Annotated in this window: 447 protein-coding genes, 13 tRNA genes, 9 rRNA genes, 2 pseudogenes and 8 riboswitches (2 of these 479 only partly in view); of the genes and pseudogenes, 97 read left to right on the top strand and 374 right to left on the bottom strand. The window is 39.4% G+C overall.

Going from position 1 to position 461,373, the window contains the following annotated elements; all coding sequences use genetic code 11:
• Positions 1 to 47: the final stretch of a hypothetical protein gene (locus LS684_RS03580; RefSeq protein WP_233810020.1), read on the top strand. It extends 112 nt beyond the left edge of the window; only the last 47 of its 159 coding nucleotides appear in the window; its start codon lies off the left edge, out of view; its stop codon occupies positions 45 to 47.
• Between the two features lie 1,004 nt (positions 48 to 1,051).
• Here LS684_RS03580 and LS684_RS03575 read toward each other — a convergent pair.
• The 9 genes from LS684_RS03575 to LS684_RS03535 all read right to left on the bottom strand — a co-directional run bounded on the left by LS684_RS03575 (position 1,052) and on the right by LS684_RS03535 (position 11,074).
• Positions 1,052 to 2,344 carry a radical SAM protein gene (locus LS684_RS03575; RefSeq protein ID WP_233810018.1) on the bottom strand — a complete coding sequence of 431 codons (1,293 nt, stop codon included), beginning with the start codon at positions 2,342 to 2,344 and terminating at the stop codon, positions 1,052 to 1,054.
• A 134-nt stretch (positions 2,345 to 2,478) separates the two neighbouring features.
• Positions 2,479 to 2,688 carry a twin-arginine translocase TatA/TatE family subunit gene (locus LS684_RS03570; protein WP_233810016.1) on the bottom strand — a complete coding sequence of 70 codons (210 nt, stop codon included), beginning with the start codon at positions 2,686 to 2,688 and terminating at the stop codon, positions 2,479 to 2,481.
• A gap of 59 nt (positions 2,689 to 2,747) precedes the next feature.
• Entirely contained in the window at positions 2,748 to 3,662 is a 915-nt protein-coding gene (locus tag LS684_RS03565; RefSeq protein ID WP_233810014.1) for a 4Fe-4S dicluster domain-containing protein, read from the bottom strand.
• 52 nt (positions 3,663 to 3,714) lie between these two features.
• Positions 3,715 to 4,578 (bottom strand): dimethyl sulfoxide reductase anchor subunit family protein, encoded by an 864-nt coding sequence (locus LS684_RS03560; protein ID WP_233810012.1) that lies wholly within the window; start codon positions 4,576 to 4,578, stop codon positions 3,715 to 3,717.
• Positions 4,579 to 4,669: 91 nt separating this feature from the next.
• Positions 4,670 to 5,221 carry a DMSO/selenate family reductase complex B subunit gene (locus LS684_RS03555; protein WP_233810010.1) on the bottom strand — a complete coding sequence of 184 codons (552 nt, stop codon included), beginning with the start codon at positions 5,219 to 5,221 and terminating at the stop codon, positions 4,670 to 4,672.
• A 13-nt stretch (positions 5,222 to 5,234) separates the two neighbouring features.
• Positions 5,235 to 7,841 carry a molybdopterin-dependent oxidoreductase gene (locus tag LS684_RS03550; protein WP_233810008.1) on the bottom strand — a complete coding sequence of 869 codons (2,607 nt, stop codon included), beginning with the start codon at positions 7,839 to 7,841 and terminating at the stop codon, positions 5,235 to 5,237.
• 17 nt (positions 7,842 to 7,858) lie between these two features.
• A complete protein-coding gene (locus LS684_RS03545; protein WP_233810006.1) occupies positions 7,859 to 8,551 on the bottom strand; it encodes a TorD/DmsD family molecular chaperone in 693 nt (230 codons plus the stop codon).
• 398 nt (positions 8,552 to 8,949) lie between these two features.
• Entirely contained in the window at positions 8,950 to 10,515 is a 1,566-nt protein-coding gene (locus LS684_RS03540; RefSeq protein WP_233810004.1) for a PucR family transcriptional regulator, read from the bottom strand.
• Positions 10,516 to 10,522: 7 nt separating this feature from the next.
• Positions 10,523 to 11,074, bottom strand: coding sequence for a 4Fe-4S dicluster domain-containing protein (locus LS684_RS03535; RefSeq protein ID WP_233810002.1), 552 nt, complete (start codon positions 11,072 to 11,074; stop codon positions 10,523 to 10,525).
• Positions 11,075 to 11,222: 148 nt separating this feature from the next.
• On the opposite strand from LS684_RS03535, the gene LS684_RS03530 reads away from it, so the two are divergent.
• Positions 11,223 to 13,259 (top strand): molybdopterin-containing oxidoreductase family protein, encoded by a 2,037-nt coding sequence (locus tag LS684_RS03530; protein ID WP_233810000.1) that lies wholly within the window; start codon positions 11,223 to 11,225, stop codon positions 13,257 to 13,259.
• An 842-nt stretch (positions 13,260 to 14,101) separates the two neighbouring features.
• On the opposite strand, the gene LS684_RS03525 is transcribed toward LS684_RS03530, so the two are convergent.
• The 22 genes from LS684_RS03525 to LS684_RS03420 form a co-directional block, all read right to left on the bottom strand.
• On the bottom strand, positions 14,102 to 14,587 hold the full coding sequence (locus LS684_RS03525) for a YehS family protein (RefSeq protein ID WP_233809998.1): 486 nt from the start codon (positions 14,585 to 14,587) through the stop codon (positions 14,102 to 14,104).
• Between the two features lie 231 nt (positions 14,588 to 14,818).
• Positions 14,819 to 17,413: a polynucleotide kinase-phosphatase gene (locus LS684_RS03520; RefSeq protein WP_233809996.1), complete on the bottom strand. Its 2,595-nt coding sequence runs from the start codon at positions 17,411 to 17,413 to the stop codon at positions 14,819 to 14,821.
• Positions 17,414 to 17,415: 2 nt separating this feature from the next.
• Complete coding sequence (locus LS684_RS03515; RefSeq protein WP_233809994.1) at positions 17,416 to 18,777, bottom strand: 3' terminal RNA ribose 2'-O-methyltransferase Hen1; 1,362 nt, start codon at positions 18,775 to 18,777, stop codon at positions 17,416 to 17,418.
• 187 nt (positions 18,778 to 18,964) lie between these two features.
• The gene (locus LS684_RS03510) at positions 18,965 to 19,660 is read right to left on the bottom strand and encodes a hypothetical protein (RefSeq protein ID WP_233809992.1); all 696 of its coding nucleotides are present in this window, start codon (positions 19,658 to 19,660) and stop codon (positions 18,965 to 18,967) included.
• Between the two features lie 4 nt (positions 19,661 to 19,664).
• A complete protein-coding gene (locus LS684_RS03505; protein WP_233809990.1) occupies positions 19,665 to 20,027 on the bottom strand; it encodes a FixH family protein in 363 nt (120 codons plus the stop codon).
• The gene (locus LS684_RS03500; RefSeq protein ID WP_233809988.1) at positions 20,024 to 20,695 is read right to left on the bottom strand and encodes an ABC transporter ATP-binding protein; all 672 of its coding nucleotides are present in this window, start codon (positions 20,693 to 20,695) and stop codon (positions 20,024 to 20,026) included. The genes LS684_RS03505 and LS684_RS03500 overlap by 4 nt, the downstream gene beginning before the upstream one ends.
• A complete protein-coding gene (locus tag LS684_RS03495) occupies positions 20,692 to 21,489 on the bottom strand; it encodes an ABC transporter permease subunit (protein WP_233809986.1) in 798 nt (265 codons plus the stop codon). Before LS684_RS03495 ends, LS684_RS03500 begins: the two co-directional genes overlap by 4 nt.
• A gap of 2 nt (positions 21,490 to 21,491) precedes the next feature.
• Positions 21,492 to 22,802: a nitrous oxide reductase family maturation protein NosD gene (nosD, locus tag LS684_RS03490; protein WP_233809984.1), complete on the bottom strand. Its 1,311-nt coding sequence runs from the start codon at positions 22,800 to 22,802 to the stop codon at positions 21,492 to 21,494.
• Entirely contained in the window at positions 22,799 to 23,362 is a 564-nt protein-coding gene (locus tag LS684_RS03485; protein WP_233809982.1) for a hypothetical protein, read from the bottom strand. Before LS684_RS03485 ends, nosD (LS684_RS03490) begins: the two co-directional genes overlap by 4 nt.
• Before the next feature lie 81 nt (positions 23,363 to 23,443).
• Entirely contained in the window at positions 23,444 to 25,315 is a 1,872-nt protein-coding gene (nosZ, locus tag LS684_RS03480; RefSeq protein ID WP_233809980.1) for a Sec-dependent nitrous-oxide reductase, read from the bottom strand.
• A gap of 22 nt (positions 25,316 to 25,337) precedes the next feature.
• On the bottom strand, positions 25,338 to 25,796 hold the full coding sequence (locus LS684_RS03475) for a c-type cytochrome (RefSeq protein ID WP_233809978.1): 459 nt from the start codon (positions 25,794 to 25,796) through the stop codon (positions 25,338 to 25,340).
• A gap of 919 nt (positions 25,797 to 26,715) precedes the next feature.
• Positions 26,716 to 27,123, bottom strand: coding sequence for an HIT family protein (locus tag LS684_RS03470; RefSeq protein WP_233809976.1), 408 nt, complete (start codon positions 27,121 to 27,123; stop codon positions 26,716 to 26,718).
• Between the two features lie 659 nt (positions 27,124 to 27,782).
• Positions 27,783 to 28,178 carry a VOC family protein gene (locus LS684_RS03465; RefSeq protein WP_233809974.1) on the bottom strand — a complete coding sequence of 132 codons (396 nt, stop codon included), beginning with the start codon at positions 28,176 to 28,178 and terminating at the stop codon, positions 27,783 to 27,785.
• A 276-nt stretch (positions 28,179 to 28,454) separates the two neighbouring features.
• The gene (locus LS684_RS03460; protein ID WP_233809972.1) at positions 28,455 to 28,763 is read right to left on the bottom strand and encodes a hypothetical protein; all 309 of its coding nucleotides are present in this window, start codon (positions 28,761 to 28,763) and stop codon (positions 28,455 to 28,457) included.
• A gap of 14 nt (positions 28,764 to 28,777) precedes the next feature.
• Positions 28,778 to 29,176 (bottom strand): hypothetical protein, encoded by a 399-nt coding sequence (locus LS684_RS03455; protein ID WP_233809971.1) that lies wholly within the window; start codon positions 29,174 to 29,176, stop codon positions 28,778 to 28,780.
• A 4-nt stretch (positions 29,177 to 29,180) separates the two neighbouring features.
• Positions 29,181 to 30,122, bottom strand: a complete 942-nt coding sequence (locus LS684_RS03450) for a hypothetical protein (RefSeq protein ID WP_233809969.1) — start codon at positions 30,120 to 30,122, stop codon at positions 29,181 to 29,183.
• 922 nt (positions 30,123 to 31,044) lie between these two features.
• The gene (locus LS684_RS03445; RefSeq protein WP_233809967.1) at positions 31,045 to 31,455 is read right to left on the bottom strand and encodes an NUDIX hydrolase; all 411 of its coding nucleotides are present in this window, start codon (positions 31,453 to 31,455) and stop codon (positions 31,045 to 31,047) included.
• A gap of 76 nt (positions 31,456 to 31,531) precedes the next feature.
• The gene (locus LS684_RS03440; protein WP_267930408.1) at positions 31,532 to 32,425 is read right to left on the bottom strand and encodes a serine hydrolase domain-containing protein; all 894 of its coding nucleotides are present in this window, start codon (positions 32,423 to 32,425) and stop codon (positions 31,532 to 31,534) included.
• Between the two features lie 126 nt (positions 32,426 to 32,551).
• Positions 32,552 to 33,100, bottom strand: coding sequence for a nucleotidyltransferase family protein (locus LS684_RS03435; RefSeq protein ID WP_233809965.1), 549 nt, complete (start codon positions 33,098 to 33,100; stop codon positions 32,552 to 32,554).
• A gap of 1,025 nt (positions 33,101 to 34,125) precedes the next feature.
• A complete protein-coding gene (locus tag LS684_RS03430; protein WP_233809963.1) occupies positions 34,126 to 35,982 on the bottom strand; it encodes a DUF2357 domain-containing protein in 1,857 nt (618 codons plus the stop codon).
• Positions 35,966 to 37,924 (bottom strand): McrB family protein, encoded by a 1,959-nt coding sequence (locus LS684_RS03425; RefSeq protein WP_233809961.1) that lies wholly within the window; start codon positions 37,922 to 37,924, stop codon positions 35,966 to 35,968. Before LS684_RS03425 ends, LS684_RS03430 begins: the two co-directional genes overlap by 17 nt.
• Complete coding sequence (locus LS684_RS03420; RefSeq protein WP_233809959.1) at positions 37,924 to 39,057, bottom strand: hypothetical protein; 1,134 nt, start codon at positions 39,055 to 39,057, stop codon at positions 37,924 to 37,926. Before LS684_RS03420 ends, LS684_RS03425 begins: the two co-directional genes overlap by 1 nt.
• A gap of 1,400 nt (positions 39,058 to 40,457) precedes the next feature.
• Between LS684_RS03420 and istA the strand changes: the two genes are divergently transcribed.
• The 3 genes from istA to istB are packed head-to-tail and all read left to right on the top strand — an operon-like array spanning position 40,458 to position 42,733.
• Complete coding sequence (gene istA, locus LS684_RS03415; protein WP_233809957.1) at positions 40,458 to 41,480, top strand: IS21 family transposase; 1,023 nt, start codon at positions 40,458 to 40,460, stop codon at positions 41,478 to 41,480.
• A gap of 39 nt (positions 41,481 to 41,519) precedes the next feature.
• Positions 41,520 to 41,978 carry a hypothetical protein gene (locus LS684_RS03410; protein ID WP_233809955.1) on the top strand — a complete coding sequence of 153 codons (459 nt, stop codon included), beginning with the start codon at positions 41,520 to 41,522 and terminating at the stop codon, positions 41,976 to 41,978.
• Positions 41,975 to 42,733: an IS21-like element helper ATPase IstB gene (gene istB, locus LS684_RS03405; RefSeq protein WP_233809953.1), complete on the top strand. Its 759-nt coding sequence runs from the start codon at positions 41,975 to 41,977 to the stop codon at positions 42,731 to 42,733. Before LS684_RS03410 ends, istB begins: the two co-directional genes overlap by 4 nt.
• A 131-nt stretch (positions 42,734 to 42,864) precedes the next feature.
• Here the strand turns inward: istB and LS684_RS03400 are convergent, their stop codons facing one another.
• The 9 genes from LS684_RS03400 to LS684_RS03360 all read right to left on the bottom strand — a co-directional run bounded on the left by LS684_RS03400 (position 42,865) and on the right by LS684_RS03360 (position 52,881).
• Positions 42,865 to 43,170 carry a hypothetical protein gene (locus LS684_RS03400; protein WP_233809951.1) on the bottom strand — a complete coding sequence of 102 codons (306 nt, stop codon included), beginning with the start codon at positions 43,168 to 43,170 and terminating at the stop codon, positions 42,865 to 42,867.
• 383 nt (positions 43,171 to 43,553) lie between these two features.
• Positions 43,554 to 45,644, bottom strand: a complete 2,091-nt coding sequence (locus LS684_RS03395; RefSeq protein WP_233809949.1) for a hypothetical protein — start codon at positions 45,642 to 45,644, stop codon at positions 43,554 to 43,556.
• Between the two features lie 441 nt (positions 45,645 to 46,085).
• Complete coding sequence (locus tag LS684_RS03390; protein ID WP_233809947.1) at positions 46,086 to 46,385, bottom strand: hypothetical protein; 300 nt, start codon at positions 46,383 to 46,385, stop codon at positions 46,086 to 46,088.
• Positions 46,386 to 46,440: 55 nt separating this feature from the next.
• A complete protein-coding gene (locus LS684_RS03385) occupies positions 46,441 to 46,938 on the bottom strand; it encodes a PDDEXK family nuclease (protein WP_233809945.1) in 498 nt (165 codons plus the stop codon).
• A gap of 558 nt (positions 46,939 to 47,496) precedes the next feature.
• A complete protein-coding gene (gene rlmD, locus LS684_RS03380; protein WP_233809943.1) occupies positions 47,497 to 48,864 on the bottom strand; it encodes a 23S rRNA (uracil(1939)-C(5))-methyltransferase RlmD in 1,368 nt (455 codons plus the stop codon).
• Positions 48,865 to 48,879: 15 nt separating this feature from the next.
• Complete coding sequence (locus tag LS684_RS03375; protein ID WP_233809941.1) at positions 48,880 to 49,731, bottom strand: DNA-3-methyladenine glycosylase family protein; 852 nt, start codon at positions 49,729 to 49,731, stop codon at positions 48,880 to 48,882.
• A gap of 121 nt (positions 49,732 to 49,852) precedes the next feature.
• Complete coding sequence (pdaA, locus tag LS684_RS03370) at positions 49,853 to 50,653, bottom strand: delta-lactam-biosynthetic de-N-acetylase (protein WP_233809939.1); 801 nt, start codon at positions 50,651 to 50,653, stop codon at positions 49,853 to 49,855.
• 137 nt (positions 50,654 to 50,790) lie between these two features.
• Positions 50,791 to 52,338: a fumarate hydratase gene (locus LS684_RS03365; RefSeq protein WP_284701579.1), complete on the bottom strand. Its 1,548-nt coding sequence runs from the start codon at positions 52,336 to 52,338 to the stop codon at positions 50,791 to 50,793.
• Between the two features lie 354 nt (positions 52,339 to 52,692).
• Positions 52,693 to 52,881, bottom strand: a complete 189-nt coding sequence (locus tag LS684_RS03360) for an SE1561 family protein (RefSeq protein WP_233809937.1) — start codon at positions 52,879 to 52,881, stop codon at positions 52,693 to 52,695.
• Positions 52,882 to 53,063: 182 nt separating this feature from the next.
• On the opposite strand from LS684_RS03360, the gene yfkAB reads away from it, so the two are divergent.
• Positions 53,064 to 54,182: a radical SAM/CxCxxxxC motif protein YfkAB gene (gene yfkAB / locus LS684_RS03355; RefSeq protein WP_233809935.1), complete on the top strand. Its 1,119-nt coding sequence runs from the start codon at positions 53,064 to 53,066 to the stop codon at positions 54,180 to 54,182.
• 118 nt (positions 54,183 to 54,300) lie between these two features.
• On the top strand, positions 54,301 to 54,564 hold the full coding sequence (locus LS684_RS03350; RefSeq protein ID WP_233809933.1) for a DUF3949 domain-containing protein: 264 nt from the start codon (positions 54,301 to 54,303) through the stop codon (positions 54,562 to 54,564).
• Between the two features lie 43 nt (positions 54,565 to 54,607).
• Here the strand turns inward: LS684_RS03350 and LS684_RS03345 are convergent, their stop codons facing one another.
• The 3 genes from LS684_RS03345 to cax form a co-directional block, all read right to left on the bottom strand.
• Positions 54,608 to 55,462 carry a YfkD famly protein gene (locus LS684_RS03345; RefSeq protein WP_233809931.1) on the bottom strand — a complete coding sequence of 285 codons (855 nt, stop codon included), beginning with the start codon at positions 55,460 to 55,462 and terminating at the stop codon, positions 54,608 to 54,610.
• Positions 55,463 to 55,530: 68 nt separating this feature from the next.
• On the bottom strand, positions 55,531 to 56,139 hold the full coding sequence (locus tag LS684_RS03340; RefSeq protein ID WP_233809929.1) for a YczE/YyaS/YitT family protein: 609 nt from the start codon (positions 56,137 to 56,139) through the stop codon (positions 55,531 to 55,533).
• A 401-nt stretch (positions 56,140 to 56,540) separates the two neighbouring features.
• Complete coding sequence (cax, locus tag LS684_RS03335) at positions 56,541 to 57,656, bottom strand: calcium/proton exchanger (protein WP_267930361.1); 1,116 nt, start codon at positions 57,654 to 57,656, stop codon at positions 56,541 to 56,543.
• 44 nt (positions 57,657 to 57,700) lie between these two features.
• Here cax and LS684_RS03330 point away from each other — a divergent pair, with 44 nt between their 5' ends.
• A complete protein-coding gene (locus LS684_RS03330) occupies positions 57,701 to 58,120 on the top strand; it encodes a pyridoxamine 5'-phosphate oxidase family protein (protein WP_233809925.1) in 420 nt (139 codons plus the stop codon).
• A 66-nt stretch (positions 58,121 to 58,186) separates the two neighbouring features.
• Here the strand turns inward: LS684_RS03330 and LS684_RS03325 are convergent, their stop codons facing one another.
• A complete protein-coding gene (locus tag LS684_RS03325) occupies positions 58,187 to 58,567 on the bottom strand; it encodes an OsmC family protein (protein WP_233809923.1) in 381 nt (126 codons plus the stop codon).
• 164 nt (positions 58,568 to 58,731) lie between these two features.
• On the opposite strand from LS684_RS03325, the gene LS684_RS03320 reads away from it, so the two are divergent.
• Entirely contained in the window at positions 58,732 to 59,913 is a 1,182-nt protein-coding gene (locus LS684_RS03320) for an MFS transporter (RefSeq protein ID WP_233809921.1), read from the top strand.
• A gap of 405 nt (positions 59,914 to 60,318) precedes the next feature.
• Here LS684_RS03320 and LS684_RS03315 read toward each other — a convergent pair whose 3' ends face one another.
• Positions 60,319 to 61,248 (bottom strand): DMT family transporter, encoded by a 930-nt coding sequence (locus LS684_RS03315; RefSeq protein ID WP_233811531.1) that lies wholly within the window; start codon positions 61,246 to 61,248, stop codon positions 60,319 to 60,321.
• Between the two features lie 203 nt (positions 61,249 to 61,451).
• Between LS684_RS03315 and LS684_RS03310 the strand changes: the two genes are divergently transcribed.
• Positions 61,452 to 63,371: a heavy metal translocating P-type ATPase gene (locus LS684_RS03310; protein WP_233809919.1), complete on the top strand. Its 1,920-nt coding sequence runs from the start codon at positions 61,452 to 61,454 to the stop codon at positions 63,369 to 63,371.
• 240 nt (positions 63,372 to 63,611) lie between these two features.
• On the opposite strand, the gene LS684_RS03305 is transcribed toward LS684_RS03310, so the two are convergent.
• From LS684_RS03305 to LS684_RS03295, 3 genes are read right to left on the bottom strand one after another with little or no spacing between them, the layout of a single operon-like run.
• The gene (locus LS684_RS03305) at positions 63,612 to 64,436 is read right to left on the bottom strand and encodes a YihY/virulence factor BrkB family protein (protein WP_233811530.1); all 825 of its coding nucleotides are present in this window, start codon (positions 64,434 to 64,436) and stop codon (positions 63,612 to 63,614) included.
• 53 nt (positions 64,437 to 64,489) lie between these two features.
• Complete coding sequence (locus LS684_RS03300; RefSeq protein WP_233809917.1) at positions 64,490 to 64,819, bottom strand: YtxH domain-containing protein; 330 nt, start codon at positions 64,817 to 64,819, stop codon at positions 64,490 to 64,492.
• 15 nt (positions 64,820 to 64,834) lie between these two features.
• Positions 64,835 to 65,305: a low molecular weight protein-tyrosine-phosphatase gene (locus tag LS684_RS03295; protein WP_233809915.1), complete on the bottom strand. Its 471-nt coding sequence runs from the start codon at positions 65,303 to 65,305 to the stop codon at positions 64,835 to 64,837.
• Positions 65,306 to 65,501: 196 nt separating this feature from the next.
• Between LS684_RS03295 and LS684_RS03290 the strand changes: the two genes are divergently transcribed.
• Positions 65,502 to 66,854, top strand: a complete 1,353-nt coding sequence (locus LS684_RS03290) for an alanine/glycine:cation symporter family protein (protein ID WP_233809913.1) — start codon at positions 65,502 to 65,504, stop codon at positions 66,852 to 66,854.
• Between the two features lie 100 nt (positions 66,855 to 66,954).
• Entirely contained in the window at positions 66,955 to 67,179 is a 225-nt protein-coding gene (locus tag LS684_RS03285) for a DUF1128 domain-containing protein (protein WP_233809911.1), read from the top strand.
• Positions 67,180 to 67,217: 38 nt separating this feature from the next.
• Here LS684_RS03285 and LS684_RS03280 read toward each other — a convergent pair whose 3' ends face one another.
• From LS684_RS03280 to LS684_RS03265, 4 genes are all read right to left on the bottom strand, one after another.
• Entirely contained in the window at positions 67,218 to 68,195 is a 978-nt protein-coding gene (locus LS684_RS03280; RefSeq protein WP_233809909.1) for an HD-GYP domain-containing protein, read from the bottom strand.
• 573 nt (positions 68,196 to 68,768) lie between these two features.
• The gene (locus LS684_RS03275; RefSeq protein WP_233806036.1) at positions 68,769 to 69,974 is read right to left on the bottom strand and encodes an IS256 family transposase; all 1,206 of its coding nucleotides are present in this window, start codon (positions 69,972 to 69,974) and stop codon (positions 68,769 to 68,771) included.
• Positions 69,975 to 70,320: 346 nt separating this feature from the next.
• Positions 70,321 to 71,073 carry a type I methionyl aminopeptidase gene (map, locus tag LS684_RS03270; protein ID WP_233809907.1) on the bottom strand — a complete coding sequence of 251 codons (753 nt, stop codon included), beginning with the start codon at positions 71,071 to 71,073 and terminating at the stop codon, positions 70,321 to 70,323.
• A 190-nt stretch (positions 71,074 to 71,263) separates the two neighbouring features.
• On the bottom strand, positions 71,264 to 72,931 hold the full coding sequence (locus LS684_RS03265) for an acyl-CoA dehydrogenase family protein (RefSeq protein WP_233809905.1): 1,668 nt from the start codon (positions 72,929 to 72,931) through the stop codon (positions 71,264 to 71,266).
• A gap of 231 nt (positions 72,932 to 73,162) precedes the next feature.
• On the opposite strand from LS684_RS03265, the gene LS684_RS03260 reads away from it, so the two are divergent.
• Complete coding sequence (locus LS684_RS03260) at positions 73,163 to 73,486, top strand: helix-turn-helix domain-containing protein (RefSeq protein WP_233809903.1); 324 nt, start codon at positions 73,163 to 73,165, stop codon at positions 73,484 to 73,486.
• A gap of 117 nt (positions 73,487 to 73,603) precedes the next feature.
• Here LS684_RS03260 and LS684_RS03255 read toward each other — a convergent pair whose 3' ends face one another.
• From LS684_RS03255 to LS684_RS03230, 6 genes are all read right to left on the bottom strand, one after another.
• Positions 73,604 to 73,765: an anti-repressor SinI family protein gene (locus tag LS684_RS03255; RefSeq protein WP_233809901.1), complete on the bottom strand. Its 162-nt coding sequence runs from the start codon at positions 73,763 to 73,765 to the stop codon at positions 73,604 to 73,606.
• A gap of 32 nt (positions 73,766 to 73,797) precedes the next feature.
• A riboswitch (cyclic di-GMP riboswitch) is annotated at positions 73,798 to 73,886 on the bottom strand.
• A gap of 260 nt (positions 73,887 to 74,146) precedes the next feature.
• Entirely contained in the window at positions 74,147 to 74,350 is a 204-nt protein-coding gene (locus LS684_RS03250) for an endonuclease Q family protein (RefSeq protein WP_233809899.1), read from the bottom strand.
• Between the two features lie 13 nt (positions 74,351 to 74,363).
• On the bottom strand, positions 74,364 to 75,035 hold the full coding sequence (locus LS684_RS03245) for a M73 family metallopeptidase (protein WP_233809897.1): 672 nt from the start codon (positions 75,033 to 75,035) through the stop codon (positions 74,364 to 74,366).
• 75 nt (positions 75,036 to 75,110) lie between these two features.
• Positions 75,111 to 75,728 carry a CalY family protein gene (locus tag LS684_RS03240; RefSeq protein WP_233809895.1) on the bottom strand — a complete coding sequence of 206 codons (618 nt, stop codon included), beginning with the start codon at positions 75,726 to 75,728 and terminating at the stop codon, positions 75,111 to 75,113.
• 79 nt (positions 75,729 to 75,807) lie between these two features.
• Entirely contained in the window at positions 75,808 to 76,398 is a 591-nt protein-coding gene (gene sipW / locus LS684_RS03235) for a signal peptidase I SipW (RefSeq protein ID WP_233809893.1), read from the bottom strand.
• Between the two features lie 169 nt (positions 76,399 to 76,567).
• Positions 76,568 to 77,068, bottom strand: a complete 501-nt coding sequence (locus LS684_RS03230; protein ID WP_233809891.1) for an AAA family ATPase — start codon at positions 77,066 to 77,068, stop codon at positions 76,568 to 76,570.
• A 337-nt stretch (positions 77,069 to 77,405) separates the two neighbouring features.
• Between LS684_RS03230 and LS684_RS03225 the strand changes: the two genes are divergently transcribed.
• Together LS684_RS03225 and LS684_RS03220 are read left to right on the top strand one after the other, a co-directional pair.
• A complete protein-coding gene (locus tag LS684_RS03225; RefSeq protein ID WP_233809889.1) occupies positions 77,406 to 77,750 on the top strand; it encodes a helix-turn-helix domain-containing protein in 345 nt (114 codons plus the stop codon).
• Positions 77,747 to 78,352 carry a class D sortase gene (locus LS684_RS03220; RefSeq protein ID WP_233809887.1) on the top strand — a complete coding sequence of 202 codons (606 nt, stop codon included), beginning with the start codon at positions 77,747 to 77,749 and terminating at the stop codon, positions 78,350 to 78,352. The genes LS684_RS03225 and LS684_RS03220 overlap by 4 nt, the downstream gene beginning before the upstream one ends.
• Positions 78,353 to 78,364: 12 nt before the next feature.
• Here the strand turns inward: LS684_RS03220 and LS684_RS03215 are convergent, their stop codons facing one another.
• The 5 genes from LS684_RS03215 to LS684_RS03195 form a co-directional block, all read right to left on the bottom strand.
• Positions 78,365 to 79,276: a pseudouridine-5'-phosphate glycosidase gene (locus LS684_RS03215; RefSeq protein WP_233809885.1), complete on the bottom strand. Its 912-nt coding sequence runs from the start codon at positions 79,274 to 79,276 to the stop codon at positions 78,365 to 78,367.
• A 12-nt stretch (positions 79,277 to 79,288) separates the two neighbouring features.
• Positions 79,289 to 80,392, bottom strand: coding sequence for a carbohydrate kinase (locus LS684_RS03210; RefSeq protein WP_233809883.1), 1,104 nt, complete (start codon positions 80,390 to 80,392; stop codon positions 79,289 to 79,291).
• 396 nt (positions 80,393 to 80,788) lie between these two features.
• Entirely contained in the window at positions 80,789 to 81,577 is a 789-nt protein-coding gene (gene motB / locus LS684_RS03205) for a flagellar motor protein MotB (protein WP_233809881.1), read from the bottom strand.
• A complete protein-coding gene (motA, locus tag LS684_RS03200) occupies positions 81,570 to 82,364 on the bottom strand; it encodes a flagellar motor stator protein MotA (RefSeq protein ID WP_233809879.1) in 795 nt (264 codons plus the stop codon). The genes motB and motA overlap by 8 nt, the downstream gene beginning before the upstream one ends.
• A gap of 420 nt (positions 82,365 to 82,784) precedes the next feature.
• Positions 82,785 to 82,934 (bottom strand): hypothetical protein, encoded by a 150-nt coding sequence (locus LS684_RS03195; RefSeq protein ID WP_233811727.1) that lies wholly within the window; start codon positions 82,932 to 82,934, stop codon positions 82,785 to 82,787.
• 694 nt (positions 82,935 to 83,628) lie between these two features.
• On the opposite strand from LS684_RS03195, the gene LS684_RS03190 reads away from it, so the two are divergent.
• Positions 83,629 to 84,834, top strand: a complete 1,206-nt coding sequence (locus tag LS684_RS03190; protein ID WP_233806036.1) for an IS256 family transposase — start codon at positions 83,629 to 83,631, stop codon at positions 84,832 to 84,834.
• A 1,142-nt stretch (positions 84,835 to 85,976) separates the two neighbouring features.
• Here LS684_RS03190 and LS684_RS03185 read toward each other — a convergent pair.
• Together LS684_RS03185 and LS684_RS03180 are read right to left on the bottom strand one after the other, a co-directional pair.
• On the bottom strand, positions 85,977 to 86,354 hold the full coding sequence (locus LS684_RS03185) for a DnaJ family domain-containing protein (RefSeq protein ID WP_233809877.1): 378 nt from the start codon (positions 86,352 to 86,354) through the stop codon (positions 85,977 to 85,979).
• A gap of 41 nt (positions 86,355 to 86,395) precedes the next feature.
• Positions 86,396 to 87,013 carry a peroxiredoxin gene (locus tag LS684_RS03180; protein ID WP_233811529.1) on the bottom strand — a complete coding sequence of 206 codons (618 nt, stop codon included), beginning with the start codon at positions 87,011 to 87,013 and terminating at the stop codon, positions 86,396 to 86,398.
• Positions 87,014 to 87,184: 171 nt separating this feature from the next.
• Here LS684_RS03180 and LS684_RS03175 point away from each other — a divergent pair, with 171 nt between their 5' ends.
• A complete protein-coding gene (locus tag LS684_RS03175) occupies positions 87,185 to 87,349 on the top strand; it encodes a hypothetical protein (protein ID WP_233809875.1) in 165 nt (54 codons plus the stop codon).
• Between the two features lie 116 nt (positions 87,350 to 87,465).
• The gene (locus tag LS684_RS03170; RefSeq protein WP_233809873.1) at positions 87,466 to 89,556 is read left to right on the top strand and encodes a DNA topoisomerase III; all 2,091 of its coding nucleotides are present in this window, start codon (positions 87,466 to 87,468) and stop codon (positions 89,554 to 89,556) included.
• A 144-nt stretch (positions 89,557 to 89,700) separates the two neighbouring features.
• Here the strand turns inward: LS684_RS03170 and folE2 are convergent, their stop codons facing one another.
• The 4 genes from folE2 to LS684_RS03150 form a co-directional block, all read right to left on the bottom strand.
• Positions 89,701 to 90,600, bottom strand: coding sequence for a GTP cyclohydrolase FolE2 (folE2, locus tag LS684_RS03165; RefSeq protein ID WP_349293098.1), 900 nt, complete (start codon positions 90,598 to 90,600; stop codon positions 89,701 to 89,703).
• 142 nt (positions 90,601 to 90,742) lie between these two features.
• Positions 90,743 to 91,291, bottom strand: a complete 549-nt coding sequence (locus tag LS684_RS03160; RefSeq protein ID WP_233809869.1) for a hypothetical protein — start codon at positions 91,289 to 91,291, stop codon at positions 90,743 to 90,745.
• A complete protein-coding gene (locus LS684_RS03155; RefSeq protein WP_233809867.1) occupies positions 91,288 to 91,776 on the bottom strand; it encodes a hypothetical protein in 489 nt (162 codons plus the stop codon). The genes LS684_RS03160 and LS684_RS03155 overlap by 4 nt, the downstream gene beginning before the upstream one ends.
• Before the next feature lie 101 nt (positions 91,777 to 91,877).
• Positions 91,878 to 92,270, bottom strand: a complete 393-nt coding sequence (locus LS684_RS03150; RefSeq protein ID WP_233809865.1) for a hypothetical protein — start codon at positions 92,268 to 92,270, stop codon at positions 91,878 to 91,880.
• Between the two features lie 189 nt (positions 92,271 to 92,459).
• Between LS684_RS03150 and LS684_RS03145 the strand changes: the two genes are divergently transcribed.
• Positions 92,460 to 93,692 (top strand): aminopeptidase, encoded by a 1,233-nt coding sequence (locus LS684_RS03145; protein ID WP_233809863.1) that lies wholly within the window; start codon positions 92,460 to 92,462, stop codon positions 93,690 to 93,692.
• Positions 93,693 to 93,743: 51 nt separating this feature from the next.
• On the opposite strand, the gene LS684_RS03140 is transcribed toward LS684_RS03145, so the two are convergent.
• The 6 genes from LS684_RS03140 to queF form a co-directional block, all read right to left on the bottom strand.
• Complete coding sequence (locus tag LS684_RS03140; protein ID WP_233809861.1) at positions 93,744 to 94,883, bottom strand: hypothetical protein; 1,140 nt, start codon at positions 94,881 to 94,883, stop codon at positions 93,744 to 93,746.
• 480 nt (positions 94,884 to 95,363) lie between these two features.
• Positions 95,364 to 95,486, bottom strand: a complete 123-nt coding sequence (locus LS684_RS24075) for a hypothetical protein (protein WP_267930360.1) — start codon at positions 95,484 to 95,486, stop codon at positions 95,364 to 95,366.
• A gap of 28 nt (positions 95,487 to 95,514) precedes the next feature.
• The gene (panF, locus tag LS684_RS03135; RefSeq protein ID WP_233809859.1) at positions 95,515 to 96,966 is read right to left on the bottom strand and encodes a sodium/pantothenate symporter; all 1,452 of its coding nucleotides are present in this window, start codon (positions 96,964 to 96,966) and stop codon (positions 95,515 to 95,517) included.
• Between the two features lies 1 nt (position 96,967).
• On the bottom strand, positions 96,968 to 97,246 hold the full coding sequence (locus tag LS684_RS03130) for a YhdT family protein (protein ID WP_233809857.1): 279 nt from the start codon (positions 97,244 to 97,246) through the stop codon (positions 96,968 to 96,970).
• A 184-nt stretch (positions 97,247 to 97,430) separates the two neighbouring features.
• The gene (locus tag LS684_RS03125; protein ID WP_233809855.1) at positions 97,431 to 98,060 is read right to left on the bottom strand and encodes a queuosine precursor transporter; all 630 of its coding nucleotides are present in this window, start codon (positions 98,058 to 98,060) and stop codon (positions 97,431 to 97,433) included.
• Positions 98,061 to 98,074: 14 nt separating this feature from the next.
• Positions 98,075 to 98,572 (bottom strand): preQ(1) synthase, encoded by a 498-nt coding sequence (gene queF, locus LS684_RS03120; protein WP_233809853.1) that lies wholly within the window; start codon positions 98,570 to 98,572, stop codon positions 98,075 to 98,077.
• A gap of 446 nt (positions 98,573 to 99,018) precedes the next feature.
• Between queF and LS684_RS03115 the strand changes: the two genes are divergently transcribed.
• Complete coding sequence (locus tag LS684_RS03115) at positions 99,019 to 99,654, top strand: Bax inhibitor-1/YccA family protein (protein ID WP_233809851.1); 636 nt, start codon at positions 99,019 to 99,021, stop codon at positions 99,652 to 99,654.
• A 26-nt stretch (positions 99,655 to 99,680) separates the two neighbouring features.
• On the opposite strand, the gene LS684_RS03110 is transcribed toward LS684_RS03115, so the two are convergent.
• A complete protein-coding gene (locus tag LS684_RS03110; RefSeq protein WP_233809849.1) occupies positions 99,681 to 100,406 on the bottom strand; it encodes a 5-formyltetrahydrofolate cyclo-ligase in 726 nt (241 codons plus the stop codon).
• 146 nt (positions 100,407 to 100,552) lie between these two features.
• Here LS684_RS03110 and LS684_RS03105 point away from each other — a divergent pair, with 146 nt between their 5' ends.
• The 3 genes from LS684_RS03105 (at position 100,553) to LS684_RS03095 (ending at position 102,533) form a co-directional block, all read left to right on the top strand.
• Positions 100,553 to 101,125 (top strand): TetR/AcrR family transcriptional regulator, encoded by a 573-nt coding sequence (locus LS684_RS03105; RefSeq protein WP_233809847.1) that lies wholly within the window; start codon positions 100,553 to 100,555, stop codon positions 101,123 to 101,125.
• A gap of 98 nt (positions 101,126 to 101,223) precedes the next feature.
• A complete protein-coding gene (locus tag LS684_RS03100; RefSeq protein WP_233809845.1) occupies positions 101,224 to 102,156 on the top strand; it encodes an NAD-dependent epimerase/dehydratase family protein in 933 nt (310 codons plus the stop codon).
• Positions 102,157 to 102,269: 113 nt separating this feature from the next.
• On the top strand, positions 102,270 to 102,533 hold the full coding sequence (locus LS684_RS03095) for a hypothetical protein (RefSeq protein WP_233809843.1): 264 nt from the start codon (positions 102,270 to 102,272) through the stop codon (positions 102,531 to 102,533).
• A 21-nt stretch (positions 102,534 to 102,554) separates the two neighbouring features.
• On the opposite strand, the gene LS684_RS03090 is transcribed toward LS684_RS03095, so the two are convergent.
• The 9 genes from LS684_RS03090 to LS684_RS03055 form a co-directional block, all read right to left on the bottom strand.
• Positions 102,555 to 103,883 (bottom strand): polysaccharide biosynthesis protein, encoded by a 1,329-nt coding sequence (locus LS684_RS03090; protein ID WP_233809841.1) that lies wholly within the window; start codon positions 103,881 to 103,883, stop codon positions 102,555 to 102,557.
• Between the two features lie 577 nt (positions 103,884 to 104,460).
• The gene (locus tag LS684_RS03085; RefSeq protein WP_233809839.1) at positions 104,461 to 104,892 is read right to left on the bottom strand and encodes a cytidine deaminase; all 432 of its coding nucleotides are present in this window, start codon (positions 104,890 to 104,892) and stop codon (positions 104,461 to 104,463) included.
• Positions 104,893 to 104,903: 11 nt separating this feature from the next.
• A complete protein-coding gene (gene abc-f / locus LS684_RS03080) occupies positions 104,904 to 106,784 on the bottom strand; it encodes a ribosomal protection-like ABC-F family protein (RefSeq protein WP_233809837.1) in 1,881 nt (626 codons plus the stop codon).
• Positions 106,785 to 106,899: 115 nt separating this feature from the next.
• A complete protein-coding gene (locus tag LS684_RS24200; protein ID WP_284701578.1) occupies positions 106,900 to 107,034 on the bottom strand; it encodes an RAxF-45 family protein in 135 nt (44 codons plus the stop codon).
• Between the two features lie 104 nt (positions 107,035 to 107,138).
• Positions 107,139 to 107,771 (bottom strand): response regulator transcription factor, encoded by a 633-nt coding sequence (locus LS684_RS03075; RefSeq protein WP_233809835.1) that lies wholly within the window; start codon positions 107,769 to 107,771, stop codon positions 107,139 to 107,141.
• Entirely contained in the window at positions 107,764 to 108,810 is a 1,047-nt protein-coding gene (locus tag LS684_RS03070; protein WP_233809833.1) for a sensor histidine kinase, read from the bottom strand. Before LS684_RS03070 ends, LS684_RS03075 begins: the two co-directional genes overlap by 8 nt.
• Positions 108,807 to 109,541, bottom strand: coding sequence for a cell wall-active antibiotics response protein LiaF (gene liaF, locus LS684_RS03065; protein ID WP_233809831.1), 735 nt, complete (start codon positions 109,539 to 109,541; stop codon positions 108,807 to 108,809). Before liaF ends, LS684_RS03070 begins: the two co-directional genes overlap by 4 nt.
• 91 nt (positions 109,542 to 109,632) lie before the next feature.
• Positions 109,633 to 110,283: a PspA/IM30 family protein gene (locus LS684_RS03060; protein WP_233809829.1), complete on the bottom strand. Its 651-nt coding sequence runs from the start codon at positions 110,281 to 110,283 to the stop codon at positions 109,633 to 109,635.
• Positions 110,284 to 110,297: 14 nt separating this feature from the next.
• The gene (locus LS684_RS03055; RefSeq protein WP_233809827.1) at positions 110,298 to 110,645 is read right to left on the bottom strand and encodes a lmo0954 family membrane protein; all 348 of its coding nucleotides are present in this window, start codon (positions 110,643 to 110,645) and stop codon (positions 110,298 to 110,300) included.
• 199 nt (positions 110,646 to 110,844) lie between these two features.
• Here LS684_RS03055 and LS684_RS03050 point away from each other — a divergent pair, with 199 nt between their 5' ends.
• Positions 110,845 to 111,339 (top strand): hypothetical protein, encoded by a 495-nt coding sequence (locus LS684_RS03050; RefSeq protein WP_233811528.1) that lies wholly within the window; start codon positions 110,845 to 110,847, stop codon positions 111,337 to 111,339.
• A 601-nt stretch (positions 111,340 to 111,940) separates the two neighbouring features.
• Here LS684_RS03050 and safA read toward each other — a convergent pair.
• Both safA and rraA read right to left on the bottom strand, forming a co-directional pair.
• Positions 111,941 to 112,552 (bottom strand): SafA/ExsA family spore coat assembly protein, encoded by a 612-nt coding sequence (gene safA, locus LS684_RS03045; protein ID WP_233809825.1) that lies wholly within the window; start codon positions 112,550 to 112,552, stop codon positions 111,941 to 111,943.
• A 132-nt stretch (positions 112,553 to 112,684) separates the two neighbouring features.
• Positions 112,685 to 113,164, bottom strand: coding sequence for a ribonuclease E activity regulator RraA (gene rraA, locus LS684_RS03040; RefSeq protein WP_233809823.1), 480 nt, complete (start codon positions 113,162 to 113,164; stop codon positions 112,685 to 112,687).
• A 118-nt stretch (positions 113,165 to 113,282) separates the two neighbouring features.
• Between rraA and LS684_RS03035 the strand changes: the two genes are divergently transcribed.
• Complete coding sequence (locus LS684_RS03035; RefSeq protein ID WP_233809821.1) at positions 113,283 to 113,426, top strand: hypothetical protein; 144 nt, start codon at positions 113,283 to 113,285, stop codon at positions 113,424 to 113,426.
• Positions 113,427 to 113,462: 36 nt separating this feature from the next.
• Here the strand turns inward: LS684_RS03035 and LS684_RS03030 are convergent, their stop codons facing one another.
• Positions 113,463 to 114,203, bottom strand: a complete 741-nt coding sequence (locus LS684_RS03030) for a sirohydrochlorin chelatase (protein WP_233809819.1) — start codon at positions 114,201 to 114,203, stop codon at positions 113,463 to 113,465.
• Between the two features lie 194 nt (positions 114,204 to 114,397).
• On the opposite strand from LS684_RS03030, the gene LS684_RS03025 reads away from it, so the two are divergent.
• Complete coding sequence (locus tag LS684_RS03025; RefSeq protein ID WP_233809817.1) at positions 114,398 to 115,933, top strand: FAD-dependent oxidoreductase; 1,536 nt, start codon at positions 114,398 to 114,400, stop codon at positions 115,931 to 115,933.
• 534 nt (positions 115,934 to 116,467) lie between these two features.
• On the opposite strand, the gene LS684_RS24070 is transcribed toward LS684_RS03025, so the two are convergent.
• From LS684_RS24070 to LS684_RS03010, 4 genes are all read right to left on the bottom strand, one after another.
• Complete coding sequence (locus tag LS684_RS24070) at positions 116,468 to 116,602, bottom strand: hypothetical protein (RefSeq protein WP_267930359.1); 135 nt, start codon at positions 116,600 to 116,602, stop codon at positions 116,468 to 116,470.
• A 57-nt stretch (positions 116,603 to 116,659) separates the two neighbouring features.
• The gene (locus tag LS684_RS03020; RefSeq protein ID WP_233811527.1) at positions 116,660 to 118,135 is read right to left on the bottom strand and encodes an amidase family protein; all 1,476 of its coding nucleotides are present in this window, start codon (positions 118,133 to 118,135) and stop codon (positions 116,660 to 116,662) included.
• 97 nt (positions 118,136 to 118,232) lie between these two features.
• Positions 118,233 to 119,372, bottom strand: coding sequence for a DEAD/DEAH box helicase (locus LS684_RS03015; RefSeq protein ID WP_233809815.1), 1,140 nt, complete (start codon positions 119,370 to 119,372; stop codon positions 118,233 to 118,235).
• A gap of 189 nt (positions 119,373 to 119,561) precedes the next feature.
• A complete protein-coding gene (locus LS684_RS03010) occupies positions 119,562 to 121,943 on the bottom strand; it encodes an immune inhibitor A domain-containing protein (RefSeq protein WP_233809813.1) in 2,382 nt (793 codons plus the stop codon).
• A 617-nt stretch (positions 121,944 to 122,560) separates the two neighbouring features.
• Here LS684_RS03010 and LS684_RS03005 point away from each other — a divergent pair.
• A pseudogene (locus tag LS684_RS03005) lies at positions 122,561 to 122,805 on the top strand (IS110 family RNA-guided transposase); the annotation flags it as partial.
• Between the two features lie 501 nt (positions 122,806 to 123,306).
• On the opposite strand, the gene LS684_RS03000 reads toward LS684_RS03005, so the two are convergent.
• The 21 genes from LS684_RS03000 to LS684_RS02900 all read right to left on the bottom strand — a co-directional run bounded on the left by LS684_RS03000 (position 123,307) and on the right by LS684_RS02900 (position 145,859).
• Entirely contained in the window at positions 123,307 to 124,524 is a 1,218-nt protein-coding gene (locus tag LS684_RS03000) for a Ger(x)C family spore germination protein (RefSeq protein WP_233809811.1), read from the bottom strand.
• Positions 124,524 to 126,125 carry a spore germination protein gene (locus tag LS684_RS02995; RefSeq protein WP_432418791.1) on the bottom strand — a complete coding sequence of 534 codons (1,602 nt, stop codon included), beginning with the start codon at positions 126,123 to 126,125 and terminating at the stop codon, positions 124,524 to 124,526. Before LS684_RS02995 ends, LS684_RS03000 begins: the two co-directional genes overlap by 1 nt.
• Positions 126,094 to 127,227, bottom strand: coding sequence for a GerAB/ArcD/ProY family transporter (locus LS684_RS02990; protein WP_233809807.1), 1,134 nt, complete (start codon positions 127,225 to 127,227; stop codon positions 126,094 to 126,096). The genes LS684_RS02995 and LS684_RS02990 overlap by 32 nt, the downstream gene beginning before the upstream one ends.
• Complete coding sequence (locus LS684_RS02985) at positions 127,224 to 127,448, bottom strand: hypothetical protein (RefSeq protein ID WP_233809805.1); 225 nt, start codon at positions 127,446 to 127,448, stop codon at positions 127,224 to 127,226. Before LS684_RS02985 ends, LS684_RS02990 begins: the two co-directional genes overlap by 4 nt.
• Before the next feature lie 174 nt (positions 127,449 to 127,622).
• Positions 127,623 to 128,933 carry a globin-coupled sensor protein gene (locus LS684_RS02980; RefSeq protein ID WP_233809803.1) on the bottom strand — a complete coding sequence of 437 codons (1,311 nt, stop codon included), beginning with the start codon at positions 128,931 to 128,933 and terminating at the stop codon, positions 127,623 to 127,625.
• A gap of 219 nt (positions 128,934 to 129,152) precedes the next feature.
• Positions 129,153 to 130,547 (bottom strand): sigma-54-dependent transcriptional regulator, encoded by a 1,395-nt coding sequence (locus LS684_RS02975; protein ID WP_233809801.1) that lies wholly within the window; start codon positions 130,545 to 130,547, stop codon positions 129,153 to 129,155.
• The gene (locus LS684_RS02970) at positions 130,522 to 132,672 is read right to left on the bottom strand and encodes a PAS domain-containing sensor histidine kinase (RefSeq protein ID WP_233809799.1); all 2,151 of its coding nucleotides are present in this window, start codon (positions 132,670 to 132,672) and stop codon (positions 130,522 to 130,524) included. The genes LS684_RS02975 and LS684_RS02970 overlap by 26 nt, the downstream gene beginning before the upstream one ends.
• A 369-nt stretch (positions 132,673 to 133,041) precedes the next feature.
• Positions 133,042 to 133,968: a glycine betaine ABC transporter substrate-binding protein gene (locus LS684_RS02965; protein WP_233809797.1), complete on the bottom strand. Its 927-nt coding sequence runs from the start codon at positions 133,966 to 133,968 to the stop codon at positions 133,042 to 133,044.
• 24 nt (positions 133,969 to 133,992) lie between these two features.
• Positions 133,993 to 134,736, bottom strand: a complete 744-nt coding sequence (locus tag LS684_RS02960; protein WP_233809795.1) for an ABC transporter permease — start codon at positions 134,734 to 134,736, stop codon at positions 133,993 to 133,995.
• A 15-nt stretch (positions 134,737 to 134,751) separates the two neighbouring features.
• Complete coding sequence (locus tag LS684_RS02955) at positions 134,752 to 135,714, bottom strand: ABC transporter ATP-binding protein (RefSeq protein ID WP_233809793.1); 963 nt, start codon at positions 135,712 to 135,714, stop codon at positions 134,752 to 134,754.
• Positions 135,715 to 135,730: 16 nt separating this feature from the next.
• Positions 135,731 to 136,387, bottom strand: coding sequence for an ABC transporter permease (locus LS684_RS02950; RefSeq protein ID WP_233809791.1), 657 nt, complete (start codon positions 136,385 to 136,387; stop codon positions 135,731 to 135,733).
• A gap of 216 nt (positions 136,388 to 136,603) precedes the next feature.
• On the bottom strand, positions 136,604 to 137,062 hold the full coding sequence (locus tag LS684_RS02945; protein WP_233809789.1) for a threonine/serine exporter family protein: 459 nt from the start codon (positions 137,060 to 137,062) through the stop codon (positions 136,604 to 136,606).
• A gap of 6 nt (positions 137,063 to 137,068) precedes the next feature.
• Entirely contained in the window at positions 137,069 to 137,830 is a 762-nt protein-coding gene (locus LS684_RS02940) for a threonine/serine exporter family protein (protein ID WP_233809787.1), read from the bottom strand.
• A gap of 128 nt (positions 137,831 to 137,958) precedes the next feature.
• On the bottom strand, positions 137,959 to 139,032 hold the full coding sequence (locus LS684_RS02935) for an ABC transporter substrate-binding protein (protein WP_233809785.1): 1,074 nt from the start codon (positions 139,030 to 139,032) through the stop codon (positions 137,959 to 137,961).
• A complete protein-coding gene (locus tag LS684_RS02930) occupies positions 139,029 to 139,829 on the bottom strand; it encodes an ABC transporter permease (protein ID WP_233809783.1) in 801 nt (266 codons plus the stop codon). The genes LS684_RS02935 and LS684_RS02930 overlap by 4 nt, the downstream gene beginning before the upstream one ends.
• A 2-nt stretch (positions 139,830 to 139,831) precedes the next feature.
• Entirely contained in the window at positions 139,832 to 140,632 is an 801-nt protein-coding gene (locus LS684_RS02925; RefSeq protein ID WP_233811526.1) for an ABC transporter permease, read from the bottom strand.
• Positions 140,625 to 141,725 (bottom strand): ABC transporter ATP-binding protein, encoded by a 1,101-nt coding sequence (locus LS684_RS02920; protein WP_233809781.1) that lies wholly within the window; start codon positions 141,723 to 141,725, stop codon positions 140,625 to 140,627. Before LS684_RS02920 ends, LS684_RS02925 begins: the two co-directional genes overlap by 8 nt.
• 22 nt (positions 141,726 to 141,747) lie before the next feature.
• Positions 141,748 to 142,290: a helix-turn-helix domain-containing protein gene (locus LS684_RS02915; protein ID WP_233811525.1), complete on the bottom strand. Its 543-nt coding sequence runs from the start codon at positions 142,288 to 142,290 to the stop codon at positions 141,748 to 141,750.
• 813 nt (positions 142,291 to 143,103) lie between these two features.
• Positions 143,104 to 144,093, bottom strand: a complete 990-nt coding sequence (locus LS684_RS02910; RefSeq protein WP_233809779.1) for a Gfo/Idh/MocA family protein — start codon at positions 144,091 to 144,093, stop codon at positions 143,104 to 143,106.
• Positions 144,094 to 144,110: 17 nt separating this feature from the next.
• Positions 144,111 to 144,341 (bottom strand): excisionase family DNA-binding protein, encoded by a 231-nt coding sequence (locus LS684_RS02905; RefSeq protein WP_233809777.1) that lies wholly within the window; start codon positions 144,339 to 144,341, stop codon positions 144,111 to 144,113.
• A 75-nt stretch (positions 144,342 to 144,416) separates the two neighbouring features.
• Positions 144,417 to 145,859 (bottom strand): PAS domain-containing sensor histidine kinase, encoded by a 1,443-nt coding sequence (locus LS684_RS02900; RefSeq protein WP_233809775.1) that lies wholly within the window; start codon positions 145,857 to 145,859, stop codon positions 144,417 to 144,419.
• 352 nt (positions 145,860 to 146,211) lie between these two features.
• On the opposite strand from LS684_RS02900, the gene LS684_RS02895 reads away from it, so the two are divergent.
• From LS684_RS02895 to LS684_RS02880, 4 genes are read left to right on the top strand one after another with little or no spacing between them, the layout of a single operon-like run.
• The gene (locus tag LS684_RS02895) at positions 146,212 to 146,640 is read left to right on the top strand and encodes an Hsp20/alpha crystallin family protein (RefSeq protein ID WP_233809773.1); all 429 of its coding nucleotides are present in this window, start codon (positions 146,212 to 146,214) and stop codon (positions 146,638 to 146,640) included.
• A gap of 23 nt (positions 146,641 to 146,663) precedes the next feature.
• Positions 146,664 to 146,861, top strand: coding sequence for a hypothetical protein (locus tag LS684_RS02890; RefSeq protein ID WP_233809770.1), 198 nt, complete (start codon positions 146,664 to 146,666; stop codon positions 146,859 to 146,861).
• Between the two features lie 5 nt (positions 146,862 to 146,866).
• Positions 146,867 to 147,214: a hypothetical protein gene (locus LS684_RS02885; RefSeq protein WP_233809768.1), complete on the top strand. Its 348-nt coding sequence runs from the start codon at positions 146,867 to 146,869 to the stop codon at positions 147,212 to 147,214.
• A 2-nt stretch (positions 147,215 to 147,216) separates the two neighbouring features.
• The gene (locus tag LS684_RS02880; protein WP_233809766.1) at positions 147,217 to 147,513 is read left to right on the top strand and encodes a hypothetical protein; all 297 of its coding nucleotides are present in this window, start codon (positions 147,217 to 147,219) and stop codon (positions 147,511 to 147,513) included.
• Here the strand turns inward: LS684_RS02880 and LS684_RS24270 are convergent.
• Together LS684_RS24270 and LS684_RS02875 are read right to left on the bottom strand one after the other, a co-directional pair.
• The gene (locus LS684_RS24270) at positions 147,508 to 147,726 is read right to left on the bottom strand and encodes a spore germination protein (protein ID WP_432418790.1); all 219 of its coding nucleotides are present in this window, start codon (positions 147,724 to 147,726) and stop codon (positions 147,508 to 147,510) included. The genes LS684_RS02880 and LS684_RS24270 overlap by 6 nt on opposite strands.
• A 13-nt stretch (positions 147,727 to 147,739) precedes the next feature.
• Entirely contained in the window at positions 147,740 to 147,985 is a 246-nt protein-coding gene (locus LS684_RS02875) for a hypothetical protein (protein WP_233809764.1), read from the bottom strand.
• A 145-nt stretch (positions 147,986 to 148,130) separates the two neighbouring features.
• Here LS684_RS02875 and LS684_RS02870 point away from each other — a divergent pair, with 145 nt between their 5' ends.
• The 5 genes from LS684_RS02870 to qoxD all read left to right on the top strand — a co-directional run bounded on the left by LS684_RS02870 (position 148,131) and on the right by qoxD (position 152,963).
• Positions 148,131 to 148,679, top strand: a complete 549-nt coding sequence (locus LS684_RS02870; protein ID WP_233809763.1) for a DUF4240 domain-containing protein — start codon at positions 148,131 to 148,133, stop codon at positions 148,677 to 148,679.
• 411 nt (positions 148,680 to 149,090) lie between these two features.
• A complete protein-coding gene (qoxA, locus tag LS684_RS02865) occupies positions 149,091 to 150,098 on the top strand; it encodes a cytochrome aa3 quinol oxidase subunit II (RefSeq protein ID WP_432418814.1) in 1,008 nt (335 codons plus the stop codon).
• Positions 150,088 to 152,064 (top strand): cytochrome aa3 quinol oxidase subunit I, encoded by a 1,977-nt coding sequence (qoxB, locus tag LS684_RS02860; RefSeq protein WP_233809759.1) that lies wholly within the window; start codon positions 150,088 to 150,090, stop codon positions 152,062 to 152,064. Before qoxA ends, qoxB begins: the two co-directional genes overlap by 11 nt.
• A complete protein-coding gene (gene qoxC, locus LS684_RS02855; RefSeq protein ID WP_233809757.1) occupies positions 152,054 to 152,659 on the top strand; it encodes a cytochrome aa3 quinol oxidase subunit III in 606 nt (201 codons plus the stop codon). The genes qoxB and qoxC overlap by 11 nt, the downstream gene beginning before the upstream one ends.
• 1 nt (position 152,660) lies before the next feature.
• Positions 152,661 to 152,963 carry a cytochrome aa3 quinol oxidase subunit IV gene (gene qoxD, locus LS684_RS02850; protein WP_233809755.1) on the top strand — a complete coding sequence of 101 codons (303 nt, stop codon included), beginning with the start codon at positions 152,661 to 152,663 and terminating at the stop codon, positions 152,961 to 152,963.
• 97 nt (positions 152,964 to 153,060) lie between these two features.
• Here the strand turns inward: qoxD and LS684_RS02845 are convergent, their stop codons facing one another.
• On the bottom strand, positions 153,061 to 153,276 hold the full coding sequence (locus LS684_RS02845) for a hypothetical protein (RefSeq protein WP_233809753.1): 216 nt from the start codon (positions 153,274 to 153,276) through the stop codon (positions 153,061 to 153,063).
• An 831-nt stretch (positions 153,277 to 154,107) separates the two neighbouring features.
• Here LS684_RS02845 and LS684_RS02840 point away from each other — a divergent pair.
• A complete protein-coding gene (locus tag LS684_RS02840) occupies positions 154,108 to 155,040 on the top strand; it encodes a nuclease-related domain-containing protein (RefSeq protein ID WP_233809751.1) in 933 nt (310 codons plus the stop codon).
• Between the two features lie 312 nt (positions 155,041 to 155,352).
• Here LS684_RS02840 and LS684_RS02835 read toward each other — a convergent pair whose 3' ends face one another.
• From LS684_RS02835 to LS684_RS02820, 4 genes are all read right to left on the bottom strand, one after another.
• A complete protein-coding gene (locus LS684_RS02835) occupies positions 155,353 to 156,297 on the bottom strand; it encodes a TRM11 family SAM-dependent methyltransferase (protein WP_349293096.1) in 945 nt (314 codons plus the stop codon).
• A gap of 61 nt (positions 156,298 to 156,358) precedes the next feature.
• Entirely contained in the window at positions 156,359 to 157,864 is a 1,506-nt protein-coding gene (locus LS684_RS02830) for a CPBP family intramembrane glutamic endopeptidase (RefSeq protein WP_233809747.1), read from the bottom strand.
• A gap of 11 nt (positions 157,865 to 157,875) precedes the next feature.
• Positions 157,876 to 158,298, bottom strand: a complete 423-nt coding sequence (locus LS684_RS02825; protein ID WP_233809745.1) for a hypothetical protein — start codon at positions 158,296 to 158,298, stop codon at positions 157,876 to 157,878.
• Positions 158,292 to 158,501 carry a helix-turn-helix transcriptional regulator gene (locus tag LS684_RS02820; RefSeq protein WP_233809743.1) on the bottom strand — a complete coding sequence of 70 codons (210 nt, stop codon included), beginning with the start codon at positions 158,499 to 158,501 and terminating at the stop codon, positions 158,292 to 158,294. Before LS684_RS02820 ends, LS684_RS02825 begins: the two co-directional genes overlap by 7 nt.
• Positions 158,502 to 159,337: 836 nt before the next feature.
• Between LS684_RS02820 and LS684_RS02815 the strand changes: the two genes are divergently transcribed.
• The gene (locus LS684_RS02815; protein ID WP_233809741.1) at positions 159,338 to 159,550 is read left to right on the top strand and encodes a hypothetical protein; all 213 of its coding nucleotides are present in this window, start codon (positions 159,338 to 159,340) and stop codon (positions 159,548 to 159,550) included.
• Between the two features lie 222 nt (positions 159,551 to 159,772).
• Here the strand turns inward: LS684_RS02815 and LS684_RS02810 are convergent, their stop codons facing one another.
• Together LS684_RS02810 and LS684_RS02805 are read right to left on the bottom strand one after the other, a co-directional pair.
• A complete protein-coding gene (locus tag LS684_RS02810) occupies positions 159,773 to 159,967 on the bottom strand; it encodes a YwbE family protein (protein WP_233809739.1) in 195 nt (64 codons plus the stop codon).
• A gap of 14 nt (positions 159,968 to 159,981) precedes the next feature.
• The gene (locus LS684_RS02805; RefSeq protein WP_233809737.1) at positions 159,982 to 161,442 is read right to left on the bottom strand and encodes a protein adenylyltransferase SelO; all 1,461 of its coding nucleotides are present in this window, start codon (positions 161,440 to 161,442) and stop codon (positions 159,982 to 159,984) included.
• 448 nt (positions 161,443 to 161,890) lie between these two features.
• Here LS684_RS02805 and LS684_RS02800 point away from each other — a divergent pair, with 448 nt between their 5' ends.
• Together LS684_RS02800 and LS684_RS02795 are read left to right on the top strand one after the other, a co-directional pair.
• The gene (locus tag LS684_RS02800) at positions 161,891 to 162,355 is read left to right on the top strand and encodes a DinB family protein (protein ID WP_233809735.1); all 465 of its coding nucleotides are present in this window, start codon (positions 161,891 to 161,893) and stop codon (positions 162,353 to 162,355) included.
• Between the two features lie 15 nt (positions 162,356 to 162,370).
• A complete protein-coding gene (locus LS684_RS02795) occupies positions 162,371 to 162,931 on the top strand; it encodes a DUF4256 domain-containing protein (protein ID WP_233809733.1) in 561 nt (186 codons plus the stop codon).
• Between the two features lie 44 nt (positions 162,932 to 162,975).
• Here LS684_RS02795 and LS684_RS02790 read toward each other — a convergent pair whose 3' ends face one another.
• The 16 genes from LS684_RS02790 to LS684_RS02715 all read right to left on the bottom strand — a co-directional run bounded on the left by LS684_RS02790 (position 162,976) and on the right by LS684_RS02715 (position 180,297).
• Entirely contained in the window at positions 162,976 to 164,196 is a 1,221-nt protein-coding gene (locus LS684_RS02790; RefSeq protein ID WP_233811524.1) for a dicarboxylate/amino acid:cation symporter, read from the bottom strand.
• 67 nt (positions 164,197 to 164,263) lie between these two features.
• Entirely contained in the window at positions 164,264 to 165,550 is a 1,287-nt protein-coding gene (gene lysA / locus LS684_RS02785; RefSeq protein WP_233809731.1) for a diaminopimelate decarboxylase, read from the bottom strand.
• Positions 165,551 to 165,671: 121 nt separating this feature from the next.
• Positions 165,672 to 165,845: riboswitch (Lysine riboswitch) on the bottom strand.
• Between the two features lie 58 nt (positions 165,846 to 165,903).
• Positions 165,904 to 167,019, bottom strand: a complete 1,116-nt coding sequence (locus tag LS684_RS02780) for a metallophosphoesterase (RefSeq protein ID WP_233809729.1) — start codon at positions 167,017 to 167,019, stop codon at positions 165,904 to 165,906.
• A 1,224-nt stretch (positions 167,020 to 168,243) separates the two neighbouring features.
• A complete protein-coding gene (thiE, locus tag LS684_RS02775; protein WP_233809727.1) occupies positions 168,244 to 168,885 on the bottom strand; it encodes a thiamine phosphate synthase in 642 nt (213 codons plus the stop codon).
• Positions 168,882 to 169,712, bottom strand: a complete 831-nt coding sequence (gene thiD, locus LS684_RS02770; RefSeq protein ID WP_432418813.1) for a bifunctional hydroxymethylpyrimidine kinase/phosphomethylpyrimidine kinase — start codon at positions 169,710 to 169,712, stop codon at positions 168,882 to 168,884. The genes thiE and thiD overlap by 4 nt, the downstream gene beginning before the upstream one ends.
• Positions 169,713 to 169,715: 3 nt before the next feature.
• Positions 169,716 to 170,735, bottom strand: coding sequence for a thiazole biosynthesis adenylyltransferase ThiF (locus LS684_RS02765; RefSeq protein ID WP_233809723.1), 1,020 nt, complete (start codon positions 170,733 to 170,735; stop codon positions 169,716 to 169,718).
• Positions 170,736 to 170,756: 21 nt separating this feature from the next.
• Entirely contained in the window at positions 170,757 to 170,960 is a 204-nt protein-coding gene (gene thiS / locus LS684_RS02760) for a sulfur carrier protein ThiS (protein ID WP_233809721.1), read from the bottom strand.
• A 28-nt stretch (positions 170,961 to 170,988) separates the two neighbouring features.
• On the bottom strand, positions 170,989 to 171,765 hold the full coding sequence (locus tag LS684_RS02755) for a 3-oxoacyl-ACP reductase (RefSeq protein ID WP_233809719.1): 777 nt from the start codon (positions 171,763 to 171,765) through the stop codon (positions 170,989 to 170,991).
• Positions 171,766 to 171,776: 11 nt separating this feature from the next.
• Positions 171,777 to 172,787: an ABC transporter substrate-binding protein gene (locus LS684_RS02750; protein WP_233809717.1), complete on the bottom strand. Its 1,011-nt coding sequence runs from the start codon at positions 172,785 to 172,787 to the stop codon at positions 171,777 to 171,779.
• Complete coding sequence (locus tag LS684_RS02745) at positions 172,784 to 173,584, bottom strand: ABC transporter permease (RefSeq protein WP_233809715.1); 801 nt, start codon at positions 173,582 to 173,584, stop codon at positions 172,784 to 172,786. The genes LS684_RS02750 and LS684_RS02745 overlap by 4 nt, the downstream gene beginning before the upstream one ends.
• Entirely contained in the window at positions 173,565 to 174,311 is a 747-nt protein-coding gene (locus tag LS684_RS02740; RefSeq protein ID WP_233809713.1) for an ABC transporter ATP-binding protein, read from the bottom strand. The genes LS684_RS02745 and LS684_RS02740 overlap by 20 nt, the downstream gene beginning before the upstream one ends.
• Before the next feature lie 13 nt (positions 174,312 to 174,324).
• On the bottom strand, positions 174,325 to 175,779 hold the full coding sequence (locus LS684_RS02735; protein ID WP_233809711.1) for an acyl-CoA reductase: 1,455 nt from the start codon (positions 175,777 to 175,779) through the stop codon (positions 174,325 to 174,327).
• 11 nt (positions 175,780 to 175,790) lie between these two features.
• On the bottom strand, positions 175,791 to 176,861 hold the full coding sequence (locus LS684_RS02730; RefSeq protein WP_233809709.1) for a LuxE/PaaK family acyltransferase: 1,071 nt from the start codon (positions 176,859 to 176,861) through the stop codon (positions 175,791 to 175,793).
• 26 nt (positions 176,862 to 176,887) lie between these two features.
• Entirely contained in the window at positions 176,888 to 177,994 is a 1,107-nt protein-coding gene (gene thiH, locus LS684_RS02725) for a 2-iminoacetate synthase ThiH (protein WP_233809707.1), read from the bottom strand.
• A gap of 113 nt (positions 177,995 to 178,107) precedes the next feature.
• Positions 178,108 to 178,878, bottom strand: a complete 771-nt coding sequence (locus tag LS684_RS02720) for a thiazole synthase (protein WP_233809705.1) — start codon at positions 178,876 to 178,878, stop codon at positions 178,108 to 178,110.
• A gap of 176 nt (positions 178,879 to 179,054) precedes the next feature.
• A riboswitch (TPP riboswitch) is annotated at positions 179,055 to 179,152 on the bottom strand.
• 257 nt (positions 179,153 to 179,409) lie between these two features.
• On the bottom strand, positions 179,410 to 180,297 hold the full coding sequence (locus LS684_RS02715; protein ID WP_233809703.1) for an AraC family transcriptional regulator: 888 nt from the start codon (positions 180,295 to 180,297) through the stop codon (positions 179,410 to 179,412).
• Between the two features lie 250 nt (positions 180,298 to 180,547).
• On the opposite strand from LS684_RS02715, the gene LS684_RS02710 reads away from it, so the two are divergent.
• Genes LS684_RS02710 through LS684_RS02695 form a run of 4 tightly spaced genes read left to right on the top strand, consistent with a single transcriptional unit; the run spans position 180,548 to position 182,766 of the window.
• Positions 180,548 to 180,730: a hypothetical protein gene (locus LS684_RS02710; RefSeq protein WP_233809701.1), complete on the top strand. Its 183-nt coding sequence runs from the start codon at positions 180,548 to 180,550 to the stop codon at positions 180,728 to 180,730.
• A gap of 17 nt (positions 180,731 to 180,747) precedes the next feature.
• A complete protein-coding gene (locus LS684_RS02705; protein WP_233809699.1) occupies positions 180,748 to 181,017 on the top strand; it encodes a hypothetical protein in 270 nt (89 codons plus the stop codon).
• Between the two features lie 35 nt (positions 181,018 to 181,052).
• On the top strand, positions 181,053 to 182,189 hold the full coding sequence (locus LS684_RS02700) for an acyltransferase family protein (RefSeq protein ID WP_233809697.1): 1,137 nt from the start codon (positions 181,053 to 181,055) through the stop codon (positions 182,187 to 182,189).
• Between the two features lie 22 nt (positions 182,190 to 182,211).
• Positions 182,212 to 182,766: a GNAT family N-acetyltransferase gene (locus LS684_RS02695; RefSeq protein ID WP_233809695.1), complete on the top strand. Its 555-nt coding sequence runs from the start codon at positions 182,212 to 182,214 to the stop codon at positions 182,764 to 182,766.
• A 31-nt stretch (positions 182,767 to 182,797) separates the two neighbouring features.
• Here LS684_RS02695 and LS684_RS02690 read toward each other — a convergent pair whose 3' ends face one another.
• Together LS684_RS02690 and LS684_RS02685 are read right to left on the bottom strand one after the other, a co-directional pair.
• The gene (locus LS684_RS02690) at positions 182,798 to 183,889 is read right to left on the bottom strand and encodes an ABC transporter permease (RefSeq protein WP_233809693.1); all 1,092 of its coding nucleotides are present in this window, start codon (positions 183,887 to 183,889) and stop codon (positions 182,798 to 182,800) included.
• Entirely contained in the window at positions 183,886 to 184,812 is a 927-nt protein-coding gene (locus tag LS684_RS02685; protein WP_233809691.1) for an ABC transporter ATP-binding protein, read from the bottom strand. The genes LS684_RS02690 and LS684_RS02685 overlap by 4 nt, the downstream gene beginning before the upstream one ends.
• Positions 184,813 to 185,580: 768 nt before the next feature.
• Here LS684_RS02685 and LS684_RS02680 point away from each other — a divergent pair.
• Positions 185,581 to 186,222, top strand: coding sequence for a 2OG-Fe(II) oxygenase (locus LS684_RS02680; protein WP_233811523.1), 642 nt, complete (start codon positions 185,581 to 185,583; stop codon positions 186,220 to 186,222).
• A gap of 42 nt (positions 186,223 to 186,264) precedes the next feature.
• Here LS684_RS02680 and LS684_RS02675 read toward each other — a convergent pair whose 3' ends face one another.
• The 6 genes from LS684_RS02675 to LS684_RS02650 form a co-directional block, all read right to left on the bottom strand.
• Positions 186,265 to 187,311 (bottom strand): UvrB/UvrC motif-containing protein, encoded by a 1,047-nt coding sequence (locus LS684_RS02675; protein WP_233809689.1) that lies wholly within the window; start codon positions 187,309 to 187,311, stop codon positions 186,265 to 186,267.
• Positions 187,308 to 187,817 (bottom strand): hypothetical protein, encoded by a 510-nt coding sequence (locus tag LS684_RS02670; protein ID WP_233809687.1) that lies wholly within the window; start codon positions 187,815 to 187,817, stop codon positions 187,308 to 187,310. Before LS684_RS02670 ends, LS684_RS02675 begins: the two co-directional genes overlap by 4 nt.
• Positions 187,818 to 187,907: 90 nt before the next feature.
• Positions 187,908 to 188,642 (bottom strand): amino acid ABC transporter ATP-binding protein, encoded by a 735-nt coding sequence (locus tag LS684_RS02665; protein ID WP_233809685.1) that lies wholly within the window; start codon positions 188,640 to 188,642, stop codon positions 187,908 to 187,910.
• A gap of 15 nt (positions 188,643 to 188,657) precedes the next feature.
• On the bottom strand, positions 188,658 to 189,359 hold the full coding sequence (locus LS684_RS02660) for an amino acid ABC transporter permease (protein ID WP_233809683.1): 702 nt from the start codon (positions 189,357 to 189,359) through the stop codon (positions 188,658 to 188,660).
• Positions 189,346 to 190,170 (bottom strand): amino acid ABC transporter substrate-binding protein, encoded by an 825-nt coding sequence (locus LS684_RS02655; RefSeq protein WP_284701577.1) that lies wholly within the window; start codon positions 190,168 to 190,170, stop codon positions 189,346 to 189,348. The genes LS684_RS02660 and LS684_RS02655 overlap by 14 nt, the downstream gene beginning before the upstream one ends.
• Positions 190,171 to 190,379: 209 nt before the next feature.
• On the bottom strand, positions 190,380 to 190,763 hold the full coding sequence (locus LS684_RS02650; RefSeq protein ID WP_233809681.1) for a DUF1761 domain-containing protein: 384 nt from the start codon (positions 190,761 to 190,763) through the stop codon (positions 190,380 to 190,382).
• Between the two features lie 213 nt (positions 190,764 to 190,976).
• Between LS684_RS02650 and LS684_RS02645 the strand changes: the two genes are divergently transcribed.
• Positions 190,977 to 192,218 (top strand): ATP-binding protein, encoded by a 1,242-nt coding sequence (locus LS684_RS02645; RefSeq protein ID WP_233809678.1) that lies wholly within the window; start codon positions 190,977 to 190,979, stop codon positions 192,216 to 192,218.
• 466 nt (positions 192,219 to 192,684) lie between these two features.
• On the opposite strand, the gene LS684_RS02640 is transcribed toward LS684_RS02645, so the two are convergent.
• Together LS684_RS02640 and LS684_RS02635 are read right to left on the bottom strand one after the other, a co-directional pair.
• Entirely contained in the window at positions 192,685 to 193,077 is a 393-nt protein-coding gene (locus tag LS684_RS02640) for a hypothetical protein (RefSeq protein WP_233809676.1), read from the bottom strand.
• A gap of 28 nt (positions 193,078 to 193,105) precedes the next feature.
• Positions 193,106 to 193,813: a M48 family metallopeptidase gene (locus LS684_RS02635; RefSeq protein ID WP_233809674.1), complete on the bottom strand. Its 708-nt coding sequence runs from the start codon at positions 193,811 to 193,813 to the stop codon at positions 193,106 to 193,108.
• 285 nt (positions 193,814 to 194,098) lie between these two features.
• Between LS684_RS02635 and katG the strand changes: the two genes are divergently transcribed.
• From katG to LS684_RS02610, 5 genes are all read left to right on the top strand, one after another.
• Positions 194,099 to 196,279 carry a catalase/peroxidase HPI gene (gene katG / locus LS684_RS02630; RefSeq protein ID WP_233809673.1) on the top strand — a complete coding sequence of 727 codons (2,181 nt, stop codon included), beginning with the start codon at positions 194,099 to 194,101 and terminating at the stop codon, positions 196,277 to 196,279.
• Positions 196,280 to 196,819: 540 nt separating this feature from the next.
• On the top strand, positions 196,820 to 197,227 hold the full coding sequence (locus tag LS684_RS02625) for a MarR family winged helix-turn-helix transcriptional regulator (protein ID WP_233811521.1): 408 nt from the start codon (positions 196,820 to 196,822) through the stop codon (positions 197,225 to 197,227).
• A gap of 15 nt (positions 197,228 to 197,242) precedes the next feature.
• Positions 197,243 to 197,878, top strand: a complete 636-nt coding sequence (locus tag LS684_RS02620) for a nitroreductase family protein (protein ID WP_233809671.1) — start codon at positions 197,243 to 197,245, stop codon at positions 197,876 to 197,878.
• Positions 197,879 to 197,943: 65 nt separating this feature from the next.
• Positions 197,944 to 198,240: a putative quinol monooxygenase gene (locus LS684_RS02615; RefSeq protein ID WP_233809669.1), complete on the top strand. Its 297-nt coding sequence runs from the start codon at positions 197,944 to 197,946 to the stop codon at positions 198,238 to 198,240.
• Between the two features lie 187 nt (positions 198,241 to 198,427).
• Positions 198,428 to 200,599, top strand: coding sequence for an alpha/beta hydrolase family protein (locus LS684_RS02610; RefSeq protein WP_233809667.1), 2,172 nt, complete (start codon positions 198,428 to 198,430; stop codon positions 200,597 to 200,599).
• Between the two features lie 45 nt (positions 200,600 to 200,644).
• On the opposite strand, the gene LS684_RS02605 is transcribed toward LS684_RS02610, so the two are convergent.
• The 3 genes from LS684_RS02605 to add form a co-directional block, all read right to left on the bottom strand.
• The gene (locus LS684_RS02605) at positions 200,645 to 202,120 is read right to left on the bottom strand and encodes a flotillin family protein (protein WP_233809665.1); all 1,476 of its coding nucleotides are present in this window, start codon (positions 202,118 to 202,120) and stop codon (positions 200,645 to 200,647) included.
• A gap of 204 nt (positions 202,121 to 202,324) precedes the next feature.
• A complete protein-coding gene (locus tag LS684_RS02600; RefSeq protein ID WP_233809663.1) occupies positions 202,325 to 203,569 on the bottom strand; it encodes an MFS transporter in 1,245 nt (414 codons plus the stop codon).
• A 159-nt stretch (positions 203,570 to 203,728) separates the two neighbouring features.
• Positions 203,729 to 204,721, bottom strand: coding sequence for an adenosine deaminase (gene add, locus LS684_RS02595; protein WP_233809661.1), 993 nt, complete (start codon positions 204,719 to 204,721; stop codon positions 203,729 to 203,731).
• Between the two features lie 66 nt (positions 204,722 to 204,787).
• A riboswitch (purine riboswitch) is annotated at positions 204,788 to 204,886 on the bottom strand.
• A gap of 176 nt (positions 204,887 to 205,062) precedes the next feature.
• Here add and LS684_RS02590 point away from each other — a divergent pair.
• A complete protein-coding gene (locus LS684_RS02590) occupies positions 205,063 to 205,422 on the top strand; it encodes a potassium channel family protein (protein ID WP_233809659.1) in 360 nt (119 codons plus the stop codon).
• A 119-nt stretch (positions 205,423 to 205,541) separates the two neighbouring features.
• Here the strand turns inward: LS684_RS02590 and LS684_RS02585 are convergent, their stop codons facing one another.
• From LS684_RS02585 to LS684_RS02570, 4 genes are all read right to left on the bottom strand, one after another.
• Complete coding sequence (locus LS684_RS02585; RefSeq protein WP_233809657.1) at positions 205,542 to 206,438, bottom strand: manganese catalase family protein; 897 nt, start codon at positions 206,436 to 206,438, stop codon at positions 205,542 to 205,544.
• Positions 206,439 to 206,450: 12 nt separating this feature from the next.
• On the bottom strand, positions 206,451 to 206,669 hold the full coding sequence (locus LS684_RS02580) for a YuzF family protein (RefSeq protein ID WP_233809655.1): 219 nt from the start codon (positions 206,667 to 206,669) through the stop codon (positions 206,451 to 206,453).
• Between the two features lie 115 nt (positions 206,670 to 206,784).
• Positions 206,785 to 207,405: an NUDIX hydrolase gene (locus LS684_RS02575; RefSeq protein WP_233809653.1), complete on the bottom strand. Its 621-nt coding sequence runs from the start codon at positions 207,403 to 207,405 to the stop codon at positions 206,785 to 206,787.
• On the bottom strand, positions 207,399 to 207,914 hold the full coding sequence (locus tag LS684_RS02570; RefSeq protein ID WP_233809651.1) for a ribonuclease FAU-1 family protein: 516 nt from the start codon (positions 207,912 to 207,914) through the stop codon (positions 207,399 to 207,401). Before LS684_RS02570 ends, LS684_RS02575 begins: the two co-directional genes overlap by 7 nt.
• Before the next feature lie 228 nt (positions 207,915 to 208,142).
• On the opposite strand from LS684_RS02570, the gene LS684_RS02565 reads away from it, so the two are divergent.
• Positions 208,143 to 208,826: a hypothetical protein gene (locus LS684_RS02565; protein ID WP_233809649.1), complete on the top strand. Its 684-nt coding sequence runs from the start codon at positions 208,143 to 208,145 to the stop codon at positions 208,824 to 208,826.
• Between the two features lie 94 nt (positions 208,827 to 208,920).
• Here LS684_RS02565 and LS684_RS02560 read toward each other — a convergent pair whose 3' ends face one another.
• Positions 208,921 to 210,984: a molybdopterin-dependent oxidoreductase gene (locus tag LS684_RS02560; RefSeq protein ID WP_233809647.1), complete on the bottom strand. Its 2,064-nt coding sequence runs from the start codon at positions 210,982 to 210,984 to the stop codon at positions 208,921 to 208,923.
• 122 nt (positions 210,985 to 211,106) lie between these two features.
• On the opposite strand from LS684_RS02560, the gene LS684_RS02555 reads away from it, so the two are divergent.
• Together LS684_RS02555 and LS684_RS02550 are read left to right on the top strand one after the other, a co-directional pair.
• A complete protein-coding gene (locus LS684_RS02555) occupies positions 211,107 to 211,661 on the top strand; it encodes a 4Fe-4S dicluster domain-containing protein (RefSeq protein ID WP_233809645.1) in 555 nt (184 codons plus the stop codon).
• 1 nt (position 211,662) lies between these two features.
• Entirely contained in the window at positions 211,663 to 213,234 is a 1,572-nt protein-coding gene (locus LS684_RS02550) for a PucR family transcriptional regulator (protein ID WP_233809643.1), read from the top strand.
• Between the two features lie 160 nt (positions 213,235 to 213,394).
• On the opposite strand, the gene LS684_RS02545 is transcribed toward LS684_RS02550, so the two are convergent.
• From LS684_RS02545 to LS684_RS02505, 9 genes are all read right to left on the bottom strand, one after another.
• The gene (locus tag LS684_RS02545) at positions 213,395 to 214,531 is read right to left on the bottom strand and encodes a 4Fe-4S binding protein (protein ID WP_233809641.1); all 1,137 of its coding nucleotides are present in this window, start codon (positions 214,529 to 214,531) and stop codon (positions 213,395 to 213,397) included.
• 27 nt (positions 214,532 to 214,558) lie between these two features.
• Positions 214,559 to 215,359, bottom strand: coding sequence for a dimethyl sulfoxide reductase anchor subunit family protein (locus LS684_RS02540; RefSeq protein ID WP_233809639.1), 801 nt, complete (start codon positions 215,357 to 215,359; stop codon positions 214,559 to 214,561).
• Positions 215,359 to 215,931: a 4Fe-4S dicluster domain-containing protein gene (locus LS684_RS02535; protein WP_233809637.1), complete on the bottom strand. Its 573-nt coding sequence runs from the start codon at positions 215,929 to 215,931 to the stop codon at positions 215,359 to 215,361. The genes LS684_RS02540 and LS684_RS02535 overlap by 1 nt, the downstream gene beginning before the upstream one ends.
• 12 nt (positions 215,932 to 215,943) lie before the next feature.
• Entirely contained in the window at positions 215,944 to 218,139 is a 2,196-nt protein-coding gene (locus tag LS684_RS02530; RefSeq protein ID WP_233809635.1) for a molybdopterin-dependent oxidoreductase, read from the bottom strand.
• A gap of 5 nt (positions 218,140 to 218,144) precedes the next feature.
• Positions 218,145 to 218,810 (bottom strand): TorD/DmsD family molecular chaperone, encoded by a 666-nt coding sequence (locus LS684_RS02525; protein WP_233809633.1) that lies wholly within the window; start codon positions 218,808 to 218,810, stop codon positions 218,145 to 218,147.
• 4 nt (positions 218,811 to 218,814) lie between these two features.
• Positions 218,815 to 219,072, bottom strand: coding sequence for a hypothetical protein (locus tag LS684_RS02520; RefSeq protein ID WP_233809631.1), 258 nt, complete (start codon positions 219,070 to 219,072; stop codon positions 218,815 to 218,817).
• Between the two features lie 473 nt (positions 219,073 to 219,545).
• The gene (locus tag LS684_RS02515) at positions 219,546 to 220,043 is read right to left on the bottom strand and encodes a P-loop nucleotide/nucleoside kinase family protein (protein WP_233809629.1); all 498 of its coding nucleotides are present in this window, start codon (positions 220,041 to 220,043) and stop codon (positions 219,546 to 219,548) included.
• A gap of 174 nt (positions 220,044 to 220,217) precedes the next feature.
• On the bottom strand, positions 220,218 to 220,775 hold the full coding sequence (locus LS684_RS02510; protein WP_233809627.1) for a class I SAM-dependent methyltransferase: 558 nt from the start codon (positions 220,773 to 220,775) through the stop codon (positions 220,218 to 220,220).
• A gap of 31 nt (positions 220,776 to 220,806) precedes the next feature.
• The gene (locus LS684_RS02505; protein WP_233809625.1) at positions 220,807 to 221,637 is read right to left on the bottom strand and encodes a MerR family transcriptional regulator; all 831 of its coding nucleotides are present in this window, start codon (positions 221,635 to 221,637) and stop codon (positions 220,807 to 220,809) included.
• A gap of 338 nt (positions 221,638 to 221,975) precedes the next feature.
• Here LS684_RS02505 and LS684_RS02500 point away from each other — a divergent pair, with 338 nt between their 5' ends.
• Positions 221,976 to 222,749, top strand: coding sequence for a Cof-type HAD-IIB family hydrolase (locus tag LS684_RS02500; RefSeq protein ID WP_233809623.1), 774 nt, complete (start codon positions 221,976 to 221,978; stop codon positions 222,747 to 222,749).
• A 466-nt stretch (positions 222,750 to 223,215) separates the two neighbouring features.
• On the opposite strand, the gene LS684_RS02495 is transcribed toward LS684_RS02500, so the two are convergent.
• From LS684_RS02495 to LS684_RS02450, 10 genes are all read right to left on the bottom strand, one after another.
• Positions 223,216 to 223,698: a hypothetical protein gene (locus LS684_RS02495; RefSeq protein ID WP_233809621.1), complete on the bottom strand. Its 483-nt coding sequence runs from the start codon at positions 223,696 to 223,698 to the stop codon at positions 223,216 to 223,218.
• A 468-nt stretch (positions 223,699 to 224,166) separates the two neighbouring features.
• Positions 224,167 to 224,526, bottom strand: coding sequence for a hypothetical protein (locus LS684_RS02490; RefSeq protein ID WP_233809619.1), 360 nt, complete (start codon positions 224,524 to 224,526; stop codon positions 224,167 to 224,169).
• A 129-nt stretch (positions 224,527 to 224,655) separates the two neighbouring features.
• Positions 224,656 to 226,029 (bottom strand): 23S rRNA (uracil(1939)-C(5))-methyltransferase RlmD, encoded by a 1,374-nt coding sequence (gene rlmD, locus LS684_RS02485; protein WP_233809617.1) that lies wholly within the window; start codon positions 226,027 to 226,029, stop codon positions 224,656 to 224,658.
• A 191-nt stretch (positions 226,030 to 226,220) separates the two neighbouring features.
• Entirely contained in the window at positions 226,221 to 227,180 is a 960-nt protein-coding gene (locus LS684_RS02480) for a diacylglycerol kinase (protein WP_233809615.1), read from the bottom strand.
• A 249-nt stretch (positions 227,181 to 227,429) separates the two neighbouring features.
• The gene (locus LS684_RS02475) at positions 227,430 to 228,356 is read right to left on the bottom strand and encodes a hypothetical protein (RefSeq protein ID WP_233809613.1); all 927 of its coding nucleotides are present in this window, start codon (positions 228,354 to 228,356) and stop codon (positions 227,430 to 227,432) included.
• Entirely contained in the window at positions 228,357 to 229,445 is a 1,089-nt protein-coding gene (locus LS684_RS02470; RefSeq protein WP_233811520.1) for a hypothetical protein, read from the bottom strand.
• Positions 229,442 to 229,912 carry an anti-sigma factor family protein gene (locus tag LS684_RS02465; protein WP_233809611.1) on the bottom strand — a complete coding sequence of 157 codons (471 nt, stop codon included), beginning with the start codon at positions 229,910 to 229,912 and terminating at the stop codon, positions 229,442 to 229,444. Before LS684_RS02465 ends, LS684_RS02470 begins: the two co-directional genes overlap by 4 nt.
• On the bottom strand, positions 229,909 to 230,424 hold the full coding sequence (locus tag LS684_RS02460; RefSeq protein ID WP_233809609.1) for a sigma-70 family RNA polymerase sigma factor: 516 nt from the start codon (positions 230,422 to 230,424) through the stop codon (positions 229,909 to 229,911). The genes LS684_RS02465 and LS684_RS02460 overlap by 4 nt, the downstream gene beginning before the upstream one ends.
• Before the next feature lie 224 nt (positions 230,425 to 230,648).
• A complete protein-coding gene (locus LS684_RS02455) occupies positions 230,649 to 231,191 on the bottom strand; it encodes a cysteine hydrolase family protein (protein WP_233809607.1) in 543 nt (180 codons plus the stop codon).
• 16 nt (positions 231,192 to 231,207) lie between these two features.
• Complete coding sequence (locus tag LS684_RS02450) at positions 231,208 to 231,990, bottom strand: class I SAM-dependent methyltransferase (RefSeq protein ID WP_233809605.1); 783 nt, start codon at positions 231,988 to 231,990, stop codon at positions 231,208 to 231,210.
• A gap of 145 nt (positions 231,991 to 232,135) precedes the next feature.
• Between LS684_RS02450 and plsY the strand changes: the two genes are divergently transcribed.
• Entirely contained in the window at positions 232,136 to 232,747 is a 612-nt protein-coding gene (gene plsY / locus LS684_RS02445; RefSeq protein ID WP_233809603.1) for a glycerol-3-phosphate 1-O-acyltransferase PlsY, read from the top strand.
• A 29-nt stretch (positions 232,748 to 232,776) separates the two neighbouring features.
• Here plsY and LS684_RS02440 read toward each other — a convergent pair whose 3' ends face one another.
• Positions 232,777 to 233,265, bottom strand: a complete 489-nt coding sequence (locus LS684_RS02440; protein WP_233809602.1) for an AraC family transcriptional regulator — start codon at positions 233,263 to 233,265, stop codon at positions 232,777 to 232,779.
• A 368-nt stretch (positions 233,266 to 233,633) separates the two neighbouring features.
• Between LS684_RS02440 and putP (LS684_RS02435) the strand changes: the two genes are divergently transcribed.
• From putP (LS684_RS02435) to LS684_RS02415, 5 genes are all read left to right on the top strand, one after another.
• On the top strand, positions 233,634 to 235,112 hold the full coding sequence (putP, locus tag LS684_RS02435; protein WP_233809600.1) for a sodium/proline symporter PutP: 1,479 nt from the start codon (positions 233,634 to 233,636) through the stop codon (positions 235,110 to 235,112).
• Positions 235,113 to 235,530: 418 nt separating this feature from the next.
• The gene (locus tag LS684_RS02430; RefSeq protein ID WP_233809598.1) at positions 235,531 to 235,758 is read left to right on the top strand and encodes a DUF1858 domain-containing protein; all 228 of its coding nucleotides are present in this window, start codon (positions 235,531 to 235,533) and stop codon (positions 235,756 to 235,758) included.
• Positions 235,759 to 235,770: 12 nt separating this feature from the next.
• Entirely contained in the window at positions 235,771 to 237,000 is a 1,230-nt protein-coding gene (locus LS684_RS02425; protein WP_233809596.1) for a DUF438 domain-containing protein, read from the top strand.
• A 12-nt stretch (positions 237,001 to 237,012) separates the two neighbouring features.
• Positions 237,013 to 237,327: a metal-sulfur cluster assembly factor gene (locus LS684_RS02420; RefSeq protein WP_233809594.1), complete on the top strand. Its 315-nt coding sequence runs from the start codon at positions 237,013 to 237,015 to the stop codon at positions 237,325 to 237,327.
• A gap of 32 nt (positions 237,328 to 237,359) precedes the next feature.
• On the top strand, positions 237,360 to 238,073 hold the full coding sequence (locus LS684_RS02415) for a class I SAM-dependent methyltransferase (protein ID WP_233809592.1): 714 nt from the start codon (positions 237,360 to 237,362) through the stop codon (positions 238,071 to 238,073).
• 391 nt (positions 238,074 to 238,464) lie between these two features.
• On the opposite strand, the gene LS684_RS02410 is transcribed toward LS684_RS02415, so the two are convergent.
• From LS684_RS02410 to LS684_RS02330, 17 genes are all read right to left on the bottom strand, one after another.
• On the bottom strand, positions 238,465 to 238,764 hold the full coding sequence (locus tag LS684_RS02410) for a hypothetical protein (protein ID WP_233809590.1): 300 nt from the start codon (positions 238,762 to 238,764) through the stop codon (positions 238,465 to 238,467).
• A 167-nt stretch (positions 238,765 to 238,931) separates the two neighbouring features.
• On the bottom strand, positions 238,932 to 240,359 hold the full coding sequence (gatB, locus tag LS684_RS02405; RefSeq protein ID WP_233809588.1) for an Asp-tRNA(Asn)/Glu-tRNA(Gln) amidotransferase subunit GatB: 1,428 nt from the start codon (positions 240,357 to 240,359) through the stop codon (positions 238,932 to 238,934).
• A gap of 14 nt (positions 240,360 to 240,373) precedes the next feature.
• Positions 240,374 to 241,831 (bottom strand): Asp-tRNA(Asn)/Glu-tRNA(Gln) amidotransferase subunit GatA, encoded by a 1,458-nt coding sequence (gene gatA, locus LS684_RS02400; RefSeq protein ID WP_233809586.1) that lies wholly within the window; start codon positions 241,829 to 241,831, stop codon positions 240,374 to 240,376.
• A gap of 12 nt (positions 241,832 to 241,843) precedes the next feature.
• On the bottom strand, positions 241,844 to 242,134 hold the full coding sequence (gene gatC / locus LS684_RS02395) for an Asp-tRNA(Asn)/Glu-tRNA(Gln) amidotransferase subunit GatC (RefSeq protein WP_233809584.1): 291 nt from the start codon (positions 242,132 to 242,134) through the stop codon (positions 241,844 to 241,846).
• A gap of 157 nt (positions 242,135 to 242,291) precedes the next feature.
• A complete protein-coding gene (locus LS684_RS02390) occupies positions 242,292 to 242,726 on the bottom strand; it encodes a YueI family protein (RefSeq protein ID WP_233809582.1) in 435 nt (144 codons plus the stop codon).
• A gap of 145 nt (positions 242,727 to 242,871) precedes the next feature.
• On the bottom strand, positions 242,872 to 244,155 hold the full coding sequence (gene aceA / locus LS684_RS02385; RefSeq protein ID WP_233809580.1) for an isocitrate lyase: 1,284 nt from the start codon (positions 244,153 to 244,155) through the stop codon (positions 242,872 to 242,874).
• Between the two features lie 720 nt (positions 244,156 to 244,875).
• Positions 244,876 to 247,047, bottom strand: a complete 2,172-nt coding sequence (locus LS684_RS02380) for an MMPL family transporter (protein ID WP_233809578.1) — start codon at positions 247,045 to 247,047, stop codon at positions 244,876 to 244,878.
• Between the two features lie 132 nt (positions 247,048 to 247,179).
• Positions 247,180 to 248,679 (bottom strand): sodium/proline symporter PutP, encoded by a 1,500-nt coding sequence (gene putP, locus LS684_RS02375; protein WP_233809576.1) that lies wholly within the window; start codon positions 248,677 to 248,679, stop codon positions 247,180 to 247,182.
• Positions 248,680 to 249,453: 774 nt separating this feature from the next.
• Positions 249,454 to 250,911 (bottom strand): sodium/proline symporter PutP, encoded by a 1,458-nt coding sequence (gene putP, locus LS684_RS02370; RefSeq protein WP_233809574.1) that lies wholly within the window; start codon positions 250,909 to 250,911, stop codon positions 249,454 to 249,456.
• A 308-nt stretch (positions 250,912 to 251,219) separates the two neighbouring features.
• Entirely contained in the window at positions 251,220 to 252,767 is a 1,548-nt protein-coding gene (gene pruA, locus LS684_RS02365; protein ID WP_233807740.1) for an L-glutamate gamma-semialdehyde dehydrogenase, read from the bottom strand.
• A gap of 331 nt (positions 252,768 to 253,098) precedes the next feature.
• Complete coding sequence (locus LS684_RS02360; protein ID WP_233809572.1) at positions 253,099 to 254,268, bottom strand: CamS family sex pheromone protein; 1,170 nt, start codon at positions 254,266 to 254,268, stop codon at positions 253,099 to 253,101.
• Positions 254,269 to 254,280: 12 nt separating this feature from the next.
• Complete coding sequence (gene ligA, locus LS684_RS02355) at positions 254,281 to 256,287, bottom strand: NAD-dependent DNA ligase LigA (RefSeq protein ID WP_233809570.1); 2,007 nt, start codon at positions 256,285 to 256,287, stop codon at positions 254,281 to 254,283.
• Positions 256,288 to 256,316: 29 nt separating this feature from the next.
• Positions 256,317 to 258,536 (bottom strand): DNA helicase PcrA, encoded by a 2,220-nt coding sequence (pcrA, locus tag LS684_RS02350; protein WP_233809568.1) that lies wholly within the window; start codon positions 258,534 to 258,536, stop codon positions 256,317 to 256,319.
• Between the two features lie 64 nt (positions 258,537 to 258,600).
• Positions 258,601 to 259,290, bottom strand: a complete 690-nt coding sequence (pcrB, locus tag LS684_RS02345) for a heptaprenylglyceryl phosphate synthase (protein ID WP_233809566.1) — start codon at positions 259,288 to 259,290, stop codon at positions 258,601 to 258,603.
• Positions 259,291 to 259,650: 360 nt separating this feature from the next.
• Positions 259,651 to 259,959 (bottom strand): YerC/YecD family TrpR-related protein, encoded by a 309-nt coding sequence (locus LS684_RS02340; protein WP_233809564.1) that lies wholly within the window; start codon positions 259,957 to 259,959, stop codon positions 259,651 to 259,653.
• Positions 259,960 to 259,983: 24 nt separating this feature from the next.
• Entirely contained in the window at positions 259,984 to 261,021 is a 1,038-nt protein-coding gene (locus tag LS684_RS02335; protein ID WP_233809562.1) for a DUF3048 domain-containing protein, read from the bottom strand.
• Positions 261,022 to 261,075: 54 nt separating this feature from the next.
• Positions 261,076 to 262,821, bottom strand: a complete 1,746-nt coding sequence (locus LS684_RS02330; RefSeq protein ID WP_233809560.1) for an adenine deaminase C-terminal domain-containing protein — start codon at positions 262,819 to 262,821, stop codon at positions 261,076 to 261,078.
• A 135-nt stretch (positions 262,822 to 262,956) separates the two neighbouring features.
• On the opposite strand from LS684_RS02330, the gene LS684_RS02325 reads away from it, so the two are divergent.
• Together LS684_RS02325 and LS684_RS24210 are read left to right on the top strand one after the other, a co-directional pair.
• The gene (locus LS684_RS02325) at positions 262,957 to 263,229 is read left to right on the top strand and encodes a YgaP family membrane protein (protein ID WP_233809558.1); all 273 of its coding nucleotides are present in this window, start codon (positions 262,957 to 262,959) and stop codon (positions 263,227 to 263,229) included.
• A gap of 390 nt (positions 263,230 to 263,619) precedes the next feature.
• Entirely contained in the window at positions 263,620 to 263,733 is a 114-nt protein-coding gene (locus LS684_RS24210; RefSeq protein WP_349293094.1) for an EYxxD motif small membrane protein, read from the top strand.
• Here the strand turns inward: LS684_RS24210 and purD are convergent.
• The 28 genes from purD to LS684_RS02185 all read right to left on the bottom strand — a co-directional run bounded on the left by purD (position 263,711) and on the right by LS684_RS02185 (position 298,788).
• On the bottom strand, positions 263,711 to 264,982 hold the full coding sequence (purD, locus tag LS684_RS02320; RefSeq protein WP_233809556.1) for a phosphoribosylamine--glycine ligase: 1,272 nt from the start codon (positions 264,980 to 264,982) through the stop codon (positions 263,711 to 263,713). The genes LS684_RS24210 and purD overlap by 23 nt on opposite strands.
• 24 nt (positions 264,983 to 265,006) lie before the next feature.
• Positions 265,007 to 266,542, bottom strand: a complete 1,536-nt coding sequence (gene purH, locus LS684_RS02315) for a bifunctional phosphoribosylaminoimidazolecarboxamide formyltransferase/IMP cyclohydrolase (RefSeq protein WP_233809554.1) — start codon at positions 266,540 to 266,542, stop codon at positions 265,007 to 265,009.
• 5 nt (positions 266,543 to 266,547) lie between these two features.
• Positions 266,548 to 267,120 (bottom strand): phosphoribosylglycinamide formyltransferase, encoded by a 573-nt coding sequence (gene purN, locus LS684_RS02310; RefSeq protein WP_233809552.1) that lies wholly within the window; start codon positions 267,118 to 267,120, stop codon positions 266,548 to 266,550.
• A 19-nt stretch (positions 267,121 to 267,139) separates the two neighbouring features.
• Positions 267,140 to 268,168 carry a phosphoribosylformylglycinamidine cyclo-ligase gene (gene purM, locus LS684_RS02305; RefSeq protein ID WP_233809550.1) on the bottom strand — a complete coding sequence of 343 codons (1,029 nt, stop codon included), beginning with the start codon at positions 268,166 to 268,168 and terminating at the stop codon, positions 267,140 to 267,142.
• A 241-nt stretch (positions 268,169 to 268,409) separates the two neighbouring features.
• Positions 268,410 to 269,822, bottom strand: coding sequence for an amidophosphoribosyltransferase (gene purF / locus LS684_RS02300; RefSeq protein WP_233809548.1), 1,413 nt, complete (start codon positions 269,820 to 269,822; stop codon positions 268,410 to 268,412).
• Complete coding sequence (purL, locus tag LS684_RS02295) at positions 269,807 to 272,026, bottom strand: phosphoribosylformylglycinamidine synthase subunit PurL (RefSeq protein ID WP_233809546.1); 2,220 nt, start codon at positions 272,024 to 272,026, stop codon at positions 269,807 to 269,809. The genes purF and purL overlap by 16 nt, the downstream gene beginning before the upstream one ends.
• Complete coding sequence (purQ, locus tag LS684_RS02290) at positions 272,010 to 272,693, bottom strand: phosphoribosylformylglycinamidine synthase subunit PurQ (RefSeq protein WP_233809544.1); 684 nt, start codon at positions 272,691 to 272,693, stop codon at positions 272,010 to 272,012. The genes purL and purQ overlap by 17 nt, the downstream gene beginning before the upstream one ends.
• Complete coding sequence (gene purS / locus LS684_RS02285) at positions 272,690 to 272,944, bottom strand: phosphoribosylformylglycinamidine synthase subunit PurS (protein WP_233809542.1); 255 nt, start codon at positions 272,942 to 272,944, stop codon at positions 272,690 to 272,692. Before purS ends, purQ begins: the two co-directional genes overlap by 4 nt.
• Positions 272,932 to 273,657 carry a phosphoribosylaminoimidazolesuccinocarboxamide synthase gene (gene purC, locus LS684_RS02280; RefSeq protein WP_233809540.1) on the bottom strand — a complete coding sequence of 242 codons (726 nt, stop codon included), beginning with the start codon at positions 273,655 to 273,657 and terminating at the stop codon, positions 272,932 to 272,934. Before purC ends, purS begins: the two co-directional genes overlap by 13 nt.
• 117 nt (positions 273,658 to 273,774) lie before the next feature.
• Positions 273,775 to 275,067, bottom strand: a complete 1,293-nt coding sequence (purB, locus tag LS684_RS02275; protein WP_233809538.1) for an adenylosuccinate lyase — start codon at positions 275,065 to 275,067, stop codon at positions 273,775 to 273,777.
• 3 nt (positions 275,068 to 275,070) lie between these two features.
• The gene (purK, locus tag LS684_RS02270) at positions 275,071 to 276,225 is read right to left on the bottom strand and encodes a 5-(carboxyamino)imidazole ribonucleotide synthase (protein ID WP_233809536.1); all 1,155 of its coding nucleotides are present in this window, start codon (positions 276,223 to 276,225) and stop codon (positions 275,071 to 275,073) included.
• Entirely contained in the window at positions 276,212 to 276,700 is a 489-nt protein-coding gene (gene purE / locus LS684_RS02265) for a 5-(carboxyamino)imidazole ribonucleotide mutase (RefSeq protein WP_233809534.1), read from the bottom strand. Before purE ends, purK begins: the two co-directional genes overlap by 14 nt.
• Positions 276,701 to 276,890: 190 nt before the next feature.
• A riboswitch (purine riboswitch) is annotated at positions 276,891 to 276,992 on the bottom strand.
• Between the two features lie 95 nt (positions 276,993 to 277,087).
• Entirely contained in the window at positions 277,088 to 277,288 is a 201-nt protein-coding gene (locus tag LS684_RS02260) for an NETI motif-containing protein (RefSeq protein WP_233809532.1), read from the bottom strand.
• The gene (locus LS684_RS02255) at positions 277,285 to 277,827 is read right to left on the bottom strand and encodes a DUF2179 domain-containing protein (RefSeq protein ID WP_233809530.1); all 543 of its coding nucleotides are present in this window, start codon (positions 277,825 to 277,827) and stop codon (positions 277,285 to 277,287) included. The genes LS684_RS02260 and LS684_RS02255 overlap by 4 nt, the downstream gene beginning before the upstream one ends.
• A 249-nt stretch (positions 277,828 to 278,076) precedes the next feature.
• Positions 278,077 to 278,415, bottom strand: a complete 339-nt coding sequence (locus LS684_RS02250) for a YisL family protein (protein WP_233809528.1) — start codon at positions 278,413 to 278,415, stop codon at positions 278,077 to 278,079.
• 104 nt (positions 278,416 to 278,519) lie between these two features.
• A complete protein-coding gene (locus tag LS684_RS02245; protein WP_233809526.1) occupies positions 278,520 to 279,209 on the bottom strand; it encodes a response regulator transcription factor in 690 nt (229 codons plus the stop codon).
• Entirely contained in the window at positions 279,206 to 280,654 is a 1,449-nt protein-coding gene (locus LS684_RS02240) for a sensor histidine kinase (protein ID WP_233809524.1), read from the bottom strand. The genes LS684_RS02245 and LS684_RS02240 overlap by 4 nt, the downstream gene beginning before the upstream one ends.
• A gap of 758 nt (positions 280,655 to 281,412) precedes the next feature.
• A 5S ribosomal RNA gene (rrf, locus tag LS684_RS02235) occupies positions 281,413 to 281,529 on the bottom strand.
• 140 nt (positions 281,530 to 281,669) lie between these two features.
• A 23S ribosomal RNA gene (locus tag LS684_RS02230) occupies positions 281,670 to 284,602 on the bottom strand.
• A 315-nt stretch (positions 284,603 to 284,917) separates the two neighbouring features.
• Positions 284,918 to 286,468: ribosomal RNA gene (locus tag LS684_RS02225) — 16S ribosomal RNA — on the bottom strand.
• Between the two features lie 212 nt (positions 286,469 to 286,680).
• Positions 286,681 to 286,797: ribosomal RNA gene (rrf, locus tag LS684_RS02220) — 5S ribosomal RNA — on the bottom strand.
• A 140-nt stretch (positions 286,798 to 286,937) separates the two neighbouring features.
• Positions 286,938 to 289,870 (bottom strand): 23S ribosomal RNA (locus LS684_RS02215).
• A gap of 315 nt (positions 289,871 to 290,185) precedes the next feature.
• Positions 290,186 to 291,736 (bottom strand): 16S ribosomal RNA (locus tag LS684_RS02210).
• Together the 16S, 23S and 5S rRNA genes form the textbook arrangement of a ribosomal RNA operon.
• Before the next feature lie 454 nt (positions 291,737 to 292,190).
• Entirely contained in the window at positions 292,191 to 294,251 is a 2,061-nt protein-coding gene (gene ptsG, locus LS684_RS02205) for a glucose-specific PTS transporter subunit IIBC (protein ID WP_233809522.1), read from the bottom strand.
• 193 nt (positions 294,252 to 294,444) lie between these two features.
• Positions 294,445 to 295,287 carry a glucose PTS transporter transcription antiterminator GlcT gene (gene glcT, locus LS684_RS02200; protein WP_233809520.1) on the bottom strand — a complete coding sequence of 281 codons (843 nt, stop codon included), beginning with the start codon at positions 295,285 to 295,287 and terminating at the stop codon, positions 294,445 to 294,447.
• Between the two features lie 135 nt (positions 295,288 to 295,422).
• On the bottom strand, positions 295,423 to 296,751 hold the full coding sequence (locus tag LS684_RS02195) for an NCS2 family permease (protein ID WP_233809518.1): 1,329 nt from the start codon (positions 296,749 to 296,751) through the stop codon (positions 295,423 to 295,425).
• A gap of 223 nt (positions 296,752 to 296,974) precedes the next feature.
• Positions 296,975 to 297,076: riboswitch (purine riboswitch) on the bottom strand.
• A 193-nt stretch (positions 297,077 to 297,269) separates the two neighbouring features.
• The gene (locus tag LS684_RS02190) at positions 297,270 to 297,662 is read right to left on the bottom strand and encodes a hypothetical protein (RefSeq protein ID WP_233809516.1); all 393 of its coding nucleotides are present in this window, start codon (positions 297,660 to 297,662) and stop codon (positions 297,270 to 297,272) included.
• A 217-nt stretch (positions 297,663 to 297,879) separates the two neighbouring features.
• Positions 297,880 to 298,788 carry a hypothetical protein gene (locus LS684_RS02185; RefSeq protein ID WP_233809514.1) on the bottom strand — a complete coding sequence of 303 codons (909 nt, stop codon included), beginning with the start codon at positions 298,786 to 298,788 and terminating at the stop codon, positions 297,880 to 297,882.
• A gap of 441 nt (positions 298,789 to 299,229) precedes the next feature.
• Here LS684_RS02185 and LS684_RS02180 point away from each other — a divergent pair, with 441 nt between their 5' ends.
• Positions 299,230 to 300,546 (top strand): IS1380 family transposase, encoded by a 1,317-nt coding sequence (locus LS684_RS02180; RefSeq protein WP_233809512.1) that lies wholly within the window; start codon positions 299,230 to 299,232, stop codon positions 300,544 to 300,546.
• A gap of 261 nt (positions 300,547 to 300,807) precedes the next feature.
• Here LS684_RS02180 and LS684_RS02175 read toward each other — a convergent pair whose 3' ends face one another.
• The 20 genes from LS684_RS02175 to LS684_RS02080 all read right to left on the bottom strand — a co-directional run bounded on the left by LS684_RS02175 (position 300,808) and on the right by LS684_RS02080 (position 321,033).
• Positions 300,808 to 301,047, bottom strand: a complete 240-nt coding sequence (locus tag LS684_RS02175) for a hypothetical protein (RefSeq protein ID WP_233809510.1) — start codon at positions 301,045 to 301,047, stop codon at positions 300,808 to 300,810.
• A 235-nt stretch (positions 301,048 to 301,282) separates the two neighbouring features.
• Positions 301,283 to 302,836 carry a glutamine-hydrolyzing GMP synthase gene (gene guaA, locus LS684_RS02170; RefSeq protein ID WP_284701576.1) on the bottom strand — a complete coding sequence of 518 codons (1,554 nt, stop codon included), beginning with the start codon at positions 302,834 to 302,836 and terminating at the stop codon, positions 301,283 to 301,285.
• 132 nt (positions 302,837 to 302,968) lie between these two features.
• A riboswitch (purine riboswitch) is annotated at positions 302,969 to 303,070 on the bottom strand.
• 33 nt (positions 303,071 to 303,103) lie between these two features.
• Complete coding sequence (locus LS684_RS02165; protein WP_233809508.1) at positions 303,104 to 305,305, bottom strand: transglutaminase TgpA family protein; 2,202 nt, start codon at positions 305,303 to 305,305, stop codon at positions 303,104 to 303,106.
• Positions 305,305 to 306,516, bottom strand: coding sequence for a DUF58 domain-containing protein (locus LS684_RS02160; RefSeq protein WP_233809506.1), 1,212 nt, complete (start codon positions 306,514 to 306,516; stop codon positions 305,305 to 305,307). The genes LS684_RS02165 and LS684_RS02160 overlap by 1 nt, the downstream gene beginning before the upstream one ends.
• Before the next feature lies 1 nt (position 306,517).
• Positions 306,518 to 307,474, bottom strand: coding sequence for an AAA family ATPase (locus LS684_RS02155; protein ID WP_233809504.1), 957 nt, complete (start codon positions 307,472 to 307,474; stop codon positions 306,518 to 306,520).
• A gap of 659 nt (positions 307,475 to 308,133) precedes the next feature.
• A complete protein-coding gene (locus LS684_RS02150) occupies positions 308,134 to 308,829 on the bottom strand; it encodes a TadE/TadG family type IV pilus assembly protein (RefSeq protein ID WP_233809502.1) in 696 nt (231 codons plus the stop codon).
• Complete coding sequence (locus tag LS684_RS02145) at positions 308,826 to 309,218, bottom strand: pilus assembly protein (protein ID WP_233809500.1); 393 nt, start codon at positions 309,216 to 309,218, stop codon at positions 308,826 to 308,828. Before LS684_RS02145 ends, LS684_RS02150 begins: the two co-directional genes overlap by 4 nt.
• 5 nt (positions 309,219 to 309,223) lie before the next feature.
• On the bottom strand, positions 309,224 to 309,664 hold the full coding sequence (locus LS684_RS02140; RefSeq protein WP_233809499.1) for a hypothetical protein: 441 nt from the start codon (positions 309,662 to 309,664) through the stop codon (positions 309,224 to 309,226).
• Between the two features lie 14 nt (positions 309,665 to 309,678).
• Positions 309,679 to 310,320, bottom strand: a complete 642-nt coding sequence (locus LS684_RS02135) for a hypothetical protein (protein WP_233809497.1) — start codon at positions 310,318 to 310,320, stop codon at positions 309,679 to 309,681.
• Positions 310,313 to 310,678, bottom strand: a complete 366-nt coding sequence (locus LS684_RS02130) for a hypothetical protein (protein WP_233809495.1) — start codon at positions 310,676 to 310,678, stop codon at positions 310,313 to 310,315. The genes LS684_RS02135 and LS684_RS02130 overlap by 8 nt, the downstream gene beginning before the upstream one ends.
• 21 nt (positions 310,679 to 310,699) lie before the next feature.
• Positions 310,700 to 311,269: a hypothetical protein gene (locus tag LS684_RS02125; RefSeq protein WP_233809493.1), complete on the bottom strand. Its 570-nt coding sequence runs from the start codon at positions 311,267 to 311,269 to the stop codon at positions 310,700 to 310,702.
• Between the two features lie 18 nt (positions 311,270 to 311,287).
• Positions 311,288 to 312,925, bottom strand: a complete 1,638-nt coding sequence (locus LS684_RS02120; RefSeq protein ID WP_233809491.1) for a hypothetical protein — start codon at positions 312,923 to 312,925, stop codon at positions 311,288 to 311,290.
• Between the two features lie 17 nt (positions 312,926 to 312,942).
• On the bottom strand, positions 312,943 to 314,322 hold the full coding sequence (locus LS684_RS02115; protein ID WP_233809489.1) for a vWA domain-containing protein: 1,380 nt from the start codon (positions 314,320 to 314,322) through the stop codon (positions 312,943 to 312,945).
• A 40-nt stretch (positions 314,323 to 314,362) separates the two neighbouring features.
• The gene (locus tag LS684_RS02110; RefSeq protein WP_233809487.1) at positions 314,363 to 314,569 is read right to left on the bottom strand and encodes a hypothetical protein; all 207 of its coding nucleotides are present in this window, start codon (positions 314,567 to 314,569) and stop codon (positions 314,363 to 314,365) included.
• Between the two features lie 24 nt (positions 314,570 to 314,593).
• Entirely contained in the window at positions 314,594 to 315,526 is a 933-nt protein-coding gene (locus tag LS684_RS02105; RefSeq protein ID WP_233809485.1) for a type II secretion system F family protein, read from the bottom strand.
• Positions 315,527 to 315,530: 4 nt separating this feature from the next.
• On the bottom strand, positions 315,531 to 316,457 hold the full coding sequence (locus tag LS684_RS02100) for a type II secretion system F family protein (protein WP_233809483.1): 927 nt from the start codon (positions 316,455 to 316,457) through the stop codon (positions 315,531 to 315,533).
• Positions 316,454 to 317,806: a TadA family conjugal transfer-associated ATPase gene (locus LS684_RS02095; RefSeq protein WP_233809481.1), complete on the bottom strand. Its 1,353-nt coding sequence runs from the start codon at positions 317,804 to 317,806 to the stop codon at positions 316,454 to 316,456. Before LS684_RS02095 ends, LS684_RS02100 begins: the two co-directional genes overlap by 4 nt.
• Before the next feature lie 11 nt (positions 317,807 to 317,817).
• On the bottom strand, positions 317,818 to 318,969 hold the full coding sequence (locus tag LS684_RS02090) for a CpaE/TadZ family protein (RefSeq protein ID WP_233809479.1): 1,152 nt from the start codon (positions 318,967 to 318,969) through the stop codon (positions 317,818 to 317,820).
• Positions 318,970 to 319,063: 94 nt separating this feature from the next.
• Complete coding sequence (locus LS684_RS02085) at positions 319,064 to 319,786, bottom strand: SAF domain-containing protein (protein WP_233809477.1); 723 nt, start codon at positions 319,784 to 319,786, stop codon at positions 319,064 to 319,066.
• A 518-nt stretch (positions 319,787 to 320,304) separates the two neighbouring features.
• On the bottom strand, positions 320,305 to 321,033 hold the full coding sequence (locus tag LS684_RS02080; protein WP_233809475.1) for an SDR family oxidoreductase: 729 nt from the start codon (positions 321,031 to 321,033) through the stop codon (positions 320,305 to 320,307).
• Positions 321,034 to 321,451: 418 nt separating this feature from the next.
• Between LS684_RS02080 and trhA the strand changes: the two genes are divergently transcribed.
• Positions 321,452 to 322,087: a PAQR family membrane homeostasis protein TrhA gene (gene trhA / locus LS684_RS02075; protein WP_233809473.1), complete on the top strand. Its 636-nt coding sequence runs from the start codon at positions 321,452 to 321,454 to the stop codon at positions 322,085 to 322,087.
• Positions 322,088 to 322,154: 67 nt separating this feature from the next.
• On the opposite strand, the gene LS684_RS02070 is transcribed toward trhA, so the two are convergent.
• The 9 genes from LS684_RS02070 to LS684_RS02030 form a co-directional block, all read right to left on the bottom strand.
• Positions 322,155 to 322,595: an OsmC family protein gene (locus tag LS684_RS02070; RefSeq protein ID WP_233809471.1), complete on the bottom strand. Its 441-nt coding sequence runs from the start codon at positions 322,593 to 322,595 to the stop codon at positions 322,155 to 322,157.
• A gap of 33 nt (positions 322,596 to 322,628) precedes the next feature.
• Entirely contained in the window at positions 322,629 to 323,603 is a 975-nt protein-coding gene (locus LS684_RS02065; RefSeq protein ID WP_233809469.1) for an arsenic resistance protein, read from the bottom strand.
• Between the two features lie 167 nt (positions 323,604 to 323,770).
• Entirely contained in the window at positions 323,771 to 324,565 is a 795-nt protein-coding gene (locus LS684_RS02060; RefSeq protein ID WP_233809467.1) for an ABC transporter permease subunit, read from the bottom strand.
• A 35-nt stretch (positions 324,566 to 324,600) separates the two neighbouring features.
• Positions 324,601 to 325,398: an ABC transporter permease subunit gene (locus tag LS684_RS02055; protein ID WP_233809465.1), complete on the bottom strand. Its 798-nt coding sequence runs from the start codon at positions 325,396 to 325,398 to the stop codon at positions 324,601 to 324,603.
• A 5-nt stretch (positions 325,399 to 325,403) separates the two neighbouring features.
• Positions 325,404 to 326,288 carry an ABC transporter ATP-binding protein gene (locus LS684_RS02050; protein ID WP_233809463.1) on the bottom strand — a complete coding sequence of 295 codons (885 nt, stop codon included), beginning with the start codon at positions 326,286 to 326,288 and terminating at the stop codon, positions 325,404 to 325,406.
• 241 nt (positions 326,289 to 326,529) lie between these two features.
• The gene (locus LS684_RS02045) at positions 326,530 to 327,153 is read right to left on the bottom strand and encodes a TetR/AcrR family transcriptional regulator (protein WP_233809461.1); all 624 of its coding nucleotides are present in this window, start codon (positions 327,151 to 327,153) and stop codon (positions 326,530 to 326,532) included.
• A gap of 195 nt (positions 327,154 to 327,348) precedes the next feature.
• On the bottom strand, positions 327,349 to 327,768 hold the full coding sequence (gene arsC / locus LS684_RS02040) for an arsenate reductase (thioredoxin) (RefSeq protein ID WP_233809459.1): 420 nt from the start codon (positions 327,766 to 327,768) through the stop codon (positions 327,349 to 327,351).
• A 124-nt stretch (positions 327,769 to 327,892) separates the two neighbouring features.
• Positions 327,893 to 329,188, bottom strand: a complete 1,296-nt coding sequence (locus LS684_RS02035; protein WP_233809457.1) for an arsenic transporter — start codon at positions 329,186 to 329,188, stop codon at positions 327,893 to 327,895.
• A gap of 12 nt (positions 329,189 to 329,200) precedes the next feature.
• Positions 329,201 to 329,545, bottom strand: coding sequence for an ArsR/SmtB family transcription factor (locus LS684_RS02030; protein ID WP_233809455.1), 345 nt, complete (start codon positions 329,543 to 329,545; stop codon positions 329,201 to 329,203).
• Positions 329,546 to 329,689: 144 nt separating this feature from the next.
• Here LS684_RS02030 and LS684_RS02025 point away from each other — a divergent pair.
• The 4 genes and pseudogenes from LS684_RS02025 (at position 329,690) to LS684_RS02010 (ending at position 331,765) form a co-directional block, all read left to right on the top strand.
• Positions 329,690 to 330,202 (top strand): annotated as a pseudogene (locus tag LS684_RS02025) (arsinothricin resistance N-acetyltransferase ArsN1 family A).
• A 25-nt stretch (positions 330,203 to 330,227) separates the two neighbouring features.
• Positions 330,228 to 330,674: a MarR family transcriptional regulator gene (locus LS684_RS02020; protein ID WP_233809453.1), complete on the top strand. Its 447-nt coding sequence runs from the start codon at positions 330,228 to 330,230 to the stop codon at positions 330,672 to 330,674.
• Positions 330,675 to 330,745: 71 nt separating this feature from the next.
• Entirely contained in the window at positions 330,746 to 331,612 is an 867-nt protein-coding gene (locus tag LS684_RS02015; RefSeq protein ID WP_233809451.1) for a permease, read from the top strand.
• A gap of 12 nt (positions 331,613 to 331,624) precedes the next feature.
• Positions 331,625 to 331,765 (top strand): hypothetical protein, encoded by a 141-nt coding sequence (locus LS684_RS02010; protein WP_233809449.1) that lies wholly within the window; start codon positions 331,625 to 331,627, stop codon positions 331,763 to 331,765.
• 49 nt (positions 331,766 to 331,814) lie between these two features.
• On the opposite strand, the gene LS684_RS02005 is transcribed toward LS684_RS02010, so the two are convergent.
• The 6 genes from LS684_RS02005 to LS684_RS01980 all read right to left on the bottom strand — a co-directional run bounded on the left by LS684_RS02005 (position 331,815) and on the right by LS684_RS01980 (position 337,128).
• A complete protein-coding gene (locus LS684_RS02005; protein WP_233809447.1) occupies positions 331,815 to 332,213 on the bottom strand; it encodes a hypothetical protein in 399 nt (132 codons plus the stop codon).
• Positions 332,214 to 332,215: 2 nt separating this feature from the next.
• On the bottom strand, positions 332,216 to 332,428 hold the full coding sequence (locus LS684_RS02000) for a helix-turn-helix transcriptional regulator (protein WP_233809445.1): 213 nt from the start codon (positions 332,426 to 332,428) through the stop codon (positions 332,216 to 332,218).
• A 403-nt stretch (positions 332,429 to 332,831) separates the two neighbouring features.
• Positions 332,832 to 333,986 (bottom strand): acyl-CoA dehydrogenase family protein, encoded by a 1,155-nt coding sequence (locus tag LS684_RS01995; RefSeq protein ID WP_233809443.1) that lies wholly within the window; start codon positions 333,984 to 333,986, stop codon positions 332,832 to 332,834.
• A gap of 24 nt (positions 333,987 to 334,010) precedes the next feature.
• Positions 334,011 to 335,165, bottom strand: a complete 1,155-nt coding sequence (locus tag LS684_RS01990) for a thiolase family protein (protein ID WP_233809441.1) — start codon at positions 335,163 to 335,165, stop codon at positions 334,011 to 334,013.
• Positions 335,166 to 335,203: 38 nt separating this feature from the next.
• Positions 335,204 to 335,971, bottom strand: coding sequence for a 3-hydroxyacyl-CoA dehydrogenase (locus LS684_RS01985; RefSeq protein WP_233809439.1), 768 nt, complete (start codon positions 335,969 to 335,971; stop codon positions 335,204 to 335,206).
• On the bottom strand, positions 335,968 to 337,128 hold the full coding sequence (locus LS684_RS01980) for a CaiB/BaiF CoA transferase family protein (RefSeq protein WP_233809437.1): 1,161 nt from the start codon (positions 337,126 to 337,128) through the stop codon (positions 335,968 to 335,970). Before LS684_RS01980 ends, LS684_RS01985 begins: the two co-directional genes overlap by 4 nt.
• 189 nt (positions 337,129 to 337,317) lie before the next feature.
• On the opposite strand from LS684_RS01980, the gene LS684_RS01975 reads away from it, so the two are divergent.
• Positions 337,318 to 337,911, top strand: coding sequence for a TetR/AcrR family transcriptional regulator (locus LS684_RS01975; protein ID WP_233809435.1), 594 nt, complete (start codon positions 337,318 to 337,320; stop codon positions 337,909 to 337,911).
• Between the two features lie 544 nt (positions 337,912 to 338,455).
• The gene (locus LS684_RS01970; protein ID WP_233806036.1) at positions 338,456 to 339,661 is read left to right on the top strand and encodes an IS256 family transposase; all 1,206 of its coding nucleotides are present in this window, start codon (positions 338,456 to 338,458) and stop codon (positions 339,659 to 339,661) included.
• 629 nt (positions 339,662 to 340,290) lie between these two features.
• On the opposite strand, the gene LS684_RS01965 is transcribed toward LS684_RS01970, so the two are convergent.
• From LS684_RS01965 to LS684_RS01945, 5 genes are all read right to left on the bottom strand, one after another.
• Positions 340,291 to 340,725 (bottom strand): GNAT family N-acetyltransferase, encoded by a 435-nt coding sequence (locus LS684_RS01965; RefSeq protein ID WP_233809433.1) that lies wholly within the window; start codon positions 340,723 to 340,725, stop codon positions 340,291 to 340,293.
• Between the two features lie 133 nt (positions 340,726 to 340,858).
• The gene (locus LS684_RS01960; RefSeq protein WP_233809431.1) at positions 340,859 to 341,662 is read right to left on the bottom strand and encodes a DUF8832 domain-containing protein; all 804 of its coding nucleotides are present in this window, start codon (positions 341,660 to 341,662) and stop codon (positions 340,859 to 340,861) included.
• A gap of 17 nt (positions 341,663 to 341,679) precedes the next feature.
• Positions 341,680 to 344,100 (bottom strand): heavy metal translocating P-type ATPase, encoded by a 2,421-nt coding sequence (locus LS684_RS01955; RefSeq protein WP_233809429.1) that lies wholly within the window; start codon positions 344,098 to 344,100, stop codon positions 341,680 to 341,682.
• Positions 344,101 to 344,184: 84 nt separating this feature from the next.
• Positions 344,185 to 344,391 (bottom strand): copper chaperone CopZ, encoded by a 207-nt coding sequence (gene copZ / locus LS684_RS01950; RefSeq protein ID WP_233809427.1) that lies wholly within the window; start codon positions 344,389 to 344,391, stop codon positions 344,185 to 344,187.
• 80 nt (positions 344,392 to 344,471) lie between these two features.
• A complete protein-coding gene (locus tag LS684_RS01945; protein WP_233811518.1) occupies positions 344,472 to 344,780 on the bottom strand; it encodes a metal-sensitive transcriptional regulator in 309 nt (102 codons plus the stop codon).
• Positions 344,781 to 345,050: 270 nt separating this feature from the next.
• Between LS684_RS01945 and LS684_RS01940 the strand changes: the two genes are divergently transcribed.
• Positions 345,051 to 346,229, top strand: a complete 1,179-nt coding sequence (locus tag LS684_RS01940; RefSeq protein WP_233809425.1) for a DUF4317 domain-containing protein — start codon at positions 345,051 to 345,053, stop codon at positions 346,227 to 346,229.
• Positions 346,230 to 346,463: 234 nt separating this feature from the next.
• Here the strand turns inward: LS684_RS01940 and LS684_RS01935 are convergent, their stop codons facing one another.
• The 6 genes from LS684_RS01935 to nikA all read right to left on the bottom strand — a co-directional run bounded on the left by LS684_RS01935 (position 346,464) and on the right by nikA (position 352,853).
• A complete protein-coding gene (locus LS684_RS01935) occupies positions 346,464 to 347,825 on the bottom strand; it encodes an MATE family efflux transporter (protein ID WP_233809423.1) in 1,362 nt (453 codons plus the stop codon).
• 24 nt (positions 347,826 to 347,849) lie between these two features.
• Positions 347,850 to 348,617: an ABC transporter ATP-binding protein gene (locus LS684_RS01930; protein WP_233809421.1), complete on the bottom strand. Its 768-nt coding sequence runs from the start codon at positions 348,615 to 348,617 to the stop codon at positions 347,850 to 347,852.
• The gene (locus tag LS684_RS01925) at positions 348,614 to 349,426 is read right to left on the bottom strand and encodes an ABC transporter ATP-binding protein (protein WP_233809419.1); all 813 of its coding nucleotides are present in this window, start codon (positions 349,424 to 349,426) and stop codon (positions 348,614 to 348,616) included. The genes LS684_RS01930 and LS684_RS01925 overlap by 4 nt, the downstream gene beginning before the upstream one ends.
• Complete coding sequence (gene nikC, locus LS684_RS01920; protein ID WP_233809417.1) at positions 349,419 to 350,276, bottom strand: nickel transporter permease; 858 nt, start codon at positions 350,274 to 350,276, stop codon at positions 349,419 to 349,421. Before nikC ends, LS684_RS01925 begins: the two co-directional genes overlap by 8 nt.
• Positions 350,276 to 351,226 (bottom strand): nickel ABC transporter permease, encoded by a 951-nt coding sequence (gene nikB / locus LS684_RS01915; RefSeq protein ID WP_233809415.1) that lies wholly within the window; start codon positions 351,224 to 351,226, stop codon positions 350,276 to 350,278. Before nikB ends, nikC begins: the two co-directional genes overlap by 1 nt.
• 76 nt (positions 351,227 to 351,302) lie before the next feature.
• Positions 351,303 to 352,853 (bottom strand): nickel ABC transporter substrate-binding protein, encoded by a 1,551-nt coding sequence (gene nikA / locus LS684_RS01910; protein WP_233809412.1) that lies wholly within the window; start codon positions 352,851 to 352,853, stop codon positions 351,303 to 351,305.
• Between the two features lie 306 nt (positions 352,854 to 353,159).
• On the opposite strand from nikA, the gene LS684_RS01905 reads away from it, so the two are divergent.
• A complete protein-coding gene (locus LS684_RS01905) occupies positions 353,160 to 353,624 on the top strand; it encodes a hypothetical protein (RefSeq protein ID WP_233809410.1) in 465 nt (154 codons plus the stop codon).
• Positions 353,625 to 353,686: 62 nt separating this feature from the next.
• Positions 353,687 to 354,028, top strand: coding sequence for a helix-turn-helix domain-containing protein (locus LS684_RS01900; RefSeq protein ID WP_233809408.1), 342 nt, complete (start codon positions 353,687 to 353,689; stop codon positions 354,026 to 354,028).
• Between the two features lie 51 nt (positions 354,029 to 354,079).
• Here the strand turns inward: LS684_RS01900 and LS684_RS01895 are convergent, their stop codons facing one another.
• The 6 genes from LS684_RS01895 to LS684_RS01870 form a co-directional block, all read right to left on the bottom strand.
• Entirely contained in the window at positions 354,080 to 354,508 is a 429-nt protein-coding gene (locus LS684_RS01895) for a protein-tyrosine phosphatase family protein (protein WP_233809406.1), read from the bottom strand.
• A 304-nt stretch (positions 354,509 to 354,812) separates the two neighbouring features.
• Entirely contained in the window at positions 354,813 to 356,588 is a 1,776-nt protein-coding gene (gene arsA / locus LS684_RS01890) for an arsenical pump-driving ATPase (protein WP_233811517.1), read from the bottom strand.
• 12 nt (positions 356,589 to 356,600) lie between these two features.
• Positions 356,601 to 356,954 carry an arsenite efflux transporter metallochaperone ArsD gene (gene arsD / locus LS684_RS01885; protein ID WP_233809404.1) on the bottom strand — a complete coding sequence of 118 codons (354 nt, stop codon included), beginning with the start codon at positions 356,952 to 356,954 and terminating at the stop codon, positions 356,601 to 356,603.
• A gap of 308 nt (positions 356,955 to 357,262) precedes the next feature.
• Positions 357,263 to 357,592: an ArsR/SmtB family transcription factor gene (locus LS684_RS01880; RefSeq protein WP_233809402.1), complete on the bottom strand. Its 330-nt coding sequence runs from the start codon at positions 357,590 to 357,592 to the stop codon at positions 357,263 to 357,265.
• A gap of 192 nt (positions 357,593 to 357,784) precedes the next feature.
• Positions 357,785 to 359,485, bottom strand: a complete 1,701-nt coding sequence (locus LS684_RS01875; RefSeq protein ID WP_233809400.1) for a transglutaminase domain-containing protein — start codon at positions 359,483 to 359,485, stop codon at positions 357,785 to 357,787.
• Between the two features lie 280 nt (positions 359,486 to 359,765).
• Positions 359,766 to 359,972, bottom strand: a complete 207-nt coding sequence (locus tag LS684_RS01870; RefSeq protein ID WP_233809398.1) for a winged helix-turn-helix transcriptional regulator — start codon at positions 359,970 to 359,972, stop codon at positions 359,766 to 359,768.
• A 487-nt stretch (positions 359,973 to 360,459) separates the two neighbouring features.
• On the opposite strand from LS684_RS01870, the gene LS684_RS01865 reads away from it, so the two are divergent.
• Positions 360,460 to 361,434 carry an HD-GYP domain-containing protein gene (locus tag LS684_RS01865; protein WP_233809396.1) on the top strand — a complete coding sequence of 325 codons (975 nt, stop codon included), beginning with the start codon at positions 360,460 to 360,462 and terminating at the stop codon, positions 361,432 to 361,434.
• 329 nt (positions 361,435 to 361,763) lie between these two features.
• On the opposite strand, the gene LS684_RS01860 is transcribed toward LS684_RS01865, so the two are convergent.
• Entirely contained in the window at positions 361,764 to 362,741 is a 978-nt protein-coding gene (locus LS684_RS01860) for a CobW family GTP-binding protein (RefSeq protein ID WP_233809394.1), read from the bottom strand.
• A gap of 365 nt (positions 362,742 to 363,106) precedes the next feature.
• Here LS684_RS01860 and LS684_RS01855 point away from each other — a divergent pair, with 365 nt between their 5' ends.
• Entirely contained in the window at positions 363,107 to 363,619 is a 513-nt protein-coding gene (locus tag LS684_RS01855; protein WP_233809392.1) for a MogA/MoaB family molybdenum cofactor biosynthesis protein, read from the top strand.
• 111 nt (positions 363,620 to 363,730) lie between these two features.
• On the opposite strand, the gene dcd is transcribed toward LS684_RS01855, so the two are convergent.
• From dcd to LS684_RS01760, 19 genes are all read right to left on the bottom strand, one after another.
• A complete protein-coding gene (gene dcd, locus LS684_RS01850) occupies positions 363,731 to 364,270 on the bottom strand; it encodes a dCTP deaminase (RefSeq protein WP_233809390.1) in 540 nt (179 codons plus the stop codon).
• Positions 364,271 to 364,281: 11 nt separating this feature from the next.
• Positions 364,282 to 365,484: a GTP-binding protein gene (locus LS684_RS01845; protein WP_233809388.1), complete on the bottom strand. Its 1,203-nt coding sequence runs from the start codon at positions 365,482 to 365,484 to the stop codon at positions 364,282 to 364,284.
• 27 nt (positions 365,485 to 365,511) lie between these two features.
• Positions 365,512 to 365,871: a hypothetical protein gene (locus LS684_RS01840; protein WP_233809386.1), complete on the bottom strand. Its 360-nt coding sequence runs from the start codon at positions 365,869 to 365,871 to the stop codon at positions 365,512 to 365,514.
• A gap of 74 nt (positions 365,872 to 365,945) precedes the next feature.
• A complete protein-coding gene (locus tag LS684_RS01835) occupies positions 365,946 to 366,197 on the bottom strand; it encodes a type B 50S ribosomal protein L31 (protein ID WP_233809384.1) in 252 nt (83 codons plus the stop codon).
• A 40-nt stretch (positions 366,198 to 366,237) separates the two neighbouring features.
• On the bottom strand, positions 366,238 to 366,507 hold the full coding sequence (gene rpsN, locus LS684_RS01830) for a 30S ribosomal protein S14 (protein WP_233809382.1): 270 nt from the start codon (positions 366,505 to 366,507) through the stop codon (positions 366,238 to 366,240).
• A gap of 342 nt (positions 366,508 to 366,849) precedes the next feature.
• Positions 366,850 to 367,794, bottom strand: a complete 945-nt coding sequence (locus LS684_RS01825) for a CobW family GTP-binding protein (protein WP_233809380.1) — start codon at positions 367,792 to 367,794, stop codon at positions 366,850 to 366,852.
• A gap of 6 nt (positions 367,795 to 367,800) precedes the next feature.
• Complete coding sequence (sufU, locus tag LS684_RS01820; RefSeq protein ID WP_233809378.1) at positions 367,801 to 368,229, bottom strand: Fe-S cluster assembly sulfur transfer protein SufU; 429 nt, start codon at positions 368,227 to 368,229, stop codon at positions 367,801 to 367,803.
• A 621-nt stretch (positions 368,230 to 368,850) separates the two neighbouring features.
• The gene (locus LS684_RS01815) at positions 368,851 to 370,050 is read right to left on the bottom strand and encodes an HD-GYP domain-containing protein (RefSeq protein WP_233809376.1); all 1,200 of its coding nucleotides are present in this window, start codon (positions 370,048 to 370,050) and stop codon (positions 368,851 to 368,853) included.
• A gap of 929 nt (positions 370,051 to 370,979) precedes the next feature.
• Positions 370,980 to 371,348: a type II toxin-antitoxin system RnlB family antitoxin gene (locus tag LS684_RS01810; RefSeq protein WP_233809374.1), complete on the bottom strand. Its 369-nt coding sequence runs from the start codon at positions 371,346 to 371,348 to the stop codon at positions 370,980 to 370,982.
• A 64-nt stretch (positions 371,349 to 371,412) separates the two neighbouring features.
• Positions 371,413 to 372,474, bottom strand: a complete 1,062-nt coding sequence (locus LS684_RS01805; RefSeq protein WP_233809372.1) for a type II toxin-antitoxin system RnlA family toxin — start codon at positions 372,472 to 372,474, stop codon at positions 371,413 to 371,415.
• Positions 372,475 to 372,495: 21 nt separating this feature from the next.
• Positions 372,496 to 373,410, bottom strand: coding sequence for a ribonuclease H1 domain-containing protein (locus tag LS684_RS01800; protein WP_233809370.1), 915 nt, complete (start codon positions 373,408 to 373,410; stop codon positions 372,496 to 372,498).
• A 104-nt stretch (positions 373,411 to 373,514) separates the two neighbouring features.
• The gene (locus tag LS684_RS01795; RefSeq protein ID WP_233809368.1) at positions 373,515 to 375,812 is read right to left on the bottom strand and encodes a zinc-ribbon domain-containing protein; all 2,298 of its coding nucleotides are present in this window, start codon (positions 375,810 to 375,812) and stop codon (positions 373,515 to 373,517) included.
• Positions 375,813 to 376,163: 351 nt separating this feature from the next.
• Complete coding sequence (locus LS684_RS01790) at positions 376,164 to 376,415, bottom strand: hypothetical protein (RefSeq protein ID WP_233809366.1); 252 nt, start codon at positions 376,413 to 376,415, stop codon at positions 376,164 to 376,166.
• Positions 376,416 to 376,693: 278 nt separating this feature from the next.
• On the bottom strand, positions 376,694 to 377,557 hold the full coding sequence (locus LS684_RS01785) for an ATP-binding protein (RefSeq protein ID WP_233811516.1): 864 nt from the start codon (positions 377,555 to 377,557) through the stop codon (positions 376,694 to 376,696).
• Positions 377,558 to 377,579: 22 nt separating this feature from the next.
• Positions 377,580 to 378,350, bottom strand: coding sequence for a phage replication protein O (locus LS684_RS01780; protein ID WP_233809364.1), 771 nt, complete (start codon positions 378,348 to 378,350; stop codon positions 377,580 to 377,582).
• A gap of 113 nt (positions 378,351 to 378,463) precedes the next feature.
• A complete protein-coding gene (locus tag LS684_RS01775; RefSeq protein ID WP_233809362.1) occupies positions 378,464 to 378,733 on the bottom strand; it encodes an excisionase family DNA-binding protein in 270 nt (89 codons plus the stop codon).
• Complete coding sequence (locus tag LS684_RS01770) at positions 378,726 to 379,187, bottom strand: terminase small subunit (RefSeq protein WP_233809360.1); 462 nt, start codon at positions 379,185 to 379,187, stop codon at positions 378,726 to 378,728. Before LS684_RS01770 ends, LS684_RS01775 begins: the two co-directional genes overlap by 8 nt.
• Positions 379,188 to 379,202: 15 nt before the next feature.
• Positions 379,203 to 379,397, bottom strand: a complete 195-nt coding sequence (locus LS684_RS01765; protein ID WP_233809358.1) for a helix-turn-helix domain-containing protein — start codon at positions 379,395 to 379,397, stop codon at positions 379,203 to 379,205.
• 23 nt (positions 379,398 to 379,420) lie between these two features.
• Positions 379,421 to 379,603, bottom strand: a complete 183-nt coding sequence (locus tag LS684_RS01760) for a helix-turn-helix domain-containing protein (protein ID WP_233809356.1) — start codon at positions 379,601 to 379,603, stop codon at positions 379,421 to 379,423.
• 128 nt (positions 379,604 to 379,731) lie between these two features.
• Here LS684_RS01760 and LS684_RS01755 point away from each other — a divergent pair, with 128 nt between their 5' ends.
• Together LS684_RS01755 and LS684_RS01750 are read left to right on the top strand one after the other, a co-directional pair.
• On the top strand, positions 379,732 to 380,682 hold the full coding sequence (locus LS684_RS01755; RefSeq protein ID WP_233809354.1) for a hypothetical protein: 951 nt from the start codon (positions 379,732 to 379,734) through the stop codon (positions 380,680 to 380,682).
• A 46-nt stretch (positions 380,683 to 380,728) separates the two neighbouring features.
• A complete protein-coding gene (locus tag LS684_RS01750; protein WP_233809352.1) occupies positions 380,729 to 381,943 on the top strand; it encodes a tyrosine-type recombinase/integrase in 1,215 nt (404 codons plus the stop codon).
• Positions 381,944 to 382,040: 97 nt separating this feature from the next.
• Here the strand turns inward: LS684_RS01750 and groL are convergent, their stop codons facing one another.
• Both groL and groES read right to left on the bottom strand, forming a co-directional pair.
• Positions 382,041 to 383,666 carry a chaperonin GroEL gene (gene groL / locus LS684_RS01745; RefSeq protein ID WP_233809350.1) on the bottom strand — a complete coding sequence of 542 codons (1,626 nt, stop codon included), beginning with the start codon at positions 383,664 to 383,666 and terminating at the stop codon, positions 382,041 to 382,043.
• A 60-nt stretch (positions 383,667 to 383,726) separates the two neighbouring features.
• Positions 383,727 to 384,011, bottom strand: a complete 285-nt coding sequence (gene groES / locus LS684_RS01740; protein WP_233809348.1) for a co-chaperone GroES — start codon at positions 384,009 to 384,011, stop codon at positions 383,727 to 383,729.
• Positions 384,012 to 384,314: 303 nt separating this feature from the next.
• On the opposite strand from groES, the gene LS684_RS01735 reads away from it, so the two are divergent.
• Both LS684_RS01735 and LS684_RS01730 read left to right on the top strand, forming a co-directional pair.
• The gene (locus LS684_RS01735; RefSeq protein ID WP_233809346.1) at positions 384,315 to 385,046 is read left to right on the top strand and encodes a CPBP family intramembrane glutamic endopeptidase; all 732 of its coding nucleotides are present in this window, start codon (positions 384,315 to 384,317) and stop codon (positions 385,044 to 385,046) included.
• A complete protein-coding gene (locus LS684_RS01730) occupies positions 385,047 to 385,253 on the top strand; it encodes a YdiK family protein (RefSeq protein WP_233809344.1) in 207 nt (68 codons plus the stop codon).
• 26 nt (positions 385,254 to 385,279) lie between these two features.
• Here LS684_RS01730 and tatC read toward each other — a convergent pair whose 3' ends face one another.
• The 4 genes from tatC to moaC all read right to left on the bottom strand — a co-directional run bounded on the left by tatC (position 385,280) and on the right by moaC (position 387,625).
• Positions 385,280 to 386,020, bottom strand: a complete 741-nt coding sequence (gene tatC / locus LS684_RS01725; RefSeq protein ID WP_233809342.1) for a twin-arginine translocase subunit TatC — start codon at positions 386,018 to 386,020, stop codon at positions 385,280 to 385,282.
• 17 nt (positions 386,021 to 386,037) lie between these two features.
• Entirely contained in the window at positions 386,038 to 386,223 is a 186-nt protein-coding gene (locus LS684_RS01720) for a twin-arginine translocase TatA/TatE family subunit (protein WP_284701575.1), read from the bottom strand.
• A 76-nt stretch (positions 386,224 to 386,299) separates the two neighbouring features.
• Positions 386,300 to 386,953, bottom strand: coding sequence for a redox-sensing transcriptional repressor Rex (locus LS684_RS01715; protein WP_233809340.1), 654 nt, complete (start codon positions 386,951 to 386,953; stop codon positions 386,300 to 386,302).
• A gap of 183 nt (positions 386,954 to 387,136) precedes the next feature.
• Positions 387,137 to 387,625 (bottom strand): cyclic pyranopterin monophosphate synthase MoaC, encoded by a 489-nt coding sequence (gene moaC, locus LS684_RS01710; protein WP_233809338.1) that lies wholly within the window; start codon positions 387,623 to 387,625, stop codon positions 387,137 to 387,139.
• A 145-nt stretch (positions 387,626 to 387,770) separates the two neighbouring features.
• On the opposite strand from moaC, the gene LS684_RS01705 reads away from it, so the two are divergent.
• The gene (locus LS684_RS01705; protein WP_233809336.1) at positions 387,771 to 389,696 is read left to right on the top strand and encodes an ABC-F family ATP-binding cassette domain-containing protein; all 1,926 of its coding nucleotides are present in this window, start codon (positions 387,771 to 387,773) and stop codon (positions 389,694 to 389,696) included.
• 226 nt (positions 389,697 to 389,922) lie between these two features.
• Here the strand turns inward: LS684_RS01705 and tsaD are convergent, their stop codons facing one another.
• From tsaD to LS684_RS01600, 21 genes are all read right to left on the bottom strand, one after another.
• Positions 389,923 to 390,945 (bottom strand): tRNA (adenosine(37)-N6)-threonylcarbamoyltransferase complex transferase subunit TsaD, encoded by a 1,023-nt coding sequence (gene tsaD / locus LS684_RS01700; protein WP_233811514.1) that lies wholly within the window; start codon positions 390,943 to 390,945, stop codon positions 389,923 to 389,925.
• On the bottom strand, positions 390,945 to 391,394 hold the full coding sequence (gene rimI / locus LS684_RS01695; RefSeq protein ID WP_233809334.1) for a ribosomal protein S18-alanine N-acetyltransferase: 450 nt from the start codon (positions 391,392 to 391,394) through the stop codon (positions 390,945 to 390,947). Before rimI ends, tsaD begins: the two co-directional genes overlap by 1 nt.
• 24 nt (positions 391,395 to 391,418) lie before the next feature.
• Positions 391,419 to 392,114, bottom strand: coding sequence for a tRNA (adenosine(37)-N6)-threonylcarbamoyltransferase complex dimerization subunit type 1 TsaB (gene tsaB / locus LS684_RS01690; protein ID WP_233809332.1), 696 nt, complete (start codon positions 392,112 to 392,114; stop codon positions 391,419 to 391,421).
• Positions 392,111 to 392,566, bottom strand: a complete 456-nt coding sequence (gene tsaE, locus LS684_RS01685) for a tRNA (adenosine(37)-N6)-threonylcarbamoyltransferase complex ATPase subunit type 1 TsaE (protein ID WP_233809330.1) — start codon at positions 392,564 to 392,566, stop codon at positions 392,111 to 392,113. Before tsaE ends, tsaB begins: the two co-directional genes overlap by 4 nt.
• A 373-nt stretch (positions 392,567 to 392,939) precedes the next feature.
• A tRNA-Asp gene (locus LS684_RS01680) sits at positions 392,940 to 393,016 on the bottom strand.
• Between the two features lie 3 nt (positions 393,017 to 393,019).
• Positions 393,020 to 393,093: transfer RNA gene (locus tag LS684_RS01675), tRNA-Met, on the bottom strand.
• A 21-nt stretch (positions 393,094 to 393,114) separates the two neighbouring features.
• A 5S ribosomal RNA gene (gene rrf / locus LS684_RS01670) occupies positions 393,115 to 393,231 on the bottom strand.
• A 138-nt stretch (positions 393,232 to 393,369) separates the two neighbouring features.
• A 23S ribosomal RNA gene (locus LS684_RS01665) occupies positions 393,370 to 396,302 on the bottom strand.
• A 315-nt stretch (positions 396,303 to 396,617) separates the two neighbouring features.
• Positions 396,618 to 398,168: ribosomal RNA gene (locus tag LS684_RS01660) — 16S ribosomal RNA — on the bottom strand.
• Positions 398,169 to 398,252: 84 nt separating this feature from the next.
• Positions 398,253 to 398,326 (bottom strand) — tRNA-Gly (locus tag LS684_RS01655).
• Between the two features lie 25 nt (positions 398,327 to 398,351).
• Positions 398,352 to 398,428, bottom strand: a tRNA-Pro gene (locus LS684_RS01650).
• 9 nt (positions 398,429 to 398,437) lie between these two features.
• Positions 398,438 to 398,514: transfer RNA gene (locus LS684_RS01645), tRNA-Arg, on the bottom strand.
• Between the two features lie 67 nt (positions 398,515 to 398,581).
• A tRNA-Leu gene (locus LS684_RS01640) sits at positions 398,582 to 398,668 on the bottom strand.
• A gap of 59 nt (positions 398,669 to 398,727) precedes the next feature.
• Positions 398,728 to 398,812: transfer RNA gene (locus tag LS684_RS01635), tRNA-Leu, on the bottom strand.
• A gap of 14 nt (positions 398,813 to 398,826) precedes the next feature.
• Positions 398,827 to 398,902 (bottom strand) — tRNA-Lys (locus tag LS684_RS01630).
• 7 nt (positions 398,903 to 398,909) lie between these two features.
• Positions 398,910 to 398,984, bottom strand: a tRNA-Gln gene (locus LS684_RS01625).
• 11 nt (positions 398,985 to 398,995) lie between these two features.
• Positions 398,996 to 399,072: transfer RNA gene (locus LS684_RS01620), tRNA-Asp, on the bottom strand.
• Between the two features lie 78 nt (positions 399,073 to 399,150).
• Positions 399,151 to 399,222, bottom strand: a tRNA-Glu gene (locus tag LS684_RS01615).
• 9 nt (positions 399,223 to 399,231) lie between these two features.
• Positions 399,232 to 399,322: transfer RNA gene (locus LS684_RS01610), tRNA-Ser, on the bottom strand.
• A 3-nt stretch (positions 399,323 to 399,325) separates the two neighbouring features.
• A tRNA-Asn gene (locus tag LS684_RS01605) sits at positions 399,326 to 399,400 on the bottom strand.
• 132 nt (positions 399,401 to 399,532) lie between these two features.
• On the bottom strand, positions 399,533 to 400,003 hold the full coding sequence (locus LS684_RS01600; protein ID WP_233809328.1) for a SprT family protein: 471 nt from the start codon (positions 400,001 to 400,003) through the stop codon (positions 399,533 to 399,535).
• Between the two features lie 243 nt (positions 400,004 to 400,246).
• Here LS684_RS01600 and cmpA point away from each other — a divergent pair, with 243 nt between their 5' ends.
• The gene (gene cmpA, locus LS684_RS01595) at positions 400,247 to 400,360 is read left to right on the top strand and encodes a cortex morphogenetic protein CmpA (protein WP_233809326.1); all 114 of its coding nucleotides are present in this window, start codon (positions 400,247 to 400,249) and stop codon (positions 400,358 to 400,360) included.
• Between the two features lie 8 nt (positions 400,361 to 400,368).
• On the opposite strand, the gene LS684_RS01590 is transcribed toward cmpA, so the two are convergent.
• The 14 genes from LS684_RS01590 to acpS form a co-directional block, all read right to left on the bottom strand.
• Positions 400,369 to 402,507, bottom strand: coding sequence for a Tex family protein (locus LS684_RS01590; protein ID WP_233811513.1), 2,139 nt, complete (start codon positions 402,505 to 402,507; stop codon positions 400,369 to 400,371).
• Positions 402,508 to 402,611: 104 nt separating this feature from the next.
• Complete coding sequence (locus tag LS684_RS01585) at positions 402,612 to 403,217, bottom strand: PP2C family serine/threonine-protein phosphatase (RefSeq protein ID WP_233809324.1); 606 nt, start codon at positions 403,215 to 403,217, stop codon at positions 402,612 to 402,614.
• Positions 403,214 to 404,005: an RNA polymerase sigma factor SigB gene (gene sigB, locus LS684_RS01580; protein WP_233809322.1), complete on the bottom strand. Its 792-nt coding sequence runs from the start codon at positions 404,003 to 404,005 to the stop codon at positions 403,214 to 403,216. The genes LS684_RS01585 and sigB overlap by 4 nt, the downstream gene beginning before the upstream one ends.
• On the bottom strand, positions 403,983 to 404,456 hold the full coding sequence (gene rsbW / locus LS684_RS01575) for an anti-sigma B factor RsbW (RefSeq protein WP_233809320.1): 474 nt from the start codon (positions 404,454 to 404,456) through the stop codon (positions 403,983 to 403,985). Before rsbW ends, sigB begins: the two co-directional genes overlap by 23 nt.
• A complete protein-coding gene (locus LS684_RS01570) occupies positions 404,456 to 404,785 on the bottom strand; it encodes an anti-sigma factor antagonist (protein ID WP_233809318.1) in 330 nt (109 codons plus the stop codon). The genes rsbW and LS684_RS01570 overlap by 1 nt, the downstream gene beginning before the upstream one ends.
• A gap of 63 nt (positions 404,786 to 404,848) precedes the next feature.
• A complete protein-coding gene (locus tag LS684_RS01565) occupies positions 404,849 to 405,859 on the bottom strand; it encodes a PP2C family protein-serine/threonine phosphatase (protein WP_233809316.1) in 1,011 nt (336 codons plus the stop codon).
• Between the two features lie 11 nt (positions 405,860 to 405,870).
• Positions 405,871 to 406,272, bottom strand: coding sequence for an anti-sigma regulatory factor (locus LS684_RS01560; protein ID WP_233809314.1), 402 nt, complete (start codon positions 406,270 to 406,272; stop codon positions 405,871 to 405,873).
• Positions 406,273 to 406,274: 2 nt separating this feature from the next.
• Complete coding sequence (locus LS684_RS01555) at positions 406,275 to 406,631, bottom strand: STAS domain-containing protein (protein ID WP_233809312.1); 357 nt, start codon at positions 406,629 to 406,631, stop codon at positions 406,275 to 406,277.
• Positions 406,628 to 407,461, bottom strand: coding sequence for an RsbT co-antagonist protein RsbRA (locus LS684_RS01550; protein WP_233811512.1), 834 nt, complete (start codon positions 407,459 to 407,461; stop codon positions 406,628 to 406,630). Before LS684_RS01550 ends, LS684_RS01555 begins: the two co-directional genes overlap by 4 nt.
• Before the next feature lie 345 nt (positions 407,462 to 407,806).
• Positions 407,807 to 408,157: a type II toxin-antitoxin system PemK/MazF family toxin gene (locus tag LS684_RS01545; protein WP_233809310.1), complete on the bottom strand. Its 351-nt coding sequence runs from the start codon at positions 408,155 to 408,157 to the stop codon at positions 407,807 to 407,809.
• 4 nt (positions 408,158 to 408,161) lie between these two features.
• Positions 408,162 to 408,455, bottom strand: a complete 294-nt coding sequence (locus LS684_RS01540; protein WP_233809309.1) for a CopG family ribbon-helix-helix protein — start codon at positions 408,453 to 408,455, stop codon at positions 408,162 to 408,164.
• 175 nt (positions 408,456 to 408,630) lie between these two features.
• Positions 408,631 to 409,794: an alanine racemase gene (alr, locus tag LS684_RS01535; RefSeq protein WP_233809307.1), complete on the bottom strand. Its 1,164-nt coding sequence runs from the start codon at positions 409,792 to 409,794 to the stop codon at positions 408,631 to 408,633.
• Positions 409,795 to 410,106: 312 nt separating this feature from the next.
• Positions 410,107 to 411,126 (bottom strand): LolA family protein, encoded by a 1,020-nt coding sequence (locus tag LS684_RS01530; RefSeq protein ID WP_233809305.1) that lies wholly within the window; start codon positions 411,124 to 411,126, stop codon positions 410,107 to 410,109.
• Positions 411,127 to 411,321: 195 nt separating this feature from the next.
• Positions 411,322 to 411,675, bottom strand: coding sequence for a holo-ACP synthase (acpS, locus tag LS684_RS01525; protein WP_233809303.1), 354 nt, complete (start codon positions 411,673 to 411,675; stop codon positions 411,322 to 411,324).
• Positions 411,676 to 411,965: 290 nt separating this feature from the next.
• On the opposite strand from acpS, the gene LS684_RS01520 reads away from it, so the two are divergent.
• Positions 411,966 to 412,685: a rhomboid family intramembrane serine protease gene (locus LS684_RS01520; RefSeq protein WP_233809301.1), complete on the top strand. Its 720-nt coding sequence runs from the start codon at positions 411,966 to 411,968 to the stop codon at positions 412,683 to 412,685.
• Positions 412,686 to 412,707: 22 nt separating this feature from the next.
• On the opposite strand, the gene LS684_RS01515 is transcribed toward LS684_RS01520, so the two are convergent.
• From LS684_RS01515 to LS684_RS01475, 9 genes are all read right to left on the bottom strand, one after another.
• Positions 412,708 to 414,147: a PH domain-containing protein gene (locus tag LS684_RS01515; protein ID WP_233809298.1), complete on the bottom strand. Its 1,440-nt coding sequence runs from the start codon at positions 414,145 to 414,147 to the stop codon at positions 412,708 to 412,710.
• The gene (locus LS684_RS01510) at positions 414,140 to 414,619 is read right to left on the bottom strand and encodes a PH domain-containing protein (RefSeq protein WP_233809296.1); all 480 of its coding nucleotides are present in this window, start codon (positions 414,617 to 414,619) and stop codon (positions 414,140 to 414,142) included. The genes LS684_RS01515 and LS684_RS01510 overlap by 8 nt, the downstream gene beginning before the upstream one ends.
• Positions 414,620 to 414,734: 115 nt before the next feature.
• Positions 414,735 to 415,697, bottom strand: coding sequence for a UV DNA damage repair endonuclease UvsE (uvsE, locus tag LS684_RS01505; protein ID WP_233809294.1), 963 nt, complete (start codon positions 415,695 to 415,697; stop codon positions 414,735 to 414,737).
• A gap of 96 nt (positions 415,698 to 415,793) precedes the next feature.
• Entirely contained in the window at positions 415,794 to 417,275 is a 1,482-nt protein-coding gene (cshA, locus tag LS684_RS01500; RefSeq protein WP_233809292.1) for a degradosome RNA helicase CshA, read from the bottom strand.
• Between the two features lie 308 nt (positions 417,276 to 417,583).
• Positions 417,584 to 418,276: an alpha/beta hydrolase gene (locus LS684_RS01495; RefSeq protein WP_233809290.1), complete on the bottom strand. Its 693-nt coding sequence runs from the start codon at positions 418,274 to 418,276 to the stop codon at positions 417,584 to 417,586.
• Between the two features lie 131 nt (positions 418,277 to 418,407).
• The gene (locus LS684_RS01490) at positions 418,408 to 418,713 is read right to left on the bottom strand and encodes an STAS domain-containing protein (RefSeq protein WP_233809288.1); all 306 of its coding nucleotides are present in this window, start codon (positions 418,711 to 418,713) and stop codon (positions 418,408 to 418,410) included.
• Complete coding sequence (locus LS684_RS01485) at positions 418,710 to 419,126, bottom strand: ATP-binding protein (protein WP_233809286.1); 417 nt, start codon at positions 419,124 to 419,126, stop codon at positions 418,710 to 418,712. Before LS684_RS01485 ends, LS684_RS01490 begins: the two co-directional genes overlap by 4 nt.
• 3 nt (positions 419,127 to 419,129) lie before the next feature.
• Entirely contained in the window at positions 419,130 to 419,444 is a 315-nt protein-coding gene (locus LS684_RS01480; RefSeq protein WP_233809284.1) for a hypothetical protein, read from the bottom strand.
• A gap of 30 nt (positions 419,445 to 419,474) precedes the next feature.
• Positions 419,475 to 420,839, bottom strand: coding sequence for a globin-coupled sensor protein (locus LS684_RS01475; RefSeq protein ID WP_233809282.1), 1,365 nt, complete (start codon positions 420,837 to 420,839; stop codon positions 419,475 to 419,477).
• Positions 420,840 to 421,021: 182 nt separating this feature from the next.
• Between LS684_RS01475 and LS684_RS01470 the strand changes: the two genes are divergently transcribed.
• Entirely contained in the window at positions 421,022 to 422,158 is a 1,137-nt protein-coding gene (locus LS684_RS01470; RefSeq protein ID WP_233809280.1) for a PP2C family protein-serine/threonine phosphatase, read from the top strand.
• A 151-nt stretch (positions 422,159 to 422,309) separates the two neighbouring features.
• Here LS684_RS01470 and LS684_RS01465 read toward each other — a convergent pair whose 3' ends face one another.
• Together LS684_RS01465 and LS684_RS01460 are read right to left on the bottom strand one after the other, a co-directional pair.
• Positions 422,310 to 423,689: a UDP-N-acetylmuramoyl-tripeptide--D-alanyl-D-alanine ligase gene (locus LS684_RS01465; protein WP_233809278.1), complete on the bottom strand. Its 1,380-nt coding sequence runs from the start codon at positions 423,687 to 423,689 to the stop codon at positions 422,310 to 422,312.
• A gap of 75 nt (positions 423,690 to 423,764) precedes the next feature.
• Positions 423,765 to 424,841 (bottom strand): D-alanine--D-alanine ligase, encoded by a 1,077-nt coding sequence (locus tag LS684_RS01460; RefSeq protein WP_233809276.1) that lies wholly within the window; start codon positions 424,839 to 424,841, stop codon positions 423,765 to 423,767.
• A 305-nt stretch (positions 424,842 to 425,146) separates the two neighbouring features.
• Between LS684_RS01460 and LS684_RS01455 the strand changes: the two genes are divergently transcribed.
• Complete coding sequence (locus tag LS684_RS01455; protein ID WP_233809274.1) at positions 425,147 to 426,334, top strand: dicarboxylate/amino acid:cation symporter; 1,188 nt, start codon at positions 425,147 to 425,149, stop codon at positions 426,332 to 426,334.
• 46 nt (positions 426,335 to 426,380) lie between these two features.
• On the opposite strand, the gene LS684_RS01450 is transcribed toward LS684_RS01455, so the two are convergent.
• The 19 genes from LS684_RS01450 to LS684_RS01360 all read right to left on the bottom strand — a co-directional run bounded on the left by LS684_RS01450 (position 426,381) and on the right by LS684_RS01360 (position 441,791).
• On the bottom strand, positions 426,381 to 426,800 hold the full coding sequence (locus LS684_RS01450; protein ID WP_233809272.1) for a universal stress protein: 420 nt from the start codon (positions 426,798 to 426,800) through the stop codon (positions 426,381 to 426,383).
• 109 nt (positions 426,801 to 426,909) lie between these two features.
• Positions 426,910 to 428,385: a SulP family inorganic anion transporter gene (locus LS684_RS01445; RefSeq protein WP_233809270.1), complete on the bottom strand. Its 1,476-nt coding sequence runs from the start codon at positions 428,383 to 428,385 to the stop codon at positions 426,910 to 426,912.
• 535 nt (positions 428,386 to 428,920) lie between these two features.
• Positions 428,921 to 429,304, bottom strand: a complete 384-nt coding sequence (locus tag LS684_RS01440; protein ID WP_233809268.1) for a VOC family protein — start codon at positions 429,302 to 429,304, stop codon at positions 428,921 to 428,923.
• A gap of 61 nt (positions 429,305 to 429,365) precedes the next feature.
• Positions 429,366 to 429,683 (bottom strand): DMT family transporter, encoded by a 318-nt coding sequence (locus tag LS684_RS01435; protein WP_233809266.1) that lies wholly within the window; start codon positions 429,681 to 429,683, stop codon positions 429,366 to 429,368.
• 1 nt (position 429,684) lies between these two features.
• Positions 429,685 to 430,032, bottom strand: coding sequence for a DMT family transporter (locus LS684_RS01430; RefSeq protein ID WP_233809264.1), 348 nt, complete (start codon positions 430,030 to 430,032; stop codon positions 429,685 to 429,687).
• Positions 430,033 to 430,109: 77 nt separating this feature from the next.
• Entirely contained in the window at positions 430,110 to 430,805 is a 696-nt protein-coding gene (locus tag LS684_RS01425) for an ATP-binding protein (protein ID WP_233809262.1), read from the bottom strand.
• Complete coding sequence (locus tag LS684_RS01420; protein WP_233809260.1) at positions 430,802 to 431,296, bottom strand: ECF transporter S component; 495 nt, start codon at positions 431,294 to 431,296, stop codon at positions 430,802 to 430,804. Before LS684_RS01420 ends, LS684_RS01425 begins: the two co-directional genes overlap by 4 nt.
• Complete coding sequence (locus LS684_RS01415; protein WP_233809258.1) at positions 431,297 to 431,881, bottom strand: cob(I)yrinic acid a,c-diamide adenosyltransferase; 585 nt, start codon at positions 431,879 to 431,881, stop codon at positions 431,297 to 431,299.
• On the bottom strand, positions 431,865 to 432,302 hold the full coding sequence (locus LS684_RS01410; protein WP_233809256.1) for a bifunctional adenosylcobinamide kinase/adenosylcobinamide-phosphate guanylyltransferase: 438 nt from the start codon (positions 432,300 to 432,302) through the stop codon (positions 431,865 to 431,867). Before LS684_RS01410 ends, LS684_RS01415 begins: the two co-directional genes overlap by 17 nt.
• Positions 432,254 to 432,868 carry a histidine phosphatase family protein gene (locus LS684_RS01405; RefSeq protein WP_233809254.1) on the bottom strand — a complete coding sequence of 205 codons (615 nt, stop codon included), beginning with the start codon at positions 432,866 to 432,868 and terminating at the stop codon, positions 432,254 to 432,256. The genes LS684_RS01410 and LS684_RS01405 overlap by 49 nt, the downstream gene beginning before the upstream one ends.
• The gene (gene cobS / locus LS684_RS01400; RefSeq protein WP_233809252.1) at positions 432,826 to 433,617 is read right to left on the bottom strand and encodes an adenosylcobinamide-GDP ribazoletransferase; all 792 of its coding nucleotides are present in this window, start codon (positions 433,615 to 433,617) and stop codon (positions 432,826 to 432,828) included. The genes LS684_RS01405 and cobS overlap by 43 nt, the downstream gene beginning before the upstream one ends.
• A complete protein-coding gene (locus LS684_RS01395; protein ID WP_233809250.1) occupies positions 433,614 to 434,192 on the bottom strand; it encodes a bifunctional adenosylcobinamide kinase/adenosylcobinamide-phosphate guanylyltransferase in 579 nt (192 codons plus the stop codon). The genes cobS and LS684_RS01395 overlap by 4 nt, the downstream gene beginning before the upstream one ends.
• Positions 434,171 to 435,250 (bottom strand): threonine-phosphate decarboxylase CobD, encoded by a 1,080-nt coding sequence (gene cobD, locus LS684_RS01390; RefSeq protein WP_233809247.1) that lies wholly within the window; start codon positions 435,248 to 435,250, stop codon positions 434,171 to 434,173. Before cobD ends, LS684_RS01395 begins: the two co-directional genes overlap by 22 nt.
• Positions 435,207 to 436,190: an adenosylcobinamide-phosphate synthase CbiB gene (gene cbiB / locus LS684_RS01385; RefSeq protein ID WP_233809245.1), complete on the bottom strand. Its 984-nt coding sequence runs from the start codon at positions 436,188 to 436,190 to the stop codon at positions 435,207 to 435,209. Before cbiB ends, cobD begins: the two co-directional genes overlap by 44 nt.
• Complete coding sequence (locus LS684_RS01380) at positions 436,187 to 437,653, bottom strand: adenosylcobinamide amidohydrolase (RefSeq protein WP_233809243.1); 1,467 nt, start codon at positions 437,651 to 437,653, stop codon at positions 436,187 to 436,189. The genes cbiB and LS684_RS01380 overlap by 4 nt, the downstream gene beginning before the upstream one ends.
• Before the next feature lie 3 nt (positions 437,654 to 437,656).
• The gene (locus tag LS684_RS01375) at positions 437,657 to 438,718 is read right to left on the bottom strand and encodes a FecCD family ABC transporter permease (RefSeq protein WP_233809241.1); all 1,062 of its coding nucleotides are present in this window, start codon (positions 438,716 to 438,718) and stop codon (positions 437,657 to 437,659) included.
• A complete protein-coding gene (locus LS684_RS01370; RefSeq protein WP_233809239.1) occupies positions 438,681 to 439,643 on the bottom strand; it encodes an ABC transporter substrate-binding protein in 963 nt (320 codons plus the stop codon). The genes LS684_RS01375 and LS684_RS01370 overlap by 38 nt, the downstream gene beginning before the upstream one ends.
• 146 nt (positions 439,644 to 439,789) lie before the next feature.
• Positions 439,790 to 440,006, bottom strand: a riboswitch (cobalamin riboswitch).
• Between the two features lie 63 nt (positions 440,007 to 440,069).
• Positions 440,070 to 440,819: a DNA/RNA nuclease SfsA gene (sfsA, locus tag LS684_RS01365; RefSeq protein WP_233809237.1), complete on the bottom strand. Its 750-nt coding sequence runs from the start codon at positions 440,817 to 440,819 to the stop codon at positions 440,070 to 440,072.
• Positions 440,820 to 441,011: 192 nt separating this feature from the next.
• A complete protein-coding gene (locus tag LS684_RS01360) occupies positions 441,012 to 441,791 on the bottom strand; it encodes a hypothetical protein (RefSeq protein WP_233809235.1) in 780 nt (259 codons plus the stop codon).
• A gap of 449 nt (positions 441,792 to 442,240) precedes the next feature.
• Between LS684_RS01360 and rodA the strand changes: the two genes are divergently transcribed.
• Positions 442,241 to 443,458, top strand: coding sequence for a rod shape-determining protein RodA (gene rodA / locus LS684_RS01355; protein ID WP_233811511.1), 1,218 nt, complete (start codon positions 442,241 to 442,243; stop codon positions 443,456 to 443,458).
• Positions 443,459 to 443,496: 38 nt separating this feature from the next.
• Here the strand turns inward: rodA and LS684_RS01350 are convergent, their stop codons facing one another.
• A complete protein-coding gene (locus LS684_RS01350) occupies positions 443,497 to 444,369 on the bottom strand; it encodes a sulfite exporter TauE/SafE family protein (protein ID WP_233809233.1) in 873 nt (290 codons plus the stop codon).
• A gap of 133 nt (positions 444,370 to 444,502) precedes the next feature.
• Between LS684_RS01350 and LS684_RS01345 the strand changes: the two genes are divergently transcribed.
• The 6 genes from LS684_RS01345 (at position 444,503) to LS684_RS01320 (ending at position 450,388) form a co-directional block, all read left to right on the top strand.
• Complete coding sequence (locus LS684_RS01345) at positions 444,503 to 445,078, top strand: YqaA family protein (RefSeq protein WP_233809231.1); 576 nt, start codon at positions 444,503 to 444,505, stop codon at positions 445,076 to 445,078.
• Positions 445,079 to 445,605: 527 nt separating this feature from the next.
• Positions 445,606 to 446,040: a Dps family protein gene (locus tag LS684_RS01340; protein ID WP_233809229.1), complete on the top strand. Its 435-nt coding sequence runs from the start codon at positions 445,606 to 445,608 to the stop codon at positions 446,038 to 446,040.
• Positions 446,041 to 446,198: 158 nt separating this feature from the next.
• Entirely contained in the window at positions 446,199 to 447,104 is a 906-nt protein-coding gene (locus LS684_RS01335; RefSeq protein ID WP_233809227.1) for an EamA family transporter, read from the top strand.
• 42 nt (positions 447,105 to 447,146) lie between these two features.
• Entirely contained in the window at positions 447,147 to 447,839 is a 693-nt protein-coding gene (gene pssA / locus LS684_RS01330) for a CDP-diacylglycerol--serine O-phosphatidyltransferase (protein WP_233809225.1), read from the top strand.
• A gap of 151 nt (positions 447,840 to 447,990) precedes the next feature.
• Positions 447,991 to 449,679 carry a hypothetical protein gene (locus tag LS684_RS01325; RefSeq protein ID WP_233809223.1) on the top strand — a complete coding sequence of 563 codons (1,689 nt, stop codon included), beginning with the start codon at positions 447,991 to 447,993 and terminating at the stop codon, positions 449,677 to 449,679.
• A gap of 73 nt (positions 449,680 to 449,752) precedes the next feature.
• On the top strand, positions 449,753 to 450,388 hold the full coding sequence (locus tag LS684_RS01320; protein ID WP_233809221.1) for a pyridoxamine 5'-phosphate oxidase family protein: 636 nt from the start codon (positions 449,753 to 449,755) through the stop codon (positions 450,386 to 450,388).
• A 91-nt stretch (positions 450,389 to 450,479) separates the two neighbouring features.
• On the opposite strand, the gene LS684_RS01315 is transcribed toward LS684_RS01320, so the two are convergent.
• Complete coding sequence (locus LS684_RS01315; RefSeq protein WP_233809219.1) at positions 450,480 to 450,773, bottom strand: hypothetical protein; 294 nt, start codon at positions 450,771 to 450,773, stop codon at positions 450,480 to 450,482.
• Positions 450,774 to 451,148: 375 nt separating this feature from the next.
• On the opposite strand from LS684_RS01315, the gene LS684_RS01310 reads away from it, so the two are divergent.
• Positions 451,149 to 451,913, top strand: coding sequence for a MerR family transcriptional regulator (locus LS684_RS01310; protein ID WP_233809217.1), 765 nt, complete (start codon positions 451,149 to 451,151; stop codon positions 451,911 to 451,913).
• 49 nt (positions 451,914 to 451,962) lie between these two features.
• Here LS684_RS01310 and LS684_RS01305 read toward each other — a convergent pair whose 3' ends face one another.
• Positions 451,963 to 452,499: a thioredoxin family protein gene (locus LS684_RS01305; RefSeq protein ID WP_233809215.1), complete on the bottom strand. Its 537-nt coding sequence runs from the start codon at positions 452,497 to 452,499 to the stop codon at positions 451,963 to 451,965.
• Positions 452,500 to 452,849: 350 nt separating this feature from the next.
• Between LS684_RS01305 and LS684_RS01300 the strand changes: the two genes are divergently transcribed.
• On the top strand, positions 452,850 to 453,452 hold the full coding sequence (locus tag LS684_RS01300) for a hypothetical protein (protein ID WP_233809213.1): 603 nt from the start codon (positions 452,850 to 452,852) through the stop codon (positions 453,450 to 453,452).
• Positions 453,453 to 453,748: 296 nt separating this feature from the next.
• Positions 453,749 to 454,405, top strand: coding sequence for a nitrous oxide reductase accessory protein NosL (locus tag LS684_RS01295; protein WP_233809211.1), 657 nt, complete (start codon positions 453,749 to 453,751; stop codon positions 454,403 to 454,405).
• Between the two features lie 136 nt (positions 454,406 to 454,541).
• Here LS684_RS01295 and LS684_RS01290 read toward each other — a convergent pair whose 3' ends face one another.
• Genes LS684_RS01290 through nosD (LS684_RS01275) form a run of 4 tightly spaced genes read right to left on the bottom strand, consistent with a single transcriptional unit; the run spans position 454,542 to position 457,894 of the window.
• On the bottom strand, positions 454,542 to 455,261 hold the full coding sequence (locus tag LS684_RS01290; protein WP_233809209.1) for an ABC transporter ATP-binding protein: 720 nt from the start codon (positions 455,259 to 455,261) through the stop codon (positions 454,542 to 454,544).
• Positions 455,254 to 456,081, bottom strand: coding sequence for an ABC transporter permease (locus LS684_RS01285; protein ID WP_233809207.1), 828 nt, complete (start codon positions 456,079 to 456,081; stop codon positions 455,254 to 455,256). The genes LS684_RS01290 and LS684_RS01285 overlap by 8 nt, the downstream gene beginning before the upstream one ends.
• On the bottom strand, positions 456,078 to 456,542 hold the full coding sequence (locus LS684_RS01280) for a nitrous oxide reductase accessory protein NosL (RefSeq protein ID WP_233809205.1): 465 nt from the start codon (positions 456,540 to 456,542) through the stop codon (positions 456,078 to 456,080). Before LS684_RS01280 ends, LS684_RS01285 begins: the two co-directional genes overlap by 4 nt.
• On the bottom strand, positions 456,539 to 457,894 hold the full coding sequence (gene nosD, locus LS684_RS01275) for a nitrous oxide reductase family maturation protein NosD (protein ID WP_233809203.1): 1,356 nt from the start codon (positions 457,892 to 457,894) through the stop codon (positions 456,539 to 456,541). Before nosD (LS684_RS01275) ends, LS684_RS01280 begins: the two co-directional genes overlap by 4 nt.
• A 199-nt stretch (positions 457,895 to 458,093) precedes the next feature.
• Between nosD (LS684_RS01275) and LS684_RS01270 the strand changes: the two genes are divergently transcribed.
• Entirely contained in the window at positions 458,094 to 458,810 is a 717-nt protein-coding gene (locus LS684_RS01270) for a toast rack family protein (RefSeq protein ID WP_233809201.1), read from the top strand.
• Between the two features lie 47 nt (positions 458,811 to 458,857).
• Here LS684_RS01270 and LS684_RS01265 read toward each other — a convergent pair whose 3' ends face one another.
• The 3 genes from LS684_RS01265 to LS684_RS01255 form a co-directional block, all read right to left on the bottom strand.
• Positions 458,858 to 459,577, bottom strand: a complete 720-nt coding sequence (locus LS684_RS01265) for a YebC/PmpR family DNA-binding transcriptional regulator (RefSeq protein WP_233809199.1) — start codon at positions 459,575 to 459,577, stop codon at positions 458,858 to 458,860.
• Positions 459,578 to 459,658: 81 nt separating this feature from the next.
• Positions 459,659 to 459,847, bottom strand: a complete 189-nt coding sequence (locus tag LS684_RS01260) for a PIN domain-containing protein (protein ID WP_233809197.1) — start codon at positions 459,845 to 459,847, stop codon at positions 459,659 to 459,661.
• 642 nt (positions 459,848 to 460,489) lie between these two features.
• Positions 460,490 to 461,373, bottom strand: partial view of an efflux RND transporter permease subunit gene (locus LS684_RS01255; RefSeq protein ID WP_233809195.1) — the final stretch only. It continues 2,263 nt past the right edge of the window; the window shows 884 of its 3,147 coding nt (coding positions 2,264-3,147); the start codon falls outside the window, past its right edge — the gene reads right to left on this strand; the stop codon is at positions 460,490 to 460,492.

Here is a 461,373-nt window from a genome sequence, read left to right as displayed (position 1 = left end):
TTGCATTATCCATTTTTTTACTAAAGCCATATATTTTTTCAATTTAAGACAGAATGTTTAACTGGGGCACCATATCATACAACATGAAAACTAAACTCATTTTAGGGATTATGATTTTCGTTATTCTAATGATTATTAATACAGTTAATGAAATCACCCTTGCACAAATACTAAATATTCCAATTTTTTTCAGGATTTATCGTATCTTTCATTATCTCAATTATTCCAGCTATCATCATTGGCATTTCAGGTATTGAAATTTCAATATATTTCGCTAGTGTGTATTTCCGTTCATTAAATAGTTAAAATTATCAATTCCAGCTCTGTTAGTGATCATCTGTTTCTGCAAAAAATTAAGTTAGGGGGTTACTGTATATTCAAGTATAGTCAGCCCCCTTTTTTTCAACGTTTACTCTTTGTTTTAGGTCTTATAATAAAAAAAATGACAAGCATCAGGGGTTTGCTTATCTGTACATAGTTCTGTTCAAAAAAAACACCAAAGTATCGAGTACAGTGGTGTTTTGGACAGATTGTGCTTTTGGAATAAAGCCAAGATACCCTTATTTATTCATTTGAATGCTTTACCGCTCTTTATATGCAGGTAAATTGGTGCAATCTTTTCAAAGATTGTAGCAGTTTGACTATAGAAAAATCACCTATCTAATTCCCTCTTCATCTTTAACTCAAATCCCTAACATTCTTTTTAGTCACGATATTCAGGAAGGGAAGAGTTTACGATCAACAAAGTCTCTCTTTTCAACTTATGAGTGTCTACAAATCTTAGAGGTGGAATATTCAAACTGTTGGTTTCTATTCAGTCAAGATAATTTCAAATTGACTCTACCACTTCTAAGCCATAATTATTTGATTACTTCTCACTCAATGCAACCACCATCAATAATTTATGTAAATATTCATTTTCCCTCTAGTGAGGACCTCAATTATTCGCTTTAAAAAAATGCCTGACCTTAAGTTCGCTAACGCATTAGCTTACTTGAAAGTCAGGCACCATTTAAAATAAGAATGACCAATAAAGAGTCCCATTATTAATCTAATTACCATTCACCCATTCGACCTTAACTTCCCGTAATACGTCCTCATTTTGACGGATCTCAGAAACATAGGAACAGATTGCAATTTCTATATTGGTTCCTTTAAATAGATTAATGGCAGATGCGGGAAATTGTAGGCTGTCGTAAGTCGCATTCTCTTCAAAATGACGAACTCCTTTTTTGTTAAGTATCTCTTTTGCAATTTTCTTGTCTGCACCAAAGACTTTTGCTGACTTAATGAAAAAGTCCTTTTCGGAAAAAGAATAGAGTTTGGAAAGGTTGGTTTTCTTATTTTGTTGATATAGCTGTCCAGTATGCTTATTCTCTAACGAGCAATAATGTACTCCCAATCCTACCGATTGTTCTGAAGCATATTGCAGTAAATGATAAGATTCCTCTTCACTTTTATCCACAGCAAGTCCTCCAGCGTACCAATAATTATAATAGGTTTCAAACGGAGGGAATTTCAGCTCATAGCCTCGTTCTTGAAATTCCTTTGAATTATGCATTGGGAAGCAAAATTCTAACAGGTTTATTCCATTTACCCCAATTTCATCGAGCCGATGTAAAATTTTTTTCATTAGCTCTAGTGTACCAGGGATAACAGGCATTTCAACAACGATAAAAGGTATATATTCCTTAGCTAGAATCATTAGCTCATATAGATTTTCAAGCTTTTCTTCAGATTCCTCTTGTTTTATACTAAAGCGAATTTCATTCAGATTGGCGCTTTTTAAAGCTCTTAAGATATCCCTTGTTATTAAATCTCCAGCTGTATAAAGGCGCGTATAAGTGCTATTGGAATGTCTGTCGATATATTCAAAGAATTCCACAGCCTGTTTCGGATGAAGAAGGGGCTCACCACCTGTAAGTGCAATATGGTCAAACTTTTCACCTCTATTAAGCCTATGCTGAATTTCAGCAGTAACATCATGTTCTTTCATTCGAAAGTCCCCATAGTTTTCCTGATTAGGATTAAAGCAAAAGAAACATTTCTTATGACATTTAAAGGAAATAAAGGTTGTATGACTTTTCTCGCCTGTTTTACAAGCTTTACAGGCTGGAGATATCCAATTTAAATAAAGGCTTTTATTTTCATTTCTTGGGACAATTCGCTTCTTTTCTAGAATATTCTCTAACATAATCTCTTTTCGTTCATTACTAAAAGGTAGCCCAATCCCTTCAATCATTCGATTTGTTTGTTCTTCAATACTCAAGTATTGTGTTACATATGAGCGAAATGATGGGTTGTTAATTTCGTTGATATTGTCTCTTGTGATCGTTTTTATCATAGATAACACCCTTTTCAATTTTATGGTCTTTAATCGATAGCAAAACAGGATTTCTGTCTTTACAGAAATCCTTTAATAATATGTTGATCATCTAAATGATGTTTTTATCTTAATTCAGTACTTCATAGGGCGGGTTATTCACTTTTCTTGTCTTTCTCGTTAGGATTAGCCATCTCTATAACATTTTCTTTCTCATCATCTATTAATTCTTTCGTTGATTTCTTAAATTCCTTCAATGTTTGTCCAATGGCTCTTCCCATTTCTGGAAGCTTTTTAGGACCAAAAATCATTAGTGCAAGAACAAGTATCAGTATTAATCCTGGAATACCTATATTAGAAAACATAGCAATCCCTCTCTTTGATTTTATAGAAGACTTCTTCATGTTGAACTGGAAACGACAGATCACGAAAGCATGGACTGGTTCAAAAAGCTCTTTCTTTTCCTACAAGCTATACATTCTTCTTCTTTTTCACTTAGTGAATAAACTGTTTTGTTACAGGATTCACAAGTTGTTTGGAAAATAGGGAGTATTGTTTTTTCTTCATTAGAGATCTGTTCCTCGACCATTATTGCTTTTTGAGGACAAGTATCCACACAAAGATTACACATTGAACAGCCTTGTGAAGAAATGGTGAATTTTCCCTCGTTAATTTCAAAACAATCTTTTTTACAAAGTTTTTTACATGTGTTACATAATGAGCACTTTTCTATATCAATCGTAATTTTTGCAAATTGATAGTCAGGATAGTATTTCGGCAAGTTAAAATCATTTTGATTAAAACGCCATTTTGCTGGTGCAACTTGTTTAGCAACTGACTTGCTTTCCAGTGCCCAAAAAGCAAATAATTCCCTTCTCGAAAAATATTCCTCTTCCCTAACCGATTTCACACATGAAGAAACTAAGTCTTCACCCAGCTGCTCTAATAAAATATTGGCTTTGTTTATTGAGCCTTCACATAACTTTAATAAAGTTGGAGATTCACTAATAACTACCTTAACTCCTTTTTTATAAAGGATTAATAACTCTTTTGTAGTTGGGATTCTTTCGTCTTTAATAACTAATTGATTTTGTATAATTGTTCTTTGTGGATAAATGCCAGCAACTGCTTGAACTGGACAAGCAGATATGCAATGACCACATTCCAAACACTTATTATGGTTAATTGACGGGATACCCTTTTTTATTTTGACAGCATTCACTTCACAAGCAAGTACACATTGTTCACAATGAGAACGAGGACTAACTAAGCGAGTACAAGCTGGTAATATATGATAGTCGAAATCCAAACTTTCTACCCATTTGCTTAATAATCCCATCAGACTCACCTCATTATTAATCGATAGGAGAGACCTAAATCTCCCCTATTTTTCACCCGACTATTATGGATACTCCCGTTGCATAAAAAATATATCTACCTAAGAACTCACCTACTAAGACTAATGTTAATGCAACTAGATATAAAGTCATCTGCGATTTCTCTCTACGATCACGATACAAAAGAAATCCGATAGTACCTATTCCAATAAAGGATAGAGCCCATCTAATCACAGTAGAGATTGCATAAGTTCCAGTAATAAGACTTGCAGATTCAAGACCAGCTTGTCCACTACCGGATAAGCCAGATACATAAATAGGTAAATAAATTAGTTGAGCAATCATTGCTCCAAGACCTACTAACCCAATTCCCTTAATAACACTAGTTAAGGCTTCCGTCTTTTCTTCTTTACTGATAAGAATGAAAATCATAGATGTAACTGAACCGAAAAGAATAGTTGTTCCATAAAAAGCTAGATACGTATTGACATCGGTCCATGCTGGTTTGATAGAAGAAGCATAGATGCTTGCCATACAGAAAATGGCACCTAAACCAACAAAGGAGGTCACCCAACCCACTATTTGATTCCATTTTCTTTTAAGGTCTAAATAGAACGATACGCCCCAAAGAGCAAAGAATGCAGCAGTAAACACGATTTCTCTGCTCAACCAGGATGAATCTAAATTTAGAAGAGAACGATACGCCCCGAATGGATCTCCTAAATGGAATAATGAGAAAACTAAAGCAAGTGCAAGAACTGGACCTACAAGAAATAATCCACGCTTTGTTACATTAATTCCTAGATTGTTCCCAAGCTTTTTGTTATACGCACGTATAATAACAAAAAAGATGTATGCTCCCACTCCAAACTGGGTTAGAAGGGTAAATAGCAACAATGGCCATTCTTCAGCAAACATATAAATTACCTCCTACTTCAGTGTATTGAGGTAATGTTAAGAACCTAAAGAGTTCTTAACATTACCAATTTTGTTTTCTCTCGTTCAAGCTCTAATTCATCGCTTCTGGCTTCGCATTAACGGTAATTGAAGGCTTCGTAATATTAGCACCTGGTAAGACCTTAAGATTATCGTTCGCACCATATTTCTTTCTTAATTCCTCAATATCACCGAATTCGATTGCTCTCATTGGACAAGAGTCCACACAAACAGGATTCAAACCTTGGTCGACTAAATTTGCACAGCCATCACATTTTCCAACTTTCCCTTGCTCTTCTAGATATTGAGGGCGTTCATAAGGGCAAGACCACATACACATTTTACAGCCGATACATTTTTCTCGATCTTGAACAACTAAACCATCAGATTCTCGCTTATAAATAGCACCTGTCGGACAGTTATCAGCGCACTTTGGTTCTTCACAGTGGTTACAGCCTAGGGAAAGATAATATCCCCATACATTTGGGAATGTTCCACCTTCAAATTCGTATACCTTTCTAAACAACTCTCCCACCTTTAAATCATTCGTATCTTTACATGCGATCTGACAAGCTTTACATCCCGTACAAATTGTTGAGTCATAATAGAAACCCTTCTGTTTCATAATCCGTCACCTCCTAGAAAATAACTCTCTGTTCCCATTCCCAATCGGGTTTTAATGGTTCACCTTTATACTTTTGAACATTTACAATCGTTGTGTTCCATGGTTCTTCCCCTTGACCGCTTAATCGTGCTCCGCAAAGGATATTGGTTGCCCCAGCTTTATCTATGCCTGTTTTCTCATCAATCTCAACCCAAGCACCTTCTCCAAGGAACACAACTCCTGGCATACAAGTTTCAGTAAGTGCTACTGGACGAATCACTTTTCCATATTCACTCTCAATAAGAACGGTATCCCCATCTTTAAGACCTTGTGCTTCCCCATCTCTTTTATTCATAAAGAATTCTTGTGGGTATGCTTCTCTAAGTTGCGGTACGTTATCAAATACTGAGTGAGATCGTCTTCCATAATGGATGGTTACGAGCTGGAATGGATATTTCCCTTTTTTCTTATTTTCCCAGTTTTCGAATGTTGCTTCATAGCCATCTAATGGAGCTTCGTATTTTGCAATTGGTGAAATGGTTGTTAAACCATACGCTGCGATTTTGTCCACTAATGGTTGGCAGTGTATTTCAAACTTACCACTCTTAGTGGGGATTGGATTTTCTTCAGGATTTTTTACGAAAGCCTCACATTTAATTTCTCCTAACTTATCATTTGGTGAGCGAGGAACTTGATATACACCTTGTTCTACTATATCGCTTAACGTAATTTTACCTTTTTGTGGTTTACCATCTACATTCCACTCTTTAATATCTTTCTCTGTAATGGTGACGAGTGGAACATAATTTTCTCCATCTTCTGTAATGACTTCTGCTCCTGCTAAACTATTAAACAACTGCTGTTTTTCAGTAATTGGATAAATTTTATTAGGATCTAATCCAAGACGCTTAGCTAGCTCTCTGTCCATCCATTCTTCTGTTTTCGCTTCGAAAATCGGCTCAACAATTTTTTGAGAAATTACAATTGCTTCCGGATTACCACTAAGTATTTTCCCATCTTTTTCCCATTCGGTTGTGGCTGGTAACACAATATCTGCGTATTTAGAAATGGTTGAAAGTACGATATCATTTGTAAAAATCGCATCTACCTTACGGAAGGCTTTTATCCCTTTATTAATATCTGATGATTGATTTAAAAAGTTATAGCCGCTTCCATCACGTACTAACCAAAGCATGCGAATATCGCATTTCACTTTTCCACGGCCAGCAGTTGCTGTATACTCCCCATTTAGAATCGCATCGTAGGTTTCACAATAAGCCATTCCATGAGCTTCGAGGTTTGTTGGGTTTGCCCAACGGTAACCATCATAGGCACCATATGTGGCATCGGGGAATAATGGGTTAACAGCTGGTGGAAGCCCTCCACTTCCTCCACGAACAAGCGTTTTCCCTCCATAACTTTGTCTTTTCCCATAGTTCATAGCAAAAACCCCAGATCCTGGTTTACCAACATTTCCAGTCATCCAACCAACTGTGAGGAATGCCTGACAAAATTGCTGACCTCTATACGTACGAGCAGGTGCAAAGGATGATGTGAAAATCATTGGCTTTATTGTAGCTATTTCATGAGCAAATTCTCTAATTACTTTCACATCAGTACCACAAATTTCCGAAGCCCATTCAGGTGTTTTTGGAACACCGTCATAAGTTCCAAGTACATAATCCTTGAAATTTTCCTTCGGATCAGCACCTTCAGGCATATGGTCCTTGTCAAATCCTACCGTACAGCGGTTAAGGAAGTCTTGATCCTGCAAGTTATTTTCAATCATATAATAAGCCATTCCAAGCAAGAGGGCTGTATCTGTTCCTGGCCGGCACGGAATATGCTTATCTGCTAGAGTCTTAACAGATGGACTGACAGAAGGATCGACAAAGATGAATTTTGCACCAGCTTTTTTCGCTTGTAAAAGATTGTAGCTTGGGTTTCCAAGATTGGATCGAGTTGGATTTGAACCCCACATCACAATAAGCTTCGCATTACGCCAATCCAATCTGTCATTTCCGCTCCATGACATAAATCCTGCCATAGTTTCCTGTGGGATTGACCATGCCCCTGATGAAGATGAGCCCCAGCGAACCATCGCTCCACCATAGAAATTTAGAAGACGGCTAGTTCCAACAATAGATTTATTACCATAGTTCTCTTTCACTCTTTTTAACTCAGTGGCAATCAAATCAAGCGCCTCATCCCAAGATATGCGGACCCATTCGTCTTTTCCTCGTAGCTCTTTCTTTCCGCCACCAGGCTCCCAGTTTTTACGTTTCATTGGATATTTAATTCTATCTGCTCCAAATACTTGATGTCTTTGTGAACGTCCACGGTGGCACCCTCTTTGTTGTGGATAATCTGGACTATCTTCGTGCGTATCATCCGTTTTCTGTCTTACAACCACACCATCAACCACTAGTGCTTTGTTAAGGCAACGTCCTCCACAATTATGCCAGCAAGCGGCTGTCATCCATTTTCCTTCTGTTTCTAGTTTTTCTGCTGCTACTCTTGAATCAATTTTTGTCAGACCATATGATGGCACAACTGCAGCGGCTGTTAATGCTGTACTCCAACCTAGAAATGCTTTGCGGCTCATTCGATGATCCAATGCTTTCTTTAAAAAGTTTGACATAAAAACACCTCCAGTGTTTATATCCTTAACTTAGAAGACAACTCATCTAAGCAAGTCTGATCGATTATCAAAAATCCATTAAGGACGTTAACCATACCTTTATAGAAATTGGTATCAGCGTGCTCAATAACGTTACTTCTAAACATAGGAATCCAATTTAATAAATGCTCTCTCAGGAAATATCTTTGGTCAGTCAATATTTTAATTAATTGAGGGATATCATCATTGATTAATAGTTCATTAGTTAATTTGCTAAGCTGATACATGAAATCGAGTTCCAATCCTAAATGATCTTCTGCTTCTCTCCCATAATGGAATGGTTCAAAGGAATATTCTAGATAAAATCTCCTTACCCGTAATGTTTCTTCTTGAAAGAGAAGTCCGTCTTTGTTTACATAAGAAGATCCCCACATTGGAGCTGGTAATTGATATGGACCAATGAACATTTTGGTATAGTCCCAGTGAAGTCCATCAAAATTTGAATTCATATCAAATATTTCAAAATAATGGTTAACTAAATCTACACCTTCTATTAGTAATGTGTGTTCTTCTTTGAAGGGAAAAAATTTGATAACACCATCCTGAAATTTTTCAACTAGTTCCTTCGTTGGTTCTTCTAAAAAAGTTCTACGTAGAATGTCATAAGCGAACACTCTCAGCTCTAGTAGATTTTGAATCTCCTTTAAATCGGTTTGAATAACCTGATTCATCTTAGTTCCACCTCTTTCGATTGTAGTGTAGACGTGCAATGGACAATTTAATAGATATCCCCAAAATTATCTTTGAATATTATATTGTGTAATACTTCACAAATTAAAAGCTAGGGGATTGCCCTTACAGTTCTCTGTTTACTAGAACAATGACTCTATGTTTCTATTCTATCGGTCATGTCTCTCGAAAGGGAGTGTACGATTCTCCATAGTTACAGACTCACAATTGTGTAATAATCACAGTTAGATTCCACTCAAAAATTATATAATTGGACATTTTATGAAAGGCAAGATTAATTACAATTTAATTTTTCTTCTAATAGTCTGAAAAATAAATAGATCTAGCCTTTTAAAAGTAAAAGCTAGATCTATTTTATCTGTATCATATTTGAGATAGCTTACAAGTTAATAAATGAGCGAATTTTTAAAGCCACCATTAAATTCATAAATTCTTCTGGATCCTGTAAATTAATCCCTGTCTTATCTTCGATTTTTTTGATACGGTTACGTAATGTATTCGGATGGACAAACAGTGCTTCAGAAACGTCACTAATAATGCCTTGATGTTGAATATAGACCTTTAAAGTATTTATAAAATCCGTACCATGATCTCGATCACTTTCTAAAAGAACAGATAGATATTCCTGACAATAATCAAATAATATCTCTTGGTGTATATGAATTAAGAGACGCAGAACTCCCAAATCATTAATATGAAAAACACTCCTATTTTCAAGCCAAATTTTCCCGAATCTTAATGCTTGGATTGCTTCCTGATAACTTTTATTTAAAAAGGTAGCATCTCGATACCACTTTCCTATTCCTATTGATATTTGACAATAGGCAAAGTGCTCATTAATCACCTTTTCTATTTGGTTTGCCACTGCTAAAACACGGTTATTTCTTTCGCTATTCGTACAATCTTCCCCATCCTCTAATAAAACAACAATCTGGTCTTGAAATGGAAATACGATAATAGTTTCCTCCATATCAGCTTTTTTTTCTACTATTAAAAAGACCATTTCATCCAACCAATCCATGTTAGACATCAAATCATCAGACACATCAACATGGATTATAAGCAAATGATGAGGGATTTCTAAATTCCACCCCCATGTTTTTGCCTGTGTAATCATCACTTTTTGTGATTGAAATTTATGATACAGAAGATCATACACAAAATGCTCCTGCATAATCTGTTGCTGTTCACGAAACATTCCTTCCGTTTGCAAAATAAGCGCTGTTAAACCAATAAATTTATCAATCATTTTTTTCTGCCAATCAACTAAAGAATTTAAAACCAATAAACTATGTTTAAGGACTCCTGCAATATTAACCGAATATACTTTGAACCCTTCATCCTCATTCGTTGAAATGGTGATAGAATCTTCATTCATCCCCTGGATCTCTCTCAGATGTGCATTTAGCCAGCGATGTGCTACTTTTAATTCCATCTCACTTCCCGTTTGCCAAAGAAGTTGTTGATTTTCATTTAAATAAAGAAAGGGAGTTCCCAAGCCTTTTGATAATTCACTAGCCAATTTTGTTACCCCACTCTCCATCGCACCTGCCAGTTCCTTACTCAACTTTGAATAAAAATAAGCATTCTGTCCTTTATATTGAAAAACATTTAATGAAGCAAGGTCCATTATTTGAATAAGCGGTAATTTGCATTCTTCATAAAGAGTAAGTACTTCTTGTTTTAAAAGTGCTTTATCTTCAGCAAATACTACTATTGATATCAGATTAGGGTCTTGAATTAATTGATTAGCAACAGACCTTCTATTTAATCTCTCCAATTCTTCTCCAGCTGTAATTGTTACAATTGTTGGATTTTCTAGCAATTGGTTAGGAATTTGTTGAGTGATTGAATTAAAATAAAGTAGTTGCTTTGGTAAAGGAGTAAGAAACTTTAACTGAAACAGAGGGACATTTAATAACAATCCTTGTAACGAATCTTTCATGCAGACATCACCCTTCTCTTAGAAACATCAGACCCGTTAGCTTCTTTTTAATTAATACTGATGGGTTTGTGAACCCTACAAGAGGAATATTTGCTTCACGGAAGTCATATGTTTTTCGTTCCTTCATATTGACCTCTATTATTCCAATGGCATTTGTAATGCAGTTTTCGACACAGACAGGCTTTAATCCTTGATCTAGTCTTTCTACACAGAGATTACATTTATCTACTCGGTTTGTTCTAGGATTTATTTTGGGAGCGTGAAATGGACAAGCTGTGACACATCGCATACATGCCTGGCATCTATTAGAGTCAAGGATAACTACTCCATCACTACGCTTTTGATAATTATTTTGTGGGCAAATAGAGATACATACAGGGTTTAAACAATGGTTACAAGAAATGGAAAAATAGATAAGTGCATCGGAACCTTCTTTAATCGTAATGACATTCCTTCGATGTACATCCGTTAAACCATGAAAAGTATTACAAGACATTTCACAGGTTTTGCAATTTATACACTTATTAAGGTCAACGGAAAACATAAATTGATTGAGCAAGATACTTCCCTTCTTTTCAAAAAAATATTTTCTGCCCCACTTTATTAGTATAAAATATGGAAAAGGCAAAAATTATCTTTTGAACGACAATCTTGTGAAGTTTTTCACGTAATAACACCCAGTGCATCTTGAATAGGAGTGAAAAGTTTTGGAGAAAACAACAAAAAATCAATATCATCATGCATGCCCACGAAATTGTTTCAGTAATTGCAGCATGAATTCAACAGTTGAGAATGGACAATTATTTTCATTAACTGGTATGCCAAAACATCCTTATACACAAGGGAAGCTTTGTGCTAAAGGTTATTCATATTTAGAAAAAAATAGTCACTTAGAACGGCTTAGATACCCCTACTTTCAAGAAATAAAAGGTTCTGGAAAGTTTAAGCAAATCACATGGAACAAAGCTTTTGATATCATATTATGTGAACTATTGAACATAGATATGAAATATGGAGATTTTCTTCCTCTTGCTCTTTTTAAAGGAACAGGTAATGTTGGGGTACATCATTTTGTCACAGACCATTTCTTCAATAGCCTAAGTAAAACAACAAGGGTCCACGGCTCTTCTGCGCCATCTACAGGATTTGAAGCTATTCAATATGATATGGGAACTGTTAAAATGTCAGACCCTCATGCTATTAAGGATTCTGGGATGATTCTCGTATGGGGTGCAAACCCTGCAGCAACAAACATTCACCTAATACCTTTTATTATTGAAGCTAAAACGAAAGGTGCTAAGCTCGTGGTCATTGACCCAATATATACTCAAACTGCTGAGCTTGCTGACTTATATATTCAAATTTCCCCCAGTACAGATGGAGCTTTAGCAAATATTTTAATAAAAGAACTGCTTAAAACGAATCATTACGATAAGGAGTTTGTGGATAACCATTCTTATGGAAGTTATCCGTTTTTTGATACTATTAAGCAAATTGATATAGACACTTATCTACAAAAATGTGGTATTAGTGAAGAAGCTGTTCTTATTTTATTGGATTGGATAAAAGGTGCCAGTGCGGTTTCTCATATCATAGGCATTGGACTTCAAAAGCACACTAATGGTGGACAAAGTATTCGAGCTATTGAAGCTTTGGCAGCTGTTCACGGGGATATTGGGAAAAAAGGCAGCGGAATCTACTTTAGGAGGATGGACGCTAAATTTTTCAAGAATCAACAAACAGAGAAAAAAAACCGGAATATTTATTTGACCGATCGTGATCAAAGAGTACTCCCTCAACAGCTCAATAAGGCAATAGAATTGTTGTGGATATCATGTGCAAATCCTATAATACAAGAACCCAATCCACAATTCATTTTAGAGTTTTTAAAGGAGATTCCCTTTGTAGTAACAGTTGACTTATTTATGACACCTACTGCCCAAATGTCAAATTTAATATTACCGACTACTACTCATTTTGAAGAAATTGATATAGTGACAAGTTATTGGCACAAAGAAATTGCACTAAATGAAAAAGCTGTGAATCCATATTTTGAAAGCTTAAGTGAGTGGAACATTATGAAAGAAATGGCATTAAGATTAAGTGAAAAACTACCCGATAAATGCTCCTTTCCAATTCATTCAAGTGAAGAAGAGTATTTGAATTCACAATTTACTGATGAAATAAATGAGTACTATTTTGTAAAAAATGTGAGTGATCTTAAACAGAAAAGATTTTCGACAAGAGCTGCAAGAACCGTATGGGAGAAAAGAAGTTTCGCGACTAAATCTGGATTATACCAGTTTTATTCGGCTGAAGCCGAAGAGAATGGGCTTGCAACAATGCCTCTTTTTGTGAATAGTCTTTCACCAACAGCTGAACATCCTTTTTGGTTAATCACTCCTCATAATCCATATGGGTTTAATTCACAATTCCATGTCTTGAATTTATCGAATGAAGATGAGGCGTTTGTTGAAATTCATCCTATGGTAGCAAAGGGATTTGGAATTTATGATAGGGAAATTATTAAGATATTTAACGAACAAGATTGTATAGAAATTAGGGCTGTATATAGCGATAGGGTTCCGAAAGATATTCTTGTAATATATCACCGATGGTATGTAGATTCTGAAATTAATGTGAATAAATTAATTTCTGTTTTACCAACAGACATGGGACAACATGTTTCAGGTTCAAACGGAACTGCGTTTTATGATACATTTGTTCAGATTGGAAAATTATGACATACCCCTTATTCAAGTAAAAACGACAGGTTCCACAAAGTCCGATGCTTTTATACTTACTTCTTCATATTGAAAAATCTCTTTAAATGACCTTAGATTGGTAGGTCGGAAAATTCATCTTCGATTTTTAGTAATTGATTTTACCTTGCTATACACTTCATATATCTATAAAAAGCAAATCTAGCTCTATTAAGGACAAAGGAATGTCTTTCTAAATAGAGAACGGAAATTTAAGATGGAACGCTTAAACCTGAGCCTAAGGATAAATTTTACGACATTGTTATTATTCAAGACAAGGTGAGCTGAAATAGATTACCTGAAAGTCTTTTTGATTGAAGTTACAACTCTCAAAAAAGCACCTAAAATAATTGATGACTCCCGGTTCTAAAAAGCATTACAAACTGGTTCAAGATTCTGAAAGTCAAACAACTTATCTATCATTCTTTTATGCTTTTCTGGCGATTATATATATTTCTCCTTAATACTGTAGCAGTCAAACCACAGTCTAGGACTCTGCATTTCAGTAGATAACTTTATAGATTCAGATCCATTTTTTATTTTGGCTATTTTCTAAAAGAATGTTGTTTTAAACCAGGTAAGATTTCCTTCTTCATACGAAGGCTAGTAGCTTGGAACAGAAGGATGCGAGACACCTGCGGGAGCAGTGGGACAGGTGAATCTTCACAGGCGAAGCCGAGAAGGCTCACCGCCCACCCAGCGGCAAGGCAGCGGATAACTCCACATGTTTTATAAGAAACAATACAATAACAGCTTTATTATTTATACTCATTTGAAAACGCATGGTTTCTCTTAATTATGTACGTATCACCCTACATATATCACTATCCTCGATATCTCAACGTTAACCCTTTTAAGAAGTTTCTAGCGTACTTATCTCCGCACTCTTTATAATTTTTGTGACCCTTTTTTCTTAATAAGGCACTTAGCTCGCCCTTTGTGATAGTAACTCCTGCTTCATCTAATAGATCCATTATATCGTCGCTTGTTAACGATAAAGCGATTTTCACCTTCTTTAGAAGGATGTTATTAACATGTTCATTAGAAAGTGCTGGTCTTTCTGGCTCTCCAGGCTTTGGTTCTTGTCTTCCCCTTTTAAAAATAATAAACCCATTAAAAAACGACTCGACTATCGCATGACTAACTTCATTTTCAACCAGTCCATCTTCATCAGGATCCATTTTTGTAAGAATATCTAGTACTTCTTCTTTTGTTAGATCAATGCCACCAAGTTTGAAAATCTCGACCATATCCGAATTTTTTATATCTAGGGCATATCTAAATCGGATTAATATATCATTATTGATCATCTATGAACCTCCAATAAGCTTGTTTTCCTTGAGTACCAAACCGTCTATATAAATGCTGCTCCAAGTCCGCTTTATATTAAATATACTCATACGAATTGCTGTCATTGTCTCTATATTTACTCAGCCTTTATCATAACATAAAAAGGGCCAGACCCCTAGCTTGGCTACAGTATGAGCAGGCTGAGAGTCTAGCATCTTTTAATTATTCAAGAAACCATCACGATCTCTACTCTATAACCTCGGATCTACCGCATCCGCTTCCATCGCTAGTGTTCCAAGCACACATTCGTGTATTCGTTCAATCGACTCTCCTCCGACCAATCGGCGAATTCCTTCGACACCTAGAGAAAATTCCTTTAAAGCTAACTTTTGCTTTTTCGAAACATTTCTTTTCTTCAGGCGTTCCAAATTATTAGGCAACAGGTAGTCCATTCCGTAGATTATATGAAGATACTTCCGCCCTCTCACCTTCATTGCTGGTTGAATGAGCTTCCCTTTTGATTTGGTAATAAAGATGTCTGGTTTAATGACGATCCCTTCATGCCCCTCACTCGTGATTGTTTCCCACCACTCAATTACTGCTTGTTCACTTGAGGAATCATCAATAACCATATATTCCGTTTCGACAAACAGTCCATCCATCTTCGCAAACTCATGGTTCATTTCCATATGCCATGTATGTGGCTTATCGAAGAACGTTTCGTGGCTATGGGCCAGCACGTGAAATGGAGCAATCTGAATATTGCTGATATCTTCAATATCCCAACAATACTTTTGAAACACTTCTTTAAATAATTTCGCGTTATCTAGCTTTTTATCATAATCAGATAGCCAAGCTTCTAAATTATGATTCGAGTCAACAGCTTCTTCTAACTTCCTTTTAATAAATGATCTGTCTAAAATCGCATGCTCAGAAACATGCCCGTATTGATTACTTATTAATTCTCTCGCCTTTAAATTCCACGGCATAATTTCTGCATCTAACAGCACATAGTCTGTTTCATACGTTTTAAAATAATCATAACGAGTTAATGCTTGATTAAGTCTCTTTAATACATCCTTCTCGACCTCAGGAGCAAAGAACCTTCTCCCAGACCTCGTATAAATCACACCTAGTGTCTCACGACCAACGTGCTTCAACCCGGTTTCCTTATCTCGATAAATCATAAGGATGCCTCGGCTCCCCATATGCTTCTTCTCTGCAACCATTCGCTCCACACCCATGCTGCGGTAGTATTCTATAACTTCTTTTGGGTGCTCCAAATAATCCTCTAGGACAGAAGGAATTGGAGTCGGACTCATTGTAGGTGGAATATACACCAGCTCTTCAATGGGAATCGTAAAATGAGAGACATCATCTAACGCTGAAATACAATACTCTTTAGGTACGTGAATCTCTCCCACATCTTCTGTTAACACCTTATACCCATTGATAAACTTAGCAATATTAGGCGGATCTAAACGCTTTTTCTCAAGCTCTTTCAATGGATTACGACTTCCACCTGAATAATCTCGTTTCGCTTTAACAGAAACAAATTCCTTTTCAGGATATCGTAGTGCCGTTAACTCCCCACCAAACACCACACCTTGATCAATATTGACCGTATGATTCATCATGAGCGGCTTCGGCTTTGGATCATGACCCCAAACAACCAAGGTGCTCGTCTTATGATGAATCGTCCAGTCTTTTCGAATCGGCTTCCCGTTCTCATCCAGCCCTTCGTTATCTCCATAGCGACAGAAATCACTCACATCATATGACTGTTTGCCGATGAATTCATCCTTAATTCCAGCATGGGTACAAACTAAAGTTGGCACCCCATTCTTCCTCAACAGATAATGAGAAGGGGCTCCTAAAAGAAAGCTCTTCAATTCCTCTTTCAATTGTTGGGTCTGCTCTTCACCATGTTCTTCTTTAAATTTCTTCATTTCCTCTTCAACCAGTTCATCCCCATGAGCTAAGGTCACCTTCCGACCATCTAACCATCTTGCAATCTTCCAGCCATGGTTACTATCAATCATAAAGGCAAGCCCGCGATCCACATGCTCCATGAAGAATTGCATCGTTTCTATCGAACGGGGACCTCTACTCATCACATCTCCAAGGGATAAAAACCTTCTTCCTTCAGGATGGATAAAATATCCTTCTTCATGCTTCTTATATCCTAGCTTCAAGAGGAGTTCAATCAATTCATCGTAGCAACCATGAATATCTCCAATCACATCAATTCCATTATCGACATCTAACTCAATGGGATTTTCACGATGTCTCTTCAACTGAATATCTTCAGGGTTTTTGATAAAGAACGTAGCTCGATACCCCTCTTTCTTGATAAAACGCTTCTCTCGTTTAAACACTTGATACTGCTGTCTAATTCGGCGCTTTCCTCGTGGTTGATCACGCTGCTCGTCTCTTTCAAGTAAAATATTCTGCTCCACATCTAACACGATGGCTACAATTGGAACATGGTACCTCCTCGCCATCTCAATATATCTCTTCCGGTCATCTGGATGCAGATGAGTAGCATCCACAACTGTAAGCTTATTCATTCTACATCTTGTTTCAATTAACCGATCCATCAACCCAAACGCTTCTACAGATATTCTTTGATACTCTTCATAAAGCGCATCCGCTTCATCGCTAGGCCTATGCTTCCAGTCAATAAAATCCGTGTCACTAACCAATAGGCGAACTTCGTCTGAGCTCACCATCTCAGATGATAGAAGCTCCCCCTTATCGACGAATTCTTTAATTAGCGTCGACTTCCCACTATTAGACGGGCCTACTAGCAAAACAATTCCAGCGTAAGGTAACACTACATCCATGGTCACCTCTCCTTTCTCACAAACATACACATTTGGGTAGGGAAACCGAAGTGATCATGTTCCTCACCAATTCCATCAAACTGTAACTCATATCTTCCAGCGTGATTTTGCTCCTCACACCATGAAGAAAATTCATCTCTCGTCCACTCAAATCGGTGATCATGATGACGAACCCCCTCCGCCATATCATACACCTGGTTGTATTCCTGATTCGGTGTCGTCACGATTAGAACACCAGGCTGATACTCTTCTAAAATCGTTGTCATAATCTTAGGCAATCGTGCTTCATCAATATGCTCAATCACCTCACAAAGAATCATCACATCCTTGTACTTTAATCGCTCATCATAATAAAACAACGATCCCATCATCGTAGTTGGGCGGAGAAAACCTTCCTTTTCATCCGCTTTCTCAAACCTCTTCAACGCTTTAAGAGCAGCCGACTCTGATGGCTCTACTGAGAGAATTTCTTTTACACCAGGAACAAATCCAAGGCGAACCGATAACTTTCCTTCTCCAGAACCAAAATCTACGATGCTATCTTTACTCTCTAAGCGATTGATATGACTGATAATTTTCTCATAGCGAAGATCATTCAACCGTACCTTCACATCTGACTCTTCCTTTGTCATTTGTACCGAGTTCCGGTCATTTTCACTCTCAACCAAGCTATACACTTCCTTAAACCGAAGGGCCTTTTGAAAAATATATTCTCGCTCTGGATGCGCATCCAACCAGCCCTCACCGTATCGCTGAATCTTCTCAATCTCTTTCTCATCAATATAATAGTGCTTGTAATTATCCAACACAGGAATCAATACAAACAGCTGACGCAAACCAGTTTGAAGAGTCGTCATCCCATTTAAGGTCAAATACCGCGCCGTGCTCTTCGTTTTAATATCTACCGAATAATCTACCTCTCCATAATCAATCGTCACATCATACCCTATCGGCTCAAACAACTGAACAATTTTTTGATCCGATAAACTAGATGAAAGCGGCCCAAACTCAAAACGGAAAGAAAACGCATGATCCACCCAAGGCTCATACTCTTCCTTCGGCTTTCCGTTCAAAGCAGTCCCAAGCGCCGTTCTAAGCAACGTACAAAAAATGCTACTCACCGCAAACTCGCGATCATTAATATACGACGTAATATCATACCTTGCCGAACTATTTCGCGAAAGCTCAATCGGATCCGGCGTCACAAAGAATGTCACCTCTAGCTCTTCATCAACAAACTTACTGTAAAACATTCTGACGAGATGTCCATTTACACATCGTTCATATAGATTATTCGGATTCTTTGCTAATAGATAGGAAATAACCTTTACATCTGGACCAGATGCGTGAATGGTTAACTGCATAGGAAACACTTCTTTCGGTTTTATTGTTTGGATTCATTATACGGGATTGTGAGGAGATGGGGTAGAGAAGTAAGGAGTGGAAAAAAGTGTAAGACCCTGTGCGTGCTAAACGAGTAGCAGACACAGGGTCTTACACTTTCATAATAAATCCCCTAGAGGGTGTGAAAATAATCCGTAACACCCAAGATTACTTGATATGAATTTCTATGTTTTCTGATGAGATTTGAGAATGATATAGTTCTTCATACTTTTTGGAAGCCTCATAGGCGACCTCTTTTTCGGATACTCCTGATTTTTCTTTTAACACGTCCTCTTTGAGCAGGTTATAAATTTGTTCAGCCAGCAGCTTTTGGGTGAAATACCTGTTTAAGCGGCTAGTATAGGCTTCCTGGTCAAATGATTGGACAAGTTTCTTTGCAGGTTCATATTGCTCTGTTTTTTCCATGAATTCTTTTGTAGTTTTTTCCACAGCAGAATCGTCAACTTTTAACCCTTTTTCACTGGCAAGGAGGAACATAGAATACAATTCTATCATTTTTGAAAGATTGACATTGTAGTTGTCATGATAGGCAAGCTGTTCATCCCAATAGGCCATCTGATCAACGAGGTCAGCACCATCTAGATTAAGCTGATCTTGATGGCGGTTTAATTCTATTTCAACCTTACTCATCAGCTCGTAAAACATTAGATCTTCATAGCTATGAACCTTGCCGTTAACTGTCACTACTTTATCCTCACTTGATGAAGAATCACTGCTCTCTGCTTTTTCATGTGTATCTCCATGCGCTGCGTTCATGTTTGTTTGTTCAGTCTGCTGACATCCATTTAGCGTACTGGCAAAAAGAAATAGGAGGATGGATGGAAACAATAATTTGTTTATCATTTTTTTAATCAACTTCCACGTCAAAAGTAATGACCTTTTCAATTGTTTCGCCATCTATACCCGCTTCTATGTTTGCAATCCATTCACCAGCCATTGGCAGTTCTACACTGGATTCATACAATCCGCCGCCTTGGTCAGTAAGCGTTAATTCAATAGAACCGTGATCCATCTTTGCCATTTCCAAAGAAGCTATTATCTTTAATTCCGGTACCGGCTGGCCGTCTTTTGTCACTTCAAAAGCAATAGGGTAGCTGCTTCCCGCTTTATATTTCGGTTCTGTTTTGACAGAAATGTTGTAATCCGAATTTGAACTGCAGCCTGGGAGAAAAAGGATAATCAGCAAGCATAGGAAAAATAGTTTTCTCAAGATCCACTCACTCCTTGCAGATGTTTTTGTGAAAATTCATCGACTGTATATTTCGTCATTAAGCCATTTTCAAGAAATGCGACATGGGTACATATTTGCTTGATTTCATCCATATGATGTGAGGCCATAAAAATCGTTTTTCCGGATAAAGATTTGAGAATCTGGAGAATTTCCTCTCGTCCTAATGGATCCAGACCGCTTGTCGGTTCATCAAAAATGAGGATATCCGTATCATAATAAAGCATCACACAAAGACCCAACCGCTGCAGCATGCCTTTTGAATAGCCTCTAACTTGTTGATTTCTGTCGTCCCATAAACTTACAAGCTTTAATTTTTCCTCCATCTTCTTTTCGTCCACATGACTAGAAGAAAGGGAGGCAAAAAAACGCAAATTTTCCTCTCCCGTCAGATGGGGATATAAATGAAATTTTTCTGGCAGATAAGAAACAATTTCTTTCCAGTTTTCTTTCTTGTTAGAAAAACCGCCAAGTGTAATTTCTCCTTTTTTAACCGGAAGGAGGCCAAGCATAGAGTGAATCAGAGTCGATTTTCCTGCACCGTTTCTTCCAACTAAAGCACAGTACTCATTTCTTTCTATTTTGAGATTTATGTTATTTAAGACTTTCTTATTTTTATAAGACTGTGATAGCTCTTTTATTTCGATCATGTACGTTCACCTTTGCCTTTCAACAGAATGGCCAGCTCGAAGAAAGCAATCAGCCATACAGCAATGTTAATGAGCAAAAACTTCCAGGGCGCCATCCAGATCATTTTTTCCATTAGTCGGGACAAATTGTTTAAAGAGAAAAGTCCAAGGGATGTTTCTAGAAAAAATCGCATGGTATGCATGGGATCCAAGAAATATAACAAAGAAAACAGTTTAATATTTTCATAGGATACTGAAGGGATATACTGCAAGAAAACTAGGTCGACAAGAAAAACGAACAGGAACCATGTAAAAATGGCAGCGCCGATCAGCTGCATTTTTGTGTTGCAGATGCTCCCAAGAAACAGTCCGACCTGATTGAAAATCAAAAGCATGACAATTACAGTTCCCAGGAAGAAAAAAAAGCTGGAAACATTAAATGCGAGAAACAATTTCATAAAGATAGCCAAAATAAAATACCATACAGTAAATACAGAAATCACTACTGATTGGATAGCTATGCTTTTCTTGATCAATAGGGTTCTTGGAGATTCTTTCTTAGTTAAGAGAATCATCGATGTCTTCAGCTCTTTTTCCTGAAAAATAGAAAATGAACTGAGAAATAGACCGAAAATAGGGATTAAATAAACGTTCATATCATAAAGAGAAAGGAGAAAGGCGTCAAATCCAAGCTCATCAGGATATGAACGAGCTTCCATCAACAAAAAGACGGATGTGAGGATCACCATGGAAAGCCCCAGCCATAAACCTTTACCACGTGACTGTTCAAGCCACTCTTTCCAAATGTAATTCATCTTCAACTCTCCTTTCTCTTCTTGTATAAAAACCAGATGCCGGCCGTTAGAAGGGTGGCCAAAATGAAGTATATTAGTAATGCACTTCGTTCTTGTTTTTGGTGCAATGGGAACTCATCAGTAACCATTGTTTTTTGCGTACTCATCACTTCATTTATTTTTTCATGAATTCTTATAGCAGGTGATTTTAAAAACAAGTAAGCTAGTTCATTTTCTTCAATTAATTTATACAGTGATGATTTATACTCAACAGGAGTGTCGCCTACTTGATCCTGATCAAGATCGAATACCGAAAGCTCCTTGCCCCAGAAGTTTCCCTGTCCATTTTCATCCCAGTCATTTATCGAATTGCCGCCAACTGATAATACATTTGCTACATTCTGTTTAAAGTGATTTTCGGTAAATACTTGTGAAGAAGATGTAGACCAAAGCTCCACTCCTATATCGTTATGAAAGAACTTATTGCCAATAATACGATTATCAGTGGACTGTTCGAGGTAGATTCCTCGCTGGTTTAAATAAAACTCATTGTTTTCTACAATGTTATCTTTGCTTGTTTGAATGATTAATCCGAATGAACGGGATCCCTGGTTAAAAGAGAACTGGTTTTCTTTTAGAGTGATTCCCTGGGAGTGCATAATTGCCGCACCACCTGTATTCTTTATAAAACGATTTTGATAAAAGAGATTGTCATTGGAATACATATAGTGAAGACCATATCGAGTATGACTAACGTGATTGTATTTAATTTCATTCTGATCTGCATCTTCAACGTAAATACCATCCCTAGTTTGTGAAATTTTGCAATTCTCTATGGTATTCTCGTAAGCTCTGACTAGCTGAATGCCATTTCCCTGGCTGCCGAGCTTTCCAGTGCCCTGGCCAGTTACAGTAATGTTCTTTACATGGTTATGTTTAGAACTATAAAGATAGATGCCATGGTAAACATCGTGTATAACTAGATTAATGAAAGCATTGTGCTCTCCCATAGAACGAATTCCCGAGTATTCCTCGTCTGAACTTCGACTTAGTCCGCCATTTTCAATTATTAAGCTGTCCAACGTAACATGTGATGCTTTAATGGTTACGACATTGCCATTTCCGTCGCCCCGGATTACTGTGTTTTTTTTCCCATGTATAACTATAGGTTTTTCTATTATTATATTTCCTTCATATGTTTTTCCTTCAAGCTCTAATATGCCATTTGCCGGTGTCTGGTCGATCAGCTGCTGTAAAGGGGAATTTGCTGTAGCCGGCAGGCAAGCTAAAAGCCAGCATCCTATTCCAACAAATAGAGGGATCCATTTTTTCATTTTTTTCTCTCCAGCCATAAAGGCATAAGAATTAGAATGAAAGATGCGCCAAGCAAAAAGGAACCTGTTGTAAAGTAGCTGTGCGTAATGAAATTAGCTAGCGTATTTTCCCCTAGAATCGGTGGTACAAATGGATCTAATTCAATTGGTGCTTTCGGATCGAGTTCAGTACCGTATTTTGTTAGCCAGCGCTTCATATCCCAAATACCAATGATCCCGCCTGCAATGAATAGTCCGATCAATCCATAAAGAAAGTTTTTTCTTCGAATGATGGCAACTAGCAATATCAAGCAAGAAAATCCGATGATTATAGAAGGCAGGTATTGAAGTTCAGGAAAGCTCTCATTGCTGAACTCAGCCATGCCGATATAATGGTTTAACCCATTGACAATGTCTATGTTCCCTTCGAGTTTACTCGGATAGACAATGATGTCTAAGCCTTCTGGATATTGTGGAGCAAAAAATTTCATGCCCCACCAAGGGAAAAAAATAGAAGCAAACATTATTCCAGCAGCCGCAATAAGGCTAATCATGGACACCAATGATAATTTTTTGGTCATGCTGCTCATCTCCTATAACTTAGAAAAGGGTATCAATAGAAAGAATACCCTTTTCAAAATTCACTTTCTGGTAGGCTTTTATTATTTCGGCTCAACCAGTAAATAGCCGCTCATTTCCTGATGCAACGCTGAACAGAAGTTCGTACAGTAAATTGGGAATGTACCTGCACGATCAGCTGTAAATTCAATAGTGCTAGTTTGACCAGGTTGTACTTCATAGTTTAAATCATGATCCATTATGCCGAAGCCATGCGTGATATCCTGATCGAGATCAATATTGGTCAGGTGAATATAAACTTTGTCACCTTGTTTCACTTTGATTTCATCTGCACGTTCTGCTTTGGCATCGAAAATGAATTTCGAACGCATCGCTATTCCATAGACATGAACTTCATTTCCTTTACGCTCGATACGAGTATCTTCCTGATTCCAAACAGAATTTTTTCGTTTTTCATCTTTTTCATAAATTTTAAGAGTTTTAATTTTATCTCGGTGGATGGTTTGTGCGTAATGAGGTTCAGGATCTACTGGCACTGTGTAGATAACCTCCATTTTATCTCCTGAAAGATCAATTAAATCCATTGATTCAGGATGAGAAGGACCAACAGATAAGAAATTATCCTTGGCAATCTTATTTAAAGAAATCAGCCATTTTCCATCCGGTGATGCTGTATCTCCTTCAGCAGCTGTACTATGACCTGGGGAGTAATGGACAGGAACCCTATCAACAACTTCTCCTGTATCAACTTTCCATTTAACAACCTCTGAAGAAATGAACATGGTATTGTAAGCGTATCCTTGATCATCAAATTGAGTGTGGAGCGGCCCAAGCGCTCCAGGCGGGTCAACTTCTCTCTCAACAACTTTGTCGTATGGCAATACAGGGATGCCGAATTTTTCTTCTGCAAAATCTTCGTTTTTAATGCTCTCAAAAGCTTTTTCAAATGAGAAAACAGTCATTAAAGGAGCTAGCTTCCCTGAAGCAATGAAGCGTGTTCCATCAGGAGTGACATCTACACCATGAGGAGACTTCGCAACAGGAATCGCATAAATAGAACCTTTATGTTTGCGTGGGTCGATCATTTTCGCTCCATTTACTTCTTCATACTCGCCATCTGCAACCTTCTTCTCAAGTTCTTTCCAGTTAATCAGTACAATGTAGTCCCGATCATTTTGTGATGCGTTGATTTCATTGTTTGTTGTCGCAAATTCTGTATTGTATGTTGTCATAACAATCCAATCTCCGGACACTTTTTTCCCAGCATCAGACAAATCATAAGACCATGGCGGAAGCATAATTTGATAAGCTAATTCAAACTTTTTGGCATCCTGGTCGAATTTCACCATGGATGTAACACCTTTATATTTATCCTCAAATTCATCGAGCGAAGCATATTCTTTACCCATTGGAACAGAAAAGCGGGTAGGCATAACGATATACTCAGTGTTTTCAGTAACAAATGTACCTGCATGAGGTCCGCCCATATTAGGCATTTCCATAATATCTGCCGTATGGAACGTACTTAGGTCTACTGAAGCAATCCGGTTGTTGGCTACATCATTAGCAAATAGGAATTTACCATCATATTCTCCATTTGTTTCTGAAATGGCCGGATGGTGAAAATCTCCCCAAGTATAACCACCTAGCATTTCCTTGGACTTATCATCAAATCCATATCCTGTTGCAGGATCAGGTGTAAAAACAGGAACGGTACGAATTTTTCTCATGGAAGGCACACCGTATACGAATAGTTGCCCTGAGTGTCCACCTGAAGAAAGCATATAGTAGTCATCAAGTTCTCCGTACGGAACATAAACCTTCTCCGCATTGGTTTTATTTGCCGAGTCTTTTGAGGCTTCTCCAGACGGTCCGGAAGAAAAGTCGGCGAAAAATACTGTAGCTGCCATAAATCCGGCAATAAGACCGGAAGCAGCAGGAATCCATTTTTTCATTGACACTGCACCACCTTCATAATTAGTTAGATTCTGATGCCTTTTTAAGCGCCTCAGCAATTTGGTTGATTTCCTCTTCTGTCAGCGGGTTTCCACCAATGACACCTGACATGACTGCTGATGTCGGTTCTTTAAGAAATTCATCGAGCGGTTTGCCATGTTTACCTTCAACATTGTTAAAGGCTTGAGTGAGGTCAGGTCCTGTTGCACCACCTTCCAAATTTAAACCTTCAACAGCATGGCATCCCAGGCATCCTTTTGCCTGAAGAATATTTCCATCAGAGTTTGCAGAATCTGGAGTTGCTTCTGATGAAGTGTCAGTAGCTTCTTTATTGGTTTCATCAGTCTTGGAGTCTTGTTTGTCCTCTACAGCAACTTCATTCTGCGTACCGCTGCCGACGGCTAAAACATCAAAAATCAAATACCCCAGGCCAAGACCAATGACAGCAAATAGAATGAAATGAATAGCTGGTTTTTTCACTTGTTTCCCCCCTTGAAAGTCTTTACAAATTTAGTCACAACATTTTCTTGCAAATCCTGTTACAAGTACCATCTTAGCTTCTTAAAACTACTTTATTAGTGACCTAGCGCACTTAAAGCTGAAGTAATTGTGAAGTTTTTGTGATAGACTGTGCATAATAAAAATTGAATTTTTTACCTAATGGAAAAGAAAAATTAGCTTAATAGAAATGGGGAACAGATCATTATCATTGGCTTACGGCTTTGCTACATAAAAAATAGATTGAATCAAAAAGGGAATATGTATAAACAACAAAAAAACGATCCCATATTAGCTAATCAACAACGATTTGCAACCGTCGTTTGGAAAGATTGAGCTTTCCAAAGACTATCCTGCAGAATCTATCCATTGATAGCTATAAAGAATCGATAAATAAAGCGTCAATATGTATGAAAGAATCATGTCCGAATAGGGAGATAAAAGGGGAAATATTACTCACTTGAAGATTGTAAAGCTGGCGAAGGAAAAATAGCAAGGTAAGGAAAAACTGTTAATTTTAAGAAATAAGTTTTAAATTGGGGGAATATAAACACCCTATGCGATTCTGCATCAGGTACAATGGGTTGGATGTGGAGATATAGGACTCAGTGGATGACCTTGAACAGAAACGTACAATTTCACTTGAAATAGTTGTTCAGAAAACTAGCTGTTTGTAATTTCCTTCGTGATATGACTTCTATCTTGAGAGATAAAACGTTTCTATATGTGTGGATAAAAACGAGCACGATGCTTGAATGGCTGACTAAAAAGTGAGCTGCCAACCATTGTAATCAATTGAATACATATCGAGCGGCCTATTCCCAAACTGAATTATCGTTTTCGTAACAATGTCATGGTCCTTCTCTTATTCTTTTCATCTTTTCTTATACGCTCATGCGATTCATTGTTCTTTTACCCTACTATTCTTTATTTTATTGAACATATATCGAATCCCCTTGCCTGCCAGAGGTTCATCTATATATCTTGGGATCACATGAAAATGAGCATGAAAAATATGCTGTCCACCTACTTCTCCACAATTCCAGCCAAGATTATATCCCTGTGGTTGATGGATTTCATCTATGTATTTTTTCACCTCTTGAAGAAGCTCATATGTGGCACTCCACTCATCAAGAGTTAAATCGAAGGCTGTTTCCCTATGTGCCTTTGGTACAATAATCCCTGCACCTTCGAGTTGAATCCCCTTTACTTGAAACTGATTTAACTGTAAAAACATACAATGCTCATTGCTCAAGATAACATTTTGCTCGGGTTCTAAAATTGGATTACAAAACATGCAAGTTTTCACAATAAATTGCCCTCCCCATTTTTTCACTTTGGTGTGCTTAGAAAGTATAACTGGTCTTAAAAAGAATTAAATGGTGTGGTATCTGTCGTATCATCGAAGGGCGTTCATATTCGCTGTTATATAAACTCTCTGTATCTACTGACCTTTCATAAACCGCGGCTAGGCTATTAAAGGTTTCCTTCATTTTTTCTTTCATATTTCACCTCTATAAAAATAGGACATTCTCTCCTATTACCTACTTCTACATATTCACTTTCCCTAACAAAATAGGAACTATCCACCTTAACGAAGGAATTAATGTTCACGTTGAATATTACATTAATTTACAGGATGTCTTTTCTAGTTAACAATAATCCACAGCTTAAAAAAGGATATCTACTATTTACATACACTTTTAATCTAATAACCTCTACAATTTACAGAAAGTAGATTCAAGTGTTCATCATGAATAATCCTATAATCTAATTCACCCTTAAGAACCTTTGTAAGGGTTTTATTGATTCATACAAGTAAATGCTTAACTTCAAATTTTGATCTTTAAGCATAAAAGAAAACCTTCCTTCATTGAATAAAACATTGTTAGTCAATGAAGGAGGTTTTTTATTTTATGATCTATAAGAGTCGCTTTTCAGTGATCTCAATCTATCTCTTTGCCTATTTTATTTCGCATTCTCATCTGGCTGGTGAATTCCGAACACATTGCCTTCTGTATCAAGATAATACCCCTGCCAAGCCATTCCCGGCAGCGCATATTTCGGTACCGCAACCTGCCCACCGAATTCAAGAATCAGCTTCTCTTTGGCATCATAATCCTCTACACCTAATGTGCACGAATACCCATTCATCGGCTGACCTGCTACTGGGGGCGGCCCTTGCCTCTTCATCAAAGCCCCATTGATACCAGGTTGACTTTCATCCCCTGTCACAGCCCCAAAGTAAGGCATTCCCGCATACTCGCTCCAATCTTCAAACTTCCAACCAAAAATCTCTCCATAGAACTTCTTTGCGCGATCCATGTCATCTACATGAACCTCAAAATGCACTAGTCTTCCCATCAATCATCCCTCCAGATAGTCCGTCTTTACTCATACTCTATTCTCTGTCGATTGGATGAAATCCTCTATTATTTTCTCTACTTTTAATCCCATCAGTTCCCCTATCATATTTTTGAAAATTATCCTTTATAAAGTCCAAGCCGTTTGATGGGCAATTAAAAAATACCTGACTTCCAGTTAGTTAGGGCATTAACATACTGAGAGTCAGGTATATATTATCCAATTTTCTTTCTATAAAAATTCATTTATCCTACTGAATGATCTTAAGCATTGATTTTATACTTCACTCATTTTATTCAGAATCTCTTGAATAAGATGATGATTTCCTTCATTCATCGCATCTTGTAATTGCTTATTCAAGTTATCGATTTCTTTATCCTTACGTTCACTTTTTTGTTTAATTGTTTTTTCAAAACGGGTTTTCTCTTGTTCCAAAGAACCTTCTATTTGTTTCTCAATCATTAAAATATTTTCTCGCTTCACTAACTCTTCTTGATAAGTTTGCTCTACTTCCGCTGATGCTTGTTTAATCTTATCTTCTATTATTTTGATTGCCTCTTCATTTTCTGGAATTGATGATTTCATTCTAACACCACCTATCAATCTATAAGGCTACGCATAGGTTGTAACACATTCATTTGTACACCTTGTGAAACATCTTTATACCCTTCTAAAGGATTTTTATTATATACATTCAGCATGACGTTTGATGCAATTTTTATCATTTCAATATCATTAGTTTCTAACCCTTTATGTATGACTTCATCCATTCTTTGATATAATTTTTCTCTTTCTGCAAAGCTCTCTTTTACATACAGCTCGAAATTTCTTCTTTCGACTTCCATTTTTTTAGTTATAGCATTTAGACAAGCAATCACCCTTTGCCTTTCTGTTTCTTCCACTTCTTTAGCTTTTAAGTAATTTGTAGTTGAATCAATTGTTTGAGTTATTAAGTTAACTACATCCATCGATGGGGTAACATTTATTGGAACATTCATTTAATTAAACTCCCTTATGATAAATTTGATTTTCCATTTCTAGTAGTTGCTTGATTACATTTTGATACTCCTCAGTAATTAACGCACTATCTTGTAAAAATTCTGTTGTTAGTGTTTTTTCTAGAATGGCAATAATAGAAATGGCTACTTCTAATTCAGTAAGTTGTGTTTTCGTTATTAACGAAGAATTTAACAGTTGATCTGTTTGTTCCATCTTTTTCTTTAACGGGTTTAAAAGTCGTTGAATCAACCTTCGTTCCTCATTCATTGTCTCTTCAACATAGTACAAATTGCTTTTTAGTTTTTTTAGTCTTTCACATTCTACATCAATACGTGCTCGAAATTTTTTCGCTTCACTTAAATTAATCTCTGCATCCTTTACCCTTTTGCTTTGCTCGATTAAATCAAGTGCTATTAAGGTTACTGGAATAGTTCTTACAATACCTTTTGATGCTACTGTGGTTGTCAATTTGAATCCAGTTGTTTTTGTCAACTCAGATAATACCGTTCCTACGATTGAATTGAATGGGATATCAAAATCAGAAGAGGAGCGATTAGTAGAAATCTGGTATTCTTTTTTCTTTAGTTTGTATTTTTGCAAAAAATTCTCTACTGTATTGGAATATTCCTTCTTTAATTGTTCATATAAACCAACTTTATATTTATAGTGGGCTTCCACTTCTTGCTGAAGTGCATCCAATTTTAATTGAACATCACCAAATACTGCATCGTAATGATATCGAGCCTTGGAAACAATACGTTCAGCTTCTTCTATTTTCTGATATGATGATTTATAGTTATTGTTACCTTTAATGACCATTTCTTTAAAACCATCTGTCATAAGTTCTGTAAATTCTTTTCGTCCTTGAGACAAAATTCCACCTAATTCTTTTCCAGACTCAACCAAAATTTTCCCTGTTTCAAAAACATTCTTAAAGAAACTCATAGATGCATGTCCTTTCTAAAACCCCTCCTATTTAACAGGAATATTATACCATACCATTCGTTGATTATATTGGTAAATCTCAAAACCACTTGAGCCCTTTTTAGATATATTCAATGTATAATTACTATCAACTCCATTAATCCTCAAAAAAGTGCCTGACCTCCAGTTCGCTATAGAATTAGCATGCTAAGGGTCAGGCACTTTTTATTGTAGAGTATGTTTTATTTTTTGTTCTTTGCAGATTGTGAATTGTGATAATTTTTTTCAATATCCTACAAGATACTAGGTAAATTCCCTAAATGCAAAAAAAAGCTCTTCATATGAATTTGAGCTAAACAATTTTTCTGACTCTTCAATCCAGTCATCTTTATTACATTTATTTAGTGACCATTTAACTATAAAGTCTTGCTCACTTAGATAATCTATAGAAAGTTCATAGTTCTTATAATTCTTGGATTCAAACCTCCAGCCCCTTCATGCCGCACGTAAACTGTTAGTGATTCAGACATATATTTAGGTTATCCCTACTGTTTCCAATGATAGGAAAAAAACTCTACAGAATTTCGTTCAGGTGCTGTTTAAAAAAGTTAATAAGAAAAATGAAAAAGTTAACAATTGGCTGATTATTTAAATCAAGATTTTTAACTACATTTGATGAAGATACACGGGAGGAATTTATTGGTAGAGTGCAAGATAGTGGATTACTTCTATTACATGTAGTTGCAATTAAAGATAAAAAGATTGTAAAATATTTTTTTTAATCGCATTTTTATTTTGAAAAAGGGATTAACAAATTGCCACATAAACGTTATTACTCTCATCAAACTTGTATATCCATATTAAACAGAACCCTTTTATAAAGTTTCCACTTTTCTTCTTAGACTTTGTAATAGACAGATAAAACTCCACCTTCTCTTTTGCTCTATAACTGAAATATATATGAAGAATTTGAAGCAAGTAGACCTCTAATTCCATTAGGATGATAAGGCATTAGTACATTAGCAGTCTCCAAATCCACCCATTTTATTTCAGAAATTTCATTTTCATCTATAATACCAATCTCCCCATCCACAACCTTTACTTTAAATGTGAAAAATATAGGATGAACCCCCTTCTCTGCAAAAAGGACTTCATTTACAGCTACAATATGTTCAATTTCGATTGTTAAATTAGTTTCTTCTTTTACTTCACGAATTACCGCCTGTTCTAACGTTTCCCCATTTTCTACAGCTCCACCAGGAAGAGTCCACACAGAACCCATATTTTTCACCATAAGAACTTTGTCATTGGCTTGATTAAAAATAAGTCCATAGACAACATCTTCTCTAATCATTTCTGCACCCCCCCCATTAACCTGTTATACTCTGCCCATTTATTTAACCAAATAGTAGATAATTCTTCAATATGTACTATATACACCTCAAAAGTGTATCCCCAAAATCCCTGATATCCGATAAATAATCATATCCTGGAGTAGAACCAAAGCTATTAAACATGCGAACTGCAACAATTTCATGCTGAGGGATAACCAATAATGCTACATTTGTATATCCTAAGATTTGATATGACTCTTTAGGCACAAGCTCACCGATTTCCGTATTCCTTGCAGGTAACTCTTTCACAAACCATAAAAAACCATTTTGAGGTAATTCCTTATTCAATAAGCATGGACTCTGAAGGGTTGTGGTTAAATTTAATATCTCTTTCGAAACCACTTGCTTCCCATTTATAAACCCTTCCTTTAAATGGGTATATCCCCAATAAGCAAGTTCTCTTGTGGATACATACATATTCTTCCTATCTCCATCTGTCCCCTTGCAAGTTGACCAAAATTTATTATTGGGTTCTCTAATAACCTGTACTAACTTCTCATTTTCTTCATCATGCCAGCCTGTTTCTTTGAACTCTAATGGTATAATAACCTCATCTTTAAGGATTTGAGCTATAGTTTTTCCTGTTGTTAATTTGACAACTTGTGTCAATAATTCTATGTTTATATCACGATATGCCCAACTTAATCCTGGTTCAAACTCTCGGATTATCTTACTCTTTGTTGTATTTAGCCCATGGGAATGTGTAAGTAAATGACGAATAGTTATTTTTTTTAATAGTTTATTATCAAGATTGAGATAATTAATGATTTCATCATCAATAGATTCTATGTAACCATGATGTACTGCGTATGCAACAGCAAAGCCAATATAACATTTACGAACAGAAGCAACATGAAATTGAGAGTCTTCCTGTATTGATCTTGCATCTGGTGCTTTTGAGTGCTTTCCCCAATATTCTTCTGATACAATTTTATTCTAATGAATAACCATAACACTTGCACCTGAGCAATCAACTACCTGAAATGTATTCTTTACATGTGATATCACCGAATTAAACTGATAATTAAACTTTTTCTCTATTATCATAATTACTCCTTACTCTCGCATATTTTCAATAACCGATTGTTCCATAACATAATTTACTTTTACTTTATTCCAAATTGATTGCCAATTCTTTTTTCTAATTCGTTCCTCATAGATTAGCATTCGTTCTTTAGTTTCCATAAAATATGGGGGCGGTTTTACCTCCATATTGATTACATCGTGAATTCCACAAGGAGCAGTCAAAATCACATTATCATTTTCGTCTAATTTTACTCCCAATGCTGTTACTGTTTCTGGAAACTTTGATATCGCATCAACAGACGAAGTATAAGGAGGATTATTGTTAATGACATGCATTCTTGCTTGGTTTTTTACTGACCATGGGATATCAGCTCTAAGGGACTTTAAACTTTTCTCCAATTCTTTCTCATATGACTCGCTAATCTCTGAAAAATTATAATAAACGACATCAACATCAGATAGGGGGGTTCTCTGGCTAAAATCATGTAATACATCCCAAATTTTTGATCTTACAAAACCTGCACATACCCACCAATCAGGTAAATTCAATGTTTTAGTTATTCTTAATATTTCCATCATCCACTTATCCTCTTGTATAAGTGAAATAATGTCACTCTCGTTCCTTATCAATTTTACAGCCCCTTCCACAAAGTAGTATCTTACTATTTCCCCTTCTGTGAAAATAATCCTTCTTAAACTCCGTTTCTTATTCTAATCTACTAAGTCGCTGTTGCTCACGTCCTACATATTATTAAGAGTCTGGTACCTGATAATTTTGCAAATAACAATCTCCATCATCACTGAAAATGGAATTCTTTAATTCTTATTCGTCACTTATTCTCGTTCCCAAAAAGATTAATAGAAAACTTTTCACAACTCTTTCTCTCAAAAACTATCGAGATTATTAAAAGAGAATCTGCTGGAACTGCAAATATTGGAAACTGGGTTAGACTCAAAAAAAGCGAAGACCAGTTTTTAAGGAAACTACGTGATGAGCTCTCTGTTAATTTATCTTATTCAAGCCAATATGAAAATTTTGTTAATAAATTTAATAACTAAATAAAGAAATTGGAGTGTGTTTATAATCGCTCCTTTCTTATTTTATCAATTAATCTCGCTATAATTTTTGCTTATGGTTATCCTTGCAGATGTGTTCTGACTATTACAGCAAAACTAAACAATTAAAATTATGTAAACTCTCCCCCATATTCTAAAACCATATAAAAACCCTCTCTACAGAGAGGGCAATCCCACACTAACTTCTCACTCGAATTTTCCATTTAAAACTAATAGTGAACAACACTCCACATGTCTTGATAGTAGGTCGCAGACAATTTTTTTATAATAGATGTAGTGGTGTTTACCTATTAAGTTCATCAAATAACGAATTATTAATACGAGCAATTTCAACCATTGTTATTTTATCACATGACTATACTTTTCGCTTCGTAACTTAACGAACGGAAATAGAATTAGATGGTTTACAGAAAACGGGGTAGCAAAATGTGAAGCAGGACTACCGTTGCAGCAAACTAAATAAATTGTCAACAATACAAAAAACAACACATTTACCGATGAAATGGGTTGTTTTTTGTATTGTTAAATTACTCTGGCAGTAACTCTGAATATATCGCAATTATTTCCAGGATAGAATCCGTTAACTGTTGATGAAATACTTCATTATCCTCTAATGGAGTTAACTGCATGAGCCTTGTTTGAAAATGCTCATATGAATGCTTTGAGTAAGTAGGATTTCCATCATGTCTTGGATAAATCGCCCACACTTCATGGACTGGACGGACTCTTTTCCAATAACGCGGCAATATCTTATTGTAAATAAACGGTGATACAAAATCATTTCGATATGCTAACAACTGCCTCATGGTATCTGTTTTATCCGAAGTATTGATTTTTGCACTATCCCATATAGCACGGGCAGGTCTATATTTAAAGTCAAACACTAATGACCCAATGTAGTCTTCTCTTACATCATGATAGAAATCTAATCGAACATCAGGTCTGTTATGCTTATCCGCTGCATAAAGAGGTTTATATAGAGTCGACTGTTCAGGTTTATATGGAATGCTCGTATCATAAACCAAATGAACATTTATATTATCTTTTTTAAGCTTAATAACCGTTCCTGATTCTAAAAACGGTATTTCAACTGACTGACTATTGGTATCTATATCATATATCCAACCACTTATAATTTTAAAACCAGAGGATTCGTGCTGTAATGATTTGACTATCTGTAAAAATCCCCATATTTCATATAATAAGCTGGTGCGTTTCCAGTAGAAATCATAGTTTTGATTAAGGGAAACGCTTTTTTCTTCCGTTTTGATTTGGCGGTACAGCTTAATTATTTGGCGGTAAGTCATATCTAAGTGCATACAAAGTGGAATGTGCATAGGTTGCCGATTTTCCACTGTTTCCATCCATTCAACTCCTAATACCCTTAAGCAATTGCTTCTAATGCGACCCACATAGATTTCATATTGTTTCAGTTCTTTTAAAACCAATAACGTGGAACGATTTTGTATGTGTTCTAAAGCAAGGAATTTTTTCTGTGCTAGTTCTTTTTCAACTTTTAATTTATGCTTTCTTAAGTAGCTGCTTAATTCAGTTGTTTCTCTGACAAAATAAAGAAGAATATATTTTAACCATTGATTCTCAGGTAAATTATAGTTCTTTGTGTGCTGCGGGTTATAAATGTATCCGACACTTTCTGGATGTCTAGAGCGGTAGCGAACACCAACTGCATCTACGATGTTTTTCTGTCCTTCATGAACAAGTTTGTATACTTTCCCTACCCTGAAACGTGGCTCTTTTTCTATTTTATTAATGGCGATAATCCATTTAGAGAACTCATTTTTTAATATTAGCAACTTTCTAAGCTTATCATAAGGAATGGGAGAATGCATTTCAGCACCTACGCTTGCATTCTTACGGATTAAATCTTGTGCCAATCCTTTTAGAGTATCTTCCACCTCGTTACGCATGGCAATCCATTGTTCTTCATTTACTTGTTTTGGTTTAATCTTTAACCAAGAATAATAGGTCTTATTGAATGAAATAACTTTGATTCTGTAATAACCAGGAATGTATGGATAATAACTATTACCATTTTTAGTATTATAGGGATTATCTTCGAATAACAGCAACCTTTCTTTGGAGGCTGCCATGTAGACTTGGTCACTTTCATCGGTATTTAAATAGTCTAAAGGAATCGTATCAAAACCATCCATATAAAGGCGTGCGTTTGTGTCTTCGCTCGTGAATTCTAATTGAAGCCACTTATTTTCAACAGCTTCTGGAATTGTTTCATCCAACAACTTGTGCAAATCTGCTTCATCCGCAACATAGTTTGTGATGTTCATTTCCTTATATTCCGTGTTGCCTCCTAGATAATATCCAGGCTCTTTTTGACGAAAACAAACCCTAAATGGTGTGACCATACAAACGCAACTCCCTGGCTTTATCCTTAATTGCTCTTCTTGTTTTCTCCATAGAATACATAGAAGGCATAGTATCTAATAAATCAAGTAAAGCACTATGCTCCACTTCTTTAGCATCCGGGTTATAACGTCCAATTAATTCTATAAATTGTTCTTCAGACCCTCTAATCTTTGTTAATACACGTTGTATTAACTGTAAATCGAACGCCTCTTCTCTTTTCAGAAGAGAAGTTGATGGTATGTTATTTAAATAGTTATCGATTTGTCGGACAATCCGCCAGCCTATCCCAATGTTTCGGTTACATTCCTGAAGTTTTACATGCAATTCCCACAATAATTTTGATTCTGATAATGAAAGTGTAATATCCGTTCCTTTCTTTCGGAAAGATTCAAAAATTTCGGTGGTAACTGGATTTTCTTTTGCATTTTTTTCCTCATGCATTGACAAGTCCATTCTTCTGTTTTCCTCCATTCTCATCACATCTTCATAAGACTTCATATTTAAAGATATAACATTTGAACGGTCTAGGACCTTATCAGAAAATTGGTACGTTGATTCATCCAAGTTCACGGTTCCAACAAATAAAACATTATTGCCTATTAACAAGTTAGGCTTGTATTCATTTTGATTATATAACCTTGTTTCGTAGCCTGGATTATATAATTGTAACTCCCTAGTGCTACCTTCTTGCTCGAGTACCGATAGAAATTGGGAGAAATAATGTTCCACTCTCGCTAAGTTCATTTCATCGAAGCAGACAATGTAAAGATTATCCGGATTATCCTGTGCTTGAATCAGGGTATTGATTAGCCCAGAGTCACCTGGGCGGTAAACATTGTTTAACGTATCAAGATACCCGATTACATCTGTGTCATCTTGCCAAGATGGTCTAACAGGAATAAATGCAAGTTGACCTTTTTTTAAGACTAAAGCTTTAGCGTAACATTGGACAAGTTTTGATTTGCCTGTTCCACTCATCCCGGATAGTATGACTAATCCTTTCGTTTTCATAGCCGTATGAAAGTTATATAAGTCTTTTTCATCATAGTACAATCCCATGAGTTTGGCTTGTTGTTTGAACGTATCCATGAAATCTTCTTCTTTATCTTTTTTTACCTCATTGACAGAAGAATATTCAATATTGCTTTCACCAAATGTTTGAGGAGGGTGATTGTATTCAATTGGCTCTAACGTTTCTCCCTCAAGTACAATTTTCTCTTGAATATCCGTAATATTTATAGAAGAAATGAATAACACTTGGTCATGCAAATAGCTATCTAAGAACACTTCATTGTCTAAAGTAATTTTTTTGATTGGGCTATCATCTGCTTGAACATTAAACCGGAATCCTCCAAACGCATAATCATGATTGGATATTGGACCATACACCGTATACTCATCACCTGATTCTTTTGATTTGCTTTTCCAAAGAATAATAGGTGGTGAGTCATCAGTGTCTGTTGACACCTGTTTATTTACACCAATGAATTTCTTACTCCTTAATTGCTCTTCGAATATTTCTTGGGTTCTTTGAGCGTCCTCAGAAAAAATCGGAACTGGGTCTAATATAGTATCAGAACGAAAAGACTCTGTTTTTCTAACGATATGCCAGTCTTTTCCTACAAAAAACTCACCCCGTTGCTCGACATTAAAAAACAAAATGTATCTATTTAAAAAATCACGTAGCTTTCCTATTCTTGTATCCTCATTCAAGTTCGTATCATCATAAAATCCACAAGAATCAGCAAGTGCGTCCCCATATCCTGTTATTTCTCTCACATGTCTTGGAAAATTTTCAGGTGGGTTAGATATGATTTTTATATAAAATTGTAGAGTATCATTGGAATTAAGGATGATAGTTCTTCTTGCAATTTCATAATCCTCTCCTAATACACCTGCAAAATCCATTTCCCACTTTTTTTTCCCGTACGTATATGCCATCACGATGCCCCCACTATTTTTTTATCAAATATCCCCATAAATATTTGTACATCGCTAAATTGCTTACAAATGTTTATTTTCTTTTCGGGTAGTTGATTAAACGTTTCGTTTTGTCGCAGTAAATATTGTTCTTTATTTGATAGTTCATAACCTAGAACCCAATAACCATCATAAGAATTATCAAACTGAAAATCGTATACATGTTCGTTATCCAAAAACTCAAATTCAATGGTCTCATTTTCAAAAGGAACTTCTGAAGCCGGTTTCCCCACCACGAGTATATGTATACGTTTCTCTTTTTTAGGAAGTTTTTCTTCAAGTTCAATCATTTGTTTTTGTAAATCATCCACTTGTTTCTGCAAGAAAGCTATTAGCTTATCCTTTTCTTGTTCTGACTTTTTAAACTTTTGCATAGCTTGCTCACGCACTATAATTTCATCATCTTTCTCTTTAACTACACGATGAACAGCCGAAAGTCTTATATTTAAAGAGTCTATTATTTTCTTATATTTGTTTTCCATCTCTTCTATCTTTTTTGTATACTGTTTTGTTCTTTTTTCTAATTCGTTCTCAATATTCTTAAGTTTTTTCTCAAACTTTTTATGGATTTTGTCTTCGTTCTTATCTTGAATCGAAAGGTGTTCTGTTTCTGATTTCTTGGACTCAGTAACTGAATCGCTTTTTTCTAAATTTTTGTCAGACGTATTTTCCATACCATATTTATTAAATGCTTGGTTTTTCACTTCAAGCAAGTCAGAGGAATGGTCTGCAATTTCTCCAAACAATTGAACAGCCTTTCTTTCTAAATTTTGATGAAAGAGTCGAACAAAAACCGAAACAATTCCTTCTTCAGACACTAAAGCTAATAACTCATCCACTTCTTTTTCAGTTAATTTATCTGATTGATTCTGGGGGAACTCTTCTATTTTGGTAAACCATAATTTAAAATATTTATAACTGCTAGGGTTCAATAGGTTAGTTGTGAGTATTTTTCTATTGGACTTAATGTCATGAATAGAATTCACTCTAAATCCTCGACAGACTATTTTCCCTTTGCTGCTACAATAAATATCTAAAATGGTTTCATCGTCTAGTTTTGTCAACAACCACTGATAAACTTTTTTAACAGTCATGGTTCTCCTTCTTTCCAGTCTCATTCTATTAAATGTAAAGGTTTTATCTTAATAAGGCTTTATATGGAAAAATCCCCCATTTATAAAATATATTAGTTTTATTACAGCGGTAAACGGTAAAAAATAAAGAAAATTATAATAAAACCAAACATTCGCCTAGTTTTCTTTATGTAATATTATCTGTACAATAAAAATGAAAGACTTTAGAATTTCCCTTTAATTATCCAAACAACCCATAAGTCTTCAATACGCATTAACATATTTTCTATTTAATATTCTTCATTTAAATTAGCCTCCCAATCACCATTTCAACTTCTAAATCACTACTTTCAATTCCAGTACTCTAATTCTACCAATAAATGAAGAATCTATTATTTGTATTCAATTTTTTTACTTTTAATTTGTCATCATTTCTTAGGGGTAAAATCATTAATACTGAAGCGTATCTAGAAACGAATTCCTGGTATAACGCATCATCTACAAAATATTCCTAATATAGGTTTTCTTCATACAAACTTAAAGCATAGAATTCTTCCTCCAATAATTATTTCAATTTTTCATCTTGACCTATAAGGCTTTACTATAATACAGCTTCAATGGTCTGTATGTTTTTTTCTTGGATTTCCGTTCCTTTTAATCAGTAATACGAACTAAAAAAAAAATGAAGTAAAGATAATAAAGCAGTTTCAAAAAATAAAATCCGACTTGGTCTTCAATAACCTTAAAATTCTCCGAGACTTATTTTCCTAGTGAACTTAAGGAATGAATTTCAGCAGGACAGTTTTCTTTTCACCGCAAACTTCATAGATAACTCATTATCTTTACATATGCCCCCAGAATTAAAACTGGCAATAGTGCTAAAATGTGCACTCCGTATTACAATTTACCTAGTAATCTTATCATATTTTAACTATTTTGGAATTATTTCCTCCTACTAAACTTTTCTGTTAGCTAAAGAAGCTATATACTTATCAACAAATATTAAATGAACTAAATGACAAAATATGGCTCTCATACTCTCAACTCGCCCAGGTCTCACTTTACCAAGCACTCAACTATCAGGGCGGTGCGAGCGCATTCTCTCTTAAGGGGAGACACAACGATAGTAAACAGTACCCGGGACAGACTGGATAACCAACAGAAAGCTCTTATGTCATATTAAACAGTAAATTCTCAAACAATACTATTCCAACCACAAATAAGACACCACAAATAGTTGTAAGACTATTCGTGGTGTCTAGGTTTAGGCAATTAGTGTTATTGATAAATTAAATTTGAGCCACTTTTATACGATTTGATCGCATAAAAAATGAGCCACCCAATTTCCAATTCTATTAACCTCTCTTATGATAGGAAGTGACTAAACTACTACATATGAGAGGACGAACAGGATGATCGAAATGGCTCAATTTCATAATATCAAATTCTTAAATGAGGTTGAAGGCTTGTCGCAAAGGCAAATAGCGACAAAACTTGGAATTTCCCGAAACACTGTAAAGAAGTATCTACAGGAGAATACGGCACTAACTACTGTATTGCGAAAGAAGGTTTATGGAACCAAGGATTATTCGCCAGAAACAAAACGTGTCATTCCGATCATTGATCAATGGCTCGAAGATGACCAAAAGCACTGGCAAAAACAAAAACACACTGCCATCAAAATTTTCAAGAGATTAGTAGACGAATATGATTTTAAAGGATCAGCCTCCAACATTCGTAAAATCGTAGCTAAACGCAGAAAAGTGATTCAGGAAGTCTTTATTCCTCTTGATTTTCAACTCGGCCACCAATTCCAATTCGACTGGGGAGAGGCGGATATTATTCTACAGGGTCGAACACAACGCATTTTTCTCTTCTGCGTCCAACTTTCTGCAAGTCGGATGCGGTTTGTTAGAGCATATCTTCATGAAAAGCAGGAAGCATTCCTGGATGGCTTTGTCCATGCGTTTGAGTTTTTTGGAGGAGTTTCAACCGAGGGTTTACTTGATAATCTAAAAACAGCCGTGCAAAAAATCCTACAAGGAAGAGATCGGCTGGAGCAGGAGACCTTCATCGCACTTCAAGCCCATTATGTGTTTAAAGCGGAATTCTGTAATCCCGCAAGTGGCGACGAAAAAGGAAGAATTGAAGGAACAGTCGGATACGTTAGACGTAATGCATTAGTGCCTTATCCGGAAGTACAATCCATGGGTGAGCTGAATGAATACCTCCTGGATTGGTGTTTAAGGGAAGCTGAACGGACCCACGTTCCATATAAATCAGAGACTGTCTTAGAAATGTGGGAGAAGGAAAAGGAATATCTTCATCCACTTCCTCCAACAAGATTTGAGGCATGTAAACTTTTATCGTGTAAGGTTAATAAAACGTCCCTTATTACGGTTGAAACCAATCATTATTCAGTTCCTTGTAAATTTGTAGGTTAGGATGTTTGGGTAAAAATTTTTGTCGATCGAGTGATCGTAGTGGCTCAAAATCATGTGATCGCAAATCACATTCGTTCCTATGAACGTAACCAAATGATAACGGTTCTTGATCATTATTTGGAAGCACTGCTTAAGAAACCACGGGCAATAAGGGATGCACATGCATTCCAGACATCTGAAATTCCTGAAGTTTTTAAGCGATTTCATTTAAAAATGCGCGAACAGGAAGGCCCAGCAGGCGATCGGAAATATATTCGACTTCTTCTCCTCCATCGCGATATTGGCATGGAAAATCTAACAAAAGCCTTTACAGAGGCAGAGAAAACGCAAGTTTTCCGTTATGAAAAGGTCCATGAAATCATACAGGAGCTTACGGGCCAAAAGATTACGATTAATACTCTCCCGACGGATAAAACTCCTGTCAATCTTCTTGAGTATAAAGTTAATAAGTCCAATATCGAACAATACGGTCAATTGACAGGAGGAAGCAGAAAATGACAACCGAACTATTGTTAGACCACTATACTAAACACCTAAGAGTGCCGACTGTAGCCGCCCAATACCGTTCTCTTGCCAGAGAGGCAGAAGACCGAAACTTGAGTTATGAAGAATATCTTTTAGCATTATTGGAAGCCGAATCGGAGTCCAGAGAGGAAAATCAAAGGCAAAGAAGGCTCAAGCAAGCTGCTTTTCCGGTACATAAAACACTAGATAGCTATGACTTTAGTTTGATGCCAAGCTTGAATAAAAATCGTTTCCTAACTTTGGCAAAGGGAGATTTCGTGGAGAAAAAGGAAAACGTAATATTTTTAGGGAACAGTGGGACGGGAAAGTCGCACTTGGTAACGGGGCTTGGAATTGAAATGATTAAGAATGGCTATAAGGTCAAGTTTATTACAGCTGCAGAATTAGTAGAAGAACTCCTTTTGGCCAATGAGGAACACAAACTCAGTGCCTTGGAAAAGAAGTGGCTCAAATACCAAGTGATCATCGTAGATGAACTTGGGTACGTACCATTTTCAAAAACGGGATCTGAACTCTTGTTCCAATTCTTTGCGGGCCGATACGAAAGAGCCAATGTGATGATAACTACCAATCTAGAATTTACTGAATGGACATCGATTTTCGGTGATGAAAAAATGACCGCGGCACTTCTAGATCGACTCACGCATAAAGCTCATATCCTCCTTCTAAATGGAGAATCTTATCGTTTTAGACAAAGCATGAAGCAAAGGGAAGAAGGCGACCAGTAACCCGAGCGCGCGAGTAGTTTTTTTGATTTTGCCCCTAGGGGCAAAATCAAAAAAACTACCAGTTCCCTCCTAAATATGGTAATGAAACAGAATGGAGTGGCTCACTTTTGAAATGATCGCTGTGGCTCAAATTAATATTGACAAATACAATGATCTTTTATAAATTCAAATAGCATTTCTGTTTGATCTCTTAAAAAAGAATTTTTCTTTATTAATTGAGCATAACAGTCATATGAAACACTACGAAATTCATGATCTGTATTATACAAGAAAAACAAATCATCCTTTTTAAGAAAGCTAATGATTGAGCGATTAATCTGTTTATCGTAGTCATCATAAATCCTTACTAACCAGTTTTGAATATCAGGTTCATATTGGTGTAATGATTTTTTATACTTTTCAAGTCGCTCTTCATTTAATATTGTTTTTTCATCCATTTTCGAATCATCAAGGTATTGATTAAATTACTCAAAAACATAATTTACACATATCCTCATGTTATCCATTTTAGATTCAATATCACCTTTGGCATTTAATGGTAATAATTCCTTTTGTACCTTCACTAATGTCAAATAATCTTTGTCGTTTACAACATGGGCATTTAATAATAGTGTTCTGCATATTTTTCTCCACTTATTACCTCTCCTTATACAAACAAAAAAGTCCGTAACTCCCCTATGTGAATAGGGAAATTACGGACACAAACATCGTTTCATATAAAATCCTCAACATTCGCCATAGATCTTTTTTGAAGCGGGTAGCTCCATACTTCGATAGCTTTTTTGTTTGATATTTATTTTTTTTGTGTTGCCGATGTACGCTATACATACAGAATATGCAAATCTATTGCTCTTTTTACTGCCGAATTTAAAGTCTTAATAATAGCATCCGTGTATGCATTTGTATCCAACTGACCTTTGTCAAAATAAGGCATACTGTTTTTCAAAAATTTATTGAATCTAGCTCCGTAGCTAAAAGCTTGTTTTTCAGCTTCTTCTAACGCTTTATAGTAAACAATTTCAGTAACAAAATCATTTGAGTTAAAGTAATCTTGCTCAAGAATAATATTCTTCAAACGATTTGAACCTTCATTATCTTTAAAACACCCACCATCATATTCTACCGCTTCACCTATTAATCTATTTAATAGATCCTGGGTAATTAAATTTCTCACCATAGCAGTAAAATTAACTGAGAAGGAATGGCAGTTATAGAAATAACTTTCATCAATATTTGAGGTATACCCGTAACCATTTCTTAATCTTCTTCTTAATGCATTATAAGCATTTCCATGAGGTGTTTTCCCTATATTATCTGATATATCCTGAAATGCCGGCGACAAAATTTTACGGTCAATTTCTTTGAGCTGAAGTAATTGCTCAAGGGCCTTTTCCACTTTTTCATAGTTAATTTTAGGAGTGATATCTGAAGTATCAATGTCAGATAGTGTGAAGGATATTTTTTCTGAACTAGATTCAAGATGTATTGCCATTTCTTTTATAATGATCTCTATTGAATTAGTTGCGTTATATTCTTTCAACAACTCCATTGACATACTCTTGTCTTTTTTTAGATAACAAGGTAAAGAAATAATTTCAGCGTTCTTTCTGTTCTTATGTTGAACACTTTGAAGTTCCTCACGTATAGATTTCATCTTATTGCTAACTTTAATTTTCACTTCATCAAAGCTTAGTTCTTCTTCAGAAACATCTAATGAAAGAGGATCATCACTGCTTAATTCTTTGTTTAAATCAGTAATGAATAGGTCTACCTTGTTATTTAGTATAAAAATCGGTACCTGTTTGTTATACTTTTTCATAGCATTGGTATAAAGCTCTCTTAACTTTGATTCATTTGTATCACCTGAAAGAGGACAAACCAACAGTAGTGCATCGTAGTTTATGCTGTATAATAGTTCTGTAAAGTACTCTAAATTACCCTCATCAGTTGAATCTTCGTGGTATAATCCTTTCGTGTCGTACAACGCAATTGAAATACTACCGTCTTTTCCCATAAAAACTGTTTGTGCTTTTTGGTCAGTTTTTATTATTTCTAGTATCTTTTTATGGATTGGGGCATATATTACAATTTCCGAACAAAAAACTTCTATGGATAAATTTTCACCTTTTCTAAGGTTATTTGAAGAAAACATTGCCTTAATGAGTTCTCTACTCTTATCAGGGTTACTTAGATCTATCACATGATAATAGTATCCATCCAGTGACTTCGAATCTTCAGAAAAATACTGATGAAATATATCTTTTAAATAGCCATTAATTTCTTCTAATAATAACCACATCTGTTCCTTATCCATTAAGTCAATTGCTTTTTCTACTTCACTTTTTAGAGCTGCAAAAAACTTTGTTGAATTATTTTTAACTTCAAGATTTTTTAGATCATTCTTTACTTTATTATATATCTCGAATGAATTCTCACTAAAAAAATCATTTGAAAAAAAGATATCATACACTTCATTTACGAGGCGATCAATTTCAACTTCTGTTAGAAAAGTAAGTACGGCTCTTGAATTTACCTTGGTTTGAACCTCCGCACGTAAATGTGTAATAAAATCTTCCATCATTTTTTCTGACTCAACAGTAATAGACTTTCCATAATCTCTTACAATTTTTGCTACCGTTACTGAAATTAGATTATTAAAATCTTCTCGTTCGAAAATAGTCTCTTTTAACTTAACTGCTAAAACCATTTCCTCATTCATTTCATCAGTATAGACAACCCTACGTTCTTTCAATGTCGAATTTGTTTCCCCAATGCTTTGGGATAATATTTTTTTTGCCTTTGGATCAGCAAAGGTACTAGTTACTTCACTTTTACCATCACCTGTTCCCCCTGCTATTCCTATTGTCCTTACATTTGGGGCCAGAGTACTCTCATTAAGATTTCTAACCATTGGTCATTCTCCTCAGATATATTTTTTACACATTAAAAAGTCCGTAGCTTCCCTATGCGAATAGGAAAGTTACGGACACAATATATCAAACAAAATTAAACCAACTTTGTTTTCAAACCGTCTCTTAGTAACATTTTCTTAATTCAGCATAGTTCTTTTTTGAAGCGGGTAGCTTCATACTTCGATAGCTTTTTTAAGTATGTAATTAATTTATACTTTACCATGATTAACCAATAAGTCAATATCTTTACGCAAATATTTTGAATTTAATTTAATATAGGCCAAATACATTTATTCATACTAAAGTTCCTCAGCAACTTCTTTCGCCTGTTGCTCCGTATATTCTTCACTAATTTGTGCAAGTGATTTACCACTTTCTTTATGAACAGCAAAAACATAGGTTTGGACACTGGACCAGCCGTAAATCTCTTTTAACCAAGCTTACATTGATACTTCTTCATCATTTACTAATACGTTACCGTTAGCCTGAAGTACTCCTTCATTGCCTCTATCCTTAGCCACAATAATGTCCCCTTCATTGACGACCCCCCAATCAAGCATAGCATCAATTTTGGGAAGCGACCGACGAGTCACGCTTTTATTTTTCTTCATTGAAATCGGTAAAGATTTTTCCATAAGATTCACATAGTAGTCATCATAATTAGTGGCAGGTAGGATTTTTTCTGGATACAGATAAATATTCTCATTAAACTTATACGGAGTAAGCTTAAAGCAGCTCATATCGACATGATTGCTATTTAGCCAGGCAACGGCAGATAGTGTTTGTTCATCATAATCAGAAGCGACAAGAATGATCTTTTGTTTTTTTGTTAAAGCTGTTTTCCGCTTTATTCGCCCTTAGAAATTCATTGAGTTTTCTGATGCCAAGCTCATAAGAAGTAAGTTCCCCAAGTTCAAACTCACTACGGTGTTTTTCGATGTAAGGAGCATAAACTTTTTTCACAAGATCATCTGGACTTTCTATTGTGGCATAGCTGGCAGCATAGCGAATAGCCTGAAATTCAAAAGCCTCTTTTCTACCCTCTATGTCTTTCCGATCTCGTTTAATTTCGATCAACACCAAGTTCCCATTATTATCAATAGCTGTAAGATCACTACGTCCGTTCATTTCATTTTTAACTTGTTGTCCTACTATGAGCATCGATTCCTCATCGCTGCAAATGATATCAATATCGCTTCTTATTACCTCTTCTAAGTGACTTTCTTGCATACCTAGTTCAGCAAACGTAACTGCATCGATTTTTTCAGCTTTATTTCCTTTCAAAATGTACACGTTACACTTCTCATTTACAACCTAATTTATTCATGACAATTATTATATGTAATGAATATGATGTATTATCTTCATTATACTTTTCGGAGCGAAACATAAAAATATGCCAAAAAACTTAATATGATTTACCAGTTCTAATATTTATTAATAGTCTTTTACCTAGACGTTATCTTCTTAGCATCTTTAGGTATTACCCAAGCTTAACCTACATGAATTCTCTCTCGCTATTTGTTTTGGATTTTGATTTACCATAGCTACACCCCTTTTACTTTGAATAAGGGCTAAGCTTTTAAGGTCTCTGGTATTTCTGATTTAGTTTCAACTCACTTACTAGAACTACTGTAATATACTTATGTGTTATTAATGTTGTTACAGACAAATATACTATAATTTTACAAGTAAATTCATTTAAATTCGACATTTTCACAAAAAAATAGCTTTATTTCTGCGTAAAAGTATGACCCCGGGGGTCAAAAAATCCCCCGAACCATTCGTCCGAGGGAACATAAAACACACTTTGATATTCAGCTAAAGGTCGCCGAACCTATTGATACCAAGCTATTTCAACTCTATCAACGCGACGCACTCGACATGACTAGTCTGCGGAAACATATCCACAGGCTGAAGATATTTCACTTCATATTTTGAGCTTAATACAGAGATATCCTTTGCCAGTGTGGATGGGTTACATGAAACATATACGATTTTCTTTGGTTTTACTTTTAAGATGGTTTTGAGTAGCTCGTGGTCGAGTCCGGTTCTTGGGGGATCGACGACGATTGTGTCGGGTTTCCAGCCTTCTTTGGCCCATTTAGGCATTATTTCTTCGGCTTTGCCTGTGACATATTGGGTATGCTTGAAGCCGTGGCGCGCTGCATTTTTCTTGGCGTCTTCGATGGATTCTTTAATGACGTCCATGCCGCGGATTTCTCCTGCTTGGTCTGCGAGCCATAGGCCAATTGTTCCGACACCGCAGTAGGCGTCGACGACTTTTTCTTTCCCTGTTAGGTTTGCCGCTTGTTTGACTTCGTTGTAGAGCTTGATTGTTTGTTCCGGATTCAGCTGGAAGAAAGTTCGCGCTGAGAGCTCGAATGATAGGTCGCCTAGTGTTTCCTGGATAAAGTCATTTCCTGCTAGTGTGACCGTTTCTTCGCCGAAAATTAATGACGTTTTTTGCCCGTTTATATTTTGGATGATTGATTTCACATTCGGTAGCTGCTTCGTAATTCGCTCGATGATTTGATCCTTCTTCGGCAGCTCTTTTTTCGTTGTGATTAAAACTATTTGGAGCTCGTCTGTTTGTACACCTACTCTGGCTACGATCGTACGAACCAATCCTTTTCTTGATTTCTCATTATAGATAGGTATGCTTAAGTCTTGTAAAATCGCTTTAACTGTTTCGGTTGCTTTGTTTGTGTGTGGATGCTGAACGGCGCATTGCTGAATGTTAATAAGCTTATGTGAATTGATGCCGTACAGCCCTGCTAGTACCTTTCCATCCTTCTGACCAACCTGGAACTGGCTTTTGTTCCGGTAGTTCCACGGATCGTCCATTCCAATTGTTTCGCGGATATCTAGCTGATCTACAGGCAGCTTCGTGTGTCTTTCCAACGATTGAATGACGATGTCTCGCTTTTCTTTAAGCTGCTGGTCGTAGTGTAAATGCTGTAGTTGACAGCCTCCGCACTCTTCGTAGACAGGACAAGGTGCCTCTACGCGGTGTGGGGATTTCTTTCGTATGTTTTTGATTTTTCCCTCTGCAAATTTCGGGTTGACCTTTGTGGCCTCGACGACTACTTCCTCACCAGGTAAAGCACCTGGTACAAATACGACCTTCTTTTTGAAGTAGCCGACTCCTTCGCCATTAATTCCTAGCCGCTTGATTGTTAACGGGAAGGTTTGATTCGGTTTTATTTCAACTGACATGTAGTTTCACTCCAATTATTCAATGCTTCTCCACAGATAGAGAGAAGCGTAGCTTAAGTAAGGATCCCAGTCCTTTTTATATTCCTCCATCTGTTCAACAGATGGCTTTTCCTCTAATTGATATAGCTTTTTCAATGCATTTTTGATGCCAATATCGGCGGTTGGAAAAAGATTAGGTCTACCGAGACCGAACATGAGTAAATTTTGGACCGTCCACGGTCCGACTCCTCGTAGCTTAATCAACTCACTCATAATAGCTTCATCTGATTTGTCACGCATAGCCTCTAGATTAAGCCTGCCTTCGACGATTTCTTTCCCAATTCCTATAACATATTCTGCCTTTCTTCCGCTAAACTGCAATTCACGTAGCTGTTCAACTGTTAAGTTTGCGACCGTTTCTGGCTGTGGATAAAATGGTACTCCATCGATCTCAAAGCCAAACGTATCCACAAATCGCTTCGCTAACGTGTGGGCAAATGCTAAATTGAGCTGCTGATGAATGATGCACTTTAAGATGCAGGCATATGGATCAAAGTCTAACACAAGTGGTGTTCCAAAGTGCTCTGCAAAAATTCCCTTTAGATCTGTTTGTTGAAAATGCTGGTGTATATCGGTTAAAGGCTTATTCCATTGAAAAATTTCAATGATCTTTTTGGTCGCTTCTTCTTTCAATGCTCCATCTGAAAAAGCGAGTGTAAAGCTAGGTTCCTGTGTTGTGCCTGTTGCAGTTACCACGGCAATGACAGGCTTTTGATCAATCAGTAAAGGCACCTTCACCGTGCGGTTTTCTAAGTCAACAGCATGTAGTGGGTCTAGGCTTAAACGGTCGAGCACACGATCAAAATCATAAGGTCCGGCGATTTTCATATATGAATCGTCCTTTATCATTTTCCCCGTATTATAGCATTTTTTATCAGTTTTATATAATGATTAAATTGGCTCGTTCCTTCTCTTCATAGGAGAAAAACCCGAATTCAACGAATCCGGGTTAGTATAGCATTTCGTTATCTATTGGGTTTTGTCCAGTTAAGTCATCTAAGCTTTTAAAGCGATAGCCTTTTTTCTTTAAGTCTTGGATAACTTTTTCGAGAGCTTCTGCGTTATCCTTTGATACAGTATGAAGAAGCAAGATGGCTCCTGGATGGATTTGCTTCATGATATGGTTATAGGAATATTCCCAGCCTTTTTGCTGGTCAATATGCCAGTCCACAAAGGCGAGTGACCACATCACATGGGTATAGCCTTCTTTTTTTGCAAGCGCAATTGTTCGTTCACTAAGAACACCTCTTGGCGGTCTCAAATACCGCATTTCCTTAACACCCGTAAGCTCAGCCGTCTTCTCTTTGACCATTAACAATTCCTTAGCTAGTTTTTCATCGCTTACCTTTGTTAAGTCAGGATGATGCCATGAGTGATTTCCAACTATATGGCCTTCCTTCACCATCCGTTTCACCAAGTCTGGTGCGCTTTCTAAATAATGACCGGTCACAAAGAATGCAGCAGGTACTCTCTCTTTTTTTAATACGTCGAGGATTTTGGCCGTGTAGCCATTTTCATATCCGTTATCAAACGTTAAGTAGATCTCTTTTTTCGTCGTGTCACCAATATAATAGCTGTCGTATTTCTTCAGTAGCTCGTTAAGCTCTTTTCCTGCATCTGCCGGCTGTTCTTTTGCTCCTTTTTTAAATCCCCAGTGTATGGGTGAATTGGAATACTGCCCAAAGGCAACACTAGTCGTTAAAAGCAAAAGTGCACCTAGTATGACTAGTGGCTTGATGATTTTTCTCATAGTCTGACCTCCTCTAAACCACTTTTTCTATAGTGTTTGTTGGAAGTGTGAACTCATGCCTGCCATTGTTAGCCAATCCGTTTCTCCGGAAAAATAAAAAGACAGCCAATACTGCTCCATTAGCTGTCTTCTGCTATTTATTTAAATACGGGTTCCTTGAATTTCGCTAATTTTTCGAGTGAGCTTTTGTCGACTTCTTCGTGCAGGCTGTTGCCGTGGGAGTCCATTGTAACTACTGCTGTGAAGCCTTCAACCTGTAAGTGCCACATTGCTTCTGGAATTCCGAATTCCATGAGGTCGACGCCTTCGACTGATTTGATGCAGTCTGCATAGTACTGAGCAGCTCCGCCGATTGCATTTAGGTACACACCGCCATGCTCTTTTAGCGCTGCAAGGGTTTTTGGTCCCATTCCGCCTTTACCGATCACGGCACGGATCCCAAATTTCTTCATAATATCCCCTTGGTATGGCTCCTCACGAATACTTGTAGTTGGACCAGCTGCTTTTACATGCCATGTACCTTCTTCGTCCTTAAGCATAACAGGACCGCAGTGATAGATTACTTGTCCATCTAAGTCAACAGGTGCATCATTGTCCATTAAATATTTATGGATTGCATCACGGCCTGTGTACATTCTTCCATCCATGCGAACAACGTCGCCTACCTTTAATTGACGGATTTGTTCCTCTGTTATTGGTGCTTTTAATGTAATGAAATCAGTTGAAGGTTCGCTGCTTGCTGCTTCCTTTTCCCCTTGTTCCTCAGCAAAGTCGATCTTTTCGCCTTCTTGGTACATCCACTCGTTGATTTCTCCAGTCGCTGGATTGATCTCTACTCCTAAACGGCGGAATGCCCAGCAGTTATAAGCAACAGATACAAAGAAGCTTGCAGGAATACGATTCATTACGCCCACTTTACAGCCAAGTAATGTTGTTTCTCCGCCAAAGCCCATCGTTCCAATGCCAAGCTCGTTGGCGTTGTCCATGACGTAATCTTCTAGCTTACGCAGCTCTTCATTAGGGTTCACGTCTTCCACTGAACGGAATAGCTGCTCCTTCGCTAGGTCATAGCCTGATGAACGGTCCCCACCAATTCCAACGCCGATAAAGCCAGCGCTACAGCCTTGACCTTGAGCCTGGTATACTGAATGCATAATACACTTACGAATTCCATCAAGGTCACGACCCGCACGGCCAAGTCCTTCGAGCTCACAAGGTAAGCTATATTGGATATTTTTATTTTCACAGCCACCGCCTTTTAAAATTAAGCGGGCATCGATGTAGTCTTTTTCCCATTGTTCAAATTTAATAACTGGTGTACCATCTCCGAGATTGTCTCCACTATTATCCCCTGTTAGTGAATCTACTGAGTTTGGTCGAAGCTTTCCATTTTTTGTTGCGAGTGCAATCGCTTTCTTGATGGCTGCTTTCAGCTCGATTTGGTTTACGCCAACTGGTGTTTTAATTTTGAATGTCGGTAGACCGGTATCCTGACAAATGGGTGAAATGTTATCGTCGGCCATTTTGATATTGTTTGTTATGGTTGCTAAGCTCATTGCTGATCTGGTTCCAGCATTTTCACGCTCTTTTGCTGCTTTAATCGCTCGTCTCACGTCTTTTGGCAGGATCGTTGATGTTTCAACGATCAGCTTGTACATGCTTTCTTGAAATTTTTCGATATTCATGAGTGTTTCCCCTTTCCCTTTGCTCCCCTTGAACGACGAATTTTAGTATGAATTTTATAACTATTTACACCAAACATTATACTCCTATCACGAATTGAATGGAATGGATGAATTCGGATATATTTGTTTTTCGAGGATATTGGAGCTTGACTCGCGGATTTGGTTTTTGGGGTTGCGGATATCTGAGCTTGACTTGCGGATTTTCTTCTAGTTTTTGCGGATATCCGTGCTCGGTTTCATTTATTTTATTCACTGCGCTTATCAATGGCCTAGATTCCTAGTTCTATCTCCATTTCCTCTTCTTTCACATGTTACTCAACAAAAAAAGCCCAGTTCCCTGGACTTTTTTATAGATTATTCTTCATCTCTGTTATTGAATTCACGAACCTTGGATTCAAGATCATCCATAATGCCGATTAGGCGGTCAATATCTTCAACTTCGGTGCTTTCTGGATCAATGGCGTCTAATAGGTCAAGGAACATATTTAGGCGTTGCTTCAGAAAGGTCACTTGTGCATTTTTATCTTTAACTGGGCTTCCCAACAGGTATCTCTCCTTTCACTGCTCGTCTTCATCCTACAAAAAATTATTCAAATCCGCAAGAGTCACTCTTGTAAAAGTATACCCAAATTGATGATCACCGATAAATTAGATGAAAACAATTGACAGATGACGAATACAATTTGATAATGGCAAGGGACTTATAATCACGAGGAGAATTCGTCATGAACATAAACCATTTAGAGAAAATCACCCCAAGCTATGATCCTTGGGAAGCTTATATGGATGTAAAAGAGTACGGCAAGCTAACACTCTCCAATATTGAATTTACGACAACTACGTTATGTAATATGCGCTGTGAGCATTGCGCTGTAGGTTATACGCTACAGCCAAAGGACCCTCAAGCTCTTCCTATCGAGCTTCTTTTTAAAAGATTAGATGAAATTCCGACGCTCCGCTCAATTAGCATTACCGGCGGTGAGCCCATGCTATCGAAAAAGTCAGTTGAAACCTATGTTGCTCCCCTGTTTGAGTATGCTCATTCTCGCGGGGTCCGCACGCAGTTAAACTCGAATTTAACGATAGAGCTCGAGCGCTATCAACAAATCATTCCTCACCTAGATGTACTTCATATTTCACATAACTGGGGAACGATCGATGACTTTATAGATGGCGGGTTTGCAAGAATGGACCGAAAGCCTACACGTAAGCAGCGGGCCGCCCTTTTTCAACGAATGATCGACAATAGTAAAGCTCTCACTAAGGAAGGCGTTATGGTTTCCGCTGAAACGATGTTAAATAAGCGAACACTTCCGTATTTAGAGCATATTCATCATCAAATTGTGGAAGAGATGCACTGTCAAAGACATGAGGTTCACCCAATGTACCCTTCAGATTTCGCTTCCAATCTAGAGGTATTGAGCCTTGAAGAAATTCGCGAGGCCATTCATCGTATTCTAGAAATTCGTCATGAAGACACATGGATGTTGTTTGGAACTCTTCCGTTCTATCCTTGCAGTAGTCGTGAAGAAGACTTGGAGCTTCTAAAAAGGCTGCATGGAGCAAAAAATGTAACAGTCCGAAATGACCCAGATGGCCGCTCTCGTTTAAATGTAAATATTTTTTCTGGTGATGTGATTGTCACCGACTTCGGAGACACACCACCGCTTGGAAATATTCAAACGGATACACTCCAACCAATTTTTGACAAGTGGATGAACATGCCACTCGCCCAAAGTCTAAACTGCCATTGCCCTAGCGTTAGCTGCCTTGGACCAAATGTATTGGTGAAAAACAGCTACTACCCGGACGTTAACTTTTTAGAGAAAAAATCAAATCTATAGAGTCATCACTGAGTATAAAATCCTACTGATTTTGTACTCTTTTTTTGAGACTCCTAATGAAACCTTCACAACGCTTTACACGTAAAAAGAAATATAGGAATATATTGGAGGCCGTATCATGGAATTTTACATCTTTCTATCAATCATCGGCTTATATGTTCTTATTTCACTACTTATCCTACCCTTTCAATACATCTTCTTAGTATCCTTAAAAGCGGAAGAAATAAAGAATAAAACAAAGGGGAAAACACAAGGAGAAATGTACGAGGACATGAATGCGGGAGAGGCTATCCTTCATGAGAATATGCAGGGCAATCCTCTCTTCTTCCTGGCAAACCTATTGGCTTCCCTCATCTATAAACGAAAACATCCAAATGGATAAAAAAAACGAAACGAGCTCAGATCTTTCTGAGCTCGTTTTGTTTTTATCTCGGACGTTCGGTTGCGACAAATCCAAAGGACATATGATCTTGAACGGGAATCCAAGCACCGATCCCTTGTGAGGTTACATTTTTCACAACAATCATCTTTTTATTACCTTTTAGCATCACGTATACTTCTCCGTATGTCACTTTTCCTTTTTCATTTACAGCTGGTGCATAGCCGTATAAGTACCCAAGTCGCTTTGGCGGTATGTTGTAGATTTGATCCTTCTTCGTACCAGCCCCTACAACTGTTTCAAATGCTAGTGGCAAGCCTGTTTTCTCCATGGCTTTAAGGAGCATCATCTTCTGCACATCTCCTGCATTTGGGACCTTTGAAGTCAAACCACCCTTCACAATCTTCTGTGCTTCCTGAACATAATGAATCTGATAAGGTGATTTTCCGCCACGGTTATCGAAGTAGTTTGTATTGATTCGCTGATATTCCCAGTTTGGAGCTGTCTCTGATGATTCATAATTCAGTGGCCATTGGCCTAAGTAAATGACGGCACGATAGCCAATCGCAAACGGGGTACTATTGACGCTTGTCTCATTTAACATCCGAATAAGCTCAGGATTTTCAATTTTCACTTTAGAAGAGTCAATTAGCTCCTGGGTAAATTCACTCGGCTGTAACGTTGGCATATCCTGTGTTGGATTTGGATACGTATTTTCTTTTGTAATATTTAAAACGGAATTAGGAATTTGAATCTTCTCTATTTGCTTCGCCGGTTCCTTTTGCTCTTCTTGTTTCTTAGCTGGCTGCTTCTGTTCTTGTTGTTTTTCTGCATGTGCAGTAGGTAAACCTATAGTGAGGAACATGAAGCCTATTAATAAAACAGATAAGTACTTTCTCATTTCGTGGAAACTCCTTTCAACTATTCGGTTTGCTTATAGTTTTTTCGGAGTGTCCAAATATTATCCATTCAACGAACAATTCGAGAAAACAATCGTTCAAAATATGGATGAAAAAAATGAATAAACGGCCCTATACAAAAACCAATTACAAACGTCCCTATCCCAACTGGCCCGCCCACAACAAAAGCGAGAACAAGGGCCACGATTTCTGCCACAGTTTTCGCCATCATAAAACTGACATGAAATCGATATTTAATCGCAATCATAAAATTATCAATCGGATTCGGTGAAAAATCAGCTTGAAGGTAAATGGCAACTCCTAAGCCAATGGAAAACAGCCCTACTAGAAGAATGAATACCTTCATCCTAAATTGAAAATAATACCAATCCCCTAACACGGCTAATAACCAAAAATCAATTAAAAAACCCACCAGGGCAATCGTAAAGACAGCGAGAACATCTGGTCGTGCGTTCAACAGAAAAGCATTGATCACAATTAGTACGAGCCCTACAATGATGACCCAGCTTCCAATCGTTAATCCAAAGCTACTTGCAAGGCCTACATTCAATGCGTCCCAAGGACCTGCCCCTAGATCAGCTTTAATCGTTAAAGAAATTCCAAATGTTAGCATCATAATTCCCACTAGAAAAAAAATTACTCGGTACACATGCTTCATCGTTACACCCTCCGAATGATTTGTAATCATATTGTAAAAATCAGAATATTTACATAATTATAAAGAAGTATTATAATAACGGTAATACTTCTTAAAGGAGGGTAGTGAAATTCGCTTACTGAACTAAAGGAGGCTGTAGCTTATTCGAGATCAATTGATGGTTTTAGTAAAAAAACAATCAAAAAGGTTGGTGATAGCTACTCACAAAAGCGCACGATTTCATTCCCTTTCGTAAGAACATATTCGTCCAATTTCCATTCGATACTTAAAATTTAAAAAGACTCTACACGATTTTTCCGTGCAGAGTCTTTTTTTTGCTGATGGAATAGTCACTTCAGCTGCTGGGGTTAGTGATTTCTTGTAGAACTTTACGTTGGTAACTAGAACGAAAACCCGGGAGACTATAATAAATAAAATCCGATTCCCATAATGACATATGCAGCAAGGAGAGTTAGCCCTTCAAACCAGTTGGTCTCTCCATCATTTGAGATAACAATCATGAGAAGGACAGCTGTTGCCATTGTGATTAACTCTGGAAGTGTAAATACAAGGGGCATCGTCGTTGGGAAGAACAACGAAATTAACACAAGTACTGGTGCAACAAACATGGCAATTTGCAATGTGGAACCAACGGCAATCTCAACGGCAATGTCCATCTTATTTTTATAGGCCATTATAATTGCTGATGCATGCTCTGCTGCATTCCCGACAATTGCGACAATTATTACCCCGATAAATAATTCACTCCAGCCAAACGTTTCAGCAACCACATCAAACGTGTGAACTAAGTTCTCCGATACATAAGCAACCGCTATTGTTGCAAGAGCTAGAACGGTAATGGCTTTGCGTTTCCCCCACTCAGGCTCTTCCTCATCATGATGTCCCTCACCCTCATGCTGATACACCCCGCGGTGCGTAACGAGCTTGAAAAATAAGGCAGCTAAATAAAGGAGTATTAAAATAACTGAAATACCAATACTTAACGTAAGTGTTTTGCTTTCATTCATCGTCATGGAGAATACTTCCGGAATCACAAATGCTACGATGACCGCAAACATTAATAAACCGGAATTATGTCTTGCATCAAATACATTAAAGGATTGACGCTTAAATTTAATTCCTCCTACGAAGAACGATAAACCAGCGACCAATAATAGGTTTCCTAATACCGAACCTGTTAAGGATGCTAATACCACCCCAACTAGTCCAGCCTTTAAAGCAAAAATAGAGATAATGAGCTCAACAGCATTTCCAAAGGTCGCATTTAAAAGTCCACCAATTCTAGGGCCTGACACAATCGCTAAGCTTTCCGTTGCTCTCCCCATGTAGCTAGCGAGTGCAATAATCGTTAAACAGTAAATGACGAATAAAGCCGTACTCGGCCAGTGCATTAAGCTACCAACGACTGAAAGGGGTACCCCAATAAAAGTAGCTAGCATAAATATTTTATTTACCAAAAAAATCCCTCGCTTCTTTTTATAAAAATTATCATGGCAGATTGAAACATAAAATTCCATATTCGAGACAGATTATAGATAGAACATGAAAGGAGTTGGCTAACTTGAATGAGCAAGTTAAGCAAAAAGTCATTAGGTTACTGGATCAACATCAAGTTGGTACACTAGCTACCATTCGAAACGGCAAACCCTTTAGCCGGTTTATGCTGTTTTTCCATGAAGATCTAACACTCTATGCTGCAACGAATAAACACACACATAAAGTCGAGGACATAGAGGAAAATCCGAATGTGCATATTCTAGTTGGTCTCGAAGGTAATGGCTTCTCTAGTTCATACTGTGAAATTGAGGCAAAAGCAACATTGGAGGACTCAAAAGAGCTGCGTTCTAAATTTTGGAATGATCAACTAAAGGAATGGATGTCAGGACCTGAGGATCCAAACTACCTACTTCTGAAGATGACTCCATCGATAATTCGCTATTTTGACCAAGCAGGTGACGGTCCCGAGGAACTAACACTCTAGTGTGAAAGGAAGTGATGTATGATGCATCCTTCCTTTTCTTCATGCTTCAGTTGTCAGCCTCATCGGTTAAACAATCTCAAATGTTTCGATGACCTCGATGCTGCCTTCAACAGATCTCACCATCGAGCAATTTTTACGAGCCAATTCTAGCGCTTTATGAAGTTTATCTTCATTGAGGTCTGTTCCTGAAATGAAGAAGTGAATATGTACTTTTTCCAATCGATTGGCTTCTTTCTCATTCCGCTCGACGTCTGCTTTTATCCGAATATCATCGACCTGCATGCGCATCTTTTCTAAAATGGTTCTTAGTACTCCCCCTGAACAAACCGCTAGAGATGAAACCAAAAGCTGGTATGGACGAAAGCCATGCTCTTCATTTCCTGACACTTCTAGACGACCAAACCCAAGATCCGTATAAAAGCCCACTTCTTTCATATGAAACTCCACAAATCTTCACTCCCCTGGATGATTTTGGTTAACTTATTCACAATTGTGATTATACTATTTTTCCCTACGATAAAAGAAGAAAAACATTTCTTTTTCTTGCATTGAAAAAAAAGACCCTTTACCATCAGTAAAGTGGACATTATTTTGTAGGAGAATACATGTATATGAATCAGTTAACTGTACGGTTTTGGATTTTAATCAGCATTGTAGCAATTTCCGGGTTTTCACAAGGAATGCTGCTTCCCCTTATTGCCATTATTTTTGAACAAGATGGTGTTTCTTCTTCAATAAATGGGCTGCATGCAACGGGCTTGTATATTGGAATTTTATTAGCTTCTCCTCTGATGGAAGCTCCCCTTCGAAAATTAGGCTATAAGCCGATTATTTTAATTGGCGGGATTATGGTAGTTCTATCATTACTGCTATTTCCCGTTTGGAAGTCCTTTTGGTTTTGGTTTATTCTTCGTTTGCTAATTGGCGTAGGTGATCATATGCTCCATTTCGGTACACAAACTTGGATCACGTCCTTCTCGCCAGAGGACCGCAGGGGGCGCAATATTTCGTTATATGGACTGTTTTTTGGGATTGGCTTTGCAGCAGGACCACTGATGACGAGATTCCTTGCGATTAATGAAGCGATGCCGTTCCTCATTTCAGGTGCCATCAGTCTTGTCGCTTGGACGATGATCTTTTGGATTAAAAACGAATTTCCTGCTGAGGATATGGAAACAAGCAATTTTCTAGGAACATTCAAGCGATTTGGCCGTGTTTGGAAGTATGCATGGGTTGCCTTTCTCCCCCCATTTGGCTATGGATTTTTAGAGGCAAGCTTAAATGGTAATTTCCCTGTGTATGCCCTTCGAACGGGAATTGATATAAGTGCAGTATCTATTATCCTTCCCGCTTTTGCTGTTGGAAGTATTGTTTTTCAGTTGCCTTTAGGAATGCTAAGTGACAAGTATGGAAGGCGTCAAATTCTATTGCTTGTGATGCTTTCTGGGTTTATCGCATTTGCCGCTGCTGGTATGTTTCAGGATTCGGTAATTGGCTTATTGATTTGTTTCTTTATTGCAGGGATGCTTGTCGGATCGACGTTTTCATTAGGAATTAGCTATATGACCGACCTGTTGCCAAAGCAGCTCCTTCCGACAGGAAATTTAATGTGCGGGATTTTCTTTAGCCTTGGAAGCATTAGTGGGCCGTTTATCGGCGGGCTATCCATCCAATTCTTTGAAAATAGCTTTTTCTTTGTGATTAGTCTCATGCTATTCTTCATCTGGTTAGCACTACTCTCCTTTCGACCAAATGGAAAGCTGCAAAAGGATATGAGTATGGTCAAAGGGTAACTTCTGTTCAAGGGGATTCTTTTGGGAAAGGGCGTTGGTTCAGGCGGAAATCAACGGGCTCATACTATGTATCGCTGTATGAAATATTTAAAAGGCATCCGAGATGCCTTTTTCATTTTTATGGAGATTAGGTTATTTCAGCTCCTAGCGTTTGCTTTTCGGTGGCATTCTCTGAGACACTTCGGAATGCACCCTGCTTGGGTCTCGCCTAAAATGCTATTCCTCAAAGAGGCAAGCGCCCTCCGCCTCAATCTACCAACCTTCGTTTTTCTTAAGACTTTTTTCTTTTCTAAACTATAGAAATAGATAGAAGTGATGCGGGAATTTACGCCACACATTTTTTATATATAAAAAATAACTGTAGGAACACTCGAAGTTAGTGGAGTTTTCCTACAGTTTGAAAGATTAACCTTTTGCTTTTTTCCGCTGCGGCTTATTGACGATTAGAATTCCAGCAACTACAAGTGCCAGTCCAATCAACACTAAGAAATACAGCTGTTCTTTTAATAGGATGGAAGATAGCATGACCCCAAATACAGGGACCAAGAATAAGTAAAGTGAGACTTTCCCTACTTGGTTGTACTTCATAACATTGTTCCAAAGAATAAAGCCTGCAGCCGATAAGAAGGCAAGATAAAATAAGATGAGAGCAGACGCCCAATCAAAATCGAATGGCATGAGGCCAACTGAAACACCACCGATGAGAATGAGCCCAAAGGAGCCCAACAGCATTTGATAAGCTGTTATATAGATAACCTCCATATGGCGACTGCCATTACGGGATAAAATGTTCCCAAAAGCTCCCGCCATCATGGCGAACAGCAAAAGAATTTCCCCAATTCCAAATCCAACCTCATAATCTCCGCGTGGAATATTGACGAAAATGACCCCCGTAAACCCAACAATTAGCCCCATCGTTTTCAACCGATTTATCTTATCGTCTGGGTAAAGAAAATGAGCGAATACGATTTGAAAGAAAGAAGTTGTCCCAGCGATAATCGAGCCCTGAATACCCGTTGAATAGCTTAGACCAATATAAAATAAGATATATTGTAAGAACGTCTGAAAAGCACCAATTTTTACAATAGGTAGAATCGTTTCCTTACGAAGCTTCATGTTTCTGCCCAATAAAAAAAACACACTTAAGATTAATAAGCCTGCAAGAAAAAATCGGTACCCGGCAAACAGCATTTGCTCGCCTATTTCGTTCGGTTGTATATCCATCATCGAATAGCTCATCTTAATAAAGGGAAATGCACTCCCCCATAAGATCGTTGCTCCAACAGCTGATCCGATAATCCCAAGAGGATGCGTGAAAAACTTCTGTGCGTCCATCATTTTTGCCCCAATCAAATAATTTTGTAGCAAACACTTCACGTTTACATAAGATGTATGGTAAAGTAAATATATAAATATGTAAATGAAATAGCTCTAACGGCTTTACTGCTGTCATCCATTGGATGGCAGCTTTCGTCATTTTATAGGGGTATTGAAGGTGATTATTTTTCTCATTTAGAAGAGATCGGGGGAAGAGAAACATGAGTACAGAAGCGTTAGTAAAGAATCAAGCTCAACCGAAGGAAAGTCTTATTGAAAAATGGAAAGTACATGCTGAGCTCATTGCAGCCCTCCTTAGTGGTGTGTTAATTGCTACTGGCTGGATACTAGATAAAAATGATGCGGGCACACCATCCATTGTTGCTTTTATTCTAGCCTTTGTCATCGGAGGCTTCGCAAAAGCAAAAGAAGGAATTGAAGAAACGATTGAGAATAAAGAGCTGAATGTGGAAATGCTAATGATTTTCGCAGCAATTGGCTCAGCAATTATTGGATATTGGACGGAAGGCGCCATCTTAATCTTCATTTTTGCGGTTAGTGGCGCACTAGAAACCTATACAATGAATCGCAGTCATAAGGAAATTTCCTCCTTAATGGAGCTACAGCCAGAAGAAGCGCTTAGAATCTCAGATGGTATGGAGGAATTGGTTCCTGTTTCACAGCTTAAAGTAGGCGACCTGATTTTAGTAAAGCCTGGGGAACGCGTTCCTTCCGATGGAAAAATTACAAAAGGTCAGTCGACACTCGATGAAGCGACAATTACAGGGGAATCGGTTCCAGTCTCTAAAGGAATGCAAGACGAAGTATTTGCTGGAACAGTAAACTTAAATGGCTCCATTACCGTTGAAATTACTAAACCGAGTCATGAGACCCTTTTTCAAAAAATTATTGAGCTTGTACAATCGGCTCAAAGCGAAAAGTCGCCTTCCCAGCTATTCATCGAACGTTTTGAAGGCACATACGTAAAAGTGGTCTTAGCAGTTGTCGTCTTAATGATGTTCCTACCTCACTTCCTATTAGGGTGGAGCTGGACGGAAACTTTTTACCGAGCAATGATTCTATTAGTTGTTGCATCCCCATGTGCATTAGTCGCATCGATTATGCCCGCTACATTATCGGCCATATCCAATGGGGCGAAGCATGGAATCCTGTTTAAGGGCGGTGTTCACTTAGAAAATTTAAGTCACATTCAAGCAATCGCCTTTGATAAAACAGGTACATTGACAAAAGGGCGACCAGAGGTAACAGAAGTAATTGTGAAGGATGGACTTTCTAAAGAAGCTGTATTGCTATCTATTGCTTCCATTGAAAGTCATTCGAACCATCCGTTAGCTCAAGCAATCGTTAATTACACAAAGGCTACCTTAGAACAGCCGATTTTTTCACCTGATAGCCTTGAAGACGTGGCAGGCTGGGGTGTTAAAGCAACCATCAATCAAGATAATTGGAAGATTGGTAAAGCCGATTTCGTTGGGAAAGAGGCTGCCCAAGACTTTGCTAATGGAGCTGCTCTTGCGCTGGCAGAAGAAGGAAAGACAATTGTCTATGCAGAGAAAAATGGTGAAGTTGTCGGTTTGATTGCCCTCAAGGATGTCGTTCGTCAGGTGACAAAGCAAGCAATCGATGACTTGAGACAGCTTGGCATTTATACGCTTATGCTCACAGGAGATAGTGAGAAAACGGCAAAAGCCATTGCAGGAGAAAGTCATTTGAATGATTACATCGCCGAGTGTCTACCTGAACAAAAAGTGGATGAGCTAAAGAAATTAAAGAGCCGCTTTCAAACGGTCGCCATGGTGGGTGATGGCATTAACGATGCACCTGCTTTAGCAACTGCGAGTGTTGGAATCGCCATGGGTGAAGGCACCGACGTTGCTCTTGAAACAGCTGATGTCGTCTTAATGAAAAATGACTTGTCTAGGATTGCGGAGGCCATTCGCCTTTCCCAGCGAATGAATCGGATTATCAAGCAAAATGTCATCTTCTCAATCACGGTAATTATGTTCCTAATCGCATCAAATTTCCTTCAATTCCTTGATCTCCCATATGGAGTCATTGGTCATGAAGGAAGTACCATACTGGTTATTTTAAACAGCCTACGTTTATTAAAATCATCATGATTTGTAAATAGCGAAACCGCTCCAAGGTATACCCTTAGAGCGGTTTTTTTTATGCTTAGTGATATCCGTTTTGTCCGTTCGCAGAGCTAGATGTTTTATGCTTTGGTTTACTCTTTGAATTTTGCTTTGTCCCGCCGTCTTTTTTCGTGTGCTTTGTCATTTGTAGTCCTCCTTTTTTATTGGCTTCAACTATATTATGCTCGCCTCCACCTTTTTCATGAAAGGAAACTTAAGGATGGTTTAGCACTCCTTATCTTTGATTTGACTAGAAATGGCATTTATTTCTCCACCGAGAATCAGCATGATCCCTGTTAAATAAAACCAAATCATCAGAACAATTATCGCTCCAATACTTCCATACGTAGCTGAATAGTTTCCAAAGCTCCCTACATAATAGGAAAAGGCTAAGGAAACAAACGCCCATCCAACTGTAGCAAAAATCGCGCCAGGAATGACACTAACGCATGTCAATTTTTTATTAGGAGCAATCCAATATAAACTAACAAATACGATAAAGATAATGACTGAGCTGACAAGCCACCTGAGTGTATTCCAAATCGTTAAAAACTCACTAGAGAGACCAAAATTTGAAAACAGATATACACCAATCTGTTTCCCAAATACAGGTAATAATAACGCAACAATAATAACCAAAATCATCCCAAAGGTAAGCAAAATTGACATGCCTCTTGCAACTACAAACGATCTACTTTCAGTTACATTGTAGGCTTTATTAAAAGCTCGTACAATCGCATTAATCCCATTAGATGCAGACCAAATCGTCCCAATAACCCCAAAGGACAATAGCTTTCCATTTTGTTCATTTAAGATACCTGCAAGGTTTGTTTCGATTAAATCCATCGTTTCACCAGGGGCAAAATCGCGAATGACTGCAAGTAAATCTGCCTGTGTAATTGGTAAATATGGAAGCAAGGTAACAATAAAGATGAGCAAAGGAAATAAGGACAATAAGAAAAAGTATGCTAGCTGAGCGGCTAATCCTAGCACATCATCCTCTTGAAACCTCTTCCAGAGTAAAACGAAATAGGATCTCTTCTTTTTTATCACAGCACCACCTCAATTTTCCGTGCAATCTTTTTTTCAAAGCATATGTAGACTCAGCCTTCTTTATCCTTCGTAAAGACTTCTTTCGTGTCTTCGACCAAATCCTTTACCGCTGGTGTTAACCCTTTTAGTTCTTCAACTTGTCCAGAAATAAACGATACATCCTCACTCACTTGCTCAATAGTCGTTCGGATTTTTTGCGTCGTTTCTTTCACTTGTGTGACAGCCTCATTTGGGTGTTTTATATAATATGTTGCGGTTTGTGCCCCTTTTTTACAACTGCTTGTCACAGCTTGGCGCGTGTCTCGGTCGAACAAGCTGACAGCCCCTCCTGCTAACGCTCCAAATAACATCCCTTTCCAAAGCTTATTCATGTTCCCCATTTCTATTCTCCTCTCTTATATTCGATAGTTGAAACGAATTTCATTTAATAATCCTTCACATCCTTTATACACAAGCTCATATACCTCTTCAAAATTACCTGTGTAATAAGGATCTGGAACATTCTTATTTTGTGCATCTGGATGAAAATCTAATAGCATCCCAACAAAGGCTTTTGGATTTTCTGTTTTAAGACTTTTGATATTCAGCTGATTATCAGCATCCATTGCTAAAATATATTCGAATTTTTCTAGGTCGATCGCTTGAATTTGACGAGCAGTCACCCCTTCAAAACCAATTTGATGACTTGTTAATATTCTTCTCGTTCCTTCGTGGGGAGGTTTTCCAATATGCCAATCCCCTGTTCCTGCAGAATCTACTTGGATAATATGCTCCAACTTTTCCCTTTTTACAAGCTCACGAAACACGGCCTCCGCCATTGGTGAACGACAAATATTCCCTAAACAAACAAATAATACATTTATCATACATTAACCTCCTCTCCTACATTTTCCTTCATATCACTAGGTTCATGCAATAATTCCAGGAAGAATTTGTAGAAAATTAATAAATATACATTCTTTTTTAAAAATATACTTGACATTTGCACTATATTTTCAGAATATTCTTGTATGGACATTATCTTTTTTTAAAAAAATTCATCTTATTAAAGGGGGAGACAGAATGAGCATACAAGAATGGATTGATAGAATAAGTGGCTGGGTATGGGGACCACCTCTTCTAATTCTACTTGTCGGAACGGGGCTTTATTTAACTATCCGCATTGGCTTTCTTCAAATTCGCTTACTTCCTTATTCATTAAAGCTCGCGTTTACAAAAAAGCAAGATAAAACATCAGATGGGGACATCTCACATTTCCAAGCACTTATGACCGCGCTGGCTGCGACTGTTGGAACAGGAAACATTGCCGGTGTAGCAACTGCAGTCTTTACAGGGGGACCTGGTGCAGTATTTTGGATGTGGATTACCGCCCTTGTTGGAATGGCAACGAAATATGCAGAGGCGGTTCTAGCTGTTAAATACCGCGTTACGGACGAAAACGGAGAAATGTCCGGCGGTCCGATGTATTATCTAGAACGTGGTCTCGGTCAGAAATGGCTAGGAGTTATGTTTGCCCTTTTTGGCGCCATTGCCGCTTTTGGAATCGGAAATTTAGTACAATCCAATTCGGTTGCTGAAGTTGTTGAAACGACCTTTTCCGTTCCTACCTGGGTCACTGGACTTGTTTTAGCTATTTTCACTGCTTTAGTTATTCTAGGTGGAATAAAAAGCATCGGAAAGGTTACAGCTTTCTTTGTTCCAGTAATGGCATTTTTCTATCTAATCGCTGGGCTGATTGTAATGATTATGAATGTTGATTTACTCCCAGGAGCCATCGCCTTAATTTTCACAGATGCCTTTACTGGTGAAGCCGTAGCAGGTGGTGCTTTAGGTACGGTCATCCGCTGGGGGGTTGCTCGTGGAGTGTTCTCAAATGAAGCTGGTTTAGGTTCAGCACCAATTGCTGCTGCAGCAGCAAAAACGGATATGCCTGCACGCCAAGCTTTAGTGTCTATGACACAAGTATTCATCGACACAATTATCATCTGTTCAATCACTGGAATTACCCTTGTTATGGGTGACCTTTATACAGGAGATGTCACAGGTGCTGCCTTAACATCCATTACTTTTGAGAAATTCTTAGGAACGACTGGTGCCTATATTATTGCACTAGGATTATTGTTCTTTGCTTCATCTACGATCATTGGCTGGTCTTATTACGGGGAAAAATGCTTCTCCTACTTGTTCAATAACCAAACGATCATTATTTATCGCATACTGTTTGTGGTCGCTGTATTCTTCGGAGCGATCCTTCAGCTAAAAGTGGTTTGGGGGATTGCGGATATCATGAACGGCTTAATGGCCTTCCCGAACCTCGTCGGCCTTCTCGGACTTTCAGGAGTCGTCGTTCTAGAAACGAAAAACGTTCTGAATGCGATCAAACAGGAAAAACAAGAAAAGACTTTAAGTGTATAATTTTATTTAAATCCGGCTGACCAGTTCAGTCGGATTTTTCATTGACTTTTACACCTTAAAGTGGAAAGATGTTAATAACAAGTGTGAAAGGATGAACGGCGTGGATTTAACACAAAAGTCAACAGAAAACGTAGAATTCATGATTGAAAAAATAAAAGAGAAGCTAAAGGTCTTAAACCTTGGTGCGATTAAACCCTCCCATTTTGATGAAGAAATGTATGAAGAATTAAAGGATATTTATGAACTTGTAATGAAGAAAGACTCCTTTAGTCCCAATGAAATGCAAGCATTAGTTGAAGAGCTTGGAAACTTGAGGAAAATGTAAGAAAAAAAATCCATTCCAATTGGAGTGGATTTTTTTCTTTAGTGTAAGACCTTTGAAATTAATAGGGTATGATGATCCGCAAGAGAAAGTTCTTCCCCGCTATCTAAATACCGAATAAAAGGCCTTTGTATATTGCTTTTAATTTTCGTCACAATCGCATTTCGATCATTATTTAATGTTACTTTAGTACCTGGAATATACGGGGGAACTTCTTGAACAAATAACTGAACAAGTTCTGGCGAAAACATCTTTCCACTATTGACCATAATATATTCCATTGCTTCATGAGGTGGAAGATGCTCCTCTGAAATCATGTGTTCATAGACATTCGAGATGCTACAGATTTGTGCAAACTCATGGATTTGTTCCCCAGTTAGCTTCCTTGGTTTCCCTTCTCCATTAACCCATTCATGATGCTGGTAAGCTACATGTGAAGCGAGCAAACTAATTTCTCTCACCTTTCGCATATACTCAAAGCCTGCCTTCGGATGATCCACTTCCCTATCTGTAAGGACTTTCCCAATATCATGTAGTAAAGCACCTATTGCAAGATCCTTCAACTGAAGCTGATTAATATTCTTCTTCTTCGCAATTTGCATAGAAAGCAGCGCCACATTAACCGCATGAGCATAAGGAGCTAGTTCCTCCGCTTGGGAGGAAGCAGGAATCAAGATAAGTGCTTTCCGCTTGGCGACCTCTTCCACTAATTTCACCACTAGCCTTTGAAGCTCACGCATTGGGATTTCCTCCCCTTTGCGCACTGCTTCAAACGCATCTTGAACCACCTTAATGGCATCAATCCATGTAGGAACATTGACCATTTCCTCCATAGTAATCCCGCGACTCTCAGCATCTTCAACGAAGATATAACGAATATCCATCGCTTTTAATTTTTGTAAGTAGGTAGGATGAATGGTCCGACCCTCAGCAAGCAGCACGCGCCGATGACGATCATACACTGGCCTCGCTAACTGCATGAGCAACTCGTTGTATTCATCTATGCTAATCAATCTCATGTATCGCTTGTCGCCCCTCTTTCCACCACTCTTTACTCTAGTATACAAATCCATGCAATAGCTTGTCACTACCAACCGCTCAAAATTATCAGGAAAATTTAGTGAGGCGAAAGGAATGTGGCGCGATATGATAATGACGTATATGGAGCGACGGCTTAATGGTGGGTTGGAGGGGGGGCTTACGATGATGGATGCTTTCTTTGGGACGAGGTTAGCTGGATTAGGCTGGGTTGATGTAGTTTTGGGTTATCCTGTCCGAATCATACGCCTCTTCGGACTCCGATTGCACTTTTTCCGATTTCTCTGTCCGAACCAAGGGCCACTTCGGACTCCGATCTGACTTTTTCTGGGTAGTGTAAATTATTTTGTGTAAATGATTGAACATGTGCTTGATAGTCAACAATAATCTTACCTACTAGGGGGATAGGGCAATGCTGGGGAGCAACCCGAGCACCAAGTGGGGTTCTGTACAAAAGGAAGAGAGGATTTTCCTCTCTTTTTCCCTTTTGGGAGAACCTAAAGCGATAAACCCTTAAGGCATTGCCCTAATACGTAGGAATGCTAGGACAGAACTTATTTCCCAAGCCGACCAGCGAACATGATTTCAAACTGTTGCCTACATTCCATCCACCCTGGTACAGGTACAGTCCATCGGTCTGTCACCCCCATAGTGGCCAGAAAAACAATCTTACGTAAAGAATTATCTGTTGGATAAGCTGTTTTGGTTTTCGTAACTTTTCTTAACTGCCTATGGAAAGCTTCAATAGTATTCGTTGTATAAATCAGTTTTCTTATCTCTACTGGATAGGAGAAATAAGTAGTTAACTCCAACCAATTTGTTTCCCATGATTTAATAATTGCAGGATACTTCTGTCCCCACTGTTCTTTGAAATCTTGAAAAGCACTTTCAGCTTTTTCTAAAGTAACCGCTTTATAAACTAACTTTAAATCAGCCATAAGTTCTTTGCGGTATTTCATAGGGACACCTTTTACATTGTTTCGTAATTGATGAATAATACATGACTGTATATCTGTCTTTGGGAACGTAGCGCTAATCGCCTCAGAAAAGCCTGAAAGCCCGTCCTTACAAACAATAAGAATGTCTTCAACTCCTCTGCTTTTAAGATCCTGGCAGACATTCAGCCAGAAGCTAGCGCTCTCATCCTCACCAATCCAGATTCCAAGTATATCCTTAATACCATCGGTATTAATCCCTAATACCGTGTATGCGGCTTTACTAACAATTCGATTTTCATGCTTTACCTTAAAATGAATAGCGTCTAAAAACACGATAGGATAAACAGGTTCTAGTAGACGAGACTGCCACTCATAGACCAGGGGTAAAATCTTATCTGTGACTTTACTGACCAAACTTGGTGAAACATTGACTCCGTAGATATCTTTCATGTGTTGCTCGATATCTCGAGTAGACATTCCCTTAGAATAGAGAGCAATAATTTGATCTTCAAGTCCATTGATAGAAGTTTCATACTTCTTGATAATCTGTGGCTCATATTCACCTTTTCGATCCCTAGGTATACTAAGAGGAGTCTCTCCAAGCTTTGTTTTAATCGACTTTTTACTATATCCATTACGACTATTTCCTGTATTATTCCCAGAAGAATCATGCTTGGAATAACCTAGATGTTCCTCAATTTCAGCCTCAAATACCTGTTGAAGTGTTTCTCTAAACAATTCTTTCATCATCATATGAATATCATCAACAGTTTGGCATTGACTAGCTAATTCTCTTACAGTTAGATCTCGAAAACTTTGCATAAACGACCATCTCCTTTAATGGAAAGTATATCCATTTACACAAAATTTTATACGCTCTCTCTTTTTTCGCTTTCCTTGTCCGAACCCAGCACCTCTTCGGACACATTTCACTCTTTTTCCGCTTTCCCTGTCCGAACTAAGGGCCACTTCGGACTCCATTCACTCTTTTTTCGCTTTCCCTGTCCGAACCCAGCACCTCTTCGGACACATTTCACTCTTTTTACGCTTTTCCTGTCCGAACCAATGGCCACTTCGGACTCCGATCTCGCTTTTTCCGCTTTCCCTGTCCGAACCATGCACCTCTTCCTACTCGGCTAACACTTTCCCACAATATAACCCGAACTTCTTACCCCTCTTGATCCGTCAAAATAACTGGACCTTCTTTTGTTATCGCAATGGTATGTTCAAACTGGGCAGAAAGTTTTCCATCTGTTGTTCTAGCTGTCCAGCCATTGGCGTCCATCTTCGTTTGGTATACCCCAAGGTTAATCATGGGTTCAATCGTAAAAACCATGCCTTCCTTGATACGAGGGCCTTTCCCTGGGAGACCGAAATGAGGGACATCTGGCTTTTCGTGAATCGAGGCACCAATCCCATGGCCAATAAAGTCACGAACGACAGAGAAACCTTCTCCTTCTGCATACGTTTGAATTGCATGGCCGATATCGCCAATTCGCTGGCCCATTTGACTGGCTTCGATTCCTTTATACAATGCATCCTTTGTCACTTTTAACAGCTGTGATGCTTCATCTGATACTTCTCCTACTGCATAGCTCCAAGCCGAATCCGCTAAAGCTCCATTTAGGTTGACTACCATATCAATTGTGACAATATCTCCTTCTTTTAACGCCTCTTTGCGAGGGAAGCCATGGCATACCTCGTCATTTATACTAGCGCAGGTCGCATATTCATAACCCTTATACCCTTTTTGCTGTGGAGTAGCCCCATGCTTCTTTAAAAAACCCTCAACAAATTGATCGATTTCCCATGTTGATACACCTGGAGCAATCATTTTGGCAATTTCTTTATGGCAAGCAGCCAATACTTCTCCTGCTTTTTTCATCATTTCTATTTCACGCTTCGATTTTAACACAATCATAATATTCCCTACCTTTCAGTCACTTTTACATTAGAGTATGATTCATCTCCTTCATTTTATCGCTAGAATGCGACAATATCAAAAGAATGGTCAGTTGATGTGTGCCCATTTTCATTACACTCAATTTAAGCTTCGTAACACAAAGCCTCATATAAATAGCCCTCCTAAAAAGGAGAGCTCCAACGTAACTTTATACGTTTGCTGTATTCTTGCCCCCAACAATCTGTTCAAAGTATATGAGTGCAAGCATATCTTCATCGACCCATTGATTCTCTCCCCAAGTTTCGTTTAGAAAGATTTTCGCTACTGCTTCTTTCCGCTCTCCCCCGAGTGCAGCATCTTGCAATGCTACTAGACTTTCATAGATTTTTGTCATAAGCTTTGCTACTCTTTTGCAGTGATATGTTTTCGTATCTTGATTTCCTAGCGATACAAAGCTTATAAGCTCGTGTAATTGCTTCATGCCTTTTTGAATGGGAGCAGTGTGTGCTTGAAGTCTTTCAGGCAACTGAATCAACTCGTCTGTCATGACTTCTAAAAATAATGTATGAGCTTCATAATATTCAATCAATCGAAGTACTTCAAGACCTAGTATATTTGCCGTTCCTTCCCAAACTGTCAGCACCTGAGCATCTCGTAATAGTCTAGGGGTAACGAAATCCTCAATATACCCATTTCCACCAAACATCTCAATCGCCTCATGAGAAAAGTGGATCGCTTGTTCAGCTGATTCCATTTTCAACAAGGCAATCAATAATCGGGTCATTACTTCATCTTGCTTATTCCCCGCCAGTGCTGTTACTTGATCAAACAGGTTTACGAGTGAAAAGATCGCACTTGTTTCCACCTCCTGCTTAACGGCTAGCTTGACTAACGATTCTTTCACCATTGGGAAATCAGCTAAGAACCCACCAAACGTGTGTCTCGAAAACGCATAATTTCTCGCTTCTAAAAAAGCTCTTCTCATAATTCCAGCAGAAGCAATCGCATTACAAATCCGGGATAAGTTAAGTGCCTCCATCATATAATAGATTCCCTTGTTCATCTCACCAACTAAATAAGCCTCTGCTCCGTGAAAAACAACCTCTCCCGATGGAACTGCACGTACACCTAACTTGTCTTTTAACCTTCTAATTTCTAGATTATTCAATTTGCCATTGTCCGTCCTCCATGGAACAAGAAAGAGACTTAAGCCTTTTGTCCCCTTAGGACTTCCTTCACAACGAGCTAAAATCATTGCCACACCACATGCCCCTGCATTTGATGCGAAATATTTTTCCCCATAAATTCTATAATGACCATCTTCTAATCTTGCTTGAACTTCATTCGCTCCAACATCTGATCCGCCTTGACGCTCGGTTAAAAAGGTTGCTCCTTCATACAACTCCACTTCACCAGTGGATATCACATGGGGAAGATACTTTTCCTTTAACTTCTTATCTGCATAATGATCAATTAGGTACGCTGTCGCCATCGTTAATGTCACTGGACAATAAAATCCAGGTTCAGAGTGGGAAAGAAGGTACCCTTGAGCATATGAGTAAAGATAATTCCCCTTTTTATTTAATTCAGGGATTTCCTTATGTACATAGCCCACTATTCCAACTTGATACGTTTGCTCAACCGTTTTTTTGTACCCCTCATTTACCCAAACATGCGATATATCCTCACCGTACTGGTCAAACTTAATTAACCTTGGCTGTCCCTCTCGATCGGTATGTACGGCCCTTTGATCAATTTCGGTCCCGCATAGTTCACCAAAACGGGTTAATTCCTCTTCTGCCCACTTGAAAAAATTCTCTTCTAAGTACTTTTTTAATATAAATGATAAATTAGGATCCTCTTGAAAAAAATTCACATCGTACCCCCTTTTAATAATTAGAATTTTCTGTTATTAATATTATCAATCAATCCCTAATAAACATCAACAGGATAGGAGCTTTTCTAAATATTGTAAACTAGTTAATTGTTTCGGTTTACGATATGTTATACTAACTTATAGAACATTTCCCACATCAATCTATGGAACTACGTTAACAAATTTGCTAATATGAAAATAATTAGACAGATAAAGGTGAGTGACAGATCGATGATTGGAGATCGTGTAAAAAAGCTAAGACAAGAAAAAGAAATGTCTCTATCAGAATTAGCAGAGCAAGCCGGTGTCGCCAAATCGTACTTAAGCTCATTAGAAAGGAATCTACAAACGAATCCTTCCATCCAATTCCTTGAAAAGATATCCAATGTTCTAGGTGTGTCTGTTGACCAGCTCATACATGATCAGCATTCTACAGATGAGCTCGATTCTGACTGGATCAATATCATTAAAGAAGCGATGGATTCTGGAGTAACGAAGGACGAATTTCGTGAATTCCTAGAATTCCAAAAGTGGAAAACGAAGCAAAATCAATAAAGTAAGAGCCATTAGGTTGTTCCTAAGTGGCTCTTGCTTGCGAAGCCCATTAATATAAAAAAGCATTTCCCAAAAGATCAACTTCTTCCAAGAAACACTTAAGTGCTGATATGGTATTTAGTTGTTACTCTTAAGCGGTTTCTTCACGATAAACTCCTTTACATTTTCTTTTCTTAGAAACTCTCTAATTTGATCAAGTTCAATTCCCATCCGTTTTGCCTCTAACATTAACCTCACCCAGTCATTATCTAGGTTTTTGCTAAAGTTCCTATTCTTCACTAGTTTATTCCCCCTAAAATACGTAGCGTATTCCAGGCAACCCAGCCATCATAGTATGAATACATACCTTAGATCTGTGATTTTGCGCCCTTATTTTTCAATAAGTATGCCTTTTTCTAGTTAAGACCTCCATAGCTTCTAATACTATCTTACACAATATCTGCAATGAAAATTGGCACTTCTTGTAAGGTTTGAATATTTTGTGACCATGACAAAACTACACCATTCACCAAATTCTCTTAAAAAATTTATTATAATCAGTTTGGACTCCATTTTTTCTGTTATTTACCTTTACCTAAACATAGGTAATTCTGTTAGATTCCTTACACTTCTGTCGAATTCTTTTTTTATTTTTTATGATGGTAATAGGAAATAAGTCCTTTAGGATGACTGACGAAAGGGGTTCGTGTATTGGTGGAGCTTCTTCGTAAACGGCCACGGATATATTGGAATACGTTCTAATGTCACCGCATCAAAAAATGGATAGCCTGTTAAATCATTCCCACAAATGGGACAAATCCATTTACCTACTTCACTGCTGCTAAAGGATGGACGATTACATTTCGTACAATTTTTTCTGTACATGGATTCCCTCCAATTAAGAAGCATCAATCTTTGTTTTTCTATAATAGATCAAGAGTAGAGCTCCTCCTGCGCTAAGGAAGACAACACTTGTTAATAAGAAATTAAACGTATTAGTAGCTGTATTAGGGAGTTTGTCTTTCATTACTGGTGTCACTAAGATATCATCATCTGTTGGATTGGGTGGATCATCGTTTGGGGCTTCTGGAGTTGTTACACTGTCTATTTCCTCTGCATAGAACTTGAGCACAAATTCAGCCTGTGATCCCTGGTAGCTATTTCCCAGCTCATAAGGCATTGTTACTTGAAACATCAATGTTTCCTTTTGACCTTTTGCTAAATTTCTAGGAGTAACTCCTTTAAACTCTTTTACTTTCCCCTCATAGAGCACTTTTGAACCGCTAAGGACAAGAAAGTCTAACTGCTCAAATAACCCTTTAACTGACTTGCTATTCTCAATAACGGTCGTATAGGAAAAATCTTTATTCCCATCATTTACAATCGTAATCTCTCTCGGCATCCAATCTCCTGGCTTGATATTATGAATCATGTATTCAATTCCATTTGACTGGATTGTAATTTCCATCTCATCCTTAGCTTCATCAGCTAAAACAAGGATTGGAAATAATGAATAGGTTATCACTAGTAGGAAAATCAGCAATGGCTTTGCCAAAGGTCTAATATTCATGGCATTACCTCACTTATAATAATTAGTAGAAAAAGGCAGGATAGTCCATCCCACCTTTTCTCTTTTAAAAAAATCCTATTTTCTTTCTCCTGCACCTTGTTTTCCTTCGAATGTCCATTTAAGCTGCAAAGAATCGCCTTGGAAATGGTTTTGATCATTGCCATTATCAACAAACTCAAATTGAACATACAACTTATCTGATGTTCCAGCCTTCAAGCCATCATTTTCTTCAAGGAAAGGAACAAATATTTTGTTTTCTACAGCATCTGGAGTCATCGACTTTAAGTCAAATAAAGTTGTACTGTAGATCACATGACTTGCTGGAATAGAACCTGGAGGAGCTGTCTCTTTATCAGAGTTGTATAAGAAGTTTACTCGGATATGCTTTCCAAAGTCATCACCAGCATTATCTCCTGCACCTGTAACTGTATAATCGGTCTTTAACAATACTCGAGCAATATCCAATGACCCATTATTGTGGAGGTTGAAACTACGCGTCATCCAATCTCCAGGCTTTAAATTGCCGATATCAATGATGGTAGTCGGAGATGCATTTAAGTCTAATGTACCTGCAGTAAATTTGCTTGTCGTTTCTGCAGTATCATTAAAGTAAGCAAATGTTCCTCCACCAATTAAAGATAAACCTAATGCTGCTGACGCAATCCCCATACCTAATTTTGTTTTAATACTCATATTCATTTTCCTCCTCTACCCTCTTCGGGTATGTAATATATATATTGACCCTTATGTTTCCATAAGGTGACCAACCTTGTTAGACCGTTTCTTCGTTTGATGCGGACTTCTTTGTTTTTGAATCAATTTCCCTTATTGTTTGGTAAATGCTGAAGCCAGCATAGCCAATTAAGAAAATTCCAGGGATGATCAGCAGCATTGCACTACCTGCTGGTGATTTACTGAAATCAATAAAATATCCTAAATAAGGAATCGTAAAGCCCGAATACTTAGCGACAACATTATCTGATAGGACGGGAGTCAAATCCTTTGATTTGTTGTTATCCCCTCTTGTTTCATAGAGAATGTTGTTACCACTCTCAATCACTCCCACAATTCGATGGGTAGTTAATTTCTCAGGGCCATCTTGGTATGTGATAATGTCATCCACTTTTAAATTCTTTTTTTCATTTTCTACAAGTGGTTTAACACCAATTACGGACCCTGTTTTAAAGGTAGGCTCCATCGAACCAGATAAAACAGACTTTAGTTGATACCCAAAGGCTTGTGGTTCGCCTCCAGAAGCTTTCGATGATACAACTAGAAATGCCATCATCACTAAATTTATAAAAAGGATCAGTGTGATCAAGTTGCTAGTAAGCTTCAACAATCTATTTCTAGTAATCTTCAAGAGTTACACCTTCCCGCCTCATGTTACTTGTAATTTATATACAATCATCCTCCAGACTCTTCGCTGGTTCTCCATTTGCTTGGATCTGGACGATGTTGTTTATTTTCATTTTTCCCCTGTCTCACCAGCTGCACTCCGAATAGTAGAACACCCTTGTAAAGCTTCTTCCCTAAGGGCTTTCCTCTTCAGAGTCCTTTTCATCGACTTCTTCAGTTGGTGATTCCTCTTTAATTGGTTCTGTTCCTTCCCCATCTTCCTGTTGTAGCTCTTCTACTTCTTGCTCAGAATCTTCCTCATCTTCTTGGTTTGATTCTTCAGCTTCCTCTAATTGTGATCCTTCAGCATCTTGTTCGGATTCTTCTTCCTCTTCTGATTCCGTTTCCTCTTCATCAGGTGTTGTTTGTTCACCTTCTTCATCTGCTTCCTCTTCATCAGATGTTGTTTGTTCATCTTCTTCAACTGCTTCCTCTTCTACATCATCTTGCTCTTCAGAATCACCTTTCTCTACATCCTCTTCTGACTCTTCCTCATCACAGTGATCAGATTCATCTTCCTTGCATTCTTCTTCCTCTTCCCACACGCCTGCTGTAATCACAAACTGATCTAGATCAGAATCAGAAAAGGACGCATTCGTTAAGCCTGTAGAAAAAGAGGTGATCCCCACTACCAAATACCAAACTCCTGCAATTTTAATGACAAACCAAAACGCTTTGTTCTTTTCACGGAACTTCCTAATTCGTTTGTACCTTATTCGAACCCCCTCCTTACAGGCTTAGTTCTTTTTAATGTTCAATTTCGTTCTTTTTATCGAACTCACAAGTTGAGTATAGTGCATTTGTAATAGTTTGAAAAATCGCAAATTTGGTTGATTTTTCGTTTTAAAGAACATTTTTCGTTCGTTTTCTAGAAATACCTCTCGTTATCTAATGATTTTGTATTTTTTAAAGAACGTTTTTGTTCGTTATAATGTTTTTATATTTACACTACAATTTAAGGGGAAATCCAATATGGTGGGAAAACGAATAAAGCAGGCAAGATTAAAAAGAGGGTATTCTATTAATGAGTTAGCGGAGAGAGCTGGTGTGTCTAAGTCATATTTAAGCTACATAGAACGAGGTATTCAAGAAAACCCTTCATTACAGGTGTTAGCGAAATTAGCGAAAACTCTTGGAACAAGTGTTGAGGAATTATTAGGCTCCCCGAGGGAAGAGTGGAAAATGAAAGTGCAGGTTGACAATGAATGGGTGGAATTAATAGAAGAAGCAATCCATCAAGGGGTGAGTAAGGAGGAATTCGCTTATTACTTGGACTTCATTAAGTTTAAACGAGCGAACGAGGAGCACGGGAAATGAACGGTAGATCCTGGTTACTCCTTCTTGCAGGACTGTGTTTGACAGCCGGAGTTCTGCTTTTAACGTATTCCTTTTCCCAATTACTTAAGCAAGATAGAAGCTTTAACAAGGCATTAGATACCGCTCATGCAATCGTAGAGAAACAAAATGTTCTTCAAAAAGAACAAACTCCATCACAGGTGACTTATCAACAAGGAGATATCATCGGACTATTACAAATTCCAACATTAACAGCAGAGCTCCCTATCATCGAGGGAACGAATGAGGATGAGTTAGAAAAAGGGGTTGGGCACTATTCAAAGACTGCACTTCCTGGCCAAACAGACCAAATTTTATTATCCGGTCATCGTGATACCGTATTTAGAAGAATAGGTGAGCTGCAAAAGGGGGATCACCTTTCAATCAAAATGAGGTATGGAGAATTCACGTATGAGATTTACGACTTCTATATCGTGGATGCCGATGACACGTCAGTTATACGTTCAACGGCCCCAAATGAAATTTTAACACTATCCACCTGTTATCCCTTTTCCTACATTGGCAATGCCCCATATAGATATGTCCTATCAGCTAAACGAATTAAAAAAAATCAGCCCCATTAGGGACTGATTTCTTTATTTTTGAAGGGCCACTGCAATTCTAGATCCAACTTGCGCATTATGTTTGACTAATGCGATATTTGCCGTTAGGCTCTTTCCTTCTGTAAGTTCTTTCACTTTTCCAAGTAAGAAAGGAGTCACCTTTTTCCCAGCGATGTTGTTTTCTTTTGCTTCTTTTAATGCAGATTCTATTACACTAGTAATAAATGACTCTTCTAGAGCTGATTCTTCTGGGATTGGGTTTGCGATTACGACACCGCCATTTAGGCCAAGCTCCCATTTGGCACGAATCATATCAGCTGCTTCCTTCGCTTCGTCTACACGATAGTTCACTGAAAATGGGCTTGTACGTGTATAGAATGCTGGAAGTGCATCTGTTTCATATCCAATAACAGGTACGCCGTTCGTTTCAAGATACTCTAGTGTAAGGCCAATATCAAGAATTGATTTCGCACCTGCACAGACGACCGCAACATTTGTTTTCGCTAGCTCTTGAAGATCGGCTGAAATGTCCATCGTTGTTTCCGCTTCACGATGCACGCCGCCAATACCGCCTGTAACAAACACTTCAATTCCAGCAAGCTCGGCACAGATCATCGTAGCTGCCACAGTTGTTGCACCATGCTTTTTCTTAGCAATTAAATAAGGAAGGTCTCGTCTACTTGCTTTCTCAATTTCATTGCTCGTTGCTAAAAACTCTAACTCTTCATTCGAAATACCGATTTTTATTTTTCCATTCAGAATGGCAATTGTTGCAGGAACCGCACCGTTATCACGGATAATTTGTTCTACTTCTTTTGCTGTTTCCACGTTTTGTGGATATGGCATCCCATGTGAAATGATTGTAGACTCCAAAGCTACTACAGGCTTTTTCGCTGCCATTGCATCTTGTACCTCTTTAGAAAACTCTAATAGACTATTTAACATGTTGCATTCTCCTCACTTAAAGTATTGTTTGTAGGCTTCTTGTAATCGTATATGGTTTAAGGTAGTACTTACAGTATCATGTGATTGAAGAGTTAGTAAGGAACAAGTCATTCCTACTTTACATGCATCCTCTGTCTTCAATCCTTTTAAATGAGCATATATGATCCCTGCAACTAAAGAATCGCCAGCACCTGTTACATCTGACACTTCTACCTTTGGTGGAAGCAAAACGCCGGCTTCTCCTTCTTTAGTGAAGAAAATCAAACCCTTATCTCCACGAGTAATCACTACCTTTTCTACTCCTTTGTTCATAATCAGCTCTGCCGCTTTAAAGAAGTCTCCATCGTTTTTGATATCAATTCCTGATAGAGCTTCTGCTTCATCACGATTGGCAATCAGCCACGTTACACCCTTTAAGTTCTCTGGTAGTTTTTTAACCTTAGGAGAAGATACAGGCGTAATACAAAGTGGAATCTGCTCCTCCTCACAGCGATTAATCACTGATTTCAACACATCAGCTGAAAAATTTGTATCCAGTATGACCAGCTCAGCTGAAAAAATGTAGCCCCATTTCTTTTCAATCCATTCCGTAGAAACCGTATCGTAGATTGACATATCCGCTAATGCTACGTTCATTTCTCCTTCTTCATCCAGCACGGCTGTATAGGTTCCCGTTTGCATCTTGGGCAATACCTGTGAAGGCGTTAAATCGACGAACGATTTTGTGTGATCCATCAGCCACTGACCACCATGGTCATCCCCAACAACAGTCAAAAGAGAAGATTTTGTCCCAAGTCTCCCCAAGTTTTCCGCAATATTCCTTGCTACACCTCCGCAAGATTGCGTGCTTGTAGCAGGGTTTGATGTCCCGATTTCCAAATGATCAATCACTTGAATTTTCCTGTCAATATTGGCTCCACCTATGCATAGAATGTCTTTCTTTTTTGGCAGTACATAAGCACGCCCTAGGATTTTCCCTTCTTTTATAAGGGAGGAAATATAGCCTGCTACAGCTGACCTTGAAAGTCCTGTTTGCTCTGCTAATTCATTTTGTGCGATAAAAGGGTTTTCGTGAATAAGTCGAATAATGAGTGCTTCTTTATCCTTTAAGACCAAATCATCACCGCCTCTTAAACATTTGTCTTTATTATAAACATTTGTCTATGGGTTTTACAAGTAAATTTTCCAATGTAAGTGTATTCTTTTTAGAGTCAACAGATAATTTTGAACGTTTTGTGAATTTTATTTGTCTTTTTTGTGATTATTAGCATATAATGGATATAACTAACAGCATAAACAATCATTTAGGGGGGATTTCGATGGTAGCCATTCATATTTTGAATTTCACATTTCCAATTGCATGTATGATCGGGTTTGGAATCATGCTAGATCATATGTGTAAACCAAAGACACCCGTTCAACAGGAGTCGAATGAGTAGCATCAATGTAAACGCTTACGTTTATAGCTGTGCAAACAGCCTTTTTTTTTTGCAAAAAAAAAGCCAGACCCTATTAGGTTTGACTTGATGTTAAAGGTAATATAAGAATTTCTACACGGCGGTTTTGGGCTCTTCCCTCTTTCGTACCATTTGAAGCAGCGGGCTGAAATTCACCAAACCCTTTTGCACTGAACCAACGAGGGTCTAAGTCTTTATTTTGCAGAACAATTTTCATGAAATTCACCGCTCTCATTACACTCAATTCCCAGTTCGATTCATAACGAGCGTTACTAATCGGAACATTATCTGTATGTCCACTAATTATTATGTTCCTAACCGGGTCCATAACGAGCAATTCCGAAATCTCCTTGGCAATCTTTAAGTCTTCCTTTCGAACATCTGCACTTCCTGATTGGAAAAGAACATTGTCTCGAATTGTAACCAATAGCCCTTCACCCGTTAGAGATGTATCTAATTGATTCTTCAGGTTGTTTTTTTGAATATAGCTGTTTACTTTCTGCTGAATGGTCTTTAACTCTTGCTGATCAATCTTAATTTTGGCTTCCTGGTCAAGCTTTTCTTCTGTTTGTTCTTCTTGCTTCTCTTCTTCATCTTCTGCTTCTTCTACTGAATCCATTTGATTCTGCGGCATTGGGCTTGGGTAGTCAAAGATTCCCGTCCCACTAGTAAAAGCCTCATTAAATACTTCAGACATCGCTTGAAACTTCTTAGCATCAACACTACTCATGGAAAATAATACGATAAATAACGCTAGAAGAAGAGTAAGTAGATCCGCGTAAGGGATTAGCCAAGATTCATCAACATGCTCCTCATGATGCTCTTTCTTTTTCCGTCTACTCATCCTTCTTCCCACCACTTTCTTCTAGGAATTGTTTCCTTTCTCCAGCAGGTAAATAAGATGCTAGCTTTTGCTCAATGACCCTTGGAGCTTCTCCTTCAAGAATAGAAAGGACTCCTTCTATCATCATATATTTTACTTTTGATTCTTGCTTTGATTTACGTTTCAGCTTGTTTGCGAATGGGTGCCATAATACATACCCTGTAAAAATCCCCAATAAGGTAGCGATAAACGCCGCCGAAATGGCATGACCTAGCTTGTCAATATCACTCATATCTTGTAAAGCTGCAATTAATCCTACTACCGCTCCTAACACTCCTAGTGTAGGTGCATATGTGCCGGCTTGTGTAAAGATTAGCGCCCCAGATTGGTGTCTATCTTCCATTGCTTCAATCTCTTCAGATAAAACATCGCGGATATAATCAGCACTTTGTCCATCTACAGCTAACGACATTCCACTTTTTAAAAAATCGTCCTCAATCTCATTTACCTTTGCCTCTAATGCAAGCAAACCTTCTTTACGAGCAAGCTGTGCCCAGTCAGAAAACATCCGAATTAACTCTTTTGGATCCATCGACTTACGCTCTTTAAAAAGGATTCCAAATAATTTTGGTACGCGTTTGATCTCAGTTGTTGGGAAGGCAATTGTTACTGCCCCAGCCGTTCCGACAAGAATAATTAAAATCGCAGCAGGATTTATTAATGCAACTGGACTTACTCCTTTAAAGAACATACCAATTCCAACAGCCAAAAACCCTAAAATTAAGCCTATTAATGATGTTTTATCCATTCCGCTCACCTGTCTTTTCCTATCAATAAATAGTTCTATTATCCTATTATACTCAAACTCTATTGCCGAGCAAATATAACTCCCTATTTATTTCGACACAAATCGGCTATATTTTAACCTTTTTTCCCAACTTTTTATGTGATTGGTAGTGAAAAATAAACAACTCAATCCATCGACTAGTATTTTAGAACTAGAAAAATGTACCAACTAGAGTTTAAACTCCTCACCCTAGTGAGAGATGATCGAAGAGACACGAGCGATTTCTACCTATCTGGGAGCGAACGCTCACTACTTGCTCTAGTCAAGATCAACTCCCGGAAAAAAGACCTATTCACCTACTACGAAAATGAGAAAAGAATATTAGTCTTAGTAGATTTTCATTTAACAAAATAATACGGTAATTTCGAAAAGGGTTTAAATTTAGCTCTTATTTTTATTGAACCTTGGTTTACTAAAATAAGCTGCTAGAAGCATGAACGACAGTGCAAATACAATACCTACCGCTTCTTGGTTGAATAGTATAGAAACAGGGATAGTGAAAGCAGCGAGCATAAAACAGAATTTCATCAAATTTAACACCTCCAAAAATATACTTCTAAACCTGAGTTCCATAGTAGCAAGTAACATATTAGGTAAATTTGGGAAGCTCATCACTTAACTTTCTGTTCCTTATAATTTAACTCATTTCCAATTATCTCAAATCCCTATTTTCCCCACAACATTCAATGACCCATTGTTATTTTTCCTCACTGATAGACAGTGAACAAATGTGAGGTTAGCAAAGATAGAATGTTTCTTTACTTCGCATTCACTCCCCATTTCCTTTTGTTCAAATCACCTTTCTATATCCGAGCCCCTCCATAAAGTCATGTTTCCTTCAAAAACACCACAATGCTTGTTCTTTTCGGAAAAACCGTAATTGGAATGTTCTAAAAAATCCTGTTATGAGCGAAATCCAAGCCCCTGTGAGCGAATGCTTGTCGAATGCGAGCGATTTTTTGTCGAACCTGAGCGATTCTCGGAAAAAGCGAGCGATTTCCTGGGAGGTGCGAGCGAACGCTCATAAAAGGAGCGTTCGCTCACAAGTTGGTCTGGTGCAACATACGTGCCCTCACCTACTAATCTCTAGAGAGCCATTTTCTCTTCACTCTGAACCAATAGTTTGATCGTTTCGGAAAAAACCGTCACTTCAGAAGGGAATTCTCGAGAGCGTATAAAATTTTGTGTAAATGGATATACTTTCCATTAAAGGAGATGGTCGTTTATGCAAAGTTTTCGAGATCTAACTGTAAGAGAATTAGCTAGTCAATGCCAAACTGTTGATGATATTCATATGATGATGAAAGAATTGTTTAGAGAAACACTTCAACAGGTATTTGAGGCTGAAATTGAGGAACATCTAGGTTATTCCAAGCATGATTCTTCTGGGAATAATACAGGAAATAGTCGTAATGGATATAGTAAAAAGTCGATTAAAACAAAGCTTGGAGAGACTCCTCTTAGTATACCTAGGGATCGAAAAGGTGAATATGAGCCACAGATTATCAAGAAGTATGAAACTTCTATCAATGGACTTGAAGATCAAATTATTGCTCTCTATTCTAAGGGAATGTCTACTCGAGATATCGAGCAACACATGAAAGATATCTACGGAGTCAATGTTTCACCAAGTTTGGTCAGTAAAGTCACAGATAAGATTTTACCCCTGGTCTATGAGTGGCAGTCTCGTCTACTAGAACCTGTTTATCCTATCGTGTTTTTAGACGCTATTCATTTTAAGGTAAAGCATGAAAATCGAATTGTTAGTAAAGCCGCATACACGGTATTAGGGATTAATACCGATGGTATTAAGGATATACTTGGAATCTGGATTGGTGAGGATGAGAGCGCTAGCTTCTGGCTGAATGTCTGCCAGGATCTTAAAAGCAGAGGAGTTGAAGACATTCTTATTGTTTGTAAGGACGGGCTTTCAGGCTTTTCTGAGGCGATTAGCGCTACGTTCCCAAAGACAGATATACAGTCATGTATTATTCATCAATTACGAAACAATGTAAAAGGTGTCCCTATGAAATACCGCAAAGAACTTATGGCTGATTTAAAGTTAGTTTATAAAGCGGTTACTTTAGAAAAAGCTGAAAGTGCTTTTCAAGATTTCAAAGAACAGTGGGGACAGAAGTATCCTGCAATTATTAAATCATGGGAAACAAATTGGTTGGAGTTAACTACTTATTTCTCCTATCCAGTAGAGATAAGAAAACTGATTTATACAACGAATACTATTGAAGCTTTCCATAGGCAGTTAAGAAAAGTTACGAAAACCAAAACAGCTTATCCAACAGATAATTCTTTACGTAAGATTGTTTTTCTGGCCACTATGGGGGTGACAGACCGATGGACTGTACCTGTACCAGGGTGGATGGAATGTAGGCAACAGTTTGAAATCATGTTCGCTGGTCGGCTTGGGAAATAAGTTCTGTCCTAGCATTCCTACGTATTAGGGCAATGCCTTAAGGGTTTATCGCTTTAGGTTCTCCCAAAAGGGAAAAAGAGAGGAAAATCCTCTCTTCCTTTTGTACAGAACCCCACTTGGTGCTCGGGTTGCTCCCCAGCATTGCCCTATCCCCCTAGTAGGTAAGATTATTGTTGACTATCAAGCACATGTTCAATCATTTACACAAAATAATTTACACTACCGAATTCTCCTGCGGAAATCCCCATTATGAGCGAAATTCAAGCCCCTGTGAGCGAAAGCTTGTCGAATGCGAGCGATTTTTTGTCGAACCTGAGCGATTCTCGGAAAAAGCGAGCGATTTCCTGGGAGGTGCGAGCGTTCGCTCACAAGTTGGTCTGGTGCAACATACGTGCCCTCACCTACTCCTCTCTAGAGAGCCATTTTCTCTTCACTCTGAACCAATAGTTTGATCGTTTCGGAAAAAACCGTCACTTCAGAAGGGAATTCTCCTGCGGAAATCCCCATTATGAGCGAAATCCAAGCCCCTGTGAGCGAAAGCTTGTCGAATGCGAGCGATTCATTGTCGAACCTGAGCGATTCTCGGAAAAAGCGAGCGATTTCATGGGAGGTGCGAGCGAACGCTCATAAAAGGAGCGTTCGCTCACAAGTTGGTCTGGTGCAACATACGTGCCCTCACCTACTCCTCTCTAGAGAGCCATTTTCTCTTCACTCTGAAAGAATAGTTTGATCGTTTCGGAAAAAACCGTCACTTCAGAAGGGAATTCTCCTGCGGAAATCCCCATTATGAGCGAAATCCAAGCCCCTGTGAGCGAAAGCTTGTCGAATGCGAGCGATTCATTGTCGAACCTGAGCGATTCTCGGAAAAAGCGAGCGATTTCCTGGGAGGTGCGAGCGATTTCCTGGGAGGTGCGAGCGAACGCTCATAAAAGGAGCGTTCGCTCACAAGTTGGTCTGGTGCAAATGACTGCCCCATGCCTTCGTTCACAATTTTTCGCCTTCTAATCACACCTCTATACAAAAATTTCATATCATGAACACCATCTCATATCTTACCCTCATCCTAAACATCCCGGGTCAACTACCACCACAATCAAAAAAAAAAAACCAAGGTGTCTCCCCTTGGTCTAGGATGATTTTGGCTATTGATTCCATTTCCTTGTTATTTTCTCATCATAATTTTTAAAGATGGAGGCATTTGTCTGTTTTCTTCTTTTCGACATCACTTGATTGAACCGAAGGAGCTTTTCATTTAGCTTTTTTTGGAGGCGTTCTTTTTCTTCGAGGTCTTCGCATGTTTTCATTAATCCTTCTACGGTCATCATTTCTTGCTTTAAGCGGTTCTCTTCTGGAGAGAATCCTGCGTTTTTCAACATTTTATAAGCCATTCGTAAGTCCTCTGGAATACTTGACAAATCTTCAAGCTTTAGTGGCTTTCCCATGCCGGGAAGATTTTCAAATTCGCCCTCTTTATAGGACCTACGGATACGTTCTTCTGAGACAATCGTTGAAAAGTCCACTCTAAGCCCTCCTTTCTTCGATTATATCACAGAGAAATCCCCTAAATATCTCCAATCATGTGTGGATTCACATTCAACCCGGGGTCTCCAGGTACCCAATTCGCAGGAACCCCTTTGCCTGTCTGACGTCCAAACTGAATTCCCTGGAGGATCCGCACATGTTCGGGAAGATTTCGACCAACCTCCTTTGGATAGGTCAGCTTTGCTACAATCACTTGATCTGGATCAATGAACACCGACACACGAAAAGCTCCTCCTGTTCTCCCGTCTAACACTCGATACGCACGACTAATTTCTTGCGTTCGATCACTCACTAATGGGTATGTGACCTGCTGCATCGATGGAGACGTCTCTTTAAACACTTTATGTGCATACACACTATCCGTACTAATTGCAAGGACTTCACAATTTAACGCTTGTAAGTAAGGGTAAATAGCAGCGACCGCTGCTAGCTCTGTCGGTCAAACAAAAGTAAAATCACTTGTATAAAAAAACAGCAACATCCATTTTCCTTTATATTGCTCCAAACTTAGCTTTCTTATTTCTCCATTGACGAGGCTATCGGCTGTAAACAAAGGGGCAAGATCATCTCGCGTAGCACAGAACGGCTCTTTAATGGGGCATTTCCCTAATTGTTCCACATGAAGCGATTTGTCCATCCTTAACACTCCTTGTCTAATTTCATCCCATCACTAACGTATTCATGAATCAAGTGAAATATCCTCAATTTTGCCATACATCCTTACATAGCTCATGTGTTTTCGGAAAAACTAAATAAAGGTTCGATATTACTAAACAACATAGATTGGAATAAGAAAGGAGCAAGCATCATGAGTCGAGGAAAAAGCTTTAATCATAAGAAAAAAGGACACCCTGGAAATTTTCCTGAACATACATTGGTTGAAAGACACTCCAAGGATGCGATTGGAGATGAAGAGTTTTTAAACGTTCGCGAAGCATTTAAAAACAGAGTAGAAACGGAGGAAATCGAATAAACTTGTTGGAGGCTCACTTTTCGGAGCCTCCTTTTTGTGCTTCCTGTGCAAAACATGCTGAATTTCCGTTATACTGGTTAAGTGTTATGGACCTTTTAGAACGGAAAGGAGAACGTATGAAATCATTAATTCTTGCTGAAAAGCCTAGTGTGGGTCGTGAGATTGCGCGAGTCCTAGGCTGCAAGCAAATTCATAAAAGCTATATTGAAGGAAGTGACTATATTGTCACTTGGGCACTCGGCCATTTAATTGAACTAAAAATGCCTGAGCATTATGATACGAAATATAAAACTTGGCGCCTCGAAGACTTACCGATTATCCCTGAGAAAATGGGTCTTAAGGTAATGAAACAAACGAGTGGTCAATATAAAGCCATCGAAACTCTATCTAAACGAACAGATGTGAAGGAACTTATTATTGCAACCGATGCAGGGCGAGAAGGTGAGCTTGTAGCCCGATGGATTTTAGAGAAAATTCGCTGGAAAAAACCGATTAAGCGCCTTTGGATTTCTTCTCAAACGGATAAGGCCATTAAAGATGGTTTTCGCAATCTAAAACCAGGAAGTCAATTTGATAACCTCTATAGCTCAGCCGTTTGTCGTGCAGAGGCGGATTGGTTAATTGGCTTAAATGTCACAAGAGCCTTAACAACGAAGTACAATGATCCCCTTTCGGCTGGCCGAGTTCAAACGCCTACCCTTTCAATGATCATGGATAGAGAAGGTACTATCCAGAAATTTAAACCCCAAGAATACTGGACGATTACGGCATCTGTTGGGCCTTTGAAGGCAGCTTGGGTGAACAATGGGGAAAGTCGTATTTTTTCAAAAGAAAAAGCTGAAGGCATCTTGAAAAAGGCTTTGAATGGATCAGCTACTGTTTCAGCTATTCAGAAGTCAAAGAAGTCGGAGCAACAGCCCCTTCCATATGACTTAACTGAGCTGCAAAGGGATGCGAATAAACGATTTGGTTTTTCCGCGAAAAAAACGTCCTCTGTTCTTCAAGGTTTATATGAGCGACACAAGCTCGTTACGTATCCAAGAACAGACTCTCGCTATTTAACAACCGATATGAAATCAACTATGAAAGACCGATTACAGAGCATGGCTTCTGCCTACAAAGAAGAGATCAAACCGATATTAGCTAACAATGGAAACGTACAAGCAGTTCGTGTTTTTAACAATGAAAAGGTAACAGATCATCATGCGATCATTCCAACTGAAGAACGTTTGCATATGGGAGACCTGTCAACGGATGAACGAAGGCTGTATGATCTCATCGCAAGACGCTTCCTTGCTCTCTTTTATCCTCCCTATCAGTATGAAACGATTCAAGCGACCCTTGATATCAATGGTGAAGCATTTCAAGCAAAGGAAAAAACCGTATTGGATGCTGGCTTTAAAGCCGTAATTGGAAAAGGTGAGGATGAGGACACACAACAATCTCCTACAAGTATGGAAAAAGGGAAAGTTGTAAAGGTATCTAACACAAGTTTAAACGAAAAGCTCACAGAGCCCCCGCTTCGTTATTCAGAAGCGGATGTACTTGGTCAAATGGAGAAATACGGCCTAGGGACACCTGCGACTCGTGCCGAAATCATTGAAAGACTGCTCGAAACAGAGGTAGTAGAACGCCAAAATGGCAGGCTCTATCCAACGAAGAAAGGGAAGCAGTTAATTGAGCTTGTGAACGATGAGCTGAAATCTGCTGAACTTACTGCGGAATGGGAAAAACAGCTAGAGGAAATCGCCAGAGGAAAAGGAAATCCTCAGGTCTTCCTTAAGAAGATTCGTGAAAAAACAGAGAATCTTGTCTCAGAAGTCAAAACGAGTGATCAAAGCTACAGAGCTCATAACCTCACAGGTTCTAAGTGTCCTGAATGTAACTCCTTCTTAAAAGAACGCAACACGAAAGAAGGAAAAATCCTCGTTTGCTCTAACATGGAATGCCAATATCGAAAGAGAAAAGATCCAAAACTTTCGAAGAGAAGATGCCCACAATGCCGCAAGCGAATGGAAATGCACAATGGAAAAGCAGGCCTCTACTTCCAGTGCCGCCCTTGTAACGTTGTTGAAAAAGCAGAAGAAAAGAAAAAAGCAGTCAACAAACGAGAAGAAAGAAAGCTCGTCCAAAAATATGCCCAACAGGATTCCTTTGGAACCAGTCTGGGAGACTTGCTAAAAGCAGCTATTGAAGAGAAAGAATAGCCATGCAGAGTGCACGCAAAAGCGAGGAATGCCTTCCTCCTTGCGTGCACTTTTTTTCCATTCTTTCATGAAGGGTTGTAGGCTATAAATTGAAATTATTACGATTTAACCACTAGTAAATTGCATACAACTTGGAATTTCCACTTACTTGTTTATCGTTAGCTCTGCATACGCATCATGCAGATGGATAGATTCTTCATTGCGACATTTCACGCGGAACCATGACACATAATCCATTTCATATAAGTCTGCAGCAACAAGTCGAACCATATCCTCTACAAATCGAGGATTTTCGTAGGCAGATTCTGTCACCATCTTTTCATCCGGCCTTTTAAGGAGAGGATGTAACATCGCACTTGCATTTGACTCTGCAGCATGCAGTAAATCTGACTTCCAATCTTGCTCCTCTGTGTAACGCTCGTTTAACATAATTTCCATTGTTATATAGCCTCTCTGATTATGAGCGCTATATTCACTTATTTCCTTCGAACATGGGCACAGAGTGGTTACTACGCACGTCAGCACTGCTTTCTTTTTACTTACTTGTCCCTCTTTCTCAATTATAATTTCCATAGCAGCTTCAGTATGGTTTAATCCCCCTAAATGGGTAGAAGGACTATTTCTGTTATATACCCACGGAAATTCCACACGTATTTGAGCTTCTTCATGCTCAAGGCGTTTGATTAGGTTACGCCCAAGGTTTTCCAATGATGAAAAATCAGCCTTAAGCTCATTCTTCACTCTTGCATCTTCTAATACCTCTAATAAACGACTCATATTCGTTCCCTTTGCTGTATCTGAAAGGCTTGATGTAAGAGAAAAATTTGCAAGCGAATTTTGGGTTGTTGGCTCAATTAGCGATGGAATATCTATTGGGTATTTTACATTCCGTACTCCAACCGCTTGAATGGGAAACAAATACATTCCCTCTTGATTTTGTAGGTCCTTCATTTTTTCCTTGGTTTCTGGCTTCGTTTTCTTCCCTGGTGCTACAGATCCAAATAAAGATAACCGCTCTGGCTTACTTGGTAATTTCAAGTTCACTTCCTCCATTCTGGAACGTCTTATACAACCTATCAGAAGTGTCAGATTATATATCCTTGATTATAAATCGTATTAATTACGTTTTACAAGCGAGACCTTCTATATCTTTATGGTTTAACGAACAATAGCATGAGATTGGCTCTCATGCTTTTTGTTTCCGCAACTGGATAACAAATAGATGAAATTTTTGAAAGAAGAAAAGATTCAGCCACATAGTAAGCACATAAAATAAATAAGAATACCAGAGTTTCCATGTGTTATAAGAAAACAAATGAAAGTATTTCACAGAAATCCACTCGAGACAAAGCAACATGGACGCACATAAAATAATAAAAAGAACCACATTCGGCATTAATTTTTGATAGTAATATACCATGACACATACAGGAATGGGATAAACAATATTTTGCAGCAGAATATCTGCTATCTCACCGCTGTTTCGGTCGACTGTATCATAGAAATCATAAGGTGGCATTGCCAAAAAATAATCTCCCACTGTTGTAAATAAAAGATTCAACAACAGAATAAAAACGATTTCTGTTTTTAAGAGAACGTCATTTCTTCTATAAATGTATACAAAGACAAGCACCATTAGACCTGAAATGAAAAGAGTATACCATTCGTTCTCATCGAACTTCTTTGGCAGAATTGGCTGCAATACCGCATATATTCTTGCTAGCATTTCATTCAAAGGATTCCCTCCCTTTTTAGCAATTGCGCAAGTAACTGACTAAATGAAAGGGAAAGTAAAATAACGATCATTTCTAAAAAAAGGTCAACAGAGGGATACCAGCTCTTACTATCCGACTTTAACACCCCAATGATAAGAAAGCCTTTCTCCACACAAACACCAAATAGCATCCATCCAAAAGTAGCTAGTAGCTTTAGAGTAAGCGATGCCCCTGATCGATAGATAGCTAAAAGCCATATAAGCACAACTGGAAACACCAATCCATATTGAAGACGTACCGTCCAAAAAGGAAGATGTTCGGTGACCACCGATAGGCGTTCATACGCTGAGGAAATGGTATAAAACATACTCTGACAAAAATAGGAAGTGAACATAAACAGAAGTATGATTTCAATTTTAGCAAACCATGGCTTTATTCGGGGCAGAGTCAAAAGCAGTAGAATGGATACCACCCCAACTACTACAAAGGTAATTATCAACTTCATCCATCTTTTCTCCTAGAAAAAGTGCATTAGTATAGAACTAGTATGCCCAAATTTTCTTAGTAAATGTACCTATTAAAAAACTGCTGAAAAATCAGCAGCCCTTATTGTTTTTGCTTACTATATTTAAATGTCATTACGACGAAAAGAGCAAAGCTAATGAGCAGGACGCTTCCCCCGGCAATATAGAACACCATTGCAAAAGTAGGATCAATTCCAAATGGTTTCATGTTATAAAACCACATTCCCACTGTCAGTCCAAGTGAACCCAAGATCGCTGACCACACATGTAGAAATGCTAGTTTTGAATTCTTTGGAACCTGATATAATCGATAATACATGGAAAAAGCAAATAAGCTTAACCACCCAACAACTAGAATATGTGCATGTATTGGCCTAAAAGCGTACCCACCTGCACCTGCCATATGCGATCCGAGAAACGCACCAACAAAGGCATAAATTGCCGAAATCCTTAAAAGCAGTACATCATTTTTCACTACTTCCTTCCCCCTCTTTAAAACTTTCAACCTCCCATATTATAAAATTTCCACCACATTAATTCCATTAAGATTGTAATAATGTTAATAATTATTTTCTTCTATGGCTGAATCTAAACTTCCTATTTTCTTTTTCACAAAATTAACGCTACAATGTATATGAAGATTCTGATAAAAGGAGATATACATATGAACCACTTCCAAAGTAACTTAGAGAAATATGCAGAATTAGCTGTTAAAGTCGGAGTAAATGTACAAAAAGGCCAAACTCTTGTTGTGAACGCTTCTCTAGATGCAGCTGATCTTGTCCGTTTAGTTGTCAAAAAAGCGTATGAAACAGGAGCATTGAATGTAGTGGTAAACTGGAATGACGACACTGTATCACGTACGAAGTATGACTTAGCACCAGACGAGGCATTTACGGAGTACCCTGAATGGCGAGCAAAGGAAATGGAAGAACTCGCTAAAAATGGAGCAGCCTTTATGTCCATTGTTTCTTCAAGCCCCGACTTATTAAAAGGGGTAAACCCAGAAAGAATCTCGAATTTCCAAAAAGCAGCTGGAACAGCATTAAAGGAATACCGTCGCATGGCGCAATCAGATAAAGTAAGCTGGACGGTAATTGCAGCCCCATCAGAAGCATGGGCAGCAAAAGTGTTCCCTAATGAGCCAGTAGACACTCAAATCGCTTTACTATGGGAAGCAATTTTTAAAGCTACTCGTTCAGACTTACAAGACCCTGTAGATGCTTGGAAAGAACATGACGCAAACCTTCATAAGAAAGTAGATTACTTAAACAATAAACGATACCAAAAGCTACATTACAAAGCACCAGGTACAGATTTAACAATCGAGCTACCTAACGGCCACTTATGGGTCGGTGCAGGTAGTGTTAACGAGCAAGGAAATGAATTTATGGCGAATATGCCTACAGAAGAGGTATTCACCGTTCCATTAAAAACTGGTGTAAACGGAACAGTAGCAAGCACGAAGCCACTAAGCTATGGCGGAAATATTATTGATCGTTTCTCCATCACCTTTAAAGATGGGCGCATTGTCGACGTAAAGGCTGAGGAAGGCGAAGAAATCTTAAAACGCTTAGTCGAAACTGACGAAGGTTCACATTACTTAGGTGAGGTGGCATTAGTTCCATTTAATTCACCAATCTCTCAATCGAACCTTCTTTTCTATAACACATTATTCGATGAAAACGCATCAAACCACCTAGCCATCGGAAGTGCCTACGCATTCTGCTTAGAAGGCGGGAAAACCATGACGAGTGAGCAGCTTGAAGAACATGGTCTAAATGAAAGCTTAACACATGTTGACTTTATGATTGGCTCCGACAAAATGGACATCGATGGGATTAACGAAGACGGTTCAACCGAAGCGATCTTTAGAAATGGAGATTGGGCATTCTAATAATAAGCACGACAAAAAAGCCTGGGATCAGGCTTTTTTGTTTTTTCCAACTTACTTTCCTCCAGCTTTATTCAACAGCACTTGCTTTACCACTCCTGCCGAATCACTCGTAAAAATAAGTTGGTATTCTTCAGCGGGATAAACCATCGACATTTCGTTTCCTTGCTGTTCTATTAACGACGTGCTTGGCTGGCCAAGCAACCGCTTGACTTCATGCACGGTCGTCTTCAATCGTTCTCCAGGAATCATCACTCCCGTCACTTTACTTGAGTCTGGAGACAAATAATAAGTCACCTCTGGATGTTGAAGATACTCTCCTTCATCTACCAAATAGCCTACATTCTTTCGTTTAATTTCCTCCACATTCGCTCCGATTGGATATTGAGTTCCCATCAAAAGTCCTTGCCTCGCCATTTGGAGAATCTGTTCGTTAAGAGATAGATTTAAAAATGGATGATAGAGAGACTGGGTATCTTCCCACTCGTTATACAATTGTCTCCCAAGTTCTGCATCTGCATAGCTCGTTTCATCGACTAATTGGATTTCCAGTGTCTTTGGGTCAATTCGCCACGTTTGAAAAATAAGGCCTTGTTCAATGTTGGCAGTTTGAATGAGGTTAGTGCTTATTTTCTTAATTGTATGTCCCGTTACTATAACGTCCTTACTCTTTTCCCCTATTCTTTTTATTTCTCCCTTATGATAGGTTAATAGAATTGACTTGGATTTATAACGTTCTTCAGTCTCTAGAATTGTTAGGACATGGCTTTCTCCAATCGTTAAAACCCTCGGATTGTCCTTGGAGATATTAATTACCATTTTTTTATTTATATCTTGTATCGTTTGTTTGTACGCTAGCGAAGCGCCCTTTTCTGCTAAGTAAACAGCAAGCTTTCCTTCAATGATTGTATCGCCCTTGTCACCTGATACGGTTGATTTTTTTAATACCGATGTAGTTGCATTTTGTGCATACACATATACTTCAAATTCGGTGCTCCCCTGTCTTCCCTTATACTGATAGATTGATTTTTCCTTTAACCAAGCTGTATCTTTCGTTTCTTTAAGTTCATTCTGGTCAGACGTCACTACATCGTCCATAGTTTGTTCATTTCGAGCCCCTTCTGTCTCATGACTGCATGCAGATACAAATGCCATCATCGATAATAGAGCAATTATATATATATAATTTTTCATGAAAGTCTCCATTAATATTTTTCTGAAATAATGTTCCTTATAAGTGTAACAAAAATGGGAGACAATCTACAAATCTACTTTGTTAAAAAATGAACAATTGGGCCAAGCTAGGGAGATATTCTTGAGATTGTATGCGGGAGGATGAATTCGTTCATTTTTTTGAATGCACAATAGAAATCTTCTCTTCCTCTTTAGTATGATAAGCTTTTGGGAAAGTGGATTTCAGCTTTGTGAGTCTACATCCCCTTTATGATGTCCTTTTCTTAGACTCAAACAGCTTTTGGGGTCTTCATCCCCTCTATGATGACCTTTGCTTTGACTCAAACAGCTTTTGGGGTCTTCATACCCTCTATGATGACCTTTGCTTTGCAACAAACCAGCTTTTCGGGCATTCATACCCTCTATGATGTCCTTTTCTTTGCAACAAACTAGTTTTTTTGGTCTTCATCCCCTTTATGATGACCTTTGCTTTGCCTCAAACTAGCTTTCTTGGTCTTCATCCCCTTTATGATGACCTTTTTCAACCGGAATTTCCTCCATTTTGGCCTTCATCCCAATCATGGTGATCTTCCCAAAGTCAGTGCCCCAAGTTTCAATTCTCATCCACACACAGAAAAGGCCCGGAATGAAATCATTCCGAACCCTTTGCAACTAGCTGTGGTGCCACGCTTCTTCCTAAATAACTCGCGATCACATAGGCTAGTAGAGATAATCCAATTGGCATAACGACTGTATGCATCCCAAAGGCATTTGGGTAGAAGCTATGAAATAACATATAGGAGCTCACGCCGACAATCGTTGAAGATAAGGCACCGTATTTATTTCCCTTTTCCCAGTAGAGTCCAAGCACTACAGGCCATATAAAGGCTGCTTCTAGACCACCAAAGGAGAATAAATTCAACCAGATGAGGAGATCTGGTGGGCTTAATTCCATGAGAAATACAAGTACACCAAGGATGGTCGTAACCAGTAAGCTCATCTTCTTCACATGATCGTTGCTGGCAGACGGTTTCACGTAATTTACATATACATCTTTTACTACGGCTGAGCTCACTAATAAAAGCAAGGAATCGACGGTAGACATGATAGCCGCCATTGGAGCAGCAAGAACGATTCCAGCTAGCCATGGTGGCAGGACCTCCATGGCAATCATCGGCATTACCTTGTCTCCTACCTCAATTCCAGGAATAATTGGTCGCGCGAAAACACCGATTAAATGCATACCGAGCATAATAAACCCCACGACGACCGTACCAATAATTAATGCTCTGTGCATCGCCTTTGAATTTTTGTAGGACATCGCACGAACTGTTACTTGCGGAAGCCCAACTACTCCAACTCCAACTAATATCCAAAAGGATGAAACATATAATGGCGAAAGCCCCCCATCAAATCCATAAGGAGTAATTAGCTGTGGATTTTCAGCACTGAGGTCGGAAATAATATTTGCAATCCCTCCACCTGCTGAAATGGTGGCGATTAGAAGGACGAGTGTCCCAACAAACATCACTACCCCTTGGACGGCATCTGTTACGGCAACTGCTCGAAACCCTCCGATAATAACATACACCATGACTGAAGCCGCGAAAATAAAAAGTGCACTCGTGTAGGAAAGCCCCGTCAATGATTCAATTAAGCGCGCTCCTCCTACCCACTGTGCGGCCATCGCAGAGAACAGAAAGATAATAATGCTGCTTGCAGATAATAATACGACCCACTTACTTTGATATCTCTCTTTTAAAAAGTCCACTAAGGTGACTGCTTGATACTTCCTAGACATGATGGCAAATTTCTTCCCAAGAACCATGAGGACAAAGTAGCCTGTTGATACCTGAGCCATTGCAAGTAAAACCCAGCCAAGTCCTTGTGTATATGCAACTCCTGGTCCTCCAATAAAGCTACTTGCGCTACCGTACGTAGCCGTCATCGTCATGGCTAAAATAAACCCACCTAGCTGGCGATCACCTAAGAAATATTCCTGTAAAAAAGATTGGCTTGATTGAATATATTGACTCGCCCAGAAACCAATTCCAAAGATTCCTACCAAAAAAATACATAATGGTATTAAAATTTCCCAATTCATCTTATTCGCCTCCCTCATCCTTCAGATCAAAAGAGACTTCCTTAAATACAAATTTTACAACAAGCCACACAAGAATGACCATCACCACAAAGCCGACCACACAGCTGTAGAAAAACCAAGCAGGTAACCCCCATATATACTCATATTTCTCCACTGGCTGTGAGCCTAATCCGTAGGAAAAGCCAAACCACCAGAGAAAATTGAAAATGACTAGTCCTATACCAATCCACGCCTCTTTATGAGCAATTTTAAAGCGAGGATCTTTGTTGTTTTGCTCCATTTTTCCGCTCCCTTCAACAAATCAATCAACCATCCTAGTATACCCTTTGACTTTCAAACAGCAACCTATATCACTCCACCTAAGAGAATACAGAATTTTCTTATAGTTTACCATTTTTTTCACTTTGCAGGGATTTTTTTAGAAGAAAACAAAAACAGCCCAAGGAATCTTGGACTGTAGTCTACTAACTCATTTGTACGTTCGCTGTTTGCTTCTCTTTTTTACATAGCTTAACAAGGAAATATACGATTGGTGTGTCGAGGACAGCCACCAAAAACTTGAATAGATACTGTGTTACAATTAAGCCAAATAAAGCCATGATTGGCATTGTACCGTAGAAAGCAACGACGATGAAAACAGTTGTGTCCACTAACTGGCTAAAAATTGTTGAGAGGTTGTTACGAAGCCAAAGCTTTTCCGAGCCATGCTTTTCCTTCAACTTATGAAACACCGTTACATCTAAGTTTTGGCTGACGAGATAGGATAGTAAGCTAGCAATTGTAATTCGGAAGCTACCGTTTAATATCGTTTCAAATTCAGCTTGTGCTTCGAAAAACGGTGCAGCAGGTAAATGAATAGCAGCATAGATAAAGATCCCTGCTAAGATTTGGGTAACAAAGCCTGCGAGGACTGTTTTCCTTGCTGCCTCTCTCCCGTAAACTTCGCCAATAACATCCGTAATTGGATACGTAAAGACGTATACAATGACAGCTGCCGGTAGGATCGCCCATGTACCAAGGCTAAATAGCTTGACTGCTAGAATATTAGATAGAATTAATAAGCCCGTGAAGGCAGCATTTAAATATAATAACAATGCTCATAACCTCCTTAACGATTATCTATCGTTTCAGGGTATAGATCATGGTTCATTAAACGGTAGTGAGCCATTTCTTCAAATTTCGTACCAGGCTTTCCATAGTTCACATAAGGATCAATAGAAATTCCACCTCTAGGTGTGAACTTACCCCAAACTTCAATATATTTTGGATCCATTAGTTCAATTAAATCATTCATAATAATATTCATGCAATCCTCGTGAAAATCTCCTTGGTTACGGAAGCTGAATAAATAAAGCTTTAAAGATTTACTTTCCACCATTTTCTCACCAGGAATGTAGCTAATGTAAATGGTCGCAAAGTCTGGCTGCCCTGTTTTTGGGCAGAGGCTTGTAAACTCAGGACAGTTAAATTTAACGAAATAATCACGATTTGGGTGTTTGTTGTCGAATGCTTCTAATATTTGCGGAGCATATTCGAATAGATATTGTGTCCCTTGGTTTCCTAATAGAGTAATATCTTTTAACTCTTCGTCTTTTCTTCCAGTCATAAAAAATAGCCTCCTACTATATGATTCATCACATTGAACCAATCGGGAAGCCATAGCGAAAAGAGTACATACCAGCACAGTGTGCCTTACGTGAGCTTTAATTAAAAGAATTCGGCTTTCTTGTTTAAAAAAACCAAATATTAAAAACCATATCTCTAAAAAGATATGGTTGATTAGTTCTTTATAATCAAAGCCATAGTTTTTTATAGAGGGTATTCGCTATGAACCTCTCCGCTTTACACGGAAATGTGATTTAGTTTTATTTTACCTTTGTTACTATATTGAAATTTGTTGGAATTGTCAACGAAATAAATTTGGTATCGAAACCTACTGTTCTCGTTTTTTCTATATACATAGTATAATAAGAAGTATAAGTTGAATCTATGTGAAACTTATTATCAAGACGTTCGTATAATTATATACAATCTATATGAGGTGATTAACAGATGTATGCATATGCTGAAAATCAATATTTACCATCCGTTCTAAGAGCATTTGCTCTGTCATTAGCTTTTGCTTTTCTTGGGGTTATGGCCGGCGTTTTCATTCCACCAGCTCTTTTCTTACCGCTTGCAATTCTAGAAATTGCTCTATTATTCGGTGCGTTTTTCTTAAGACGTAAGAAAGCGATTGGGTACACATTTCTTTACACGTTTACGTTCATTTCAGGAATTACAACCTATCCAATTGTTGCTCATTATTTAGCAACAGCAGGTGCAAGTGTTGTCTTATTAGCTGTTGGAACGACAGCCGTTGTATTTACAGGCTTGGCAATTTACGGAACTACTACAAAGCGTGACTTTTCTTTCCTTGGCGGGATGTTAATCGCTGCCCTTTTAGCGCTCATTGTTATTTCAATTTACAACATATTTTTCCCAATAAACTCTACAGGCATGCTTGCCTTCTCGTTCATTGGCGTACTAGTATTTAGTGGCTTTGTATTATATGATTTCAACCGTATGAAGCAGTACGGAGTGACAGCAGAAGAAGTGCCACTAATGGCATTAAACCTATACCTAGACTTTATCAACTTATTTATTAGCCTTCTACGTATTTTTGGAATCCTTAGTAGTGACGATTAGAAATAAAACGAGCAAGGATGGACGAATTACCTTCGTCCATCCTTTTTCGTTAAATTCCATATGTCTTGCAATACTGGCATGGTTTCCATCTCTTCATCGGTTACAAGCTCCCATTGAATGCCGGTTGGCTTCTCATAAGGACTGTTTGTTTCCAATATCCCCTGCTCTGTTACGATAAAATCAACCGTCAAATCATAGGGACCGATTTCAAATTCATCTTCCACAACCTGTGTACTGTGGACCGTTCCGATCACAGGAATTGGGGGATTTCCAAGCTCACGAATGATTGCATATTCCCGGTCAGCATAACCCTCTCCCTTGCCAATCCTGCGACCATCTTTATGTAAAGCAACAGAGCCTACGAGCATTAAGTCGATTGGGGGCATCTCTGATAGAGGAATCTCTTTCCCATACGCTTTCATATGCTTTAAGCTTGCGGCTTTTCTTTCTTCTCCTGCTGGAACCCATTCTGGCTTCACCATTATAAATCCTGCCTTTAGCCTTGGCGTTGGTACCAATATCGTCTTTCCATCTCTTAGTGCTTGCGCTCGAATCGGCAGCTGAGGGGCATCTGGATTAACCTTGATATTTGTGGCATCTTTGTATGCAGGCAATGAAAATACATGCTGTGCTGCTATTTCCGCTCCTTTGAAATTCGGAATCCGATGGCTTAAGGGAAAAGGAAAGCGTCCTAATTTGTGTTCAGTTAAGTAATTCCATCGTTCTTGACGGATATCGTCCTTTGTCTTCATTCTGTTCCCTCCCATATCCATATCATCATCTTATTTCTAATGATGGAAAAAGTAAAATATAGTTCCAAATTTTTCTTGCATTCTTTTTTTGAATCATATATATTTCAATTGACCAGTGTTCAATAAGAAAGGTGATGTTTCTTAAATTGTCTCCAAGAAAAGCTTCCCAGCCAGACTTAACGAAAGAAACGATTATTCATGTGGCTAGAGACTTATTTGTCACAGAAGGATATAGCTCCCTCTCCATGCGAAAAATGGCAAAAGTCCTGAATTGTAGCCATGGCTCTATCTATTATCATTTTAAAAATAAGGCTGAGCTTTTTTATGAAATGATCGAAGCTGATTTTCGATTACTCGACGAAGAATTGACTGCAGCCATTTCAGATATAGGAGTAACGAATGAGGAAAAGCTTTTTCAAATCCTCTATCGCTTTATACAATTTGGACTGACCCATCCGAATCATTATGAAGTTATGTTTTTATTAACGGATGAGGATGTAAGAAACTATATCATAGAGCAGCCAAATAAAAGCTATCAGCAATTTGCCGAAGCGGTCGCATCCTTACATGAAACCCCTTTAACTACAAAGGAAATTTGGTCTGTATTCTTGAGTCTACATGGATTTGTGACTACGTATATTCGAAATCAATCCACCTTCGAAGATGTAAAAATGCTGGCGACATCACATATCCAGTTTTTATTAAAGGCTATTCGCTAAACTCTTCGCTATGTTACGAGTGTTTGTTACAGCTAGCATAGCTTTCTTTTTACCAACATTTGAACAGTGGTCAATAAAATTTAAGGAGATGAATTTTAATGAAAAAGGTGGCTGTTTTAGGTGCTACAGGAAGTATGGGTTATGCTTTAGTTGAGGCATTAGTTAATCGAAATATTATGACTGTTGCTTTTGCTCGCTCTGAAGCAAAGTTAACTGAATATAAGGAAACATGGGGCCCACTAGCAGAAATCATTCCCGGTGATGTCACAAACCCCTCCGATTTAAAACGGATCATCAGCTCAGTCGATACAGTAATTCATACATTAAATGTCCCCTATCAAGATTGGGATCCTACACTGACAACTATTTTAACGAATATCCTTCAAGAATGCCGCAACCAGAATGCTTCTCTCCTATACGTAGACAATATTTATTCTTATGGCTATCAGCATGCGAAAGCGACTGAGCAATCCCCCAAGCTGCCCCATACGAAAAAAGGAAAGATTCGCCTACAGCTTCAAACGTTAATAGAAGAATCTGGCGTCCCATATGTTATTGCTCACTTTCCAGATTTCTATGGACCCAAAGCAGGTAGCACGGTACTACAATACACATTTGAACAGCTCTCAAAGAAAAACACTGTAGGGTTTGTTGGGGATCTCACGGTTCCAAGAGAATTTATCTATACAAAAGATGGTGCTGAAGCATTTGTCGATCTTGCCCTTCACCAAGAAGCCTATGGACAAATTTGGAATATTGCCGGCGCAGGAACTATTACCGGATTAGAGATTCAAGAAATCGCTTCTTCCTATTTAAACAGAAAAGTTACATTTAAGCCGATACGAAAATGGATGATTAAAGCTTTCGGCCTGATCAACCCTTTTATGAAAGAGTATGTAGAAATGCTCTATTTAAATGAAACACCCGTTATCTTAGATGGAAGCAAATACGAGACCATCATTGGCCCTATCCCTAAAACTCCTTATTCAATTGGGTTTCAGGAAACATTCAATGATTTACTGAAAGAGTAGATTATCCAATTGCTCGCACTTACACGTGCGGGCTTTCCTCAAATAAACGCTTATGTTTAATCTAGTATCAAGGCGGGTACATATGGAATAAGCTTAGCCGAGGAGGAATCAAGATGAATAATCGTTCAATCAATTTTCTAGCTGGTGTTGGAATTGGAAGTGCTCTATTATTTGCCTACAAGCCAAGCCGTGATCGTCTAAAGGAAATCGGTTCTAAACTATCTAAAACGGTTATGAATTCTAAACCCACGAAGCAAAAATCCTTTCCAGTTGAAAAAGCGGGAAACCCTCATCCGCAAGATTTTGAGGATAATAAAATGGTAAGTGAAGGTGCGATGTATTCAGTAGATTACTATAATCAGAAAGAACAAGCCTAAGGGTTTCCCTTAGGCTTGTTCTTAGCTCCATCGTTTTTCTGGAAAAGTTAAAAGCACGGTCATCCCGATTTTTTTACAAATGGTCAAATAGTGCATCAGAGTTAAAAGGACAATTCCTGTATTCATTCCAATGATCACTCCATCCATTTGAAACTCGGGAAGCCTCCCTAGCAGATACATAAGAGCGAATGAAATAATGGTTGACCAGACGGTGTGAAAAAACGCATCCTTCATTAACCCTAGTCCAATGAGATAGGCTTGCATAGGAATCACAAAGAAATGCAAAAGGAAGTATGGCCATAATAGCTTTAAGAATCCCGCAGCCTCTGGCGAATCAAAAAAGATACTTGTTAATGGTTCGGCAAATATATAAAAGACAACTACCGACGGGACTCCATATATGAATGTAATCATTATCACTTGTTGAAGAAGCTTTTGCAGGTTCCCAAACTCTTTGTCAGCATATTCCTTTGAAACAGTCGGAATGAGCGTCACCAGCAAGGAATGTGCGATAAACGCTGGGAAAAATCCAATCGACATCGCCACACCTGCAAGCATTCCAAATTGTTCGGTGGCAACTGTCTCAGATAATCCAGTTTGAACAAGTGCTGCTTTAATTAAAAATGGTTGTACTGCATGGGTAAGGGAGTGAAAAATCCGAAGAGCTGTTGTAGGAATCGATACAGCCATTAAATTTTGCCGGATGCTTTTTTTACTCATATGCTCGGATGGACGATTTTTTATATGATGATATTGAATAATAAACATATAAAATAAATAGGCAAACACGACAAGTTCGCTTCCTACAAATGTACAGAAGGCAATTAAGATTGCCATTTCTAATTCAAATTCAAACATTTGGTATAAGAATACGAGTAAAAGAAGCTGCAACACCTTTCGAACAAAGTGAGCCATCGCAATTTTTCCCATCTGCTGCTTCCCCATAAAATAGCCTCTCGTAATCGAAGAAAAAGAGATCACCGGAATCAATAGAATCACAAGCCACCTAAACAGAGGATGATATGGATTAAATACGGTTATATGCGGAATAATCAAGATCGTTAACGCAAGTAAGCTCCCCGTTATAGCAAGCGTCAGATAAAAGGCATGCTTCAGCATACCACGATGATATTTCTCATCCTTCTCCGCAATAAATTTGGAGACTGAAATTGGAAATTCAAAGCTAGCTAGTAGGATAATTAAGAAAATTGTAGGCAAGATAGACATATACAACCCTAAGCCATGCTCTCCTAATTCCTTCGCAAGCGTCATATTAATAAAAAACTCCACACATTCCCCTAGAAACGTAGCAACAATTAACAGCAGTGTGCCTTTCATAAATGTATTCAATGTTGTCTCCCCTTACATAGCTTGTTCACCTCTTATACATATGAGACAAAGGGGAGAATTATGGTTATTTCTCACATATTTTCCTTGTTTGACGAGTTGGTTTCACGGTTCAATGAGTGAATTACAGCTTGAGGATTCTTTTTAAGTGTTAATGACCAAAATGATTAGATTACTAGGCTAAAAGAGGCTTCATTCAACTGATGATGACTTTTTTTACAAGAAAGTTAGAGAGATTAGGCCATCATCAAGTCGATGATGACCATAATATTTAGATTATTAAGCCAAAAGAGGCTTCATCAAACCGATGATGACCATAATGGCAAGAATACGTGGACAAATGAGGCATCATACAAACGATGATGACCATAATGATTAGATTACTAAGCCAAATGAGGCTTCATTCAACTGATGATGACCTTTTCCACGAAAAAATCAGATTAAAAAAGGCGCTTGCTTTCCAGGGGAACGTTGCACCAAACCGCCCAGTCATGCGCCTATGGAAACTTGACTGTAATGCTAATCCCAAGGAATTCAAGCACCTTCCATTCCATTCACCTAGTCAGACTTTGTACCTGGCTCATTCAAATTCACTTCGATATTTTTCAGGGAGCAACTCAAGGACGTGGCATTTGACAAGTTCTCCATTATAAGTAAGGATAACCTCCGTATCTTTTCCATAATCACTAATTAGCTCTCTGCACATCCCGCATGGTGCTACTACCCAGCATTTTTCTTTTTCATCATCATGATGAGGATGAGCAACCGCTACAATGGTTTCAAAATCATGTTCACCTTCCGAAATGGCCTTCCCCATCGCCATTGCTTCTCCACAAACTGTTATTCTCCCGACATTCGCTTCAACATGAACAGCTGAGTAGATTTGACCTGATTTCGTTCTTACAGCTGCTCCGATATGATGCCTACCATAACGATAGTTTCTTTCAATAACCTTTTCTGCTTCATTAATTAGTTGATAATCTTGCGCCTCTAATGGCTTTACCTTTAACATCAGCAATCTCCTCATGCTTCAAATTTTTCGAGCTCTTGATACAACTCTGCTCGCTCATCCTCTAGACGCTGTTTCTCCGAATAAATTTTCTGCAAGGTGTCTAATTCCATTTCATTCTTTAACGCTTCATCCATCTCATAAATTTTTTGTTCAATGCTCTCTAGAAGAACCTCATATTTCTCAAAAGAATGTGAAGGTTTCTTCTCTTTAATTGGAGATGGTTTCAATTCCTTCACAGCCTTTAGCGGAGCAGGCTCTTTTCTATGAATTTCTCCGCGTTTTGCTTTTGCCCAATCATAATTCCCATCAAAGACCTGGACTTTTCCACGTTCAATCCAATAAATTTTTTCGAACAGCTTGTTAAGAAAATAGCGGTCATGGGAGACAGCCAGGATCGTACCTGAAAATTCAGCTAACGCTTCTTCCAGCACCTCCCTGGAGTCGATATCTAAGTGATTGGTAGGTTCATCGAGTAGCAGGAAATTTATGTCCTGATGCATCAGCTGAGCAAGTCGAAGCCTCATACGCTCTCCACCACTTAAATGGTTGACCTTGCGAAACACCGCATGGCCGTAGAATAGAAATCTCGCTAATAAATGACGTGCCTCTCCTTCGGTCACATGGACGACATTTCGGAATGCCTCAAGGACCGTTTCCTCTTCATGCTCTCCATATACATGCTGAGAAAGATAGCCTATTTTTACTTGACTACCTATGCGAACTTCACCCGTATCAACCGTGCATTCCCTTAGAATCATCTTTAGTAATGTTGATTTCCCAGTACCATTTTCTCCAACAATTGCAACTTTTTCTTGAAATTGAATATGAATATGCACATCCTCTAAAAGCTTGCGATCTTGATAGGACTTGTCAATTCCCTTCAGCATGACTACATCTTTGCCGCTACGGTCAGCCGATTGGAGATCAAGATTCATTTTTTTGCGATTAAGGACAGGCCGGCTCAGTTTTTCCATACGCTCCAGAGCTCGCTCCATATTTCTAGCTCGTTTATGAAGCCCTTCATTTGGTGGGTTCGCATTATTTGCCCACTCTCTTAGTCTTTTGATAGCTTCCTTCATCTTCTTTATTTTCTTTTGCTGCTCTTCATATGCTTGAAATTCCTTTAATAATCTCTCTTCCTTTTCCTTCACAAAATTTGAATAGTTTGTATGATACAGCTGGATTTCGCCATCCTCTAAGTCCATGATCTTCGTTACGACCTCATCTAGGAAATAGCGATCATGGGAAATAACCGCAACCGTTCCCTCATATTCCTTTAAAAATTGGCTTAGCCACTCTACCGCTATTAAATCGAGATGATTTGTTGGTTCATCCAATAACAGAAAATCAGGTTTCTTTAATAACAATAGCGCGAGACCGACCTTTGTCCTTTCTCCGCCACTTAAGTTGGAATAAGGTTTATTCAATAGAGCTTCAATTTTTAACCCATTGGTGACACGATCAATTTGAGCTTCAATTTCGTATCCGTTTCCATGAATGAAACGTTCCTGAATCTTACCATATTGCTCAACTAATCTTCCAAGCTTCTCTTCGTTCTGTTCGGTCACCATTTGCTCTTCCATGCGCTTCATCTGACTTTGCATTTCAATCAATGAGGCAAAGGCTGTTCGTAATACACTTCTCGTTTCCATTTCATATGGAAATTCAGGAAGCTGAGCTAGATAGCCAATCATCAAGCCCTTCTTCCAGTGGATTTTACCCGAATCAGGGGTTTCCTCCCCAGCTAGCATTTTAAAAAGGGTTGTTTTCCCTCCGCCATTTCGACCTACAAATCCAATGCGATCATTTTCACTAATTTCTAATGATATATTTTCAAAAATGGTATTTCCACCGTACATTTTTCCAATTTCATTTACACTACAAGCAATCATTATGATGGCCTCCTCTTAATTAGAGCCATCTCTTTATATATTAAAAAGCCATGGAAGATACACTCCTTCCATGGCTTTTCGGTTAAACGATACCGATGTAGAAAAAGAGATGAACTCACTGTTTTATTTTGCATATGCAGTTGTTAAAAAAGGGCACACGTGTCCCGTTGATTGCTGCATCATGAAAAATTGCACGAAAAATATATAAAGAATCTAACATCTCTTCTCGTGCATAAACAGTTGTATTCATCCTTTTTCCACCTCCTCAAACATATTTTCTCTATTTTAATATTTCTAAAAATTCTTTTCAAGTACTTATTGGTTTATTCACACAAATTTGTTTCAGAAATTTGGTTATTCAACTAATGAGTGTTTAAACGCATAAATAACTGCTTGGGTTCGATCCTGTACTTCGAGCTTACTTAGTACATTGCTCACATGAGTTTTGACGGTTTTTAAAGCAATAAATAGCTCGTCGGCAATTTCTTGATTTGTTTTTCCTTCAGCCATAAGCAATAGAATCTCCATTTCTCTTGAAGTAAGTCCATCATGAAGAGGTACAGAATGCTTTTGGCGCATTTTCATCATCATTTTTCCTGTTACTTCTGGTTCAAGAACAGGTTGACCACCGTATGTAGCTCTAACTGCATCGGCAATTTCACCGGCTTTAGAGGTTTTAAGCATATAGCTAGTTGCTCCCGCTTCTAATGCGGGATAGACCTTTTCATCATCAAGAAAGCTTGTGACAATAATGATTTTGGCCTCTGGCCATTGTTCTATAATGTTTCGAGTAGCTTCAATTCCATCCATTTCATTCATGACTAAGTCCATTAAAATGATATCTGGTCGCATTTCCATTGCCATATGAATCGCAGTACGGCCATTATCAGCTTCTCCAACTACCTCAATATCTGGCTGAGCTGCTAAGTATGCCGAAACCCCTATCCGAACCATTTCATGGTCATCTACGAGTAGCACTTTAATCATGGTCCTCCCCCTTTTCTTCTAGAATTGGAATCTTTACTTCAAGGCGTGTTCCTTGATTTTTAATACTAATAATTTTCATCGTACCGCCGATTTCGACTGCCCGTTCATTCATGTTCTGCAATCCGTAAGAGCCCGCCTTTGCTCCTTCCACATCAAAGCCAACTCCGTCATCTGCAACGCGTAATATCACCCATTCATCCCGCTTAATTAACAATACTTCTAATTTATTCGCCTTTGAATGGCGTAATGTATTGGACACCGATTCTTGTAAAATTCGAAACAGATGATCCTCTATTCCTTTTTCAACAGGGAAAGATTCTACCTTCCATTCAATCTTCATCGTAACCTTTTGCGTTAGTTCAATTAGGAGCTCTTCTACCCCTTGTTGAAGAGTTTTTCCTTTAAGTGCCACTGGTCTTAAATGTAGGAGAAGGGCCCTCATTTCAAGCTGCGATTGATGGATCATCGACTCAACCATTTTAAGCTGCTTTGTACGAGGATCATCAAGCATTTCCCCTGTTTCATTAATAGCCGACATAAGCATGGATGCGGCAAATAGCTGCTGACTCACTGAATCATGAAGCTCACGTGCTAGACGATTGCGTTCTTCGGATATTATTTCTTGAATTCGATTTTCTTGATCTTCTGCTTTTTCATTAGCTAGCTTTTGTGTAATTTTTGCTTGCTCAGCTATGAGTCGCTGGACCTTTCCGACTTTATCCGCGATAGTCAATACATCCGTTGACCCTTTCAAATTTTCTTCAGCTACAGATCGCCCTTCTACAATCTCATGTAACCACCGATCTACCGAATACAGGGAATTTTTCCATGAAAGGCCTGAGCCAAAGCCAAAAATGATGCCAATTGCAATACTGACACTTGGAACAAAGAGGGCAAACGGTATATCCATTAGCTTCCGATTCCAGAGCTCCTCCCAATTCATTGGTGGAAATACAACAAAGTAAGAAGCTAGCAAAAGAACGGTTAAGATGAGAGATAATCCTACGCCCCAAACAATTTGCCGTTGAATGGTATTCATACTCTTTTCACCTCAAGGTCACCAACAAAAAACGAAGTGAAAATTTTTATTTTTTGCGTAGCTCGGTCAAACCCTGCTGTTTGTATATGAAGGTTTTGATTTATCATATTGGATTGATGATAATCAAACACCGTAGTTGTCCCAGCAATTACCGAATGATTCACACAAACTTCCAGATCATAAGGAACGTAGACTTGGACCTTCCCGACAAAATTTCGAATAAATATAACTGTTTCTCCCTTTGGCAATACCGTGTACCCTAAGTCAATGACAGTATCACCAATCCCCGCTTGGATGTTAATATCATTCCACTCGTATACATAGTCAGGTGTCTTTTTTTCTCCGAATAAAAAATTCTCAAACAGAGGCTTACTCTTAATAAACGTATCTACTAGTTCGGCTTGATTTGGTTCTTTCACAATCGGGCGGATCCGCTCTGGTTGTCCCTTGGAAGTAGCAAATTGGATAACCAAGTACCCCAGAAGAGCCAGTAGAAGAAATTTAAATGCCAGCATATCAAATACAATGATGATTAAAAAAACGACTCCACCCCAGAAAAAGATTTTCCCAGAAGTTCGAGGCAATCGTTGGCGACCAATATAGGTAAAACCGACAGCAACGAGAATAGAAAATATTAGACCTGGACTAATAAATACAATTTCAAATAATAGAATAATAACTCCAACGACCATTATCCAGCTAATATAGTCCTTTTTTATTCGGTTAAACACAATATCAATCCCCCTTTCCATCAAGTGTAAATAACAGGTTTAAGTAACGAAAGGCGTAGTTGCCTACGCCTTTAGAATACCATGTCCAAAGTTATGAAATGCTACCAATTTCCTCATTCTTCATATTTTTTTCTAATTGGGTAATGCGAGCATCAATTGTGTTACGGTAGTATGAGCTATTCACTTGGTGCTCTAACCGATCAAGATAAGATTCAATCTCTTCAAAGCGTGAAAATGCATGGTTTTGAGAATATGCATGATCATCTAATACCTTGCTCATTTGATGATGAGCTCTAGTGACATTTTCACGTCCCATAAGCTCCAATCTACGGATATTCATTTCCTTAAGCTTATGCTTCATTTGTTCATATTTCTGCTCTAGTGTATCCAATTGTTGAACAGCTGTTTGCAGGGCTGATTTCAATTGCTCTGCGCGGTTTTCATACTGTGTTTGCTCGTTTGCTGCAAATTGGGCTAATTCTACTTCACCAGCTTCTGTTGCTACCTCTTTTTGATGCTTGCGCTTAGCAGCAAGCTGCTCTGCATGACGGTATTCGCGGTTAAATTCTTCCTTTAATGTATATTGACGCTCTAAAAGCTTTCGAACTTTTTCCGTTTCTTGCTCACATTGGCGAAGGTACTGATTCAATAAAGCGATTGGGTTTTTCTTCTCCTTATGGTCAATTGCTTCATGCATATCTGCTAATACGATATTTTTTATTCTTGTAACTAAGTTACCCATGTTTTACCCTCTCCTTAAGAATAATTTTTTAAGTTCGACCATTCTTTTTCAAAGTTAACGAATGGATCTTGTGACTCTTTAACAACAACCTTTTCTTGATTCCACTTTTTATACACAACATATAGAATATAAGCAGCTGCAATTCCAAGAATTGCTGGTACATTTGAAGCCGATGCGAGTAGAGCAAATATTCCAATTATGCTCCAACCAACCTTGGCCATCCCTGACTCAGCCTTTAGAAACTGTTTAAAGACAAAGTAGAGAATTCCTAAACTAACCGCTAAAGCAACCATTGGTCCCAAGTGTGAAATCAATACAATTGCCGCGATCCCTCCGATAAGAAACAATCCAAATTTTTTCATTGTCGTTTCCTCCTTTCTTGATACCATCTTACCTAGAATTTCGCTTTGTCATAACGAGCCTGAGCTTTATTTTTGGATAAGACCTGAGGCTTAGTCGTTATGGGACTAGCTGGTTTTCATTTGATTGAGGTGTAATTGTGATTTGTTAGGGAATGACTAAAGACAACATTCGGCTAAGGGAGGACTACGCTTGTTTGGGATGGAAGACTTTATCAAGTTCTTACAAGGCTTTTTCATCGTCTTTCCGATTGTGACGTTTGTTCATCTAATGGGACACACCTTTTTTGTGTTCCTTTTCGGTGGAAAAGGCATTCGCATTTTCATTGGATGTGGGGATAAGCTGTGGGGAACTCGCGGGCTTGAGCTGAGGAAGTTTTATTTTTGGTATGGTGGCTGTGAATTTAAGAGTCTAAGGGTCAATCATCGAATCTCCCATTCGCTAATTTTCATCGGAGGGAGTTTATTTAACTTAATTAGTATTTTTGTTGTTAACAAGCTCGTTGAAGTTCAGGTGCTAGAAGATTCGATGCTATGGTATCAGTTCATTTACTTTTCATTTTATTTTATTTTCTTTGCCCTTTTTCCAATGGATTTGCCCGATGGATACCCAAGCGATGGGAAAGCGATTTACTCGATTTGGTCATCAAAAGTAAAAGAGGTCTCGTCTGAGGATTGTCATTGGAGGATTGAATAAGAGAAAAATGACACAGGATACCTAGAATATCTAGCTATAGTCTAATTTCATATTCTCGGTTGGGTATAGTTGTTTTAAAAAAAGAATTCTTGATGAGATGAGTGTAAATAGCCAGGTGCTTGTTTTCAGGGGGGCGTTCGCCAAGCCTCCTCGTCCTTAGAGCTGTGAGGTCTCGGCAGTAACGAAAATCCCCCAGGAGTCAAGCTCCTTCTGATCCAATCACCTATTTTGGCTACCTTTTTGCACTTTTTTAAATAATAAAAAAGACTCTTTTCGTAAAGGGTGTTGCTTGCAAATATACCAAGGAGCAATTTACTTTTTATGGTATTATAAAAAAAGAGGCTTTTGAAGCTAACGGAGCTGGATTGTTGAATATTAACGAAAGAGAAAAATTAGTAAATAGAGTAACCCGTTTTAAAGAGGGATTAGGCTTTATCCATTGTGGAGGTGTCAAGATAAAAAAGGTGGAATTTACTCGTTTTTAACACCTCTTATTAAGATGGTCAAAATAGCAACAATCTATGTGAAAAGAGCCAAAACAAAACAGGACAGAGAACGTGCTCTCCATCCTGTTTGTTGACAGCCTGAGGTGTTGATAAGCTTATTTTGACATAAACATTTGCGTCCAATAATGACGGTAGGAGCCGCCCTCAGCATAACCTACTCCGATATGTGTGAAGGAAGAGCTTAAAATGTTTTTGCGGTGACCTGGACTATTCATCCATTCTTGAACCACCTTTTGTGGTGTGTTTTGACCTGCTGCAATATTTTCCCCAGCACTTTTATACGCGATTCCAAAGCTCTTCATCATTTGGAATGGATCCCCGTATGTAGGACTCGTGTGGGAGAAATAATTTTTATCTCTCATATCAGCAGACTTATAACGCGCGACGCGTGACAACTGCCAATCTGCTGTAAGTGGTTTTAGGCCATATTTTGCACGCTCTTGATTGGTCAATTGAATCACTTGGTGTTCAATACTTTTAACGGCATTGTAATCAGGAATCGTCACCTTTTGACCTGGGTAAATGAGAGCTGGATTCTTGAATTGCGGATTGGCCTCAATTATTTCAGATAATCCTACTTGATATCGGACCGCAATTTTCCAAAGAGAATCCCCTGGTTGGACCGTATACACCTCTTGTGCAAAAGAAATCGAAGGTACTGCAAAAATAGAAATCGCTAGCGTTAAACTTAATAGAATTTTTTTCATTTGTTTCCACGCCTCCTCGATTATAGAATTCGATTTCTTCGACGAAAAAAACCAGGATAAATATACCAATTTATTCACTCAAAAAGACCTTCACTCCTATTGGAATGAAGGCCCTCTTCTTTCATGTTTCGCTTACAACAATTCCCGCTCTGCCACAACGACACCATCTTCATCAGCATACACAAAGTGACCTGGACGCCAGTCAATTCCTGCGAAATTTACTGGAATGTCTTTCTCTCCTTTTCCAGCTTTTTTGCTCTTTAATGGGATGCTTCCTATTGCTAGAATGCCAATGTCGGTTTTTGCTAATTCCGCTACATCACGTACACAACCATTGATAATGACTCCTGCTAGCTTTCGAGCTTCCGCAATCCCAGCTAACCGATCCCCCATTAAGGCACATGCTTTTGAAGCACCACCATCTACTACTAGGACCGCACCTGATGGGATGGTTTCTAATGATTCCTTTACGAGAACATTGTCCTCAAATACCCTCACAGTCGAGATCGGTCCATGAAACCGGCTTTGTCTTCCATAGGTCTTAAATTCTCCTTCAGCAATTTTTAATTCACTTGCAAAATCGTCACACAGGTCAGCTGTTTTAAATGTCAATTTCGCCAACTCCTTATCTGTTTTTTACAATATTCTGTAAAGTTTATCGAAATCCTCTTGTTCTCTATGAAAATTTAACCCTCGACAGCATATACATGTACAAAGGGAGGATGATCTCATGGCTGAAATGTGGGTTACGACTTTTGGGTTTGTTTTCGTTTTAGGGTTAAGTGGCGGTGTGCTTGTTTACTTTTTAAAAGGTGCGTTAGATTCAGAAGATTCCATTCGAGTTGACCCATTGCCGGAAGAAGAAGATTTATGAACGTGAATGGCAGAGGGAAACACCCCTCTGCCGTTTTTAGTGTCGAAGAACACGATCTTTATTGTGAACTCGTTCTTTTAAGATTGGTTTTAACTCGTCTACATAGCCAATACATTCACATAACGTCAAGCTCTTTTTCGGAGTATCTATCATTAAATGGGACAAACTTTCCTCTATATGGTTCTTAAAGCCTCCCATAAAAAATAAATACGGAATAATATACACCTGTTGATAATCTTGTAGGAGTCGTTTTATTTGGTCTGCATAAAGTGGGGATGAGGTTAAGTATCCTTCCATGACGGTGGTATTTATTTTTTCTTGTAGCAATAGAGAAGCTTTTTGAAGTTCTGTAGCTGCTACAGGATCCGGACTTCCGTGACTTAATAAAAGAACTGCTTCCTTGTTTGACTTCTTAAACCCACTCTCCATTAGTCGTTTTTCTAGTAGCTCAATCACTTTTTCATTAATACCAATTGGATTTGAATAGTGAATAGTCAAATTTTGATATGTTTCCTTTGCCGCTGTAAGCTCTTTCGGAATTTCTATATTCGCATGTAGCCCTGGCAAAAGCAAAACCGGCACAACTGTAATGTCTGTTGCTCCTTTTTCTACACATGCGGCTATTGCTTGTGAAATATTTGGCTCTACCCTTTCATGAAACGCAAATTCTTTAATTGGTACATCTACCTCTGACATAAACGCTTCAATATAATCGATAAATTGTTGATTTCCTACAGGAGAACGACCTCCATGTCCAACAAACAGTATTGCCTCCATCTTCCTACCTCCCATTTTTTTCATATTGTTATTGTAATGGGAATCTCTCAAGACTTTGTATGAAGGATGTCACAATTGGATGATCTCCAGTAGAAATGTCGTGATTTTGTCATATTCAAACGTCCATCATCCATATGAGCATAACTTTACTATTTATGGAAAAAATATTAATAAAAATGATAGGAGGAACACTTATGACAATAGCTAACCGCATGCCTCAGTTTCCAGAGCCATATTGGCGTGATATTAGCCTCCCCATCTATCGTAAGCTTATCGAAGACCAAACAGTTGATGTGACAATTGTTGGAGGAGGAATCACGGGGATTACTTCAGCCTATTTGTTGGCAAAAGAAGGACTGAAAGTGGCCATCATTGAAGCAGGAAGAATCCTTAATGGAACAACAGGGCATACGACTGCAAAAATTACTGCCCAACATGGTCTTATTTATGATGAGTTACTTCAGCATTTTGGCAAAGAAAAGGCAAAGCACTATTACCAAGCAAATTCAGAAGCACTCCAGTTTATTAGGAAAACAATCGAGGATTCAGGGATCGCCTGCGATTTTTCAACCGAGGATGCTTTTCTATACTCCACATCGGACGAAAATGCAAAAAAAATAGAAAAGGAATATGAAGCGTATCAAAAACTCGGGATACCAGGTGATCTTCATAAAATCATACCTATTTCCATCGAAATAAAAAATGCTTTATCGATGAAAGAACAAGCCCAATTCCATCCGCTAAAATATTTAGCTCATTTAGTCAAATGCTTTACAGATATGGGTGGTCTCATCTATGAAGATACAACTGCCGTCGACATCGAAGAAGGCAAATATCCAACCGTAGTAATGAGAAATGGAAAAAAAGTTCATAGCAAGCAAGTGATCATTGCGAGCCACTTTCCTTTTTATGATGGAATGGGCCTGTATTATACGAGAATGCACGCAGAGCGTTCCTACGTAGTTGCCGTAAAAACAAAAACTGAGTATCCAGGTGGAATGTATGTAAGTGTCGACCAGCCTACTCGTTCGTTACGGTACACTCCATATAATGGCGAAAAACTAATTCTTATCTCTGGTGATGGGCATAAGACTGGTCAGGGCGTTGATACGATCAAGCATTATGAAGCATTGGAGGCATTTGGTGAAGAGGTGTTTGGCATTCAAGAATATCCTTATCGCTGGTCTGCTCAGGATCTATTTACGCTAGATAAAATTCCGTATATCGGTCCGATTAAGAAAGATAAAGAAAATATTCTAATTGCCACTGGTTACCATAAATGGGGTATGACGAATGGAACAGCTGCCAGCCTTTTAATGAAGGATTACATATTAGGTAAAGACAACCCATATAGCAGTTTATTCTCTCCTTCTAGAGAAATCAAGGCTGACCCAAGTGTAAAGGAGTTTATTAAACAAAATGTAGATGTAGCAGGTGAATTGCTGAAAGGCAAATTTGAGTTGGTTCCTAAGGATCCAGGTGACTTAGAGACTGATGAGGGAGCAGCTGTCATGATTAATGGCAAACGAGCTGGTGCATACAAAGACCAAGACAACACTCTTCATATTGTGGACACAACCTGCACACATCTCGGCTGTGAAGTAGAATGGAACCATGGCGACCGCACTTGGGATTGTCCATGTCATGGCTCGCGCTTCTCCTATGATGGGAAAGTCATCGAAGGCCCTGCAACAAAAGCACTCAACCGAGTCCTCTGGAATGAAGAGTAAATGATATAAGGCTGCTAAGCAAATTGTGTTGATAGGGTGCATCCATAAGAATAGCTCAGGGCGTCTTGTCCAGTACCTTAAGGACCTTCGTCCCCCGAAGGAGATTAAGGAAACACGATGAATCAATGTTGACTAATCGTAAACAAGAGGACCGAAGTACATTAGGCACCAGGCCGTTTGGGCCGAACAATTTTCTAGGTTTATTTCTTTCTTTCTTTCTTTTTTATCTTTTTAAAAATCAGGCTGGGACATTACTATATGACTCCTTCTCAAGTACGAACAATGACTTTTTTAATATAGTTAGGTTGTAAAAACAAGTTCGTTCCACCTGCGCTGCAGACACTCGCTTTCCGCGGGGTCTCAGCCTTTCCTCTATTTCCCTAAGTAGTCGAGTGTCTTCCGCTCCTTTCCACTATTTTTTAAAATTCGTTTTCCGAACAAACAAAAATATCCGAACTAGTAAAAGGAGATTACTCCTTATAGTTCGGATATACCATTGACTGAATTACTTATGTCCCAGCCTCGTACACGTTATCAATCACTCGGTTGTTCCACTACTCGTTCCTGACGAGTGTTAGCAAACTCAACAAGCTCTGAGCTAGTTCTTTCACCTTTTTTTGCATTATTGTTACGTTGTGCGTTGGCATTTCCTCGCTTCGTTCTTCCCATTTGACCTCGACTCCTTTTTAAGTATGTCAGAAATAGTATGAGTTACGCTCTCTGATCTTATTCCAAAACAGGAGGCTTTCTCACTTTGGTCCCTTGTTCAAAGGAATAGGCAAATTTAAGCAATGTAGGCTCTTTATAAGCAGTGCTTGTAAAAGTGATACCGACAGGCTCTCCTTTTTCGGTATAACCAGCAGGAACGGTAATCGACGGATACCCTGCTTTAGCTGGAATTCCTGCGCCAAAGTTATTAGGCGTGACTAGCGCATCGATTTGATACTCGTTAAGAACATAATCAATTCCTTGCTCTGTTGAATAAAATTGGTCATGGGCTAATGCAGTCAAGTAAGCTTCCTCTGTCAATGTTCCACTCGTTCCTTCGGCTTCTTCTAAAACGACCTGGCCATATTTCAACATCTTCTCTTCATGCGTCTTATTAAACTCGATTAGCTCTGCTAACGAACGTACCTTAATATCTGTTGATAGCGATTTAAGATAAGCATTTAAACCCGTCTTAAACTCATAGGTCAACACATCATAGCTCCACTTCTCTTTCGAGGAAAGGATCTCAACATGTTCAATTACTTCAGCTCCAAGGCTTTTAAGCTCATCAATTGCTGCGTTTATGACAGAAAGTTGTTCCTCTGTAAGGAAGTTAAAAAAACCTTCTCTTGCAATCCCAATTCGAGCTCCCTTTAAGCCATCTATATCAAGAAAAGTAGTAAAATCGGTATGGCAAAGCTTTGTATTTGTTAGTGTGGCTGGATCGTTCTCATCTTTTCCAACTAAAACGTTTAATAGCAAGGCAGCATCCTTGACAGTCCGTGCCATTGGACCTGCTGTGTCCTGGCTATGTGCAATCGGGATAATCCCTTTTCTACTAATTAGGCCAACTGTTGGTTTAATCCCTACTAAGGAATTTTGGCTAGCTGGGCTTAAAATAGAACCTGAAGTCTCTGTTCCTACTGACACAGCTGCAAAATTAGCAGCAATAGCCGCCCCAGAACCAGAACTCGATCCACCTACATCAAATATTCCTGGTCCGTAAGGGTTTAATACTTGACCACCTCTAGAGCTGTAACCACTTGGCATCCCTTCTGCCATGAAATTCGCCCATTCAGTCATATTCGTCTTCCCGAGAATCACTGCTCCTGCCTCTCTAAGCCTTTGAGCAACAAAGGAATCCTCTATTGCATAAGAATGCGCTAATGCGAAAGAGCCTGCGCTAGTGTGCATTTTATCTTTCGTATCAATATTATCTTTTAGTAAAACAGGAATTCCATGAAGTGGTCCTCTTGGTCCCTGTTCCTCTCGCTCTGCATCCAGTCCTGCTGCAATTTGTAATGCATCTGGATTGATTTCAAGTATAGAGTTAATCTGAGCTCCCTTACAATCAAATTGGGCAATTCTATACATATACATTAGGACAAGCTCTTTTGACGTTACTTCACCTCCATTCATCTTTTCCTGCATCTCATCTATTGTTGCTTCAATTAACCATTCATTATGTAGTTTTTTCAATCGCGGATGGAACAATAGCTTCACATCTCCTTTTTCAGTGAATTATTCGAATATTATAATTTTACATAGAAAAAAGACCTTAGTCCACTAAAGGAATAAGGTCTTCGCTTTATTATCTTTCTTCTTCAGCTATCAATTCACCTTTATAGAACACGCGCTTTTCAAGAAGGAGGTCTAGCTCACGTGCGAACTTCTTCAATTCTCTTTCTTCTCTTTCCGTAACGATGGAAATAACCTGACCTTCTGCTCCTGCTCTACCTGTTCTTCCAGATCGGTGGATATATTGGGTTACATCCTTTGGGAAATCAAAATGAACCACCGTTGTTACACCTTTAATATCAAGTCCTCTCGCAGCAACATCTGTAGAAAATAATAGATTTGATTTCCCGCTACGTAATTCCTTTACCGCTTTTTGGCGATCAAATTTATTTAAATCGCTGTGTAGTAATCCTGCTTCAATTCCTTTAAAATCAAGTTTTTCCTTTGTAACTGTTAAATTCCCAATATCCTTAATAAACGCAAGTGCCTTAATACCATCTATTCTGGTGACTTTTTCTAATACTTTAATCTTATCTCGTTGCTCAGACACGATATAAAGATGCTCTACCTTACCAGATTGAATGGTTTCATCCTTTTCAACCTTTAAGATTTTCGGTTCAACTGTAAGAGCTTGTGCCATCTTCTCAGTTTCCTTTGGCAGGGTCGCTGAAAAAAGCAGAACCTGTCTATCACCTAAGGTGGACTTTACAATATTCTGTACGGTTCCCATATGCTCAGGTACTAATAGTTGATCCCCTTCATCTAAAACAACGGTTTTTACTTCATGCATCTTCAGCTTTTTTTGTTTAATTAGCTCGTAGGTTCTCCCTGGCGTTCCAATGACAACCTGTGGGTGCTTCTTTAGCTTCTCCAGCTGCCGTTTTAGATTGGCTCCCCCAATAAACGAAGCCCCTTTAAGCCCACTGCCTTCTGCCCACTTTTGCACTTCTTGAAGAATCTGCATGACAAGCTCTTGGGATGATGCCAAAATCACCGCTTGCACTGCTCTTTTCTCTGGATCGACTTTATTTAAAACCGGTAGCAAATAAGCAAGTGTTTTTCCTGTTCCTGTTGGAGATTCTGCTATAACATCTTTCCCTTCGATGATTGCTGGAATCGCATCTGTTTGAATCATGGTAGGCTGTTCAAACCCTGACTTTTTCCATGCCTCTTGGATAAATGGCTTTAACTCTGATAAAAATTGTCCTGACATTTACTTCACCTTCTGATCTATGTAAATTTAATGAGAATTCTATTTACTTCCCCTTAGCCTTCCCCGAGAAAAAACTAATATGTTTTAGATACTAGCTTAAGGATGGATGGTTGTCTATATCGCAACTAATTTTTCATAGAAAAAAGTACTGAGCCATTTGCACTCAGTACTTATTTCTTTCTCAGCATCTTATTTATGGATCCAAATGGCTCCAGCAGAATTATCCTTCGATTCCCCAATTACTTGGAACTTCAATCCTAAGTTTGGAACGATACGCCCAGCATCCGGGATTAAATGATTGATATACGTTTTAGAATCATCAAATGTTGTGATTCCAGGTAGCCCATCATAATCAAATTCCCCACGGTAGCTTGAGTCTATCTCCCAGCTTGGTGCCCGATCAAAACTGAAAGCCGCATCTGAAATTTGATAACGTGTGCTTTGGAATACAGAATCTTGCCCATCCTTCTGGCCAACAATAGCTTCAGGGTGTGAATCAACGACACCGATGAAGCCTTCACCTGGATGAACCCCTACCCAGTTGTCTGTAAAGCTATCGTCTCCATACCAAACAACTAATCCAGTATTGTATTTAACCCCACGAGAATGTTCAAGTGCAGTATCTGAGCCTGCATAGTTTCTCCATTCTAAATAATAGTAATTCTTCGCATAGTCAAATCCATTAGATACTACGAATCCCTTTAACGTAGCGGTTGACTCACCTTCCACATCGTCACTGAACACAACTTCTCCATCTACTGTTAGTTGTAAATTATCCATTGCAAATCCTTCAGGGGCTAATCCACCATCTGTTACATATTCAAAAACAAGCTTCACTTTTTCCCCGGCAAATTGGCTTAAATCGTAATGTTTATCTTCCCACTTACCTAGAGAAGTTTCATATCCTGCAGCTGTATTTTCATCACCAATTACATCAAGCTCTACTGTTTCACCCAATTCAGTTACCGCATTTACAAATACGTAATCATAGTCAAATTCAACTTCATAATAAGTCTTATAGTTAAATGAGGCTTCTGATGCTCCTGTCAGATCAAACACTGGTGTTTCTAGTGTAGTGTGAAGATCATCCCCTTTTGTACTATAATAATACTTCTCACCAAATGCAGGTTTTATTCCTTCCACCGGCTTATCTGGCAGGTTGACTTTTACAATTCCCGGATTTTTACTTTTTGTGACACTTTGGTCAATAACTACTGCTAATCCCTTTTGATCAATACTTTCATAATCTACTTCCATAATGTTAGCCCAGTTTCCACCCATAATTTTTTGGAAATATTCCTTGTTTTGTGGAGAAAAGCTAGTAGGCTCTGTTCCAGCAACTTTTCCATTCCAGCTTCCTCCACTCATAATCGACCAAGAAGCTACTGGTTCGCCTTGACCTGTATACTGAGTATCGTACTCATCTGGGAGTCCAAGATCATGACCAAACTCATGAGCAAATACCCCAACTGCCCCATCTTCTGGTTGAATGGTATAATCATATGCCGCCATATTTCCACCCCAGTAGCCCACTTTCGCTTCTGTGTTTGCTACAGGATATACTCCATCAAGAACCCATCGATGTGACCAAATTGCGTCATCTCCTAGAATTCCTCCACCTGCCTCTTGACCTGTTCCAGCATGAATGAGCATTAGGTGATCTACTAATCCATCTGGTTCATTTTGATTACCATCCCCATCTAAGTCATACAAATCAAACTGATCATATTCTGCCAAATCTATACCAGATGCTACGGCTGCATTTAACGCATCTTTAACTAAGTCTCGAGGACCCTTAGGCGCTAAATTATCATGCCCCCCATTTGGATTATCATCTCCATAATCTCTTGCATTACCAGGTACTGTCAGCCATTCAGAAACAACACCATCTACTGAATAGCTTCCTCCAGATTGTTCTTCATAATATTGCTTAAAGGTTTTTATTTTGTCTCCGTTAAATAAAGTGAATTCTTCATCACCGAACATTAATTTTTGGTAATGCTCACGGTTAAAATCATCAGCATACATATATCCTTCTTCTTGGATAACATTATTGTGTTTAAAATCAGCAAACTCTGTTAACAATACGAGTACTTTATCTACACGTGTTTCTCCCTTGTAGTTTGCTTCTTTAGCTGGGTTAACCTTTACATATCCATTTGGCTTCCCTTTTTTATAGTTATCATGACCTTTTTCTAATTGTTTAGCTAATTTATTTTTCTGCTTTGTCAGAAAATCCTTTGTTTTTTGATCAAATTCTTTTTCCTTGTGGCTTTTGGATTTATGAGTTTTTGCTTTCGTCGATTTTTCTGTAATATATTTCTTTACAGCTTTCGAAATCTGCTCTTGAGTAGCACCCTTTGAAATTACACCTCTCTCTTGTAGTGCTTTTCCTAAGCGCTCTTCATCGACAATATGTAGATCTATAGGAGAAGATTCTTGCATTGAGGCATTAACTGATTTTGGAGCAATAGTTGTTGATGTAGCAAACGCACCAGCAAATAATGTAGATGCGACAACTGTACTAGCCGCTATACTTGATACTACTTTCCAAGGCTTACTTTTTCCCATTCATTTCCCCCCTAATAATTTGTAATAATAACAAATTCAGAATATTACAGTTATAATTCTAGCAATCTGGTTTAATTGTGTTAATAGTGTAAATATACCGAAAATTTAACCTGATTAATGATTCCCCTTATGACTTACGGCCTTGTGAAAATCAAGAGCTGCTCCATTCCTAGTGTCTAAAATCCTATGTGAGATCGTATCTATACCTCCTTTTTGTTTATTTGAATTTTCAAACTTCTGTAATATTCCGTTTGAATCTTAACACCTAAGTTGCCATTGTGTAAATAATAGAATTTTCATTCTACAAAACTAGTGAATATCAGACATATAGAGCGAAGATTCTTACGATTTCACTTTGTAATTCTGACAAATTTCATCTGTGAAAATAGACATATTTAATACGATACCGTTTGAATCTATTGAAGTGCCGAAGGTAATTTTTTGATTCTTGAGGATATGAGGTATGCTAAGTGAACAAAAGTGCAGGACATCTAGGGCACAAGCATAAGAGAGTTTAGAGTAGAAGGCGCTCATTGCCTTCCATTCTAAACTCTCTTATGACCTCTATGGGCTAGGCGTTGGTTGTCGAGAAGATTATCTACAATTGAAAAATTTATACATTCTTTAGCAACAAAAAACGAGGTAATAACAAGCTACGAAAAATCTTTTTTTTATGATTCAAACGATGATTAAACTTCGTACTAAGACTAACAACCATATTGTAGAGTATTACGACAAATTAAAAACGCAACCTCAAGGAAAGCCCCATAAAGTTGCGTCAATAGCGTGCGTGAATAAATTTTTGAAAGTGGCATTTCATCTCATAACACACAACATTACCTATAATTACGAAGCAGTTTAACCTGTTCGTAAATAAGTTGTTTATACTATATCATACCTGACCTTTCGAAAAATACACCTCGTTAGGTATATTTGGCATAGATAAATGATTTTTGAGTGAGAGAACTCCCTCCTCCCCTCCAAGAATCAGTCTTCAAACATATATAAATATGATAAAAAACTCTTGACTAGAGGTAAGAAAGAGGCTGGGACATTACTAAATGACTCTTTCTCAAAGACGAACAATGACTTCATTAAAATAGTTAGGTTGTAAAAACAAGTTCGTTCCACCTGCCCTGCAGACACTCGCTTTCCACGGGGAGGAAGCTGAGCCTCCTTGCTGCGCTTTGGTGTCTCAGCCTTTCCTTTATTTCCCTTAGTAGTCGATTGTCTTCCGCTCCTTTCCACTATTTTTTAAAAATTTGTTTTTCGAACAAACAAAAATACCCGAACGAGTAAAAGGAGATGGAGATAACTCCTGTTCGTTCGGATAGTTCATTGATTGAAATACCCAGCCTCACTCCTAAGGCTTCTCATCCACATTCGATATAAAGCTTTTATTTCGAATTCCCGAACGCCGCAGGTGCATATACACTTCTACTTCTATTTCTCCTCGTGTGAATTCCTCGTTCCACTGATCTTCTACTTGTTTAAACTTGTCATAATGCTGTCTATAAAGTGCATCTCCAAACCCGAAAATATCTACACCATATTCATCTTGTACTTTTTGAATCGTTCCTTCTACATCTGTTAGAATAAAGTCGTTCACTCTTTTTTCATATTCTTGAAAAGTCTCTACCTTTGTAAGGTCCTTCGAGCACTGTGTCCCATCAATATGTGCTTCCCCATTAATTTTCACTTTTAACTTTGGCTCATCCCCCTTATAGCTCGCGTTGATGCTGGAGGTAGATGTAACAATTCGAACATCAATAAATTTTTCGTTTTCCTGTTCATCCTCTTCACCACATGGGACACTTATACTTGTACGATTTAAATCCTGTGTCCATAAATAATTTCTCGCATCCTCTAGAGTTAGAAAACCGACCACCTTTTTATTATCAAATACAGCCAACCCATCCAGTTCAACAAGTGCATCAAGGTCTACCCTCTGAATATTTTCAACTGATTTCCCTTTGGCTGGGTCCCCCTTAATCGTTACTGCTGCTAATACCGGTGTCCTGCCATTAGAAGTAATCGAGGACAACAGATCTGTCAGCCTAATGTTGGGGTCTCCTCCCCACTCCTCAAGAAAAGCTTCAATTTGCTTATTAATTTTTATAGAAGAGACCTTCTGAACAGGTGCAACTGTTGAAATGTAATCAGAAGCTTTATATTTCCTTGAAATCAATATATTGAAGTCATTTCGGAAATCTCCACTTCTTTCAAGAAAATCAAGGAATCCCGTAATTCCTTCCCTCGCCACCTGCTCGCTTATAACGAGAATCCGTGTATGTGAATAGATTAATTTCCGTGCCATTCCTACATTCATTTTATTGGAAAGTTCAGAAATTGAATTTCCTTCTAAAGAAAAAGAGATAGAAGGCGTATTGCCCTCCCCCCCTTGTTTCGACAACTGAGTGGCATTAACTGCCTCAACCGTTAGTAGATATCTTTTCTCCTCCCCTTTATCAACTGCAATCCCTGTGACAATTAAAATGTCATTTAACTCATTTTTGTCCCAGCATCCAACTAAGAGGAGACAAAACACGCATATAATTATGAAAGGTCTAGACACGTGCATCAGCTCCCACCTCCCGTGTTCGGTGGGGATGGAGCCTGATTACTTGTTTTCTTTACTGGCGCTTGTGTCATCAAATAAGAGGGCCTTCTTTTATTTTTCCAAATAGGCATACGGACAAATACGTCCTGCTGGTCCTCTATTTGCAAAGGGGCAACAGGAGTTAAGTAAGAAATCCCAAAGGACCTTAAGCTGACTAAGTGGATGACCATGACAATTAACCCAACTAATACCCCATATAACCCCATCGCTGAAGCTGCAAAAATTAATAGAAACCGTAACAATCTTGTTGAAATCGCGAAATTGTATATAGGGGAAACAAAGCTAGCAATTGCAGTGAACGCAACAATAATCACCAATACGTTTGAAACAATCCCTGCTTCTACAGCAGCTTGACCTATAACTAACGCTCCCACAATGGACACCGTTTGCCCTACTGCTCTAGGCATTCGTACTCCAGCTTCACGCAACACCTCAAAAGATAGCTCCATTAATAAGATTTCAATAACTGCTGGAAAGGGTACACCTTCTCGCTGAGCTTGAACACTGATTAATAGCTGGGTTGGCAATAATTCATGATGAAAAGAAGAAATAGCTACATATAACGACGGAAGGGTTAACGCTATCATAAATGAAATGTATCGGATAAATCGAACAAAGCTGGCCATAAAGAAGGGTTGATAATAGTCTTCTGATGACTGAAAAAAATCACTAAATACACACGGAAGTGTCAAAACAAACGGTGTACCGTCGACAAATATAGCTATTTTCCCATCTAGTAAATGACTAGCAATAGTATCAGATCTTTCGGTATTGAAAATTAATGGAAAAGGAGTATAGGTTTCATCTGTAATGAATTCTTCAATATTCCCACTGTCAAGGATTGCACCTACATCAATTTTCTCAATTCTCCGTCGAACCTCATCCAATACATCTAAGTTAGTAATGTTGTCCATATATGCAATTGCTACATCTGTGCGCGAATCTTTTCCAATCTGGTAACGTTCAAACTTTAGACTTGGATTCCTAATTCGTCGCCTAACTAGACTTATATTTGTGTTCATATTTTCGATAAAGCCTTCTTTTGGACCACGAATAATGGTCTGTGTACTTGGCTCTTCTACCGAACGCTTCTCGATGTTCCCGATTTCTAACGAAAAAGCCTTATTCAACCCCTTTATAAGAATAACCGCATAGCCATTCAATATGTGCCATACGACTTGATGTAACGTGTGTGCATAGTCATATGGAAGGCTTGGGAAATAAGACTCTCTTATTTTTTCGAATGATTTATCATCCGTAATCACCTGATGGTCGTGATTACAATTATAAATAGGTTCTAGGATCTTTTCCGTAAGCTGTCCTTTGTCCAGCATCGTGCTCAAATAACAGATGAACCCGTTTTTATTCCCTACCTGAATTTCATCCATTTCAAAATCAAACGTTCCATGAAATAACCCCTCTAACTCTTCTTTATTTTTTTCAAGGGAAGGAGAGAATTCTACCTGGATGTCTTCGGTATGGAAAAGCTGAGCATCTGTTGTTTCCTGGTTACGCTTATTCTTCTTTCGTTTAAAGAGTTGATTCCATTTTTTCAATTCCACCTCCCCCTTTCTTTTTTCTCGTTTTAAACCATAAGATGGGGAGCATAACGAAAGGAATCGTTAGCTGAAAAGGAATATGAAGAAATTTTGTTACAAACTCAAGTCCTTCTTGTATGTGCTCCGCATAATTCTCACTAATTAAAATGGTAAATAAGGCAATAAGCATTCCTATCGGAAAGAGAAAGGAACGATAGGGCCTGTGAAAGAGGTATTCTAACCCTTTAACCCCTCCGTAGAAAAAAATGCTCACCTTTACAATAATTCCAAACATAACAATAAAGACGACGAGTAAATCCACTCTTTCAATAAAGTTGAGAAGGGAAATTTCTCGTGCGGCAGATAATAACGGAAAATTAGAACGCTCTTTCATCTCATGACCTAACGAAAGGATTTGTACCATGGAGCTATAGGTCAAAAGGACTCCAGTAATCAAAATAGCGACGATACTTACCTTCATCGCTTTTTCGAATTTAGTTACATAAGGAATAATCATCATGAAAGCCACCATCTCTCCAAACGGAAAAGTCAATAATTCAGGGAAAATGGCTTGTCGAATTGGCCTAATCCCTTCAGCTAGGATGGGCTGAAGGTTGGTAAATTTAATTTCTCCAGATAAATAAACAGAGATTCCAATAATAAGGACGAAAAAGAACACATACGGAAAAAAGATTTCACTTGTTCTTCCTAATACTTCTAACCCTTGATATAACATGTAAATGATGATAAGCATCATCGTTATCGATAAAAATTCAATTGGGGTGTTTGCAAAAATAGTAGAAGCCATCAGCTCGCAAAAATCCCTTATTACTCTTGCAGAGATATAAAAGAAATATAAGATGTATAAATAGGAAATCAGCCCGCCAATCCATTTTCCAAAACAAAAGGACAAGAGCTCGAATAAGTGTTTACCAGGTAGCTTGGAAAGCAGAAATACATACCCCGCTACTAAACTAGCGCCAAAAATCGTTGTAGCCATAATGGCAATCCAAGCATCTTGCTTTGCCTCATTCCCTATTCCAACAATAGCTGCACTCCCAATTTCAAATATTATAATAAGAATTAATAGCTGCCATAAAGAAATTTTCTCTACAGAAGGCTTCATTTCGAATTGTCCACTTTCTTTATTCCCTTATAATCCAACCTGATACAGTAAACAAAACTTAACGCAACAGCTGTATACACCATCCATTCATTCGTCCCAGCCTTTACCATCATAATGTTCGTCATAGTAGCGAAAAATGCTCCCCCGTACATGAACAAATCAATGAATGTCACAGTTGTCAAAAGGCTAGATAAGGTAAGCAATAACACAAATGTAACCAAACAAAAAACCACCTAACCATTTCAGCTTCATACTCACATTATTTCCTTTTTGTTCCTAATCATGTATTAATAATCAACACAACCCATTTTCGGGGGTAGGGAGAATGGAACAATCCTTTTTTGAGAATAAAAAGAACACTAGCAAGCTACTAGTGCTCCATGATATCCCTTCAATTACTGCTGCGTTTGCTCCGCTTTTTCCAGTAATTTATTCGCTAGAACTGAAAGATTCTCTGTCGTATGATTAATCTCATTAATTGAACTCACAATTGTATCTAAATCCATCTTATTGCGGTCAAACATCTCCAAATAATGCTCCATCTCCATCTTCATAGTCAACAATCCACTCTTAACATCTTGAAGCTTTGATTGAGACTCCTTCGTCGAAAGATTCATCGTATTCATCGTATCCACTAATCGATTAATATAAGAGTCATTTTCCTCTATCGAAAACTTAATCTTGCTGCTCATAGATTTCGAGTTTTCCGCTAGCTTTCGTACTTCTGAAGCGACTACTGCAAAGCCTTTCCCACCTTCCCCCGCCCGGGCTGCCTCAATGGATGCATTTAATGCAAGTAAATTCGTTTGATCCGCAATATCCTCAATTCCCTTTGTCATCGCAATAATTTGCTCTGAGATTGATTTTAGTTTAGACATTCCTTTAATCGTCGAAGCCACTTCATCTAACACATGACTAAACGTCTTTTCCATACTCTCCATTTGATTCTGATTAACATCCGTTAAATTTAGTAGATTCCTACTACTCTTTTGCGTCATTTCTGTTTCCTTACGAATTTGCTCGGCCTTTCCGCTTGTTTCACTCGTTGTAGCTTCAGTCTCTTCTACCGTTGCAGCTACTTCTTGACTAATGGAAGTGAGCTCCCTTTGAAGCAGTTGATTTGCCTCATTTAAGTTATTTAATTCGGTCACCCTTGCCTGTAAATAATTCCCTACTACTAGTTGTGAATCTAGGTTAACTACATGTGTAATTGCTAAAATAACTTCTGAGAGCTTACTAGGGTTTGATTGTAGATACTCCACCACTTTTGGGATCAGCAACGAACTAATAGCTGAGTAAGTCGCAAGAAACCACTCAATCGGTAAATTCGCACCATTATGGGTTTTTCCAATTTGATTTCTCATCTGAAAATAAGCTTCATTCAACTCACCGCTTAACAAACTCTCAAAATACCGGACAAACACATTGTACAAGCGTTCATAACCAGAGTGGTCATTCGCAATTCTTTCTAGTAGTGGTTGTTTATATAAATGGTCTAATACATTTCTAAGAATCTCATCTAATAAGGGAAGGACAATAGGTTGAACCTCTTTTAGTGCCGTTAAATGCTGCTTTTCAAACCCCATATATTCTAATCTCATGGAAATATCGCTATTTTGTACTTGCACCACATTTTCCTTTTTCGGAAGCTCCATTATTGCCATAAATTCTGCTGCTTTCGCTTTTTTCCCTAATTGAAATAGCATATAAATTCCCCTTTAAGTTAAATTGTATAAGTTATGTCTAAATTATGTATAACTATTTTGATTTTAGCAAGCTCAAGTATGCAATCAAAACGAAAAATCATGACTACATTCCTAGTACGAATGTAGTATGGTTTGAAACAGTTTGAAATGTATCTATATCAGTAACCTCCCTCATAAAAAAGCAACACCCAAGATCTTAGTGTCTCGAGTGTTGCCTTCTTAATCGACTTGTATATTATATTTTTTAATTTTGTACAATAGACCTTGCCTTGATATTCCGAGTGCCTCGGCCGCTCTTGCTTGATTTCCATTTTCATTCTTTAAAGCTTCTTCAATAACAGACACCTCTACTTGCTCTAAATGCTCGGTTAAAGAAAAATCCTCATCCCAGTTAATAGATGGTACTTCCTCCCCCTCTTTCGTCTCTACTATGCTTTGTGAGAAGTACGTCATAACCTCTAGTGGAAAATCTTTTAACAGTAAGTTCCCATCCATTGATAATACCGTCGCGCGGGCAATTGCATTTTCTAATTCGCGAATATTCCCAGGCCATGGATATTCAACTAGCTTCACTAACAGCTCTTTACTTATCCTATATGGACGTTTCTGTTCAACGGATGCTTCTTGCATAAATTGATCGATTAAGTCTGGAACATCTTCCCTCCGCTCTCTTAGCGGAGGCATATGAATGCCAATAATGTTTAACCGATAATATAAATCCTCTCGAAAATCTCCACTTTGTACCATCTCCCATAGATTGCGGTTGGTAGCTGTAATAATTCGTACATCTGAGCTTATTTCCTTTGTACTCCCTAAAGGAGTAAACGTTTTATCCTGTGTGAACTGGAGCAGTTTCGCTTGCAGGTCCAGCGGAATTTCTCCAATTTCATCTAAAAATAATGTTCCTCCGTCTGCTGCCGCGCATTTCCCTTCCTGTGAGGAAATCGCACCTGTAAACGCACCTTTTTCGTAACCGAACAATTCACTCTCCAATAAGTTAGGGGGAATGGCAGCACAATTGACCTTTATAAAAGGGGCGTTACACCGATTGCTTTCTAGGTGAATTGCATAGGCACATCTTGACTTACCTGTTCCACTTTCTCCACCTAATAAGATCGTAACATCCTGAGGTGCCACCCTTTGAATAAGAGAGTAGACCTCTTGCATCTTCTCACTCGAACCAATCATACCGTGTAAATTAAACTTCTCTTTTACAGCTGCTTTTAGTTGTTTATTTTCCCTTTGAAGCTCTTTATACCCAAGTGCACGTTCAATGACTACCTTTAGTTCATCTGCCCGAATCGGCTTTGATAAATAGTCAAACGCCCCAATTTTCATTGCCTTTACCGCATCTTCTATATCACCATATGCCGTGCACATGATAAACGAAGTGTTTGGAAAAAGGGGCTTCCACTTCTCCAACAGCTTTAATCCTGTGGTATCAGGCAGGAGGATATCGAGCAAAACAAGGTCCACTTGTTCGCTATCCATCTTCTGCAAAGCTTCATCTCCCGTTTCTGCTTCTATTACGTCATAGCCTGCCTTCAGCAAAGTAAGCTTGGTTAATCTCCGAAATTTCTCGTTATCTTCAACGAGTAAGATTCTCTTCCCCATCTACTCTCTCCTCTTTATGTCTTGGAAGTGAAATGATAAAGGTAGTTCCTTTTCCTAACTCACTCTCAACCTCTATTTGTCCGTTGTTGGTGGTAATGATATCATGAGTAATCCACAATCCGAGCCCTGTTCCTTCCTGCTTCGTGGAGAAAAATGGATTGAAGATTCGATTTATTTTCTGTTCCGAAATTCCAATTCCATTATCAGCTATGGTTAATTCATATTTATCCTTAACTTCTTCTACGGAAACATGAATTTCTCCTTTTTCTGTTACCGCTTCAATGGCATTAAGGAAAATATTCAGTAGCGCTTGAATTAGCTGGCTCCGGTCTCCCTTTATTCGAAGCTGATCACTCGAATAGCTAGTTGAAATGTGTATCGCCTTTTTCCGAAATTGATGTGAAAGCAGATGAAGGGTTTCATTAAGTAAGCTTTTCAAATTAAAGATTGTTTCATCTTTTTTATGTTCTCGGCTAAACTGAAGAAATCTTCGAACCAGCTCGTTTAACCGTTGTATCTCATCTTGTATATCCTTCAAGGCTTCTTGAATAATATCTGATGACATATCCTTTATTGAATATTTCTCTAAAAGATCGTTAAACTCTGTTTCAATTACATCACTAGCCATTTGTACAGTTCCAAGTGGATTTTTCACCTCATGGGCAAGCCCAGCTGTCATTTGACCAATTGCTACGAGCTGCTCTGATCTTTGAATGTGCCGTTCAAGCTGTCTTACTTTTGTTACGTCCCAAAATGTGGTTAGCACACCAATAACCTCTTGTTTCTCATTCAGTAGGGGCGAGCTCGATTGCTTCATTACTTTCCGTTTCCCTTGATTATGTTGAAGGGTAAAATCATCCTCCACTCCATCAAATTTATGGGAGACATGCTTACATTTTTCAAAATGGTCCTTAAAAGGTTGGGGAAGCTCATCGATCGATTTCCCTACTAGATGTGGCTGTGAAAGAAATAGTAGCTCACTCCCTGTATCATTTATAGAGGTAATCACGCCATCCGGGTTAATGGTAACGACTCCAAACGGAAAGGACTCCAAGATTGATTGCAGGTGGCGCTCTTGAGATCGTAAGCTTTCTGCCATAAATTTCATCGTATTGGAGAGGGTCTTGATTTCGTCATTTTTCCGAAGCATCGGCACAAACCAATCTCCCCCTTTTGCATAGCTCGCTGCTTGCTCCGTTAGCCTTTTGATTGGCTGGATGACCCAGCGGATGCTAAAGAGCAGAAAAGCGAATGTAGCAAGCAAAATCACGACAAACCCATTAATTAACACATTCTTAAGGCTAGAGATAACCAAGTTAGCTTCCTTCAAAGGCAAAGATGTGGCCGCATAAAATGGCAAACGATCAATTGGACTATATGCGACAAGCGTATTGTTCTCCCATAAAGTTCCTTTAAATACACCAGTTCGATCAAGAATAGACTGATGAAAGAATGGATACCTAGCAATTGATTGACCGGCGAGATTAGTGTCCTTCGTATCAAACAAGATATCGCCTTCCTTATTAAATAGAAACGTTCTCCCAGAGTCACTCACAATATTTTTTTTATAATATTTTTCTAAATAAGTTAAGCTTACCCTTGCTAAGAACGCTCCATTCACTGGCCCATGCTCTATCGTTTGCACTGGTACCAGCATATAGATCTCTGGCGCACCGCTTTCAGCTTTACCCTGACTAACAAAGGAAGCTCTCCTCCAAATTATTTCTTTAAAAAATGTCGACTGCAATACTGTCAACGAATCCTCCTTCTTCTCAAAGGGAGCTTGATACACGATGCTTCCGTTTTCATCTAATAAGAGAATCTCTTCAAAAAAAGGATCATTCATTGCTAACTCAGTGACCATCCTTTCCGTTTTTTTTCGATGACTAAACGGATCTGAAGCAGTTATATTTTCAAGTAATTGGGTCTTAAATTGAAACAAATCCTTCGTTTTATCTGATAGAACCTTCGCTACTTGAATCGCTTGCTCCTCTGTTTGCTTTTGAATGATATCCTTTGAAGAGGACACAGCAACTGCAAATATGATAAGAAGAGGGATAAAAATAATGATGACACTAAGCAATAGAAAGCGTTGGGTAAGTCCTGCGGGGAAAAAATTTCTCATTATGGTCCACCTTTCATTGAGGTGCTAGGCTATATATTCATTATATAAAAGGCTTAGAGAATGTATCAAATAAGGGAAAAGAGGAAATCTTATTGACTTCCTCTCAGACTCTAGTCAAACTCGAAACAACTTGTATGTACCTATCCTTGTTACTTTACCCGATTATACACACATATCCAGCTAATTTCCTTTCCAAGGCAAACAATAGACATGGCGAACGCCCCCAGGAAAGAAAGCGACTGGAGCAGAAATCACCATTCTTTCACACGTACAGATCTCAAAATCAGCGAAAGGGACCAAGAACATAATCTTGATCCCTCTTTCCGCCATTCTGAGAAGAATTCTTATAGATTTCCTCTCTCAAGTCTCTTATTCTTTAATTAAGCCGTTCTCTACCAACCACGCTCTCGCTACTTCTGTTTCACTCTCTTCATCAATATCCACGCGGTAGTTCAAATCCATCATTGTATCTGTATCTAACTTCTCTGCAAGCGGCTTTAACAGCTCCTCTAGCTCAGGATATTCTTCAAAAGCTTCTTCATGAACAGTTATTCCTGCATTATAAGCAGGGAAAAAGCCCATATCATCCTCTAAATTGACTAAGTTAAATGCTTTAATACGGCTGTCAGTTGAAAAACCTGTCGCTACATCTACTTGCTCATCTCTTAATGCTTGATAGAATAAACCAACATCCATTTTCTTTAAATTAGAAGAACCAAATTTAAACCCGTATGTTTTCTCTACCCCTTTAATTCCATCAGGTCTTGTGGCAAACTCTGCATCTGTCCCAAGCTTAAGCTCACCTGGGTTGTCATTCACATACTTAGCTAAGTCGCTAATCGACGTAATGCCCAGCTCCTTCGCATGATCTTCTCTCATCATTAACGTATACGTATTATTCACATTCGATTGATCTAACCAGATAATTCCATTCTCTCGATCTACTTCTTTTACTTTTTCATACGCTTTTGTAGAATCGGAAATCGGGTCGAGCTTATTGTAGTTTACTAAGCTAGTTCCTGTGTAATCCCAATATAGATCCACCTGCTTGTTTTCTAATGCTTGGCGAACAACCTGACTCGCCATATTGCTTTTTTCTTCAATTTCATAACCGTTTTCTTTTAAATAGATTGCTAAAATTTTCGATAAAACAAATTGCTCTGTGAAATTTTTTGCGCCAACAACTAAACTCTTGTCTCCATCGTTACCTGAGGAAGCTGTGTCACTTCCACTACAGGCTGCTAAAATCGACAGCATTAAGGTTAATGCAATGACAAATGAAAATACTTTCTTCATACGGTTTAATCCCCCTAGTTAAATTTATTCTGCAGTTGTAACCGATTGACGTAAGCCGTTAGAAATCACGACTTTTTCTAGCATCCGTAAAATGAAATCGGTCAACATAGCTAATATAGTAACAGGCACTGCGCCTGATAATAGATACGAATTATCTCGCATCATGATTCCCGTGAAAATCCAGTCACCTAATCCTCCACCGCCTACAAGGTAGGCTAACGCAGCAGTTCCAATATTTATCACGACAGCTGTACGAATTCCTGCCATGATCGGATAGGCTGCATTGGGTAATTCGATTTTCAAAAGAATTTGAGCCGGCTTGTATCCAATTCCTTTCGCTGCATCAAGCAAATGTGGATCCAATGAATTGATTCCTGCTACTGTATTTCTCAATATGGGTAAAACGGAATAAACAAACAAGGCAAAAACAGCAGGCTTAAAGCCGATTCCCATCCATGTCATCGCCAGCGCCAAAATCGCTAAGCTTGGAATCGTTTGCCCTAAATTTGCAGTATTCATAAATAGCCACTGAAGCTTACGAAACCTTGGTCTAGTTACGAGAATTCCAAGTGGAATCGCAAGAACAATTGCTAATAGTGAAGAAATAAACACCATCTGTATGTGCTGTATTAATAGAAATTGAAAGCCTTCAAAGTCGTCTAGAATTAATTGATAATATCCCTTTTTAAGCGACCAAGCAAAGAAGGATAACACGAGTAACAAGAGAATAAATTTAATGATAAATGATAGGAGCTTCTTATTCTTCATCTACTCCCTCCTAACTTATTTAATATGTTGATGAAGATAGGTTTCAACATCCTCAATGCGGATAGCACCAATTGTCTTCTGATTATCTTTTACAACCAGCTGGTCTGCTTCTTGATTTAACAAAATCGAAAGGGCATCTCGTAAATTCGTATCTGTTTCGATCGCCTTGCGATTTTTTCCAACCCCTTGAATGTTTTGTAATGATTGTTCTGCCACCAGATCTTCTACTGTGTGCAGGCTTAAGCTTTTCAATGCACGGTCCTGTCCAACAAACTCTCGGACAAACTCACTTTTCGGTCTAGCTAGTAGCTCACTTGGTGAATCATATTGCATCAGCTCGCCATTTTTAAAAATAGCGATGTGATCCCCCATTTTAATTGCTTCATCGATATCATGGCTGACAAAAAGAATCGTCTTCTGCACCTCTTGTTGGATTTGAAGAAACTCATTTTGGATACGAGACCGAATGATTGGATCCAGTGCTCCAAATGGCTCATCCATTAGCATAACCGGTGGGTCAGCCGCCATTGCTCGGGCAATTCCTACACGCTGCTGTTGTCCCCCTGATAACTCATTTGGAAACCTCTTCCGGTACTCATCTGGGTTCAAGCCTACCAGGTCCATGAGGTAATTGTAACGATCTCGCTTCTTCTTCCTGTCCCAGCCTAAAAGGTTCGGAACAGCCATGACATTCTCCTCAATCGTCATATTTGGAAAAAGGCCATTATGTTGAATGACATAACCAATTTTTCTTCTGAGTTCAATTTCGATTAACGAATTTACATCCGTGCCATTTACTAGGATCGTTCCTTCCGTAATCGATTCCAATCGATTCACCATTCGGAGGGTCGTCGTTTTTCCGCATCCTGACGGTCCTAGAAAAACAACAATATTCCCCTTTGGAACCTCAAAACTCACATGATCAACTGCTTTTACACTATCTCCATAGATTTTCGTAACATTTTTGAATTCAATCATACCTTCACCCCTTGTTCTATTGCTCTAATCCTTTTGGTGTTAAACGCTTCTGTATCATTCCTAAAGCCCCATCAACAACAATGGCTAAAATTGATATAACAATTGCACCTGCTAATACCATCGTAGAGTTAGACCTCGAAATTCCTTGATTAATAAGGACTCCTAGACCTCCAGCACCAACAAATGCCGCAATGGCACCTATTCCGATATTCATGACAACCGCCTGACGAACCCCTGCCATGATCACGGGCAAGGCATTCGGAATTTCTACACGAAGCAATCGCTGCATTGTGCTCATTCCAAGTCCAATCGCTGCATCGCGAATATTCGGGTCTACATTATTAATAGCGACATACGTATTTCGAATAATCGGTAATTGTGAATATAAGATTAAGGCAATCACCGCAGGAACAAAACCAATCCCCTGGTTAATAATCGATAAAATAGGAATCATGATGCCAAATAAAGCAATACTCGGAATCGTCATAATCACATTGGCTACTTGCAGAATCGTTTCAGCCAGGTCCTCGTTTGTTGTTAAATAAATTCCAACCGGCAACCCAATTGCAATGGCAATAATGATCGCAAGTCCCACTAGTTGAAGATGCTCCCAGCTATATGTCCAAATCACTGATTGATTTTCAATAAGATAGCTCCATAAATCTTGTAACATCTTGTTTATCTGCACCTCCTTTTGATCTTCACTATTTAGTAATGCAACTTCCGTGCCAACTTTTATAAAAAAAGCAAAAAAACCGCTCAATGCCTTTATTATCAAAGGATTGAACGGTTTGATTGTATCGATTCATTTATTCTGGGTACCTGTAAAAAAAACCATCATGTAAAAATATTTTTACAGAACTGGTTAAAATTTTTTTACAATCAGCGATTAGACTCCTTTTCTCTTTGGATTTAATTTGGACTGGCGGATAATTTGGTTAATCACTTCGGAGAAAACAAGCCCAATCGCAATTGAACCAGATATCATAAAGGCCTTTGCCGCCAAATTAATCGCTAGGTTATAATCATTCTCCACAAAATTCCGCATAGCATCATAAGCAAGTCCACCAGGTACGAGAGGAATAATACCCGCCACACTAAAAATAATCACAGGCGTTTTATACATTTTGGCAAAAAATTGACTTAACACTGCGATCGCAAAGGAGGCAAGTAAGGAAGCAAGTACTGGATCTGCGTTGTTCTCTGTCATATAAACATAGATTATCCATCCAAGCATCCCAACGATTCCGCATTTTATTAATGATCTTTTCGGCGCATTGAAGATCATGCCAAAAGCGGCTGACGCAATGAAGCTTGTAACAAGCTGTTCGACTATCAACTTTCCCATCCCTCCTTATAAAATCGTGAAAACAACGGCAATCCCTGAGCCAATGGCAAACGCCGTTAGGAAGGCTTCAGCCCCCTTAGATAATCCAGAAACAAGATGGCCTGCCATAAGATCACGAACGGCATTGGTAATTAAAAGCCCAGGTACGAGAGGCATGACCGAACCAATAATGATTTTATCTAACTGCTGGCCTAAACCGAATTCTACAAAGCCGAAGGCAACAAGCCCAATAACAAAAGAAGCCATAAACTCGGCAAAAAACTTCACAGGAACTAGCTTATGAAACAGGTTTACACAGTAAAAACCAAGTCCTCCCGCTAACAATGCTGGGAGAAAGTCATACCAGCTGCCTTTGAACATTACGAGGAAACAGCCACTAGCAACCGAAGCAGCCATAATTTGAAGAGACAATGTATATTGAGGACTGGAAGCCTCGATCTCTTTCAGCTCGTGATAAGCTGTCTCCAATTCAAGCTCACCAAGACTGATTTTCCGAGAGACACTATTCACTAATGTCACCTTATCTAAGTCCGTCGTACGTTCAGAGATGCGAATAAGCTTCGTCTTTGTTGGCTCCTTCCCTTCAATTGAGAAGATAATTCCAGTTGGCGTCACGTAGCTATGGGATTGTTGAACGCCGAATGAAGCAGCAATTCGCATCATCGTATCCTCCACACGATACGTTTCTGCGCCACTTTGCAGCATAATCTTCCCGGCCAGTAGACAAACCTCCATAATGTCATAGGTTGGGTTTAAATGATTTTCCATAATATCTCTCCAAAAAAGTTATATTAGACAACATACCTAATCTATGCGGTGATTTCAATAAAGATGAATAGATTTAACAAAAAAATAACGCAAGCACCTCTACACTGGTGCTTGCGTAAATCTATTCATTACTTCTTATGCATTTTAAATTCAAGATAAAGCTCGTTGTAGTACGCCAGCATCTGATTCCCTAGGTTTTCATACACCTCTAGCTTCTCCGTTAGTTCTGGGTCTGGATAGAATCGCTTATCATTTACAATTTCTTCAGGTAAAAATTTGAGCGCTTCTTTATTCGGAGTAGAATACCCTACATACTCTGTATTTTGCGCAGCCACCTCAGGATCTAGAACAAAATTAATAAATTGATGGGCTGCTTCTACATTCTTTGCTGTTTTGGGAATGACCATATTGTCAAACCACAGATTCGAGCCTTCTTCAGGAACGACATAGTCAAGATATTCATTATCCCACATAAGCTCTGCTGCTGTCCCTGACCATACCAACCCAATCGCAGCCTCCTCATTTTCCATCAGCATCCGAATCTCATCCCCAACGATCGCTTTAATATTTGGAGTAAGCGTACTAAGCTTTGCCTTTGCTTCTAGTAAATGCTCTTTGTCTCTATCATTTAATGAATATCCTAAGCTATTTAAACCCATGCCCATAATCTCACGAGCCCCATCAATTAGTAAAATCTCATTTTTTAAGCTTGGATCCCATAGGTCATTCCATCCTGTAATGACTTTCCCCTCTAACATAGAAGGATTATACAGAATCCCTACGGTCCCCCAAAAATATGGAATAGAGAATTTGTTTTCTGGATCAAACGATAAATCCATAAACCGCGGATCGATATATGCCAAGTTCGAAAGCTTGCTATGATCAATCGGAAGGAGTAAATTCTCATCCTGCATTTTTTCAATCATATATTCAGAAGGAATGGCAATATCATAAGCTGTTCCTCCTTGCTGGATTTTCGTCAGCATGGCTTCATTTGAATCAAATGTTTCATAAACAATCTTAATCCCGGTCTCTTCTTCAAAACGAACTAGCAGCTCCGCATCAATATAGTCTCCCCAGTTATAGATCGTTAATATATTTCCGCTCGTATAGCCTTGCGCCGAGTTTAAGCGATTAATCAGATACATAAGCCCAAAGGATATCATGAGAATCACAAGTAAAGCTCTTGTTAGCTGCTTCATTTTCTCGCCCCCATTCCCGCTGGCTTATTGCGTTGTGTAATAAAGTAATAGCCGACAACTAAGATCATCGTAAACAAGAATAATAAGGTCGACAATGCGTTAATATTTAATGAAATCCCTCTTCTAGCTAATGAATAGATTTCAACAGATAATGTAGTGAACCCATTTCCAGTAACAAAGAAGGTGACGGCGAAATCATCAAGGGAATACGTTAAGGCCATGAAAAATCCAGCAAAAATCCCTGGAGTGATGTAAGGAAGTACAACCTTCGATAATACATCCCAGCGGCTAGCACCTAAATCTCTTGCTGCATCAATTAAGGTCGAGCTCATTTCTTGGATTTTTGGCAAAACCATTAATACCACAATCGGAACGCAGAACGCAATATGTGATAACAGTACTGACACAAAACCAAGCTTGATTCCAATCATCGTAAACATAATCAGAAATGACGCACCAATGATAACATCAGGGCTCACAATTAGTACATTGTTAAAAGAAAGCAATGTATTCCGCCAATGGTTTTTTCGAACATAATGGATGGCGAGAGCACCTAATACACCGATGATCGTTGAGATGACTGCCGATAGAAGCGCAATCACGACCGTATTCAGAACGATAACTAGCAATCTCGTATCTTGGAAAAGCTCCTTATACCAATCGAGAGTAAAGCCTTCCCAATCATGCATATTCCCTCCGCTATTAAATGAATAAAACATAAGATATAGAATCGGAGCATAAAGAATGACAAAGACGACCGCTAAATAGAGTTTGGATACATTGGACATTTTTTTCATCTTTATATCCCTCGCTTCCGATTACCAGTTAACACCATAATGATTACCATTGCTATGATTAAGAAAACAGCAATGGTTGAACCCATTCCCCAATCCTGCGTCACTAGAAAATGCTGTTCAATCGCTGTCCCAAGTGTAATCACTCGGTTTCCAGCAATTAATCGCGTAATCATGAACAACGACAGAGCTGGAATGAACACGGCCTGACAGCCTGCCTTTACCCCATCTAATGTTAAGGGGAAAATAACTCGTCGAAATGTAGTCCATGGAGATGCCCCTAAGTCATTAGCCGCGTAAATAAAGGAAGAGTTTAACTCATTTAGAGAGTTGAAAATAGGTAGAATCATAAATGGAATAAATATATACACCGATACAAACACAAAGCTGAAATCGGTAAATAATATTTGCTTCGAACCTACCCCTATTGTTTCTAAAAAACGATTAGCTGCTCCATATGTGCTAAAAATACCTAAAAAAGCATACGCCTTTAACAATAAATTAATCCAGGATGGCAAAATGATCAACAACAGCCATAGCTGTTTATGCTTTGTTTTCGTCAGTAAGTATGCTGTTGGATAGGCAACCAACAGAGCAAATGCTGTTATCAGAAACGCATACCAAAACGAGCTTAATGTCATCGTTAAATAAACGGGTGTGAAAAATTTCTCATAGTTGGCAAAGGTAAAGTTCCCCTCAAGGTCAAAAAATGAATTATATCCTACAAGCAAGAGTGGAGCCACGACAAACAGAATAATCCAAAAAACATAAGGGATGAGATACAAATTTCTCGTATGACTATTCATCATCTTCATCCCCATATGCTTCTAACCGGCGATCAAAGTCTTCTTCAGATTCCCCTAGACGCATCACATGAATAGCCTCTGGGTCAAAATAGAGACCAATTTGGCTATCAACCTCTGCTTTTTTAGTAGAATGAACAAGCCATTCGTTCTCCTCTTGATCGAAGCAGCAAATTTCATAATGTACTCCTCTAAACAGCTGGGAATCCACTCGCACCTGTAAATTTCCTTTTTCAGGACTTGTAATCTCTAAATCTTCCGGGCGAATGACGATTTCAACTACCTCGTTCCCGTCAAAGCCTTTATCTACACACTCAAATTTCTTGCCTGCAAACTCAACTAGGTAGTCCTCAATCATCGTTCCCCCAACGATATTGGATTCACCAATAAAATCCGCAACAAAACGGTTAATAGGCTCATCATAGATATCCGTTGGTGTCCCGCTCTGCTCAATCTTCCCTTTATTCAATACAAAGATTTCATCTGACATCGCAAGTGCTTCTTCTTGATCATGGGTAACAAATATAAACGTAATCCCCAGTCGTTGCTGAAGTTCACGAAGCTCGTATTGCATCTCTGTACGCAGCTTTAAGTCGAGAGCAGATAAAGGCTCATCTAGTAAAATCACTTCTGGTTCATTCACAATCGCACGTGCTATGGCAACACGCTGTCTTTGTCCACCAGACATTTCGCTAATTTCACGCTTCTCGTAACCTTCTAAGTTCACAAACTTTAACGCTTGCTTCACCTTTTCTTCAATAAGTGCCTGCTTCATTTTTTTAATACGCAAGCCAAAGGCCACATTTTCAAATACATTTAAATGTGGAAACAAGGCATAATCTTGAAATACCGTATTGACCTGGCGTTTATTCGCAGGGACATTGTTCATTAATTTGCCATTGATGAACACCTTTCCCTTACTCGGCTCAATAAATCCAGCAATCAAACGGAGAATCGTTGTTTTTCCACAACCTGAGGGGCCGAGCAGCGTATAGAACTTCCCTCTTTCAATCTCAAAGCTTACATCATCTAATACAAGCAACTGATCATATTGCTGACTCACATGCTCAAATGAAATAATCGTATTATTTTCCATTCCCATCTCTCCCTGAAAAAAATTATAAATAGGATTCGGTCGCTACGAGAAGTAACTCCGAAACACCTGAACAATCATTTAATATTTGATGCTCCTCAGACGCATGAAAGTAAATCGTATCTCCCTTAGTAGCACGATATGTATGGCGCCCCAGCTGCACAATCACTTTTCCTTCTAAAACATAACCAAATGTTTCTGAAAGCGATGGGGGAAATTTTTTGAACTCTCCCTTTTCATATAGCTTCAGTAATACAGGCTCCATTTCCTTCTCATTTGACTCATTGACCAACCACTGAATTTCATATTTTAGTTCTTCATCCACATAACCCATTTGCTCTTCCTGCGGATACACTACTCGTTGATCCGAAACAGCCTCATCAAAGAAATCCTTTGGACTACAACCAAGCACATTCAGTATGGAAAAAAAGGTCTCCAAAGACGGCGAGCTTAAATTTCGCTCCAGCTGAGAAATATATCCTTTACTCAAATCAGTACGCTCCCCAAGCTCCTCCTGAGTCAAATTCTTCTTTATACGTAAATTTTTAATTCGCTTCCCTATATCCATCATATTCCCTCTTTATTGTTTATAATGATTAAACTTCAAGTAAAGAAAGTTTAATATTACATTACTTTTAGTTTACAACTGGAATTAATTATAAGAAATTTGTCGGTAATTGACAATTCCCTTTTGGGAAAAAAACTGAGTATTTTTGAAGTGTGTACCTATACTTTGGAGCATGGGATTGTTTCGGTGCCCCACTCTAACTTGCCGCTCACATATTGATTTCTCTCGACTTAGAACCAATAGTTTGATCGTTTCGGATAAAACCGTCACTTCTGAACCGGATTCACCTGTGGCATTCCTCATTATGAGCGAAAACCTGGCATGTGTGAGCGAAAATGTACCGAGGGTGAGCGAAATCTTGCCGAATGCGAGCGAAAATCGCTAAAAGTGAGCGATTTCAGGGGAAGTGTGAGCGTTCGCTCATAAACGGAGCGTTCGCTCACAAGTTGGCCTAGGGCAACTCACCAACTCATCACCGGTAAACCAATTCTTATCCTTCCAGATCCAAAAATTTGATCGTTTCGGATAAAACCGTCACTTCTGAACCGGATTCACCTGTGGCATTCCTCATTACGAGCGAAAACCTGGCATGTGTGAGCGAAAATGTACCGAGGGTGAGCGAAATCTTGCCGAATGCGAGCGATAATCGCTAAAAGTGAGCGATTTCAGGGGAAGTGTGAGCGTTCGCTCATAAACGGAGCGAACGCTCACAAGTTGGCCTAATACAAAACCACAACCACTCTACTTAAACAAAAAACATGACCCTCTCTCTGCAATCGTTTTTACAAAGAAAGAATCATGTTCAGTTACTACTTACTTTTCATCGGCAGGGTAAATAACACCAATTTGCTTACGAGCTGCCTCAATAATTTTTGCCGTAATTAACGAGTTTTCAAAGCTATTCATGTCAGACATCGTTTTGCCCTCTTTAATGAGGCGAACAAATTCATCTGCTTCATAGTACATTTCTAATTTGGCATATGGCTGACTAATTTTCTCCACCGTACCATCCTTGTAACGGATTTCTATATCATCTGGAGAGGAGATATTTTCGGAAATTACTATACTTCCGTCCTCCCCTTGAATTTCAGAAGGTAAGTAAGAATCATTGATTTTTGAATACATAATTACAGCATCCATTTCGTCATATTGAGCAACAATGCTTCCAGAACCATCAGCACCCGTTTCAAGCAAAACTCCCGTTGCTTTGATGTCTTTCGGTTCTCCAAAAAGTACGACCATCGGATACACACAATAAATGCCTAAATCCATTAGCGAACCATTTGAAAGCTTTGGATTAAATGCGTTTAACACGGTTCCTTCTCTATACGCATCATATCTAGAAGAATACTTACAGTAGCTAGCAAAATAGCGGCGCACCTTACCAATTTTATGTAAATTATCCATAATAATTTTAAAATTAGGCATCAGCGTTGTTCGCATAGCTTCCATTAAAGTTACTTGATTTTGTTTAGCCGCTTCGAACATCGCTTTCGTCTCGGCAACGTTTGATGCCAATGGTTTCTCACATAACACATGCTTGCCATGATTCATAAAAACTATGCTTTGTTCACTATGTAAAAAATTCGGACTTGCGATATAGACAGCATCAATCACTTCACTTTTCGCCATCTCTTCATAGTCTGTATAAATAGTGTCGACGTTATATTTGTTCGCGAACTCTCTCGCTTTTTCTTCTGTTCGAGAATAAACAGCTGTTAGCGTAAAATCCTCTAGCTCTTTTACAGACTCTAGAAAACGTTCAGTAATCCAATTCGTTCCAATCACACCAAATCTAATCATATGTGTATCCTCCTCAGCTAGTCTTCGTCCTTGATATCACGATCTTCAGGTATCGGCTCATTCATGATTTCTTCTACGAGCGAACGATACTTCTCTAATTGCTTTACATGTGTTTCAAACTGATCTTTGTACACTAAATATTGCTCGCCATCAAACACCGCTCTAACCTTTTTCTGAACGATCAATTTCTCTAAACTCGGCTCTGAAATGGACAAATACTCTGCAGCTTCCTTTATCGTTAAATACATGTGATAACTCCTTTTTGATTCACCCGTTCGAACATTATACTAACATAACTTTCCGTAGATTCATATTTACGTGCATTATCCTTCACTCACAATTGGTAATCGCACTTCTATACAGGTCCCTAGTGAATTACTCCTAATATCGACTGTTCCTTTATACTCTTTCACAATTTGTTGACTAACCAGCATACCAAGGCCTGTCCCATTTTCCTTAGTTGTAAAAAATGGCTCTCCGATACGATGCAAAATTTCATGAGGGATGCCACTTCCCTCATCGATAAACTTAATTTGAAGCATCTCATCCACTTCTTTTGCAACAATAACGAGCTGCCCGCCACCTGACATGGCCTCTATCGCATTTTTAATATAATTAATAAAGACCTGCTTTAATTGATTTTCGTCACAATTTACTGTCGTATGACATACCTCAAAATTAGTTGTCACTTCAATATTACTTAGAACTGCTTGAGATTTCATAATTGTGACAACCTGTTCTAACAGCAGTCGGATATTCACATTCTCACATTTATGCTTAGTTGGCTTGGCAAGAACGAGAAGTTCTTTTAAAATGAATTCGATCCTCAATATTTCTGAATTAATAATATCTAAATATACCTGACTATCGCCTTTTCCATCAGAAATCAACTGAATAAACCCTTTAATCGAGGTAATAGGATTTCGAATCTCATGCGCAATCCCTGCAGCTAGCTGACCGGCTGCTGCCTGCTTTTCTGAAATGTGGGATAACTTCTTTCGCTCACTGATATCTCTGACAATGAGGTGAATGACCTGTTCATTCTTCATCACAGTTGGAAATGCTTTTACTTCTGCATCGATGACTTCTCCGTCAAGCCGGTTTAGCTTCTGTTCAAACAAATCCGTGATCTCTCCCGATTCAACAAGCGCTATTTTTTCTTGAAAAACTCCGATCGTTTCCTGCTCTATATATTGATAGATCGAGCTTTTTATAATCTCCTCTTTATCCACCGTTCCAAGGAGATAAGCTCCTACATGATTTACATTAATGATTTGGTCATTCTTTAATATAAAAACAGGGTCTGGTGATTGTTCCACAAGCTTTTCATAAAACCGTGCTTGCTCTTGTTGAAGCTTTCTATTTCGTTTGATCTGTGAAATATCCTTTATCACATAATAATAGCCAATACAATGTTCCTGGTGAAAAATCGGGATAATGGTCACGTTCACATCCACGCAGACTCCGTTCCATCCCCTTATTTCATCATCAAAATGATGTACATTTGGTTGAATATATACATGATTAAAATGGGCTAATCCATTCGAGAAAAGATCGTCTAATTTCCTCGAAGAAAATTGTGTAAATTCGAGTCCTACTAATTGCTCACAAGCATCACTCACATATGCAAAACGCTGCTCTCGGTCCAAAATAAAATAAGCCGTGCTACGATCAGTCACAATAGAATAACCTTGATCGATTTGTGTTTTTATATAATCTTCAAGCAATTTGTCACACTTATGATCCTCTACTCCCACTTTACTCATTCGATTAATATCCTTTCATGCAACATATAAAGAAAGCCAAAATAAAAGTAGGTAACTCCACTCTCATTTTGGCTGTATTCACTCATCACAATACCGTTACTAGTATATTAAATTATATGTATCTACAATAAATAGTATACATTTATCATAGTATTATCAATAATCAACATATCCTATTTTTCCTTTTTATGTCACAACAAGATCGTATCCAAAAGCAATTCTAGACTATTAGTCCTATAAAAATGCGCAACCGAATCTCACTCTGAATCAACCTAGAAAAGAAACTGCATTCTTGATTAATTTTCATATTCATCCCCTCTGTTAAATAAAATGAAATAGATGAGGTGATGAAATGGGAAAAAACCATAATCATATCGACTGGGAAAACGTCGCCGGGCAAGTTCAAGATGTATTAGGAGATCAGTTTTGGCAAGACTTACAAGGGGTCATTCCCAAAAAAGGCCCTGCAATAGATCTTTTTGAAACAAACACAGAGTGCTATATCTATGTAGAGCTTCCAGGCCTTCATTCTGTTCGTGATGTTCAGATTACTATTAGTGGCTGTCAATTGACCATAATTGGAAACATCCCTTATCCATACCCATTAAATAAAGATGACTTAATCATACATGAACGATACTTAGGAGCTTTCAAGCGTCAATTATCTCTTCCATTTAATATTTCCAGCAAAAATGTGAAAGCTCATTACCGCAATGGTGTATTGATTATTTCATTAATAAAGGAAGTTCAGGAGCAAACCATTCCAGTTAGCGAAGATTAGTCTACTTACAAGGGGGATTGTATATGGTGAAAATGAATATTCAACAGCTAAAGATCAACACTCTTTCTGAAATGTCTGGAGTTTATTCTGGGGATAATGTTCATATTGATAATAGCCACCATGGAAAAAAAAATGAAGGGTTTGGCATCATGATTGGGGACGGCAATCGAATTCTTCATGGGAAACATATTGTCATCAAAAAAAATGACAGATTTGAGTGATTCTCGTGTTCTGGCAAAAGCAGCGTAAGCTTGAAGAAAAAATAATGGAACTAGAAAAGAAAATTCAGCAGCTATCTAATGAGAAACCACCTCAACCACCAAAACGAGAATCGCAAGACCAAAGGATTGAATACCACTTTCATATCGAACATATTGATATTCATCAACCAACTATGGAGGAATTAAGCTTTCGTTTAGATGAGCTTGATATCGAAGAGCTGAGCGGATCATTGAATATTGGGAATAATTTCGCATCCCCTCCGTCGAAAAGAAAAACTAGCCGAGAGGACGAACAGACGATTAGTTCCACAAATAAAGGATACTCGGTGTCTTTTAATGAAAAGGGTGAGTAGCAATGTCCATTTTTTCACCAAATTTCATCATTGGCTCCATTCGAATTGGCACCATTGAAGGTGCATCTACCGTTAGCATGGGGAATAATCTTCAGCATGGCTTTATGAATCATCAAAAAATAAACCAGGGGTTAGGAAATATTAGCGGAGATGGCAATCATATTGAAGGCTTAAAATCTTTATTACAGGATTCTGCCATACTCGATATTCTCGGCAATCACACCTCTCCAGATGAACTCCCCTCCTGGGTACAGCAGCTTGTAAAGGAAAGACTACAAGAATCTAGCAAACCCCTATGAGGAAGAGCTGTTATTAATAGGCATATCGATTAAATCATTATCGTAAACTACGTTTTGATTTGAAACAATCCAATTATATTCCCCTACAGTATTTCCCAAACCTACATTCAATTTTGAGTTGGACCTCCAGTAAAGCTGATAATTTTGGCCAACCGCTACACTTGAATTCTCTGTAACCGTGTTAACATGTATTGATTCAATCGAAACATTCATCTTAAGATCGCTCCTAGTACTGTATATTAGGCTGCGGATTATTAATTTCAGGATTACTTACTGGAGTATCAATGACATCATTATCCGAAATGATATTCACATTATTCGTAATAAAAATCAATCCCACGTTGAGACCAGCGGCTATATTATTTTTCCCTTGCCAAGACCAATCTGCCTGATTATTTTGCCCTGTTGATATCGTTGCATTTTCACTAATATTATTAGCATTAATTTGGTTTAGAACAATTGAAAATGGCATTAGTAATCCTCCCTTTTAATTGTTTATGGTTATTGTATTCGCCTAATAAAAATGAGTGAAAGATAAAACACTCCTTTCGGCTGACTTTAAAATCAACTCCCCAGTGATAGACTAACAATAACTCTAACTCATTTAGGAGGACACTATGCATAAGCATGAATTTTGGTCATTAATAAAGGCATCTCAAAGAGAAGAAGAACAAAATGACTGGCTAACTGACCGATTAGTCACAGAGGATCTCGATACCATTCTAGAGTTTGAAGTGCATCTCCAGAGAATTATGAATGAGAGCTACCAATCAAACCTATGGGCAGCAGCTTATGTAATAATGGGTGGGTGTTCTGATGATACATTCGACTATTTCCGCGGATGGCTCATAGGCCAAGGGGAAGAAGTATATAATCGTGTTTTGCAGAATCCAGAGTATTTAGCTGAATATATCTCAGACGACAGGCTCGATGAAGAAGGTTATCCACAAAACGAAGAACTCTTGTCTGTCGGATTTGACGCGTATTCTTTGATTAAAACAGGCGATTTGGAGTGGGATGATTCATTATATGACGAATTTCTTTCTTCTCTAGATGAAAAGAGATTATCTTCTACTGAAGACATTGATCTTAATTGGGAAGAGGATGATCTGGAAGAGCTGTTTCCATTACTATGGGAACGTTTTGGTGAAGATCCACTTGGATAAATTCTTTATAAGGCTAGCAACTTATATAAGTGGCTAGCTTTTTTCAATTAATCAAACGTTTGATTAAGATATTTGCTCTAGTTATCTTCCTATATTTCTATAAATCTCCTCCTCTCACTAAGAGAATCCACCTCGGGATATGGAGACCATTTTTTACAATTAAAGGTTTCATAATTCGTTCACAATTACTCTCGTTTTCTAACATAGTTTCTGTGGTAATATCATCTTAAAGAAAGATGCTGTGACAAAAATCACACCTTAAGAGCACTTTTTCCAAAATTTATTGGACAAAATTGCACAACTTTGTGAATAAATTCACATTTCTTTGTGATACAATGAACAAAGTCTTTCTATTTGAAAGGAGATGAAAAGGTGAAAAAGTCTAAACTGCTGCTCATTTCATTTATATCAATGCTATCGCTACTTTTATTAAGTGGCTGTGAAAATAATATGGTTGTGTTCAATCCAGAGGGGCCTGTTGCAAGGCAAATTCTTGAACTCATTAACTTCTCCATTTTGTTAATGATACTTGTTACAGTTGTCGTGTTCTCCCTTTTTGCCTATATCGTCTGGAAATACAGAGAAAGAAAAGACAATATGGATTATGAACCACCTGAAGAACACGGAAGTACAGTTCTTGAAATTATCTGGACTGTTATTCCAATATTAATCATTGTAGCGTTAACGATTCCTACGGTGAAAACGATCTACGCCTTAGAAGAAATCCCTGAAGGTTACGAGGACAAAGAACCATTAATCATTCATGTAACATCTGCAGACTGGAAGTGGATTTTCAGCTATCCGGAGCAAGGAATTGAGACTGTAAACTATGTTAATATCCCAGAGGATACTCCAGTTGATTTTCGTCTAACATCTGCCGGAACCATGCAAAGCTTTTGGATTCCATCACTCGGAGGACAAAAATATACGATGGCAAAGGCTGAGACACAGCTTTACTTAGTAGCTGATAATCCTGGGTCATTCGTTGGTAGAAATACAAACTTCAATGGTCAAGGCTATGCGGGAATGGAATTTGAAGTTCTTTCTCAAACGCAAGAAGAATTTGACGAATGGATTGAAGAAGTAAAAGATACAGCTCCAAAAATGACGGAAGCTGAATATGAAAAAATGCTTGAGCCGTCCCACCTTGGACGCCAAACATTCTCTAATACGCATTTAGAATGGGTTGACCATTCAGATCCACATTCGAAGAATTACCTAAACCCAGAAATGTACGACCGAGGACATGGATGGCCTGGGAAAATTTTCGAAGATGAAAATAATTATAAAAATAAAGACGGTCAAAATGAGCACAAGGGCCATGGAGAAATGAACCATGGGGATCATGATGGCCATGAGAATATGAAGCACGAGGAAGAATCAAAGGATTCACATGGGGGTGACCATAGTGGGCATTAAATGGGATGAGTTTTTCGTCACTGGCGACCCGTTAATTTTTGCTTCACAAATTGCCATTGCTCTAACTGCTGTTGGAGCTGTGGCCGCCATTTCTTACTTTAAAAAATGGAACTATCTTTGGACAGATTGGCTTACAACTGTTGACCATAAAAGAATAGGAATTATGTACATTCTCCTCGGAGTTGTGATGTTTTTCCGAGGCGGTGTCGATGGCCTTATGATGAAAGGCCAAACAGCTGTACCTGAGAATAGCTTCTTAAATGCACAGCATTACAATGAAGTATTTACTACTCATGGTGTCATTATGATCCTATTTGTAGCGATGCCATTATTAATCGGGTTAATGAACTTCGCAGTACCTTTACAAATCGGTGCTCGCGATGTTGCCTTCCCGCAGCTAAATGCACTAAGCTTTTGGCTTACATTCAGCGGGGCAATGCTGTTTAACATCTCTTTCGTAATCGGTGGTTCACCTGATGCTGGTTGGACTTCTTATTTCCCACTTGCCGGGAAGGAGTTTAGTCCAGGGATTGGGAACAACTATTATGCTGTCGGCCTCCAAATTGCCGGCGCAGGTACGTTGATGTCAGGGATTAACTTTGTTGTAACGATTTTAAAAATGAGAACAAAAGGGATGACGCTTATGCGTATGCCAATGTTTACTTGGACATCCTTTATTGCATCCGTCATTATTGTCGCGAGTTTCCCAATTTTCACAGTCGCTCTTGCTTTAATGACTTTTGACCGGATTTTCGGAACGCATTTCTTTACGATTTCTGGTGGCGGAGTCGATATGCTTTGGGCAAACCTGTTCTGGCTTTGGGGTCATCCTGAGGTATATATCGTAGTTCTTCCAGCCTTTGGAATGCTTTCAGATATTTTTTCAACGTTTGCTCGTAAGACTCTTTACGGTTACAAATCAATGGTCATTTCCATTGTAGCGATTTCCGTATTAAGTATGCTTGTATGGGTTCACCATTTCTATACAATGGGGAATAGTCCAGCTGCAAACTCATTTTTCTCTATTACCACAATGGCAATAGCAATCCCTACAGGGGTTAAGATATTTAACTGGCTGTTTACCATGCGGAAAGGGCGAATTAAGTTCACAACCGCTATGCTTTGGTCCCTTGCCTTTATTCCGAACTTCGTTATCGGTGGAGTTACAGGAGTTATGCTTGCGATGGCAGCAGCTGATTATCAATACCATAATACGTTATTCCTAGTAGCTCACTTCCACTATGTATTAATTCCAGGGGTTGTCTTCCCAATCTTCGCTGGACTTTACTACTGGTGGCCAAAAATGTTCGGCTACATGCTGAATGAGAAAATTGGAAAATGGCATTTCTGGCTATTTACAATTGGCTTCAATGTTACGTTCATGCCAATGTTCTTCTTAGGTTTAGACGGAGCTGTTCGTCGTGCCTACACGTATTCAGAAGAAACTGGCTTTGGTCCATTAATGATGATTTCAGCATTCGGTTCTCTTATTCTAGCAGCAGGATTTGCGGCACTATGTTATAACCTATACTGGAGCGCACGCAATGCAGACCGCAACATTTCCCACGATCCATGGGATGCGAGAACACTTGAATGGGCAACTTCTTCACCAGTTCAGCATTATAACTTTGCTTCATTACCTGAAGTAAAATCACTCGATGCATTCTGGCACATGAAGAAAAACGATGAGATTCAGCCACTTAAAGATCATGATTTGGAAGAAATCCATATGCCAAGCCGGACATGGATTCCATTATATATGGGCGTTGTCTTCGGAGTAGCTGGTTTCCTTCTCGTATTCGAATGGACGATCGCAGCAGGCGTTGCGGCTATTGGAATTCTTGCAGGCTTAGCTTTCCGCTCATTCGATTATGACGATGGCTTCCATGTTCATAAAGATGAAATTATTGAAACAGAGCGTTCTTGGAGAAATGCACAGAAAGGAGCGAAGAATCATGTCAGCTAAGGTCAATACAGCCCTTCCATTAGAATATCAAACAGAGCAAAACCGCCTGAACATTCTCGGATTTTGGATTTTCCTTGGTGCTGAGATTGTTCTCTTCGCTACCCTTTTCGGGGTATATGGAGTACTTGGGAATCGTTATGCAGACGGTCCTACTCAGCAGGATTTATTCATTGTACGTGACGTTTTCATCATGACGTTTCTTCTTTTAACAAGTAGTTTTACGATGGGCATTTCAACCTTTGAAATGCGCCGAGGGAATTTAAAAGGCATGCTGATTTGGCTAGTCCTTACACTTCTTCTTGGTGCTGGCTTCCTCTTCATGGAAATCAAAGAGTTTGCTCACTACACACATATCGGTGCAACGATGCAAACAAGTGCTTTCTTATCTAGCTTCTTCGTCTTGCTAGGGACTCACGGACTGCACGTTACAATGGGGATTGGCTGGGCGATCCTTTTAATCATCCAATTTTTCCAAAGAGGGCTTACTCCAGTTACAGCACGAAAAGCCTTTATTTTCGGCTTATACTGGCACTTCCTTGATGTGGTTTGGATCTTTATCTTCACATTTGTCTATTTAGCAGGGTTGGTGAGTTAAAATGAGTAATGATACAACTAAAAGCTTTCCACTAAGCCATGTAATCGGATTTTTCATGTCACTCGTATTAACTTTCGGTGCCGCTTGGGTAGCACTACAAACCTCTCTATCTGCAAAAGCCATCATGTGGATCATCGGTTCACTAGCTATCTTGCAGGCAGGTATCCAAATCTTCATGTTCATGCATTTGCGTGAAGGCGAAGACAAAATAACGAACACCGTAAATATCTTGTACTCTGCTTTCCTAGCTATTGTCATTGTCGCTGGCTCCATCTGGGTCATGACTTCAGGACACTCCCACTAAAAAAGCAGAAGTTCCAATTGAAGCTTTTTCAGCTTCACTTTAAGGTTTTATCTCTTATAAAAAGAAAGGGCGTTCCCAATGATGTTGGGGCGCCCTCTTATCTTTTTACCGAACTGTTAATTAATCGTAGCTGTGGTTTAGCAGACATTGAAGGTTGCTCTTTCTTGAACAGAGTGAAGAAAATTAGATTCACAGCCAAAAGAAAAATCGATAGCATTGCTAGTGGATATTGGTGCATATATACAGCGTAGAAAGCGTTTACAAAACAAAACACACTAACTGATAAATAAAAGTACATTAGAAGTTTTCCCATTCTCTTTACCACCTTTACACTATTTTACCTATTATATTATCAGAAAAGACAGACAAATGTCACCGTTTGTTCACATTTTATTTTTTTGTATATGTTTGTGTCTAGGACTTTTACTAGCTTTATTCAATTAGGACCCGTTTATTCTACTCAATTTGCGCGTGTCCAACTTCCGAGCGAACGCTCCTTTTTGGAGCGTTCGCTCACACCTATCTCGATTTCGCTCACTTTTTGTGATTTTCGCTCGCATTCGGCAGGTTTTCGCTCACCTTCGACCCACTTTCGCTCACTCAGGGCTGAATTTCGCTCATAACGAAGATTCCGCAGTTATATTTCCTTCTGTAGTTACGGGTTTTTCCGAAACAATCGTACTTTTTGTTGGTTGTTTACATTTCTCGTGTTTATTCAAGTAGGTTCAGTTGTCCTCCGAATTTTGCGCGTGTCCAACTTCCGAGCAAACGCTCCTTTTTGGAGCGTTCGCTCACACCTATCTCGATTTCGCTCACTTTTTGTGATTTTCGCTCGCATTCGGCAGGTTTTCGCTCACCTTCGACCCACTTTCGCTCACTCAGGGCTGAATTTCGCTCATAACGAGGTTTCCTCAGTTATATTTCCTTCTGTAGTTACGGGTTTTTCCGAAACAATCGTACTTTTTGTTGGTTTTTTACATTTTTATGCATTTTCAATTGGGTCCGGTTGTCTTCCACACCACCTTCATAAAATCATTACCCTTTTGGCTCCCCCCCTATCTTTCCCAAAATCGTCACACATCAAATGAAGGAATCCTTTGAACGGACAGAGAATTATCTTGTTATTCTGAAAGGAGTTGGATATATGCATTCGAAAGAGCGAAAGGTTCCTGTGAGAATCTTGCAATTACAAGCTTTGCTGCGTAGGTTACCTGCTAGTCACTCAAAACGAGCAGAGATTGAGGCAAACTTAGCGAAGCAGTTGGCAGGGTTTAAAGGGGAAAAGTCTATTGACTATTATTTAACATATTTGCCTTCCCACTCCTATACAATTCTTCATGATCTTCGTTTAAAGGATAACGTCCACTTCTTCCAAATTGATACCCTCATCATTTCCTCAAAGTTCATTTTAATTATCGAAGTGAAAAACATTTCCGGTACGTTGTTTTTTGATAAGTCATTTAATCAACTTGTTCGGACTATTCACCAGAAAGAAGAAGGCTTTCCTGACCCTACTATACAGGTGAATCGTCAGCATCAGCATCTTATGAACTGGTTAGCTAAGCATAATTTCTCGAAAATTCCCGTATGCTGGTTAATTGTGATTAGTAATCCTTCCACGATTATAAAGTCAGATAGTAATATTCAATCGATCTGTCATGCAGCTGCTATTGAGGATAAAGTTGCTACACTTGAGAAAAACCACCCTAGAGATGCACTAGTAATATCGGAAATTCGGAAACTAACACGCATTTTACAAAAAAACAATCTTCCCATCTCTTATGACATTCTTCAAAAATTTGAGCTCTCCTTTTTTGATTTAATTAGAGGAGTCCAGTGTCCTACGTGTATGTATATTCCGATGAATAGAATCCATGGTTGCTGGCATTGTCCCAATTGCTCCTCTCTATCTAAATCTGCTCACATCGATGCCTTGCAAGACTATGCCTTAATAGTTAGTAAAACGATAAAAAATAAGGATGCTTCTACGTTTCTTCAGCTTACCTCCCGCCACACAGCAAAGAGATTGCTAGGTACTTACATATATAAAAAGGATGGATACAGTATTTCTCCATAGATAACAGAGGCTGGGTCATAACTAAATGACTCCTTCTCAAAGACGAACAATGACTTTTTAGGTTGTAAAAACAAGTTCGTTCCACCTGAGCTGCAGACACTCGCTTTCCGCGGGGAGGAAGCTGAGCCTCCTTGCTGCGCTTTGGTGTCTCAGCCTTTCCTCTATTTCCCGTTGGAGTCGAGTGTCTTCCGCTCCATTCTATTTAATTAGAAATTTTTTCCGAATAAACAAAAATACCCGAACTAGTAACGGAGATAACTCCTGATAGTTCGGATATACCATTAACTGAAATACGTTTGTCCCAGCCTCGTTTTACTCGCATACAATCACTTGACGAGTGAAATTTCCTTTTGTTACTTCACAGCGATCAGATATTTTGAAACCTGCTTGTTTGATCAAATGATCAATTGGTTCAATCGTGACGACGACTAACTTTTCCGTAAAGCCTCTTGCGCTCTCGAGCATCTCAAGCTGATCTTCTTTAGATAACACCGAACAAAGATTGTAAGGCATATCAATAATGGCCGCATCATATGCTCCAGTTACATTCCGAATATCTCGTACTATTACATCACCCTTGTATCCAAAGTGAGCAATGTTTTCTCGTGCCCCTTTCATTACAAGTGGATTGATGTCACTTCCTTCCATTATCATCCCCATAGAAAGAGCTTCTACAACTACGGTTCCAATCCCGCAGCATGGATCAATTGCTTTCTTCCCAATGGGATCAGGTAACGCAATATTGACGACTGCTCTAGCGACGCGTGTACTTAGTGCAGTTGAATAAGAATGAGGCTTTTTTTGGTGGAAAAGCCATACACTTTTGTTCTCCATATAACTTCCGAAATACCAACGATTATTAACCTTCAAAACTGCGAGGATCACTTCAGGCTGAACTAAATCCGGCTCTCCTTGAATGCTTAATCCCACACGCCGCTCAATCTCTCGCCTTTTGGAATACTTAATTTTCTCTTGATCCTCCTTAGACAAATTAATTACTGCAACTTTAAAGCGGTCTTTAAATGGGGGGATCTCTTTGATTTTTTCTATTAAATCTTCTATTGTTTCACTTGTAAAAATTACAGCCATTCTAAATTTAATAAAAGGGCTTCTGCTTGGATCGATTTTAAGCGGACTGCTTATCACATTTTCTTCGGTATCCACTCCAAACAAGGAACGCCTCTCTAACTGACATAATGATTGTTCTTCCTCACGACAAGCAAAGGTGTACAAATAGGTAGCAGGTTCATTCAACATTTCCATCTCCATTTCCTTTCTTATCATAACCCATAAAGGAGTATAAGCGGAAATGTTCTACCTAAATAAATTGAGGAGCTACTACGTGAATAACGATGTCAGCCATAAAGTGAGCTAACACAGCAAATTCAAATCCCCAGAAAATAAACAGCGCCCCAAAGACTACTCCCCCTATGCCGTTTATTAACAGCATCCCAGCAAATAGACCCATTGTCATTTCAAATGTGGAAGAAGCTACTCCATAATGAAGCACTCCAAAAATGAGGGCTGCTACGGTAATCGCTAACCAATTTGCTTGCGTCCTTTTCACTTTTGGTAGTTTCATAAACATCCAAAGTAGAAAGGTTACGAGAAACAATCTGAAAATCGTTTCTTCTGTTGCAGCCGCACCAAATGAACCCAATACTCCAAGCCACCATACAGGTTCATTAATGGAGGAGTTATCGATTCCAAGTGGCTTTGAAATAATGTAGCTCGTTAACAAAATCAACAGGGCTGCACCAACTCCGTACCCCACCGTTGCCAGTATCTTATTTTTATAAGAAGGTAGGTCTTTCCTTCGATTTATTGTACTTATTAATGGCAGGTCCCATCCAATCTTCTTACTTATTAACATGGCAATAATAATCAGAATAGCTGCTTCTAATAGAATTTGCCCTACAAAAATGATGGAAAATAGAATCTCTGAAACTCCCATTTGTTCATGATAGTTCCCTCTCGCGATGGCATATGGTGCAAGTGCAATCGCCCCCGTTAGATTCAATAGGATTAGAGAGAAGTATAATCGCCAATTTATCTTAAAATTTTTAAATGGTTTAGTTACTCCCTCCTCAACAAACTCATCTCCATCAACCTGCTTTTCCATTTCGTTTTTCAAAAACTCAATAAGCTCATCAGATTGATCGATATATAGAAGTGCTTTATTTACTTCTTTTCTTTGCCCGAAATAGCCTTTAGACTGGAGAGGGGTTTTAAAAATAATTTCATATTGAAGCTCATCACTCATGCCAAATATTCTCGTAAGCTCCCTCGGGAATGCCGTCACATGAAAGACACCTTTTTCATGAATCATTCCACCGCTTTTGTTGTATTGAATAGACGCCTTTCGAAAATGAGCAATATCCTTTAGGTGAAAGTGTAACTCTCTTCTGGCACCGATCCTTACGTGAACACGATTATTTTTCACTAGAACTGGCGAATTTCTCACCCAGTTATAGTCTCCCATGATATAAAAAACACTGTAGATATGTAGTGCGGTAACAATATTGGCGAGTGCTGGATCCTCTTGTTTCATATAAATATGTAAGAAAACCATTTCAATTAACTGCTCGTGCATTAATGCAAGAAACAACCAAAAATAACTAGAGTTTTGATGAAGCAAAAACCTGGAATTTGGCTTCTTCCATTTGAAGAAGGCATAGTATAGGATCTTTACTTCTTTTTTGAAAATAGTAAAAAACGGGTTCCCTTCTACCATTCCACGCTTATACTGTACGTATAGAAAGAGCATCCCTATTTCGAGTAATCCTAAAATCACAAACAATGAAATGATCGTTTGGGTGTCCAAGTTTGCTCCCCCTACTTATGTTTTTTTACCTCATACCAGAAGATGAAATACTGGGTCATGCCCATAATTGTTAGAAGAATCAAAGGGATATAGCTGATATGGTTCAAGTAGGCCGTAATTGCGATTGCAAAAGGCATAAAGACAGCGTAGAAAATATAAACTTTCCTAGTGGCTTTAAAGGTGATCCACTGTAGGCCTTCGTCTTCCTCTTTAAACTCCATCGGAATAAGAGTTGGCTTTATGCGGTCATTTGGATTGCGCCAATTATATATTGGAATAATACCAAGTAAAATAAAGATGGGAATCACTAATACATAAGGATCTACACTTAACCATTTAGGGACATGATCATAATGCTCTCCTAACAAAATCACACCAAACCCTAGAATCAGTATCATATTAAAAATAGGTGACTGAAAAATTCGCCTTAACATAAGTCCTCTCCCTCTAAGTAAAATATCTCTTCAACAGACACTTGAAAAACTTCTGCCATCTTCAAGGCTAGCGTGATAGAAGGGGCATAGTCTCCTTTTTCAATAAGCCCAATTGTCTGTCTCGATACCTTTATGTTGTCTGCGAGATCTTGTTGAGTGAATCGGAATCTAGCTCGTAGCTCACGGACTCTATTTTTCAACATTTCCACTATTCTCCTTTACAGTTATTACCTTCATTGTACATAATATTTAACTTAATGTAAATAATAGTTGTCATTTTGCAAATCATTCATTACTTTACTCCAAGTTTGACACAGCAAAAAAAGCTATTGTAACATATACACTAACCTGAGCGAATATCTGTGTTAATTCTAGTAACTATGTACAAGTAAACTCCTTCAATAACCATAAACGTGAAGCCAATTTTGTGGATAACACGGAATAGGCCGTTAATAACTCTGAATATGTGGATAAGCCTGTGAATCGTTTGCAAACTCCACTTTAGCAAATCACGGGAGAAATCCACAGTTTATCAGAAGCAACAGAGAATAACTCCGGTCACATGGCCGCAATCATCCACTCCATACTAGAAGAACTCAACAACAAATGGTGAATGCCTAAAGTTAAATAAAAAAAGCCAACTGTTTGATAATAAGTAGTTCAGTTTTTGTGGAGAAACAGTGTAAATAACAAATGAATCAGCATACCTTATACCACAGCAAATAGCAGGGATGTTTTCATTAATTCATCAATGTTTTATAAGAAATTAACAACAAAATAACATAACAAATAGCACCCGTAATAACAACTTGACAATGGCTATTGTCATTGTGCGAATTAGGGTGCTATTTTACTTGTAAATTGCAATGTAATTATTAATCTGTTGCGAGAAAAATCAAGGATTTATAACATTATATGGTAAAATAAATTTGAAGATTATGTAAATTCAGTTCTTCAACTAACAAGCAGGATTGTTTAAAAAGACAGTTAAATTATCAGTATCGAATTATATGGGTTCAGATTAAAAGGGGAGTGAAAAATGAAACTTATTGCTGGTTCAATTTTTATTTCAACATCTTTATTTATGTTTTTTATCAATGGAATTGTAAAAAATATTGCAGGATACTACTTGCAATATTATGAATATCCTTTGTTACATTCAATTGTTCCTTGGGTTCCCTGGTTAACGTTGATTATTGGTCTATATTTCTTTTTTAAATATATCTTTGAGAAGACCGAAAATAAAGAGTGAAATTAGTAATTTCACTACCGGGTGCTTTAATCAAATAAGAACAACACATTCAATAACAAAAAGCTTGGAATATCCCAAGCTTTTTATTGTTGCATTAATTGTATTGTTAATTCACTTGCTATTTACACTGCAAAAACGTATGTTTTTGAGCTGTAATTTTAGGTTTTCTCCACATTATCTGAACTACTTAGTTTGATAAGGTTGGCTTTCTTATGCTAATTCCTATTCTATTAACTCTTTCACTCGCCCCACAATACCACCTTCTAGCATGACTTTAATGCCATGCGGGTGGGTTTGGGAGTTGGTAAGGATTTTGCTGACTACACCTTCAGTTAGCTTGCCCGTTCGTTGATCTTGTTTTTGAACAACGCTTACTCGTTTGCCAATCTGAATATGACTTCTATTTTTTCCGTTCATATTTGTCTCTCCTTTTATGTGCCGCAATAGGTTTGATATGGCTCTGCAGTTGGCGAAGGAGGCAGGTAGTACTCTTCTTGCTCTTGATTGTGCGCAAACGGATTTTGCAATACAGCCAGCAATCGTTCCATTACGTGATAATCTCCATTGTCCACAGCCGCATCAAGGGCTTCTTCTACTCGGTGATTTCTCGGAATGACAGCCGGATTGCTTTTTTTCATGAGCTCGTAGACTGCCTCCTTTGATTGCCCTTGTCTCTCAAGGCGATCCTGCCAGCGCTTATACCACTGTTGGAATTCATCTAATTGAAACCACATTTCTTCCTTTATCTTGTCATGCGTTAGTGCTCGAAAGGTATTCGTGTAATCCGCAGCATGTTTTTGCATAAGCCCTAACAGATGATCGATTAGAGTCTTATCTTCTTCTTCCTCTTGGAATAATCCGAGCTTGGCTCTCATGCCCTCATACCACTGCTGTTGATATAATGTGGAAAAGTGTGAAATTTCATCTTGGGCTATTTGAATGGCTTTCTTTTCATCCATATGGAGCAGTGGAATAAGGGCTTCGGCAAAGCGAGCGAGATTCCATCCGCAAATATACGGCTGATTCATATAAGCGTATCGCCCTTGGTGATCGATCGAGCTAAATACCGTTTCAGGGTGATACGTATCCATAAACGCACAAGGTCCATAATCAATTGTTTCGCCGCTAATCGTCATATTATCAGTATTCATCACTCCGTGGATAAACCCAACTAGCTGCCACTTTGTAATCAAAGCTGTCTGTCGCTTGATTACTTCCTTTAATAGTGAATGATATGGATTTTCATCCTGTTTAATAGCTGGATAATGACGATTGATTGCATAGTCTGCGAGTTGGCGAAGGTCTTCAAGCTCACCCCATTGAGCGGCATATTGAAACGTTCCCACACGAATATGACTAGCTGCTACTCGAGTGAGAATAGCTCCTTGTAGTTTTTTTTCACGAATTATAGCGTCTCCAGTGGAGGTTACGGTTAAACTACGGGTCGTAGGGATGCCCAAGCCATGCATTGCCTCGCTCATGATGTATTCACGGAGCATCGGTCCAAGTGCAGCTCTCCCGTCCCCCCCTCTTGAATATTTCGTTCTTCCAGCTCCCTTTAATTGAATATCCACAAGTTCACCTTTTGGAGTCAAATGCTCCCCAATAAGCACCGCACGCCCATCGCCTAACATCGTAAAGTTCCCAAACTGGTGTCCTGCATATGCTTGAGCTAACGGAAAAGTCCCATCAGGAACCTCGTTTCCAGCGAATACTTTAACATCCTCCTTTAAAGCTTCAGCATCTAATCCAAGGCTCGCAGCCAGTCTATCATTAAGCACTACTATTTCAGGTGCGTTAACAGGTACTGGTTGTTGTAGGTCAAAGAACATCTTAGGCAATTGTGTATATGTATGGTCAAGATTCCATCCACTCACTCGTTCCTCTGTCATTCATATCCCTTCTTTCCAAAAAGTAGACTATATGCTTCTAAGTTCTTTCTATCATTTTCTGCATGCATATGTATATTATACCTTTCCTATCTTACTGGAAGTTACTGAAAAAGTCCTTAAAGGAACAATTTACTCATTTTCCACTACAGGATGCTTCGTTTTCCGCGGAGCGGGCGGTGAGCCTAATTCAACGACTAAAGCAAAGCACCAGCGGGGTCACACCTGCCCGCTAATCCCACAGGAGTCTCCTGCCCTTCCTTTCAATCAACCTAGTTCTACTACTAAGCCCAAGATACAAAAAGAGATAAATAACACAGCTTTTGATTGGCTTCATCTTATTGTGTTGTAGGGAGTGCTGAGTTAACAGCAAGCAAATTTTTATTCAGTTTTATACAGAATTTTTGCTAAAATAATACTAGGACGGTATTTACTTTAAGAAGGTGGACTTGTGAACCAATATAAAAAAGAAATTCTAGAACATTTTTTTCAAACGATCGAATATGTCCAATCCCTACGTACATTGACAGAAGAAGAATGGCGAAAACCGATTGGAATGGGGAAATGGACGGTCGCAGAATTAATTGGCCATTTTATCCCTTGGGATGATTTCGTCCTAGAGCAACGTATTCCTTATATACTTTTGGGAGAAGACTTACCAGTGGGATCAGATGTGAAGGAAACAAATGAACGTGGCGCACAAGTAGCTCGGCAGGAAGCGCAGCAGACGACTATAGACCGTTATACCACTACAAGAACGGCATTATATCAAGCATTAGCTGACGTAGCTGATAAGCAGTGGGAGAATAGCTTCACCATTGGAACTAGGACCCTGTCCTTCTACGAGTACTGTAAAGGATTAGCTGAGCATGACCAGCACCATTTCAAACAATTATACGACACGATTAATGGATAAAAGGAGCGAAAAAACATGGATATGAAAGAGCTTTCTCAGGAGCAACGTGAAGAGTTGCTCGAGTTATTGAAATCTCGCTTTGAACAAAATATGCATCGTCATATTGGCCTTGAATGGGGAAAAATTGTGGCTAAACTGGAAGCTCACCCTGATAAATTATGGTCACTCCAACAAATGGAGCGAACTGGTGGTGAGCCGGATGTTGTGGATTATAATAATCAAACGGACGAATACCGATTCTGCGACTGTTCCCCGGAAAGCCCTGACGGCCGTAGAAGTGTTTGTTACGACAGGAAAGCGCTAGAAGAAAGAAAAAAGAACAAACCTGGAAATAGCGCCATGGAGATGGCAGCTTCGATGGGTGTAGACATACTTACTGAAGAGCAGTATCGGGCGCTCCAACTACTCGATATATTTGACAAGAAAACATCGAGCTGGATCCAAACTCCTTCGGATATAAGAGAGCTCGGCGGTGCCCTTTTTTGCGATTATCGTTTTGGTCATGTGTTTGTCTATCACAACGGGGCAGATTCCTACTATTCTGCGAGAGGCTTTCGTAGCTCTCTAACCGTTTAAATATAATGAAAAAAGAGATGAACATACTCATCTCTTTTCATTCCTTAAGCTTCAGCAAACTCTGGGGCTGCTTCTTCCCCTTTTTTCTTTGTAAACCGTTCAACAAGGACTGCTACCGCATTATCTCCTGTTGCGTTCAGAAGTGTAGCTGGAATATCAATAATGGTAGAAATAACTGCTAGTAGAGGAAGCACCTCAGGTGACAATCCGTATGCCGCAATAATAAACATTTCCCCAATTAATCCACCGCCTGGAATTCCTCCCATTACGACAGCTGTTACAATTGCCACCATAATCGCGATTAAGTACGTATTAAGCCCTTCAAATGGAATACCTAAAACTCCGAAAGCAAATACAATTTTTAAAATGGCTCCCATTGCCGATCCATCTTTATGTATGGAGGCACCAATTGGAATAACCGTCTCCCTAACAGCGTTGGAAACACCCATTTTCTTCGTTGCATCCAAGTTAGCTGGTATTGTAGCAACCGAGCTTTGTGTCCCGATCGCCGTCGCTGATGGCAATAAGTTATGCTTCCAGAACGTCTTGATTCCTTTTGGTCCACCTGCAATAAAGCTGTATAAAGTAAACAGTACGACAAAATAAACAAGAGAAACAACTAAATAGAGTAAGAATGACCGTAAATAAGAGGACAACAGGCTTGCTCCAAATGTTCCCACTAACGTTGCGAAATAGCCTGCTAATCCGATTGGAGCATAATACATAATATAGGAAACTAGCTTCATGCTAACATCTGCTCCAGCTTGCAGTAATTTTTTCAATGGAGCCGCTTTTTCCTTCAACTGATTGGTAGCAAATCCTAGTGCCACAGAAAACAAAATAAGCGGAAGCATGTTTTCCCTTTTAAATAATTCAGTGAAATTGTTCACTGTAAAGGTCTGAACAATTTGATCTCCTAATTGAATGTCTTCGGTTTCAACAGCCTCAAGTTCAATAGTTATTCCTTCTGTAGGGGAATAAATTTTCACCCCAAAAATCATAATTACAGCTGAAACAACTGTCGTAATAAGAGACACAATTAGCATCGTTCGAATAATTCGTTTAAATTGCCCTTTTGATTCGAGGTTAGCTATTGCTGATGAAATAGAAAAGAATACGAGCGGAACAACTATGGTAAATAACAGGTTTAAAAAGATATCTCCCAGCGGTTTAAATACTTGCGCTCTCTCTCCCATCGTTAGCCCAAGAATCGAACCAATAACAATAGATAATAGCAGTGTAATGGCTAAGCCATAGGTTTTCATTATGTGTCTCATTTCTTCTGTCTCCTTTAAATCTAACAAGATCTAATGTCTTCTTGATGTTCGATGATTATCGGTCACGTCTTACCAAATCAGCATAAGTTTCACGCTCAATGACGACACGTGATTCCCCATTCTTTACAAAAACAACGGCAGGTCTAGGGATACGATTATAATTATTAGCCATTGAATACCCATAGGCACCTGTGCTAAATACAGCGAGAATATCCCCGAAGTTAGTCGGCGGCAGCTTTAAATCCCAGATCAGCATGTCTCCTGATTCACAGCATTTACCTGCAATGCTTACAAGCTCCGTGCACTCTTCATTAGGTCGGTTAGCCAGTATCGCATGGTATTTCGCTTGATATAGAGCTGGGCGAATATTATCAGTCATTCCTCCATCAATCGCTACATACGTACGAATATCAGGTATGATTTTTTTTGAACCGACCTTATACAACGTCGTACCTGCCTCTGCAACAATGCTTCTTCCAGGCTCAATCCACACTTCAGGAAGCGGATATTGATGCTCAGTAAACAAAGACTTCACACTTTCAGCAATGGCTTTTACATATGTAGCAATTGGAAGTGGCTGATCTTCCTCTGTATAGCGAACACCAAAGCCTCCGCCGATATTGAATACAGGTAGAATAACGCCATATTGAGCACGCATGTCTTGCAAGAAGTCAGCTAGCACCAGAATCGCCTTTTCAAACCCATCGAGCTCGAAAATCTGTGAGCCAATATGTGAGTGAATTCCAAGAACCGTATAGAATGGTTTTCTTAGCGCGATTTGGATTGCCTGTGCCGCCTGTCCATTCGTAATACCAAAGCCAAACTTCGAGTCATCCTGACCAGTCATAATATAATCATGGGTATGAGCTTCCACCCCAGGTGTCACTCTTAATAAAATATTGACCCGTTGCTCACGCTGCTTCGCTAGATCATGAAGCAGTTCCAACTCTAGAAAATTATCGACTACAAAGCAGCCAATCTCAGCATCAAGTGCCATGGAAAGCTCATCTTCAGATTTGTTATTCCCATGAAAATGGATTCGTTCTGCTGGGAACCCTGCTTCAAGAGCCGTGTATAACTCTCCTCCTGAAACCACATCCAATGATAAGTTCTCTTGATCAGCTAATCTCACCATTTCTTTACATAAGAATGCCTTGCTAGCATAGGCGACCTGAAAGCTCAAACCACTTTCGATAAAGGCATTTCTGAACGCCCTCGCTTTATCACGAATCATTGTTTCATCATAAACCATAAGTGGCGTTCCGTAAGCTTCCACTAAATCAGTTGTACTTTTCCCGGCTATTTCTAAATGGCCTTTTACATTCGTATCCACTCTGTACATATCTTCATTCTCCTTTTCCACACGTCTCTGAAAAACACAAAAACCCGTATGAAGCGATGCTCATACGGTAGGTCAACAAAAATAAATGGATAATCTATTCATGAAGATTATGTATCAACATCTCTTCAATAGTTCTCCACAATGTTCATTGTGACAGTCTAGCACTTATTCAGTACTAGCCCAACAAGCAATAGAATGGCTATTGGTTGTTTCGGCGATCTGCCTTTCTCTTCTTTTCACAGAATCCATTATTCTCCAAGAAGATACTTCTCATACTCGCGCCTCTATTATCAGAGAGTGTAATATTCGTTTGTTTTGCATTACTATACCATCAATTCAAAATTTTTGTCAAATCAAGATTCAAACGTTACATCCACCTGAAGGATTTCTGAACGGCTCCCAATTCGAAGTGGCGGCCCCCAGAAACCAAAGCCTGATGAAACGAATGCATGCAGTTGTTCTTTCTGCAAATAGCCCCAATCAAGCTCAAAAATTCGCTTCGTAATTAAATGATTAGGAGCCATTTGTCCACGATGGGTGTGTCCTGAAAAAGAAAGATCCACACGCGCTTCATACGCCTGCTGAATTTCTGCCGGCTGATGGTCCATGGATATGATGGGATAGCTCGGATCTAATGAAGAAGTCAATGCATGATAGGACATTCTCCCTCGGTCCGTCTTGTCTTTTCTCCCCACGAGATAAAAACGATCATCGATTAAGACACTTTCATCAAGCAAAATGCGGATACCAATTCGCCTCATTTCTTCTACAAACTCCTCCACCTGACCCCCATAATATTCGTGATTGCCGAGCACCCCAAACACTCCTAAAGGGGCATGAAGCTCCTGTAATATATCGCCCATCTTCTTTTCTTGAAAAGGAGTAAGTTCATCGTCAATAATATCCCCAGCGAGCAAAATCACATCTGGCTTGGTTTCATTTACTTCCTTTACTAGCCTTTTCGCATGAGCAATCCCTGAAAGACGACCAAAATGCATATCAGATGCCATCGTAATCCGAAGTGTTTCCTTTCCATCCATCCGTTTGGGAACATCAATTTGATACTCTCTTACAGTTGGACTATACGCATTATACATTCCATAAGCAAAGAGAAGGAGCAGAACGAAGACAGTCGCACTACCAATCCAAAACGTCGATTCAGATGCAGAGATTCCTGTAGCACGACAACTGAAATAGATCAAATTGGCAACCGGAAAAAGAACAAGCGCATATTGAAAAAAGCCAAGCATAAACGAGCCAACGATTCGAAAAAATGCAAAATGTCGAGTCAAACGATCCAGAAAATAAGAATAACAAAGCAGGAAAAATACAAACCAATAGACTCCTGCTAAATCCACAGCTAGAAAACTAGTTAAATAAGCCTTAATATTTAACCCGATATAAAAAAGAAAGCCATTAAATACGAGCATAACCAATACAATTCTGGCGAAAATCGAAAATTGTTTCATAAGAAGTTTCCTTCCTCCATTATAATAAACCCATTTTACTTTAGAAGAAAACATCTTATCAAATTTGAAGTATTGGGAGGCGGATTGAGAAAAGAAACACCACTTCAATTGTGATTTTTTCGGAAAAGACCGTAACTTTAGTAGTGATTTCAACTGGGGAAAACCTCATTTTGAGCGAAAATCCACATCGACCGAGCGAAAACGTGTCGAACGCGAGCGATTTCTTGTCGAATGCGAGCGATATTCTCAAAAAGTGAGCGATTTCCCCCCCGGTGTGAGCGAACGCTCAAAAAAGGAGCGTTCGCTCACAAGTTGGTCACGTGCAAACTCTGGATTCGAGAACCACCTCTCAGCCTCAAACAACAAATCTACAATAGTATGATTCTTTCGGAAAAAACCGTAACTTTAGTAGTGATTTTAACTGGGGAAAACCTCATTTTGAGCGAAAATCCACATCGACCGAGCGAAAACGTGTCGAACGCGAGCGATATTCTCAAAAAGTGAGCGATTTCCGCCCGGGTGCGAGCGAACGCTCAAAAAAGGAGCGTTCGCTCACAAGTTGGTCACGTGCAAACTCTGGATTCGAGAACCACCTCTCAGCCTCAAACAACAAATCTACAAAAGTATGATTCTTTCGGAAAAACCGTAACTTTAGTAGTGATTTCAACTGGGGAAAACCTCATTTTGAGCGAAAATCCACATCGACCGAGCGAAAACGTGTCGAACGCGAGCGATTTCTTGTCGAATGCGAGCGATATTCTCAAAAAGTGAGCGATTTCCGCCCCGGTGTGAGCGAACGCTCAAAAAAGGAGCGTTCGCTCACAAGTTGGTCACGTGCAAACTCTGGATTCGAGAACCACCTCTCAGCCTCAAACAACAAATCTACAATAGTATGATTCTTTCGGAAAAAACCGTAACTTTAGTAGTGATTTCAACTGGGGAAAACCTCATTTTGAGCGAAAATCCACATCGACCGAGCGAAAACGTGTCGAATGCGAGCGATTTCGTGTCGAACGCGAGCGATATTCTCAAAAAGTGAGCGATTTCCGCCCGGGTGCGAGCGAACGCTCAAAAAAGGAGCGTTCGCTCACAAGCTACGCACATAAAAAATTCAACCACATAAATGCACTCAACAAATCAAAAAGCTTGATTCTAGCATCAAACTAGAACTAGGCAAATCACACTTTTCCCCTCACTAAACCTCTAATCTTACTTTATCCAAGCTCATCGCAAAAACATCTTCCCCGCACATGCTTCAGCCACTAGCTTTGGGTTCTCGCTTTTACTTATAGCTGAGATTAGTGCGACTCCGTCTGCTCCGGCCTCAATAATTGCTGTAATGCGCTCACTTGTTATTCCGCCAATCCCAACGAGGGGAAGGGAAATGCCCGCTGCTCGAATTTCTTGTATGACGATCGGTCCACGAACTTCTTCAATATCTGCTTTTGTTACTGTATGATACATCGGACCAACTCCGATATAATCGGCTCCTTGAGCGACAGCCGCTTTTGCTTCCTCCACACTGTGTGTAGAGATTCCGAGGATTTTATCACCAATATTCTTCCGTACCTCTTCTGGGTTTCCATCGTCTTGGCCGATATGCACCCCGTCAGCATCGAGTTCAATAGCAAGCTCCACATCATCATTGACGATAAAAGGAACGCCATGCTGCTTACAAATGACTTGCAGCTGCCTAGCCAACTGCTTTCGTTCAGCACCCTTTTTAGCATGCTCTCCTTTTTCTCGAAATTGAAAAAGTGTCACGCCTCCTTCGATCGCAGCCTTTAATACATGCGCTGGCTCATCAAAAGAATTTTGACTTCCCATGACTAAATAAAGCTGCAACTGCTCTCTTTTGATCCTCATTTCGTTTGTAAGGCTCCTCTTCTTTTATAAGCCCAATGATTTGTTGGGCCATGTCCAGCTCCAATATGCAAATCATCCTCAATTGCTGCTTGAATAAATTCCTTTGCAACCCCGATTGACTTATGTACCGATTGTCCCTTCGCAAGCTCGGCCGTAATCGCAGCAGAATAAGTACAGCCTGTACCATGAGTATTAACAGTGTTTACTTTCTGACTGGTAAACTCAACAAACTGTCCTCCATCGAACAGCAGATCTATCATCTGCTCCCCTTCCCGCGCGTGTCCTCCCTTAATTAACACATAGGATGCGCCTAACCCGTGAAGAATTTTTGCTGCCTCTTTTCGATTCTCCATCGTCTCAATCTTTACTCCTGACAGCACTTCAGCCTCAGGAATATTCGGTGTCACCACGGTCGCTAGTGGCAATAAATGCTCCTTCAATGCTGCAATGGCTTCTTGTTGTAAAAGTGAAGCTCCCCCTTTGGCAATCATCACCGGATCAACAACAACATTTTGCCAATGGCATTCAGCAATATGATTCGCAACCGCAACGATGATTTCAGAGCTAAATAGCATACCTGTTTTTAGGGCATCTGGCTTTAAGTCCGCATCAATCGAACGCATCTGTTCAATAATGGCAGGTGCTTCCATCGGATAGACGCCTTGAACACCCAATGTATTTTGTGCTGTAACAGCTGTTAGTGCGGACATTCCGTATACTTCAAGCTCCTGAAATGTCTTTAAATCGGCTTGAATGCCAGCGCCACCGCCACTATCAGATCCTGCAATTGTTAATGCTTTTCGAACAGTCACTTTGTAACCTCCCATCACTTATGCAAAAAGCTTATGATAAAGGCTCTTCGCTTCTGAAATATCCTTCGTTCCATGGACAAGAACCCGTCCATCTCTAAACACGACAACCCGGTGTTCATCCTTTGTAAAGGAAAGAAGGAAAGGGTTTCGTTCTGTTTTCCCGCCTTGGGCCAACAGCATTTGTTCTAATTGCTGTAGGTCTCTTTCTACTTGTACTGCCGGCCTAATTTGAACAGTATTTCGACCACACAGTACTGCTGTTTTCATATGATTTTCTTTATCTAAAAATGGATAAAACCGACTATTCCCACATGATGGGCAATCGCTATTATGAATTTTCGCTACATTTAGGTTTGAGAACTGATTTTCCCAAAGGTCGAAGGACACAAGGGTACCACGTAGGTCTCCCTCTGCTTCTGTTAGTATCTTTAACGCCTCTGTTGTCTGATGTGCGACAACCATTCCAACAGCTGGTCCAATAATCCCGGCTGTGTCGCAGGTCATTCCGCCAAGAGGGACCTCCTCTAGTAAACAATTCAAGCACGGCGTTTTTCCTGGAATAATGGTATAACTAATTCCGTAACTCCCGACACAAGCCCCATAGATCCATGGAATCCCCCACTTTTGAGACGCATCATTTATTAATAAACGAATATCGAAATTATCTGTTGCATCTATTATAAGATCTACACCCTCAACAAGCTGCTCGATTTCCTCAACTGACACATCACTGACATGAGCAATCACTTCCACATCTCCGTTAATTTCAGCTAAACGTCTTTCCGCAGCCACTGCTTTTGGAATTCGGTGTTTCGCATCTCTTTCCACATATAATTGCTGGCGCTGTAAATTGCTCCACTCCACATAATCACGGTCAGCAATCGTTAGCTTACCTACTCCTGCTCGCACTAGCATTTCCGCATTCCCGGTTCCTAGTGCTCCCGCTCCAATTAACAGTACATGCTTGTTAGCGAGCTTCCTTTGGCCAGCTTCTCCAATTTTCGAAAAAAGTTGTTGCCGAGAATAACGGTCCTCCATTTATCTTCGCTTCCTTTCTCATCAGCCTCCACCTACAAAGTGGACAAACTCAAACTGATCTCCATCTGCAAGTAATGTTTGTGAATAATGCTTTTTCAAGACAATTTCTCCATTTCTTTCGACAATGACCACTTTCGGATTCAGGTTAAAGAAAGTTAACAATTGTTCCACTGAATGAAGTTCTGTTGATAGCTCATGCGTTTTCCCATTTACAATAACGTTCATGCGATTCGCTCCTTTCGGTTATTTCTTTTTATTTCATCGTAAATCCACCATCAACAACAACCGTTTGCCCTGTTACAAATGAGGACAATCCACTGGCAAAATAAAGAATCGTTCCGGTAATATCATGTGGAGTCGCAATGCGCCCAAGTGGAGTGGACTGAATAATGTTCTCTTTAACTTCTTCCTTTGTCAGGCGGCTTGCATCAGTTGGATATACAAGCCCTGGTGCTACACAATTAACTGTGATACCAAATGCACCGAGATCTGCTGCTAGATTTTGAGAATAGGTCAATAAGGCTCCCTTGGCTGTTGTGTAATCATGATATGGCACCACTGGACGATAGATTAGGTTGCTTACAATGTTAATAATCCGGCCAAACTGCTTGAACTTCATCCGAGGAATCACATATTTACATACGTTGTAAGTGCCTTTTAATGAGCCATCGATTTGCCGTTGATAATCTTTCCATTCCATTTCCCATGCCCACTTCCGCTGATCTGGGTCAAAGAGATAGTGATGCAGTGCATTATTGACAACAATATCTACATAGCCAAACTCATTCTCAATCTCTTCTACCATTCGCTTTACTGCCTCTTCATCTGTAACATCCGCTTGAATCGGGATCGCGTCAATACCGTATTCAGAGGATAGTCGCTCTGCTAGTTGTGTTGCAAGTTCTTCACTTGTTCGATAATTAACCACGACATGACATCCATGGGCAGCAAATGCCTCAGCTATTGCAGCTCCAATTCCACGGCTAGAGCCTGTAACCAAACAAACTCTGCCTTTTAATGCTAGATCCATTCATACTCCCCCTAGTCAAGGTTTTGAACGAATTCGTTCGTGACAAGCGCTTCGATATCCACTGACTTTTGCAAAAGACCCATTTCTAAATAGGTTTGCTCCACTTGCTTTAATAGATTGATATCTAGCATTCCTAAACCTTCTTCGTTTGCAGCTGTTACATTTCGAATTTGTATGATTTCGAGATTACGGGCTTCATCTTGTCCATCAATCGCCGCTGATTGGGCAATTTTTGCCGCCTCTTCCGGATGCTCCATCACATATTCCGTACTTTCTTTATACACTTGTAGAAATTTCTCAATGGATTCCTTTTTCTCGTTATATATCTGTTCCGTTACCACAAAAACATCTGATGGTGTATTTAACACATCCTTAACTTCAATAACATTCACTTCTCCTAATCCTTTTTGCTTTGCATCAAAAAGGCCTGTATCCGTTGCAGCTGTAGCTACTACCTGATTTTGCATCAATGGACCAAAGTTCAACACTCCGGTTGGAATTACTTTTATATCTGCTTCTGTCATGCCTGCTTTGTGTAAAAGAACTTGCAGATTTTGGTAGGTACCACTCGTTAAGCTGTATACCCCAACTTCTTTTCCTTTTAAATCCTCAATGGATTCGATACCAGATTCTTTTAACGAAACAAGGTTAAAGACATTTTCAGGATAAATATTATAAATGATCTTTAGCTTTTCACCCTGCTCGGCCGCTAGTAAAACCGCTTCCATATTTGCAAAAGCAATATCCGCATTTCCTGCAATGATATTTTTTACAGCGTCTCCTCCCCCAGCACCAGGGACATACTCAAATTGCAGACCCGCTTCTTCAAACATCCCCTTCTCTTCTGCTACATATAGGTTGCTTTGCTCAACAATTGGCTTACTCCAAGAAGCCATTCGAATGGTGTCAACTTTCGTTTCTTCTTTGATCGGTTGTGAATTCGTTTCGTTTGCAGATGAGCAAGCTGTCATTCCAAACACGACAACCGCCATCACCATAAGCTGCTTCCATCTTAATTTCATTGTTCTTTCCTCCGGTAAACAATATATGTTTTGAATAGTTTTCTTTCTAACAAGGAGATTGCTTCATATAATCCAATCCCAATTAGCGTTAGTAAAATAAATGCGGAAAATAGTAAAGGTGTATCCATCATTCCAGATGCAATCATGATGACAGCCCCTAAACCTTTGTTTGCCCCCACAAATTCACTGACAACTGCTCCTACAACACTGAGTACAACCGCCACCCTCATTCCAGATAAAATCACTGGAATGGCATTCGGAATGCGAAGCTTCCTTATTATTTGCCATTTGCTTGCACGCATAACTCGAAATAGATTTTCTTTATCTCGATCTAGCTGAGACAATCCCGAAACCGTACTTTCAAATAGTGGGAAAAAGCTAATGAGCGCAACGATGATCATTTTCGGCAAATACCCATAGCCAAACCAAAGGATAAGTAGCGGTGCTAATGCGAGCTTTGGCATTGCCTGTGATGCAATGATATATGGATGTAGAATCCGTCTAGTGATAACTGATTGGGAGACGATAAACCCAAGGCCGAGCCCAATCAAAGTTCCTATTAGAAAGCCTCCTATAACCTCGATTAAGGTGGCTCCAATATGTGGATAAAAGTATCCCGACTTCAAATTCTCTACAAGATTGCTAGCAATTAAGGTTGGTGGCGGAAGGATTAACGCGGGTATATCTTGAATACGGACAATTGCTTCCCATAGCAAAAGAAGGACCATCAAGAGTAAGCTGGAGTATACCGATGTACGCGTTTTCATATTCACCTGCTTATTTCTGAAGCTTTTCATCTAATGTCCTCACTAGACTTTGAAACTCGGCTTCATATCCTATTTCTTTTGACCGCGGTTTCTCAAACGGGATGACCATTTCATCGAGGATGCCAGTTGGTTCTTCACCAAGTAAAAAAACCCTATCCGATAAATAAACCGCCTCTTGAATATCGTGTGTAATGCATAGCACCGTTGGCTTTACCGTTTGAACTACTTTCAACAACTCTTCATGCAATTGATTTTTTGTAAACCTATCAAGAGCTGAGAAGGGTTCATCCATCAGCAGTACCTTGGGTTCATTCATAAATGCCCGAGCAATCGCTACCCTTGCTTGCATGCCTCCTGAGCATTCATATGGAAATTTAGCCCCACTATCAGCAAGTCCCATCGTTTCTAAAATCGAAAGCGCTTGTTCTCGGTCCTGCTGTGTCATTTTTCTCTTTAATCCTACAGGGAGAAGAACATTTTCTAGGACGGTTTTCCACTCCAGCAATACCGGTCGTTGGAAAAGATAGGTCAGTCCTTCAATCGGCTCAAATACCTTCTGATTATTGATACGGATCTCTCCTGAAGTAGGCTGCTGCAATCCTGCAACCAGTTGTAATAGACTTGTTTTCCCCGATCCACTTTTTCCAACTATACTTACAAACTCTGAAGCTTGAACCTCAAAGGAAATTCCCTGTAGCGTCGGCTTATCTGCATGAGCATAGGTTAAGCTTACATCGTCTAGCAATATCTCACTCATTTACTCACCGCCCTTATATTCGAAAAGGGTCAAATTCATCTATCATACTCTCAACCGTCGATTCTACATCACACCAGCTCACAAGCTCCGCCAAATGAAATCTCCCATCATGATGCCAGCCAGGCTCAGGTTTAATCATCTCACCAATTGAACAAATACGGTTTACTCCCGCTTCCCCAAGTATATGGATCAGCGTTTGAAATTCTTTTGGTGTACACGCCACTCCAACTGATTGAATCACCCGCGAAACAGGAGCTAATCTTTCAGAAAGCTCCTTCAGAGAATCAAGTGGGATCACCGTTATAAACCGATTTAATACAGAATAAGGAAAATGGTCACTCTCTTCGTACACCACTGTCCAGACCGAGCTGTCAACACTGGTGTATAAATCAGTTCCTTCACTTCGAAATGAGCTGAAATGTACTTTTGCTCGAGCAGCATGAATAGCCGAAACTTCCTCTTCCGTTAACACTGCTCTCTTCATCTTCACCTCAAGATTGTTCATTTCCTGAGCGAGCATACCTGCAAATTCTCTCGGCGTGATTTTTCCACCCTTCTCCACAAAGATGACATGTGGGGATAAACAAGCCTGTTGATCGAAGGTTGCTACGTCTCTTGCCACTCTTTTTATCACTTCTTTCACAAGAGGCCCTTGCAAGCATTCACTCCCTACAACCGAAGCACTCACCTTATGCCCATGTGTATGAAGGGGTACATGGGTAGGAACTCGTTGCTTGACCGCTTCAATTGTTTGATGACTTCCATAGGCAATTACACGAGAAGAATGAGAAAACACGATTTTCTCGATTTCCTCGTCTCCTCCCTTCCACCACACAATTGCCATACACCTAGCGATTTCCGGACGAATCTCTGCAATCGTTCGAACGAAGAGCGACGAGAATACAGGCTCTGAGGACGATACCTTCCCTAGCGTAGCCGATTTTAGTAAAAGGCCTGCAGCTAAACTCCATAACGGCAAGGCTGGTACATTTCCCGAAAAAATATGTGCCATCAAATCTGGTCCATATGCTCTTGTCAGTCCGCCTGAATGGCGCGGACGAAATTCATCTAACACGAGCGGATTTGGAAAGTCTTCCTCGATCATTCTTTGTAATTTTTCTTTTCGAAAAGAACGAAGATAATCGGTCAAAAAGGTCCGGATCATCTCATCGTCATACCCGGTAATAATCGGCAATAGCTGTTCTGCCAGCTTTCGGTTTGGTTCATTAGGGTCGAGCCAGCGGGTTACTGCTTGATCAATCACTTCAATCAGTTCATTCGTGTGACAGCTCTTCATTACACGCTCACGATTTTCTTTTAGATGCTGGATTAACCCTAGGTATTGATTGCAGCAGAGTTTTGGAACCTTCACAGTTACAAGCTGTTCATGCTTCGTGAACGTCAGTGTATGCAAGTCTATTGTTTCTTGAAACGTGTCTGGTATAAAACCAGCGATAAATTCCGTCATGTTCTCTCCTTTTAGTTAATTGAACTTGAAATAAACTGTTCTACCGCTAATGAACAGCCTCGTGCTTCCGCTCCTGTAGCCCTGCCTAACAGCTTAAACCCTCGCTCCGTTTTCATTGCTAAGTCCTCTGTCATCACTGCAACCGCTGAATGATAGTTTGCTAGATCATAGTGGACAATAATCCCTTTTTCACCTAGCTGAACAGGCTTCATCGTTTCAGGATGAATAACACTTGTATGCATCCAGTGGGGAGGAATCTTTTCATCTGTTCCAGGCATGTCGTAACACTGAGAACTCAATTCTGTCATTCCATACATATTCATACATTGTTCAATTGGGACAGAGAATTGCTGGCTAAGCTTCCCCTTCAGCGTAAATGGATCCACTTCTCTAGATCTCCCCTTCGCCCCGCCAGTGTCCATGACCACACTGCCTTCAGGCAAGGAGAAAACAAGCTGCTTCTCCTCAGCAAAATCTAAAAAGTGAACAAATGAAAATGTTGCACCAAGAAGCATAATTGGTTCATTTGACTCCTCAGCATCAAGGAGGATTTCAACCAGCCGCTCCATATCGAAATGAGCTAACGAAACCACATACTCACTGTCATCCGTACCAAACTTCTGCTTTGCATTTGCTAAATAATGTGCGAGTGAAGAGTTAGGAAGCTCCTCTTCTGTAGGAAACAGCATAACCATTTTCATTTTCCTTCGAGTGGCCATCATTTGCTTTGCGAAATTCACACTCATCGATGTTTTCCATACATCTAAATCTCGATGAAAGTTCTTTCCTTTTTGCTCAGGATTTGTTGTTCCACTTGTCGTAAAAATAGCTTCCACTTCCGAGGCTGGACTGCACGAGAGCTCCGCGTACTTAAATGCTCCGATTGGTACAGGCGGGATATCCGTAATCCTTTTGACACTGTTCTTAGCTATTCTTTTTGAACGACAATATTCTCGGTAAGCTTGGTTATGCTTATATTGATAATGAAAAATTTCAACGGCTAATGAGTTAAATTGCTCCACATCCTCTGCCCCGTTTTGGATAAAGTCCCATACCTTTGTTTTCATCATTAAGAAGTCCATCTGAAACCTCCTCTTCTTCCACTCGGCTAAGCGAGAATTTGCCAATCCTTTACAACCGGCTGGTAGCCTAGCTCTCTTAACGAGCTTTTTACTTCCTCTACAGAACGAGAATCGGAAGTCTCGAATTGACTATTATTGTTCTCTTTATTCGCATAGCCGCCTACAACTGTTGAGGATGCCGCTGACATTTTCGTAACCCCTAAAGGAATTAAATTTTGTCTCAATTCTGCATTTTCACGAGTCGACAGCGTAATGCCCGATCTCGGTAAAAATAATCGAATGGCAAGCATCGCCTGAACTAAATTTTTGTCATTCACATCAATTTTCGGTTGATATCCCCCTAAATTAGGACGAATTCGCGGGAATGAAATAGAGATATCTGTTTCAATGTATTTATGCTGAAGGTATTGAGCATGTAGTCCTGTAAAAAATACTTCTCTTCTCCATTCATCCATTCCAAGCAATGCACCAATATTAACTGAGCGCATCCCTGCCTCACAGCCACGTTCAGGTGCGTCTAGGCGGTAGCGATAATTCCGCTTTGGACCGGCCACATGGATTTCCTTATAAATATCTTCGTTATACACTTCTTGATAGACAGTCAACCCATCTACCCCATGCTCTACTAATTTCTTATAGCCCTCGGCATCTAATGGCTGAACTTCAATCGCTAAGGATGAAAAGTGCTTCTTCATAACCTCAACACTTTCACATAAATAGTCTACTGACGAGTGAATATTCGATTCACCTGTTAGGATAATACAATGCTTAATCCCCATTTCCACTAGCGCTTTAGACTCTTGATCAATTTCAAGCATCGAAAGCTTCCTTCTTGGAAAATCATTGTCAAAGCTAAAGCTGCAATACGTACATTTATTTACACAATAATCGGTTATGTACAACGGAGCATATAACCCCATCACCCTACCAAAATGCTGTACAGTTAGCTGATGCGCTTTCTGGGCCATTTCTTCTAAGCAATACTCAGCTGCTGGTGAAAGAAGTACAAGTAGATCTTGCTCAGAAAGGCTTTCTTTCGCTAACACCCTCTTCACGTCGTTTGGCGTGATATGTTGAAAAATATCTTCAAAGGGTAAATTCCTTACTGATTCATACTTTTGATAGAAGCTCATTAACTACCCCTCCATTTCTAATCAATAGGCCAGGTTCATATTCACTCCGAATGCGGCAATGACAGCCCCTTCCCCTTGCTTTCATTCCAAAAAATCAACTTAATGCAGATGAATTATCCTAAGAAGCCCGTTAAAGGAGATGAAGCCTTTGCTTGAACAGATGTAGGTCCTAACCCTGATAAATAAGCTTTTCTTCCCGCTTTTACAGCTAGATCAAATGCAATGGCCATTTCAACTGGATCATTTGCTGTAGCAATGGCCGTATTGACTAGAACAGCACTGGCACCTATCTCCATTGCCTCTGCTGCTTCTGATGGCTTCCCAATCCCTGCGTCCACTACAATTGGAACATCCATTTCATCTATCAGAATTTGGATGATTTCTTTCATTCGAATTCCCCGATTCGTTCCAATTGGTGCGCCAAGAGGCATAACTGCAGCAGCGCCTGCTTCCTGCATTTTCTTTGCCGCCATTAGGTCGGGGCTCATATAAGGAAGCACAACAAAGCCCTCTTTTGCTAAAACCTCAGTCGCTTTAATCGTTTCTTCATTATCAGGAAGCAAGTACTTCTGATCAGAGATTACTTCAATCTTAATCCAATTTCCCATTCCACATGCTCGAGCTAATCGAGCAATCCGTATCGCTTCCTCCGCAGTTCGAGCTCCTGAAGTATTTGGCAGCAGCACCATATCCTTTGGGATGTCCTCTAGAATATTCTCTTCCCCCTGTGCTTCTAAATCGACTCGACGAAGCGCTACGGTAACGACTTGTGATTGCGATTTTTCAAGTGCTTCCTTCATTTGTTTATGATCCGCAAACTTTCCAGTCCCTGTAAATAAGCGATTATGTAGATCCACTCCACCAATTGTTAATACATCCTTCATCCTTAATTCCTCCTCCAAGTTGGTAATACACAAAACGGATATTTCTACAAAATTCCGTATCATGTCCGTTCATGACAATATGTAGATGTAGATTAAAACACAAAAAAGCTTACCCAATTTAGGTAAGCTTTTACATTTAAAGTAATAGAAAAGCACACACGGAGCCTTCCATGTCTACGCTTCTATAAAAGCTTCCCTACGTTGGTACTAACCAAATCAGGTTCAAGGGTTAGACATTCGTCCTCTCAGCCATACGGCACCCCTAGCATTCACTGTATAAAATTGTCATCCATAATCCAAAGTTATGAATCTATCCCCATTTTTATCACACTATCACCTTGTTGTAAACTGTAAACGCTTAATACCATATATATCCAGGCGGTTTCACAATAGTTACTTTCCTTAAACCATAGCTAAATGAATATGAACATAACAACTTGATCGTCCGTTTATATACGCTGGCAGAACTATTGAGAACAGCTTTATTTTTAAAAAAACTGCCCCTCAATCACTTGAGAAGCAGCTCATTATTTATTGGAGTTTTTTCACAACTGGAATGTAGATATCTATTTCCTTATTGTCGTCTCCATAGCATCTTTCATCATAGAGTTCAAATTCGGCAGTGCCTGTATGTTCATAACCTGATTGAGGGAACCACTCGGTAAAGACTTTGTTCCACGTCGATTGAATAGAAGCGGTAAAGGCTGCTTCATCTGCTTTCGGAGTAGTAAATACAGCATATTCCTGTTCGGGAAAGCTTCGATACACCATTCCTTCAAGAGGCTTTGTACCAGCATCAACTTCCATCCCGATTACGTAAGTAAATTCGCCCGATTCAGGCTGAAAATCGGTACATAAACCTAACTCAACGTGTTTGTGAATTGGGCTTGGGATATTCGCCCCTAAATCATTTCGAATATATTGTTGCCAAAACTCTGGTATATCCCGGTTATTTTGTCCATCCTCATTTCTTGTCTTTAGTTCATAGCCTATGATGTGAAAAGCAGGTTTTACAGTTAATTTCGGTTCCATTCTTACTCCTCCTTGAAACTCCTTTGGTTTTAGGCAGACTTTTCCTCGAAATGGTCCAGACAGATATTCGGCTTTTCGGTACTGCTTTGGTGACATTCCAAAGTGCTTTTTAAACGCCCGATTAAATGACTCTTGATACTGAAATCCTACCTCTAACGCAATGTCAATGACTTTCTCATCGTGATAAAATAACCGCTCCGCTGCTACCGTTAACCTTCTTTTTCTCACATATTCCATCACAGAATCACCAACCATCGCTTGAAAGACGCGATGAAAATGATAAGGAGAAAAGCAAGCCTTCTCTGCTAGCGACTCAAGCGTTAACGTCTCCATCAAGTGGTCTTCTATATAATCAAGAGCTCGTTGAATACTAGCCTCATAATCCATCTGTTATCACCTACCCACTTCTCACTATATCAGAGAACAAATGTTTGTTCTTAACATTTTTTGCTAAGTATAGCATCCAATTGTCATTCTATTCATTTACTAAACTTTAACATAACCCACTATACATTTTGAGGAATTGATGTAAAAATTAACTAATGTCTATTCAATCTACTTGGCCAGCATCTTAATTTTTACTACTTGCTATAAAAAGTATACTTCCGTGCTACATCATCAAGCTAAGGAATATAATATGAACGTCTTTTTAGGAAACTACTCTGGAGAAACAGGTGGCTATCGATCAGCAGGAGGAAGCTGTGCCATTGATACGAGTGGTGAGCTTATCGGACGACTAGAAGCTCACCAGGAAGGATTGTTAGTAGTAAGCAGAGAAAGCAATCAGCATAAGTGGAAGGTTAAAAGTGTAAATATGTAGGAAAGGAGTCGATGGTCTTGAACCATGTAGACAAGCAAAAATTAGTATTGATAGTAGGGTTGCTATTGACTGTAAGTGGAATTGTCATGCTATTTAACTGTGTTTCTTTCGGCACTTCTCTTGCCAGTGGATGGTTAGCTGAACAAGGAGGGGCAGCTTCGGAAACCTACCATATTGTTATAAGTAGCTATATTGAGAGTTTCCTAGTAGCAGGTGGCATTTTCCTCGGGTTTGGATTATTATTTGGAACCATTTTCATTTATAGAGGGGGGTTACATCAAGAGTAAGGACGAATAGATGCTTATGGAAAGGAACCATTACAATGTCAAAATTAAAAAGCTCTAGAAGATATGACTTAGATTGGATTAAAGTTCTCGCTACTTTTATCGTATTTCTCTATCACTGCTCCATGTTCTTTAACCCCTTCGAGTGGCATGTGAAAAATAATGAAATAGATGCTGAAGCCATTTTGGCCTTTTCTCTTTATATTGGGGTGTGGATTATGCCGATCTTTTTTGTGATCTCAGGACTAAGTTCATACTATTCCCTTCAAAAACGAAGTGGGAGCCAGTATATTCGTGAGCGATTGGCACGGTTAGGAATCCCGCTTCTGTTTGGCATATTCATCCTTACCCCGCCACAAGTATATATTGAACGAGTCTATCTTCAGCAATTTAGTGGTTCGTTCTTAGATTTCCTTCCCCATGCTTATGAAGGAGTGTATTTAGAAATGGGTGGACCAGGAAACTTTGCCTTTGTCGGTCTTCACCTTTGGTATTTATTAGCGCTTATCCTTTTTTCTTTTCTAACTTTAGGTTTATTTTTAAAAACAAAGCCTTTCAAAAAGGTAACAGGAATCAAGCTATTTCTCCTTCATATTCCATTCATCCTTTTAACAAGCTTCGTTGAAACTGTAAAGTTAGGTGGATGGGACTTGCTTGTGTATTTGATGTATTTCCTCTTTGGCTTTTACGTATTCACAAGCGAAAGCCTTCTGAACTATCTAGAAAAAACACGATGGATTCACTATACTTTAGCGATCCTTCCAACAACCGCCTATATCATTTGGTTTTTTATTGAATATCCAGATAGAGGTACAGTTGGTTTTGTCATTTTTTCGACATTGTTAGTAATCGGAAGTATAAATATCCTCCTATCGATCTATCATTTGGGTCATACATACTTATCATTTAACAATAAACTACTGACGTATGCTAGCGAAGCAGCTATGCCATTTTACATTATTCACCAGCCTGTTATTGTGATTATTGGCTTTTTCATTAAAGATCTTTCTTGGCCAATTGGGCTCAAGCTTGTATTCTTGATTTGTATTTCTTTCATTATCATAATGGGAATTTATCATTATGTCGTGCGTAATCTATCCCCAATCCGTATCTTGTTCGGGTTAAAAGGAAAGAAGAATGGCCCTCCAATTCCAACGAACAATCAGCAAATGTGAAGTAATTACAGGAGGTACTATCATGGGAGATATAGTCTTGAAGAAATTTAAGATGGAGAATGGAGAAAGCTTGATCGTAAGAACGGCTTTGCCAGAAGATGCGGATCAAGTTTTACTTTTCACACAGACAATTATGAATGAAGCCCCTTACTTGGTAACTGCATCACATGAATTGAAGATTTCAAGCGAGCAACAATTGCATTTTTTAAAGCAGCTTTATGAACATAATGGAAAAATAGCCCTCCTAGCTGAATACGAAAATGAAATGATTGGGTTTTTAGATTTCCATAATGGAAATAGGGAACGGATCCAGCATCAAGGTTCGTTTGGCATGAGTGTTAAAAAGGAATTTAGACATCAGGGAGTGGGGAAAGCGTTACTTAACACCTTATTAGAATGGGCGGACAACAACCCTTTGATTGAAAAATTATGCCTTGAGGTTTTTGATACGAATGTGGCAGCGATTGCACTTTACAGGAATTTGGGCTTTACCGAAGAAGGGGTCAAAAAAAGGGCAATTAAGACTTCTAATGGTTCCTATCATGATTTAATTTTAATGGCATTGTTCTTAGACTAATTGATAAAGAGGTGCAAAACGCACCTCTTTTCTATTCCCACTTAAACACATAGCTCGCTAACATAAACCCACCTACAAGCCATCCAGTTAGGATAAGCAGCTCAGGAGCAAGCTCTAAAAATGGGGTTCCTAGATTCATTGTCTCACGCAGTGCCGACGATAAATGAGCGATCGGCAACACGTTTACGATCGGTTGGATAAAGTCTGGCATATTGCTAATTGGGAAGAATACCCCTCCTAAGAAAAGCATGGGAAACGTAGCGAACCCAGCAATCGGACCAGCACTTTCGGGATTTTTGGCAATACCCGCAATAATAAAACCCAATGCCATAAAGGCAAGTGTGCCGAGAACGATAAAGAAAATTAGTGCAAGCCATGAGCCCACCACTTGAATATCAAACACCAAATTTGCTATGAGAACGACAAGCAATGCTTGAGTTCCATTTAATAGAAGACGAGCAGTAATTTGAGCCGCAATAAAGGTGGAAGCTTTTAGCCTAGTTCCTTGCATTCTTCGTAAGATTCCTCGCTCGCGCCATGCGGAAATTTGCCCAGCTACCCCGTTCATATTGTTGCTCATGATCATCATCGCCACGATTCCAGGTACAAGAAAATCAACATAGCGAATATTTAGTGCTTCAATGCCAATTTTTTCGATGACAACTAGCGGCTCATAATTGACAAGTTCTTTACTGTATTGATCAATAATTCCATTTAACACAGTCAAACCTAATTCAGCTGCAGCTAAATTCTTCTCATTGTAATAGACTGGGAGAGCGAAAGCCTCTTCACCATCTGCAAGCTGATTCCCGTATCCTTTCTGAATTTCGGTTAAAAGCTGGATGTCCCCACTTTCAACAGCATCCTTTCCTTCCTCCACACTTTCATATTCTTGAACTTCTATTCCTTCATTTTTTTCCAAAAGTTCGGTTAGTTCAGTGGATTCACTGGATTGATCTTCGTCAACCACACCAACTGATAAGCTAACAGTGCTATCTCCCCCAACAAAGGAGCCTAGTGCTAACATTAAAATAACAGGGAACATTAATGTGAAAAATAATACTTGTTTATTCCGTGCAAAAATTCGAAGCTGGGCTAACGTTAATTGCCAATAAGCTCTCACGATTCTCGTAGCCTCCTTCCTGTCATATGGATAAAGACATCCTCTAATGTTGCTTGCCTTGTTTGGAGGTCCTCAATGGTTAATTTGTGCTCTGTCGCAACATGAATGAGTGAAGTGAGCGCCATCTGAAGCTCATCTGTATACAGCTGAACAAATGTATCTTTAATGGATACCTCTTTCACGCCTTCCATCTTCATAAACAGCTCTTCTTGAGGAGGATTGTTCAAATGAAACTCAACTGTGCTCGTAGACTGTAAGCTTTTCACCAAATTCGTTGGCGTATCAAGTGCAATCAGTTCTCCTTGATCCATAATGCCGATACGATCACAAAGCACATGAGCTTCATCCATGTAATGCGTCGAAAGAATGACCGTTTTCCCCCTGTCCTTCAGCCGAAGGACAATATCCCATAAAGTTCTCCGTGCCTGTGGATCTAGGCCAGTCGTCGGCTCATCTAGGAACACTATTTTCGGATCATGTATTAAAGCAAGTGCAATAGCCAAACGCTGTTTTTGCCCTCCGGAGAGCCCCTTTACACGATCATTTCGCTTTTCTGTTAACAGCATGTCTTCGATCAATTGCTCAATATCCACATGGGATGGATAGAAGCTTGCATACAGATGAAGTGTCTCTTCTACCTTCAATAATTCGAACAATGACGTGGATTGCAACTGAACCCCAATGACTTCCTTCACTTGGTTAATTTGCTTCTTCACATCAAATCCGGCTAACACAGCAGTCCCGTCATCAGGCTTACGAAGCCCAACCAGCATCTCAATCGTCGTCGTTTTTCCAGCTCCATTAGGCCCAAGTAAACCGAATATCTCACCTTTTTCTACTTGGAATTCGACGCCTTTCACTGCAAGAAATGATCCGTACTGTTTAACTAATCCCTTTACATCTACCATTACTTCACTAGGCATAACAAGCCCCCTTTGTTCTAATAATAACTTCAGTCCACGTTGCTTTCTATTATACGTGAATCACTAGGGGCAGCCAATTTTGAGAGACGCTCTTTTCTCTAACAAAGGAAGGCCTTCGTCGCTATTATGAAGATCTTTTCTGGCTAGTTTCTAGATTTTTGATGCTTTATCGACCTTTTGATGGCCAGTTTTGGCTATTTTTCTAGCCTTTTGGGGCCTTCATCGATCTTATGATGACCTGTTTCGGCTGATTTTCTAGCTGCTTTGGGCTTCAATCACCTCATGATGACCAGTTTTGGCTATTTTTCTAGCTTTTTGGGTCTTCATCGATCTTATGATGACCTTCTCTAACTATAATTCTAGCTTTTTGGACCTTCATCGATCTTATGATGACCTTCTCCAGCTATTTTTCTAGCTTTTTGGGCCTTCATCGATCTTATGATGGCCTTCTCTAACTATCATTCTAGCTTTTTGGACCTTCATCGATCTTATGATGACCTTTTTCTCCATCCTCCCTAGCCACCATCGTATCCACCCTTTTATAACCCTTATTCTCTATTATTTACTAGAAAAAATAGTTAGCCTTTCCTCCTATGTGGTGATAAAATCGACTTAACTTAATTGGCAGCTTGTCTGCTTATTGCTGGAGGTTGATGAACCGATAACATCCAGGATGGCTTGTGTTCGAAGGAACAGATCATTGGGTGAAGAATAAAATGTTTTTATTTCCCTTTCTTATATTTCTGAAATTCACTATTAAAGAGGTTGATGAACATAGAAACGTATGAATTGACGATTTTTAACCATGTTGGGAATAAAATCATTACTGAAGATCGAGAGATTAACATTATTGCTCGGTTAGCGGAGCCGCTTGTAGTTATTCTTGGGAATGTATTAAGTGATGAAGAATGTGATGCACTTATTGACATTTCGAAGGATCGTATGAACCGTTCCAAAATTGGCTCAGTTCGTGAAGAGAATGCGATTCGCACGAGCAGCAGTGTATTTTTACCAGAGGATGCTCATGAAGTGGTGACAAGAGTGGAAAAGAGAGTCTCACAAATCATGGGGATTCCCGTTGAACACGGAGAAGGATTACAAATATTAAACTATCAGATTGGGCAAGAATATAAAGCCCATTATGATTACTTTTCCGCTAGCTCAAGACCTGTTAACAACCCAAGAATCAGTACACTTGTCATGTATTTAAATGATGTTGAACATGGAGGGGAAACGTATTTCCCTCATCTAAAGCTTTCAGTTACTCCCCAAAAAGGGATGGCTGTGTATTTTGAGTATTTCTACGATAATGATGAATTAAATGAACTAACTTTACACGGTGGCGCGCCAGTTGTAATTGGAGATAAGTGGGCAGCGACTCAGTGGATGCGCAGAAAAGTTTTTAAATAAAGGGATTACACAAACGTAGAGCTTGTTGTAGCTCTGCGTTTGTTATTTCCCTTCAACCATCATCATAATTGCACGTCCCATCTCATCATCACAATCCGCTATCAACCATTCATCCTGAACTCTTATATATTGGCAAGCAAAACTATGAATATAGCTGAACACAATTTGCGCCGCATCTATCTCTTGTTTATCAATGATTACAGGGGATTCATTTTGTTGGAAATAGTCCTTTATCGCGTTCCCGAGGCACTCAATGGGATTTTCTTGCGTAGCAAGCTTATGCTGATAGAGAATACGGTTCCCTTGAATGAAGAACAATTTCAAGCTACTTTTATCTAAAACAACGAGTTGTTGATTCTCACGAAGAAACTGAATGACCTGTTGTTTTTTGTACATCCCATTTAGAGCATTAATTGTGTCCCGTAACTTAGCAGCTTGTTCAAAATCATATGAGGAAGAAGCATTCTCCATCTGCTTACTTAACTCCTTTATCAGACTTTGGTCTGTACCGTTCAGAAAGTCCATTAGCTGAAGGATACTGTTTTCATAGAAGTTCATCGCCTCTTCCTTAATACAGATGCCTCTACATAATCCTAAAGAGAAGTTCAAGCAAGGTGTGCTCCTATTATAAGGACGATGACAATCGATTTTGAGAAGTTCCTTCCACCCATTGATGGCTCGTTCTAATGTACTTTTGCTTGTAAATGGGCCAAAGTAGTAAGCTTCATCTTCTAGAATATGTGTTATCTCAATTCGATAGATTCCTTTGACCTGGTCGATTTTCAAGTAAGAGTAAGCGTCAGGCGTCTTCATTTTCCGGTTGTAAATAGGCTTTAACTCTTGAATTAGCTGGCATTCGAGCATAAGTGCTTCGAATTCTGTATCCAGTTGAATCCAATCAAAGTCCTTTAACTGCTGTGTGAGCTTTTCGAGTTTTCTTGAATCTACTCGAGAATTTTGCAGGTAAGATTGAACACGATTTTTTAAATTTTTTGACTTTCCTACATAGATGATCTCACCTGCCGCATCCTTCATCAAATAAACTCCAGGAGCTGTTGGAAGCTGTTTTACTTTCTCCTTCAGGTTCATATTCCATCTCCATCATGCTTTTTCCAATAATCATATATTGCCTCTTTCAGCATATCTGAAAGCTCACGATTCTTACGCTGTTTAAGCCACTCTACTTGATCAATTGGAAGGCTGATCTTTAAGCCGATTTTTTCATAGGGCATTTCAAATTGGCGAATTTCATCCAATGTGATCCCTTGTTCAAAATCAGGAAAGATTACATCTGTTTCTGTAAAAACCGGGAGCTCACCATATTCCTCAGCGTGAGCTAGCTGGCAAAACAAATTCAACTGCGGCAATCCCCCCGACAGACTTTTCAGATGCATATAGGAAGAAATTACTCTTCCATCTTCTAGCTCCACCTCTACAATCCATGTTTCCTCCCGGCGGTATTTCTGTACAGCTACTTCACTAACTATCATATCCAATTCCAACGTGTACCCTGTGGTTGATTGATAGACGTAGATTTGGCTTTTGAAAAAATGAATCGCTTCCCCATCAATTTTAACAGCTTTCACTTTCCCCATAGATCTCTCTCCTCTCAGACCGACCCATCTCTAAAAAAATTATAACAAAAAGACCTGACTCCCCATAGTATTACTGGGATTCAGGTCAAATCATTGAATTAAATTTAAGAACTGACGTGTGCGTTCTTGCTGGGGATTGGCAAAAAGCTGCTCTGGCGCCCCTCTTTCAATAATAATACCTCCATCCATGAATAGAACCTCATCTGCCACATCTTTTGCAAAACGCATTTCATGGGTAACGACCACCATCGTCATCCCTTCATTGGCAAGGTCCTTCATGACTATGAGCACTTCTCCCACCAGCTCTGGATCTAGTGCAGAGGTTGGCTCATCAAACAACATAACCTCTGGCTCCATTGCAAGTGCCCTGGCAATTCCAACACGTTGCTGCTGTCCTCCAGAAAGCTGGAATGGATAAAGACTCAATTTGTCACCGAGTCCCACTTTCTTTAAAAGCGCCTCCGCTTTCTCCCTGGCTATTTCCTTAGGTTGCTTTTTCACCGTGACGGGCCCCTCCATCACATTTTCAAGAGCTGTCATATGAGGAAATAAATTATAGTTTTGAAAGACCATACCCGTTAAACGGCGGAAGGGAGCGATTGATTTTTGCGGTACCATCTTCGAAAAATCAAGTGCTTGCTCCCCAATCGATACCGATCCAGAAGTCGGAGTTTCAAGTACATTTAAGCATCGTAAAAAGGTAGTTTTCCCTGAACCAGACGGTCCGATTAAGACGACTACTTTCCCTTTTTCCACCTCTAAATCAACCCCTTTTAACACTTCGAGTTGATCAAATTGTTTATATAATCCTTTTACCGTTATCATCGTCATCTTCCTCCTCTACCTTGATACATATCGGTCTAACCTTGTTTCCATTCGGTGCTGTATGATGGAGAGGATAAAACAGATCATCCAATAAATAATTGCTGCCTCTGTGTAAAGCAAAAGAAACTCATAATTAGTTGCGGCGATTTCTTGTGCTTTTCTAAACATCTCTGTTACTAAAATCATTGAAGCTAAAGAGGTATCCTTTACCAAGCTAATAAATGTATTGGATAATGGCGGAATCGATACACGTGACGCTTGTGGTAAAATTATTCTCTTTAAAGTTTGCGGATAGGACATTCCAACTGAATACCCAGCTTCCCACTGCCCTTTAGGGATAGATAAAATAGCTGCTCGGATGATTTCAGATGCATATGCACCTACATTTAAGGAGAATCCAATAACAGCGGATGGAAAAGGGTCAATGACAACACCAAGGGTTGGCAACCCATAGAAAATAATAAATAATTGTACAAGTAGTGGTGTCCCCCGAATGGCAGACACGTACACTCTAGCTATCATCTGTAGGATTTTGACACTAGAAATACGTGCAAGTGCCGTCAAAACCGCTAACACTAAACCTAGTACAAACGAAATGATTGTCAAAGGAATTGTATACATAACAGCCCCCTTCAGTATAGGCTGAAGGGAGCTTTCGGCGATTTCCACTAATCGATTAAGTCTCTCAGGATCTGCAAAAATATTACTTAAGTACATTTTCACCAAACCATTTCACAGAAATTTCTTCATACGTACCATCTTCAATGATTTCAGCTAATGCCTTGTTCACTTCTTCAACGAGTGGCTCATTTCCTTTACGGAACATAAGCCCACTTTTTGCCGCATCTTCAGACGTATCTACAATTTGAATCGCTGCATCAGGTCGTTGCTTTTTAAAATCAAGAACAGATAATTTATCATTAATCGTTACATCTACACGCTTTGAGTTAATTAATTCAACCGCTTGATTAAACCCTTCTACTCCTACGATTTCTGCTTCAAACGATCTCGCTAAGTCCGCATAGTTACTTGTTAATGATTGGCCTGCTTTCTTCCCTTTAATATCTTCAAAAGACTTTACTTCAGCATTATCAGCATGAACAACTAATACGGCTGCAGAAGTAATATAAGGATCTGAAAAGTCATACTTTTCTTGGCGATCAGGACGAATCCCCACTTGGTTCGCAATCATATCAAAACGCTTTGCATCTAATCCAGCAAACATGGCATCCCATTGTGTTTCAAGAAATTCAGCTTCTACTCCTAACCGCTTCGCAATTTCACGAGCAATCTCCACGTCAAAGCCTGTTAACTCACCTTTATCATCATGAAACGTGAATGGAGGGTATGTACCTTCCGTCCCTATTAATAACTTACCTTCTTCTTTCACTTTTGATAATAAATCTTGTTCCGTTGTTTTTGCACCGTTTCCTTCTTGATTCGTTCCTTTATCTTCAGCTGTTCCGCACCCAGCAATCACAATCATCGCGCTTAATAAAAATAAGAATAGCATTGAAAATTTCTTCACTACTTTAACCCCCTAATTCATATAAGTTTTGTCAGCATTAGCTATCATATAAGAGAAACTTCTCCATGTCAAAGTCAATTACTTGGAAATTACGTGTACTAGTAGAGTGCCCTGTGGAAGAACAGAACATTCTATTGTTCTTCTTGCCCTTAAAAAAAGCCTATCCTCTACTTTTAAACAAGCAGTGGATAGGCTGTATACTTCATCGATTATTGTAGAAAACCGTGTATTGCTCCTAAAAGAGTAAAAATGATTAGATGATCTCCAATTGCAATCACACATGCCTTTTTCGAAATCAAACCGAATAACATATTTTTGATATATACTAGTGAAATTAGCAATCCAATAATTAATCCGATGAAAATACCTTCAGTTATCTGATTTGAGCTAGTTGCTTGAACCAAAATTGCCACAAGGAACGAGCAGACAAACGCTAAGATAACAGAGTATATATATTTGAATGGGCCTTCTGTTTGCCCACTTTTCAACTCAGATTTATTCGATAGCATGATGGAATAATAAATACCTCCATATACCATATACGCAATTCCTCCCACTAAAATGGGTAAAAAATTCAAATTTTCCATCACCATAGATAGATTCCCCCTATTTTAACTATATGAAAATCATCATAATATTTCTGTTCCCTAAATGCAATGTTGTTCTTGCGAGACTTATTGTCGGAATTTTCCCAATTGTTATATAACGGAAAAAATTGATTTTATTTTCAGCATACTAATGCTATATTTTAATTATCAAACTTAGTACTATTTTCATATTTGTTTTTGTCATGCTGGAGGGATGGTATGATTTGGCTTAGCCCGTTATTAGTGAATATTCTCATCCTATTGCTTGGGATCTTTTCTTTTCAAGCATATTGGACAAGTCCTCAAAAAAAGTGGATTCATAAAAATGCGATGATGACCTTATTAGGGCTCGTCTGTATTTTCCTCATTATGTCTTTTCCTTTTAAGATGTCACCAGAAAGCATCTATGACTTACGAAAAATCCCGATTATCATCGGAACCCTATATGGAGGGTGGCCTGTTGGACTACTATTAATTATGGGGATGCTAGGTTATCGCTTCCTTCTCGGTGGTATGGGTGCCATTTATAGCATTATCATTTACGGAATCATATTTATTTCTTTATTCATTTTGAAAAAGCGGTTTGACCAATTTTCAAAGTGGCAACGCGTACTTTGGGCCACTATCATTGCTACCTTCGGATCGATTATTGGGCCGGTGCTAAATGTGTTTCATGGAAAACAACTAATTGAAGAGGGACTGCTACTATTTTATTTAGGATTTTTATTAATTAACGGAATATCAATGGCACTTTGCATCCATATCATTGAGAACATAATTGAAAACATCCGCCTGAAAGAGAGCATGGTTCGAAACGAAAAACTAACTGTCATCGGGCAACTTGCTGCTTCTTTAGCTCATGAAATTAGGAACCCACTAACGGCTAGTAAAGGCTTCCTCCAATTAGTACAGGAACAATCGACAGGTGAACTTCAAGAATACACGAAAATCTCCATTGACGAAATGGACCGTGCCCTTGCGATTATTAACGATTATCTTTCCTTTTCCAAACCAGAATCCAAAAAATTCGAACCGATTGACACGATAGAAATTGTGGAACAAGCAACGAGTGTTCTCACACCATATGCTTCCCTACATAATGTCACATTTGAACATGATAGTACGAACGCCAAGATCTATGGTGACAAAGACCACTTACTTCAATGCTTTGTGAATATAATAAAAAACGCCATTGAAGCCATGCCAAAGGGAGGAACCATCAACGTATACACTCAAATGACCGAGGACCTTGTTACTCTCACATTCCAAGATAACGGAATGGGCATGACAAAATCACAAGTAGAAAAGCTAGGTACTCCTTTCTTTTCCACTAAAGAGAAAGGTACTGGCCTTGGCATGATGCTAGTATTTAGTCTAATCAAATCCATGAACGGAACCGTTGACATACAAAGTAGTTCTGGTATAGGTACAACGATTACCATTTCATTTACGAGGATCTAACCGGTGAAGCATCGTTTATCTTTCAGTCATCGCTTGAAAAAGAACAGTCCACTTTTTTTAAGGTTTATGTAATATAGAAGATAGGTCTTGGCACATCATGTGTGAAGACCTCTTTTCTTTTATGACCTTTTTGGCCTATTTTTCTTGTTGGTTGGATCTTCATCGACTTGATGATGACCTTTCCCCTCTATTTTTCTCGGATTCTTGGTCTTCATCGGCTTGATGATGACCTTTCCCTTCTATTTTTCTCGGATTCTTGATCTTCATCGGCTTGATGATGACCTTTCCCCTCTATTTTTCTCGGATTCTTGATCTTCATCGGCTTGATGATGACCTTTCCCCTCTATTTTTCTCGGATTTTTATCCTTCATCCTCCTAATGAAGCTCACATCCCACTTCAGCAACCAAGGAACATAATAAAGGAGACGAACTCAGTGTTCCCCTCCAATTGCCAATCATATGAAGATTATTTCATCATACCATCAATTTGTTGAACCATTTTCGGATAATCTTTGCCTTCTTGACCAGTGAACGGTTGATCTAGCGGTTTCGTGTAGTAGTAAACTATGCCTCGATCCGCTTGAATAAATTTCTTCTGATTGTAAGGATCAGGCTTCCAAGTTTTACTACTAGTTGCTATGATGGTCACAATGTCCGCCTCTATTTTCGTTTTTGATTTGAACTGAAAAATGGTTTTATTTTGACCTTCTACGACTTTATACTTATTTGCCCATTCTTTCGGAATATCCAACTTGTAATAATATGAGTTATTTTCATATGTGCTTTTTTGTTCTGCATCTCCGCTTGTTGAAAATGCCATTAAAATAAGGGATAGTGCTACCAAAAACATGGCTACCATTGAGAAATATTTTCTTAAAGTCAACAACTTAAACAGTCATTTTCCAGCTTGATAAGGCAAGCCATTGTTCTTTTTCTTTATAGTCAGGCATTATTTTCCCAACAAGCCTCCAAAAGGAGCGGTCATGATTAAGGTGCACCATGTGACACATTTCATGAACAACGACATAGTCAATTACTTGCATAGGTGCCATCGCTAGTCGCCAATTGAATGTGAGCTGTCGATTCGAGTCACATGTCCCCCACGTTGTCTTGCTGTCAGAAATTTTTATCGAGCGTGGTGCTACTTTAAAGTGTGTTTGGAAATAGCGTATTCGCTTTTCAACTATCGCCTTACACTCTTGATAGTAAAAGCGTTTAATCGCTAATTTTACACGTTCATCGTTTAGTTCTCCCACGTAGACTTCAAGTAAATTCTCCTTAACAATGACATGATCCTTCGTTAGTTTCTGCTCGTGAATTATTTTTATTGCAAAGCTCGTTCCCAAGTAAAGAAACTTCTCACCTTCCTCGTATACCTTTTCCTGTTCTCCGCTTATTCTCCCGTTTATTTCCTTAATCGAATGCTGGATTTGATCCCAGTTGGACTCAAGTATTTGGCGAACTCTCTCTTCTGTTATTCCTTTCGGAGCATGAACTTCAACATTTCCACTATAGTCAATCTTCATCCCTACCGATGTTCGATTTTTATTCTTTATCTCAAAACGGATGCTATTTCCCCTATACGTATGTATCACATTATCACCTTACCAACTGTATTTCTTTACATGTATTCTAATTGGATTTGCTTATCGCAAACAACTATCTATTCTTTTCTAAAAACCATACTATATCTGCTCGTACATTCATAGACTTAAACGACCCATTTTTTATACGCAGGTCGTTAATTTAATATAATTTCTAGTTAATAATTATTATTATTGAAATCTAATTAATATTTTAGTATTATTATAAAGTAATAACGATTCTCACTATCTTTTCCATAAAAATTATATTTTTATATACAAGGAGGAAGTTCTCTTATGAATCCAAAAGACTCAGCTAACACAGGTGGATGCCCTTTCCATGGAGGTGCTACTAGCCAAAAAACGAGTGGTACAACTAATCGAGATTGGTGGCCAAATCAGCTAAACTTAACTATTTTACATCAGCATGATCGCAAATCGAATCCAATGGGAGAAGACTTTGATTACAATGAAGAATTTAAAAAACTAGATTATCAAGCTCTTAAAAAGGACCTTCATGACTTAATGACCGATAGCCAAGATTGGTGGCCAGCAGATTACGGACACTATGGACCTTTCTTTATTCGTATGGCGTGGCACGCTGCAGGTACTTATCGTACAGGTGACGGACGCGGAGGTGGTGCAACAGGAAACCAACGTTTTGCACCACTAAACAGCTGGGCTGATAACGGAAACCTTGATAAAGCGCGCCGCTTACTATGGCCGATTAAGCAAAAATACGGAAATAAAATTTCATGGGCGGACTTATTGCTTTTAACAGGAAATGTGGCCATTGAATCAATGGGCGGAAAGACTTTTGGATTCGGAGGCGGACGTGCAGATATATGGCATCCTGAAGAAGATATTTATTGGGGTACAGAGACAGAGATGCTTGGAAATAACCGATACTATGGTGATCGTGAACTTGAAAACCCCCTTGCTGCTGTTCAAATGGGCTTGATCTATGTAAACCCAGAAGGGCCAGATGGAAAGCCTGATCCACTTGCAAGCGCACGTGATATCCGTGAAACATTTGCTCGTATGGGGATGAACGATGAAGAGACAGTTGCTCTTACAGCAGGTGGACATACTTTCGGTAAATCCCATGGTGCAGGCGATGCTAGTCATGTTGGTCCAGAACCAGAGGCTGCACCGATTGAAGCACAAGGATTAGGCTGGTTAAGCAGCTATGAAAGCGGAAAAGGTAGTCACACAATAACAAGTGGCATTGAAGGAGCTTGGACAGCAAACCCAACTCAGTGGGATAACGGCTACTTTGACCTACTTTTCGGATATGAGTGGGAGCTAACTAAGAGTCCTGCAGGTGCATTTCAGTGGACAGCTGTAAACCCTGCGGAAGAACATTTGGCACCAGATGCGGAGGATTCTTCAAAGCGTGTACCAACGATGATGACAACGGCAGATATGGCGATGCGCATGGATCCGGCTTATGAAAAAATATCTCGACGATTCCATGAAAACCCTGAAGAGTTTGCGGATACGTTTGCTCGTGCATGGTTCAAACTGCTACATCGTGACATGGGTCCAATCACTCGTTACTTAGGTCCAGAAGTTCCGCAAGAAGAGTTAATTTGGCAGGATCCTATTCCAGCTGTGGATTATAAATTAACTACTGATGAAGTGGAAAAGATCAAGACATTAATCTTTGATTCAGGTCTAACTATTAGCGAGCTTGTGACAACGGCTTGGGCTTCTGCAAGCACATTCCGTGGCTCTGACAATCGTGGTGGGGCCAATGGTGGTCGCATCGCTCTTACACCTCAGAAGGATTGGGAAGTCAATGAACCTGAACAATTATCGAACGTACTATATACGTTTAAAAATATTCAAAAGCATTTAGAAAAGAAAGTGAGCTTAGCTGACTTAATCGTACTTGGCGGAAGTGTAGCAGTTGAAAAAGCAGCCCGTGATGCAGGGTTTGACGTTACAGTTCCATTTGCTCCTGGTCGAGGAGATGCGACCCAAGAGCAAACTGATGCAGAAAGCTTCGATGTATTAGAGCCAGCTGCTGATGGTTTCCGGAACTACCAGAAAAAGCAATATAGCGTAAGTCCTGAAGAACTTCTAGTAGATAAAGCCCAGCTTCTTGGATTAACAGCACCTGAGATGACTGTTCTGATTGGTGGTATGCGTGTACTAGGTGCCAACTTCAACGGGACAAAGCACGGTGTATTCACAGACCGTGTTGGTACATTAACAAACGACTTCTTCGTAAACCTACTCGATATGGGAGTGGAATGGAAGCCTGTTGACCCTAATATATACGAGGGGCGTGACCGTCAGACAGGTGAAGTTGTTCGTACGGCAACAAGAGTTGACCTTGTATTTGGTTCAAACTCTGTCCTTCGTGCCATTGCTGAAGTATATGCTCAAGATGATAACAAAGAGAAATTCGTGAATGACTTCATCGCCGCTTGGGTGAAAGTGATGAACGCTGATCGCTTTGATCTTAAATAAAAAAATTGATTGAAAAAGCGCACTGCTCCATGTGCGCTTTTTTCGCATACGCTGTTTTAATGTTTATGTTGGTTTATGGCTATTAAACTAGTCTGCCATAAAAAAAGACTAATTGTATTAAGCTGAACGCACACGTTAGTGCAATAAACACTTCATAAACTCTTTTCTACTTTCTTTATTGTGACCACCATATTTCTAAACAAGAATGCAACTATGGTGATGATCGCACCTACGAAAACTAAAAAAAATATAACTCGATTCCAAAGAGTATTATGGTTGCCATTATGACGTATTAAACCGTTTGCCCATACGGAGCCTAAACAGATTATAAAACCAATCCATTCAATAATTCTTAACATAGGTTTAACTACTCTCTGAATATCCCTACAATCATTTTTATCATAATTACCCAAAATTATAGAAGCTCAATCTTTTGACTCCTATGTTTCAATATATTATATTAATTGACGTATCAATAATTGACCTATCAACTTTTTTTAAAAAAAGGAGGATGATGCTTTGAACCAAGAGGAATTCATCATGACGCGACTAAATGATATTTATAAGCAGCTCGGTGCTAAGTTTGAGCGTTGCATTGGCATTAGTCCCTCTCGTATAGACCTCCTTCATCGGTTAATTGAAGTCGATGAAATTAGTCAAAGCGCTCTCCAGCGTGAAGTCAATATAGACAGTGCCGCTGTAACGAGACATCTAAAGCAGCTAGAAGCAAAAGGCTTGGTGTCCCGCCGGAAGAACCCCGATGATTATCGGATGACCTTTGTTCGCCTAACAAGCGAAGGTAGAGATCAAATTGAGGCATTATGCCAAGAGAAAAAACAATTCATCCATCAAGTATTGCAAGACTTTAATCAGGACGAACAACTGCTCTTAGCTGACATGCTAAAGCGAATCCAGCAAAATATTACAAACATACAAAATGAAGGTTAAAGGAGTTTTTCAACAATGAATAAGACGAATATCAATGACTTTCAAGAAATTATTAGCGGCCGCCGGTCCATTCGTAACTACGACCCTTCTGTCAAAATAAGCAAAGAAGAAATGACGGAGATTCTTCAAAAAGCTACACTTGCACCATCTTCGTTAAACCTTCAACCATGGCGTTTTCTTGTCATCGACAGTTCAGAAGGAAAAGCTACACTTGCTCCTCTTGCTAAATTCAATCAAACGCAGGTAAACACATCAGCAGCTGTTATTGCTGTGTTTGTCGATATGAATAGCGTAAACCATCTAGAAGAAATATACGATGAAGCGGTTCGCAAAGGCTACATGCCTCCGGAGGTAAGAGATCAACAAATCCCAGCTATTAAGGGCTACATTAATGATGCTCCAACAGAAAAATATAAAGAAATGAATTTAATTGATGGTGGGATTGTTTCGATGCAGCTTATGCTTGCTGCCCGGGCACATGGATATGACACAAATCCTATTGGTGGCTTTGAAAAAGATCAAATTGCAGAAGCTTTTGGGATGGATAAAGATCGCTATTATCCAGTAATGCTGATTTCTATCGGAAAAGCAGCAGATGCAGGCTATCAATCGGTTCGCCTTCCAGTTGAACAAATTACTGAGTGGAAATAATATCATGTCCTAATTAATGAAGGAATACCGATACAACAATAATTAATAGGAAAAGAGGAATTCAAATGATTATCATTCACGCACACTTTGAAGTTAAAGCTGACAAAGAACAAGCATTTCTTGAAGAGATTAAGCCACTAGTAACTGCTTCGCAAGCAGAAGACGGAAATATCTCCTACGAGCTAATGAAAAACAGCGCTAAGGGACTGGCTTATTCAATGATCGAGCTATGGAAAGACGTTGAAGCAGTAGATTTCCACAACAAGAGCGCCCACTTTATTGCTTTTGGAAAAAAAGCACCTGAATTTATGGCTGCCCCTGTTGATGTTCAAGTATTCAACGGAGAAAAGCTAGAACGATAAGGATTATGCCTGATCACATAGGATATGAAGGTCAGGCTTTTTTACCTCCCCCCCCTCTCCCTGCTATATCCTCTCGTTTAAATACCTCTCCATTTTATTTACTTTCCGATTGTTAAGTAAACTGTAAGAGCCATTCACGTGCTACTATAAGAAAGAATTCATATTTTTTTAAAGGTGGGTACAAGGTTTGAGAACTCCATTTTTAGTTAAGAAGATACCTTGGGTCAAAAGCCGCTTCGCTCTTATTCCAGAAAGAGATGGGACCTATAGTGTTTTTTTAATCCTGACCTTGCTAATTGCGACTATGGTAGCTGCTGTCGTCCAAGCACTCGGAAACCCGACAGGAGCTACCTTATTTTCACGCGCTGTTGATCTAGGATTGGCGGTTACTCTAAATGGGTGGCTTTTTGGCTTATTCACTTTTATACTAGCTTTCTTTCTTACTTGTTTACACGCACCTGTTCCGCGCTTGTTACTTGGGAGCTTCGGCTATACTACTACTGGAATTATTACAATTTTACTAATTGAAAAAGCTGGTATTATTTTCTCTATATTTATTGGGATTAGCTATAGTATAGTCACTATATGCATAGGTTTATTGCTGATTTTTTCTTACAAACTTATAAAAAAAAGGGGTGGAATGCTACTTATCGCCCTTCTTTCCTCTGCCATATGTAGTTTTGTTTTTTTTGAAAATGGAAAAGAGAAAAAGCCGCAACAAATTAGCCAGCAATCGTTCAACATAGAAGATCCCTCCAAAATGGGGGGATATGATTATTCCTTTTTAACCTATGGGTCTGGTAGTGATAGATACCGCCCTGAATTTGCAGAAAATGTTGATGTCGTCACCCCTTCTGTCGATGCATCAACATATATAACCAAATGGGGGAAGAACAGAGAAGCATTTTGGGGATTCGGCCCCGATCAACTCCCTATAAATGGAAGAGTTTGGGTACCAAAAGGGAAAGGGCCTTTTCCAATTCTCATAATCGTCCACGGAAATCACACGATGGAAGACTTCTCTACAAGCGGATATGATTATCTAGGCGAGCATTTAGCTAGTCGAGGGTTCATTACTATTTCAGTCGATGAGGATTTTCTCAATCACTCGAACATCTCAGGAACGCCAAATGATGATCATAAAATGCGTGCATGGATGCTCTTGCAACATTTAGTGCATCTAAAGAACATGAACCATACTGACGAAAGCCCCTTATATCGTAAGATGGATTTGCAACAGATCGCATTAATTGGGCATTCAAGAGGAGGACAGGCCGCGGCAATTGCGGCTGATGCTAATCGTTTTTTTAAAGATGACGATTTGCTTAGCAAGCTTGATGATATTGAGGTACAAGCAGTCATCGGCCTTGCTCCTACAGATGTTCGGATAGATGGAAAAAGACCATCCTTGCACGATATTTCTTATTTGCTGCTTCATGGCGCAAGGGATGGTGACGTGAATGACTATCCAGGTGAGCAACAATTCAATCGGGTTTATTTTCGCAATTCAAGTACAGATTTTAAAGCAGCTCTTTATATCGAGGATGCCAACCATAGCCAGTTCAATTCCACATGGGGGCGAATGGATACGAGCATACCGAAAGGCCTTTTCTTAAGCCAACGAGAGATCATGGATCCAGAAGAACAACGGCAGGTTGCAAAAGTATATATTTCTGCTTTTGTTGAAGTTATCTTTCATGGAAATACATCTTATAAAAAGCTGTTTCGTGATTATCGATATGGGGCAAATTGGCTTCCTAATACAATTTTCATAAACCAGTATCAAAATTCAACTTATTCACCTATCCTACAATTTAGACAAAATCGATCTGTTTTTTCAGAAGGGTTAAGATCGACACACCAAGGATTTGAAGAAGTAAAGGTAACCACACCGCCAGGTAAAGACGCTTCAGCTAATGCTCTCTTTCTTAACTGGAAAGCTACTGCTGAGTATTCCATTCATTTACCGAAAGGCTTCCTAATCAAGCGTAGCCAGCAAAATCTAGTCCTCACTATGGCGAATATGATTTGGACGGGAGAACAGGAAACCCACCCAAATATACAAATCGAACTAGAAACAGATGATGGCACCAAGGTTCAACTATCATTAGATTCATTTATGCCTTTTCCTCCCGTAATAATGACCAACTATACGCACTTCGGCTGGTTTGACCCTATATTTCGGGGGGACCAATACAAGCAGTCATGGGAACCTATTTATCAAACGTTCGAACTTCCCCTCAAGTCATTTAAAAAGGAGCTTCCTGAAATGGATTGGAAAAATGTGACCACCATTTCACTTCATTTTTCATCGAGTAAAGGGAAAGTGTTAGTAAAAGAAATCGGGTTTGGAAACTAAACTCAAAAAGCCTGACCCTATTTTAAGGAAAGGGTCAGGCATATTTTATAGTTCTTCTTTTATATCTTCTTCACTGCTTGGGTTTAAACGATCTGGAATTGTCACATGAACATGCTGGTCTCCCTTTGTTCGTGAAGAATAGGACTTCATCAATTCGGCAACATCAATACCAACCAATTCTTTCAATGGCTCCTGCATATCGACCATTGTTTTGGTAATGCTCTTTCCAAAGGACGGAACACCATTCCCATTTCCTGAATCAATAATTTTAACTGATTCAATATTGTTTAGTGGCTGAGCAATTTTCTCAGCGAATACTGGTAGCATTTCGATCAGTTTTTCCATAATGATGACATCTCCATGCTTTTCCATTGCTTCTGCTAGCAGTCTTCTCGCTTCTGCTTCGGCAGAGCCTCGTTCACGTATAACATCCGCTTCAGCAGAACCTTCTTCACGACGAATTTTTGCCTTTGCTTCCCCATCAATCTCTGCTTTACGAGCTTCTGCTTCGGCTCTACGAGTAGTTTCATAGTAATCCGCATCTGCCTTCGTCTTGCGGACCTTGCTTTCCTCTTCCTCTAGCTTTACTGCACGCTCGCGCTCTAAGAATTTTAGCGTTAATTCTTCTTCCTTTACTTCCTTTGCAAGCTTTGCTTTTTCTAACTCATAAGACTGCTCTGATTTTGCGCGTGCTCGTTCAGTCTCTTCTTTAAAAGCTGCATCTTTAAGATCTTTTTCTTTTTTCGATTCAGCAATCGTAATTTGACGTTTGTACTCTTCTTCCTTGGCCTCTTGATCCATTTTTGCTCTGTGAATTCTTGTTTCCCGCTCACTATCAGCTTCGGCAATTTCAGCTAGTTTACGAACCTCCGCAATCCGCGGTCGTCCTAGGTTTTCTAAGTATCCATTCTCTTCATCTGAATCTCGGATGTCCGTTAAGCCTAGTGCAGTAATTTTAAAGCCCATTAAATCTAACTGCTTTTGAGCAATTTCAGAAACGTCCTGATTAAACTTCTCTCGATCATTATTAATTTCTTCAACAGTCATTTTTGAAAGAATTGCCCGTAGATTACTTCCAAGAACTTCGATGATTTCCTCTTCAATCTCTTTCTGAGCTTTCCCTAGAAATTGCTCTGCATAGTTGGCAATCCCATTTAGCGAATCTGCAACCTTTACCATTGCAACAGCATCCGCAACAATTGGAACTCCTCCATTTGTATAGACGCGTGGAGTCGATAACTTTAACTGAAAGGATGTTAGATTAACCGGAGTAGACGTCTGAAAGCGCTTTAGCAAATACCCGCCTCCACGGATAATCTTCATCGATCTTCCCTCTGAATCTGTGAAAATGTTACTCTCTTTCTCCGGGTCCCCGAGCTTTGGCCCTGTAATAATGAGCGCTTCATTCGACTTCGCTGTTCGATAGCGGAACTTCACCCAAAAGAAATACCCAAGTCCACCAATCGCTGCAATAATTAAGATAGGAATTAAAAAGATCATAACACCTAATAGCTCAAACATATCCTCACCCCAACCTACTAATTTAAATGCCTAGTATATATACGGACATAAACCAGGAAAGTTTCCAAAATATTTCAAAATCTGAGTAGGGTGGAACGCGGGGACGGGTACCTTGTCCCTCTCCCAACTGGGACAAGGTACCCGTCCCCATGTCTCACCTAAAAAAACACAAAGCTGTATTTTCAGCTTTGTGTTTTTTTAGCGTTATTCTTCTTTTAATACCTGCTGTACCGGTACTTTTTTTAGCAATGGGAGCAGAGTCAAGATTCCTATTGCCAGCATGATGGCAGAACCTTGATAAATATATACAATGGAGAAATGTGTTTTTAGCCAGCCTGCAGCTGACATTGTGATGACCATTGCACCCATAAATAGAGGATTCAATATTCCATTTACTCTTCCGATGAAAGCTTCTTCGGTATTTTGTAGGATCATTGTATTGATCCCAATATGGATACACGGCATAAATAGACCTGCAAAGAACTGAGCCGCTAACGTGAACCATAAATATGTGGAGAAGCCCATACCAATAAATCCAATCGCACTCGCTGCCATTCCAATGGCTAATAGCATTTGTGGCTGAACTTTTTTCGCTATTGCTACCGTAATTCCTCCACCAAGAATCATTCCGACTCCAAATGCAGCCATTAACCATTGAAGGTTTTCTTTTGGAAGACCCAGTCTTTCTGTAATGAGAAATACACCAAGTGGCTGTGTAAGCCCAATCGCTAGTCCTGCTGCTGCAAAACAAGCTCCTAAAAGAGAAAGCGGTCTGCTGTTTAAAACATAGCGGAACCCTTGCTTCATCTCTTCCATTAAACTTGTTTGCGGTTTTTCTTTCGCTGGTTCTGGGTCCTTCGGCAGCATAAAAAGAACAGCAGCTGAGCATAGGAAGGCGACTCCCATCACTCCAACAGATGCCATAATTCCAAATCGTTGATATACAAAAGTTCCTAAGATGGGACCTAAAATCATAAACAACGCAAACATTGTTTGATAAATGGACATTCCCATTTGTACTAGCTCAGCTGGTACATGCAGCTTGAAAAGCTTCATTCCGGATGGCTGTGAGAACTGGGAAAGAATCGATGAGACAAGAGTTGCAAAGAAGATCACTTGCCAGCTACCTAAAAAGAGAGTGATCAAAACGACAAAAACGGAAATTGCACTTAAAAAATCGCACCAAATCATTGTCCGCTTCGGCCGCCAACGATCTGCAAACGTTCCTCCAATAAAGGAAAATAGAAAAATAGGTGCAAATTCAGCAACCGATATCAATGATACGGCAACCGGATCTTCATTTGTTTTCTCAATTACATACAATAAGATGGAATAGTTCCTAACCCAAATACCTATTTGCAAAAATAATACAGATATCAATATGGTCTTAATCACTCGGTTTTTAAATAAATCTCCAAGTCCTAAACGTTGTTGTGGAGTAGCTTCCATGAATGCCTCCTTCTTATCCTTGATGATACTTTTATAGAATGATTCTACACTAGGAATTTAAATTACGCATTAATATGTGTAAATTTTTTCTAAAAACCAAAGGGACGGGTTCCTTGTCCCACTTTGGGACAAGGAACCCGTCCCCTCGTCTACCCTCGTCTAGATTTGTGCTAGGCACCATGCTTTTGTAATTTCATCAGCAAACGATGCTTCTACACTATTTAAATAGATCCGACGATAGTCATCTTTACTTAGATGAAATTCGTTGTCGACTAAGCTGAATTCCTTTGCCATCGTAGTATCTGAAACTGTTCTGTTATCCGTATTAACTGTTACCTTTATGCCATCCGAATGGAACTTGTAGATCGGATGATCTCGGTAATGCGCGACTGCTTTTGTTTGAACATTACTCGTTGGGCACATTTCCAGTACGACTTGTTGGTTTTTCACAATTTCATATGCTTCAGTACAGTCCTTGATAAATACACCATGCCCAATTCGCTCAGCTCCTAAAAGCTCAACTGCCTCAAGAACGTTTCGACCAATTCCTGTTTCACCAGCATGGATCGTCACTCTGTACCCATATTGACGGGCTAAAGCAATGGGCTCAACGAATGTTCTACAGAATCCTTCTTCTTCGTTGGCACATAAATCAATAGCCACAACACCTTTGCCAAGGAATTTCTTCCCCTTTTCAACTACTTCAAAGGCACTCTCTGCAGACATCGTCCTCATGCAGGACAAAATAATATTTCCTTTTATTTCGTATTGGCTTTCCGCTTCCCTCATTCCATCAATGACACTTGAAATGATTTCTTCAACCTCAAGTCCTTTCTTAATGTGTAATAATGGCGCAAATCGAACCTCCATGTATTTCACATGTTCCTTTGCTGCATCCTCAAACAGTTCAAAACTAATTCTTTTTAAATTTTCCTTCGATTGCATCACTAAATTAGGAAGATCAAACCTCTTTAAATATTCATCAAGAGACTCACAATCTAATGGAGCAACGAGCTCTTTTTGAAGCTCTTCCTTGTTAAAAGTGGGAAGATCAATTCCTTCTTTTTTCGCTATATCGAGAATCGTTTCTGCTCTAAGACTCCCATCCAAATGACAATGTAGTTCAATCTTCGGTAAAGTTAAAAAATCCATAATTTCCTCCTAAATTTATATTTTTGGTAATAAAAAAAATTCCTGATTATGAAGAAAATACAATGACTGAATTTGTACCTTCTTCGTAATCAGGAATTTCGGTTCCTGGTAGAGACCTCCAAACCATATTATTGGAGTTATACGAAAAATATATTTATCTATACGATAATTTTTTATTAGGATAATAAAAAGAACTGATTTTGTCAACCGAGGGGACGGGTTCACTGTCCCACGTTATCAAAATGAAATTGATATAGGGACAAGGAACCCGTCCCCTTGTCCGCCCTTGTACGTGCTATAATTAGAAGGCTATGTGATCAAAAGTTGGCGGAGGATATTTGATGATTTCTTTTTTATTAACTTTAAAGCGGTTTTTGACTGCCTTTTTCCGTATTATGAAAGAGCCGTTATTTCGAGCATTGCTTACTACGCTCGTATTCATCATCCTTTCAGGTACTTTGTTTTATAAAGGAGTTGAAGGGTGGTCTTTACTAGATTCACTTTATTTTGCTTTTACGAGCCTAATGCCCACTAGTGTTAGCACAGGGTTAACACCACAAACTGACTTAAGTAAATGGTTTACAATGATTTACCTCGTTGTTGGGATTGGTGTCATGCTTATGGTCTTAATTCGAATAGGTCTTGCAGTGGCAGATATCGAACGATCAGAGATTAACCTCTTAGAAAAAAAGAAAAAGTAACCGTATCCAAAAGATGTTCCATTCAATAGAAATCCTAGCAAAGGAAAGGTGCTTGCCCATAGTAAACGAACTCGTTCAGTTACTTTGGGCAAGCACCTTTTTTTCAAGTAAGAATCGGTTTAGAGGTTTTCCATTAAACGTTTCGCAATTCTCTTATAATCATCTCGATCGATTCCTGGAGCGAATTCTTCTGGCAGGTCATCTAGGTTTGGAATCGGTGCGCCTTTTGGCGAACCTTCCTTCACAATGAGCCTTTCGCCATTTTCTGGATTCGTTCCCTTCCAAATTTGTTTGATGTCTACGTAATCGCCAACATCATTCCATGTATATAAGATATTGGCTAAGCCTTGGTCTTCAAATTTTCTTGCGTGATCGAACTTTGTATTCGATAAGTTCGGCAGTGGAATCATCTTTTTCATATCGACTCCTGTAGCAATCTCCAAAGCTTTTGCATAGGCTAACACATGCGTCCCTCCGCGGACCAATAAATACCCAATCATTTCACGAGCTGTCTCATTCTCTGTCATTTCATAGACTCTCATCTTATGCGTTCGAGCCCCTACCTCTAAGAAAAAGTTATGAAGCAAATCCAATATTAAGTTCCCGCTATTAAATACATTGTCTCCTGTCCATGCGCGTCCCATCGAATCTCCAGCTAAGGCTGTTTGAGCCGTAGCAATGAACTGGTACGTATTTCGACTGTCCTTTCCCTCTCGAAGTGGGGTCACATCAGGGTCTCCTGTATAAAAAGTATTTCCTCGGGATAATAGATTGATTGCGTTCGTAACCAGCTCGACATGCCCAAATTCCTCAGCCGTAATACTTGCCACTAGATCATAAAAGGGCTTTAACTTATCCTTTCTACGGAAGTTAAAGGATTGAAACATATAATTATTCAATGTGGACATTTCTCCAAATTTCCCACCTAATAGCTCTTGAACGACTGCTGCTGCATTAGGGTCTCCATGTTCTGGAATCGGAAGGTCAATTAACAATCGGTTCTCACGTTTAAACATGTTATTCCCTCCCTATCCTCTTGGAATTACCCAAACAATTTGTTGAATTCGAATAAAAAATGGAGAACCTCCAGATTCGACTACGATATGGTCCGGCATTACGGTTGTTAATTTTCCCGTTACTGTTCCTTTAGTCGTTTGGACAACAACAACTCCCCCTACTACTCCTTGAAGCGTTTGATACACATACGGATCAATATTACTCACAAAAGAAGGTGTTAGTTGGCTCATGCTGACTCCACTCCCTTGTTAGAATGTTAAACAATGGAATATATGTTTCTAGCAAAGGAGATATACATATAAAAAGGGGTCTCCCCAAAATGGTTAAGCCCCTTTTTTAACACATTTACAACCGTTCTTTAATTTTTTGGATTACTTGTTTATAAAAAGGGATTCCATGAGGAACAAAATCATTCCTGGTGACTTCCTTCGAATATATCCGCCGTTTTCCTTCTGAATCTACAATAAATCCTTCCACCACTACAGATTCCCTATCCCCTAGCCATAGCTCACAAAAATCACTAAATCCCGTTGAAACAACCCCTGAAACCTCATCCGGCTGAACCATAAAAGTATCAAGGCGATGTTTACTTTTATAAAGAAAAACATTTGCTAGTTCTTTATCAATAAACCCTTCTTGGACCACACAATACTCTAGCACACCTAATGATTCTAACTCTTGAAAGGGCAAATCCATTCCGACTTCCTCCTGGATTTCCCTAATACCATCCTCCACCTTCTCTTCTGCTGATAGATGACCCGCTACAGTAATATCTAATAGACTAGGATAATCTTTCTTTGTATCACTACGAAGCTGTAAATAAATAGAATCTCTTTCATCATGTTGGGATACAAACCAGCAATGGAACGTCTCGTGCCAATAACCGAGCTTATGTACATCCGTTCGGGACGCAACCCCAATCTCATTTCGATCCTCATCAAATATCTTAAAGTACTCCTCTACCATACTCTCCCACCTTCTTTTGTAAATAACCATTCACAATCTACTTTAGCCTGTTGAATCAATTCCTCCATATTACTAGTTAATTGGACAAGAGCCTCTATGACGAACCCATTTTCAAACTCATTCAGCGGCTCTGGTAATTCATGTTCATCTAGCATGAAGAACTCACCATTTGGAAAAACAAACATATCAATAATGAGATCCTCGAAGATTACCATATCATCTGTCACAGTCGTATTCTTAACGAGATTAAAATAAGACCCTAAATTATTTCCTTTCACATCTCTCCAAAAATATAAATTATAAGGCTGATTCTCCCAGTAGTAGGCAAATGTATAACTTCCCTTTGGAATTATAACTTCTCTCTGATTCACCATCATCGTAAATGCTCGTTCAATTTTGTGTAATAGTATTAGCTGTTTCAGATCCCTTTTGAGTAGCCTACATGTATGCTCAACAATAGAAGTATCATAGCAAATTTTTCTTTCGATAACTTTCTTTTCTTGATACATCTACATAACCTGCCCCCAATCAGTAGATATGCTACCTAACGTAACTCATCATTGATGACCGCTTGATATCATGTTATTCCGCTAATACCTAGCATTCATCTATTAGCCTAATTTACTCTATTATACAAAATCTAGCAAAAATGGTTATTTTCCTTCTATCATTTTAACTATACCGAATATATCAATTTGCATATCTTGTACTATACCAACAGAAAGGAATGATTAAGAATGGATTCAATTTTAGAAAGCTTAATTGAAATCAAGAAAAAACAAAGAACTAAGATTACAACTATTTTAGGAGATATTCAAGCACAATTACAAAAGCAGTTCCAGTTACAAAAACAACTACAGTTTCAATTACAACAGCAGCAACAAAAGCAGGCACAATCACAAAATGACACAGACACGATATCAAACGTTGGAAATCCGACTTTAAGAAATATCGGAAACCCCACTGTAAACGTGAATGTGTCTGGCGGGTTTGGCGATTTGGAAGCAGGGAAGCTTGTAGAATTCAAGTCCTTTGTCCAAAACTCCATTAACTCCACTGGGCTTTTGCCAAATACTCCTCTCGCTGCAGAAACAACAGTAGCTCAGGTTACACTTGATGATGTCGAGGCAGGAAACCAGGTTTTACTAAATGGATTATTTTTTGTAGACAATGATAACAATGCTCGAGAAGACTTAAGAGTAAGAATCTATAAAAATGCTATTGCACCTGCAAATCTAATCTATGATGCTCCATCGATCGAAATTGATGCAGAAACTCGAGATGATGAAAACCAACCCATCCCAGTCCTACACGTAGATCAAATCGGATCAGACGCAACAAACGTCCGCTATATCCTAACAGCACAAGGAAACTTATTCCTAAGAGGACCAATCACATTCACAGCATCTGAAATTCGTTAGTTGAAAAAGGCCTGACTCCTATACGGGGTTCAGGCCTTAGATATAGATGAGCGATAACCATTTTTCTTTGACTTTGTATTGATGTCCTACAAGATCAATTCGCATTAGATGATTTGTATTCACTTATTTGAACAAACGTACTATTAAATGCCATGCCGACATTTCCTGAAGAAACTTCTCCCATGTCAGTTGGTATAAAGGATATTAAGCGATTCAATAAGTAATGATCCGCTTGTATTAGTAAAATAGATGGGTGTACTTCATAGGATAGAATACATTTTAACTTGATTTCCCCGTGTTGATTATAAATAATAGCCCATGATCCATTCTTCAACCCTTTTTTGGCTGCGCTTGACGGATGAATATATACGATAAGCTCTTTCTTTTCCCTATTATTTAGATCTAGATTGTGAAACTGTGAGTTTAGCGTGAATTGACTGTGGTTAGTGAGCAAAAGAAACTGGTCATCGTCTTCCTCAATAGTCGAAAACGTATAATGTGCTATAGGTGGTTTGGCATTCTTCAAGGCTTTTTCTGAATAAAATTCGAATTTACCTGAAGGGGTCTCAAAGTTTTTGTCTTCCCATGCTATTTTCGGAAACTGAACTCTTTTTGGGCCATCTAATAATTCCCGCCAATTCTCAATTTTTAATTTTTGATAAAGATCGGTTGTAAATTCTTCCTCAATAAAGTCCTCAATCGATTTTTCATATGGAAATGTTGAAAAGCCTGGCCTTAACTCATTTAAACGTTTTGCCAAGAGCCTCATAATTTCTAAATCGCTTTTACTTTCATAATATGGTTCGATGGCTGGTTCATTGATGCCCATCCAATGGTGCCAATAGCTTGGAACAATATCCCATTCTTCAAAATTGGTTGTAGTTGGTAATACAATATCTGATAAATTGGCAGTTGGAGTTAGAAACTGATCGACAGTTACAACTAGATCTAAGTTATGGAGTAGCTTCTCCAATAATTTTTGATCAGGATTTTGGGTAAGGAGATTCCTGCATGAAACCCATAGCATTTTAATTGGAGGTTCCTTTGCTTCCATTAGACCCTTAGCGAAATCGTTCATATGAAGTGGACGTACACTACTTACTTCGTTATAACCATTTTGATAATATTTCATAATCTTATTTGTGAATTCTAAGCTTGCCTGTTGAGCGTACAAAATCCCCGAGCCTTTTTTTCCAACATTCCCTGTCATAGCCATTAACGCGTTGATGGCTCGGATATTTTGACCACCATTTTTATTCCTTTGAAACCCGAATCCTATCCAAACCATTGCATTTGTTCCGATGATGGTTTCCGCTAATTTCTCAACGATTTCCTTCTCAAGTCCACATTCTTTTAGGAGTTCATCTATTTCTAAAGAATGGAGATAAGTGAGGAAGACTTCGAAACCAACTGTATTTTGATCGATAAAATGATTATCAATCCCATTCTTCTCTACAATTGTTTTAGCAATAGCAAGAGCCATGGCCCCATCTGTACCTGGTTTAATTTGAACGTATATGTCAGATTTCTTCGCAGTAGCAGTATAAACAGGGTCAATCGTAATAATGGTAGCCCCTCTGCTTTTGGCTTTATATAAATAGGGAACTGAGTGAATCGATGTCCATACAGGATTGCTTCCCCACAAGATAATTGTTTTGGCATAGCTTAGTTGCTCTGGTTCTGACGTTTTGTAACCACCAAAATCATAGATGGAAGCATCCAATCCCGATGACCAACAAGGCGAACCAACAGCACGAGAGGTCTGGCCTAAACTATTAAAAAACCCCTCAACACTATTATGCAAGAGACCAAAATTCCCAGAATACTTATTTAAAGCAAGAGCAAGATTTGATTCATACCGGTCATAAAGCTCGACGATTTTTCTACAAATCCTATCAATTGCCTCATCCCATGTTGTTCTATTCCATTCCCCGCTCCCTCTTTTGCTTTGAATCATCGGATACTTAAGCCGCTCAGGATGGTAGACATGAGACAAATAATTGTATCCCTTAGGACACAGCTTTCCTGAAGTATAGCCATGCTTCTTATCACCCGTTACTTTTACTAACTTGCCGTTTCTTGTATATCCGAGCATCGCGCAGCTGCTGTAACAGTTTCTAGGGCAAACGTGACGAGACATTTTATAAAAGGTATCCATTCATCATTCCCCTGACTATTTTTATGGATTTTGTGAAATTCATCACATTGTCACTGAATTACTTCCCATTATAAACTAAAATAGTATTAAGAATATACCCTTTCTAAAAGAGGTGAAGCTCTATGAAACAATTAGCCTTTTTTATAGATATAGATAAATGTATTTATTGCAATTCTTGTACCTTTGCTTGTAACAATGAAAATCGTACAGGAGATTATAAAAGGCGAAAGGTTCTATCCTTTTCTGATAGCCATTCATTTGAAGAGATGCATTTCTCTATGTCTTGCAATCACTGTGAGACTCCTGCATGTATGACCGTATGTAGCCGTAATTGCATTCGGAAAATGCGCAATGGAATTGTTGTTCTAAATCCACATTCCTGTGACGGTTGTGGAAAATGTGAGTCTGTATGTCCTTTTCAAGCGATATCTATTAATACGGCAACTAAAAAAGCAGATAAATGCGACATGTGCTATAGCAGGTTACAACAGAATGAAGCACCTGTATGTGTAGAATCCTGCATTGCCGGCGCAATAAAAATTGGTGATATTCATGCACATGATGCCTCTGAATACTCGACTTCCTTTGGGGAATTTTCGATGAAAAACTTCACCAACCCCTCAACCAGATTAAAATATTCTAAGAAAGACAAAATTCGAATTTGGGGTACCAATTAAGATGAAACCAGTGAATTCATTAACTTATGAAACATTAATAACTTGCAGTCCGTTTTTTTATAGCCAAATTCTTGGTGGGTGGGTAGGAAAACAAAATCTACTCCAGCATGTTGTTTTAAATGAAATGCCTAAGGAAAAAGACAGTTTGGTCATCATACCCCTCTCGGAAGATTCGATCCTTCTTGTAGAGAGTCATCTTAGGGACAACAATTGTTCAGGAATGGTACTGATTGCTTGTCCTTCGTATGATATCCCAAGCGCCATCACAGACATAGCCAACGATATACAAAAACCTTTACTTCATCTTGAAAATTTTAGCGAGGAAGAAGTATACAAACGCATGAAAGAGGTATTCTTCCTCTATGAAAACAATCTATTGTCCATGATGAAGAATGATTTAACCACTTACTGGCTTCAATTATTTCACGAGAAAGGTTTAGAACGAGTAGTTGATCAGTTTAATCAATTCCTAGGCCATGACATTTCATTATTTACTGAGAACAAGAAGCCGGTTCCTCTTTTCCCAAACAAGTATTCAGAAAAAGACTTGGTTTCTATTGACTGGAACGAGCAAGGCTCTACGGAAAAGAGACTCACAGCTGTTCACAACAAAGAAACGTTTTTAGTATGTTATCCTATTTCTGATTCAAATCAACAACACTTTGCGTACCTTTTATATGAAAATAGTTGCTCACAAACCCCATCAACTTCCTTGCTGGTAGAGTCTATCGCACCGACAATGATTTCGTGGTTAAAACAAATGGAGCTAATTCGCCATGTCCATTCAAAATATAAGGACCAATTCCTGTTTGATATTCTTCATAATAATATTGATTCTGAAAGAGAATTGATGGAGTTAGGCTTATTAAGGGGAATGGAATTTACCCCAAATGCCTTTGCTCTTTCAATGAACATAAACAGCCACCGGACCATTCCGATCGATATCATAAAGAATATTCAAAGAATCATGTTGGAGAGCCGTTTGTCAGAGGATATTATTTATACAACCTACCTCAATCATCGGATCGTTGCCATTGTTTGTCCATCCATGCAAACTGAGCACAACAAGAGTGACTACAATCGTTGGATTGAAGATGTGCGAAATCAAATAAAATATCAATATCCTGATATTGATACAATGATTGGGATTGGGCGAAGCTATTATTCTAATTTAGCGATATACCAAAGCTTCCAAGAATCGAAAATTGCCCTCCAAATGGAGGTTTATGGCCTTGGCTCTGACGGGATTATCTTCTATGAAGATATCGGATATGTGCGGCTACTCTCCTATATTCACAATGACTTATTAAAGGATTTTTCCAAGCAATACATCGGAAATTTAATAGACCATGACAGAGAATACGGGACGGATCTAGTTCAAACTTTATCAACCTATTGCGCTCAGAACGGAGATATCGCTCGATGTGCAGAAAGCTTATATATTCATCAGAATACCTTACGACAAAGACTGAAGAAAATTGAACACATCTTAAATATTGAATTACATCAGTATACATCTCTCGTCAATTTGATTTTATCCTTAAAAATCGCTCAGGAAATGAACATTGATTGAAGGATGGAATTCAAATTCTGATAGATTGCACGGATTCCTTATATTACGCAAGGAGGCTCACCGCCCACCCAGCGGCAAGCAAGTATCCTGGGTCACCCCCCCTGTTTCAATCGCAACAATGAATACGAAAAAAGCCTAAAAAAATGACCGTAGACAAGATCTAATTAGCAGAGTTGTCTACAGTCTGAAGCAGTGCCTGCGCACTGCTTTTTTTATGTGTTAAATAAAGATATTTTTCATTAAATACGGTTCCACTTCTCTTAGTCATATGGATATGCTTTTCATAGCAAATTTCCTCACATAGACCACAGGAGACACATTTATCAGTTGATAAAATTAATGATTCTTCATCCATAATCATAGCATCTGTAGGGCATAAAATAGCACATGCGCCACAGAGCGAACAACTCTCTTCTACTTTTGGAATGAAAAAGGTCATTTTCTCAGGTAAACTCCGGTCTTTTTCAATCGCCTGTAACAACATTGCTCGTTTATCAGTATGAATAACGGAGCCATTCAACAGGCGATCCACCAGCTGATCCTTCATTTCCGTCGCAGATTTAGTTAATTCTTCAATGTCAGTCTGCTGCTTGATATGACGGTCAAATTTCTCGAAAGGAGATAAAGTCGTTTCTACTTCCATTACTTCTCTCATTGTAATCGTATTCGTTTCTTTTGCCTCTTCCATTAGAGTGCTAAAAAACCTGCGCCGATTATGGTCAATCAACGCATCATCCTCTCCCTTGTTAATTGAAGCACTTATCGACAAGGTGTGGTCCAGTACAGCTTCCGCTTTTTTCTTATGGTTTAAAAATAAGGTTGCGCCTTCATGAGTTTTACATCGGTCACAATCATTCGGCGGATAGTATATGACCATATTTGGGATACGAACAGCAGAACTAATCCAAAATTCAATTGGCAGCATACCCAGGCAAGGAACTTCCACAACGTTTGATAGAACCTGCCCTTTTATTGAAGTCGTACACCCGATATACACTTCATTTTCTCTGTCAGATAGACGTTTTAATCGGTCTAATAGTTGAATATGAGGGGGATGAATCCATTTAAGAGCATTTGTTTGACAAACAGAAGTACAAAGTCCGCACTCGATACAACAATCATTAATTTCAACAGCATCCTGAGTTATGTCAATGCTGTCTACCGGGCAAACATCCTTACAAGCAGTACAGCTACTTGTTACAGCCCGAATTTTCAAGCACTTATTTGCCTCAACCTCGATTTTATCCATTTTCTTCAAAAAGATATTGGACATTTTTTTTAGCTGATTGAAAATCAAAGGAAATCATCCTCCCCCATGCTATTTCTACAAGTGAACTCCTGAAGAATAGAACAATAATCTACCAAGGAATTCTGCCACAATGAAACAAGTAAAGGTTATACTTACAACTGAGAAGGAGCTTTTTCTCTTCACTAGCCCATAACCAGCTAGTACGAGCGCAGCCAATAATGCTATCATCTTCACCCAATATAAAGGACTAGCAATTAGTATACTTGCCGAATCAATAGCTGCAGGTAGCCCTCCTTTTAAGATGGTGAAATTGATTATATTTAGCAATATAGCAAATGCTACTACAATCGTTGTATAAAGCGAGAAATTGACAACCTTCTTGTCGGTAACATACATCATAAATTGGATAAGAACTGGACCTAATAACAAAGCTGTTGCAAAAAAGGCAGCGACTGTTGTTCCTGAGTTCCAAGCTGGAACAGCTGGAATCGTATAGATCATGCCTGTACTATATATGGTTAATGCTCCTAGAATCGTAGTGATCCAACCGAACGTTCGTTTTTGATGCTTTGTTTTTGCATAGAAACCATACAGAAAAACAAATAGCATAAAAGCTGGAAAGAAGACAATCTCCCTTGTAAGCCAGGATTCCCCAATGTTTAGGATGGCTCGATAAGCAGCGAATGGGTGTCCGAGATGGAATACAGATACGATTACCGCAATCAATGAGACAACCAATATGACAAGCAAATTCATCATGCTAGAACGACTTGATACTTTTTCCTTAAAGGCATCCAAATAAAACAGCGTAGCAAATGCTCCTATAGCCATTTGAGAAAGAAATGTAAAAACAACTAGAGTCATGCTATGCTCCATTATATTTCCCCCCTAACCACACTAGTAGCTGTCGGCAAAATAAACCGTGTCGATGAGCCAGTAATCTTTGAATCTACAAAACCAACGACATCAGAAACTACCTCTGATTCTTCTATTTCATTTAGATTTACAATGGAGATTGCTTCCATTGGACAAGATGATACACAAATTGGGTTCTCCCCAACTTCAATCCGATCAAAACACATACTGCACTTATCCATTTTCTTTTTAACTGGATCAAATTGAGGTACTCCATATGGACAAGCCGTTCCACACATTTTACACCCGATACACCGATTTTGGTCATGCTTGACGATTCCGTTCTCAAGCTTTGTATAGGCACCTGTTGGGCACGCTTTTGCACAAGCTGGCTCATCACAGTGATTGCAGGCAGTAGATAGATAGCACCTTTTGGCAGCTCCAGTCAGCTTTTCATCTGTTTCTCGAACAAACCTTCTATTTAAAGTCGGATCTAAGTCATAGAAGCTTTTACAGGAAATGGTGCATGCGTTACAGCCAATGCAACGTTCCATATTTACCTGAAAAGCTAGCCTCTTTTGTTTTGTAGACATGTTAGTACCCCCTTACATTTTTTCAATTGTGACAAACTGATCATGGAAAGCAAGACCCGCTTGACCTGTAGCACAAGAGCCCATATCTGCAGGGATTGCTTTCAACAAGTAGTTCACATTAAATTCCTTGTCCTTGTACCAAGCTTCATAAATAACGATTGCATCTTTCGGAACGGACTGGGTTAGCTTTGCTTTTATTTCTACAAAACCGATATCACTTGACACTTTTACAATCGAACCTTCTTTAATTCCTTTTTGTTTTGCCAATATCGGATGGATTTCCATGAAAGGTTCGTTATGAACGGATTGCATCCAAGCTAAGTTTTGGAATTGCGAATGAAGGCCGTATTTCCAGTGTGGTGATAATAAGCGAATCGGTCTTTCTTTCGGTACCTCCATCTCTTCCACATATACTGGAAGTGCATGATTTCCATAAGAAGCACTCTTTTTTGATAAGAATTCATATTTTGTAGATGGGGTTCTGAATTTCCCATCTGCCCAAGCAGCCTCGTAGCCAGTTACTTTAGCAGTTCCTTTTTCTAAAATATCCTTCCATGTCTTAAACCCAAATCTTTCAATAAATGCATCGGACATCTCCATGCTTACCCATTCTTCCATCGTCCGATCTGTTGGATACGTACTTGAACCAGGCTGTAATTCATTTAATTTCTTTGATATACCCATTGCAATCTCGACATCACATTTAGACTCATATAGTGGGTCTATTGCTGGTTCATTAATGTTCATCCAATAATGCCAGTAGCTCGAGTGTAATCCCCAAGTTTCAAATATTGAAGTAACTGGAAGTACGATATCTGATTGATTCACAGTTTCGTTAAACCAAAGGTCAGCAGTTACAATAAAGTCGATTGAATCAAAGGCTTTATACGAAACAGAAGTTTCTGGATCTTGAGCAATTGGATTACGGCATGCAACCCAAAGCATTTCAATTGGCACCTGATTAGGGTCATTATTGATGTCTAATACTTGTGCTGGAAAGTTATTAATATTGACCATTCGGTCGGCTTCACCGGCACTTCCTTCAGGGTAAACACCTGCCACTTGAGCTGCATAGTTAAAGCCCCAGCTATCTAATTGGGCATAGTTAGCTCCACCGCCAACCACTCCAATATTTCCAGACATGGCAGCTAAAGCATCAATCGAGCGTACAGCTGCACCTCCATTGATGTGTCGTTGCATTCCATACCCAATCCAGATTGAAGCAGGTTTCGCAGCAGCATATTCACGAGCAAGTCGTTCGATTACACCAACAGGTACTCCCGTCTTTTCGGAAGCCCATTCCAATGTAATGTTATTTCGGAGATAGTTTAAATACTCTTCATAGCCAATTGAATTTTTCTTCATCCATTCTAGATCATGTAAATGGTGATCTAAAATGTATTTAGCCATCCCAAGTGCTAACGCACCGTCCGTAGATGCCTTAATTTCGATATATTCGTCTGCTTTTGCTGCTGTATCTGTCATAATCGGGTCAATTACAACCACTTTTGTCCCGTTCTCTTTTGCTTTCTGAATGATGCTCATTGAATGAACGGAAGTCCATGCAGGATTTGCTCCCCATATGATTAGGTACTTAGCCTTCCCCATTTCTTCTGGATCCGAATTTAATATCGTTCCAAAATCGAACGTTTGTGAATCAATCCCCGCTGGCCAACATGGCGTTCCTTGAGCCCTTGTCGTATATCCCCAGCTCGCCATCATCCCTTCGACACCATAGGATAGTACATTAAAGTTTCCTGAATACTTATTCAATGCAATTGGTAACGTGCTCCCATGTTTTTGTTTAATTTCAATAATTTTTTTCGCGATGATTTCATATGCTTCATCCCATGAAATTCGCTCCCATTTGCCTGACCCTCGTTTTTTTTGCTTCATCGGGTATTTTATTCGATCAGGAGAATAAACATAGTTAGGGTATGTGAAGCCTTTCACACACAAACGCCCATTTGTGTACGTATTATGTTTATTTCCTGTAATATATTTGATTGTTCCATCTTCTACCGTTGTTACAATTGAACACGTATCATAACAATTTCGTGGGCACGAATTAAACACTTGCTTTGTTTTTCCAGCAGCATGAGCTGTAGTTGGTTGAACTTTTTTAAAACTAGAAGTTGATCCTACACCTAACATAGCACCAAGAGCCGCAGACCCTTTTAAGAAAGTTCTTCTCGTAAAATCATTCATTACTCCTACCTCCTTCTTACATTCAGTTGTTCTCGTTCTATTTCCATCAATCCTTGCAATAGATAAGAAATTCCCAGTAACAATTTATTTTTGGCTTTTTCTCTTATTAATTCACAATGCACTTCCACCCACTGAAATAAATGTTTTTTCAAAAAATACTCGTACAACACATAGTTCTCTTCATCTTCTAGGCTGTTCTCTAATAAGTAACAAATAAATTCTAATTCAATGGCCAGATGGTCATCAGGTTCAATATTTTTCTGATTCACAACCAATCCTGCACGTTCGTAAAACCTTCTCACGGCTAATGTTTCGCCTTGCATGATGGCTCTTTCCGTATTCCGATACGTAGACTCATATGGGGAAACCTCTAGCCGGTTCGGGCCAACAAACAATCGATTATAGTCAAATTCAATCTCTTCAACGTCATTTTCTTCAAGTAGGGAAAAGTTCTCTATCCCTTGTCTCATTTTTTCATTTGAGAAGTATGAAGCTTCATCATTTATTAAACCTGATAATTGCTTCCATAATGCTCCAGAAATCTTATTCAATTCCCCTGCATAGAATTTTTGTAAAAAATGATAAATGGTTAGTTTATGAGTAAGTGTTTCTACTTCTTCTTTGCCTCTAGCTAGAACATCCATTTTGCCACCACCTTTTGGTACTCTCATTCACTTAATAATGTCCTCCAAGACCATCACTTTCAAATGGTAAAGCTTCTCTCAATTTTTTTAGTACCTCAGCTTGTAGCTTAGCTTCTTGTTCGGTTTGTCTATAATTCTGTTCCAAGACGATATGCGCATCTCCAACATACTCTTCATCCAATATTCCGCTTTTAAGGGAAGGTTGATCCACCGATTGATTCTTAGAACAACCAGTTAGAAAAAGAAAAATACTGATACTGCAAATGAACAAAATACTCAATCTCTTCATATAAAGTGCCTCCTTTTTCTACTTCTACATTTAATTTAACAAACGTGAAAAGAATACGAGATTGTAAATCCAAACATAAATCATGCAAATTTAATGTAGAAAATTACACAAGCTCAAAAAAAGCCTTTTAAAACCTTGATATTACTGTGTTTCACAAAATTCTTTTAAAAGCAATAAAATCACAAATTGGAATTATCTAGAATACTTAGGGACACACTTTTGACACGAATCAAGAAAAAACCAACATCTGTACATGCAGAATGTAAGTTTTTATAAATAAACCAAAAGGTGTCATTCTCAAGTGGCTATTGCTGCTTGAGGATGGCACCTTTTAATAGAAACTATATTAAACTACGACCAACGAAGCGTGGTATCATCGATTTTGGAAGAATGAAAAAGCTTATTTAAAAAGGTTAATGATCATTTGCAAACGAATGCTAATTCTGATCCTTTAACCTTGAGTCATTCCCTTTTTATTCCTGACCACGAACTTCAACTATATTTAACTCCTCAGATGCCTCTGGAGCTTCAAAGAATTTAGATACATGCTGAAACACCGCTTCCGTGTCAAAAGCTGCTCTTTCAGGTTGCTCTTTTCGCCTTTGGGCAATTTGACGTAAGCATTGCTCATTTTTTACATTAAGGAAAATAAGTTGATGGTCTGCATTGACTTCAGACGCCATATCCAAAAACCACTTTCGAAGTTTCTGAGTGTTAGCTGGAAAATCCATCACTACATTTGTACCGACACGTAATATGCTTTGAACATGCTTTTTCACCAAAGGCTTGATCTGCCCTGAGAATTTGAGATAATCCTCGAACGTTGTGATCTGATGGGGGTACAGAGATTCAAGCCATTCATCCTCAGATAACAACACCGCATGTTTATCTATCGCCCATTGTTTTGATCTAGTTGATTTTCCTGCCCCCATTTTTCCACAAAAAAAGTACAGCGTCCCTGATTGTTTCATGTTTTTTGACCTCCTCGGTATATTTTAGTTTTGAGCCAACGTATTATTATTTTATTATTGTGGATCATCATCGTAAAATGCACAGTAAATTCTAGAATGGTTCGAATGATTCTTTAAACAAAAAACTCCTGCTCCCTGTACAGCGAAACTTAATTGTACCGGAAGGCAGGTAGCTTAGTTTGATTTCTTCTTAAGAATGTACATATGATAGGATGTATTGAACGCTGGATAATCTGTATATTGATCACGTAGAACCTCCCAATCAATCCCCATCCCTACTAGAGTATCCTTAATATGCTTTTCTCTATTTGGTCCTTTAACCATGAAATTGCACAATACTCCTCCTATTTTTAATTCAGAAGCTACACGTTTAATAAAATCAGTTTCCTTCTTTATATCGCCTTGATAGAAATGCAGCATGGAATCGAGGAGCACCAAATCATACTCAGCTAAGATTGGAAATGAATAGACATCTTCCACCTCTGATGTAACATCTAATCCTTCATCCAAGACTATCTGATTCATTTGATCTAGACCAACTTGAGAAATATCTACTCCTTTCACTTTATATCCTAATCTTCCTAATAATAATGAATCTCTTCCTTGCCCACATCCTAAGTCTAGAACGTATCCCTTTGGTTCATAATCCTTGAAAAACTCTACTAATCCTGGATAAGGCTCTCCAAAGTACTTTTTTTTTTTATAATATTTATCGTAGATTGGTTTTGTCATTTCGTTCTTTCCTCCATTTATAATGAGTCTTCTAGTGTCCCTTTCTATCAATAGGTATTTGTAGTTCATATACACTCTGGCCTTCTTCACACACAATCGAAAACTCTTGATGTTCAATTTCTAGAATGTCTGCATTCTTAATAGATATTTGGTTGTCCTTTAAAAATGTATCTATGTGTTTTCTTATATCATTGGTTTTTGACCAATTTCCTTTATTAAATAAATAATAAATACAGAGATATTCTCCTTTTGGTAACGCTATAATATGTTCATCTTCTTTAAATTGATCCTTATTTATTTCAATACAATGTTTCCAACCCAAGTTTTCGTTTTTATTAAGTTCTTCATACGGAAAGATAAGGCAGAATGGCTTTTCTGAATAAATACCTGTTTCTACTATTGGTTTAAACCGATCATAAAAAAGCTTCGGAGACTTAGCCACCTCTAAGCTATGATATGGAAAGTGATAAAAATATCTTTCATTGAACGTTCTGATTTGAAAAGTTTCAAAAACATTTTGTCTGTTTTCCATAAGAGTAATCAATTGTCCGACCTTTTCATAAATTTCTTGCATACTCTGCAATTTTTTTTGTAGATTATCGTAATGCATTTTCATTAGCTTTATGTTATCTTCACTATTTTCAGTATGATTGATAACCTTTTCAATATCTTCCAGCTGCATATCCATATTTCTTAGAAATAAGATTTTCTGCAAAATCATTAGTTCTTCGTTTCCATAATATTTATAATTATTATTAGTCACCTCGGGCTTAATTAGATTCAAATTCTCATAATGCCTCAGAGTTTCTTTTGTCGTATTAAACATTTTTGCTACTTCATTTTTTAATAGACTTTTTCTCACCAACTTCACACACCCTTAATTTTTCTCGACGAATATATTGCACTTTGGAAACATCTTATACTTAGGTCCTTCATGTTCACATCTTAGTTATATGGTATGTTGTAACCCCACAGTCAATTGATTATGCACAAAAAGTCATTAGAAATAAAAATCACTGGATAAGAACTAGAATCCAGTGGTTTTTATTCGTATACTTGGGTACCCAATCCTAGATGAACGATTACAAATTTACACATTTATGTTGCCCTTATCCAGATAAACATTTAAAGTGAATGATAGATTTTTTTATATTTTCAAACAAATCACCAATCATCTTGGTACCCATAGAAAGGAATCGTATGAGCTATAAGATCGTATTTTTTGATATGGATGGAACCATTACAAACCATGCAGATGGTACCATCTCTAAACAAACGAAACATGCTATAAAAGAATTAAAAAACAAAGGCTATAAACTCGTTGTTGCAACTGGAAGACCATTATCTATGTGTGAAGAAATGAGAGAATTGGGGATTGATACGTTCATTACGGCAAATGGAGGCTATGTAAAGCATCACAATGAAGTCATTCATAAGATCCCAATGGCCAAAAGAGTATTAGAGGAAGTTAGTATGTTTGCACAAAATGAAAACCATGCGCTTTCATTTTATTCTGAAGAGTTTTGTATGAATGGGGTTACTAATCCTGAGATTCTTAAAGCATTAAAGGAAACACTATCGTTAAATGATTATCCGCCAATCAATGAAATGATTCATCAACAAGAGGTATTCTTATTATGTTTATTTGCTGACGACGAAATAGCTGAAATGTATATTAATAGATTCCCCCATTTATCTTTTAGAAGATGGCATCCATATGTCTTAAACGTACTTCAAGAAGATGTATCAAAGTCGTTAGCGATTAAGAAAGTCTTAGAGTATTTCTCTATTAAGAGCTCGGAAGCTATCGCTTTTGGAGATGGTGAAAATGATATAGACATGTTGGAATCAGTGGGGCTCGGTATCGCGATGGGCAATGGAAGCGAAAAATTAAAAAAAGCAGCTGATTTTGTTACAAAAAAATCCAGTGAAGATGGCATTGCATTTGCATTAAAACAGTTTAAACTAATCTAATTTAAATCATTATATATTGCTGGTGTCTACCCCTGGTACAGGGATGATTTAGCGTACTTGGTGCTGGCACCTTAGGATTATATACTCTCATTTCACATATTTTGAGAAGGCCGGCAGATGTGATCGTGTAATTCTATATTTACCTAATTACATTTCTTGTGCTACCGTGCACTATAATTAATAATTATACACTGTGAAAAATTAGATAGTTGTCCCGATGCTGGTTTCGTTTACCCTAGTTGAAATCATTCTTAATTTTATTCGCCTGGTTAATAACTTCTATCTTATGTCGATGTATGTCATGGTTTTAATACGAGGCTGAATATATTGAAATTATTACGAATATCTAATGGTTTTTACCATGACTCTATAAAAGTCAATTTGTAAACAATGTACATGATTAGTTTCCATTAAATACAACTGCTTTTCACAAAAAGTATTTAAGGTTGCAGATAATCAATATATTCTATTCAACTATATCATCTGGAACCCATGTAACGATATGATCACCAGGACAAGCAATCACTTCAAAAACATCGCTAGGATTTGTATGATTATGAACTCCTACTTGCCAACTTTCATATTCTTCATGATGTCCATTGATAAAAAGAACTTCACCAGAATCAAATACTAGGTAGAGATTTGGCTGTTCTTCACCTAATTTGATATCAACTATTTTTTTCAGACGTAATTCACACAGTTTTTTCGCAGAATCAATCCAGTTAAGGTCAGGCAACTCATGGAGAAGTGGAGTGTTTTCAGGCATTGCATCAAATATTTCAAATTCACTTTCAATATTTATAGAGATTTGTCCATCTATTCTCTGTGAATTATTTTCACTTTCAGAAAGAAGAAGTCTAATGCCATAGAAATTCAAACCTTCAATTTGTGATCCATTGCATAAATAGTTTAGTGTTTTTAATGCTATATCTCTTTGCTCATTTTCCATTTGTCCCACTCCCATCAAAATTAAGTACTCTCATAATAGAGCTTTGAATTCAAAGAAGGAAGTCCGAGACTTTTAAAGATTCTCGGAATTATATCTACCTTCTTTCGAGCAACGCACAGCACTCCACAAGGCTTGAGTAGTGATCGCAGGTACATTGATGTAGTTGTGTTTTTTTGTAGTTCATTTTTTAGAAAATGGTGATAATTTTAATAATTACTGTCACTAATATCCAAATATTGTATCTATAGCTTTCAATTTGATCTTCAAATATCTCGATTTCCGATCTAAGAACAGCTTTCTGCCCATAATATATTGTAACAAACTCCCATTCTAACTCGCCCATCTTTTAAGAAGAAAATCAAATTCTTCTTTGTAGGATATTAATTCAGGAGTAAGATTAGCATTTCCCCTTTCGTTCAAACCGAAAAATTACTATTCATATTTTCAATCTTAAAGAATTTACTAAGCTCACTTTGATAGTTCATTTTCTATAAAATCCTTGGCAATGTACATAGTTCTTATAATAGGGGTTAATCGTTTAAATTGGACAGTTCCTTCAGTATATTTACTTCGTGCTTTTTCTGTTTTGTTAATAATTGAAACCACTGGCGGTAATGCTTTTTCTAAATCCAATTTAGAATATTGCCCTATATCGTAATCATTTCCTATTAAATCCTTTGAGATATACAATGCCTTAATTCTGTTCTTTAAAAGAGAATGCTGTGATGTACCCTCTTCAAATTTTAATTTCATCTTTTCGCACTTGATAATCGTAGAAGATACGTGTTGTAACGCATCATCAAGTTCTTTTTGTGAATAATATTCCATATACTGCCCCTTTCCAAATTTATTTGTCTCTTACTTCTCATCCTCAGAATATTTTTGTAATTTTAACACATCGGATTTTTTCTCACAAATCTCAAAAAGCCTAGTATTACTAGGCTTTTCACACACTCGTTAATTTACCCTCGTAATCAATACTACTGTCTCCACATGCGTCGTCTGCGGGAACATATCCACTGGTTGGACTTCTAGTGTTTGATAGCCTCCGTCTTCTAGTATCCGCAAATCTCGTGCAAGTGTGGCAGGGTTACATGATACGTACACAACTTTTTTTGGTTTCATTTCGATGATGGTATTTAGTAAAGCTTCATCACAGCCTTTTCGAGGCGGGTCGACGACTAGGACGTCAGCGCTGTTTCCTTCTTTGTACCAGGCTGGAATGACTGTTTCCGCTTCTCCCACTGCAAATTCTGCGTTTGTAATGTTATTTAAGCTAGCGTTTTTCTTCGCGTCTTCAATGGCCTCTGCTACTATTTCGACACCGAATACGTTCTTTGCTTTTTGTGCTAAAAATAAAGAGATCGTACCGATTCCGCAGTAAGCGTCTATGACCGATTCATCTCCGCTCAAATTTGCATATTCGAGTGCTTTTTCATAGAGAACCTTTGTCTGTTCAGGGTTCACTTGGTAGAAGGAGCGTGCAGAGATGGCAAACTGAACATCACCGATAAAGTCATAAATAACTTCATTGCCCCAAAGTACGTCAGTTTGATCCCCCATGATCACATTCGTTTTTTTCGAGTTTACGTTTTGAACGATGGATTTCACCTTTGGAAGCCTTGCGGTGATTTCTGCAATCAATTTTGCTTGATGGGGAATCTCTTTTGTTCGCGTTACAATGACGACCATTAGTTCTTCTGTTTGACGTCCATATCTCGCCATAATGTGGCGAAGTACTCCTTTATGTGAGTCTTCATCATATGGCTTAATTCTGAGCTCACGGGCAATTTCCTTTACCGCTTGCACCGCTTCATTGATTTCATGAATATGGAGTACATTTTCGTTGGTATCCACAATTTCGTGACTTCTCGGTTTGAAAAATCCTGAAATCAACTGTCCATCCTTTTCACCAACCGGAACCTGCGCTTTATTACGGTAATGCCAAGGATTTTCCATACCGATGATTGGATGAACCTTCACATCCTCAAGCTTCCCTATTCGCGTCAACACCTGTTTCACTTGGTTTTCCTTATATTTTAGCTGTCCTTCATAGCTAACATGTTCTAGCTGGCAGCCGCCATATTTAGGAGCATCTTCCGCTTTAATATCCACACGGAATTCACTTCTTTCGACAATCTCCATTAACCGGCCAAAGCCATAACCTTTATTCACTTTAATGACCTTGATAGTCGCTTTTTCACCAGGTAGCCCTCCTGGTACAAAAATTGGGTAGCCATCTACCTTTGCCACCCCGGCTCCATCATGGGTTAAGTCTTGAAAATCAACTTCTATATAATCGTTTTTTTGCACGGGTATTTTTTTGCTCATTATCTTCTTCCTTTACTAAAATGGCTTCTTATTCTGAATGCATTGTAACATAAAACCCTTTCACGCAGAAATTAATCAAACGTTTGATTAATTTCAAAAACCTGCTCTAACTAAGCTTTTCCACACATGATTTTATTATTAAGATTGAAACACGTTTAATAAGTATTGCCCATAGAAAAACAGCCCACCCATTACTGAGCGAGCTGTTCTTCATGTTCGTCGTTCGAAGCCTCCCAGTCCTCTGGTCGGTCTTCTTTACGAATTTGTTCAAGCGGTACATAGACTTCTAGGTGACGATAAAGGCTGACAAATTCAGCTGGCAGCAGCCCACCGAATTCTCCATCAAGGTTCAGCTGTACTTTTTCATTAGACGTCACCTTAATTCTGCTTGCTTGAGTATAGATGACATTTGAATCGTGGATGTGTTCTCCTCGAACAGCAAGCGTTGCTACTCGGATGAAATCAGCCAGGTTGGTTTTCTTCAATATTAAAAGGGAAAAGAGCCCGTCGTTAATTGAAGAATCTGGCGCTAGCTTTTCAAAGCCACCTACTGAGTTTGTAAGACCCACTAAGAATAGCATGGCTTCCCCTTCAAATAACTTTCCATCATATTCAATCGACACTTCCGTTGCTCGAATGGATGGGAGCATTTCAATCCCTTTTAAATAATAGGCGAGCTGACCTATCATTGTTTTCAGCTTGCTTGGAACTTCATATGTCAATTCTGTTAAACGACCGCCACCGGCAATGTTAATAAAATATCGATCATTAATCCGTCCAATATCTACAGGGATTCGATCCCCTTTGACAATAATGTCTACAGCCCCAGGAATATCACGTGGAATGTGTAAAGCGCGTGCGAAATCATTCGTCGTACCCACAGGAATGATTCCTAGCTTCGGTCTGTAATCTTGCTCCGCTATTCCGTTTACTACCTCATTAATCGTCCCGTCGCCTCCAGCTGCAATGACCAAGTCAAACCGACGTTCTACTGCCACTCTAGCAGCTTCCGTGGCATCACCAGCCCCTGTTGTCGCATGACATGAAGTCTCGTACCCCGCTTGCTCCAACTTTTGCAGTACTTCTGGAAGGTGCTTTTTGAAAATTTCACGCCCTGAAGTTGGATTATAAATGATTCTTGCTCGTTTCATACCCCATCATCCTAATTATAAAAAATAGATTCTCAAAAATATTCCATCATTTAACATCATATATGAAAACCATAAAGCCTTGCAATTTTTTCTAGTTTTCAAATGCCGAAAATTCCTTACTAGAACATCTATATATATTACTCGTTTTCATACAAAATAAACAAGAGGCTTCACTAGAATTTTCTAGATAAGCCTCTTTTTCCATTTATTCTCACTCATTCATGCCACTAGACCTTACATTGCTAGCCTTTATTTAATCGTATAACGAACACTTGAAGTATTTGAGATCGAAAGCTGATGAGTGCCTTTGCCGATCAGTAGGTCTCTAGGTTGACTAGAAACTTTCTGTGAATCAGAGGGGCTTCCTTCCTCATTGTCTATTGTCCCATCCATTTCTTGACCTTCAAAAAAATCAACCCCGACGGCAGCAACGTTCACATCACTATCACCGTCGAGCATTAGCGTAAGATCTGATGCTCGGTCGATATTCCAATCATTACGAATCGAACGGGGCTTTATCGTAAGCGAATTGTGGAAAGCATCCACTTCTAATGCCACATGAGTGGGTATAAGTATGGTGGCTGTTAACTCGGTTTGCTCGCTAAACATTCCATATGAATTCGATGGCATTCCTTTTAATTGAAGATAGATCGTATCGCCCTTTTTCTCTGCTACCATATAGTCTTTCCATTCTTCCAGTAGCTTCTCTTTTTTTCCTGTGACCGCTTCGTAGACCCCAAACATTGAAACCTCTTGTTCGGTTGTCCCTTCAATCGTAATCGGATACCTGTTTGTCTGTATTACAATTTTCTTTACATTTCTATCAACAGGCATCTCAAAACCTGGGAGTTCAAAGGATCTTTGCTCTCTGTTTAATACTTCTTCTACCTTGTCTGTTAGACCAATCGATTGTAAAATTGCAAATCCTATCCCGATTGTTCCAATCACACTAACGAATAGAATACTAAGAATATCGTATCTTAACAAAGGCTTTTCCGATTTAGATAAAAACAAGAAAGCTAATATTTCAATTCCTAACACGACTAATATGATGGGCCACCACGACATCATGACATGAAGTAAATCGAATTCAAAGATTTGCGATAAAAATAAATAGATTCCTAGGAATAAGAGTGATGCCCCCATTGAAAAAGTACCGACTCGCCACGTTCTCATTTACATCCCGCCTTCTTGTTCATTGGATATTTTGTTAGACTTGCTTCCAACTAATAGCTTAATTCCTCCACCAATTAGAAGAAGACAAACAACCCCAGTTTGAAAATAAAGATCAAACCAATAGGTAAGATTGATATTCAACATGTCGTTAAAAACAGGGGAAAGGGCTGGGAGAAACATATTGACTGTTAGATAATAGAGCCCAAGTGCTACAAGCCCAATACCAAGCCATTTTTGATGATTAATTAACTGAGAAATAATTGGTGCATCTTCTAATGCTTCATGATTGTATTTAGAAGCTTTTTGGAGTCCATCGAAAAAGCTATAAAACCAAATAATTGGTATAAGGAACAGAAAGATTCCTAAACGCAATACATCTAAAATATAGATAGAGAATAGAAAAGCAGCCATTAGCTGAACGCCTCGCTTTTGGAGCCCTAAATAAAGATGTCCAGCTCCCGGGAAAATGGATAGAAAGGTCGCAATGGATTTGCTCTTTTTCCCATCCTCCCTTTTGGTTTCAAAATCCTCTAGAATCGTACGATCAACTAGCAGCTCTCCTTCTTGCTTTCTCTTTAAATGCTGCATTGCATCAAAGAAGCCGTAAAACCAAATCACTGGCAAGATGGCAAGAAAAACTAAAAACTCTCCTCTTGATGTCAAAAAGGAAACGAAGAAGATCATCATCGCCACTCCTAAAAAACTAGCTAAGAGCGTCATGCCTCGGTTCATGAGCCCGAGCTGAAAATGACCGACACCTGGAATGAACGAAAGAATAATGGTAAAGAATCGCTCCGATTCCTCCGTCCCGTCTCCGTATGCTTGACTTGGAGCTTCTCCTCCTCTTTGATAGAGCTTCGAAGCTGTTATGGCCGTATCGACTATGTTAATTAAATAGAGGATAATACCAGCAATAACAAAGATCATCGCAATGTCATGGGCCCAATTTGCCACCAAAATAATGGTAAGCGCAATTAGTATCATTTCAGAAAAAAGATATGCTAATCCTCTGAGCACCTTTTTTAAATACAGAAGACCTCCACCAGGGAAAAAGGCCAATAGAAAAGCAATAATTGGATTCTTCATTATTTACTCGCCTCCTTGTTTTTTTGTTCTATCGAATTCATCCAAGAGAATGTATGATTCATCATTTCTTCTGTAAATGAGGGTCGTGTCTCTTTAGGATTTTGCACGGTATCCACATATTGTAGGACCGACTGAAAAACTCCTGTTGTCATTAAAAGCAAGGTCATCGCTGCGGCTACCGCATAATGAAAGATAGCTGATTGATAAAGGGGCTTCCTCTCTCCGCTCTGCTTCTGTTGACTCATTTCTCCATCGCTCTTCCATCCAGCAACCTGAGACATAATAAGCTCGGTAAATTCCTCATCATTGGATAGTGTAGGAAGCTGATCTTCTTGTCCTTCAATAGCTGCATAGTATAAAGATAAACACGTATCACATGAATATAGATGATCCTCAACCTCTTCTCTTTCATGTTCATTCATTTCGTCCCGTACGTATCTCAACATGTCTGCTTCTGAATAATGCGTCATGAAAAATCGTCCTCCTTCCAATGCTGTTTCATCCAATGTCTAGCTCGATAAAGCTTCGTCTCAACCGTTTTCACCTGAACCTGTTGCTCCTCTGCCATTTGCTGATAGCTTTTTTCTTCAATATAAAATCCATAGATTACATCTCGATAATTTGTTGGTAGCTCGTTCATTCGTTTTTTTATCAGATCATGCTGCTCTTTTTTGATAATAGCTGATTCCACCGTTTCTTGCTCAGCAGGAAGCTCAAAAGCCGTGATACGATCAGAAACCTCCTCACGCCTTCGTTCTCGCTTCCTTTTCACATCAATTGCATGGTTCACGGCAATTCTCGTCATCCACGTCTTTAACCCTTGATTTTCATATTGGGGGAGAGAGGTGTAGATTTTCATAAAAGCTTCTTGTGTTGCATCTTCTGCCTCTTTCTGATCTCGCAATACGGCATAAATAACACGAAATAAATCATTTCGGTACTTTTCAACCAACACACGAAACGCATGATCACTGCCTTCCATCACTTTACTAACTAGTGTATGATCTCGAATCTCTCTCCCCCCCTTTAGACCGATTCATAGAAATAGACGAAGAAACATCGGAAAACCCCTACAGTTTTACTAAAAAAAGATTTTTCATTCTATGAGTTATGTGAAGAAGTGAGTAGAATCAGAGTCGTTGCTAAGAAAGATTCGCACAATAGAAAAGCGTGCAGAACCTTAATTGGTGCTGCACGCTCCTACAATCACTTCTTTAAAAGTTCATCTGTATAAACAATAGTGGCAAATTCATTTGAAAGTATAGCAAGCTCTGTTTGATGAATTTGCTCAGCTGAATAATGTTCTCCCTTTAGTCCTTGTCGTTCGAAAGCGGCGGTTGCATCTTCAACGAGCTCAACTTGAAATCCGAAGTTTCCTGCCATTCGAACTGTGGTTGAAACACAATGAGGAGTAGTGAGCCCAAAGATGACAAGCTCTTTAATTTGAAGCTTTCCCAAATAATCCTTTAAGTCCGTTCCAATAAATGCACTATTAACATATTTTTGAAAAACAGGTTCCCCTTCAAGTGGTTCAAAGCCCTCCCTGAAAGAATGCCCTTCACTTCCTCTATAAAACAAGGACTCTTTCTTCTCAGATGTATGTTGAATATGGATGATTGGTAAACTAGATTTCCTCCACTTTTTCAACAATGCTTGGCCGTTTTCTTCAGCAAGTGGATTGTTCCGTTCACCCCAAGAAGGGTGAAGAAATGCTTGTTGAATATCGATTACAATCAATGCTTTCGTCATCTATATGAACCTCCTTCTACTTCTTTAAAATACAAACGGTACAATTATGGGCTAAATTGAATTCGTATGCCTCACCAAACTCTGTTTTCAACGTATTATAGACAGCTTCTATCGCTTGATTTCGCTCGGCCTCTCCTAAACTAGCAATATAAGAAAGCGAAGCAACTCGCTCCATCCAGCTATTTACTGTAAATTCACTTTTATAGTCAAGCTGATAAAAATCCTTTAACTTAAAGCCTGCCGAATTCCAGTCCTCGAACCATTCGACCGGAAACCCATTAATCCGCTGTTTGGAACCTGCTTTGGTTCCGACTGGTTTGATTTCCACATAGTTTTCTAGTATTCGAAAAGTGGAGGATACAATAGGATGTGGGGGTACAAATCCAGAGTCGATTACAATCAGCAATCCCTTGTCCTTTAAGATCCTCTTCATCTCATAACTAGCTTCCTTGCTATTAAACCAATGCCATGCCCTAAGCACAGTCACCATATCCAACTGGTTAGACGGAAGACCTGTGTCCTCTGCTTTCCCATGAATATAAGAAATATCATACAATCCCTTTTGGTTGAATCGAATAGCCTCTTCAATTAGTTCATGTGAGAAATCAACGCCAGTAACTTTTGCTTTCCGAAGCTTTAATTTTCTCGTTAAAACACCGGTACCACAACCAATGTCCGCCATCACTTTTCCTTCAAATGTGACCCCTCGATAATAGAGACTTTCAAATAAACTTGCAGGGATATCATTACGTGCCTTGTTATAGTGGGCGACTACTTTTCCAAAATCGACTCTTTCCATTTCCCCTCACCACCATAGTATTCAGATTATTAAAACAAATATCATTCCCATTCACATTATATGGTAAAATGAATGTATTCTCAACGAGCAGTGTCGAAATTTGTTTCACATTCTGCTCTTGTTGTTTTTTAAATGGAGGATGTCAATGGAGTGGATATTTTTTGTAAGCGCTTATTTACTTGGGTCAATACCTACCGCTCTACTAGTCGGGAAACTGTATTTTCAAATTGATATTCGAAACCACGGAAGTCATAACCCAGGTGCAACCAATACATTGCGTGTACTTGGAAAGAAAGCTGCTATTGGCGTTCTGTTGATTGATGTAGGGAAAGGTGCTTTAGCGGCAAGTCTCCCCCTTTTATTTGAACTGAACGTCGAACCTCTCTACCTTGGTCTTGTAGCTGTCATTGGTCATTGCTTTCCAGTGTTTGCTGGCTTTCGAGGAGGGAAAGCCATTGCTACAACGGCTGGAGCTCTACTCATCGCGAACCCTTGGGTGTTTTTATTTACCTACCTGACTTTCTTATTCGTTATCTATCTAACAAAGTATGTATTTCTTGGTTCGATCTCTGTCGGGGTCGCTCTACTCATCTACTCTTTATTTATCCCTGGTAGCCAGGATGAACTTATCTTTTCGTTATTTTTGTTCTTTCTAATTTTCTTACATCGCACAAACATTCGAAATTTCCTAAACGGAGAAGAACCAAAAGTGAATGATAAAAACCTTAAGAATGACCGTGTACCCCCAAAAGGGTGAAATATCGAAAGATGAACAAAGCACAGCCTTTATAGCTGTGCTTTGTTCTTTCTAACAGGGATATACAAATCGACTTTACATTTCCCCTCCGGATCCTCAGCGGGATTGTTCATATTGAATTCTAGAGGAACCCTATCCTCATCTGCAATATATAAGCTATTAGGCAGCCATTGTTCATATAGTTCTGAATAGGCGGATGATAGCTTTTCTGGTTTGTCATAGAATTTGTATAAAGCGTACGACCCTTCTTCTAACCTCTTGAACTGCCTATCTGGATGATGTTCCTTTGGAAAACCTTCTGGAATAGTCACACATGCATCGTGACGGCAATCTTTCCCTTCAACCATTTGGGGGTTGTCTAACGAAATGCCAATAAATGATTGCTGAGGAGGATACAATTGATTTTCAAATGCCCACCTCAGCAATTGATCCCAATGGCCTTGGTGCTCAAAATAACTACCCGTTCTTCTAATATAAGCAACTTCATACGCCGGCAACTCTATGACCTTAATCTCCAAACTCTTCATTCCTCCTATTGTAAAACTGATTCATATACTATTCGATTTTTCTTTCATCATTTCCTGCCACAAAACAAGTACTGTTTGTTAAATTTTAATTTACCTACAAATCAATTTAAGATATAATATTCCTCATTTTCAAAAATGCATAAATATAAATATATAGCTAAATCCCTATATATATCCTCCAAAATATGACAACCCCTATCCCCTTCGTGAAGTATTGTAGTAAAGCTTTTTATTATTATTTTTTTATAATTCACTAGTAAAAAAAATGTCGCCAAATGATGCATATTGATGATAGAATATTGCATATATAAAAAACATTTTTGCAATTAGTTTTGCACGATAGCAAAGGGGGAAAACTTATGTCGAATGAGTTTTATCAGATATTGGCGATTGGCTTGTATATGGCTGGTATGCTATTAATCGGTTGGTACTCTTATCGAAAGACACGCAATTTAACGGACTATATGCTTGGAGGTCGTTCATTAGGACCCGCTGTTACAGCCTTAAGTGCTGGTGCAGCTGATATGAGTGGTTGGTTATTAATGGGCTTACCTGGGGGAATTTATGTAAGCGGTTTAGCAGACGCTTGGATTGCTGTTGGATTAACAATTGGAGCATATGCTAACTGGTTATTTGTTGCACCACGTTTACGCTCTTACACACAAGTAGCAAATGACTCTATTACGATTCCAGGCTACTTAGAAAACCGTTTCAAGGATCAAACAAAGCTTCTACGTATTGTATCTGGTATGGTTATTTTGATCTTCTTTACATTTTATGTATCTTCCGGAATGGTTTCTGGAGCAGTCTTCTTTGAGAACTCGTTTGATCTAGATTATCATACAGGCTTACTCATCGTTTCTGGTGTTGTTGTGGCATACACATTATTCGGTGGATTCTTAGCAGTAAGTTATACTGATTTCATTCAAGGGTTAATGATGCTTCTTGCTCTCATACTTGTACCAGTTTTAGCTATTACACAAACAGGTGGTCCTGCGGAAACATTTGAAACTGTTCGCATGGTTGACCCTGCCCTGCTTGATTTCTTTAAAGGAACGACATTACTTGGAATTATTTCCGCAGCCGCATGGGGATTAGGATATTTCGGACAGCCACATATCATCGTTCGCTTTATGGCAATCACATCTGTTAAAGAAACGAAAAGCGCTCGTCGGATTGGCATGGGCTGGATGATTCTATCTTTAATCGGAACTATTTTCACGGCTTTAATCGGGATTGCTTTCTTTGAGAAGAACACACAATATACCCTGAACAATCCCGAAGCTATCTTTATTGAATTAGGGCAAATCTTATTCCACCCCGTATTCGCTGGTTTCTTATTAGCTGCAGTCTTAGCTGCTATTATGAGCACAATCTCTTCTCAGCTTATCGTTACTTCAAGTGCACTTACTGAAGACTTATACAAAGTACTTTTACGCAAAGACGGTACAGATAAAGAGTATGTGTTCTTCGGCCGTATGGCAGTACTAGTTGTTGCAATTATTGCTGGGGTATTAGCTTGGGAACAAAACAACACGATTTTAAGTCTAGTCGCATATGCATGGGCAGGATTTGGAGCATCTTTCGGTCCAGTCATCATCCTAAGCTTATATTGGAAGAAGATGACGAACTGGGGTGCTGTTATCGGGATGATTACGGGAGCACTAACAGTTATCATCTGGAAAAACGTTGGATTAGGAGACACGATGTACGAAATCGTACCAGGCTTTGTCCTAAACTTTATTATCGCAATTATTGTCAGCTTAATTACTTATCGTAAAAATGAAGAAATCGAAAAAGAATTTGATGAAAGTGTTCGTCTATTAAAAGGCGATTAAACCGAAAAGACTGTAGACAATGTCTACAGTCTTTTCTTTCCATTAAAGCGAAAGCGCTGGATTCGGAACACTTTCTTTGATGACTCCGAATTTCCCCCAAACCTGCTGCACCCTTCATTTTGTCATATCATCTTCTAGCCTTACCTTGAGAATGACATACACCCTCTCCATAACTTTATCGCAAGAACTATGCCGCTAATTATCAAGACGCCGGTCGTGCGGCCACCCCTTTGAATAGTTCTTTAATCGTACGTCCTTTCAGACTTAGTTCATTCTTTTTAAACTCATAACATCGTCACTCTAGTGGAGATTTTCCCAGGTTTCTTTTCCCTAGTGATACGCATCACAATTTCACCCTGACCTCTATGGTACATTGTGATTGAGAAATATTATCATTGTTTTTTAAGAGGTGGCCTGTATGGAAAAAATCATAGACTTAACACATTCTGTATGTGAAATCTGTACCCAGTATCCCGATATCCTCCCGCTTATGCAGAAACTCGGATTCGAGAACATCACCAAGCCCGGCATGCTACAAACAGCAGGGCGTGTGATGACCATCCCAAAAGGCTCCAGGATGAAGGGAATTCCGCTGGAAACAATCTTAGATGCTTTTCAAAAGGCAGGATATACGATAAAAGAGTGAAGGAGAGTTACCATGAGTGAAATGATCAATAACCGTGAGCGTCAGGACATTCCGGCTTCTGAACGGCAAGCCATTCTAAAAGAGATCATCAAGGACTTGCATAACGGAAAAAGCGTTGAGGAAGTCAAAGCCAGATTTGCGGAAGCAGTAGGAAGCATCACTGTTGCGGAAATCTCCCAGCTTGAGCAAGCTTTGATGGAGGAAGAGGGCATCCCGGTCGAGGAGGTCCAAAGTTTATGCTCAGTCCATGCAGCCATCTTCAAGGGTTCCATTGAAGACATCCATCGCCCCGAGAAGCCTGAACAGCAGCCGGGACACCCTGTCCATACGTTCATGCTCGAAAACAGGGAAATTGATAAGCTTGTAAACTTCAAAGTACAGCTGCATTTTGAACGGTTTGAGAGAGAAGACAGTGAAGAAAACGTATATAAGCTAATAGAGGATCTTAACCTATTGCTGGATATTGACAAGCATTACAGCAGGAAAGAGAATCTCCTCCTTCCTTACCTTGAAAAATACGGTATCCTCGGACCGACCCAGGTCATGTGGGGTGTGGACGACCGAATCCGCGACGCCATTAAGGATGCCAAAAGGAAGCTCTCAAACTATAACGGAGATAAGCAAGCAGTCAGCGAGGTGATGAATTACGTCATCAGAGAAGTCAGCGAAATGATTTTTAAAGAAGAAAATATACTATTCCCAATGGCTTTACAGACATTGACGGAGGATGAATGGGTTAAAATCGCCCACGAAAGCGATCAGATTGGTTTTTGCTTGACTGGCCCTGCAGCTGAATGGAAACCAGAGAGGAAAGAAATAGGCGAGGATGCCATGACGGATGGTTTCATTCGGATGGAAACTGGAATTTTATCACTTAAACAACTGGAGTTGCTGATGAATCACCTTCCTGTGGACATTACGTTCATTGACAAAGAGGATGTCGTTCGCTATTTTTCCCACGGCAAGGAACGTATCTTCGCACGGACCAAGGCAGTTATCGGCCGTACCGTCCAGAACTGCCACCCACCTCGCAGCGTCCATACCGTCGAACAGCTGCTGAAGGACTTCAAATCAGGGAAGAGCGACTGCGAAGATTTCTGGATTAGGTTCCAGGACAAATATGTGTTCATTCGTTACTTTGCGGTACGCGACGACAACGGCGAATACATGGGTACGCTTGAATTCACGCAAAACATTGCTCCAATCCAAGAAATTACCGGTGAGAAACGAATTTTATCATAAGAGGTGAAAAAAATGAGCAAAGATTTGGTCGATAAAATATATGAAGTGCTTGAAGAAGTAGAAGATCCAGAGCTCGGAATCGATATCGTCAATCTCGGGCTTGTATACGAAGTGAACATAGATGAAGAAAAAAACGCGGTCATCAAAATGACGATGACCTCAATGGGATGCCCGATGGTAGGCGAGATTATGACCGAATCCCAAATTAGACTGGAGTCGAGAGTCAAGGAACTGAACAGCATTAAGATTGACCTCGTCTGGAGCCCCCCCTGGTCCAAGGACCATATGTCCAGGTATGCCAAAATTGCGCTTGGTGTCCACGGCTGATCGGCTGTCAGACACGGTTTGGAGGAATCACTGTGAGCTTTTATGGATTGTTGAGCAAGTATTATGATGATATTTTTCCAGCAAACAAAGACCAAATTGATTTTTTGACTGAAGAAATGGCAGGGTGCCAAACGCTGATTGATATTGGTGCGGGAACCGGGAATGCCGCTGTGTCGTTGGTCCGCCTTGGACACAATGTGGCCGCTCTTGAATACGACAACAGCATGAGCGAACAAATTAGGGAGAAAAATCAGGATGTTTCCGTGATCACCGGGGATATGCGAAAGTTAAATGAGTTCTTCTCAGCCCCATTTGATGGCGCCTACTGTATAGGAAACACGCTAGTCCACCTATCTGATGTCTCAGAAATTAGCGAAGTCCTTGCCCAAATTGCCGGGCTTCTTCCTTCAGGTGCTCCCTTAGTTCTGCAACTCGTGAACTATGACAGGATATTAACTGACACGATTGACTCCTTGCCAACCATCAAAGTGCCGTCTAAAAAACTGAGCTTTCATCGTGGGTATGAACTGGAGGGCAATAGAATTTCTTTCACAGGAACGTTGGTTATGGACGGTCAATCTTTCTCAGAGAAAACCTTACTTTATCCATTGACCTCGGGTGAACTGACCAAGCTTCTTCAAGAAGATGGATTTACGGATATTTCCTTGTACGGTGATTTTAAGAGAAGTCCCTATTCAAAGGAAAACTCGCCGGCACTAATTGCTGTTGCAAGGAAAGGTTATTGAATGAGAGTGAGCCCTCAGCCGCAGTTCAAAGGCGAAGGGCTCTTGAGATGCTCGCATACTTACTCTGCGGATGGGAACCACGCTACTCACTCTGGATGGAAAATTGCTGAAAAATTTATCCCTTAATCAATCAACTACCATTATCCCACACGCATGGTTATAAATTATCATTCAAATGGGTGAATAAGTGTCTAACCTGAAAGAAAAACCCTTGAACAAAGACAAACTAAGTGATTAGAGCGGAAGGTGCTTGTCTCCTGGGGAATTTGCGTTACAACCAAGACCCCATAGGCAAATGAAGAGGCTTGGCGAACGCCCCTTAAAGCAAACGCTTGCAGTGGAAATCACCGTTTTCTCCATTCCATTATCTTTATTATTACAACATTAAGATTTATCGATTTTGACAGTAAACCTCTAGCACTTCTTTCACTCGCTCCGCATTTTCTCCGTTTGCATCTATATAATAATGATCTCCTTCAAGCTTACTTGAGAAATCATCAATCCCCTGTCTTTTTAGAAATTCGTCGACATCACGTAGATCATCTAGCTGATGATACAACGTCTTATACCCGATAAAATCCTCATTTACATATAGTTCATATTGATCCTCAGCTAATTTCGAAACCGCATAATCACGTCCTTCAAATGCTTCTCTCCCATAGCCAAGAGCTTGATACTTTGGATCTGTCATTCCTACTCACTCCTACCAAACAGTCTCTAGTAACATTATTTCCTTAAATAATCGCTGTATAAATGGAATATTGTAGAAATACAACGTCAAAACATATCTTTTCCTGGGAAATTATCAGGGTATATGTCGAAAAAGGGCTGATGGTAATCCCATCAACCCTTCATCCGTTATCGTTTTTTTATTTCTTCTAATAAAATCTTATTCAACACTGAAGGATTTGCTTGCCCTTTGGTTGCTTTCATAATTTGACCAACAAGGAATCCAACTGCTTTTTCTTTCCCGTTCTTATAGTCTTCTACCGATTGAGGATTCTGATCAAGAGCCTCTGTTACAAACTTTCTAAGTTCACTTTCATCAGAGATTTGCACTAGCCCTTTCTCTTTTACGATTTTCTCTGCTTCTCCACCATTTTCAATTAGTTCTTTGAAAACCTTCTTCGCTATTTTAGAAGAAATCGTTCCGTTTTCGATCAGTTTGATCATACCTGCTAATCCCTTTGGAGTTAAAGCTACTTCTTGGAGCTCTTTTTGCTCCGCATTCAAGTAAGCTGAAACTTCTCCCATGATCCAGTTGGATGCTTGCTTCGCTTCTGCTCCCGAATTTACGGTCTCTTCAAAGAAGTCAGCCATTTCTTTCGTTACCGTTAATACTGCTGCATCATAAAGTGGTAGACCAAGTACGTCCATATAGCGTTTCTTTCGTTCATCTGGAAGCTCGGGAATTTCCTGACGAATTCGTTCTTTCCACTCTGCATCAATATGAATATCCAATAGATCTGGCTCTGGGAAATAACGATAATCGTCAGATCCTTCCTTCACACGCATAAGTAAAGTAGCCCCTGTCGATTCATCATACCGGCGTGTTTCTTGTTGGATTTCTCCACCTTCTTCTAGAACTTCTTCTTGCCTCTTAATTTCGTATTCCAAACCTCTTCGCACAAAGTTAAAGGAGTTTAAGTTTTTCAGTTCCGTCTTCGTACCAAATTCCTTTTGTCCTACCGGACGAATAGACACGTTCGCGTCACAACGAAGAGAGCCTTCTTCCATTTTACAATCAGATACACCTGTGTATTGAATAATTGATTTAAGCTTTTCTAAATAGGCATAGGCCTCGTTCGGCGTACGAATATCAGGCTCAGATACAATTTCAATTAGCGGTGTCCCTTGACGATTGTAATCAACGAGAGAATAGCCTTTCTCATGGTTAAGCTTCCCTGCATCCTCTTCTAAATGAATTCGCGTAATACCTATTTTCTTTTTATAGCCATCCACTTCAATTTCTATCCAGCCATGTTCACCAATTGGCTTATCAAATTGTGAAATTTGATAAGCCTTCGGGTTATCTGGATAAAAATAGTTTTTTCGATCAAATTTTGTCACGTCAGCAATTTGGCAGTTGAGCGCCATAGATGCTTTCATGCCAAATTCAACTACTTTTTTATTGATAACAGGAAGTACTCCTGGATATCCTAAATCGATTACCGTCGTATTTGTATTAGGTTCTGCACCAAAATGGTTTGGACTATTCGAGAAAATTTTTGAGTCGGTTTTTAATTCAACATGCACTTCTAAGCCTATGACCGGTTCATATTTCATTGCTTCCTCACCCCTTACAATTGTGGTCTTTGTTTATGAAAATCGGTTGCTTGCTCGAATGCATGTGCAACACGATAAACGGTACCTTCATCAAAATGCTTTCCGATGATTTGTAATCCGAGCGGTAAACCATTAGCAAATCCGCATGGAACAGAAATCCCAGGAACACCCGCTAAGTTTACTGGAATCGTTAAGATATCATTCGCATACATCGTTAATGGATCATCCATATTTTCTCCGATTTTAAACGCAGGTGTAGGCGTAGTTGGCCCAATAATCACATCATATTTTTCAAATACATTTTCAAAATCCTGCTTAATTAACGTCCGAACTTTTTGTGCTTTTTTATAATAGGCATCATAATATCCAGAGCTTAACGCAAAAGTACCAAGCATAATTCTACGTTTTACCTCTTCCCCAAACCCCTCTGAACGCGTATTCTTGTAAAGTTCCATTAAAGTATCTGCATTCGGAGAACGATAACCATAGCGGACTCCATCAAAGCGTGCAAGGTTTGCTGATGCTTCTGAAGAAGCTAAAAGGTAATACGTAGCTAGTGCATATTTAGAATGCGGCAAGGATACTTCTTCCCACGTAGCACCTAGCTTCTCAAGTACCTTTAAGCTATCGAGTACTGATTGTCGCGCTTCTTCTCCTACCCCTTCTCCTAAATATTCCTTAGGAACGGCAATTTTCAAGCCTTTGATGTCACCAGTTAATGAATCAACAAAGCTTGGCACCTGTAAATTAGCAGATGTAGAATCCATTGGATCTTGCCCTGAAATGGCTTGTAATAAATAAGCATTATCTTCAACTGTTCTTGTAATTGGTCCAATTTGATCTAGAGATGACGCAAATGCCACAAGACCAAAGCGTGATACTCGTCCATAGGTTGGCTTTAGTCCGACCACACCACAAAATGCAGCTGGTTGACGGATCGATCCTCCTGTATCAGAACCGAGAGAAAACGGTACCTCACCAGCTGCAACTGCTGCTGCTGATCCACCCGATGAACCTCCTGGCACTCTTTCTAGATTCCATGGATTTTTCGTTTTCTTATAAGCTGAGTTTTCATTAGAAGAGCCCATTGCGAACTCATCCATGTTGAGCTTTCCAATTGTAATCGTCTCAGCATTATGTAATTTTCTCATGACGGTTGCATCATAGATTGGATCGAAGCCCTCGAGTATTTTACTCGCACAAGTCGTTTGTAAATCCTTTGTTACAATATTATCTTTGATCCCAATTGGCATCCCAAATAAAAGCCCTTTTGAATCGTCTGTACCTAAGCGTTGGTCATATTCCTTCGCTTGTTGACGGGCTCTTTCTTCATCTAATGTTAAAAACGCCTCGACCTGCCCATCTACCTCTTGAATTCTTTTATAGGCTTCATCCACAAGGTCTGTTACACGTATTTCTTTTTTATGTAATAGCTGGTGAAGATCAGCTACTTTATAATGGAATAAACTCATCTTTTCCCCTCCTTACTCGATAATGGACGGAACCTTTATTTGTCCTGCCTCTGATTCTGGTACATTTCTAAGCACTTCTTCTTGAGTCAACCCTTTGCCTGCTTGATCTTCCCGCATGACGTTCTTCATATCTAGTACATGAGAAGTGGGCTCCACTCCTTCTGTGTCCACTTCCTTCAGCTGCTCTGCTGCTGAAATAATTGCATCTAGGTTTTTCTGAAACTTTTCTGCTTCCTCTGCTGTTATCGCCAATCTTGCCAAATGGGCAACATGCTTTACTTGATCAATCGATATTCTCGACATCTCTTCACCCCCATATTTGTTCGAACAATCACATAATATTAATAATGATAATATCAAAATTTACTATATTAAAGCAACAACACCTTTCTTTTCCTACTAAAAAAGTAGCGTGCATACGCTACTTTTTTGAATACTATATACAGCCTAAGAAATCTGTTTATGAAAACAGCTTATGAAAAAGGGAAGCAATACCTTTTGGTTTTTGCTGTGGTTCGATATCTACTTTCTTTTTCACATAAATTTCTTCTTGGTCGATGGCATAGTCAAAGGCTAGTACAAGACCGATTTCGGAATTATGCTCTTGATTTGTCACAATTGTATATTCGATCTCAAATTTATTTGCTTCCTTTATATATCTTGAGAGGTACTCATAATTCATATGTCCGTTTAGGAATAAATGAGCTTGTGTATTTGCTTTAAAGGCATCGACTACCTCTGGATAAATTTTATTTTCGCGTAGCTGCCCTTGCGTAAGAGCAATCACAATTCGTTCCCGTAGTGTTCCAAGGAACTTCCTTCGTTCATCAGGCTTTGTTTCCTTTTGCCCATAGATTCCTTGCTTTATATAATCATCTACATTTGATCGATCCATCGGTTTCCTACCCCTCTCGCAATCGTCTCGCTATTATTATGTATGTATTTTTACTAAAAGAGTGTACGTTTAAACTGAATGCAAGAAAAAAAAGATCAGCCCCATTGTAACACGTTTCGTGTGAGGGCTGATCTTTTTATTGATATTATTTCGCTGAAGTAAATTGCTCTTCTTCTGTTGAGCCTTTAAGCGCAGTTGTTGAAGAGGTTCCACCTGTGATAACCATTGATACTTGATCAAAGTAACCTGTACCTACTTCGCGTTGGTGTCTAGTTGCAGAATATCCGTATTGCTCACTGCCAAACTCAGCTTCTTGAAGCTCAGAGTACGCTGCCATTCCTCGATCCTTGTAGCCACGTGCTAGCTCAAACATGCTGTAATTTAGAGCATGGAATCCTGCAAGTGTAACGAATTGGAACTTGTAACCCATTCTCCCAAGCTCCACTTGGAACTTCGCAATTGTTTCATCGTCCAGCTTCTTTTTCCAGTTGAAAGATGGTGAGCAGTTATATGCTAGTAACTTTCCTGGGAACTTCTCATGAATTGCTTCGGCAAATCGTCTAGCTTCGTCTAAATTAGGCTCAGATGTTTCACACCAGATCAAGTCAGCGTATGGAGCGTATGCTAATCCACGTGCAATTGCTTGGTCAAGACCTGCATTTGTACGGAAGAAGCCTTCTGGTGTACGTTCACCCGTAATAAATGGAGCATCACAAGGATCTACATCACTTGTAATTAAATCTGCTGCATTGGCATCCGTACGAGCAATGACAAGTGTCGGAGTCCCCATTACATCTGCAGCAAGACGTGCAGAAATTAAGTTTCGAACCGCTGTTTGTGTTGGTAGTAAAACCTTTCCGCCTAAATGCCCACATTTTTTCTCTGAAGAAAGCTGGTCCTCAAAGTGAACTCCTGCAGCTCCTGATTCGATCATGCCTTTCATCAGCTCGAATACATTCAATTGTCCTCCAAAGCCTGCTTCTGCATCAGCCACAATCGGTGCAAACCAGTCAATAGAATTATCCCCCTCCGAATGGTGGATTTGATCCGCTCGCTGAAGCGCTTGGTTAATTCGCTTAACTACATTTGGTACGCTATTTGCTGGATATAAGCTTTGGTCTGGATACATATTTCCAGATAAGTTTGCATCTGCTGCAACCTGCCAGCCACTTAAATAGATTGCTTTTAATCCTGCTTTTACTTGTTGAACCGCTTGATTCCCTGTTAATGCACCTAAAGCATTTACATAATCCTCTTCATTTACAAGCTGCCATAGCTTTTCAGCTCCACGGCGAGCCAAAGTATGCTCTATATCAATTGAACCACGTAATTTAATTACTTCTTCAGCTGTATATGGTCTCTCAATCCCACTCCAGCGCTTATCCATTTCCCAGCTTTCTTCTAACTGTCTTACTCTTTCGTTTGTCATGTATAAAATCCTCCTTTAAATATATGTCTATGAATCTTTCAAAATGGCTTCTCAAATTCTAGTCATCTCAGAGGTGTAATTTTTTTATCCAATTTATTGTCCTTTCTGATCACCTCTTGTTATAATACAAATTAATTTCTATGTTTTGTATTATATAACAGCATTTTCTAAAATGGAACCCTTTTTATAAGATTTTTCTGAAATTTCATTCGACAACTGTTCCACTGCTGTATTAGTGATAAGCGATTGTGCGACTCTCCGATACCAAATCCTGAAGTTACCCTATATCTTTTCCGATTGTACACCCTTCGTTTTATGTAGAACCGTTCATTTAAAGAGCATAATATGGATGATTAGGCTATCCCAGCGAATTGAGTGAGTGAAGCGGATGATATCTGCGATTTCTCAGTGGAAATCAGTGAAATTGAAATGATATCAGCTAAAATCCATCGATATCCGCGAAATTTGAGATTTATTAGCAATTTCCATTTATGAACTGGCTTCCTTCCGCTCTTTAATATATTCGTGGCTTAACCTAAAATATCCGTAACTATTTTGAACAAATCCGTAACTCTCAGCAACATTTCCGTGACTTTAACCCATATATACGTATTTCACCAAAAGCACCTAACCTAAAGGAGCTCAAGCCACGTCGTGCTCCCTTGCTAAGGCGAACTGCCACTGCGACACATAAAAAAGCACCCCTTAGGGTGCTTTCGTTTAAGACACTTGTTTATATTCTTTTGCCTTTTTATGTTTGAAGCCAAAGAACCACCAGTTCCAATCGCCTAGTAGCTTCATTAATGCAGGGACGAGCACCATACGGACAATGGTGGCATCGACGAAAATAGCCAGCGCGATGCCGACACCCATTTGCTTCACTGGCATAACTCCAGTAAAGGCAAAGGCTCCTGTTACAACAATCATAATAAGTGCTGCTGATGTAATGATTTTACTCGTTGATGTTAGTCCTTTCAGCGTAGCGGTTGTATTATCAAGTGTTTCGTTATACACTTCATGAATTCTCGAAATGAGGAACACTTCATAGTCCATCGATAATCCAAAAACTAGGCTAAAAACAAACACTGGGAGAACAAGGGCAATATCGGTTGCCTCTATCCCAAAGTGACCCCCTTGAAAAATCCAAACGACTATTCCGAACGTAGCGGTTAAGCTTAAAATATTCATGATGATTGCTTTAATTGGAATTAACAGCGACCGAAAGGCCACCATTAAAATCAAGAAGGTTGAGATTAAGATGAGTGCCAACCCATATGGAGCTTTTTCAAAAATCTCATCAAAGATTTCTTGCTCAAATTTGATTTGGCCACCAAGATAAATTTCTAATTCAGTGCTTTCTGTTTTCCATTCACTTACCCATTTTCGCATAGAGCTTGTCGATTCATCCTTGTTTAAATACACGTGCAAGAGCATTTTTTCACCACTAGTATAATATTCTACAGCAGGAGCAATACTTCTTGAATCACTTTGTTGAAGGATATACGAAAGTTCCTCTGCTTGTTCAACATTAAAAGCCGAATAGATAGACTCAATTGAATCCACGATTTCTTCTTTATGCAAATCATCTAAAAGTATATCTATATCCTCTAAATTGGCCGAATCAAGGATTTCTCCCTTCCCTTCCGCAACGATAACGACTCTATTTGCATCTGAACGGTTTTCCTCAATAAAAGCTTTTTCAAAGGCATCAAACGCAACTCGTGATTCATAGTTAGGCGGCAGGGCCTCTGTTCCTGGAACGGATAGATTCATATCCTTTACGGGAAGTAAGCCTCCAATTAAGATGGTTAGACCTAGAATCGCCATCATCACAGGGCGCTTCATCACTAGCTTCGCGAATGACTCCCATGCAGTTGCGCGCTTCTTGTTCATTTTTAATACACTTAATGAATTAATTTTCTTTCCAAGCATCCCGAGTATCGCAGGTAATAACGTTATTGCAGCAAGCACCGACACAAAGACAACTGACATTCCGCCAACAGCTACATTTTGAAAAATATCTATTTGAATAAATAGCAAGCCTGATAGACCGATAAACACACATAGGCCTGAGAAGATGATTGAACGCCCAGCTGTAGCAACGGTTACAGCAACAGCCTCTTGAATAGACCTATTGTTGATTTCTTCCTTAAACCGATTAATGACTAATAAAGCAAAATCAATGCTAAGTGCTAATCCAATCATCGGTACAATATTCAATATGAAGATGGATAGGTCCATTTGATAACTCATAAAGTAGGTGATTCCCATCGAAGTCAAAATAGTGACGACCCCGATTACCAGTGGAATGCCAGCTGCTATTAGGCCTCCAAAAGCTAGCAGTAGCACGACTAATGCAATTGGTAGTCCGATCATTTCTGCCTTCGCAAGGTCATCTTGACTCGCTTGGTTTAAATCCTTCACGATTACAGGCTCGCCAGTCAATTGAACCTTCATCCCCTCTTCTTGCCTTAATCCTTCTCGTAGCTCTGTAATCGCGTCTCCTACCTCTTCTGCTCCTTTGTTAAGATTCAGAACAGCATAGGCCATGTCCTTCTTTAACATATCCTCTCTATTTAATGGAGAGACCGCTTCATCTACGACCTCTAGCTCGCTCGCCATCTCTAAATGCTCCCCGATAAAAGTCTTAAACTTTTCATCTGAGATTTCAGCTTCTTTTTCAAAAAATAGGATGATCGAGGATTCTGCTTGATTGAAATCCTCTTGAAGAATTTGCTTTGTTTTTCTAAATTCTCCATCGTATTCAAAACCATTTCCACCTAATACAGAGGGAAGCTTAACAGCGTAAAAACTAAAAAAGCCAATCACTAGCACCCATATAATGATAATGATTTTTCGAAAACGGTAAACGCCATTTCCCCACTTTATCATCCCTATTCCTCCTTCATCAAAAGACACTTCTTCTATTATGTAGGGGAAAATCACATTTGTATAGTAACTTCCATCAACCTCCTAATATAAAAAATCCCGCACACATAAATCGTGAACGGGATGACACTTAGTTTACAAATCTTGCTCAATTGCTTCATTAAACTCTTCTTTAATAACCTTTTTCGGCTCGCGACCAATTAAGCTAAAGATGATAATTGCGACGAATGCTAATATGAATCCTGGAACAATTTCATACAGTTCAAATGGAATAATCCCTCTTTCTGTTAGCTGTTTCCATACGACAACGGTTACAGCTCCAGTAACCATCCCTGCTAGAGCTCCATTTCGATTCATCCTCTTCCAATAAAGGGACATAATCACCACTGGACCAAAAGCAGCTCCAAAACCGCCCCATGCGTAGCTCACAAGATCAAGTACAGAAGCTCCGCCTTTTTCTGGGTTACCATTATACGCTAATATAATTGAAACAAGTGCAATTACGATTACACCTATTCGTCCGACCCATACAAGCTCTTGATCACTTGCATTTTTTCTAAATAGAGCTTTGTAAAAATCCTCTGCTAACGCACTTGAGGAAACAAGTAATTGAGAATCAATAGTACTCATAATTGCTGATAGAATCGCTGCAAGTAAAATCCCAGATACCCATGGATTAAATAATAGATCCGCAAAGAAAATAAATACTTTCTCACTATTATCTACATCTCCAACAATAAGCGGATCGTTTGCAAAGGAAGCAATCCCTACAAGTCCGACCACAATGGCGCCGACTATGGATATTGTCATCCATGTCATTCCATAAAATCGAGCTTTCGGAACCTCCTCAACCGATTTAATAGCCATAAAGCGTGTAATAATATGTGGTTGTCCGAAATATCCTAGTCCCCATGCCATAAGAGAAATGATTCCTAATCCTGACATTGTATCTACTGCGTCTAGGTAAGACGGATCTATTTGTCTAACCTTATCCATCGTCTCTCCCCAGCCGCCAAGATCAACAATTGCGATAATAGGTACCACAATGAGTGCAAGAAACATCAATAAGCCTTGGAAGAAATCCGTCCAGCTTACCGCTAAAAAACCACCAAGGAACGTATACGAAATGATCACAATCGCTCCAATTAATAACGCGGTATTATAAGTCATCCCAAAGGTTTCTTGGAAAAGAAGGGCTCCTCCCACAAGACCTGATGACGCGTAAAATGTGAAAAAGATTAATATTACGAGAGCAGATATCACACGTAATAAACGTGATCGATCCTTAAAGCGGTTTTCAAAAAAGTCGGGGACCGTGATTGAATCGTTTGAAACCTCGGTATAGGAGCGTAATCTTGAGGCAACAAATTTCCAGTTTAAATAGGCACCAATTAGTAAACCTACACACATCCAAATTGAATCTAATCCTGTGGCATACGCTAATCCAGGTAACCCTAGTAATAACCATGAACTCATATCAGAAGCACCTGCGCTTAATGCGGTTACTCCCGGTCCTAAGCTTCTTCCTCCTAATACATAGTCAGATAGATTACTAGTTAACTTGTATGATACTAATCCAATGATCAGCATTGCTACTAAATACACAATAAAGGTTATTAACGTTGCAGTTTCCATTGATTTAAAGCATTTCTCCTTCCAATACATAAATTTTGCTATAGACGAATGCAGGTTCTTTCTATTCATTATTTATGAGAAAATATACAATTTAATCTCTTTCAGACAGATAGAATATACCATTCAACCAAAGCCCTAACTCGCCACAACGCTATAAATCGTAACATAGTTTTCACCTTATAACAAAGTGAAAATTCAGATAACCTGAAGTGAAATGAATAATAATACAAAATATTTGCATATATTTTTATGAAATCGTTTACATTTTAATATCTATTCAGAGAAATTTATAAAATTAAGTTACTAAATTGATGAATTTTCAATAAAAAACAAGGAAAGAGTGAGCTGATACAAGCAGCTCACTCTGGAATATAGAAAATAGAAGGGGGCGCTCTTTTTTTAAAAATTCTCGTCTTCAACGCGCTTATGATGGCCTTTTGGCTCTAGTTTTCTTCTACTTTTGGTCTTCATCTGCCTTATGATGGCCTTTTGCCTCTAGTTTTCTCCTACTTTTGGTCTTCATCGACCTTATGCTGGCCTCTTAGCACTTGTTTTCTCCTACTTTTGGTCTTCATCTGCCTTATGATGGCCTTTTTACTCTAGTTTTCTTCTAGTTTTGGTCTTCATCGGCCTTATGACGGCTCTTGTTTTTTGCTATTTTTGGGTCTTCATCGCCTAAGGCTCGCGCGCTCTCCAAGTCTATAGTTTCTTATCTTTCATTCAATTCCCTTAGGCGTCAATCGCCTTCCGCTTCTTTCTTGTATGCAAATTCCGTTACATCGCCGCCTTGGCCTCTTCAAATTCATCTTCAATTTCCTTAGGCGGTGCTTTTGTTGCAAGGCTAAAGATTATTATGCTTAATGTACAAATGAGAAAGCCAGGAACAATCTCGTATATTTCAAATAAGCCTCCAGATAGCTGCTTCCATACGATGACGGTGATCGCTCCACTTATAATACCTGCCAATGCTCCATTTCGGTTCATCCGCTTCCAGAAAAGAGAGAGAATAATGACCGGTCCGAAGGCAGCACCAAATCCTCCCCATGCATAGCTGACTAGACCTAGAACAGAGCTTTCTGGATTCATCGCTAGCACGATCGCAATGATGGCGATTACAACTACGGAGATTCGCCCAACCCATACTAGCTCTTTTTCACTTGCATTTCGTTTAAAGATCGCTTTATAGAAATCTTCTGCCACTGCACTTGATGAAACAAGCAACTGAGAATCTATCGTACTCATAATCGCTGATAATATAGCAGCGAGTAAAATTCCCGCTACCCATGGGTTAAATAATACTTGCGTAAAATCAATGAATACCGTTTCTGGGTCTGATAATGGCATATCAGCAAAGTAAGCAATCCCTGCAAACCCAGTAAATACAGCACCAAATAACCCTAGTACCATCCACACGACTCCAATTAAACGTGCTTTAGGAACGTCCTTTGTTGATCGTAACGCCATAAACCGCGTGATTATATGTGGTTGACCAAAATACCCTAACCCCCACGCCATAGAAGAAATGATTCCAATCGCCGTCGTCCCCGCAAAAACATCTAAGCCTTCAGACTTTAATGATCCTACTGTCTGCACGGCTTCGTTCCATCCACCTACTTCATTGATTGCTGCAATGGGCACTATGATCAAGGCAAAGAACATTAATATCCCTTGAACAAAATCTGTCCAACTTACCGCGAGGAAACCTCCTAGGAAAGTATAAGAAATAATGACGATTGCACCAATCCAAAGGGCAGTTGAGTATTCCATTTCAAAGGAACTCTCAAACAGCTTGCCGCCGGCTACCATCCCAGAAGAAGTATAGAAGGTAAAAAACAGCAAGATTACTAATGCAGAAAATACACGTAAGAGCTTTGAACGATCACGAAAGCGATTTTCCAAATAATCCGGAATTGTAATTGAATCCCTTGATACCTCTGTGTAAGCTCGGAGGCGTTTCGCTACAAATTGCCAATTGAAATACGCCCCAATAGCCAAACCTATACAGATCCAAATACTCGAAAACCCAGCGACATACGCGGCCCCTGGTAGACCTAGTAATAGCCAACCGCTCATATCAGACGCACCAGCACTTAATGCTGCTACTCCAGGTCCTAACGTTCGCCCACCTAATACATAATCTGATAAATTATTGGTCATTCGGTAAAATAAAATTCCAATTGCAAGCATCCCAGTTAAATATACAATAAATGTAACTAACGTTGGCATTGACATATAAAATTACTCCCTCCTCTCAGTGAAATACGTGATAATTGATAGCAAGATTAACAATGGCATCGGTACAAACAGCCAAAAGATTGTCGCAGCTGAAAGGTCCATCCTTTCACCTCCTTTTGTCCCCTTTATTATTGCTTATGCAGTCTGTACACTGAATATGAGGCTTTCTACAAGATTACAAGATCTGCATTCCATCTTTAGCTTTATCTGGTACTAATCATAATGCCGTTTGGTAGCGTCGGTATCTATCCTTGAAACAACAAAAACCCCCTCTCTCAAAAGAAAGGGGGGGTTCTAGTAATAGTTTAGTACATTTCAGAAGTTGTCTTCGCTTGCATATGAAGAAGTAGGTAGTCCGGGCCACCTGCTTTTGAATCGGTTCCTGACATGTTGAAGCCACCAAATGGTTGGTATCCAACAATCGCACCTGTACAGCTACGGTTAAAGTATAGGTTTCCAACATGGAAGTCTTCACGAGCTTGCTCGATGTGTGCACGGTTTCTTGTGATGACAGCACCTGTTAAGCCGTACTCTGTGTTGTTTGCGATCTCGATTGCCTCAGAGAAATCCTTCGCTTTTGTGAAACCAACAACTGGTCCGAAGATTTCTTCCTGCATTAAGCGGTCTGTTGGCTTTAGGTCAGCTACTACAGTTGGTTGAATGAAGAAGCCTTTTGAGCTGTCCCCTTCTCCTCCTGCCATTAACTTTCCTTCTTGCTTGCCCATTTCAATGTAGCTCATAATTTTATCAAATGCGCTTTGGTCGATAACTGGACCCATGAAATGGCTTTGTTCTTCAGGGTTTCCAACAGTTAATTCCTTCGTTAATTCCACTACACGGTTTAACACGTGATCGTACACATCTTCAACGATTACCGCACGTGAACAAGCTGAACATTTTTGGCCTGAGAAGCCGAATGCGCCTGCAACGATGGATTGTGCCGCTAGCTCAAGATCTGCATCGCTATCAACGACGATTGTATCTTTCCCGCCCATTTCAGCGATTACGCGCTTTAACCAGATTTGGCCATCGTTTAGCTTGGATGCACGCTCATAAATGCGTAGACCTACATCACGAGAGCCAGTGAATGAGATGAAGCGAGTGTCCTTATGGTCAACTAAGTAATCACCGACTTCTGCACCGCTACCTGGTACGAAGTTCAGAACGCCTGCTGGTAGACCTGCTTCTTCCATCACTTCTACGAATTTCGCAGCTACTACTGGAGTCGTTGAAGCTGGCTTTAATAGAACTGGGTTCCCGGCTACAATCGCAGCCACTGTTGTACCTGCCATGATCGCAAGTGGGAAGTTCCAAGGTGAAATAATGACGCCTACTCCTAAAGGAATGTAGTCATAACGGTTATATTCATTCGGACGGCTGTTCACAGGAACTCCGTCTTTGATTTTTAACATTTGACGAGCATAAAATTCGAGGAAATCGATTGCTTCTGCTGTATCCGCATCCGCTTCCTTCCAAGGCTTCCCTGCTTCTTTTGTTAGAAGGGCAGAGAACTCATGCTTGCGGCGACGGATGATCGCAGCTGCTTTGAATAGAACGTCCGCACGTGTTTCTGGCTTCACTTTTCTCCACGTTTTGAACGCTTCAACTGCCGCTTGCATTGCTTTTTCCGCAAGCTCTTTGTTTGCCTTTGATACACGGCCGATCATTTCTTCTTTATTTGCTGGATTAATAGAGACGATTTTGTCTTCTGTAGAGATACGCTCTCCACCGATTACTAAATCATAATCTTGACCTAAATAGCTTTCTACTTTCTTTAACCCTTCTAAATAAGCTTGACGATTTTCCTCTACAGAAAAATCCGTAAATGGCTCATGCTTGTAAGGTTGCACCATTTCCATACGCCTCCTATGTAATGTATTTAGCAATGACAAAAAGTCTTACTAGATAAAACGTTTTCATCCACTACACATTTTACACGATTCATATCTTATCTTCAAACATTCGAATAGTTGTTTATTTTCTAAATTCAACTTTTTCTAATGACTGGTTATTAGTTAGTGGACTCTGGAGCTTTTTTAGCATGGCTAGTGATTGTGTGGTAACCGTTGAATAGGTAGTTATTAATAGAAATTGGTCATTTTTGAAATATGCTCTCTAAAAAAGACAAAGAATACTAGGCACGTTCACATAGTGAAAGAGGCAGGTCTCCTGCCTCTTTCAACATTAATTATAGATATGAACAAATGGTTCGTCCTGATTGGCCTTCCGTACGATTAATGCTTCTTGCCCATTAACGGATGAAACTTCTACCTGAACGGTAATATACTCAGGAAAGTGCTCCATGACCAGCCCTGCTACATATTGGGTAAAGCCAACTGCTTCTGCTTTCCCGTAGAACTGAATGGGGATGGAGATATTTAGTTCTTGTAGCTGACCTTGTACATAGAACGCTTTTCCAATGACTCCGTTGAAGTTAGGGAAATACTCTTCTACATCTTGCTTAAAGTTTAGGAAAAAGGTTAGATCGTCACGATGCTTATCCTTCGCATCGTCAGATGGAAAAAGAAAATATTCTTCTTCTACCTTTTCCCATTTATTAATTGAATTGCTTCCCTTATCTACCTTTGAATAAGCAAAAAAGTTACCAGGTACTACGGATGCACGGTCTTCCTGTTCGAATAGTGCAATCGTAATCGGCACATCCTTGAGGTCGTCTTTGTTTCGAAGCCTTTTGATTACCTCTTGAGCGATTTTTTTTCCTTCTCGTTCAACTGCGTCATGATCGATTTGCTTTTCAAACGTCGCTCCATATTGGACCTTTTGATAATAATGAACGGAATTCATTGCTAGCCCAATGACAACCCCTTTTAATCGTACCGTCCCATCGTCATCCTTCTTTAAGTAATTATGCTCAAGGATATGGGCTAAATAGATCGGATTTTTTTCGTTTCGTTCCTTAATATCTCCCTTACCCTCGTCTAAGGGATTAAGTCCAATATTTTCTTCATCGCTTAAGCCGTTTTCCTTTAACTGCTCTTTCGTATACTGCCGATTCAGCCACAAACGAACCTCGTCACGCTCTAAATATTGGCCTTCTTGAAACAGATAATTTTCCGGATCAAACGCCGTTTGGGCCATCCTCATTAAACCTGTTTCAAATTCATTAATATCATAGCGTGTATTAATGTTGTTCACGACTAGACCTCTTGCCTCACTTGGTTCAAAAGGCAGCAGTGTTCGATAAAACTGATCGGATATTTGATATTTTGGAATGATCGCTTTCTTCTTCGTATCTTCATTCTCTTGTACAACCTCTTCTTCCTTTTGGAAGTTTGGTGCACAACCAGTTAATAAAAGAATCAGAGAAAGAGCGATCATCGATAATTTTCTCACGCTTCCACACCTCTATTTACTTAGTTCTTCAAGCAGCTTCTCCTCAGACCATACCTCGATTCCCAATTCCTCTGCTTTGGCTAGCTTTGATCCCGCATCTGCCCCAGCTACGACAAGATCTGTCTTCTTACTAACACTTCCTGCTACTTTTCCACCAAGCTGCTCAATCTGATCCTTCGCTTCATTTCGGCTCATTTGCTCGAGTTTGCCCGTTAAAACGACTGTCTTTCCTGCAAAAAACGAATCAGAGTCTTCAACCGAAACGGGCTTTGGTCCTTTGTATTCCATATTTACACCTGCTGAAACCAATTCTTCTAAAAGCTCTTGAACTTCTTCCATATCAAAAAATGTCACAATCGAATCGGCCATTTTGTCTCCGATTTCATTGATAGCCGTAAGCTCTTCTCTCGAAGCTTTCGCAAGCTCGCTCATTGTCCCAAACGTTTGTGAAAGTGTTTTCGCTGCTTTGGCACCTACATGACGTATACCCAAGCCAAATAACAATTTTTCAAGAGAGTTGTCCTTTGAAACCTCAATTGCTTGTAAAAGATTATTAGCCGACTTTTCTCCCATACGTTCAAGCTGAATTAATAGATCATATGTAAGCTTATACAAGTCAGCTACATCTTGAATCAGCTTTTCTGCAAACAGCTGGCTAATCACTTTCTCCCCAAGGCCATCAATGTTCATCGCATTTCTTGAGACAAAGTGAATGAGCCCTTCACGGATTTGCGCTGGACATTTCGGATTCATACAGCGTAGGGCAACTTCTTCCTCTAAACGAACGAGCTCGCTTTCACATTCCGGGCAATGTGTTGGCATGGAAAATTCCATTTCATCACCTGTGCGGCGGTCTGCTAGTACATTTACAACCTCAGGTATGATATCACCAGCTTTCTTAATAACCACTTGATCACCAATTCGAATATCCTTCTCACGAATCAAGTCCTCATTGTGTAAGGAAGCTCGCTGAACAGTTGTACCTGCCACTTGTACCGGCTCTAATATAGCAGTAGGTGTCACAACCCCCGTTCGGCCAACACTTAACTCAATATGCTTTAATGTAGTAACAACTTCCTCTGCTGGGAATTTATAAGCGATTGCCCAGCGAGGACTTTTGGCAGTTGTACCTAGCTCTTTTTGCTGATCAAGTGAATCAACCTTGATCACAATACCATCAATTTCGTACGGAAGGCTCGGCCTTTTTTCCACCCAACCATCTACATATTCAATGACCTCTTCAATCGTTGGGCATGTTTTTCTTTCTTTATTCGTTTTGAAGCCAAGCTCATCTAAATATGTGAGGCCCTGGCTATGGGAATGGATATTTAGCTCACCTATGTTGGCAATGCTATACAGATAAATATCAAGGTTACGAGATGCTGCCATCTTAGGATCAAGTTGACGTAAAGAACCTGCAGCTGCATTTCTAGGATTTGCAAATGGCTCCTCACCTTTTTCAACCTTAGCCTGATTAAGGGATTCAAAGGACTTTTTTGGCATAAATGCTTCGCCTCGTACCTCCATGGTCACTTCATCTTTTAAACGAAGGGGAATCGAGCGTATCGTCTTTAAATTAGACGTAATATCTTCCCCAATCGTGCCATCTCCTCTAGTAGCGCCTTGCATGAAAAGGCCGTTTTCATAGCGAAGCGATACGGCAAGACCATCGATTTTTAATTCACATACATAAGTGAATCGATCTCCTACAGCTTGACGAATCCGACGATCGAAATCTCTCAAGTCCTGCTCGTTAAACGCATTCCCTAAGCTCAGCATCGGAATTTCGTGCTGAACCTTTTCAAACATATCAAGAATGCTTCCGCCCACACGCTGAGAAGGCGAATCAAGTGTCTTTAATCCTGGAAAAGCTTCTTCTAATTGAATAAGCTCATGGATTAATTGATCATATTCTGCATCTGGTACGGATGGCTTGTCTAATACATGATATTCATAATTATATTGATTCAACAGCTGATGTAATTCTTGTACTCTCTGTTCTGCCATTTGAAGGTCCATAATGCCAGCCCTTTCTTCGTTCATATTGCTTATATTTTTTGAATTGGAGCAAATTTAGCAAGCAAACGTTTAATACCTACTGGACTTGGAAAAGCAATATCTAGCTCTTTTCCTTCCCCTTCACCCTTTACACTTACGACCGTTCCAATTCCCCATTTTTTATGCTCAGCTTTATCTCCAACTCCCCAGCCAATTTCGTCTCCACCAGTTGAAGTTGACATCGGCCTCATCACAGGTTTTCTCATCTGCTGGGCTTGTGGTCTTGCTCCACCAAACGGAGATGCTGCTCGAGAGGGTTGACGAGTCTGTACTCCCTCTAACAGATTCTCAGGAATTTCACTAATAAAACGAGATGGAGGATTCATATTTGTCCGGCCAAATAGAGTACGCATTTGCGCATTCGTAATAAATAATTCTTCTTCAGCACGAGTAATTCCAACATAAGCGAGACGGCGTTCTTCTTCCATCTCCATTTCCTCCATCAGAGAACGACTATGAGGGAATACCCCTTCCTCTAAACCGATTAAGAATACAACAGGAAACTCTAACCCTTTTGCTGAGTGAAGTGTCATTAGGACAACCGAGTCGACCTGCTGTCCATCATCATCTAACCGATCTATGTCAGCAACTAGAGCTAGGTCCGTTAAGAATGCAATCAAGCTTTTATCTTCACTACTGTCTTCGAAATTTTTCGTAACCGACAAGAACTCGTCTATGTTTTCAAGTCTGCTCTGCGCTTCAATTGACTTTTCTGCCTTCAGCATGTCGCGGTAGCCTGATTTCTCAAGCACCTCTTCTACTAATTCTGTAACAGATAAGTATTCCTGCATTTGAGTATAGCCTCTTATCAGATCTCGAAATTCTGCTGCGGCTTTCGTTATTTTCGGGCTTACTCCGACCAAGTCAATCGCATCCAAGGCTTGATAAAGGGACATATCATGCATTTGAGCGAAATTAGCAATCTTATCAAGGGAGGTTGAACCTATTCCACGCTTTGGAACATTAATGACCCGCTGCAAGCTGATATCGTCATCTGGATTGGATATCAGTCGAAGATAAGCTAGTATATCCTTAATTTCCTTCCGATCATAGAACTTAATTCCACCAACGATGGAGTATTCAATATTCGACTTGAGCAGTACTTCCTCCATCACACGCGACTGAGCATTGGTACGATATAAGATTGAAATATCTGAAGGCTTTCTTTTTCCGCTATCAAGCATTTCTTTAATCTTTCCTGCAACAAACTGAGCCTCTCCTTGCTCGCTGTCTGCTCGGTAATAATTGATCTTATTTCCTTCCGCATTCTCCGTCCAAAGATTCTTTGGCTTTCTGTTCGCATTGTTTTGAATGACTTCGTTCGCAGCTAACAAAATGCGCTTCGTGGAACGATAGTTTTGCTCTAGGAAAATAGATGTTGCTCTAGGATAATCCTTTTCAAAGGAAAGGATATTCGCAATGTCTGCACCGCGCCAACGGTAGATTGACTGATCCGAGTCACCGACAACACAAATATTTTGAAAGCGAGAAGCGAGCTGTTTAACTAGCATATATTGTGCACGGTTTGTATCCTGATACTCATCGACATGAATATATTGGAATTTTCTTTGATAGTACTCGAGCACTTCTGGAACGCGTTGGAACAATTGAATCGTGATCATAATTAGGTCATCGAAATCTAGTGCTTGATTTTTTCGCAAGCGTTTTTGATATTCCGTATACACATCACTAACCACTTGATCAAAATAAGCACCTGTTGTTTTTGCGAACTCTTCTGGTGTAATAAGCTCATTTTTCGCACTGCTAATAGACCCTAAAATAGCTCTTGGGTCAAACTTTTTCGGATCAATATTTTTTTCTTTTAATATTAGCTTTATGACCGATTGTTGATCAGTTGAATCGAGAATTGTAAAATTTCGATTGTAGCCGATTCGGTCAATATCTCGGCGTAAAATCCTTACACACATGGAGTGAAACGTCGAGATCCAAATATCATCCGCCGCTCCGCCTAACATACTTTGAATTCGCTCTCTCATTTCGCGGGCTGCTTTATTTGTAAACGTAATCGCTAGAATGTTATAAGGATTTACACCCTTTTCGACCATTAAATAAGCAATTCGGTGTGTCAGAACCCGCGTCTTACCACTCCCTGCTCCTGCCATAATTAATAAAGGTCCATCTGTTGCTTTTACCGCATTTTGCTGTTCTGGATTCAATCCATTTAATAATTTATCTGTTAAAAATTGCATTTCGTTTCCACCACCACACAAACATATGTTCTTGTATTGATTGTACCGATTATTAACTCATTTATCAAATCACTTTTGCTGTTTCAACTGTTTTTAGCGCTTCTTCTAAATCTTCATAAATAACATTGCCGACTACAATAACATCCGCTCTACTAGCCATTTCTTTAGCCTGTTCAATCGTACGAATGCCACCGCCGTAAAATAACTTCGTATGTTCAAGTGTATTTTTTACCTTTTCAACAAGTTCAGGGTCACCATATACGCCGCTATATTCTAAATAGAAGATTGGCAAATGGAACATTTTTTCCGCCATCATCGCATAGGCAATGACATCCTCATCCGCAATATTTGCTTCCGCACCAGTCAATTGCGCTGCCTTACAATTTTCATTTAAGATACAATAACCCTGCATAAAGATTTCTTCCCAATTCATTAAATCGCCAAATTCCTTGACCGCTTCATGATGGAGACCGGTAATCCATCTTGCCTCTTTGCTATTTAGGACCGTTGGAATGAAATATAAATCAAAGCCAGGAGTCACAGAATCCATATTTGAAATTTCTAATACACAAGGCACTGTAAAACGTCTAATTCGCGCCATCAAATCTAACACCTTTTCGAGAGTTACTCCGTCCGTTCCTCCCACAATGATCGCATCGGTACCAGATTCACAAATTTTCTCTAAATCCCCATCGGAAATTTCTTTATTGGGATCTAGCTTAAACACATGACGCCACTCATGAACATTGTACATCCAAATTGCCTCCATTCTATTATTCCATTACATCATTATAGCATTTGTTAATTTAATTAAAAAAGAATAGAAAGTAGAGTTTTCGATTATGGAGTGATAGCTCAGAAAGCAGAATAAGGTTCATTCAAGTAAGTCCCGCATTCAAATCATTTAGAACGATTGCTCTTCATCATTCTGCTACTACGCTAGAAGATTTCGCTCCACATAAAGCTCAGTCGCTTCCTTATATCACGTTTCCCCTTGGGATCGGCACAAAATTCTAATTCAACAAGCATATTTTCCACTCACTATTTCCGTTTATCGATTTTTTTCTCTCATTAAAAAAACCGAGTGAAGGGTAAATTCACTCGGTTTTTTTCTTTATTCTTCTGTTGGAACTTCTTCTTTGATTCGATCAAGCGCCATTTCGTAAGCATCGTTTCCGTAATTTAAGCTACGCTTAACACGGGAGATGGTCGCTGTACTCGCACCTGTTTCAGTTTCAATTTTATGATAGGTTTTCCCTTCACGTAACATGCGAGCTACTTCAAGACGTTGAGCCAATGATTGAATTTCATTCACAGTTGCAAGATCATCGAAAAATCGATAGCATTCTTCTAAGTCTTTTAATGATAAGATTGCATTAAACAACTGATCTAATTCTTTCCCTCTTAGTTTATCAATTTGCATGTTTCAATACTCCTTCTATTCCATCTATTCTATAGAAACCATTTGATCGATTCCTGGACTGGTAGGTACAACATTGATCCACGTTTTCCCTTGTGTGAGGCCCACTTCTTTCCCATTTGCGAATGGAATAATTTTGCCATCGACATTTTTCCAATCGACTTCGTTTCGTTTCCCTTTTTGTATTAAATAGCCTTTTCCACCTGACGTCAAGTTAATTTCTCTTCTTCCTGATGCATCGATGATTTCGTGTTCCATTTCCACAATGAAAAGGTTGTCTATTAACACAGGCTCTTCTGATTCCATATCATTGGTCAGTTCACCATTTGTATATCGTTTATACTTCTCAAGCTCTTCGTCGTATTCATAGGTGAGATGAAATAACGCATTTGAAAAATAAGAAATCATAATCGACTTCGCTTCGGTCCCTTGAAGTGCTTTCACCTCTTTCTCCGTTAAAAAGGTAAGTGAAGCAGGAGGTGATTTCATTTCATAATCATTTTCCTTTGCACCCTTTATGATGTTCTCAAAGGTAATATAGGAATTATGAGGTGCTTGGCGGAAGCTTGCACGTTCGAATAGGCTTCCATCGTATTCCATTCCATTTATGTTATCAATATAACCAGATGTAAGCATTTCTTTTGCCTCAGGGCTCCAGCCATGTGCAATATATAGGCTATTATATCCTTTGGCTAAGTCAATATAATAATCCCTTGAGCTACGAACAGGTCCTACCTTTTCTGGTTGTTCACTTTGAAAGATAGCTAAAAAACGAGTGATATTGCCTTCAGCCAACAATTCATAAATAATATCTGCTTGATGAAGTCCTGATTGAGGTCTGGCCTTAGGGTCATTATTAATCATAACCGCGACGGCTCTACCTCCAAAATCTTCGTTTGTTCCGACTCCCGTTAACGGGAAATGATTCGTATATTCGGTATCAGCTTCTACCTTTTTTACGACCTCTTCTGATGATTCTTCTTTCGGTTGGACGTCTTCTTTTCCGCTACAGCCTGACAGAAGTAGCAGGGCAACTGCTGAAACCCCTAACCATTTTTTATACATAAAACACCCCTAGTACATCTATTATCACGATTCGTTCTATATCTCTTTTATATTTTAACGCATTATCGACGGAAAGAGTACCATTTTATTCATCACATCATACATTCCTCGTTGGGTAATTCGAATATAAGGTAGATGTGTGGACGAAAAGAATAATAACGAGTAGATTGGATCGGCAAAGCGATAGCCTTTTACTTTTAAATATGTGAGAAGCTGCTTTTCTACCTCAATTAGCTCTTCTACTGATTGAGCAGACATCGCTCCTTTTAATGGCAATGGGATTTCTTGGACAATGCTACCGTTTTCAGCAGCTACAATTCCCCCACCCATTTCTTTCATACGTTTAAAAGCTGTCATCATATCCGCTTTATTCTTTCCAATTAATATGAGATCTCCCGTGTTCGAAAAGGAGCTAACGAACCCTGACAATTTGCTGGCAAACCCCTTTAATATCGTATTAATGCGCCATTTCCCATTTCGATCAATCAGCATAAAAAAGCATTCATCATGTGTATGCGGGAGTTCATCATACGATGCATCAATAGAGACAGAATATGGCTTTGTAATCACTGCATTCTCCATTTGAATACCAAAAGGCATTGAGAATTGTAGGTCATCCATCGTTAATTCCCAATTAATTTCGAGGGGATCTAGTCCGTTTTCCCTCCAATTAATTGGTTGGTACGCATCTTCAACTACTTGATGTTCACGCTTCACCCATTTCCCTTTTGCTATAACCGATACAGGCGTCGGATTTGTTTCTTCTGTAAGGAAGTTAATATTTGCTACTCTACCGGTTGCAATGTTTCCATGTAAATATTCAATATTATAGTACTTCGCCACATTAACAGTACCCATATTATAGGCGTCAATAATAGGTACTCCCTTTTCAATTGCGATTCGAATCATCTGATCAATGATTCCTTGCTCATAAAATGAGGCGGATGACCCGTCTGTTGTTAACATACATTTATCATAGGTTGTAATACCTATTTCGTGCATTTCGTCTAATAGCTTCGCTAAATCTGGACGAATCGACGAGTTTCTTAAGGATACGGTATACCCCTGCATTAAGCGGTTAAAGACATCTTCACCTGTCATGGATTCGTGATCACAATCGGCACCAAACAACATCATTTTCGCTAAAGTTTTTTCTGAAGCACCAGGAAAATGCCCTTCGATTTGCTTTCGCATTCTTTTAGCTTCTTGAATCCAATGGAGCATTAGATCATCGCCATCAAGCAACCTTGGCCAACCCGTCAATTCGCCTCCCTGAAGAACTGCATCATGTTCAAGCCAGGATTTCACTTCGCTATGTGAAAATGTAAATTCTTCATTTTGTAGTTCTGTTTGGGCATCAAAACGGCACCACCAGTACATGGTGGATGGAATATTTCTCATTTCCCTTAATAAGGAAAATGCTTTCTTTTTCTCGAGTTGAAGCATCAATGCCATATTGTCGTTAATTAATACGGTTGTTCCAAACTGGGATGCATACCGAGCAAAAGAATGGGGATTATATAACTGAAACGGATGGGCATGTGGTTCTATATAGCCTGGAACGAGCAAATAATTTGAGCAATCAATAATTTCCGTATGCTCAAGCAAATCTGGTGTCCTATCGCCTACATAGACAATTCGATCTCCGTATATCCATATATTTGCCGTCATCCATTTTCGAAAGGTCTGGTTTAGGTATTTGGCATTCTTTAGAAGTATAGTGGGTGCAAGCTTTCCATCTAAGACGGAAACCTGGTCACGCAAATGTTTGTTTTTCCAACGATAGCGCTGTTCCAGCACGAATCTCCCCTCCTTACAGATCGATAAATGAAAACCCTTTCATTGTTCGTTTACTTATACTACCATATTTCGTTATTTAACGCATTAAAGATAAACAAATTAGATTGTTAATATTATGTGAAGGAGCGAAAACATATGAACACAAAGCCGAATATCGGGATCCTAAATTCCCTCATCCGAATTACAATCGGCCTAACCATTCTTTCTTGGAGTACAGCCAAGCTTGTCAAAAGACCCTGGCGTGATTCCTACTTATTGATGGCGTGTATTGGTGCCATGAAGGTTGGAGAAGGAATCGTCCGTTACTGTCCATTAACTGCATTGTATGATATGGGTCAAGCCATGATGCAAAACCGAACTGAATCTGAACAAAATGAAGATCAAATGATTCCTTATAACCCATCTTAGAATAGCAAATGTCATGCATTGGATTTTTATTTAAGAGATGTGAAAGGGTAGAACCAGCGTGTACTCGCACTTAATGCCGCAAACCTAACTATTCATATTTATATAGGGTTATTCCCTAAAAAATGGTTGTTTCATTCCAGGTATACAAAAGCTAGCATTTTGGAGCGGAGGGATGCGAGACCCTAGCTGGAGCAGTGGGACAGGTGATCCCCCTCACAGGCGAAGCTGAGAATGCTCACCGCCCTCCCCGCTGCAAGCGAGTATTCTGGAGAAACTGCCCATGTTTCAAAAGCACAATGCATACGAAAACAGGCTTCTATATAGAAAGGTCCGATTCCACAGTACGAATCAGACCTTTCCGTTCATTTTGAAAAAGGAGTTGCTTATATCATGTTTCTAGAATACATTAGCGATATGTCTTTTGTTCTAATTACATTAATTGGGAGCATTGTGGCTATTCTGTTTGTATATTTCCGCAAGTCTAACAGAAAGCGCGCTCGATAGCCTTAAACCCTATATCTTTTCGATAAAATACATCTTCGCACTGAAGGTGCTTTAGCTCTTCGTATACTCTCTGTTGAGCTTCTTTCAGATCAGGGGCTTTGGTTCCAACTAATAACACTCTTCCACCATTAGTGACAAATTCCCCTGCTTCATTCTTTACAGTGCCGGCATGAAAAACATATTGGTCTTTTGACAGGTTTTCAATCCCTCTTAGAACGGCCCCTTTGTCATATGCTTCTGGATAGCCTTTAGCAGCTATTACTACACCTAGCATGGCTTGAGAATCCCACACTAACTCAGGTGTTTCTCCGTTTAACAAAGAAAGGATCGTTTCAACTAAATCAGACTGTAATCTTGGAAGAATAACTTGTGTTTCAGGATCACCGAATCGAGCATTGAATTCAATTACCTTTGGACCTTTTTCTGTACTAATCAGCCCTGCATATAAGATTCCACAAAAGCTTCGATCTTCTTGAAGAAGTGCCTTTGCAGCAGGTTGAAGAATCGTCTCAATTGCTGTTTGAACAATTGAGGCTTCTATATGTTGAACTGGAGAATAAGCTCCCATTCCTCCTGTATTCGGTCCTTGGTCGCCGTCAAATGCCCGCTTATGATCCTGAGCAATCTCTAGTGGAATGACCTTATCCCCGTTTACAAAAGCCATTAAAGAAAATTCCTCACCAGCTAGAAACTCTTCAATGACAACCGTTGAAGAAGCATCTCCAAATTTTTTGTGAGCGAGCATCTCTTCCACACTTGTTAAAGCTTCTTCCATTGTCATCGCAACGGTTACCCCTTTACCAGCAGCAAGTCCATCTGCCTTTATTACAATTGGAGCTCCTTTTTCCTTTATATAAGCTTTTGCCTGTTCATAATCAGAAAATACGGCGTAGTCTGCTGTTGGAATTTGATATTTTTCCATTAATTCCTTAGCAAAGGACTTGCTTCCTTCGATTTCTGCTGCACTTTGTTTCGGACCAAACACCAAAAGTCCAGCTTCAGCAAATCGGTCGGATAGCCCTTCTAATAGAGGAATTTCTGGACCAATAATCGTTAATCCGACGCCGTTTTCTTTGGCAAAAGCAAGCAGCTTTTCTTGATCATTTTCCTGAATAGCAACAAGCTCAGCCACATCTGTCATCCCGTCATTTCCAGGTGCTACAAACACCTTTTCCACTAAGGAGCTTTCACTGACTTTTCGACAAATAGCATGCTCTCTTCCGCCTCGCCCAATCACTAAAATATTCATTCCATTCACCTCTATATAGGTTAATTAATGTTTAAAGTGTCTAATTCCTGTTAAGACCATAGCCATTCCATACTCATCAGCTTTCTTAATGGAATCTTCATCACGGATGGAACCACCCGGCTGTATAATTGCTGTAATTCCCGCTTTGGCAGCAGCCTCTACCGTGTCATCCATTGGGAAAAAGGCATCCGATGCTAAAACGGCACCAGTTGACTTCTCTCCTGCTTGCTCTAATGCAATTTTGGCTGCTCCTACTCGGTTCATTTGGCCTGCGCCAATCCCTAAAGTCATATCGCTATTATTTACAACGATTGCATTCGACTTTACATGCTTAACCACTTTCCACCCTAGCTTCATTGCTTTCCATTCTTCTTCAGAAGGCTCACGCTTCGTTGCTACCTTCACTTCAGCGTGCTCTAGTGTGTAACGGTCTTGATCTTGTATCAGGAGACCTCCTTCAATTGAGGTTAGCTTGCGTTCTCCTTTTTCCTCGTGATTGAATGGAATGGTTAAGAGACGAATATTCTTTTTACTTGTTAAGATCTCTAAAGCCTCTTTTGAAAAAGCAGGTGCAATGATAATTTCAAGGAAGATTTCATGTAGTTTTTCAGCTGTTGCCTTCGTTACTTCACGGTTTAACGCAATGATTCCGCCAAATATAGACACAGGATCTGCTGCGAAAGCCTTCGCAAATGCATCATCAATCGTTTCCCCTGTTCCAACACCGCAAGGATTCATATGCTTAACAGCAACAGCTGCAGGCTCCGTGAATTCCTTTACAATTTGAAGTGCAGCATCGGCATCATTAATATTATTGTAAGATAATTCTTTTCCGTGTAATTGGTCCGCGTTCGCAATCGAGAATACAGAGCCCAGCGGTTTGCGATAAAATGCTGCTTGTTGATGAGGATTTTCCCCGTAGCGTAGCGATTGCTTTAACTCATATGTAACGGTTAGCTTTTCTGGATTTTCTTCATTAGCAAGCTCTGTCATGTATTCGGCAATCATAGCATCATAGGCAGCTGTATGACGAAATACTTTCGCTGCTAGCTTACGGCGCGTCTCTTTCTGAACGGCATTTGCTTCCTTTAGCTCTGTTAACACAGTAGCATAGTCGGCTGGATCAACAACAACTGTCACATACTCATGATTTTTGGCAGATGCACGAAGCATCGTTGGTCCGCCAATATCAATATTTTCTATGGCATCTTCTATGGTTACATCAGGCTTTGAAATCGTTTGTTGAAATGGGTAGAGATTCACACAAACAAGTTCAATTGGTTGGATTTGATGCTCATTTAACTGTTCTTGGTGAGAGACATCGTCGAATTTTGCAAGTAAGCCTCCGTGAATCAGTGGGTTTAACGTTTTTACTCGACCTTCAAGTATTTCTGGAAAACCCGTCACATCACTGACTCCCTTAACAGGAATCCCATGCTCTTGTAGCATCTTTTTTGTTCCACCTGTTGAAATAATTTCAAAATCTAATTCATGTAGCTGCTTCGCAAACTCAGCTACTCCATTTTTATCTGAAACGCTTATTAACGCACGTTTTTTCACTTTTCTTACCCCCTTGATGATAAAAGCTTTTGTAATACAGCCGGATAAAGCTCATGTTCAACCTGATGGATTTTCGCTTGAAGACTTTCTCTTGATTCATCGTCACTTATTTCAATCGCTTTCTGTGCAATAATCGGTCCTGTGTCCATTCCTGCATCTACAAAGTGAACTGTTACACCACTCACTTTCACACGTGCATCAAAGGCTTGCCCAATCGCATCCTTCCCTGGAAAAGCAGGTAAAAGGGAAGGGTGAATATTCACAATTTTACCTTCGTAGTGACGAAGGAGCGTTTCGCCAATTAAGCGCATATACCCCGCTAATACGATAAAGTCAATGTTATGCTCATGCAAATGCTCTAATATGGCTTCTTCATAAGCTGCTTTACTTTCATACTCCTTAGCTGTAAATACAAAATGAGGAATATTTGCTTTCTTCGCCCGCTCAATAGCGTATGCTTTTTTCTTATCTGAAACGAATAGTTGAATATTTGCATTGAGCTGTCCTGATTGAATGGCCTCAATGATCGCTTGAAAGTTACTTCCATTTCCAGAAGCAAAAACGGCGATATTTTTCATAGGAATCCTCCGCTTTCTGTTAGTCGTTAATTCGGACACCTTCCGTATGGCTTACCATTCCGATTGGATACGCTTGCTCACCTAAAGCTGTTAGGTGCTCAATAACTTCTGTTGCTACCGAAGGGTCAACAGCTAGAACCATCCCGGTCCCCATATTAAAGATATTGTACATTTCTTTACGATTAAGATTTCCTATTTTTTCCATAAGAAGAAATACTGGAGGTATTTTCCATTTGGATTCTTGAAGCTCTGCGCCTAATCCTTCTGGTAGCATTCGTGGAATATTTTCAATAAAGCCCCCACCTGTAATGTGAGCCATTCCTTTTACTTCAAATTTCTTCATCGTCGATAGCAGCGACTTTACGTATATTTTAGTTGGCTTTAATAGCTCTTCACCTAAAGTGGAGCCAAGCTCATCGACGTAGTCAGTTAATGAAAGCTTCGCATCCTCCAAAAATATTTTTCGAACGAGGGAATAGCCGTTGCTATGGATCCCATTTGAAGCAATTCCGATTAATACATCATCGGCTTGAATGGACTGACCAGTAATCAATTCTGATTTCTCACAAGCCCCAACCGCAAAGCCAGCAAGATCATAATCCTCTTCGCTATACATTCCTGGCATCTCCGCAGTTTCTCCACCAACTAAAGCACATCCAGCCATTTCACATCCATCAGCAATTCCTTTAACGATGGCTTCTATCTTACTTGGCTCAGCCTTGCCGCAAGCAATATAGTCTAAAAAGTAAAGCGGTTCTGCTCCTTGTACGACGATATCATTTACGCACATAGCCACCGCATCTATTCCAATCGTATCATGTTGATCCATCATAATGGCAAGCATTAGCTTTGTTCCGACACCATCTGTTCCTGAAATGAGGACAGGCTCTTTAAGGTTTAATACGGAGAGATCAAACATTCCGCCAAATCCACCGAGCCCACCTATTACTCCTGGACGCATCGTTTTCTTTACATGTTTTTTCATACGTGTAACAGCTTCGTACCCAGCTTCTATGTCTACACCTGCTTGTTTGTAAGCATTCGCCATTCGATTCTCCCCTTTTATAAGAAAAGCGACATCTGCCAATGTCGCTATTTCTTTTTATTAGACTCTATCAAAAAATGGTTAACCCTTCGTGCTTTTTCCTTAAATTGATGGCTGGGAAGCCATGGCCGTTGATTTGTAACCTAGGCACATGCTATATGCTTCCGTAGAATTCTCGAGTCTGCTATTTCAATCAACTAGAATAAGAAGCTATCTTTTATCTAACAAATAGATAAGAAGCTTCTTACACCTTCTCATAAGGATGTAGTGTAGTTGGATAGATTTCGGTTGGGTACTTTCCTGTGAAGCACGCAAGGCACTGTCCGTTGTTTTCGCCACCGACTGTTCTTCCTATTGAGTTGATCATGCCTTCTTCACTAAGAAAAGTAAGTGTGTCAGCTCCGATGATCTGCCTGATTTCTTCTACTGAATAGCTAGATGCTATGAGCTCTTCCTTAGTTGATGTGTCAATTCCGTAAAAGCATGGATGCTGGATTGGCGGGGAGCTAATGACGACATGTACTTCAGTAGCCCCTGCTTCTTTCAGCATGGTCACGATACGTTTGCTCGTTGTACCACGAACAATAGAATCATCAACCATGATGACGCGCTTTCCTTCTACAACTCCGCGAACAGGAGATAGCTTCATCTTTACACCTTGTTCTCTAAGTGACTGTGAAGGTTGAATAAAGGTTCTACCAACGTATCGGTTTTTGATTAATCCCATTTCATACGGAATTCCGCTTTCTTCTGCGAATCCGATAGCCGCTGAAATACTGGAATCAGGAACACCTGTGACTACATCGGCTTCAATCGACACTTCCCTCGCCAGCTGCTTACCCATATTTTTACGTGCTGTATGAACATTGGTGCCTTCAATATTGCTATCTGGGCGAGAGAAATAGACATACTCCATCGTACACATGGCTCGGTTGGAAGCAAGTGAAAATAAGTCTGATTGAATTCCATCATCGGTAATTGTAATAAGCTCACCTGGTTGAACATCTCTGACGAATTCAGCTCCTACGACATCAAAAGCACATGTTTCTGAAGCAACCACATAGGCATCTCCTAATCTACCAATGGATAACGGTCTCATTCCATTCGGGTCAAGCGCAATCATTAATTCTGTTTCCGTCATAATGAGGAAAGCGTATGCTCCTTTTATCATTGATAGGGCATTTTTCACTCGATCCTTTAAAGAGGAGAATCCCCCTCGTTTAATTAAATGCGCTAATACTTCCGTATCTGAGCTTGTTTGAAAGATACTCCCTTGCCCTTCTAACTGAACCTTTAGGGCATTGGCATTAACAAGGTTTCCGTTGTGCGCTAAGGCAAGGCTACCACTTTGTGAGTGAAAGAGAAGGGGCTGAACATTCTCATAACCCCCGCCACCTGCTGTCGCATATCGAACATGCCCAATGGCCGCTTTTCCTGTTAGCTCCTCCATTGCTTCTGCTGTAAAAATCTCTGCTACAAGTCCTTCACCTTTTAATCCTTTTAGCTTTTCGCCATCGGTTACAACCATTCCAGTACCTTCTTGGCCGCGGTGCTGAAGGCTGTGAAGACCATAATACGTAATTTGGGCCGCATTTGAGTGCCCCCATACGCCAAAGACCCCACATTCTTCATTTAATCCTCTTATTTCAGCAAGCATGGAATGGCTCCTTTCCAAGCCTTTGTAAGCTCAGCAACCTCCGTTACAATCAATTGCTCTCCAGCTTCGTCAGCAATTTTCAGAATAGGTAGGTCCGTTACTTCTCCGATTAATGTAGCCTCTACTAAGCGCTCAAATTCAGCTTGGTGTTCTTTCTTTACAGATAATAGGAATCGTGATTGTGACTCAGAGAATAGTGAGGCTACATGATCTCCCATTACTTTCACACTTGCCCCAAAACCATTTGAACCGATTAAGCTTTCTGCTAGGGCAACCGCTAACCCACCTTCTGCTAGATCATGAGCAGATGCTATGACACCTGATCGAATCGCTGCTAATACTTGCTTTTGGTTCTTTGCTTCAACCTCTAGTTGAATCTCTGGAGACTTGCCGAAGATTTTGCCATATGTCAGCTTTTGTAGTTCACTACCACCAAACTCAGCTTTTGTGTCTCCTAATAAATAGATAAGATCTCCTGCTTGCTTAAAGCTTTGAGTAGTTACATGATCTGTATCTTCAATTAGCCCTACCATCCCTACAACTGGTGTTGGATAAACAGCCGTGCCATTTGTTTCGTTGTAGAGTGATACATTTCCACCGATAACTGGTGAATTTAACGTACGACATGCCTCGCTCATACCATCAACTGCTTTTTCAAACTGCCAGAAGATTTCAGGCTTTTCCGGATTTCCGAAATTTAAGCAGTCAGTAATAGCAAGCGGCTCACCACCGGAACAAACAATATTTCTAGCTGCTTCTGCAACAGCAATTTTCCCGCCTGTTTCTGGATCTAAGTAGATGTAGCGAGAGTTACAATCAGTGGTCATAGCTAATGCCTTGCGTGTCCCACGGATACGTACGACAGCTGCATCAGACCCTGGAGAAACAACTGTGTTTGTGCGAACCATATGGTCATATTGGTTATAAACCCATTCTTTACTTGCAATCGTCGGTTGTTGAAGAAGCTTTATTAATGTTTCTTTATAATTATCAACAGCAGGAATGTCTTGTTCCATTGCCTGGAATTCTGTAAAATAAGCTGGAACTGCAGACGGCTTATGATATACAGGTGCATCCTCTGCAAGTGCATCTGCTGGAACATTTGCTACAATTTCTCCGTTATGAATTAAACGAAGCATTTTATCGTCTGTTACCTTTCCAATTGCAACTGCTTCAAGGTCGTACTTAGAGAACAGATCGTAAATCTCTTGTTCACGTCCTTTTGTTACAACAATTAGCATGCGCTCCTGCGACTCAGACAGCATCATTTCATAGGCTGTCATACCAAGCTCACGCTGTGGGACTAAGTCTAAATTCATTTCAATTCCAGATCCAGCTTTACTCGCCATTTCAGCTGACGAACTGGTTAAGCCCGCTGCTCCCATGTCTTGAATTCCTACTAGCGCATCGGATTGAACAAGCTCTAAACAAGCTTCAAGGAGAAGCTTTTCCATAAATGGATCACCCACTTGAACTGCTGGACGTTTCTCTTCTGATTGCTCTGTTAGCTCTTCAGAAGCAAAAGTCGCACCGTGAATTCCATCTCGGCCAGTCTTCGCTCCCACATACATGACCGTATTGCCTACACCGTGTGCCTGACCTTTTTTAATGTCTTTATGATCAATTAATCCGACACACATGGCGTTTACTAATGGGTTTCCTTCATAAGCAGAATCAAATTGAACTTCCCCGCCTACTGTTGGGATTCCGATACAGTTCCCGTAGCCTGCAATCCCTGCGACTACTTCCTTAAATAAGTACCGAACGCGAGCAGAATCCAATTCTCCAAAGCGTAAAGAGTTAAGAAGTGCGATCGGTCTTGCACCCATTGAGAATACATCACGGATAATTCCACCCACACCTGTTGCTGCACCTTGATAAGGCTCGATTGCAGATGGGTGGTTATGGCTTTCAATTTTGAATACAACTGCTTGCTCATCACCGATATCAACGATTCCCGCTCCTTCTCCAGGACCTTGAAGAACCCTCTCACCAGAGGTTGGGAACTTTCTTAGGACAGGCTTTGAATTTTTATAGCTACAATGCTCTGACCACATAACAGAAAATAAACCCGTTTCTGTATAGTTAGGCGTTCGTCCGAGAATTTTTTCAACCATCGCAAACTCTTCATCTGACAAACCCATTTCTTGATAGATCTTTTGAGTTTTTATTTGTTCTGGACTTGGTTCAAGCATTAATAACATGTGCTTCCCTCCATTGTTTTACGATTGATTGAAAAAGTTTCAGACCATCTGCTCCACCTAATAATTCGTCAACAGCTCTTTCAGGATGGGGCATCATCCCTAGTACATTTCCTTTTTCATTGACAATTCCTGCAATATTCTCTAAGCTTCCGTTCGGATTATCCTTATACGTAAAAACAATTTGATTGTTTTCTTTTAATTGCCTTAATGTTTCCTCATCACAATAGTAGTTTCCTTCGCCATGCGCGATGGGAACCGTGATGACTTCATCCTGATCATAGCAATTCGTAAACATCGTTTGGCTATTTGTTACTTTTAACTCTACTTGTTTACAAATAAATTGAAGGCTCTCATTTCTCTTCATAGCACCTGGTAGAAGCCCTGATTCAAGTAAAATTTGAAATCCGTTACAAACTCCAAGAACAGGCTTTCCAGCTTCAGCTGCTTTCACAACCTCTTTCATCACGTTGCTGAACCGGGCAATTGCCCCTGAGCGCAGGTAATCTCCATATGAAAAACCACCTGGTAACAAAATGCCATCATATTGATCTAGACTTTCTGCATCATGCCAGACATATTCAACCTCTTCACTCAGCTCATCAAGAATTGCATGGTACATATCTACGTCACAATTCGATCCTGGAAAAACAATTACCGCAAACTTCACTGAGCAACACACTCCTCTATTTCGTAGCGATAATCTTCAATTACTGGGTTAGCCAATACACGGTCACAAATTTCTTTTACGACTTCTTCAACGTTGCGATCTGTTTTCTCAAGCGTTAATTCCATATATTTACCGATGCGTACATCTGCTACATCACTGTAACTTAATGAATGTAGTGAATTCTTCACAGCTGTTCCTTGCGGATCTAATACACTTTCTCTTAACGTCACGTATACTTTTACTTTGTACATACTGATTGACCTCCCAGTCTCTCCAAAATATTTTGATAAGCATCTGTTAAATTTCCAAGGTCGCGTCTAAATACGTCCTTATCTAGCTTTTCATTTGTATCTTTATCCCATAAACGGCATGTATCCGGGGAAATTTCATCAGCCAACAGGATCTCTCCTGTCTCGTCTTTCCCAAATTCCAGCTTAAAATCTATTAAGCGAATATTTAATTCTTGGAAAAGAGCCGTTAACACTTCGTTTACTTTAAGCGCTTTCTCTTTTAATAGCTGAATTTCTTTACTTGTTGCTAGTTTGAGCTCTAGAATTTGATCATCTGTAATGATTGGATCTCCTAGGTCATCATTCTTCAAGTAGAATTCTACTAATGGTTTTGATAATCGTTTGCCTTCTTCAATTCCTAATCTTTTAGAAAAACTACCTGCTGCCACATTTCTGACAACCGTTTCTAATGGAATAATGGAAACCTTTTGAACAAGCTGCTCTGTTTCGGAAAGCTTTTGAATAAAGTGAGACGGAATTCCTTCCTGAGCAAGCTTTGAAAATAGTAAGCTCGTAATCTCATTATTCAAGCGGCCTTTGCCGATAATCTCTGCCTTCTTCTCTCCGTTGTAAGCAGTAGCAGAATCCTTATATTCAATCCAAACCACTTTTTCATCTGTTGTTTGATAAATTTTCTTTGCTTTTCCTTCATAAAGCAAGGTTCCTTTTTCCATTAGATAGCCTCCTAATATTTGAAGATTGGGAACTTTCCAAATAAATATTCTGCCCAGTTACCTATCCTGTAGGTTATCAGAAAGGAGAGCTACAACTCTCCTTTCTGTATATAACCTTTACAAGCCTAAGCGGTCAAAAATAGTATCAACATATGCTAAATGGTAGTTGTAATCGAAGCAGTCGTTGATTTCCTCTACAGATAGCCTAGAAGTAATCTTCTCTTCCACTTCAATTAAGCTGCGGAATGGAACCTGCTTTTCCCAAGCTTCCATTGCACGAGGCTGAACAGTATCATAAGCTTCCTCACGAGTTAAGCCTTTATCAATAAGCGCTAACAGTACTCGTTGAGAATAGATCAATCCCAATGTACGATCCATATTTCGCTTCATGTTTTCTGGGAACACCGTTAAATTTTTCACGATATTGCCAAAACGATTTAGCATGTAATTTAATGCAATTGTAGCATCAGGAATAATAATTCTTTCTGCTGAAGAATGAGAGATATCTCTTTCATGCCATAAGGCTACATTCTCATAAGCAGTCGTCATATAGCCACGGATGACACGAGCCATCCCTGTCATATTCTCTGACCCGATCGGATTGCGTTTATGCGGCATGGCAGATGAGCCTTTTTGCCCTTTTGCAAAAAATTCTTCTACTTCACGCGTCTCGCTCTTTTGAAGACCCCGGATTTCAACAGCAAACTTTTCAATCGAAGTAGCAATAAGTGCTAGTGCCCCCATATAGTGTGCATGACGGTCACGCTGCAGTGTCTGAGTGGAGATTGGAGCTGGCTGAATCCCAAGCTTTTCACAGACAAATTTTTCTACAAACGGATCTATATTTGCATAAGTCCCTACAGCACCAGAAATCTTCCCAAATTCTACACCAGCTGCAGCCTGCTTGAATCGGTCTAAGTTGCGTTTCATCTCTTCGTACCATAAAGCAAGCTTTAATCCAAATGTAGTTGGCTCAGCATGAACCCCATGGGTACGTCCCATCATGACTGTGTGCTTATGTTCCTTCGCTTTATTCTTTAATATTTCAATAAAGCTCTCAATATCCTTTAATAGAATATCATTCGCTTGTTTAATTAAGTAAGACAGTGCTGTATCTACAACATCTGTAGACGTTAATCCATAGTGTACCCATTTTCTTTCTTCTCCTAATGTTTCAGAAACGGCACGCGTAAAGGCAACTACATCATGTCTTGTTTCTTGTTCAATTTCAAGTATTCGGTCAATGTTAAACGATGCGTTTTCACGAATTTTTTGTACATCCTCTTTAGGAATTTCTCCTAATTCCGCCCATGCTTCACATGCTAGGATTTCGACCTCTAACCAGGCTTGAAAGCGATTTTCTTCTGTCCAAATAGCTCCCATTTCTGGGCGAGTATAACGATCAATCATATTTTATCCTCCGATCAATTCTGTTACTTCATTCCATATTCCACTTTGTTCTACTTCTTGTAGAGCCTCTTCTATTGAATCACATAATACTGTGATATGACCCATTTTTCTTTTGATTTTTGCTTCTTTTTTTCCATAAAGATGAACCTTCCAATTCCCAAGCTTAGGGATCCGTTTGATCACTTTCTCTTGATGTTCTCCTAATATATTCACCATAATTGCTGGTTTTAATAGCTCTGTTTTCCCTAATGGCCAATTGCAAACCGCTCGAATATGCTGCTCGAACTGAGAGGTCTCACATGCCTCTATCGTATAATGCCCTGAGTTATGCGGTCTTGGTGCTAGCTCATTTATGAATATCGTATCATTCTCGGTTAGAAACATTTCAACTGCAAGCGTTCCGACAAGCTCTAGTGACTCTGCAATTTGCTGTGCTTTTTGAATGGCTTGCTCTTGAGCTGTAAGGCTAATCCTTGCTGGAACAATCGTTTCATGTAGAATATTGTCAATATGGATATTCTCTCCGACCGGGAATACAGTTGTTTCCCCAAGACTGCTTCTAGCAATAATAACGGAGATCTCTTTTTGAAAAGGAATCCATTTCTCTAGAACGCAAATGCCACGATCTACAAGCTGTTTAGCCTGGTGGATATCCTTCTCTTCTCTTATTACTAGCTGACCTTTTCCGTCATATCCACCTCTCGCCGTTTTTAATACAGCTGGGTATCCAAGGCTCTCTATGTTACTAGCAATATCCTCTATTTTTTCGATGACAGCATATGGCGCAACCTCAACTCCAGCTTGTTGAATTGCTTGCTTCTCCTTCACACGGTGCTGCGTGATTTCAAGAAGCTTTGTCCCCTGCGGTACATAGGTGTTGTGGCAAAGCCAATCTAAAGCTGCTGCATCAATGTTCTCAAATTCATACGTAATCACATCGCTTACGGCAGCCAATTGCTTAATTGCTTCTAGATCATGGTATTCACCCACGACTTTGATATCAGATACTTGGCCACAAGGAGAATCTTCAGTCGGATCAAGTACAGCTATTCGAAATCCCTGTGCCTTAGCAGCAATTGCTATCATACGGCCGAGCTGTCCTCCGCCAATAATGCCTATGGTTTGTCCTGGTAATATTACTTTATTAGACAAGGTCATCACTACTTTCTAATACAGCATTTTTCGTTTCTTCTCTTAGCTGATCTAATTTATCTGCTAATGACGGTTGAAACGCTCCAAGAATCTGCCCTGCTAATAACCCCGCATTCGTTGCCCCCGCTTTCCCAATGGCTACTGTTGCTACTGGAACTCCTCCAGGCATTTGAACGATTGATAGGAGGGAATCAAGCCCATTTAATGCTTTCGATTGAACAGGAACACCAATGACTGGTAGGGTCGTCTTTGCTGCCACCATTCCAGGTAAGTGTGCCGCTCCCCCTGCTCCAGCAATAATGACTTTAAACCCTTTTTCTCTTGCCTGTTGTGCATATGTAAACATGAGATCCGGCGTACGATGAGCAGATACAACCTTTTTTTCATACCCAATTTCGAGCTTTTCAAGTACCTCACATGCATGTTTCATCGTTTCCCAGTCTGACTTACTTCCCATTATCACGGCTACTTGATTCTCCATGTTCTCCCTCCGTACCATAAGTTATATTAGAATTCTAAGCTTGTTTGCTTAGATGAAAGTGGATTTTGCCGGTTAATTGTCTATTAAACAGATAAAAGCCCAAAACAAATTGTTTCCACAACAAGGGAAAGCAATTTGTCCGGGCTTAAAAGGAAACGACCCCATAATAAAAGGACCTGTTTCGATAACGGGCATATCAGCTTTCCCTCATAGTCCAATAATTTACGGTCATTGGGTAGAAACTTATGGGCCATATTCCCATTATTATATGAGGGCTAAATTTATGTTCGTGTTTTTACTACCTATATCTTATCAACTCTGATTTGAACATGTCAACTAAAAATCGAACAATTATTAACTTGATTTATATAATGTTCGTGTTTTAACCTATTCTATTCTCTTCGCATCAAATATAATTTTTCTACCAGCAGGTTCATAATCTACCTGACCATTTTTTGTGATTTCTTTGAAAATAGGCTTTTCCGTACGGCGAACCGGGAAATACCCCTCCTCTTTTATTCGCTCTAGACAACAACTAATGGTTTCATTTTCCAAAACTTCAAACTGCTTTCTATTTGGCTGGCTCATGGAGATAACTTTCCTTTCTTAACAGATTTCACCCAGAAGCCACCATGAATGGTCTTCGGCTCATATGCAATAATAAACGCTTTAGAGTCCAATTCCTTAATGGTCTGATAGAGCTTCAATTCATATTTTCTAGGTGTCAAAATTTGCATCGCCATTCGATTTCCTTCTAAACCATTTGCTGCCCAGCTGGTTACCCCATACCCTTTTTCACGTAGAATTTTGGGAAGATCTTTATCATATTCCTTCGTAATCACATTGACAGTGATGTATCCTAGAGCAAGCTTTTCTTCAATTTTCATTCCTACCACAACACCAATTCCATAACCGATTGCATAAGCAATAAGGTTCTGAATCTCATTTAAATTATCCAATACTAGTCCTAGTCCAACGACATAAATTAGTACCTCAACTGTGCTAATAGCAGCTGCAGTGTACCTTTGTCCTTTTAACGTTAATATCATTCGTATCGTAAAAAAAGACACGTACACGATATTTATCACCAATATTATGGCTACCATTACAAAACTGTTTTCTAACACTTTACTCCTCCTTTCAAGTCACACATGGAGGAAATCTTCTACAATTTCCTACTAAGCGTTTAAAACGTAGCAATTTTCTTTCACCAAGCTGTTAATTTCCTATTTTACATAAGAAAAAGTTCTTTATGAAGTGTTTTATCTATTTTTTTAAAATTCGGTATACTACTCACTTACTTATTAAGTATGTTTTCCTGTTTCTTATTGGATGAAACAATATTTCCCCAATAAAAAAAGGACGAAATCGCCCTTTTATCCTAACACTACATATCCGAAATACAGTACAAGTACAAGTGACAAAGCAAATAAGATCAAGAAGTTTTTAACAGGCTTCCCTTTCTTGCCTCTAGATAATACTAGTTCCATTGATGCAATTACAAGTACACCGATTAACGTTTTCAGTAAAGCTAAACTAGAAAATTGATAGAGTGAGAGGAGATGACCACCTGTTGCTAAAACAAGCAAATAAAACAACCTCAAAATCATGTGTGTGATCTTTTGCCCTCTCATATTTCCTTTTCTAAGTAGACTAAAGCTCACAAAAAATAAGATAAGAGCGATAAACCAAGTTGTAACATGTGCATGAATCATTCTAATTCCTCCTATAAATAACTTCATTTGTAGAATAACAACCATCTCTAAAAAATTTCTAAAGGAACTATTAAATTTTTATTAAATAAAGATAAAAAACAAACCTACAGCTTAAAACGATAGCCTGCTCCCCATATTGTTTCAATATGTTGGGGACTTGAAGAGTTGCTCTCTACTTTTTCACGAAGCTTCCGAATATGAACCGTTACTGTCGCAACATCTCCGACTGATTCATACCCCCAAATCCGCTCAAATAGTTCTTCTTTCCTAAATACATGATTTGGATTATTCACTAAAAATAGCAATAAGTCAAATTCCTTAGAAGTTAACATCACTTCCTTACCATTTACAAATACCTTTCGATCCTCCACATCCATTTGGATATTTCCTACTATAATTTCCTTGTTTTTTGCCCCATTCTTTCCGATTAATCTCTCATACCGTGAGATGTGCCCCTTCACTCGAGCAACTAATTCACTTGGACTAAATGGCTTCACTAAGTAATCATCTGCTCCTAAACCAAAGCCCCTTATTTTATCAATATCTTCTTTTTTCGCTGATACAAAAATAATGGGGACATCCTTTTCTTTGCGGATATGCCTACAAATGTCAAAGCCATTTATATTCGGAAGCATTAAGTCTAGAATAAACAGATCATAGGTTCTTTCCATAGCAAGCTTTAGCCCCTTATCCCCTTCAGACTCAATATCGACTAGATATCCCTCGGCTTCTAAATAGTCTCTTTGCAATTCTGCAATACTTGAATCATCCTCGATAATCAGAATATTCTTCATGTTCTTACCACCCTTTTTAACGTAAAATGGATTTCTGTACCCTCTATCACATTCGGATTAACCCAAATGTCACCACCGTGCTCCTGAATAATTTGCTTAGCAATGGCTAAGCCCAAACCACTGCCTCCTCGTTGACTCGTTCGAGAAGCATCCGCTCGGTAAAAATGTTCAAATATAAACGGCATAGCCTCCTTCGCTATTCCTGGACCATTATCTTTAATTACAACCTCAACAACATCGGCTCTAACCTCACAAGATAACACCACTTGTCCATTTTCTTTATTCATATATTTGATACTATTTATTATAATATTCGAAAACACTCTCATTAACTTTTCACGATCCGCAAAAGCATAGATAGGCTTATCTCCATTATGGGCAAATGAAATGGAAACTCCTTTTTCTTCAAACTCAAGAGAAAGACCCTCTACACAATCCTCCATATATGCAATCAAATTGACATGATCAAAGTTAAAAGGAATTCGCTTAAGGTCGAGCTTAGAATATAAGAAGAGCTCATCAATCATTCCATCCATATCATTTGCTTTTTTATAAATGGTAGAAATATAACGTTCAAATTTCTCTGGGCTATTTGCAATCCCGTCCTGTATCCCTTCAACATACCCTTTGATGGAGGTAATCGGCGTTTTTAAGTCATGAGATATATTGGAAAGTAAGAGCTTCCGATTTTCCTCATACTTCAATTGAAGATCCAGTGACTTTTGCAATTGATCACGCATCTCCTCAAAGGAAGATGATAGAGCACCTATTTCATCATTTCGATTCGTCTCAATTTCAAAGTCCAAGTCTCCATCCATGATCTTCTCTGTTGCATCTTTTAATGCTGTTAATGGCCGGATAATATCCCTTGATACAAGATAAGATATCGTACCATTCGTTATCACGAGAATGAACAATAACATCACAAGTAGCCAGGGAAAATACTTTAACGTAAATTGCTCAATCAGACTCGCTTCCTTTACAAGAAAGATACTTCCTTGCTGCTGATCTGGAAAATAGAAATCGTGCTGCTCGAATTTAAACGGCTTCTGTTCGATGGTCACATAATCATGAGAATGCTTCTTAAATGCTCCAAAAGGAGTTAAGAATTCAGCAAATGAGTAGCTATTAATTTCCTTTGAACGAAAGATGATATCCTCTTCTACTCGGACAATTAAAAATAGATTTGATTCACTTAAGCGCTCACTAATTTCCTCTAGATACTCTGGATTAACTAATTGGTTCGAGCTGTATGTAGTCATCAGCTTCAAGTGCGAGAAGATTTCATGCTCTACTTCTGCTTGATTTTTATTTAATTCTGGATTAATAAAATAATCCTTTCCCGCAAATAAAAAAAACAAAGCAGTAAGAGCCATTAAAAACAGCAGTACAGGAACAATAAATATGGCAATGTACGAAGAAATTAACTTTTTTCGTATAGTCATTATTAGGTCCACTCCATTAGTAAGGATGTGTTCATAGATACATAGGTTTTTGAAACATGGTGTGACATCTTCTTCATTATCTTATCATGTTCACAGAAAACGATGCTTCACCTTGGGTAACTCCTTGTCTAGTACGAATATAAGGATAACCTAGGATTCTAAAGCTTTTCTAAACTATTTATTAATATTTTCTTAAATAAGCTTGTGAAAACGAAGTGTAGGAAATTTTGAGGGTGGGTGGTTAGGGTAGTTTAGGGTATTGGATTGGTAAAGTGAGATGGTGTTGGTGTGTGATACATTTGACTGAGCGTTCGCTCCTTTTTCATGCAATACGCTCACTATCTCACTGTTTTCGCTCACTATTATTATTTTCCGCTCGCATTCGAGCTATTTTCGCTCAGATTAGACAAATATTCGCTCACAGGGTCTCTATTTTCGCTCATAATAACATATTCATAGGTCTGTATAGATTATTAGATTTATATTCACCTTTATTTATTCTATTTTTGTTAGTTTAACAGACGTTTTCTAACATATTGTAGTAAAGGACAGCTGAATACATTTAAGAGGGGGCAGGATTTGTTTCAAAATTGATAAATAGTAAAGGCCTCATAGACTAATTTTTTGTAAAAAGAAAGCCCGCACTTTTTCTTACTTCCGCTTGAATTCTTCAATATTTAATTATAGGTGTTCTAAAATGACGTATTATTGCCCTTAAAACATAAAAAAAGTAGCTCCATATGAGCTACTTTTTTGTTGCCTGGCGACGTCCTACTCTCACAAGGGGACAGCCCCTAACTACCATCGGCGCTGAGAAACTTAACTTCCGTGTTCGGCATGGGAACGGGTGTGACCTTCTCGCCTTTATCACCAGACTATTTTAATTTGAGGTTTGTTCCCTCAAAACTAGATAATGTATAGAAGAAAGAATTACGGTAATGCCATTGAATTGACTAGTCCAGCTACACGGCTCCTACCTTCTATCGAAGTTGTACAGTCGCCTTCGCTTTCTTATTTGGTTAAGTCCTCGATCGATTAGTATCAGTCAGCTCCACATGTCACCATGCTTCCACCTCTGACCTATCAACCTGATCATCTTTCAGGGATCTTACTAGCTTGCGCTATGGGAAATCTCATCTTGAGGGGGGCTTCATGCTTAGATGCTTTCAGCACTTATCCCTTCCGCACATAGCTACCCAGCGATGCCTTTGGCAAGACAACTGGTACACCAGCGGTGCGTCCATCCCGGTCCTCTCGTACTAAGGACAGCTCCTCTCAAATTTCCTACGCCCACGACGGATAGGGACCGAACTGTCTCACGACGTTCTGAACCCAGCTCGCGTACCGCTTTAATGGGCGAACAGCCCAACCCTTGGGACCGACTACAGCCCCAGGATGCGATGAGCCGACATCGAGGTGCCAAACCTCCCCGTCGATGTGGACTCTTGGGGGAGATAAGCCTGTTATCCCCGGGGTAGCTTTTATCCGTTGAGCGATGGCCCTTCCATGCGGAACCACCGGATCACTAAGCCCGACTTTCGTCCCTGCTCGACTTGTAGGTCTCGCAGTCAAGCTCCCTTGTGCCTTTACACTCTACGAATGATTTCCAACCATTCTGAGGGAACCTTTGGGCGCCTCCGTTACTCTTTAGGAGGCGACCGCCCCAGTCAAACTGCCCACCTGACACTGTCTCCCGCCCCGATCAGGGGCGTGGGTTAGAATTTCAATACAGCCAGGGTAGTATCCCACCAATGCCTCCACCGAAGCTGGCGCTCCGGCTTCCAAGGCTCCTACCTATCCTGTACAAGCTGTACCAAAATTCAATATCAGGCTACAGTAAAGCTCCACGGGGTCTTTCCGTCCTGTCGCGGGTAACCTGCATCTTCACAGGTACTATAATTTCACCGAGTCTCTCGTTGAGACAGTGCCCAGATCGTTACGCCTTTCGTGCGGGTCGGAACTTACCCGACAAGGAATTTCGCTACCTTAGGACCGTTATAGTTACGGCCGCCGTTTACTGGGGCTTCGATTCAGAGCTTCGCTTACGCTAACCCCTCCTCTTAACCTTCCAGCACCGGGCAGGCGTCAGCCCCTATACTTCGCCTTGCGGCTTTGCAGAGACCTGTGTTTTTGCTAAACAGTCGCCTGGGCCTATTCACTGCGGCTTTTCAGGGCTATTCACCCTAAAAAGCACCCCTTCTCCCGAAGTTACGGGGTCATTTTGCCGAGTTCCTTAACGAGAGTTCTCTCGCTCACCTTAGGATTCTCTCCTCGCCTACCTGTGTCGGTTTGCGGTACGGGCACCTTTTTCCTCGCTAGAGGCTTTTCTTGGCAGTGTGGAATCAGGAACTTCGGTACTTTATTTCCCTCGCCATCACAGCTCCGCCTTATGGTAACGGGATTTGCCTCGTTACCGGCCTAACTGCTTGGACGCGCATATCCAACAGCGCGCTTACCCTATCCTCCTGCGTCCCCCCATTGCTCAAACGGAAAAGAGGTGGTACAGGAATATCAACCTGTTGTCCATCGCCTACGCTTTTCAGCCTCGGCTTAGGTCCCGACTAACCCTGAGCGGACGAGCCTTCCTCAGGAAACCTTAGGCATTCGGTGGATGGGATTCTCACCCATCTTTCGCTACTCATACCGGCATTCTCACTTCTAAGCGCTCCACCAGTCCTTGCGGTCTAGCTTCAACGCCCTTAGAACGCTCTCCTACCACTGACATCGTAGATGTCAATCCACAGCTTCGGTGATACGTTTAGCCCCGGTACATTTTCGGCGCGGAGTCACTCGACCAGTGAGCTATTACGCACTCTTTAAATGGTGGCTGCTTCTAAGCCAACATCCTGGTTGTCTAAGCAACTCCACATCCTTTTCCACTTAACGTATACTTTGGGACCTTAGCTGGTGGTCTGGGCTGTTTCCCTTTCGACTACGGATCTTATCACTCGCAGTCTGACTCCCATGGATAAGTCTTTGGCATTCGGAGTTTATCTGAATTCGGTAACCCGATGGGGGCCCCTAGTCCAAACAGTGCTCTACCTCCAAGACTCTTACTACATGAGGCTAGCCCTAAAGCTATTTCGGAGAGAACCAGCTATCTCCAAGTTCGATTGGAATTTCTCCGCTACCCACACCTCATCCCCGCACTTTTCAACGTGCGTGGGTTCGGGCCTCCATCCAGTGTTACCTGGACTTCACCCTGGACATGGGTAGATCACCTGGTTTCGGGTCTACGACCACATACTCATTCGCCCTATTCAGACTCGCTTTCGCTACGGCTCCGTCTATCCAACTTAACCTTGCATGTAATCGTAACTCGCCGGTTCATTCTACAAAAGGCACGCTATCACCCATTAACGGGCTCTAACTACTTGTAGGCACACGGTTTCAGGATCTTTTTCACTCCCCTTCCGGGGTGCTTTTCACCTTTCCCTCACGGTACTGGTTCACTATCGGTCACTAGGGAGTATTTAGCCTTGGGAGATGGTCCTCCCAGCTTCCGACGGGATTTCACGTGTCCCGCCGTACTCAGGATCCACTCAAGAGGGAACGAAGTTTCAACTACAGGGTTGTTACCTTCTCTGACCAGCCTTTCCAGGCTTGTTCGTTTACTCCGTTCCTTTGTAACTCCGTATAGAGTGTCCTACAACCCCAAGAGGCAAGCCTCTTGGTTTGGGCTAATCCCGTTTCGCTCGCCGCTACTCAGGGAATCGCATTTGCTTTCTCTTCCTCCGGGTACTTAGATGTTTCAGTTCCCCGGGTCTGCCTTCCATATCCTATGTATTCAGATAAGGATTCCATCCCATTACGGATAGAGGGTTTCCCCATTCGGAAATCTCCGGATCAAAGCTTACTTACAGCTCCCCGAAGCATATCGGTGTTAGTACCGTCCTTCATCGGCTCCTAGTGCCAAGGCATTCACCGTGCGCCCTTTCTAACTTAACCTATAAGCTTTCAATACACATCGCATCTCTTCGTCAGCTTCCTTCGCTCCGCTCCTCATGTACGTAAGTACATTCCGGTGCTCACTCAGTTGCTTCCTCGACCTGCTCGTGTCTTGAAACCTTCTAATTTCTTGTTTAGAGAAAATCTTAAGATTGGCGATTACTCGGTAATTCTTTTTTCTTCTATATTTCATTATCTAGTTTTCAAGGAACAAGTTCACTTTCTTCTATAATAAGAAGAGAGTTTGTTATAGAGAGATTGCTCTCTCAAAACTAAACGAACCATAAGCGTCAACTTTCATGTAAATATCCTTAGAAAGGAGGTGATCCAGCCGCACCTTCCGATACGGCTACCTTGTTACGACTTCACCCCAATCATCTGTCCCACCTTAGGCGGCTGGCTCCAAAAGGTTACCCCACCGACTTCGGGTGTTACAAACTCTCGTGGTGTGACGGGCGGTGTGTACAAGGCCCGGGAACGTATTCACCGCGGCATGCTGATCCGCGATTACTAGCGATTCCGGCTTCATGCAGGCGAGTTGCAGCCTGCAATCCGAACTGAGAATGGTTTTATGGGATTGGCTAAACCTCGCGGTCTTGCAGCCCTTTGTACCATCCATTGTAGCACGTGTGTAGCCCAGGTCATAAGGGGCATGATGATTTGACGTCATCCCCACCTTCCTCCGGTTTGTCACCGGCAGTCACCTTAGAGTGCCCAACTGAATGCTGGCAACTAAGATCAAGGGTTGCGCTCGTTGCGGGACTTAACCCAACATCTCACGACACGAGCTGACGACAACCATGCACCACCTGTCATCCTGTCCCCCGAAGGGGAACGCCCTATCTCTAGGGTTGTCAGGAGATGTCAAGACCTGGTAAGGTTCTTCGCGTTGCTTCGAATTAAACCACATGCTCCACCGCTTGTGCGGGCCCCCGTCAATTCCTTTGAGTTTCAGTCTTGCGACCGTACTCCCCAGGCGGAGTGCTTAATGCGTTAGCTGCAGCACTAAAGGGCGGAAACCCTCTAACACTTAGCACTCATCGTTTACGGCGTGGACTACCAGGGTATCTAATCCTGTTCGCTCCCCACGCTTTCGCGCCTCAGCGTCAGTTACAGACCAGAGAGTCGCCTTCGCCACTGGTGTTCCTCCACATCTCTACGCATTTCACCGCTACACGTGGAATTCCACTCTCCTCTTCTGCACTCAAGTTCCCCAGTTTCCAATGACCCTCCACGGTTGAGCCGTGGGCTTTCACATCAGACTTAAGGAACCGCCTGCGCGCGCTTTACGCCCAATAATTCCGGACAACGCTTGCCACCTACGTATTACCGCGGCTGCTGGCACGTAGTTAGCCGTGGCTTTCTGGTTAGGTACCGTCAAGGTACCGCCCTATTCGAACGGTACTTGTTCTTCCCTAACAACAGAGTTTTACGATCCGAAAACCTTCATCACTCACGCGGCGTTGCTCCGTCAGACTTTCGTCCATTGCGGAAGATTCCCTACTGCTGCCTCCCGTAGGAGTCTGGGCCGTGTCTCAGTCCCAGTGTGGCCGATCACCCTCTCAGGTCGGCTACGCATCGTTGCCTTGGTGAGCCGTTACCTCACCAACTAGCTAATGCGCCGCGGGCCCATCTATAAGTGATAGCCGAAGCCATCTTTCAGAATCCTAACATGTGTTAGGAGCCATTATCCGGTATTAGCCCCGGTTTCCCGGAGTTATCCCAGTCTTATAGGCAGGTTGCCCACGTGTTACTCACCCGTCCGCCGCTAATCTTTAAAAGCAAGCTTTTAAAGATTCGCTCGACTTGCATGTATTAGGCACGCCGCCAGCGTTCGTCCTGAGCCAGGATCAAACTCTCCATTAAAGAGTATTGATTAGCTCAATAGTTAAAACAAATTAAAACGTTGACGTTATGGTTCGTTTAGTTTTCAAAGAACAATCATTGTCGCCGAGAAGCGACTTTACTAATATAACACCTTAGTATTTTTTCGTCAATACCTTTTTTAAAAAACATTGACCCATTCTTAAACACCTATGGTGTTAATTATTTATCTAAAAGACAACTTTGTGTCTTTCGCCTGGCGACGTCCTACTCTCACAAGGGGACAGCCCCTAACTACCATCGGCGCTGAGAAACTTAACTTCCGTGTTCGGCATGGGAACGGGTGTGACCTTCTCGCCTTTATCACCAGACTATTTTAATTTGAGGTTTGTTCCCTCAAAACTAGATAATGTATAGAAGAAAGAATTACGGTAATGCCATTGAATTGACTAGTCCAGCTACACGGCTCCTACCTTCTATCGAAGTTGTACAGTCGCCTTCGCTTTCTTATTTGGTTAAGTCCTCGATCGATTAGTATCAGTCAGCTCCACATGTCACCATGCTTCCACCTCTGACCTATCAACCTGATCATCTTTCAGGGATCTTACTAGCTTGCGCTATGGGAAATCTCATCTTGAGGGGGGCTTCATGCTTAGATGCTTTCAGCACTTATCCCTTCCGCACATAGCTACCCAGCGATGCCTTTGGCAAGACAACTGGTACACCAGCGGTGCGTCCATCCCGGTCCTCTCGTACTAAGGACAGCTCCTCTCAAATTTCCTACGCCCACGACGGATAGGGACCGAACTGTCTCACGACGTTCTGAACCCAGCTCGCGTACCGCTTTAATGGGCGAACAGCCCAACCCTTGGGACCGACTACAGCCCCAGGATGCGATGAGCCGACATCGAGGTGCCAAACCTCCCCGTCGATGTGGACTCTTGGGGGAGATAAGCCTGTTATCCCCGGGGTAGCTTTTATCCGTTGAGCGATGGCCCTTCCATGCGGAACCACCGGATCACTAAGCCCGACTTTCGTCCCTGCTCGACTTGTAGGTCTCGCAGTCAAGCTCCCTTGTGCCTTTACACTCTACGAATGATTTCCAACCATTCTGAGGGAACCTTTGGGCGCCTCCGTTACTCTTTAGGAGGCGACCGCCCCAGTCAAACTGCCCACCTGACACTGTCTCCCGCCCCGATCAGGGGCGTGGGTTAGAATTTCAATACAGCCAGGGTAGTATCCCACCAATGCCTCCACCGAAGCTGGCGCTCCGGCTTCCAAGGCTCCTACCTATCCTGTACAAGCTGTACCAAAATTCAATATCAGGCTACAGTAAAGCTCCACGGGGTCTTTCCGTCCTGTCGCGGGTAACCTGCATCTTCACAGGTACTATAATTTCACCGAGTCTCTCGTTGAGACAGTGCCCAGATCGTTACGCCTTTCGTGCGGGTCGGAACTTACCCGACAAGGAATTTCGCTACCTTAGGACCGTTATAGTTACGGCCGCCGTTTACTGGGGCTTCGATTCAGAGCTTCGCTTACGCTAACCCCTCCTCTTAACCTTCCAGCACCGGGCAGGCGTCAGCCCCTATACTTCGCCTTGCGGCTTTGCAGAGACCTGTGTTTTTGCTAAACAGTCGCCTGGGCCTATTCACTGCGGCTTTTCAGGGCTATTCACCCTAAAAAGCACCCCTTCTCCCGAAGTTACGGGGTCATTTTGCCGAGTTCCTTAACGAGAGTTCTCTCGCTCACCTTAGGATTCTCTCCTCGCCTACCTGTGTCGGTTTGCGGTACGGGCACCTTTTTCCTCGCTAGAGGCTTTTCTTGGCAGTGTGGAATCAGGAACTTCGGTACTTTATTTCCCTCGCCATCACAGCTCCGCCTTATGGTAACGGGATTTGCCTCGTTACCGGCCTAACTGCTTGGACGCGCATATCCAACAGCGCGCTTACCCTATCCTCCTGCGTCCCCCCATTGCTCAAACGGAAAAGAGGTGGTACAGGAATATCAACCTGTTGTCCATCGCCTACGCTTTTCAGCCTCGGCTTAGGTCCCGACTAACCCTGAGCGGACGAGCCTTCCTCAGGAAACCTTAGGCATTCGGTGGATGGGATTCTCACCCATCTTTCGCTACTCATACCGGCATTCTCACTTCTAAGCGCTCCACCAGTCCTTGCGGTCTAGCTTCAACGCCCTTAGAACGCTCTCCTACCACTGACATCGTAGATGTCAATCCACAGCTTCGGTGATACGTTTAGCCCCGGTACATTTTCGGCGCGGAGTCACTCGACCAGTGAGCTATTACGCACTCTTTAAATGGTGGCTGCTTCTAAGCCAACATCCTGGTTGTCTAAGCAACTCCACATCCTTTTCCACTTAACGTATACTTTGGGACCTTAGCTGGTGGTCTGGGCTGTTTCCCTTTCGACTACGGATCTTATCACTCGCAGTCTGACTCCCATGGATAAGTCTTTGGCATTCGGAGTTTATCTGAATTCGGTAACCCGATGGGGGCCCCTAGTCCAAACAGTGCTCTACCTCCAAGACTCTTACTACATGAGGCTAGCCCTAAAGCTATTTCGGAGAGAACCAGCTATCTCCAAGTTCGATTGGAATTTCTCCGCTACCCACACCTCATCCCCGCACTTTTCAACGTGCGTGGGTTCGGGCCTCCATCCAGTGTTACCTGGACTTCACCCTGGACATGGGTAGATCACCTGGTTTCGGGTCTACGACCACATACTCATTCGCCCTATTCAGACTCGCTTTCGCTACGGCTCCGTCTATCCAACTTAACCTTGCATGTAATCGTAACTCGCCGGTTCATTCTACAAAAGGCACGCTATCACCCATTAACGGGCTCTAACTACTTGTAGGCACACGGTTTCAGGATCTTTTTCACTCCCCTTCCGGGGTGCTTTTCACCTTTCCCTCACGGTACTGGTTCACTATCGGTCACTAGGGAGTATTTAGCCTTGGGAGATGGTCCTCCCAGCTTCCGACGGGATTTCACGTGTCCCGCCGTACTCAGGATCCACTCAAGAGGGAACGAAGTTTCAACTACAGGGTTGTTACCTTCTCTGACCAGCCTTTCCAGGCTTGTTCGTTTACTCCGTTCCTTTGTAACTCCGTATAGAGTGTCCTACAACCCCAAGAGGCAAGCCTCTTGGTTTGGGCTAATCCCGTTTCGCTCGCCGCTACTCAGGGAATCGCATTTGCTTTCTCTTCCTCCGGGTACTTAGATGTTTCAGTTCCCCGGGTCTGCCTTCCATATCCTATGTATTCAGATAAGGATTCCATCCCATTACGGATAGAGGGTTTCCCCATTCGGAAATCTCCGGATCAAAGCTTACTTACAGCTCCCCGAAGCATATCGGTGTTAGTACCGTCCTTCATCGGCTCCTAGTGCCAAGGCATTCACCGTGCGCCCTTTCTAACTTAACCTATAAGCTTTCAATACACATCGCATCTCTTCGTCAGCTTCCTTCGCTCCGCTCCTCATGTACGTAAGTACATTCCGGTGCTCACTCAGTTGCTTCCTCGACCTGCTCGTGTCTTGAAACCTTCTAATTTCTTGTTTAGAGAAAATCTTAAGATTGGCGATTACTCGGTAATTCTTTTTTCTTCTATATTTCATTATCTAGTTTTCAAGGAACAAGTTCACTTTCTTCTATAATAAGAAGAGAGTTTGTTATAGAGAGATTGCTCTCTCAAAACTAAACGAACCATAAGCGTCAACTTTCATGTAAATATCCTTAGAAAGGAGGTGATCCAGCCGCACCTTCCGATACGGCTACCTTGTTACGACTTCACCCCAATCATCTGTCCCACCTTAGGCGGCTGGCTCCAAAAGGTTACCCCACCGACTTCGGGTGTTACAAACTCTCGTGGTGTGACGGGCGGTGTGTACAAGGCCCGGGAACGTATTCACCGCGGCATGCTGATCCGCGATTACTAGCGATTCCGGCTTCATGCAGGCGAGTTGCAGCCTGCAATCCGAACTGAGAATGGTTTTATGGGATTGGCTAAACCTCGCGGTCTTGCAGCCCTTTGTACCATCCATTGTAGCACGTGTGTAGCCCAGGTCATAAGGGGCATGATGATTTGACGTCATCCCCACCTTCCTCCGGTTTGTCACCGGCAGTCACCTTAGAGTGCCCAACTGAATGCTGGCAACTAAGATCAAGGGTTGCGCTCGTTGCGGGACTTAACCCAACATCTCACGACACGAGCTGACGACAACCATGCACCACCTGTCATCCTGTCCCCCGAAGGGGAACGCCCTATCTCTAGGGTTGTCAGGAGATGTCAAGACCTGGTAAGGTTCTTCGCGTTGCTTCGAATTAAACCACATGCTCCACCGCTTGTGCGGGCCCCCGTCAATTCCTTTGAGTTTCAGTCTTGCGACCGTACTCCCCAGGCGGAGTGCTTAATGCGTTAGCTGCAGCACTAAAGGGCGGAAACCCTCTAACACTTAGCACTCATCGTTTACGGCGTGGACTACCAGGGTATCTAATCCTGTTCGCTCCCCACGCTTTCGCGCCTCAGCGTCAGTTACAGACCAGAGAGTCGCCTTCGCCACTGGTGTTCCTCCACATCTCTACGCATTTCACCGCTACACGTGGAATTCCACTCTCCTCTTCTGCACTCAAGTTCCCCAGTTTCCAATGACCCTCCACGGTTGAGCCGTGGGCTTTCACATCAGACTTAAGGAACCGCCTGCGCGCGCTTTACGCCCAATAATTCCGGACAACGCTTGCCACCTACGTATTACCGCGGCTGCTGGCACGTAGTTAGCCGTGGCTTTCTGGTTAGGTACCGTCAAGGTACCGCCCTATTCGAACGGTACTTGTTCTTCCCTAACAACAGAGTTTTACGATCCGAAAACCTTCATCACTCACGCGGCGTTGCTCCGTCAGACTTTCGTCCATTGCGGAAGATTCCCTACTGCTGCCTCCCGTAGGAGTCTGGGCCGTGTCTCAGTCCCAGTGTGGCCGATCACCCTCTCAGGTCGGCTACGCATCGTTGCCTTGGTGAGCCGTTACCTCACCAACTAGCTAATGCGCCGCGGGCCCATCTATAAGTGATAGCCGAAGCCATCTTTCAGAATCCTAACATGTGTTAGGAGCCATTATCCGGTATTAGCCCCGGTTTCCCGGAGTTATCCCAGTCTTATAGGCAGGTTGCCCACGTGTTACTCACCCGTCCGCCGCTAATCTTTAAAAGCAAGCTTTTAAAGATTCGCTCGACTTGCATGTATTAGGCACGCCGCCAGCGTTCGTCCTGAGCCAGGATCAAACTCTCCATTAAAGAGTATTGATTAGCTCAATAGTTAAAACAAATTTAAAACGTTGACGTTATGGTTCGTTTAGTTTTCAAAGAACAATCATCGTCGCCGAGAAGCGACTTTATTAATATAACATTTCTTTATCGCCAAGTCAACAACTTTTTTCACTTTCAAAATGTTGTTTAACTTGTTTGTTGCGACTTTTAATATATTATCATCCTTTGAAACACTCGTCAACCACTTTTATTAAAATTATTTGTAATATAATATTTACCCTCTTATTATCTACCATAAACATATTTCTTCACACCCAATCTATTATTTGATTTGAAGGTTTCTGAGAAAAGATATACACTTCACCATTTAAGGAATGTTGATATGTATATACACAGTATTTTTTGATCAACTATATATTCTATTTAATAGAGCACAATTAAAAAACCGACTACTTATAGAAGAAAGTCGGTTTTTTGTTTGTTATTTTGTAATTGAAACAATATTTACTTCTTTTAAATCTACATTTCCTGGTTTTTCAATAGCTACTTTTTCACCTTCAGAAAGGTTGGTGAACACAATCGGAGTGATGATTGACGTTGCATTTTCCTTAATGTAGTCTAAGTCTACTTTTAATAAAGGTTGCCCAGCCTCCACACGGTCGTTTTCAGCTACCAATGTTTCAAAGCCTTCTCCTTTTAAATTAACTGTATCTATTCCTACATGGATAAGGATTTCGCGTCCAGAATCGGATAGGATTCCTATCGCATGCTTTGTCGGGAATAGATTTACAATCTTCCCATCTACAGGAGATACAACTGTTCCTTCGGTTGGTAGAATGGCAAATCCATCACCCATCATTTTTCCAGAGAACACCGCATCTGGCACTTCAGAAATTGGTTTTACTTCTCCTTTGATTGGTGAAACGAACTTATCTTCTTTCTTTTCTGTTTGTAATGCCTCGGGGTTTACCTCTTCGATTTGTTGCTCGACTCCTTTTTCCGGAGCTTTTTCTACTGGACGAGGTTTTTTACCTGACATAATGTCTTTCATTTGACCTTTAATCGTTTCAGATCTAGGACCAAAGATTGCTTGGATATTGTTCCCTACTTCTAGTACACCTGAAGCTCCAAGCTTCTTCAAACGATCTTTATCTACATTCTTAATATCATTAACAGATACACGAAGACGTGTAATACACGCATCAAGGTGAGCGATATTTTCTTGACCACCCATTGCTTGTAGAATGTTGTATGGAAGCTCTCCAGCTTCACCCGCTGTTCCTTCTTCCTCTTCTTGTACATCTTCACGACCTGGTGTTTTCAGGTTGAATTTACGAATGGCAAAACGGAATCCAAAGTAATAAATTACTGAGAATACAAGTCCAACCGGAATAACCAGCCATGCATTAGTTTGTGGATTAATTAAACCAAATAGGATGTAGTCAATTAATCCACCTGAGAACGTCATCCCTATCTTAACGTCTAAAAGATGCATCGTCATAAAGGATAGACCTGCAAAGATGGTATGAATTGCGAATAATAATGGTGCAACAAATAAGAATGAAAATTCAATCGGCTCAGTAATACCTGTTAAGAATGCTGTTAATGCAGCAGAAGCCATGATACCTGCTACGATCGTTTTTCTTTCTGGGCGAGCTTCATGATAGATAGCTAAAGCAGCTGCTGGTAATCCAAACATCATGAATGGGAATTTACCTGTCATAAACGTACCTGCAGTTAGCTCTTGAACGCCATCTTTAATTTGGTTCATAAAGATCGCTTGGTCTCCACGAACGATTTCTCCAGCTGCATTTGTGTATGAACCAAATTCGAACCAGAATGGTGAATAGAAAATATGGTGTAAACCGAATGGAATTAACGCACGTTCGATTACTCCGAAAACAAAAGCTGAAATTGTTAAGTTCGCATGAACCATGTTATGTGAGAATGCATTTAACCCATCTTGAATAGGTGGCCAAATCACAATCATTAGTAGACCTAACACTAATGAGCTAGCCGCTGTAACAATTGGAACGAAACGTTTACCAGCAAAGAAACCTAAGTATGATGGTAATTCAATTTCATAGAATTTATTGTACATGGCGGCGGCAAGTATACCTACTATAATCCCGCCAAACACACCTGTTTGAAGAGTAGGAATCCCTAGAACACTTGCATATTCCAAGCTCCCTTTAAGGTCTTCTGCACTAATTCCTAGCACAGTCCCCATTGTTACATTCATAATTAGGAAACCTACAATGGCTGCTAAACCAGCAACCCCTTCTCCTCCAGCAAGACCAATCGCAACCCCAACTGCAAATAATAGAGCGAGGTTACCAAAGATGATTCCACCTGATTGCTCCATGACAGATGCAATCATTTCAATTGCACCGTTATTTAAGAAAGGTGCTTTTTCTAGTAAAGTTGGATTTTGAAGCGCGTTACCAAACGCAAGTAATATCCCTGCCGCTGGTAGAATCGCTACTGGAAGCATAAGCGCTTTACCAACTTTTTGTAAGACACCGAAAGCCTTTTTAAACATGACAACTACCTCCTAATAATATTTTCTGCTCATTAAGCGTTTTCATTCTTTAGAAAAATAGAGCAAACAAAAAAGGCATGAGGAAAAAATAACTGAAAAAGTGTTATAGGTATAGATTACCCATAAAACTTGATATCAATTATCCTTTTCACTCATGCCTGATCGAATCAGTAACACGTAAAAATGATAGCATTTATTTGATTTTCTTTTGAAGCCTTTGCAGATGCATCGTTAAATACACTGCCTCTGCATCAAAAACTGGTTTCTTTAATGTTTGCTGCATTACCTTAATGAGCTTCCAAGAAAGATTATAACATAAAGGGTATTCTTCCTTCAATAGATCTGCGATTTTTTCTGGCTCTTCAACTTTTTCATTTCGATTGACCCGTTCAATGGTAAAACGGAGATGCCGAACTAAACGCATGTAGTCAATGCTTTCTTTATCTATCTTTATCTTGAATTGCTCCTCTACGAGATCAAGTAAATGAGTAACAAGCTGAGAGTGCTGATTTACTTCAGAGAGGTTCTTGTTCATAACGGCACTGTGAATATGTAGTGCGATAAAACCAATTTCTCCTTCTGGCAAATGAATTCCCGTCTTGGACTCAATTAATTCAACAACTTCTCGAGCTACTTCGAATTCAAGTGGATAAAGTGTCTTTGTTTCTATTAGAAAGGGATTTTTTAGTTCCATTCCTTTAGATAGTCTAGTAACAGCAAACATAAGGTGGTCCGTTAAGGCAACATGAATATGTTCATTCAATTTTGATTTTGTTCGTCTCTTTATTAGTTCAATTGCAGAGATAATCACCTCTAGAAGATCATTATCAAGAAACGGCAATAACTTTATATAGTTTTGCTGTTCTTTTTCATTGGTAAGCACAAACAGCTTCTCAACAGCTGTTTCATCAATGAGCTCACCAGTTTTTCGGCTAAAGCCAATCCCTTTTCCAATGAGCACTACTTCTCCGAGGTTTGCATGTTGACCAATGAGTACATTATTATTTAATGTTTTTTTAATTTGTACATTTGCCATAACTTATCCTCATTTCGACACTATCCGACTTTCACTCTCTCTTAATGTTATATAACAAAAAAGAAAGATGTCAATCCTAAAAAAAAAGGAACCATACATTTTGTATGATTCCCTTCACGCTTTCGCCACAGTCATTTAGTTTAAGAAGATAAAGTATAGAACAAACACAATGAATAGGAAGTACATAATTGGATGAATCTCTTTTGTACGCCCTTTAATGATCATCGTAATCGGATAGAAGATAAACCCAATCGCAATACCCGTTGCGATGCTGTAAGTTAACGGCATTGCAATAATCGTTAAGAAAGCTGGGACGGCAACTTCAAAGCGATTCCAATCAATTTTTCCTAATGCTGAAACCATTAATACACCGACAATAATTAATGCTGGTGCCGTAACTGGAGGTGTGATTACCCCTAGTAATGGTGAGAAGAATAATGCTAATAAGAAGAAACCTGCTGTTACGACTGAAGCAAATCCAGAACGCGCACCTGCCGCTACCCCTGCAGAAGACTCAATGTAAGAAGTAGTTGTCGATGTTCCTAAGATTGAACCAAGTACAGTTGCACATGAATCAGCGAATAATGCTTTCCCTGCACGTGGAAGTTTGTTGTCTTTCATTAATCCAGCTTGATTAGCTACTGCTACAAGAGTACCTGCTGTATCAAAGAAATCTACGAATAAGAATGTTAAAATAACAGCCAACATTTTCGTTGAGAAAAATGAACTATCACCGAATGCCGCAAATGCAGCTCCAAAAGTAGGCTCAAGACTTGGAATCGCTCCAACGACAGCGCTTGGCTTTCCGATTAATCCAAATATCCCACCGACAATTGCCGTAATTACCATTCCATAGAATATGCCGCCTTTAACACCTTTTGTCATCAGAATGACCGTAATGATGATTCCGAAGATTGCAAGGAGAACATTTCCATCTGTCAAATCACCTAAACCAACTAAAACGGCATCATTATTTACGATTATTCCTGCATTTTGAAATCCAATAAAAGTAATGAATAAGCCAATCCCTGCTCCAACTGCATATTTTAGTTCAGCGGGAATAGAGTTAATTATTTTTTCACGAATACCCGAAAGAGTAAGTACGATAAAGATTAATCCAGAAACAAGTACGCCTCCTAATGCTTGTTCCCAAGGAATCCCCATCGTTAATACAACTGTATATGCAAAGAATGCATTTAAACCCATACCAGGAGCTAGAGCTATTGGATATTTGGCTATAAGCCCCATTAATAGTGAACCCAGAGCCGCTGCTAGTGCCGTAGCAACAAATACCGCTCCATAATCCATTCTCATCGCTTCAGGTAAGTCTGGAATAGACTGCAGAGATAATGTTAGCGGGTTAACAACTAAAATATAAGCCATTGATAAAAAGGTTGTTAAACCCCCGATAAATTCACGACGATAGTTCGTGCCAAGCTCTTCAAAACCGAAAAACTTTTTCATTCTTTCTTCCCCCCGATATTTTTGTTCCATTTAGGTCTTTTTTCAGAACCAGTAACAGAACCATATAAATAACCATATACCTAATTTCTCTAGTTCATATGGTCGCTCTAGAACCTAGAGCAAAACAAAAAAAACGCTCCATAGCTATACCGGAGCGCTGACATTTAAAGGTATGTGTTAATATAAAGGGGATTTAATAGAAAAAAGAATAATGGCATGAATCCCTTATACTCACTTACCTCGTAGTCAAGCCATTTACGGTAGCTCGGTAGAAACTTTTGGGCCTTATTCCCAACATTATACGACGTAATACGACAAATATTTAATTCCCTTTTATTTTAGCAATCAAAATTCAATCCGTCAATACAAAAAGCGAACATTTTTATGTTCGCTTTTTGTATTGTTCGTGTTTTTATTTTACTCCCACTCGATCATATACGGTACCCAAAATCCTTTTAAAAGTCTAGATTTCTCCCCTCCATCCTATATTTTGGTGGGGTATTCGGTGGGCAAACAAATTACCTAGCGTTCAGAGAATTAATGCAAACCATATAACAGGCAAAATCACCAAACCGTTTCCGATCATTTTCTATTGTTCCTAACTCATTAATCCACTCAGAGTTCCATCCTTGGTTTTTCATATATCTTGATAGAATATTCAACGTGGCCATAAAATCATTGTGCCGGAGAGTCCTTGCTTCATCAACACTTCTTTTTTCCTCATTTGTTTGAACACTCCAGTTAGCACGGGCATTCGCATAGTTATTCGCTGCTTTAACAACATCTTCTAAAAGTTCTTGGAAATCTTCATCTTTTGTTTTAGCATATTGTAGAATCTTCGAATGGATCTCTATTGCTTCTTGAAAAGTCAAACTATCAGTTATCTCCAAATAATTATCATAAGTCAACATACTAAATCCCCCATTTCTTCATGCTATTTTAAAGAAAGTATATAGTACAAGAAGGTAAAACATTCGCTACCAATAAAAAGAAAACACTCAGTAATGTAATGAACATTCCCAGAAGATATTTTAAGGAGCTAAGGTTTTTTTGTGGAAATTTAACCTCTTTCCACTCATCGCTTAAGTAATTCAATACATTTGATGATCTAAGTATCATAATTTTTTCTTATACAATTCTCATTTTCAAAGTAGAAGCAGCTGCATCAATTCTATTGCCCCTGGACCTTATTGCTTTTGTTAAGAAATCTATACTTGTGAAAAATTCTAGCTTAGATGGCTGTAGATTTCCGTCAAAAATACCTTCCCATAGTTGTTTAGGCTTAGAATTAGGTTTATTGGGATCTTCCAGAAAATCTTGCAAATAGTATTTCTCAATAAAAGCTGAAAAGCTTGAGTATTCATCTAGCCACTTTTGTACCTCATTAACAACTTCCTCTTGAGTTGAAGACACATTGCTCCTAAATCTATTCTGACTTAAAAATTTTGATAATTCAGCACGAGGACTTAAATTCCGAGTTCCCATTTCTCGTTTTTTAAAGTAGTTGTAAATATGATAGAGAGCAACCAAAAAGTTATCTTGGGTTTTGGCGACCCTACCTATATTAAAACCAAAACATACACTACTGAAGTTAGGTAAGGTATATACTGCATTTAAAAATTCAAGTATTCTTTCATGTACTTGAATATCATTTACTTTAGAGAAATATGCCCATACTGACTGATTGTTAATCGTTTTAATAATTTCACATACGCCCTCACTAACCATTTGTTTTTTCAATCCAGCGATGTCTGGCACTATATATTTCTTGTATCTCTCGTTATACTCTAACAAGTCTGAATGATAGTACCGCATATATAGTGTTACAAAACTTTGAGGACTAATGAGTGTATCAGTATATTGAGACTCACCAAAAATATCCTTCAGCATTGCTTTTGCTTCTTTAGAACTATCACAATCAAACTTCAATTTCTCGGCATTTAATAATTTGTAATTGATAAAACTTTCCCATGAATTACTCCCTAACAAATCACATTTTCTATAAAACCCCAGAAAGTTTATATCGTTTATTGTCATTTTCATTCCTCCTAATATTATTTCATTTAACTCCTAACTTCTCTCCCGTCTCCTTAATATATATTACATAATTATATTATCATTTATATATTTTTATATCAATATTAATAATAAATAATTAATTATTTATTTCATATATAATCAATATACCAGTTATCATTATAAATACAAACAAAAATAAAGGATTGTACATATCAGCCATGACTGGTATGTACAATCCTTTATTTTTGTTCTTCAATCTTAAAGAGTTTATCTTTTTCAGATAAGCTTAGGACAATATGTTTATCCTGAATTATTCACAGTAACTTACTGATAACCTTGTAAATGCTTATTTATCAGGTAATCCAGCTAATTTAGTCATTCATCAAATAAATGAAAAAAGAATCCATTTCTGATAAGGTTAAAACATCTACGAAATAACCACCAGAAAGGATTCTTATAATGGCTACTTTACCGCAATTAACCCTAAATTTCAATCGTCAGATTAAATTATCAAATGATGGAGGCTCCCTTTCTTCTGATACGGGAGAATTCGTTTTTAGAGAATTCGATGAGAAAATCGGGTTCTCAGAAACATTAACTAAATATCTACAACTAAAAGACGAAAGGCTTTATTATTTTCACTCAAATGAAAATATGCTTCGTCAAAAGATTTATCAGATTATCGCTGGATATTCCGAAGATGATGCAGCTGATCAATTAACGAATGATCCCGTGTTCACACAAATCATTGGAACTGAAGCGTTAGCTTCTCAACCAAGTTTATCTCGTTTTTTTGCACGGTTTGATCACGAATCTATTGTGCAACTAAATCAAGCTAATCAAGAACTTCTAGACAAAGTACATCAAATTAGAGATTCAAAGGCACTTATCATCGACTTGGATTCAACGCATGCCGATACGTATGGACAACAAGAATCTGCATCTTACAATTCCCATTACGGAACAGTTGGTTTCCATCCATTGGTTGCTTTTGATGGCATAACAGGTGATTTTCTAAAAGTCCAACTAAGACCGGGAAATGTCTATACTTCCACCAATGTCGTGGAATTTGTCAAACCTCTTATCGAGCATTATAATGAAAAATTCCCAGAGACTATCCCATTCTTACGTGGGGAAAGTGGTTTTGCTGTCCCAGCTTTGTATGAGTTATGTGAAGATGAGTCGGTATCTTATGTCATTCGTTTAAAGTCAAATGCCAATTTGCAACGTCTCGCTGATGAACTACACCCTGCTTCTGCGCCATCTGATACAACACGAACAGAGTGTTATTATGAGGAAACCGAGTATCAAGCAAAATCATGGTCTAAACCTAGAAAAGTGATCATCCAATCCGTTCGCCCTGCGGGCGAATTATTCTTCACTCATTTGTTCTTTGTGACTAACTTGATAGACGCATTTTCTCCAAAGGATATTGTCAGTGCGTACAAGAAAAGAGGCACGATGGAAAACTATATTAAGGAAGCAAAGAATGGCTTTGGTTTAGATAAAATGAATAGCCACTCTTTCCAAGTGAATGAATCTAGGATGATGTTGAGTCTGTTGGCATACAACCTAACCAATTGGCTACGTACACTTTGCTTTCCGGAAGGACAACAAAGCATACAAATCGAAACCATTCGAACAAGACTGATAAAGGTTGCCAGTAAATTAGTGAGATCAGGCAGATCACTATACTATAAATTGTCCTCTAGTTTTGTGTACCAAGAATTCTTTTGGAAAGTGCTACAGCGAATTCAACAGCTAAAGCTAGAATAAATCTGCCCATTATCAAACTATTTAAAAAGCCTACTTTTAGACCAAGGGGGTAGTATGCCCAAAAACACTAAAATTTTGAGGCTGGTTAGTAAGGTTTTATCATAATTCAGGAAACACCTACAAAATTAATGTCAGCCGTACATCAAAATAGCATCTTGGTTTCATTTTCTAGTCTAATGTGCATGTATGAATAATTCAGGTTTATAAATATATTTAAAAATTCTTCAGCATTTATAAGTTCTAATAGCTACTATTCAAGAATCATTTATCAGAAAACTTAAACTCTGTTTTTTCAGCTTTTTGTTTTACAAAAAGTTTTTTCACTTCCGAAGTTTTATTTTCTATCGCACCGAACATTTCATTAACCTCTTCTTCTGAATAGTCATAATTATTTCTCACAGATAGATTTGCAATCAAATCTAATGTATCTAAGATTTTTTGAGTTCGCTTTTCAGCTAGGTTTTTAAAACGTTTGTTTCGCTCATTTTGTACTTCAGTCATTTTAATATCTCTCCTTAAAGCCATATTATCAGTAAGATCATTTATTTATGTCTATATTTTAATATTTTCGTTATAAATAAACAACAAGCACTATTTATTTCGTTATTTTCCGGAAATGAAAATGTCTTTGGGGGAAAAATGGGGGGGAACTATATAAAAACAAACCTATTTTACAGTTTTAGAATACATGAAACGCTGTAAAATAGGCTTGTTCATTTCAAATCATTTTAGTTGCTTACTCCCACTCGATCGTCGCAGGCGGCTTGCTTGTTATATCGTAAACAACTCGATTAATATGATTTACTTCATTAACAATTCTAGTTGAGATCTTTTCAAGCACATCCCAAGGGATTCTTGCCCAATCAGATGTCATCCCATCAATTGAAGTTACAGCACGAATACCTATTGTATAATCATACGTACGTGCATCTCCCATTACCCCTACACTTCGGATATCAGGAAGTACTGTGAAGTATTGCCAAATGTCGCGGTCTAAGCCAGCTTTTTTAATTTCTTCACGAAGGATAGCATCAGATTCTCTGACGATTTCAAGCTTATCTTCTGTGATAGCACCCAATACACGAATTCCTAATCCAGGACCAGGGAATGGCTGTCTCCATACAACCTCATCTGGAATTCCAAGCTCTGAACCTAGAGCACGCACCTCATCTTTAAACAACGTGTTTAACGGCTCGATTAATTGGAATTGCATATCTTCTGGTAGTCCACCTACATTGTGGTGAGACTTAATAGTTTGAGCAGTTGCTGTTCCACTCTCGATAATATCTGTATATAAAGTACCTTGCGCAAGATAATCGATTCCTTCAAGCTTTGCTGCCTCATCATCGAAAACATATATAAATTCATTTCCGATAATTTTACGTTTTTGCTCCGGATCGCTAATTCCTTCTAATTTGGATAAGAATCGCTCTTTTGCATCTACCTTTATTACATTCATATTGAATCCTTCAGAAAAAGTCTTCATAACACTGTCTGCTTCATTTTTACGAAGGAGACCATGGTCTACAAAAATACAAGTTAATTGATCACCAATTGCTTTGTGTATCAGCACGGCAACAACAGATGAATCTACTCCTCCACTAAGAGCACATAGAACCTTTTTATCACCTACTGTTTGACGAATCTTTTCCATTTCAATTTCGATGAAGTTTTCCATGGACCAGTTGCCTTTACATTGACAAACATCAAATACAAAGTTCTTAAGCATGTCATTTCCGTATACAGAGTGACGTACTTCAGGGTGGAATTGAACGGCATAAAGACTGCGGCTTTCATCACTCATAGCAGCAATTGGACATGATGGGTTTGTAGCATCTACAGTAAATCCTTCTGGAGCTTGTACTACAAGGTCTCCATGGCTCATCCACACCACTTGCTCTGCTGGGAGATCACCAAATAGCTTGGATGGGTTTTGCACCTGAATAGTTGCTTTCCCATACTCACGATGTGTTGCTCCCTCAACCTTTCCGTTAAAATGCATTGTCATTAATTGCATACCATAACAAATCCCGAATATTGGTAGCCCTAATTCAAAAATCGCTTCATCACATTTAAAAGCATTTTCCCCATACACACTATTTGGTCCACCGGAGAATATAATTCCCTTTGGGTTCATTTCTTTAATTTCCTCTGCTGTAATGGTGTGTGGGTGTAACTCGCTATAGACACCAAGCTCACGAATTCTTCTTGTAATTAATTGATTGTATTGACTGCCGAAATCTAGTACTACGATCATTTCTTGGTTTTGAAGCTCTGCTTTTCCTGTCAAACTGGCCACCTCATCCTTAAAAATATGATGTCTCTAAAACATTATGCTCAGAAAACAAAAAAACTAGAATTCCCCTTCAAATAAAAATTGAAGGCAGAATTCTAGTTTTAAAAAATAGAAAATAGCTTTTTTTAAAATTAGACCTGCCTTCATAGTCAAATCATTTATGGTGATCTGGTAGAGACTCTCGAACCGTATTATCGAGGATATATGAAGGTACTAAATGATAATATTTTAGAACATTGTAACAACATGTCGGATTTATGGTCAAGCTATTGTCCTTTTTATTAAATTTTCCCACAATTCTTTTGTGTCGTTCCAAGTCCCTTCTTGAAGCTGTCCTTTGTATAAATATCTCTCGTAGGCAGCTGTTAATTTCCCCATTTCCTTTGATGAGAAGAACTTGTCTACATATTGCGCGTAGTCTCTTAAGGTTTGATCGTCCTTTCTTCTTAACCCAAACCACTCGAGCTGTTTTAACAGATACAAATATGCTTTAACAAAATGATCGTCCTTCTGTTTATTCTTAAAGAAGAATATTAAGACGTATGGAACCCAGCTAGATCTTTTTTGATATAAGATAAAACTCGCCAAAGAAATACTTAGCAAGATAAGCACGAGCCATTTCCACGATTTAACAATAAATTGTTTAATCGATTTCCACATTGTTTGAAATGAGATAGTCTCATCAGACTGGGCTGGGATTTCTGTCTCTTCCCTTAAATCTTGCTCTGGTTTCTCTTCTGGTTGAGTCTGTTCGCTAGTAGAATCACTGGCTGTATCATAGTTAATCAGCACATTATTTGAGAAGCCTTGAGTTGGTTCAAACGCTACCCAACCAATACTAGGGAAATATACCTCTACCCAAGAGTGAGCATTATTATTAGTAATTTCATATACCTTTTTACCCGAATCAGCTAGCTGCTTATATTCTCCTTCTGTGTAACCCTTAACCCACCGAGAAGGAATCCCAACTGACCTAAGAAGGACAACCATCGAGGTGGAGAAATTATCACAATAACCGCGCTTAGAGTCGAATAAAAACTGATCTACATAATCATCTTCCTCACCTGGTACAGCTACATTCTGTTGATCGTACGAATAATCATTCCGGTTGAAATAGTTCTCAATTTCTTTTGCTTGATCATACCAATTATCCTTATCTTTCGTAATTTCAAGTGCGAGCTCACTAACTCTATCTGGAAGCTCCGCTGGCAATTGGGTATACCGTCTTATAAAATCAGCACTTAAGCTTAGGTCGCCACTCAAAGCTGATTTTAGAGCTGATACATTATATTTTGGCACATCATAAACAACTGAGTATTCATCAAGTGCAATAAGAGATGTATGATCAAGTGTGAAGGAGTAGATCTTTTCTTTCATCGGATCCAATTCAAATGAAGTTCCAATAGGTGCTTCTATTTGCTTTACACCATTCGGATACACCACATGCTGATAGTTTTTGTAAGTATAGATTTTACTGTATTCCTCTACATACTCAATTTCTTCTTGATTCCTAACCGTTTCAAGCGGAACAGGCATTCCTTCTGCGAATTGAATTTTATCAGCTCTGCCTGATTCGATCCAGCCTTTACCTGTGTAGACATCCTTTGTTTCCACCTTCCAATACTGCCTAGACTCCACCTCTGTTCGATAAACGACCTGGTCATTTCCAACGAACGGTCCTCCTAAGCTGGAATCATCCGTACCGTACCCAACCATCTGAGTCGTGCTACCTCCATCCCCTCCACTGTCTTTATTAAAAGACTTAATAAAAGGAACAGGATCTGGCCAGATGGGATCTGCCTTTGGTGCACTAACTCCCACCACAACGCTGAGGCCAATCATGACAGCTAATGGCACCATCCACTTACGGGAAGAAGCGAATTCTTGTTTCAGTCGTTCTTGTTCAATGATGCGATAGAAAGTCAGCATCCCCATAACAGCAAACCCTATAGCTACAGTCCTTATTATTGCTACATCTGCTTCATATGGGGTAAAGGTATCCAATACAGTAATATAAATTAACGTCATAAAGAAAAAGAGAAAGATCTTCCGCCTATTAATTAGCCAATATTCCATTAAGTAGGTCATAAGCCATAATAGGATAAAAAAGAGAAAACTTCGAAATAGGTTGCTAATACTTTCCCATTCTTGAGCAAAAATGAGTCCAATACTTTCTTGAAAATTAGCGACCAAAAGAGATATCCAACTCAATTGAAAAAAAGATCCTTCGAAATACAAATAATGTAGCGCGTATAAGATAAATAGACTCTTTAGAAACATCCGCAAAATTGCGTGAACCTTAAGAAAAAACAACAACAAAGATCCGCTTAAAAAAATCAGAAAGACCCCGATATAGGATGTATCTGTTAAAAGTTCTACCGGTCGCAACCATTCCCACAGCAGAAAAAAGCTAAATACATAAAGGAATAGGGTGGGCAAATCTCTTGTTCTTTTCTGTTCCATTAACTCACCTCCGAAAAGGCATCCGAAAAATGTCCTTTGTTCACCATCACCACTTTAATCCCACGGGCACTTGCTGATGATTTTAATGCAATCTCTTCAGGTGAAACAGCTTCCTTTTCATTTTTAATAAGGAATAGTATTACAGAGCCTTTACGTTGGGAGAAGTAGCTTAATTTTTCAATGAGTCCCTTCGTCATATCAGCCGATATGATGATGATGGAAGCATTTTGCTGAATAAGAAGTCTTTCTGCTTCAATCATTTTTTCCAGCTTAAATGTACCTTGATGTTTCACCTTGGCTAGGTGAAAGAAAAGCTGCAGCTGCTGTGCTTCTCCCCCTCGAATTGGGAAGGATGCTCGCTCAAGTCCAGTTGACATCAATCCCACTTGAGCCCCTTTTTTCAATATCCCTCTGACAATTGAAGCCGTAAATGAGACTACCGTCTCAAATCGTTTATTCTCAAAACCATCCATAATTATTTGTACATCATGAGATTGTCTCTGTTCAAATTCTTTCGTCATAATATCATTACGCTTCGCTGTGGCTTTCCAATTGATCCATGAGAAGCGATCCCCAGGCTGATACTCCCGTAGGCCGATTGCCATGGTTGTATCCCTCTGCACTCTCTCTCTTGATGCTGTCATTCCTTGATCATATTGATTTTGGAACGGTCGATAAATAAGCTCTTCATACGCAGGATACACGATGATTTTATTTTCAAATAGAAGAAGAGTTTCCTTCTCAATCAAACCTAGTGGATCTCCTACCTTTAACCTTACCTTTTCAAAGCTATGCTCCCCCCTTGGCAGGTCCGCTAACTGATATTGAAATGAAACAACCTTGTGAAAGGCAGGAAACAAGAATGCTTTCGGCTTTTTCACACGTTTAGATAAGGCGAGGGATTCATGCAAACAATCTTCTACTACTAAGAAAAATAAAGGGAAGGATGACGAACGTTCAATAAGGATATCAACTCCGACCCCTTCACCTGCATTAAATTCAGCTTTTCCTATAATACGAGTGGCCTTGAACCCTTTTAGAGAATAGAAAGCTAGTGCCAATGCATACAAGGCAAACGGAAGAAAGCTATAAAATAAAAACCAGCTTACAAAGCCTCCTTGAAACATTGCATAGGAGAAGGTAATCAAAATTAAGACGAACAAAACGATTAGCTTCCATACCCCTTTCATCAGTTGAAAAAAGCGTTTCATCTTATCTCACGACCTTTTGAACAGGAACAGGTACTCTCGAAAGCACACGTTTAATAATTTCCTCTGAAGTGATTCCTTCGAACTTAGCTTCTGACTTCAAAATAATTCGGTGAGCTAAAACATATGGAGCTAAATATTGAATATCATCTGGAATGACATAGTCCCTGCCATACATAAAGGCATATGCTTGAGCCGCCTTCATTAATGAAATGGATCCACGTGGGCTTGCCCCTAAGTACACACTGCTAAAAGAACGAGTACGACTAGAAATATCTACAATATAGCGCTTTATCGTATCGTCAACAGTTACTTCCTTCATTTGTTGCTGCAAATGACGTAATTCTTCTAGATCAACAACAGCCTCAAGCTCCTCAATAGGCGGTATCCTTTGAGCTCGTTTCAACACTTCCATCTCTTCTTCTATCTCCGGATAACCCATTTTCATTTTCAATAAAAAACGATCGAGCTGTGCCTCTGGCAATGGATATGTGCCTTCGTATTCGATTGGATTCTGTGTAGCCATAACAAAGAAGGGTTTCTCCAAGATGTGGGTAACTCCATCAATCGTTACACTACTTTCTTCCATTCCTTCTAATAAAGCTGATTGGGTTTTTGGTGAAGTTCGATTAATTTCATCAGCGAGAATAATATTTCCCATAATTGGTCCTGGGCGGAATTGGAACTCCATTTCCTTAGGGTTGTAGATCGACACTCCCGTTACATCCGAAGGCAAGAGATCCGGTGTAAATTGAATCCGTCTAAATTTTGCACTAACCGACTTTGCTAATGCTCTCACCATCATCGTTTTCCCAACACCTGGAACATCTTCAAGCAGAACATGTCCACCTGCTAATAACGCAACCAGACTTAACTCCGCAACATCCCTTTTCCCAATCATCACTTGCTCAATATTTAGTAAAATCCTCTCAATGGTTGGATTCATATCATCTCGTAGCATAGGTTCCTCCTAATATTATGTATTTACTTTCTATTCTGTGATTTCCACGCATTTACACTATTCGCTGTTTCTTATTAAAATCCTGTCAATTAAGAACAGCTTTATAATGCCACAGGATTTTTCACACTCCAAAAAGAGGCTGGTATATAACGAAATGACTCTTTCTCTAAGACGAACAATGACTTTATTAAAATAGTTAGGTTGTAATAACAAGTTGGATCCATTGCGCTTTGATGTCTCAACCTTTCCTCTATTTCCCTTAATAGTCGAGTGTATTCCGCTCCATTCTTTTTAACAAGTTGTTTTCCGAACAAACAAAAATACCCGAACTAGTAAAAGGAGATAACTCCTGATAGTTCGGATAGATCATTGACTGAATTACTTTTGTCCCAGCCTCTCTCCTATATTCACATTGATGAACCTATATTTGTTCGGACGTTGACACTTGTATTATTTCTTTTGGCAACCAGTAACGGTAATCGATTTAGACTCTGATTCCTCGATTTCCTGTTTTCTGTCCGAACTACACTCCTCTTCTGACTCCCATTCCTCCATTTGCCGTTTTTCTGTCCGAACTACATTTCACTTCGGACTCTGCAGTCTCCTTCTCTCACTTTCTTGTCCGCACCAATGACTATATCGTCATACATATATACTAGCTATGGTGTTGGAAGCACAATCGTCCCTGTATATACAGCCTCTAGGTAGCTGAGCTTTGGTCCATATCCTTTTTGGGGAATGTCACTAATAAATTTTGAGATGAATTTATTGTCAGTTATAGATTCAAATCTAACTGTTGACTTAACCTCTATTCGCCATTCTGAAGTGGAGAGAACCGGTTCTGTATCTTCCGTTCTCCCTTGATTGTTTGCAATCACATCTAATACAGCAGGTGAATAGATGTACTTAGCATCTGAGCTTGATAATCCAAGGTTAGATCTCATTTCTTTTTTTAAGAATGGATGAGCATGAATATGATTAGGGAGGATTTTATTGACTGCTTTTATATACGCGTCAGCTTCATCCATGCCACTATTGAGATATTCATTCTTCTTCTCTTCTATTAACTGTCCTACACTCTTTCCAAGAGAAGCGGCTCTTTGTGATGCCCGGTCTGCTATATACAAAGGATCTAACGTTTCCTTTTCATCAAAGTCCTCTACAGCTTTCTTCGTTCGCTCAATTATTGCAGCCGTTCCTGCCAAGGCAGCTTGATCAACCGACAGGCTCGCATGCTCTTTGACGATATAGACCTTCACGATATTTATACTTATAAGGAAAACCATCGTGAAGATTCCTAGTAACCATAGGAGGAAAATAGCTGCATTTCCTTTTTCATTCCTTAAATAACTCATGGTGTATTTAGCACCTTTCCATACACCTCTTGTTCAAATTCGATTGTTGAGAAATCTCTCCACTTTTCAGGAATGAACTCAATTCTATGGTTTGTGTATAATACTAACTTAAACTTTCCAGTAGCGGAGGAGTATTCAGGGATTTTCAAATCCTTATATTCTAATACAGGGCTAGATCCGATTGAATCTTTTGCTGCCTCAATCGCCTTCCACTCATCATTTGTTGTCGCGTATACCTTCGCAGCATCGTTCACAGCTGTTTTTGCAGTAAACACGGCATACCCTGTCCCTACTACCTGCCATAAAAGGAGGAAGAATAGAAAGAAAAATGGTAAGATCCCGAGGAATTCAATACTTATTGCTCCTCGTTCATTGTTTAACTTTCTCAATCAGATCACCTCGAAACTTCTAGGGGGGTTTGCTCTCTATGAAAATCTAATCGATTAATTTTGTATTGAAGATACCAAATATGAAAGAATAGAAGTAACCAAAAGTTAAACTCTTCTCCCACGCCATCTTCAATCACTTCCTTTGCTCTAAATACAGAAAAATACATGATTCCTAGCCCAAAAGAAGTAAGAATTAAATCAATGCTGTCAAAAATGGATTTACCATAATCGGTTAAGAAAGCAAAACCTAACAAGTTATAGAATAATAAAAACAAATAAACAATAAATAGAGCATTAAGTGCCGTAAAATTTATTTGATTCTGATTCCATTCATTAAAAGCTTTTTTTCGAGCAATAAACCAATAGGGAATGTATAAGCCTAAAGTTAGATTACTCAAGAGTACAACAAGAAAAACATTCGTTTTTTTAAACGAAACTACGTTCATATCATCACCTAGTTTTAAAGTTCTTGATATTTCTCAGTAAGATAAAAATAGATTAATGGAAATAAGAATAAATTAATGAGGATTCTTAAAACTGAATAAGTGATCATCGTAAGCTCAAAGACCGCCACTCCATTAATAAACACAGCCCATATTAAAACATGAACCGATACCCATAAGAGAATATCCGAATGGATTGTGATAAAGTGACTCCGATAAAATTTCAGCGCTCTCACAACCTCCTGTTTCATCGAATAGGTAGTATCCTTATAAAACGGTAAGAAAAAGGCAAATGTTAATGCCATTAAGCCTGGTAAGATAAAGAGCATTGTCCCCAAATAGGAAATAATGAAGACAAGGATTCCAGCAAATAAGATAAAACCAAATGATTTCAAAAATGCCTGAAACATCTCTAGTATGCTAAAATCCTCATTGATTTTGAGATGATGATAGAGGAGCATAAACGGCTTTTGTGTAACAATAAACATCAAAATATGAATATAGAGGATTAGAACCGTTTCAATACTTCCTAAATCGAGAGAGCTAGTATAAAATATCCATCCATAAAAAAATACTTCTAGAGGTAATACTAGGATCAATGTAAATCCAATAATTTTTAATAATCCTTGATTATAAAAATATAGAACTTCCTTAAACATGACGATTCATTCCCATTCTCGAAACCCACCGCTTGTAACCGAAAGCTCCAATTATTGAAATGCTAGCTCCACTAAGCAATGAATAAAAAACTATATCTGGATTCACAAACATATTCATTCCTATGACAAATAAAGAAAAAAACAAATTGATTACAACTAATACCAAAGATGTCATATAAGAGAGAAAGATCGGATATTCTTTACTCACTATTGCAGAAATAATTCCATTCATTGTATAAGTAACCATAAAGATGATGATTGATAGAATTAACACATCTTCTATAAATATAAGCCCAATAAAACTAACAAGGAGCATCGTAAGGATAGATATCCCAAGCGTTGTAAGCATTGCCCTCATCTTCAACATCCTTTATTCACTTTATTTAAATTTCGTAAAGACACCAATAGAACTTTGTGCAAGTACACCTAACCAGTAAGAAAACATCAATAGAAGAAATGAAAAATACGACATTGTTGCATTGTGTCCAAAGAACGAAGAGAAAATCTCCGCTGCCTTAAAATATCCACCACCACCTGCAAGAACAATGAAGACAGCAATTCCATAGTAAACAAATGTATATCTCCGTAGCTCATCACGTTTACCAAGAACAATATCTTTCATAACTATATTGAATTTCGTCGTTATTGCTAGAACAACTACGTATAAAACGAGAATTAAAATTTGAAGGATCGGATATTCTGCATATAATTTAAACCCTGGCAATCCAAAAAAGATCGATAAAAGTAGCAACGAGAAATACCCCGCGTATCCTCTTAATTTATCCGACCTATTTTTTCCTGTTAGATCCAAATAGAAAGCGAATAAAAACGCAGGGATTAGAAGAATCATTGTTAACCAAAGGTATGCAAAAGAAAAATATGGGACAGGGAGCATGAGCGCCCCAAATATAATGGGCCCTATCATCAAAGGTGTTGTTTGTCTAGTCATCTCTATATACTCCCTTCCCTATCCAAATACTCCAGTTATCCTACCTTTTACACCGTTAAATACTTTATTAACGCCTTTTTCTACCCACTTTTTAAACCGTTTCCCTCTCTTTGTCTCTAACAATAAGGAAATTCCTATTCCGGCAGCCGCCCCTACGATTGTTCCAACCCCAGGAACAACAGATCCATAAGCAGCGCCTACCCCAGCCGCAGCTGCCCAGCCAATTCCTGCACTAATTGCTGCACTTCCAGTTCCAAACATCGCATCAGTCGTTAAGCCTGCAGCAAGGTCAGTTTTTGAAAATGCTTGAGAAGGATTCTTTTGAAACTCAGCAATTCTAGTACCTGCTGAAATTAAGACATTACTAAGTCCATTCCCTTTAGCCAGTTTGCTTAATTTAAAGAACTCTTTATTCACTAACCCAGTTTTCCAGTTAGATAGTTTTAGTGGATTCTTCAACCCTGTCCAGTTCTCAGATAACTCTTTTCCTGCTTTACCAACTACATTCTTAAAGCTCAAATTTTGGTCAAAAAAAGCGTTGAATTTCTTCGCCTTAACCTCAGAACCTGAACGTAAGTTTCGGTTCCCACTTCCGTCTCCCCTGAGAATCAACTTACTTTCATTAAAACTTTCTAAATATGTCTTATACCTATTATTTAACCATAGACTTACAGGATTTGACGGATTATTAATTAACTTGTCTTTACCCATAATCTTATAAAGATTTTTATTCCCCGTTGCTGTATTTAAGTCCGTGATTTTAAAACCCGCTGCAATTGACAATACTCCATCAAGCATTTCTCCAAATTTTTTCGGGTAAGTATTCAACACCTTTTTATATTGTTTAATTGTGGACACAGCTCGCTCAAGCCCCGATTGAGAGGAATCTTGATTGCCGGTTAATGGTGTTCCCTCAGTAGTTCCTTCTCCTCCATTCATGGTTTCGCCATTACCAGTTCCTTCTCCTCCTCTAATGGTGTCGCCACCTTTCGCTCCTGATCCACCATCTATCGTTGTTCCATTTCCAGTCGCTTCTCCTTCAGTTGTTCCTTCTCCGCCGTTAAGGGCTTCTCCACTCTTCGTGCCCTCCCCTCCATTTACTGCTTCTCCTTCAGCTCCTCCTTTTCCACCATTAAGGGCTTCTCCGCCTTTCGCACCTTGCCCGCCATTCGCAGCTTCTCCTCCAGCTGCTCCTTTTCCACCGTCAAGGGCTTCTCCACCTTTCGTTCCTTGCCCTCCATTCACGGCTTCTCCGCTAGTTGTTGCCTTTCCACCTGTGAGAACCCTCCCACCTTGCATAGCAGCACCCGTATCTATTCCTTTTAGCTGCCAATAGAGTGAGCTTGGGGGTGCTGGTGGGGCATTAGGAATAATGAATGCGCCTAATACAAGCGGTGAGCCAGGAAGGAGGGGTTTCCCAGAAATAGGATTCTTTTGCCCTGGCTTATACGTTTCTCCCGGCTTATAGACCTCGCCAGGGATGATAAATGTTCCTCCAGTTATCGCTTTACCCGGTGCGAAACTATCTCCGGGCTTGATTGCTTGACCTGGCTTAATGAACTCACCGGCATAAGTTATCACCGGTAGGAAATTAATAAATAACAAAATGGCAATAAGAAAAATGGCGATTACACGCCTTAATGCTCGTTCACACAAAGACTAACTCACCTCGCTTATTGAGTGTTTTGCTCGTATTTATCTTCTAATGTTTTGATGGCTTCTTGATAGCTCTTATTATTTAAGCTTTCAAGTTCTAACTTGAATTTCTCGATTTCTGAATGAATCCAATCATGATATTCCTTGTTTTTCTGTTCTAGGTATTTAGCAGATTCTTTATCTAGCTTTCCGTTTTCCTTAAAAACAAAGATAATCGAATCTATATCTGATCTTTCGAAAGTAGCATTATAATTCTCCCCTGTGATGTAACTAAAGATGTCAATGCTATTATTTATGTGCTTGCTTTCTAGCTTAGTAGTGCTCTTTTGTTTCCAATCTTCCCATGACTCCGCGAGCTCCTGAATTTTCATTAGCTCACTCTTCAGTTCACTTTCATCATTGACCTTCTGATAAATTCCCTGTGTTGCATCAGCAATTTTTATCAATTCGTTTTGTCCTTTTGCATCCACATCAAAGCCAATTACATTGATAATCGGTGAGATATTCGAGTTATACAGCTGTTTAGCAGCCTCTACAGGTTGATCTTCACAAGTGGATACGCCATCACTAACCAGATACACTATATTTGTATGATTCTTCCCATCAAAGCTAGCTAAGTCCTTTTGGGCTTCCTTCAGGCCAAGCCCTGTTGGCGTCCAACCTACTGGTGTAATTTTACTTAGCGAACTTTTTAGATCTCCTTCAGCTTTCGTTGCGAACGGATGCATTAACTCTGTACTGCTGCATGATATCCCTTTATCACGATCGGCGTTACTTCCTTTATGGCCAAATACTCTTAGTCCTACCCTCGCTTCATCAGGCAAGCCATTCACAAAATCTAGAATGGCATTTTTAGCGGCATCCATTTTGGTTTTTCCCCCGATGGATTGAGCCATACTTCCTGATGCATCTAAGACGATTTCAACATTCAAGTTTTCCTTGAATTGATATCGTGAATCTACCATCTCTGGATCTCCTAACGATTGAAAACGCATTTCTCTTATCAAGTTTTCAGGGCCTTTAAATTCCTTTTGTACTTTTCGTAACAGCTCTCGGTAAAAGTAGTCTAGCTCCTGATTTGATGGATTTGACGACACATCTGGTAGATCTTCGAAAGCCTTTAGTGTCTCTTCATGCTCTTTATCAAACGTGTTAAATCCATCTAGTTCTCCTACTGGAAGGCTTGCGAGTTCTTGATAGCTCGTTGGAAGCGCAACCTCACCCTCTTCTTCCTCTTGCTTTTCTTCATTTGTATTTTCTCCAGGAGCATTTGTCTCTACAGCATTCTCTTCTTTTTTCTGAGTTTCTTGGTCATTTTTATTAGAGGTTTCTTGAGAGCATGCTGTAAATACGGTAAGTACCCATATGAGTAAAATCAATCTAGAGATTCGCTTCATTCATAAACCTTCCTTTTACTTAAAATAGAATTAGAGTATATTAACCTACCATTCCAGATATCTTCTGTATGATATTACCGATAATTTTCCCAATTCCATCCTTTTGACCATCTACAGCCGTCGAAATGATTCCAAGCACCAATATTAATAGCGCAGCTAACCCCAACCATTCTAACGATTGTGCTCCTCTTTCATTTCTCACAGGCTGCATTACTTTAATCCAAGCTTTGATCATTAAATTTTTCATGTGAACCTCTCCCTTATTTATGTTTTATTTAAATACATTAAATAGATCTTTATTGTCATTGAATATGTTAATAGCCATAAGCCCTCCAATTAGGATAAGTGCAGTTGGCATAACGATAAATGTAGTAATTAAGGTAACTTTAGGCGATGCTTTGGCTGCTTGTTCCTTAATTTTCTCTTTTTTGATTTTCCTCATTTCTTCCGCCTGGTTTTTAAACGTTTTGGAGATAGGGACTCCAAGCCTTTCCCCTTGAATGAGTGATTTAATAAGGAGTTGGAATTCATTACTATCGTTACGGTCTAGTAGACCTTGATAGGCATCGGCTCTAGGCACACCTACATCTGTCTCTTGAATAAAACGGCCAAATTCATCCTTTACCGGTCCTTCGAAATAAGGTACGATATCGCGTAAAGCTTGATCTAGCCCTACACCGGCCTGTAATGTGACGCTCATCGTATCTAGAAAGTCTGGAAGCTGGAACGAGAGCTCATCTTGACGCTGTTTTGCCTTCCGATTTAACCAAAGAAGTGTTCCCATATACCCTAAGACTGGATAGATGATGACAGCCACTTCGGCAAAAGGAAGTCTTACTACAAGTGATAACCCTCCAACAATCGCTCCAGTAATCAATAGGAAGATCTTCAACCCTTGGAACCTCTCTAGCGTAAGCTGATAAGGGTATCCTGCTTGCATCAATTTCCTTTTTACATCCGCATTTTCACTAAAGAAATTGATACGCTGCCCTATGGAAGAGAAATCGTCAGCATACTGGAGCATTTTCGAAACGATTTTCTCTCTTCTCGTAATCTTTTTTTCGAAAAAATTGTACACATACGTTTTTTCTTTGATTGATTCCTTCAATTTGTCCTTTGACAGAAGGTATTTATAATAACTCCTTAAAGATAGGGCAAAGAATAGCAGACAAAGACAAATGACTATCACTATTATTCCATCCATGTGTTCACACCCTAATATTAGTTACCTTTCTAACGAGAATGAACGTTAGAATAGTCCCGCCTACAAAGATTGCTCCTAATATTAGGCCAACCCCACTTGTTAGCGAATCCATAAACCCATCAATTACATTGTTCATCATCGCTACAAGGAAAATGGGAATGACGGGAACAATATAAGATACGTACCTTTGCTCCGCGGTCATCGTCTTAACCTCTTGAATTAGAATTTTTCGTTCCTCTAGCGTTTGATTCATTTCATCTAAAACAGCATATAGATTTCCACCCGCTTTCTTCTGAATGAGCAAGGTGGCGACAAACAGCTGAAATTCACGGCTATTAATCCTTTTTTCTAGAGATTTTAAAGCTGAGGAAAAGTCCATTCCTAAAGCAATTTCTTGCGCCAGACGCTGAAACTCACCCTTTGCTGGCTCGCTCACCTCTTGCGCAACTAAATTAAGCCCTTGAGTTAATGTCATTCCTGACCTAGTTGCATTGGCTAACGTGCGACAGATCTCTGGAAGCTGCTCGACAATTTTCTGCTTCATGTAATTTTTTCGAACAATAAAAAGAATGAACTTGCCAATTTCGATTGTAACAACCGCAAATAGAAGGCTTGCCAATAACTTCATATTGAACAATCGTTGAAAAAGCATGATGATACCCATATACACAACAACTTGCGCACCGATGTACTCTGATGGGGTAAATGGAATATTGGCAGCTCTCAGCTTTTCATAAATAGGAATGGCCATTTCTGTTCGGTCAAAGCGGTCGCCAATCAACACCATGACACTTTTTCGCTTCTTCCCATCTTGATAAAATTGATGAACATTCTTTCGCCATTCTCGCTTTTCCATCCGGTAATCTAAAAAGAAATAAACCGATAAAATAAGCATAAATGCTGCAAGAGTAGATACAAGAAATGGCGTCATGGCCTCACCTCCTCATAGACTGGGGAAAATGCTGATTCTGGGATGTCAACCCCAAATACCTTCAGCCTCTCTAGACACGTTGGAACATGCCCTGTCGGCGTAAAGTACCCTTCAATTGTTCCATCCTGTTTTATTCCCGTTCTTTTATAATGGAAAATTTCTATCACCTCATGTGAACCATCTGGATGTTTGACCACCTCTGAAATGGAAATCATTTTTCTCGTCCCATCCGTTAGTCGTGTTGCTTGGATAATAATGTCTAGCGCACCAACGATATACTCCCTCACGATATGACTTGGGAGCTCCATTCCGGCCATAACAACCATCGCTTCCACACGCCTTAAAGCATCATCAGGCGAGTTAGCATGAACAGTAGTTAGAGATCCTTCATGCCCTGTATTCATTGCTTGAAGCATATCAAATGCTTCACCGCTACGAACCTCCCCAACAATTATGCGGTCAGGTCTCATCCGAAGAGCATTTTTCACTAGTTGACGAATCGTTACTTCTCCATTCCCCTCTACATTGGCAGGCCTTGCCTCTAGCCCAGCAACATTCGGTCGGTTTAATCGGAGCTCAGCTGAATCTTCAATTGTGACTACTCGCTCACCAAAGGGAATGGAAGCTGCTAAAACATTTAGAATCGTTGTTTTCCCGCTACCTGTTCCTCCTGAAATAAGGGTGTTCATCTTCGCCTTAACCAAACCATCTAGGAACTCCGCCATCGCTGAGTTCAAAGCATTAAAATTTAGTAAGTCCTCCATTTTAAAAGGCTCTTTTCTAAATTTACGAATCGAAACCAGCGTTCCCGATAAGCTTATTGGAGGAATGACTGCATTCACACGACTTCCGTCGGGTAATCGAGCATCCACCATTGGGGAGCTTTCGTCAATCCTTCTCCCAATCGGGGCTACGATTCGGTCTACGATATGACGAACATGATCATCGTCACGAAACTTTACTTCAGTCAGTTGAAGCTTTCCTAGCCGTTCCACATAGACCTCTTCATACCCATTGATGAGAATTTCAGTTATGGAAGAGTCATTGATTAACGGCTCTAGAGGCCCGTAGCCAACCGATTCATCTAGTATTCTTGTAATTAAAATTTCCTTATCATGACGGGAGATAATCACTTTTTCCTCAGCCATGAACTGACTGACAAACTGCTCAATACTTAATCTCATCTCGCCTTGTGATAGCTTTGTCAGTGCTTCTAGATTCGTATCTCGAAGCAGCCTTGTTTTATAGTGTTCAACTAATTCATCCACTAGATGATTTTCATATTGATAGGATTGTAGTTTGGATGATTGAATATTTTTTTCTTTTCGCCTTTCAAATAAGGATGCCATTCGTTATCCCCCTATCCCAATACAGAAAGCCCCCATTTTCTTACATCCTTTGCAAATGGGATTAACCTTCTTTCCTTCGCTGTTTTTCTAACTGGTTCTCCTTTATTTAAGAATGGCTGAAGACCTTTATGATCCATTCGTACGGTTGCAGCAATAGGAAATCTTAGTACATTTTTCAAATCCTTCCCCTGCACCTCATTATCCTTTCCGATCTTATTGAGGATAATGGAAGTTCTAGAAGGCAATTCAATCCCAAGCCTTACCGACAGCTCCTCAAACTGCTTAAGCACCTTAAGTGCTGGAGTATCAGGTGTAAGAACATAGAAGATTTGATCGGACTCTTCAATCGCCGTTACAACCTGACTGTTAATAAATGAAGGCAGGTCAACAATGACAAAGTCAAAGCTTCTCCGGCACGTCCTTAGCAGCTTTGCTACAAATTCTTCGGTAATAGATTCTGCTGCTTCTGCATCGCAAGGACTGATCAGCACATCCAGCTTTGAACCGTCTAGCTTCTGCGATACATTTCGAATATGACTTTCATTGAGCTCATTGATAACAGGCGTTAAGTCGGCTATCGATCGGTTAGATTCAATCGATAATAGCGTTTCAATTCCCCCAAACTGCAGGTTCAAATCGATTAATATCACTTCTGCAGTTGTTTCGAGCTTAATCGTTTGTGCAAGTGTGGCTGCAAGGTTTGATTTTCCACTTCCACCTGCCCCGCTAAAAATTGAATAAATTTGTCCTCTGCCTTTTGTAAAGACTGAAAACGTCTCTTCCTTCTTTTTTTTGCTCACTTCGTAATTTTGGAAAATGGTAGGTACCCTGCTCATAAACAAGCTGAGCTCATCTGGATACACAAAAAACTCAGATGCCCCCGCTTTTGTAATATTTCGCAACTGGGTAAAATCAGAGCCCTTCGCAATATAAATCACAAGTGTACTAGGACTAACCGATTTGATGTATTGAATACTTTCGACCGCAATATCATTCTCTGGCTGAACAAAAATGACAATATCTCGATCATCTCTGTTGACTTCACGGACGACTTCCCGCGAATCAATATGCTGAACGGTATAGCTCCCTGTTAAGGCATTTAGAATTTGGTTATGAATAATCTCATCGTCACTTACTAATAACACTTTCAGATTCGACTCCATCTCGATTCCCTCTTTTTCTTAAATTCTAGGAAAAGCTCTGAACGCCTAGTTTGCGCCATATAACGTGGAGCCTTCCAGTTAGTCATTTCCATCCTTACTGACCAGAAGCCTCCGAGCTTGACTCTGCTGTTTGATCGGTTGTTGCTTCGCTCGCTTGTTCCTCCTGCTGCTCTTCTTGTTCAGATAAGTCCACCGTGTCCCCTTTTCCTACATTCGCCTTTAAGACTCTCACTTTATCCGCATAATTTTGCATATGTATTAATTTCGGGGCATCTTCCATACTCACTTCAAGGGCAACTCCTGCGAATTCAGACCCTTCTCCTTGAGCAAACGCAACTGGAACATCTCTCATAAAGATTTCCGTCTTTTCTTCTCCGTTTGTATTGGTGGAAACAATAATATCAACGCGATCTAATGTTTCAATGACTTGATCGAATTGCACTTTTTCAGATGGGTACATGGCTATTAGTCTATTATTCTCATTTCTTAGCTCCGTATAAGGCTTAAGCATATTTCGCGTAATCAATTCTCCCTCGGTCAGTGGGACGACAGACACTTTGTTTACAAGCTTATCTTTATCCTCTTCTGTAAGATGGGCTGAATTAACAAATTTATTTGGGATTTCCACTGTTGTAATCTGATTCTCCTGGATCAGTGTTCTAACGGGAATATCTCCATTCGCTACATAAACTTTTGTCATTCCCCCAAGTTCTGCATTTAGATCACGAACCTTGTTAAACACTAAATATCCCGCAGTTAACGCTAAAATAAAGGCAAGTAATAAAAAGATGGCTGCTCTTCTCTTCGACTCTAACATCCTGCTTCTTCTCTCCTACAGTTGAGTATTTTTATTCACTTTGTTATACCCAAAAAAAATTTCCCAAAGCACCTTTTTAGAAATTTTTTCAAATAAAATTGTTAATTATTTACTATCACGTGTTCACAAATTCGTCAAACTTTCAGATAGGTTTGTCGATATTTGTCTGTGATTTTCTCCCTATAAACATCTCAATTTCAAGATTTTTTATGGTTCACAATACCTATAAACAGGCAGGATAAGAGAAATGTATGCATAAAAATTTTTAAATTTTTTATTGATTATTTTTACAAATGTTAAGATTTATAGGCTATAGGTATTATTTTTTATTTCGAAGGCAGAAGTATTGAGCTCTTATGAGATGATCGAGAAATTATTTCCCAAATAAAAAAAATCGATTCCACCCTCAAAAAGAGTTAAAATCGATTTTTATTTTTTTCTATTATTGTTTTTTGTTGCTTGCCTCTATCTTATTATCAGCTAAATCATTTTTTAACCTAACTCACATACCTACTCCTTTATTCTTCGTAAACCATTTTTTTCGTCATGCCCCCGTCCACTATTACATTTTCACCGGTGATGAAATCATTTTCAGGATGGGACAAAAACAAGCATGCTCTTCCAATATCAGCTGGCTTCCCTACTCGCCTTGCAGGATGCTGATTGTGATCGTTAGTAGAAAGACTGTCGTAATTTTCATTTTGGATCCAACCAGGACTAATGCTATTCACACGAATTCCGAATTCTCCTAGGGAAATTGCTAGCGCATGGGTAAGTGCCACAATGCCACCTTTCGTTGCTGCATAGGCTTCCGAATTCGGCTCAGACATAAATGCTCTCGTTGAAGCAATATTGATAATCGCTCCGCCTTGTTCTTTCATGTAGACCGCTGCTTCCTTTGAGCATAAGAACACACTGCGAAGATTGGTATCGATGATATCATCCCATTCTTCCACTGACAGCTCAAATAAGGGTTTAAACCTTGAAACACCAGCATTATTGATGAGTATATCTATTCTTCCATATGTATGTTGTACGGTTTTCATGAGATGGTGAATTTCCTGTGGGTTTTTTAAATCGATTTTTAGAAATTGTACGCCAAGTTCTTTCGCTCCTTCATTTCCTGCCTGCTCATCTACATCGACGATAATTACTTTCGCATTTTTCTCTGCGTAGGCTAAAGCAATACCCTTTCCTATTCCTTTTGCACCACCTGTAATCACAACCACTTTTCCGCCATAGTTCATCAACAGCACCTCCTATTTTGATTGTCTATTCTATCATGTTTCAAGTTGATTTACTCTTCGTTGGACTTGCTGCCTGAGTTTATGAGCGAACGCTCCATTTTTGAGCGTTCGCTCATAGACGCGAGGATTTCGCTCACTTTTTTCGAATATCGCTCCTCTTCCACAGAATATCGCTCCAGTTTAGCAAGTTTTCGCTCCAACTCCCCTAAATATCGCTCATTACAGGTGATTCTAGCAGCTTGCTTCTTTAGAATATCGCTTGTTATTTATGTTTTTTTGAAAAGTGCTGTTAGACTGGGAGATTTTCTCGCAAACACTAACCGTTTTTTCTTCTTACCTTCCATACTTCTCACTCATCTAATCCATTCAATATCTGTTATGATAAAGAAAACTAGGGGAAGGAATGAAATGAACAGGAATGGCCAATACACATACATTTTCTAAAGGAGAGGAAATTGCAAATGCAGTTATACACGGGATTGGTTTCCTTTTAAGTATTGCTGCACTTGTGATCCTAATCGTGTTTGCTGCGATTCATGGGACTGCCTGGCACGTCGTCAGTTTTACCTTATTTGGATCCACAATGGTCCTACTCTATACATCTTCAACCCTTTTACATAGCTTTCCACCAGGTAAAGTGAAAGATGTGTTTGAAGTATTCGATCATTCTTCTATCTACTTTTTTATAGCAGGAACATACACGCCCTTTTTGTTTATTGCAGTTAAAGGTACACTTGGCTGGACTCTATTCGGTATCGTGTGGGGACTCGCAATAGCCGGTACGGTATTCAAGTCTTTTTTCGTCAAAAAGTTCTTACACACCTCTACTGCCCTTTACGTCCTATTAGGATGGCTGATTGTTTTTGCATGGGAGCCATTAGTAAAGAATGTGTCTACACAAGGAATGACTTTTCTTGTAATTGGTGGGGTGTTATATTCGGTCGGGGCCATCTTCTACATTTGGCGAGGCTTCAATTATCACCATGCCCTTTGGCACGTCTTTGTTCTAGCCGGTAGCATCATGCACTTCTTTGCTGTATTAGCATTGCTATAAAAAAATAGCGGACAGAAGTTTCTTCTCCTAGTCCGCTATTTTTCATCTATCATTAGTAAATTCTCGATTAAGCACGAGTCCACGTATCGTTCATTTCAACGTTTGCAGCTTTTAACATGGTATAAACAGGGCAGCGTGATTCTACCTTTTGTTGAAGCTCTTTGATTCTGTCATCAGTTTCCTCTGTTTTTACCTTTGCTTCTACAGTTACACGTTCAAAATATGGACGAACAGTTGCATCTCCCATAAAGCCTTTAGGGTCAAATGTTCCATTGATTTCAAATGTAATATCCTCTAAATGGAAATTCATTTCTCTTGCAATGAAGCGCGCTGTTACATTTTCACAGCCTGCCAATGCACCTAGTACGCTCTGAAGCGGGTTAGGTCCTAGATCCTGTCCTCCCATTTGCTTGCCTTCGTCAATAAAAAACTCATGTTTTCCTGTATTAGCTCTAACTGTAATTCCCTCTGTAGTTGCGTTTACTTTTAATGTCATTTTGTTTGCCATTTGTTGCTCTCTCCTTTGTTGTTCACATATAGTTTATGTGGTTTGTATTTTATTTGCTGGCTTGAACCAATATTTATTTGCCAATTTGCCATAGTAAGCAATGGTTTGTTGTTGAACGATAAATGCAATTGTCACGATAAGTGCAGCTTCCGCTCCAAAGGATGTCGCGGCTAAGCCTATAGCAATCGATAAATTTCGAAGGACCGTTCCGTTCACAAGGGCAATGCCGTCTTCTCTACTGAGGAACTTCTTAGCAAAGAACGTACTGATCACGTAATTCATTGCGTAAAAGGCAATTAAGACCATCAAAGCTAAAGCAATAAGCTCAAGATTCGACAAAATCATTGATGCCTTCATGCTAATGCTGACAAATACTACATATAGCATGGCCCAAATGCTTAACGGGGCAAAATTGGGTTTGATTTTCTTTTGAAACTGCTCCATCGAATATTTTTTCATCAGAAGCCTAAATGTAATTTGCCCTAAAATAAGGGGAACAAATACCACTAGCCCTATGGTTTGGAACGTTTCTAAAATATTTATATCTACATACTCCCCAACCATTAGAAGCAAATACCACGGAGTTAATAATGATCCCAAAATTAACCCAAAAACCGTTAGCTTCACAGCAGCATTTACATTTCCTTTTTGAATAGCTGTCCATGAAATCGTCATTCCACTCGTTGGAAGCAATGCCGATAAAGCAAGACCCGCAAACATAATCGGGTGGTTACTTAATAGTGTTTTCCCTAACAGAAAAGCGACTGCAGGTACGATTAGAAAGTTAATAAAGATGGAATATCCTAACACTTTCGACCCTTTGACAGATGTTAACTCTTTTAGCTTCAATCCGACCATCGTTGCATAAATCATGATTATTGTCGCAATAAGGATGGTAGATTTTAAAAAGCTTGTATCTATAATGGCTCCTATGATGAAGCCGAGTAATAGAGTCAACGGAACACTTAGCAATAAATAACGCTGTGGGAATGTGTATAGCTTTTTCACCTGACCCCTCCAACCTTTCGACTATACTATTTGCATTAGCATGCCTTTTCTTTATACCCCCTTAGGTATATTAGTAGTATAAAAGAATGGTCAGCTTTTGTCAAAAGTTTTTTTCTCGATGAAAAAAGCAGATGCCAATGAGCACCTGCTTCAAGTAGATATTGTGGTTAGACACGCAAATCTCTTTTGAGATAACCTACAAATGTGGCAGCGATGAATCCGGTTATCCATACGAAAGATAGTACGATAGAAGTAACCGTAATCTCACCGCTGATAAGCTGCTTTGCTTCAAAGTATTTAAACGGAGTTAGGTATTTCAAGTCTTCAAGCTTTTCGTTCATATCAATTGCAATCGACAAGATAAATGTGAACATCAGAATGCCTGTAGAAAGAGATGTAGCCATTTTCGGATTATTCATCAGCCCTGCGATGGCGGCACCTAGTCCTAAGAAAATCAACTGGACAAATAATAATCCTACCATCATAAGTGAAAGCTCTGTTACAATTGCTCCACCTTCAGAGAAGCTAGCGACCATCCCATATGAAACCGCGTATGTGACAGCATTGAAAAGCAAAACATTCACTAGCACAGCAAGTAGCTTTGCGGCAAGGGCCTTTGTACGAGTAAGAGGCTTAACGAAAAGAAACTCTGCCGTTTTATCTCTTTTCTCTTTAGCGATTACACCTGATCCAAGCATGGCAGCATGAATACTCCCCATAACCAACAAATACAAATAAAGGACACCAAAATACTCAAGGGGTATCGATAAGTCGAGTGATCCGGACCCCATTATCGCTTGAAGTGACTTTGGCATACTTTCAATTAAGTCATTCATTGTTTGACCCTCACCAGACATGCCGCCATATTTCCCCATTCCTGATGCCACTAGAAAAATGACACCAATCGACCAGATGATGATCGATTTGATATGCGCTTTTAGCTCCCTTTTAAACACATTCATTCTCAGTTCCCTCCTTTAACTAAAAACTCCCTCCATCACACAGATGGAACATCTTTTTTCACATATAGAATATAACTCCCTACTAGTGTGATCCCAATCAGAATAAGTGATGTTAACAGAAACGAAAGCTCATATCCACTGTTTTCTGCGATATAAACAGGATCAAAATAGTTAAAAGGCGACACAAATCGCATTGCCTCATCTCCCGTCATTGAACCAATCATCGCAATCATAAAGAAAGCAAATACTGTTCCTAGGGACACGCTAATTACCGATTTTATCTTCGGAAACACTACAGAGATGAATATTCCTAGTGCTAAGAAAATCAGCTGAATAAAAAATAAAGTCAATGAAATAAGAATCAAATTCTTCACACTATAATCATCGGTTTTGACAGCCGAAGCCATCACTAAGGTTGTTAGGATAAACAACAGATTGGTGATGACAATCGATGTGAAGGCAGCGAGCACTTTCGATGTAACCACTTGCGTTCGTGTGACAGGCTTTGTTAATAAGAAGTCCGCCGTTTTTTCTCTTGTTTCCTTTGAGAGGATCCCTACACCAAGATTCATTGCTTGAATAGCGCCTGCAAGCTTGATATATAGGAATGTATAAGAGAAAAAGCCAATCAAAGTTGCGATGCTGTCAATCGATAGACCAATCGCTTTTCGAAGCTCTACAGGAAAGCTTTCAAGGGCTGATTTAAAATCTTCTGCATCCTTTGCAAATGAAGGAAAAATCGATAAGAATAAGACTACAAGCGCCATCATCGAAACCGTCCAAATCATTGTCGATTTACGATTTGCTCTTAGCTCATGAAGATACATATTCATCTTGCTTATTCCTCCTTTTCATAGAAATGCATAAAGATTTCTTCTAATGTTGGCTCCTCAACCCATAGATCAACTACATCTAATCCCGATATTTTTTTCAGTAATTTATTTAAGTCCCCTTTATACATAAATGTAACAGTGTGTTCTTTAACTTCTACTTGATTCATTCCCTCGAGATCAAAATATGGAGTTGCAGCTACTTCCTTCGTTTCTAGCTTTACTTTCTTGTAATTATTTTTCTTTAACGTACTGATTTTCTCGACCTGTACAATTTTACCTTCTTTGATAATCGCTACACGATTACAAAGCCTTTGAACCTCACTTAAGATGTGTGAAGAAAACAGAATCGTAGCGCCGCGCTTGTTTTCTTTTTCCAGGAGTTCAAAGAATTTATGCTGCATGAGTGGATCTAGTCCGCTTGTTGGTTCATCAAGAATGATCAGCTTTGGCTCATGAAGCAACCCTTGCACAATCCCTACCTTCTTCTTGTTTCCAAGTGATAGATCGTCGATTTTCTTATTCAAATCCAGCTCGAGCACTTCTGCCAGTTCATGAATCCGCTTCGTACAATCCTTTTTATAAAAGCTGGCAGAGTATTTAAGTAAATCGATTACTTTCATATTGTCATAATAGAAAACCTCTGAAGGTAAATAACCGATTTCCTTTTTAATTTCAGCAGCCTCCGTCATGCAATCCTTACCGAAGATGGTTGCACTTCCGCTAGTTGGATAGATTAATGCGAGTAGTGTCCGAATAGTTGTAGATTTCCCAGCACCATTTGGACCAATAAAGCCGAAAATCTCTCCCTCTTCCACTTGGAAGCTGACATCGACGATTCCTCTAGCTTTACCGTAACTCTTTGTTAAGTTTTGAATATCAATCACATTCATCTAAAACCCTCCCCTAGTTTCTACCTCTTTTATTTTTGTCATTGAAACATGGACTGTTTTCTGCTCCAGGATACTCTAGCCGCGACGTGCAGGGTGAATCCTCCTCGGCTTGCCCTGTGGGGAATCACCTTCCCACTGCTTCCGAAGGGCTTCTCGCATCCCTCTGCTCCAAACTGCTAGCCTTTGTATGAAGAAGAAAATCTTCCCTGGTATAAAATAACAATTTTTTAGAAAATAGCCATTATTTATAGAATGTTTCTTTCAGAATGTTAATGTACACATCTGCCTCATCAAAATCCGCTGAAAAATCGTATTGTAATCCGCCTGAATACTTCACCTTTTGCATAACTTGATTACTAAACCCTTCAAGAGTCCACAAAATCGTATGAATTGCCCTTTGAATATCTACTCCATCCTTAAACTTAGACGTATCCATTTGATCGAAAATCTTTGCTGCGTTTTCTTGGAGAAACTGTGCTTTGTTATGGTCCAGATCATTTTTAACATCTGGTGAGCCTTCTAAGTAGGCTGCCATCAGAAAGTTAAATATTTCTGGGTACCGGTTCAGCATCTGACTTTTAAGAATCATAATTTTCTTTAATCGTTCAAAGATGTCACGCTCAGATAAATCGAGTTCTTGATAAAAATCGTTAATCAGTTTTTCAGTTGAATGATCGTACAAAAACAAGAATAAGTCCTTTTTATTTTTAAAATAATGAAAGAGTAAACCTTTAGAGATCTTCGCCTCCTTTACAATTCCATTTGTGGATGCATTGTCATAGCCCTTTTGTGTAAACTCCTTCATAGCTGCATTGAGGATGCGGTCCTGCTTTTCAGCTTCAAGGTTCAAAAATTTCGATATCATCTACTTTCCTACCTTCTTTAAAGTGCATTGACCACATCGGTCAACTTTAGTTTACACCTCATTGACCGATGTGGTCAATGTTTTTCCTGTGAATTTTTTCGACAATTGTAGCATGCATAAAAGTGATGAGAGAAATGCAAAAAACCTGACAGAGCAAAGACTGTCAGGTTTGTATTAATGTATTAAATGCGTAGGTTATTCTCCTGTTTTGGCAAAGCGCTCGATGCGCTCGCCAATTTCGTCACGTACACGTTGGAAGAAAGCCCATTTTTCTTCGTCTGTTCCTTCTGCTTTTGCAGGATCATCAAATCCCCAGTGTACACGTTTGATATGCGGTGGTGTCACAGGGCAGTTATCTGCCGCATGGCCGCAAAGTGTAACAATTAGATCTGCATTATTTAGAATTTCTGGATCAATGACATCCGATGTTTGGTTGGAAATATCCATTCCTGCCTCTTTCATTGCTTTCACTGCATTCGGATTTAGTCCGTGTGCTTCTAAGCCAGCGCTTTTCACTTCCCACTCATCACCTAAGTGCTTTTTAGCCCATCCTTCTGCCATTTGGCTTCTGCAAGAATTTCCTGTACATAAGAAGTAGATTATTTTTTTCGTCATATTGTTATAGCTCCTTTTATTGTGAATGTTATAGTAAAAATTATAATTTCCTTGAGAAATTTATGATTTAAGCCAAAGGAATTTATGCTCCCCCATGGAAAGAATCCTATTCAGAGTCAAGCTTTTAAAAAACCAATAACCATAAATATAATCCAACAAGTGTAATAAAGAGGGTTGGAACAGTGAGGATAATCCCTACTTTAAAATAATTTCCCCAGCTAATTTTTACCCCTTTTGTTGACAGAACATGTAACCATAATAAAGTTGCTAATGAGCCGATAGGTGTAATCTTCGGTCCTAAGTCAGAGCCGATTATATTTGCATAGATGAGTCCCTCTCGGATGATTCCGCTTGTATCCGTTTCAGCAATTGCCAGAGCATCAATCATCACTGTCGGCATATTATTCATAACCGAGGATAGAATAGCTGCGATGAATCCCATCGCGACTGTCCCAACAAATAACCCTTGGTCAGCCGCTGCTTGAATGATATTCGCTAAAATATCTGTTAAGCCAACATTACGCAACCCGTAGACAACGACATACATTCCGATGGAGAAAAACACAATCGCCCATGGCGCACCCTTTAACACCGTTTTTGTTTGAACCACAGGGCTTCTTTGCGCCATTATGAGATAAATGATCGCTACAATTCCAGCGATAAATGATACCGGTATCCCAGCAAACTCACTAATAAAATACCCAAGTAGTAAGATCCCAAGTACGAACCAAGAGAGCTTGAACATTTTAGGATCTTTTATTGCTTCACTTGGTTGTTTTAATTGATTAAGATCATACGATTTTGGAATATTTTTTCGAAAATATAAATATAGAACTAGAATGCTCGCTGCTAGCGAGAAGAAATTCGGAACAATCATCTTCGTTGCATATTCAACAAATCCAATGTCAAAATAATCTGCTGATACGATATTCACTAAGTTACTGACAACAAGTGGAAGTGAGGTTGTATCGGCAATAAACCCACTCGCCATAATAAATGGCAGGATCATTTTATCTTCGAACTTTAGATTACGCACCATTGCTAAAACGATCGGCGTTAGAATTAATGCAGCTCCGTCATTAGCAAAGAATGCCGCAACAATGGCACCTAAAATCGTTACATAAATAAACATTTTCAAACCATTGCCTTTCGCAATCCGTGCCATATGCAGTGCGGACCATTCAAAGAAACCAATTTCATCCAGGATGAGAGAAATAATAATAATCGCAATAAAAGCTAACGTAGCATTCCACACAATGCCTGTTACCGTAACTACATCTCCAAAATCCACCACTTGGGCTAGTAATGCTAATATTGCACCACCACATGCGGACCACCCAATCGACAGTCCCTTTGGCTGCCAAATAACAAACACGAGCGTAAGTAAGAAAATACTCACTGCTAAAATAACTGAAATCAAAGTAATCCCCCACTATTCACAACTTATTCTTAACCCCTTTGAGGTTAGATCATCAAGCTTTTCCTTCTGGCTTGGCAGGTGTTGTAAAAGATCTGCGATGAGGGGATAATATTCACTGCTATCGTTTAAAGAATAAATGATCCATTGACTTCTCCTCTTCTCCTTTACAAGCCCGCTCTCCCTCAACTTCTTTAAATGCTGGCTAATCGCTGGTTGGCTCATTTGAAAAATTTCTACAAATTCACAAACACAACACTCATCTTCATAAAGGAGACTGACCATCGTTAATCTTGTTTTATCTCCAAGTAATTTAAGAATCTGAGCACCTTGATCCAAATCCAAAACCGTCTTTTCCATCACACACCCCCATATAAAAAATCACTTATATAATAACTAACTTATATAATAAAACTCTTATCTATGTTTTTCAAGTAAAACATTTAATAAAAATCGCCCTGTTTTTCCTTTCATCGTAATATGGAAGAAAAAGAGGAATATACAATGAAATGCAGGTTAGCAATTGAATTAGATATACCCCAAATCTTACATATTTATAATCAAGGAATTCAGGATCGGATTGCCACTTTAGAAATGGAAGAAAAGGATATTTCCTATATGAGTAATTGGTTAAACAATCGGTCGAATAGATATCAGGTAATTGTCATTGATGAAAACGACCAGGTAATGGGATGAGGCTCGATAAGACCATACAACTCAAGATGTGCCTATACTGGAGTTGGAGAAATTTCTATTTACATCGGTCGAACTCACCAAGGAAAAGGCCTAGGTCAGCTCCTTATCAAAGAGCTTGAGGATCATGGAAAAAGAAACTCCTTTCATCAATTCGTTTTGTTTACTTTTCCATTTAATGAAGTAGGGCAAGGCTTATACAAAAAAATGGGTTATCAAGGAGGTGGAACCATTAAAGAGCAAGGAATTTTTGATGAAAAATATGTAGATGTGATGGCGATGGAAAAATTCTATAAAAACATTTGCAAAATACAAATAATGTGATATAACTAAGTCAGAGGTGAAAAATATGGAAGATACTCGAGAATTATTCCAAACCATGACGAGGCGTTTTGGATTTTTGAGCAAAAACTGCTGCTCCGTAGGTGGAATTGACCTTTCTCTAGTTCAAAGTCACATCCTATATGAAATTGATCAACACGAATCTCCTTCTGTACAAACCATTGCATCTGCTTTAGGGATGGATATTACGACATTTAGTAGACAAACGCAAACACTCGTAAAATTGGGGCTAATTAAAAAAACACCCATGCCTGAAGATCGACGCATCTATATTCTATCTCTAACAACCGAAGGAAAATTTGTTGCAACAACCATCGATGTACAAATGAAGGAATATTTAGAAGAAGTATTCTCCCATATGAGTGAATTTGAAAAAAACTCTGTCCTCCAATCGATAAAAATGTTAAATGAAGCAATGGCGAAATCGACCGTTTGCTGTAAACCTTTTCTATGAGCAAGAGAAGTCTTGCTCTTTCTATAGAACTAATACTTGCATAATGCAAATAAATTATTGAGGTGAATGCTATGTGGTTTGATATTGGAAAAAGCTTTTTGTCTATCGCATTAGAACTGACTGTCTTATTTGTAGGGATCTCATTTGTGATCAACCTTATTCAAGGCATCGTCCCTTACGAGAAATTAGAAAGACTTATGGAGAAGAGTCATCCATTAGTCAGTGCAGGCGTTGCCGTACTGTTTGCCTTTATTACTCCATTTTGTTCCTGCTCCACCATTCCAGTTGTCGTAAACTTGCTAAACCAAAAGGTACGCTTCGGAATCGTGATGATTTTTTTATTTGCTTCGCCTGTTTTAGATCCAACGATTTTAACACTTATGGCTGCTGTGTTAGGCATCAAGGTGGCAATTGCTTATACAGTGATTACTTCTATTCTCTCAGTCCTCATCGGATTTCTATTAGAAAAGCTTAAGTTTGAAACACAGGTCAAGAAGGTCATTATGAAGGGCTATCAGCCTACTACCAAACGCTTTGACTTAAAAGCAGCTCTTACTGAAACACTGGATTTAATGAAAACGGTCTATCCATATTTACTCATCGGTGCTGGGATTGGAGCAGTCATTCATGGAGCCGTTCCTACTGAATGGATTACAACCTATATGGGAGGTGATAAATGGTGGCTTGTCCCGGTTGCAGCAATTATCGGTATTCCGCTTTACATCCGCTTATCAACCATGATCCCTATCAGCCAAATCATGATCGCAAAAGGAATGGCATTAGGACCTGTTATGGCCCTAATGATAAGCTCTGCTGGCGCAAGTCTCCCTGAAGTCACGCTATTAAATAGCATTTTTAAAAAGAAGCTCGTATTCGCTTTCGTTGGCTCCGTATTCACGATGTCAACCATCTCTGGGTTCTTATTCTATATCCTTTAGGAGGTCATACACATGACATTATTAAAAAACTTATTTGGCAAAAAAGACAAAGAATGCTGCGAAATTAAAATTGAAGAAGTAACCGAAGAAAAAGACGATTGCTGCGGTGGGAACGAGAAAGAGGATTGCTGTGAGGAACAACAGAAAAAATAGGAATATTGGAGAAGGCTCCCTTGATTTGGATGGGGAGCCTTCTTGCTTGTTATAAACGCTTCACTACAAGCACACCCAAGCCGATGAGCATATAAATCACCATTAAGTATATAATTAACATGCCAGTTTCAATATATTTGACTCCATTTAAAAATAAAATGAGTAATCCTGCACCAGAACCAAAAAGAACGAGATACAGCACTGCCATAAAATATTTTTTATATAACATCATACTGCGTTCATCCACGTCAGGAATAGTTCCTCCTCGCTTCTTTCGCAACAGCATAGGAATGAACCCTAAGAGTACCCCTCCTATTATGGCTGGAATCCATTCGCTATGGAAAACTCCTGTATTCTTATAAATTAGATAAACTCCTAGAAGCCCTCCGAATATGATACTTCCAAACAACACGATAAACATGACTATTTGTAATTTATTCTTGTTCATGATTACTTCCCCTCTGATTCATCTAAGTAAAATAGCTTTTCAATCGGCACATCAAAATACTTGATTAACTTTAATGCTAACTCCAGGCTCGGATTGTACTTATTCTTCTCAATCGCATTTACGGTCTGCCGAGTAATCTGCAAATCCTGCGCCATCTGAACCTGCGTGATCCCTTTCTCCTGCCTAATTTCCTTTATATGATTAATTACCTTCATAAATTGATAGCCTCCAACACAAGGTAAAGATATCTTTACATATATAGTACACCGTTATGGGAAAGAATGTAAAGATATCTTTACACTTTGGTGAATGATGCTAAGTACAAACCATTGTTACCTAAGGAATTCGATTAGCACTATTTGTGAAGTAGGATAGACTTTGCATACCTACTTCTGACCGATTATGGCATCTCTTCGGGTTGGAAGCTCTGGGTTTCTCATTTTGCTGTCCGAACTTGACCTTACTTCGGACTCGAAACTCTTGATTTCTCCCTTTCCTGTCCGAACTTGACCTCTCACCTTCCCATTTAGCAACTTTCCCACAAAAAAACACCCCACAAGTTACTGCAGGGTGCTTTTGATTCTTATATTTTCTCCATCCAAGGAGAGTTAATTTTTTCTATAACCCTATGTTCTTAGCGATAATCGTTTTCATGATTTCATTGGTTCCAGCGTAGATGGAGGTGACTGGAATATCTCGGTATCTTCTAGCAATCTCGTATTCTTCCATATATCCATATCCACCATGAAGCTGCATGCATTCGGCTGCGACTTTTTTCGCCATGTCGGTTACCCACCATTTGGCCATTGATACTTCATTCACAATGCTTTTACCAGCCATGTGATGGATGATTAATTGATCAACAAAGGTACGGCCAATTTGAATTTCGGTTGCCATTTCCGCAATCTTAAATTGGGTATTCTGAAATTTACTTATCGGTTTCCCAAAGGCTTCACGCTGTTTTACATATTCAATAGTCAGTTCAAGCATCCGTTCTGCAGATGCCATCGCACTAATCGCTACAGTGATCCGTTCCTGTTGTAGCTTATCCATCAAATAATAGAAGCCTTTGCCTTCCTCCCCTAATAAATTCCCTGCTGGCACTCTGCAGTCCTCAAAGATTAATTCGGCTGTATCAGCTGCATGCTGCCCTACTTTCCTGAGTTTCTTCCCTTTTCGAAATCCAGGTACATCTAGATCAACCGCATCAACGACGAGAAGACTTATCCCACTATGTGCTGGCGATGCTTTTGGGTCTGTTTTACAAACGACGATGACGAAATTCGTCGTGTATCCATTAGTGATAAACGTTTTTTCCCCATTGATGATATAGTCATCTCCGTCTCGTACAGCAGTCGTTTTAATAGAAGCGAGATCCGATCCTGTCCCTGGTTCCGTCATTGCAATAGAAGAGATTAGTTCTCCTGTTGTACTTCTTGGTAGCCATTTCTGCTTCTGCTGCTCTGATCCATAGGATGCAATATATGGCATGACAATATCATTGTGTAGCCCCGGCCCATTCAAGCCAGCCCCTACTTTCTCTAGCTCCTCTGCAAATACGACAGCATAACCAAAGTCAGTATTCATTCCGCCATATTGTTCGTCTAACCAAGGGCAGAGGAATCCGAGGTCTCCAAGCTTTTTCCAAAATGACTGAGGGATTTGCCGCTCTTCTTCCCACTTTTCATAGTTTGGGATGACATCTTTTTCTAAGTATTTACGTAAGGACTTACGAAAAATTTCGTGCTCGTCAGTTAAAAATGGTCGATCCATTCATCACACCTCCGGATGAAATTTCTATTCAATAATTCTTTCAATAATTGTCGCATTTGCCATCCCGCCGCCTTCACAGATGGCTTGAAGGCCATAACGACCGCCTGTTCTTTCTAATTCATGGATCATCGTCGTCATGAGCTTTGCTCCAGTCGCTCCTAGAGGATGACCTAGAGCAATCGCTCCTCCATTTGGGTTTAGTTTCAGCGGATCTGCATTTGTTTCTTGCAGCCAATATAAAGGAACGGGCGCAAATGCTTCATTCACCTCATACATATCCATATCCTCAATTGTTAATCCTGCTTTTAAAAGCACTTGTTTTGTTGCTTCGACAGGGCCAGTCAGCATGAATGTAGGGTCAGATCCAACAACTGAACGGGCGATGATTCGAAACCTCGGCTTTAGTCCTAACTCTTCTGCCTTTTCTTTAGACATCAACAGCATAGCCGCAGCACCATCGCTCATTTGACTTGAGTTTCCAGCATGAATGACTCCATCGTCTTTAAAAGCTGGACGTAGCTTCCCAAGCTTATCAATAGAAGTATCTTCTCTTGGCCCTTCATCCTGTTTGAAGGCGGTAAGAGAGCCATCCTCTAGCTGAACTTCTATTGGAAAAACTTCTCGCTCAAATCGCCCTTCTTTTATTGCGTGAATCGCTCTCCTATGACTTTCAAGTGAATATTCATCAAGAGTCAGACGAGTGAATCCCCATTTTTCTGCCATTCGTTCAGCAGATAGTCCTTGGTGGATCATCTCATGCTTCGAAGTTAATTCTTCGCTCCAATCACTTTTTTGCCTAGACGACCCTAAAGGTACTCTTGTCATGCTTTCAACCCCGCCTGCTATGACAATATCCATATCACCACTTAAAATGGCCTGGGATGCAAAATGGATGGCTTGTTGTCCCGAACCACACTGACGATCAATTGTCGTTCCGGGGACATGTATCGGGAACCCTGCCATTAAAGCCGCTGATCGAGCAATGTTCACCCCTTGTTCTTCTACTTGAGATACACAACCGAGGATCACGTCTTGCACTGCACCTGCTGATACTCCAGATCGATTAATTAATTCTTTTAATACTTTCGCTGCTAAATCATCAGGGCGTACCTGACTTAGAGCACCTTTTCGCTTCCCTACTGGCGTTCGAACCGCTTCTACTATTACTACCTCACGCATTGAACATTCCTCCATATCTATATTTTTCTCGTATTCTATTATTTTGGAGACATACGAATAGCCCCATCTAGGCGAATCGTTTCCCCATTAAGCATGACATTTTCTATAATCGACTGGGCGAGTAGAGCAAACTCAGACGGGCGACCTAATCGGGCCGGGAAAGGGACTTGTGCTCCTAATGCTGTTCTTACTCCTTCTGGTAAGCTTCCGAGTAGAGGGGTTTCAAATAGACCTGGTGCAATAGTGACCACACGGATTCCGCTTTTCGAGAGGTCACGTGCAATCGGAAGAGTCATGCCAACAATTCCGCCCTTCGAAGCACTGTATGCTGCTTGACCAATTTGACCTTCATATGCGGCAACAGAGGCCGTATTAATGATGACGCCACGCTCTCCATCACCGTTAGCAGGGAAGCTTGTTATTCTTTCAGCAGCTAGACGAATGACATTGAACGTCCCAATTAAATTAACCTCAATGACTTTTTTAAAAGAATCATATTGGTGGGCTGTGCCACGGCTAACGGTCTTTTCACTCACACCAATCCCAGCACAGTTAATTACCGTGTTAAAGTGACCGAAGCTTTCAATGGTTTGATCCAGTGCCTTTTGAACATCTTCTTCACTCGTCACATTTGTATTGATAAAAATAACATGCTCTCCTAGTTCTTCAACTAAGCGCTTTCCCTTCTCTTCTGCTCGATCCAAAATGGCTACTTTTCCTCCACTTTGTACGATATGTCTAACCGTTCCTTCTCCAAGACCTGAAGCTCCTCCCGTGATCACAGCAACGGAATCTTGAATTCTCATCTTGAATATCCCCCTTTTACGTATCCTAATTCTTTGAGAATTTCCTTATTATGCTCACCAAGTTGCGGTGGGTGACGCCTAATGTTTGTTTTTTCCCCGAGAACCTTAATTGGATTATTGATATGTTGAATGACTCCCACATAAGGGTCATCCACTTTCTCAATCATTTTTCTATGCACCACTTGCTCGTTATCTATCATTTCTTGAGGAGTCAGGACTGGTGAGACACAGGCATCAATCCCTTCAAATAGAAAAAGCCATTCTTTCAGTGTTTTCTCTCCTATTTTTTCCTCAATTTCTTCCTTCATTTGCCGCTGAAGTTCGACCGGAGCGTCTAGCTGTCTAATGAAGGATTCCTTTCCAATGACTTCACAAAAATTTTTCCAAAACTTGAATTCCAGTGCACCTACGGAAAGGTACCGCTCATCCTTCGTTCGGTACACTTCATACGCAGCTTTGCCGCCGTTTAGCATAAGCTCCCCTCGGTTCGGAACATTTTCTGTCTTTGCCAAGAGGTCAGGGAGAATCGTCTGCATCCAAGAAATAACACCATCTAGCATAGAGATATCGATAAATTTTCCTTTTCCGGTTTTTTGCACGTCCATAATTGAAACTAATATTCCAATTGCCGCCATTAGAGCTCCCCCACCAAGGTCCCCAATTTGAACCGACGGAATCATCGGCTTTCCATTTGGTGACCCTTGCAGGTGCAATATTCCAGAATAACTAAGAAAATTCAAATCGTGCCCAGGTTCCTGTGCTAATGGGCCTGTTTGACCATAACCAGTAATTGCGCAGTAAATTAGTTTAGGCTGATGCATTTTCAACTCTTCATACCCGAGCCCAAGCCGATCCATTACCCCTGGCCGAAAAGATTCCAGCAACACATCTGCTGTTTTTACGAGCTCAAGAAAAATGGCTTGATCCTCTTGTTCCTTTAAATTAAGGGTCATGCTCCGTTTGTTTCGGTTTAAAGAAAGAAAAAGTGCACTTTGATTTCCCACTTTCGGCTCTCCCCATCTGGCATAATCCCCCACCTCAGGAGCTTCAACCTTAATGACATCTGCACCAAAATCAGCAAGCAACAACGAACAATAGGGTCCTGGTAATAATCTCGTTAGATCAAGAACACGAATTCCCTCGAGAGGCAAGGACACTTCGCAAAACTCCCTTCAAATTTTTAACAATCATCTGATGTAATAATAACAATTTTCAGTTTTTTATACAATACATTTATTTTTTAAACATTAGGTCAAAATATTACATGTTGATTTATTGGAATTTTCAACCTACCATTATTACAACTACTACTTTCGGAAAAATGAATGGATAAAGGAGCGAAAATCATGTCCTTACGAGAGAAGAAAGCAGCAAAGAAGAAAGAAGAAATTTTAAGATCTGCGGCATCAGTATTAGCTGAAAAAGGCTTTCAAGGGACGACAATGGAAGATGTTGCCGCCAATCTGCTTATGACAAAAGGCTCGATGTACTACTATTTTAAAAATAAAGAGGATCTTCTCTATCAATGTCACCAGATGATTATGCAAATGAGTATGGAAAAAATTGAGGAGGTCATTAACAGTGACCTCCCTCCTACTCAAAAGCTGAAAAAAGCCGTCAAATCCCATGTTATTCTCACCACAAGTGAAAAATCGATGTTTATGATGATGGATAAACCAAATCAGAATTTCTCAGGAGAATACCTTGAAGATGTCTTACTTCAAAGGAAAGGATATGAGCAACATTTCGATGCGCTCATTTTGGAAGGCATTGAAAAAGGGGACTTTGATCCAAGTATCGATGTCCGCACTATTCGGCTGATCATTCTCGGGTCTCTCAACTGGATCCTTCAATGGTACAAAGAGGATGGTTCACAAACGGGGGATGAAATCGCAGAGGCTTTTGCTAATCACTTAATACGGCTGGTTGAAAAAAGATAGCATCAAAAAATGGGGGGCATAGCTTACTTTTTATTTGGTTGGAGGAGCGATGATTCGAAAATATAATTGGAGGGAATTTTTGTTGAATGCGATCGAAATCCCCTACAGTTGGAGCGATTTCTTGTCGAATGTGAGCGATTTTCTATCAAATGCGAGCGAAATTCTAGAAAAGTGAGCGATTTCCCGCTTGAGACGAGCGAACGCTCATAAATGGAGCGTTCGCTCACATGTTGGCTTAGGGCAAACCCGTCCTCCTTCTACCTCGCTACCTCTTTTTCTATTAAATTTGGCTTTTTTCTAAATAAAGTACCTGCTTTCGGAAAAAACCGTACCTCCTGAAGTAGATCCACCGCACGATCATCCCAGAATGAGCGAAATCCTCTACAGTTGGAGCGATTTCTTGTCGAATGTGAGCGATTTTCTATCAAATGCGAGCGAAATTCTAGAAAAGTGAGCGATTTCCCGCTTGAGGCGAGCGAACGCTCGAGAGCGTATAAAATTTTGTGTAAATGGATATACTTTCCATTAAAGGAGATGGTCGTTTATGCAAAGTTTTCGAGATCTAACTGTAAGAGAATTAGCTAGTCAATGCCAAACTGTTGATGATATTCATATGATGATGAAAGAATTGTTTAGAGAAACACTTCAACAGGTATTTGAGGCTGAAATTGAGGAACATCTAGGTTATTCCAAGCATGATTCTTCTGGGAATAATACAGGAAATAGTCGTAATGGATATAGTAAAAAGTCGATTAAAACAAAGCTTGGAGAGACTCCTCTTAGTATACCTAGGGATCGAAAAGGTGAATATGAGCCACAGATTATCAAGAAGTATGAAACTTCTATCAATGGACTTGAAGATCAAATTATTGCTCTCTATTCTAAGGGAATGTCTACTCGAGATATCGAGCAACACATGAAAGATATCTACGGAGTCAATGTTTCACCAAGTTTGGTCAGTAAAGTCACAGATAAGATTTTACCCCTGGTCTATGAGTGGCAGTCTCGTCTACTAGAACCTGTTTATCCTATCGTGTTTTTAGACGCTATTCATTTTAAGGTAAAGCATGAAAATCGAATTGTTAGTAAAGCCGCATACACGGTATTAGGGATTAATACCGATGGTATTAAGGATATACTTGGAATCTGGATTGGTGAGGATGAGAGCGCTAGCTTCTGGCTGAATGTCTGCCAGGATCTTAAAAGCAGAGGAGTTGAAGACATTCTTATTGTTTGTAAGGACGGGCTTTCAGGCTTTTCTGAGGCGATTAGCGCTACGTTCCCAAAGACAGATATACAGTCATGTATTATTCATCAATTACGAAACAATGTAAAAGGTGTCCCTATGAAATACCGCAAAGAACTTATGGCTGATTTAAAGTTAGTTTATAAAGCGGTTACTTTAGAAAAAGCTGAAAGTGCTTTTCAAGATTTCAAAGAACAGTGGGGACAGAAGTATCCTGCAATTATTAAATCATGGGAAACAAATTGGTTGGAGTTAACTACTTATTTCTCCTATCCAGTAGAGATAAGAAAACTGATTTATACAACGAATACTATTGAAGCTTTCCATAGGCAGTTAAGAAAAGTTACGAAAACCAAAACAGCTTATCCAACAGATAATTCTTTACGTAAGATTGTTTTTCTGGCCACTATGGGGGTGACAGACCGATGGACTGTACCTGTACCAGGGTGGATGGAATGTAGGCAACAGTTTGAAATCATGTTCGCTGGTCGGCTTGGGAAATAAGTTCTGTCCTAGCATTCCTACGTATTAGGGCAATGCCTTAAGGGTTTATCGCTTTAGGTTCTCCCAAAAGGGAAAAAGAGAGGAAAATCCTCTCTTCCTTTTGTACAGAACCCCACTTGGTGCTCGGGTTGCTCCCCAGCATTGCCCTATCCCCCTAGTAGGTAAGATTATTGTTGACTATCAAGCACATGTTCAATCATTTACACAAAATAATTTACACTACCGAACGCTCATAAATGGAGCGTTCGCTCACATGTTGGCTTAGGGCAAACCCGTCCTCCTTCTACCTCGCTACCTCTTTTTCTATTAAATTTGGCTTTTTTCTAAATAAAGTACCTGCTTTCGGAAAAAACCGTACCTCCTGAAGTAAATCCACCGCACGTTCATCCCAGAATGAGCGAAATCCCCTACAGTTGGAGCGATTTCTTGTCGAATGTGAGCGATTTTCTATCAAATGCGAGCGAAATTCTAGAAAAGTGAGCGATTTCCGGCTTGAGGCGAGCGAACGCTCATAAATGGAGCGTTCGCTCACATGTTGGCTTAGGGCAAACCCATCCCCCTTCTACTTCGCTACCTCTTTTTCTATTAAATTTGGCTTTTTTCTAAATAAAGTCCGCTTAAAACAAAGATCACTGCAAGCTAAATAATAAGACCTTTTTATCATAGTTCGCTAAACACCAATTGTGCTTATTCAAAATGGCTTCATGGACGTATTCCTTGTTGCTATCCTTCTCTTTAAAGCCGAATTTCTCGTAAAAGTGTCTTAGCTCTTCAAAGGGTAAACAGTATACTTCCTTGAGCTCACACGTCTTCGCTTTCTTCACTAGATAAGCGACTAATTCTGTTGCTAACGAAAGTCCTCTATATTCTTCTAAAATGTAAATTCCACCTATTTCTGCCTCTTTTTCATTCAGAAACACGATTCTTCCGACACCTGCGTATTTATTTTGATATGTAACGATGGCAATTATTTCGTTTGTTAAATCACTAGATACGAAACCTATTTCTTGATATTGCTCATTTACCCATTGGATATCATCTTCTGTCGCTAGTTTGATCCCCATAGTTTCACCTCAGGCGCGATTTTTTTTTGCTAGTTTAACACAATCACATTTCTAGGCTCTTGATCTATTCCAATCATTACGGAACAACAAAAAAGCATGAGCATCCATTTACGAGCTCATGCTTTCTTCATCATCACTTTACTTCAACGACAAACGGGTAGACACCAACTTTTCCACCCTGTTGAAACTCGCCCCACATTTTATAAATACCAGGCTTCGCAAACTGGGTTTCAAATACGGTTTCATTATTATTGAGTGGATGCACATGTACATACTCAGTCGCCTCCTCATTTAAGATGACGACATGGCCCATTGCACCTAAATACGGTTCTACAGTAGCATCATGTACTGTGAACGTTAGTGTGACCGGTATCCCTGCCTTTAATTCCGTAGTTTCTAATGAAACCTTTTGTCCATCGATCGTCTTGGCCAGCACTTTGTCTATTTCTAGTGAATGATGGGTGTGTTCACTAGACGACACGTCCCCAACTTTAAAGGAAACTGGCCGAACGGTATATGCGAGATTTGCCGGCTTGATATCGACAAATGCTAGATAGTTTCCTTCTTCAAGTGGAGAGACAATCTCAAATACTCCTGGCGCTACTTCATCAGAGTGTAAGTGCTCATACACGGCTAAATGTTCATCTACTACGATAAGATGCAGTTTCTTTTCATGATTAGTTTCTAATTCCGTTACGGGCTGACCCGACAGGTCCTTTAATGTGATGGTAATTTTCTCGTCTGTCTCTTCTACCGTTACCTTCACATCATTATTCGAACCAACTTCCTCACCATGTTCGTGCCCGCTTCCGTGATCCTCATGTTCTGACTCCTTAACACTGGGCTCAGTCTCTGCTTGAAAAAAGCTATCATACATGTAATATCCTAGTATGACAATTGCTAGATAGGCGATGGCTGATAGAATCCACTTGTTCATTCTGATTTCTCCTTCGTTTAAAGTTTCACTCTTTGTAAGCGGAGAGCATTTAAGACAACCGATACAGAGCTAAATGCCATTGCAGCACCCGCTAACCAAGGAGCGAGGAATCCTAGAGCCGCCACAGGTATTCCGAACGAATTATAAGCAAATGCCCAAAAGAGGTTTTGCTTAATATTCTGGATGGTCTTTTTACTCATGTAGATGGCATCTGCAATACTATTTAAATCTCCACGAATCAGCGTAATATCAGAAGCTTCCATCGCCACGTCTGTTCCTGTTCCGATCGCCATGCCAATGTCTGCTGTCGCTAGCGCAGGGGCGTCGTTTATTCCGTCACCAACCATTGCCACGATTTTTCCTTGTGCTTGAAGATTCTTTACAGCATCTGCTTTTCCTTCAGGCAATACTTCTGCCACAACCTGGTCAATTCCCGCCTGCCTTGCAATTGCTATGGCTGTACGCTCGTTGTCTCCAGTAATCATGACCACTTCTAGTCCCATATCCTTTAACCGTTGAACTGCTGCCTTCGAAGTTTCTTTGATTGTATCCGCCACAGCTACAAGACCGGCATATTGATGATCGATTGCAATGAGCATCGCGGTTTTTCCACTCGCTTCTAATTCTTCCATTAGCGGAATGGCCGCATCAATTGATACATTGTATTTATTCATTAGCTTTCTTGTACCCGCCAATATTGTACGTCCATCTACCTTTGCTATAACACCAAAGCCAGGAATCGCTTCAAACTCTTCTGCCGCTTTAAATTGAATTCCCTTCTCCTTCATTCCAGCAACAATCGCTTGTGCTAACGGATGCTCAGATTGCATTTCTGCTGAACCTACTAATGTTAGAAATTCTTCTTCGTTAAAAGCTTTTTCAATAACAGTATCTGTCAAAACTGGTGTGCCATTTGTGACCGTTCCCGTCTTATCTAATAAGATTGTTGTTAGTCTGTGAGTACGTTCTAAATGCTCTCCGCCTTTAAAAAGAATACCTACTTCTGCTGCTCTTCCTGTACCTGCCATAATAGAGGTAGGGGTAGCTAGACCGAGAGCACACGGGCAAGCAATGACTAAAACAGCGATTAACTTTTCTAATGCTTCAGCAAAATCTCCGGGTGCCACTAAGAAGAACCAAATAAGAAACGTGACAGCAGCAACTCCGACGACAATCGGAACAAAGATTCCAGAGATTTGATCGGCTAGTCGTTGAATTGGCGCCTTGGAGCCCTGTGCTTCTTCTACCACTTTGATAATTTGAGAAAGGGCTGTATCTCGACCAACCTTTGTTGCTTTTACTTTTAAAAAGCCATTTTTATTAATCGTTGAACCTATGACTGCATCTCCAGCTGCTTTATCAACTGGTACACTTTCACCCGTTATCATTGATTCATCTAACGCCGAGCGACCTTCTACGATTTCTCCATCAACTGGTACTTTTTCACCTGGACGAACATACACGAGGTCACCGACTAGCACTGCTTCTAATGGAATTTCAAGCTCCTCTCCTGCTCGATAGACCGTTGCTGTTTTGGCTTGGAGGCCCATCAGCTTTTTGATTGCTTCTGATGAACGGCCTTTTGCTCGAACTTCGAATAGCTTTCCTAGAATGATTAAGGTAATTAACACCGCACTTGTTTCATAATAAAGCTCAATCATATGTGAATTGGATCCAATCGATCGAATCGATAGATACAAGCTATAGAAATAGGCAGCTGAGGTTCCAAGTGCCACTAATACATCCATGTTCGCGCTTTTGTAACGAAGTGCCTTATACGCTCCTACATAAAATTGCTTTCCGACAATAAATTGAACCGGTGTTGCTAAGGCTAGTTGAACCCATGGATTCATTAGCATGTCAGGCAAATAAATAAAGGACGTAATAAAGCGAAAATGACTGACCATCGCCCAAAGTAAAGGGATTGATAATATGAGTGAAAAAATAAATTTCCCTAGCTGCGCTTCATATTCCTTCTCCTTCAGATCCGCTACGTCTTCTTGTTTTTCACTTTTTAAGCTTGCTTGATAGCCTAGCTTTTCCACTTTCTCAATCATATCAGTTGGAGTGACCTTGGTAGAATCATATTCCACACTAGCCGTTTCGAGGGCCAAATTCACATTGGCTCTTACTACCCCTTCAAGCTTGTTTAGTCCCTTTTCAATTCTGGTAGAGCAAGCCGCACAGGTCATACCGATAAGATTCAATTCGACCTTTTCTACCACTACCTCATAGCCCAACTGTTGAATTTTCTGCGTAAATGCCTCTATGTTCGTTTTCGTGGGATCGAACGTAACTGAGGTTTTTTCAAGTGCAAAGTTTACCGTGGCCTGCTCGACGCCTTCCATTTTATTCAAGCCTTTTTCAATCCGAAGCGCACACGCTGCACAGGTCATTCCTGAGACCGAAAGTGAAGCTTCCTTCAATTGTTGTGTCATACGCTAACCTCCCTTATACCTGTGTGGGGTATATTTTTATGAAAGAAGAATACGTGCAAATCTCCTGCACGTATTCGAATGGTTCTATGCTACATCATAGCCTTGGTCATCAATTACTTCTTTAATTGCTTCTAGTGATACCTTTGAAGTATCGAATTCAACATCTACTTTTCCTTCATCTAAGCGAACTTTTACTGAGCTAACGCCCTCTACTTCACCTACTGCACCTTCAACTGCTTTCACACAGTGTCCACATGACATCCCACTTACTGTTAATGTTGTTTTTTCCATTGTTTCCAGCTCCTTTTATGTTTTTGACTGTTTATGCTACTTGGATAATTTGTGTCCAGTAGCATTTAAAAGAAAACAGCCTATTTTTTCATTAGTCGTTGGATTGTTACCAACAATTCATCTACTACTTCTAAATCGCCATCTTGTATTCTTTCGGTGACACAGCTTTTTAAGTGTGCTTCTAATAACACCTTTGAAAAGCTGTTAAGCGCGGATTGAATAGCAGAGATTTGTGTAATCACATCATCACAGTACGTATCCTTTTCAACTAAGCCTTTCACACCGCGAACTTGACCTTCAATACGGTTTAAACGACTAATTAAGGCTTTTTTTGTTTTTTCAGAGTGATGACTGACTCGATCTGAATGATCCGAACCACACAATTCCATTTCCCCATTTAGTTCTTCCACCAAATGACACCTCCCTATTCCTTCTACATGTATTAATTTACTATACCCCCCTATCCTATGTAAAGCATATTCTCCCAAAAATATGAAAAAATTTTTTGATCGTTCACATAATGGTTACAATTATTGAGTTTGTTTAATTTTGATTCGGACCTAATCAATGTTCACTCACACATACTCCTCAACAAAAGAAGTATGATAAAATAAATGAATTACTGTACGTTAGAAATTACTCTTGGAGTGGGATGAATCATGAACAAAAAAGACGTAGCACAGATTCGAAAACAATTTAAGATCAATAACGACTTGTTGAAAATTAGCGATATTTTTAACGTGTATATTACGAAGGATTCTAGTGACATTTATCATCATCAAAGTCAGCCCTTTGAATGGCTTGATCAAGAGCAGCAAGAGTTATTTTTGGCAAATTTCAAAAAGCTGCTTACCGGTCAACTAGATGAAAAGCTCTTTGAACTAAAGTTCCAACGGGATGCAGAAAATAACAGTCAGCTTATTTTACATCAAGCCTTATTAAGCCAGGATGTGGAAGGCTTTAAAGATCAAATGCTAAAAATGGTCGAGAAAATGCTCCAAAACAAGCAATATGAAAAGGATATGGTCGTCACTTTTATTCGTGCGGAATATTTAAAGCCGATGAAGCGCCGAAGTGAAGAGTCGGAGGAAAGTGAACGAGATACAGTGTATTCTCACCCATTTATTTTATGTAGCGTGAATAATACCCAGGAGCCTAAGAAGGAGCTGCTGTTTGACTTTGTAGAGAAAGAGTTTAAATATCATTTTGTGGTTGATCCTATCATTAACTTGAACGCTCCAACAGGTGGCTTCTTATTTCCTTGCTTTACTGATAACTCAGCTGATGTGAATCACATCCTCTACTCTGCTGGGAAGGTTCACGAGCCTGATTATTACTTTATTGAAGAAGTCCTAAATGGAGAAGATGTCATGACCGCACAGGATGACAAAATTGTTTTTGAAGAAATCATCAAAGACGTGACTGGAGACCAATTGAGTACTTCAACACTTTCTAACGTCTATGAAGAAATTCATCGGATGATTGTTGAAAATGAAGAAGAAGACCAACCGAAATTAGATTCAAAGGACATTGGAAATGTACTAAAAATGAGCGGCATCGAGGATGTAAATGAGGAAAAAGTAGAGACCGCCTTTAAGAAAATTATCGATGATGACAAATATGAAATCAAGGCAAGCAGTGTCCTGCCTAAATATAATTCGAAATCCATTAAAATAAGTACCAAGGTTGCGAACATTTCCATTAGTCCCCAAGATTTACGCTATGTTAAACAAGTACAGCTAAGCGGCAAGCGGTACCTCATGATTGAAATAGAAGAGGACACCGTCATTGAAGGATTTACCATGATTCCAGAAGCATTTGGCGGGTCAGGGACATAGGTTAACTCAAAAAGAGTTAGCAACTGACAGGCATGTAGGGACATAGGGTCATAGGGTCAGGTTCCTCGTCCCAGACATGCAAAAAGGCTTACGCGTAATGGCATTCATTACACGTAAGCCTTTTTGAATATCAACGGAGGAGTCTGATTGAAAACCACCTCACAAATCCTACCTCAAAGTCACTACTTTTCCAACCACTATGATTACCTAAACAAAAACCCACCTACACTAACTCTAGCTGACTACCTTGTGTAATATTTTTTCCCGTGTGAGTCTTGGAATATAGAAGGATAAAAAGAGAGAGCGGCAGAAGCTAAATACAACAAATGCTGTCCATAATCCATGATTCTGATAGAGAGGCAGAAGTAGCCATAAAGCTAGCAAAAAGACTATTAGAGCTAATGCAATCGAATTTCGAATAGATTTAGCCTCAGTAGCACCCGAGAAAATCCCCTCTAGCTGCAAGCCCCAGACGCCCACTATCGGAAACACAAGCATCCACACGAGGTATTCCTTTGTGACCACTTTTACATCTGTAATGGTGGTGAAAATCCCGATGATGCTCTCGCCAAATACCCAGACGGCAATGCTTATTGCAACTGCCGAACCTATCCCCCACTGGGCAGATAGGGTAAATGCTCGCTGATAAAGGGGCATGTCTCCTCTCCCTATGGCTCTACCGACCATAATACTTGATGCATTGGCAAACCCACCAAATAGATAAGCGATCATATAGTGAATTTGTAGGAGGATCGCATTGGCAGCTAAAGTGACTTCTCCCATACTTGCACCCACCGAAGTAAATGTAATCGTCATTGCAAGTAAACAAACCGTTCTCAAAAATAGGTCCCTATTCATTTGGATCATTTCAATCATAGGTGCTTTTTCTAGCAACATCGATAATTTTATATTTACTAACCTTTTTTTATTCGTCGCATATAGAAGCCATGCCCCAAACATAACTGCACTAACTTCAGCGATGAGACTAGCATATGCAACCCCATGAACACCCATACCTAATTTTAAAACAAATACAAAATCTAAGAGGATATTTAAAGTATTCATCCATATTTGAGTTGCCAGCGCTAATCGAACCTTTCCCATTCCAATCAGCCAGCCAATCATTACATAGCTTAGTAGGATAAAAGGGGCTCCCCATATTCGAATCGAAAAGTAAGTAGAAGCAAAAGATGAAACGGCTTCACTTCCTCCAATGAAGGATAACGCAATCGTTAAAATTGGATCTTGCAAAAGAATGAACACAAGGCCAAACAAGATCGCTAAAATCATGGGCCTTAGAAAAGAAAATAGGACTTCCTTTTCATTACCTGCCCCTTCTGCTTGGGAAGTAAACCCACTTGTGCTCACCCGAAGGAAGCCAAGTAACCAATACATTGTATTAAAGATTACGGCTCCTACGGCAACTCCACCAATAGTAGCAGGATCAGGAATTCTTCCAACTACTGCTGTATCAACCGCTCCTAATATAGGTGTTGATATTCCTGAAATAATGAGGGGGGTGGCTAAAGCCAAATATTCTCTATGACGATCGGATGCTATTCCTTTTAAAGACATTTGATTGGATGCTAATTTCATCTAATTACCTTCTTTACGTGAAACTTAATCAATCGAGGCTGCTTGAATTAGTGCTTTTGTGTATGGATGACGCTCCTCATCGTAGATATCATCTAATATAAACTCATCTACTAAATCTCCATTTTTTAATACGATCACTCGCTCACATATATACGCAACTGCCCTAATATCGTGAGAAATGAAAAGAACTGTCATATTTGTTTTCTGTTGTAGCTCTTTCAATAATTTAAGAATCTGAACTTGAACCGTTACATCTAAGCTAGCAGTGGGTTCATCGCAAACTAGCAGTGATGGTTCAAGACTGATCGCTCTAGCAATACTCACACGTTGCTTTTGTCCCCCACTTAATTCATGAGGAAAGCGATGAACCATCTGCTTTTCCAATCCAACGATTTCTAAGAGCTGCTCCGCTAATTCCATCCTTGTTAGTCCTTTTTCTACAAAAGAAGGATAGAAGTCCTTATAGTTTTCTAAAGGTTCTAGCAGGCTTCTCCAAATTGGTAGCTTAGGATTTAACGTACTTGTAGCATCTTGAAAAATCATTTGAACATTTTTACGATATTCTCGTAGGAGCTTGCGATTACGAGGAGCGATTGGATCTCCATTAAACGTAATAACTCCTTCTTTAAATGGCTCTAATCCTAGTAATATACGGGCTAGCGTACTCTTTCCACTCCCACTTTCTCCAACTATGCCTATGCATTCCCCTTTCTGTACAGAGAAGGAGATATTCTTTAATGCCCGTAGATTTTTACTATATTGTTTAGAAAGATCTTCAATCATTAAACTCATACAGAAAACACCCTATCCTTTACAAATGATTCTTCTCCAGGAAGAGCTAGCAGACAAGAGCATAGTTTCTTTGTATATGGATGTTGATGATGACATCGAATTTGTTCAGGGGATCCTTCTTCAACAATTTCCCCTTGATTCATTACATACATACGATCTGTCCTTTTATAAGCTAGCGTTAGATCATGGGTGATCATCAACACCGAGCACCCTGTCTGTTCTCTGATGTAATCAATATGTTGTAATACTTTTTCTCCACTTATCACATCTAATGCAGTTGTCATTTCATCACAAATGATGAGGTTAGGCTTTAGCGCTAATGACGTGGCAATGGCGGCACGTTGAACCTGCCCACCACTAAGCTGAAACGCATAGCTGTCAAATACTCGTTGTGCTTCCAAGCCCATTTCCCTTAGAACGGACAGAGCTAGCTGCTTCGCATCATTTTTAGATAGCTTCTTATGTGTTCGAATCGTTTCAACCATTTGTTTTCCAATCTTAATAAAGGGGGTGAAGCTCCCTCTATAATCTTGAAAGATCATGCCAACCTCACTTCCAAGCATTTGCCTGCGTTTTCTAGGGGGTAAGGCAAGCAAGTCCACATGATCGTATTCTATTTTCCCACTAACCTTCATATTAGGGGGGAGCAGGCCCATGATTGCCCTAGCCGTTAGACTTTTACCACTGCCACTTTCCCCAATCAGACCGACCATTTCACCTTTGTTTATTTCGAGATGAACATCTCGAACGAGCACTTTTTCTGACGTCGAAATGCGTAAGTCTTGGATAGATATGAATGCATTATTCATCCTTCCCCCTCCTTTTCCGAATATCGAACACATTTTTCAGACCATCACCGAGCAGATTACAGCATAAGACTGTCAGCATAATCGCTAGCCCTGGAAAAATCATTAAAGAAGGGACAACTTGAAAATACGTCCTTCCTTCATTTAACATAGCTCCCCATTCTGGAATAGGCGGCTGGGCACCGAGACCGATATAAGAAAAAGCAGAAATCAGGAGAATCACCTTTCCCACATCAATGGCAGCCATCACAATTAAATCTGGCAGAACCTGTGGTAAAATGTGCATTCGAATCGTTTTGATCGAACTTGAAAAAGACACTTTAGAAACAAGTACGTACTCCTTTTCTTTCTCCACTAAAACTAACCCACGAACAACTCTCGCATACACAATCCATCTGACTAATACAATTGCTAATATGACATTGGTCAAGTTGGGACCTAGAATTCCAGCAATGGCAATAGCAAGGATAAAATCTGGAAAAGACAAAATTCCATCTACAATTCTCATAAAGAATGCATCCACTTTTCCACCTATATAACCGGATACAAGGCCCACTGGTACACCAATTAGTACCGCCAGCAGTATGGAAAAGATACTCAGGCCAATTGTTAGCTTTGCACCGTAAACCATTCTAGAAAACACATCTCTGCCTAATTGATCCGTACCTAGCCAGTGTTCTGCGGTTGCACCTTGTAATCGATTATTCATCTCAATTTGGAAAGGATCATGTGGTACAAGGAGCCCACCAAGAATGATCACAGCAATAATAGCCACTGCTAGGATAATTCCGGCACTAAGCGTAGGATCATGAAAGAATTTAGGTGTTTTATTTTTCCATAGTACAGGCTCCATTAGTTAGACTCCTTTCTATGGTTTATCTGGGGATTAACTACTAAATACAATAAGTCTACAATTAGATTAGTCACAACTACTAAGAAACCAACAATCAGGATATACCCCTGAATAACAGGATAATCTCGTTGTTTAACAGAACTAACGATTAATTCTCCCATTCCTGGCCATGAATAGAGCATTTCAATGACCGTTATTCCTCCTAGAAGACTTCCAATACTTAACCCGAACATCGTTAATAATGGAATTAAGCTGCCCCTTAATGCATGAAAAACTAGAATTCGTTCTCTCCTTAACCCTCTTGCCATGGCGGCCTCAATATATGGGCTTTGTAATGTAGCGATTAGACGCTCGCGTAATAGTCGAATATACATCGGTGCCATCGCAATGCCTAGTGTAATGGAGGGCAATACATAATGAGCTAGCGTTCCCTTCCCCATAACCGGTAGTAGGTTTAGCTTTAGTGAGAACAGATAAATCAACAATAGCCCTAACCAAAAGCTAGGAATAGAAGCTCCCAACATGGCAAACCATCTGCTCAAATAATCAGGCCAGCGCCCTTCATAGACAGCCCCCACTGTTCCAAGTGAGATGGCAATTAAGAACAACACCACCATCCCTCCTAGAGATAAAGCGATCGTCGCAGGTAATCGTGCAAGTATCATTTCCAATACTGGCCGTTTTGTAATCATCGATTCCCCGAGGTCAAAGTGCATGACTTGTAACATCCAGCTTCCGTATTGAGAGAGAATGGGTTCATCTAACCCATATTCTTTCTTTAACTTTTCCTCATCTGCCTTTGTAGCGACTACATCATCTACCTTCAGTAGGTCCCTTATCGGATCCCCTGGTGTTACTTTCATTAATACAAACGTTACAAAAGAAAGAACTGAAACCATGATGATCAATTGTAATAGCCTTGAACCAATAATGGAAAAAAAACTTCGCATCGCTAGACAACTCCTTTCTTCTAAAAGTCTTAAACAGCAAGAAAAGTGAAAGCATCATAGACGCTTCCACCATTTCTTATTCAACATCCATTAAATTTGTAATTAAATAATATTCCTCAGAACCTGGACTCCAGTTTTTCACCCGTTCATTTACACCTACAATAATATGTGGATGTAAAATATAGGAGTGATGAAGCTGCTCCTGAACAATTTCCACTGCGTTTTTTTGTAAAGAAATCCGTTCTTGCATATCTGCTGTTTTGTTTAGTTGGATGGCTAACTCATTAATTTCCGGGATATTAATTTGACCTGGGTTTAACGAGCCATCTGGTAAATAAGCAACGTTAAAGAAATATCCGCCATCTCCTCTTGGAGCGGTTAGGTTCGAGTACGTTACGATATCCCAATCCTGTTGTTGTTCCCATAAATAGCTGTCTATATTTTCAACTGTGACCACATCGATATCGATACCAATATTCGCGGCTTCCGCTTGCAAATATTGAGCCATTAATGGTAGCTCCGGTCTTCCTTGATAGGTTGCAAGTGTGAACTGTAGCGTTTCCCCATCTTTCTCAAGCTTTCCATCCTTATTCTTCATATATCCAGCTTCTTTTAATAATTCTTCAGCTTCATCTGGATTGTAGCTATTTGGATCAAGCTCTGAAGCAAATGGAAGAGAAGGATTAAACGGTCCACTTGCGGCTGTAGCATGGCCGTTCATAATTTCATTTACCATAACAGGTCGATTAGTTAGTAAATCTAATGCTTTTCGCACCTTTATATCTTGTAGCGCTGGCTTAGCCGCATTATAAAGGAAAAAGTGAACACGTAAGCTAGGTACTGACTCAACTCGAAAGGTGTCACTACTTTCAATTGGCTCCAAAGCTTCAGGAGGTAAATGGTAAGCAATGTCCGCTTCGCCCGATTGAAGAGCTAATGCCCGTACATTTCCATCCGTATTAAACTTAATAGACACTTGATCAAGCTTAGCTGCCCCATCCCAGTATTCTTCATATCTCTCAAGCTTAATTTCTGATTCAGGGATAAAATCTACTACCTTAAATGGTCCTGTTGCAATTGGACTTTTTTCCATATTCTCTGAATCTACTTTTACAATAGAGGCATTAGTATGTACAAGCTCTGACAAGAAGGCAGGGTATACATCCTGTGTAACAAATGTGATTTCTTGTCCACTTGCTTCCATTGATTCTATTTTCAAGCTAGCTCCAATAGCTTCATTTACACTTAATAGTCGTTCAAATGAGGCTTTAACTGCTTGTCCATCCACAGGGGTTCCATCATGGAATGTCATCCCTTCCCTTAATGTAAAAGTCCAAGTTCTATCATCTTTTCGTTCCCATGACTCCGCTAACCAAGGCTGGATATCAAGGTTTTCATCTATTTTTACTAACGTCTCTGCAATCCCGGCCCTTACACCAATCCAATCTTGATGCGGGTCGATGGTTTCAGAAGCAAAGCTAAACAATAATGTGACAGATTTTTCTTCAGTAGCTGAAGATGATTTTCCCTTACTTTCCTCACTACCACTACCCTTCTGATTGCTACAAGCCGAAACTACAAGACTAGCGAGAATAACGATAAGAAGGAATATATTCTTTTTTAACATGTTTTCATCTCCTAAAGGGACTTAGGGTCAGGTTCCTTGTCCCAACAACGTGTTTTAAATCGTAAAGATTATGATTTGCACTCACTAATATATCTCCTTTACGTATGAGAGTCAATATAAATCGTAATTATTACAATTAAGGAAAGGACGAGGGACTGGGTTCCTTGTTCCGCACTTAAACCTATAATTTGGAATTTTTAGTGGTATAATCGAGTTAATATTCTGATATCATTATCTTTTTCACTTTCTTCATATTCCTAGTTTTTAAATAATGAGCAAGAACTCAAAAGAAAATGGAGGGCCCTAATGTCAAAAAAGGTAATTCAATTTGCAATTATGACTGTTGGTGTTGTACTACTAATCTTCTTTGCAGATGAATACAAGCAATACCAACAAGAAAAGCCACCCTTACCAATTATTGAAGTAAATAACAGAGTAATTCCTGTACATATCGGTGCTTATGAATGGCACGGAACGGATGTAGAATTCACTAGTCCTGAACATTTACTTGATCCGGAACCGGCTCTGAGTGTAAATGAGTTTGATCAAATACAAGTAAATTTCCAATCTGAACATTCACCAATGAAACTGACTGTAAGTGAGTGGGATATTCCAAAACAAAAAAGAAAAAAATTGCTTGAAGAGGAAGGATTTTCAGCTCCCTTTAATACTTGGGATGAGGGGTTTGTTTATTTAGTCGTTGATGCAGTGTGGAAAAAAGGGGCAGCCACTTATTTTATCAAACTAAGCGTTACACAGTATGGGACATAGGGTAAGTTTCTCGTTCGAATACGTGAAAGTATCAAAAAAGAGGACTATTTTAGGAGATCGTAATGAAAAATAATCTAACCGCATTTTCAATCTTTAGCTTAGCCGTATCAATCGTGATAGGCAGTTGGCTGATATCTAATGGGATGATTCCCCAATCAGTAGAACATACTCAAGAGGAAAATACTCTAAACGAAAATGAAAAGAAACTATTAACTCAAAAAGAGTTAGCAACTTATCTAGGAATAAGTATAGAAGAAGTCATTAAATTAGGGCCCGTCGGAGCAGGAAATGGTTTCACCACAAGTGAACTTCCCTATATAAAGATTGATAAAAAAATATACTTTTCAAAAGAGGCGATCGATAAGTGGTTAACAGAAGGTGGGGTTACTCATATAGACAAATAGTTGGGACGTAGGGACCCGACCCCTTGTCCCACTTGTCCCAGAAGTGTTTTATTATGCGTTCGGGTAGATTTTCTTTAGTATGGCTTTCATTTCTGGTTTTACGTTAATTTTTGGGCGGGTGGATGTAGCGATTCCTTCTGCTTGTTGAATGGTTTCTGCTTTGCCAAGCTCGAGCAATGCTCCAATCGCCACTGTCCCCGTACGATTGCTTCCGCCTCCACAATGGAAGTATATCTTTTTCTCGTCTTTATATGACTTTACGACTTCTTCGATTGCTTTTTTTACTGACTCCTCTTGAGCACCCTCATCATCTACTATTGGAGTATGGATTCGGTTAAATGGAAAATCCTGTGTGGAAGCTTCTGCACGTAGATCATAAATCACATCCACTTTTTCATTTTTCACTACTTCCCCTACTTGATCTGCACCACCGATGAAAATACGATCCTTAATTAAAGCTTGATACTTCGTTTCGCTCATTTGAAGTCCTCCTTTAGCAACAGTCGCTTTCGTTTCCAACTAGCACGAGCGCTGTTTGTTCTTCATTCATTCCTAATACAAGTTCTTGTATATGATTTTCAATCATCGGGTCAATTGCTACCTTGATTTCATTGATTACGACTAGTTTGTCTTCTTTTTCTGGCTCCTCCAGAGCCAGACCTACTTGTGGGCTTCCTCAGCCATAGCCAGCGAAATAGACACGAATATTATCGGAATTTCGTTCAGCTAATACTTTTTTTAACATTTCTCTTGCTTCATTCGTAATTTGCATGTGTATCTCCTTTCATTTCGTTAAGAAATTTTTGATTTGTAAATAACCTAATTTCTCCTCATTGATAATGGGAACAATAGCGCACTTCTCTGATAAACTTTCTACTTCTTGAATCCATTCCACTTCTGAAATCGCTCTACCCATCAAGACCGGATCCTTTGTCTGTGTGGCATATAAGCTTTGGTTAATAACCCACCAACTTGGATGAATATTCGCTCGCTTTAGATCATCCTGTAAGCGGCTAGCTTCTAATACAGGTGTTGCTTCTGCTAATGTAACAATGACGACACTGGTCTCGTTTGGATTTCTTAATCTAGGCAATAGCTTTTTAACACGATCAGGTACCTCTCCTGTCGAACGAGAAAGCTCTTTATGATAAGACTGTGCAGCATCTAGAAGTAATAATGTGTGTCCGGTAGGTGCTGTATCTATGACGACAATCTGATTCTCTGATTGATCGACCACATCAGCAAATGCACGGAATACTGCGATTTCCTCCGTACACGGAGAGTTTAAGTCCTCCTCTAAGTATGCTATACCGTCCTCATCAAGATCCTTTCCTGCATTCGCCAATACCTCTTCCTTATAATTCATCACTTCCTGCTTTGGATCAATCTGGCTAATCGTTAAACTTTCGGAAATGTGGTGATCCTTAAAGATGTGGGCAACGTGTGCAGCTGGATCCGTCGTCGTTAAAAGAACGTTGTGTCCTTTCTCTACTAGACCAACAGCAATCGCAGAGGCGATTGATGTTTTTCCTACACCCCCTTTCCCCATTGTGAAAATCACTCGCTTATTCTGATGAGACAGTTCATCAATCAAGTCCTTTAACTCCGGCAGACGTTCTTGTGAATTTCGAATATAAGATACCGACTCGGCAGATGGCAAGGAAACACCCTTTAATAAAGTACGTAAGCTTTCTGTTCCCGTTAACGAGTAAGATACATATGGTAAGGAGTAGATTTTCCCTTGTTTAAGCTGTGCGGGTAGCGTTCGGATCGCCAGCTGCTGTTTCGTATAAAAGAACGACGATACTTCATCATCGGGTACATAGTCTTTCATGAGACCATTCACGATTAATGTTTGATTTTCAATTCCAATCTCACGCAACTCTCCAGCCGCTCGGTTTGCTTCAATTAATGATGACTCATCTGGTCTTGCAACTAACATAAGCATCGTTTGCTTAGAATCTGATAAAGCTTCCATCGTTTTTTGATAGAGATCCTTTTTGTCGCCTAGACCTGATAACGGGCCCAGGCAAGAAGCTCCATGTGTACTCTCCTCTAAAAAATGAGTCCATGCTGTTGGAAGCTGAAGCAGGCGCAACGTATGTCCAGTTGGCGCGGTATCAAAAATGATATGATCGTAGCTGCCTGTTACTTTTGGATCGGCAAGTAAGCTCGTAAATTCATCGAAGGCAGCAATCTCGACTGTACAAGCACCTGACATTTGCTCCTCCATTGTCGTTACCACACTTTCAGGTAATACCCCTCGATACGGTCCCACTACTTTTTCACGGTATGTTCGAGCCGCTTCTTCAGGATCTAGGTTGCAGGCATGGAGATTTGGGACTGCAGGCACTTCTTGAGGAAGATTTGACAGCTCCACCTTTAACACATCCTGCAAATTAGAAGCTGGATCTGTACTAACAAGCAGTACTTTTTTTCCATCATCTGCTAAATAAACCGCTGTCGCACAGGCCGTTGAAGTTTTCCCCACTCCACCCTTACCTGTAAAGAAAAGATAGGGAGTACCTATCGTGATCTTAGGATCAAATGATTGAAACATCATTCACCCCTCCTAAATTAGATTTATTCGGTTATTGCTTTTCTTTTTTTCTAATTCTTCAACAGATACTTCAAACCATTCTGCAAGTTGTTGATTTGAAGGATAGGTTCCTGCTTGCACTATTTCCCCATCTACTAAGGTTAAAGGAAGAGCATCCGGGCCCTTTTCATGAAGATAATTGTTCACCGTTTTATTTTCAGCAAACTTTGCCGGTTCACTCGCAAGGTTAAAGCGCTTAATGTCATATCCTTTTTTCTCTAAAATAAATACTGCTGTCGCCATTCTTGTTAATTCTGGATCTACACTTGGTCCACATACTCCCGTAGGACAACAAAGCGCTGGATCATATACTTCTACCTTCTTCATCTTCAACACTCCCTTTATCAGTCAACAGAAATGGCCCAAAGAAGTCTCTATGAGCTCTATTCTTCATCGTACACCGTTTCGTTCAATCTCTATTTTCCTTATAGACAAGTGGTTTGCTGCTTAGCTGCATTCTTCAAACACATTACGTTAACAGGTCTAGCATGCCCTTACTCTCCTATAATAGAGAGCATATAGGGTCATCGTAGTTTGATTTGCTAAACGGCTTTTTATTTATAAAAGGAATAACCATACGTGAGTACGTACGAATGGTTGTAATGGAAGCTCAAACCACTACAAAAAAGTTCGCCCTATTCACAACTAATTCTTAACCCTTTACGGTCTAATTCATCCAGCTTCTCTTTTTGATCTGGAATATGCTGTAGGAGATCTTTAAGCAAACCATAGTATTCACTCTCAGGATTCAACGAGTAGATCACCCATTGACTTCTCCTTTTTTCCTTCACCAGCCCGCTGTCCTTTAATTTCCTCAGATGCTGGCTAATCGCTGGCTGACTCATTTGGAAAATCTCCACAAATTCACAAACACAGCATTCATTCTCAAGCAATAGTCCCATCATGGTCAGTCTCGTTTTATCCCCAAGCAATTTTAAGATATTCGCCACCTTTTCAACTTCCATCTATTCACCTCCTAACTAAATATCATTGTTTTTCTATATTAGCGCCTTCTTATATAATAAAATAATTATATACTGATTTCAAGCGGGACATGGGGTCGGGTTCCTCGTCCCGAATTTTTTCAAAACAACCATAATTATCCGTAACTAAATCAAAAAGGCGCCTGGAACAATTGAGTCAGGCACCTTTTTGATTTAATATAGAACCCCTTTGCGCATATGCGTTTTTTCAAATTCTGCTTTATTTGGATCGAAGTATTCCGGGTTATATTTCGCTACAAATTGGTCGTCCTCGATAAACCCTGCACCCCAGGTTGGATCCATTGTTAGCCATTCTCCATTTACCTTTGCTTCTACCCAGGCATGATTCGATGGCCAAAACCCTCCAAATGCAGTTCCTTCTATGATTCTTGCTTCCATGTTGCTGGCTCGAAGCAGGGCTACGGCTAGATAGGAATAATCCTGACAAACACCCGATTTTAATTCTAGTGTCCTTATGGCACTGTCATCCCAGCGGTACTCTTTATTTTCATACTTGCCTACATCATACGTCACATTTTTCGTGACGTAATCATAAATTGCCTTGGCCTTTTCTTTGTCACTGTTCATTCCATTTGTTAGCTTTTTGGACAAGGTGATAATCTCAGGCGCATCGGATTCTACGCCTCTTGATGGCAACAAATCTCGCTGATCATTACTAGTTGCCTCTACCTCGAATTTAGCAAACCCAAAGTACCTAAACCGATCACTATTCTTCTCTTTGATCTCTGGGACACTTAAGATTACTTCATACGTACCTGGCCCAAAGCGTAAATAAAACGATCCATCAAAGGTAAAATCCTCGACTGGGATAACGTCCAGTGCTTCGTCCTCCCCTTTTTTCGTTGTAACATAGATATGGGTTGTCTCTGGACCAAACTCAGCAGCCGGGTCAATTTCCCCTTTTACTTCATACAAGCCCTCTGATCTCTCTCCACCAAACCGAGGAGACTCTAATGTAACTCCACGTTCCTGATAGGTTCGCGAATATTCAATTGGTTCCATCGTACGATTTGACTCATTATCTATTAATATCTTTGTTGCAAGTTGATAGTAATTTTCTCGATTTTGATCTGGTACGAGGATTTCTAATTCATGAACACCCTTTCCAAAAAACAGAGGGATAGCATAAGTGAACTTCCCATCTTCTATTGGAAGGATATGCTGCCAGGATTCTGACTCCTTCACAAGACGTAACATCAACGTATCTTGATCGGTTAAGTTGCCCGCATCCCCACTTACTGTGAAGGCTTCTTGCTTTACGTGATAGCTTTGCTCAAAGTCAAGACTAATTCCAGCCTCTTGACCAAATGGAGAGTAAGTCACGTCCCGCTCCATTTTAGGATTTACGTTATGAACCGTGAAGGAAGCGGTGTCGTAATAATAATTCTCCGAATCCTTACTTGGTACCTGTACCATTACCCGATACTCACCCTCACCGTTAAAAAAGCGAACTTCCTGCTTAAACTTCCCATTCTCTAGCTTTGTGTAGTATTCATGTTGATTGCCTGCTGGTCCTTCTTCAGCTGAAAGAACCTTAATCCAGATAAAGTCTCCTTTTATTTCTGAATGTTTCTCAATCATTCCTTCTACTACCACTTTCCCGTTAACTGCAAATTCTTTATACGCCGGCTCCTTAATAGTCGCCCCGACCTCTTCGCTATAGGAAGTTAACTCCAAAGGCTCAAGTTCAAGCTCATTATTTTTTTCTTCCGCTAGTTTTGCATATGCGTCTTCTTCCTTTTTATCCGCCTTTTCCTCTGAATGACTCTGATTAGAACTGCAAGCTGATAAAAATAGAAAACTGCTCAACAAGCATACTAAAACAAGTATGAAAGGACTTCTCTTCCTCATCATATCCCCCTTATCACAAGTAAAAATGTGGTCTACTAAGCTACGAATCATACATATTTTAGCATGACCTTTCTGTATATACCCAGTTTATGTATGTATTTACGTCTTTTTATGGAAATAGTTTCTAGGACTTCTTTCCTTATTTAGCATTCAAGGGCTGCCAATTTTTTGTCTAAATGAAAAAAGCGCAATTTTCATAACCGCGCCTATTTGCAAAAGAAGGATTATTCCCCCTTGATCTCGTTTGAGTGTTCTTGTTGTCTCCCCCATCTATGCATTTCTTCTATAATGGCTTTAACTTAAATCCTTTTTCGGAAATGGAGTACTCAACCTTAGGGGGGATTACATCAAATGGCTTACGTACAATAAGCTCTTCTTTGTTCAAGCTCCTTAAACTGCTGACTACGCATGTTATGGGTAATGCCTGGGAGAGTCTTCTCAGCTCATTGTATCGGTACTTTCCATCGAAGGCTAAATGCCATCGGATCACGAACTTCCATTCCCTCCTAGTTTTACGTAACATGTATTCAATTGAGCAATTCAGCATCCTGTATTCATCTACTTTAATCGAGTTAGACATAGTTGAATTTCACTCCTTACTTCCCTTTAGGATAGTATCTTCCTTAAAAGTGCATTCTTTTAAGTAGCAGAATAAGCTTTTACAATAGGAGTTGTCATACAATTAAAGGAGGAACTGCACATGATGACATATCCAAGAAGTTTCTCACATATTGAGTTATCTGTACCTGACTTGGACAAAGCGGTAAAATTCTAAAAAACCGCACTCCATTTTTGAAATGCGATTTTTATTTCAGCCTATAAAACACCCTCTCCTACACCTAATAACTATTTTTTTCCCCACAGAAGGATAATCATCTAAATTTGTCGAAAAAGAAGTAAAAATATTGATTCCAATCAAAACCGAAAATAAAAAAGCTATAGATATCAACAGAAATCAAATTGGGGAGGGTATAATTATGTTTGAAACCATTGTAAATAAATATGATTTCATCCCTGAAAGAGGCAAAGAAAAGTCTGCAGTATATTTATTTATCGGCACATTTTCTCTCTTTTTTGGATTACTTATGGATGGATACATCTTCAACTCCCAAACAACAACGATCGTTTATGTACCATTTGTCATTATGGTAGGAGTTATCTTCCAAAGCATGATTACCCACTTCATCCTATCAGGTGCAGTTACTACTCTCCTGCTAGTCAACTCTTCTGCATATGATTGGTCAATCGAACTATTCATCCTCAGGTTGTTCGGTTATTTTTTCCTGTCATTAGTCATATATACACTCATTCGAAGTATTCAAAAAGAACGCGAACATATTATCAATTTGACATCTACATTGGCAGAAGCAGTAGATGCTAGAGATAAATACACATCCTTTCATTCCAAAAACGTTGCCATCTATTCAAAACAAATCGCAAAGGCAATGGGCTTACCAAAATACCAGTGCCAACATATTTACATCGGAGGTCTTCTTCACGATATTGGCAAGATTGGCATTCCAGAAGCCATCTTAAATAAGCCAGCCAGGTTAACTGAAGAAGAGTATGAAATCATTAAGAAGCATCCTGAAATAGGTTACAAAATGCTCAAATATATTCCTTTTCTTCGAGAAGTCAAAATTTTGGACATGGTATTATATCATCACGAACGTTACGATGGAAAAGGCTATCCACGAGGTTTAGTCGGCGACGAAATTCCCCTTGAAGCTCGGATCATGTCAGTTGCCGACACCTTTGATGCCATGACTTCTAGAAGAATCTACCGAGCTACCATTGATATTGAACAAATTCTTTCTGAAATCAAAAACAATATAGGAAAACAATTTGATAAAGAAGTAGTTGAAGCTTTCTTAGATCTCTATGAAAAAGGGGAAATTAAAATTCTCGGACAGCCAACTAACCATCGATCGATTACCGATAAAGCAAATTGAACAATGTGAGCACTCTTTTGCTGTCCTCTCATCAATTCGCAATGTTTGGCCTTCACACACTTACACTTTTTACCTTAACAACATGCCTTTTCTTACAGATAAAAGAATCTGTAATAGAACTTGCTAATAATTATAGAAAAATGATAGGAAGCTTTGTTCGTTATTAGTGGATATAAAAATATTGTATCCCCTATTTTTATATCCCTCTAACCATTTTTCGTATACTTTCTTAAACACACTATTAAAACTAGCTAATTAAACCCTTTTACTTCATCTTTATACTTATGATGCTGGTGAATCCCCGTCCTACATAGTGTAGTTATGATTACTTATTTATTTAGTTTTGCCCATTCACTTTTCACTTCATCTTTATTTAGGTCAATTCCAATCATGACTAAGTAGTGCTTTCCTAAGTGTTCTGATCGTTCTATGTTCGTTCTTTTCATCACATGTTGTAATAAGTAGCACCCATCCTTCAATGGGATGTACCCTTTTGCTCTCAACAAGTTTGGTCGCCACTTTTTTAGAAATTTATCTACTTTAGCTGGTTTCACTTGCTGGTTAATATCCAATGTAAGTGTATTTATACGTGAATAGGATCTGTTTTGCCCATGTGTGTGATGGTGCTTATGTTCATTCTGAGTGGGTGACTGCCTATTTCGATGTGAGGATATTTGATCCTCACCTTCCTTTATACCTGTTAACAAGAGATTTGGATCCACTTCACTATAGGAGGTAAAATAAACAGGCGATACGGTATTTTGTTTTTCTATTCCTTTCTTTATCTTCTCCTTTTGAGACTGTGAAATTAAATCGATTTTATTTACTATTAAAATATCAGCTACTTCTATTTGCCGTCTTGTTGTTTGAACTAGCTCTCGAACAGACCCAAAAATACTATTATACTCAAGGATATTCTCTCCATCGAGGACCGTTATCACCTTTTCTAAATATACATATTCTATCAACTCAGGTTCTGTCAATGAATCTACTACTTCTTCGGGATTCGCTACACCCGTCAATTCAATAAATATAACATCTGGTTTATTATGGAGTAGCCTTTTAATGGAGCCGGTAACTTCGCCTTTCTTACTGCAGCAAATACAACCATCCAACAATTTTTCAATAATCTGTTGTTTATTCCTTTCGTGAAGGATTTCCCCATCCATATCTGTCTTGCCTATCTCATTCATTAATACTGCAGGGTTTATTCCCTTGTCTTCACATGTTTGGAGTAATTGTTTTAGAAGTGTTGTCTTTCCACTCCCTAAAAAGCCACTTAAAATAAATACAGGTATCTTCTTCATTCATTTAACCTCCACCAAAATTTGTTTCCTTCTACCTTCTTATTATATTCAATGTAAATCGTAATAATTACTATTTACGACTGATATACATTATGATAAGATACATAATTGAAAGAAGCTGTTAATATGTAGACCTATCTTTATCATAGAATTTTCTATGTATCTAATCGGATGTACGATAATAGACGAACTTGAAGAGATTCCTCTTTAGAATAATACTAAGAGAATTGACGGTGAGTCCGTAGTATGGACCAGCAGTATTATTTCACTAGATAACCACGTACTACATACAAGGCTTTACAATCAACATTGCAAGCTACTAAACACTTCCTTCTTACTTTATATTTTAAATTGGGGTGATCAGAGTGAGTGTATCTGAACATAAGAGTGAAGCACCAAAACAAGTACGCTGTAAAATCATTACTGTAAGTGATACGAGAACGATTGAAACTGATAAAAGCGGAATGTTGATGTACAAGTTTTTAGAAGAAAAAGGGCATCCTATCATCAACTATGAAATCGTAAAGGACGAGGTGGAAGAAATACGCTCATCCATTCTGCAAGGCTGTCATGATCAAAATGTGGACGTAATTCTTTTAAATGGTGGGACAGGTATTGCCAAACGTGACGTTACGATTGAAACCGTGAAGAGTATTATTACTAAAGAAATTGTTGGCTTTGGTGAATTATTTAGAATGCTCAGCTACACCGAAGACATTGGGTCTGCCGCTATACTAAGTAGAGCAATAGCAGGTGTCTATAATGATACAGCTATTTTCTCCACACCTGGGTCAAGTGGTGCAGTGAAACTGGCAATGACTAAGCTCATTATTCCTGAAATCGCACACGTAGTAAGAGAAATCAGAAAAGACATGTAAAAAAGAGGTATAGACTGCTATTGTAGTCTATACCTCTTTTATTGCCTTAGCGCTTAAAATCTAACAATCTATTAATAATATATAGAAATAGTTAGTAATCATTCAATAGAGTTACTTCTTTACTTCCGTGTCACGATAAACTCTACTTGCAGTTGCTCCTGTTTGGTTTAAATATTTCCCTTTATAAGGAAAAGATTCCTGATCAACCATAGCAATTACCAACTGACATATCCTTCTGCCTACGGTTAACTCAATAGGCAAACGGTTAGCGTTATATAGTTCTAGTGTAATCTGACCTTTGAAGCCAGGATCGACCCACCCTGCATTTTGTATAAACAATCCAAGCCGGCCAATAGAACTTCTTCCTTCAACAAAAGCTGTAAGGTTATTGGGTAGTTCCACAACCTCAACGGTAGTTGCTAATAAAAAAGAATGCGGCGGAATAACAATCTTATCCTTTGTTTTGATTTCTCTGTAAATCGCAGGCTCATCTATTGAAATATGATGATTAGCGTGCTCATCAATAACTAAGAAGTCTTCTCCCAGCCGTAAATCAATTGAGGCAGGCTGTATCTGCTCTTCATTTATTGGATGTATAGACAATTCATTTGATTCTAACTTTTGCTGTATAGAATATCCAGATAAAATCATATATTATTCACCTATTTATGCTTTTCTATATTCCACTCAAATGGATCACTCATCGATGCCCAATCTTGATCAAACTCTTCTGCAGTAAGCAAACATTTATCTAAACTTTTCGTAATCTCATCTTGTTTTAAATCAATCCCGATGAATACTAGTTTTGTATGACGGTCTCCAAACTCAATATCCCAATCATCTACAACACTTGGATTTTGCAATTTAATTTGTTGCTGCTGTTCCTCTGATAGTGATGCAACCCAATAGGTAATAGGTTCAATCGTTACCGATGGCCCTGCTTGAGACATTAAAATGGCCAGGTCATTTCTTGATGCGCACCATACGATGCCCTTTGCCCTAACCACATTATCTGGCAGTGAATGAATAAAATCATCAAACCGCTCAGAATTGAATGGTAAACGCCGAGAATAAACGAAGGAAGAAATACCATATTCCTCTGTCTCTGGTGTATGGTTGTGATGCCCTGCCGTTAACTCCTTAAGCCACCCTGCTGAAGAACTAGCTTTTTCAAAGTCAAACAAACCTGTTTTCACAACGTCCTCAAGCTTTACTTTACCAAAGACGGTACGAATAATCCTCGCATCTGGCTGTAATGTAGTCAGCACACTTTCTAATTTGTCTAATTCCTCCGCATCAACTAAATCACATTTATTTAATAAGAGCACATTACAAAACTCAATTTGATCGAGGAGTAAATCTGAAATTTCACGTTCATCTTCAAGACTAATCGCTTCTTTTCGATCTAGTAAGGAATCACCTGATCGAAAATCCTTCCAGAAGCGATTAGCATCCACCACAGTTACCATTGTGTCTAACGTGCAAAACTTAGTTAAATCGATTCCTAGCTCTTCATCAATATATGAAAATGTTTGTGCAACAGGTATAGGTTCACTTATTCCAGTGGACTCGATAACAATGCTATCAATATCGCCTTGCTTTGCTAATTTTTCTACTTCAATTAGCAAATCCTCTCTCAACGTACAACATATACAGCCGTTAGACATTTCTACTAGCTTTTCGTCTGTTCGAGATAGTCCCCCACCTTGCTTTACAAGCTCTGCATCGATATTTATTTCACTCATATCATTAACAATGACAGCGATTCTTTCTCCATCTCGATTCGTTAAAATATGGTTTAAAAGGGTAGTCTTACCTGAACCTAAGTATCCACTTAAAAAAATTACTGGTATTTTTTTATTCATCTACATTCACCTCTTCAGATATAATGACTACAAAATCGACAGGAAATATAATGTACGATTTGCATTCTCCTTGCCTTCTTGCTGCCTTACTTTTTCCGTAAAATCGATCCAAACCCTGTTTTCCCATCTTCGATTGATTTGGTGATCGATTTCTTTCTCAATATCTCTCATAAGCTTGATCGTCTCTCCATACTCTAGATTAAAGTGCATAGCAGCCTGCTTATGCGGAGAGTGTTTCACAAGAAGTGATAGGAATTCCTGAGAGGTTTGTGATTCTTGAGCCAAGTGATCCTCTAAATCAACGATATACTCATAAAGCTCTCGATGCTCTTCTGGCAAGGTAGCTACTACACTCTTTATTAATGATTCAATAATCTGTTCGTTCACTACATCCACCTCATATGCTTTGCGTCACTTTAAAAAGAGCTTATAGCGATTTTTCATCACTATAAGCATACAATCTAATTCTTTTTCATGTTATATTTTTCCATAAAGCGATCAGCTCTTCCCCCACGCTCTGAGAACTTTTGTTTACCGGTGTAAAATGGATGCGTATCTGAACTGATTTCGATTTTTATTAATGGGTATGTGTTTCCATCATCCCATTCAATCGTCTCAGATGGCTTAGATGTTGATCCTGATAAAAACTTAAAACCGCTTATTGTGTCCATATAAACAACTTTTTGATAATCCGGATGTATTCCCTTTTTCATGTGTATGTTCCTCCAATATAATTTTTGTATAAAACTTAAATTACCAACTTGATTTTTTTACACCTGGTATTTGTCCTTTATGAGCATACTCACGAAAAGCAATCCGGGACATTTTGAATTTTCTAAGATACCCTCGTGGGCGTCCCGTTACTTCACAACGATTTTTTAGACGTGTTGGAGAAGAATCCCTCGGAAGCTTTCTTAATGCTTCGTAATCACCGTTTTCCTTCAACTCCCTTCTTAATTCAGCATATTTCTCCACAAGTTCTTGCCGCTTCTTTTCCTTGACTACCTTCGATTTCTTAGCCAAAATAAACCCCTCCTCAACCAATAATAGTAATCATTACGATTTGTTTTGTATTAATTAAATCATAATTCGTTTCTAAAAGCAAAGATACCTACTTGATAAATTCAAAGCAACTTCTGATTTGTTACTCAAAAGTAATTTTGATAATGCTTCTTTTGTCATTGGTTATGGCGATTATTTTAGATAAAAAGAACGAGCGAGATAGAATGAGATTTGCAACTAAAATCGAGTATCTCGCATTTCTATGCAACCATACAAACCATCCAAACTCATTTAATAAAACAGTCCATGCTAGAGTAATGGAACCCAAATCGATGAGGGGAATTTGGACTATTGAACAAAATATTAAAGCACACTCAATTTGTTACTATTCGATTGTTCTAATTGGTTTAATTCTCGATATATTTCTTCTTTATTCAGATTCGATCCAATAATGACGATATTTGTTGGGAAGTTGATTGGCTCCTTCATATAGGTTGGAACACCGTATGCATACTGCACTACATATGTCCCATTAGGGTCTGAAGCAATTTTAACAAAGCCTTTCACTCTAAAAATGGAATCTGGCATATTTTTTAACCACTCTATTAGACTTTCCATTTCAATAGGAACGGTAAATTGATAAGTCATGGTCTGAACTTGTAAATGCTTTTTGGCATGAACTTCTTCCTTTTTGTTGTCAAACGTGGAATCTCTTTGAGTAATCTGTGATAAATCCACATGAGAATAATTGGTCATATGAATGGTTGCGAACGGGTTTACTTCCTTCAAATCTTCTTTCACTCTCTCTAATTCCTTGACTGATAACAAATCAGATTTATTTAAAATTAAATTATCTCCATGCCTTACTTGCTCAACTAACAGTCTTTCATACTGAGGATTCAATTTCTCTTTCTGTTGCCATCTTGTCAAATCAAGAACGGTAATAATTGATTTCATTTCTATATACGGTGCAATGACTGGTGATATACAAGCATCTAACACTTCAATTGGATGTGCAACACCAGTTGTCTCTATGTATATAACATCTGGTTTATGTTCTTGATATAAGGAAAGCAGTTGAATTTCAACCTCATCTTTCATCGTACAACAAATACACCCTTTTAGTAACTCCTTAAGGGGTGTTTGGTCCCCAATAAGATTGGTGTCTACTGAGAAGTCTCCAAATTCATTCATCAATACGGCCACTTTTCTTCCACGGGCTTTCTCTTCAATTAATAAATTTTGTAGTAGCGTCGTCTTTCCACTACCTAAAAAGCCTGATAATATATACACTTCCACTTTTTTCACGTTTGATTAGTCTCCCTTTTCGAGTATTAAGTTGCTAAATGCTTGAAACGGCATTAGTGCACAATTGTACCTTGCTGGCAGACTATGAACACCTTCTAGGCTAATTAAGTCCATTAACCTTTCGTCCTCTATTTTACTCCAGCTCATAATCATCTGTTCAAATAGATCTGAAATCTCTAATACCTCTTCTAGACTTTTATTTTTCACTACCTCTGTGAACATGGACGAAGTGGCCATACTAATCGAACAACCTTCTCCGATAAAAGATAGCTCTTTCATATGATCGTTTTCAATGTTTGCAAACATGGTCATTACATCACCACATGTTGGATTTTTGTAATGAATTATATGCGTGTATTCGTCCATCTCATAAAAGTTACGTTTATTTTTGTAGTGATCCATAACAACCTGTCTGTACACTTGGTCTAGGTTCATTCTAGAACCTCCATATCAACTTATCACTAAATGACATGTCTACATAGGAATACCTTTCATATACTACTTCTAACATGTTAAAAATCTCTAACATAACGATTTATTTGAATTTTACCTTTTTATATAAAGCTTCACTACTAGCCTCTTAGAGCTGCACCACATTTTAACAGATATACGGCCACCCTTTACAATAAATACCTACACCCACAATGGATTATTTAAGCATTTGTCATTCTACCCTCAAATCGTAACCGTTACGATTAACATTGTATAAAATATGATTACTTTATTCAAGTTATTACTAATAAGTGACAAACATAAAGAATTTCCTATTACCTACTCCTATTCAATATTCTCTATAGATTTCGACCACATTATGGACCTTTTCAAAAGAAATAAAAAAGCTTCCCGTAAGTGTGGTTAACTTATGGGAAGCTTCTTTATTTTACTACGTCAACATACCTACTTTTACTTTTGAAAAATGGGCAGTTTCCCACTCCAGGATAATCGCTTGCCGCTGAGTAGGTGGCGAGCCACCTCGGCTTCACCTGTGGGTTCTTACCTGTCCCACTGCTCAGCAGGCATCTCCCACCCTACCGCTCCAATATTATAGAATCCATGCTAAAATAATGCCTCACTATTATTTTTTAAATCTATAATTTTCCCATTCGTTAACTTGACTTTTGGATGTAATGGAAAATTGAGATAATCACTAAAACCGATAACCTCACCAACTGTTTCTCGATTGAGTTGGATTGTTTCACCAAGCTTATAAATCTTTGATTTACTTACAAACGAATAGATTATTCTACTATCGTATTTCGAATGATTGTTATACCAAATAGACTCAAGTGCCTCAAATGGGTAGTATATTTCTTCTAGTAAGTATCCCCCAACTAATTCATCATATTTCTGAGCTATCGATATAATCCTTCCAAATAGATGAATGTCTTCTGATACTTTGCCATGAGGATAGCCCGTTCCACTATATTCCTCATGGTGATCCAAAATACCATATACTATATCCTTTTGACGACAGAATTTAGATTTTGAAATAATCTCCACTGAACCTTTTATATGTTCTGTAAACATTTTTTTGTCTAATCTGCCCGTATTTAAATAATCCGAAAATTCACTCTCTGAATAATTTATAAAACCGATATCAGCGAATAATGCAGCAAGGGAAAGGTTGATTAACTCATCATCGGAAAGCTCTAAAGATAAACCAATCATAAATGTAATACTAGCAGTATTAATACTATGAATGTATAGAACATCATGATAGTTCGAAAGGGATAAATAGAGTTCATATAAAGATTCATCTTCTTTAAAAATGTTTGTAAATCTCTCACTAACTACCCTTGCCCTACTAATTATTCTCTCTGAGTCAAAGGTGCTATTTACTATATCCCAATTTAACAAAGGATAATTAATTTTTTGAGAAGTATCCTTCTCTATTTTTATATCAGCGGAAGGGTGAAAATAAGAACAATCAATGAAATCTTGAAACTGAATATTAGATTGTGCGTTTGATTTGTGTATTTCAAACACACTCTTTAAGGAAAGAATAAAATCAGGATCACTGTATAAAGATTCTAGAAGTTTTTCATCGACTGGAATTGAGGTCGTTAATATAGGTAGCTTACTATTGAATTGCTTTCGAATGTGTGAATAAATGGATTTAGAAAACGTCTTATACCTCGTAATAAACAATAAACCATCGCTTCTATACAAGGGATGGAGAATAACATCACCAGGTATAACTTCACTTAGTGTTTTTCTGTCATACATACTTATATCCAGCCCCTTCCTTAATCCCATCAATTTTTCATTCTTTGTATAACGTGAATGCGAGAAAACGCTACCAACTTAAGAGTTGATTCTATTATGATAGAGCAAAATCACCATTACAATCAAGTTTCAATAGATTAAACTAATTACTTTATTTTAGATAAAAAAGAGGCTTCTCACAAGTTTTGTTAACTTATGAGAAGCCTCCGTTAATTTCCTCAATGTTAGCAAAATGTGAGCATTTCACTCTCATCTTACTTACATTTAGCAACGCTTCAATGGGCGTTGTGTCTAGCTCCAGCGGCTAGCCCCTCGAGGTGATAAGCCAGACCGCCCTTGTGGCAAAGAGCGCCACATGTTCGGTTCGCCTTATGCTTGTCGGGGCTTAACAAGCCGCTTTCGCTTTTCGTTTATTACATCATGCCGCCCATTATCCCCTATACTGTAATATCTTTTACTATTGTGTATAAAATAGCGTCATATAAACGTTTTTGGGGATTCATGTTGTAACATCTTCAACGTTAAATAACAGCTTTTTATGATATTGCGTTACCCTTATGTTACCCAAATATCACTAATAAATGTTGTGCATCATGCATGCCCCATGCGTGTCGAGCGCCTTTAAGATCGTATTTTTTACGTTCTTTTATGTGCACATATAATATGAAGAAACACGAAATAAAACAATACCTATAAAACCCTAATTTAATAGGCTTTTATAGGTATTAAATAAATGAACTAAAAAACAATTATATATGTTTCGTGGTCAAAATATGTGTTCTAAATCACCGTACTGTGAGGCGTTCTAAAAAAATTGATTAGTTTTTTAAACCAGCTAAGATAAGTCTTTTTGTTAGGCTAATTAGCATTTCTTACAAGGAGGTAACAACCACATACAGTTGAGATATCATTAATAAATATTACCTTTTTTCAAACCGCTACATATTGTTATGTAGTGGTTAAATAGCTATACCTTTTTCTATCATCTTTTTTTGAAAAGAACTTAATATAGAATAATCTAAGATGTTTAAATTATCTTTGAAATAATTACATGCCGTTTTTCTTAATTCATGTTTTTTACTGATTTGTATATGCTTGAATGTATCAATATTTAGTTTGTTTCCATCATAGCTAGCTTCTACAAACCTGTCGGAATTATTCCCAATGTGAGTCAGCATATCAAAAACAATTTTACAATCATTCAAATTGTGATTTAATAATTTTTGATTTATTTCATTTAAATGAGCAAGAGGAGTTTCAAAAGATGTTGAGAAAATAATGCACTTGTACTCCTCAGTATTTATAGAAACAATATCAAAATTTCCCATCTTCATCACTCCTCTACATTTTAATACATATGTTTAGAATAATACCATAAGTAACACATTACTACTATAATAAATAGTATTCATCAATTAACTTAAAGGTGTTCATAATTAATCCTTTTGTTTCGCCATTATTTTCAATGATTTTTGTTTCATCAACAGGCAGGCTTTGATCTGCCCAATGAAAAAGGACATGACGTTGGTTATTATAGAAAGCATATGAATTTTCAAGATGCAGCCTTTTATCATCACTAATATTTGCTCTGAACTCTTCTTTTAATTCATATCTTTTCCCTGTAGTATCTTTTTTAAACATGTTAAACTTATTTTTCACTAAAGGAATTGAATATTTGTGCATTTCAATTTTCAAATGCCCTTCTAATGCTTTAAATGATGGGAACACTAAAAATGACTGATCATACATGTCCCCTGTAATTTGAAGGTTATAAATTGCTTGATGCAATACTTTTTTCAGCTTACCTGAATGTATCTGAAATGAGTTAGGAAAATAGTACTGATATTGTTCTTCAACGTCACTTTTTTCAATCTTAACTTCAAATAAATCATTGAATACTTTTGGAATTTCATCTAGTTCAAGCAATTCAGTAACATAGACTAAAGCTTCATTAAATAATAAAAGTGGTCTACCTTGAACCATAATCTTTTTAGTCGTTGGATAATAATGAATAGTTAAATTTTCATTGTATTTACCCACAAATTGATGCATTTCATGATTTGCAAAATTTTTTGATGAGTGGCTTTGCTCAAATTCACTTTCTTCTAATAGTTCCATAATGCCAATAAAATCATCATGTTCAATATTAGGCGCTACAAAGCATTGATTATTAGAATTGACATCACCTAAAGCACATTCTGGATCATTAATGATATACTCTGAAATTTCTTCTTTAATTTCTTTATTCCCTCCACTGGAGTTATCTATAGATGTACTTCCATTTCCTTTAAAATGAAAGTCCATATAAAAAACATCTTCTTCTACTGTAATGTGAATTCTTCGTCTTGTTCCCGGTTTTACTTCAAAATCCGTAGTTGCACACTTACGTGATTGCAATACAAAAAACTTTTCAATTGACCCTCTGATTTTATCTCTATTTAGATTTAACGTCACCTTTACCTCTCCCTGCAGAAGTTAATCAATTAACAATTTGAAATTGTATTTATCCCCATCTTTTTTTATGTATTCCCAGCTTAAAAGTCCATCTATATAATCAAAATTAATTTCAAATGATTCAATTTCATTAATTTTATTACCTGAAGTTTTCCAGTATTCTTTAGCGAATTTCTTCAATTTACTCTCCGTCAACTTATATCCGTTATAACTAAAAGAAATTGAGTTTTTAACCTGTTCTTCTGAATTAATTACATCTCTAAACAGCAATAGAGTCTTATCTTCAGGTTGGCTTTTTTGAACTTGCTTTTCATTTGTTTTATTGCCAATTAAAGCTTCTTTAGCTAATTTATCCGCTTCCTCGTTGTATTTATCACCTGAATGAGCCTTTACTTTTATAAATTCAATGGTTATTAATTTTTTGTGCTTTTCAATAGATTCAATATACTGTTTTGTTTCCTCTTTCTTTGCTTTCCATTCCCCATTAGCCCATTTTGCTATTCCCTCATAATCATAAAAAATAATAATACGTTCAAACTTATTTTCAATTGACCATTCAATTGCCTTATTAGCCCCATGTAATTCTCCAGAAACGTTCCATAAGTTAGATTCGCCTTCACCAACACCCGCACCAGATAATCTTGTTATATTATCACCATGTATTAATACACATCCATAAGCATACTTTCCTAAGTGTTTGGAATAACTACCATCCACATATGCTCTAATTGTTTTAACCTGACAATCAAGTTCATTTTTAACTTCTTTTGAAACTACGTTATTATTGATGACGTTTAGAAATAATTGAGCTTCTTCCATAGAAGTAAAAGATTTATATTCAGCATTGCTAAAACCTTCTACACTTTCTTTACATTCATTCCATGTATTGAAGATACCAGTTTTCTTTCCTCGTCTTACTGCATAAAATTTAGACATATATTCACCACCATATATTCACCTTTTTATTATACATAATATCCCAAGGAACAATGTCGTTTTGTGTCGAAAATAAAATAATACTATGTCAACTTACAGATTTTTTAAATTTTATTTTTTCTCTTTAAAATATAACAATGAGGGCACCCGCTACCACGAGTACGAGAATTTATAGTTGCTTCCCATTCATGGTCATTTTCACATAACCACCAAACTTTTTTAGTTGAACCAGCCATAACATCTATAGGTTTTAGTGATGCATTCTTGGAAGGATGCCATTGATTTGATAATATCGGTTGAGTAGTTGATAAACAATTATCATGACAAACTCTTCTATTAGAACAATAAGGACAACCATTATTTTTATTTGTTCTGCTGTTTATAGTTGCTTCCCACTCATGACCATTATTACACTTCCACCATACTTTTCTTGTGCTACCATATGTTATTTCTTTTGGAGTAATATCGATATTCTTTTCGCCATGCCATTCATTAGCTAATTGTGAATGGGTAGAGTATAAGCTATTTTCTAGAGTCGCCCTTTGCCCAGAACAATAAGGGCAATTCTGGTTTCGTGAAGTACGATGATGGATAGTATTAATCCATTCGTGATCTTTACTACATTTCCACCACGCTTTCCTTAATGACCCCGCAACTACGTCCTGAGGAGTTAACACTTTGTTTTTAATTGGATGCCATTCACTAGCTATATGAGGATATAAACTTGCAAGTGAGTTTTCAGCACTAGCCTTTTTGTTTATACAGTAAGGGCATCTAGTTTTTTTACTAGCTCTATCACCGATAACCGCCTCCCATTCATGACCTTTAGCGCATCGCCACCAAACCTTTTTTTTAGACCCTTTTAACACCATGTGAGGTTTTAGATCTCCATTCTTATCTGGATGCCATTCTTGCAAGAGTGTTTTAATGTTTGCAACAGTTTTTTCAATAGGAATTTCCGTCATTTGCTTCCTGATAGTACCATAGTCTCTTTCTATATCAATAGATAAAGATTTTTCAGGTGCGATTACCTTGATTAACTTTTTAATAGCGATTTCTACATTGATGAGCTCTCTATCGTCTAGGACTGGAATGGTTAATGAATTATAAGGTTTAATCTCCGGTGCCCCTGGATTCCTAATACGGATTAACTCGACTTCTTTCTCATACAAACGTTTATTTTTATCTTCATCTCGTTTAGCATTTTCTTCTTTACTGTGGAAAAATAGTCCGTCATATTCGATTCCTAGTCTGATTGATGGTACATAAACATCTATTTCAAATTCATTATCAATTAAGTATCGATTTTCAGCATCCTTAAAAAGTTTTTTTACGTAAAAGAATACTGCTTGTTCATTGAATGATGTGGCTCCAAAACACCTAGGACAATTTGATTTTTTATAAACTCGATTATTAATAGATGCTTGCCATTCATGACCTTTACTACATTTCCACCATACAATCTCCATTGATCCTGGAAGATAATTCTGTGGCTTTTTCTTTTGATTTTTTACACTATGCCAATCAGCTGCTATTTCTGGATATTTATTTGATAAAGAGTCTTCAGCTGCTACCCTTTTCCCAGCACAATAAGGACAACCGTGCCCTCTAATTCGATTTGAAATCATGCTATCCCACGCATGTCCACATTCTGCCTTCCACCATACACGTTTCCCTGAGTTTGGAGTAAAGTCTGATGGCATTAAATTATCATTTTTTTCATAGTGCCATTCCTTTGCTAATTCAGGATAAAAATTTTCAAAATTATAATCATCTGATGCTTTTTTCCCTACACAATATGGACAGTTGCCGCCATTTGCTCTGCCATTAACGGTAGCTTGCCATTCATGACCTTTACTACATTTCCACCATACTTTTTTTCCTGATTTGGATGTAATGTTTTCAGGTTTAAGCGGATCGTTTTTTTCATAATGCCACTCTTTTGCTACGTCAGGGAATAATACTTTTAAATTATTGGTATTTGATGGATATCGTCCAGAACAGTACGGGCAACCATAGCCTCTTGTTCTTTCTGAAATTGCAGTGTTCCATTCGTGTCCTTCTTTGCAAATCCACCACACTTTTTTACTAGATTTTGCTGTTACATGTTCAGGTGTTAATTGATTATTTTTAATTGGATGCCACTGACTAGCGATTTCTGAGTATTTTGCCTTTAGGCTATTTTCTTTGCTAACTTTATTCCCTGTGCAGTATGGACAACGACTTCCTCTTGAACGTTCTTTGATTGTAGTTTCCCACTCATGCCCTTTGTTGCATTTCCACCAAACTTTTTTAGATGAGCCATATGAAAAATCAGATGGTCTTAATTCACCATTTTTAACTGGATGCCATTCTACGATGAGGTTAGGATATACATCCGAAAATACATTTGTTTTTTTCAAACCTTCACCTCTGAAATAATTAAAAATATATTTTTATATGTACTACATTAAATTTTACATCATTAAAACATCTAATAATATATTTTAGTTGCAGTAAACCTCTGGTTTATGATAGTAATTCTTCTTTAGAGAAGTGCCTTTCCTTATTCACATTGTTTACTCCATGAAACCCTTAAAGGCTCTTTCGAAGGGTTCTGTTGTAAACACTTACATTGCGCGCTAATAATAGCTTGCTGAATCTTCGGAGCCTCTCAAAATGGGGCATGATAGAAAATGAAAACATAAGTTTATATAAACCCGGAGTGAGCCTTGATTTCGCTCGCCTCCGAGGAATTGTTACTTCACATTGTTTCACCCTTTTTTATTAAGGCGTGGAATTTCGTTGATTTTGTTGATATGCTCATCGAAAATCTGTATTACATTTGAGCCCCTTGTTTTCATGTATAACGATATTGCCCTGAATCTAGCAGCATATTCTTTATCTTTTTCTTTCCAATAATAATGCGCCCGCCGACTGACCCCAACCTCGTTCGCCGCCCTTGCTAAATTTCCAAGTGAATGAATATAGGCTTTTAAAAATGCCGCTTGCCTCGCTATCCGCATGTTACCGCACCTCCCCCTTTTACTGTTTACACCATAAACATGTAACTTTCCCCTTCTACTCTTACATATTATCGAACTTCATTTTTCTACCTATTTCCTTATATTTGAATTAGGATATTGGGTTACAAAAATGTAGGGAAGACGTCGCCCGCCGCACTTACCAACTATCCAGTCCCGTGAATGGGTTGTATAGGTGACATTCGTTCATTCCGTTCTAGAAAGATTTTGTCATTAAGGTCTAATAGATTTTTTGATGACTATACATCCAATACCATTATTTATTTAATTTGCAATCTTTTTCGGTAATCACCTGTAAATAAATCAATAAATTTAGTATTATCATGAAGACGGCTAAAGACCCTTGGTCCCACGGCAGCGGGTAAGTCTGTATCCGTCATGTTACTAGTGTAGATAGTCGGTTTACCACTCCGGCTTTCTACTACCTCAAAAATCATGCCTTTTCTCCAATCATCATTTCCACCTATTGCTTCCGATCCTAGATCGTCTAAGATTAGGAGATCAAACTTTTTAATGTCCTGTAAAATCTCTTCTTCTGTTTTCATAGATGCTTTGTTGTAAGTCGATTTAATTATTGTAAGTAATTGCCCTGTAGTCAAAAAACCTACTGTAAAACCTTTTTCTTTTATAGTTCTAGCAGCCGCTGCGCACAAATGCGTTTTACCAGTTCCCGTATTCCCCATAATCAAAAGATTGCGTCTGTTATTTTCAGTATCCAGAAAATCTTTAGTAAAGCGAATAACATCTGCTTTTGCTCTAGCAGTAACTTTATTCGTTTCCTGATAATCTCTAAACCCAGCTCCCTTTAAAACCTCTGGAATATGAAAATACTCGTTTGTTAACCTTTCACCTAATAAACGCTTGCTATCGGATAGGCTATCCTTTTGATAAACCTCATATGTTTCTCGATCTCGACATTTGGAACATTTATTCGGCTCATCGACCTGTATCCAGTTTTCCTTGATCCGGTAAAAGAAACTGTCTGATTTACCCTTACTACAATGTGTACACGGTAAAATTTCTCTACAAAATTTAACTTCAAAATCGTTACGGTCTTTTAATTCTGGAACCTTCCTTCTCACACCATCTCTAAAACAATCATCTATAAATAAAAATTTCCTCATTGATTTCAATTATAATAACCTCCTAATAAGGTAATTCATTTTCCATCTTCCTTAATTTACTTATCTCCTCTTTTGTTAAGGGTTTCGGTTCTTTCCAATGATTAGGGCGATCTAAAGAAAATTGCTGAGGGCTTTTATTCTGTTTTGTTTGCTCTTCCGACTGAATTTTCAATACTAACTGGTCGTACTGTTTTCTTAATTTGGATGGAGAAAGTATATTCGCCTTCCAAAACGAATCTTGCTGACACCAATCGATGAGGTGTGCAATCTGATATTCCGTTCGATTGTCTCTTTCCATCATCAAACGAAATTCATCTGACCACTTTTGAAGGTTCGGCTGTTTAAAGCCAGAATTATTTTTTCTAATGTTATTAAATAGCTTTAAAGATAATTGAAAAGGAATGCTATCCTCGTCGTAAATTTCCGGCTTGCGACAAGAAGGGCTTTTAACTTCTTTATCATTCTTTAATTCTTTATTATTCTTGTTTGTACGTTTTTCCGTCTGTTTTGTGCTGTTATCGCGTCTGTTTTGTATCGTTTTTCCTTCTTCTCTACTTTGATAAGAGTCATAATTAGCAATGGTTATTACCGTCTTTTTAGTGTCGCTTTTTAGATATATCATTCCATCATTTTGTAGCAGGTTTAAAAACTGTGTAACTTTAGTATTTGACCAGCTCCACTTATCACACAATTTTCTTATAGAAGTAATCCGTTGACCCCTTTTTACTTCAATCATTTCATTGCCAAGAACAGCCTTTTTATCCTCGTGATTGACCATCATTAATAAATCCATCCATGCTTCATACTTCGAAAATTTCCTTTTTTCCTGATATAGCCAATGATCTTGAATTTTACGATGTAATTTAATCCAACCTTGCATATCACCTCACCTGCTTTATTTATTACTTACTGTTTTAATCTATTACACAACCATTCCTTTACATCCCAACGATTTAAGCGGATGACTTGCCCTCTTTGAAAAAATGGAATTTTGTTATTTACTATCATAGTAAGATATATAGGAACATTTACTTTCAAATATTCAGCTGCTTCACGAATGGTTATAATCACTTCTTTTACGCTATCCCTTTGTACTTCTACCAGCATCTCTCGTAACGAATCTATACCATTAATTAATATTGTGCCTTCTGGTAATTCCAATCTAAAATTATCCATTGAGCTCTACCCCCTCCGACAACTCATTAAATAATTCTTCGTATTCGTCTAAATTGGCTCCAACGTTAAAGTTAACGCTTTCTATTTCTGCTTCCAGCTTTACATTAGTAGACGCTATCGACTTGCCCATTGCCCTATCCAATATTTCGCAAGCAGCTTGCCGCTTATCTTTATATGGTGCTTCGGGATCATTCATAATTCTTAAAAGGGTTTCCCGTGCATGCTGGGCGTCCCTTATGAAAAATGCCCTTATATCTTGTAATATCAAGGCTTGCTGCTTTTCTATTTCTGCACGGATTTTAGCATTTTTTAGCATTCTATAACCGCTAATGCTTGCTGCATGGTAATTATTCGGGCTATATCCTGCCACTATTGCCGCTCGGGTAGCATTTGGTTCTCTTAAATAGGCTTCAATAAAACCTAACTGCTTTTGGGTTAGCTTTTCATTCCCCATTTTATCCCCTCCCTTCTACTTTTTCCTTTCTTCAATCCAATGAAAGAAGTCTTCTTTCTCAACACGTTTAGATAAACCTATTTGAAAACATTTAATACCGCCAGCTTCTTCATTCATTTGAAGTAGCTCATAAACCCTCCGCCGTGAAATCCCTAAATATGTGGCTATGTGTTGTGCTGTGAGAATGTCAGGGAGATTATTTTTCGTCATTTAAAACACTCCTCCTTAATAGCTCACTTTTCATCATGCTTTTTCAGCTCATTAATGATATGAAAAATTTTTTGCTTCTCACTTTTAGGAAGCTCACGGCGTAATAGTCTGGAGAAATTACCTTCATGTAAGCCATACTCTTCTGCAACTTCCCACTGTTTTAAACCAGCTTTTTTTATAGCTTCTTTAATATCAGGATTCTTCATTTCTCATCCCTCCTTATCAAAATGACTTTTAATTTGTTGCTCTTGTTGTTATCATCAGTATATAATCTTTATATCCGATAAAAAATAAAAATAGCGGATATATTATCGGATAAAAGGAGGTATTACAATTGCAAAAATATAAGGGTCAAAAAATATCAGAAAATGCAGATCTTAAAAAGGAAAAGCAGTACCCAATGGAATTGGTTGAAGATATTTTTAACGTTCAAGTAAGAGTAAATGACCCGTATACCATTAATAATGAGGTGATTGTATCGAACCTCGAATGGGGAGATGAAGAAATGGAAGTAACAACACCAAATTATAACCCTTTTGAAGTTGAGTATTTGTTCGAGAAAGTAGCGCGTGTGGATCTTACTTCACACAAATCAATATTGAAGTTTTGTAACAAATACGGAACGTTTAACGCCATTGACACTATGCCATTTTATTATGGGTTACGACTATTAGATTGCAAAAAACAACCTTTAGATGAATTTATTTACCATGCAAAAGAAATTAAACACATTATGCATATCTATCATGCCCTCATTTCCATAAATGAAGATAGTTTGCAAGAACATGCTGAAAAAATTAAAACAGATTTGCAAGAAATTGCCCCTTATTTAAACCCAAATGATAAAGACATATTCCAATTATCGAAAATGTGGATAACATTAAAAATCAATAAAGAAACAGAAGGGGTTATAAGCGAATCAGGGAAAATCGGAAAAAACAATAAGATTATTAAAATTCATACCAGTCGCTCAATAATAGGTGTTATTTACCACCAATTGTTGGATTTAGTAAGTAATGAATGGGAACTCAAAGAATGTATTAAATGCAAAAGTAAATTTGTCCCCAGAACTGAAAATAGTCGTTTTTGCCCTCATGATGAGGCTGGTAAAGATAGCTTGTGTAAAACCGCTTATAATCAATGGATAAGAAACGCTAGGAAAGACTATTTCTCAGGTAAAAAAACAATTGAACAAATAGCAAAACAAAAAAAGAGACCCCTCGCAGAAGTAGAAAGTTGGTTTGAGTCAGTAGATAAAGAAAAATGGCTAAAAAAATACCAATAACTATATTTTTATCGAACAACTATTGTAAAAAGAGGAGAATAAACAAATGAAGGGACATTTTTACAGACCGCGTTGTAAATGTAATAGTAAAAGATGTAAATGCGGGGCTAGTTGGGCATTCATTGTAGATATTGGAATAGACCCTAAAACTGGAAAACGAAAACAGAAGAAAAAGAGCGGATTTAAAACAAAAAAAGAGGCCGAAATAGCAGCCGCTACTCTTTTAAATGAATTAAATCAAGGAACTTTTGTAGATGAAAAAGGCGTATTATTTGAAGATTTTGCATACGAGTGGCTGTCAATTTATGAAGGATCAGGAAAAGTTAAGGAAAGTACGATTCGTGTGCGCAAACATGAAATTAAACGGCTATTGGATTATTTCGCCAAACTAAAATTAAAAGATATTTCAAGAAGACAATACCAAAACGCTTTAAATGACTTGAAAAAGCGAGGGTATGCTCAAAATACAATTGATGGAGCACATCGAACTGGAAGAATGATCTTTAAAAAAGCCGTTGAATTGGAAGTCATTAAAAAAGATCCAACAGAATTTACGTATGTACCTAAACAACAATTAACAATTGAAGAGTTAGAAGAGCAAAACGTTCTCCCAAATTATTTAGAGAAAAATGAATTGCAGCACTTCCTCTCTATTACAAAAGATATGGGACTAGATCAAGATTACCCCATCTTTTTATTGCTTGCTTATACTGGACTACGAGCAGGTGAACTGTGTGCACTAAAATGGCGTGATGTAGACATGTCAGAACAAACCATTAGCATTACTAAAACGTACTATAACCCAACAAATAATAAAAAAGAATATAAACTGTTAACTCCTAAGACATCAACGTCTGTACGTGTAATTGATGTTGATGAGACGGTAATCAATGCATTAGAGCTTCATAAATCATTTCAAAAGAAAGTGATTATGAGGCACCGTGATATATACCATAATAAAGACTTTATTTTTACGAATATGGATGATGAAACATCTGGTTATCCTCTTTATGTTAAAAAAATTGAAAACAGAATGAGACGTGTTTTAAAGTTAGCAGGATTAAACACCAACCTTACTCCGCATTCTTTACGTCACACCCATACTTCATTGCTAGCACAAGCGGGAGTTGGTCTGCCTCAAATTATGGAACGATTAGGTCATAAAGATGAAGATACTACAAAAAATATTTATTTGCATGTAACAAAAGAAATGAAAAAAGAGGCTTCCCAAAAGTTCAAGGAACTAATGGAAAACCTCTAATTTTAAGCCTTATCAGGGTTCAATGTTACCCTAATGTTACCCATAATGGGGCATTGAAGGCAAGACCCCTATCATATCAAGGGATAATGGGGCGTTATTACATCATGCCGCCCATTCCACCCATGCCGCCCATGTCAGGCATTGCAGGTGTGTCTTCTTTGATGTCCGCTACTACTGCTTCAGTAGTTAGGAACATCGCTGCAACAGATGCTGCGTTTTGAAGTGCAGAACGAGTTACTTTTGTTGGGTCTACGATACCAGCGTCGATCATGTTTACCCACTCGCCAGAAGCTGCGTTGAAGCCAACTCCGACTTCTTCACGCTTTAAGCGGTCAACGATAACTGAGCCCTCAAGACCAGCGTTTTGTGCGATTGTGCGTACTGGAGCTTCCATCGCACGTAATACGATGTTGATTCCAGTTGCTTCGTCGCCATCTGCTTGGATCTCTGCTACTTTGTTGAATACGTTAAGTAGTGCAACTCCACCACCTGAAACGATACCTTCTTCAACTGCTGCGCGCGTTGAGTTTAGGGCATCTTCAATGCGTAGTTTGCGCTCTTTTAATTCTGTTTCTGTTGCAGCACCCACTTTAACAACTGCAACACCACCAGCTAATTTCGCTAGGCGCTCTTGTAATTTTTCACGGTCAAATTCAGAAGTTGTTTCTTCCATTTGCGTGCGGATTTGGTTTACACGAGCAGAGATTTGCGCGCTGTCGCCATTTCCTTCAACGATCGTTGTATTTTCTTTTGTAACAACTACTTTAGAAGCGCGACCAAGCATTTCGATGGAAGCAGACTTTAGATCATGTCCAAGCTCTTCAGTGATGACTTGGCCACCAGTTAAGATAGCGATATCTTCAAGCATTGCTTTACGACGATCACCGAAACCAGGAGCTTTAACCGCTACTGCATTGAACGTTCCGCGTAATTTGTTTACTACTAATGTAGCAAGTGCTTCCCCTTCAACATCTTCAGCAACAAGTAATAATGGCTTCCCTTGTTGAACAACTTGCTCAAGAACTGGTAGGATTTCTTGAATGCTTGTAATCTTCTTGTCCGTGATTAAGATATATGGATTATCTAGAACAGCTTCCATTTTATCTGAATCAGTTACCATGTAAGGAGAAGCATATCCACGATCAAATTGCATTCCTTCCACAACATCTAATTCAGTAGAGAAACCTTTAGATTCTTCGATAGTGATAACACCATCGTTTCCAACGCGCTCCATTGCTTCTGCGATTAATTGACCCACTTCTTCGTCAGCTGCAGAGATGGCTGCTACTTGAGCGATTGACTCTTTGCCTTCGATTGGCTTAGAGATTGCTTTTAATTCTTCAACTGCTGCTGCCACTGCCTTTTCGATTCCTTTGCGGATTCCAACAGGGTTTGCACCAGCTGTTACGTTTTTAAGACCTTCACGAATCATGGCTTGTGCCAGTACAGTAGCAGTTGTTGTACCGTCACCAGCAACATCGTTTGTTTTGCTTGCAACTTCAGCTACAAGCTTTGCTCCCATGTTTTCGAAAGCATCTTCTAGTTCGATTTCTTTCGCAATTGTTACACCATCATTTGTGATTAATGGAGAACCGAATTTCTTCTCAAGAACCACGTTGCGACCTTTAGGTCCAAGAGTTACTTTAACAGCGTTTGCTAGAGCATCAACACCACGAAGCATTGAACTACGAGCGTCTTCACTAAATTTAATTTCTTTAGCCATTGTTAAAAAACCTCCTCGAAATATTTGCTTTGTTATCTATCTGTTTGACCGAGTGTTTTCTTATTCAACTACAGCAAGGATGTCATTTTCACGTAAAATTAAATATTCCTTGCCTTCAAATTTCACTTCTGTTCCAGCGTATTTTGAGAAGATAATGCGATTGCCTTCTGCTACTTCTAGAGCAACACGCTCACCGCTTTCTAGAACACGACCATTACCTACAGCTACAACTTTACCTTCTTGAGGCTTTTCTTTCGCTGTATCCGGTAAAACGATACCGCTTGCAGTTTTTTCTTCCGTTTCAACAAGCTCAATTACTACGCGATCACCTAGTGGCTTTAACAAGTGAAACAACCTCCTCAAATAATATGTAAATTTTTATTCTTATTAGCACTCTCATCTATTGAGTGCTAACACAATTATTATATTAATGAATCTGATATCTTTTTGCAAGCATCATGATTAAATTTTTTTCATAATTTATCAATTTTTGAATAACCTTTTGTACAACCTTTACAAGTATACTCTTGTTTTTTCATTTTATCCCTTTAAGTTTAAAAAGTTGGACCTTGGTATTTGATAGTTCATTGCGATTACTAGTAGAATAAAGAACGAGTGCCTAATTATTTGAATAAAGGAGACACTAATTTGAAGAAAGAGTATTGGATTATCTTAATCATATACTTAGCCATGCATCTTTCCGGAGTTGTTGCACCTCCCATTATTATGTTTTTTGGTGTACTGTTTGGAAGACCTGAAGATACGATGGCAATAGGAGCGGTATCCTTCTGGCTTGTTTTTAGCTTCACTCTCGCGTTCATTCTAATCCTAATTGTGTTAAGGAAAGAAATGAAAACACCTTCCCTTGAACGCGATCGGGCAACCATCGGGCAATCCGTCTCATGGGCTATTGGCGGAGTATTTCTTGCTCTCTTCGCACAAATCGTGGCAGCAAACATCGAACGATTGATTGGGATTGAGGTGGGCTCTGAAAATACCGAGCAAATCATATCAATTATTGAAGCTTTTCCAATCGTGATGCTTGTTAGCTCAATTATCGGCCCCATTCTTGAGGAAATTGTGTTTAGAAAAATTATTTTTGGCAGCTTATATAAAAAATTTAATTTCGTTATCTCTGGAATTATCAGCTCTGTTATCTTTGCGTTTGCACACTTAGAACCTGAGCATGTGCTTCTATATACAGCCATGGGCTTTACCTTTGCCTTTCTGTATGTAAAAACCAAACGGATTCTTGTACCGATCTTTGCTCATGTCGCAATGAACACATTTGTTGTCATTACACAATCGGTATTTAAAGAGGAGATCGAGAAGATGCTCCGGGAAGCAGAGAAAATTCAGAGCTTTATTGGAGGATTTTAGATGAGAAGGTCACCACTGTTCTCTGGCATCGTTTACGTATGTCTTGGATTAATTTTTACCTTATTTGCTGTACAAAATGTAAGGGAAAGCGGCGAATATGGATTTATTACCTATTTATTTATCATGCTTGCCACCTTCGACCTTGGTTCAGGCATACGCATGATCATGTTTCACTTCAAGCTCAAAAAAGTGGAAAACAAAAAATGAGCCTCTCGCTTGGGAGGCTCATTTTTTTAATCATAGGATTCCATCGATTCCTGTGCTTTTTTATAAGAAAAACGGGAAATGATGATGCTTACTTCATATAGGAGCAGTAGCGGGACAGTCACCATTAAATGAGATAATAATTCTGGTGGAGTAATAAATGCTGCAATGACAATTAATACAAAATAGGCATATTTCCGAACTTGGCTTAAAAACATTGGCGTAACTAATCCAAGCCTCGTTAGAAACATAATCACAACCGGCAATTGAAATAAAAATCCAAATGGGAGTGTTAGCTGAAATAAAAACTGAAAATATTCATTGATTCCAATCACTTGGTTAATATTTAATCGGTCGGAAATTCGGGTCATAAAGTCTATGACAAACGGAAAGAGAATAAAGTAAGAAAAAGCAATCCCCCCGATAAATAATAGAACCGAGATGGGAATATAGCTTAATGTAACCTTTCGTTCTTTTTCATAGAGACCTGGACTAATAAATGACCACAATTGATATAAAATAACAGGTGATGTAAGAACAAAGGCAATAATAAAGGCAAATTGCATGTACACTTTAATCGGATCCGTTAAACGGAACGCATTCATCGTAAGCTCTTTTGCCTCATCTGCATTTTGCAGGAAGACTATTAACGGCTCAGCTACGAAAAAGCTCAAAATGACAGCAATAAAGAAGAAAACGACTGAAATCACTAGCCGTTTTCTTAATTCACCTATATGTTCAAACATCGTCATGTCTTTATGAGAATCCATAACGCTTCATCCTAACATTACTTAACTTCTTTATCTTTTTTCACATCATCGTCATCGTCGTCCGCTAGACCCTTCGTCGCATTCTTGAACTCACGAAGTGTATTTCCTGCCGCTTTACCAAGCTCAGGTAGCTTTTTTGGACCGAATACTAATAATGCTACAAATACAATTAGTAAGAGGCTTCCCATACCAACGTTCATCATTTTAGCCTCACCTCCCTTTCTCTATCATAACGTTTTTATACTGATGTTCAACTGTTTTCTATTGGATAGAATAAATTTAAGATTCCACTTGTTCATTCGGATAATGCTTTAAGAAATAGACGAGAGACTGAAGCTCAACTGCCAAATCAATATGATGAATACGAATCGTTGAAGGCACATTTAATCGAGCCGGTGTAAAATTCAAAATCCCCTTAATATTGACCTCTACAATTCGATCGGTAATCGTTTGCGCAACTGGCGCTGGTACGGTTAAGATCGCTACCTGCACATCATGTTCTTTAATCTTTTCTTCAAGGTCATCCATGTGATAGATGGGAACACTTCCGATTTTTTTCCCGACGCGATCTTCGGACACATCAAAAGCAATTTCGATCTTTGTATTATTATTCTTTAAAAAATTATAATTTAAAAATGCCGTTCCTAAGTTTCCGACCCCAATTAACGCAACCTTTGTAAGCTCGTCCTGGTCGAGTGTTTTTCGAAAGAAGGATAATAAATAATTCACATTATACCCATATCCCTTCTTTCCTAAAGCACCAAAATAAGAAAAATCTCTACGTATTGTTGCAGAATCGACCTTTACGGCTTCACTTAACTCAGCAGATGAAACCCGCTGTTTTCCTGAAGAATGTAAGTTTTTTAAAAAACGATAATATAATGGCAGCCGCTTGGCTGTCGCTTGCGGAATTTTGATGGTTTCATTATTCATATCAATCTCCCCCGCTCCCCTACTCTAGTATTTGTTGTTTTCCTTAAGAGACCGTTAATCTTCGTTAACCTTCTGTAGGCTCTCAGATGGTGCAGTCATCCTTCTTCATCAAGAGATTTCTTCGTGTATCTCCACACAAATAGTCATCCTGCTAAGTCCCTTTACCAGAAAGATTCTTTTTTACTATAGCTTTTCTCGTTTAAAGTCACCGTTTTTCCCGCCTGTTTTCTCTACTAAATACGTTTGACCTATTACCATTCCTTTATCAACTGCCTTACACATATCATAGACAGTAAGGGCACAAACGGACGCAGCTGTTAGCGCTTCCATTTCAACACCTGTATTACCCTTTGTTTTGACGGCTGCTTCTATTTCTAGAATATAGTCTTCCTCTTTCACTGTCCATGCAAATGATATGTCTACTCCAGTTAATGGGAGTGGATGGCACATTGGAATTAGCTCGCTCGTTTTTTTACAAGCCATGACTCCAGCTACCTGGGCGACGGCAAGCACATCCCCTTTTTTCATTTGTTGATTAGTAATTCTCTCATAAATTTCTTTATTAACTGTAATGCTAGAATGAGCAATTGCCGTTCTTATTGTTTCTGGCTTATCACTCACATCCACCATCTTTGCTCTTCCTTCTTGATTAAAGTGTGTAAATTCTGTCATCTTTAAAAAACACCTCTCTATCAAAATATACACTATTTTATTCCATCTGTGTATGAACTTTGTACGTTACTTCACAAGTTTACTCTTATTGCTCGAATTATAGAAGATAAGTTACACTATTTCTATAACATTGAGGTGAAAGAACATGATTTTATTACAAGTAAACCAATTAAATAAATATTTTGGTGCTGACCTTATTTTATCGAATATAAAGCTAGAAGTACAATCCAGGGACCGAATAGCGCTCGTTGGGCGAAATGGTGCAGGTAAGTCGACTCTTTTAAAGATCATTGCAGGACAGCTTTCCTATGAATCTGGAGACATGATTAAACCAAAAGGAGTCGAAATTGGCTATCTTGCTCAAAACACAGGACTCGCTTCAGAATTATCGATTTGGGATGAAATGCTTACCGTGTTCAACCATCTTCGTCAAATGGAAAAAGATTTGCGCAGATTAGAAGAAAAGATGGCGAACCCAAATATCTTTGATCAGCCTACTGAGTATGAGCGCATCTTAAAAGAGTATGATTTGCTTCAGGTGGAATTTAAAGAGCGGGGCGGCTATCAATACGAGTCTGATATCCGTTCAGTCCTCCACGGATTACATTTTCATGACTTTGATTATTCGACAACTATATCTACTTTAAGCGGTGGACAAAAAACGAGGCTCGCTCTGGCCAAGCTCTTATTATCAAAGCCAGATATTCTAATTCTTGATGAGCCGACGAACCATCTTGATATTGAAACCTTAACATGGCTGGAGCAGTATTTACAGAGCTATTCAGGTGCCATATTAATTGTATCCCATGATCGCTATTTCCTTGATAAAGTCGTCAACCAGGTGTATGAGATTTCAAGGCACCAAATTACGAAATTCACAGGTAACTATAGTTATTACTTAGACCGTAAAGCAGAGAACTATGAGCGAGATATGAAGCAATACGAGAAGCAGCAAGAGGAAGTGGCCAAGCTCCAAGATTTTATTCAGAAAAATTTAGCCCGTGCCTCTACAACAAAACGCGCACAAAGCAGAAGAAAGCAGCTTGAGAGAATGGAGTTAATGGATCGTCCACTAGGGGATGAGAAGTCAGCGACGTTTCATTTTGATATCGAAAAGCAAAGTGGAAATGAAGTGCTGAACATTCGTGACCTTGCAATTGGCTATGAAGAACAAATAGTGACAAAACAGATAACGATGAGACTCACTAGAGGTGATAGCATTGCCTTAGTGGGACCTAACGGTATTGGAAAATCTACCTTGCTTAAAACGATTATGAACATGCTAAAGCCCTTTGCTGGAATCATTAATCTAGGTTCAAACGTAGCTATTGGCTACTATGATCAGGAGCAAGCAAAGCTTACTTCTAACAAGCGAGTATTAAATGAGCTATGGGATGATTATCCTCTGAAAAGCGAAAAAGAAATACGAACTGTATTAGGCAATTTCTTATTTTCCGGGGATGATGTGTTAAAGACAGTTTCCACCTTAAGCGGTGGGGAAAAAGCAAGGCTTGCTCTAGCGAAATTAATGATGGAAAAAGCAAACTTTCTGATTCTAGATGAACCGACCAACCATCTAGACTTAGATAGCAAGGAAGTGCTTGAGAATGCCCTTGTCGATTATCCAGGTACCATTCTATTTGTGTCCCACGACCGCTACTTTATTAACCGAATTGCTACAAAGGTAATCGAGATGGGGAAAACGGGTGCAACTGAATACCTTGGAGACTATGACTATTATGTTGAAAAAAAGCTGGAGCAAGAAGAGCTGAAAGCATTAGAGATGCCGAAAGATCTTAAGCAAGTTGTCCACGCCAAGCAGGACAAAACGAACTATCAACAGGATAAAGAAGCGAAAAAACTCGAACGGCAACGAAAGCGTCGACTTGAAGAAATAGAAACCTCTATTCAAGCAATTGAAGAGAAAATTGAAGAATATGAACAACAGCTTTGCGACCCTGATGTGTTTAAGGACCATGAAAAGGTACAAGCAATCAATCAGGAAAACGAAAAAGCAAAGGCAGATTTAGAGCGCTTAATGGATGAATGGGCAGAGCTTGCTGAAGAATAAGTATATATGTCAAAAGAAATGGGATCATTTTCGTGATCCTTTTTCTTTTTTCCACAATCTTATTCACAAATGTGTATCAATTATATAGGCTTTCAACAGACTTTTCCACATTATCCACAGGAAACAGTGGTTTTATCCACATTTTTCACAATATTTTGGTTAGTTGGACTGTTATCCACAAAAAAACCCTCGCACGTAGCGAGGATTTTTTTCCCGGTTCTTATTTTCAGTTGTGGATAGTTAAATCTAACCCTGGATTTCCATTTAAAGCAAGGTCTGCACGCTGGCCTTTTTCAAAAAAGACACTCCCAGCCGCTCCAATCATGGCAGCATTATCTGTACATAAGGATAGTGGTGGGATGACTAGCTCGACTTCTTCTAGCTCTTGAACAGCTACTTCAATAGCTGCTCTAAGCCCTTTATTTGCAGCTACCCCCCCTGCTAATAATAGCTGCTTTACACCAAATGCCTTCGCTGCTTTTATTGTTTTTGTAACGAGAACATCAATGACACTTGCTTGAAAGCTTGCTGCAAGATCCTGTGGACGAATTTGTTCGCCTCTTTGCTCTGCATTGTGGACAGTGTTAATAACTGCTGATTTTAGACCGCTAAAGCTAAAATCATAGGAATCTTCTTCAAGCCACGCTCTTGGTAGGCTAAGCGTGTCCTCTCCTTCATAAGCAAGTCTGTCAATATGTGGCCCACCTGGATACGGGAGGTTTAATGTACGTGCTACTTTATCATAAGCTTCTCCTACCGCGTCATCTCTTGTTTCCCCGATCACTTCAAAATGACCATGCTCCTTCATCACAACAAGCTCTGTGTGTCCCCCAGATACAACAAGAGTTAGAAGCGGGAACTTTAAGTCAGCTACTAAACGATTTGCATAAATATGACCAGCAATATGATGAACACCAACTAGAGGGATATTGTGGGCAAAAGCAATTGCCTTTGCTGCATTCACTCCAATAAGAAGCGCACCAACTAAACCTGGCCCCTCAGTTACGGCAATCCCATCTATCTCCTCATAGGAGACTCCAGCTTGCTTTAAAGCCTCCTCAAATACAACGGTCACTTGCTCGACATGGTGACGTGAAGCAATCTCAGGTACTACCCCACCAAAGCGTTTATGACTATCGATCTGGGAAGCCACTACGTTCGACAATATTTCTTTCCCGTTTTTAATGATGGCAACGGCTGTTTCATCACAGCTCGTTTCAACCCCCATAATGATCCGATCTTTTCCTATCATAAATTCACCCACATTACTAAAGCATCTTCTTGATTATCCGTATAATAATTTTTCCGAATCGCTCCATCTTGGAAACCTAGCTTTCGATATAGAGACTGGGCTACATCGTTTGTCACTCTAACCTCGAGCGTCATTGAAGATGCACCCATCTGTTTCGCTACTTCCATCACCTTGCGCATCAATGCTTCCCCTAGCTTTTTTCCTCTGTACTCTGGAAGCAGAGCCACATTTGTAATATGCGCTTCATCTACTACTACCCATACCCCGCAATAGCCTATGACTCTTCCCTCATCCTCTATCACAATGTACACAGCAAACTGATTCTTTGTGAGTTCATTACTAAAAGCTTCATAACTCCATGGCGTAGCAAATGATGCCTTCTCGATTTTGAGGATCTGGCTAATATCCTTTTCTTCCATATAACGAAATGTTAGTGGTTTAATCATTCCAGGTCTTCCTTATTGAGTATTTTATTTCTTGTTCGCTTCTAGCCATTTTGCCTCAGCTTCAGCAAGCCTTATATAGTTGGGGACAAACGAATGTACATCTTCCCCTTCTATGTCTCTTCCGAGAAGAGCAAGCTCTGCTGGTCGAGGATTATGCTCTGTAAAAGAAGCCAGAGTAGCCTTTTCTCCCAATACCGAATCAATTGCCCCTTGATGAATGGGCAAGTCATTTCCGACGAACAATACAGGCTGTGTCTCTTTCTTCAGCTGCTCAACCCATTGATCACACATGATCAGTTGATCATTGATCACAGTTGTCAACTTTCCATTTTGAAATTGATATAAGCCTGTATACACTTGACCTCGTCTAGCATCAAATATTGGAGAAATCATGCCATTAAAATAGCGACCAGTTGACGCCGCAAGTACTTCTAGGCTTGAGACACCAACAAGAGGGATATTTAACGTCCAGGCTAACGTTTTAGCAAGCGTTACACCAATACGAACCCCTGTATAAGATCCAGGACCTTTTGCCACAACAATCTTAGTTAAATCTGAAGGTTTCGTATCACATTCCTTCATCAATCCTTCAACTGCTGGCATGGCCCGTACGGAATGATTCTTCTTTAAATTGGTTACATACTCACCAATTACTTTATCTTGTTCTATAATTGCTACCCCAAGTGAATAATTGGATGTATCAATTGCTAAAATTCTCATTGAAAAATCTCCTTACATAGCTCTTCATATCGCTTACCATGTGGCATCATTTGAATTCTTCTAGAGTCCTCTTCTCCGTGGAATAATTGGATCTCTAGCAACTCCTTTGGTAGCTGCTCCTGAATGAGATGAGCCCATTCCACAACAGTTACACCCTCTCCATCGAAATATTCATCAAAGCCTAAATCCTCGAAGGAATCTTCCACTCGGTATACATCCATATGATATAAAGGCAACCGTCCCCTGTATTCTTTAATAATCGTAAATGTTGGGCTATTCACCGTTTTAGCTATGTCTAATCCTTTGGCTAGCCCCTTCGTAAATGTTGTTTTTCCTGCACCTAAGTCTCCTTCTAATGTGAGAACATCTCCCGCTTGAAGAAGTTGTCCTAATCGTTTTGAGAATTCCATCGTTTCCTCAGGTGTGGACGTTTTCAATTCAAATGGCTTCATTCACAATCACCTTTATATTAAGTATTTGACATACCTCTAGCTCTTTAAAACATGTCGTAGGAATCTATATGTAGTTTACATGAATTTTGCTCAATGGGCAAAGGCTGTAACTGAATGAGCTTAACATTTACTACTATGATAATATTAGAGAATTCTAGCGTGGAAAAGTGTGGTTAATCTGTTCATACTGACGATGGGTAGAATAGTTGAGTGCTTAGCTGTTGTTCTTTGTTTATAATATGAATGAGTTTCTAGCTAATTAGGAGCATACTTTTGCCCATAAAAATAGACCACATCCATTTGCTGTGGTCGTAATAAACAATCCGTATAAATAAAAAAAACGAAACATTATGCTTCGTAGATTACTTGAAAATGGCGGTCCGGACGGGACTCGAACCCGCGACCTCCTGCGTGACAGGCAGGCATTCTAACCAACTGAACTACCGGACCAAATTGCGGGGACAGGATTTGAACCTGCGACCTTCGGGTTATGAGCCCGACGAGCTACCAGACTGCTCCACCCCGCGATAATATTATTAAAAAGCAAAGCCTGGCGACGTCCTACTCTCACAAGGGGACAGCCCCTAACTACCATCGGCGCTGAGAAACTTAACTTCCGTGTTCGGCATGGGAACGGGTGTGACCTTCTCGCCTTTATCACCAGACTATTTTAACTTGAGGTTTGTTCCCTCAAAACTAGATAATGTATAGAAGAAAGAATTACGGTAATGCCATTGAATTGACTAGTCCAGCTACGGCTCCTACCTTCTATCGAAGTTGTACAGTCGCCTTCGCTTTCTTATTTGGTTAAGTCCTCGATCGATTAGTATCAGTCAGCTCCACATGTCACCATGCTTCCACCTCTGACCTATCAACCTGATCATCTTTCAGGGATCTTACTAGCTTGCGCTATGGGAAATCTCATCTTGAGGGGGGCTTCATGCTTAGATGCTTTCAGCACTTATCCCTTCCGCACATAGCTACCCAGCGATGCCTTTGGCAAGACAACTGGTACACCAGCGGTGCGTCCATCCCGGTCCTCTCGTACTAAGGACAGCTCCTCTCAAATTTCCTACGCCCACGACGGATAGGGACCGAACTGTCTCACGACGTTCTGAACCCAGCTCGCGTACCGCTTTAATGGGCGAACAGCCCAACCCTTGGGACCGACTACAGCCCCAGGATGCGATGAGCCGACATCGAGGTGCCAAACCTCCCCGTCGATGTGGACTCTTGGGGGAGATAAGCCTGTTATCCCCGGGGTAGCTTTTATCCGTTGAGCGATGGCCCTTCCATGCGGAACCACCGGATCACTAAGCCCGACTTTCGTCCCTGCTCGACTTGTAGGTCTCGCAGTCAAGCTCCCTTGTGCCTTTACACTCTACGAATGATTTCCAACCATTCTGAGGGAACCTTTGGGCGCCTCCGTTACTCTTTAGGAGGCGACCGCCCCAGTCAAACTGCCCACCTGACACTGTCTCCCGCCCCGATCAGGGGCGTGGGTTAGAATTTCAATACAGCCAGGGTAGTATCCCACCAATGCCTCCACCGAAGCTGGCGCTCCGGCTTCCAAGGCTCCTACCTATCCTGTACAAGCTGTACCAAAATTCAATATCAGGCTACAGTAAAGCTCCACGGGGTCTTTCCGTCCTGTCGCGGGTAACCTGCATCTTCACAGGTACTATAATTTCACCGAGTCTCTCGTTGAGACAGTGCCCAGATCGTTACGCCTTTCGTGCGGGTCGGAACTTACCCGACAAGGAATTTCGCTACCTTAGGACCGTTATAGTTACGGCCGCCGTTTACTGGGGCTTCGATTCAGAGCTTCGCTTACGCTAACCCCTCCTCTTAACCTTCCAGCACCGGGCAGGCGTCAGCCCCTATACTTCGCCTTGCGGCTTTGCAGAGACCTGTGTTTTTGCTAAACAGTCGCCTGGGCCTATTCACTGCGGCTTTTCAGGGCTATTCACCCTAAAAAGCACCCCTTCTCCCGAAGTTACGGGGTCATTTTGCCGAGTTCCTTAACGAGAGTTCTCTCGCTCACCTTAGGATTCTCTCCTCGCCTACCTGTGTCGGTTTGCGGTACGGGCACCTTTTTCCTCGCTAGAGGCTTTTCTTGGCAGTGTGGAATCAGGAACTTCGGTACTTTATTTCCCTCGCCATCACAGCTCCGCCTTATGGTAACGGGATTTGCCTCGTTACCGGCCTAACTGCTTGGACGCGCATATCCAACAGCGCGCTTACCCTATCCTCCTGCGTCCCCCCATTGCTCAAACGGAAAAGAGGTGGTACAGGAATATCAACCTGTTGTCCATCGCCTACGCTTTTCAGCCTCGGCTTAGGTCCCGACTAACCCTGAGCGGACGAGCCTTCCTCAGGAAACCTTAGGCATTCGGTGGATGGGATTCTCACCCATCTTTCGCTACTCATACCGGCATTCTCACTTCTAAGCGCTCCACCAGTCCTTGCGGTCTAGCTTCAACGCCCTTAGAACGCTCTCCTACCACTGACATCGTAGATGTCAATCCACAGCTTCGGTGATACGTTTAGCCCCGGTACATTTTCGGCGCGGAGTCACTCGACCAGTGAGCTATTACGCACTCTTTAAATGGTGGCTGCTTCTAAGCCAACATCCTGGTTGTCTAAGCAACTCCACATCCTTTTCCACTTAACGTATACTTTGGGACCTTAGCTGGTGGTCTGGGCTGTTTCCCTTTCGACTACGGATCTTATCACTCGCAGTCTGACTCCCATGGATAAGTCTTTGGCATTCGGAGTTTATCTGAATTCGGTAACCCGATGGGGGCCCCTAGTCCAAACAGTGCTCTACCTCCAAGACTCTTACTACATGAGGCTAGCCCTAAAGCTATTTCGGAGAGAACCAGCTATCTCCAAGTTCGATTGGAATTTCTCCGCTACCCACACCTCATCCCCGCACTTTTCAACGTGCGTGGGTTCGGGCCTCCATCCAGTGTTACCTGGACTTCACCCTGGACATGGGTAGATCACCTGGTTTCGGGTCTACGACCACATACTCATTCGCCCTATTCAGACTCGCTTTCGCTACGGCTCCGTCTATCCAACTTAACCTTGCATGTAATCGTAACTCGCCGGTTCATTCTACAAAAGGCACGCTATCACCCATTAACGGGCTCTAACTACTTGTAGGCACACGGTTTCAGGATCTTTTTCACTCCCCTTCCGGGGTGCTTTTCACCTTTCCCTCACGGTACTGGTTCACTATCGGTCACTAGGGAGTATTTAGCCTTGGGAGATGGTCCTCCCAGCTTCCGACGGGATTTCACGTGTCCCGCCGTACTCAGGATCCACTCAAGAGGGAACGAAGTTTCAACTACAGGGTTGTTACCTTCTCTGACCAGCCTTTCCAGGCTTGTTCGTTTACTCCGTTCCTTTGTAACTCCGTATAGAGTGTCCTACAACCCCAAGAGGCAAGCCTCTTGGTTTGGGCTAATCCCGTTTCGCTCGCCGCTACTCAGGGAATCGCATTTGCTTTCTCTTCCTCCGGGTACTTAGATGTTTCAGTTCCCCGGGTCTGCCTTCCATATCCTATGTATTCAGATAAGGATTCCATCCCATTACGGATAGAGGGTTTCCCCATTCGGAAATCTCCGGATCAAAGCTTACTTACAGCTCCCCGAAGCATATCGGTGTTAGTACCGTCCTTCATCGGCTCCTAGTGCCAAGGCATTCACCGTGCGCCCTTTCTAACTTAACCTATAAGCTTTCAATACACATCGCATCTCTTCGTCAGCTTCCTTCGCTCCGCTCCTCATGTACGTAAGTACATTCCGGTGCTCACTCAGTTGCTTCCTCGACCTGCTCGTGTCTTGAAACCTTCTAATTTCTTGTTTAGAGAAAATCTTAAGATTGGCGATTACTCGGTAATTCTTTTTTCTTCTATATTTCATTATCTAGTTTTCAAGGAACAAGTTCACTTTCTTCTATAATAAGAAGAGAGTTTGTTATAGAGAGATTGCTCTCTCAAAACTAAACGAACCATAAGCGTCAACTTTCATGTAAATATCCTTAGAAAGGAGGTGATCCAGCCGCACCTTCCGATACGGCTACCTTGTTACGACTTCACCCCAATCATCTGTCCCACCTTAGGCGGCTGGCTCCAAAAGGTTACCCCACCGACTTCGGGTGTTACAAACTCTCGTGGTGTGACGGGCGGTGTGTACAAGGCCCGGGAACGTATTCACCGCGGCATGCTGATCCGCGATTACTAGCGATTCCGGCTTCATGCAGGCGAGTTGCAGCCTGCAATCCGAACTGAGAATGGTTTTATGGGATTGGCTAAACCTCGCGGTCTTGCAGCCCTTTGTACCATCCATTGTAGCACGTGTGTAGCCCAGGTCATAAGGGGCATGATGATTTGACGTCATCCCCACCTTCCTCCGGTTTGTCACCGGCAGTCACCTTAGAGTGCCCAACTGAATGCTGGCAACTAAGATCAAGGGTTGCGCTCGTTGCGGGACTTAACCCAACATCTCACGACACGAGCTGACGACAACCATGCACCACCTGTCATCCTGTCCCCCGAAGGGGAACGCCCTATCTCTAGGGTTGTCAGGAGATGTCAAGACCTGGTAAGGTTCTTCGCGTTGCTTCGAATTAAACCACATGCTCCACCGCTTGTGCGGGCCCCCGTCAATTCCTTTGAGTTTCAGTCTTGCGACCGTACTCCCCAGGCGGAGTGCTTAATGCGTTAGCTGCAGCACTAAAGGGCGGAAACCCTCTAACACTTAGCACTCATCGTTTACGGCGTGGACTACCAGGGTATCTAATCCTGTTCGCTCCCCACGCTTTCGCGCCTCAGCGTCAGTTACAGACCAGAGAGTCGCCTTCGCCACTGGTGTTCCTCCACATCTCTACGCATTTCACCGCTACACGTGGAATTCCACTCTCCTCTTCTGCACTCAAGTTCCCCAGTTTCCAATGACCCTCCACGGTTGAGCCGTGGGCTTTCACATCAGACTTAAGGAACCGCCTGCGCGCGCTTTACGCCCAATAATTCCGGACAACGCTTGCCACCTACGTATTACCGCGGCTGCTGGCACGTAGTTAGCCGTGGCTTTCTGGTTAGGTACCGTCAAGGTACCGCCCTATTCGAACGGTACTTGTTCTTCCCTAACAACAGAGTTTTACGATCCGAAAACCTTCATCACTCACGCGGCGTTGCTCCGTCAGACTTTCGTCCATTGCGGAAGATTCCCTACTGCTGCCTCCCGTAGGAGTCTGGGCCGTGTCTCAGTCCCAGTGTGGCCGATCACCCTCTCAGGTCGGCTACGCATCGTTGCCTTGGTGAGCCGTTACCTCACCAACTAGCTAATGCGCCGCGGGCCCATCTATAAGTGATAGCCGAAGCCATCTTTCAGAATCCTAACATGTGTTAGGAGCCATTATCCGGTATTAGCCCCGGTTTCCCGGAGTTATCCCAGTCTTATAGGCAGGTTGCCCACGTGTTACTCACCCGTCCGCCGCTAATCTTTAAAAGCAAGCTTTTAAAGATCCGCTCGACTTGCATGTATTAGGCACGCCGCCAGCGTTCGTCCTGAGCCAGGATCAAACTCTCCATTAAAGAGTATTGATTAGCTCAATAGTTAAAACAAATTAAAACGTTGACGTTATGGTTCGTTTAGTTTTCAAAGAACAATCATTTGGTTGGAGCGGGTGATGGGAATCGAACCCACGACATCAGCTTGGAAGGCTGAGGTTTTACCATTAAACTACACCCGCATATTAGAAGGATAAAGATTCACTCTGGTCGGGAAGACAGGATTCGAACCTGCGACCCCTTGGTCCCAAACCAAGTGCTCTACCAAGCTGAGCTACTTCCCGTTTTTAGAATGGCGCGCCCGAGAGGAGTCGAACCCCTAACCTTTTGATCCGTAGTCAAACGCTCTATCCAATTGAGCTACGGGCGCCTTTCAAAACGACTTACTAAGTATATCAAACTCGATAGCTAGTGTCAATCTTTTTTTAAAACTTTTTTGGTGCGGCCGAGAGGACTTGAACCTCCACGGGGTTAACCCCCACTAGGCCCTCAACCTAGCGCGTCTGCCATTCCGCCACGACCGCTTAAAGGAAAGACAAGATATATCATACCATACAATGCATCATTATGCAATCATAATGTTTGGTGCGGGTGAAGGGAGTCGAACCCCCACGCCTTGCGGCGCCAGATCCTAAGTCTGGTGCGTCTGCCAATTCCGCCACACCCGCAATGAAATTGAAAATGGTGAGCCATGAAGGACTCGAACCTTCGACCCTCTGATTAAAAGTCAGATGCTCTACCGACTGAGCTAATGGCTCTAAAAAATGGCTGGGCTAGCAGGATTTGAACCTACGCATGACGGAGTCAAAGTCCGTTGCCTTACCGCTTGGCTATAGCCCAATATATTATAATGGCGGTCCGGACGGGACTCGAACCCGCGACCTCCTGCGTGACAGGCAGGCATTCTAACCAACTGAACTACCGGACCAAAATAACTCATTATAGATAATGAATAGTCAGCAAAGCAACTGTCCTTGCCAGTTCCTCACTGACTATTAAAAGCCGATGACCCGTACGGGATTCGAACCCGTGTTACCGCCGTGAAAGGGCGGTGTCTTAACCGCTTGACCAACGGGCCATTATATTATGGCGGAGAAGGAGGGATTTGAACCCTCGCGCCGGTTACCCGACCTACACCCTTAGCAGGGGCGCCTCTTCAGCCTCTTGAGTACTTCCCCATATGGCTCCACAGGCAGGACTCGAACCTGCGACCGATCGGTTAACAGCCGATAGCTCTACCACTGAGCTACTGTGGAATAATCTTAAAATGTCATATGTCTTATCGACTCTTCATATTATAATGACATGTAATATGAAAGTCAATAATCATTTTTTCAAAAATAAACAAGCACTGGAAAGCAGTGACGGTTATTAAATTTAACATAACATTAATCAACCGTCAACTCTTTCACTTTAATTAATTTACCACGGCATTTTCCACAAACATATTTCGAAGTGTTGATTACTTTCTTTCTTCGATATTGGGTTCCGCATTGTTCGCACATATAGAAAATGGTCTTTCTTATTTTTCTAGTTGGTCGGTTAGGTAGTGTAGAACAGTATCTTGCTCCTCCTACTTGGTTGAGCAGCAATTTAAAATCTGCATCTTTATGCTGATACCCCTTGCCTTCTAAATGCAAATGATAATGGCAAAGCTCATGCTTGATGATGCTGATGACTTCATTTATTCCGATTTGTTCTAAATATTTTCTATTAATTTCGATATTGTGGGAACCTAATAAGTATCGTCCCCCAGTGGTTTGCAAGCGAGCATTAAAAACCGCTTTGTGCTTAAATGGCTTTTGGAAAGAATCATTTGATATTTTTTCCACCAGCTGTTGAAGCTCTTTATCTTCCATAACTTACTCATTTCCTTCTATAGAACACTATATGTGAACCTGACAATCTATTATAACATACATTGATATTGTCTTCTGTAAGAATAACTCTCATCTCACATGCAGCTAATCAAAGAAAGCGTAATGTAAATATGGTATTTTTGCACGTTTAGTTCTTTGTTCAAGGTAATTCAAAAAATCCCTTCCTTTCCACAAAAAAAAGGAAAACAACCTTTGTTAGTCATCAGAGGAGGTATCACGACTATGCCCACATGGTTTCAGAATCAAATGCAAAGAGCTTTCTTAGAGAAGGATCGTTATCAAATTAAACTACTCAACCAATTCTGGTTTATTTACAGAAAAAAACACTGCTCATAAGGCAGTGTTTATTCCTCTGGAGATAGCATTGATAATGCAACTCTTCCCTTTTGTATATCTATACTATCTACCCAAACCGTCACAACGTCTCCTACTGCGACTACGTCTAGTGGATGTTTTACAAATTGACGTCTTAGCTTAGAGATATGAACAAGTCCATCCTGCTTCACTCCTACATCAATAAATGCCCCAAAGTCGACTACATTTCGAACCGTACCTTGCAGCTCCATTCCTGGCTTTAGATCCTCTAGCTTTAACACGTCTTTCTTTAATAAAGGCTTAGGTAGATCATCCCGCGGGTCTCGTTCTGGCCTTACTAACGCATCAATAATGTCTTGTAATGTAAGTTCCCCTACCCCTAGTTCAGTAGCGCTTTTCTGAACATCAAGTTTTGCTAGGGCTTCTTTAAGCTCTGGCTTCCCGATATCTTTTGTAGAGAAGCCAAGTGGGGATAATAGATTCTTTACTTCTGAATAATTCTCTGGATGGATACCTGTTCGATCTAAGGGCTCTGCTCCATCAATGATTCTCAAAAATCCAATTGCTTGCTCATATGTTTTCGCGCCTAGCCTAGGGATTTTCTTTAATTGACTTCGTTTAGAAAACTTGCCTTCTTCTTCTCTTTTTTTCACAATATTATTAGCTACTGACTTTGATAATCCAGCTACATATTGAAGAAGTGACGAAGAGGCAGTATTCACATTGACTCCAACCTGGTTAACCGTTGTTTCTACAACGAATGTCAGGGATTCAGAAAGCTTCTTTTGAGAAACATCATGCTGATATTGTCCAACTCCAACTGACTTCGGGTCAATCTTCACGAGCTCCGCCAATGGATCTTGCAGCCTACGAGCAATTGATACGGCACTTCTTTCCTCCACTTGATAATTCGGAAACTCTTCTCTTGCTAAATCTGAGGCTGAATAGACACTCGCACCGGCCTCATTCACGATGAGATAAAAAATATTTCCTTGTATTTCTTTTAGAATATCTACAACGAATTGCTCCGTTTCCCTAGAAGCTGTCCCATTTCCTATTGCCACCATCTCTACTTGATGCGTTCGAATAACCTTAATGATTTTTTCACGAGCTTCCTTTGTTTTAGAGACAGGAGGATGAGGATAGATCACTCCGATATCTAGTACCTTTCCTGTTTCATCAACAACCGCAAGTTTACAGCCTGTTCGATAGGCAGGATCTACCCCTAACACAACCTTTCCTTTTAAAGGAGGTTGAAGAAGGAGGTTTCGTAAGTTCTCAGAGAAAATATGAATGGCCTGTTCTTCTGCTTTTTCCGTCAATTCGCTGCGGATTTCTCGTTCTATGGATGGCTGAATTAATCGCTTGTATCCATCCTCAATCGCTTCTTTGACGGTTGAAGCTGTTATCGAATTTGCCTTCGTAATCCATTTCTTCTCTAAGTAGCTTATAATCCACTCTATGTTTGGCTTAATATTCACCTTTAATATGTCTTCTTTTTCTCCACGATTAATCGCAAGAGTTCGGTGAGGAACAATTTTTGATACTGGTTCCTCATATTCGTAGTACATCTCGTATACTTTCTTTTCATCCTTATCAGCATCTTTGAGTGTCGTTTCTATCTTTCCAGTTTTATACGTTTCTTTACGTATCCACTTGCGGCCATCTGGATGATCTGACACCCATTCAGCGATAATATCTTTCCCGCCTGCAATCACATGGTCTACACTTAATACTTCTTTCTCTTCAGATAAAAACTCGTTAGCCTTCTCCTCTATGTTCTCTTCCATCGGGAATGTCATCAGCCATTCTGCGAAAGGCTCCAACCCTTTTTCCTTTGCGACAGTTGCCTTTGTTCTTCGCTTTTGTTTATACGGACGATATAGATCCTCTACTTCTTGTAGCTTAACGGCTTTTTCAATTGATTGCTTTAAGTCAGGCGTTAGCTTCCCTTGGTCTTCTATTAAACGAATGACCTCTACTTTACGTTGCTCAAGGTTTTGTATGTATTGCCATCTTTCACTTACTTCTCTGATTTGCACCTCATCTAGAGCTCCGGTCTGTTCCTTTCGGTAACGAGCGATGAAAGGAACGGTATTTCCATCCTCTAGGAGGGCAATCGTATTGCGTACTTGCTTTAAATTCAACGATTGCTCTTTCGCAATCATTTCCAGAAAACGTTCTTTATTATTTACTGTTTGCTCCAATTGTCAGTCCTCCAACACGATCATTGTCTCTACTATATTAACAAATCATCTAAATCAGGAAAAGCTTACCCCGTTACGAGTAAGCTTCCTAGTATAAATGTAGCATCATCTGCTGTTGATGAATGGTTTTTTTTAATTTTTTCAGCGACGGTTCTTACGTCAAATAGTCCGGTTAATAAGGACTTCACTCCATTTAAGTCAAGCCCATCGGAAAAAATGATAAACTTTGAGTTCTCCTCGTAGGAGAATCTTTGTGTGTGTAGGGATTGCGGACGTCCCGATAGGTAGCCTTTTACAGGCAAAGGGTAGGTTAATTTTCCAGAGGGAGAATATAGGAAGAAGCGAATATTACCGACACAGCTGTAGACGAATTCACGTTGCGAAAAACTCACCTTAAAAATTAACACAGCTGCCCCACGCTTATAGGCTAATACTTCATTACAATAATTCATGAGCGTATTTACATCTTTATCATGATGCTCTTTAACAACAGAAATGACAGCAGATGAGGAAATATTGGCATACTCACCACTTCCTAGACCATCAGCTAGTACACAAATAAAGTAGTCCTTTGTTGTTGTGAAGAAAAAGCTATCCCCACAGAAGTGTTTCCCTTCTTTAGTTGTCTGATGTGCAAGCACTTCTACTTTTTCATTATTTACATAATTCATGAAATACGCTCCGAATTATTTTCTTCATGATCGATCGCATCTTTTAGCTTTTTAATCGCCTTGCGCTGTAAGCGAGAAACATGCATCTGTGAGATACCTAGTATTTCACCAGTTTCTTTTTGACTTTTATTCTCTAAGTAAGTGTAGTGAATCACGGATCTTTCTCGATCAGATAAAACGTGTAATACTTTTTCAAGCATCATTCTCTGGTTTACCTTTTCATACCCTTCATCTGTTGAACCCACCATATCGAGAAGCGTTACAGTGCCCCCATCTGAATCTGCTTCAAATGAATGGTCAACAGATAAAGCTTGATACCCTTTCCCCATTTCCATCGCTTCAAGGACTTCTTCCTCGGAAACTGAAAGAGCTTCTGCAATTTCAATCACCTTTGGTGAACGGTGAAGTGTTGTTGTTAATTCCTCAACAGTCAATTTTATTTTGGGACCAAGCTCTTTGATACGACGCGGGACATGAACACTCCATGTTTTGTCACGTAAAAAGCGTTTAATCTCACCTATGATTGTAGGAATTGCAAAGGCTTCAAAGGTTTTTCCAAATGAAGGATCATATCTACGGATTGCTCCTAATAATCCAAGCATTCCAACTTGTACGATATCCTCGTGATATGATTTTCCTTTTGAATATTTTCTAGCTAGTGATTCTACTAAATTTTGATATTGAATGACTAGTCTATTCTGCGCTTCAACATCTTGCTCTTCTTGAAAATCCCTTATGAGCTCATTAATTTCTTCTCTAGTTAATTTAGGTTGAGATTGTTTCGGCATCGCTCTCCACCTGCTCTCCCTCTAGGTACTTAGTCATAAAGACCGTAACACCTTCTTTATGATGAATTCTCACTTCATCCATCAGTGTTTCAATAAGGTAAAGGCCTAATCCCCCTTCACGTAAAAACTCCACATCTTCATTCCTGTCATGAGGTTTTACTGCTTTACGAGTTTCTTCAAAGTCAAAGCTCTGTCCGTTATCTGCCACCATCACTTCAATCTTATCTTTATATAACCCGAATCCTAGAACAACTTCTCCCTTTTCATCTACTTGATAGGCATGCTGCACTGCATTGGTGCATGCCTCACTAGTCGCTACTTTCAAATCTTCAATTTCATCGTAGGAAAAACCCATGCGGCTTGCAATTCCAGAGATTGTTAAGCGAATGACACCAACATACTCTGGTTTAGCAGGTATTTTCATTTCGATATAATCAAACGGTTGATTCATTATTCTTCACCTACAATCTGGCTGTTAATATCCATAATGTCAGCTAGACCAGTTATTTCAAAAAGCCTTTTCAACCTCTCCGATAGCCCGATCATCCGAAAGCTCCCGTTGCTTGCCCGAACTTGTTTAAATGCTCCTACAAATACACCAAGTCCTGTGCTATCCATATAAGTTACATCTGATAAGTCGACTATAATATGGACATCTCCCTTTTGTGCTAACGGGAAAAGCGTTTCACGGAGCTGAGGGGCCGTATATGCGTCGATTTCTCCTCTCACGCTCACTTTGACACAGGCATCTAGCTCTTTCACGTCTGTTAATATATTCAAAACTGACCCACCCCTTAACATCATCATATCAATCGATTATTCAGTACCCTTTAATCCGGCTCGCTAAACATTCCGTTTTAATATAATTAATGTAAAATCATCACGTAATTGGAAATGCTGTAATTTTTCTAATTCCTTGTAAACGTTTTGAACAATTTCTTGCGCGCTCAAATGCATGTACTTCATGATATAGCCAGTTAGGCGATTCTTTTCGATAAAACCATCGTCCGTTCGACACTCCGTTACTCCATCAGACATCAGAATCACCATATCCCCTACATTCACTTGCTTCTCATATTGGCGATATTTCGCTTTTTTATCAACTCCAAGCAAAAGCCCTCTTGCTTGGAGCTCAGAAAAGTCGTCTAATTTCGAATCATAATACAACGCAGGCTCATGCCCTGCAGAAGCGTAATATAGACAGTGGTTAGCAGGGTTATACATCCCGTAAAACATCGTAATAAACATGCTAGGATCTACATTTTGCTCTACCACACGGTTCAGATTTTCAAGTACACTGCTTGGGTCATAGCGGTTTTCTGGCAAGCTATCCATAGCATACTTAATCATAGACATACACATCGCCGCTGGGATTCCTTTTCCAATGACATCTGCAATGGCAATGCTTATATTATCATTCTCATCTTGGACAAAATGATAGTAATCACCATTCATTTGCCTTGCCGGAACGCTAATTGCCCCCACATCAATGCTGGTTAGCTGCGGAATACTCGTGCCAAGTAAGTTTTTTTGTACATTGGCTGCAATCTCAATCTCAGAACGCAACTCTTCTTGTTTATGTCTTAAGCTTTGATGCTCTCGATACGCAAGTCCATAGCCAATCATCACTTCCAAAAGAATATCTAACGAGTGAAAAACCTCTTCGGGCAGGTCAGGACTAATATCCGTTAAAATGCTTTTATGCAGGCTAATGATTTCTTCAGGAGAAATTTTATGTTCGATCGTTTTTCTACTAAACTTTTGCCCTTGATAGAGAGCATCCTCTGTTTGTTGTCGTAAATAATTTTCGAGTATTTCTCGATACTTAGATTCCATCACATTGCGGAAATCCAAGCTTACCCCCCCTAACGGAGCCATTTCGTTGCTCTTATATCTGTTCCCTTTCCACAGATAGAATCAATGTAAAATTCATCCATAAGTCGCTTCACACCAGGCAAGCCCGCTCCAAGACCCCCAGATGTAGAATATCCATCCTCCATTACCTGGCGGATATCACTAATTCCAGGTCCTTCATCAACTGCTACAATTTGCAGACCCGACTTTCCACCTTCATAAATCTTCTCAATACAAACCTTTCCTTGACCTGCATATAGATAGATATTTCGAGCGAGTTCACTAATCGCTGTTGTTATTCTTGCTTGGTCTACCGTACCAAAGCCAAGCTCTTTGGCTACATTTCGCCCTAATTGACGGGCAGCAACAATATCCCATTCACTAACGATTCTTACACAGGATTGGATTTCCATCGTCAGTCCCCCAATTCCTGTTGTAATTTCTCCAAACCTTTTTCTAGATCTAGCGCTGTGAGAATATCGTCTAGACTGATTCCTAGCTCAATTAATGTAATTGCCACACCAGGCTGAATACCAGTAATAACAACCTTCGCACCCATTAACTGGGACATATTAATAACGTCTCCTAACACTTTTGCGATAAAAGAATCAATAAAGTCAATCGATGTAAGGTCAATGACCACACCATTTGCGCTTGTTTCGTGTATTTTATGAAGTAAATCTTCTTGAAATTGCAATGCCGTTTTATCGTCTAGCTCCCATTGGATGGAGACTAATAAACAATCATACAGCTTTAAAATAGGGATTCTCACTCTTCATCCCCCACCTTAATAATTTTCCGGCTCATCAGTTCAAGTGCATCCTCGATTCCTTTTTTCAATGTATTTCTTGTCGTAATTTGGTTTAAATTAATTCCAAGGTTTACGATCGTTTGTGCAATTTCAGGACGAATGCCCACGAGCATGCATTTCGCACCGACTAAACGAACCGCATCCGCTGCTTGAATAATGTGATGAGCAACCATCGTATCTACAACAGGTACACCTGTAATATCAATAAGCACAACCTCCGAACGGTGCTTAACGACTCCATTCAATAGGTTTTCCATAATTTGCTTTGCGCGCTCTGTGTCAATTGTACCTACTAGTGGCATGACAGTAATTCCTTCAAACACGGGAATTAACGGAGCAGACAGCTCCTGTAGAGCAATCTTCTGAAGAGTAACTGTTTTTTCCCATGTACTTGAATACATATTCACAATTTCATTTTGCATAGGAGACATCCACGTATCGAATCCGTATACGACATCCATTTGGTTTTCAGTTGTTACCTTGCTATCTTCTTTCATTTTTTCAAATACAATTTTTGCAAATATATGTAATCCCTTCGTCACGAAGTTTAACGGCCAACCTAGACGGACAATTTTTTCTACAAAGTCTGTTAGCTTGGAAGAGTATTGCCCATTTGAACCTTGTATACTAATGATTATCATTTCAATAAACTCATGACTTGTTTCTGTGAATACTTGATCGGATACGACTTTTGTTACACGTTCATCTGCATTATCCTTAACTTCCTTCACCCAGCTTGTAAAAATCTGCTCTTTGTTTTCCTGAATATAATTTGCAATCATTCTGTTCATCATTTTCTCCCCTTTGTTAAAAGCAGTTTCCTATTGTTCTCCCTAAAAACAACGAGTGCGAATGTAAAAAACATTCATATTTATGTGTGTATATATCAATAATAATAACAATTTATCCTTTTCAAGTAAAAGTCTCAATATGCATATTACCTTTGTTTATACCCTCATTTTTAGAGAGTAAACATAGGATTTACGAATTTTTTTTACAGTTTTTGAAAGTAGTGGATGGATGAGTAATGAGCTTATATGAAGATTGATTAGAGTGAATCATCAGACATTCATTCTTGTAAAAATGACAAAATAAAAACGCCCTTTACAAAATAAAAAGAGCGTTAAAAACATAAATTAAAAATCTATAAGACCTAAGCTTACCTGCAAGGCTTCGTTTACCTTTTCCATCATTTCGTCATCGAGATGAGTAATTTTATCGGTTAAACGTTGTTTGTCAATTGTACGAATCTGTTCTAATAAGATCACTGAATCCCGTTCAAAACCATATTTCTTCGCATCAATTTCAACGTGAGTCGGCAGCTTCGCTTTTTGTATTTGCGCGGTAATGGCCGCAACAATTACTGTTGGACTAAACCGATTCCCGATGTCGTTTTGGATAACAAGTACCGGGCGTACTCCGCCTTGTTCAGAACCAACAACAGGGGATAGGTCTGCAAAGTAAACGTCACCACGTTTTACATTCAAAGGATTAGCCCCCGCTAACTAGACGTTCAACCCTGTTAGTAACTGTGTTTTCTGCCTCGTATTCTGCTTGAAAAGCTTCAGATGCAATCATCAGATTAATTTTCGCCATTTCCATATAGCCCCGTCTCATGGATTCGCGAATTTGTCTTTTCTTTCTCTCACGTAAATACTTTTGCGTCGCATGTTTGATAAATTCATTGCGATTGACCTGTTCTGAGCTAATATAAACATCTAGTTCAGACAAAAGTTGTTGCGGTAATTCTACCATGATTTCTGTTGTTGCGCTGGATTCAGACACAAACGTACACCTCCACCGTCACTACACACCATTTTTTATCTCTACCATTACTTATATTAACATCAATCGAGCTCTATGCAAAGAGGATTCAATAATTCTTCTGTATTATCCGCCAAAAAAACACTATTTTATGCACGGTCGAGCAATTATGTTAAAAAATCTTTAACATTTATAGCTAATTTTGGAGCAAAGAATTTTCCATTCCAACCATTTGTCCAGAGCTTTTATAAATTCGTGGCACACGGTTAGAGATGATGCACGGAATTTCATAGTTGATCGTATCAAGGGTTCTTGCAATTTCATTAATTGTAATCCGTCCTTGTCCTTGTTCACCAATTAATGTGACTACCGTTCCAACATCCACACCTTTTGGTAGTTTAATCATACATTGGTCCATACATATCCTGCCCACAATCGGTACTCTCATACCATTAACCAACACATCTTGCCCTTGTAATTTTCGAATCCATCCGTCCGCATATCCAATTGGTAATGTGCCAACCCATTCATCTTCCTCTGCTTCATAGGTTGCCCCGTAGCTAACCCTCTCGCCCTTATGGACCTTCTTAACATGAATGATTCTGGAATGCAGTGTAAATGCCTCTTGTAATTGAAAGGGAAGCTCAGACTCAATTTCCAGTGATGGGGTCAAGCCGTACATCGAGATCCCCATTCGTATTGCGTTAAAATTAGCAATCGGAAAACGCAAAGCAGCCGCACTGTTACTAGCGTGGATCAGCCTTGGCTTGGTTTTTAAATGGGAAAGTAATTCATTAAATACCGACAATTGCTGCTCAAAATAGGTATGATCTAGCTCATCAGCTGTAGCGAAATGAGTAAAGATCCCTTCCATGTTTATTCGAGGATCCCTCAGTACTTGATTTTCGATTGCATTCAATTCTTCCTTTGTACGGATACCAATTCGGCCCATTCCTGTATCCACTTTGATATGGATATCAAGCGTTGCCTCGTCCGCTAAATATTCCTGAGCTTTTTGTAACCAATCATAATGAAAGACCGTCAGCGTTATGTGATGTTTTACAGCCAAATGAACATCCTCTGGACGGCTGGCTCCTAATACTAAAATAGGTGCAACAATGCCTTTTTTTCGTAGAGCAATCGCTTCATCCATAAAAGCCACAGCAAGATATTCTGCCCCATTTTGAAGTGCTGTCCTAGCAATTTGTACATCCCCATGACCATATGCGTTTGCTTTTACAACCGCAATGAGCTGGACATCACTCGGCAGATGCTGCTTCATATTCATAACATTTGATGCTACGTGATCTAGATCAACTTCCACCCATGTATCTCGATAGAATAGGGATTCATTCTCCATAGGCTCACTTCCTTTTTACCCCGGTCATTTTTAATATAATGTTGATTATTGATCCAATTCTTCTACTTGTCAAATGAATTTATACTGAAAGCGCTGACTTCATCTATTCTTCTGATGTTACTCATCCTAGTTATTATTTCGTATCTACAAAGAACTGTGGTCATTCCCCTTCACTGAAAATCAACCGTTCCTCACCAGCCATTCGCATCAAATAAATGATTCGAGTGTTCGCTGCCCGAGACTTTAACCGATAACACGAAAAGAGATTCGGCTATCAAAGGAGATAACCGAATCTCTTTTCATTATTTCTATTTATTTCACCATAGTCCCTTGAACAGATCTAGCAATCATCACCATTTCTTCTTTTGTTAGCTCATTTGAAGCAAGAATGTAGTCTACTCCCTGATGCGTCCAAGAAATTTTATTGTCTGATAAAGCTCCAATTGTAAAGCCGAGGTCAATTGGCTCACCAGAAACGGTTGTTGGAGAGGCTGTTGCCGGTGCCACTGTTGCAACTTCTTGAACAAGTGTGAATGATTTTTCCCCTTCACCGTCGTAAGTAAGCACGATGCGCTTTCCATCCTCTAGGCTGATTTCTTTCTCATCGATTAATGTCACTCCTGGGATCTCTGCAGTTGGATATTTCACTGAGAACTCTTGCCCATTCACTTCTGCTAATACAGGAACTTCTAATTGAGCACCTGTCATATTCTTTTGCATATCAAAGTCCTTTTCATCAAAGGAAGCATTAAAGTTCACATCAGAGAACTCAACTGTGACGAGTGGGTTACGGTCTGGGTCTAACACCATCACACTAACAGGTGTTAAGTCCTTTTTATTTAACGTGATTTCTTGATAAGGAAGCATCTTGTTATTTTGATAACGAGTCTTCGTTTCAAAAATAAAATGCTCTTTCGTTGCGCTGAACTTTGCTTCTTTATCTTCGATGATATCCTTTACCAAAGACTCGTAAAGATATGCTTGGCTGCTATTCTCTGGCCAGTCACTTTGGAATTTGAAGCTTTTGTTTAATGCAGGAGTTAGCACAAATACTCCGTCATCATTGCGCAGGATCATTTGGCTTTGGTCTTTCTTCGCATTCTTTAAGTTCACTCTGTAGTAGGAAGGATCTTTGTGCCAAATTTCCACTTCATACGTTTGTGGATCCGTCCCCATCTGCAATGACATCTTTGCTTGTGCCTTGTAGCCTTTGATTTCCTCCACCTTTTTGCTTAAGTCCTTTACTACATCTTCTTGTGTTTTAGATCCACAGGCAGCTAACGAAAAAACTACCATGAGCCCGACGAAAAGCAGCAATAACTTTTTCTTCATTTCTCCAACCCCTTTTGTCTCATTTCTACGTATTGAGAGAGAATGGACATTGGTGTGATTCCTGTGATGATTCCGCTCATGATCCGAATTAACGGAGTCGTCAACCAATGTGAGGCTTGTTAGCCTTGTCTCTCTATTGCACTATGAATATATGAGACAACCTTTGGGATTATGCTTTGAAGGGTACATGCTTTTTTATTTTTTTTCGATTACAACCTGGGCAACGGCATATTCTTTGCTATGTGAAATAGAGAGGTGTACACCCTGATTGAATGGAAGCTTTATATACGGCTTCCCCCGTTCATCTGAATCCACTTCAATATGTAAGAAGGAGAGCTCTTCCCCAATCCCTGTTCCGTATGCTTTTGAAAAAGCCTCCTTCGCAGCAAAGCGACCTGCAAGGAACTCGATTTGGCGATCACCTGTTAATGAAACATACTTTTCTCTTTCTTGATCCGTCAAAATGCGATCGATAAATTTTCTTTGCCTTTCAACGATGGCTCGAATCCGGCTTAATTCTACTATATCAATTCCAATTCCAGTGATCATGTTCATTTCTCCTTCTAAATATGATATGTATCGCATAGAAAATAATGAGTAACGGACAGCTACTGGCACTGCCCTTATATACAACCTATCTACTTATAAACTTTCCGAGAAGATGATTGAAGTTCATGCCTAGCCCTTTTATTCTATATAATCGGTGGCTGTTGTTAACTTTTAACCCCATAATGAAAATAAGGACAGCCGAATTCATTTACAAAGCAACATTTCTTGACAGATAAAACTTCATCCATCAGGCTATGATGTAGATAGAAGAATTGTAAGGGAGGAACCTTATGTTTACAAGAACAGAGAGTCTGAAGGAATTTGTTCGATACTATCCTGTTGTTACAACAATAGTACTTATCCATATTGCCTTATATTTGTTGACAAGTCTTCCCATCTTTCCAAGTATGCTCTTGTTTGAAAAGCTCGTAGGAGTTAACCTTTATGTTGTACAAGGGGAGATATGGCGATTGATCACCCCCATTTTTATGCATAGCGGATTTACACATATGTTATTTAATAGCTTCTCTCTTGTTCTTTTTGGTCCAGCCCTAGAGCGAATTGTTGGAAAAAGAAGATTCATTCTCCTATATGTGTTAACAGGGCTTTTAGCAAACGTAGCTACGTTAATCTTAATGCCCTTAACCTATACACATGTTGGCTCTAGTGGTGCTATATACGGACTATTCGGATTTTATGCTGCTATGATCTTTTTTAAGCAGCAAATTTTATCAAAAGAAAACTCACAAGTCATATTAACGATTACAGCGATTGGCGTCATTATGACATTCTTTCAGCCAAACATAAATATTACTGCCCATTTATTCGGGTTGTTAGCAGGTTTTTTATTCGGAGCCTTTATGTATGGCAATCGGGAAAACTTTAGAAGAAGATCTGCCCACAGAACTAGTTCATATAAACGTTCGTTTTCCTTTAGTAAACCGACCTTTCCTCAGGTAGTCCTTATTATCTTAATTAGTTTAGCAATTATCGGTTTCCTATTTAAATAAGCTAAAAGCCGAGGCTTTTAGCTTATTTTTCTTCTCTCGAATACCATTCATAGATGGATTGTATATCTTTACTTTCAAGGTCGACTACCTTTCCTCCTGCCAAACCAAAGCCTGAGGCAACACCTGCTTCAATATTGCCCAAGTCCTTTTTCTTTTGAAAATAACTTTCTTGCATTGAGATCGATTGAATTTTTGTCTTCCTCATAAAAACCGTATTTTTTATTAGATGGCGATAACTTAGCGTTAATTGATTGTCATGTAGTGACCATCCTGCCGCTTTAAAATTTAACCACGAAAAGAGGAAGGAGGCTAGAATTAGGACAAGTGATAGATATCCCCACGGACGGAAGAACACGATTGGAACGGCTACAAAGAGAAGGACCCCTAACCACCCTCTGATGACATATCGCTTAAACGCCCTTTTCGGAAGAGGCGCTATAGGTACATCTAATTTGTAATCTGCTAAGCAGGCTTGAAGAATCTCAGACACTTTGTTTTTCTTGATAAATGGAAGAATCATAACCTTTGAGCCCTCTTGGTTAGAAATAGATCCCCCCGCACTCTCTAAATAAACCGTTGCGTACCCAAGAGGTTGTCGCAAAAGATTCTCACTAATTCGGACAGCTTGAATTCGGTTAACTGGAATGGTGAATTGTCTTTTTTCTAACAGACCTCTTGTGATAATGATGTCATTTCCTACTTTCTTCACAGTGAAGTCGGCATATTTGACCATCGTTCCAACGATGGCAGCGACCCACGCAAGGACAAACCCAATAAAGACAATGATGCTAATAAATATCGCACCCGTTGCAACAAACTTCTCAAATTTATTAAATATCGCTTCATACGGAATGATTTCCTCGAATTGGAAGATGAATGCCATAACTGCAGAAATCACGACTCCTACTCCACCCGAAGTTGATGCCAATAGCAGCAGTTCTTTTACAGATATCTTATATATATGCGAGCTTGGTGTTTCTTGCACCTCTCTATCTTCATCCATCACGGCATCCCGCTTTACAGAAGCTACCGTATCTTGAATCAATTTCGCTTCTGCTTTACTTATAGCTGTAAGCACCGCTTCCGCATCGTCCATACCGCTTGATCCTGCTGTTTCCACAACCACTTTTACTAATCCAAATGGTCTTTGAAGAATTCCTTCAGAAAGGTCAATACTCTGAATTCGTTCAAAGGGAATGTAGCGTTTTTTTCGAACGAAAAGGCCATGTTCGATACGAAGCTCTCCATCTTCTATACGATACGTAAAGCGAAGCCATGAGAGGAAGCCCACCGTCAAAATAATAACGAGGATTCCAATTGAAATCAGAATCACAAATAGATCAAGATCCAACCCTCGGCTTCCGAAGATAACAAAAAGAAAGAACGGAACAATAAGCTCCTTCAGCTGCTTTAGAAAGTTAGCAACCGCTGATATCGGATGAAGTCTTTTCGGTTCAGACATCTTCTTCAACCACCCTTGCTAGCCTCGAGATAAAGATGCGCAGCTCTTCTGCCTCCGTGACATCCAAAGCAGGGATTTCATGCACGGTTGCTGCTGTAGAAACGGTGACGGTCGCAAGTCGATACTTCCTTAATAAGGGACCTTGCCTTGTATCAACATGCTGCACGCGTACCATTGGCACTAACGTTCGCTTAATAATAAATACGCCGTGTTGAAGCTCGATCTCCTGTTCCCTTACTTCATATCTCCACCTTTTCCATTTGACGGTTGGGATGAAAAAAACCGATAAGTATGCGAATATCATCAGGAAAGCTAATGCCACCGCAATAATCCACTTCGGCCAATCAAATATGATCGCGAGCGCAATAGCCCCTCCACTAAGCAATAGAATAAAAAATGAATAAAATACTCCTGATAATCTCCAAACTGTTAAGGCTCTTTCAGAAATTCTTTTATGCGGTTCGTATAACACGCCAATTCCTCCTACATCCAAAAAATATCCTTCTCTGTTTATACACTACAATAGAATCTATAAAATATGGATACCTTTCTTACGAATGAGGTGGTAAATTGTTTCATTTTCGAGGCTATTTCATACGGAAACTTCCTTGATCAATACGTTCCAAACCCGCAGCTTCCAAATCATCACCTAATTGAAAAAGTGCTTCATCCTTCTGTTTGGCTTCAATCATGCAATGAATTTCAGGTACTGTTCCCTTGATTTCGTTCAAGAACCCGAGAAACATTATCGGATCAATCAAATCAGCATGTGCTCTGTATTCCTTATCCGATCGCGGGCTTGAAATATGCATTTTAATTGGAAGAGGAGAGTGAGCCCAGGTGTTAACTACCCGCTCCCAGCTCTCTAGCCAACGATCATTTTGAAAGTTTGCCAGATGATGGTGGTAATCAAATACAAGGGGTATGCCTAGTTTTTCACATAAATACAATGTATCCTCTAGGGTGAAAGATGTATCATCATTTTCTAAGATGACCATTTTTTGAAGCTTATGAGGGATAACTCCCCAATTTTCAATAAATAGTTCCATTGCTTTTTCTTTATCTTCATATGCCCCGCCAACATGCAGAACGCATCGATGTTCTGTGTTTACACTCATTCCCTTTAACAAGGCCTCGTGCATCGCTAACGTTTTTACCGACATATTTAATGTATCTACATTAGGTGTGTTAAGGAGGACAAAGTGATCTGGATGGAAATCAACTCTCATGGGATGCTCTTTTAGATAATCCCCTATTTCCCTTAGAGCCTCCTTCAACGGACGCATATACCTCCAGTCTCTAAGCTCTTCATGGTTTGCAAGCGGAATAAGCTTAGAGCTAAACCGAAAGAAATGAATGCTATTTGCGACATTATGCTTTAGTAAACGCAGGCAATTCTGTAGATTTGAAATGGCTATTCGTTCAAGCTTCAAGATGGCTGCCTCTCGATCTTTTATCGATGAAAATTGACGATAGGTCATCGTTTGAGAAGGAGAGCAATTCTTCAAGTGAACACTCATGGCGACATAGCCTAGACGAACAATTGTCATCACCACACCCCCAAAATCAATTGTTTTGGGTTAGTATATCCGATTATGATCACCACAAGTACAGAAAAAGAGAGCATATCACATGCTCTCTTCCACTTAACGGTAGCTATTGGACTTGTTTGAGTTACTATTTTTGTTACTATGATTGCTGTAGCGTTTTCCGCCTGTTTGACCTTGACGTGGCTTAGAGTGACGCTTTTGTCGGTTATTCGAGTCGTATGAGCGCTTTCTGTCTTGCTGTTTGCGATCACGCTTCATCGGCATAGGCTTTTCTTCTGTTAATTTGACTGGTGTAGTATCTGGTTCTTTAACCATCAATTTCAATACAGCCGCAACAACATCCGATGGATCATTCTTCTCTAAAAGATCATCTGCTGCTTGCTTATAGTATTGTGAATTTTTCTCGTCGATTAATTGCTGAATTTTCTCCATCGCTGCTTTTTGCTGGCCTTCTAGCGCTTCATCGAGAGTCGGTGTATTCATCTTATCCATTTTGCGCTTGGTTGTCTTTTCAAGCACTTCTAGATAATTTCTCTCACGGTACGTAATAAAGGTCATTGCTACACCCGTACGACCTGCCCGGCCTGTACGCCCAATACGATGCACATAGCTTTCCGGATCTTGGGGTACATCGAAGTTATAAACATGTGTAACACCAGAAATATCTAATCCGCGCGCAGCTACATCCGTTGCTACAAGTACATCAATAGAGCCTTCTTTAAATTTACGCAATACAGACATACGCTTCGCTTGGCTTAGATCTCCATGTATTCCTTCTGCCATATAGCCGCGAATATTTAATGCTTCAGATAACTCATCAACACGGCGTTTTGTACGACCAAATACAATCGCTAAGTCTGGAGATTGGATATCAAGCAATCTTGTAAGAATATCAAACTTTGTCTTCTCCTGAACTTCCACATAATATTGTTCAATTAGTGGAACTGTTACTTCTTTCGCTTTCACCTTTACGATTTGTGGCTCCTTCATAAAACGCTCTGCCATTCTTTGAATTGGAGCAGGCATCGTTGCGGAGAATAGCAGCGTTTGGCGTTCTGATGGAATTTCAGACAGAATAGCTTCAATATCCTCAATGAATCCCATATTTAGCATTTCATCTGCCTCATCTAGAATCGTTGTATGGACATTGTCTAAACGCATTGTCTTTCGATTGATATGATCAAGCACACGCCCTGGTGTACCAACAATAATATGTGGACGATTTTTTAATGCACGTATTTGACGATTAATATCTTGCCCGCCATAAATTGATAACACGCGCGCTCGTTTGCCAAACCCAATCTTATACAACTCTTCAGATACTTGAATAGCTAATTCACGTGTTGGCGCAATGATAATCCCTTGAATAAAATCCTTTGTTACATCAATCTTATCGATTAACGGAATTCCAAATGCAGCTGTTTTACCTGTTCCTGTTTGAGCTTGTCCAATAAGGTCCTTGTTTTCTAAGCTTAAAGGAATCGTTAGAGCTTGAATAGGTGTTGCTTCCTCAAATCCCATTCTTTTAAGTGACTTCATTGTTGCTGCGCTAATACCTAAATCTTGAAACTTTGTCAATGTGTTCAATCTCCTTCTAATCAACGAAAAAATATACTTATTTCATTGGTACTTATATAATCTTTACCCTTTATTCTCAACATAATTGTCGTGGCTATAAAATTAGTTCGTGTGTCTAAGGAATGAAAGTGAAAAAAGACATTCTCCAAGTGGAGCATGTCCAATTTTTATCGAGAATTCTCATAGTCACTTAAAGCTTATCTTAACATTTTAATCCCACGTTTGCAATAAAAGGTAAAAGCCAACGATGGGATTTCTGTTGGCTTTTTCACAGGGGACTTCCCGACTCAAAACAAGCTAGAAACCAGTTACATTTCATCCTTTAAAAAGAATAAAACCTCATTAAAAAGGTCTTCTCGTTCATGGGAGTGACATATCAAATGCTTAGACTCTTTAAAATAGAGAACTTTCTTATGAGAAGATCCAATACGGTCGTAGAGATACTGGGCGCTTTTCGGTGGAACAATCCCATCTGCTTCACCCTGTGCAATCAATGTTGGGACATTTACATGAGCTAGCATGCTTCTAATATTAGAGACAAGCTTTCTAAATTGCCAGGTGGCTGAAATTGGTGTATCAGCAATTTTTCGTTTATATCGTGAAAATAATTCATTTGTTAATAGCTGTCCTTTTCGTAGATCATGGAACATTTCTCTAATATCAAACGCGAGCTGCCTTGGGTTGACGTAATAAGCTGCCGCACTAAGTAGAATTAGTTTCTTAATTGGATATTTTGTCGCAAGATAGCTTGCAATCAACCCTCCCATTGAAAACCCAATCACATAAACAGTGTCACATGAATCCAATAGCCCTTCTAGCTCATGTTCCGCATGCTCAATCCAATCATGATAGCGTACCCCCTTTAAATTGAGGGAATCTCCATGCCCTGGTAAGGTAGGGACAGCCAACTTCCAATTCGTATGTTCTTGTAAATACTGAACGAGTGGTTCAACCTCGAAGGGTGCACCTGTAAACCCGTGTATGCATAAGCAGCCAATCAATTAAATTCACCGCCCAATTATCATTGTTAACTCTATTATAATTCTTCCGTGCAGAAAAAACACATCATAAGGTTATAACGCACATAAAAAGAGGCTCTAGTTGGACAAAGTCAAACTAAAGCCTCTACTGATTAATTATAGATTTTCGCAAACTGATCTAACTTACAAATCTTAAAGATATTATGCACTGGATCACTTACATGTACCAAATCAATCTCAACCTGATTGTACATAGGATGAATCCACTTAAGCAGTAAGCTGATTCCAGAGCTATCTACAAAGCGAACGTTTTTGAAATCAATTTCTACCTTTTTTGTGTTTTCCGGTAATTGAAAATCACTAAGTTCTAAATTTAGCTGATGCGAAGTTTCAAAGTGAATATCCGTTTTAAATATCGCCCTCATTACCTCTTGCTCTTGTAGCATTTCAATATTCATTTATGAGCCTCCTTCTGTTTTTCAAAACCTAGAATAGCCATTTGACCCTCTTCCTCATAGGCAAACCGATCACATATTTGCTGCAAAATATACAAACCTCTCCCGCCCTCTTGTTCAAAGCTAGGGCAATCATTTTCCTTGTATTCCTTCCAATTAAACCGATTCCCATCTGAAATGACTTTAAAAAGAATTTCTGCTTCATTTTCATAAATATGAACGGTGATTTCTTCACAAACCTCTTCTCCCCCATGGCTAATCAGATTACTAAACAACTCCCATAGGGCTAGCTTAATATTATAGCTAAAGATATCCTGATGACTAGAATCCTGCATCATGTCCAATTCGTTTAAAATGGCTTCTACCTGAGTAAAGATCGTTTCAATGGATAGACCCCTAATCTTCTTCGTTTTCATCGATCATAACCTAACGCGAATGCGGTCCATAATTTGTGATAAATAAGGGTTTGTATATTTCCCTTGGTGCTCTAGTCGGTATAGCTGACTCCATAATGAGTTATACATGGAACGAAATTCCTCTGGAATGTGTCCGTCAAAGGATCTTGATAAATGCATCAAACGAAATTTAGCATAGTTTCTCGTTTCACGATCATTCTCAAATTCACCAAGGTCAATTCGAATAATTCTTTCATTTGCTTCATGTAGTAGGTTGTTTGCCATTTCATCTAATGACCTATATTCTAACCCTTCGAACTTTAAACGAATTTTCATCATTACTTCATCCCCCCTTATCTCTATCTCTTGTTACTGCTGAAATTTCTCTGTTAATTCGTTATTTAAATAACTTAGCTGCTCAGCCATTTCTGCAATTTGGTAGGAAGCGTCCGAAATTTCTTCAAATGTCTTTTTAAATTCATTAACAAACCCACTGAAATTACTAATCCTCGCGTCACTGGTCTTAACGCTATCCACAGAGCTTTCTAGAATCTCAATAATATTTCGGTTCGTTTCTCTGAATGAGCTTGTCTCCTTCACAATCTGTTGAAAGCTCTGATCAAATTTTTCAATCGTTTCTTGGACTGTACTGATTTGTCCCTGAATGTGATCTAGAGCGTTCTCGGTCTGATTCGCAAGCTTTCTTACTTCTTGGGCAACAATCGAGAACCCTTTTCCATGCTCGCCCGCTCTTGCCGCTTCAATCGCTGCATTTAATGACAAGATATTCGTTTGATTTGAAATTCCCCTTATGGTTTTTACTACTTGACCGATTTTACTAGAGCTGTCACCTAACTCTTTCGTCATCCCCTTAGTTGTTTCGATTAAATCCACCACTTTATCCACATTTGTTAAAGCCACAGAAACATCCTGCTTTCCTGCTTCAACACCTGAGATCATCTCCTTAGAGGAACCTTGAATCGAGTGGATCTCAGATAGCATTTGGTCAACGAGTGATTCTTTATCTGCAATCGATGACGTTGTTTCCTGAGCTGCTGCAGCAAGCATCGACGCTGAGTCGTTTAATCGATACTGTAGTTCCTCAATTTCGTTGAGCTTCATCATTGAAGAGGTATACGATTCAATATATGTTTCGATACCAATTTGCATATCAAAAGAACATAGCTTTTGAAAGGAAGAGTAGTATTTCATTACCTGTTCCCATGAATCAAGCTCTCTTGTCAGTACACGCAACATTTCATTTTGAATTAATGTATAAGCTCCAATATACCATTCTGGAAATAAACCAATCCGGTTATGAACGTTACCTATTACTTTGCGGCGAATCACATATTTCTCACCAATATCACCTGACACCATATCTAACAAATACTGCTTAAGTGTTTTCTTTAACTTATCTATTGTGGAATTTCGATCTATGATACCCAGGAGGTTTGGCATTTTCTGAAGCTGATCATAAAAAGCCCCTACAATATCCTCTGCATTCTCCTCCATAATGGATCTAAGCTCCGTTAAATTTAGTACATCCTCTTCTGATAATCCAACAAACTTTAGCTGTGTAGCAACTTCACCTTTTAATAGCTCTTGAAAACTCCCCGTCATTTCATGGCTAGCTGATAACACAGACTTCTTCCCAACCGAAATTTGATCTTTCCGACTGAACCCAATTGCACCCTTTTCGTTAAATAAGGCCCGAAATGGACATCCGCTCATTAAGATCCCCCTTTTCCCTCTTTGCTTTTTTCCTAATTCTAATGTCAGTATAAAGGATAATAAATGGCATACATTGGCGGATTATAACAAAATTATGACTTTTTTCCTATACAAGAGGTTACTTTGATACTACTATGCTAAAATCAATGGAGGTTTGGCATTCAACGTGAAGGAGCTTTTACATGTCTATTTACTTATTACACTCTCAATCATCTAAGATGAGTCAGGTCTACCATATATTAAGTAACGCTTTCGACAACGTTAGCTGGTTAGAAAAAAGTGTAGTTGAAAACCAGATGATTAACATAGATAGAGGACTAAGTCTATTAATTATCGAGGTAGAGCCAGACGAAATGAACATCGAGTACATCCATCATTACTGCCAAGAACAGTCGATTCCTTTGCTTCTTCTATTAAACGAACATTTGCGACTTCCTCAGTCAATTGATCTAGCTACTGATGGATTAGTAGATCGGATGATAGATCCAAATGAAGCAGAAATCCTCCACCGAGTTCATCTTCTCCTGCGTGTTCGAAAGGAGATTATGAAACGGAAGAAGAAAGAGCAAGAGCTTCAAAAAGCGTTAACACATCTTAACGAAGAACTGGCATTTGCGAAAAAAATACAGCAGCTTGTTTTATCGAAAGCATTCGTTGAAGACGATATTCAAATAAAGGCCATATATGAACCATCTGAACTGTTATCTGGCGATCTATATTATTGGACTCGAATTAACGAAGGGGAATACGGACTTATTATTATTGATGTGAGCGGACACGGCGTTCATGCGGCACTTATAAGTATGGCAATGAGGGCACTTTTCCCGGGGCTGCTGAAGAGATTGAAAGATCCAAAGCAAATTGCAAAAGAGTTAAACCGACATATGTTTCGCTTATTTGAAGAATTTTCTTCTCATCACTATGTTACATCATACTTTACAGCGATCATCCTCCATATCCATACATCAGAAAAGAAAATTCACTATGTAAACGCTGGCCATCAGCCTGGTATTATTATTGAAGGGGATACAATGTCTACTCTTTCCTCTACGATGGTTCCCATTGGCTTAATTAAAAACCCAATGATTGAAAAAGCAACCTTCACATATGAGCATCCATCAAAACTGCTTTTATTCACTGATGGGTTAAACGAAACTCCCTATAACCAAACAGAAAACCGCCTTGAGGAGGTAAAGCAAGGCTTTAAGCAGTACTTTGCATATGATGACGAGTTAATGTTAAAAAAGCTATACGAGGATCGAAAAAAAGCAGGAGAAATCAAGGATGATTTATGTGCCGTTTGTGTATCTTTAAGATAGGTAATAGCTTTTTCTGCTTGCTTCGTTATACAAATACCCCCTGTTTCACATGAAACAGGGGGTATTTGCTAATTATAACAGTTTTATCCATTTATTAATATTCAAGGCATACCCTGTTATAGAAAGGAAAATGAGATACTAATACAGTATCCTACTCAATTTGAAGAGCCGTAACAACTTCCTCAAGCCTCATCCCTCTTGAAGCCTTCACTAGAACAAGGGACTTTGAGTGAATTGTTGACTTTAGTTGCTCTATTAGCTCTGCTTTATCTGTAAAAGCAAACACTCGGTCACTTCCAAGCTTTTCTTTCGCACCTTCAGCAATTTTCTCTCCTAATCGACCATAAGTATAGACAAACTGGATATCCTCTTGGTTGATCTCTCTTCCAATTTCCAAATGAAATTCTGCCTCATTTGGACCTAATTCAAGCATGTCACCTAGGACAAGAACCTTATGATCATATCCTTGCAGGTTAGATGCAAGCTCGATGGCTGCCCGCATTGCTGTAGGGCTAGCATTATATGCATCATTAATGATTCGTACACCATTCGCTCCTTCGACAAGCTCCATCCTCATATGTGTGATTTTCAAGTAGGCAAAGCCCTCATTCATGCGATCAAAAGAAACTCCCAAATATCTTGCTGTCAGCATCGCTGCCATGGCATTCATAATATTGTGAGTACCAAGCACTGGTAGAGCAAACTCTTGATTTGATTGATTCACGCTAAATATACTGCCTTGATCAGTTTGCTGAGAGGAAATTAGAAATAGGTCATTTCCTTCTCCCTTCCCAAATGTTTGAAAAACAGCAGCTCCCTTATATTCAGCCAAACGACTTCTTAAAAGAGGTTCATCCCCATGATAAACCAATAATCCTTTATGCTTAAGTCCAGCTAGAATCTCTAGCTTTGCAGTAGCAATCCCTTCACGCGACCCTAGATCCTGAAGATGGGCTTCTCCAATGTTGGTAATCATTACAACATCTGGATTCGCTAATTCAGATAAAAACTCAATCTCTCCAAATCCACTCATGCCCATTTCAAGGATCGCTACCTCAGTGTCTTCCTCTAATCCTAATACCGTTAGCGGAAGGCCAATATGATTGTTGTAGTTCCCTTCGGTTTTTTGAACTTTATATTGTAGTGATAGAAGTGCAGCAGTCATATCTTTTGTTGTAGTTTTCCCGTTACTGCCTGTTATGCCCACTACCTTTACATCTAGCCCTTTAAGATAGACTCTCGCAAGCTCTTGCATGGCCGTTAATGTATCCTCTACTAAGAGTATCGGTAGGTGAGTCGGTGGATTCGGAACATTCTTTTGCCATAATGCAGCAGCTGCACCATTTTTTATAGCATCTTCAACATAGCGATGCCCATCTGCTTGCTCACCTTGAAAAGGAACAAATAGATTCCCTTTTGAAATTTTTCTTGAATCAATACAAACCCCTTGGACATGTACATGATGAAATGCAGAAAGATCATTATCTACTTTTATCATTTGCGTGATTTGTTCAATCGTGCGCTGGATCATTCCACTATTGCCTCCAATCTAATGAATATAAACGAAAGGAACACGGCAAAGAATATTTGCCGTGCAACTTAGATGTTAAAAGGTATATTTAATTTTTTGTTTTTCTGTATGACGGTCAGTCGCTAGTCTGACAAGACGTTCAATTAACTGAGGGTATTCTACTCCTGTATGCTTCCATAATAACGGGAACATGCTAAATGGGGTAAACCCAGGCATTGTGTTCACTTCGTTAATATACCATTTTCCATCCTCTGTTAAGAAAAAGTCAGCACGTACTAACCCTGAGCAATCAAGTGACTTGAAGGCAATAGTAGCCATCTCGACTAACTCTTTATATTCTTCTTTCGTAATGTCTGCAGGAATGATCAAGGCCGTATTTCCATCCTCATATTTGGCTTTATAATCGTAGAAATCTTTCTTCGGTACAATTTCTCCTGCAACGGAGCATTCTGGACGATCGTTTCCTAGCACACCCACTTCAATTTCACGCGCCTTTACTCCCTCTTCCACAATGATCTTGCGGTCAAATTGGAAGGCCTCATCAAAAGCTTTCTCTAACTCTTCTTGGTTCATACATTTACTAATTCCTACGCTTGATCCAAGATTAGCTGGCTTAATAAAGCAAGGATACCCAATTTCTTCTTCTACTTGCTTGTAAGCAGCTACCTTTCCTTCTTCCCAGTCGGAACGAATAAAGGAAATATATTTCACTTGAGGAAGACCTGCTTGCGCAAATATATTTTTCATAATCACCTTATCCATCCCCGCAGATGAAGCTAGCACTCCATTACCTACGTACGGAAGGTTTAACAGCTCCAGAAGCCCTTGAACCGTTCCATCTTCTCCATTTGGACCATGAAGAAGAGGGAAAATCACATCAAATGGTCCTTTATCTTCTGTTGACTTAAATAAGGTAGGTGCTAATGCTGTCGGAGGAAGCTCTTCACCGTTTGAAAATTCAAGTGCTTTCACATTTTCTACAGGAGCCTGGAGCTCAGGACCTTTAATCCACTGCCCACTCTCCGTTATGTAAACCGGGTGTATTTCGAATTTTTCTAGATCTAATGCTTTAATAACTGCCATTGCTGTTTGCATTGAAACCTGATGCTCAGCAGACTTTCCACCATATAATAAACCTAATTTAGTTTTCATTTTTAGAACCTCCAAATCTCAATCACATCTTATTATTTTACCATTTTCTTAGAAAAGGGGAAGCGTCCTTTAGTCTCAAGAAATACCCTCTCCTATCATCTATATGTAATGGATAGCTTGATTCAACACATACACACAGTATATTACAACTCAACCATTTCTCCTAAGGAATTTAAGTTGTTAGGGGCAGGAATAATTATTATAATATTTTTATTTTTCTGAAATAATTTTAACGTATTAACAAGTTTGACTATTTAAGGTATAATCCATCTAACAAAAACAACTGTTTACAGAAGGAGGACAAAATGAAGAAAATTGGCTTACTCACAAAAATAATTTTAGCCATTGGTTTAGGGATTGTAGCAGGGCTAATCATCCCAAGTAGCGGGATCAGATTATTCGCCACTTTTAACGGCTTATTCGGAAACTTTCTAGGCTTTGTCATTCCATTAATCATTATTGGCTTTATCGCACCGGGTATTGGTGTCATGGGGAAAGGGGCAGGGAAACTTCTTGGGGTTACAACAGCACTTGCCTATGCATCAACGGTACTCGCTGGTTTATTTGCTTATTTTGCCGCTACTTCTTTATATCCTTCTTTATTAAGCGGGCAAAGCTTAAAGAATTTTGAAAATCCTGAAGAAGCACTATTAAAGCCTTTCTTTCAAGTGGAAATGCCACCTATAATGGGTGTTATGTCCGCATTAATTCTTGCTTTCATTATTGGTCTTGGATTAGCAGCTATCAAAGGAAACACATTGCAATCTGTGATGAACGATTTCCAAAGCATCATTGAAAAAGTGATTGAAAAAGTAATTATTCCATTATTACCTGTTCATATTTTCGGTATTTTCGCCAACATGACACACGGAGGTCAAGTCGGCACAATTATGTCCGTATTTGCGAAGGTCTTTGTTATGGTTATTATCCTTCATATTATTTATTTAGTTTTCCAATATACGCTTGCGGGCACAGTATCAAAAACAAACCCATTTAAATTAATGAAAGAAATGCTACCAGCTTACTTTACAGCTCTTGGGACTCAATCATCTGCCTCAACGATTCCAGTCACATTAAAGCATGCAAAGAAACTAGGTGTTCGATCAAATGTAGCTGAGTTTTCTGTTCCACTACTCGCAACGATTCATCTGTCAGGGAGCACCATTACACTTGTCAGCTGCTCGATTGCAGTTCTAGTTCTTCAAGGGGATGCAACATCTTTCACACTCATCTTCCCATTTATTGCAATGCTTGGGATTACAATGATCGCGGCACCAGGTGTTCCAGGTGGAGCTGTCATGGCTGCACTCGGACTATTAGAAACCATGCTGAATTTTGATCCAACCATGCTTTCGTTAATGATTGCCCTCTACCTTGCACAAGATAGCTTTGGTACGGCAACAAATGTAACAGGTGATGGAGCGATCACTGTTATGGCCGATAAACTCACACAAGAGAAGGTTAACTCCTCTAAAATGGTTAAAGTAAGCTAACAAAGTAAAAATAAACGCTGACTCAACTATTGGAGTCAGCGTTTGTTTATTTTACAATCATCACTGGTGCCTTAGCACGCTTCGCTACTTTATGGCTTACACTACCAAGAACCATTTCCTGTAATGTATTTAGTCCCCTGCTTCCTACAACAATTAGGTCGAAGGAACGATCATTTGCATAATCAACGATGGTTGGACCAGGCTCACCATGTAAAATCTCAATGTTGAAGGAAATGTTCTTCTCTTTAAAGATAGCTTCAATAGAGTTTAAACGATTTTTCCTTGATTGTTCTAAAACACTCTTATCATAGTGATGGAGCACGTCTTCTTTTGATTTTTGTCCATCAATCACATAGACAATCGTTACTTCTGCTTTTGGATTATTTTCTGCGATATACCCTGCCTTCTCAGCAGATCGCACCGAATGGTCTGACCCATCTGCTGCAACTAAAATTCGATTAAACATATCCTCACCTCTTGCCCACCATTTTACCATTTCTATCAAGCACAAAGGAGATTAACCTATTAAAATTCCATGAAAAAAACACCTCGAAAGGTGTTTTTTTCGCAATCTATTAATGTCCTGACAGCTTTGCGCCTTCTTGATCGGCTACTGAAAGGCGCGCCATTAAATGAGAACTCGGTTCATTTAAACCTTTTATATGAACAACTGTTTCATTTTCACGAAGCTTTAGAACGATTTTGTCAATAGCTGCAACAGCTGAGTCATCCCACACATGTGCATTTGTAAAGTCCAGCGTTACTTCCTTTGCTTCATCCTTTAAGTTAATGGATGATACAAGTTCTGTTACAGAAGCAAAGAAAATTTGACCGGTTACGGAATACACTCGATGCCCTGTCGCTTCATCTAACGTTTCTACAACTTTCACCTTTGAAATTTTCGCTACAAAGAAGATGGAACTTAAGATGATTCCTGCGAAAACACCTTTAGAAAGGTCATGCGTAAAGACAACCGTCACAACCGTCACAATCATAACTAGTGTGTCTGTAATCGGTGTTTTTTTCATGTTCATAAGAGAAGACCAATCAAAAGTTCCAATCGATACCATAATCATAACGCCTACTAAGGCTGCCATTGGAATTTGAACCACAAGATCTCCTAGAACTAAGATTAAGAACATCAGAAATGTTCCAGCAACAAACGTTGATAAACGGCCGCGACCGCCTGATTTTACGTTAATAACGGATTGACCAATCATCGCACATCCTGCCATTCCGCCAAAGAAGCCAGCCACAATATTCCCTACTCCCTGGCCTTTTGCCTCGCGATTTTTATCGCTATCTGTATCTGTCATATCGTCAACAATAGAAGCCGTTAATAGAGATTCAAGTAAGCCAACAATCGCTAGTGCTAAGGAATACGGAAAAATAATCTTTAATGTTTCAAAATTTAACGGGATATCTGGAATGAAGAACATTGGGAGCTTACGTGTTAGTTCTCCCATATCACCAACTGTTCTTACATCCGAGCCTGTTGTAATCGCAATAACCGTAATCACAATAATCGCAACTAATGGAGATGGTACTGCCTTTGTGATCCGTGGAAACAAGTATATAATCGCTAGTGCACCTGCAACCATTGCATACATTACCCATGTGGCATTCACGAATTGATCAAGCTGGGCCATAAAGATAAGAATGGCTAATGCATTTACAAACCCAATCATGACCGATCTTGGGATAAACTTCATAAAGCGGGCAAGCTTAGAAAATCCGAAGAATAATTGAATCATTCCGGTTAAAACGGTAGCCGCTAATAAATACTGTAAGCCATACTCAGCTACTAGGGTCACCATCACGAGTGCCATCGCACCCGTTGCAGCCGAAATCATTGCTGGGCGTCCTCCGAAAAAGGAAATAACAACTGCAATACAAAAAGAGGCATACAATCCAACCATTGGGTCTACTCCAGCAATAATCGAAAACGCAATCGCTTCTGGAATCAGTGCAAGAGCTACTACAATACCTGAAAGAATGTCTCCTTTAACATTACCAAACCATTCTTGTTTTAAATTTGATGTCAACAACATCCCACCTCTTTTCAAATTAGTTATGGCTTTTAACTCTCATAAAAGCCGGGGCCGACAAAAACATAATGAATCTTATCACATTTAGGCCTTTTTACAAATCTCTATGAAAACGCTTATTTAATCAAAAATCGACCATTTTCTCCAATTATCTTTAAAATCCTATTAAAATAGTAAAAACAAATTTTTGTAAAAAACATTTTGGAAAATGAGGAAAGTGTGCTGAAGAATGAAGCTTATGGATATTGAGTTTACGTGGGTAAATGAGCAAAGGCGGCGAATCGAGGGGAAGATCAAGTTTTTGATTTTATCAGCGAAATTGGGAAAATATCAGCGATTTTTTGATTTTATCAGCGAAAAATCCAATATATCCGCAAATCCATTCTCGCTTTCTCGCACTCCATTCTAGTCATATCCGTAGCTTAATGTGAGATATCCGTAACTTTTAAGCAGTTATCCGTATTTACTCACAAGATCTACATTACACCCTAAATCAAAAAAGCACTGACCCGTAACGATCAATGCTCTTCCAGCTAGATTATCCAATTGGCGTACAGATTTCGATATAATGTCCGTCTGGGTCTGCTACATAGGCGACCGTTTGCCCCCATGGTTTTTCGGTCGGTTCCTTGAGGATTTCAACTCCAGCCGTTTTCAGCTTTTCAACGACTTCCGCTACTTGTTCGGTCACAAATCCGAGCTCGAATGTTTGTGATTGGGTCACATCATCTGGGATCGTTAAGCCTGTTACTTCGCGACCGTCTTCTCTTGTGTTCATCGAAAGAATGGTAGAGCCTGTATCGTATTCAATGTATGTCCCAAACTCATTTCGAAGTGTTAAGCCTAATAGCTCCCCATAAAAATGCTTTGTTTTGTCTAAGTCCGTTACATACAAAATGACATATCCCATATTCAGCTTCATCTTCACACCAACCCTTCACTTTATATGAACTAATTCGCTTTCAACCGCTTATTCTCCTTTTTTACGAACCAATGACCTTTAAACCAACCACACCTGAAATAATCATTGATATAAACAATAGCCTCTTCCAGTCTTTCGATTCCTTGAAAAATATCATACCGATGATGACACTCCCAGCTGCTCCTATGCCCGTCCAAATCGCATAACCCGTTCCGATCGGAATAACTAATAGCGCCATCGATAGAAAATAGAAGCTAAAAAACCCTGAAATGATCGTTAAGATTGTATAGGGAATTCGCGAAAAGCCTTCAGAAAGTTTCATACATAATACAAAACCTACTTCTCCAAAGCCCGCTATGATTAAATATATCCATGCCATGCTAATTCTCCTTTTCCTTCTCGTTGTCTTCATCACCTGTTGTCATTTTCAACCCGATGATCCCCCCAAGTAGCAAGCCAAGAAACAAAAGCTTTCCGATTCCTCCCCCTTCATCTAAAAAAAGCATACCGATAATTACCGTACCAGCCGCTCCTATTCCTGTAAAAACAGCATATGCTGTTCCAATCGGTATCGACTTCATCGCTTTTGAAAACAAGATAAAGCTGACGATAATGAGAATTCCTGTTACTACACTTGGCACGAGCTCTGTAAACCCTTTGGAGTACTTTAACCCAAATGCCCAGCCAATTTCACAAATCCCTGCTAATACTAAGTAAATCCAAGGCATTCCCTCTCCTCCTTTGCAAACAAATTATACGAATTTTTTAAGATAAAAACAAAAACTCCCCCTTACAATAGGAAGAGTTAAGTAAAATAGTTGATGGAATGGTATAGCTCACCAGCTACAATCATGATTTCTCTTTCTAAGAAAGAGGGAAAGCTAATGGCTATACAGGTGGAAGGACCAGCTGATTTGTACACATCCACTTCTGTATCTACTGTCTGTACCGATTTCCCTAGAAGTTCGTTCACTTCATATAATATCCCCTTAGAGCCTACAGGGAAAATGGTGACATCTTTCATTTTGGCTAATCGCTGAAACAGGGAGAGTGGAATGATTTCATTTGAGCGATGAAGTACTTCATCTCCCACTAACGGACTCCCGATCACCGCAAGCTTCTCCCCTAAATGAGAGGGCTCTTCACCTTTCCTTTTTCCCAACACTACGAGACCAAGAGCAGATTGCTCGAGTGTAAAATTGGTCTCCGTGCTCCCTGTTAGACCTACATTCCTTAAACCAAGTTCAGTTAATCCTCTTTTCACACCTGATGTAATCTCTTCCCATGCAGATTCTCCGCAAAAATTTTGGATCACAACCGAAAAGGGCTCAGCTCCTGCAGCGATCGTTTCCATTGCAGCTACCCGGAAATTGAAATATGCCACCACATCATATGGAACGTGAACGATGTCTTCCTTCTTTTGACCAATTCCGCCACTATTATCACTTGCAATAATTAACGTCTCATTCCCACCGAGAGAAACGGCTTGTACATCTCTCACAGCTTGACCTCACCATTCTTCTCTAACCGACTTTGCAATAAAGATAATCTAGGGATTAATACCACCGCGACAAAGATGTTTAAGACAGAGCCGATAAATAATGAAGGCACAATCGCTAGATAGAATCCTATTCCCATTAAAAATAAGAAAGGAAGCGGCGCTAACAGTGTATTTCCTATCACAAACACAAGTATGCTGAGTAGCTTTTGTCCCCTATGATAATAGTAGTGAAACAACCAAACAAGAGCAAACATTTCGAAAGCAATAACTGCATGCATGGGTCCGAGTGGCATGCCTGCAAGTAAAGCGGAGAGGAGATGACCCATTGCACCAACCACCCCGCCAAGGCTACCCCCTAGCAATGCGCTAGCGAGTAATGCAGGGAACGCATCGAGTGCAACACTACCAACAATAGCAGGTATTTTCAGCGATGCACCGACAACAGATAAAGCGATAAACAAGGCGATATAGCTTAGCTTTTTAGCCTTCATTTAGTTCTCCTCCTTGCGTATTCCCCCTGAAAATACATTGGCGCTCCTTGCATACTCGACATCCTTCACCTGTAAACGGAAATTGATTACACGCGCCAGGGCGAAAAAGTAATCCGACAAACGGTTTAAATACTTTAAAGCAACTGTCGACGTAGATTCATCCTGCTTCATCAGCTTAACGACTAATCTTTCCGCTCTTCTAGTGATCGTACGAGCAATATGAATAGAGGCAGAAGGCTTCGATCCACCAGGTAAGATGAATCGTTCTAATGCAGGTGCTTCTTCTATCATCTCATCTATTTTCTGTTCTAAATATGCAATGGAATCAGCCTTTAGCTTTTCCACTCTTCTAGCTGTCACGTTGGAAAGGTCTCCGCCACAATCAAATAATTCATGCTGAATTTTCTCAAGATCAGCAAGGATATCTTGAAAGAGCGTCTGATCTAATTCCGTCATCGCTTGCCCAACAAAGCTGTTGATTTCATCAACTGTTCCATACGCTTCTACACGAATGTCATCTTTATCGACTCTTCCACCAATCAAACTTGTTTGACCTTGATCACCTGTTCTAGTGTATATCTTCATTTTCCATTCCCCCATATTTAAGTTGTTGGTTGATTCCATACCAAATGAGGTCGACTCGCTCTGACTTCTTGACGATATCTTGATAAACCCACCCTGTCATATCTCGCCATTTCCGATCCTCTTTATCAATTGGAACAATTCCTTTTGTAATATCAGAACCAATAACGACGAGCTGCCGACCTGTTATTTCCCGTTCCCATTGCATACACATCTCAAGACGCTCGCGCCACTCCTCTTGTGACAACGTGTCTTTTATCCACAATTCCATTCCTTCTAATACACATAGATCCTCTGAACCCAGGTCATGGGGAAACGAATGTCCACGATAGGCTGAAATCCAAGTCAGCCCCTTCCCCTTACAATACCGGTTCTTCACCCATGCTGCTTTTCCGTTAAAGGTACCTCCAGTAACAAAGTGCATCTTTCACCCCTCCTTAGCTGCTCCATTGAATCCCAGATGAGCTCGTAGCCTTCACCAAAAGGAACCCTCCACTCCCAGAAGCTCTTTTCTTCATTTCCCAAAGCTGTTAATAGGTAGCGGATCACTCCCCCATGAGTACAAATCGCTACTTTTGAACGCTTGCTTAGAACGAGTTCATGGACGATTGTATCCCAGCCTTCCTCGACTCTCTTTGAAAAAGCAGCATAGGATTCTCCATTTGGAATAGCTGTTTCAAACGGTTTACCGAGCCAAGCTTGATATTCTTCCACATCTTTTAGCTCTTCATATGTTTGGCCGTCCCAATCACCAAAATTTAATTCGCGGAGCTGCTTTAGACATTGGATCTCTTGCTTTGGAAAGAGCGCTCTTACTGTATCGACACAGCGAATTAAGTCACTACTATAAATCTTTTCATAAGCTTTAGAATGGGCCTGCCACCTCTGTCCGTCACTAAGTGGAGCATCCTTCCAGCCTAAATAGGCGTGCCGCTCATTATCTTCTGTTATCCCATGACGAAATAATGCAATAGCCACACGGCTAGCCATAGTACCGCCTCCCCTCCTTCTACAGATGCCCCAAGTACATCTCCTGTAATTCCACCAAACCAGCGTAAAGCTATATTTTTTAAAAAGAAGAAGAGGAAACCAGCCACACTAAGAATCATTAGTACAGGTACGATAGTAGTAGCATTTATTAAGGAAACCACTCCCACTGCTGCGACCACGTAAACTAGATAGACCCAGAGTGACTTAGGGGTTGCTGCCCTTTGAAACATGATCGCGAGTCCTTCCTCCTTCGCTGCTTTCACATGCAATAACAGTAGGCCCATTAAGGTTTTCCCCAAGAAAGGGACCCACGCAAGCAACAAATAGGTAGCAGAACTTTGCCAGATGACCACTTCATAAAGAAAGAAAAACCTTGTACTTAATAATAGAATGACAGATAGAACACCAAATGCACCGGTTCGCGGATCCTTCATAATTTCTAACCGTTTTTCTACATTGTAATAAGAAAAGTAGGCATCGCTCGCATCCATCCAGCCATCCAAATGAATGCCCCCTGTAACTAAGATGGAAAACAACCAAAGGATAAAGGCAATTGCTAGCAAGGAAAATGGACTCCACGTGGAAAGAATATGAAATAAAGCGGCTAAGATCAATCCCTGAATTAAACCAACAATCGGAAAGGTTTGAACCGCTCGTTTGACATACGGCGTATCCATTGGGAAGGAAGCCCGAATAGGAATACTCGTAAAAAATTGAATATTAATTAACAGCCCTATAACCCACTTCATGTTGCGTTCCCCTTCTTTACCAATGGGATTCCTTTGTACACCTCATACGCTCGATCAGCTTCACAAACAATCGCTTGATGTAGCTCCCCTAGAAGCCGGCAATAGCTAATTACTAGAGGATTGTCATGAATCGGCTCAAAAAGAACCTCGTTACTTACAACAATTAGTGTGTGGCATTTGCTAAAGATCTGCTTAAGCCCCGACAGAATTCGCTCTTTGAGGTCCCCGAGAAATGCTTGCTTCTGCCAGCGATCGCCTTCTACAAAAAACTCATTATTCACTAGATACGTCAAGCAATCGAGTAAGATAACATCCTTTTCGCCAAATAATGGTGCCAGTTCATAAACATGTTGAGACTGCTCCCATGTTTTCCATACGTGAGTACTTGTATCCCGCTCTTCTCGATGACGTTGAATTCTCCGATCCATCTCCCCATCAGTCACAACGCCCGTAGCAATGTAATGAAGCTCTCCACCGATCTGCTCCTTTATCTCACAAGCAAGCCGTTCACCTAAAGAGCTTTTTCCGCTTCGAACGCCTCCGGTTATAAAAATTAACTGCTTATCTGGCGCCATTTCTCTAACCCCTCCATCAGCTGCGTATTTTCATCATGACTACGAATCGCAAACCTTAGCCAGCGACCATCTAAGCCAGGGAAATTATATGTATGCCTTGGGATGATGCCTTCTTTTATGAGAAAATGAAAAAAGGAGTATTGATCCGCTAACCTCCGATCCTTTAACAAATAAAAATTCACATGACTTGGTGAAAAATCATAACCTAGCTGCTGGAATTGGGAGAATAACCTGTTTCGTTCTCCCGTTATGTATTTCTGTGTTTCTTCTATATAACATTCTTGCTGAATACAAGTTTCGCCTGCTAACAGCGCAAGCCCATTCACACTCCAATGAGGCTGATATTCTGCTAACCTTTGAATGACTTCTTCATTCGCCATCACATACCCTAAACGAACCCCAGGGATACTATACATTTTCGTCATCGACCTTAATATGATTAGCTTCGTTTTCTTTGACAGTTGTGGTACATAGGATTCGTACTCACCCACGAAGTCGTAAAAGGCTTCATCTAAAATCAAGAAACAATTATGCTCACTGCAGGCATCTATTAATCTTGTAATCTCCTGGCTGGTAAAACAAATACCTGTTGGATTATGAGGGTTACATAAAAAGACGGCATCCACACCTCTTAACTTCGGATCTAGCTCATCTGCTAAAAGCTCCCAGCTTCCTTCTTTTAGTGTGTGATAAACAATTGTACAGCCATTGACCTTACATGCCTTCTCGTATTCAGAAAAGGTCGGCTGAATAATGAGAATTCTCTTCTTCGAAAGTAGTCTTCCAATTAAAGAGATGATTTCAGCCCCACCGTTACCTAGCAGAATACATTCTTCACTAATTTGCTCCTTTTGAGAAATAAGCCCTTTCAATTCTCTCCCGTTCGGATCAGGGTATTGGAACATTTTCTTATAATAGCTCTGCCATTCTTTTTCGAGTGAAGACGGTGGGCCTAATGGGTTGATGTTCGCACTAAAGTCATTGGATCCCTCTTGTTCACTTAACCCCATTGCTTTATATAAATAGTGTGGATTGGAGCCATGTGTAGGCCAATTCAATGAGCATTCCTCCTACCCATAAAAATAAGATAAAGGCGCGCGTTGTTCGGTTTAATATCTCATTTGTATCAATAATATGCTGTTTGGATAAGCAACAAAGGGGCTCTCCCATCTTAGCTCGATTGGAGATTTGTCCTTTGTAATAATTGATACCGCCAAGCTGTACACCCAAAATGGCTGCAACTGCTGCTTCGCCCCATCCACTATTTGGACTCGGGTGTTTTTTCGCATCTCGAAATAGAATTTTCCAAGCGGATCGATAGGAAACTCTTTCAGGAATATTAAAAACTAGCATGGTTACACCAGTTATTCGACTTGGAATCCAGTTCATCACATCATCTAGTCTGGCCGATGCCCAGCCGAACTGCCTATACCTCTCACTCTTATTCCCTACCATCGAATCACATGTATTGATGGCTCGATAAATTAAAGCAAAAGGGGCTCCCCCAATTAATGCCCAAAATAGTGGTGATGTTACTCCATCACTTGTATTCTCTGCGACTGTTTCCACCGCTCCTCTGACCACTTCCCCTTCATCTAGGTGATCTGTATCCCGCCCTACAATATAGGAGAGCTTCATTCGAGCTACCGCTAGATCTCCAGCTGCAAGCGGATCATACACCTCAAGAGCTGCTTCATTTAAGTTCTTACGGGCAATTGTGGTTGAAATTAGAACACCTTCAATGAATACACCAGCAAGTGGATGAAGCTGATACCCGGCCCACACAATCAATAAACTTGGAATTCCTACAAGAACAATAACCAGTATGAGCATAATGGTTCCCTTTACTTTTTTTCTCACACCTAGATTTAGTCGTTCGTCAAGAGCCGATATTAGGGACCCCATCCACCGTACGGGATGTGGCCATGTTGGAGGATCACCAATGATGGAATCGATGATATATGCTAGTGTAATCGCAGATAGATGAAATAGAATCATACCTTCACCCGTTGCTTATATTTCTGAATGGCAGCTGCAGTACACTCATATACCCCTTTGCCAATTAGCTTCCCAAGGGGAGTAATAGTCCCTGCAAATTCTAAATAGGTTCCTTGCTGTGTTGCTGCTATTAATATGCTATCTGTAGAGGTTCCAGTTGCTATAGTGCCTGTCACCTTATCCTTAATTTGGTGATCCTGCAGCACTTTTGCCTTCGCTTCCGTTGCTGTCATTATGCTTTGAATATAGGCTTCATCCGAAATTTCTCCATTGATAAACACCCACGTGTTAATCGTACCTGGTACCATTTCGGAAGCATACTCCATACTTCTCGAAGCATCAACTGCATTCCCAACACCAGCAGTAACGACGATGAACATACTAAACCCTGCCGCTTTATAGTATCTATAGGAAGCATCCTCAAGCTGTACAGCTGTCATCATCCCTACCGTTTCAAGTGGCTCGAATCCTTTGTTCCGCAAATAGGTTTTCATTTCTTCTCGGTAATCACTACAATCATAATCCTTTGGAACATGGCGATTAATAAAGGTTTGGTGCCATCCCATCCCAGAACCTACTACACCAGAGGACATCGTTTTTAATGGAACCGGTGCTTGAAGTAACAGATACTCCTTCTCTTGCTTCAACAGTTGTTCCGTAATAATAGTCACTTCAGTTTGCTTCACCAAGTTAGGAAGTAGAACCATTTGCGGAGCGGGTACCTTCGGATGTGAATGCTTTCCTACATCTGTCTGATAGACCGCTTTAATTCGATCAGCTTTGAGCACTTCATTCGGAATATCATTTACATGTATTTTTCCATGATCTAAGAGAAGAAGTCTGTCACAGTAGAGGGCAGCTAAGTTCAAGTCATGAAAGATGGAGATCACTGTTAACTGGCACTCTCTTGTCCACGTTTTCAATAAGTCCATTAATTCTTTTTGAAAAGAGAGGTCAAGATGATTGGTAGGTTCATCTAATAATAGAATTTCAGGTTCCTGAGCAAGTGCTTGAGCAAGGAATACTCGTTGCCTTTCTCCACCTGATAGCTCGTTGATTTCTTGATGCTGGAAGGCTTTAACCCCTGTATGCTCCATCACTTGCTGGACTACTGCCTCATCTTCATCTCCCCATGAATGAAACCAGCCCTTCTGATGGGCATAACGACCAAGAGCGACCGTTTCTCTTACTGTATAAGAGAAGGATTGGGAAGCATGCTGAGGAAGTACAGCAACAAGCTTTGCTAATTCTTTCGCTGAATATGCTTGCAATTCCTTATCCTTTAAACGGATACTTCCCTTTCGATACGGCAATAGGCCGCTCAATATTTTCAATAAAGTTGTTTTGCCACTTCCATTCGGACCAAGTATCCCAAAGAACTCACCTTTATCAACTTCAAATGTGATCATATCCACGACGGATTCAGTAGAATACCCTCCAGCAATCTGTTCTACCTTTAACATCTGCTACCCACTTCTTTCTGTTCGTTTTCTTCGAATTAAGATCATGGCAAATACTGGTGCTCCAATGATAGCCGTTATAACCCCAATTGGTAGCTCAGTCGGTGAAATAATCGTCCTCGATATCAAATCGGTCAAAATCAAAAAGCCTGCGCCAATAATTGCGGATAAAACGAGTAAATGGCGATGATCAGGCCCCCACAAAAGCCTGACAAAATGAGGAATAACTAATCCAACAAATCCAATCGTTCCAGAAACTGCAACAGCGGCCCCCGTTAAAATGGAACCTGCAATTAGAATAACCATTTTGCGGCGCTGCACGTTTACGCCTAAGTGCTGTGCCCGCTCTTCTCCAAAGGACATCGCATTGAGTTCGTTTGTATTGAACAATAAGATAAGCGTCCCAATGATAAAGAACGGAATGATTATCTCAATATAGGCCCAGCCTCTCATAGACACACTTCCCAAAAGCCAGCCAATAATCTGTCTTAATTCGTCCCCTGTTAAAGCGATCATCAACGAAATCAATGCTCCTAAAAAGGAACTAAAAATAATGCCCGTTAATATTATGGTTTCCACTCTCATCGAGCGTTCAATGGTTCGTGCAAATAAGAGAACCACAAAAACAGTCACAAACGAAAAGGCAATACTAAAGATCGGCAAGGTATATAAGCCCATAACAGGAAGGCTTATTTGGAAAAAGAGCGTTAACACGGCTCCGACTGAAGCACCCGAAGAAACACCAAGCGTATACGGGTCGGCTAATGGATTTCTTAATAAGCCTTGAAAGGCTGCTCCTGCCATCGCAAGAGATGCTCCCACGAGACCCGCTAACAGCACTCGGGGTAAGCGAATATTTAAAACAATGTTTTCATACATTCCCTCTATAGAAGAAGTGTCAATTGGAAAAACCGCTGACAAGATCAGCTTAATAATGTCAAAAATAGGTACTGAAACAGTACCTATTGAGATTCCAAGTAGCAAGCTAGTGGTGAAGAATCCACAAGCTACTACATATGCAATTAACTTATTACTGATTAAAGACTTCTGGGTAGATTGTTTTTGCAAGCTCCTCTACTCCTTCTACGAGTCTAGGACCTGGGCGAGTCACCAGATCGGAATGAACATCGAATACCAGTTGATTCTGAATCGCACTTACACCTTGCCAGCCTTCTCTTGCAAGCACTTGTTGTACTGCATTCTCTGTATAATACCCATAAGTTGTAATAATTACCTCAGGATTTAACGAGATAATCGTTTCTTGTTCCAACATTGGCCATCCATCTAGATTACCTGCTACGTTTTTCGCATGAATAATAGAAAGCATTTCATCAATGAATGTATTTTTACCAGCTGTAAAGATTTCAGGAGCACCTGAGACCTCCACAAAAACGTTTTTCTCCTCTGAAACTTCTGCAACTTTCGTTTTAATTTCTTCCACTTTCGCTTTCATATCCGCAACCATTTGTTCTGCTTTTGCTTTTTCTCCAGTCGCTTGGCCAATGGTAATAATCGTTTCATATGTTGTTTCGAAGCTTGTAGCATCTTCTACTACAAAAACAGGTATTCCTGAATCCTTTAATTGTTGTAATCCTTCTTTTGAATTATGTGCACCTGATGCATGCGCTAACACTAGGTCTGGCTCTAAAGAGATGATTTTCTCTACATTAAACTCCATTCCACCGATTTTTTCCTTTGTCATTGCATCCTCTGGATAATTGTCAAAATCAGTTACACCGACTACTTCTTCTCCAAGTCCTAGCTCGTAAATAATCTCCGTATTACTAGGAATAAGCGAGACAATTTTCTCTGGTTTCTTTTCAATAACGATTTCTTCATCTAATGCGTCTGTTAATGTAACAGGAAAGGCAGCTTCTTCTTGATTAGCTTCTGTTTGTACCTCTTCCTTTACATCTTCCTTCTCTGTACCGCAGCCAGTCATAATCCCTACGGCCAATAGAAGAGTTAATACGATTGAATACCACTTTTTCATGTCTAATCCCCCTTGTCTATTTCATAAAACGTGAGTTGAGGAAATAAAAAAACATCTCCCATAAATAGAAGATGCTTGTATGACTCGTCATCGATACAAAAAACCGATAGATATGACCGTCACACACCTTCCCATCCTCGTAGGTTACTAGTGTATCCGATGTAGGCAGGTCTCCTGGCTCATGGTCATAGCAGACGCTACACCTTCCCGTACTTCTTGCCGTACAGTGGTATCAGTAGCTTGCTCCCATTTACAGTGGCGGGACCGCGTTGGAGTTACACCAACTTCCCTTTTAAGTCTTTTTTTAAAAGGGGAGGTTTCATCTACCTTCCCTTAAAAGACACCTCATCAATTTTTATTTATTTTTCCAATCACTTAAAATTACACTATAGCCTTGCAGAATTTGCAATGCTTTTTTCTAAAATTCTACAAATTTCTCTGTTCATCTGAAACGATAGGTGCTTCTACTGATAGTTGCTGCCCTATGAATATTTCCTCAAGGGTAATATGACAGGCCCTCCCATAGAGCTTTACCCCTGACTGACTTGCCTCAGCTAATGCATGAGAAAAAATAGGATCAATATGAGGAGCTGTTGTCACTTGCTCCACATCATCTCGTTGCGCAACGAATAAGATAGCTGTTTGGTATTTGCCTTCCTCTACAATTTGAGCGAGCTCCTTCACATGCTTCGCCCCCCTAGCAGTTACCGCATCCGGAAACATCCCTACCCCATTTTCAGCCAGCGTGACGCTCTTAACCTCTAATAAAAGCTGCTCCCCTGCTTGATTCTCAAGTAAGAAATCCCAGCGTGATTGACCATATGTATATTCTGACCTTATATACCTCCAAGCAGAAAACTCCTCAAGCAACCCTTCCTTTAATGCTATTTCAATGAGTTGATTAGGGAAGGTTGTATTAATAGATATATAGCCTTCTTTGACTGGGTTTTCACATAAAACTGCTGTCCATTTCGTTTTTCGATGCGGGTGATTGTTGCCAAGTACCCACACTTTATTTCCTGGAATGAGCAACTCCTTTAACCTCCCAGGGTCAGCCAAATGGACATCTGCTAAGTCCGATTCTCCTTCTATTCTCACCCGAATAATAAAGCGATTCGGCCTTTCAACAAACGTTGCTTCCTGCAGGATTTCTGGGAATGTAATACTAGCCTTCATTAGTAATCCTCCTTTACCTTGGAAATGATTGATTGTATTGTTTCGTTAAAAAATGAGTCCCGCTAAGAGATCAATGCAACACTATCACCATCATTTCTCCATTGTTTCCACTTTCGCTCTATTCCCCCTATAATCTGCACCATCAACTTCTCTCAAAAATTGCAAAAAAGCCTGGCACAGCAGCCAAGCTCTTTACAGATGTGTATAGACTCTCCATTGTTTTACTTTTTTATCGAAAACGAGCTTTGCATTACATTTATTGCTGGCTTCTTTTTCAAATGCATCATACATATCATCCATATTCGCATAATCACCGACTAGCCAAATGGGAATGACGATTCGTGACCGATTCTGCTCTGCATGCCGAAGTGAAATGACAATACCTTCCTTCATCATATCCTTAAGCGAGACAATTACCTCATCAGGGACGGCTGGAAACGACTTCCTTTTCTTAAATCCAAGTAGTGATTTCTCTAGCTTCATTTCTCCCATTTTACTTGAGATGACGTTTCCGACCATATAATAGAACGCATTCATATCTCTGTAGTAGGTTTTATTAAACCACCCATCATCGTGAGCTAAGTAGGCATATTTATTATTTAAATGGTTGTAAAACGGCAAGCGCAAATGCTCCTTTAAATGACTTAGATAAAGGAGCTCGGCTAGCTCTTGACCTGGTAGCTGATTTAACCCCTCCACCTCTTCAAAATCAATCCAGCAAAAGTCTCCATACCCGTAAACATCTTCCTCAATTAATTTACTCACTTTATCCGCTGGAACAAATTCATGGAGGGTATGTAAATTAAAATCCCCTTCATCAAAGCGATGCTTTAAAAGCAAGAGGTTGTTAAGCTTTTCAGGCACAGATACTGCAAATTCCGCAAATTCAATTCCATATGACATCACATATTGATCATTTTCATTTAAATGAAGATACAAAAGTTCACGAATATGATTATGGTTTCTCTTCAATCAAGACCCTCCCCCAAAAACGTAGATATCCCTTCTGCACAAGGGGTTCTGCCCTATCATTCAATTAGAAAAAACAGCTAAATTCAACAAGCTGCTCCGTCCTTCATCTACATATTTTTTAATTTTACCAAAATCTCCTCGAAATATCTTATTTGAGGGATGAGAACTTTAGAAAAAAACAATTCTCACTCATTATGATATTTCTAAAGAAAAATAAGCGATAAGTTCGTTCCTGCAGCTTCATCTCATTAAAGGGTTCAAAAGCAACATTTTAGTAAAATATAGCGACTGTTGAAACCATCAATCGTGCGCGTTCGTCTAATTATACAGACAGAATAAACGGTTAACAATCAGAATATTTTAAGAAGGAAGAAAGAATTTAATTGTATGAAATTTTTTCCTTTGTTACGATGAAAGTAAGATTAAGAACGAAACTAGGTGTTGGACAAATGGAACAATCCAAAAGACCTTCAGAGCGGTTTGACTGGAGCCTAGCTCTCCTTTTACTATTATTTTCTCTTGTAAGCTGTGTGGCCATCTATAGCGCACAAACAACTGGACAATATGATAATAATTATTTTTTAAGACAAATATTTTGGTACGTTGTCGGTTGCGTGATTATTGCTGTTGTGATGTTCTTTGATAGTGAACAGTATCGCAGGCTTTCCTGGATTCTGTATGGTCTTGGAATTTTACTCCTTATCGCAGTAGTAGTTGCCCCTGAATCCATTGCACCCGAACGAAATGGGGCAAAAAGCTGGTTTGTCCTACCTGGTTTAGGCAACATTCAGCCTTCCGAGTTTGTAAAAACATTTCTCATTCTGGCTTTAAGCAATCTTATCGCCACCCATCATGAACAATTTATCTTAAAGACATGGAAAACTGATTTTTATTTACTTATAAAGCTTAGTTTCACAGCAGCTTTGCCACTAGGACTGATTCTGTTACAGCCCGATTTAGGTACAGCACTTGTAATCCTATCCATTTTAACAGGGATGATTCTTGTATCTGGAATTGCGTGGAAAATCATTATTCCACTATATGGTTCGCTCGCAGCCCTCGGTGGATTTGCTCTCTATCTGGTTATTTGGGCTCCAGCTGTACTAGAAAAATTACACTTTAAAACCTATCAGTTTAATCGGATCTATAGCTGGCTAGACCCCAACAATCATCAAAGCGGCTCTGGCTATCATTTATATAAATCCCTTCGAGCAATTGGATCGGGTCTCCTCACGGGTAAAGGCTTTGGGGAACGAAAGGTTTATATTCCAGAAAGTCATACTGATTTTATATTTAGTGTAATAGGGGAAGAATACGGATTTATTGGGGGAAGTATCGTGATTAGCTTGTACTTTCTCTTAATCTTTCATCTGATCAAAACCGCTTTAGATACGAATGAGCCGTTTAATACGTATATATGTGTAGGAATAATAAGCATGATTACATTTCATGTATTTCAAAATGTTGGCATGACCATTCAGGTACTACCAATCACTGGGATCCCATTGCCTTTTATTAGCTATGGGGGAAGTTCATTAATGGGGAACATGCTAGCGATGGGATTAGTATTTGGAATTCATTACCATCACAAAACCTATATGTTTTCTTCTCAAAGCTATCAGCCTTATAAAAAAGGGAAAGTCATACGAAAAACATCTCGGTCGTAATAACAGAGAATCCGTTAAAACACAAATCAGCGAAAGACCTATATGCGGTCTTTCGCTGATTTAACGTCATGAAAATCTTTCATCCGGAGCAAAGATCGTCCCAAAAAGAAGACAATAAAGAAAGCAAGAATAAGGAGCCCAACTGTATTCAAATGGAGAACCTTAAGCACGACGCTTGTCAGAGTTGCAATATATAGAATTCCCAGTAAAAAGGCAATCTCTGCATCTTTGTAGAAAGTAGTTAACTTTGCTCCAAATTGAGAGCCAATCAATCCGCCGATGATTAATAGTAAGCCGACCTGGTAGTTGATGGTTGTAGTCAATGCATAGGAAATAAAGCCGCTACTTACAATTAAGAGAACCGCAAGCAGGCTTGTACCCACAGCCTTTCGCGAATTCATTCCCAAAAAGGCAATGGAAAGAGGGACAATGATAAATCCACCTCCTACTCCAAGTGTTGTGGAGACAAAACCGCCAATCAATCCAATAACGACAAGCTTCCAAGAGGAGAAAACATAATCTGATTTGAATTCAGCAGCACCCTTTCCTTGCCGAACCATTTTCCATGCAAAGTAGGAGAGTAGAATTATATAAAAAGCTGGAATAACATAAACGTCTAGAGCCTTCTCCTCAAGAAATAGAACAAATGGACGAGCCACTTGGGTGGCCAGAATACCGCTTAACCCTAAAGTGGCCCCTTCCTTCCAAGCGATATTTTTCATTCGAATATGAGCGACGATCCCTGACGAAGAGGTACCAATGGTAAACAATAAGCTAGTGGTAATCGCCTCAACAGGGGAAAAGCCCGTTAGTAAAAGAATGGGCGTTAAAATAAACCCGCCTCCTACACCAAAAAAACCTGATAGCACGCTAATGATCGTTCCTAATAGAACATAAAGAATGATATCCACTGGATTCTCCTCACTTATTTTATATTTGTTTTACAAGTTGGGGGCAATGATTGCGAAATCAGATGTAAATGGTATACTTCAATTTGAACAAGTCATATAAAAATCAACAGTTTAATATAAAGGAGCTATCACTATGTCAGAATGGATTCACCTCATCGAAGAATGGTTAATGGAATATGGAATCTATGGGTTACTGTTTGTTTCCTTTGCTGATTCTTCCTTTTTCCCTATCCCGCCAGATGTCCTTTTAATCCCTATGGGAATTGCCAATCCAGATAAGGCCCTTTACTATGCTCTTCTTACAACCATTGCATCTGTTTTAGGGGCGATCCTTGGTTGGTACATTGGAAAAAAACTCGGAAGACCCGTGCTTCGTTATATTATTTCTGAAGAGCGCATTGTCAAAGTCGAGAATTATTTTAATCGATATGGTCCCATTGCCATTCTAATTGCCGGGTTTACTCCCATTCCATATAAGGTGTTTACAATATTTGCCGGAATATCAAGGATCCCACTTCGCACACTCGTCATCTGGTCCATTATCGGCCGTGGTGCTCGTTTCTTTATTGAAGCCTTTATTATCATAACACTAGGAGCGAAAGCAAAACCATTCATTGAAGATAATTTTGGGATGATTACCTTAGTAGGTGGAGTGATCATCACTGTTGTCTATGTCATATACGTACTGATTCGCAAGAAAAAGAATTAACGCATATCAGCCTCTCTAGCATTTAGTTAGAGAGGCTGATTGTCTAAAAAACTACATATTGGTGATTACTATTCAGTCTAACAAAGTTAACCACTTACGAATGTTCACAATTAACCACTTAGTCATAGAAAATTGATGTATACCAGTAACTGATACAGCTATTTAATTTTGATTCACGTGGGTTTTTGGAGTTTATTTATGTTCAAGTTTAGAAAGCTACTCACGTGATTGGAGCGGAAGGCGCTTGACTCCTGGGGGATTTGCGTTGCAGCCAAGATCCCGCAGGAGCTTGCGACGAGGAAGCTTGGCGAACGCCCCCCGGAAAGCAAGCGCCTGGAGCAGAAATCACCTACTCAACTCTCATCTATTTGAATCCCCATACACCTCAACTCTCTAGCATTTTTCAAGAGAATTTTTTTACTATTTTCAGCTTGGTTATATTTTATTTATAATTATTATAATTTAAGATTGATTTTAAATTATGGGTTTGTTAAAATGTAATTAACATAGTTAAGGGGGAATAGTAAATGGAACTACAATCTTCATTAAACTTACAAATCGCAAACTGGAATATCCTATATACAAAATTACACCGCTACCATTGGTATGTGAAGGGGCCTTCTTTCTTTACACTTCATGCGAAATTTGAAGAACTCTATAACGAAGCAGGGCTAATCATTGATGAAATGGCCGAAAGACTATTAGCAATCGGGGGACAGCCTGTCGCTACTTTAAAAGAATACTTAGAAACAGCTTCACTAGTCGAAACCAACGGCGAATCGAAAGCAAATGACATGGTGGCTGCATTAGTGAAAGATTACAAACAAGTTAAAGATGAATTAAAGGAATTAGCCAAACTCGCTGACGAAAAAGAAGATGTTATCACAAATGATCTCGCAGTTGGTTTGATTGAGAAGATTGAAACTCATGTATGGATGTTAACAGCTTACTTAGGTGAATAACAAAAAAGAACAGAGGGTCCTCTGTTCTTTTTTCATTTGTCTTACAAAAAAAGGAGCCCCAGACCCATCCATTATTTGGGCAGCCTCTTTATTACATATAGTTCCTGTATTACAATAAGAAGATATGATGATTTCTAGAAAAAAAGGAGCACCACATCATGGCAACTCTAAAAAACTCTCTCTACATTCTAATAGGAGCTTGTAGCTATGGAATTCTAGCATCCATTGTTAAGCTTGGGTATAAGGCTGGTTACTCTGTTCATGAAATAACTGGAAGTCAGTATTTATTTGGCCTTCTACTATTACTCATTGTTAGTCCCTTTTTTAAGAGAACAAAGATTACATTGAAACAAGTAGGTTCGTTAATGCTGACGGGAACAGCGTTAAGCTTGACAGGTATTTTCTATGGACTTAGCTTGGCGAAAAACCCAGCATCCATTGCAGTCGTCTTATTGTTTCAATTTACTTGGATTTGCATCCTCATTGAGTCATTATATATGAAAAAGAAACCCACAAGGGATAAGCTACTTTCCATCGCCTTTTTATTAATTGGTACGGTTTTAGCTAGCAATTTAACGACCGAAGGGATACACTCTATTCAAGCAGATGGACTCATTTATGGGCTGATCTCTGCTCTTTGCTTTGCTGTCTTCATTTTTGCAAGTGGAAAAGTGGCTACTGAGGTTTCTACGATTCAAAGAAGTCTTTTCATCACCTTAGGTGGATTAATCATTATTTTGCTAACATTTAGTCCTACATTTATTACAAGTGGAATACTGTTTGATGGACTTTGGAAATATGCCCTATTAACCTCGCTATTCGGTGTGATATTCCCAATTGTTTTCTACGCTCTTGGTGCTCCCAAGCTAGATGGAGGATTAACGACCATCATCGGCTCAGCTGAACTTCCTGCAGCAGTGGTTGCAGCAGTCGTCATCCTAAATGAACGTATTTCAGCTTTGCAAGTCCTGGGAATTGTCGCCATCCTAATCGGAATCGGAATTCCACAGCTAAGGAGCTTAACACTCCTAAGCAAATCGAAAAGTCAAAAGCTTACTACATAGATTTCATGATAAACAAATAGTTGAGGAGTCTGATGAAAACTGATGCGACTGAAAAAAAGTATTCCAAATATGTTCACATTAGGAAACCTGTATTGTGGTTTCCTTTCAATAGGGTTCGCTGCTAGCGGGCAATTTAAAAATGCGGCTATTCTCATTCTAATTGGCATGATGCTAGATAGTATGGACGGAAGACTTGCGCGCATGCTTAAAGCAGATAGTACATTAGGAAAGGAACTGGATTCACTAGCAGACATTGTGACATTCGGTGTTGCTCCGTCTTTTCTTATGTATTATACTTATTTCTATCAATTTGGCCTGTTAGGCTTTGCCGTAGCTGGACTATTCCCACTTTTTGGTGCCTTTCGCCTGGCGAGGTTCAATATTAGTTCAAGCAAGTCTTCCTTAAATTATTTTATCGGCGTTCCGATTACAGCTGCAGGTGGGATATTAGCCCTCCTCACGATGTTTGAAGATTATATTCCAAGTATCATTATGACCGTGGGCTTTACCGCCTTATGTTTTCTTATGGTTAGTAAAATTAGAATCCCTAGCTTTAAAGAAATCCCTTTACCGAAATACGGCACCATAGTCACCATATTTTTAGGGGGCTTACTATTCATCATATACAAGGGATCCTATGAAAGGTTCCCGTATTTAATCTATATCTTTACGCCTATCTATATCGCTTATTTAGCTTATCGCTTTGTAAAAGTAAAAAATAGACATGTGGATTAATTAAGATAGAAGCTTAGTGAATGATTCCTGAAAGACTGTCGAAATGACAGTCTTTCTTTCGTATATCCATACCCATTATTTGGCGTTGACGACGTTTCTTCACATCAACTATCATAAATCGATGAGAATACGATGAGAAGGGGAATAACCCATGATAGAAATGAAACTGAAGAAGATTATGACACTAGTAAAGAGCCCTGATCCAAGTAAACGTTTTGAGGGCCTGGAACGATTATTTGATTATAAACAAGATGAAAAGGTAGAGGTGCAAATAGAGGTATTAATCGATATGGTCAAGCTAGCAGCAGAGCCTTTTCCTGAACCAGTTGATTCATGGGACATGCCTTCCTTCTATTTAATTGACTTTGTATGTGATTTTCCTATGAAGGAAGTCGTCCAAGCCATTCTTAAGCACTTTCCATTTCTTCATCCTCAAGCAAAAGCACGAGCGATTGAATTTTTACTATCAACTGAGGATGAGGGGATTTTCTATGAGTTAGAGGATCAGATCAATGCACAAATTAAAAAAGAGAACTTAATCCTCCCTGTTCCAGAGTTGGCAAGCTATCCGATGCTCGTCAAAGGAATACTTGATAAAAATCTAGAATTATTTCAAACTGAGCATTACCGTTATATGTTTTATGACCTACTACTTGCATTAAATGCCTCTGGTCTTGAAACAAGCTATCAAAGGGAGTATATCCTTCCTCTGTTGTTTGCAGACTATGAAAAAATAAAACAGGCATACCTCCCTTATAATGAAGATTACAAAAGAGAATTCGTTTATCAAGCATGGACGGAAAGCTACTTCCAAGTTCGCTCACGCATGCGTATGTTATTAAACTTGATGGAATTTTATTTTACAGCTGATGCTGAACGCGAGCTATATGAAGCCTTGTCCTATAAAGACCCTATGGTACGTACGGAAGCCATTCTTGTTCTCATTGAAAAAAACAGATCGGTCGATAATGCTTTACTAGAAGAAGCTGCTAACGATATCGAAAGCGCAGAAATGCTTTATTGGGAGCTAAAAGGAAAAAATAAAGAACACTTGTATCCTGTCAAAGGTGGCAAGCAAAGGCTACTGGCAAAAACTAGGCTATTTCATGAAGTGGTAAATTTCCCAACAGAAGATAATGAACCACCAAAGTATCCTACTTCAATAGAAGTCATTGATTGCATCGAAACCCAGAATGCCTATGGACAGCCTATACGCTACTATTTAATGAGCTTTGTAGTAACCTCAGTTAGCTATGTAGGTTGGGTTGGGGGCTTTGCCTTAGAGGACGGAGATGATACGGCTGAAATGTGGGATGGTACGTATACAGATTTTGTAGAATTTCATTCTGCCCCTATCGAGGAGCACAAGCAGAAATTCTTTGAGGATCGTGAAGAAGGAAAGAAGGAATTTAACAACCTTGTTCATTATGAAAGCCATCGTCGAATGAGCAAAGGGATTTGGTTCTTTTATGCACTCACCATTTCACAATGGATTCGAGCATTTATAGATGGACTTGAGCTTGAACATTTCTATGTAGCCATAGCCGCTACTCTCATTGCGATTGCCGGTACATTCATCGAAAGACGACTAAACCAAACAAATAAAATGGCGATTATTGGACAAGAGCTTCTAATTGTCAAAAACAAAAAGGAGCACCGTATTCCGCTTGTAACCATTAAAAAAGTAGAATATAACCGAAAATCAGTCATCATCACAGACAAAAACAACGAACTAACTGGTGAGTTTCCACTCGCTTGGATACACTATAATCAATTCTATTATTATATGAAAGAACATACGGTACACCTAAAAGAAGTACCTTATGTGCAAGAGCCATAAAAAACGGGTGAGGTTTTACCCGTTTTTTATTATAATTAGAGGAGTTGGAACAATTTAACAAGGAGAGGATGTTATGCTTCATACGGATGTAACTCAGATTGTAACCTCTGAAGAACAACTACGAGAGCTGTTAGGTCAACCGAGTGAAAATGTTTCCAATAAAACCATTTCCATAATTGATACTCACGTGAAGGAATTTATTTCCTTATCACCTTTCCTAACAATTTCGACTGCTGACCGCCAGGGGAACTGTGATTGCTCTCCTAGAGGGGATTCACCTGGCTTTGTTCACGTACTTGATGAAAAGCATCTCATCATTCCAGAGCGCCCTGGCAACAAACGAGCAGACTCTCTTCGAAACATTGTGCAAAATCCAAAGGTTGGATTACTATTTATGATTCCATCCCTAGAAGAGACGTTACGAATAAATGGCGAAGCCTGTATTTCAACGGATGAGAACCTCTTAACACCGATGGCTGTTCAAGACCGTATTCCTCTGCTTGGCATTATCGTAAAGGTTGAGGAGTGCTTTCTTCACTGTGCAAAGGCATTAAAACGATCTCAGCTATGGAAGGGCGACACTTGGCCAGTAAAGGAGTCATTACCTTACTCGCCTAAAATTCTTGCCGATCACATTAAATTACCTGGTGTCGATGAAGAATCTATCAAGCAATCGCTGCATGAAAGCTATACCAAACGATTATATTAAAGCCGAAAACCACTTAGGTTTTTGGTTTTTTTTATTGTATTCATCCTTTTTTAGCTTATGGATCGCTGTGATTGTCATCCATTATGAGGTATTAGCTGATCGTATTATAATATAAAGAAATAACTAAACATAAGATGAAAGCTAAGCCTGATAGGGGTGTCATAATCATCCTTTCTTTTTTACTCCGAGAAATTAGATTGGCGATAGTGTTAATACCTAAAAAAACAGTAATAACCCATATTAATATCGTTGTAGACAAAAAACCGAAACCATTTAAGATAGTGGCATGCTGTAGAAACACAAAGCCCATAAATAAAAGCAGCAAAGCATGGATAGCACTTATGATGCGTAATTTTTTTGGCAATACCTTATAGTATCCACCCATGGCAAATTCACCTAATGGATAGCCAAGTGAAAGCAACACTTGAAAAACCGAGATGGACTAAAACAAAAGCGTAACAATAATTGATAATAAGTCGATCATATCCATTTCCCTCCATTACCTCCAGCTTATTTAATGTATGAAGCATTGATATGGATGCTCTTTTCACCCTTCCCTTTTCCATTATTAACTGATTTGCTGAAAAACGTACTGTACGGTATAGAATACTTAACCGTGAACAATTTTTATTCTTTTTAAAAAGAAGCATCTTTAACGCATCTGTAATTCCTTTATCAAAATAGGAAGATTTTTTTCATAAAACCCCTTTACCTTTACGTAACGTCAAGGTGTATAGTGAAGTTGTCAGGAGGTGAACAGATGGAATATACCGTTCAGAAGCTCGCAAAGCTAGCTGGGGTAAGCTCTCGAACATTGAGGTATTATGATGAAATTGGAATTCTTAAGCCGGCAAGAATTAATTCGTCTGGGTACCGAATATATGGAGTGAAAGAGGTAGATCTTCTTCAGCAAATTCTATACTATCGAGAGTTGGAAATGGATCTCGAGCAAATTTCAAAGATCATCCACTCTCCTACCTTTCACCCTACAGAAGCACTTGAAAAGCACCGAGAAAAGCTCCTGGCAAAGCGTGACCAAATGAATCGACTAATCGCAAGCGTGGAGAAAACCATCGCTGCAACAGAGGGGAGAATAATCATATCAGATCAAGAAAAGTTTGAAGCCTTCAAGCAGAATATAATAGATGAAAATGAGAAAGCATACGGGAACGAAATCCGTGATAAGTATGGCGACGAAGCTATTGACCAATCTAACGCTAAAATGAAGGGGATGTCAGAGCAACAATTAGCAAAAGCAGAGCAATTAGGGGAAGAGATTCTCGATGTATTGAGCGAAGCCATGAAAACGAGAGACCCTGCTAGTGAATTAGCCCAAAAAGCGGCCGATCTTCACCGTCAATGGCTTTGCATCTATTGGAACCAATACACAAAAGAAGCACACTCAGGTGTGGCTCAAATGTATGTGGATGATGAACGTTTTACCGCATACTATGACAAAAAACTTCCAGGAACCGCTCAATTTTTAAGAGATGCCATCTTCGTTTATACAGGTTCTATAGGATAGGGAAAAGCAGCTTGAGGATTCTTTCTTCAAGCTGCTTTCTTCTCTCCATTTACGTACCTGGAAGCTTACATCCGTCTGGCCCGCAATCTGCTGCATTTGCCTTTTGTTCTTCTGCTCGTTCCTGCTGCAACTGCTGTTGTTGCCATTCTATATCAATGGTAGGGGAGAACTTCTCAGGATATCGAATATACCATCGTTGCTTCCGAATTAAGAAATTTTCCGTGTCCAATAGAAGCGCTGCATCTAATTCCTTTAATGCATCTCCCTCTTTACCAGCTTTATGGTATTCCATCGCCAACTTATACTTTGTCTTAGCTAATTGTTTTTCCAAGGTTTCGGATCGGCTATGCTCATAGTACGAATCTTGCAGCTTCACTTGCTCAACTTCTCCGTTAATCAGCTGCTGCAATGCCTGTAAATGCTCTTCGTTCGTTACATGAAAGCCCTCTTTCACCATGCAAATTCTTCCTTCAGCATCAATAAATATGCCATTTGGAACAATCTTAAATCCAAAGTAGTTTGCTAACTGATTGTCACTGTCAACTAATGTAGGGAACGTGAGTCCTTCCGTGTAAGGCTTAACCACCTCTGCCCCCTGAATATCCACTGACACCGAAAGAATTTGAAACCTTTCATTGCTTTGACTCTCTAAAAAGCTCTGCCACCCGGGCAGCTGCTGTCTACAGCGTCACCAGGAAGCCCACATAAAGATCAAAGTGGGTTTACCTAGATATTCTCTTAACGCAACTTCCTTACCCTGCATATCGAAAAGCTGAAATTTCGGCATATGATCCAGTAACATATAAGTATTCCTCCTTTCCTTTTAACATAATACCATTTATAAAAATTTTCAAACAATTAATGTTTGAAACTCACTTCTTATCCTCTTTCCATTATGAGATAATGAGAATAATTGACAATTGAAGGGAGCATTCTATGAAAAAATTAATACATTTCCTATCCATGTCTCTCATTTTTCTCTTAATCTCTTGCTCACAATCAGCAACGGAAGAAAAAGAGAGCTCGGACGCTAGCCTCACCGTTGAGCCTAAGGAATTATCAGATGTAGAAAAAAATTTAGTTTCAAAAACAGATGTAGGAATGATTGAATACTTCTTACTAAACGGAAAGTTAAAGGAAGGGGAAGATCTTGAAATATCCATCGAGGTCTACCGCAATGGAAGTCTAGAGACAGAGTTAATGAAAACATATGGTCAAATCGATCCTAATTTAAAGAATGAGCTTATTTCATTTGCCGTACGTACAACAGGAGATGAGCAGCAGTTTCTCCAGTTAGTAGCTGGCCATACAAGTGGGGTTTCTTCTACCTATCAGCCAAACGAGGTATCCATGAGTTCCTTAAGCCGGCTCGTCGATGGCAAAGTTCAGCTAGAATTAAATAAACCATTATATATAGCTATGTGGGCTGGAACATCTGGCAACACGATGAGTACGGGCGGTTCAGAAGATGGTTCTCTTCCTGAAGGCTTGGATGAGGTTGAGGTGGCATACTTATATAAGGTGACTTTAATTCATTAGGCTAATTTATATAAGATTATTGTTTAATACCAGAGAAACCCAATCTTCATGCGAAGGATGCCGTATGGAGAAGTAGGATGCGAGGAGACGCCTGCGGGAGCAGTAGGACAAGTGAATATCCCACAGGCTTAGCCGAGGATACTGCACATGTATCAAAAGCAACAATGAATGCGAAAGCAACCATTAATAAAGTCGTCCGTAAGGCAATATTTCACAAACAACCCAAGTAAATTTCACTTTTTTCTCACAATCGATTGCTATTCTAATCTAGAACTAATCATTTGGAGGGAAAATACGTGAAAAAGTTATCATTACTTATTTTAACATTACTTATGATGGCCGTGATTTCGGCCTGTGGAACAGACAAAGCACAAGAAAACAATTCATCTGCAGATCATTCGAAAACGGAAGAGACAACTGCAAGCAATACAGACTCGCACGATCATTCAACAGACCCTATTGAACCGTCAGCTGACGATGTATGTGTGTTCTGTAATATGCAAGTCTACGGTAAAGACCACGAGATGGGTGCATATACGGCTCAAGCACTTACTGCTGATGGTGAGAATATCTTCTTTGATGATTCCGGCTGTATTCTTAACTATTCTCGACTAGAAGACTCAGCAGAGCTTGAAAAAGTATGGGTTCGTGATCTGAACTCAAAGGAATGGATTGAAAAAGATCAGTCGATTGTCGTTAAATCAGATATTATGACACCAATGAAATATGGTTACTCTTTCTTTGCTGACCAAGCAAGTGCAGATAAATTTATCGAAGAAAATAAAGATAAAAATGCAGTAGCTTCCTCTTGGGCAGAAATTGATCACGTATCACATGAACGCTTTAAAAAGAAAATGGAAAATATGAATTCAGGATCAGGAATGAGCCATGACCATGAAGAAGAAGGTCACGAAGAAGAAGGACATGAAGAATCTTCAAACGGGCACAACTAAAAGATCGCAGCGTTTACGCTGCGATCTTTTAATTGTTTAAGAAAAGAAACAATCTATCAATTGTTGATTATCCATTTGACATCCAGCTCCTTGCCCATTGAGGTCCCTAGCCTGACCAAGGCAACCTGGGCTTTTGTTAGTTGTTCATCTGCTTTTCAAAAAATACTTGTTCAAGTGAAACAACTTGGCCATCTCGTAAAATTAAATTGGTTACTTGGTCAAAGTAGAGAAGCTTGCCTTTTTCTATAAAGGCTGCTTGATCTGCAATTTCTTCTACTAGGGGAAGGATATGTGTTGTAAAGAGAATAGCCTTCCCTTTCTGCTTCTCTTCCTGCAGAATTTCTTTAAAACGGTAGACCCAGTAAGGATCAAGGCCATTGGTTGGTTCGTCTAGTATTAAAAGGGGGGTATCCGCAAGTAAGGCCTGCGCAAAAGATAACCTTTGCTGCATCCCTTTTGAATAATGCTTGATTTGCCTATTCCTTTCATCAAATAAGCCCACTGTGTGAAGAAGCTCATCAACCCTATCCTTTGGGCTTCCTCTTAAGCCTGCAAAAAAGCGAAGAACCTCGATTCCTGTTAGCTGGCGAGGAAACAGCATATCGTCTGGCATATAAGAGAAGCACTCTCGATACTGTTTACTTATTGTTTGAACAGGCTGTCCATCTACTAGTACCTCTCCGCTAGTTGGCTTTATTATTCCAGTAATAAGTTTAATTAATGTGCTTTTGCCTGCACCATTCCCTCCGCAAAGAGCAACAATTTCTCCTTTACGGATTGTAAAGCTAATCTGTTCAATTTTGCTGTGCTCATTGTAAATTTTCGTTAAGTCCATTAGTTGTATTGCATTATTCATTGCCTACTCGCCTCCTTAACACAAAGCTACTTAATCCAAAGGGAACAAGGATCCATACAAGGGTGGCTACCGTAAACAACACTTTTCCTTGCCATCCATTTGCCCAAATTGTGAGTTCATACAAGCTTGGGCCAAACACAGCAGCTCCATCTAATGAGAGAATCGACCAAACCCGAATGAGCTCGACAGGGTTTAAGAAAATGGAGAGAGACAAAGCGAAAAGAATCCATTGTTTTGCCACTAAAAAAGTCATTCCCATTACTAGAAATTCATAAAACAACACAAGGAAAGCCCAAACGAAGAGGCTCGTCCCTAGCGCTTGAAACCTTGTTTTAGAAAGCAACCCTACCAGCACCGCCATCGCTAGAAAAATAGCTGCTAAAAGAAGCGACAATAAATAGAATTTAAGTATCATAGGCAAGGAAATATCCGCACTTGAAACAAACATCATCAATAGCGACGCTCCATAGCCAAAAGTGACAACTGACCACATCGCTAAAAATAGTCCCATATATTTCCCGATTAATACGGACCGAACATCAACCGGATAGGTAAGCATTAGCATTAGGCCACGGTCTTCTTTTTCACCTGCTAGGAAGAGACTTCCAACTAACAAAGAGATAAGCGGAATCAAGAGAAGGTTTAAATTCAATAAGCTTGCAGTCATTCGGTTAAAACCTTCAAACCCTGATTGTCCAGACTGACCGAAATAACCAATGAAGATGGCGAGAAAAGAAAAGAGCACGCCAAAGCTTACGAGCCATTTACTTCGCAGAATTAATGTAAACTGCTGCTTCATTACATAATGAATTTGGTTCATTGCTCCCAGCTCCATTGGTGCTGCTTCAGCTTTTCATAGTTGTACAGCTCCCCTTTTCCTTCTGTCTCCAAATATTGTCTCGCACGCTCTTCACTTTCAAATGTGACAACACCATTTGCCATCGGTGTCCAAAAATCAGGATGATACACATGATAGGCTTGTTCTAGCTCAATCCAGCTTCCTGTTTCCATATCACGAACATATTGTTTGGCGATTTCTTCTTCCGTTATCCGTTCTTCCTTTTCAATAAATTCTACCATACAGCCAATATCATCAAACTTATATACATCCCCATCCTTTGAAATGATTTCCGTTACAAAGTTTTGGTTGGCAAGGCTCATATTGCATATTTCACATACATCAATATCTTGGTTTACCTCTACGGGTTCATATGTTTGCTCCTTTCCACATGCAGGTAACATTAGAAGCAACACCATCCCCATCAAAAGCATTTTTTTCATGATAGTTTCCTCCCTTTCCATATCAAAAATAGTGATAATGCTAGAAATAGAATGGCGGTAATCAAAACGGACTCATTCTTTTTCTCCCCTTGCTTTCCGTTATTCTCCTGCAAATCCACTGGCTGAACGAGTGGCTTCCCATCATAAACCTCCACTCCAATAGAAGGAAATAAGGTCTCTGCTTTGCTCCATAGCTTAACTGCTGGACTTTCAAAGAAAAACTGCCAATAGGGCTGGCGATCGAGTAGCTGATCATAAAGAGAACCGGCTTTATAGGTTACCTCTCCTATCCCATCTCCTGTTACATCAAAGCTACCATAGTCATCCCAATAGTTTCCTAATTCCCCATTATCAAGGCGCATCTCATCATCCGTTATTTTGGATTGCACGACATTTCCGATAAAATTATTTTCTGTAAATTGACTTCCTTCATTTTTCTTTTTAAATTCAAGGCCGACTTGGTTTCCAGAAATTTGATTTCGCGAAATGGACACATCTTTTGTATTTTCTAAAGAAAGACCTGTACTATTCCTTTTCAATTCGTTTTCCGCTAACACAATTGCTTCACTTTCATACATGATGATGCCGAAACCTCGAAAGTCAAAGTGATCGATGATTTCGTTTTCCATCAGCTCCAGCTGAGCAGAATTCATAATCATCATTCCGGTAATATTATCTGCTAATCGGTTCCTCTTCGTTAGAATGTTATCACTGAACATAAAATGAAAAGCATATCGAGATTGGGTTATTTCGTTTCTCTCTAAGTAAATTTCTTTTGCAAAATCTAAATAGACTCCATCTTGAACTAAATCAATCGTATTTCCTTGTATTGTATGCCCTGCCCCACGAAGAAGGTGGATACCATTTCCTCGATCATAGATTCCTCCGGCAAAGCTTGTCACGACATTTTCAAGAATTCGAACACTTTGTGACTTTTCAACAAAGACTCCGTTCATCACATCTTCCATCTGATTTTGAGTAATGATGTGATTCCCACCTTCTAATACATAAACCCCGCTATCTTCTTTCCCTTTTCCACTATTTTGAATGGATAGATTTTCGATTGTGACATCCTTTGCCTGGATTGTGAGGACGCTTCCTTCACCTTGCCCATCAAGGACTGCCCCATTTTCACCTGTAATCGTTAGCGACTTTGTTAAGTGGAATGGGCCTTTATATATTCCTTTTTCAAGTACGAGCTTATCGCCCGCATTCGCTTGATTAATTACATCCTGTAACGATTGGTTGGGAGAGACGGCAAGCTCTGCCGCTTCCGTATGTGTATATAGAGACAGAAGCATCCAGCTGAAAACTCCTCCTACTATCAATCGTTTCCACCGATTCCATTTCATCTCACTCACCCTTTTCATATTCTTTTCCAGCTTACTAAAAATTTGTGAAACGTATGTGAAATAAAAATGGTGATTGCTTGAAGTACGAAAACCCACATCGAATCCGTCTAAGGTCTGAAGTAGAAATAATGCTCCAGAGGGTAGGTATCAGGAAAAATTATCCTTATACTACAAGTAGAGATTAAGGAGGAATAAACCAATGAAGAAAAAAGGGTTAGTTGGAGCGGTGTTAACTGGATTGCTACTCGTTAGTTCGGGCTGCAATATGAACTTTGTATTATTTGATAAAGATGTGAAGGAAGAAAAAGTAAACATTAAAAAGGATGAGGCTGAGGCGTTAGATATTGAACTACACATGGGTGCAGGGGATGTAAATGTATCTAGTGGTGCTAGTAACTGGGTAGAGGGGAAAATTGAATATAACCAGGAGCTTGAACCTGTAATTGATTATAAACGAGCAGGAGAAACAGGAAAAATAATGATTTCTCAACCAACAAAAGGGATAAACCTGAGTAAAATCATTAATAAGTGGGACTTGCAATTGTCAGACGAACTTCCACTAGACTTAGCGGTTCATACCGGGGCATCTAACACCGATTTAGATCTAGCAGGCATTCAGCTTCGTGACCTCGACATTCATGCAGGCGTTGGAGATATTACGGTTGACCTTAGCGGAGACTGGGCAGAAAGCTTTGATGTAAATTTAGAGATGGGCGTTGGGCACACTACGGTTATTCTCCCTAAAGACGTCGGGGTAAAAATTAAGGCTAGTAAAGGTATTGGATCCGCTAATTTTAAAGGGTTCATCTCTAAAGGAAATAATGTCTATATCAATGAAGCCTACGAAACAGCAGACGTAATAATCAACGTCACAACTGAAATGGGTGTTGGGGAAGCGGATTTTGAGATGAAATAATTTTAACCAAAAAAACAGAGGCACTCATACACACCTCTGTTTTTTGATTATTCTCCTAAGTCCACATTATGATAAACCTGTTGAACGTCTTCAAGATCTTCTAATGCATCGATAAGCTTCTCGAATTGCTCCTGAACATCAGCTGACAATGAAACCTCACTTTGTGGTAGCATTGTTAATTCGGCAACTGTAAATTCTGTGATTCCAGCACCTTTGAATGCTTCTTGTAGAGCATGGAATTGATCTGGCTCTGCATATACAATAACAGAGTCATCTTCTGCAACAATATCACGAGCATCTAGATCGGCTTCCATTAGAATCTCAAGAACTTCATCTTCCGTTTTTCCTTCTAGTCCGATAACAGCTGTGGAATCAAACATATAGGACACAGATCCACTTACACCCATGTTTCCACCGTTTTTCCCAAATGCTGCACGAACCTCTGAAGCAGTACGGTTTACATTATTCGTTAACGCATCAACGATAATCATGGATCCACTTGGTCCAAATCCCTCATAACGAAGACTATCAAAGTTCTCATCTCCGCCACCTTTTGCTTTCTCAATCGCACGATCAATAATATTTTTTGGCACATTATATGTTTTCGCACGTTCTAAAACGAAGCGTAAAGCTTGGTTAAGGTCGGGATCCGGCTCTCCTTGCTTGGCAACTACGTATATTTCACGTCCGAATTTTGCGTAGATACGGCTAGTATTTTTATCCTTTGCGGCTTTCTTTTCCTTAATGTTGTTCCATTTACGGCCCATTATGAACACTCTCTTTCCGTTTTCTATCTTCACTTCATTATTATATAATATTAAGCCGTTTCTTCAACTCTTTGATGATTTCTACTGACCTCTTTCTTTTTCCAATAGCTGGTCTAGCTTTTCCTCCATGCGGTCGATTCGTTTATTTCGTTTGCTAATGATGAAGAAAATAGCAATAATTACTCCCGGGATGGTCAATAACATAATGAACATAATGAGCTGAAATAAAATATCTCCACCGTTAAATCCAACTGAACCTAAAAGAAACATATAAATCCCCCCTTACCTCTACTACGATTGTTATTTCCAAAAAGATTCAAGCGATATATGACGCCCTTCTTTATGGACAATTCCAACGAGAATATTGATTAAGAAGGAGTTTCCGTAAAAGAAACCCTCCCTCAACCGAAACTCAATTCCAGTTCTTCTCCTAGCATTCAAATATTGCTGTTCTTTTCCTATTTAAAAACATTAACGAAAAGCTTGGGTACTTCTTCTATCCAACATTGGCTTAGTCTATCTGTTCGAATACGTTCGCTTACACCTTTTTCATTTATATACGTATAATCCAAGGATAGTAAAAAAACCATATCTTCACAATATGAAGTTGCGGTGTACGCAAATTTCCGAAAAAGTTGTATGGAACACTCTCCAATTACTGATTATTCTAGAAGATCTAGAACATTTTATATACGTATCTTAGCTGCTTTAACCGAACCCCACAAAAAATAATGGGACAAAACTAATAATTTTTTTGTTTAAGGATTGACTTTTTAAATGATAAAGATTATCATTATCATATAAACAAACAACCCAAAGATCTGAAACCTCTTCCTCACCCCCTCTTGGAAGAGGTTTTCTCTTATTTCCATTCAAAAAGCACTTACCTTTATGGCAAGTGCTTTTTCTCATTTAAGCTTTGGCGCGTTTTTTCTTTCCGATTTTCATGACAAGCTCATATACAATTGGAACAATGACAAGTGTAAGTAACGTCGAGCTTGTTAACCCCCCGATTACCGTTACACCTAGTCCTTTTGAAATGAGGCCGCTTCCTTCGAGACCAAATGCAAGCGGAAGAAGGGCACCAATAGTTGCAATAGCAGTCATTAGGATTGGACGAAGTCGAGTCGCTCCTGCTTCTAATAGTGCCTCACGAGTCGGTAATCCCTCTGCCTCTTTCTGACGCACGCGGTCAATTAACACAATGGCATTTGTTACAACGATTCCAATTAACATTAAAGCACCCATCATAGCGGAAACGCTTAATGTTTCTCCTGCAACAAAAAGTCCAAGCAATCCACCGATAACTGTGAACGGCAACGAGAAGAGAATCGCAAACGGTGCCAATCCTCCACCGAATGTAATGACTAGGATTAGGTACACGATGGCAATCGCTGCAAGCATCGCTAAACCTAATTGAGTAAAGGTTTCATTAATTTGCTCTGTAACTCCACCAAATAAAATTTCGGCCGTCGCAGGAAGTTCAATGTCTTTGTCAAGCTTCTCCTTCAAATCAGCAGACACTTTCCCTACATTATCCGTCTTAACATCTGCGGTTACTTGAGCATATAGCTTTCCATCACGACGAGTTATGCTGTCAGAGGCTTTTCCTTCTTCCACCTTTGCTACATCTTTGATAGCTACTTCCATTCCTAAAGCACTTTGAAGCTTCACTTCTTTCATTTCATCCACATTTTGATACTGACCTTGTTCGACTTGAACATATACATTTAATTCTTTTCCATCCTGTTCAACCGTTGTTAACACGGGCTTCGAGTGATTTTGAGCTAATGCCA

This window comes from Cytobacillus spongiae (assembly GCF_021390075.1).
Note: the sequence above shows the minus strand (reverse complement) of the source record. Positions and strands in the feature narration are given on the sequence as shown.

Coding starts and splice junctions, on each gene's coding strand:
- LS684_RS03575 (WP_233810018.1), bottom strand. CDS start 2,344: ATGATAAAAACGATCACAAGAGACAATATCAACGAAATTAACAACCCA.
- LS684_RS03570 (WP_233810016.1), bottom strand. CDS start 2,688: ATGTTTTCTAATATAGGTATTCCAGGATTAATACTGATACTTGTTCTT.
- LS684_RS03565 (WP_233810014.1), bottom strand. CDS start 3,662: ATGGGATTATTAAGCAAATGGGTAGAAAGTTTGGATTTCGACTATCAT.
- LS684_RS03560 (WP_233810012.1), bottom strand. CDS start 4,578: ATGTTTGCTGAAGAATGGCCATTGTTGCTATTTACCCTTCTAACCCAG.
- LS684_RS03555 (WP_233810010.1), bottom strand. CDS start 5,221: ATGAAACAGAAGGGTTTCTATTATGACTCAACAATTTGTACGGGATGT.
- LS684_RS03550 (WP_233810008.1), bottom strand. CDS start 7,841: ATGTCAAACTTTTTAAAGAAAGCATTGGATCATCGAATGAGCCGCAAA.
- LS684_RS03545 (WP_233810006.1), bottom strand. CDS start 8,551: ATGAATCAGGTTATTCAAACCGATTTAAAGGAGATTCAAAATCTACTA.
- LS684_RS03540 (WP_233810004.1), bottom strand. CDS start 10,515: ATGAAAGATTCGTTACAAGGATTGTTATTAAATGTCCCTCTGTTTCAG.
- LS684_RS03525 (WP_233809998.1), bottom strand. CDS start 14,587: ATGATCAATAATGATATATTAATCCGATTTAGATATGCCCTAGATATA.
- LS684_RS03520 (WP_233809996.1), bottom strand. CDS start 17,413: ATGGATGTAGTGTTACCTTACGCTGGAATTGTTTTGCTAGTAGGCCCG.
- LS684_RS03515 (WP_233809994.1), bottom strand. CDS start 18,777: ATGCAGTTAACCATTCACGCATCTGGTCCAGATGTAAAGGTTATTTCC.
- LS684_RS03510 (WP_233809992.1), bottom strand. CDS start 19,660: ATGATAAACAAATTATTGTTTCCATCCATCCTCCTATTTCTTTTTGCC.
- LS684_RS03500 (WP_233809988.1), bottom strand. CDS start 20,695: ATGATCGAAATAAAAGAGCTATCACAGTCTTATAAAAATAAGAAAGTC.
- LS684_RS03495 (WP_233809986.1), bottom strand. CDS start 21,489: ATGAATTACATTTGGAAAGAGTGGCTTGAACAGTCACGTGGTAAAGGT.
- nosD (WP_233809984.1), bottom strand. CDS start 22,802: ATGAAAAAATGGATCCCTCTATTTGTTGGAATAGGATGCTGGCTTTTA.
- LS684_RS03485 (WP_233809982.1), bottom strand. CDS start 23,362: ATGACCAAAAAATTATCATTGGTGTCCATGATTAGCCTTATTGCGGCT.
- nosZ (WP_233809980.1), bottom strand. CDS start 25,315: ATGAAAAAATGGATTCCTGCTGCTTCCGGTCTTATTGCCGGATTTATG.
- LS684_RS03465 (WP_233809974.1), bottom strand. CDS start 28,178: ATGGGAAGACTAGTGCATTTTGAGGTTCATGTAGATGACATGGATCGC.
- LS684_RS03460 (WP_233809972.1), bottom strand. CDS start 28,763: ATGAAATCATCAATTCCAGAAAATGAAGAGGCAATCAAAATAATAGAA.
- LS684_RS03455 (WP_233809971.1), bottom strand. CDS start 29,176: ATGAATGTTCCAATAAATGTTACCCCATCGATGGATGTAGTTAACTTA.
- LS684_RS03450 (WP_233809969.1), bottom strand. CDS start 30,122: ATGAGTTTCTTTAAGAATGTTTTTGAAACAGGGAAAATTTTGGTTGAG.
- LS684_RS03445 (WP_233809967.1), bottom strand. CDS start 31,455: ATGATTAGAGAAGATGTTGTCTATGGACTTATTTTTAATCAAGCCAAT.
- LS684_RS03435 (WP_233809965.1), bottom strand. CDS start 33,100: ATGATGGAAATATTAAGAATAACTAAAACATTGAATTTACCTGATTGG.
- LS684_RS03430 (WP_233809963.1), bottom strand. CDS start 35,982: ATGGTCACACCATTTAGGGTTTGTTTTCGTCAAAAAGAGCCTGGATAT.
- LS684_RS03425 (WP_233809961.1), bottom strand. CDS start 37,924: ATGGCATATACGTACGGGAAAAAAAAGTGGGAAATGGATTTTGCAGGT.
- LS684_RS03420 (WP_233809959.1), bottom strand. CDS start 39,057: ATGACTGTTAAAAAAGTTTATCAGTGGTTGTTGACAAAACTAGACGAT.
- istA (WP_233809957.1), top strand. CDS start 40,458: ATGGCTCAATTTCATAATATCAAATTCTTAAATGAGGTTGAAGGCTTG.
- istB (WP_233809953.1), top strand. CDS start 41,975: ATGACAACCGAACTATTGTTAGACCACTATACTAAACACCTAAGAGTG.
- LS684_RS03400 (WP_233809951.1), bottom strand. CDS start 43,170: ATGGATGAAAAAACAATATTAAATGAAGAGCGACTTGAAAAGTATAAA.
- LS684_RS03395 (WP_233809949.1), bottom strand. CDS start 45,644: ATGGTTAGAAATCTTAATGAGAGTACTCTGGCCCCAAATGTAAGGACA.
- LS684_RS03390 (WP_233809947.1), bottom strand. CDS start 46,385: ATGAGCTGCTTTAAGCTTACTCCGTATAAGTTTAATGAGAATATTTAT.
- rlmD (WP_233809943.1), bottom strand. CDS start 48,864: ATGTCAGTTGAAATAAAACCGAATCAAACCTTCCCGTTAACAATCAAG.
- LS684_RS03375 (WP_233809941.1), bottom strand. CDS start 49,731: ATGAAAATCGCCGGACCTTATGATTTTGATCGTGTGCTCGACCGTTTA.
- pdaA (WP_233809939.1), bottom strand. CDS start 50,653: ATGAGAAAAATCATCAAGCCACTAGTCATACTAGGTGCACTTTTGCTT.
- LS684_RS03365 (WP_284701579.1), bottom strand. CDS start 52,338: ATGAATATCGAAAAATTTCAAGAAAGCATGTACAAGCTGATCGTTGAA.
- yfkAB (WP_233809935.1), top strand. CDS start 53,064: ATGAACATAAACCATTTAGAGAAAATCACCCCAAGCTATGATCCTTGG.
- LS684_RS03350 (WP_233809933.1), top strand. CDS start 54,301: ATGGAATTTTACATCTTTCTATCAATCATCGGCTTATATGTTCTTATT.
- LS684_RS03345 (WP_233809931.1), bottom strand. CDS start 55,462: ATGAGAAAGTACTTATCTGTTTTATTAATAGGCTTCATGTTCCTCACT.
- LS684_RS03340 (WP_233809929.1), bottom strand. CDS start 56,139: ATGAAGCATGTGTACCGAGTAATTTTTTTTCTAGTGGGAATTATGATG.
- cax (WP_267930361.1), bottom strand. CDS start 57,656: ATGGAATTTTATGTTTCAATCTGCCATGATAATTTTTATAAAAAGAAG.
- LS684_RS03320 (WP_233809921.1), top strand. CDS start 58,732: ATGAATCAGTTAACTGTACGGTTTTGGATTTTAATCAGCATTGTAGCA.
- LS684_RS03315 (WP_233811531.1), bottom strand. CDS start 61,248: ATGGACGCACAGAAGTTTTTCACGCATCCTCTTGGGATTATCGGATCA.
- LS684_RS03310 (WP_233809919.1), top strand. CDS start 61,452: ATGAGTACAGAAGCGTTAGTAAAGAATCAAGCTCAACCGAAGGAAAGT.
- LS684_RS03300 (WP_233809917.1), bottom strand. CDS start 64,819: ATGGGGAACATGAATAAGCTTTGGAAAGGGATGTTATTTGGAGCGTTA.
- LS684_RS03295 (WP_233809915.1), bottom strand. CDS start 65,305: ATGATAAATGTATTATTTGTTTGTTTAGGGAATATTTGTCGTTCACCA.
- LS684_RS03290 (WP_233809913.1), top strand. CDS start 65,502: ATGAGCATACAAGAATGGATTGATAGAATAAGTGGCTGGGTATGGGGA.
- LS684_RS03280 (WP_233809909.1), bottom strand. CDS start 68,195: ATGAGATTGATTAGCATAGATGAATACAACGAGTTGCTCATGCAGTTA.
- LS684_RS03275 (WP_233806036.1), bottom strand. CDS start 69,974: ATGCAAAGTTTTCGAGATCTAACTGTAAGAGAATTAGCTAGTCAATGC.
- map (WP_233809907.1), bottom strand. CDS start 71,073: ATGATTGTGTTAAAATCGAAGCGTGAAATAGAAATGATGAAAAAAGCA.
- LS684_RS03260 (WP_233809903.1), top strand. CDS start 73,163: ATGATTGGAGATCGTGTAAAAAAGCTAAGACAAGAAAAAGAAATGTCT.
- LS684_RS03250 (WP_233809899.1), bottom strand. CDS start 74,350: ATGTACAGAAAAAATTGTACGAAATGTAATCGTCCATCCTTTAGCAGC.
- LS684_RS03245 (WP_233809897.1), bottom strand. CDS start 75,035: ATGAATATTAGACCTTTGGCAAAGCCATTGCTGATTTTCCTACTAGTG.
- LS684_RS03240 (WP_233809895.1), bottom strand. CDS start 75,728: ATGAGTATTAAAACAAAATTAGGTATGGGGATTGCGTCAGCAGCATTA.
- LS684_RS03225 (WP_233809889.1), top strand. CDS start 77,406: ATGGTGGGAAAACGAATAAAGCAGGCAAGATTAAAAAGAGGGTATTCT.
- LS684_RS03220 (WP_233809887.1), top strand. CDS start 77,747: ATGAACGGTAGATCCTGGTTACTCCTTCTTGCAGGACTGTGTTTGACA.
- LS684_RS03215 (WP_233809885.1), bottom strand. CDS start 79,276: ATGTTAAATAGTCTATTAGAGTTTTCTAAAGAGGTACAAGATGCAATG.
- motB (WP_233809881.1), bottom strand. CDS start 81,577: ATGAGTAGACGGAAAAAGAAAGAGCATCATGAGGAGCATGTTGATGAA.
- motA (WP_233809879.1), bottom strand. CDS start 82,364: ATGGATAAAACATCATTAATAGGCTTAATTTTAGGGTTTTTGGCTGTT.
- LS684_RS03190 (WP_233806036.1), top strand. CDS start 83,629: ATGCAAAGTTTTCGAGATCTAACTGTAAGAGAATTAGCTAGTCAATGC.
- LS684_RS03175 (WP_233809875.1), top strand. CDS start 87,185: ATGAGTCGAGGAAAAAGCTTTAATCATAAGAAAAAAGGACACCCTGGA.
- LS684_RS03170 (WP_233809873.1), top strand. CDS start 87,466: ATGAAATCATTAATTCTTGCTGAAAAGCCTAGTGTGGGTCGTGAGATT.
- LS684_RS03155 (WP_233809867.1), bottom strand. CDS start 91,776: ATGAAGTTGATAATTACCTTTGTAGTAGTTGGGGTGGTATCCATTCTA.
- LS684_RS03145 (WP_233809863.1), top strand. CDS start 92,460: ATGAACCACTTCCAAAGTAACTTAGAGAAATATGCAGAATTAGCTGTT.
- LS684_RS03140 (WP_233809861.1), bottom strand. CDS start 94,883: ATGAAAAATTATATATATATAATTGCTCTATTATCGATGATGGCATTT.
- LS684_RS24075 (WP_267930360.1), bottom strand. CDS start 95,486: ATGAGAATTGAAACTTGGGGCACTGACTTTGGGAAGATCACCATGATT.
- panF (WP_233809859.1), bottom strand. CDS start 96,966: ATGAATTGGGAAATTTTAATACCATTATGTATTTTTTTGGTAGGAATC.
- LS684_RS03130 (WP_233809857.1), bottom strand. CDS start 97,246: ATGGAGCAAAACAACAAAGATCCTCGCTTTAAAATTGCTCATAAAGAG.
- queF (WP_233809853.1), bottom strand. CDS start 98,572: ATGACTGGAAGAAAAGACGAAGAGTTAAAAGATATTACTCTATTAGGA.
- LS684_RS03115 (WP_233809851.1), top strand. CDS start 99,019: ATGTATGCATATGCTGAAAATCAATATTTACCATCCGTTCTAAGAGCA.
- LS684_RS03110 (WP_233809849.1), bottom strand. CDS start 100,406: ATGAAGACAAAGGACGATATCCGTCAAGAACGATGGAATTACTTAACT.
- LS684_RS03100 (WP_233809845.1), top strand. CDS start 101,224: ATGAAAAAGGTGGCTGTTTTAGGTGCTACAGGAAGTATGGGTTATGCT.
- LS684_RS03095 (WP_233809843.1), top strand. CDS start 102,270: ATGAATAATCGTTCAATCAATTTTCTAGCTGGTGTTGGAATTGGAAGT.
- LS684_RS03085 (WP_233809839.1), bottom strand. CDS start 104,892: ATGTTAAAGGTAAAGCCATTAGAGGCGCAAGATTATCAACTAATTAAT.
- abc-f (WP_233809837.1), bottom strand. CDS start 106,784: ATGATTGCTTGTAGTGTAAATGAAATTGGAAAAATGTACGGTGGAAAT.
- LS684_RS24200 (WP_284701578.1), bottom strand. CDS start 107,034: ATGAATACAACTGTTTATGCACGAGAAGAGATGTTAGATTCTTTATAT.
- LS684_RS03075 (WP_233809835.1), bottom strand. CDS start 107,771: ATGATTAAAGTGCTACTCGTAGATGACCATGAAATGGTTCGGATAGGG.
- LS684_RS03070 (WP_233809833.1), bottom strand. CDS start 108,810: ATGAATACCATTCAACGGCAAATTGTTTGGGGCGTAGGATTATCTCTC.
- LS684_RS03060 (WP_233809829.1), bottom strand. CDS start 110,283: ATGGGTAACTTAGTTACAAGAATAAAAAATATCGTATTAGCAGATATG.
- LS684_RS03055 (WP_233809827.1), bottom strand. CDS start 110,645: ATGAAAAAATTTGGATTGTTTCTTATCGGAGGGATCGCGGCAATTGTA.
- LS684_RS03050 (WP_233811528.1), top strand. CDS start 110,845: ATGGAAGACTTTATCAAGTTCTTACAAGGCTTTTTCATCGTCTTTCCG.
- safA (WP_233809825.1), bottom strand. CDS start 112,552: ATGAAAAAAATTCTATTAAGTTTAACGCTAGCGATTTCTATTTTTGCA.
- LS684_RS03035 (WP_233809821.1), top strand. CDS start 113,283: ATGGCTGAAATGTGGGTTACGACTTTTGGGTTTGTTTTCGTTTTAGGG.
- LS684_RS03030 (WP_233809819.1), bottom strand. CDS start 114,203: ATGGAGGCAATACTGTTTGTTGGACATGGAGGTCGTTCTCCTGTAGGA.
- LS684_RS03025 (WP_233809817.1), top strand. CDS start 114,398: ATGACAATAGCTAACCGCATGCCTCAGTTTCCAGAGCCATATTGGCGT.
- LS684_RS24070 (WP_267930359.1), bottom strand. CDS start 116,602: ATGGGAAGAACGAAGCGAGGAAATGCCAACGCACAACGTAACAATAAT.
- LS684_RS03015 (WP_233809815.1), bottom strand. CDS start 119,372: ATGTCAGGACAATTTTTATCAGAGTTAAAGCCATTTATCCAAGAGGCA.
- LS684_RS03010 (WP_233809813.1), bottom strand. CDS start 121,943: ATGGGAAAAAGTAAGCCTTGGAAAGTAGTATCAAGTATAGCGGCTAGT.
- LS684_RS03000 (WP_233809811.1), bottom strand. CDS start 124,524: ATGCACGTGTCTAGACCTTTCATAATTATATGCGTGTTTTGTCTCCTC.
- LS684_RS02990 (WP_233809807.1), bottom strand. CDS start 127,227: ATGAAGCCTTCTGTAGAGAAAATTTCTTTATGGCAGCTATTAATTCTT.
- LS684_RS02980 (WP_233809803.1), bottom strand. CDS start 128,933: ATGCTATTTCAATTAGGGAAAAAAGCGAAAGCAGCAGAATTTATGGCA.
- LS684_RS02975 (WP_233809801.1), bottom strand. CDS start 130,547: ATGGGGAAGAGAATCTTACTCGTTGAAGATAACGAGAAATTTCGGAGA.
- LS684_RS02970 (WP_233809799.1), bottom strand. CDS start 132,672: ATGAGAAATTTTTTCCCCGCAGGACTTACCCAACGCTTTCTATTGCTT.
- LS684_RS02965 (WP_233809797.1), bottom strand. CDS start 133,968: ATGAAGAAAGTATTTTCATTTGTCATTGCATTAACCTTAATGCTGTCG.
- LS684_RS02960 (WP_233809795.1), bottom strand. CDS start 134,736: ATGAAGAATAAGAAGCTCCTATCATTTATCATTAAATTTATTCTCTTG.
- LS684_RS02955 (WP_233809793.1), bottom strand. CDS start 135,714: ATGATTGAATTCAAAAATGTTACGAAAATCTATGGAGATAGTGTAAAA.
- LS684_RS02950 (WP_233809791.1), bottom strand. CDS start 136,387: ATGTTACAAGATTTATGGAGCTATCTTATTGAAAATCAATCAGTGATT.
- LS684_RS02945 (WP_233809789.1), bottom strand. CDS start 137,062: ATGGGAAAGTTGATAGTCGAACAGCTTGTTACAAGCTTCATTGCGTCA.
- LS684_RS02940 (WP_233809787.1), bottom strand. CDS start 137,830: ATGGAAAATCATTTAAACCCAACCTATGACATTATGGAGGTTTGTCTA.
- LS684_RS02935 (WP_233809785.1), bottom strand. CDS start 139,032: ATGAAGCAGCTAACAAGAGCTTTACTTGTGATTCTCATGATATCCTTT.
- LS684_RS02930 (WP_233809783.1), bottom strand. CDS start 139,829: ATGAAAAAAATGTCCAATGTATCCAAACTCTATTTAGCGGTCGTCTTT.
- LS684_RS02925 (WP_233811526.1), bottom strand. CDS start 140,632: ATGAATAGTCATACGAGAAATTTGTATCTCATCCCTTATGTTTTTTGG.
- LS684_RS02920 (WP_233809781.1), bottom strand. CDS start 141,725: ATGGAAAATAATACGATTATTTCATTTGAGCATGTGAGTCAGCAATAT.
- LS684_RS02915 (WP_233811525.1), bottom strand. CDS start 142,290: ATGGATATAGGGAAGCGAATTAAAAATTTACGTATAAAGAAGAATTTG.
- LS684_RS02910 (WP_233809779.1), bottom strand. CDS start 144,093: ATGATTAGATTTGGTGTGATTGGAACGAATTGGATTACTGAACGTTTT.
- LS684_RS02905 (WP_233809777.1), bottom strand. CDS start 144,341: ATGTATTTAACGATAAAGGAAGCTGCAGAGTATTTGTCCATTTCAGAG.
- LS684_RS02900 (WP_233809775.1), bottom strand. CDS start 145,859: ATGAGTAAAGTGGGAGTAGAGGATCATAAGTGTGACAAATTGCTTGAA.
- LS684_RS02895 (WP_233809773.1), top strand. CDS start 146,212: ATGGGAAAAAACCATAATCATATCGACTGGGAAAACGTCGCCGGGCAA.
- LS684_RS02890 (WP_233809770.1), top strand. CDS start 146,664: ATGGTGAAAATGAATATTCAACAGCTAAAGATCAACACTCTTTCTGAA.
- LS684_RS02880 (WP_233809766.1), top strand. CDS start 147,217: ATGTCCATTTTTTCACCAAATTTCATCATTGGCTCCATTCGAATTGGC.
- LS684_RS24270 (WP_432418790.1), bottom strand. CDS start 147,726: ATGAATGTTTCGATTGAATCAATACATGTTAACACGGTTACAGAGAAT.
- LS684_RS02875 (WP_233809764.1), bottom strand. CDS start 147,985: ATGCCATTTTCAATTGTTCTAAACCAAATTAATGCTAATAATATTAGT.
- LS684_RS02870 (WP_233809763.1), top strand. CDS start 148,131: ATGCATAAGCATGAATTTTGGTCATTAATAAAGGCATCTCAAAGAGAA.
- qoxA (WP_432418814.1), top strand. CDS start 149,091: ATGCTATCGCTACTTTTATTAAGTGGCTGTGAAAATAATATGGTTGTG.
- qoxC (WP_233809757.1), top strand. CDS start 152,054: ATGTCAGCTAAGGTCAATACAGCCCTTCCATTAGAATATCAAACAGAG.
- qoxD (WP_233809755.1), top strand. CDS start 152,661: ATGAGTAATGATACAACTAAAAGCTTTCCACTAAGCCATGTAATCGGA.
- LS684_RS02845 (WP_233809753.1), bottom strand. CDS start 153,276: ATGGGAAAACTTCTAATGTACTTTTATTTATCAGTTAGTGTGTTTTGT.
- LS684_RS02840 (WP_233809751.1), top strand. CDS start 154,108: ATGCATTCGAAAGAGCGAAAGGTTCCTGTGAGAATCTTGCAATTACAA.
- LS684_RS02835 (WP_349293096.1), bottom strand. CDS start 156,297: ATGTTGAATGAACCTGCTACCTATTTGTACACCTTTGCTTGTCGTGAG.
- LS684_RS02825 (WP_233809745.1), bottom strand. CDS start 158,298: ATGTTAAGGCGAATTTTTCAGTCACCTATTTTTAATATGATACTGATT.
- LS684_RS02820 (WP_233809743.1), bottom strand. CDS start 158,501: ATGTTGAAAAATAGAGTCCGTGAGCTACGAGCTAGATTCCGATTCACT.
- LS684_RS02815 (WP_233809741.1), top strand. CDS start 159,338: ATGAAACTTATTGCTGGTTCAATTTTTATTTCAACATCTTTATTTATG.
- LS684_RS02810 (WP_233809739.1), bottom strand. CDS start 159,967: ATGAACGGAAAAAATAGAAGTCATATTCAGATTGGCAAACGAGTAAGC.
- LS684_RS02805 (WP_233809737.1), bottom strand. CDS start 161,442: ATGACAGAGGAACGAGTGAGTGGATGGAATCTTGACCATACATATACA.
- LS684_RS02795 (WP_233809733.1), top strand. CDS start 162,371: ATGGATATGAAAGAGCTTTCTCAGGAGCAACGTGAAGAGTTGCTCGAG.
- LS684_RS02790 (WP_233811524.1), bottom strand. CDS start 164,196: ATGAAAACCTATGGCTTAGCCATTACACTGCTATTATCTATTGTTATT.
- lysA (WP_233809731.1), bottom strand. CDS start 165,550: ATGTACAGAGTGGATACGAATGTAAAAGGCCATTTAGAAATAGCCGGG.
- LS684_RS02780 (WP_233809729.1), bottom strand. CDS start 167,019: ATGAAACAATTTTCGATTTTCGCCAGAATTGTATTGGTTATGCTCGTA.
- thiE (WP_233809727.1), bottom strand. CDS start 168,885: ATGAGGATCAAAAGAGAGCAGTTGCAGCTTTATTTAGTCATGGGAAGT.
- thiD (WP_432418813.1), bottom strand. CDS start 169,712: ATGGGAGGTTACAAAGTGACTGTTCGAAAAGCATTAACAATTGCAGGA.
- LS684_RS02765 (WP_233809723.1), bottom strand. CDS start 170,735: ATGGAGGACCGTTATTCTCGGCAACAACTTTTTTCGAAAATTGGAGAA.
- thiS (WP_233809721.1), bottom strand. CDS start 170,960: ATGAACGTTATTGTAAATGGGAAAACGCATGAGCTATCAACAGAACTT.
- LS684_RS02755 (WP_233809719.1), bottom strand. CDS start 171,765: ATGGATCTAGCATTAAAAGGCAGAGTTTGTTTGGTTACAGGCTCTAGC.
- LS684_RS02750 (WP_233809717.1), bottom strand. CDS start 172,787: ATGAAATTAAGATGGAAGCAGCTTATGGTGATGGCGGTTGTCGTGTTT.
- LS684_RS02745 (WP_233809715.1), bottom strand. CDS start 173,584: ATGAAAAGCTTCAGAAATAAGCAGGTGAATATGAAAACGCGTACATCG.
- LS684_RS02740 (WP_233809713.1), bottom strand. CDS start 174,311: ATGAGTGAGATATTGCTAGACGATGTAAGCTTAACCTATGCTCATGCA.
- LS684_RS02735 (WP_233809711.1), bottom strand. CDS start 175,779: ATGACGGAATTTATCGCTGGTTTTATACCAGACACGTTTCAAGAAACA.
- LS684_RS02730 (WP_233809709.1), bottom strand. CDS start 176,861: ATGGACTTCTTAATGATGAAAACAAAGGTATGGGACTTTATCCAAAAC.
- thiH (WP_233809707.1), bottom strand. CDS start 177,994: ATGAGCTTCTATCAAAAGTATGAATCAGTAAGGAATTTACCCTTTGAA.
- LS684_RS02720 (WP_233809705.1), bottom strand. CDS start 178,878: ATGAAGGATGTATTAACAATTGGTGGAGTGGATCTACATAATCGCTTA.
- LS684_RS02715 (WP_233809703.1), bottom strand. CDS start 180,297: ATGGATTATGAGGCTAGTATTCAACGAGCTCTTGATTATATAGAAGAC.
- LS684_RS02710 (WP_233809701.1), top strand. CDS start 180,548: ATGAACGTCTTTTTAGGAAACTACTCTGGAGAAACAGGTGGCTATCGA.
- LS684_RS02700 (WP_233809697.1), top strand. CDS start 181,053: ATGTCAAAATTAAAAAGCTCTAGAAGATATGACTTAGATTGGATTAAA.
- LS684_RS02695 (WP_233809695.1), top strand. CDS start 182,212: ATGGGAGATATAGTCTTGAAGAAATTTAAGATGGAGAATGGAGAAAGC.
- LS684_RS02685 (WP_233809691.1), bottom strand. CDS start 184,812: ATGCCTAGTGAAGTAATGGTAGATGTAAAGGGATTAGTTAAACAGTAC.
- LS684_RS02680 (WP_233811523.1), top strand. CDS start 185,581: ATGAACATAGAAACGTATGAATTGACGATTTTTAACCATGTTGGGAAT.
- LS684_RS02675 (WP_233809689.1), bottom strand. CDS start 187,311: ATGAACCTGAAGGAGAAAGTAAAACAGCTTCCAACAGCTCCTGGAGTT.
- LS684_RS02670 (WP_233809687.1), bottom strand. CDS start 187,817: ATGGGGAAAGTGAAAGCTGTTAAAATTGATGGGGAAGCGATTCATTTT.
- LS684_RS02665 (WP_233809685.1), bottom strand. CDS start 188,642: ATGATAACGGTAAAAGGATTATATAAACAATTTGATCAACTCGAAGTG.
- LS684_RS02660 (WP_233809683.1), bottom strand. CDS start 189,359: ATGTACTTAAGTAATATTTTTGCAGATCCTGAGAGACTTAATCGATTA.
- LS684_RS02650 (WP_233809681.1), bottom strand. CDS start 190,763: ATGGTGATGGAAAATTTGAATTTTTTACCCATTTTAGTGGGAGGAATT.
- LS684_RS02645 (WP_233809678.1), top strand. CDS start 190,977: ATGATTTGGCTTAGCCCGTTATTAGTGAATATTCTCATCCTATTGCTT.
- LS684_RS02640 (WP_233809676.1), bottom strand. CDS start 193,077: ATGGTAGCCATGTTTTTGGTAGCACTATCCCTTATTTTAATGGCATTT.
- katG (WP_233809673.1), top strand. CDS start 194,099: ATGAATCCAAAAGACTCAGCTAACACAGGTGGATGCCCTTTCCATGGA.
- LS684_RS02625 (WP_233811521.1), top strand. CDS start 196,820: ATGACGCGACTAAATGATATTTATAAGCAGCTCGGTGCTAAGTTTGAG.
- LS684_RS02620 (WP_233809671.1), top strand. CDS start 197,243: ATGAATAAGACGAATATCAATGACTTTCAAGAAATTATTAGCGGCCGC.
- LS684_RS02615 (WP_233809669.1), top strand. CDS start 197,944: ATGATTATCATTCACGCACACTTTGAAGTTAAAGCTGACAAAGAACAA.
- LS684_RS02605 (WP_233809665.1), bottom strand. CDS start 202,120: ATGTTTGAGCTATTAGGTGTTATGATCTTTTTAATTCCTATCTTAATT.
- LS684_RS02600 (WP_233809663.1), bottom strand. CDS start 203,569: ATGGAAGCTACTCCACAACAACGTTTAGGACTTGGAGATTTATTTAAA.
- add (WP_233809661.1), bottom strand. CDS start 204,721: ATGGATTTTTTAACTTTACCGAAGATTGAACTACATTGTCATTTGGAT.
- LS684_RS02590 (WP_233809659.1), top strand. CDS start 205,063: ATGATTTCTTTTTTATTAACTTTAAAGCGGTTTTTGACTGCCTTTTTC.
- LS684_RS02585 (WP_233809657.1), bottom strand. CDS start 206,438: ATGTTTAAACGTGAGAACCGATTGTTAATTGACCTTCCGATTCCAGAA.
- LS684_RS02580 (WP_233809655.1), bottom strand. CDS start 206,669: ATGAGCCAACTAACACCTTCTTTTGTGAGTAATATTGATCCGTATGTG.
- LS684_RS02575 (WP_233809653.1), bottom strand. CDS start 207,405: ATGGTAGAGGAGTACTTTAAGATATTTGATGAGGATCGAAATGAGATT.
- LS684_RS02570 (WP_233809651.1), bottom strand. CDS start 207,914: ATGTATCAAGAAAAGAAAGTTATCGAAAGAAAAATTTGCTATGATACT.
- LS684_RS02565 (WP_233809649.1), top strand. CDS start 208,143: ATGGATTCAATTTTAGAAAGCTTAATTGAAATCAAGAAAAAACAAAGA.
- LS684_RS02560 (WP_233809647.1), bottom strand. CDS start 210,984: ATGGATACCTTTTATAAAATGTCTCGTCACGTTTGCCCTAGAAACTGT.
- LS684_RS02555 (WP_233809645.1), top strand. CDS start 211,107: ATGAAACAATTAGCCTTTTTTATAGATATAGATAAATGTATTTATTGC.
- LS684_RS02550 (WP_233809643.1), top strand. CDS start 211,663: ATGAAACCAGTGAATTCATTAACTTATGAAACATTAATAACTTGCAGT.
- LS684_RS02540 (WP_233809639.1), bottom strand. CDS start 215,359: ATGGAGCATAGCATGACTCTAGTTGTTTTTACATTTCTTTCTCAAATG.
- LS684_RS02535 (WP_233809637.1), bottom strand. CDS start 215,931: ATGTCTACAAAACAAAAGAGGCTAGCTTTTCAGGTAAATATGGAACGT.
- LS684_RS02530 (WP_233809635.1), bottom strand. CDS start 218,139: ATGAATGATTTTACGAGAAGAACTTTCTTAAAAGGGTCTGCGGCTCTT.
- LS684_RS02525 (WP_233809633.1), bottom strand. CDS start 218,810: ATGAGAGTACCAAAAGGTGGTGGCAAAATGGATGTTCTAGCTAGAGGC.
- LS684_RS02520 (WP_233809631.1), bottom strand. CDS start 219,072: ATGAAGAGATTGAGTATTTTGTTCATTTGCAGTATCAGTATTTTTCTT.
- LS684_RS02515 (WP_233809629.1), bottom strand. CDS start 220,043: ATGAAACAATCAGGGACGCTGTACTTTTTTTGTGGAAAAATGGGGGCA.
- LS684_RS02510 (WP_233809627.1), bottom strand. CDS start 220,775: ATGACAAAACCAATCTACGATAAATATTATAAAAAAAAAAAGTACTTT.
- LS684_RS02500 (WP_233809623.1), top strand. CDS start 221,976: ATGAGCTATAAGATCGTATTTTTTGATATGGATGGAACCATTACAAAC.
- LS684_RS02495 (WP_233809621.1), bottom strand. CDS start 223,698: ATGGAAAATGAGCAAAGAGATATAGCATTAAAAACACTAAACTATTTA.
- LS684_RS02490 (WP_233809619.1), bottom strand. CDS start 224,526: ATGGAATATTATTCACAAAAAGAACTTGATGATGCGTTACAACACGTA.
- rlmD (WP_233809617.1), bottom strand. CDS start 226,029: ATGAGCAAAAAAATACCCGTGCAAAAAAACGATTATATAGAAGTTGAT.
- LS684_RS02480 (WP_233809615.1), bottom strand. CDS start 227,180: ATGAAACGAGCAAGAATCATTTATAATCCAACTTCAGGGCGTGAAATT.
- LS684_RS02475 (WP_233809613.1), bottom strand. CDS start 228,356: ATGAGAACGTGGCGAGTCGGTACTTTTTCAATGGGGGCATCACTCTTA.
- LS684_RS02465 (WP_233809611.1), bottom strand. CDS start 229,912: ATGACGCATTATTCAGAAGCAGACATGTTGAGATACGTACGGGACGAA.
- LS684_RS02460 (WP_233809609.1), bottom strand. CDS start 230,424: ATGGAAGGCAGTGATCATGCGTTTCGTGTGTTGGTTGAAAAGTACCGA.
- LS684_RS02455 (WP_233809607.1), bottom strand. CDS start 231,191: ATGACGAAAGCATTGATTGTAATCGATATTCAACAAGCATTTCTTCAC.
- LS684_RS02450 (WP_233809605.1), bottom strand. CDS start 231,990: ATGGAAAGAGTCGATTTTGGAAAAGTAGTCGCCCACTATAACAAGGCA.
- plsY (WP_233809603.1), top strand. CDS start 232,136: ATGGAGTGGATATTTTTTGTAAGCGCTTATTTACTTGGGTCAATACCT.
- putP (WP_233809600.1), top strand. CDS start 233,634: ATGTCGAATGAGTTTTATCAGATATTGGCGATTGGCTTGTATATGGCT.
- LS684_RS02430 (WP_233809598.1), top strand. CDS start 235,531: ATGGAAAAAATCATAGACTTAACACATTCTGTATGTGAAATCTGTACC.
- LS684_RS02425 (WP_233809596.1), top strand. CDS start 235,771: ATGAGTGAAATGATCAATAACCGTGAGCGTCAGGACATTCCGGCTTCT.
- LS684_RS02420 (WP_233809594.1), top strand. CDS start 237,013: ATGAGCAAAGATTTGGTCGATAAAATATATGAAGTGCTTGAAGAAGTA.
- LS684_RS02410 (WP_233809590.1), bottom strand. CDS start 238,764: ATGACAGATCCAAAGTATCAAGCTCTTGGCTATGGGAGAGAAGCATTT.
- gatB (WP_233809588.1), bottom strand. CDS start 240,359: ATGAAATATGAACCGGTCATAGGCTTAGAAGTGCATGTTGAATTAAAA.
- gatA (WP_233809586.1), bottom strand. CDS start 241,831: ATGAGTTTATTCCATTATAAAGTAGCTGATCTTCACCAGCTATTACAT.
- gatC (WP_233809584.1), bottom strand. CDS start 242,134: ATGTCGAGAATATCGATTGATCAAGTAAAGCATGTTGCCCATTTGGCA.
- LS684_RS02390 (WP_233809582.1), bottom strand. CDS start 242,726: ATGGATCGATCAAATGTAGATGATTATATAAAGCAAGGAATCTATGGG.
- aceA (WP_233809580.1), bottom strand. CDS start 244,155: ATGACAAACGAAAGAGTAAGACAGTTAGAAGAAAGCTGGGAAATGGAT.
- LS684_RS02380 (WP_233809578.1), bottom strand. CDS start 247,047: ATGATAAAGTGGGGAAATGGCGTTTACCGTTTTCGAAAAATCATTATC.
- putP (WP_233809576.1), bottom strand. CDS start 248,679: ATGGAAACTGCAACGTTAATAACCTTTATTGTGTATTTAGTAGCAATG.
- putP (WP_233809574.1), bottom strand. CDS start 250,911: ATGTCAATGCCAACGTTAGTTACATTTATTGTATATTTAACTGGGATG.
- pruA (WP_233807740.1), bottom strand. CDS start 252,767: ATGGTGCAACCTTACAAGCATGAGCCATTTACGGATTTTTCTGTAGAG.
- ligA (WP_233809570.1), bottom strand. CDS start 256,287: ATGGACCTTCAAATGGCAGAACAGAGAGTACAAGAATTACATCAGCTG.
- pcrA (WP_233809568.1), bottom strand. CDS start 258,536: ATGCAATTTTTAACAGATAAATTATTAAATGGATTGAATCCAGAACAG.
- pcrB (WP_233809566.1), bottom strand. CDS start 259,290: ATGTACAATGTTCATGAGTGGCGTCATGTGTTTAAGCTAGATCCCAAT.
- LS684_RS02340 (WP_233809564.1), bottom strand. CDS start 259,959: ATGCAAATTGATAAACTAAGAGGGAAAGAATTAGATCAGTTGTTTAAT.
- LS684_RS02335 (WP_233809562.1), bottom strand. CDS start 261,021: ATGTATAAAAAATGGTTAGGGGTTTCAGCAGTTGCCCTGCTACTTCTG.
- LS684_RS02325 (WP_233809558.1), top strand. CDS start 262,957: ATGAACACAAAGCCGAATATCGGGATCCTAAATTCCCTCATCCGAATT.
- LS684_RS24210 (WP_349293094.1), top strand. CDS start 263,620: ATGTTTCTAGAATACATTAGCGATATGTCTTTTGTTCTAATTACATTA.
- purD (WP_233809556.1), bottom strand. CDS start 264,982: ATGAATATTTTAGTGATTGGGCGAGGCGGAAGAGAGCATGCTATTTGT.
- purN (WP_233809552.1), bottom strand. CDS start 267,120: ATGAAAAATATCGCCGTTTTTGCTTCTGGAAATGGAAGTAACTTTCAA.
- purM (WP_233809550.1), bottom strand. CDS start 268,168: ATGGCGAATGCTTACAAACAAGCAGGTGTAGACATAGAAGCTGGGTAC.
- purF (WP_233809548.1), bottom strand. CDS start 269,822: ATGCTTGCTGAAATAAGAGGATTAAATGAAGAATGTGGGGTCTTTGGC.
- purL (WP_233809546.1), bottom strand. CDS start 272,026: ATGTTATTAATGCTTGAACCAAGTCCAGAACAAATAAAAACTCAAAAG.
- purS (WP_233809542.1), bottom strand. CDS start 272,944: ATGTACAAAGTAAAAGTATACGTGACGTTAAGAGAAAGTGTATTAGAT.
- purC (WP_233809540.1), bottom strand. CDS start 273,657: ATGGAAAAAGGAACCTTGCTTTATGAAGGAAAAGCAAAGAAAATTTAT.
- purB (WP_233809538.1), bottom strand. CDS start 275,067: ATGATTGATCGTTATACTCGCCCAGAAATGGGAGCTATTTGGACAGAA.
- purK (WP_233809536.1), bottom strand. CDS start 276,225: ATGACCTTGTCTAATAAAGTAATATTACCAGGACAAACCATAGGCATT.
- purE (WP_233809534.1), bottom strand. CDS start 276,700: ATGGAGAATCAAGTAGCCGTGATAATGGGAAGTAAGTCAGACTGGGAA.
- LS684_RS02260 (WP_233809532.1), bottom strand. CDS start 277,288: ATGAGCCAGCCAAATAGAAAGCAGTTTGAAGTTTTGGAAAATGAAACC.
- LS684_RS02250 (WP_233809528.1), bottom strand. CDS start 278,415: ATGATTCATGCACATGTTACAACTTGGTTTATCGCTCTTATCTTATTT.
- LS684_RS02245 (WP_233809526.1), bottom strand. CDS start 279,209: ATGAAGAATATTCTGATTATCGAGGATGATTCAAGTATTGCAGAATTG.
- LS684_RS02240 (WP_233809524.1), bottom strand. CDS start 280,654: ATGACTATACGAAAAAAGTTAATTTCTTCGTACATTGCCATATTTATT.
- ptsG (WP_233809522.1), bottom strand. CDS start 294,251: ATGTTTAAAAAGGCTTTCGGTGTCTTACAAAAAGTTGGTAAAGCGCTT.
- glcT (WP_233809520.1), bottom strand. CDS start 295,287: ATGGCAAATGTACAAATTAAAAAAACATTAAATAATAATGTACTCATT.
- LS684_RS02195 (WP_233809518.1), bottom strand. CDS start 296,751: ATGAAAAAGTTTTTCGGTTTTGAAGAGCTTGGCACGAACTATCGTCGT.
- LS684_RS02190 (WP_233809516.1), bottom strand. CDS start 297,662: ATGTTGACTTATGATAATTATTTGGAGATAACTGATAGTTTGACTTTT.
- LS684_RS02185 (WP_233809514.1), bottom strand. CDS start 298,788: ATGACAATAAACGATATAAACTTTCTGGGGTTTTATAGAAAATGTGAT.
- LS684_RS02180 (WP_233809512.1), top strand. CDS start 299,230: ATGGCTACTTTACCGCAATTAACCCTAAATTTCAATCGTCAGATTAAA.
- LS684_RS02175 (WP_233809510.1), bottom strand. CDS start 301,047: ATGACTGAAGTACAAAATGAGCGAAACAAACGTTTTAAAAACCTAGCT.
- LS684_RS02165 (WP_233809508.1), bottom strand. CDS start 305,305: ATGGAACAGAAAAGAACAAGAGATTTGCCCACCCTATTCCTTTATGTA.
- LS684_RS02160 (WP_233809506.1), bottom strand. CDS start 306,516: ATGAAACGCTTTTTTCAACTGATGAAAGGGGTATGGAAGCTAATCGTT.
- LS684_RS02155 (WP_233809504.1), bottom strand. CDS start 307,474: ATGCTACGAGATGATATGAATCCAACCATTGAGAGGATTTTACTAAAT.
- LS684_RS02150 (WP_233809502.1), bottom strand. CDS start 308,829: ATGAGTTATTTAAGGAATGAAAAAGGAAATGCAGCTATTTTCCTCCTA.
- LS684_RS02140 (WP_233809499.1), bottom strand. CDS start 309,664: ATGAACGTAGTTTCGTTTAAAAAAACGAATGTTTTTCTTGTTGTACTC.
- LS684_RS02135 (WP_233809497.1), bottom strand. CDS start 310,320: ATGTTTAAGGAAGTTCTATATTTTTATAATCAAGGATTATTAAAAATT.
- LS684_RS02130 (WP_233809495.1), bottom strand. CDS start 310,678: ATGAGGGCAATGCTTACAACGCTTGGGATATCTATCCTTACGATGCTC.
- LS684_RS02125 (WP_233809493.1), bottom strand. CDS start 311,269: ATGACTAGACAAACAACACCTTTGATGATAGGGCCCATTATATTTGGG.
- LS684_RS02115 (WP_233809489.1), bottom strand. CDS start 314,322: ATGAAGCGAATCTCTAGATTGATTTTACTCATATGGGTACTTACCGTA.
- LS684_RS02110 (WP_233809487.1), bottom strand. CDS start 314,569: ATGAAAAATTTAATGATCAAAGCTTGGATTAAAGTAATGCAGCCTGTG.
- LS684_RS02105 (WP_233809485.1), bottom strand. CDS start 315,526: ATGGATGGAATAATAGTGATAGTCATTTGTCTTTGTCTGCTATTCTTT.
- LS684_RS02100 (WP_233809483.1), bottom strand. CDS start 316,457: ATGACGCCATTTCTTGTATCTACTCTTGCAGCATTTATGCTTATTTTA.
- LS684_RS02095 (WP_233809481.1), bottom strand. CDS start 317,806: ATGGCATCCTTATTTGAAAGGCGAAAAGAAAAAAATATTCAATCATCC.
- LS684_RS02090 (WP_233809479.1), bottom strand. CDS start 318,969: ATGGAGTCGAATCTGAAAGTGTTATTAGTAAGTGACGATGAGATTATT.
- LS684_RS02085 (WP_233809477.1), bottom strand. CDS start 319,786: ATGTTAGAGTCGAAGAGAAGAGCAGCCATCTTTTTATTACTTGCCTTT.
- LS684_RS02080 (WP_233809475.1), bottom strand. CDS start 321,033: ATGAACTATGGCGGAAAAGTGGTTGTGATTACAGGTGGTGCAAAAGGA.
- trhA (WP_233809473.1), top strand. CDS start 321,452: ATGGCCAATACACATACATTTTCTAAAGGAGAGGAAATTGCAAATGCA.
- LS684_RS02070 (WP_233809471.1), bottom strand. CDS start 322,595: ATGGCAAACAAAATGACATTAAAAGTAAACGCAACTACAGAGGGAATT.
- LS684_RS02060 (WP_233809467.1), bottom strand. CDS start 324,565: ATGAATGTGTTTAAAAGGGAGCTAAAAGCGCATATCAAATCGATCATC.
- LS684_RS02055 (WP_233809465.1), bottom strand. CDS start 325,398: ATGAATATGTATCTTCATGAGCTAAGAGCAAATCGTAAATCGACAATG.
- LS684_RS02050 (WP_233809463.1), bottom strand. CDS start 326,288: ATGAATGTGATTGATATTCAAAACTTAACAAAGAGTTACGGTAAAGCT.
- LS684_RS02045 (WP_233809461.1), bottom strand. CDS start 327,153: ATGATATCGAAATTTTTGAACCTTGAAGCTGAAAAGCAGGACCGCATC.
- arsC (WP_233809459.1), bottom strand. CDS start 327,768: ATGACGAAAAAAATAATCTACTTCTTATGTACAGGAAATTCTTGCAGA.
- LS684_RS02030 (WP_233809455.1), bottom strand. CDS start 329,545: ATGGAAAAGACGGTTTTGGATTTGGATCAAGGTGCTCAGATTCTTAAA.
- LS684_RS02020 (WP_233809453.1), top strand. CDS start 330,228: ATGGAAGATACTCGAGAATTATTCCAAACCATGACGAGGCGTTTTGGA.
- LS684_RS02015 (WP_233809451.1), top strand. CDS start 330,746: ATGTGGTTTGATATTGGAAAAAGCTTTTTGTCTATCGCATTAGAACTG.
- LS684_RS02010 (WP_233809449.1), top strand. CDS start 331,625: ATGACATTATTAAAAAACTTATTTGGCAAAAAAGACAAAGAATGCTGC.
- LS684_RS02005 (WP_233809447.1), bottom strand. CDS start 332,213: ATGAACAAGAATAAATTACAAATAGTCATGTTTATCGTGTTGTTTGGA.
- LS684_RS02000 (WP_233809445.1), bottom strand. CDS start 332,428: ATGAAGGTAATTAATCATATAAAGGAAATTAGGCAGGAGAAAGGGATC.
- LS684_RS01995 (WP_233809443.1), bottom strand. CDS start 333,986: ATGGATCGACCATTTTTAACTGACGAGCACGAAATTTTTCGTAAGTCC.
- LS684_RS01990 (WP_233809441.1), bottom strand. CDS start 335,165: ATGCGTGAGGTAGTAATAGTAGAAGCGGTTCGAACGCCAGTAGGGAAG.
- LS684_RS01985 (WP_233809439.1), bottom strand. CDS start 335,971: ATGAGAATTCAAGATTCCGTTGCTGTGATCACGGGAGGAGCTTCAGGT.
- LS684_RS01975 (WP_233809435.1), top strand. CDS start 337,318: ATGTCCTTACGAGAGAAGAAAGCAGCAAAGAAGAAAGAAGAAATTTTA.
- LS684_RS01970 (WP_233806036.1), top strand. CDS start 338,456: ATGCAAAGTTTTCGAGATCTAACTGTAAGAGAATTAGCTAGTCAATGC.
- LS684_RS01965 (WP_233809433.1), bottom strand. CDS start 340,725: ATGGGGATCAAACTAGCGACAGAAGATGATATCCAATGGGTAAATGAG.
- LS684_RS01960 (WP_233809431.1), bottom strand. CDS start 341,662: ATGAACAAGTGGATTCTATCAGCCATCGCCTATCTAGCAATTGTCATA.
- LS684_RS01955 (WP_233809429.1), bottom strand. CDS start 344,100: ATGACACAACAATTGAAGGAAGCTTCACTTTCGGTCTCAGGAATGACC.
- copZ (WP_233809427.1), bottom strand. CDS start 344,391: ATGGAAAAAACAACATTAACAGTAAGTGGGATGTCATGTGGACACTGT.
- LS684_RS01945 (WP_233811518.1), bottom strand. CDS start 344,780: ATGGAATTGTGTGGTTCGGATCATTCAGATCGAGTCAGTCATCACTCT.
- LS684_RS01940 (WP_233809425.1), top strand. CDS start 345,051: ATGAACAAAAAAGACGTAGCACAGATTCGAAAACAATTTAAGATCAAT.
- LS684_RS01935 (WP_233809423.1), bottom strand. CDS start 347,825: ATGAAATTAGCATCCAATCAAATGTCTTTAAAAGGAATAGCATCCGAT.
- LS684_RS01930 (WP_233809421.1), bottom strand. CDS start 348,617: ATGAGTTTAATGATTGAAGATCTTTCTAAACAATATAGTAAAAATCTA.
- LS684_RS01925 (WP_233809419.1), bottom strand. CDS start 349,426: ATGAATAATGCATTCATATCTATCCAAGACTTACGCATTTCGACGTCA.
- nikC (WP_233809417.1), bottom strand. CDS start 350,276: ATGGAGCCTGTACTATGGAAAAATAAAACACCTAAATTCTTTCATGAT.
- nikB (WP_233809415.1), bottom strand. CDS start 351,226: ATGCGAAGTTTTTTTTCCATTATTGGTTCAAGGCTATTACAATTGATC.
- nikA (WP_233809412.1), bottom strand. CDS start 352,853: ATGTTAAAAAAGAATATATTCCTTCTTATCGTTATTCTCGCTAGTCTT.
- LS684_RS01905 (WP_233809410.1), top strand. CDS start 353,160: ATGTCAAAAAAGGTAATTCAATTTGCAATTATGACTGTTGGTGTTGTA.
- LS684_RS01900 (WP_233809408.1), top strand. CDS start 353,687: ATGAAAAATAATCTAACCGCATTTTCAATCTTTAGCTTAGCCGTATCA.
- LS684_RS01895 (WP_233809406.1), bottom strand. CDS start 354,508: ATGAGCGAAACGAAGTATCAAGCTTTAATTAAGGATCGTATTTTCATC.
- arsA (WP_233811517.1), bottom strand. CDS start 356,588: ATGTTTCAATCATTTGATCCTAAGATCACGATAGGTACTCCCTATCTT.
- arsD (WP_233809404.1), bottom strand. CDS start 356,954: ATGAAGAAGGTAGAAGTATATGATCCAGCGCTTTGTTGTCCTACGGGA.
- LS684_RS01880 (WP_233809402.1), bottom strand. CDS start 357,592: ATGGAAGTTGAAAAGGTGGCGAATATCTTAAAATTGCTTGGGGATAAA.
- LS684_RS01875 (WP_233809400.1), bottom strand. CDS start 359,485: ATGATGAGGAAGAGAAGTCCTTTCATACTTGTTTTAGTATGCTTGTTG.
- LS684_RS01865 (WP_233809396.1), top strand. CDS start 360,460: ATGTTTGAAACCATTGTAAATAAATATGATTTCATCCCTGAAAGAGGC.
- LS684_RS01860 (WP_233809394.1), bottom strand. CDS start 362,741: ATGAAGAAGATACCTGTATTTATTTTAAGTGGCTTTTTAGGGAGTGGA.
- dcd (WP_233809390.1), bottom strand. CDS start 364,270: ATGATTTTATCTGGATATTCTATACAGCAAAAGTTAGAATCAAATGAA.
- LS684_RS01845 (WP_233809388.1), bottom strand. CDS start 365,484: ATGAATAAAAAAATACCAGTAATTTTTTTAAGTGGATACTTAGGTTCA.
- LS684_RS01835 (WP_233809384.1), bottom strand. CDS start 366,197: ATGAAAAAGGGAATACATCCGGATTATCAAAAAGTTGTTTATATGGAC.
- sufU (WP_233809378.1), bottom strand. CDS start 368,229: ATGAACCTAGACCAAGTGTACAGACAGGTTGTTATGGATCACTACAAA.
- LS684_RS01815 (WP_233809376.1), bottom strand. CDS start 370,050: ATGGGATTAAGGAAGGGGCTGGATATAAGTATGTATGACAGAAAAACA.
- LS684_RS01810 (WP_233809374.1), bottom strand. CDS start 371,348: ATGGGAAATTTTGATATTGTTTCTATAAATACTGAGGAGTACAAGTGC.
- LS684_RS01800 (WP_233809370.1), bottom strand. CDS start 373,410: ATGTCTAAATTTTATGCAGTAAGACGAGGAAAGAAAACTGGTATCTTC.
- LS684_RS01790 (WP_233809366.1), bottom strand. CDS start 376,415: ATGCGGATAGCGAGGCAAGCGGCATTTTTAAAAGCCTATATTCATTCA.
- LS684_RS01785 (WP_233811516.1), bottom strand. CDS start 377,557: ATGAGGAAATTTTTATTTATAGATGATTGTTTTAGAGATGGTGTGAGA.
- LS684_RS01780 (WP_233809364.1), bottom strand. CDS start 378,350: ATGGATTTATTAATGATGGTCAATCACGAGGATAAAAAGGCTGTTCTT.
- LS684_RS01775 (WP_233809362.1), bottom strand. CDS start 378,733: ATGGATAATTTTAGATTGGAATTACCAGAAGGCACAATATTAATTAAT.
- LS684_RS01770 (WP_233809360.1), bottom strand. CDS start 379,187: ATGGGGAATGAAAAGCTAACCCAAAAGCAGTTAGGTTTTATTGAAGCC.
- LS684_RS01765 (WP_233809358.1), bottom strand. CDS start 379,397: ATGACGAAAAATAATCTCCCTGACATTCTCACAGCACAACACATAGCC.
- LS684_RS01760 (WP_233809356.1), bottom strand. CDS start 379,603: ATGAAGAATCCTGATATTAAAGAAGCTATAAAAAAAGCTGGTTTAAAA.
- LS684_RS01750 (WP_233809352.1), top strand. CDS start 380,729: ATGAAGGGACATTTTTACAGACCGCGTTGTAAATGTAATAGTAAAAGA.
- groL (WP_233809350.1), bottom strand. CDS start 383,666: ATGGCTAAAGAAATTAAATTTAGTGAAGACGCTCGTAGTTCAATGCTT.
- LS684_RS01730 (WP_233809344.1), top strand. CDS start 385,047: ATGAGAAGGTCACCACTGTTCTCTGGCATCGTTTACGTATGTCTTGGA.
- tatC (WP_233809342.1), bottom strand. CDS start 386,020: ATGGATTCTCATAAAGACATGACGATGTTTGAACATATAGGTGAATTA.
- LS684_RS01720 (WP_284701575.1), bottom strand. CDS start 386,223: ATGATGAACGTTGGTATGGGAAGCCTCTTACTAATTGTATTTGTAGCA.
- LS684_RS01715 (WP_233809340.1), bottom strand. CDS start 386,953: ATGAATAATGAAACCATCAAAATTCCGCAAGCGACAGCCAAGCGGCTG.
- moaC (WP_233809338.1), bottom strand. CDS start 387,625: ATGACAGAATTTACACACTTTAATCAAGAAGGAAGAGCAAAGATGGTG.
- LS684_RS01705 (WP_233809336.1), top strand. CDS start 387,771: ATGATTTTATTACAAGTAAACCAATTAAATAAATATTTTGGTGCTGAC.
- rimI (WP_233809334.1), bottom strand. CDS start 391,394: ATGATTAAACCACTAACATTTCGTTATATGGAAGAAAAGGATATTAGC.
- tsaB (WP_233809332.1), bottom strand. CDS start 392,114: ATGAGAATTTTAGCAATTGATACATCCAATTATTCACTTGGGGTAGCA.
- tsaE (WP_233809330.1), bottom strand. CDS start 392,566: ATGAAGCCATTTGAATTGAAAACGTCCACACCTGAGGAAACGATGGAA.
- LS684_RS01600 (WP_233809328.1), bottom strand. CDS start 400,003: ATGGAAGATAAAGAGCTTCAACAGCTGGTGGAAAAAATATCAAATGAT.
- cmpA (WP_233809326.1), top strand. CDS start 400,247: ATGCCCACATGGTTTCAGAATCAAATGCAAAGAGCTTTCTTAGAGAAG.
- LS684_RS01590 (WP_233811513.1), bottom strand. CDS start 402,507: ATGATTGCGAAAGAGCAATCGTTGAATTTAAAGCAAGTACGCAATACG.
- LS684_RS01585 (WP_233809324.1), bottom strand. CDS start 403,217: ATGAATTATGTAAATAATGAAAAAGTAGAAGTGCTTGCACATCAGACA.
- sigB (WP_233809322.1), bottom strand. CDS start 404,005: ATGCCGAAACAATCTCAACCTAAATTAACTAGAGAAGAAATTAATGAG.
- rsbW (WP_233809320.1), bottom strand. CDS start 404,456: ATGAATCAACCGTTTGATTATATCGAAATGAAAATACCTGCTAAACCA.
- LS684_RS01560 (WP_233809314.1), bottom strand. CDS start 406,272: ATGGAAATCCAATCCTGTGTAAGAATCGTTAGTGAATGGGATATTGTT.
- LS684_RS01550 (WP_233811512.1), bottom strand. CDS start 407,461: ATGAACAGAATGATTGCAAATTATATTCAGGAAAACAAAGAGCAGATT.
- alr (WP_233809307.1), bottom strand. CDS start 409,794: ATGGAGAATGAATCCCTATTCTATCGAGATACATGGGTGGAAGTTGAT.
- LS684_RS01530 (WP_233809305.1), bottom strand. CDS start 411,126: ATGAAGAAAAAGTTATTGCTGCTTTTCGTCGGGCTCATGGTAGTTTTT.
- acpS (WP_233809303.1), bottom strand. CDS start 411,675: ATGATCACTGGAATTGGAATTGATATAGTAGAATTAAGCCGGATTCGA.
- LS684_RS01520 (WP_233809301.1), top strand. CDS start 411,966: ATGTTTACAAGAACAGAGAGTCTGAAGGAATTTGTTCGATACTATCCT.
- LS684_RS01515 (WP_233809298.1), bottom strand. CDS start 414,147: ATGTCTGAACCGAAAAGACTTCATCCGATATCAGCGGTTGCTAACTTT.
- uvsE (WP_233809294.1), bottom strand. CDS start 415,697: ATGACAATTGTTCGTCTAGGCTATGTCGCCATGAGTGTTCACTTGAAG.
- LS684_RS01490 (WP_233809288.1), bottom strand. CDS start 418,713: ATGAATATTGAAATGCTACAAGAGCAAGAGGTAATGAGGGCGATATTT.
- LS684_RS01485 (WP_233809286.1), bottom strand. CDS start 419,126: ATGAAAACGAAGAAGATTAGGGGTCTATCCATTGAAACGATCTTTACT.
- LS684_RS01480 (WP_233809284.1), bottom strand. CDS start 419,444: ATGATGAAAATTCGTTTAAAGTTCGAAGGGTTAGAATATAGGTCATTA.
- LS684_RS01475 (WP_233809282.1), bottom strand. CDS start 420,839: ATGAGCGGATGTCCATTTCGGGCCTTATTTAACGAAAAGGGTGCAATT.
- LS684_RS01470 (WP_233809280.1), top strand. CDS start 421,022: ATGTCTATTTACTTATTACACTCTCAATCATCTAAGATGAGTCAGGTC.
- LS684_RS01465 (WP_233809278.1), bottom strand. CDS start 423,689: ATGATCCAGCGCACGATTGAACAAATCACGCAAATGATAAAAGTAGAT.
- LS684_RS01460 (WP_233809276.1), bottom strand. CDS start 424,841: ATGAAAACTAAATTAGGTTTATTATATGGTGGAAAGTCTGCTGAGCAT.
- LS684_RS01455 (WP_233809274.1), top strand. CDS start 425,147: ATGAAGAAAATTGGCTTACTCACAAAAATAATTTTAGCCATTGGTTTA.
- LS684_RS01450 (WP_233809272.1), bottom strand. CDS start 426,800: ATGTTTAATCGAATTTTAGTTGCAGCAGATGGGTCAGACCATTCGGTG.
- LS684_RS01445 (WP_233809270.1), bottom strand. CDS start 428,385: ATGTTGTTGACATCAAATTTAAAACAAGAATGGTTTGGTAATGTTAAA.
- LS684_RS01440 (WP_233809268.1), bottom strand. CDS start 429,304: ATGAAGCTGAATATGGGATATGTCATTTTGTATGTAACGGACTTAGAC.
- LS684_RS01435 (WP_233809266.1), bottom strand. CDS start 429,683: ATGGCATGGATATATTTAATCATAGCGGGCTTTGGAGAAGTAGGTTTT.
- LS684_RS01430 (WP_233809264.1), bottom strand. CDS start 430,032: ATGCCTTGGATTTACTTAGTATTAGCAGGGATTTGTGAAATTGGCTGG.
- LS684_RS01420 (WP_233809260.1), bottom strand. CDS start 431,296: ATGAAGGCTAAAAAGCTAAGCTATATCGCCTTGTTTATCGCTTTATCT.
- LS684_RS01415 (WP_233809258.1), bottom strand. CDS start 431,881: ATGAAGATATACACTAGAACAGGTGATCAAGGTCAAACAAGTTTGATT.
- LS684_RS01410 (WP_233809256.1), bottom strand. CDS start 432,302: ATGCACTTTGTTACTGGAGGTACCTTTAACGGAAAAGCAGCATGGGTG.
- LS684_RS01405 (WP_233809254.1), bottom strand. CDS start 432,868: ATGGCTAGCCGTGTGGCTATTGCATTATTTCGTCATGGGATAACAGAA.
- cobS (WP_233809252.1), bottom strand. CDS start 433,617: ATGAAGTGGGTTATAGGGCTGTTAATTAATATTCAATTTTTTACGAGT.
- LS684_RS01395 (WP_233809250.1), bottom strand. CDS start 434,192: ATGGCGCCAGATAAGCAGTTAATTTTTATAACCGGAGGCGTTCGAAGC.
- cbiB (WP_233809245.1), bottom strand. CDS start 436,190: ATGATTCTATTTCATCTATCTGCGATTACACTAGCATATATCATCGAT.
- LS684_RS01380 (WP_233809243.1), bottom strand. CDS start 437,653: ATGTTAAAGGTAGAACAGATTGCTGGAGGGTATTCTACTGAATCCGTC.
- LS684_RS01370 (WP_233809239.1), bottom strand. CDS start 439,643: ATGAAAAAGTGGTATTCAATCGTATTAACTCTTCTATTGGCCGTAGGG.
- sfsA (WP_233809237.1), bottom strand. CDS start 440,819: ATGAAGGCTAGTATTACATTCCCAGAAATCCTGCAGGAAGCAACGTTT.
- rodA (WP_233811511.1), top strand. CDS start 442,241: ATGGAACAATCCAAAAGACCTTCAGAGCGGTTTGACTGGAGCCTAGCT.
- LS684_RS01345 (WP_233809231.1), top strand. CDS start 444,503: ATGTCAGAATGGATTCACCTCATCGAAGAATGGTTAATGGAATATGGA.
- LS684_RS01340 (WP_233809229.1), top strand. CDS start 445,606: ATGGAACTACAATCTTCATTAAACTTACAAATCGCAAACTGGAATATC.
- LS684_RS01335 (WP_233809227.1), top strand. CDS start 446,199: ATGGCAACTCTAAAAAACTCTCTCTACATTCTAATAGGAGCTTGTAGC.
- pssA (WP_233809225.1), top strand. CDS start 447,147: ATGCGACTGAAAAAAAGTATTCCAAATATGTTCACATTAGGAAACCTG.
- LS684_RS01325 (WP_233809223.1), top strand. CDS start 447,991: ATGATAGAAATGAAACTGAAGAAGATTATGACACTAGTAAAGAGCCCT.
- LS684_RS01320 (WP_233809221.1), top strand. CDS start 449,753: ATGCTTCATACGGATGTAACTCAGATTGTAACCTCTGAAGAACAACTA.
- LS684_RS01315 (WP_233809219.1), bottom strand. CDS start 450,773: ATGGGTGGATACTATAAGGTATTGCCAAAAAAATTACGCATCATAAGT.
- LS684_RS01310 (WP_233809217.1), top strand. CDS start 451,149: ATGGAATATACCGTTCAGAAGCTCGCAAAGCTAGCTGGGGTAAGCTCT.
- LS684_RS01300 (WP_233809213.1), top strand. CDS start 452,850: ATGAAAAAATTAATACATTTCCTATCCATGTCTCTCATTTTTCTCTTA.
- LS684_RS01290 (WP_233809209.1), bottom strand. CDS start 455,261: ATGAATAATGCAATACAACTAATGGACTTAACGAAAATTTACAATGAG.
- LS684_RS01285 (WP_233809207.1), bottom strand. CDS start 456,081: ATGAACCAAATTCATTATGTAATGAAGCAGCAGTTTACATTAATTCTG.
- LS684_RS01280 (WP_233809205.1), bottom strand. CDS start 456,542: ATGAAAAAAATGCTTTTGATGGGGATGGTGTTGCTTCTAATGTTACCT.
- nosD (WP_233809203.1), bottom strand. CDS start 457,894: ATGAAATGGAATCGGTGGAAACGATTGATAGTAGGAGGAGTTTTCAGC.
- LS684_RS01270 (WP_233809201.1), top strand. CDS start 458,094: ATGAAGAAAAAAGGGTTAGTTGGAGCGGTGTTAACTGGATTGCTACTC.
- LS684_RS01265 (WP_233809199.1), bottom strand. CDS start 459,577: ATGGGCCGTAAATGGAACAACATTAAGGAAAAGAAAGCCGCAAAGGAT.
- LS684_RS01260 (WP_233809197.1), bottom strand. CDS start 459,847: ATGTTTCTTTTAGGTTCAGTTGGATTTAACGGTGGAGATATTTTATTT.